The organism is Xanthomonas sp. NCPPB 3582, from assembly GCF_041475735.2.
GTDB classification, from domain to species: Bacteria; Pseudomonadota; Gammaproteobacteria; order Xanthomonadales; family Xanthomonadaceae; genus Xanthomonas; species Xanthomonas codiaei.
In genome coordinates, this window is sequence record NZ_CM192968.1 from 195,344 (window position 1) to 545,000 (window position 349,657).

General features: G+C 67.2%; 282 protein-coding genes, 1 tRNA gene, 8 other RNA genes, 6 pseudogenes and 1 riboswitch (1 of these 298 only partly in view). Of the genes and pseudogenes, 172 read left to right on the forward strand and 125 right to left on the reverse strand.

The window, feature by feature from the left end; all coding sequences use genetic code 11:
- Window positions 1-742, reverse strand: the 5' end (the start) of a protein-coding gene (locus ACCQ05_RS00775) for an outer membrane protein assembly factor BamB family protein (protein WP_372392623.1). The gene continues 998 nt to the left of window position 1, outside the view; 742 of the gene's 1,740 nt are visible here — the first part of the coding sequence; it begins with the start codon at window positions 740-742; its stop codon lies off the left edge, out of view.
- A gap of 533 nt (window positions 743-1,275) precedes the next feature.
- On the opposite strand from ACCQ05_RS00775, the gene ACCQ05_RS00780 reads away from it, so the two are divergent.
- A complete protein-coding gene (locus tag ACCQ05_RS00780; RefSeq protein WP_372392625.1) occupies window positions 1,276-1,623 on the forward strand; it encodes a putative signal transducing protein in 348 nt (115 codons plus the stop codon).
- Here the strand turns inward: ACCQ05_RS00780 and ACCQ05_RS00785 are convergent.
- Complete coding sequence (locus ACCQ05_RS00785) at window positions 1,620-2,207, reverse strand: gluconokinase (protein WP_372393866.1); 588 nt, start codon at window positions 2,205-2,207, stop codon at window positions 1,620-1,622. The two genes, ACCQ05_RS00780 and ACCQ05_RS00785, sit on opposite strands and share 4 nt — an antisense overlap.
- Window positions 2,208-2,364: 157 nt before the next feature.
- Here ACCQ05_RS00785 and ACCQ05_RS00790 point away from each other — a divergent pair, with 157 nt between their 5' ends.
- The 4 genes from ACCQ05_RS00790 to ACCQ05_RS00805 all read left to right on the forward strand — a co-directional run bounded on the left by ACCQ05_RS00790 (window position 2,365) and on the right by ACCQ05_RS00805 (window position 12,084).
- Complete coding sequence (locus tag ACCQ05_RS00790; RefSeq protein WP_372392626.1) at window positions 2,365-3,747, forward strand: MFS transporter; 1,383 nt, start codon at window positions 2,365-2,367, stop codon at window positions 3,745-3,747.
- 2 nt (window positions 3,748-3,749) lie between these two features.
- Complete coding sequence (locus ACCQ05_RS00795) at window positions 3,750-6,149, forward strand: GH36-type glycosyl hydrolase domain-containing protein (RefSeq protein WP_372392627.1); 2,400 nt, start codon at window positions 3,750-3,752, stop codon at window positions 6,147-6,149.
- A 1,114-nt stretch (window positions 6,150-7,263) separates the two neighbouring features.
- Window positions 7,264-10,713, forward strand: a complete 3,450-nt coding sequence (locus tag ACCQ05_RS00800; protein WP_372392628.1) for a NahK/ErcS family hybrid sensor histidine kinase/response regulator — start codon at window positions 7,264-7,266, stop codon at window positions 10,711-10,713.
- A 399-nt stretch (window positions 10,714-11,112) separates the two neighbouring features.
- Window positions 11,113-12,084, forward strand: coding sequence for an IS110 family RNA-guided transposase (locus ACCQ05_RS00805; RefSeq protein ID WP_104544391.1), 972 nt, complete (start codon window positions 11,113-11,115; stop codon window positions 12,082-12,084).
- A 34-nt stretch (window positions 12,085-12,118) separates the two neighbouring features.
- Here the strand turns inward: ACCQ05_RS00805 and ACCQ05_RS00810 are convergent, their stop codons facing one another.
- Both ACCQ05_RS00810 and ACCQ05_RS00815 read right to left on the reverse strand, forming a co-directional pair.
- The gene (locus ACCQ05_RS00810) at window positions 12,119-12,700 is read right to left on the reverse strand and encodes a manganese efflux pump MntP (RefSeq protein ID WP_372392629.1); all 582 of its coding nucleotides are present in this window, start codon (window positions 12,698-12,700) and stop codon (window positions 12,119-12,121) included.
- 4 nt (window positions 12,701-12,704) lie between these two features.
- A riboswitch (yybP-ykoY riboswitch) is annotated at window positions 12,705-12,875 on the reverse strand.
- A 289-nt stretch (window positions 12,876-13,164) separates the two neighbouring features.
- Window positions 13,165-13,941 (reverse strand): IclR family transcriptional regulator, encoded by a 777-nt coding sequence (locus ACCQ05_RS00815; protein WP_104542401.1) that lies wholly within the window; start codon window positions 13,939-13,941, stop codon window positions 13,165-13,167.
- A 180-nt stretch (window positions 13,942-14,121) separates the two neighbouring features.
- On the opposite strand from ACCQ05_RS00815, the gene fucP reads away from it, so the two are divergent.
- Window positions 14,122-15,423, forward strand: a complete 1,302-nt coding sequence (fucP, locus tag ACCQ05_RS00820; protein WP_372392630.1) for an L-fucose:H+ symporter permease — start codon at window positions 14,122-14,124, stop codon at window positions 15,421-15,423.
- A 2-nt stretch (window positions 15,424-15,425) separates the two neighbouring features.
- A complete protein-coding gene (locus ACCQ05_RS00825; protein ID WP_372392631.1) occupies window positions 15,426-15,785 on the forward strand; it encodes an L-fucose mutarotase in 360 nt (119 codons plus the stop codon).
- A gap of 421 nt (window positions 15,786-16,206) precedes the next feature.
- Here the strand turns inward: ACCQ05_RS00825 and ACCQ05_RS00830 are convergent, their stop codons facing one another.
- The 5 genes from ACCQ05_RS00830 to ACCQ05_RS00850 form a co-directional block, all read right to left on the reverse strand.
- Window positions 16,207-17,529 carry an L-fuconate dehydratase gene (locus tag ACCQ05_RS00830; protein WP_372392632.1) on the reverse strand — a complete coding sequence of 441 codons (1,323 nt, stop codon included), beginning with the start codon at window positions 17,527-17,529 and terminating at the stop codon, window positions 16,207-16,209.
- Between the two features lie 178 nt (window positions 17,530-17,707).
- Window positions 17,708-18,565 (reverse strand): fumarylacetoacetate hydrolase family protein, encoded by an 858-nt coding sequence (locus tag ACCQ05_RS00835; protein WP_228963338.1) that lies wholly within the window; start codon window positions 18,563-18,565, stop codon window positions 17,708-17,710.
- 214 nt (window positions 18,566-18,779) lie between these two features.
- Entirely contained in the window at window positions 18,780-19,550 is a 771-nt protein-coding gene (locus tag ACCQ05_RS00840; protein WP_372392634.1) for an SDR family oxidoreductase, read from the reverse strand.
- Window positions 19,547-20,419, reverse strand: a complete 873-nt coding sequence (locus tag ACCQ05_RS00845) for an amidohydrolase family protein (protein ID WP_372392635.1) — start codon at window positions 20,417-20,419, stop codon at window positions 19,547-19,549. The genes ACCQ05_RS00840 and ACCQ05_RS00845 overlap by 4 nt, the downstream gene beginning before the upstream one ends.
- Window positions 20,416-21,423 (reverse strand): aldo/keto reductase, encoded by a 1,008-nt coding sequence (locus ACCQ05_RS00850; protein WP_372392637.1) that lies wholly within the window; start codon window positions 21,421-21,423, stop codon window positions 20,416-20,418. Before ACCQ05_RS00850 ends, ACCQ05_RS00845 begins: the two co-directional genes overlap by 4 nt.
- 314 nt (window positions 21,424-21,737) lie before the next feature.
- On the opposite strand from ACCQ05_RS00850, the gene ACCQ05_RS00855 reads away from it, so the two are divergent.
- Complete coding sequence (locus tag ACCQ05_RS00855; RefSeq protein WP_372392639.1) at window positions 21,738-23,360, forward strand: family 43 glycosylhydrolase; 1,623 nt, start codon at window positions 21,738-21,740, stop codon at window positions 23,358-23,360.
- Between the two features lie 114 nt (window positions 23,361-23,474).
- Here ACCQ05_RS00855 and ACCQ05_RS00860 read toward each other — a convergent pair whose 3' ends face one another.
- Window positions 23,475-23,678: a hypothetical protein gene (locus ACCQ05_RS00860; RefSeq protein ID WP_005922076.1), complete on the reverse strand. Its 204-nt coding sequence runs from the start codon at window positions 23,676-23,678 to the stop codon at window positions 23,475-23,477.
- Window positions 23,679-23,681: 3 nt separating this feature from the next.
- The gene (locus tag ACCQ05_RS00865) at window positions 23,682-24,245 is read right to left on the reverse strand and encodes a peroxiredoxin family protein (RefSeq protein ID WP_372393868.1); all 564 of its coding nucleotides are present in this window, start codon (window positions 24,243-24,245) and stop codon (window positions 23,682-23,684) included.
- 325 nt (window positions 24,246-24,570) lie between these two features.
- Between ACCQ05_RS00865 and ACCQ05_RS00870 the strand changes: the two are divergent.
- Window positions 24,571-25,029: pseudogene (locus tag ACCQ05_RS00870) on the forward strand (DUF4424 family protein); the annotation flags it as partial.
- Window positions 25,030-25,225: 196 nt separating this feature from the next.
- Here the strand turns inward: ACCQ05_RS00870 and ACCQ05_RS00875 are convergent.
- Window positions 25,226-25,894, reverse strand: coding sequence for a response regulator transcription factor (locus ACCQ05_RS00875; protein ID WP_104542417.1), 669 nt, complete (start codon window positions 25,892-25,894; stop codon window positions 25,226-25,228).
- Window positions 25,895-26,168: 274 nt separating this feature from the next.
- Window positions 26,169-28,112 carry an acetate--CoA ligase gene (gene acs / locus ACCQ05_RS00880; protein WP_228963326.1) on the reverse strand — a complete coding sequence of 648 codons (1,944 nt, stop codon included), beginning with the start codon at window positions 28,110-28,112 and terminating at the stop codon, window positions 26,169-26,171.
- Window positions 28,113-28,407: 295 nt separating this feature from the next.
- Here acs and ACCQ05_RS00885 point away from each other — a divergent pair, with 295 nt between their 5' ends.
- The 6 genes and pseudogenes from ACCQ05_RS00885 (at window position 28,408) to ACCQ05_RS00910 (ending at window position 35,304) form a co-directional block, all read left to right on the forward strand.
- Window positions 28,408-29,799, forward strand: coding sequence for a DcaP family trimeric outer membrane transporter (locus ACCQ05_RS00885; protein ID WP_228963323.1), 1,392 nt, complete (start codon window positions 28,408-28,410; stop codon window positions 29,797-29,799).
- Between the two features lie 69 nt (window positions 29,800-29,868).
- Entirely contained in the window at window positions 29,869-30,186 is a 318-nt protein-coding gene (locus ACCQ05_RS00890; protein ID WP_104542421.1) for a DUF485 domain-containing protein, read from the forward strand.
- Window positions 30,183-31,903 (forward strand): annotated as a pseudogene (locus tag ACCQ05_RS00895) (cation acetate symporter). The gene ACCQ05_RS00890 and the pseudogene ACCQ05_RS00895 overlap by 4 nt, the downstream one beginning before the upstream one ends.
- Before the next feature lie 646 nt (window positions 31,904-32,549).
- Entirely contained in the window at window positions 32,550-33,509 is a 960-nt protein-coding gene (locus ACCQ05_RS00900) for a glycerophosphodiester phosphodiesterase family protein (RefSeq protein ID WP_372393870.1), read from the forward strand.
- A gap of 94 nt (window positions 33,510-33,603) precedes the next feature.
- Complete coding sequence (locus tag ACCQ05_RS00905; protein WP_372392640.1) at window positions 33,604-34,497, forward strand: peptidylprolyl isomerase; 894 nt, start codon at window positions 33,604-33,606, stop codon at window positions 34,495-34,497.
- Window positions 34,498-34,584: 87 nt separating this feature from the next.
- Window positions 34,585-35,304 (forward strand): hypothetical protein, encoded by a 720-nt coding sequence (locus ACCQ05_RS00910; protein ID WP_372392642.1) that lies wholly within the window; start codon window positions 34,585-34,587, stop codon window positions 35,302-35,304.
- An 88-nt stretch (window positions 35,305-35,392) separates the two neighbouring features.
- Here ACCQ05_RS00910 and ACCQ05_RS00915 read toward each other — a convergent pair whose 3' ends face one another.
- A complete protein-coding gene (locus ACCQ05_RS00915; protein ID WP_372392643.1) occupies window positions 35,393-36,538 on the reverse strand; it encodes an ROK family transcriptional regulator in 1,146 nt (381 codons plus the stop codon).
- Between the two features lie 235 nt (window positions 36,539-36,773).
- Here ACCQ05_RS00915 and ACCQ05_RS00920 point away from each other — a divergent pair, with 235 nt between their 5' ends.
- The 4 genes from ACCQ05_RS00920 to ACCQ05_RS00935 are packed head-to-tail and all read left to right on the forward strand — an operon-like array spanning window position 36,774 to window position 41,832.
- A complete protein-coding gene (locus ACCQ05_RS00920) occupies window positions 36,774-39,323 on the forward strand; it encodes a TonB-dependent receptor (RefSeq protein WP_372392645.1) in 2,550 nt (849 codons plus the stop codon).
- On the forward strand, window positions 39,313-40,566 hold the full coding sequence (locus ACCQ05_RS00925; RefSeq protein WP_372392646.1) for a phosphodiester glycosidase family protein: 1,254 nt from the start codon (window positions 39,313-39,315) through the stop codon (window positions 40,564-40,566). Before ACCQ05_RS00920 ends, ACCQ05_RS00925 begins: the two co-directional genes overlap by 11 nt.
- Before the next feature lie 52 nt (window positions 40,567-40,618).
- Window positions 40,619-41,398 (forward strand): exodeoxyribonuclease III, encoded by a 780-nt coding sequence (gene xth / locus ACCQ05_RS00930; protein WP_372392648.1) that lies wholly within the window; start codon window positions 40,619-40,621, stop codon window positions 41,396-41,398.
- A complete protein-coding gene (locus ACCQ05_RS00935) occupies window positions 41,395-41,832 on the forward strand; it encodes a GFA family protein (RefSeq protein ID WP_372392650.1) in 438 nt (145 codons plus the stop codon). Before xth ends, ACCQ05_RS00935 begins: the two co-directional genes overlap by 4 nt.
- A gap of 70 nt (window positions 41,833-41,902) precedes the next feature.
- Here the strand turns inward: ACCQ05_RS00935 and ACCQ05_RS00940 are convergent, their stop codons facing one another.
- Window positions 41,903-42,154, reverse strand: a complete 252-nt coding sequence (locus ACCQ05_RS00940) for a GlsB/YeaQ/YmgE family stress response membrane protein (protein WP_372392651.1) — start codon at window positions 42,152-42,154, stop codon at window positions 41,903-41,905.
- Window positions 42,155-42,286: 132 nt separating this feature from the next.
- Between ACCQ05_RS00940 and ACCQ05_RS00945 the strand changes: the two genes are divergently transcribed.
- Window positions 42,287-42,877 (forward strand): 4'-phosphopantetheinyl transferase family protein, encoded by a 591-nt coding sequence (locus ACCQ05_RS00945; RefSeq protein WP_372392652.1) that lies wholly within the window; start codon window positions 42,287-42,289, stop codon window positions 42,875-42,877.
- Here ACCQ05_RS00945 and ACCQ05_RS00950 read toward each other — a convergent pair.
- Window positions 42,862-44,448, reverse strand: coding sequence for an alkaline phosphatase D family protein (locus tag ACCQ05_RS00950; RefSeq protein ID WP_372392653.1), 1,587 nt, complete (start codon window positions 44,446-44,448; stop codon window positions 42,862-42,864). The two genes, ACCQ05_RS00945 and ACCQ05_RS00950, sit on opposite strands and share 16 nt — an antisense overlap.
- Window positions 44,449-44,836: 388 nt before the next feature.
- Between ACCQ05_RS00950 and rsmG the strand changes: the two genes are divergently transcribed.
- The 5 genes from rsmG (at window position 44,837) to ACCQ05_RS00975 (ending at window position 51,311) form a co-directional block, all read left to right on the forward strand.
- Complete coding sequence (gene rsmG / locus ACCQ05_RS00955) at window positions 44,837-45,475, forward strand: 16S rRNA (guanine(527)-N(7))-methyltransferase RsmG (protein ID WP_372392654.1); 639 nt, start codon at window positions 44,837-44,839, stop codon at window positions 45,473-45,475.
- A 556-nt stretch (window positions 45,476-46,031) separates the two neighbouring features.
- Complete coding sequence (locus ACCQ05_RS00960; protein WP_372392655.1) at window positions 46,032-47,846, forward strand: DUF885 domain-containing protein; 1,815 nt, start codon at window positions 46,032-46,034, stop codon at window positions 47,844-47,846.
- A 316-nt stretch (window positions 47,847-48,162) separates the two neighbouring features.
- Window positions 48,163-48,546: a DUF2946 family protein gene (locus ACCQ05_RS00965; RefSeq protein ID WP_372392656.1), complete on the forward strand. Its 384-nt coding sequence runs from the start codon at window positions 48,163-48,165 to the stop codon at window positions 48,544-48,546.
- A gap of 55 nt (window positions 48,547-48,601) precedes the next feature.
- Window positions 48,602-49,867 carry a TolC family protein gene (locus ACCQ05_RS00970; RefSeq protein ID WP_372392657.1) on the forward strand — a complete coding sequence of 422 codons (1,266 nt, stop codon included), beginning with the start codon at window positions 48,602-48,604 and terminating at the stop codon, window positions 49,865-49,867.
- A gap of 172 nt (window positions 49,868-50,039) precedes the next feature.
- The gene (locus tag ACCQ05_RS00975; protein ID WP_372392658.1) at window positions 50,040-51,311 is read left to right on the forward strand and encodes an efflux RND transporter periplasmic adaptor subunit; all 1,272 of its coding nucleotides are present in this window, start codon (window positions 50,040-50,042) and stop codon (window positions 51,309-51,311) included.
- Between the two features lie 262 nt (window positions 51,312-51,573).
- Here ACCQ05_RS00975 and ACCQ05_RS00980 read toward each other — a convergent pair whose 3' ends face one another.
- Entirely contained in the window at window positions 51,574-51,726 is a 153-nt protein-coding gene (locus ACCQ05_RS00980; protein ID WP_372394242.1) for a hypothetical protein, read from the reverse strand.
- 131 nt (window positions 51,727-51,857) lie between these two features.
- On the opposite strand from ACCQ05_RS00980, the gene ACCQ05_RS00985 reads away from it, so the two are divergent.
- The 4 genes from ACCQ05_RS00985 (at window position 51,858) to ACCQ05_RS01000 (ending at window position 56,745) form a co-directional block, all read left to right on the forward strand.
- Window positions 51,858-55,052 carry an efflux RND transporter permease subunit gene (locus ACCQ05_RS00985; protein ID WP_372392659.1) on the forward strand — a complete coding sequence of 1,065 codons (3,195 nt, stop codon included), beginning with the start codon at window positions 51,858-51,860 and terminating at the stop codon, window positions 55,050-55,052.
- Between the two features lie 313 nt (window positions 55,053-55,365).
- The gene (gene rpmB, locus ACCQ05_RS00990) at window positions 55,366-55,602 is read left to right on the forward strand and encodes a 50S ribosomal protein L28 (protein ID WP_002809459.1); all 237 of its coding nucleotides are present in this window, start codon (window positions 55,366-55,368) and stop codon (window positions 55,600-55,602) included.
- Window positions 55,603-55,615: 13 nt separating this feature from the next.
- Window positions 55,616-55,783 carry a 50S ribosomal protein L33 gene (gene rpmG, locus ACCQ05_RS00995; protein WP_002809462.1) on the forward strand — a complete coding sequence of 56 codons (168 nt, stop codon included), beginning with the start codon at window positions 55,616-55,618 and terminating at the stop codon, window positions 55,781-55,783.
- Window positions 55,784-55,939: 156 nt separating this feature from the next.
- Window positions 55,940-56,745 (forward strand): IS5 family transposase gene (locus tag ACCQ05_RS01000; protein ID WP_372390521.1). Its coding sequence is split into 2 segments (ribosomal slippage): window positions 55,940-56,270 and window positions 56,270-56,745, totalling 807 coding nucleotides; the frame shifts between segments, so codons are not numbered across the junction.
- A 188-nt stretch (window positions 56,746-56,933) separates the two neighbouring features.
- On the opposite strand, the gene ACCQ05_RS01005 is transcribed toward ACCQ05_RS01000, so the two are convergent.
- The 3 genes from ACCQ05_RS01005 to ACCQ05_RS01015 all read right to left on the reverse strand — a co-directional run bounded on the left by ACCQ05_RS01005 (window position 56,934) and on the right by ACCQ05_RS01015 (window position 59,752).
- Window positions 56,934-57,956: an amidohydrolase family protein gene (locus tag ACCQ05_RS01005; RefSeq protein WP_228963292.1), complete on the reverse strand. Its 1,023-nt coding sequence runs from the start codon at window positions 57,954-57,956 to the stop codon at window positions 56,934-56,936.
- Window positions 57,957-58,032: 76 nt separating this feature from the next.
- On the reverse strand, window positions 58,033-59,088 hold the full coding sequence (locus ACCQ05_RS01010) for a 4-oxalomesaconate tautomerase (protein ID WP_228963291.1): 1,056 nt from the start codon (window positions 59,086-59,088) through the stop codon (window positions 58,033-58,035).
- Window positions 59,081-59,752: a 4-carboxy-4-hydroxy-2-oxoadipate aldolase/oxaloacetate decarboxylase gene (locus ACCQ05_RS01015; RefSeq protein ID WP_228963290.1), complete on the reverse strand. Its 672-nt coding sequence runs from the start codon at window positions 59,750-59,752 to the stop codon at window positions 59,081-59,083. Before ACCQ05_RS01015 ends, ACCQ05_RS01010 begins: the two co-directional genes overlap by 8 nt.
- A 101-nt stretch (window positions 59,753-59,853) precedes the next feature.
- Here ACCQ05_RS01015 and ACCQ05_RS01020 point away from each other — a divergent pair, with 101 nt between their 5' ends.
- Together ACCQ05_RS01020 and cls are read left to right on the forward strand one after the other, a co-directional pair.
- The gene (locus tag ACCQ05_RS01020; RefSeq protein ID WP_228963289.1) at window positions 59,854-61,164 is read left to right on the forward strand and encodes a LysR family transcriptional regulator; all 1,311 of its coding nucleotides are present in this window, start codon (window positions 59,854-59,856) and stop codon (window positions 61,162-61,164) included.
- 13 nt (window positions 61,165-61,177) lie between these two features.
- Window positions 61,178-62,596, forward strand: a complete 1,419-nt coding sequence (gene cls, locus ACCQ05_RS01025) for a cardiolipin synthase (RefSeq protein ID WP_228963288.1) — start codon at window positions 61,178-61,180, stop codon at window positions 62,594-62,596.
- 10 nt (window positions 62,597-62,606) lie between these two features.
- On the opposite strand, the gene ACCQ05_RS01030 is transcribed toward cls, so the two are convergent.
- Window positions 62,607-62,987, reverse strand: coding sequence for a VOC family protein (locus tag ACCQ05_RS01030; RefSeq protein WP_228963287.1), 381 nt, complete (start codon window positions 62,985-62,987; stop codon window positions 62,607-62,609).
- A gap of 135 nt (window positions 62,988-63,122) precedes the next feature.
- Here ACCQ05_RS01030 and ACCQ05_RS01035 point away from each other — a divergent pair, with 135 nt between their 5' ends.
- The gene (locus ACCQ05_RS01035) at window positions 63,123-64,523 is read left to right on the forward strand and encodes an FAD/NAD(P)-binding protein (protein WP_372392660.1); all 1,401 of its coding nucleotides are present in this window, start codon (window positions 63,123-63,125) and stop codon (window positions 64,521-64,523) included.
- A gap of 194 nt (window positions 64,524-64,717) precedes the next feature.
- Here ACCQ05_RS01035 and ACCQ05_RS01040 read toward each other — a convergent pair whose 3' ends face one another.
- On the reverse strand, window positions 64,718-65,638 hold the full coding sequence (locus ACCQ05_RS01040) for an IS110 family transposase (protein ID WP_372360273.1): 921 nt from the start codon (window positions 65,636-65,638) through the stop codon (window positions 64,718-64,720).
- Window positions 65,639-66,054: 416 nt separating this feature from the next.
- Between ACCQ05_RS01040 and uvrD the strand changes: the two genes are divergently transcribed.
- The 3 genes from uvrD (at window position 66,055) to ACCQ05_RS01055 (ending at window position 70,790) form a co-directional block, all read left to right on the forward strand.
- On the forward strand, window positions 66,055-68,241 hold the full coding sequence (gene uvrD / locus ACCQ05_RS01045; protein ID WP_372392661.1) for a DNA helicase II: 2,187 nt from the start codon (window positions 66,055-66,057) through the stop codon (window positions 68,239-68,241).
- A 1,204-nt stretch (window positions 68,242-69,445) separates the two neighbouring features.
- The gene (locus ACCQ05_RS01050) at window positions 69,446-70,027 is read left to right on the forward strand and encodes a sugar O-acetyltransferase (protein WP_372392662.1); all 582 of its coding nucleotides are present in this window, start codon (window positions 69,446-69,448) and stop codon (window positions 70,025-70,027) included.
- Window positions 70,028-70,343: 316 nt separating this feature from the next.
- Window positions 70,344-70,790, forward strand: a complete 447-nt coding sequence (locus ACCQ05_RS01055; protein ID WP_104542488.1) for a universal stress protein — start codon at window positions 70,344-70,346, stop codon at window positions 70,788-70,790.
- Between the two features lie 288 nt (window positions 70,791-71,078).
- On the opposite strand, the pseudogene tagK reads toward ACCQ05_RS01055, so the two are convergent.
- A pseudogene (gene tagK, locus ACCQ05_RS01060) lies at window positions 71,079-71,737 on the reverse strand (transcriptional regulator TagK).
- Window positions 71,738-72,029: 292 nt separating this feature from the next.
- Here tagK and tssB point away from each other — a divergent pair.
- The 9 genes from tssB (at window position 72,030) to ACCQ05_RS01105 (ending at window position 82,879) form a co-directional block, all read left to right on the forward strand.
- Window positions 72,030-72,539, forward strand: a complete 510-nt coding sequence (gene tssB, locus ACCQ05_RS01065) for a type VI secretion system contractile sheath small subunit (RefSeq protein WP_008572540.1) — start codon at window positions 72,030-72,032, stop codon at window positions 72,537-72,539.
- Between the two features lie 4 nt (window positions 72,540-72,543).
- Window positions 72,544-74,037, forward strand: coding sequence for a type VI secretion system contractile sheath large subunit (gene tssC, locus ACCQ05_RS01070; protein WP_372392663.1), 1,494 nt, complete (start codon window positions 72,544-72,546; stop codon window positions 74,035-74,037).
- 83 nt (window positions 74,038-74,120) lie between these two features.
- Window positions 74,121-74,624 (forward strand): Hcp family type VI secretion system effector, encoded by a 504-nt coding sequence (locus ACCQ05_RS01075; RefSeq protein WP_008572542.1) that lies wholly within the window; start codon window positions 74,121-74,123, stop codon window positions 74,622-74,624.
- A 215-nt stretch (window positions 74,625-74,839) separates the two neighbouring features.
- Window positions 74,840-75,634, forward strand: a complete 795-nt coding sequence (locus ACCQ05_RS01080) for a type VI secretion system accessory protein TagJ (protein WP_372392664.1) — start codon at window positions 74,840-74,842, stop codon at window positions 75,632-75,634.
- Window positions 75,635-75,640: 6 nt separating this feature from the next.
- On the forward strand, window positions 75,641-76,144 hold the full coding sequence (gene tssE / locus ACCQ05_RS01085) for a type VI secretion system baseplate subunit TssE (RefSeq protein ID WP_372392665.1): 504 nt from the start codon (window positions 75,641-75,643) through the stop codon (window positions 76,142-76,144).
- A 1-nt stretch (window position 76,145) separates the two neighbouring features.
- A complete protein-coding gene (gene tssF, locus ACCQ05_RS01090; protein WP_372393872.1) occupies window positions 76,146-78,029 on the forward strand; it encodes a type VI secretion system baseplate subunit TssF in 1,884 nt (627 codons plus the stop codon).
- Window positions 77,993-79,033, forward strand: coding sequence for a type VI secretion system baseplate subunit TssG (gene tssG / locus ACCQ05_RS01095; protein ID WP_372392666.1), 1,041 nt, complete (start codon window positions 77,993-77,995; stop codon window positions 79,031-79,033). The genes tssF and tssG overlap by 37 nt, the downstream gene beginning before the upstream one ends.
- Window positions 79,034-79,089: 56 nt before the next feature.
- Window positions 79,090-81,852 (forward strand): type VI secretion system ATPase TssH, encoded by a 2,763-nt coding sequence (gene tssH / locus ACCQ05_RS01100; protein WP_372392667.1) that lies wholly within the window; start codon window positions 79,090-79,092, stop codon window positions 81,850-81,852.
- 13 nt (window positions 81,853-81,865) lie between these two features.
- Window positions 81,866-82,879 carry a LirA/MavJ family T4SS effector gene (locus tag ACCQ05_RS01105; RefSeq protein ID WP_372392668.1) on the forward strand — a complete coding sequence of 338 codons (1,014 nt, stop codon included), beginning with the start codon at window positions 81,866-81,868 and terminating at the stop codon, window positions 82,877-82,879.
- A 22-nt stretch (window positions 82,880-82,901) separates the two neighbouring features.
- On the opposite strand, the pseudogene ACCQ05_RS01110 reads toward ACCQ05_RS01105, so the two are convergent.
- Window positions 82,902-83,027 (reverse strand): annotated as a pseudogene (locus ACCQ05_RS01110) (IS4 family transposase); the annotation flags it as partial.
- Window positions 83,028-83,298: 271 nt separating this feature from the next.
- Window positions 83,299-83,535, reverse strand: coding sequence for a hypothetical protein (locus tag ACCQ05_RS01115; protein WP_228963277.1), 237 nt, complete (start codon window positions 83,533-83,535; stop codon window positions 83,299-83,301).
- Window positions 83,536-83,890: 355 nt separating this feature from the next.
- Here ACCQ05_RS01115 and ACCQ05_RS01120 point away from each other — a divergent pair, with 355 nt between their 5' ends.
- The 5 genes and pseudogenes from ACCQ05_RS01120 to ACCQ05_RS01140 all read left to right on the forward strand — a co-directional run bounded on the left by ACCQ05_RS01120 (window position 83,891) and on the right by ACCQ05_RS01140 (window position 88,249).
- Window positions 83,891-84,784: a hypothetical protein gene (locus ACCQ05_RS01120; RefSeq protein ID WP_104540653.1), complete on the forward strand. Its 894-nt coding sequence runs from the start codon at window positions 83,891-83,893 to the stop codon at window positions 84,782-84,784.
- A 416-nt stretch (window positions 84,785-85,200) separates the two neighbouring features.
- The gene (locus tag ACCQ05_RS01125; protein ID WP_372392670.1) at window positions 85,201-85,590 is read left to right on the forward strand and encodes a DUF4124 domain-containing protein; all 390 of its coding nucleotides are present in this window, start codon (window positions 85,201-85,203) and stop codon (window positions 85,588-85,590) included.
- A gap of 52 nt (window positions 85,591-85,642) precedes the next feature.
- Entirely contained in the window at window positions 85,643-86,302 is a 660-nt protein-coding gene (locus tag ACCQ05_RS01130; RefSeq protein ID WP_228963275.1) for a CPBP family intramembrane glutamic endopeptidase, read from the forward strand.
- Between the two features lie 60 nt (window positions 86,303-86,362).
- Window positions 86,363-87,097 (forward strand): annotated as a pseudogene (locus ACCQ05_RS01135) (hypothetical protein).
- Window positions 87,098-87,526: 429 nt separating this feature from the next.
- The gene (locus tag ACCQ05_RS01140) at window positions 87,527-88,249 is read left to right on the forward strand and encodes a ThuA domain-containing protein (protein WP_372392671.1); all 723 of its coding nucleotides are present in this window, start codon (window positions 87,527-87,529) and stop codon (window positions 88,247-88,249) included.
- A gap of 123 nt (window positions 88,250-88,372) precedes the next feature.
- On the opposite strand, the gene ACCQ05_RS01145 is transcribed toward ACCQ05_RS01140, so the two are convergent.
- Window positions 88,373-88,448: non-coding RNA, sX9 sRNA (locus ACCQ05_RS01145), on the reverse strand.
- Window positions 88,449-88,587: 139 nt separating this feature from the next.
- Between ACCQ05_RS01145 and ecfK the strand changes: the two genes are divergently transcribed.
- The 7 genes from ecfK (at window position 88,588) to tagH (ending at window position 98,066) form a co-directional block, all read left to right on the forward strand.
- Complete coding sequence (gene ecfK, locus ACCQ05_RS01150; protein WP_228963273.1) at window positions 88,588-89,127, forward strand: ECF-type sigma factor EcfK; 540 nt, start codon at window positions 88,588-88,590, stop codon at window positions 89,125-89,127.
- Window positions 89,106-91,634: a protein kinase domain-containing protein gene (locus ACCQ05_RS01155; RefSeq protein ID WP_228963381.1), complete on the forward strand. Its 2,529-nt coding sequence runs from the start codon at window positions 89,106-89,108 to the stop codon at window positions 91,632-91,634. Before ecfK ends, ACCQ05_RS01155 begins: the two co-directional genes overlap by 22 nt.
- Window positions 91,635-91,704: 70 nt before the next feature.
- Complete coding sequence (locus ACCQ05_RS01160; protein ID WP_029218002.1) at window positions 91,705-91,992, forward strand: PAAR domain-containing protein; 288 nt, start codon at window positions 91,705-91,707, stop codon at window positions 91,990-91,992.
- Between the two features lie 204 nt (window positions 91,993-92,196).
- On the forward strand, window positions 92,197-93,528 hold the full coding sequence (locus tag ACCQ05_RS01165) for a tetratricopeptide repeat protein (protein ID WP_372392672.1): 1,332 nt from the start codon (window positions 92,197-92,199) through the stop codon (window positions 93,526-93,528).
- Between the two features lie 150 nt (window positions 93,529-93,678).
- The gene (locus tag ACCQ05_RS01170) at window positions 93,679-95,643 is read left to right on the forward strand and encodes a type VI secretion system Vgr family protein (protein ID WP_228963271.1); all 1,965 of its coding nucleotides are present in this window, start codon (window positions 93,679-93,681) and stop codon (window positions 95,641-95,643) included.
- On the forward strand, window positions 95,640-96,188 hold the full coding sequence (locus ACCQ05_RS01175; RefSeq protein ID WP_228963270.1) for a DUF6931 family protein: 549 nt from the start codon (window positions 95,640-95,642) through the stop codon (window positions 96,186-96,188). Before ACCQ05_RS01170 ends, ACCQ05_RS01175 begins: the two co-directional genes overlap by 4 nt.
- A 546-nt stretch (window positions 96,189-96,734) precedes the next feature.
- Window positions 96,735-98,066 (forward strand): type VI secretion system-associated FHA domain protein TagH, encoded by a 1,332-nt coding sequence (gene tagH, locus ACCQ05_RS01180; protein WP_372392674.1) that lies wholly within the window; start codon window positions 96,735-96,737, stop codon window positions 98,064-98,066.
- A 40-nt stretch (window positions 98,067-98,106) separates the two neighbouring features.
- Here tagH and ACCQ05_RS01185 read toward each other — a convergent pair.
- Window positions 98,107-98,183: non-coding RNA, sX9 sRNA (locus ACCQ05_RS01185), on the reverse strand.
- Window positions 98,184-98,226: 43 nt separating this feature from the next.
- The gene (locus tag ACCQ05_RS01190) at window positions 98,227-99,108 is read right to left on the reverse strand and encodes a LysR family transcriptional regulator (protein ID WP_372393874.1); all 882 of its coding nucleotides are present in this window, start codon (window positions 99,106-99,108) and stop codon (window positions 98,227-98,229) included.
- A gap of 231 nt (window positions 99,109-99,339) precedes the next feature.
- On the opposite strand from ACCQ05_RS01190, the gene ACCQ05_RS01195 reads away from it, so the two are divergent.
- Window positions 99,340-100,239, forward strand: coding sequence for an oxidoreductase (locus ACCQ05_RS01195; protein WP_372392675.1), 900 nt, complete (start codon window positions 99,340-99,342; stop codon window positions 100,237-100,239).
- A 23-nt stretch (window positions 100,240-100,262) separates the two neighbouring features.
- Here the strand turns inward: ACCQ05_RS01195 and ACCQ05_RS01200 are convergent, their stop codons facing one another.
- Entirely contained in the window at window positions 100,263-100,697 is a 435-nt protein-coding gene (locus ACCQ05_RS01200; protein WP_372392676.1) for a hypothetical protein, read from the reverse strand.
- Window positions 100,698-101,101: 404 nt separating this feature from the next.
- On the opposite strand from ACCQ05_RS01200, the gene tssK reads away from it, so the two are divergent.
- Genes tssK through tssA form a run of 10 tightly spaced genes read left to right on the forward strand, consistent with a single transcriptional unit; the run spans window position 101,102 to window position 124,397 of the window.
- Window positions 101,102-102,436 (forward strand): type VI secretion system baseplate subunit TssK, encoded by a 1,335-nt coding sequence (gene tssK, locus ACCQ05_RS01205; protein ID WP_372360294.1) that lies wholly within the window; start codon window positions 101,102-101,104, stop codon window positions 102,434-102,436.
- Between the two features lie 4 nt (window positions 102,437-102,440).
- A complete protein-coding gene (icmH, locus tag ACCQ05_RS01210) occupies window positions 102,441-103,691 on the forward strand; it encodes a type IVB secretion system protein IcmH/DotU (protein WP_372392677.1) in 1,251 nt (416 codons plus the stop codon).
- A complete protein-coding gene (gene tssM / locus ACCQ05_RS01215; protein WP_372392678.1) occupies window positions 103,688-107,215 on the forward strand; it encodes a type VI secretion system membrane subunit TssM in 3,528 nt (1,175 codons plus the stop codon). The genes icmH and tssM overlap by 4 nt, the downstream gene beginning before the upstream one ends.
- The gene (gene tagF / locus ACCQ05_RS01220) at window positions 107,212-107,787 is read left to right on the forward strand and encodes a type VI secretion system-associated protein TagF (RefSeq protein ID WP_228961761.1); all 576 of its coding nucleotides are present in this window, start codon (window positions 107,212-107,214) and stop codon (window positions 107,785-107,787) included. The genes tssM and tagF overlap by 4 nt, the downstream gene beginning before the upstream one ends.
- Window positions 107,784-108,500: a PP2C family protein-serine/threonine phosphatase gene (locus tag ACCQ05_RS01225; protein WP_228961762.1), complete on the forward strand. Its 717-nt coding sequence runs from the start codon at window positions 107,784-107,786 to the stop codon at window positions 108,498-108,500. The genes tagF and ACCQ05_RS01225 overlap by 4 nt, the downstream gene beginning before the upstream one ends.
- Before the next feature lie 4 nt (window positions 108,501-108,504).
- A complete protein-coding gene (locus tag ACCQ05_RS01230) occupies window positions 108,505-112,185 on the forward strand; it encodes a protein kinase domain-containing protein (protein ID WP_372392679.1) in 3,681 nt (1,226 codons plus the stop codon).
- Entirely contained in the window at window positions 112,182-112,622 is a 441-nt protein-coding gene (locus ACCQ05_RS01235) for a hypothetical protein (protein WP_372392680.1), read from the forward strand. Before ACCQ05_RS01230 ends, ACCQ05_RS01235 begins: the two co-directional genes overlap by 4 nt.
- On the forward strand, window positions 112,619-114,292 hold the full coding sequence (locus ACCQ05_RS01240; RefSeq protein ID WP_372392681.1) for a ShlB/FhaC/HecB family hemolysin secretion/activation protein: 1,674 nt from the start codon (window positions 112,619-112,621) through the stop codon (window positions 114,290-114,292). The genes ACCQ05_RS01235 and ACCQ05_RS01240 overlap by 4 nt, the downstream gene beginning before the upstream one ends.
- 11 nt (window positions 114,293-114,303) lie before the next feature.
- Window positions 114,304-123,297, forward strand: coding sequence for a two-partner secretion domain-containing protein (locus tag ACCQ05_RS01245; protein ID WP_372392683.1), 8,994 nt, complete (start codon window positions 114,304-114,306; stop codon window positions 123,295-123,297).
- A gap of 50 nt (window positions 123,298-123,347) precedes the next feature.
- Window positions 123,348-124,397 carry a type VI secretion system protein TssA gene (gene tssA / locus ACCQ05_RS01250; protein WP_372392685.1) on the forward strand — a complete coding sequence of 350 codons (1,050 nt, stop codon included), beginning with the start codon at window positions 123,348-123,350 and terminating at the stop codon, window positions 124,395-124,397.
- 246 nt (window positions 124,398-124,643) lie between these two features.
- Here the strand turns inward: tssA and ACCQ05_RS01255 are convergent, their stop codons facing one another.
- The gene (locus tag ACCQ05_RS01255; protein WP_372392686.1) at window positions 124,644-124,934 is read right to left on the reverse strand and encodes a DUF2782 domain-containing protein; all 291 of its coding nucleotides are present in this window, start codon (window positions 124,932-124,934) and stop codon (window positions 124,644-124,646) included.
- A gap of 77 nt (window positions 124,935-125,011) precedes the next feature.
- On the opposite strand from ACCQ05_RS01255, the gene polA reads away from it, so the two are divergent.
- Window positions 125,012-127,792 carry a DNA polymerase I gene (polA, locus tag ACCQ05_RS01260; RefSeq protein WP_372392687.1) on the forward strand — a complete coding sequence of 927 codons (2,781 nt, stop codon included), beginning with the start codon at window positions 125,012-125,014 and terminating at the stop codon, window positions 127,790-127,792.
- Window positions 127,793-128,362: 570 nt separating this feature from the next.
- On the opposite strand, the gene hemF is transcribed toward polA, so the two are convergent.
- The 5 genes from hemF to ACCQ05_RS01285 form a co-directional block, all read right to left on the reverse strand.
- Window positions 128,363-129,262, reverse strand: coding sequence for an oxygen-dependent coproporphyrinogen oxidase (gene hemF, locus ACCQ05_RS01265; protein ID WP_228964087.1), 900 nt, complete (start codon window positions 129,260-129,262; stop codon window positions 128,363-128,365).
- 539 nt (window positions 129,263-129,801) lie between these two features.
- Window positions 129,802-130,368 carry a hypothetical protein gene (locus tag ACCQ05_RS01270; protein ID WP_228961313.1) on the reverse strand — a complete coding sequence of 189 codons (567 nt, stop codon included), beginning with the start codon at window positions 130,366-130,368 and terminating at the stop codon, window positions 129,802-129,804.
- A complete protein-coding gene (locus tag ACCQ05_RS01275) occupies window positions 130,365-131,081 on the reverse strand; it encodes a hypothetical protein (RefSeq protein WP_228961312.1) in 717 nt (238 codons plus the stop codon). Before ACCQ05_RS01275 ends, ACCQ05_RS01270 begins: the two co-directional genes overlap by 4 nt.
- 132 nt (window positions 131,082-131,213) lie before the next feature.
- Window positions 131,214-131,289: non-coding RNA, sX9 sRNA (locus tag ACCQ05_RS01280), on the reverse strand.
- A gap of 316 nt (window positions 131,290-131,605) precedes the next feature.
- Window positions 131,606-133,972 (reverse strand): prolyl oligopeptidase family serine peptidase, encoded by a 2,367-nt coding sequence (locus ACCQ05_RS01285; protein WP_372393876.1) that lies wholly within the window; start codon window positions 133,970-133,972, stop codon window positions 131,606-131,608.
- A 627-nt stretch (window positions 133,973-134,599) separates the two neighbouring features.
- Between ACCQ05_RS01285 and ACCQ05_RS01290 the strand changes: the two genes are divergently transcribed.
- Together ACCQ05_RS01290 and ACCQ05_RS01295 are read left to right on the forward strand one after the other, a co-directional pair.
- Window positions 134,600-135,943: an AMP-binding protein gene (locus ACCQ05_RS01290; RefSeq protein ID WP_372392688.1), complete on the forward strand. Its 1,344-nt coding sequence runs from the start codon at window positions 134,600-134,602 to the stop codon at window positions 135,941-135,943.
- A 39-nt stretch (window positions 135,944-135,982) separates the two neighbouring features.
- The gene (locus tag ACCQ05_RS01295) at window positions 135,983-136,987 is read left to right on the forward strand and encodes a hypothetical protein (RefSeq protein WP_372392689.1); all 1,005 of its coding nucleotides are present in this window, start codon (window positions 135,983-135,985) and stop codon (window positions 136,985-136,987) included.
- Here ACCQ05_RS01295 and ACCQ05_RS01300 read toward each other — a convergent pair whose 3' ends face one another.
- Together ACCQ05_RS01300 and ACCQ05_RS01305 are read right to left on the reverse strand one after the other, a co-directional pair.
- Window positions 136,988-137,995, reverse strand: a complete 1,008-nt coding sequence (locus ACCQ05_RS01300) for a chorismate transformation FkbO/Hyg5 family protein (RefSeq protein WP_372392690.1) — start codon at window positions 137,993-137,995, stop codon at window positions 136,988-136,990.
- Complete coding sequence (locus tag ACCQ05_RS01305) at window positions 137,992-139,362, reverse strand: NAD(P)/FAD-dependent oxidoreductase (RefSeq protein WP_228961309.1); 1,371 nt, start codon at window positions 139,360-139,362, stop codon at window positions 137,992-137,994. The genes ACCQ05_RS01300 and ACCQ05_RS01305 overlap by 4 nt, the downstream gene beginning before the upstream one ends.
- Window positions 139,363-139,627: 265 nt before the next feature.
- Between ACCQ05_RS01305 and xanC the strand changes: the two genes are divergently transcribed.
- The 11 genes from xanC to ACCQ05_RS01360 all read left to right on the forward strand — a co-directional run bounded on the left by xanC (window position 139,628) and on the right by ACCQ05_RS01360 (window position 149,375).
- Complete coding sequence (xanC, locus tag ACCQ05_RS01310) at window positions 139,628-139,897, forward strand: xanthomonadin biosynthesis acyl carrier protein XanC (protein ID WP_005914783.1); 270 nt, start codon at window positions 139,628-139,630, stop codon at window positions 139,895-139,897.
- Window positions 139,898-139,934: 37 nt separating this feature from the next.
- Window positions 139,935-140,618 carry a COG4648 family protein gene (locus tag ACCQ05_RS01315; protein ID WP_167394552.1) on the forward strand — a complete coding sequence of 228 codons (684 nt, stop codon included), beginning with the start codon at window positions 139,935-139,937 and terminating at the stop codon, window positions 140,616-140,618.
- 54 nt (window positions 140,619-140,672) lie between these two features.
- Window positions 140,673-141,422 (forward strand): lysophospholipid acyltransferase family protein, encoded by a 750-nt coding sequence (locus tag ACCQ05_RS01320; RefSeq protein WP_104540682.1) that lies wholly within the window; start codon window positions 140,673-140,675, stop codon window positions 141,420-141,422.
- Window positions 141,423-141,433: 11 nt separating this feature from the next.
- On the forward strand, window positions 141,434-141,721 hold the full coding sequence (locus tag ACCQ05_RS01325; protein WP_506191534.1) for an ApeI family dehydratase: 288 nt from the start codon (window positions 141,434-141,436) through the stop codon (window positions 141,719-141,721).
- Window positions 141,718-142,692 (forward strand): lysophospholipid acyltransferase family protein, encoded by a 975-nt coding sequence (locus ACCQ05_RS01330; RefSeq protein WP_228961307.1) that lies wholly within the window; start codon window positions 141,718-141,720, stop codon window positions 142,690-142,692. Before ACCQ05_RS01325 ends, ACCQ05_RS01330 begins: the two co-directional genes overlap by 4 nt.
- Window positions 142,616-143,263, forward strand: a complete 648-nt coding sequence (locus ACCQ05_RS01335) for a LolA-related protein (RefSeq protein WP_372392693.1) — start codon at window positions 142,616-142,618, stop codon at window positions 143,261-143,263. The genes ACCQ05_RS01330 and ACCQ05_RS01335 overlap by 77 nt, the downstream gene beginning before the upstream one ends.
- A gap of 135 nt (window positions 143,264-143,398) precedes the next feature.
- Window positions 143,399-145,765 carry an MMPL family transporter gene (locus ACCQ05_RS01340; RefSeq protein ID WP_372393878.1) on the forward strand — a complete coding sequence of 789 codons (2,367 nt, stop codon included), beginning with the start codon at window positions 143,399-143,401 and terminating at the stop codon, window positions 145,763-145,765.
- Complete coding sequence (locus tag ACCQ05_RS01345) at window positions 145,752-146,189, forward strand: hotdog family protein (protein ID WP_372392694.1); 438 nt, start codon at window positions 145,752-145,754, stop codon at window positions 146,187-146,189. Before ACCQ05_RS01340 ends, ACCQ05_RS01345 begins: the two co-directional genes overlap by 14 nt.
- Before the next feature lie 370 nt (window positions 146,190-146,559).
- Window positions 146,560-147,297: a 3-oxoacyl-ACP reductase FabG gene (gene fabG, locus ACCQ05_RS01350; protein ID WP_228961305.1), complete on the forward strand. Its 738-nt coding sequence runs from the start codon at window positions 146,560-146,562 to the stop codon at window positions 147,295-147,297.
- Window positions 147,298-147,339: 42 nt separating this feature from the next.
- Complete coding sequence (locus tag ACCQ05_RS01355; RefSeq protein WP_228961304.1) at window positions 147,340-148,746, forward strand: AAA family ATPase; 1,407 nt, start codon at window positions 147,340-147,342, stop codon at window positions 148,744-148,746.
- On the forward strand, window positions 148,743-149,375 hold the full coding sequence (locus ACCQ05_RS01360) for a hypothetical protein (protein WP_228961303.1): 633 nt from the start codon (window positions 148,743-148,745) through the stop codon (window positions 149,373-149,375). The genes ACCQ05_RS01355 and ACCQ05_RS01360 overlap by 4 nt, the downstream gene beginning before the upstream one ends.
- 17 nt (window positions 149,376-149,392) lie before the next feature.
- Here ACCQ05_RS01360 and ACCQ05_RS01365 read toward each other — a convergent pair whose 3' ends face one another.
- Genes ACCQ05_RS01365 through ACCQ05_RS01380 form a run of 4 tightly spaced genes read right to left on the reverse strand, consistent with a single transcriptional unit; the run spans window position 149,393 to window position 153,799 of the window.
- Entirely contained in the window at window positions 149,393-151,015 is a 1,623-nt protein-coding gene (locus ACCQ05_RS01365) for an NAD(P)/FAD-dependent oxidoreductase (protein ID WP_372392696.1), read from the reverse strand.
- Window positions 151,012-151,833, reverse strand: a complete 822-nt coding sequence (locus tag ACCQ05_RS01370) for a glycosyltransferase family 2 protein (protein ID WP_228961301.1) — start codon at window positions 151,831-151,833, stop codon at window positions 151,012-151,014. The genes ACCQ05_RS01365 and ACCQ05_RS01370 overlap by 4 nt, the downstream gene beginning before the upstream one ends.
- A complete protein-coding gene (locus tag ACCQ05_RS01375; RefSeq protein WP_372392698.1) occupies window positions 151,830-152,603 on the reverse strand; it encodes a beta-ketoacyl synthase chain length factor in 774 nt (257 codons plus the stop codon). Before ACCQ05_RS01375 ends, ACCQ05_RS01370 begins: the two co-directional genes overlap by 4 nt.
- Window positions 152,603-153,799, reverse strand: a complete 1,197-nt coding sequence (locus tag ACCQ05_RS01380) for a beta-ketoacyl-[acyl-carrier-protein] synthase family protein (RefSeq protein WP_372392699.1) — start codon at window positions 153,797-153,799, stop codon at window positions 152,603-152,605. Before ACCQ05_RS01380 ends, ACCQ05_RS01375 begins: the two co-directional genes overlap by 1 nt.
- Before the next feature lie 217 nt (window positions 153,800-154,016).
- On the opposite strand from ACCQ05_RS01380, the gene ACCQ05_RS01385 reads away from it, so the two are divergent.
- The 5 genes from ACCQ05_RS01385 to zwf all read left to right on the forward strand — a co-directional run bounded on the left by ACCQ05_RS01385 (window position 154,017) and on the right by zwf (window position 161,647).
- Window positions 154,017-154,277 (forward strand): YcgL domain-containing protein, encoded by a 261-nt coding sequence (locus tag ACCQ05_RS01385; protein WP_104540691.1) that lies wholly within the window; start codon window positions 154,017-154,019, stop codon window positions 154,275-154,277.
- Complete coding sequence (locus ACCQ05_RS01390) at window positions 154,270-157,590, forward strand: ankyrin repeat domain-containing protein (RefSeq protein ID WP_372392700.1); 3,321 nt, start codon at window positions 154,270-154,272, stop codon at window positions 157,588-157,590. Before ACCQ05_RS01385 ends, ACCQ05_RS01390 begins: the two co-directional genes overlap by 8 nt.
- A gap of 26 nt (window positions 157,591-157,616) precedes the next feature.
- Window positions 157,617-157,946 (forward strand): low molecular weight protein tyrosine phosphatase family protein, encoded by a 330-nt coding sequence (locus tag ACCQ05_RS01395; protein WP_228961297.1) that lies wholly within the window; start codon window positions 157,617-157,619, stop codon window positions 157,944-157,946.
- A gap of 63 nt (window positions 157,947-158,009) precedes the next feature.
- A complete protein-coding gene (locus ACCQ05_RS01400) occupies window positions 158,010-159,809 on the forward strand; it encodes a glycoside hydrolase family 15 protein (protein ID WP_372392701.1) in 1,800 nt (599 codons plus the stop codon).
- Window positions 159,806-161,647 carry a glucose-6-phosphate dehydrogenase gene (zwf, locus tag ACCQ05_RS01405; RefSeq protein WP_372392703.1) on the forward strand — a complete coding sequence of 614 codons (1,842 nt, stop codon included), beginning with the start codon at window positions 159,806-159,808 and terminating at the stop codon, window positions 161,645-161,647. Before ACCQ05_RS01400 ends, zwf begins: the two co-directional genes overlap by 4 nt.
- A gap of 182 nt (window positions 161,648-161,829) precedes the next feature.
- Here zwf and ACCQ05_RS01410 read toward each other — a convergent pair whose 3' ends face one another.
- Both ACCQ05_RS01410 and ACCQ05_RS01415 read right to left on the reverse strand, forming a co-directional pair.
- Window positions 161,830-163,644 carry a monovalent cation:proton antiporter-2 (CPA2) family protein gene (locus tag ACCQ05_RS01410; RefSeq protein ID WP_372392704.1) on the reverse strand — a complete coding sequence of 605 codons (1,815 nt, stop codon included), beginning with the start codon at window positions 163,642-163,644 and terminating at the stop codon, window positions 161,830-161,832.
- Between the two features lie 207 nt (window positions 163,645-163,851).
- A complete protein-coding gene (locus ACCQ05_RS01415) occupies window positions 163,852-164,679 on the reverse strand; it encodes a carbonic anhydrase (protein ID WP_372392705.1) in 828 nt (275 codons plus the stop codon).
- 580 nt (window positions 164,680-165,259) lie between these two features.
- On the opposite strand from ACCQ05_RS01415, the gene mgtE reads away from it, so the two are divergent.
- Entirely contained in the window at window positions 165,260-166,627 is a 1,368-nt protein-coding gene (gene mgtE, locus ACCQ05_RS01420) for a magnesium transporter (protein WP_228961292.1), read from the forward strand.
- A 233-nt stretch (window positions 166,628-166,860) separates the two neighbouring features.
- On the opposite strand, the gene ACCQ05_RS01425 is transcribed toward mgtE, so the two are convergent.
- From ACCQ05_RS01425 to ACCQ05_RS01435, 3 genes are all read right to left on the reverse strand, one after another.
- Window positions 166,861-169,200, reverse strand: coding sequence for a TonB-dependent hemoglobin/transferrin/lactoferrin family receptor (locus tag ACCQ05_RS01425; protein ID WP_372392706.1), 2,340 nt, complete (start codon window positions 169,198-169,200; stop codon window positions 166,861-166,863).
- A gap of 154 nt (window positions 169,201-169,354) precedes the next feature.
- Window positions 169,355-170,254, reverse strand: a complete 900-nt coding sequence (locus tag ACCQ05_RS01430) for an EF-hand domain-containing protein (protein WP_372392707.1) — start codon at window positions 170,252-170,254, stop codon at window positions 169,355-169,357.
- A 155-nt stretch (window positions 170,255-170,409) separates the two neighbouring features.
- Window positions 170,410-171,195 carry a DUF4198 domain-containing protein gene (locus ACCQ05_RS01435; RefSeq protein ID WP_372392708.1) on the reverse strand — a complete coding sequence of 262 codons (786 nt, stop codon included), beginning with the start codon at window positions 171,193-171,195 and terminating at the stop codon, window positions 170,410-170,412.
- A 200-nt stretch (window positions 171,196-171,395) separates the two neighbouring features.
- On the opposite strand from ACCQ05_RS01435, the gene ACCQ05_RS01440 reads away from it, so the two are divergent.
- The 9 genes from ACCQ05_RS01440 (at window position 171,396) to ACCQ05_RS01480 (ending at window position 183,793) form a co-directional block, all read left to right on the forward strand.
- Window positions 171,396-174,089 carry a bifunctional acetate--CoA ligase family protein/GNAT family N-acetyltransferase gene (locus ACCQ05_RS01440; RefSeq protein WP_372392709.1) on the forward strand — a complete coding sequence of 898 codons (2,694 nt, stop codon included), beginning with the start codon at window positions 171,396-171,398 and terminating at the stop codon, window positions 174,087-174,089.
- Window positions 174,090-174,706: 617 nt separating this feature from the next.
- A complete protein-coding gene (locus ACCQ05_RS01445; RefSeq protein WP_228961287.1) occupies window positions 174,707-175,744 on the forward strand; it encodes a DUF475 domain-containing protein in 1,038 nt (345 codons plus the stop codon).
- A gap of 168 nt (window positions 175,745-175,912) precedes the next feature.
- Window positions 175,913-176,548, forward strand: a complete 636-nt coding sequence (locus tag ACCQ05_RS01450) for a vWA domain-containing protein (RefSeq protein ID WP_104540701.1) — start codon at window positions 175,913-175,915, stop codon at window positions 176,546-176,548.
- Window positions 176,549-176,596: 48 nt separating this feature from the next.
- Window positions 176,597-177,652, forward strand: a complete 1,056-nt coding sequence (locus tag ACCQ05_RS01455; RefSeq protein ID WP_104540702.1) for a TerY-C metal binding domain-containing protein — start codon at window positions 176,597-176,599, stop codon at window positions 177,650-177,652.
- 486 nt (window positions 177,653-178,138) lie between these two features.
- Window positions 178,139-179,554 (forward strand): PP2C family serine/threonine-protein phosphatase, encoded by a 1,416-nt coding sequence (locus ACCQ05_RS01460; protein WP_372392710.1) that lies wholly within the window; start codon window positions 178,139-178,141, stop codon window positions 179,552-179,554.
- Window positions 179,551-181,083 carry a helix-hairpin-helix domain-containing protein gene (locus tag ACCQ05_RS01465; protein WP_228961284.1) on the forward strand — a complete coding sequence of 511 codons (1,533 nt, stop codon included), beginning with the start codon at window positions 179,551-179,553 and terminating at the stop codon, window positions 181,081-181,083. The genes ACCQ05_RS01460 and ACCQ05_RS01465 overlap by 4 nt, the downstream gene beginning before the upstream one ends.
- A 97-nt stretch (window positions 181,084-181,180) precedes the next feature.
- Window positions 181,181-182,395 (forward strand): TerD family protein, encoded by a 1,215-nt coding sequence (locus tag ACCQ05_RS01470; RefSeq protein ID WP_372392711.1) that lies wholly within the window; start codon window positions 181,181-181,183, stop codon window positions 182,393-182,395.
- Window positions 182,396-182,506: 111 nt separating this feature from the next.
- On the forward strand, window positions 182,507-183,085 hold the full coding sequence (locus ACCQ05_RS01475) for a TerD family protein (protein ID WP_104540706.1): 579 nt from the start codon (window positions 182,507-182,509) through the stop codon (window positions 183,083-183,085).
- 126 nt (window positions 183,086-183,211) lie between these two features.
- Entirely contained in the window at window positions 183,212-183,793 is a 582-nt protein-coding gene (locus ACCQ05_RS01480) for a TerD family protein (RefSeq protein WP_228961282.1), read from the forward strand.
- 46 nt (window positions 183,794-183,839) lie between these two features.
- Here the strand turns inward: ACCQ05_RS01480 and ACCQ05_RS01485 are convergent.
- Window positions 183,840-183,913, reverse strand: a non-coding RNA gene (locus ACCQ05_RS01485) — sX9 sRNA.
- Window positions 183,914-184,024: 111 nt separating this feature from the next.
- Between ACCQ05_RS01485 and ACCQ05_RS01490 the strand changes: the two genes are divergently transcribed.
- The 12 genes from ACCQ05_RS01490 (at window position 184,025) to ACCQ05_RS01545 (ending at window position 195,626) form a co-directional block, all read left to right on the forward strand.
- Window positions 184,025-185,083 carry an ATP-grasp domain-containing protein gene (locus tag ACCQ05_RS01490; protein WP_228961281.1) on the forward strand — a complete coding sequence of 353 codons (1,059 nt, stop codon included), beginning with the start codon at window positions 184,025-184,027 and terminating at the stop codon, window positions 185,081-185,083.
- A complete protein-coding gene (locus ACCQ05_RS01495; protein ID WP_372392712.1) occupies window positions 185,080-186,249 on the forward strand; it encodes a phosphoribosyltransferase domain-containing protein in 1,170 nt (389 codons plus the stop codon). The genes ACCQ05_RS01490 and ACCQ05_RS01495 overlap by 4 nt, the downstream gene beginning before the upstream one ends.
- Entirely contained in the window at window positions 186,250-187,005 is a 756-nt protein-coding gene (locus ACCQ05_RS01500) for an HAD family hydrolase (protein ID WP_228961279.1), read from the forward strand.
- Entirely contained in the window at window positions 187,002-188,099 is a 1,098-nt protein-coding gene (locus ACCQ05_RS01505) for a cysteine protease StiP domain-containing protein (RefSeq protein ID WP_228961278.1), read from the forward strand. Before ACCQ05_RS01500 ends, ACCQ05_RS01505 begins: the two co-directional genes overlap by 4 nt.
- Complete coding sequence (locus ACCQ05_RS01510) at window positions 188,092-188,967, forward strand: HpcH/HpaI aldolase/citrate lyase family protein (RefSeq protein ID WP_104540712.1); 876 nt, start codon at window positions 188,092-188,094, stop codon at window positions 188,965-188,967. Before ACCQ05_RS01505 ends, ACCQ05_RS01510 begins: the two co-directional genes overlap by 8 nt.
- Window positions 188,968-189,887: 920 nt before the next feature.
- Window positions 189,888-192,398, forward strand: coding sequence for a ribonucleoside-diphosphate reductase subunit alpha (locus tag ACCQ05_RS01515; RefSeq protein WP_228961277.1), 2,511 nt, complete (start codon window positions 189,888-189,890; stop codon window positions 192,396-192,398).
- Between the two features lie 166 nt (window positions 192,399-192,564).
- Window positions 192,565-193,608 carry a ribonucleotide-diphosphate reductase subunit beta gene (locus ACCQ05_RS01520; protein WP_104540714.1) on the forward strand — a complete coding sequence of 348 codons (1,044 nt, stop codon included), beginning with the start codon at window positions 192,565-192,567 and terminating at the stop codon, window positions 193,606-193,608.
- A gap of 169 nt (window positions 193,609-193,777) precedes the next feature.
- Window positions 193,778-194,260 carry a flavodoxin gene (locus tag ACCQ05_RS01525; protein ID WP_372392713.1) on the forward strand — a complete coding sequence of 161 codons (483 nt, stop codon included), beginning with the start codon at window positions 193,778-193,780 and terminating at the stop codon, window positions 194,258-194,260.
- Window positions 194,232-194,558, forward strand: coding sequence for a thioredoxin family protein (locus tag ACCQ05_RS01530; RefSeq protein WP_104540716.1), 327 nt, complete (start codon window positions 194,232-194,234; stop codon window positions 194,556-194,558). Before ACCQ05_RS01525 ends, ACCQ05_RS01530 begins: the two co-directional genes overlap by 29 nt.
- Window positions 194,559-194,595: 37 nt before the next feature.
- On the forward strand, window positions 194,596-195,048 hold the full coding sequence (locus tag ACCQ05_RS01535; protein ID WP_372392714.1) for a hypothetical protein: 453 nt from the start codon (window positions 194,596-194,598) through the stop codon (window positions 195,046-195,048).
- Between the two features lie 37 nt (window positions 195,049-195,085).
- Window positions 195,086-195,487: an acyl-CoA thioesterase gene (locus ACCQ05_RS01540; RefSeq protein WP_228961272.1), complete on the forward strand. Its 402-nt coding sequence runs from the start codon at window positions 195,086-195,088 to the stop codon at window positions 195,485-195,487.
- A gap of 62 nt (window positions 195,488-195,549) precedes the next feature.
- Window positions 195,550-195,626: non-coding RNA, sX9 sRNA (locus ACCQ05_RS01545), on the forward strand.
- Window positions 195,627-195,630: 4 nt separating this feature from the next.
- Here ACCQ05_RS01545 and ACCQ05_RS01550 read toward each other — a convergent pair.
- The 5 genes from ACCQ05_RS01550 to ACCQ05_RS01570 all read right to left on the reverse strand — a co-directional run bounded on the left by ACCQ05_RS01550 (window position 195,631) and on the right by ACCQ05_RS01570 (window position 201,028).
- A complete protein-coding gene (locus ACCQ05_RS01550) occupies window positions 195,631-196,641 on the reverse strand; it encodes a pectate lyase family protein (protein ID WP_372392715.1) in 1,011 nt (336 codons plus the stop codon).
- Window positions 196,642-197,176: 535 nt separating this feature from the next.
- Window positions 197,177-197,692 (reverse strand): hypothetical protein, encoded by a 516-nt coding sequence (locus ACCQ05_RS01555; RefSeq protein WP_104540720.1) that lies wholly within the window; start codon window positions 197,690-197,692, stop codon window positions 197,177-197,179.
- 587 nt (window positions 197,693-198,279) lie between these two features.
- Window positions 198,280-199,224 carry a 2-dehydropantoate 2-reductase gene (gene panE, locus ACCQ05_RS01560; RefSeq protein WP_228964054.1) on the reverse strand — a complete coding sequence of 315 codons (945 nt, stop codon included), beginning with the start codon at window positions 199,222-199,224 and terminating at the stop codon, window positions 198,280-198,282.
- Window positions 199,224-200,036 (reverse strand): ABC transporter permease, encoded by an 813-nt coding sequence (locus ACCQ05_RS01565; protein ID WP_228964053.1) that lies wholly within the window; start codon window positions 200,034-200,036, stop codon window positions 199,224-199,226. The genes panE and ACCQ05_RS01565 overlap by 1 nt, the downstream gene beginning before the upstream one ends.
- Window positions 200,033-201,028, reverse strand: coding sequence for an ABC transporter ATP-binding protein (locus ACCQ05_RS01570; RefSeq protein WP_228964052.1), 996 nt, complete (start codon window positions 201,026-201,028; stop codon window positions 200,033-200,035). The genes ACCQ05_RS01565 and ACCQ05_RS01570 overlap by 4 nt, the downstream gene beginning before the upstream one ends.
- A 36-nt stretch (window positions 201,029-201,064) precedes the next feature.
- On the opposite strand from ACCQ05_RS01570, the gene ACCQ05_RS01575 reads away from it, so the two are divergent.
- Entirely contained in the window at window positions 201,065-201,892 is an 828-nt protein-coding gene (locus ACCQ05_RS01575) for a ferredoxin--NADP reductase (RefSeq protein WP_228964050.1), read from the forward strand.
- An 86-nt stretch (window positions 201,893-201,978) separates the two neighbouring features.
- Here ACCQ05_RS01575 and ACCQ05_RS01580 read toward each other — a convergent pair whose 3' ends face one another.
- On the reverse strand, window positions 201,979-203,019 hold the full coding sequence (locus ACCQ05_RS01580; protein WP_372392716.1) for a cation diffusion facilitator family transporter: 1,041 nt from the start codon (window positions 203,017-203,019) through the stop codon (window positions 201,979-201,981).
- A 65-nt stretch (window positions 203,020-203,084) separates the two neighbouring features.
- Here ACCQ05_RS01580 and ACCQ05_RS01585 point away from each other — a divergent pair, with 65 nt between their 5' ends.
- Window positions 203,085-203,357, forward strand: a complete 273-nt coding sequence (locus ACCQ05_RS01585) for a metal/formaldehyde-sensitive transcriptional repressor (RefSeq protein WP_228964046.1) — start codon at window positions 203,085-203,087, stop codon at window positions 203,355-203,357.
- A gap of 274 nt (window positions 203,358-203,631) precedes the next feature.
- Here ACCQ05_RS01585 and ACCQ05_RS01590 read toward each other — a convergent pair whose 3' ends face one another.
- Window positions 203,632-205,191, reverse strand: a complete 1,560-nt coding sequence (locus ACCQ05_RS01590; protein WP_372392717.1) for a GH39 family glycosyl hydrolase — start codon at window positions 205,189-205,191, stop codon at window positions 203,632-203,634.
- Between the two features lie 552 nt (window positions 205,192-205,743).
- On the opposite strand from ACCQ05_RS01590, the gene ACCQ05_RS01595 reads away from it, so the two are divergent.
- Genes ACCQ05_RS01595 through ACCQ05_RS01615 form a run of 5 tightly spaced genes read left to right on the forward strand, consistent with a single transcriptional unit; the run spans window position 205,744 to window position 210,115 of the window.
- On the forward strand, window positions 205,744-206,334 hold the full coding sequence (locus ACCQ05_RS01595; RefSeq protein WP_372392718.1) for a hypothetical protein: 591 nt from the start codon (window positions 205,744-205,746) through the stop codon (window positions 206,332-206,334).
- Window positions 206,331-206,531, forward strand: a complete 201-nt coding sequence (locus ACCQ05_RS01600) for a helix-turn-helix transcriptional regulator (RefSeq protein WP_104540726.1) — start codon at window positions 206,331-206,333, stop codon at window positions 206,529-206,531. Before ACCQ05_RS01595 ends, ACCQ05_RS01600 begins: the two co-directional genes overlap by 4 nt.
- A 59-nt stretch (window positions 206,532-206,590) precedes the next feature.
- On the forward strand, window positions 206,591-208,147 hold the full coding sequence (locus ACCQ05_RS01605; RefSeq protein WP_228964042.1) for an alpha/beta hydrolase: 1,557 nt from the start codon (window positions 206,591-206,593) through the stop codon (window positions 208,145-208,147).
- 31 nt (window positions 208,148-208,178) lie between these two features.
- Window positions 208,179-208,925 carry an ABC transporter ATP-binding protein gene (locus tag ACCQ05_RS01610; protein WP_228964041.1) on the forward strand — a complete coding sequence of 249 codons (747 nt, stop codon included), beginning with the start codon at window positions 208,179-208,181 and terminating at the stop codon, window positions 208,923-208,925.
- Window positions 208,922-210,115 (forward strand): ABC transporter permease, encoded by a 1,194-nt coding sequence (locus ACCQ05_RS01615; RefSeq protein ID WP_372392719.1) that lies wholly within the window; start codon window positions 208,922-208,924, stop codon window positions 210,113-210,115. The genes ACCQ05_RS01610 and ACCQ05_RS01615 overlap by 4 nt, the downstream gene beginning before the upstream one ends.
- Window positions 210,116-210,769: 654 nt before the next feature.
- Here ACCQ05_RS01615 and ACCQ05_RS01620 read toward each other — a convergent pair.
- The 5 genes from ACCQ05_RS01620 to ACCQ05_RS01640 all read right to left on the reverse strand — a co-directional run bounded on the left by ACCQ05_RS01620 (window position 210,770) and on the right by ACCQ05_RS01640 (window position 218,362).
- A complete protein-coding gene (locus ACCQ05_RS01620) occupies window positions 210,770-211,777 on the reverse strand; it encodes an energy transducer TonB (protein WP_372392720.1) in 1,008 nt (335 codons plus the stop codon).
- A 136-nt stretch (window positions 211,778-211,913) separates the two neighbouring features.
- Complete coding sequence (locus tag ACCQ05_RS01625; RefSeq protein ID WP_372392721.1) at window positions 211,914-213,479, reverse strand: tryptophan halogenase family protein; 1,566 nt, start codon at window positions 213,477-213,479, stop codon at window positions 211,914-211,916.
- A gap of 9 nt (window positions 213,480-213,488) precedes the next feature.
- On the reverse strand, window positions 213,489-214,502 hold the full coding sequence (locus ACCQ05_RS01630) for a cupin-like domain-containing protein (RefSeq protein WP_372392722.1): 1,014 nt from the start codon (window positions 214,500-214,502) through the stop codon (window positions 213,489-213,491).
- The gene (locus tag ACCQ05_RS01635; RefSeq protein ID WP_167394548.1) at window positions 214,492-215,193 is read right to left on the reverse strand and encodes a SapC family protein; all 702 of its coding nucleotides are present in this window, start codon (window positions 215,191-215,193) and stop codon (window positions 214,492-214,494) included. Before ACCQ05_RS01635 ends, ACCQ05_RS01630 begins: the two co-directional genes overlap by 11 nt.
- A gap of 154 nt (window positions 215,194-215,347) precedes the next feature.
- Entirely contained in the window at window positions 215,348-218,362 is a 3,015-nt protein-coding gene (locus ACCQ05_RS01640; protein WP_372392723.1) for a TonB-dependent receptor, read from the reverse strand.
- A 447-nt stretch (window positions 218,363-218,809) separates the two neighbouring features.
- On the opposite strand from ACCQ05_RS01640, the gene ACCQ05_RS01645 reads away from it, so the two are divergent.
- A complete protein-coding gene (locus ACCQ05_RS01645) occupies window positions 218,810-219,499 on the forward strand; it encodes a glutathione binding-like protein (protein WP_372392724.1) in 690 nt (229 codons plus the stop codon).
- 481 nt (window positions 219,500-219,980) lie between these two features.
- Window positions 219,981-222,209 (forward strand): S9 family peptidase, encoded by a 2,229-nt coding sequence (locus ACCQ05_RS01650; protein ID WP_372392725.1) that lies wholly within the window; start codon window positions 219,981-219,983, stop codon window positions 222,207-222,209.
- A gap of 450 nt (window positions 222,210-222,659) precedes the next feature.
- Here the strand turns inward: ACCQ05_RS01650 and ACCQ05_RS01655 are convergent, their stop codons facing one another.
- On the reverse strand, window positions 222,660-223,046 hold the full coding sequence (locus ACCQ05_RS01655) for a hypothetical protein (protein ID WP_228964030.1): 387 nt from the start codon (window positions 223,044-223,046) through the stop codon (window positions 222,660-222,662).
- Window positions 223,047-223,301: 255 nt separating this feature from the next.
- Between ACCQ05_RS01655 and ACCQ05_RS01660 the strand changes: the two genes are divergently transcribed.
- The gene (locus ACCQ05_RS01660; RefSeq protein ID WP_372392726.1) at window positions 223,302-225,095 is read left to right on the forward strand and encodes a DUF885 domain-containing protein; all 1,794 of its coding nucleotides are present in this window, start codon (window positions 223,302-223,304) and stop codon (window positions 225,093-225,095) included.
- Window positions 225,096-225,333: 238 nt separating this feature from the next.
- Here the strand turns inward: ACCQ05_RS01660 and ACCQ05_RS01665 are convergent, their stop codons facing one another.
- Entirely contained in the window at window positions 225,334-225,801 is a 468-nt protein-coding gene (locus ACCQ05_RS01665) for a hypothetical protein (RefSeq protein ID WP_372392727.1), read from the reverse strand.
- Window positions 225,802-226,011: 210 nt separating this feature from the next.
- Here ACCQ05_RS01665 and ACCQ05_RS01670 point away from each other — a divergent pair, with 210 nt between their 5' ends.
- From ACCQ05_RS01670 to ACCQ05_RS01680, 3 genes are all read left to right on the forward strand, one after another.
- Window positions 226,012-226,254, forward strand: coding sequence for a hypothetical protein (locus tag ACCQ05_RS01670; protein WP_228962670.1), 243 nt, complete (start codon window positions 226,012-226,014; stop codon window positions 226,252-226,254).
- A 322-nt stretch (window positions 226,255-226,576) separates the two neighbouring features.
- Window positions 226,577-227,572: a porphobilinogen synthase gene (gene hemB / locus ACCQ05_RS01675; protein WP_372392728.1), complete on the forward strand. Its 996-nt coding sequence runs from the start codon at window positions 226,577-226,579 to the stop codon at window positions 227,570-227,572.
- A gap of 321 nt (window positions 227,573-227,893) precedes the next feature.
- A complete protein-coding gene (locus ACCQ05_RS01680; RefSeq protein ID WP_372392729.1) occupies window positions 227,894-230,428 on the forward strand; it encodes a PepSY domain-containing protein in 2,535 nt (844 codons plus the stop codon).
- A gap of 450 nt (window positions 230,429-230,878) precedes the next feature.
- Here the strand turns inward: ACCQ05_RS01680 and ACCQ05_RS01685 are convergent, their stop codons facing one another.
- Window positions 230,879-231,760 carry a TolB family protein gene (locus ACCQ05_RS01685; RefSeq protein WP_372392730.1) on the reverse strand — a complete coding sequence of 294 codons (882 nt, stop codon included), beginning with the start codon at window positions 231,758-231,760 and terminating at the stop codon, window positions 230,879-230,881.
- A 52-nt stretch (window positions 231,761-231,812) separates the two neighbouring features.
- On the opposite strand from ACCQ05_RS01685, the gene aroE reads away from it, so the two are divergent.
- The 14 genes and pseudogenes from aroE to ACCQ05_RS01755 all read left to right on the forward strand — a co-directional run bounded on the left by aroE (window position 231,813) and on the right by ACCQ05_RS01755 (window position 247,615).
- Complete coding sequence (aroE, locus tag ACCQ05_RS01690; protein WP_228962660.1) at window positions 231,813-232,664, forward strand: shikimate dehydrogenase; 852 nt, start codon at window positions 231,813-231,815, stop codon at window positions 232,662-232,664.
- Between the two features lie 10 nt (window positions 232,665-232,674).
- Entirely contained in the window at window positions 232,675-233,028 is a 354-nt protein-coding gene (locus tag ACCQ05_RS01695; protein ID WP_228962659.1) for a hypothetical protein, read from the forward strand.
- A gap of 486 nt (window positions 233,029-233,514) precedes the next feature.
- The gene (gene dinG / locus ACCQ05_RS01700; protein WP_372392732.1) at window positions 233,515-235,647 is read left to right on the forward strand and encodes an ATP-dependent DNA helicase DinG; all 2,133 of its coding nucleotides are present in this window, start codon (window positions 233,515-233,517) and stop codon (window positions 235,645-235,647) included.
- Between the two features lie 34 nt (window positions 235,648-235,681).
- A pseudogene (locus ACCQ05_RS01705) lies at window positions 235,682-236,182 on the forward strand (hypothetical protein); the annotation flags it as partial.
- Complete coding sequence (locus ACCQ05_RS01710; protein ID WP_372392733.1) at window positions 236,179-236,787, forward strand: DUF6624 domain-containing protein; 609 nt, start codon at window positions 236,179-236,181, stop codon at window positions 236,785-236,787. The pseudogene ACCQ05_RS01705 and the gene ACCQ05_RS01710, both read left to right, overlap by 4 nt.
- Before the next feature lie 430 nt (window positions 236,788-237,217).
- The gene (gene katB / locus ACCQ05_RS01715) at window positions 237,218-238,723 is read left to right on the forward strand and encodes a catalase KatB (RefSeq protein WP_208622724.1); all 1,506 of its coding nucleotides are present in this window, start codon (window positions 237,218-237,220) and stop codon (window positions 238,721-238,723) included.
- Window positions 238,724-238,780: 57 nt separating this feature from the next.
- A complete protein-coding gene (locus ACCQ05_RS01720) occupies window positions 238,781-239,356 on the forward strand; it encodes an ankyrin repeat domain-containing protein (RefSeq protein ID WP_372392734.1) in 576 nt (191 codons plus the stop codon).
- Between the two features lie 787 nt (window positions 239,357-240,143).
- A complete protein-coding gene (locus ACCQ05_RS01725; RefSeq protein ID WP_167394579.1) occupies window positions 240,144-240,368 on the forward strand; it encodes a hypothetical protein in 225 nt (74 codons plus the stop codon).
- A 463-nt stretch (window positions 240,369-240,831) separates the two neighbouring features.
- A complete protein-coding gene (gene dusA / locus ACCQ05_RS01730; RefSeq protein ID WP_372392735.1) occupies window positions 240,832-241,836 on the forward strand; it encodes a tRNA dihydrouridine(20/20a) synthase DusA in 1,005 nt (334 codons plus the stop codon).
- Window positions 241,837-242,213: 377 nt separating this feature from the next.
- The gene (locus tag ACCQ05_RS01735; RefSeq protein WP_228962669.1) at window positions 242,214-242,480 is read left to right on the forward strand and encodes a hypothetical protein; all 267 of its coding nucleotides are present in this window, start codon (window positions 242,214-242,216) and stop codon (window positions 242,478-242,480) included.
- 72 nt (window positions 242,481-242,552) lie between these two features.
- The gene (locus tag ACCQ05_RS01740) at window positions 242,553-243,236 is read left to right on the forward strand and encodes a response regulator transcription factor (RefSeq protein ID WP_002808458.1); all 684 of its coding nucleotides are present in this window, start codon (window positions 242,553-242,555) and stop codon (window positions 243,234-243,236) included.
- Window positions 243,237-243,310: 74 nt separating this feature from the next.
- The gene (locus ACCQ05_RS01745; RefSeq protein WP_208622726.1) at window positions 243,311-244,681 is read left to right on the forward strand and encodes an ATP-binding protein; all 1,371 of its coding nucleotides are present in this window, start codon (window positions 243,311-243,313) and stop codon (window positions 244,679-244,681) included.
- Between the two features lie 109 nt (window positions 244,682-244,790).
- Complete coding sequence (locus ACCQ05_RS01750) at window positions 244,791-246,389, forward strand: DUF1800 domain-containing protein (protein WP_372392736.1); 1,599 nt, start codon at window positions 244,791-244,793, stop codon at window positions 246,387-246,389.
- A 41-nt stretch (window positions 246,390-246,430) separates the two neighbouring features.
- Window positions 246,431-247,615: a DUF1501 domain-containing protein gene (locus tag ACCQ05_RS01755; RefSeq protein WP_372392737.1), complete on the forward strand. Its 1,185-nt coding sequence runs from the start codon at window positions 246,431-246,433 to the stop codon at window positions 247,613-247,615.
- A 162-nt stretch (window positions 247,616-247,777) separates the two neighbouring features.
- On the opposite strand, the gene ACCQ05_RS01760 is transcribed toward ACCQ05_RS01755, so the two are convergent.
- Together ACCQ05_RS01760 and ACCQ05_RS01765 are read right to left on the reverse strand one after the other, a co-directional pair.
- Window positions 247,778-248,533: a M90 family metallopeptidase gene (locus ACCQ05_RS01760; protein WP_372392738.1), complete on the reverse strand. Its 756-nt coding sequence runs from the start codon at window positions 248,531-248,533 to the stop codon at window positions 247,778-247,780.
- An 8-nt stretch (window positions 248,534-248,541) separates the two neighbouring features.
- Window positions 248,542-248,859, reverse strand: a complete 318-nt coding sequence (locus tag ACCQ05_RS01765) for a hypothetical protein (RefSeq protein ID WP_104541028.1) — start codon at window positions 248,857-248,859, stop codon at window positions 248,542-248,544.
- 90 nt (window positions 248,860-248,949) lie between these two features.
- Here ACCQ05_RS01765 and birA point away from each other — a divergent pair, with 90 nt between their 5' ends.
- From birA to ACCQ05_RS01785, 4 genes are all read left to right on the forward strand, one after another.
- Window positions 248,950-249,915: a bifunctional biotin--[acetyl-CoA-carboxylase] ligase/biotin operon repressor BirA gene (birA, locus tag ACCQ05_RS01770; protein WP_104541027.1), complete on the forward strand. Its 966-nt coding sequence runs from the start codon at window positions 248,950-248,952 to the stop codon at window positions 249,913-249,915.
- A complete protein-coding gene (locus ACCQ05_RS01775; protein ID WP_104541026.1) occupies window positions 249,912-250,640 on the forward strand; it encodes a type III pantothenate kinase in 729 nt (242 codons plus the stop codon). Before birA ends, ACCQ05_RS01775 begins: the two co-directional genes overlap by 4 nt.
- Window positions 250,641-250,649: 9 nt before the next feature.
- A complete protein-coding gene (locus ACCQ05_RS01780) occupies window positions 250,650-251,495 on the forward strand; it encodes an SPOR domain-containing protein (RefSeq protein ID WP_372392740.1) in 846 nt (281 codons plus the stop codon).
- Between the two features lie 32 nt (window positions 251,496-251,527).
- Window positions 251,528-251,603, forward strand: a tRNA-Thr gene (locus ACCQ05_RS01785).
- A gap of 389 nt (window positions 251,604-251,992) precedes the next feature.
- Here the strand turns inward: ACCQ05_RS01785 and tmk are convergent.
- The 5 genes from tmk to ACCQ05_RS01810 all read right to left on the reverse strand — a co-directional run bounded on the left by tmk (window position 251,993) and on the right by ACCQ05_RS01810 (window position 255,653).
- Window positions 251,993-252,673, reverse strand: a complete 681-nt coding sequence (gene tmk / locus ACCQ05_RS01790; protein ID WP_228962648.1) for a dTMP kinase — start codon at window positions 252,671-252,673, stop codon at window positions 251,993-251,995.
- A gap of 551 nt (window positions 252,674-253,224) precedes the next feature.
- Window positions 253,225-253,764: a GTP-binding protein gene (locus ACCQ05_RS01795; RefSeq protein ID WP_372392741.1), complete on the reverse strand. Its 540-nt coding sequence runs from the start codon at window positions 253,762-253,764 to the stop codon at window positions 253,225-253,227.
- Entirely contained in the window at window positions 253,761-254,678 is a 918-nt protein-coding gene (locus tag ACCQ05_RS01800) for a hypothetical protein (protein WP_372392742.1), read from the reverse strand. Before ACCQ05_RS01800 ends, ACCQ05_RS01795 begins: the two co-directional genes overlap by 4 nt.
- Before the next feature lie 94 nt (window positions 254,679-254,772).
- On the reverse strand, window positions 254,773-255,132 hold the full coding sequence (locus ACCQ05_RS01805; protein ID WP_104541021.1) for a roadblock/LC7 domain-containing protein: 360 nt from the start codon (window positions 255,130-255,132) through the stop codon (window positions 254,773-254,775).
- 68 nt (window positions 255,133-255,200) lie between these two features.
- Window positions 255,201-255,653 carry a roadblock/LC7 domain-containing protein gene (locus tag ACCQ05_RS01810; RefSeq protein ID WP_104541053.1) on the reverse strand — a complete coding sequence of 151 codons (453 nt, stop codon included), beginning with the start codon at window positions 255,651-255,653 and terminating at the stop codon, window positions 255,201-255,203.
- A 320-nt stretch (window positions 255,654-255,973) separates the two neighbouring features.
- On the opposite strand from ACCQ05_RS01810, the gene rocF reads away from it, so the two are divergent.
- The 9 genes from rocF to rarD all read left to right on the forward strand — a co-directional run bounded on the left by rocF (window position 255,974) and on the right by rarD (window position 264,686).
- On the forward strand, window positions 255,974-256,897 hold the full coding sequence (rocF, locus tag ACCQ05_RS01815; protein ID WP_104541020.1) for an arginase: 924 nt from the start codon (window positions 255,974-255,976) through the stop codon (window positions 256,895-256,897).
- A gap of 109 nt (window positions 256,898-257,006) precedes the next feature.
- Complete coding sequence (locus ACCQ05_RS01820; protein ID WP_011348912.1) at window positions 257,007-257,159, forward strand: entericidin A/B family lipoprotein; 153 nt, start codon at window positions 257,007-257,009, stop codon at window positions 257,157-257,159.
- A gap of 77 nt (window positions 257,160-257,236) precedes the next feature.
- Window positions 257,237-257,371, forward strand: a complete 135-nt coding sequence (locus ACCQ05_RS01825; RefSeq protein WP_029221527.1) for an entericidin A/B family lipoprotein — start codon at window positions 257,237-257,239, stop codon at window positions 257,369-257,371.
- Window positions 257,372-257,593: 222 nt separating this feature from the next.
- On the forward strand, window positions 257,594-257,803 hold the full coding sequence (locus ACCQ05_RS01830) for a CsbD family protein (RefSeq protein ID WP_104541019.1): 210 nt from the start codon (window positions 257,594-257,596) through the stop codon (window positions 257,801-257,803).
- A gap of 152 nt (window positions 257,804-257,955) precedes the next feature.
- Complete coding sequence (locus tag ACCQ05_RS01835; protein ID WP_372392743.1) at window positions 257,956-259,245, forward strand: tryptophan--tRNA ligase; 1,290 nt, start codon at window positions 257,956-257,958, stop codon at window positions 259,243-259,245.
- Window positions 259,246-259,646: 401 nt separating this feature from the next.
- Complete coding sequence (locus ACCQ05_RS01840) at window positions 259,647-260,585, forward strand: MBL fold metallo-hydrolase (protein WP_372392744.1); 939 nt, start codon at window positions 259,647-259,649, stop codon at window positions 260,583-260,585.
- Between the two features lie 352 nt (window positions 260,586-260,937).
- The gene (locus ACCQ05_RS01845; protein ID WP_372392745.1) at window positions 260,938-262,590 is read left to right on the forward strand and encodes a M28 family metallopeptidase; all 1,653 of its coding nucleotides are present in this window, start codon (window positions 260,938-260,940) and stop codon (window positions 262,588-262,590) included.
- Between the two features lie 285 nt (window positions 262,591-262,875).
- Complete coding sequence (gene yedA, locus ACCQ05_RS01850; RefSeq protein WP_372392746.1) at window positions 262,876-263,772, forward strand: drug/metabolite exporter YedA; 897 nt, start codon at window positions 262,876-262,878, stop codon at window positions 263,770-263,772.
- Window positions 263,769-264,686, forward strand: a complete 918-nt coding sequence (gene rarD / locus ACCQ05_RS01855; protein ID WP_372392747.1) for an EamA family transporter RarD — start codon at window positions 263,769-263,771, stop codon at window positions 264,684-264,686. The genes yedA and rarD overlap by 4 nt, the downstream gene beginning before the upstream one ends.
- Before the next feature lie 48 nt (window positions 264,687-264,734).
- Here rarD and ACCQ05_RS01860 read toward each other — a convergent pair whose 3' ends face one another.
- The 5 genes from ACCQ05_RS01860 to ACCQ05_RS01880 all read right to left on the reverse strand — a co-directional run bounded on the left by ACCQ05_RS01860 (window position 264,735) and on the right by ACCQ05_RS01880 (window position 270,858).
- Window positions 264,735-265,850 carry an alpha/beta hydrolase family protein gene (locus ACCQ05_RS01860; RefSeq protein ID WP_372392748.1) on the reverse strand — a complete coding sequence of 372 codons (1,116 nt, stop codon included), beginning with the start codon at window positions 265,848-265,850 and terminating at the stop codon, window positions 264,735-264,737.
- A 184-nt stretch (window positions 265,851-266,034) separates the two neighbouring features.
- Entirely contained in the window at window positions 266,035-267,354 is a 1,320-nt protein-coding gene (locus ACCQ05_RS01865) for an ABC transporter permease (protein WP_372392749.1), read from the reverse strand.
- A gap of 13 nt (window positions 267,355-267,367) precedes the next feature.
- Window positions 267,368-268,528, reverse strand: coding sequence for an ABC transporter permease (locus ACCQ05_RS01870; RefSeq protein ID WP_104541012.1), 1,161 nt, complete (start codon window positions 268,526-268,528; stop codon window positions 267,368-267,370).
- Window positions 268,529-268,540: 12 nt separating this feature from the next.
- Complete coding sequence (locus ACCQ05_RS01875) at window positions 268,541-269,230, reverse strand: ABC transporter ATP-binding protein (protein ID WP_104541011.1); 690 nt, start codon at window positions 269,228-269,230, stop codon at window positions 268,541-268,543.
- A gap of 383 nt (window positions 269,231-269,613) precedes the next feature.
- Window positions 269,614-270,858 (reverse strand): efflux RND transporter periplasmic adaptor subunit, encoded by a 1,245-nt coding sequence (locus ACCQ05_RS01880; RefSeq protein ID WP_372392750.1) that lies wholly within the window; start codon window positions 270,856-270,858, stop codon window positions 269,614-269,616.
- Window positions 270,859-271,287: 429 nt separating this feature from the next.
- Here ACCQ05_RS01880 and ACCQ05_RS01885 point away from each other — a divergent pair, with 429 nt between their 5' ends.
- Complete coding sequence (locus tag ACCQ05_RS01885; protein WP_372392752.1) at window positions 271,288-272,475, forward strand: sensor histidine kinase; 1,188 nt, start codon at window positions 271,288-271,290, stop codon at window positions 272,473-272,475.
- Between the two features lie 81 nt (window positions 272,476-272,556).
- A complete protein-coding gene (locus ACCQ05_RS01890) occupies window positions 272,557-273,159 on the forward strand; it encodes a response regulator transcription factor (RefSeq protein WP_228962637.1) in 603 nt (200 codons plus the stop codon).
- Between the two features lie 32 nt (window positions 273,160-273,191).
- Here ACCQ05_RS01890 and ACCQ05_RS01895 read toward each other — a convergent pair.
- Window positions 273,192-273,268, reverse strand: a non-coding RNA gene (locus tag ACCQ05_RS01895) — sX9 sRNA.
- Between the two features lie 159 nt (window positions 273,269-273,427).
- On the opposite strand from ACCQ05_RS01895, the gene ACCQ05_RS01900 reads away from it, so the two are divergent.
- On the forward strand, window positions 273,428-274,216 hold the full coding sequence (locus tag ACCQ05_RS01900) for a ThuA domain-containing protein (RefSeq protein ID WP_372392753.1): 789 nt from the start codon (window positions 273,428-273,430) through the stop codon (window positions 274,214-274,216).
- Between the two features lie 382 nt (window positions 274,217-274,598).
- Here the strand turns inward: ACCQ05_RS01900 and ACCQ05_RS01905 are convergent, their stop codons facing one another.
- From ACCQ05_RS01905 to ACCQ05_RS01955, 11 genes are all read right to left on the reverse strand, one after another.
- The gene (locus tag ACCQ05_RS01905; protein ID WP_372392754.1) at window positions 274,599-275,141 is read right to left on the reverse strand and encodes a cytochrome b; all 543 of its coding nucleotides are present in this window, start codon (window positions 275,139-275,141) and stop codon (window positions 274,599-274,601) included.
- Window positions 275,138-276,229: a catalase family peroxidase gene (locus ACCQ05_RS01910; RefSeq protein ID WP_372392756.1), complete on the reverse strand. Its 1,092-nt coding sequence runs from the start codon at window positions 276,227-276,229 to the stop codon at window positions 275,138-275,140. The genes ACCQ05_RS01905 and ACCQ05_RS01910 overlap by 4 nt, the downstream gene beginning before the upstream one ends.
- A 198-nt stretch (window positions 276,230-276,427) precedes the next feature.
- Window positions 276,428-276,503: non-coding RNA, sX9 sRNA (locus tag ACCQ05_RS01915), on the reverse strand.
- A 135-nt stretch (window positions 276,504-276,638) separates the two neighbouring features.
- Entirely contained in the window at window positions 276,639-277,172 is a 534-nt protein-coding gene (locus ACCQ05_RS01920; protein WP_372392757.1) for a hypothetical protein, read from the reverse strand.
- Between the two features lie 131 nt (window positions 277,173-277,303).
- Window positions 277,304-278,674 carry a leucyl aminopeptidase family protein gene (locus ACCQ05_RS01925; RefSeq protein ID WP_228962632.1) on the reverse strand — a complete coding sequence of 457 codons (1,371 nt, stop codon included), beginning with the start codon at window positions 278,672-278,674 and terminating at the stop codon, window positions 277,304-277,306.
- A 40-nt stretch (window positions 278,675-278,714) separates the two neighbouring features.
- Window positions 278,715-279,452, reverse strand: a complete 738-nt coding sequence (locus ACCQ05_RS01930) for an HAD family hydrolase (RefSeq protein ID WP_372392759.1) — start codon at window positions 279,450-279,452, stop codon at window positions 278,715-278,717.
- A gap of 109 nt (window positions 279,453-279,561) precedes the next feature.
- Window positions 279,562-280,668 carry an AI-2E family transporter gene (locus tag ACCQ05_RS01935; protein WP_104541003.1) on the reverse strand — a complete coding sequence of 369 codons (1,107 nt, stop codon included), beginning with the start codon at window positions 280,666-280,668 and terminating at the stop codon, window positions 279,562-279,564.
- A 151-nt stretch (window positions 280,669-280,819) separates the two neighbouring features.
- On the reverse strand, window positions 280,820-281,203 hold the full coding sequence (locus ACCQ05_RS01940; RefSeq protein ID WP_104541002.1) for a hypothetical protein: 384 nt from the start codon (window positions 281,201-281,203) through the stop codon (window positions 280,820-280,822).
- On the reverse strand, window positions 281,200-281,685 hold the full coding sequence (locus ACCQ05_RS01945) for a phage holin family protein (RefSeq protein WP_372392760.1): 486 nt from the start codon (window positions 281,683-281,685) through the stop codon (window positions 281,200-281,202). Before ACCQ05_RS01945 ends, ACCQ05_RS01940 begins: the two co-directional genes overlap by 4 nt.
- Window positions 281,686-281,688: 3 nt before the next feature.
- Entirely contained in the window at window positions 281,689-282,051 is a 363-nt protein-coding gene (locus tag ACCQ05_RS01950) for a hypothetical protein (RefSeq protein ID WP_029221506.1), read from the reverse strand.
- 116 nt (window positions 282,052-282,167) lie between these two features.
- Window positions 282,168-283,604, reverse strand: a complete 1,437-nt coding sequence (locus ACCQ05_RS01955) for a Do family serine endopeptidase (protein ID WP_228962627.1) — start codon at window positions 283,602-283,604, stop codon at window positions 282,168-282,170.
- A gap of 244 nt (window positions 283,605-283,848) precedes the next feature.
- On the opposite strand from ACCQ05_RS01955, the gene ACCQ05_RS01960 reads away from it, so the two are divergent.
- Window positions 283,849-284,655, forward strand: a complete 807-nt coding sequence (locus ACCQ05_RS01960) for a histidine biosynthesis protein HisIE (RefSeq protein ID WP_372392761.1) — start codon at window positions 283,849-283,851, stop codon at window positions 284,653-284,655.
- Between the two features lie 448 nt (window positions 284,656-285,103).
- Here the strand turns inward: ACCQ05_RS01960 and ACCQ05_RS01965 are convergent, their stop codons facing one another.
- The 9 genes from ACCQ05_RS01965 to ACCQ05_RS02005 form a co-directional block, all read right to left on the reverse strand.
- The gene (locus ACCQ05_RS01965; protein WP_372392763.1) at window positions 285,104-285,763 is read right to left on the reverse strand and encodes a DUF3313 domain-containing protein; all 660 of its coding nucleotides are present in this window, start codon (window positions 285,761-285,763) and stop codon (window positions 285,104-285,106) included.
- Window positions 285,764-285,827: 64 nt separating this feature from the next.
- On the reverse strand, window positions 285,828-286,118 hold the full coding sequence (locus ACCQ05_RS01970) for a hypothetical protein (protein ID WP_372392764.1): 291 nt from the start codon (window positions 286,116-286,118) through the stop codon (window positions 285,828-285,830).
- Between the two features lie 108 nt (window positions 286,119-286,226).
- Window positions 286,227-286,312, reverse strand: a non-coding RNA gene (locus ACCQ05_RS01975) — sX9 sRNA.
- Between the two features lie 49 nt (window positions 286,313-286,361).
- On the reverse strand, window positions 286,362-287,555 hold the full coding sequence (locus ACCQ05_RS01980) for an ATP-binding protein (protein WP_372392765.1): 1,194 nt from the start codon (window positions 287,553-287,555) through the stop codon (window positions 286,362-286,364).
- On the reverse strand, window positions 287,552-288,217 hold the full coding sequence (locus ACCQ05_RS01985; RefSeq protein WP_372392766.1) for a response regulator transcription factor: 666 nt from the start codon (window positions 288,215-288,217) through the stop codon (window positions 287,552-287,554). The genes ACCQ05_RS01980 and ACCQ05_RS01985 overlap by 4 nt, the downstream gene beginning before the upstream one ends.
- A 156-nt stretch (window positions 288,218-288,373) precedes the next feature.
- Entirely contained in the window at window positions 288,374-289,261 is an 888-nt protein-coding gene (locus ACCQ05_RS01990; RefSeq protein WP_372392767.1) for a TIGR01777 family oxidoreductase, read from the reverse strand.
- Window positions 289,262-289,459: 198 nt separating this feature from the next.
- Window positions 289,460-290,053: a DUF4142 domain-containing protein gene (locus ACCQ05_RS01995; protein WP_228962620.1), complete on the reverse strand. Its 594-nt coding sequence runs from the start codon at window positions 290,051-290,053 to the stop codon at window positions 289,460-289,462.
- A gap of 76 nt (window positions 290,054-290,129) precedes the next feature.
- Window positions 290,130-290,396 (reverse strand): hypothetical protein, encoded by a 267-nt coding sequence (locus ACCQ05_RS02000; protein WP_372392768.1) that lies wholly within the window; start codon window positions 290,394-290,396, stop codon window positions 290,130-290,132.
- Window positions 290,397-290,440: 44 nt separating this feature from the next.
- Entirely contained in the window at window positions 290,441-290,722 is a 282-nt protein-coding gene (locus tag ACCQ05_RS02005; RefSeq protein WP_003486531.1) for a hypothetical protein, read from the reverse strand.
- A gap of 669 nt (window positions 290,723-291,391) precedes the next feature.
- On the opposite strand from ACCQ05_RS02005, the gene ACCQ05_RS02010 reads away from it, so the two are divergent.
- Both ACCQ05_RS02010 and ACCQ05_RS02015 read left to right on the forward strand, forming a co-directional pair.
- Window positions 291,392-292,498: a DUF3182 family protein gene (locus tag ACCQ05_RS02010; protein ID WP_372392769.1), complete on the forward strand. Its 1,107-nt coding sequence runs from the start codon at window positions 291,392-291,394 to the stop codon at window positions 292,496-292,498.
- The gene (locus ACCQ05_RS02015) at window positions 292,498-293,364 is read left to right on the forward strand and encodes an alpha/beta hydrolase family protein (RefSeq protein ID WP_372392770.1); all 867 of its coding nucleotides are present in this window, start codon (window positions 292,498-292,500) and stop codon (window positions 293,362-293,364) included. The genes ACCQ05_RS02010 and ACCQ05_RS02015 overlap by 1 nt, the downstream gene beginning before the upstream one ends.
- 324 nt (window positions 293,365-293,688) lie before the next feature.
- Here the strand turns inward: ACCQ05_RS02015 and ACCQ05_RS02020 are convergent, their stop codons facing one another.
- From ACCQ05_RS02020 to fabR, 5 genes are all read right to left on the reverse strand, one after another.
- Entirely contained in the window at window positions 293,689-294,489 is an 801-nt protein-coding gene (locus ACCQ05_RS02020; protein ID WP_372392771.1) for a hypothetical protein, read from the reverse strand.
- A gap of 190 nt (window positions 294,490-294,679) precedes the next feature.
- Window positions 294,680-295,903: an RtcB family protein gene (locus tag ACCQ05_RS02025; RefSeq protein ID WP_372392772.1), complete on the reverse strand. Its 1,224-nt coding sequence runs from the start codon at window positions 295,901-295,903 to the stop codon at window positions 294,680-294,682.
- A 57-nt stretch (window positions 295,904-295,960) separates the two neighbouring features.
- On the reverse strand, window positions 295,961-297,082 hold the full coding sequence (locus tag ACCQ05_RS02030; RefSeq protein WP_372392773.1) for a slipin family protein: 1,122 nt from the start codon (window positions 297,080-297,082) through the stop codon (window positions 295,961-295,963).
- Window positions 297,083-297,929: 847 nt separating this feature from the next.
- Window positions 297,930-298,148 (reverse strand): hypothetical protein, encoded by a 219-nt coding sequence (locus tag ACCQ05_RS02035; protein WP_372392775.1) that lies wholly within the window; start codon window positions 298,146-298,148, stop codon window positions 297,930-297,932.
- Window positions 298,149-298,477: 329 nt separating this feature from the next.
- A complete protein-coding gene (gene fabR / locus ACCQ05_RS02040; RefSeq protein ID WP_228962614.1) occupies window positions 298,478-299,125 on the reverse strand; it encodes an HTH-type transcriptional repressor FabR in 648 nt (215 codons plus the stop codon).
- A gap of 91 nt (window positions 299,126-299,216) precedes the next feature.
- Between fabR and ACCQ05_RS02045 the strand changes: the two genes are divergently transcribed.
- Window positions 299,217-300,293: a ferredoxin reductase gene (locus ACCQ05_RS02045; protein WP_372392777.1), complete on the forward strand. Its 1,077-nt coding sequence runs from the start codon at window positions 299,217-299,219 to the stop codon at window positions 300,291-300,293.
- A 9-nt stretch (window positions 300,294-300,302) separates the two neighbouring features.
- A complete protein-coding gene (locus ACCQ05_RS02050; RefSeq protein WP_228962612.1) occupies window positions 300,303-301,424 on the forward strand; it encodes a fatty acid desaturase family protein in 1,122 nt (373 codons plus the stop codon).
- 272 nt (window positions 301,425-301,696) lie between these two features.
- On the opposite strand, the gene ACCQ05_RS02055 is transcribed toward ACCQ05_RS02050, so the two are convergent.
- The gene (locus ACCQ05_RS02055) at window positions 301,697-303,259 is read right to left on the reverse strand and encodes an EAL domain-containing protein (protein ID WP_228962611.1); all 1,563 of its coding nucleotides are present in this window, start codon (window positions 303,257-303,259) and stop codon (window positions 301,697-301,699) included.
- Window positions 303,260-303,642: 383 nt separating this feature from the next.
- Here ACCQ05_RS02055 and ACCQ05_RS02060 point away from each other — a divergent pair, with 383 nt between their 5' ends.
- Window positions 303,643-303,819: a hypothetical protein gene (locus ACCQ05_RS02060; RefSeq protein WP_064507700.1), complete on the forward strand. Its 177-nt coding sequence runs from the start codon at window positions 303,643-303,645 to the stop codon at window positions 303,817-303,819.
- Window positions 303,820-304,060: 241 nt separating this feature from the next.
- Here ACCQ05_RS02060 and ACCQ05_RS02065 read toward each other — a convergent pair whose 3' ends face one another.
- The 3 genes from ACCQ05_RS02065 to ubiK all read right to left on the reverse strand — a co-directional run bounded on the left by ACCQ05_RS02065 (window position 304,061) and on the right by ubiK (window position 306,626).
- Window positions 304,061-304,570 carry a lipocalin family protein gene (locus ACCQ05_RS02065; RefSeq protein WP_372392778.1) on the reverse strand — a complete coding sequence of 170 codons (510 nt, stop codon included), beginning with the start codon at window positions 304,568-304,570 and terminating at the stop codon, window positions 304,061-304,063.
- A 235-nt stretch (window positions 304,571-304,805) separates the two neighbouring features.
- The gene (locus tag ACCQ05_RS02070) at window positions 304,806-306,326 is read right to left on the reverse strand and encodes a YifB family Mg chelatase-like AAA ATPase (protein ID WP_372392779.1); all 1,521 of its coding nucleotides are present in this window, start codon (window positions 306,324-306,326) and stop codon (window positions 304,806-304,808) included.
- A 15-nt stretch (window positions 306,327-306,341) separates the two neighbouring features.
- Window positions 306,342-306,626, reverse strand: coding sequence for a ubiquinone biosynthesis accessory factor UbiK (gene ubiK, locus ACCQ05_RS02075; protein ID WP_372392780.1), 285 nt, complete (start codon window positions 306,624-306,626; stop codon window positions 306,342-306,344).
- Between the two features lie 151 nt (window positions 306,627-306,777).
- On the opposite strand from ubiK, the gene ACCQ05_RS02080 reads away from it, so the two are divergent.
- Window positions 306,778-307,152 carry a P-II family nitrogen regulator gene (locus ACCQ05_RS02080; RefSeq protein ID WP_029221489.1) on the forward strand — a complete coding sequence of 125 codons (375 nt, stop codon included), beginning with the start codon at window positions 306,778-306,780 and terminating at the stop codon, window positions 307,150-307,152.
- 446 nt (window positions 307,153-307,598) lie between these two features.
- A complete protein-coding gene (locus ACCQ05_RS02085; RefSeq protein ID WP_372392782.1) occupies window positions 307,599-309,566 on the forward strand; it encodes a glycoside hydrolase family 84 protein in 1,968 nt (655 codons plus the stop codon).
- A gap of 239 nt (window positions 309,567-309,805) precedes the next feature.
- Here the strand turns inward: ACCQ05_RS02085 and ACCQ05_RS02090 are convergent, their stop codons facing one another.
- Window positions 309,806-310,492, reverse strand: coding sequence for an RIO1 family regulatory kinase/ATPase domain-containing protein (locus tag ACCQ05_RS02090; RefSeq protein WP_372392783.1), 687 nt, complete (start codon window positions 310,490-310,492; stop codon window positions 309,806-309,808).
- A 542-nt stretch (window positions 310,493-311,034) separates the two neighbouring features.
- On the opposite strand from ACCQ05_RS02090, the gene ACCQ05_RS02095 reads away from it, so the two are divergent.
- Complete coding sequence (locus tag ACCQ05_RS02095) at window positions 311,035-311,829, forward strand: hypothetical protein (protein ID WP_372393880.1); 795 nt, start codon at window positions 311,035-311,037, stop codon at window positions 311,827-311,829.
- 99 nt (window positions 311,830-311,928) lie between these two features.
- On the opposite strand, the gene speE is transcribed toward ACCQ05_RS02095, so the two are convergent.
- Window positions 311,929-312,786: a polyamine aminopropyltransferase gene (gene speE / locus ACCQ05_RS02100; RefSeq protein ID WP_372392784.1), complete on the reverse strand. Its 858-nt coding sequence runs from the start codon at window positions 312,784-312,786 to the stop codon at window positions 311,929-311,931.
- A 235-nt stretch (window positions 312,787-313,021) separates the two neighbouring features.
- Between speE and speA the strand changes: the two genes are divergently transcribed.
- Window positions 313,022-314,908 (forward strand): arginine decarboxylase, encoded by a 1,887-nt coding sequence (speA, locus tag ACCQ05_RS02105; RefSeq protein WP_372392785.1) that lies wholly within the window; start codon window positions 313,022-313,024, stop codon window positions 314,906-314,908.
- 238 nt (window positions 314,909-315,146) lie between these two features.
- On the opposite strand, the gene ACCQ05_RS02110 is transcribed toward speA, so the two are convergent.
- Window positions 315,147-315,377 (reverse strand): hypothetical protein, encoded by a 231-nt coding sequence (locus ACCQ05_RS02110; protein WP_372392786.1) that lies wholly within the window; start codon window positions 315,375-315,377, stop codon window positions 315,147-315,149.
- A 431-nt stretch (window positions 315,378-315,808) separates the two neighbouring features.
- Between ACCQ05_RS02110 and ACCQ05_RS02115 the strand changes: the two genes are divergently transcribed.
- Genes ACCQ05_RS02115 through ACCQ05_RS02125 form a run of 3 tightly spaced genes read left to right on the forward strand, consistent with a single transcriptional unit; the run spans window position 315,809 to window position 321,261 of the window.
- Complete coding sequence (locus tag ACCQ05_RS02115; protein ID WP_372393882.1) at window positions 315,809-319,732, forward strand: non-ribosomal peptide synthetase; 3,924 nt, start codon at window positions 315,809-315,811, stop codon at window positions 319,730-319,732.
- A complete protein-coding gene (locus ACCQ05_RS02120; protein WP_372392787.1) occupies window positions 319,725-321,062 on the forward strand; it encodes a glycosyltransferase in 1,338 nt (445 codons plus the stop codon). The genes ACCQ05_RS02115 and ACCQ05_RS02120 overlap by 8 nt, the downstream gene beginning before the upstream one ends.
- Window positions 321,055-321,261: a hypothetical protein gene (locus ACCQ05_RS02125; RefSeq protein WP_372392788.1), complete on the forward strand. Its 207-nt coding sequence runs from the start codon at window positions 321,055-321,057 to the stop codon at window positions 321,259-321,261. Before ACCQ05_RS02120 ends, ACCQ05_RS02125 begins: the two co-directional genes overlap by 8 nt.
- A 91-nt stretch (window positions 321,262-321,352) precedes the next feature.
- Here the strand turns inward: ACCQ05_RS02125 and ACCQ05_RS02130 are convergent, their stop codons facing one another.
- On the reverse strand, window positions 321,353-321,946 hold the full coding sequence (locus ACCQ05_RS02130; RefSeq protein ID WP_228962301.1) for a thioredoxin-like domain-containing protein: 594 nt from the start codon (window positions 321,944-321,946) through the stop codon (window positions 321,353-321,355).
- Entirely contained in the window at window positions 321,936-324,125 is a 2,190-nt protein-coding gene (locus ACCQ05_RS02135) for a TonB-dependent receptor plug domain-containing protein (RefSeq protein ID WP_372392789.1), read from the reverse strand. The genes ACCQ05_RS02130 and ACCQ05_RS02135 overlap by 11 nt, the downstream gene beginning before the upstream one ends.
- Before the next feature lie 522 nt (window positions 324,126-324,647).
- On the opposite strand from ACCQ05_RS02135, the gene ACCQ05_RS02140 reads away from it, so the two are divergent.
- The gene (locus tag ACCQ05_RS02140) at window positions 324,648-325,772 is read left to right on the forward strand and encodes an acyltransferase family protein (protein ID WP_228962300.1); all 1,125 of its coding nucleotides are present in this window, start codon (window positions 324,648-324,650) and stop codon (window positions 325,770-325,772) included.
- Between the two features lie 186 nt (window positions 325,773-325,958).
- Here ACCQ05_RS02140 and ACCQ05_RS02145 read toward each other — a convergent pair whose 3' ends face one another.
- The 5 genes from ACCQ05_RS02145 to radC all read right to left on the reverse strand — a co-directional run bounded on the left by ACCQ05_RS02145 (window position 325,959) and on the right by radC (window position 331,021).
- Window positions 325,959-326,714, reverse strand: a complete 756-nt coding sequence (locus ACCQ05_RS02145) for an SDR family NAD(P)-dependent oxidoreductase (RefSeq protein ID WP_228962299.1) — start codon at window positions 326,712-326,714, stop codon at window positions 325,959-325,961.
- 29 nt (window positions 326,715-326,743) lie between these two features.
- Window positions 326,744-327,274 (reverse strand): hypothetical protein, encoded by a 531-nt coding sequence (locus tag ACCQ05_RS02150; protein WP_372392790.1) that lies wholly within the window; start codon window positions 327,272-327,274, stop codon window positions 326,744-326,746.
- A 6-nt stretch (window positions 327,275-327,280) separates the two neighbouring features.
- A complete protein-coding gene (locus tag ACCQ05_RS02155; protein WP_372392792.1) occupies window positions 327,281-328,174 on the reverse strand; it encodes an SPOR domain-containing protein in 894 nt (297 codons plus the stop codon).
- 161 nt (window positions 328,175-328,335) lie between these two features.
- Entirely contained in the window at window positions 328,336-330,024 is a 1,689-nt protein-coding gene (argS, locus tag ACCQ05_RS02160; RefSeq protein WP_372392793.1) for an arginine--tRNA ligase, read from the reverse strand.
- A 310-nt stretch (window positions 330,025-330,334) separates the two neighbouring features.
- The gene (radC, locus tag ACCQ05_RS02165; protein WP_506191549.1) at window positions 330,335-331,021 is read right to left on the reverse strand and encodes a RadC family protein; all 687 of its coding nucleotides are present in this window, start codon (window positions 331,019-331,021) and stop codon (window positions 330,335-330,337) included.
- Between the two features lie 96 nt (window positions 331,022-331,117).
- On the opposite strand from radC, the gene coaBC reads away from it, so the two are divergent.
- The 3 genes from coaBC to ACCQ05_RS02180 are packed head-to-tail and all read left to right on the forward strand — an operon-like array spanning window position 331,118 to window position 335,211.
- Complete coding sequence (gene coaBC, locus ACCQ05_RS02170) at window positions 331,118-332,389, forward strand: bifunctional phosphopantothenoylcysteine decarboxylase/phosphopantothenate--cysteine ligase CoaBC (protein ID WP_104540967.1); 1,272 nt, start codon at window positions 331,118-331,120, stop codon at window positions 332,387-332,389.
- Complete coding sequence (gene dut / locus ACCQ05_RS02175) at window positions 332,386-332,853, forward strand: dUTP diphosphatase (protein WP_228962295.1); 468 nt, start codon at window positions 332,386-332,388, stop codon at window positions 332,851-332,853. Before coaBC ends, dut begins: the two co-directional genes overlap by 4 nt.
- 12 nt (window positions 332,854-332,865) lie before the next feature.
- The gene (locus tag ACCQ05_RS02180; protein WP_372392794.1) at window positions 332,866-335,211 is read left to right on the forward strand and encodes a phosphomannomutase/phosphoglucomutase; all 2,346 of its coding nucleotides are present in this window, start codon (window positions 332,866-332,868) and stop codon (window positions 335,209-335,211) included.
- A 126-nt stretch (window positions 335,212-335,337) separates the two neighbouring features.
- Here ACCQ05_RS02180 and ACCQ05_RS02185 read toward each other — a convergent pair whose 3' ends face one another.
- The 9 genes from ACCQ05_RS02185 to pyrE form a co-directional block, all read right to left on the reverse strand.
- Window positions 335,338-335,859, reverse strand: a complete 522-nt coding sequence (locus tag ACCQ05_RS02185; protein ID WP_372392795.1) for a hypothetical protein — start codon at window positions 335,857-335,859, stop codon at window positions 335,338-335,340.
- A 267-nt stretch (window positions 335,860-336,126) separates the two neighbouring features.
- Window positions 336,127-336,468 carry a lipid-A-disaccharide synthase N-terminal domain-containing protein gene (locus tag ACCQ05_RS02190; protein ID WP_372392796.1) on the reverse strand — a complete coding sequence of 114 codons (342 nt, stop codon included), beginning with the start codon at window positions 336,466-336,468 and terminating at the stop codon, window positions 336,127-336,129.
- Complete coding sequence (locus ACCQ05_RS02195; protein WP_372392798.1) at window positions 336,468-337,190, reverse strand: glycosyltransferase family 2 protein; 723 nt, start codon at window positions 337,188-337,190, stop codon at window positions 336,468-336,470. Before ACCQ05_RS02195 ends, ACCQ05_RS02190 begins: the two co-directional genes overlap by 1 nt.
- A 253-nt stretch (window positions 337,191-337,443) precedes the next feature.
- Window positions 337,444-338,409: an SDR family NAD(P)-dependent oxidoreductase gene (locus ACCQ05_RS02200; RefSeq protein ID WP_372392799.1), complete on the reverse strand. Its 966-nt coding sequence runs from the start codon at window positions 338,407-338,409 to the stop codon at window positions 337,444-337,446.
- A gap of 19 nt (window positions 338,410-338,428) precedes the next feature.
- A complete protein-coding gene (locus tag ACCQ05_RS02205; protein WP_372392801.1) occupies window positions 338,429-338,788 on the reverse strand; it encodes a helix-hairpin-helix domain-containing protein in 360 nt (119 codons plus the stop codon).
- 30 nt (window positions 338,789-338,818) lie between these two features.
- On the reverse strand, window positions 338,819-339,748 hold the full coding sequence (locus ACCQ05_RS02210; RefSeq protein WP_228962289.1) for a ParB/RepB/Spo0J family partition protein: 930 nt from the start codon (window positions 339,746-339,748) through the stop codon (window positions 338,819-338,821).
- Window positions 339,745-340,545 carry a ParA family protein gene (locus ACCQ05_RS02215; RefSeq protein ID WP_228962288.1) on the reverse strand — a complete coding sequence of 267 codons (801 nt, stop codon included), beginning with the start codon at window positions 340,543-340,545 and terminating at the stop codon, window positions 339,745-339,747. The genes ACCQ05_RS02210 and ACCQ05_RS02215 overlap by 4 nt, the downstream gene beginning before the upstream one ends.
- Window positions 340,546-340,658: 113 nt before the next feature.
- Window positions 340,659-341,324, reverse strand: coding sequence for a hypothetical protein (locus ACCQ05_RS02220; RefSeq protein WP_167394569.1), 666 nt, complete (start codon window positions 341,322-341,324; stop codon window positions 340,659-340,661).
- Window positions 341,325-341,346: 22 nt separating this feature from the next.
- Complete coding sequence (pyrE, locus tag ACCQ05_RS02225) at window positions 341,347-342,006, reverse strand: orotate phosphoribosyltransferase (RefSeq protein WP_104540958.1); 660 nt, start codon at window positions 342,004-342,006, stop codon at window positions 341,347-341,349.
- 128 nt (window positions 342,007-342,134) lie between these two features.
- Between pyrE and ACCQ05_RS02230 the strand changes: the two genes are divergently transcribed.
- From ACCQ05_RS02230 to ACCQ05_RS02240, 3 genes are all read left to right on the forward strand, one after another.
- Window positions 342,135-342,935, forward strand: coding sequence for an exodeoxyribonuclease III (locus ACCQ05_RS02230; RefSeq protein ID WP_372392802.1), 801 nt, complete (start codon window positions 342,135-342,137; stop codon window positions 342,933-342,935).
- On the forward strand, window positions 342,932-344,296 hold the full coding sequence (locus tag ACCQ05_RS02235) for an AmpG family muropeptide MFS transporter (RefSeq protein WP_372392803.1): 1,365 nt from the start codon (window positions 342,932-342,934) through the stop codon (window positions 344,294-344,296). Before ACCQ05_RS02230 ends, ACCQ05_RS02235 begins: the two co-directional genes overlap by 4 nt.
- 75 nt (window positions 344,297-344,371) lie before the next feature.
- Entirely contained in the window at window positions 344,372-344,599 is a 228-nt protein-coding gene (locus ACCQ05_RS02240; RefSeq protein WP_029221462.1) for a hypothetical protein, read from the forward strand.
- A 226-nt stretch (window positions 344,600-344,825) separates the two neighbouring features.
- Here ACCQ05_RS02240 and ACCQ05_RS02245 read toward each other — a convergent pair whose 3' ends face one another.
- The gene (locus ACCQ05_RS02245; protein ID WP_372392804.1) at window positions 344,826-345,959 is read right to left on the reverse strand and encodes an anhydro-N-acetylmuramic acid kinase; all 1,134 of its coding nucleotides are present in this window, start codon (window positions 345,957-345,959) and stop codon (window positions 344,826-344,828) included.
- 253 nt (window positions 345,960-346,212) lie between these two features.
- Window positions 346,213-347,631 (reverse strand): M23 family metallopeptidase, encoded by a 1,419-nt coding sequence (locus ACCQ05_RS02250; RefSeq protein ID WP_372392805.1) that lies wholly within the window; start codon window positions 347,629-347,631, stop codon window positions 346,213-346,215.
- 170 nt (window positions 347,632-347,801) lie between these two features.
- Between ACCQ05_RS02250 and tyrS the strand changes: the two genes are divergently transcribed.
- Window positions 347,802-349,013, forward strand: coding sequence for a tyrosine--tRNA ligase (gene tyrS, locus ACCQ05_RS02255; RefSeq protein WP_372392806.1), 1,212 nt, complete (start codon window positions 347,802-347,804; stop codon window positions 349,011-349,013).
- Window positions 349,014-349,657 lie beyond the last annotated feature (644 nt).

Here is a 349,657-nt window from a genome sequence, read left to right on the forward strand (position 1 = left end):
GCTTCTCGCCGGTGTTCAGGTCCACTGCCACCACGCTGCCGCGGAAGCTGAAGGTGTGGTTGGCGTCCAGGTTGCCCCAGTCGCCGGAGGAGATGCCGACATAGATGCGGTTGCCGTAGATGACCGGCGAAGAGGTGATGCGCGCCTGCGGGTTGGCTTCCACCGTGCTCTTCCACAGCAGCTTGCCGGTCTTCTTGTCGATGGCCAGCAGGGTACCGGATGCCTGATCGCCAACAATGATGCTCCTGGCGCTGATCGCCGGCGTGTTGCGCGTGACCGAATTGGCATTGCCGGTGTAATCGGACAGCTTGGCCTGCCAGTTCGGCTTGCCGGTCTGGCTGTCCACGCTGTACAGCGTACCGCCCCAGTCGGGCACGTACAGCGTGCCGCCCTCGATACTGGGGGTGGCCGAGATGTCGCCGGTGGTGGTCAGGGTCCAGGCCGGCTTGAGCGTCCTGACGGTGCTGCGGTTGATCTTCCACTCGCCCGGGGCGAAGCGCGAATTGAAGTAGCCGCCACCGGCCGTGGGCCAGTTGCTCGGGCTGGCGAACGGAAGCTCTTTGCCGAAGCTGTGCCAGACCTGGCCGGAGCGCGCAAACGCCTGTGCATCCAGGGACGACACTGGTTGCTGGGAGGGTGCGGCGGTCGTGGCGCCAGACTGGGCAAAGGCCACTGCGCTGGCCAGCAGGCAGGGAATGAGCGTCAAACTGCGGAACCGCAAACGGCGATTGGAGTTGGTCATCACGGCGTATCCATTGGTGGTGAGGAAGCGCTGGATCCCCCCGGATCTGCGTAGCGAAGATCGCCGATCACGGCGTCCCTGCAACACCGGCGCGAGCCTGCATTCACTCAACGGTCGGGTCTGCCTGGATCTGGTATGACCAAGTCGAAAAATTTGCGTTCAGCGTGTGCGTTAATCGCGCAATTAGTGATGATGCATCACTATTTTCCGTGTCTGCGATAGAAAAAATCATTCAGGACGACAAGGTTGAATTCGCAGGCAAATCATAGGTTTGCAAAAAGTAACCAGGACATCTTGCGCCACCTCGTAGCGCGGTTGGCGGGCTGCCGATGGCCGCGCCTGTACGTAACGTGGAGCATGCAACGTACGGCACGGCGGTCGGAAGCCCGTGATCCTGGCGCGCACGCGTCCGGTGCCGGATGCGTGCATGGCGGGCTCGCGCCGGCATTGCGGTCGCGCAAGCCGGCGGCTTGACGCCAAGCAACGTGCGCCTGCCGCTACCATGTCAGCGTCTGATCGCGCACGGAGCCCGCATGTCGACATGGCTGACGCTGGTGTCCTACGACAATGCCCTGCAGGCAAGATTGGTGGCCGGACGTCTGCAGGCCGAAGGCATCGCGGTGTATCTGGCCGACGAACAGCAATGCCTTGCGCAGTGGTATCTATGCCAGGCGCTGGGTGGGATCAAGATTCGCGTGGAGGCGAGGCACTGGGCGCAGGCCCGTGCCGTGCTGGCCGACCTGGAAGCCGGTGCACATGCCTTGCCCGAGGGCGCCGACGAGGCGCCGTTGCCGCACGCGCGCCACGACACGCTATCGGCGCGTCTTGCATTGTTGGTGTTGAGCGTCCTGGCGATTCCGCTGCCATGGCGGCGTCGCTAGGGCGCGCTACCCAACGCGTTGGTGCTGGCGTTGGCTGCTGCCGTGTCGATCAGCGCCAGTTGCGCGATCGCATCGCGCACCACCTCCGGCACGCTGGCGTCCACGTCCACCGACACCACGTCTGCTTCGTCCAACGGCAATTCCAGCGTCTGCAGCTGGCTGTCGAGCAGGCTCGGCGGCATGAAGTGGCCGGCACGCGCGCCCAGGCGTGCGGCGATCACGTGTGGCGCGGCATGCAGGAACACGAAGCGCATCGGCACGCCGCTGCCGCGCAGCAATTGGCGATGGGTGCGGCGCAATCCGGAGAACGCCAGCACCACCGATTGGCCGGCCTGCACGCACTCGCGCAGGGTGGCCGACAGCAGTTCCACCCACGGCAGGCGCATGGCGTCGGTGAGCGGTTGGCCGGCGGCCATCTGCGCGCGCGCAGCCACGCTGTGATAGTCGTCGGCATCCAGGAAACGGAAGCCGTAATGCGCGGCCAGTGCCTGCGCGATGGTGGTCTTGCCACTGCCCGACACGCCCATCACGACGATGGCCAGGGGCGAAGCGGACGCGGGCGTGGCAGGTGCGGCGGTGTCCATCACGTCAGGTTATATCTCCGGATCGATTCGGCATTTGAGCGGATTTCACGTTGGCGCCAGCCGATGCGTGGTGTAGCGTCGGCCCTCCTTGCCAGGTGAGCGGGCGCCCAGCGTAACGGCGTGACCGGCCGGGTACAACGCATCCGAAGGTCACCCGATGACGTCAACACCCGCATCGTCCCCTGCCTCGGCGCGCCTGCGCTGGCGCGAAAAGCTGGGCTACGGCGCCGGCGATCTGGGCCTGAATCTGTACTGGGCCAACATCTCCGCGTTCCTTCTGATCTTCTACACCGACACCATGCACCTGCCGGCCGCGGCCGTGGGCACGATGATCCTGCTGACCAAGATCGCCGATGCGATCGCCGACCCGGCGATGGGGGCGATCGCCGACCGCACGCGCAACCGCTGGGGCAAGTTCCGCCCGTATCTGCTGTGGGGCGCAGTGCCGATGGCGGTGACCGGCGTGCTGGCGTATACCACCCCGGACCTGGATCAGAACGGGCGCATGTGGTGGGCCACGATCAGCTTCCTGGTGATGATGCTGGCCTACACCGTGGTGAGCATTCCGTACTCGGCGCTCTCGGGCGTGATCACCGCCGACAGCAAGCAGCGCACCGGCCTGATCAGTCTACGTTTCATCGGTGCCTTTGCAGGCACCACGCTGGTCAACTATTTCACGATGGATCTGGTGCGCTGGTTCGGCGGCGGCAACGATGCGCAGGGCTGGCAGCGCACGATGATGCTGTATGGCGCGGTGGCGGTGGTGTTGTTCGTCGGCGTGGCCTTGACCACGCGCGAGCGCGTGCAGCCGCCGCCGCAACAACGTACGCCGATCGGGCGCGACATCGCCGACCTGCTGCAGAACAAGCCCTGGTGCGTGCTGTTCGTGCTGTCGTTGATCATCATGATCACCATCACCATGCGCGGCGGTGCGGGCGTGTATTACCTCAAGTATTACGTGCAACGGCCGGATCTGGTCGGCGCGTTCCTGGGCTGCTATTCGGTGGCACTGGGCGTAGGTGCGGCGATCACCCCGCTGCTGACGCGGCGCTGGGACAAGCGCCAGCTGATGTGCGGGCTGATGGCGATCGTTGGCCTGTTGAGTTGTGCGATGTTCTTCGTGCCTGCCGATGCGGTGTGGGCCATCTTCGTGCTGAACATCCTGATCGGCCTCGCACTGGGGCCGAAATCGCCGCTGGCGTTTTCGATGTATGCCGACAGCGCCGATTACACCGAATGGCGCACCGGCCGGCGCGCCACCGCGATGACGTTCGCGGCGGCCACGTTCTCGCAGAAGCTTGGCGGCGCGCTCGCCTCGGCCGGCATCGCCTGGGTGCTGGCCGGCATGGGCTATGTCGCCAACAGTGCGCAGTCCACTGCTTCGTTGACCGGCATCGTGCTGCTGCTGACGGTGATCCCGGGTGCGGTTGCGCTACTGGCGGCATGGACGATGCGTTTCTATCCGCTGGACGATGCCTTGCTGCGCCGTATCCAGCACGAACTGGCCGCGCGCAAGCGCGACGAACAGGAGCACCTCTGACCGTGTCTGCAATGCCTCTTGCTGCTTCCGACGATCTGTCCACCTTGCTTGCGCCCAGCGCCGACGGTGCGCGCTACGCGCTCTACAGCCCTACCGCCATGCCAAACGCCGGCGGGTTCCTGTGGAACCGTCGCATGATGCTGCAGCTCACTTGCCGCGGCTACGCCACCGGCCAGTTCATGCAGCCGGAGCCATCCAAGTACGCGCACGCGCCGATGCTGGAAGCGCGCAATTTCATGATGCCCGAGCAGCCGTACTACGCGCATCATCCCGGGCGTTTCTTCTATCTGAAGGACGAAGACAGCGGGGCCTTGTATTCGGTGCCGCACGAGCCGGTGCGTGCGCCGCCGCAGGCCTTCGAATTCTCCGCCGGCAAGCACGATGTGCGGTGGCGGGTACGTCACGACGATATCGTGGTGGAGCTGTGCGTGGCCCTGCCCACCGACGATGCGGTGGAACTGTGGGAATGCCGCGTGCACAACCAGTCCGCGCGGGCGCGCCGGCTCAGCCTGTATGCGTACTTCCCGATCGGCTACATGTCGTGGATGCATCAGGCCGGCGGCTACGAGCCGGCGCTGGGCGGCATCGTCTGCCGCAGCGTGGCGCCGTACCAGAAGATCGACGACTACTTCCGCCAGCGCGATTTCAAGGACTGCACCTTCCTGCTGCACGAACAGCCACCGGTGGCTTGGGAGGCGCAGCAGCTGGCCTTCGAAGGCGAGGGCGGGCTGCATGCGCCATCGGCGATCCAGGCCGAGCAGTTGGGCAATCACGAAGCGCATTACGAAACCCCGGCCGCCGCGCTGCAGTATCGCCTCGCCCTGGAAGCGGATGCCGCCAGCCTGTACCGCTTCGCGTTCGGGCCGGCCAAGGACGATGCGGAGATCGCCGCGCTGCGCGCGCGCTATCTCTCACAGGACGGCTTCGCTGCGGCCGCGCGCGACTATGCGCAGTACCTGCAGGGCGGGCGCGGCTGCATCCAGATCGCCACGCCGGATCCGGCGCTGGACAACCTGGTCAACCACTGGTTGCCGCGACAGGTGTTCTACCACGGCGACGTCAATCGCCTGACCACCGATCCGCAGACCCGCAACTATCTGCAGGACCACATGGGCATGGCGTATCTGCAGCCGGCCACCGCGCGCGCGGCGCTGTTGCATGCGCTGTCGCAGCAGGAGCCCAGCGGCGCGATGCCGGACGGCATCCTGCTGGTGGAAGGCGCCGAGCTGAAATACATCAACCAGGTGCCGCATACCGACCATTGCGTGTGGTTGCCGATGTTCCTGAGCGCGTACCTGGCCGAAACCGGCGATGCCAGCATCCTGGACGCGATCGTGCAGACCCATGACGGGCAGCGGCTGAGCGTGGCCGAGCGGCTGGATGCGGCGATGCAGTGGCTGCTGGACGCACGCGATGCGCGCGGACTGAGCTTCATCGCGCAAGGCGACTGGAACGACCCGATGAACATGGTCGGCTGGCGCGGCAAGGGCGTGTCCGGCTGGCTCACCGTGGCCACCGCGTATGCGTTGCGGCTGTGGTCCGACATCTGCACCGCGCACGGCCGCAGCGCGCAGGCACAGACCTTCGGCGAAGCGGTCGGCACCGTCAACGCCGATGCCAACCGCGAGCTGTGGGACGGCAACTGGTATGCGCGCGGCATCACCGACGACGGCGTGCGGTTCGGTATCGCCGATGATGTGGAGGGACGCATCTACCTCAATCCGCAGAGCTTCGCGTTGCTGGCCGGCACTGCCGATGCGCAGCAACGTGCAGCGCTGCTGGAGGCGGTGCGCGAGCAGCTGCACACGCCCTATGGTCCGGTGATGCTGGCGCCGGCGTATACGCATATGCGCGACGACGTGGGCCGGCTGACCCAGAAGTGGCCGGGTGCGGCGGAGAACGGCGCGGTGTACAATCATGCGGCTGCGTTCTATCTGTACAGCCTGTACCAGATCGGCGAGTCCGATCGCGCCTGGGAGATCCTGCGCGCGTTGCTGCCTGGTCCGACGCGGGAGGACGTGCTGCAGCGCGGCCACCTGCCGGTGTCGCTGCCCAACTATTACCGCGGTGCCTGGCATCAGTACCCGCGCACGGCTGGGCGTTCGAGCCAGCTGTTCAACACCGGCACCGTGGCCTGGGTGTATCGCTGTGTGCTGGAGGGCTTGTTTGGCCTGGTCGGCGAGGGCGATGCACTGGCGATCCGGCCGCAGCTGCCTTCGCACTGGCCACAGGCGCAGGTGACGCGCCAGTTCCGCGGTGCGCAGTTCGAGGTGCAATTGCAGCGCGAAGCCGGGCGCGTGGCGATGGAGGTGCTGGTGGACGGCGTGGTCAGCGCGGACCAGCGCGTGCGCGCGGTGACTGCCGGCCGGGTATATCGGGTGCAGGTGCGCCTGCCGGGCTGAGCGGCGCTCGGCCCCTCACCCGCCCTTCGGGCACCCTCTCCCGCAGGCGGGAGAGGGGAGCTGTTTAACACCGCGATGGAAGTGCTGGTGGACGGCGTGGTTAGCGCGGAGTGCGCGTGCGCGGGGTGACTGCTGGCCGGGTGTATCGGATGCAAGTGCGGTTGCCGGGTTGAGCGGCGCTCGGCCCCTCACCCGCCCTTCGGGCACCCTCTCCCGCAGGCGGGAGAGGGGAGCTGGCCAGCACCGCGATGGAGGTGCTGGTGGACGGCGTGGTCAGCGCGGACCAGCGCGTGCACGCGGTGACTGCTGGCCGGCTGTATCGGGTGCAGGTGCGCCTGCCGGGCTGAGTGGCGCTCGGCCCCTCACCCGCCCTTCGGGCACCCTCTCCCGCAGGCGGGAGAGGGGCGCTGGTTAACACCGCGATGGAAGTGCTGGTGGATGCTTGGTCAGCGTGGACCAGCGCGTGCGCGGGGTGCCGCCGGGCGGGCGTATCGGGTGCAGGTGCGGCTGCCGGGCTGAGCGGCGCTCCGGCCCCTCACCCGCCCTTTGGGCACCCTCTCCCGCAGGCGGGAGAGGGGAGCTGGCCAACTCCCTCAAGCGGGAAAGGGGAGCCGGCAAACACCAGGCGAGCCGCTGCATCGTCGTGCCATCGCTACAGCGGCGCATCGTCGCCCGGCCGTGCACGGGCTCGCGTCGCCGTTCGGGCGGAGGTCTACTGCCGGATGCCTGAGTTGATGGGCCGACCATGCGGCAGGCAAGCGCATGCCACACACCGCAACCGGACTCCCTTCTCCCGCTTGCGGGGGAAGGTGCCCGAAGGGCGGATGGGGGGCGTTTGACCCTCGCCCCGATGCCTCGTGTCAGAGGCTGACGTAAAGAACCGTCTTCCCGGCAGCGCGAAACGCGTGCGTTGCCAGCATGACAACGCACTCCTTCCCGCTAGGACGGCAGGAACTGCCAGAAACGGCCGAAGCCCTTCGCCCCCGCCTCGACAGCCCGCACCCTCTCCGAATCCCGAATCCCGAATCCCGAATCCCGAATCCCGAATCCCCATTCCCCATTCCCCATTCCCCATTCCGTAAACTCCCAGCTCGCCTTTCCCTGGGAACGCCCATTGGTCTCGAGCTGGATCCTGCTGCTGGTGTCCGTGGGCTATGCCGCGCTGCTGTTCGGGGTGGCGTGGTGGGGCGATCGCCGGCCGATGTATCCGGAGCGGCCGTGGCTGCGGCCGGCGGTCTACAGCCTGGCGCTGGCGGTGTACTGCTCGTCGTGGACCTTCTACGGGGCGGTGGGTTCGGCAGTGCGCAACGGCATCGGCTATCTGCCGATCTACCTGGGTCCCTTGCTGCTACTGCTGTTCGGCTGGCGCATCATCGAGCGCCTGGCGCTGATCGCACGTGCCGAAAATACCGTGTCCATCGCCGATTTCATCTCTTCGCGCTACGGCCGCTCGCGCCGGCTGGCCGCGCTGGTGGCGGTGATCGCGCTGGTCGGCATCGTGCCGTACTTGGCGCTGCAGTACAAAGCGGTGGCGATGAGCCTGGAGGTGTTGACGGGGCATAGCAGCGCCGGGCGCGGCATTCTTGCCGATCCGGCGCTGTACGTGGCGCTGCTGATGGCCTTGTTCGCCACCTTGTTCGGCACCCGCCAGGTGGATGCCACCGAACACCACCACGGCATGATGCTGGCGATCGCGCTGGAATCGGTGATCAAGCTGGTGGCCATCGTGGCGGTGGGCCTGTTCGCGTGGCTGTGGCTGAGCGACCACCAGCTGCATATCGCCGATTCGGCGCGCACCCTGTTCGAGCACACCCCGTCGGTCGGCTTCATCTCGCAGACGCTGCTGAGCTTTCTGGCGGTGATCTGCCTGCCGCGCCAGTTCCATGTGGCGGTGGTGGAATGCAGCGACGTGGGCGACATCCGCCGGGCGCGCTGGTTGTTCGGTGCGTACCTGGTGATCATTTCGGCGATGGTGGTGCCGATCGCCTCGGCCGGGACCGCCTTGTTCGGCAAGGGCAGCACGGTGGTCGACGATGCGATGGTGCTGGCGCTGCCGCTGAGCCAGGGCAACACGGTGCTGGCGTTGGTGGCCTACGTGGGCGGCTTTTCCGCAGCCACCGGCATGGTGATCGTAGCCAGCATCGCCCTGGCCACCATGGTCAGCAACGATCTGGTGATGCCGGTGCTGTTGCGTCGCCGCGTCAGCGCGAACGCGCGCGCGGCCGTGGCATCGCGAGTGTTGTGGATCCGCCGTGTGGCGATCCTGCTGCTGGCCCTGATCGCCTATGGCTACCACCGCAGCGTGGCCAACGACACCACCCTGGCTGCGTATGGCCTGATGGCGTTCGCGGCGGTGGCGCAGTTCGCGCCCGGGGTGATCGGCGGGCTGTACTGGCGCGGCGCAAGCCGCAAGGGCGTGGAGACCGGCATGGTGCTGGGCTTCATGACCTGGATCTACACGCTGCTGCTGCCGGCGGCCACGCGCGCCGGCTGGCTACAACCGGAGTGGCTGGTGGATGGCCCGTTCGGCATTGCGTGGCTGCAGCCGCAGCAGCTGTTCGGCATGCGTGGCTGGGATCCGCTCGCGCACGGTACGTTCTGGTCGTTGTTGATCAACGTCGGCGCGATGATGCTGGTATCGGCGCGTTGGCGCCCCGGCGTGGACGAGCGCCTACGCGCCGCACCGTTCCTGGATCCGTATGCGCAGCGCCCGGCGGTGGCCGGCGAATGGCCCGGGCATGTGCGCGTGGGCGATCTGCAGGCACTGGCCGAACGCGTGGTGGGCGAGCGGCATGCGCGGCGCGCGTTCGTGGAGCAGGCGCAATTGCTGGAGCGCGAGCTGCAGCCGACGGTGGTGGCCGACCGCGCCTGGGTGCAGTTCACCGAGCGCCTGCTGGCAGCGTCCATCGGCGCAGCCTCGGCACGGCTGGTGCTGACCAGCCTGTTGCGCGGTTCGGGCATGGAGCTGGGCGAAGTGGTGGCGGTGCTGGACGAAGCCGGCCAGGAACTGCGCTTCAATCGCGAGATTCTCTCGACCACGCTGGAAAACATCAGCGCCGCGGTCAGCGTGGTCGACCCGGAGATGCGCCTGACCGCGTGGAACCGGCGTTACCAGCAGCTGTTCGGCTACCCCGACGGCATGCTGTACGTCGGCCGCCCGGTGGCTGATTTGATCCGCTACAACGCCGAGCGCGGCGAACTGGGCGAGGGCGATATCGAAGACCAGATCGATCGCCGTATCCGCCACATGCGCGCCGGCTCACCGCACGTGTTCGAGCGCACCCGCAGCGATGGCAAGGTGATCGAAATGCGCGGCCAGGCGCTGCCCGGCGGCGGCTATGTCACCAGCTACAACGACATCACCGACTACAAGCGTGCCGAGCGCGCGCTGCTGGACGCCAACGAGAACCTGGAACAGCGCGTGGCCGACCGCTCGCGCGAGGCCGAGCTGGCGCAGCAATCCAAGACGCGTTTCCTGGCCGCGATCAGTCACGACGTGCTGCAGCCGCTCAACGCCGCGCGCCTGTTCGCCTCGGCGCTGCGCGAGAGCCACCAGAACAACGAAGAGCAGCGCCATCTGGCCGAACGCGTGGACGCCTCGCTGCGTGCGGCCGAGGAATTGCTCGACGGTCTACTCGATGTCTCGCGGCTGGATGCCGGCGGGCTGCGCCCCACGGTGGAGGATTTCGACGCCAGCGCGCTGATGCATGAGCTGGCCGCGCAGTACGCGCCGGTGGCGGCCAGCCGCGGCCTGCGCCTGCAGGTGCACACGCGCCCGATCTGGGTGCGCAGCGACCGCCGCCTGCTGCGCCGGGTGATGCAGAACTTCCTGGCCAATGCGCTGCGCTACACGCGGCAGGGCCGCATCGTGCTGGGCATGCGCGGGCGTGGCACGCAGGTGGAACTGCAGGTGTGGGACACCGGCCCGGGCATCCCCGAGCACCATATGCGGCAGATCTTCGAAGAGTTCCGCCGCTACCAGCAGCCGTTCGACTGGGGCGAGCAGGGGCTGGGATTGGGCTTGTCGATCTGCCAGCGCATCTCGCGCCTGCTCGACCACGACCTGAGCGCGCGCAGCCAGGTGGGCCGCGGCAGCATGTTCTCGATCCTGTTGCCGCGCGTTGCGCCGGTACCGGTGGCGCCGGTATCGCTGGCACCGGCCGCGCGCGCCCTGTCCAGCGACGACTCGCTGGCCGGCCTGCGCGTGCTGTGCGTGGACAACGACCGCGAGATTCTCGATGGCATGCGCGCGCTGTTGGGGCGCTGGCAGGTGGAGGTGATCACTGCCAGTACCGTCGACCAGGCACTGGACTGCGCGCGCCAGCAACCGGATCTGATGCTGGTGGACTACCACCTGCACGACCGCCTGGATGGCCTGGACACGCTGGATGCACTGCAGGCCGCTGCACCGTCGCCGATTGCCGGGGCGCTGCTCACCGCCGACGGCCGCGACGAACTCAAGCAACTTGCACGCGAACGCGGGTATCGCTTGCTGACCAAACCGGTCAAGCCGGCATCGCTGCGCGCATTCCTGAGCGCGTATCACGATGCAAAGACACGCTGACGGAGGCATCGTTGCCATCGCCGCGACATGCGGCGATGCACGCTACAGCGAATACACATCCCACGATGCCGATCGCGGAGCGCATGCCATGCATCGTAGGAGCGCACCCGGGCGCGATGGAGCATTCCCGGTAACGCCACGTCGCGCCCGGGTGCGCTCCTTGTATCTGGACATGGCCGCATAACAGCGTTATGTCTTCCGACTGATCATCGGAGCAGATGCAAGAAGCCCATGCGCTCCTTAAGCCTCGAGCTTGTATCGTAGATCGGCTCTGCATCTGCAACTGCTGGCCCTCGGTGTCCGGACGGTATCAAGAGTCCGCCACAGGCGTGAACTCGCATCACAAGGCAGGACCTGGACCAGCGCTGATCGTCGTCCATCTGATTTCAGGAGGTTTCCATGTCCCCCATCGTGGGCATCGACGTCGCCAAACACAGCGTGGATCTGGCCATCGAGCTGGCCAATGGCAAGCACCGCACCAAGGCCAAGCTCGCCAACGATCCCAAGGGATTTGCTGCCCTGCACGCGTGGCTGCGCACCCACGCGCAGCCGGATAGCTGGGTGGTGATGGAGGCCACCGGCAGCTATCACGAAGCGCTTGCCGAGTTCCTGCACGAGTGCGGCTATCGGGTGTGCGTGCTTAATCCGGCGCAGGTGGCACTGTATGCGCGCAGCCAGTTGCGGCGGGTCAAGACCGACCGCAGCGATGCGAAGCTGATCGCCAGTTACGGGCTGCGCCATCGCGACCAGCTGCGCGCCTGGCAGCCCGATCCACCGGCCCTGAAGACGCTCAAGGCGCTGGTGCGTCGCCGCGATGACCTGCTGGAGATGCTGCTGATGGAGCGCAACCGGCTGGAGGTTGCCCCCGCAGACGTGCAACCCTCGATCCAGGGGCTGATCGCGCATCTACAAGCTCGGATCAACGAGATCCAGCAGGCCATCGACGATCACATCGACCAAGACCCGGACCTGCGTCAGCAGCGTCATCTGCTGACCAGTATCAACGGGATCGGCGACATCAGCGCTGCGCTGCTGTTGGCCGAGCTGGGCCCGGTAAGCCGCTTCGCCGACGCGGGCGCGGTGACGGCCTTCGCCGGCCTGAACCCGCGCCTGCACGAATCAGGCAGGTATCAGGGCAAGGTCTGCATCTCCCGCACCGGCTCGGCGCGGCTGCGCGCCGGACTGTACATGCCAGCCCTGGTCGCCATACGTCATAACCCGGTGATCACCGCGCTCAAACAGCGTCTGCATGCACGCGGCAAACACGGCAAGCAGATCGTCTGCGCCGCCATGCGCAAGCTGCTGCATCTGGTCTATGGCGTCCTCAAATCGGGCACCGCATTTGACCCACAGAAAGCCCTTGCCAGGTGAGGGGCAAGACGGTATCTACGACAACTGCCTGCGCTTATGCCGCGCCGCTGAGGTGTTCGTAGAGGATCACGCTGCCGACGGTCACCAGGATCAGGCCGCCGAGGATTTCGGCGCGTTTGCCGATCAGCGCGCCGAGCGCGCGGCCGAGCATGATGCCGGCGCTGACCATGCTGAATGTGCACAGGCCCACCACCACCGCGACCACGCCGATGTGCACGTCCAGAAACGCCAGGCTCACGCCCACCGCCATCGCGTCGATGCTGGTGGCAAGTCCGGTGGCGGCCAGGGCCAGCAGGCCGTTCTTCTTTGGGATGGCGTCCTGCTCGTCGGGCGCATCGGGATCGGCGCGCAGGCCGGCGACGATCATGTGCACGCCCAGGCCGCCCAGCAGCGCAAATGCGATCCAGTGATCGAAGGAGCGCAGGTGGCTGGAGGCGGCACGGCCCAGCAACCAGCCCAGCACCGGCGTGATCGCTTCGATGCAGCCGAAGATCACCCCCGCACGCAGCGCGTCGCGCCATTGCGGCCTGCGCATGGCCGCGCCCTTGCCGATCGCCGCGGCGAACGCGTCGGTAGACATGGCAAAACCGATCAACACGATGGAAAGCGGAGACATCGAGACACTCGGGTTGGGCACGGTCGCAACGACATGCGCCCGCGCCAACCATCGTCGTGCACGCATGCCGCTGGTCTCGCCAAACCATCAGTGGTTGCCTGCACCACGGCGCAACGGCCGAGTATGTTGATGCAGGCGCGTCCGACGATGCGGCCGCAGGCTACTCCCCAAGGGGCGCGCAGTGTAGCAACGCAAGATCGGTTTTCGAGCGTTCTGCCTGCACGCGAAGGTCGGTCTGATCTTTATAGCCTTGGCTATTGCGGTGCCTTGTCCGCGTCGTGCATCGAATGCTGTGGCGATTACGGCGCAGGGTCATACCGGTGCTTGGGAGCGCCTTGCCCGCATCCGCGCTGCGGGCACCTTCCCCCGCGCACGGGGAAGGAACGTGCTGATGTGCGATCGCTGCACGTCGTGGAAGTCGACCGCCAGTGCCAACCACGGACCACCAACAGGCGACAGTCGGATCAGCTTCCCAGCGCGCGCGGTGGGTGATACATCAAGGCGTCGGAGATCTCGGCGGTGGCGGCGCACAAGGCCTGCAAGGCCGCTTGCGGGCCCACCAGTTCGGGGCGGCGTTCGATGAAGGGCACTGTCAGCGTATAGGTCGCACTGCCGTGCTGCAGGATCGGGGCGGTCAGGTCGACCACGCCCACCACCGCCTCGCTGGCATGCATCGCATAGCCATCGTCGCGGGTCTGCTGCGCGTCCTTCAGGAACTGTGCGCGGTCGTAGGCCACCTCGCTGGCATCCAGCGCGTCCAGCCAGCGGGCCTGCACATCCGCTTGCTGGAAGGCGAACAGCACCAGGCCGGAGGTGGAATGGGCCAGCGGGCGGCGGTGGCCGGGGCGGACCACCAGGCCCAGATCGCTGGGCACATCCATCTGCGCGATCACCACGATCTGGTCGCCCGAGGGCGCCACCAGGTGGCAGGGCTGGCAGATCGCATCGGCCAGCCGCCGCATCACCGGCAACGCGGCCTCGGTGACGTTCTGCACCTGCGGTTGCTGCATGCCGAGCATGAACAACCGGTTGGTCAGGACGTAGTCGCCATCGGTATCGCGCATCAGGTAGCCACGTTCCTCCAGCACCTGCAGCATGCGGAAGATCTCCCCGCGCGAGCGCCCCACGCCCTGCGAGATCGCGCCCATGCTCATCGGCCGCGCGTCGCGCGCCAGCAGCTCCAGGATGTCCAGCCCCTTGTCCAGGGCCGGCGCGCGGTACTTGGCGGGTTCGGTGCTCATCCGTTTGCGGTTCCAGGGCAGGGTGCGGCGCGCCAGGGTACAGGCAACGCGGGCAGGGGTCAGCGGGAGGCTGCGCGTGCAAATATAAACAAAGATTTTATATTTGCATGGCGTGGACGCGCGCAGTACGCTCGTTCGATTGCAACGCAAGCGCCACAGCCTTGGGAGGGGAACGGTCGCATGCATCACAGTGACATTGCCGCGTCGCCGCGCGGCAACCTGGCGCGTACCGCCATGCTGCCCCTGGTGTTGATCGTCAGCCTGTTTTTTCTGTGGGGCATGGCCAACAACCTCAACGACATCCTGATCAAGCAGTTCAAGAAGGCCTTCGAACTGACCGACCTGCAGGCCGGGCTGGTGCAGAGCGCCTTCTACATGGGGTATTTCGTGTTCGCGATGCCGGCGGCGATGTTCATGCGCCGCTACAGCTACAAGGCTGCGGTGGTGCTTGGGCTGCTGCTGTACGCCTGCGGGGCGTTCCTGTTCTATCCCGCCGCGCAGGTGCACACCTACTGGCTGTTCCTGCTGGCGCTGTTCGTGATCGCCAGCGGGCTGGCGTTCCTGGAGACCACCGCCAACCCGCTGGTGACCGTGCTCGGGCCGGCCGATGGCGCGGCGCGGCGCTTGAACCTGGCCCAGGCGTTCAACCCGCTGGGCTCGATCACCGGCGTGCTGGTGGGCCAGCACTTCATCTTCTCCGGCGTGGAGCACAGCCCGGCTGAGCTGGCGGCGATGGCGCCTGCGACGCGCGAGGCCTTTTTCGCCACTGAATCGGCAGCGGTACAGACGCCGTACCTGATCATCGGCGTGGTGGTGGTGCTGTGGGCGATCCTGATCGCGCTGGTGCGCTTTCCCACCGGCGCACCGGATATCGACCCGGGCGAGGCACCCAAGCGTGCGCGTTTCGGCGAGCTGCTGCGCAATCGGCGCTTCATGTTCTCGGTGGTGGCGCAGTTCTTCTACGTGGGCGCACAGGTGGGCATCTGGAGCTATCTGATCCGCTACCTGCAGGATGCGGTGCCGGGCACGCCGGAAAAAGCCGCCGCCACCTATCTCACCATTTCGCTGGTGCTGTTCATGGCCGGGCGCTTCATCGGCACCGCGCTGCTGCGCTATCTGGCACCGGCGAAGCTGCTGGCGAGCTTTGCCACGATCAACCTGCTGCTGTGCGCCATCGCCATCGCCATGCCGGGTTGGACCGGGTTGTACGCCCTGGTGGCCGCCAGTGTGTTCATGTCGGTGATGTTCCCGACCATTTTTGCGCTGGGCCTGGACGGCATGCACGACGATGCCCGCAAGTTGGGCTCGTCGTTGCTGGTGATGTCCATCATCGGCGGCGCACTGCTCACCGCGCTGATGGGCGCGGTCTCCGACATGGCCGGTATCCATTGGGCGATGGCGGTACCGGGCGCGTGCTTTGCGGTGATCCTGGTGTTCGCGTTGCGCGCGCGTCGTGCAGCGCCCGCGATTGCAGGAGCCTGAGCATGCCGCGCCTTTGCTACGTGCTGGACCTACACGACGATGCCGCCTTGATTGCCGAGTACGAACGCTGGCACCGACCCACCGAGGTGTGGCCGGAGGTGGTGGCCTCGCTGCAGCAGGCCGGTATCCAGGAACTGGAGATCTTTCGCGCCGGCGATCGGCTGGTGATGCTGATGCAGGTGAGCGAGGATTACGACCCGGCTGCCAAGGCGGCGCGCGATGCGGCCGACCCGCGCATCCAGGCGTGGGAAGACCTGATGTGGCGGTTCCAGAAGCCGTTGCCGGGCAGTGCGCCGGGCGAGAAGTGGCGGCAGGCCGGGCGGATCTTTGCGTTGACCGAGGCGGCCGACGCGCAACGCTGACCCCGTGCCCTCATCCGCCCTTCGGGCACCTTCTCCCGCGGGCGGGAGAAGGGCGTGATCCGGGTGGGTGCAGGCGTGGTGGGTGCGTTTGCGACATGGCGCAGTGCCGGGCAGCTGCAGTGCACTGCGGTCAGTTGTTGGCGTTGCGCAGTGGCGGTCGACGCGCAGTGTTAGGGCGTGCCCTCATCCGCCCTTCGGGCACCTTCTCCCGCGGGCGGGAGAAGGGTGTGATCCGGGTTGGCGTAAGCATGGTGAGTGCGTTTGCGCTATGTCCCACTGCTAGGGATCTGCAGTGCACTGAGGTCAGCTGTTGGCTTTGCGCAATGGCACAGACACATGACACCACCGCTGCGGCCGAACGACTGCTCCCTTCTCCCGCGTGCGGGAGAAGGTGCCCGAAGGGCGGATGAGGGGCTGTTGCTCAGCCCTTGGCGCCGCCGGCCAGATCCTCCACCCAGAAGCGTCCATCCGGATAGCTGAACTCCGCAATCGAGGCGGCATGCATTTCTGCCGAGAATCCCGCAGCTTCCGGGGCGAGATAGCGACCGTGGCGGATGCGCACAGGGTCCAGGAAATGCTGGTGCAGGTGGTCGACGAATTCGATCGCGCGGTCTTCCATCTTGCCGGTGATGGCGACTAAGTCGGCCATGGCCAGGTGCTGCACCAGTTCGCACAGGCCCACGCCGCCGGCATGCGGGAACACGCGCACGTTGAACTTGGCGGCCAGCAGCAGGATGGCGAGGTTTTCGTTGACCCCGCCTACGCGCGCAGCGTCGATCTGGATCAGGTCCACCGCACCGGCCTGCAACAGCTGCTTGAACACCACCCGGTTCTGGGTGTGTTCGCCGGTGGACACCGGCACCGGGGCGATGCCCTGCCGGATCGCGGCATGGCCGAGCACGTCGTCCGGGCTGGTGGGTTCTTCGATCCAGGCGATATCGAATTGCGCCAGCTGGCGCATCCAGTCGATCGCCGGACCCACGTCCCAACGTTGATTGGCATCCACCGCCAGTGCGATGTCCGGCCCGATCGCTTCGCGCGCCAGGCGGCAGCGACGGATGTCGTCCTGCACGTTGGCGCCGACCTTGAGCTTGATGGTGCGGAAGCCGTCGGCCACGGCTTGCTTGGCCAGGTGCACCAGTTTTTCGTCCGAATAGCCGAGCCAGCCGGGCGAGGTGGTGTAGGCGGGATAGCCCTGTTCGATCAGCTGCGCGATGCGTTGCGCACGCTGCGGCTGCGCGGCGCGCAGGATGGCCAGCGCTTCGTCGCGGGTGAGCGCATCGGTGAGGTAGCGGAAGTCGATGGTATCGACCAGCTGCTCGGGGGTGAGTTCGGCGATATAGCGCCACAGCGGCTTGTTCGCCGCGCGCGCGGCCAGGTCCCAGGCGGCGTTGATCACCGCGCCGATGGCCATGTGCATCACGCCCTTTTCCGGGCCCAGCCAGCGCAGCTGCGAGTCGTTGGTGAGCCTGCGTGCAAAGGCGCCGAGATCGGCGATGACTTCGTCGACCTGCAAGCCGACCACATGCTCGGCCAGGGCAGCCACCGCGGCGGTTTGCACGTCGTTGCCGCGGCCGATGGTGAACACCAGGCCGTAGCCGGCCAGGTCATCGGGTGCATCGGTGCGCAGCACCACATAGGCGGCCGAATAATCCGGATCCGGATTCATCGCGTCCGACCCATCGAGCTCGCGCGAGGTGGGGAAGCGGACGTCGTGGGTGTCGAGGGCGATGATGGTGCTCATGAAAATCCTGGGCGGTGGAAGGTGGAATAAGAACGGACTGACAAGAACGGAAACTGAGAATTGCTTAAGCCCCTCTGCCGCCGGGAGAGGGGCTTAGGTTGCGTCGAAGGAACGACTGCCGCTTGTCTTCACCGTACCTCGCTCTCGTGGCGAGCTAGGCCCTGGGAAGATGAGAGGCTCAATCCGCGTCGCGCGGATGCGCCACCACCGGTTGACGCTGGCGGCCCAGGCCTTCGATCTCCAGTTCCATCACATCGCCCGGCTTCAGATACACCGGTGGCTTCTGGCCCAGGCCCACGCCCGGTGGGGTGCCGGTGCTGATCACATCGCCCGGCATCAGCGTCATGTAGCGGCTGATGTGACTGACCAGTTCGGCCACGCCGAACACCATCGTGCGCGTGCTGCCGTTCTGGTAGCGGTGGCCGTTGACTTCCAGCCACATCGACAGGTTCTGCGGGTCGGCGATTTCATCGCGTGTGACCAGCCACGGGCCGATCGGGCCGAAGGTGTCGGCGCTCTTGCCCTTGACCCACTGGCCGCCATGTTCGAGCTGGAACTCGCGCTCGGACAGGTCGTTGATCACCGCATAGCCGGCGACATGGTTGAGCGCTTGGTCCACCGACACATCGCGCGCCACATCGCCGATCACCACGCCCAGCTCCACCTCCCAATCGCTCTTGACCGAGCCGCGCGGGATGATGACGGTGTCGTTGGGGCCGCACACGGCGGTGGTGGCCTTCATGAAAAGAATCGGCATCTTCGGCACTTCCATGCCCGATTCGGCGGCGTGGTCGGCGTAGTTCAGCCCCACGCAGATGAACTTGCCGATGCGGCCCACGGCCGCGCCGTAACGCGGTTTGCCTTCGATCACCGGCAGCGCGGCGACATCCAGCGCGCGCAGCTTGTCCAATCCGGCATTGGTGAGATGCTCACCGGCGACATCGTCGATCACACCGCTCAGGTCGCGGATGCGGCCTTCGCTATCGATCAGACCAGGGCGTTCGTGGCCTTCGGCGCCAACACGTACGAGTTTCATGCAGTCTTCCTTTGCAGGGGAGGAGTAGAGCGGCCAATCACACGTCGCAGGCGGGTGCGGAAGGTGCGCTCGGAACAGGAATGTGGATGATGCATGCTGCGAACAGCGGTGACGCCAAGTGTGCGATATGGCTTTTTGTCAGCGCACAACGCGCGATACATCCCTGGCGAGCGGGAGTGCGCCTGGTGGCCGCACTGTCGTTCGCCAGCGGTGCTCAGTTCGACCAGCCGCCATCGATGATGTGGGTCTGGCCGGTGGTGAACGAGGATTCGTCCGAGGCCAGGTACACCACCAGCTGCGCGATCTCGCGCGGATCGCCCAGGCGGCCCATCGGCTGGCGATCGGTGAAGCTCTTCCACACCGCCTGTTCGTCGCCGCCCAGCGCCTTGACGCGCTGGCCCAGCGACGGCGTCTTGATGGTGCCGGGGCAGATCGCATTGCAGCGCACGCCCTGGGCCACGTAATCGGCGGCAATCGCCTTGCTCAGGCCGATCACCGCGGCCTTGGTCACGCCGTAGACGAAACGGTTCGGCACGCCCTTGATGCTGGAGGCCACCGAGGACATGTTGATGATGCTGCCGGCGCCGCGTTCGAGCATGCCCGGCAGCACCGCCTTGCAGGTGTAGTACATCGCATCGACGTTGATCGAGAACGAACGGCGCCAGGCCGGCTCGTCGCAATCGAGAATGCTGCCCTGGTGCACGAAGCCGGCGCAATTGAACAATACGTCGAACGGGCCGTGTGCATCGACCAATGCGGCGATCGCGGCGGCGTCGGTGACATCCAGCAGTTGGGTGGTGATCGCATCGGATTCGGCGGCCAGCGCCTGCAGCGCAGCCGCATCGATATCGGTGGCGAGGACCTGCGCGCCGGCGCGGGCGCAGGCCAGCGCGCTTTCGCGGCCGATGCCGGCACCGGCGGCGGTGATCAGGCAGCGCTTGCCGCGCAGGCGCGCGCTAGGGGTGGAAGGGATCGAGACAGTCATACCGATGAGGTTCCGCAGGTGGGGGCCGCCGGCCGTGGCAGACGATAGAACGTGCGTGCGTTGTCGCCGAACACCGCATCGGTGTGCCCGGGCGCATGGTGGATGACCAGTTGCTGTGCGAGATCGCACCAGTGCGCGTAGTCCGCGCGCAGCGTCAGTACCGGCCAGTCGCTGCCCCAGAGCAGGCGCTGCGCGCCGAAGCGCGCGAACAGATGCGCGACATACGGCTCCAGTGCATCGATGCCGGCGCCGCGGGCAGCTTCGGTGAGCAGGCCGGAGAGTTTGCAATGCACGTTGGGGTGCTGCGCCAGCGCGTCGATGCCGCTCGCCCAGGCGATGAATTCGCCAGCGGCGATGGCCGGTTTGCCGCCATGATCGACGACCACCCGCAGCGATGGATGGCGTTGCAGCCGCGCCTGCAGCGCAGGCACGTGCACGGCGCGGATCAGCGCATCGAAGGCCAGGTCGTGCGCCAGCATGGCGTCGAAGGCGGCATCGAGCGCGGGGCTTGCCAGCCACCGCACATCGGCGATGTCCTGCACCATCGGGCGCAGGCCCTTGAGCAGGCCGCCGCCAGCGCGCACCAGCGCGCCGATGCGTGCGGCGGCATCGGGTGCGGCAAAATCCGTCCAGCCCACCACGCCGGCAATGCGCGGCTCATCGCGTGCCAGTTCGAACAGGTAACAGGTTTCCGCCTCGGTGGCGGCCGCCTGCACGACGACCACGCTGGCCACGCCGGCGGCATCCAGCGCCTGGCTCACATCGTGCGGGGCGAAGTCGCGGTACAGCGGCGCCAGCGCAGGCGTCAGCCAGTGGTAGTCGCCACGGGCCAGGTGCCAGAAATGCAAATGCGCATCGACGCGATTCATGGCGTGGGCAGGTCCGCAGCGAGCAGGCCGCCATCGCGCAGGCGCTGCCACAGCGCGGCCGGGATGGGCGCCTGCAGGCGCGCGGCGGCCGATTGCACCTCGGCCACGCTGCGCATGCCGGCCACCACCGTGGTCACCGCCGGATGCGCCAGCGGGAACTGCAAGGCCGCCGCGCCGATGTCCACCTCGAACGCCGCGCACGCCGCATACAGGCGCTGTGCGTGCTGCAGGATGGGAGTGTCCACCGGGGCGTAGTTGTAGGTGGCCCCGGGCCCGCGCGCGTCGCCGAGCAGGCCGGAGCTGTACGGCCCGGCCGACAGGATCGACACGCCATGGCGCTGCGCCTGCTCGAGCAGCGCACGCGCGCCGTGCTGCTCCAGCAGCGTGTAGCGGCCGGCCAGCATCACGCAGTCGAGCGGAAAGCGTGGCAGCACCTCCAGCGCCACGTGCTGCTCGTTGACGCCCAGCCCGATCGCCCCGCACGCACCGGATGCCTTGAGCTCGGCCATCGCCGGCAAGGCCTCCTCCAAGGCCTGGCGCAGCACGCGGGCGTGGTTATCGCCGTGGGTCAGCGCACCGATGTCGTGCAGCAGCAGCACATCGATGTAGTCGGTGCCCAGGCGCTCCAGGCTGGAAGCGAACGCGCGGCGCACGCCATCGGCGCTGTAGTCGAACGCGGCGCGACGGCCTGCCACGGCAAAGCCATCGCGGCCGGCCACCGCCTGCGCGTCGTCGTAGACGCAGCGGCCCACCTTGGTCGACAGCGTATAGGTATCGCGCGGCACGCCGGCCAGGCCGCGGCCCAGGCGCGTCTCGCTCAGGCCATAGCCGTAGTAGGGCGCGGTATCGAAATGGCGGATGCCGGCGTCGATGGCCGCGGCCACCGCTGCCAGCGCCGCGTCCTCGGCCACTTCGGCGTACAGATTGCCGATCGGTGCGGCCCCAAACCCCAGCGCCGACAGCTGCACCCGGGTGTTGCCCACTTGCTGCCGCGGCAGGCTCATGCGCAGCGCTCCGGAGGTGCCGCCGGCGTGACGTGGGGCTGGACAGGATCAGGGAAGCGGCAGCTGGGCATCGCAACATCCACCAGTCGGCAGGCGCCCGACTGTTCGCATATGAATATGGCAATCATGAGTGAACAGATCACGCTGCAGTGCAGCATGTGCGGCCTCCACGCCCACTCGGCGGCCGCGAGCGCAGGTCCTGGTATAGCGAAACTCGCCTGTCGCATCGCCAGTTCCTATACCGCCGTGTCCGCGGTTGCCTCGCGCCCAGGGCTGGGGCTAGATACCAGCCCTCTCCCGAGTGAAGCGGTTGCATGCCAGACACGACGCGGCGCGATTTGTTCAAGGTGCTGGCAGCCGGCGCGCTGGTCGCGCCATTGACTGCGGCGGCACAGGCACCTGCCGCGCCCTGCGTGCGCACGTCACAGTGGGCACGCGGCACCGAAGGCCAGCGCAAGGCGGATCTGGGCAACGGCACCTACCTCAATCCCATCGTCGCCGGCGATCATCCGGACCCCACCATCCTCAAGGATGGCGACGACTACTACATGACGTTCTCGTCGTTCTTTTCCTACCCCGGCATCGTGCTGTGGCACTCCACCGACCTGGTCAACTGGACCCCGATCGGCCCGGCCCTGCACCAGGAGCTGGGCACGATCTGGGCGCTGGACCTGTGCAAGCACGACGATCGCTACTTCATCTACATCCCGGCCAATCCCGACGACAAGGGCTGGTCGATCTTCGTGATCTGGGCCGACGACATCCGCGGGCCATGGAGCGCGCCGATCGACCTGAAGATCGCCGGCTGCATCGACCCCGGCCATGTGGTGGGCGAAGACGGCAAGCGCTACCTGTTCGTCAACGGCATCCGCAAGATCCGCCTGCGCGACGACGGCCTGGCCACCGACGGGCAGCTGGAGCCGGCCTACGCGCCGTGGCGCTATCCCGAAGACTGGGTGGTGGAGAACTTCGCCCCCGAAGGCCCCAAGCTCACCTGGCGCGACGGCTGGCTGTATCTGGTCACCGCCGTGGGCGGCACTGCCGGCCCGGTGACCGGGCACATGGTGATCGCCGCGCGCTCGCGCTCGGTGCACGGACCGTGGGAGCACTGCCCACGCAATCCGCTGGTGCGCACCCAGTCCGAACTCGAGCCCTGGTGGTCGCGTGGGCACGCCACGCTGGTGGAAGGCCCGCGCGGCGACTGGTGGCTGGTCTACCACGGCTACGAAAACGGCTTCCGCACGCTGGGGCGGCAGACCTTGCTGGAGCCGGTGGAATGGACCGCCGATGGCTGGTTCCGCGCCACCGGCGGCGACCTGTCCAAACCGCTGCGCACGCCGGCACGCACCCCTGGCGGCAAAACGCCGGCCGCCACCGGCTTCGCCTTATCCGACGACTTCTCCAGCGACCGCTTCGGCACGCAGTGGAGCCTGCACGCGCCCAAGCCTGGCGAGCAGGCGCGGATGCGGCGCGCCAACAACGCGCTCACCCTGGCCTGCGCCGGCACCTCGCCGATCGACAGCGCACCGCTGACCTGCGGCGTGCCCGATCGAGCCTATGCGGTCGAAGTCACCCTGGAGCTGGTCGGCAACGCCGAGGGCGGCATCCTGCTGTTCTACAACCACAAGGCCTTCGTGGGCATCGGCTTCACCGCCGAGCTCATGAAGACCTACGAATATTCCGAAGAACTGGTGTGGGCGCGCGCGCCCAACACGCACCGGCGCATCCGCGTGCGGCTGACCAACGACCACCATATCGTGAGCTTCGAATACTCCTTCGACGACGGCCGGAAATGGACGCGTCATCCCACCCGCATGGAAGTGTCCGGCTTCCATCACAACGTGTTCGGCGGCTTTTTGAGCCTGCAGCTGGGCCTGTATGCGGCGCAGCAGGGGCAGGTGGTGCTGCGCGACTTCCGCTATCGCGCGCTGGGCTGAAGGCGGCTGGCGGCGGACCCAGCGCACTGGCACTGTGGAGCGTCGGTGCCCGGGCCGAACATGTGGGGTCGAGCATGATGGAGGGCGGGGCCCTGACGGCCCCGCCGCCGGACCTCAGCCGCAGCAGTAGCAGACGTTGCCCTGACCCAGATCGCCGCCGAATTCGGGGCATTCGGCCTTGCAGGCCCACGCACTACACGATTCGACCTTCGGCTGTGCGTTATCGACCGCCATCACCTGGAACGCACCGAAGCCGGTGCTGGCCAGAAACGTCGCTGCCATCAACGCACTGCGCAAGCTTACCCAACGCTTTTTCATGCATTACTCCCTCAACGTTGCAAAAGCCGCTGGCGCGTCCGTGCGGCGCAAGGCGGCGACCAGGTCCTGCACCCGCTCCGTGGTATCGAAGACGCCAAGATGGGAATGGCGTACGCGCCCCTGCCCATCGATGGCCAACAGCAGTGGCACGTTGCGCGCACGGAACAGCATCAGCGCGCGACGATCGGTCAAGGTGACCACCGGGAAATCGAAGCCGTGCACATGCGCATAGCGCGCGGCCTGCGCCGCATCGCAGTGACACACGCCAAGCAGCTGCGGCCGTCCCGGCAGGTTGGCCTGCAGTTGCTGTGCCGCGCGCAGCACCGTGGGAGCCGAACGCTGGCAATACGGGCAGGTGGTGGTGAAGAAGAACAGCACCTGCGCCTGGCTTTGCGGCGCGCCCAGCAGATGACGCCGGCCATCGGCATCGGTGGCCTCGATCTGCGGCACGTACATGCCTTCGTACGCGGTGCTGACGCGCGTCTGCAGCCACTGCTGCTGCACGCGCAGCTGCCGGTTCTGCCACCCCAGCACCGCAATCAGTCCACACGCCACCAGCAGGCCCATCCCGAGCCAGGGAAAACCTCGCGCCATGCCGAGCTCCAAAAGCGTCCTTGATGGCCGAGCCTTGCCCAGGCATCAGCTCATGGTCAATGGTGATATCGACAACTGCGATGCCGCGCGGTGCACGGCTGTGGATGCGGTCACGCCGGTGCGCTCGGGCCTGCCAGTGCGCTGGCCCCACGCGTCCGGGATTTGCGCAAACGCTGCCGACGTGACGGCAACGGCCTGAGCCGTAACGGCCGGAACGCGCGCAACCAGGCTGCAGCGTCGGCAGGCGCGGCATGCTGCCGGCCGGTGGTGCACCGTCGGTGCCGGAGCGTGGGGACGCATGCGTCGATCTTCTTTCGCGTATTGCCTGGCGACACTGACGCTGCTTGCCAGCACCGGTACGCAGGCCAACGACAGCAGTTTCGGCGATGACAACGACAGCATCCGCTTGCTGCACCAGCCGCACATCTGCATGGACAAGGAAGCGCTGTTGTTGAGCGAGGAGCGCGTGCAGGTGGATGATGTGTTCACCAACACCAGCGGGCGCGACCTGAGCGTGCCGGTCGCCTTTCCGATGTCGCCGATGGATTTCGGCATGGCCGACCACGGCGCGCTCACCGACTTCAGACTGTGGGTGGACGGCAAGCCGATCGCCACCACGCGCAAGCTGGTGGTGCTGCTCGACGACGGCAGTGATGTTTCCAAGGCCTTCGCTGCCACCGGCTGGACCGTGGACGATGTGGCCGCCTTCACCGAATCAGGCACTCCGCCGACGGGGTGCACGCCGCTGCCTGCAAGGTGCAGGAAGGCGCCTGGACGCGATGACGTTCTACCGATAACGCCCTCGCGCCCGGGGGCGTTCCTACAGCGGTGTCGGAGTGTGCGGTGTAGTGCATCGTGTTGCCCGACTCGGCAGATGCCGGGTCGGGCGTCGGAGCGCAGCTGGGCGCGATGGAGCGTTCCCGAGACGCCAACGCAGGCACGTCCCGCGCAGCTCACTCCTCTTCCGGCGGCGGCAGCACGATGCCGTCGGCGTCGATGGCGAGCTTGCCGGCCATCAGTACCGCCTGGGTGCGATTGGTGACGCCGAGCTTGCGCAGGATCGCGGTGACATGCGCCTTGATGGTGGCTTCCGAGACGCCCAGGTCGTAGGCGATCTGCTTGTTGAGCCGTCCTGCGCCCAGCATCTGCAGCACGCGGAACTGTTGCGGGGTGAGATCACGCAGGCGCTGGCCCACTTCGCGTTCTTCGCTATCGGTGGGCGGCAGTTTCTGCGCTTCGGCCGGGATCCAGCGCTCGCCATCGAGCACGGTGGCCAGGGCGCGGCCGATGGTGTCCGAGTCGGCGGACTTGGGAATGAAGCCGAACGCGCCATGGTCGATCGCCCGCCGCATCACCGTGGGCTCCTCGCGCGCGGACACCACCACCACCGGCAGCTGCGGATGCAGCGAACGCATATGCACCAGCGCGCTGAAACCCTGCGCGCCGGGCATGTTGAGATCCATCAGCAACAGGTCCGCATCCGGCTGCGCATCGGCCAATGTGTACAGCGCATCCACGTTGTCGGCTTCGAACAGTTGCACCCCCGGCATCACGCGCTGCACCGCCCCGCGCAAGGCCTCGCGGAACAGGGGATGGTCATCGGCAATCAGAAGCGTGGTCATGGTGGGGCCGGGAGTGGGGATTGGAGATTCGGGATTCGTAAAAGCGCGGGGTTCGGATTCGGACGCTCGGATTCGTAGGAGCTAGGGATGTAGAAAAGCGAATCTCGATTCGCAATAGCCGATGTAAGAGAACCGTCTCTCTCTGCATTGCAGTAAAACAATGCATGGTCGAGGAGGGGGTAACTCGGTAATGGGAACCCGCTTCTGCGAATTCCCAATCCCAAATCACCAATCCCCGCGCCTCAGCCAATCCCCAATCCCGAATCCCGGCCCTTCAGCGCGCCAGCCTTTCATTGACCAGCGAATCCACCACCGAGGGATCGGCCAGGGTGGAGGTATCGCCCAACTGGTCGGGTGCGTTCTCGGCGATCTTGCGCAGGATGCGGCGCATGATCTTGCCCGAGCGGGTCTTGGGCAGGCCGGGGGCCCACTGCAGATGGTCGGGCGAGGCGATCGGGCCGATCTCTTTGCGCACCCAGCTCACCAGTTCCTTGTGCAGTTCGTCGCTGGGAGTCTCGCCGGCGATCAGTGTGACGTAGGCATAGATGCCCTGGCCCTTGACGTCGTGCGGGAAGCCGACCACCGCCGCTTCGGCCACCTTGGGGTGCGAGACCAGCGCGCTTTCCACCTCGGCGGTGCCGATGCGATGGCCGGAGACGTTGATCACGTCGTCCACGCGGCCGGTGATCCAGTAGTAGCCATCGGCATCGCGGCGGCAGCCGTCGCCGGTGAAGTAGCTGCCCGGGTAGGTGCGGAAATAGGTGTCGATGAAGCGCTGGTGGTCGCCGTAGACGCTGCGCATCTGGCCCGGCCACGAATCCAGCAGCACCAGGTTGCCCTCGGTGGCGCCTTCCAGGATCTTGCCTTCGGCATCGACCAGCGCCGGTTGCACGCCGAAGAACGGCAGCGTGGCCGAGCCGGGCTTGAGGTCCACCGCGCCGGCCAGCGGCGAGATCAGGATGCCGCCGGTTTCGGTCTGCCACCAGGTGTCCACGATCGGGCAACGGCTGTCGCCGACCACCTCGTAATACCAGCGCCAGGCTTCCGGATTGATCGGCTCGCCCACGCTGCCGAGCAGGCGCAGGCTCTTGCGCGAGGTCTTCTTGACCGGCGCCTCGCCGTCGCGCATCAGCGCGCGGATGGCGGTGGGCGCGGTGTAGAACAGGGTGACCTGGTGCTTGTCGATCACTTCCCAGAAGCGCGACACGCTGGGGTAGTTCGGCACGCCTTCGAACATCAGCGCAGTGGCGCCGTTGGCGAGCGGGCCGTAGACGATGTAGCTGTGGCCGGTGACCCAGCCCACGTCGGCGGTGCACCAGTAGATGTCGTCCTCGCGCAGGTCGAACACCACCTCGTGCGTGTAGCTGGCGAACAGCAGGTAGCCGGCGGTGGTATGCAGCACGCCCTTGGGCTTGCCGGTGGAGCCGGAGGTGTAGAGGATGAAGAGCGGGTCTTCGGCGTTCATGCGCTCGGGCTCGCACTCGGCCGGCTGGCCATCGACCACGTCGTGGAACCAGCGATCGCGCGGAGCCTGCATCTCCACCGCACCGCCGGTATGGCGCACCACCAGCACGGTTTCTACCGTATTCGTGCCGGGGATCTTCAGCGCGGCATCCACGTTCGCCTTGAGCGGGATCTTCTTGCCGCCGCGCAGGCCCTCGTCGGCGGTGATGATGAGCTTGCTCTGGCAGTCGATCACCCGGTCGGCGATGGAGTTGGCGGCGAAGCCGCCGAACACCACCGAGTGCACCGCGCCGATACGCGCGCAGGCCAGCATGGCCACGGCGGCGTCGACGATCATCGGCAAATAGATGGTGACCCGGTCGCCCTTCTTGACGCCCAGGTTGCGCAGCGCATTGCCGAGCTTGCAGACGCGCTCATAGAGCTCGCGATAGGTCACCGGGTAGGAGGCCGCATCCGGGCTGTCGGGTTCGAACAGCAGCGCGGTCTTGTCGCCGCGGGTGGCCAGCTGGCGGTCCAGGCAGTTGACGCTGGCGTTGAGCTCGCCATCGGCGAACCAGCGGATGTGGAAGTCGTCCAGCGCGTAGCTGACGTCCTTGACCTGGGTGGGCTGCTTGAACCACTCCAGCCGCTGCGCGGCCTTGCCCCAGAACTGTTCGGGGTGCTCGATCGATTCGCGGTACAGCGCTGCGTATTGCTCGCGGGTCACGCGCGCATCGGCGGCGAATGCAGGATCGACGGGATAAACATCAGCCATGGCAGCCTCACTTGCGAAGAACGTGTCGGGAGAGGGCGCGGCAGCTGCCCTCGGTAGGCAATCAGTGTGCCGTATCCATTCTGTCCCGGCGGTCAACGCCGCCTTAGACCATGGTCGTAACCTGGTCAGTGCGGTAGCGCACATCCAATACGGGGTGTGGTGCGACCATCGGTCATCTGGCGGAATGCTGCGTTGCAGCTACGACCAAAGGCGAATAGGCTGCAAACCGCGGACTGCCTCACGCTCCGCACAGCATCGCCATCAAGCGCGAGGCCTTCATTGGGGAGAGGGTTGTATGAAACACCGTACTGCACCGTTGGTGCGCCATCCGTTGGCGGCTGCCTTGTTCGTGGCCAGCATCCTGCCGGGCGTTGCGTTCGCGCAGACGCCGAAGGAAAAGGCGCTGGAAGCACGTATTGCCGAGCTCGAACGCCAGGTTCAATTGCTGGTCACCGCGCAACAACAACAGCAGGGCCAGATCGCCCAGACCCAGAGCCAGGTCACCGAAGTGCGCACCCTGCAGGCGCAGACGCCGGCAGCGGCGCCCGCACCTGCGGTCCCGGCCGGCAAGCGGCCGATCCAGGTCACCAGCATCACACCGAACGCAGCGGCGGGGACAACGTTCCGTTACGGTGGTTTCATCAAGGCCGACTTCATGACCACCCGCACCAGCGATGGCGCATTGCCCGAGGGCGCGGTGGGGCGTTACCTGTACATCCCGACGCAGACGCCTGTCGGGGGGCAGGCGTCGAGCACCGATACCGACTTCCATGCCAAGTTCTCGCGCTTCAACCTGGGCGTGGATACGGTCACCGAGAACGGCGACAAGCTCACCGGTTTCATCGAACTGGATTTCTTCGGCAACGCGCTGGCCAACCAGGTCAACAATCTGTACGGCGGCACCTTGCGCCATGCCTACATGAGCTGGAACAACTGGCTGGCCGGCCAGACCTGGTCCAACTTCGTGGACGCCACCATCCTGCCGGAAGCGGCCGATATCGTCGGGCCGACCGACGGTGCGTTGTTCAGCCGCCAGACCCAGATCCGCTACACCCGCGGCGCCTTCAGCGTGTCGGCGGAAAACACCGAGACCCTGACCACGCCCTACCAGGGCGGCAACACCATCCTGGCCTCGGACCATGGCGCGATGCCGGACCTGACCGCGCGCTACAACTGGAAGGGCACCTGGGGCACCTTCGGTCTGTCGGCGATCGCGCGCCAGTACCGTACCCGCAGCGCGCTGACCAACGACACCGAATTCGGCGGCGCCATCGCCGGTGGCGGACGCTGGATCATCAACTCCAACAACGATCTGCGTTACCAGCTGGCCTACGGCGAAGGCCTGGGCCGCTATCTGGGCCTGGGCAACGGCTCGGACGTGGAGATCGATGTGGACGGCAACATCCACACCGTCGGCACCTGGGCCGGGTGGCTGGCCTGGCGCCACGACTACAGCGCCAAGCTGCGCAGCACCATCATGTATTCGCGGGTGGATTACGACCATAGCCTGGCCAACACCGGCGGGCTGGCGAGCAAGTCGCAGCAGAGCATCCGCGCCAACGTCTTCTATTCGCCGCTGCCCAAGGTGGATGTGGGCGCGGAGCTGATGTACGGCCGCCGCGAAGCCGAGAACGGCGACTCCGGCGACATCTCGCGCCTGCAGTTCACCACCAAGTACAGCTTCTAAGGTTCACCCCGCCGGCCGCCCGCCACGCATGTGGGCGGGCCGTGCCGCCCGCACTCCAGGAGACAGACCATGACCGTCTCGAATGACGCACTGATCGCCAAGATCGATGCCAATCCGAAGTACCACGCGCTCAAACGCCAACGCAATCGATTGGGTTGGACACTGACCGTGCTGATGTTGCTGGCCTATTACGGCTACATCGGCCTGATCGCCTTCGACAAGGCGTTCCTGGCCAGGCCGATCGGCGACGGCGTGACCTCGATCGGCATTCCGATCGCGATCGGGGTGATGGTGTTCACCATCGCCATCACCGCCATCTACGTGCGTCGCGCCAATAGCACCTACGACCAGCTGACCGCGCAGATCCTGGAGGACGCCCGCAAATGAGCAAATACCCGCGTCTTCTGCTGATTCTGGCCGGCCTGCTGCCCGCCGGCCTGGCGCTGGCCGCCGGCGACATCGGCCAGGCCGACAAGCAGCCCACCAACTGGGTGGCGATCGCGATGTTCGGCTTCTTCGTGCTGGGCACCTTGTGGATCACCAAGTGGGCGGCCAAGAAAACCCGCTCGGCGGCCGATTTCTACACCGCCGGCGGCGGCATCACCGGCTTCCAGAACGGTCTGGCCATTGCCGGCGACTACATGTCGGCGGCCTCGTTCCTGGGCATCACCGCGGCGGTGATGGCCAATGGCTACGACGGCCTGATCTATGCGATCGGCTTTCTGGTCGGCTGGCCCATCCTGACCTTCCTGATGGCCGAGCGGCTGCGCAACCTCGGCAAGTACACCTTCGCCGACGTGGCCGGCTACCGCTTCGCACCGACCGCCATCCGCAGCTTCGCCGCCTCCGGTACGTTGGTGGTGGTGCTGTTCTATCTGATCGCGCAGATGGTCGGTGCCGGCGCGCTGATCAAGCTGCTGTTCGGCCTGGACTACTGGGTCGCGGTGACCCTGGTCGGCATCCTGATGATGGTCTACGTGCTGTTCGGCGGCATGCCACCACCTGGGTGCAGATCATCAAGGCCGTGCTGCTGCTGACCGGCGTGACCTTCATGGCGGTAGCCATCATGTGGCACTTCAACTTCAGCTTCGAGGCGCTGTTCGCCGAGGGCGTGCGGGTGAAGACCGCGGTGGCGGCCAACGGTGGCGCCTCGCCCGAGGACGCGGCCAAGGCCGGCCTGTCGATCATGGGCCCGGGCGGTTTCGTCAAGGACCCGATCTCGGCGATCTCCTTCGGCATGGCGCTGATGTTCGGTACCGCCGGCCTGCCGCACATCCTGATGCGCTTCTTCACCGTTCCCGATGCCAAGCAGGCGCGCAAGTCGGTGCTGTGGGCGACCACCTGGATCGGCTACTTCTACATCCTGATCTTCATCATCGGCTTCGGTGCGATCGCGCTGGTGCTGACCAACCCGCAGTTCGCCGATGTGACCACCGGTACCATCCACGGCGGCAAGGGCGCGGCCAACATGGCGGCGGTGCTGGTCGGCAATGCGGTGGGCGGCAACGTGTTCATGGGCTTCATCTCGGCGGTGGCCTTCGCCACCATCCTGGCGGTGGTCGCGGGCCTGACCCTGTCCGGTGCCTCGGCGGTGTCGCATGACCTGTACGCCACGGTGATCAAGAAGGGCAATCCGGCGCCGGGTGCGGAGCTGAAGGTCTCGCGTGTCACCACCCTGGTGCTGGGTGCGGTCGCGGTGCTGCTCGGTATCGTGTTCGAGAAGCAGAACGTGGCCTTCATGGTGTCGCTGGCCTTCGCCATCGCCGCCTCGGCCAACTTCCCGGTGCTGATCCTGTCGTTGCTGTGGAAGAACTGCACCACCCGTGGCGCGGTGATCGGCGGCTTCCTGGGCCTGATCTCCTCGCTGGTGCTGACGGTGCTGTCGCCGTCGGTGTGGGTGGACACGCTGGGCAACGCCGCCGGCTCGGCACCGTTCCCGTACACCTCGCCGGCGCTGTTCTCGGTAACCATCGGCTTTGTCGGCATCTGGCTGTTCTCGATCCTGGATCGCAGCCCGCAGGCGGCCAACGAACGCATCGCGTTCAAGGCCCAGCAGATCCGCGCCGAAACCGGGCTGGGTGCCAGTGGTGCCTCCGGTCACTGAGTGCCGAGTCGTCAAACCGATCGCAGACGCCGGCCTTGTGCCGGCGTTTTGCGTTTTAGCCGTTGGCAAGACCAGGCAGCCTCGCTGTTGCCACGTCTCCACCACCACCGGCATGTGTACAGGCCAGGGTCTTGACCCGCCCCGCCGGGCGGGCGTGCAGCCTTGATGCCGGCCGTGATCCGATGTCGGAATGACTCGGGCGCGATGCGACACCCCAGCTCGGCGCGCAGGCGCGCCATTGCCGCGTAGTCGCGTAGGAAGCACGAAATCCCGGCGCCCCGCTTCGTTTTTCACGCCACGCTTGCGCGATCGCGAAGAACGGCAATATCGGCGAAGAAATTAAGTCATCGAGAGTGACTAAATTGGCCCGCAAGCCGAACGCTGATCACGCGCGGCTTGGCCTCTCCCCCCGGCGATCGACCGGTCGGCGAGTGCGCTGCAAGCGAGTTCGCCGATTGCGTCGACCCATCGGCTCTCGTCATCCCTTGCCCTTCCTGCACTGACGAACCGGGACACAGAGACCATGCCTACCATTCTCGCTCCACACCCGCTGGCCCGCGCCTGCCGCCTGCTCGGCGCACTGGCCGTGCTGGCCGCACTGCCGCAGCTGGCGTCGGCCGCCTGCAGCGACAGCTCCGATGTCAAGATGCGTCGCATCCTGTTCAACTCCTCCAATACTGTGGTGCTGGCGCACCGTGGTTTGTGGGGCAAATACGCCGGCATCCCCGACATGCCGGAAAACTCGCGCGGCTCGCTGCAGATTGCCAACGACCAGTGCATGGACGGCGTGGAGCTGGACGTCAAGCTCACCAGCGATGGCGTGCCGGTATTGCTGCACGACTACAACCTGGGCCGCACCACCACCGTGTGGCAGCAACATCCGGGGGTCAAGTACGACCCGCTCACCAACCAGGGCGTCAACCCGTCGATTCTGGTCACTCCGTGGTCGCAGGTCAGCCAGTTGTTCCTGCTGACGCCCGATCGCCGTACCACCACCGGCTATCACGTGCCGCGCGTGGATGAGCTGTTCACCTATTACAAGCAGCGCCAGCTGCGTACGCCGATGGTGTTCGACATCAAGGACGCCAAGACCGTGCGCGCGGTCAACAGCGCGGCCAACAAGGTCTTTGGTGCTGCATCTGCCAGCTATGTCGCCGCCAAGGTCAATGCGACGCTTTACACCAGCCGTTCCGCCTACCAGGCCGACGGCGACGGCATGGTGGGCATTCCGGTCTTCACCACCAACATGCTTGGCAAGATCAATGTGCGGCAGACCATTGGCGCCTGGCTGAGTACCGGCGAGGCGATGGAAATCAACGTCAAGCAACTCGGCGGGCAGCTGCAAAGCGATGCCGACTTCGTCCGTGAGCGAGACGTGCGCGTCGGCGTCTTCCAGGCGATTCCGGATGGCCCGCGGGCTAGCGAGTTCTACAAGAACAACGGCGAATGTTGTTACAAGCTGTCGGACCTGTTCTATGGGAAGGATACCGCCGACAACCGCGGCAGTCTCGATTATATCGAGCGGGTAGAGGCGTTTGGCCTGATCACCACCGATGACCCGAAGACGGCGATTGCGTATCTGCGTGCACGCGGCAAGCACGACTGAGCGCGCTGTGTCGTTCGCGCCGGCCCGCCGTGGGCCGGCATCCCGGCGGTGGCTTCTCGCCACCGTCGGTTCACGTCAACCGGAGCTTCGTTGCATGTCTTCCATCCGTTTTCCAGCGGCGGTGCTGGCAATGACCCTGCTTGCCGGCGCGCCGCATGCCCAGGCTGCCGATGTCCATACCCCCGATATCCACGCACCCGCCACCTCGGCGGCGGTGTTGCGGATCGGCACGCAATCGTTCGATGCGCAGGAATTCCGTGCGCTTGCCGTGGCCGAGCTGCCACGGGACGTCACTCCGGTCGCGGCAGCCGACCCCGATTTCGTTCGTGAGTTCGCCGACCGTCTGCTGCTGGTCGATCAGGCCCGGCAGGCGCATCTGCAGGACGACCCGGTGGTGGCCGCACGCATCCGGCAGGCCACCGATGCCGTTCTGGTCAGAGCCATGCAGACCCGTCTGGGTGAGAGCGCCCATATCGATGCGGCGCAGGTAAGGGCACAGTTCGATGCGCATCCGCACGACTACGACGAAGTCCATCTGAGCCATGTGTTCGTGGCGTTGAAGCCGCAAGGCGAGGCGCGGCGCGCCACGCCCTTGAGCGATGCGCAGGCACTGGCGCGTGCGCAGCAGCTCAAGCGACAGCTGGACGCCGGCGCAGCGTTTGCGGAGCTGGCCAAGCAGGAATCCGACGATGGCAGCACCGCTGCCGATGGCGGCGAACTGTCGCCGATCTTCCAACGCAATGTGGCCGATGTGTTTGCCGCACCGGTGCAGACACTTGGCGTGGGAGAGGTGTCGGCGCCGGTGCGCGGGCCGGAGGGATATCACCTGATCCGTGTGGATTCGCGCACGCCTGCAACCTTTGCGAGTGCGCGCGGGCAGATCGAAGTGCAGTTGCGCGAGCAGGCGGCGACGGCGGCGCTGGAACGCCTGCGTCAGGCCAACCCGGTGAGCTTCGATCATGCTGCGCTGGAAGCGGCATTGCGTTGAGGCATGCAGATGCCAGGCCAGGCGCGAACCAGAGACGTAGCCGGCGGTTGGCCGCGTTGGTGGACTGTCAGTGCGTGGGGTGCGGCAATGCTGCTGCTGGCGTGCAGCGACTGGTCGCTGTATGCGCCGCATCCACCGACGCCGCAGCGCGTGCAACACGCAGCGGCGAGTGTACGCCCATCTCCTGTTGCGGCCGCGCAGGTTCGTTCCGATGGCGGTTCGAACAGCCTGTTCGACCATGCCATGCAACAGCTGGCCTGCCGCGAGCGTCAGCGTGAACACGCCGCACAGATCGCTCGCGGAGCGGCCATGCAGCCTGGCGGTACCGGGTGCGTTGCAGGCACGCCGTTGCAGATCGATGCGATGGTGCGTACCGCTGCGGCGCGCGGGGATGCGGAGGCGCGGCGCTATCTGTTGGCGCAGCGTGCGGCGGAGCTGATGCAGCGTGCCGTCGCCATGGCACCTGCCGGCACACCGGCGACGCTGTCGGCCGATGACGAGCGCGAGGTCGCTGCGATCGTGCGCCAACTCGAGACCCTGGCCTTGGCTGGCCAGCGCGATGCCATCGAGACGCTGGCGCAAGTGGTGGAAGCGCCGCTGTTGCAGGCGCCCGACCCGGTGTATGCGGCGGCGTGGCGGCTGGCAGCGCGGCAACCGCCGGGCCGCACGCTGGATGCAGCCGCGCCGCTGCAGGCAGAAGACGAACTGCTGGAGTCGATGACGCAACTGCAGCAGCAACAGGCGCGTGCGCTGGCGGTGGAATTGTTCGGCTACTGCTGCCGCACGCGCGCTGAGGCTGGGCAGTGACGATGCGCTGGCACGTCGATCCCCGATCGCCCGCGCTGACGGCCAGTGCGCACGCCGTGCGCCTGCATGGCTGCCGCGCCGTCGCCGATCAACGGAAATACAAGGCCTTCAACGGCAACGTGGCCGCGCCGATCGCACACGCATCGGCCGGTGCCTCGGCGGGCAAGAGCACCGGCAGCGGACGGCCCTGGCCGCGACGCGGCTGGTTGTCGATGTGCACGGCGGCGATCAGCCGCTGCGCCAGATCCCGGGGCAGGCGGCCGCCGAAGACGATCGCTTCCGGGTCGCAGACGGCGGTGATCGCCGACACGATCAGCGACACGCCCGGCGCGCTGCGTGCGAGCCAGCGCTCGATCGCCGGCCACGCGGGGTCGTAGGCGGCCAACACCGCCCGCACATCCGGCAGCACCATCCCGTCTTCGCCCAGCAGCTCGCGCAGCAACTCCAGCGTGGCGCGCTCGAGCTGTTGCGCGGGCAGCATGCCGGCGAACTCGCCGGCATTGCCGCGCGCCCCGCGCATCACCTGGCCGTCCACGACCAGGCCGCCGCCGAAGCCGTAGCTGAGGTAGAGATAGGCGAAGTCGCGGTAGGCGCGCCCCACCCCCAGCATGGCTTCGCCGGCCGCGGCCGCGCTGCCGTCGTTGTCCATCCACACCGGCTGCGCAAACGCGTCGGCCAGCCACGGGCACAGCGCCACCTGCCCCAGTGCGCGCAGCGGCTCGGGTGGATTGATGAAGGCATCCACGCCGGTGAAGAACCCGCTCACTGCCAGCCCGACGCCCAGGCGAGGGCCTGCCGCCTCGACACGCGCCAGCAGCGCCGCATCGGCGGCCTGCAGCTGGGTCAACACGCCGTACAGGGTGGTATCGGTCAGTGCGGTCTCGCTGAGGGCCAGCACCGCACCGGAAAAATCCACCAACGCCAGGCTCAGCGCATCGGTGGCGATGGAGATGCCCAGCGTGTGGCCGTGTCCGGGGTTCAACGACACCGCCACGCCCGGCTTGCCGCGTCCGGCCCGCGCCACGCTGCTGCCCATCTGCACCATGCCGCGCGCCTGCAGACCTTCGATCAGACGCACGGCGGTCTGCACGGTGAGACCGGTGCCGCGGCTCAGGTCGGCGCGGGTGAGGACCCCGTGCAGTCGCAGGCGGTCGAGCATGTCGCGCTCGTTGAGGCTCAGCTCGGGCAGGACTGGCGCATGGGGCGGCAATGCGAAGGCGGCTGGGGACGGCATGGCGGGCGAGGGAGCGCGGGGGGATCGGCAAGCTTACGCGGCCCAGGCTGCAATAATTAATTCACAGTAAGTTATTAAATTGATGTCCTCATCCTCGACCGGTCGCCCCATGTCCCGCTTCCGCACCCACCCGTGTCCCCGCGTCTGCCTGCTGGCGCTCGGCGTCGCTGCCAGCCTGAGCGCCCATGCCAGCGGCGCCGGTCCTGCCCCAGCCGCTCTCGCCGGCGATACTCCCGTGCAGTTGGATACGGTGCAGGTGTCCGGCCAGCATCTGTCGATCCGCCAGGCCATCGGCGCCAAGCGCGAGGCTGCGGTGGTGTCCGATGGCGTGGCCGCCGACGACATCGGCTCGATCCCGGACTTCGGCCTGGGCGAGGCGCTGCAGCGCGTGCCCGGCGTGTCGATGGTGGTCAACAACGGCCGCGGCGAAGCGCAGTTCATGAGCCTGCGCGGCTTCAACCCCGACTACAACACGGTGCTGATCGACGGCGTGGCCTTGCCCTCCACCGAAACCAGCCGGCGCGTGCAGTCGCTGGATGTCATCCCCGCATCGCTCGCGCAGCAGGTGGACATCTACAAGAGCTTCAATGCCGACATGGACAGCAATGCCATCGGTGGCATCGCCTCGTTGCGCACGCGCAGCGCGTTCGATCACGACGGCCCGTTCGGCAGCGTGCGTGCGAACCTGGCCGACTGGGAAAACCGCCGGCATCTGCAGGGCAGCGGGCCGTCCGGCCAGGTGCAGGGCACCTTCAGCGACACCTTCGGCCCGGACAACCGCTTCGGCATGGTGTTGTCGGCCGACTATTTCCGTCGCGATTCCTCGTCGTTGAACACGGCCATCGACAGCTACAGCTACTACGCCAACGGCGTGCGCCAGAACCTGACACCGAGCCTGGACACCGAGGGCATGGCGATCGCGCCGGACCGCTTCCGCCCGCTGACCTACGACAACCTGCGCCAGCGCCGCAGCGTGTTCGGCAAGCTGGAATACGACGATGGCGAGGTGATGAAACTGGCCTTGAGCGCCGGCTGGTTCGAGCATGGCAACGACGAACAACGCCGCTCGCAATGGATCAACCGGGTGGGCAATGCGGTGATCGCCGACGCCGACGACGGCCGGTACGCGCAGGGCAGCGCGCAGGCCGACGCCAACCGCTTCGAGCAGACCCGCACGCTGCGTTACGCGCAAGCCGGCGGCAGTTTCCGCCTCAACCAGGAGGGCCACATCGATGTGCTGCTCAACCGTGCCACCGGGCGTTATCGACAGGACACCCGCGAAGATGTCTTCACCGCGGCCGCATCCCCACGGCTGGGATTCGGCTACGCACTGGGCGAGGACACACGCCCGACCATCACCCTGGTCGACCCCGGCTACTACGGCAATGCCGCCAACTATCTGCAGTCGTACTTCCTGACCCGCGCGGAAAACAGCAGTACCGAGACCACCACCTTCAAGGTGGACTACAGCCAGAACGCCGATGCCGATGCACGTGGCTGGGGCCTGCGCGCCGGCCTGCAGTACCGCGACCTGCAGCAGCGCTACAACCTGGACGAAACACGCCTGAATCCGGCTGGCCGGGTGAGCCTGGCCACGGTGGGCACTGACGACGCGCGCATCTGCCCGTATGCGGATTTCAGCTGCCTGCTGCTGGTCGACCCGGCGCGGGTTGCCGGCTTCGCCGCTGCATCGCCCGGCGCCTACGTGCTGGCCGCCAGCAACGCGCGCAATAGCGCCATCAGCGATTTCGGCATCGACGAGCGCAGCGGCGCGGCCTATGCGATGGGCACCTGGCATGGCGAGCGCACCCAGGCCACGCTGGGCCTGCGCAACGAATACCTGCAGCGCCAGGTGCGCAGCGCGGTACCGCAACCGCTGAGCAGCACCACCAACTACGTGCAGCAATCCGATGCCAGCGACCGACGCTTCCTGTTGCCATCGGCCAACCTTGGCTGGGATATCACCCCCGCGCTGAAACTGCGCCTGGCCGGCAGCCGCACCATCGGTCTGCCCACCTACGGCGATATCGGCCAGAACAGCAGCCCGGTCGTGGACACCACCGGGTTGACCATCAACCGCAGCATCGCCAATCCGCAGCTGCGCCCGCGCCGCTCGGACAATCTGGACCTGTCGCTGGAGTGGTACCCGGATCAGGACGCGCAGCTGTCGGTGGCGTTGTTCCACAAGCGCATCGACAACGAGATCGTGCGCCTGACCAGCACCGACACCGAACGCAATCCCGGTGGGCTGGTCGGCACCTACCAGGTCACCACCACCCAGGCGATCAATACCGGCGTGGCCACCGTGAAAGGCGTGGAATTGACCGCCATCGATACGCGGTTCGACTTTTTGCCCGGTGCCTGGTCGCACCTGGGTGCAATGGCCAATCTCACCCTGCTGGACCCGCGCACCGCCCAGGTGCAGATGAGCGATGGCAGCCTGCGGGCGCTGCCCGGCCTGATGGAATCGCCCAAGCGCAGCGCCAATGCCTCGCTGCTCTACGACATCGGCCCGTTCAGTGTGCGCCTGAGCGCCAATTACACCGGCCTGCAATTGCTCTCCGCTGCCACCGACAACCGCGTCAACGACCGCTACTACGATGCCATCACCAGCTACGACGCGCAGCTGGCGTGGCGCTTCACCAGGCAGCTGCGCCTCACCGTGCAGGGGCGCAACCTCAGCAATGCGCGGCTGACCCGCGTGATCGGTGCCGACCAGCAACTGATGCGCGAGCAGCTGGACAACGGCCGTGCCTACTACCTGGGAGTGGACTATGCGTTCTGATCGAGGCCGCGGCGTGGCGCGGCTGTTCCTGCTGATGCTCTTCTCCACCGCCGCTGCAAGCGCCGGGCAGGCGACCACACCGACGGCGGCGCAGTTCACGCCGATGCAGACCATTGTCAGTGGCGATTGCTGGGGCCAGTGGCCTGACGATGTGCTGGCAGCGGTGAGCACCTGCAAACCGGCCGAGCACAATCGCATCGCCCTGCAGGTGGCCGACGATGCCGATGGCCCGGCCCGCGTTGGCGTCGATACACAACCCTGCAACGGCGCGCGCTGCGCCGAGCTGGCACAGGTGCTGCAACGCGCGCCTGCGCAACACCTGCTGCTGCGCACGCCGCCGGCGCGGATCGAGGCGGTGCTGGCGGCCCTGGATCGCGCCAACGCACGCGCGCGCGTGGCCATCGAGCCGCTGGTGCAGCCGGTGCCGGCGCCGACTGCGCCGATCACGCTGGCGCCGGGCGTGCGCTACTGGCGGCAGGCCATCGCCGGCGCTGCGCCGGTGATGCTGCATATCGCCCGGATCGACCTGAGCACGCCGGGCCTGCAGCTGGTGGGCACACCCGGCCAACGCAGCGGTGGCGGCGAATTTCTAGCCACGCCCACTACCGCGTTCGTGCGCGATGGCGGATTGGTGCTGGCGATCAATGCCGATTACTTCCTGCCCTTCGACGGCGGCCATCTGTTCGATCAGGCCTTCGTGCCGGCGGCGGGGCAGGGCGTCACTGCCGAAGGGCTGGCGATCGCCAATGGCCATCTCGACTCGGCTGCCGCCACCACCGATGCGCGTGTCAACGCGGCCTTTTGCGTGAGCACGCGCAACATCGCACGCATCGTGCGCGGCAGCTGTGCACACGACACCCGCCTGGGCGTCGGTGCCGGCCCGCTGCTGCTGCTCGACGGCCAGCGCCAGCCGCGCGAAGCCAGCCGCGCCGCCTACTACGACGGGCCCGAGCCACGCAGTGCACTGGCCCTGGACCGCAGCGGCAAGACGCTATGGATGGTGGTGGCCGACGGCCGCCAGCCCGGCTACAGCGCCGGCATCACGATGGACGCGCTCACCGCAGTCCTGGAACAGCTCGGTGCGGCGGCGGCGATCAATCTCGACGGTGGCGGCTCCAGCACCCTGGCCGCCCGCGTGGACGGCCGGGTGCGGGCGCTCAACCGCCCCATCCACACCGGCATCCCCGGACGCGAGCGCCCGGTGGCCAACCAGCTTGGGGTGCGCATCGCCGCCCGGCCCTGAGGGCGTGACGGGTGGCGCGGTACCATTGGCGGTTTGAACCACGGCCCGCGCCATGAAGATTGCCTCCTGGAACGTCAACTCGCTCAACGTGCGTCTGCCGCACCTGCAACAGTGGCTCACCGACTTCGCACCGGACGTGGTGGGTATCCAGGAGACCAAGCTGGAAGACCACAAGTTTCCGGATGCGGCGCTGGCCGCGCTCGGTTACCGCAGCGTGTTCTGCGGGCAGAAGACCTACAACGGCGTGGCCATCCTGTCGCGCTCGCCGGCGTTGGAGGTGCAGATGGGCATCTCCGGCTTCGATGACGTGCAGCAACGCGTCATCGCCGCCACCGTCGATGGCGTGCGCATCATCAATCTGTATGTGGTCAACGGCCAGGATGTGGGCACCGAGAAATACGCCTACAAGCTGCGCTGGCTGCAGGCCGCGCGCGAGTGGATCGCGCAGGAGCTGCAGCGGCATCCGCAGCTGGTGGTGCTGGGCGACTTCAACATCGCCCCGGATGCGCGCGACGTGCACGATGCGACGGTGTGGAACGAACACCACATCCTGACCTCGGCCGCCGAGCGCGCTGCCCTGGAACAGCTGCTGGCGCTGGGCTTGCACGATGCATTCCGGCTGCACCACGACGACGCCGGGCAATTCAGCTGGTGGGATTACCGCCAGGCCGGCTTCCGTCGCAACCTGGGGCTGCGCATCGACCTGACGTTGGTGTCGGAGGCGCTGCGCGCACGCGCGGTGGAGTCGGGCATCGACAGGGAACCACGCACCTGGGAACGCCCCAGCGACCACGCACCGGCGTGGGTGCGGCTGGCGGAGGCTGGCGCATGAGCGAACGGCATCTGCGGCGCAGCACCCACAAGATCGGCGAGGTCACGCTCGGCCCGGTGCATCGGCTGAGCTGCCATTGCGGCGCAGTGCAGATCGACCTGGACCTGCCGCATGGCCTGCTGGATCCGCGCCGGTGCGATTGCTCGATGTGCCGCCGCCGCGGCGCGGTGGTCGCCTCAGTCACGCTCGACGCCCTGCACGTCGTGCAGGGCGGGGATGTGCTGCGTCTATATCAGTTCAACACGCAGACCGCCGCGCATTATTTCTGCGGGGTGTGCGGGATCTATACCCATCACCGGCGCCGCTCCAATCCCAACGAATACGGCTACAACGTCGGCTGCCTGGACGGCGTCAACCCGTACGCGTTGACCATCGCGGTGCCGGTGGAGGACGGGGTCAACCACCCGGCCGATCGCGCCGCGGCACACGATTGAAGAGCCATGCCGAAACGACAACGCCCGGGCAGGCCCGGGCGTTGCGCACAGCGCCAGTGATGCGCCTGCCTCAGCGCACCCGGCCGCGGGTGAACAGGTTGACGATGGCCAGCAGGATCACCGCACCCACCAGCGACCAGACGAAGGTCCACAAGGTGATCGCCTGGTTGATGCCACCGCCGAACAGCCAGCCGGCGATCATCGCACCGACGATGCCGACCACGACGTTGAGAATGATGCCCTGCTGCGCATCGCGCCGCATGATGAGGCTGGCCAGCCAACCCACGATGCCGCCGATGATCAACCAGATGATGATGCCCATGGTGCCGCTCTCCTCGCTCGGTCGCACCGGACGCGGTGCATGGGCGCCATTGGACGCAGCCGGCCGTGAAGCAGCCGTCGAGCGCGTTGCTTGCGATGGCGATGCGTTCGGCTTGGTATGCGCCAAGTGACGATGCAGCCAACCTGGCAGCATGGCCCGGTGCAGCTGTGGCTGCGGCCGCACCACCCCGGCGAGCGCGGCGAGCCGCAGGCGCGGCAGCTGCTTGGTCACGCGCTGAGGCTGGAGCCGGCGCAGGTGCCCGTGCTGCGCGATGCGCGCGGGCGCCCGACGTTGCAGCCGGCCTTGCCCGGTTGGGACACCGGCTGGAGCCACAGCGGCGAGCATCTGTTGGTGGGATTGGGCCAGGGCGTGCGGCTGGGCGTGGACCTGGAACGGATCCGCATACGACCGCGCCTGCTGGAGATCGCGCAGCGCTTCTTCCACCCCGACGAACTGGCGTTGCTGGGCAGGTCATCGCCCGATGCGCAGCAGGCACTGTTCTTTCGCCTGTGGTGTGCCAAGGAGGCCCTGCTCAAGGCGCACGGGCATGGGCTGTCGTTCGGGCTGCATCGGCTGGCGTATACGCTGGCGCCAGATGGTGTCTTGCAGCTGCAGTGGTGCGACCCCGAACTCGGCGATGCCGGGCACTGGCAGTTGCACGAATGGTGGGCTGCACCGGACTGCCGCGCGGCGCTGGCGTTCTACCCTCACGCCGCCGCGTGAGGCGCCGCCCCGTACGGCAGGATCGGCTGCCGGAACTGCGCCACGCCGTCTAGATCGCGCAAGGTCACCGTCAGCACGCCGGTGGCGCCGTCGATCTCCACCTCGCCGAAGAACTGATATCCGGCCAGCGGTGAGGTGTTCGGCGCGGGCGGCGCCTTCTGGAACACCACCGTGGGGCCGAAGGTGGCATCCAGCGCATTGGGCCCGAAACTGCCGGCGTTGAGCGGGCCGCCGACGAATTCCCAGAACGGTTCGAACTGCTGAAACGCGGCGCGGTCCGGATGGTAGTAATGGGCCGCGCAGTAATGCACGTCGGCGGTCAGCCACACCGTGTTGCGCACGCGCGCACGGCTGATGAAGCGCAGCAGCGCGGCAATCTCCTGCTCACGGCCGCGTGGCACGCCGGGGTCGCCATTGGCGATCGCCTCCCAGCGCGGGCGCCCGTTCGCATCTTCGCCGTCGGGCACCTGCAGGCCGATTGGCATGTCGGCGGCAATCACTTTCCATTGCGCGCGCGAGCCGGCCAGTTCGCGCTGCAGCCAGGCCAGTTGTTCCGCTCCCAGGAACGCCGCTTCCGGCCCCGGCGTCGGCTGCAGGTTGTCGCTGTTGGCGCCGCGATCGCTGCGCATGTCCAGCACGAACACATCCAGCAGCGGGCCGTAGCCGATCTTGCGATAGATGCGCCCACTGCCATCGGCGCGCACGCCACGCATCGGCGCATATTCCAGGAAGGCCTGGCGCGCACGCGTGGCCAGCACCTGGATATCGCGCACCTGGTAGCGCGCATCCAGCTGCTTGCCCGGCGACCAGTTGTTGGTGGTTTCGTGGTCGTCCCACTGCCACAGCTGCGGCACCTGCGCGTTGAAGCGGCGCACATGCTCGTCGAGCAGGTTGTAGCGATAGTTGCCGCGGAATTCGTCCAGTGTTTCGGCCACCTTGCTCTTGACGTCGGTGGTGAGGTTGCGCCAGCGCTTGCCGTCTTCCACGGTGAGCTCGGCCGGGATCGGACCGTCGGCGTAGATGGTGTCGCCGCTGTGCAGGAAGAAATCCGGGTGGCGCTCGCGCATTGCCGAGTAGATGCGCATGCCGCCGATGTCCGGATTGATGCCAAAGCCCTGGCCCGCGGTATCGCCGCTCCAGACAAAGCGCACGTCGCGGCGCGTTGCCGGTGCACTGCGCAGATGCCCGTGGACCGGCGCACTCAGCACGCCGCTGTCGGCGTCTTCGAAGCGCACCCGGTAGAAGATGTCCTGGCCGGCCGGCAAGGCGCCCAGATCCACGCGTGCGGTGAAGTCGTGCGCAGCCACGGCCACCGCACCGTCGATGCGGCGCGCCTGGCGCAGGCTCGGGCGCGTGTCCCATTCCACCCGCATCCGCGCCGGGCGGTCCACCCGACTCCAGACCATTGCGCGCCCCTGCAGCACATCGCCGCTCTGCACCCCGTCGGTGATGAGCGGGCGCCCGGAGGGCGCGGCCAGGCTGCGTGCAGCCCAGCCACCGGCGACCGGAACCAGCAGCCCGGCCCCCAGGCCTTGCAGCACACGCCGGCGTGCAGGATTGGTGGTGGTCATGCGCGGATCCTCGCGATGGCGGAGGTGGACAGATGTAGCGCCGCCGTCTTACCGCTGCGTGTCCGGCCCGGGCGCAGGCGCAGGTTGCGCGACCGCGATCACGCCGGCGTGATCGATGCGTGCCTGCCCGCGTCATTGCCACGCTGCCCGGGCGCGTCCTGGATGCGGCGCTGCAGGACTGTCGCCGGCAGCTGCCGGCCCAACCCCAAGTCCGCGCCGGTACGCACCGCAGCGCGCGATGGCGCGGAAACTCCTGCCAGCGGTTCGCACGCCCTGGCTCAGGCGCCGGCACGCAAGCAGGCGGCCTGTTGCCTTCGCTTTCCGTGCCACCGCGGTTCCGTCTGACCGAGCTCAAATCCAACTCCGCGCCCTCTGCGATAATCGCGCCATGAACGATGCCGCACTCGCCCCCGATGTCTCCGCCGCGCTCGAACGCGGCCTACAGGCCCAATCCCTGGATGCGGCCTTCGCCGCCCCGCTGCTGCGTTACCTGGCCCTGCTGGTGCGCTGGAACAAGACCTACAACCTCACCGCCGTGCGCGACCCGCGCGAGATGGTCACCCGTCACCTGCTCGATTCGTTGGCGATGCAGCCCTACATCGCCAGCGGCACCCTGGCCGACCTGGGCACCGGCCCCGGCCTGCCCGGCATCCCGCTGGCGATCACCCGCCCGCAGCTGCAGGTGACGCTGGTGGAAAGCAACGGCAAGAAGGCGCGCTTCATGCGCGAGGCATTGCGCCATCTGGAGCTGCGCAACGCCCGTGTGGCCGAGTCGCGCGCCGAAGCGCTGGACGAGCCGGCCGCCTACGACCACCTCACCGCGCGCGCGCTGGACACCCTGGCCGGCATCATCGCCGTCGGCGGCCACCTGTTGCGCCCGGGCGGTAGCCTGCTGGCGATGAAGGGCGTGTACCCGCACGAGGAAATCGCCGCATTGCCCCCCGGCTGGACGATGCACGAGGTGCACCCGTTGCAAGTGCCCGGCCTAGAGGGCGAGCGGCATCTGGTGGTGGTGCGCAAGGGCTGAGCCAAGCGATCTCAAAGCGCCCTCACCCCAACCCTCTCCCGCAGGCGGGAGAGGGAGTGAACACCGGCCTCGACAAGCTCACGGCTTCCTTCCCCCGCCTGCGGGGGAAGGTGCCCGCAGGGCGGATGGGGGCCGTCGCTGGGGATTCCCGGCCACGCCAGGGCACCGACGCGCGTTCTCCTGCAGACGGGAGAGGGAGTGAACAGCGCCCCCCGGCCAGCTCGGTGCCTGCCTTCGCTGGATAAGCACACCAGTTCCCTTCCTGGACAAGCACACCAGCCCGCTTCCGCCGCCCTCGACAAGCTCACCGCATCCCTTCCGGCGACAAGCTGGCCAGCCCCGTTCCCCGACGAACACACCAGCTCCCTTCCCCACGACGAGCACACCAGCTCCCTTCCCCCCGCGCGCGGGGGAAGGTGCCCGAAGGGCGGATGGGGGCCGTCGCCGACAGTCCCAGCCACGCCAGGGCACCAGCCCACGCTGGGACTTCCGGCCCATGGCAGCGCACACGTGGGCTGCCATGATCGGGCGTTCGCTCCAGATCAGGCTTCCGCCCGTGACCTCTCCGCTCGCCACTGCCCTCGCGCTCGCCCTGCTGGGCACCTCGTTCGCTGCCACGACCCAGGCCGCCACGCCGCCGGCACCGGCCACGCTGACCGCCGAAGCACCTGCCGATGCACGCTTCCGCGCGATCTACGAAAAGGAATGGGCATGGCGGCAGGCCGAAACCGGCCAGGCCGACGAAGACACCGACACCACCGGCGACAACACCCATCTGCCCGACGTCGGCCCGGCCGCGCAGCAGGCGCGCCTGGCGGTCTGGGACGGCGTGCTCAAGCAGCTCGACGGCATCGACCCCAAGCAGCTCTCGCCGGCCAACCGGATCAACTTCGCCATCTACCGCCCGCAAGTGGAGAACCTGGCCGCCGAAGTACGCCTGCGCGCCTACGAGATGCCGTTCAATTCGGATAGTTCGTTCTGGTCCAACCTCGGCTTCATGGCACAGCGGCCGATGAAGAGCGCGGCCGAGTACCGCGCCTACATCGCGCGCCTGAACGATGTGCCGCGCTACTTCGACCAGCAGATCGCCAACATGCGCAGCGGCCTGGCGCGCGGCTTCAGCGTGCCGCGTGCGGTGCTGGACGGGCGCGATGTCTCCATCGCCAGCGTGGCCGAGGTCAAGGACCCCACCGAATCGACCTTCTACGCACCGTTCAAGCAGCTGCCTGCGCAGATTCCCGCCGCCGAGCAGGCGCAGCTGCGCGAGCAGGCCAAGGCGGCGCTGCGCACTGCCGTCCTTCCGGCGTACAGCAAGCTGCTGAGCTTCTTTCGCAACGACTACATGCCCAAGGCGCGCACCACGCTGGCGGCAGAAGCGCTGCCCGACGGCAAGGCGTTCTATCGCCAGCAGATCCGCGAATACACCACGCTGGAACTGACGCCCGAACAGATCCACCAGATCGGCCTGGACGAAGTGGCGCGCATCCAGACCCAGATGAACGCGATCATCCAGCAGGTCGGTTTCAAGGGCAGCTTCGCGCAATTTCTGACCTTCCTGCGCACCGATCCGCAGTTCTACGCCAAGACCCCGCAGGAATTGCTCGACCGCGCCGCGTGGATCTCCAAGCGCGTGGACGGGCAGGTGGGCAAGTTCATCGGCACGCTGCCGCGCGGGCGCTTCACCATCAAGCCGGTGCCCGATGACATCGCGCCGTTCTGGACCGCCGGCCGTGGCGGCGCGACGACCTATTGGGTCAACACCTACAACCTGCCATCGCGGCCGCTGTACAACCTGCCGGCGCTGACCCTGCACGAGTCCTCGCCCGGGCATTCGCTGCAGGGCTCGCTGGCGCTGGAACAGGGCGAGCAGCCGGCATTCCGCCGCGAGAACTACATCTCCGCCTATGGCGAAGGCTGGGCGCTGTACACCGAAAAACTCGGCCAGGAGATGGGCATCTACGAAACCCCGTACGAAGAGTTCGGCCGGCTCACCTACGAAATGTGGCGCGCCTGCCGGCTGGTGATCGACACCGGTGTGCACCACGACGGCTGGAGCCGCGAACAGGCGCTGGCCTATCTGCGCGACCGCACCGCGCTCAGCGAACACGAAGTCACCACCGAAGTGGACCGCTACATCTCCTGGCCCGGCCAGGCGCTGAGCTACAAGCTGGGCGAGATCAGCATCGTCAAGCTGCGCGCCGAAGCCGAGAAGGAGCTGGGCGATCGCTTCGACATCAAGGCCTTCCACGACGTGGTGTTGCGCCAGGGCTCGGTCACGCTGCCGGTGCTCGAGCAGCAGGTGCGCGCCTTCATCGCCGAGAGCAAGGCGCGCCCGGCCAAGACCAAGCCGGCCACTGCTGCCACACCCTGACCCACCGAGGCCGCACCTGCGTAGGAGCGGCCCTGGCCGCGACGCCGTCCCGAGAGCCGCCACGCCGTGGCGCTTGATCGCATCGCCGGCACCGCTGGTTGGATCGGTTTTCTGCATCCGGTGCCGGCACCGCGTCGCGGCCGGGTCCGCTCCTACGAAGCATGTGCGCGTCAGCCATCCCATCGACACCGCACCCCCGTAGGAGCGGCCCTGGCCGCGAAGCCGTCCCGATAGCCGCCACGGCTAATGCGGGCCCCCGCCCGCCATCGCCCATCTGCGATTGTGTAACCGCGCTGGCCCCGATACGCTGCCGCCCATGCTGCTCCGCCGCGCCCGTCGATTGCCTTCCTTGCTGCGCCTGATGGCGTTGCTGGTACTGGTGCTGGGCGTGCTGGTGGCACCGGTGGCCTGCGCGCTGGGCGATGTGCATGCGCTGGCGCACGACCAGGCACACCTGGACGACAGCGCACCGCATGGCCACGACGGCGCCGACGAAGAGGATGCCGGCGAGCGCGATGGTGCCGGCCTGCTGCATGCCCTGATGCACAGCGGCTACTGCCATGGGCATAGCCCGGCGATGCTGCCGGCGCTGGCCTGGGGGCAGTTGCCGCTGCGCGCGCAGGTGCAACCGGCCGCGCTGGTCACCGATTACCGATCGCACCGGATCGAAACCCTGTTGCGGCCCCCGATCGCGGCCTGATGCCTTGCCGGCGGCTGCCGGCGGTCCATCGATCCCGATTCGCGGAGACACCCACATGTGGTTGCGACTGGCGGCTGTTGCCGCCCTCGCGGTCGTGCCGTGCGCCATGGCGCAACACGCACCGCCCCAAACCGTGCTGACCCTGGACGACGCCATCGCGCGCGTCGCCACCAAGCATCCCGATCTGCGTCTGGCCGACGGCCAGCAGGCCGTGCTCGCCGCCGAGGCGCAGCGCGATGCCCTGCGCCCGCCGCTGCGCGTGGGTGCAGAGATCGAAAACGTGTTCGGCAGCGGGCCCACCCGCGCGCTGGACCAGGCCGAGCTCACGCTCACCCTGGCCAGCGTGCTGGAACGCGGCGGCAAGCTGGATGCGCGCCGCACCCTCGCCCAGGCGCGCATCGACGCGCTGGCGCCACAGCGCGCACTGGCGCGCCTGGACGTGCTGGCCGAGGTGGCGCGCCGCTACCTGGCCAGCACCGCTGCGCGTCAGCGCCACGCCATTGCGCTGGAAACCCTGGCCCAGCGCCAGCGCACGGTCGCCGCCGCGCGTCAGCGGCTGCAGGCCGGCGCCTCGCCCGAATCGGTGCTGCTCACCGCACAGGCGTTGCAGGCGCGTGCGGAACTGGAGCGCGACCGCGCGCGACTGGAAGTGGACGCCGCACGTCGGCAACTGGCGCTGCTGTGGGGCGCGCGCAGCCTCGACGCCGGCGACACCAGCGGCGATGCCTTGCGGCTGCCGGACATTCCGGAGTTCGAGGTGCTGGCACAGTTGCTCGACAGCACGCCGGAACTGGCGCGCCTGACCAGCGAGCAGCGCCTGCGCGAAGCGCGGCTGCAGCTGGCCCGCAGCCAGGCCAGCCCGGATCTGGACTGGCAACTGGGCGTGCGCCGGCTGCAGGGCAGCGATGCCACCGCACTGGTCGGCAGTGTGTCGCTGGCGCTGGGCAGCGCGGCACGCGCGCAGCCGGAGATCGGCGCTGCACAGGCCGAGCTGTCGCTGCTGGACATCGAACGCCAATCGCAGGCGCTACAGCTGTACGCCACCTTGGCCGATGCGCACGGGCGTTACCGTGCCTGCCAACTGGAAGTGGCGCGCATGCGCGATGCGGTGCTGCCGGCACTGGCGCGCGCCGATGCGGCGGCAGAACGCGCCTACCGCGCCGGTGCCACCAGTTATCTGGACTGGGCGCAGCTGCAGGCGCAACGCAACGATGCACGCCAGCAGCAACTGGCTGCCGCAGTGGAAGCGCAGACCGCCTTGATCGAGATCCAGCGCCTCACCGGCCAACCGTTCGTCGTCACCGCGCAGGCAACGCCATGAGCGCGCGCACGGTGATGTCCACGCATGGAAATGCGCCGGGTGACTTGCTGCTGCCCACCGGGGTGGTCGGCAAGCGCGCGGCAGTCGCATGCATACGCGGGGTCACAGCCACTGGCGCACGGCCGCCGCCACGCTCGGCGCGATGCGCCGGCCTTCCAAAGGAGTTCCATCGATGACGCACTTCATTCTCGCGCCGCTGCTGCTGGCGCTGTTGCTCGGCGGTTGCGGCCGCACCGAAGACGACGGCCACGCCCATGCGGGCGGCGAGGCTGCACACGGCGAAGAAGGCGGCAGCGACCATGCCGACGAAGCGGCCAAGGGCACACACGGCGGCCGCCTGCTCAGCCAGGACGGCGACAGCGTGGAGCTTGCGATCGCCGAAGACGGCGGCCCGCCCACGTTCCAGGCCTGGCTGTATCGCGATGGCAAGCCGTTGCCGGCCAGCGCCGGCAGCGTGGAAGTCAGGACCACGCGGCTGGGCGGCAAGCTCGACACCTATCCGCTGCGTGCGCAGGAGGATGGAAGCCTGCTGGCCGCCAGCGAAGTGGGCGAGCCGCATTCGTTCGATGTCGACGTGCGCGCCAGCGTGCAGGGCAGGGCGCATCGCTGGCGCTATTCCAGTTACGAGGGCCGCACCACGATTGCCGCCAGGATCGCGCAGGAGGCCGGCATCCGCGTGGCGCCGGTCGGTGCCGGCAGCATCGCCGACCAGCACGAAGTGCAGGGCCTGCTCACCCCGGCAGAAGGCGCGCAGGCGCACGCCACTGCGCGCTTTCCCGGGCCGGTGCGCAGCCTGCGTGCGAACGTCGGTGACCAGGTGCGCGCCGGCCAGGTGCTGGCCACGGTGGAAAGCAATCTGAGCCTGACCACCTACCCGATCAGCGCGCCGATCGACGGCACCGTGCTGGTCCGCAACGCCAGCCTGGGCAGCAATGCCAGCGAAGGCCAGGCCTTGTTCGAAATCGCCGATCTGTCGCGCCTGTGGGTGGACCTGCACATCTTCGGTGCCGACGCCGGGCATATCACCGCCGGCGCACCGGTCACGGTGACCCGGATCAGCGATGGCGTGGTGGCGCAGACCACGCTGGAGCGGGTGTTGCCGGGCACGGCCACCGCCAGCCAGAGCACGGTGGCGCGTGCGGTGCTGCGCAATACCGATGGGTCATGGCGGCCAGGGTCGGCAGTGAAGGCGCGGGTGACTGTGGCGCAGCAGCCGGCATCGATGGTGGTGCCGGTGGGCGCGTTGCAGCGCTTTGGCGAGTGGGACGTGGTGTTCGTGCGGGTGGGCGATGTGTATGAGGCGCGGCCGGTGCGGCTGGGGGCGCGGGATGCGCAGCAGGTGGAGGTGCTGGCTGGGGTGTCGGTGGGGGACACGGTGGTGGTGGAGCAGAGTTATCTGGTGAAGGCCGACATCGAGAAGTCTGGGGCGTCGCATGATCATTGAGCGCCTTGGTTTGGGTGGTATTGCGTTGTCGAGTGCGGGCGTTTGTTGGGCGCAGGGGGATGGGCCATGTTCAAGGTGTTCGCGCCCTTCCGGGCTAGGGCAACGGCTTTCACGCCCTGTCGGGCGCGAGTTACTTTTTCTTTGCTTGTGCAAAGAAAAAGTAACCAAAAAGAAAGCACACCCCGTCCTCGCGCCCTCCGCGCCTGCGGCGCTACGGGTGCGCAAGTCCGGCAGAAATTTTTGTAAGGGACATCCCTGTCCCTTACAAAAACGTCGCGCATCCATGCGCGCCGCCCTGCGGGTTGTATCTGCCGGCCTTGCCGCTGCGGTATGGGGCCCCGAAAGCACACAGCAACAGCAACAGCAACAGCAACAGCAACAGCAACAGCAACAGCAACAGCAACAGCAACAGCACTGTTGTTTGGGTGGGCGTTTGTTTGGCGTGGTGCGGTGCGCTGCGATGGGGCGGCGGCGCTGTCTGTTGGTGGTGCGACCAGGGCAACGCTCGGTGCCTTGCGGTGTCAGGTCTGCACGGGGGTGCGTGTCATGCTGACCAACATCATTCGCTTTGCGATCGCGCAGCGGTGGTTGATGCTGGCGCTGACGGGGGTGCTGGTGGCGGTCGGGGCGTGGAGCTTTTCGCGCTTGCCGATCGATGCCACGCCGGATATCACCAATGTGCAGGTGCAGGTCAATACCGCAGCGCCGGGGTATTCGCCGCTGGAGTCGGAACAACGGGTGACGTTTCCACTGGAGACGGTGCTGGCCGGACTGCCGGGGCTGGAGTCCACGCGCTCGCTGTCGCGCTACGGGTTGTCGCAGGTGACCGCCGTGTTTGCCGATGGCACCGATCTGTACTTTGCGCGGCAGCAAGTGGCCGAGCGTCTGCAGCAGGTCAAGTCGCAGTTACCGGCTGAACTGGAGCCGCAACTGGGGCCGATTGCCACCGGGCTGGGCGAGATCTTCATGTACACCGTGGAGGCCAGGCCCACTGCGCGCAAACCCGATGGGACGGCATGGACGGCGACCGATCTGCGCACCCTGCAGGACTGGGTGGTGCGGCCGCAGTTGCGCAACGTGCCCGGTGTCACCGAGGTCAACACCATCGGTGGCTACGCGCGGCAGATCCATATCACGCCCGATCCGGCGCGGCTGGTGGCCTTGGGCTTTACCCTGGACGAGGTGGCACAGGCGGTCGAAGCCAACAACCGCAACATCGGTGCCGGCTATATCGAACGCAATGGCCAGCAGTTCCTGGTGCGCGTGCCCGGGCAGGTGGACGACATCGCGCAGATCGGCGCGATCGTGCTGGATCGCCGCCAAGGCGTGCCGATCCGGGTGCGCGATGTGGCGCAGGTCGGCGAAGGGCGCGAGCTGCGCACCGGCGCCGCCACCCAGGACGGCAGCGAAGTGGTCCTCGGCACGGTGTTCATGCTGGTCGGCGCCAACAGCCGCACCGTGGCGCAGGCGGCTGCCGAGCGCTTGAAAGTGGCCAACGCCAGCCTGCCGGCCGGTGTGCAGGCGGTGCCGGTGTACGACCGCACCGCATTGGTCGACCGCACCATCGTCACCGTGGCCAAGAACCTGATCGAAGGCGCCTTGCTGGTAATCGTGGTGCTGTTCCTGTTGCTGGGCAATGTGCGTGCGGCCTTGATCACTGCGGCGGTGATTCCGTTGGCGATGCTGTTCACGCTCACCGGCATGGTGCGCGGTGGCGTGTCCGGCAACCTGATGAGCCTGGGGGCGCTGGATTTCGGCCTGATCGTCGATGGCGCGGTGATCATCGTGGAGAACTGCCTGCGTCGTTTCGGGCAAGCGCAGCTGCGACTGGGGCGCGTGCTCGAGCGCGAGGAGCGTTTCGAAGTGACTGCCGAAGCCACTGCCGAAGTGATCCGCCCCAGCCTGTTCGGCCTGGGCATCATCACCGCGGTGTATCTGCCGGTGTTCGCGCTGTCCGGTATCGAAGGCAAGATGTTCCACCCGATGGCGATCACCGTGGTGCTGGCGCTGACCGGCGCGATGCTGCTGTCGCTGACCTTCGTGCCGGCGGCCATTGCATTGCTGCTGGGCGGCAAGGTGGCCGAGCATGAAAACCGCGCGATGCGCTGGGCGCGCGGCGTGTATGCGCCCTTGCTCGATCGCGCGCTGCGGCACGGGCGCTGGGTCGGCATCGCTGCTCTCGCAACGGTGGCCTTATGTGCCCTGCTGGCCACACGCCTGGGCAGCGAGTTCATTCCGAACCTGGACGAAGGCGATATTGCGCTGCATGCCTTGCGCATTCCCGGCACCAGTCTGGAACAGGCCATCACCATGCAATCCACGCTGGAAAAACGCATCAAGCAGTTTCCGGAAGTGGCGCACGTGTTCGGCAAGCTCGGTACCGCCGAAGTCGCCACCGACCCAATGCCGCCGTCGGTGGCCGACACGTTCCTGATCATGCATCCGCGCGAAGGATGGCCGGACCCGCGCAAACCCAAGGCGCAACTGGTGGCAGAGATCGAGCAGGCGGTGACGCAGCTGCCCGGCAACAACTACGAGTTCACCCAACCGATCCAGATGCGCATGAACGAGCTGATTTCCGGCGTGCGTGCGGACGTGGCGATCAAGGTGTACGGCGACGACCTGGATACGTTGCTTGCGCTGGGTCAGCGCGTGCAGGCCATCGCCAGCGCGGTGCCGGGTGCGGCCGACGTCAGCCTGGAACAGGCCAGCGGCCTGCCGATGCTGGCGGTGGTGCCGGACCGCGCCGCCCTGGCCGGCTACGGGCTCAATCCCGGGGTGGTGCAGGACACCGTGGCCGCGGCAGTGGGCGGGCAGGACGCCGGGCAGTTGTTCGAAGGCGACCGCCGCTTCGACATCGTGGTGCGCTTGCCGGAGGGCCTGCGCCAGGACCCGGCCGCCCTGGCGGATTTGCCGATCCCGTTGCGTGGCGATGGCGAGCGTGGCGATGTCGACGAATCCAGCCGCGCGGCCGGCTGGCGCAGCGGCGAGCCGGCCACCGTGCCGTTGCGTGAGTTCGCCAGGATCGAGACCGTGCTCGGCCCGAACCAGATCAACCGCGAAGACGGCAAGCGCCGCATCGTGATCACCGCCAACGTGCGCGAGCGCGATCTGGGCGGCTTCGTGGCCGAGGTGCGCCGGCGCGTGCAGGCCGAGGTCGTGCTGCCTACCGGCTACTGGATCGGCTACGGCGGCACCTTCGAGCAATTGATCTCCGCCGGCCAGCGGCTGGCGTGGGTGGTGCCGGGCACCTTGCTGCTGATCTTCGCGCTGCTGTACTGGTCGTTCGGCTCGCTGCGCGATGCGGTCGTGGTGTTCAGCGGCGTGCCGCTGGCGCTGACTGGCGGGGTGGTGGCGTTGGCCGCGCGTGGGTTGGCGTTGTCGATCTCGGCCGGTGTCGGTTTCATCGCGTTGTCGGGCGTGGCGGTGCTCAACGGCCTGGTGATGATCGCCTTCGTGCGCGGCCTGCGGGCCGAGGGCATGCCGCTGGAGCAGGCCCTGCGCGAAGGCGCGCTCGCCCGCCTGCGGCCGGTGTTGATGACCGCGCTGGTCGCCGCGCTAGGCTTCGTGCCGATGGCCTTCAACGTCGGCGCCGGTGCCGAGGTACAGCGCCCGCTGGCCACGGTGGTGATCGGCGGCATCGTCTCGTCCACCTTGCTCACCTTGCTGGTGCTGCCGGTGCTGTACCGCTGGCTGCACCGCGAGCGGCCGCGCCGGCTTGTACCGAGGCCGATTGGTTGAGGCCATCCGGATCCCGGCAGGCGCCTCTGCCGCGATCCGGATGGCGGCACCCTCAGCCAGCGGCTGGGTGAGCGATGGCTGCCGGGCGCCAGGGGGTGGCGGCTGAGGCTAAGTGCTTGCGGCACAAGGGCTTGCCGTGCATAATGCGCGGCTCGCTGTGCCCGGATTGCTCCGGATGGCGGCACCCAGCGCGATGGGGTTGCCGGCCGGTTCCAGCGTAAGTTATTGATTCCCAACGTTGCGTGGCAGCTCGATGCTGTCGGGGCCGCCGCTCCCCAGGCTATGGGTGGCAATTCATTTATCGAGGTGCGTAATGTCCCGCGTATGCCAAGTATCCGGCAAGCGTGTGCAGACGGGTAACAACGTCTCCCACGCAAACAACAGAACTCGTCGTCGCTTCCTGCCCAACCTGCACGAGCGCCGCTTCTGGGTCGCCAGCGAAAACCGCTGGGTGAAGCTCCGTGTCTCCGCGCATGCATTGCGCACCATCGACAAGAACGGGATCGATGCCGTTCTGAAAGAGCTGCGCGCGCGCGGCGAAAAGGTCTGAGGAGTAAGCAGTCATGGCAAAAGGCAAGCGTGACAAGATCCGTATGATTTCCTCGGCCGCTACCGGCCACTTCTACACCACGGACAAGAACAAGAAGAACACTCCGGGGAAGATGGAAATGATGAAGTACGACCCGGTCGTGCGTAAGCACGTGATGTACAAGGAAGGCAAGATCAAGTAATCCACCGATTACCCGATCTGCATCCAGGCAAACACCCGCCGCAAGGCGGGTGTTTGCGTTTAGGGAGTGTTGCGGGGGTGGGGGGATCGCAACAATGGTCTAAGAGCGGCTAACAAAACCCTTGAATTTTGTTGAGTCGGTGGCAACATTGCCTGCATGGCACGTCGCAACGAGATCCCAATTGCGCTGTGGAAGCGCATCGAACCACTGATTCCGCAGGTCAAGCCTTCCCCCAAAGGTGGACGGCCTCGTCTCAGTGATCAGCAGGCCCTCAACGGCATCGTCTATGTGCTACGTACGGGCATTCCGTGGGAAGACCTGCCTTCGGAACTTGGCTATGGCAGCGGCATGACCTGCTGGCGGCGGTTGCGTGATTGGCAAGCCAGCGGGGTGTGGCATCGTCTCCATCAGGTGTTGCTGGCCGAGCTACGTCGCGCCGACAAGCTGGATATGAGCCGAGCAAGTCTGGACGCCGCCAGCGTGGCCTCCCCCCGGGGGGCTCGTATACAGGGCCAAACCCAACCGACCGCGGCAAGCTCGGCAGCAAACGGCATCTGATCGTCGATCGCAACGGCGTGCCGCTGGCTGTGTGCGTCACCGGTGCCAATCGACACGACTCGGTTGTCTTCGAGGAGTTGCTTGATGCATTGCCTGCGATCGGTGGAAAACCAGGGCGCGCGCGACGCTGGCCAAGCAAACTGCATGCCGACAAGGCCTACGACATCGACCGTTGCCGCAATGCCCTCAAGCAGCGCGGCATCATTGCGCGGATTGCACGCAAGGGCATCGAACGCAACGACCGCCTGGGCCAGCATCGCTGGGTTGTCGAGCGCACGCACGCTTGGTTCGCCGGGATGGGCAAGCTGCGCATCCGCTTCGAGCGCAGCATCGATATCCACTTAGCGTTGCTCTCGCTCGCATGCTCCATCATCTGCTTACGCATGCTTCCTTGGTTTTGTTAGCTGCTCTAAGTCCGCACACTTCCTAGGCCACTCCACCTCGGCGGACTGTATCCCCTCTCCTACGGGAGAGGGGTAGGGGTGAGGGTACGGGGCGAAGCCACTCGCAGTGGTTGGAGTACCAGAGGCTTCGCACGTACCCTCATCCGCCCCTGCGGGGCACCTTCTCCCGATGGGAGAAGGGAACACCGCTACAACCCACGCGCACGCAGCTGCGCATCCAGCCGCGGATACACCCGCCGTGCATTGCCTTCGAACACCTTGTGCCTGTCGGCGTCGGAGATCGCCAGTGCATCGATGTAGCGTTTGGTGTCGTCGAAGTAGTGCCCCGTCTGCGGGTCGATGCCGCGTACCGCGCCGACCATTTCCGAGCCGAACAGGATGTTGTCGATATCGATGACTTCGAACAACAGGTCGATGCCGGGCTGGTGATACACGCAGGTATCGAAGAACACATTGCGCATCACATGCGTGGCCAACGACGGCTTGCCCAGCATATCGGCCAGGCCGCGAAAGCGGCCCCAGTGGTACGGCACCGCGCCACCGCCGTGCGGGATGATGAAGCGCAGCTCGGGAAAGTCGGTGAACAGGTCGCCTTCCAGCAGCTGCATGAAGGCGGTGGTGTCGGCGTTGAGATAATGCGCGCCGGTGGCGTGGAAATTGGCATTGCAGCTGCCCGAGACGTGCACCATCGCCGGCACGTCCAGTTCCACCATCTTTTCGAAGAACCGATACCAGGCGCGGTCGGTCAACGGCAGGCCGGTCCAGTGGCCGCCGGACGGATCGGGATTGAGATTGCAGCCGACGAACCCGAGCTCGCTGACGCAGCGTTCCAGCTCGGCGATCGAGTGGGCGATCGACACGCCCGGCGATTGCGGCAACTGGCAGACGCCGATGAAGGTGTGCGGATACAGCTGCACCACGCGCGCGATCAGATCGTTGCAGTGGCGCGTCCAGACCTGGCTCACCGCTTCATCGCCGATGTGATGGGCCATGGTGCTGGCGCGTGGCGAAAAAATGGTCATATCGGCACCGCGTTCGCGCAGCAGGCGCAGTTGGTGCTGCTCCACGCTGTCGCGCAGCTGGTCGTCGGAGATGCGCGGATACACCGGTGCTGCCAGACCTGGGTCGTTGTAGTGCGCAATCTGGGCCTTGCGAAACGCATCGTGCGCGGCAGGCGCGGTGGTGTAGTGGCCGTGACAATCGATGATCATGGCAATGCCCGTCGTGAAGCGGAGAGAGGTGATGACGCGCAGTCGAATGCCGGCGCGCAGGGCAGGGTGGCGAGGCTCACGCAAACAACTCGCCATCGAACAATTTGCGTGCGGTCCTGATCACCGCGGCGCGCACCACCGCGCCGTGTGCGTCGCACGCGATGAGGCAGCTGCTCATGCCGCTGGGGTGCTCCACCTCCACCTGCTGGGTGCTGCCGCCGGGCAATTGCGCCAGGGCATGCGCGGGCGAGTCCGGCAGCAGGCAGGCGGTGGCGACGCTGACCGCGCCCAGCACGCCGATGGACGCGTGGCAGCGGTGCGGAATGAACGAGCGCACGCTGATCGCACCACCGTTGCGCGGTGCGGCCACCAGCATCATCTTCGGCACCGTCGCAGCGCCGACATCGCCCAGCCGCATCAACGGGCCGGCCTGCAGGCGAATGGATTCCAGCCGCGCCTTGAGCGAGGCATCGGCATCCAGCGTGGCGCGGTCCTCGTAGCCGCTGATTCCCATGTCGCTGGCACGCAGCACCACGCACGGCATGCCGTTGTCGATCAGGGTGAGCGGCACGCCATCGAGCGTGTCCATCGCACGCCCGGTGGGCAGCAGCGCGCCGCAGGAAGAACCGGCGATGTCGGCAAAAGCCAGTGCGACCGGGGCGGCGGTACCCGGCACGCCATCGATGCGGGTGTCGCCGCTGTAGCGCACCTGTCCGCCAGGCGTGTGCACGCTGGCGGTGGCCAGGGTGCCGGTGTTGCGCATGAAGATGCGCACGTCGGTGACGCCATCGCATGCCGGCAGCAGGCCGCGCTCCAGCGCGAAGGGCCCGACGCCGGCCAGCATGTTGCCGCAGTTCTGCGCATCGCTGACCTGCGCCTGGTCCACGGCCACCTGCAGGAACAGGTACTCCACGTCGGCATCGGCGCGCGTCGAACGCGACACCACCGCCACCTTGGAGGTCAGCGGGTCGGCGCCGCCCATGCCGTCGATCTGGCGCAGGTCCGGCGAGCCATAGGCGCGCAGCAGGAAGGCATCGCGCGCGGCGGTATCGCCGGGCAGATCCTCGGCGAGGAAGAAGCCGCCCTTGGAGGTGCCGCCACGCATCCACATCGCGCGGACGCGCTCAGACATAGCGCAGTCCCTTGGCCGCCAGCCGCTCGCGCATCGCGTAGATGTCCAGGCCCAGTTCGCCGCGTGCCAGCCGCTCGCGCTTGAGCGCCTCGCGCGCCTCGCGCGCCTGCGCGTCGGCCAGCACGTCCGCGGCGCTGGCGCGCGGCACCACGCACACGCCGTCGTCGTCGGCCACCACTACATCGCCGGGCTGGACCAGCTGCCCTGCGCAGACCAGCGGCACGTTGACCGAGCCCAGCGTCTCCTTGATGGTGCCCTGCGCGCAGATGGCGCGGCTCCAGGCCGGGAACTGCATGGCGGTGAGGTCGCGCACGTCGCGCACGCCGGCATCGATGATCAGCCCGCGGCAGCCGCGCGCCTGCGCCGAGGTGGCCAGCAGGTCGCCGAAGTAGCCGTCGCAGCAGTCGCTGGTGGGTGCCACCACCAGCACGTCGCCGGGCTGCAGCTGTTCGATGGCCACGTGCATCATCCAGTTGTCGCCGGGCGGCACCGACACCGTGACCGCGGTGCCGGCGACCCGGCAACCGGCATAGATCGGGCGCAGCCGATGGTGCAGCAGGCCGCTGCGTCCCTGCGCCTCGTGCACCGTGGCCACCCCGGCCTGCGCCAGCCCGTCGACGGTGGCGATGGGCGCGCGCGCGACCTGGGTGACGACCTGGCTCATCCATCCATCCTCGTTAGTGGTGCGCCGAGTCTGCGCGGCGAGAGTCAACGCGCTCAAGATTCATTTGAGGTATGCGTATTGGTTTTGCTTATAGTTAGAGCATGCCGCCGCTACCGGAACCGAATCTCCGCCATCTGCATGCCCTGGCCGTGGTGCAGCGGCTGGGCAGCATCAGCGCGGCCGCGCCGCAGGTGAACCTGTCCCAGCCCGCCCTCACCCAGGCGGTGGCACGGCTGGAGCAGCAGCTGGGCGTGCGCCTGTTCGACCGGCAGCCGGGCGGGATGCTGGCCACCGAGGCCACCGGCCTGGTGGTGCCGCGGATCGAGCGCGCGCTGGCGCATCTGGGCCGCGGCCTCCGGGTGGCGCGGCGCGCGCTGCGCTTGCCCGCCCGCCCGGGGCTGGAGCGGCGGGTGTCGCTGGGGCAGTTGCAGGCGCTGGTGGCGGTGGAGGCGGCGGGCAGCTATTCGCTGGCGGCAGTGCAGCTGGGCGTGTCGCAGCCGGCGGTCTACCGCGCGGTGCAGTCGCTGGCCGATGTGATCGAAGTGCCGCTGACGGTGCGTCGCGGCAAGGCGGTGCAGCCCACGCCGGTGGCCGAACAGCTGCTGCGGCAGGTGCGGCTGGCGCTGGCCGAGATTCGCGCCGCGCTCGATGAAGTGGCCGCCCTGCGCTCGCAGCATGCCGGCCGGGTGGTGGTGGGGGTGATGCCGCTGGCCCGCGCGATCCTGCTGCCGCAGGTGCTGGCGCGCTTTGCGCGCGCGCACCCGGCCGCCAGCATCAGCGTGGTCGAAGGGCCGTATGCGGAACTGCTTGCCCATCTGCGCGACGGTGGGCTGGACCTGCTGATCGGCGCGCTGCGCGAGCGCCTGCCGGTGCGCGATGTGCTGCAGGAACCGCTGTTCGACGACGAGCCGGTGATCGTGGCGCGCAGCGCCCACCCGCTGGCCGGGCAGCCCTACGGATTTGCGCAGTTGCTCGACTACCCGTGGGTGATCGCCGCGGCCGGCACGCCGGTGCGCGAGCGCTGGGAGCGCATGTTCCGCGACCGCCAGCTGGAGCCGCCGCCGCTGCGCATCGAATGCGGGGCCGAACTCACCGTGCGCGGGCTGTTGCTGGAAGGCGACTGGCTGACCCTGATGTCGCGCGACCAGTTCCTGTTCGAACGCCGCGCCGGGCTGCTGTGCGAGATCGGCCGTGCCGGGCCGCAGTTGCGCCGGCAGATCGGCATCACCGTGCGCAGCGACTGGCATCCCACCCGCGCGCAGACCGCCTTCGTGCACACGCTGCGGCAGGTCTGCGCCGAGCGCGTGCAACCGGCCGATGCGCACGGCGGTCCGTTCCGCCACTGCATCGTGCCTGCGGCGCAGGCGTCTTTGCCTTCACGCCCGGCCGGGTCAGAATCGGCTTCCTCATGAGAACGGAGCGCCGATGCTGCCCGATTGGGTGACAGGCACCTGGCTGCTGGCGCTGGACTGGGTGATCCGCCTGGCCGCGTTGCTGTGGATTCCCGCCCGCACCACGCCCGGAGCGGCGCGCAGCTGGCTGTTGCTGATCGGATTCGTGCCGGTGGTCGGCCTGCCGCTGTACCTGTTGTTCGGCCATCCATGGTTGTCGCGCCTGCGCGTGCAGCGCCAGGCCACCGCCTCGCAGGTGATCCGCGAACAACAGCTGCCGTTGCACGCATTGCGTTGGCAGCCGCCGGCCGACACCAGCAGTGCCGAGGTAGTGCCGTTGATCGAGCGGCAGGGCGACTTCATGCCGACCCTGGGCAACGCGGTGGAACTGCTCGACGACTATGCGCAGTCGCTGCAGGCCTTGATCGCGGCGATCGATGCGGCCGAAAAACGCGTGCACCTGCTGTACTACCTGATGTTCGACGATGCGGTGGGCGATGCGGTGGTGGCAGCGCTGGAGCGTGCACAGGGGCGTGGCGTGCGCTGCCGCGTGCTGCTGGATGCGGTGGGCGCCAAGCGCGGCCTGCGCCGCTATCGCAAGCGCCTGCTGGCCGGCGGCATCGAGGTGCTGGCGGTGCTGCCCGGCGGCCTGCGCTGGCGCCGCAGCGGACGCATGGATCTGCGCAATCACCGCAAGATCGCAGTGATCGACAATCAGGTGGGCTTGGTCGGCTCGCAGAATCTGGCCGAGGCCAGTTTCATCGATGGGGTACCCAACCGCGAACTGGTGGCGCGCGTGCGCGGGCCGGTGGTCAATCACCTGGAAGCGGTGTTCGCCAGCGACTGGTTCACCGAAACCGGGCAGCGCCTGGACGTGTGGCCGGATGCGCCGGTGTGCGATGCCAATATCGCCACCCAGTTGCTGCCCAGCGGGCCGGCGTATCCCTTCGAGAACGCGCGCGATGCGATCAATGCGGTGATCCACCTGGCACGGCGCAGGGTGGTGCTGGTCACGCCGTACTTCGTGCCCGACGAAGCCTTGCTCAGCGCGTTGCGCATCGCCGCGGTATCGGGCGTGGAGGTGCAGCTGATCCTGTCGGAGAGCAATAACCAATGGCTGGCGGCCTGGGCGCAGGAGGCCTATTTCGACGAGTTGCTGCGTTGCGGGGTGAGGATTGCGCTGTACCGCCCGCATTTCCTGCATGCAAAGCACCTGAGCGTGGACGAGGAGATCGCGCTGGTGGGCTCGATCAACCTGGATATCCGCTCCTTCGCGCTCAATGCCGAGATCGGCATGCTCTGCTACGACCGTGGCGTGGTGCAGCGGCTGCGCCAGATCGAACAGGACTATCTGGCCAATGCGCGCCCGCTGGAGTTGGAGCAGTGGCGCCGTCGCCCGGCCTGGCGCCGTAGCCGCGAAGGCATCGCGCGGCTGGCCGATGCGTTGATGTAGGGATGGCGCTTCAATCCAGGCGCATGACCTGGAACACGTTTCCCTCGGGGTCGTGACCGTCGTACATCTGGTAGGCAAAACCGGCGTAGCGTTTGAGTTCGCCTACCTGCACGCCGGCGCGCTGCAGGTGTTGCCGATGCACGGACAGGTCCGAGGCAATGGCGAACACGAATTTGAGGGTGGAGCCGGTTGCCGGTGCCGGCGACGCCGACGGCTGCCGGTAGGCGTCGCCCGCCCTGTGCAATGCCAGCTCGATCTGCCCGGCTGCGAGCACAACCCATTGGCCGGCGATCTCCTCGATGACCGGAAGTGCAAAGTGGGTCTGATAGAACGCCTTGAGCGCAGCGACATCGCGGGCATAGACGATGAGCCGGACCAGGGCGGTGGACATCTGTGAACCTTCCGTAGCGTCATGCGATACGTCAATCGTACGCCTGCGATGCGATGCGATGCAGGTATGCGGCGGGTCGGTAAGGCCTGCCGTGGCGCTGCGGGGGCCGGTGCTGCCATCGCCTACAATGCGCGCATGACTGAACTGCGTGAACCAGGCCAAGCGCTGATCGCCATCGTCGGTGGCGGCGCCTCCGGAATGCTGGTGGCGCTGCAACTGCTGCGGCAGGCACGCACGCCGGTGCGGATCGCGCTGATCGAGCCGCACCCGGTGCTGGGCGAGGGCGTGGCGTATTCCACCGCGCGCGCCGAACACCTGCTCAACGTGCCGGCGGCGCGCATGAGTGCGCTGGTCGATGCGCCGCAGGATTTCGCTGCCTACCTGCGCGAGCATGCGTGTTGCCCGGAGCTGGACGATGCGCAGCTGGCGCAGCACTTCGTGGGGCGGCGGCATTACGCGCCGTACCTGCGTGAGCGCCTGCAGGCTGCCGTGGCCGCCAGCCCGGCCAGCCTGCAGCTGCGCAGCGCCCGCGTGCAGCGGCTGCAATCCACGCCGCAGGGCGCGCAGCTACAGCTGGACGATGGACACACGCTGCAAGCCGACGCCGTGGTGCTGGCGGTGGGCAATGCGTTGCGGCCGCTGCCGGTGCGCGGCGCCACCGGCCTGTCGCCAACCCGGCGCGTCGAGGCCTGGGACACCGAGGCAGTGGCTGCGCTGCCGCCGGAGGCGGCGGTGTGCATCGTCGGTTCCGGCCTGAGCATGGCCGACACCGTGGTGACCCTGGCTGCGCAGGCGCATCGCGGCGCGGTGCACGTGATCTCGCGGCATGGGCTGCTGCCGTTGCCGCACGCGCATGGGGGCAGCGCCGATTTCGATCCGCAGCCGTTGCTGGCACTGTCGCTGCGCGCGCGCCTGCGCCGCCTGCGCCAGCATGCGCGGGACGCGCTGGCGCAGGGGCGGCCGTGGCAAAGCGTGATGGAACGGATCCGCCCGCTGAGCCAGGCGCTGTGGCAGACCCTGTCGGTGGACGATCAGCGCCGCTTCCTGCGTCATGTGGTGCGCTATTGGGACGTGCACCGCCATCGCATTGCCGTGCCGGTGCATGCGCAGTTGCAGGCGATGCAGGCGCGCGGGCAACTGCAGCTGCACCGCGCGCGGCTGGATGTGGCGTTCGAGGTGGGCGCCTGCGTGCGGGTGAGTGCCGGGGCCGCCAGTGCCGGGCATGCGCTGCAGCTGGATGTGCAGACGCTGGTCAACGCCACCGGCGTGGAGATGCGCGTGCAGGCGATGCGCAACCCGCTGCTGCGGCAGTTGCTGGGCCAGGGCATTGCGGTGGCCGGCCCGCATGGCATCGGAGTGGACACTGCCGCCGACGGCAGCCTGATTGATGCCGATGGCCAGGCCAACCCGCGGCTTCGGGTGATCGGCAGCCTGCGCATCGGCTCGTTGTGGGAGAGCCTGGCGGTGCCGGAGCTGCGCGAGCAGGCTGCGGCGATTGCGCGGGATGTGTTGCTGCAGCTGGAGCTGGAGCGCTGATAGGCGTGTGGGGACCGGAAATGCAGCTTGGCTGCCGTCCCCGTCCGTGACGCTGGCTTCTTCGATGGGCAAAGGCGACGCATAGCGCCGATGAAGGTGCGAGCAAAGCCTCGGGTGACCCGCAATGCGTCGTGGCTGCGCTTCTTGCCCTCACTCCAATCCCTCTCCCGCAGGCGGGAGAGCAACTGTCTTGATCAACCGGCGGCGTCAGCCGCCAGTTGATCTCGCATCTTGGCGTTGAGGATGACCAACAGCTTGCGCATTGCCGCGACCAGGGCCACTTTGCCGGCCTTCCCGCGCTCACGCAGCCGTTGGTAAAAGTCGCGCAGTGCCGGGTTGAAGCGCACCGCCACCAGCGTCGCCATGTACAGCACCTGGCGCACGCAGGCCCGTCCACCCCAGATGTGGCGGACCCCGCGCATCAGGCCGCTATCGCGTGCCAGCGGCGCCACCCCGACCAGCTTGCCGATCGCCTTGCCGGTCAAGCGGCCCAACTCCGGCAACTGCGCCGCCAGGCTCGCCAACAGGACCGGGCCGACCCCTTTGACCTGACGCAGCACCTCCAGCTCCGCACGTGCAGCCACCTGCTGGGCAATGCGCGCGTCCAATTCACTTAACTGCTGCTGCCATTGCCGTAAACCGCAGTGCGCCTGCTCCTTGAGCCACGCATCGCTCAGTTGGGACACCTGCTGGCGCTGCTGCTGCACCAGCGCCAGGACCTGCATGCGGCGCTGCTGGTAGGCGCGCAACCTCCGGCGCCAGTCCTCCAGCGGCTGATAGCGCCTCAAGCTCAGCACTGCTGCCATCTGCGCCAGCACCCGTGCATCCAGCTGATCGGTCTTGGACAGTTGCCCGGTTGCCCGGGCAAAGTCGCGCCCTTGCCGAGGATTGATGCGCACCACCGGCAGGCCGGCCGCATGCAATGCGTCCAGCGCCATCTGCTCATAGTTGCCGGTTGCCTCCAGCACCACCTGATGCAGCTCCATGGATCCCAGCCAGGCGCACACCTGGCGCAGGCCCGCAGCGTTGTTGGCAAAGCGCCGCCCCTGACGCAGCTGGTGAATATGGACATCCAGCCACTGCTTGCAGACATCGATTCCTGCACTGTCGTTCATGGATAACTCCGCTATGCTCCAAGGGTCGAGAGCTCTCCTGTGCAGCCCAGCCTTATCGTTACGAGCGCCTACTCGAGCAACTGTTCGGGCGTTTGCCAGGAGATTCCGGCGTGGCGACCTCGCTCTCCCGCGGTCACTCAGACCTGTGGGCTATCGGTCGACCACGCCGGCTCTCGACGCCTAATCTGGCAGATCGCCAAGAGATAAGGGGCTCTGCCACGGCGAGCATCCGCCTGCGCTCTTGCAGGCGGGAAAACAATCAGCGTCCCGCCTTCTCTGGCAGGCGGCAGAGCAATCACTGTCCTGTCTTCCCCCGCTTGCGGGGGAAGGTGCCCGAAGGGCGGATGGGGGCAGCAATCCCAACCGCTTCATCGCAATCTCAGCCGCAGCGACGCCACAACCGGTAAAATGCGCCGGTGGATGTCTCTCATTTGCTCGATCATCTGAACCCCGCCCAGCGCGAGGCCGTTTCCGCGCCGCCGGGGCATTACCTCGTGCTGGCCGGCGCCGGCTCCGGCAAGACGCGCGTGCTGATCCATCGCATCGCCTGGCTCAACGAAGTCCAGGGCGTGCCCAACCACGGCATCTTCGCGGTGACCTTCACCAACAAGGCCGCCGGCGAAATGCGCCACCGCACCGACCTGCAGCTGCGCAACGGCAGCCGCGGGATGTGGATCGGCACCTTCCACGGGTTGGCGCATCGCCTGCTGCGCCTGCACTGGCAGGATGCGCGGCTGCCGGAAGGCTTCCAGGTGATGGACAGCGACGATCAGCTGCGGCTGGTCAAGCGCGTGGTGCAGTCGCTGGAGCTGGACGAAGGCAAGTACCCGCCCAAGCAGCTGAGCTGGTGGATCAACGAACAAAAGGACGAAGGCCGCCGTCCGCAGCACATCCAGCCCGAGCCCAACGACGACTGGACCGAGGTGCGCCGGCAGGTGTACGCCGCCTACCAGGAGCGCTGCGACCGCTCCGGCCTGCTGGATTTCGCCGAGCTGCTGCTGCGGGCGCATGAGTTGTTGCGCGATACGCCGGCGCTGCTGGCGCACTACCGTGCGCGCTTCCGCGAGATCCTGGTCGACGAGTTTCAGGACACCAACGCCATCCAGTACGCCTTCGTGCGCGTGCTGGCCGGCGAATCGGGCAATGTGTTCGTGGTGGGCGACGACGACCAGGCCATCTATGGCTGGCGCGGCGCCAAGGTCGAGAACGTGCGGCGCTTCCTGAAGGATTTCCCCGGTGCGCAGACCGTGCGGCTGGAGCAGAACTACCGTTCCAGCGCCAATATCCTGGGCGCGGCCAATGCGGTGATCGCGCACAACCCGGACCGGATCGGCAAGCAGCTGTGGACCGACTCGGGCGATGGCGACCCGATCGATCTGTATGCGGCCTATAACGAGGTGGACGAAGCGCGCTATGTGGTCGAGCGCGCGCGTCAGTGGGTGCGCGATGGCGGCAGCTATGGCGAAGTGGCGGTGCTCTATCGCAGTAATGCGCAGTCGCGCGCGCTGGAAGAGGCGCTGATCTCCGAGCAGCTGCCGTACCGCGTGTATGGCGGCATGCGCTTCTTCGAGCGTGCGGAAATCAAGGATGCGCTGGCCTACCTACGCCTGCTCACCAACCGCAGCGACGACGCCGCGTTCGAACGTGCGGTCAATACGCCCACCCGCGGGATCGGCGACCGCACGCTGGACGAGGTGCGCCGGCTGGCGCGCGCCAATGCGCTGTCGTTGTGGGAAGCGGCGATGCTGGCCACGCAGGAAAACAGCCTGGCCGCGCGTGCGCGCAACGCCCTGGCCGGTTTCCTGAGCCTGGTCGGCCAGCTGCATGCCGAGACCGGGCAGATGGACCTGGCCGAACGCATCGACCACGTGCTGGTGCGCTCGGGCCTGCGCGAGCATTGGGCCAAGGAGAGCCGCGGCGGGCTGGATTCGGAATCGCGCACCGAGAACCTGGACGAACTGGTCTCGGTGGCCTCGCGCTTCACCCGGCCGGACGACGAGGACAGCCAGGGCATGACCGAGCTGGTGGCGTTCCTGGCCTACGCTTCGCTGGAAGCCGGCGAAGGCCAGGCGCAGGCCGGCGAGGAAGGCGTGCAGCTGATGACGCTGCATTCGGCCAAGGGCCTGGAGTTCCCGATCGTATTCCTGGTCGGGCTGGAAGATGGCCTGTTCCCGAGCGCGCGTTCGCTGGAAGAAACCGGCCGGCTGGAAGAAGAACGTCGCCTGGCCTACGTGGGCATCACCCGCGCACGGCAGAAACTGGTGCTGTGCTACGCCGAATCGCGGCGCATCCACGGCCAGGACAACTACAACGTGCCCTCGCGCTTCCTGCGCGAGATCCCGCGCGATCTGCTCAACGAAGTGCGCCCGAAGGTACAGGTCTCGCGCACCGCCTCGCTGGGCGCGGCCCGCGGCGGCCCGGTGCACGGCATCGTGGAGACGGCGCCGATCAAGCTGGGCGCCAATGTCGAGCACCCCAAGTTCGGCGGCGGCGTAGTCGTGGACTATGAGGGTGCCGGCGCACATGCGCGGGTACAGGTGCAGTTCGACGAAGTCGGCGCCAAGTGGCTGGTGATGGCCTACGCGAACTTGACGGTGGTGTAGGCGGGTTGCTTTCGGCGGTGTGATGCTGTCTTGAACCATGGCAACCGGTTGCGCTGGAGCAAGCCGTAGCGGTCCTTGCACGGGCGCAGGTCACGGCGCCAGTGGTGACTGCGCCGCCAGCCGGCCGTTGAGATCTCCCGCCTTGGTGGTGCCCCTCACCCCATCCCCTCTCCCGCAGGCGGGAGAGGGGTAAGTGTGTGCACTGGCGTGGGTTCCCATGCCGTTGAGACATCGGGCTGGCAAACGCCCCGCTTGGCTCCCTTCCCCCGCTCGCGGGGGAAGGTGCCCGAAGGGCGGATGGGGGCAGTCGATCAGCTCATCCAGAACTTTCCAGCATCCATCGCCCGCATTGCCAGGGCAAGAAGGCCGCACGTGTTTGTGCCTCGATGACAGCGCCGCGCCGCGACTGCATGGCCGTGCTCCCTTCCCCCGCCCGCGGGGGAAGGTGCCCGAAGGGCGGATGGGGGAAGTCGATCAACTCATCCAGCGCCGTCCAGCATCCATCGCCCGCGTTGGCAGAGCAAGAAGGCCGCGCGTGTTTGTGGCTCGATGACAGCGCCGCGACGCGACTGCAAGATCCAGACATTGGCCGTGCTCCCTTCCCCCCGCCCGCGGGGGAAGGTGCCCGAAGGGCGGATGGGGGCAGTCGATCAGCTCACCCAGCGCCTTTCAGCATCCATCGCCCGCATTGCCAGGGCAAGAAGGCCGCGCGTGTTTTTGCCTCGATGACAGCGCCGCACCGCGACTACATGGCCGTGCTCCCTTCCCCCGCCTGCGGGGGAAGGTGCCCGAAGGGCGGATGGGGGGCAGTCGATCAACTCATCCAGTGCCGTCCAGCATCCGTCGCTCGCGTTGGCAGGGTAAGAAGGCCGCGCGTGCTGTGCCTCGATGACAGTGCCGCGCCGCGACTGCATGGCCGTGCTCCCTTCCCCCGCCCGCGGGGGAAGGTGCCCGAAGGGCGGATGGGGGGAGTCGATCAACTCATCCAGCGCCGTCCAGCATCTGTCGCCCGCGTTGGCAGGGTAAGAAGGCCGCGCGTGCTTGTGCCTCGATGACAGCGCCGCGCCGCGACTGCAAGATCCAGACATCCGTTGTTGATGGACACATCAACCTTCCTCGACCCATTGGTGCATCGCGCGATGCATTCATCGCTGCATCCGTGACACCCTGCAGGCCGACTTCACGACGTGCAGGACGCAGTGCCATGCAGACAGAAAAACAGAAAATGCTGGCAGGCGAACTGTACAACGCGACTGACGCGCAGCTGCAGGCCGAGCAGGCGGCTGCGGCCGAGTGGATGGTGCGCTACAACGCGGCGGTGCTGCAGACAGCAGCACAGCGACATGCATTGTTGCGCGAGCGCCTGGCCGAAGTCGGCGACGGTGCGGTGATTCGCGCGCCGTTCCATTGCGACTACGGCTACAACATTCGCCTGGGCGCCGGGGTGTTCCTCAACTTCAACTGCGTGATCCTGGATATCTGCGAGGTGCGCATTGGCGAGGGGACGCAGATCGGCCCCGGCGTGCAGATCTACGCGGCCGATCACCCGCGCGATGCCGCCGGACGTGCCAGCGGCCTGGAATTCGGGCGGCCGATCCGCATCGGGCGCAATGTGTGGATCGGCGGTGCGGCGATCATCCTGCCGGGCGTGACCATCGGCGACGATGCGGTGATCGGCGCCGGTGCGGTGGTCACCCGCGATGTCCCGGCAGGGGCGACCGCGGTCGGCAATCCGGCGCGCCTGCGCGAGACGCGCCCGGACCCGGACGCGGTGGCCACCGATTGAGCGTCATGCGTGCCAGTCTTCGTCGTTGATCGCACGTGCGCTGCGCGCGGCATGCATCGTGGAGGCAGGAATGGCGGCCGTAGGGCGCGAAAGACACCAGCAGCAACGAGGCAATTGCAACCAGGCAGGCAATCCGACCAGCAACAGCAGCAGTCCGTTGCCGTCCATGCAGCAACATCGGCAGCATCGAGCCAACCCCGCCTCAGCACAGCCAGCAGCACCGCCGCATTGATCCGTATCACGGCCTGGTCCACCCGCACATGCCACCGTGTGTTCAAGTCCACCGGCAGCAATGCCATCCTTGCAGGAGGTCACCATGTACAAACGTATTCTCATCGCCATCGATGCATCCGAACTGTCGCATCGAGGCCTGTTTCAAGGGTTGGAGCTGGCCAAGGCCACCGGCGCCAAGGTCGATATCGTCACCGTGTCCGAGCCGTGGGCGATGGGCATGTACGATGCGATGGGCTGGAGCGTGGGCTACGAGGCCAGCCCGGAGTACCGCAAGGAACGAGAAGCGGCGGCCGAAAAGATCCTGCGCCCCGCGCTGGAACTGGCCGCGGCAGCCAACATCAAGGCGACCCCGCGGCATGTACTGGACCGCTTCGCGGCCGAAGGCATCGTGCAGACCGCCGAGGAATGCAAGAGCGACCTGATCATCATGACCTCGCATGGCCGCCGTGGCATGCGGCGCATGCTGCTTGGCAGCCAGACGGTGGAAGTGCTGACCCACAGCACGATCCCGGTGCTGGTGATCCGCTGATCGCCGATGCGAGGCTGTCGATCGTGAGCTACACCGGCGACCCCCGCGTTGTTTCACCTGGGAGCGCACCCGGGCCCGACGCGGGGTGCCGAGAATGTCGCATCGCGCCTGGGGTACCGCTACCTCGCGTCCATGCTCTGCTTTGAGCCCGCGGCAGACAGGACAGGAGCGCGATGGGCGCGTAGCCCGATCCATGCATCTTCGTAGGAGCACGCACGCGCGCGACGGGTGTCACCGGCCTGCCCGTTGCGCGTGCAGGCCTGCTCCCGAGAAGCACCCAGCTGGCGCTCAGGCGTCCAGCGGCTCCAGCCGCGCCGAGGCGTTCTGCGCCGGTCGTGCCAGGCGGCGTAACGCTTCGGTATGCACCAGCGGCGCGCTATAGGTTGCCGGCACGCCACTGCGTAATGCGCTGGGCGCTGGTTGCGGCACGTCCTGGCTCAGCTCGCGCATGAAACGCCACATCGGCATGTAGTGGCCGCGGCGCGGTGGCGGTGCATGCGGTTTGGCGCGGCACTGGCGGCGCCACTGCATCGGCGGCATGCCGAAGCGCTGCTGGAAGGCGCGCTGGAACTGCCGCTCGGAGGCAAACCCCATTTCGTACAGCAGCCAGGTCAGGCTGCAGTCCGGATAGGCCTGCAGATAGCGATGCGCGGTGCATAGCCGCTGCTCGCGGATGTAGCTGGCCACGCCGCCACGCGACTGGAACAGCCGGTACAGCGAGGCGCGCGAGAGCGCGAACGCCTGTTGCAACGAGTCGGTGCCAAGCTCCGCCTCGCCGATGTGCTGCTCGATGTAAGCCAGCAGATCGATCATCAACGGCGTCTGCGCGTCCATGGTGGCGCACGCCTGCGGAACGATGGCGCTGTAGTAACTGATGCTCATGCGGTGCTGCCTGCGGCCCACTCCCCGGGGCCTGTCCCTGGATCAACCGAAAAAAGCAGCGGCAACCCATCACGCGCCTTTCACGAAGTCCGCAACGCATCACGCATCGGTGCGATTGAGACGATTTGTCGGGTGGGCGTTTGGCGCCATTCCTAGACTCGCCGCAGCGCTGAGAAAGCGTCATCGCACGGCCTGCCGCTTCGGTCCGCGTGGTGCGCGGCAGTTGCGGGATGGCCCGCAGCACCGGCGTCGCACGCAGGCTGCAGGCCATCCGCCGGGCCGGCGACATCCAAGCCACAAGGCAGCGCCCGTGCCGAGCACGGTGGCGCAACGGGCAAGCTCAATCGGAGATCAGGCATGGCCAGCAGTCAGAAGTTCATCGCCCGCAACAGGGCGCCACGCGTGCAGATCGAATACGACGTGGAAGTCTACGGCGCGCAGAAGAAAGTGCAGATTCCGTTCGTGATGGGCGTGATGTCGGACCTGTCCGGCGCCAATGCCGGCGAGCTGCCCTCGCTGGACGAGCGCAAGGCGCTGGAGATCGATGTCGACAACTTCGACAGCCGGCTGCAGTCGATGCGCCCGCGTGCGCAGTTCAAGGTCCCCAACACCCTCACCGGCGAAGGCGAGCTGGCGGTGGACATCACCTTCGAGAGCATGGACGACTTCTCGCCGGCCGCCATCGCACGCAAGGTCGCACCGCTGGCCAAGTTGCTGGAAGCGCGCACCCAGCTGGCCAACCTGGACACCTACATGGATGGCAAGGCCGGTGCCGAGCAGCTGATTGCCAATGCCATCCGCGACCCGGCCTTGCTGCAGTCGCTGGTGTCGGCGGCCAAGCCCGCCTCCGAGCCGGAAGGAGCCTGACGCCATGTCCGCTACCGAAGCCGCACTGGCCAGCAGCAGTACCGAAACAACCGAGCAGGGCGATTTTGCCGCGCTGCTCAATCGCGAGTTCCGCCCCAAGAGCGAGCGCGCCAAGGAAGAAGTGGAATCGGCGGTGCGCACGCTGGCCGAGCAGGTGCTCGCGCGCAGCGACGTGGTCGGCGAGGACGTGTCGCAGACCATCAAGGCCTATGTCGCCGAGATCGACCGCACGCTGACCGAGCAGCTCAACCAGATCCTGCATCACGCCGATCTGCAGCAGCTGGAAGGCGCCTGGCGCGGCCTGCACTACCTGGTCAACAACACCGAGACCGACCAGCAGCTCAAGATCCGCGTGCTCAACATCAGCAAGAAGGAACTGGGCAAGGTACTCAAGCGCTACAAGGGCACCGCCTGGGATCAGAGCCCGATCTTCAAGAAGGTCTACGAGCAGGAATACGGCCAGCTCGGTGGCGAACCGTATGGCTGCCTGGTCGGCGATTACTACTTCGACCAGAGCCCGCCGGATGTGGAGCTGCTCAATGGCATCGCGCAGGTGGCCGCAGCCGCGCACGCACCGTTCATTGCCGCGGCCGCACCCAAGTTGATGGGCATGGACAACTGGAACGAACTGTCCAACCCACGCGATCTGGCCAAGATCTTCTCCACGCCCGATTACGCCGCGTGGCGCTCGCTGCGTGAGTCGGAAGATTCCAAGTACATCGGCCTTGCGATGCCGCGCACGCTCTCGCGCCTGCCGTACGGCGCAGCTACCAGCCCGGTGGACGAGTTCGACTTCGAGGAAGACACCGCCGGCGCCGATTCGGGCAAGTACACCTGGCAGAATGCGGCCTATGCGATGGCGGTGAACATCAACCGCTCGTTCAAGCAGTACGGCTGGTGCTCACGCATTCGCGGCATCGAATCCGGCGGTGCAGTGGAAGGGTTGCCCACGCATACATTCCCCACCGACGACGGTGGCGTGGACATGAAGTGCCCCACCGAAGTGGCGATCACCGACCGCCGCTCCGCCGAGCTGGACAAGATGGGCCTGATGCCGCTGGTGCATCGCAAGAACTCGGACATGGCCGCCTTCATCAGCGCACAGTCCTTGAACAAGCCCGACGAATACGACGACCCGGATGCCACCGCCAATGCCGCACTGGGCGCACGCCTGCCGTACATGTTCGCGTGCTGCCGGTTTGCGCATTACCTCAAGTGCATCGTGCGCGACAAGATCGGCTCGTTCTCCGATCGCGAGCAGATGCAGAGCTGGCTGACACGCTGGGTGACGCAATACATCGATGGCGACCCGTCCAACTCCAGCGAAGAAACCAAGGCGCGCAAGCCGCTGGCCGCGGCCGAAGTGGTGGTGGAGGAAGTGGAAGGCGCACCGGGCTATTACAGCTCCAAGTTCTTCCTCAAGCCGCATTACCAGCTGGAAGGCCTGACCGTGTCGCTGCGCCTGGTCTCGCGCCTGCCCTCGGCCGCCAAGGCCTGATCCGACGCATTCGCGTCACGGGCACAACGCCACTGCGCGTTGCGCCACCCCTGTGTTGTCACTTTCATTGAAGGAGCAGTTCCATGGCGTTCGACATGCACATCAAGTTCGGCAGCGGCAAGGTCAAGATCGAAGGCGCGTCCAACCACAAGAAGCACAAGGGCGAGATTCCGATTCTGGCGTGGTCCTGGGGTGCGAGCAATTCCGGCGACCTGCACACCGGTGGCGGCTCGGCCAGCGGCGGCAAGGCGCATATCCAGGACATTTCCATCACCAAGTACGTGGACGGCTGCTCCAACGCGCTGCTGGATGCAGTGTGCACCGGTGCACGCGTGGAAAACGCCTGGCTGTACGTCACCAATGCCACCGGCGAGCAGAGCGACTTCCTCACGCTGGAATTGAGCGAAGGCGTGCTGATCACCTCGCTGTCCACCGGCGGGTCCGGTGGCGAAGACCGGCTGACCGAAAACGTGACGCTGCACTTCGGCAAGTTCAAGTACGGCTTCCAGCCGCAGGACGACAAGGGCGCGGCGCAGGGCGGGGCGAAGGAATTCACCTACGACATCCAGGGCGTGGCCAAGGCATAAGGCGCCAAGCACACCGCGTGCGCGATCGCCCGATCGCAGACGGCGGAGCGGATGGGAGATCGGCATGCACCACGCGTCCATGCCGGCTGCATCGCGCCGCCTGCGGTTCCCCGGCAACCGCGCGCGTGGGTGTGCTGCTGCACGCGGTGCCTGCAATGCAATGACCGGCGGTGTCCACAGCGACACCGCCCCCTTCTTCGATGAGGACATGCGCGATGGATGCCACCGCACACAGCCTGCTTGCCCGTGGTGAGCCGGCGCAGGCCTTGCAGCAGCTGGTACAGCAGGTACGCCGGCAACCGGCCGATGCGGCGCAGCGCGTGTTCCTGTTCCAGCTGCTGGCCGTGCTGGGCCAGTGGTCGCGCGCGGCGGATCAACTGCGCGCCTGCGGCGAGCTGGATGGCACCACCCAGCCGTTGGTGCAGACGTATCTCACCGTGCTGCAGGGCGAGCAGACACGTGCCCAGGTGTTCGCCGGCACCCAATTGCCGCACGTGATCGGCGAGCCGGCCGAGTGGCTGGCCCTGCATCTGCAGGCGCTGCGCCTGTCTGCGCAAGGCCATGGCGCGCAGGCGAATGCGCTGCGTGCGCAAGCCTTCGAGCTGGCACCGGCAAGCGCGGGCGTGCTCGATGGCGAGCGCTTCGAATGGCTGTCCGATGCCGATGCCCGCTTCGGGCCCTGCATCGAACTGATACTCGACACTGGCTATGCGTGGGCGCCGCTGCAGCAGATCCATCAGTTGCGCTTCGAAGCGCCGGTGGACCTGCGCGATACCGTGTGGGCACCGGTGAGCGTGTTATGGCGCAATGGCGGGCAGGCGTTTGCGTACATGCCGGTGCGGTATCCCGGTAGCGAACACCTCGATACCGGCGAGCTGCAGCTGGCGCGCCGTACCGAATGGACCGAAGGTGCGCAGGGCGAGATCGGCCTGGGCCAGCGCATGTGGAGTACCGAGTCGCGCGAGGTGGCGTTGCTGGACGTGCGCCACCTGCAGTTGGATCTGGGCTGAGCCACCATGGCCGAGCTCACCACCACCGAACGCCTGCAGCCCTCGCTGCTGGACCGGCTGACCGACACCGTGCCCAGCCAGCGCGAAGAGAGCCGCGAGCAACGCGTGATCTCGGCCACGCGCCTGCGCGAATGCGTGATCCGCGATCTGTCGTGGCTGTTGAATGCGGTGAACCTGGAGACCAGCCATCCGCTGGGTGCATATCCGCAGGTGCAGCGCTCGGTGCTCAACTTCGGTATCCCGGATCTGGCCGGTGTGGCAGTGACCGGTATCGATGCGGCCGCGCTACAACAACGCATTCGCGAGGCGATCCTGGCGTTCGAGCCACGGCTGATTGCCGACACGCTGCGCGTCAGCGTGCATGCCGATGCCACGCGCATGGACCGGCGCTCGCTGCTGTTCACCATCGAATCGGAGATGTGGGCGCAGCCGTTGCCGTTGAACCTGTACCTGAAGACAGCGCTGGACCTGGAAACCGGCCGGCTCGATGTCGTCGAAGGGCATGGCTGAGATGGACCCGCGCCTGCTCCCCTACTACAGCCGCGAACTGCAGCATGTGCGCGACATGGGCGCGGAGTTTGCGCGCGAGTATCCCAAGATCGCCGGGCGGCTGGGGCTGGATGCGTTCGAATGCGCCGACCCGTACGTGGAGCGCCTGCTCGAAGGCTTCGCATTCCTGGCTGCGCGCGTGCAGCTCAAGCTGGACGCGCAATACCCGGTATTCACCCAGCACCTGCTGGAAATGGTCTACCCGCATTACCTGGCGCCGCTGCCGTCGATGGCGGTGGTGCAGCTGCAGCCGGACCTCAAGGACAGCGGCCTGGCCGCAGGCGTCAGCGTGCCGCGTCACAGCGCCCTGCGCAGCCTGATCGGCGCCGGCGAACGCACCGCCTGCGAGTTCCGCACCGCGCATGCGGTGACCTTGTGGCCGTTGCATCTGGCCGAAGCCAAGTATCTGGAATCGCCGGCCGCCCTGGCCGCTGCCGGTGTCGCGTTGCCGGCCGGGCGCGTGGTGCGTGCCGGCGTGCGGCTGCGCTTGGAGCTGGTAGGCGGTGCGCAGGTACAAGCGCTGGCGCTGGACCGACTGCCGCTGTTTCTGGCCGGCGCCGACGGCTTGCCCAAGCGTCTGTACGAACAGCTGCATGCCGACACCGCCGCGGTGGTGGTGCGTGGCAGCGATGCCAGTGGCGGCACGCTGGAGATGACGCTGGGCGCCGATGCAGTGCAGATGCGCGGCTTTGCCGACGACGATGCCTTGATTCCCTACGACGGCCGTTCGTTCAGTGGCTACCGGCTGCTGCAGGAATATTTCGCCTGCCCCGAGCGCTTTCTGTTCGCCGAACTTGCCGGCCTGCGCGCACCGTTGCGGCGGCTGCACGGCAGCAGTTTCGAGGTGGTGGTGTTGCTGCAACGCAGCCTGCCCAGTCTGGCTGCGGCGGTCGGCGCCGAACACTTCAAGCTGTTCTGCACTCCGGCGATCAACCTGTTCCCACGCCGCGCCGACCGCATCCATCTGCAGCCAGGCGCGCATGAATATCATGTATTGGCCGACCGCACCCGGCCGATGGATTTCGAGATCCATCACCTGGGCGAGGTGGAAGGCTTCGGCGACCGCCAGGAGCCGGAGCAGCGCTTCACCCCGTTCTATGGCGGCGACGCACGCAGCTGGCATGCACGGCACGGCGCGTTCTACAGCATGCGCCGCGAGCCGCGGATGCTGTCTGCGCGGCAGCGCCGGGACGGAGCGCGTTCCAGTTACGTGGGCAGCGAGGTCTTCGTCAGTCTGGTCGATGCCAATGACCAGGCGCAGGCCAGCAGCCTGCGCCAACTCGGCCTGCAGCTGTGGTGCACGAATCGCGACCTACCGCTGCATATGCCGGTGGGCAAGGGCGCAAGCGACTTCACCATGGACAGCGGCGTGCCGGTGCGCGGCGTGCGCTGCGTAGCCGGGCCGACCAAACCGCGTCCGGCGTTGTCCGACGGGCAGACCGCATGGCGCCTGCTCAGCCAGTTGCAGCTCAATTACCTGTCGTTGTTCGAAGACGGCCCCAATGGCGCGGCCGCGCTGCGCGAGATCCTCACGCTGTATTGCGACCCGTTCGATGCGTCTGCGCAACGCCAGATCGAAGGCATCAAGCACGTGACCGGCACGCCGATCGTGCGGCGCATTCCGGTGCCCGGCCCGATCACCTTCGGTCGCGGCCTGGAGATCACCCTCACCTGCGAAGACGCGGCGTTCGAAGGTACCGGCGCCTTCCTGCTGGCCTCGGTGCTGCGGCACTTCTTTGCGCGCTATGTCTCGGTGAATTCCTTCACCGAAACCGTGCTGCGCACCACCGAACGCAACGAGGTGGCCCGATGGCCAGCCCAGCCCGGCACGCGCCCGCGCCTGTGAGCGCAGCGGCTGCCGCGCTGGCACAGGCGCTGCAGACCCGGCCACAGGATTTCAGCCCGTTCGCCGCCTTGCGCGCGATCGAGCGCTGCCATCCGCAGCATCCTCGCCTGGGCGAATCCGCCCGCGCCGTGGACGATGCGGTGCGCCTGCGCCACACGCCCTCGTTGGCGTTCGCACCGCATGCACTGGACCGCTACACGCCAGCAAAAGACCAGCAGCCCGCTGCGTTGTATGGGGTGTTTCTGGGTCTGTTCGGTCCCAACGCGCCATTGCCGTTGCACCTGACCGAATACGCCATCGAGCGTGCGCAGCAGGCCAAGGACGGCACCTTTGCCGCGTTTGCCGATGTATTCCATCACCGCATGCTCAGCCTGTTCTACCGTACGTGGGCGCAGGCGCAGCCCACCGTGCAGGCCGAGCGCGCTGCCTGCGATCAGTTCCGCGGCTGGCTGGATGCCCTGGTCGGTATCGCCAGCCCGCACCTGCGTGAGCGCGATGCATTGCCGGACGATGCGCGTCGTTACTACGCCGGTCGCCTGGGCGCAGCCACGCGCACGCCCGAGGGCCTGCGTGCGCTGCTGCAGCAGTTGTTCGAGTGGCCGGTGCAGGTGCAGGAATTCATCGCCGAATGGATGCGGCTGCCTGCCGACGCGCAGCTGCGGCTGGGCCTGGGCCCGCGCAATGCGCAGCTCGGCGTGGACAGCGTGGTCGGTGCACAGGTGCGCGGCGCGCAACAGCGCGTGCGCATCCGGCTGGGGCCATTGCCACGCATCGCGTTTCAACGCTTCCTGCCGGGCGGCCAGGCGCTGCGCCAGCTCACCGCCGCGGTGCGCAGCTATCTGGGCGACGAGTTTGGCTGGGAGCTGCAGCTATTGCTCAAGGCCGACCAGGTGCCCACCCCGCAGCTGGCGCGCAACAGCCGGCTTGGCCTGGACACCTGGATCGGCCGCCGCGCCTGGAGCATCGCCGACGCCGACGAGGTCCTGCTGCGCCCATCGGGTTGACGCGCACCGCTCTCACTTTCGCACACACGCAACGTACCGACTTCGAAGGACGCATCATGGCCGAGATCTCCCGCAGTGCCCTGTTCGGCAAGCTCAACCCGCTGGCGTATCGCGGCATCGAAAGCGCTACCGTGTTCTGCAAGCTGCGCGGCAACCCGTACGTGGAGCTGGTGCACTGGCTGCATCAGTTGCTGCAGCTGCAGGACTCGGACCTGCACCGCATCATCAAGCACTTCCAGCTCAATCCGTCCACGCTGGCGCGCGATGTCACCGCCGCGCTGGATGGCCTGCCGCGCGGCTCCACCGCCGTCACCGATCTGTCGGCCAATGTCGAAGAAGCGGTGGAGCGCGGCTGGGTGTATGCCTCGCTCAGCTTTGGGCAGGCGCAGGTGCGCACCGGCTATCTGATGGTCGGCATCCTGAGCGTGCGTGGGCTGCGTCATGCGCTGCTGGCGATTTCAAAGGAGTTCGACAAGCTCAAGCCCGAGATACTCAACGAGCACTTTGCGCAGATCGTGGCCGGCTCGCCGGAAGAGGGTTTGCTGCCCAGCGATGGTTTCTCACTGGGCCAGACGGCTGCACCGGGCGAGGCCAGCGGCGCCATCGCGCCTGCCGCAATGGGCAAGCAGGAAGCGCTGAAGAAATTCACCACCGACCTCACCGCACAGGCGCGCGAGGGCAAGCTCGACCCGATCATCGGCCGTGACGACGAGATCCGCCAGGTGGTGGACATCCTGATGCGGCGCCGCCAGAACAACCCGATCCTGGTCGGCGAAGCCGGCGTGGGCAAGACCGCGGTGGTGGAAGGCTTCGCACAGCGCATCGCCCGCGGTGATGTGCCACCCGCATTGAAGGACGTGCAACTGCGCACGCTGGATGTGGGCCTGCTGCAGGCCGGCGCCAGCATGAAGGGCGAGTTCGAGCAGCGCCTGCGCGCGGTGATCGACGAGGTGCAGGCCAGCCCCAAACCCATCATCCTGTTCGTGGATGAAACCCATACCCTGGTCGGCGCCGGCGGCGCGGCCGGCACCGGCGATGCCGCCAACCTGCTCAAGCCGGCGCTGGCGCGCGGCACCCTGCGCACGGTGGGGGCGACCACATTTGCCGAATACAAGAAGTACATTGAAAAAGATCCCGCACTGACCCGCCGTTTCCAGGCCGTGCAGGTGGACGAGCCGGACGAGGCCAAGGCGGTGCGCATGATGCGCGGCGTCGCCTCGATGATGGAACGGCACCACAGTGTGCAGATCCTGGACGAGGCGCTGGAAGCGGCCGTCAAGCTCAGCCACCGCTATATCCCCGCCCGCCAGCTGCCGGACAAGTCGGTGAGCCTGCTCGACACCGCCTGCGCGCGCGTGGCGGTCAGCCTGCACGCTACGCCTGCGGAAGTGGACGACAGCCGCCGCCGCATCGAAGCGCTGGACACCGAACACGCCATCATCGAGCGCGAGCGTGCGATCGGCATCGTAGTAGAGGAGCGTGCTGCTGCGTGTGCTGGCTTGCTGTATGGCGAACGCAGCCGGCTGCGTGATCTTGAGCAACGCTGGGTTGCCGAGAAGGCATTGGTAGATGAGCTGCTATCGCTGCGTGCACAGCTGCGTAGCGGCAATGCACCGGTGGAAGGCACGGGCAGTGCGTTGGAAGCAGAGGTCGAGGCCGACACCGATGCCGCGCATGCGGCGTCTGGCGACACCGCCGTGCTCGAAGCGCCAGTAAGCGTGGACCGCGACACGCTGCTCGCGCGCCTGCAGCTGGTACAGGCGGAACTAGCGGCAATGCAGGGCGAATCGCCCTTGATCCTGCCCACGGTCGACTACCAGGCGGTGGCCGCCGTGGTCGCCGACTGGACCGGCATCCCGGTCGGACGCATGGCGCGCAACGAGATCGACACCGTACTGCGCCTGCCCGAACTACTGGCCAAGCGCGTGATCGGCCAGGACCACGCCATGGAGATGATCGCCAAGCGCATCCAGACCAGCCGCGCCGGCCTGGACAACCCTGATAAACCGATCGGCGTATTCCTGCTCGCCGGCACCTCCGGCGTGGGCAAGACAGAAACCGCGCTCGCCCTGGCCGAAACGCTGTACGGCGGCGAGCAGAACCTGATCACCATCAACATGAGCGAGTACCAGGAGGCGCACGCCGTCTCCTCGCTCAAGGGCGCACCACCGGGCTATGTGGGCTACGGCGAAGGCGGCGTGCTGACCGAAGCCGTGCGACGCAAACCGTATTCGGTGGTGCTGCTGGACGAAGTGGAGAAGGCCCACCCCGACGTGCACGAACTGTTCTTCCAGGTCTTCGACAAGGGCTGGATGGAAGACGGCGAAGGCCGCCGCATCGACTTCCGCAACACCTTGATCATCCTCACCAGCAATGCCGGCACCGACCTCATCGCCAGCTTGTGCAAGGACCCGGAACTGATGCCGGACCCCGAGGGCATGGCCAAGGCCATTCGCGAGCCGTTGTTGAAGGTCTTTCCGCCGGCGCTGCTCGGGCGCCTGGTGGCGATTCCGTATTACCCGCTGAGCAACGCCATGCTCGGGCAGATCGTGCGGCTGCAGTTGAACCGCATCAAGAAGCGGATCGAGGAGCGCTACAGGATCCCGTTCGAGTATGACGACTCGGTTGTTGAGCTGGTGGTGAGCCGGTGTACCGAGAGCGAGTCGGGCGGGCGGATGATTGATGCGATTTTGACCAATTCGATGTTGCCGGAGATCAGTCGGGAACTTTTGGCCAAGATAATCGAAGGCCAACAGGTGCGGAAGGTCGGTGTCGGGGCGGGGGAAGGCCACTTCTCCTACGCATTCTCCAGAGTGTAGAAGGACCAATATCATGTCGGAAATGTCCATCGGAGAGCTAAACTCTGGAACAATTTCGAAATTCATAGAAGACAAGTTTGGCGTTCCATCAGTGGAAAGCAAGAAGTATGCGAAGATCGCCGCCTATCTGTCCGACAAGAACAAGTTCTGCGAACACCTGGGCAAGGTCGACTCATGGCTTTCTGAGATATTCGCTAAAGCAAATGAAGCGGGAGCATTCGCGAATTCGCCACAAGGGTTCAATTATCACGACACAGCGAAGGGGTACAACATCACCAGTCGCCTCCTTAACGCAGCGGCCAACAGCGTTGGCTGGGGAACAGGCATAAATCTGGTGCTGTCGGGCTTCACCCATCAGCCGGACTTCGTGAATTTCGTCAAGAAAAAGTTAATGTGGAAGGACATGGTGGCTAGCGCCCATGGTGAGTTCACGCACTCGATCCAGTGGCTGATCGTTTACTCGTTCATGCACGAAGAAGCGCCGATGCTCTACGCCGGTGCTTGCGACTACAAAGGACTGGAAGGGGAGTGGAAGGACAAGTATCTGTGGGACTTCCTCGTCGATTGCTTCCCCCCCGCGCCGGACACCAACGTCAATTGGACAACCAGCGTGCAGTCCAACAGTGGTCGTTCTCCCACAATCGCCAATGCATGGATACAGGAAGCTAATGGTTTCATGGGGCAGAGACTCAAAGAGCGCTATGGCCGCAGGAGATGGGCTCCGCCAGCGTATACAGGCGGCACCCAGACCGTTGAGCACTCACATCAAAAGCACTTGGCGGAAAGCGGAATCGGTGGTGGCTACAAGAAAGAAGGTCTTACTTCCGAGAACGTCAGGGTCGAGCGGAAGTTCTTTGACGGAAAAAACAACTATCGGGGGCTGGTCACGACCTACAACGGAAAACCGAAGACGCCGGATGACCAGAAGGAAAAGAAGACCGGAATCATATTCGAGCGTGGTGACAGCCAGCTGATTCCCAATTCGGCCCTTATGGTCGCGGTGAGCCAGTGTCCGTTCCCAGGATAGCGAGTCTGAATAATAGGGGATGGCTCAGAACAAACTGCATTCGTCGAGCATGCACGCTGATCAGCTGCTTTGAACTGGGTGTATGTAGTTGCGGTGACGCAACGATCAGCCAAGGATCGCGCTCACATGATGCTGCTTTCAGGCTGATGAAGCACGTGGGCAACGGGGGCGGGCAACGGGTCAGGTTAACTTTATCCGCGAACGTGATTTTACGAGGAGCAAGCCAATGCAACCATCCGCTCGCCTGACCGACCTTAACAAAGCGTGTGGAGTTAATTAGGTCGCATGAAAAAGTGCTGCTTTGTGGACTTGATATGCGACCTGTGGGCCCAGCAGCTGAATGCCGTGAACGGCAATGGTTTGACTAACATTTGTGTATCCGGTGCGACCCCGCTATTTCATTCAATTCTAGGATCTAATCACGAAACACGAGGTGATTTATGGTTGACTTGGTATGTAGCGTCTGCAAAAAGACTGCCTTGGGATTGGTAACGAAGCCGGTGAATCCATCGGACCAGCGCCATCGTAAATGCATCGGTGCAACGGTGGTCGCTCAGCAGAGCGTGGTTGTTCAGAAGTCCGCGCTTGCCGCAGAGGGACGGGAAAAAGCGACGGCGCGCAAGGCCCTGACTGGCCGCGATCACCAAGGAAATCATGACAGCCTAACCAAACCGGAAGTGCGCGGAGGTCCCAAGGGCGACCGGCACGATCACGGACGTCGTCAGAATGGCTCGGCTGGACAAAACTGAAAAGCTTTAAATATTCGTCCCGGGTAACGGGGTCAGGTTCACTTGTCCGGGACGAACTGGGTCAGGGCCACTTTAGAAGTCAACCTGACTTCGTCTCCACGACCCGGTTACCACAGCTATATCGAGCCTCCTCCGGGCACCTTCGGAATCGCCAACGAGGAGCATGGCCGCGGGCGGTGAACCGGTTGGCCGCGCCTGCGCGCCACGCCGACGCAAGGGTGCATGGGCGGTCAGAGACCACATTTCACTAGGGAGAGTGCCGATGGGAAGGTTGTTGCGCAGTAAAGCAAAGGTCGACTATGCGGCTGTGACCGGCAGATACGACCGGTATTCGTTTATCTCACCCAAGAAGCCCAAGCGACCGAAGATCATCCGCATCAACGCGGCTAACGGGCGGGCCAATGCGGCGCCCCCGCTAACGTCGTGGCCGCCGCACGGCATGCATCGCGACGTCGTCTACCACGACGATCTGAACAACGCCATCGGTTGGGGCGTCAGGGCCAACAACGAGATTTTTCTGCCGTTCGCTTGGCTGGACATCCATTCCGGTGCGATCTGGCAAGGCCTGGAGCAGGAGGTCGCTGGCCTGGGAGCCGACGCACAGGCTTGCCAGCACTTCGATGCGATCGCGCAGGACATGCGCGCACTGCTGGCCAATACGCGCATCACCGAATGCGTCGGCGAGGCCGCCGCAGCGACCTGCGTCCTGGAGCGTCACCCCGGCGGCAACATGATCTGGGGCTACCATCTGCACTCGGGCACCGGCATTGACCAGATCTGGGAGTATCCACAGGGCGGTGGCGTTTCTCATTTCCTTATCGTGGAGGCAAAGGGCCCAGGCGCGGGGTTGAACTTTTCACTCTTCGTGCCACCGGGCTACAGCCAGATGGAGGAAGGCTGGATCGCTAACCATCTCTACAGCATGAACCAAAACGGGCACGCAGCGGGACAGAGGATCGTGGCGGCGATGGGAATGCAGTTCGTCAATGCGCATCCGAACTACATGGGTGCTAGTAAGAGCTACTTCGGGCTGTCTCCGGCCAGCCCGCACAAAAATTCAGCATCGCGCGTCTATGGGATAGTCGTGACCGCGCAGTGGCGTGCCGATGGCCGATTGGGCTATTCCGCGTCGCAACTCACGCAGTACTTCACGTAATACGCTGTCCCGACGGTCGCAATAATGGGGCCAAGGGGTAACGGGGTCAGGTTAACTTATCGGTCGACAACAGCGACTTGCGGTGCCGACGAGCCGCTCAATGCCCGCAAAGAGATGCGTCTACGGCCGCTGTGCTTGCGCGTCGGCGGAAACTGCAGTTCTTTGCACTTCCATCGCCGGATGGAGTTGTCTCCGGCGCAACAAAGAGTGCATGCGACATTGGTCAGCGAGCACCGTGCGTCCGCTCGGCGCTGCCATTGGCAAGGTGCCGGTTTTGTGGCGGTGCAAGTCGGTCGGTAACAAGCCGCCAGGCGCGCTTTACCCATCTTCGTCACCGAAGAACGGAGCGCGCTGCTCGAAGAGACAACGCTTCGTTCTCTGCGATCGGTAAGCTATACCGTTTGGGGGAGAGATAGATGAAACGAAGTCTTGCGGTGGTGATGTGCGTGCTGGCGCTGCCGGCTGCGGCGCAGTCGGCCTATAAATGCAGCGATGCAAAGCTGGGGACGGTTTACCAGTCCACGCCGTGCGCCGACGGCGCCGAGCAGAAGCGCTGGAACAAGCAAGCCGGGCCAGCCCCGACCGCAACGGCTGCGGCGACGCAGGCAGGCCCGAACACGGCGTCTGCCACGGGCCAGGAGTCAAACCTGGGCTTACGCCTGATCAGTTACGAGCGCCAGCCGAGCCCGGAGGCGTGTACGCGCGCCACCCATGTGCGCGACAGCGCACGCGCCGATACTACGATGCGTCGCGATCCGGATTTCATGCAGGCTGTCGAGCGAGCGGTCGTGCAGGCCTGTCGCTAGACAGCGCGTTTCAAGTTGAGTATCTGCAATCAAGGCATGCCAAGGAAGATCGATGCAAGAACGTGAAGGAGCTTCGGCAAGATGGGGCGAGTTGTTGCTCGTGGTGACGATTGCCTTCGGGCTGTCGATCTGGTCCAGCCTTTCGGCAGTTGCGCGCGACGTCGTGGAGCCGGTCTTCTCCGACGCGAGCCTGTGGGGCATGGTGTTCTACGAACTGCTCGTTCTGGCGATCTTGTTGCCAGTGCTGTGGTTCCGCGGCTGGAGGTCGCAGTCGCTGGGGTTGCAGTGGCAGCTGCGCGACCTGGCGGCGGGGTTCGGCTTGCTGGCGGTGTGCTTATTGGTCACCTATCCACTGACGCTGTTGAACTGGAGCTCGGGGAGCAACACGAATCCATTCGATGCAATGGTCGCCGGGCGGCTGTCGATCACGGCCGTGCTGGCGATCTCGCTGATCAATCCGATCTTCGAAGAAGTATTCGTGTGCGGTTACGTGATCCGCGCCTTGGAGCCGCGGCATGGCCGGGCGTTCGCGGTGAATGTAAGCGTGGCAATCCGCACCTCGTATCACCTATACCAGGGTCCGATTGGCGCCATCAGCATCTTGATGCTCGGGCTGATCCTGGGTTGGTGGGTGGCCCGGCGAGGTCGACTGTGGCCGGCGATCCTGGCGCATGGCGCGCTGGATCTGCTGGGGTTGATGGTCTACACCTGACTGGCCTGGCGTCGCCGCGATGTCGCACACTTGCCGCTTGGTCGAACATAGGACGAGGCGATGGCACGGCGATATGGATGGTGCGGGATGCTGCTGGGGTTGGTGGCCTTCGGCGCGGTGGCGGCTGGTCCGACGCCCGGCGAATACAGCACCAAGCACGGCTGGGGCAGCCTGCAGGTCAGCGACAAGGGTGGGGCGCGCCACTTCGAGATTCTCGCCATGGGCGCCAACGGCCACAGCTGTTCGCTGGAGGGCGCGCTGCAAGGCGACAAAGCAGAAGTGAGCGATGCCAGCGACGCGCCCTGCAAACTGTCGTTCAAGCCGATGGCCGGTGGCTTCAGCATCGCTGCACTCACCCCAGATAGCTGTCGCGACTATTGCGGCATGCGCGCGGGTTTCGAAGGCGACTATCTGCGGTTGCCGGCCGGCTGCACCTTAGCGGCCAGCAGCCGACGGCGCGAGGCGTACCTGCGCGACTATCGCGGCAAGCGCTATGCCGAAGCACTCGCCGGCATGCAGGCGTTCGCGGGCGAGTGCGGCGCGTTCGTCAACTGGCTCGATCGCGACCGTTTCGCCAACGACCGCGCGCTCACCCTGTTGCGCTTGAACCGTCCGCAGTAGTGCCTGACGGCGCTGGATCAGACCATGGCTGGTCGCAGTCACGACGAGACCTCGTTCCAGGCGGAACTGGACAAGAACAGCACGATGCTTCCGCCCAGCGACCGGGATGCGTATCTGCCCATCGCCAGGTCCACCTGGTTCAATCGCAAGCTCTGCGAGGCGGCCAAGCGCTGAGCGTGAGTGGCCCGTGTCGCAGCGCGCCGGCAAGCAGTGGCGTATCGCCTGCGGAAGGCCACGCGACTTCCAGCCGTTTGCGTGTCTGCGTCCAACGACGTTTCCTGTGGAGTGATCAGGGCCTCTTGGATGCTTGAGCAAAGTATCGATGGATCGACTTGCACTATGTGTCAGGGCGGCAATCAAGCAGGGCTCGCGCCGGCTTGAGCTGGATGTGTCATGACACGCCAGGGACACACCATTCGGAGCCGACAAGGACAGGCCTCGCAGGAGGTGCGATACGGCACGCCCGCTACGCCTGCACCGAGTGCAGATCGGTGCCACGGCGTCGGCTTCATTGCACTGCGCACCACTTGGCTCACCGAGGCTGCGGCTGCGAGCTGGACAGGCGCTGTTTGAACAAGGCGCAGATCGCGCAACAATGCCCGCATGCACAGACTCCTGCTCGCCCTGATCTGCATGCTTGCCTCCCTCACCACCACTGCCGCGTCCGCTCCGGAGCGGATGCTGATCTTCAGCAAGACCGCCGGGTTCCGTCACGAGTCGATTCCGACGGCGGTGGCGACCTTGCGCCAGCTGGCGGCAGAGCAGGGCATGGCGGCCGATCACAGCGAGGACGCGGATGTCTTCACTGCCGACAACCTGGCGCGCTACCGCGTGGTGGCGTTCGCCAGCACCACCGGGGAGATTCTTGCGCCGGCGCAGCAGCAGGCGTTCGAAGGATTCGTTCGTCACGGTGGCGGCTTCCTGGGCGTGCATTCGGCTGCCGATACCGGCTACCAGTGGCCCTGGTACGGGCAGCTGGTCGGGGCCTGGTTCAAGGGGCATCCGCCGGGGCTGCAGTCCACGCGTGTGCAGCCTGAGCGCGATGGGCAGGCGGTCGGCGAGAGCTGGTCGATCACCGATGAGATCTACAACTACCGGCGCAACCCGCGCGGGCAGGTGCAGGTGATCGCCACGGTGGACGAGCGGCTGTATGCCGGCGGCACGATGGGTGCCGACCATCCCATCGCCTGGTGCCATGCCTTCGACGGCGGACGGGCCTGGTACACCGGGCTGGGCCACGATGCGGCGGTGTATGCGAATGCGCAGTTCCTGGCCCAGCTGCGGCAGGGCCTGCGCTATGCGGCCGGGCGTGAGCTTGGCTGCTAGGTGCGTGGGCCGGATGCGGCGGGTGCGCTGATCAAAGGGGATCGGTAACGCTTTGACCATGACGGTTTAGCTGGCTGCAAACGCCGCCGCCGGCCGGTCGCCGCGTCCCAGCCAGCCAGGAGCGGCTACCAAACCGTAGCGCGCGGTCGTCAGGTGACTGCGGGCGGCGCGGAGGAACCGGCGTGTCCGCGCGGTACATGCCGCACCGAGCACCGGCCGCGCCCGGCTGGCGGTGAGCGCAGTCGTTCTGCGGGCTGCTCTTAACCGTTACGTCTCGCCTGTTCCGCTTGCTCGCCAATGCGGGATACTGCGCATCCACGCAGGCGAGAGGGACCTCGATGTCCGAGCTGCCGATCACCGAGTTGTTGCAGGCCTGGCAGCGCGACGAGCCCGGGGCGGGCGATGCATTGGCGCGGCAGGTCTATGAGGTGCTGCGGGCCACCGCCTTGCGCGAGCTGCGGCGCGACGGACGCGCCGGGTTGCAGGCCACCGAGCTGGTGCATGAAGCCTGGCTGCGGCTGGAACAAGGCCAGCAGGCGTTCCGCTCGCGCACCCACTTCTATGCGGTGGCGGCGCTGCAGATGCGGCATCTGCTGGTGGACCTGGCGCGCCAGCAGGCCAGCGCCAAGCGGATGGGGCAGGCGGTGACGCTGACCATCAGCCTGTCCGATGGCGCGGCGCGACCGGAGGCGTTGATGCTGGTGGCCGATGCCTTCGACAAGCTGGCGCAGGTGGATGAGCGCAAGGCCCGCGCGTTCGCGCTGACCGAACTGGTGGGTTTCAGCGTGGCCGAAGCGGCCGAACAGCTGGAGGTGTCGGTGCCCACGCTGGAGCGCGACCTGCGCTTTGCGCGGGTCTGGCTGGCGGCACAGCTGTGAGCGTGGCCGCCACCACCTGGCAACGGCTGGAGGCCTTGTTCCACCAGGCCTGCGGGTTGCCGCCAGCAGAGCGCGAGGCCTTCGCGCGCGCGCAGGCAGGCGAGGATGCCGTGTTGCGCGATGAATTGCTGGCGATGCTGGCGGTTGAATCGCAGGCCACCTTGCGGATACGCGCACCGTTGAAGCAGGCCGTGGCCGCCTTGCACGCACCGCTGCCGGAACTGCCGGCGGGCACGCGCTTCGGCGCGTGGGCGATCGACCGCCTGCTCGGTGCCGGCGGCATGGGTCAGGTGTACCTGGGCCACCGTGCCGATGGTGCCTACGAGCGCGAGGTGGCGATCAAGCTGATGGCTGCCGACGCGCTGGATGCGCAGGGCCGGGCCTTGTTCGAATTCGAATGCCGGTTGCTGGCGCAGATGGTGCACCCGGCCATCGCGCAGATCCACGACGTGGGCACCGACGCCCAAGGCCGGCCATACCTGGTGATGGAGTACCTGCGCGGCGAGCCCATCACCTGGTGGTGCGACCAACACCGGCTGTCGTTGCACGCACGCGTGCTGCTGATGCTGCGGGTGAGCGAGGCGGTGCAGCATGCACACCAGAAGGGCGTGATCCATCGCGATCTCAAGCCCAGCAATGTGCTGGTCAGCGACATCGACGGGCGGCCGATGCCGGGGGTGATCGATTTCGGCATCGCCATCGATGCGGCCAACCCGGGGCTGACCTCGGCGCATGGCCGCGGCACGCCCGGCTACATGAGCCCGGAGCAGGCGCGCGGCGCGCAGGAGGTGGACGCACGCAGCGACATCTATGCGCTGGGCGCGATGTTCTACGAATTGAGTTGCGGGCTGGCGCCGGTGGCCGGCAGCGACGGCGTGCCGCTGCCGCCTTCGCAACGGGTGGCGGCGGTGCCGGCCGATGCGCGCGCACGCATCTGCGCGGCGCGTGCCACCAGGCCTGCGCAGTTGCTGCAGCAGCTGCGCGATGGCCTGGATGCGATCGTGCTGCGTGCCCTGGCGCCCGAGCCGGGCGCGCGCTATGCCTCGGTATCGGCGCTGCTGGACGATCTGCACCGCTGGCTCGACGGCTACCCGCCGCGCGCCCTGCAGGCCGGCCGCTGGCTGCGGCTGTGCAAGTTCATCCAACGCCATCGCAGCGGTGCGCTGGCCGCCGGGCTGGTGGCCGTGGCCTCGATCGGCGGCGTGGGCGCCACGCTGTGGTCGCTGCAGCAGGCCGCGCGCGATGCGCAACGCGCCCGCGTCACCGGCGATTTCATGAGTTCGGTGCTGTCCAGCGTGGACCCGGGCGTGGCGCAGGATCTGGACAAGACCTTGATGCTGCGCGTGCTGGAGCAGGCCTCGCAGCGCGCCGCACGCGAGCTGGCCGGCCAGCCCGATGCGCGCACCGATGTCGAACTGACACTGGGCCGTACCCTGATTGCGCTGGCCAAGTATCCGCAGGCGGTGGAGCACCTGCGCACCGCGCAGCGGCTGGCGCGGGAAAGCGCGGGCGAGGGCAGCCTGCCGGCGCTGAAGGCCACCTCCATGCTGGGCCAGGCGCTGCGCGGCGCCGGCCAGCGCGAAGAAGCCGCGCAGCTGCTGCGCCAGGGCATTGCGCAAGCGCAGCGCGGCGATGCGCAACAGCAGACCATGGGCAACGACATGCGCGGGTGGCTGGCCTGGACGCTGCGCGACCAGGGCCGCATCGCCGAGGCCATGAGCGAAAGCCGGCATGCCTACGTGGCGGCGCTGGCCAACCCTGCCACGGGTGCGGACCAGCGCATCAACGCCGGCAACGTCTACGCCGCGATGCTGGCCGAGGTCGGGCAGCTGGCACCGGCGATCGCCCTGCAGCGCGCCCTGTTGCGCGACCGCATCGCCCTGGACGGGGCCGAGCATCCGTTTGTCCTGTCGATGCGCAACAGCCTGTCGGTGTATCTGCTGATGCAGCGCGATTTCGCTGGCGCAGAGGCCGAGCTGGCGCCGCTGCTGCAGATCCACCGCAAGCTCTATGGCGACAACACCGCCGACACGCTGATGGTGGAAGGCAACCTGGCCGGTGCATTGCGGCAGCAGGGCAAGGTGGCCGACGCCGGTCCGCATTACCGGGCGGCGTTGCAGCGCGCGCGCGCGGTGTTCGGCGAAGACGCGCCCGAGACGATCGCCTTCCGCAGCAACCACGCGTTCTGGTTGCTGGATGCCGGGCAGGCGGCGCAATCGCTGGCCGAACAGCGCGCCGCACTGACGGCCTCGCTGCGGGTATTGGGCCGTGCGCATCCGCAGACAGCCGAGATCCTGCGCGGCATGTCCGAAGCCGAGCGCACCCTGGGCCAGACAGCGGACGCACGCGCGCATGCGCAGCAGGCGGTGCAGATCCTTACCGGCATCTTCGGCAACGCCGAGGAGCCCCTGCGCGCCGCGCGCCAGACCCTGGCGCAGGTGCAACCGGCAACGCCGACGCCCGCCGACACCGACGCAGCCAGTACCTCGGTGGTGGCGCAGCGCTGAGACGAATTGTCGGGTGGGCGGTGCGCGCGCGCGCCACAGTGGACTACACCGATTGCATCGAAGCGTTGCCATGCAGCCCGCCGCGCGCCTGACCGACCTGCACGTCTGCCCGATGGTGACCGGGGTGGTGCCGCACGTGGGCGGCCCCATCCTCGGCCCCGGTGCGCCCACGGTGCTGATCGGCGGCCTGCCTGCCGCGCGCATCGGCGATGCGGCGGTGTGCGTCGGCCCGCCGGACAGCATCGTGGCCGGTGCGCCCACCGTGTTGATCGCCGGCCAGCCGGCCGCTCGCCTGGGCGACAGCACCGCGCATGGCGGGGTGATCACCCTGGGCTGTTTCACCGTGCTGATCGGCTGAGCGCGGACGGCCGCGTGGCGATGCTTGCTGCACGTTCCCGGCGTGCGTGGAAACCACAGCCGCGATGCTGCGGCCGCATAGCGCCCGCAACAGGCGCAACGCCGGCGCGCATTACGTGCTGACCGGTCACAACGCGTCATCGTCGAACACGCATCCGCGCCGCAGTACTCCTTCGTCATCTTGCCGCCCCTTTGGAGAGCCCCGATGCAAACCGCCACCCGCCTGCAGCCGGAGACCTTGCAACACGCCATCGATGCGCACCGCAGCGGCCAGTTCGATCGCGCCGCGCAGTTGTACAGGCAGGTACTGGATGCACAGCCTGCGCACGTGGGCGCACAGCATTTCCACGGTGTGCTGCTGCATCAGCGCGGGCACAGCGCCGCGGCCGTGGCCTCGATCACCCAGGCGCTGGCGCTGGATCCCGCCCAGCCGGATGCCTGCAACAACCTGGGCAATATCCACCGCGAATGCGGACGCCTGAGCGATGCCGAACAGTGCTATCGCCGCGCGCTGACGCTGGCGCCTGCCCATGCCGATGCACTGGCCAATCTGGCCGCGGTGCTGGAAGCGCAGCGGCGCCCCGAAGAAGCCTTCGTCACCTACGCGGCGCTGTTGCATACCTATCCGGAGTCGGCACAGGCGCACTATTTGATGGGGTTGTTCCTGCGCAACAACGCGCAGGCCGCCGAGCACCTGCAGCAGTCGGTGGAGTGCCTGCAGCAGGCCTGCACCCTGGCACCGGAGCATCTGCCGGCGCGCGAGGCGCTGGGTACCGGGCTCTATCTGCTGGGCGAGCACGTGCAGGCGCAGGCGGTCTACCGCGCGTGGCTGGCGCGCGAGCCGGGCAATGCGGTGGCCGCGCACATGCTCGCGGCCTGCGGTGGCGCCGCTGCCCCGCCACGTGCCGGGGACAGCTATGTGCGCGAGCTGTTCGATGGCTTTGCCGACAGCTTCGACGAACAACTGCTGCACAACCTGGACTACCGCGCGCCGCAGCGCCTGACCGAGGCGCTGGCGGCATGCCTGCCCGCGCCGGGCGCCGCGTTGAGCATCCTGGATGCCGGCTGCGGCACCGGGCTGTGCGCGCCCTTGCTGCGGCCATATGCGCACCAGTTGGTGGGTGTGGACCTGTCGCCGGGCATGCTGGCCAAGGCGCATCAGCGCGGCGGCTACGATGCACTGGAGGTGGCCGAGCTCACCGCCTACCTGCAGGCGACGCCTGCCCGCTGGGACGTGGTGGCCTGCGCAGACACGCTGGTGTACTTCGGCGCGCTGCAACCGGTGCTGGCAGCGGCGGCCGCCGCCTTGCGGCCTGGCGGCGTGCTTGGCTTCACCGTCGAGGCGCTGGACGCAGACGGCGATCGGGTCGACCTGGATGCCAGCGGCCGCTATCAGCACAGCCATGCGCATGTGGCGGCCGCCCTGCACAGCGCCGGCCTGCAGCCGGTGGCGATCACGCTGGATGTGCTGCGCAGCGAGCGTGGCCAGCCCGTGCACGGATGGGTCGTGACGGCGCGCACGCCTGCGCAGCGCTGAGACGAAATGTCGGCTTTGCCCGCTGCCTGCATGGGAGCATCGCCCTGGCAGTGATGGCCCGTGACCGGCACGCAGCGGTGCGCGCAGGCCGGCGATTGCGCACTGCCGGCCGGCGCACCCCGCGTTGCCTACCCACCTGTGGATGCTTCGATGCCGCGCACCATCACGCTGCACTCCGACCTTGGCGAGCGCCTGCGGCTGCACCGCATGCAGGCGCACGAGGCCTTGGGGCAGCTGTTTGACTACCGGATCGACGCCCTGTGCACGGACGCGCAGCCCAACCTGGGTGCATTGCTCGCCACGCCGGTGGCCGTCCAACTGGCCGACGACAATGGCGAGCAACGCTGGTACCACGGCATCGTGGCCAGCTGCGCGCAGGCTGGCGTCACCGTCGTCGATGCGATCGCCTACACGGTGCTGGAGCTGCACCTGGTGCCGCGGCCCTGGCTGCTCACCCAGCGGCGCGATTGCCGCATCTACCAGGACCTGAGCGTGCCGGAGATCGTATCCAGCGTGCTGGGCGAGATCGGCTACAGCGATGTGCAGCAGCAACTGAGCACGCAGTACCCCAAGCGCACCTACTGCGTGCAATACCGCGAAGACGATTTCAGCTTCATCAGCCGGCTGCTGGAGCAGGAAGGCATCTATTACTACTTCACCCATGGCCGCAGTGCGCACACGATGGTGTTGTGCGACGCGCTGGGCGCGCATGCGCAGCGCAATGGCGTGGACAGCCTGCCGTACGTGCCGCCGGAGCTGGAAGACCGGCGCATCCTGCGTTCGGTGGTGAGCCGCTGGCGCAACGCCCGCGCGCTGCATTCCACCCAGCATGCGGTCACCGACTACGACCCGCAGCAACCACGCGCCTCGCTGGCGGCCGAGTTCGATGCCAGCGGCGCCGGCCTGCACCCGGTGGATGGCCTGGCCGCGTTCGATTACCCCGGCCCGCATGCGCTGCAGGCCGATGGCAGCCGCTATGCGCAGGTCCGCACCGAGGCGCACAACGTGCAACGCGCCAGCCACCAGGCCACCACCAATGCCTGCGGGCTGATGGTGGGGGCGTTGTTCACTTTGCACAGCCATCCGCGCAGCGAGCTCAATCAGGAGTATCTGGTGCTCTCGGCACAGACCACGCTGGCAGCGCCCGGGCATGCCGACGCGCCACCGTTTTCCAGCACCGTGCAGGTGATGGAAAGCCGGCTGCCGTTTCGCAGCGTGGCGCGCACGCCCACGCCCAGCATCGCCGGCCTGCAGACCGCGGTGGTCACCGGCGACACCGACGAAGACATCGTGGTGGACGCGCACGGCCGTGTGCAGGTCACCTTTCACTGGTCCGGCTCCGCACGCGCGCATGGCGCACCGTCGTGCTGGGTGCGGGTGGCCTCGATGTGGGCGGGCAAGGGCTGGGGCGCGATGAGCCTGCCGCGGGTGGGGCAGGAGGTGGTGGTGAGCTTCCTGGAAGGCGACCCTGACCGCCCGCTGATCGTGGGCAGCGTCTACAACGCCGATCACGCGCTGCCGTTCGCGCTGCCGGACAACAAGACCCAAAGCGGCGTGCGCAGCCGCAGCCTGCTTGGCGGCAGCGCGGATTTCAACGAGCTGCGCTTCGACGACAAGGCCGGCGCGGAGGAGGTCTACCTGCGCGCACAGCGCGACCTGTGCGAAGCGGTGCAGCACGACCATACCGCCACGGTGGACAACGATCAGGTGCTCACGGTCAAGCACGACCGCAAGGCGCGCATCGACAACAACGACAGCGTGGATGTCGGCAAGAAACTGCTGCTGCAGGCCGGCGAGGAGATCGAACTGGTCACCGGCAGTGCGCGGCTGGTGATGAAGCAAAACGGCGACATCGTGCTCAGCGGCGTCAAGATCCTCGTCGATGCCACGTCCGAAGCCAAGACCACCTCCACCGCCATCAAGCTGATCGCCAATGCGCAGCTGCAGGCCAAATCGCCGGCCACCGAAGTGGCCGGCGATGGCACGCTGAAATTGTCGTCCGGCGGCATGCTCAGCGCCGAAGCCGGCGCCTCGGCCACGCTCAAGGGCCCGCTGGTCAGCATCAAGGCCGATGCCCTGGTGCAGGTCGGCGGCGGCCTGATCATGATCGGATGAGCGCGCCCATGCTCTCGCTGGCGCAGGCGTGCGCGGATATGCAGGTCTCCGCACCGGCGCGTGCGCAGCTGGCAGCGTCCATGGCGCCGCAGGCGGCGGTGCGCGCCCTGCTGGCGCATGGCCACGACGAGGATGCGATCAAGCTGCTCGCGCGTCTGCTACCCAAGCGCTACGCGGTGGCCTGGCTATGCCAGTGCGTGCGCGGCGAAGCGCTGGACGAGGAAGACCGCGCCGGTGCCGCGCTGGCGGAAAAGTGGGTGCGCGACCCCAGCGAAACGCATCGCCGCGCCGCGCAGGCGTTTGCGCATGCCGGTGGCTACGTGTCCCTGGGTGCGTGGCTGGCGGCGGCGGTGGCCTGGTCCGGTGGCAGCCTGGCGCCGCCCCAGCAGAGCACCGCGGTCCCGCCGGCCGAGCACCTGACCGCACGGGCGGTGGCGGCGGCCATCACCTTGCTCGCCGCGCGCCAGCCTGCCGCACTGGCTGCGCGTCGCAGCGGGTATGCCGCGCATGCGTTGGAGTTGCTCACCAGTGTGTGCGCGCCATGAGATCGCTTGTTGGTCATTGCAGCAAAGCGAACGATCCGGTGTGCGCAATGTTCTCCAGCCACTACAACAGCGTGAAATCTGGGTTGTCGTGGGGCTTGGGCGCCATGATTGCATTGGCTGCAGGGCAGTGGGTCTGTGGTTGGGTTGCAGGGCCGTTGCCCGCCCACCGGCGCGGGACACGCCGTGAATCCTTCCTTGGAGGCTCTGGCGCGGTATTCATGCCGCTCAAGGTCCCGCGCCGGTGGGCGGGCAAGGGCCATTGGAGATGGTCGGCGTGTCTGGTTTGCAATAAAACAGCCAGCCGACTGTCTGGTGCGGTGTCCTTGCCGCTTGCGGCATGGATGCCGCCAACGAGCCCCCATGGACGGGTTAACGGCGTGTCCCGCGAGCGGTGAGGGCACCGCGCACTCGACCAACGCGGTTTGGGACTATCAAGGTGACCCCAAGGCGGCTAACAAAAAGCCACTGCGCAGCCGCTCGCTACCTTCTGTCAGCCGCACCACGTTTTTTTCTGAAGATCGATCATCATTTGCAGGAGCCCGTGTCGTGTCCAGTTCGCAGTTGATCCTCACCGTTGGCGGCGCGCATGCCGCACAGTTCGGACCCAATGCGCAGAAGCGGTTCGCCGGCACTGGCGGCAGCATTGGGCGCTCGGACGAGAGCGACTGGGTGCTGGCGGCACCGGGCGTGTCGCGCACGCATGCGGTGGTGCGTTTTCTCAACGGCATGTACTTCATCGAGGACCGCAGCACCAACGGCATGTCGCTCAATGGTGCGGCCTTGACCCGCGCCGACCCGTGCGCCCTGAGCGATGGCGACCGCCTGCAGCTGGACAGCTTCGAGATCCAGGTGCAGGTGCAACCGGTGGCTGTCGCAGCCGAGGCGACACCGGCCTTCGCCCCGCTGCTGGAGGCCATGGACGACCGTACCCAGGTGGCGCCGCCGCCCTCGCCGCTGCGCGCTGCACCGCCCGAGAGCCCATTGGATCTGCTGGATTTCGGTGCACCCTCGGCGCAGCGCCCGGCCACCGACGACTCCCTGGAAGGCTTGCTCTCAGGCAGCGCGCCGCGCGAGCTGGACCCCTTGCGCCTGCTCGACCCCATACCCGCCCCGGCGCCCAGCGTGGTACCCGGCGCGTGGAATCACAGCAGCGCCAGCCACGACCACTTCCGCCCGCCCGCCAGCGGCGACGCACGCGCCACCCTGCCGGAAAACTGGGACATGACCCTCGGCGACTTCGCACCTGCCGCCTCCACGGCAGCGCAGGCAGTGCAGGCCGCTCCCGCTGCAGTCTCTGCGGCCCAGCCAACGCCTGGCAACGCGCCCGCCGCAACGCTGCAGCCGCCAACGGAGCTGGATCGCATCTTCGCCATCGTGGTGGATGGGGTGATGGACGTGCTGCGCGCACGCGCGCAGATCAAGAACACCTTCCGCCTGCCGGTCACGGTGATCCAGCGGTCGGAGAACAACCCGCTCAAGTTCGCCGCCACCCCCGAGGACGCCCTGCAGAAATTGCTGGCCCCGCCCAGCCCCGCGTTCCTGTCCGGCGTGCCGGCATTCGAGGATGCCTTCGACGATATCCGCTGCCACCAGATGGCGATGCTGGCCGGCATGCGCGCGGCCTTCGACGCGATGCTGTTCCACTTCAGCCCGGACCGGCTGGAACAGGAGGCCGACGCCGGCGGCAAGCGTTTGAGCTTCGGCGGCAAGGGGCGCTATTGGGAGCGCTATCGCGACAACTTCGAACAGCTGCGCGGCGATCCGGACGACTGCTTCCGTCGCCTGTTCGGCGACGAGTTCGCCCGCGCCTACGAGGCGCAGCTGGCACGGCTGAAGTCGGCACGGCGCCAGCCTGCGGCGCGCGAATCGCAGGGATGACACGGCCACGCTGCGACCGCAGCGGCGCAGGGCTTGGAGCGGCTACCAGACCGTAGCGAGCGGTCGTCAGGTGGGCGGCGGACCGCGCGGAGGAAGCGCAGTGCAGGAGCGGCACATGCCGATTCCGAGCACCGGCCCGCAATAGTCTTGCTGGCTGCTCTCAGTCAGGCAGCTGCTTGACGAACTCGATGAACGCCCGCAGCGCCGGCGGGGTGAGACTGCGGTTGGGGTAATACAGATAGGGGCCGGGGAAGGGCTGCCACCAGGGGCGCAGCACCGGTTCGAGCGCGCCCGATGCCAGGTGCGGCGCAAGCCATTGCTCGAACAGGTAAATGACCCCGTTTCCGGCGATTGCCGATTGGATCGCAAGGTCGAGGCCCCCGCCGATCTCCACCAGCAGTTGCCCACGCGGAAGGATGGTGACGATCTCCCCCTTGCGTTCGAACTCCCACTCGGCAATCGCGCCGCTAGGAAACCGCCCACGGATGCAATCGTGGTCGATCAGCTCGCGCGGGTGGGTGGGCCGGCCACGCCGATCCAGGTAGCCGGCAGATGCCGCCGTTGCGCTGCGTTGCACACGCGGGCCGATCGGGATCGCCACCATGTCCTGCTGCAGCCGCTCGCCGTAGCGGATTCCCGCATCGCATCCGGCGGCGATCACGTCGACGAAGCTCTCTTCGGTCAGCACTTCGACGGTGATGTCCGGATAGGCCGCCAGGAACGGCGGCAGGATGCGCGGCAACACCAGCCGTGCCGCACTGACCGGCACGTTGAGGCGCAGCGTTCCGGCCGGCGTGTCGCGAAACGCGCTCACCACGTCCTTGGAGCCCTCCAGCTCGAGCAATGCCGGCTCGATGCGGGCCAGCAGCGCCTTGCCCGCATCGGTCAGCACTACGCTGCGCGTGGTGCGGTTGAACAGGCGTACGCCCAGCCAGGCCTCCATGCGCTTGATCGCATCGCTCACGTTGGATGCGCTCTGGCCCGCGCTCCTGGCCGCTTCCCGAAACCCGCCGGCGCGCGCGACCCGCACGAACGCCTCCATGTCGCCCAGGCGATTGCTCATTGTTCGGAAATCCGTACGGCCCGTTCGATTTGTGCCGGATTGTTGCACAGAGGTCGCAGCCGTAGATTGCGGCAGCACTACCGAAGTGAAGCGTTTCCAGCCGCAGGCGCCGCGTAACACAGCGTGTCCCCGATGCGCGTGCGCCCTTCCGCAGCGGCCGCTTCAACCCGATCGCAGACGCCGCTCCGCCTACCAACCCAAGGACATCTCATGACCGACACTCGACTCGGTGGCACCTTCACCCTGCCCGGCACCACCCTGCAGCTCAGGCGCATGGGCTACGGCACCATGCAATTGCCCGGTCCCCACGTGTGGGGACCGCCGCGCGACAAGGCCGGCGCGCTGGCGGTCCTGCGCCAGGCCGTCGCACTGGGCGCCAACCATATCGACACCGCCGAGTTCTATGGCCCGCATGTCTCCAATGCGCTCATTCGCGAAGCGCTGCATCCTTACCGCGACGATGTGGTGATCGTCACCAAGATCGGCATCGGCCGCGGCAGCGACGGTTCCTGGCATAGCGATCTGTCGCCGGACAGCCTCCGGCAGCAGGTGCACGCCAACCTGACGAGCCTGAGTCTGGAGGCGCTGGATGTGGTCAACCTGCGGCTGGGCGCGCTGGCCGGCACCGACGACAGCGCGATCGCCGAGCCGGTGGCCTGCCTGGCCGAGTTGCAGCGCGAAGGCCTGGTGCGCCATATCGGCTTGAGCAACGTGACGGCGCGACAGCTGGAGCAGGCGCAGTCGCTGGCCAGGATCGTGTGCGTGCAAAACCACTACAACCTGGTCAAGCGCGACGACGACGCCTTCATCGACGCGCTCGCCCAGCACGGCATCGCCTATGTGCCGTTCTTCCCGCTCGGCGGTTTTTCGCCGTTGCAGTCGGACGTACTCTCCGACGTCGCCAGCGCGGTGGGCGCTACGCCGCGGCAGGTGGCGCTGGCGTGGTTGCTGCAGCGCTCGCCCAACCTGCTGGTAATCGCCGGCACATCCTCGCCGGCGCATCTGGCCGAGAATTTTGCCGCCTGCGATCTGGAGTTGTCCGCAGACCAGCTTGCAACGCTGGATGGGATCGCTGCTCAGGCCCGCTCGGGTCACGACGCTCACCAATGATCCCACTCGGCTAGCGGTTGCAGTCACTGGAAGACGAGCGCGCCATCCATGCCGGGTGGCGCGCATCGCCCACGCCTGGGGATGTGCCCATCCCGACGATCGCAGGGCAGTGCGGGCCGATAACGGCGGCCGGGAGATCGGCACGCGTTCCAGCTCAGCGCGAAGACATCGCGACGATCGCGATGCTGCTGCATCAGCCGCATCGCACACCTCTGCATTACCGCGCTCGCGTTCTTCAATTGCTTGGCGATGAGCGCAACTTCCTTGTGCAGCGAATGCTTGCCGGCCTGACCCAGGTCGACGTCCAGCGTGCCGTCGCGTGTTGCCAGGTGCGGCAGCTTGCCAGCAGTCCTGCAGATCAGCGCTGCGAGCCAGCCACGGCACCATCCGCTCCGAGCGCCCATGCGATGCCATTGCGTGGGCGTTTTACCTTTGCGAAAGACGCCCCTGGTGTGCATCCAACTGGATGCCGCGCGGCATTCGCCGCTTCGGTTTCGCACCGATCCTCTCCACTTGCATGTAGCGCTCGCGACATCGGCAAGCGCCAGTTCGTCGCAGCACTGGGGGCGGCATCGGCGAGTGTGGTGACGCGCCACCGCGCACAGGTCCTGTGTTGGCGCAGGGCCTCCACATGCGCGATCCACCAGCAGCGGCGCTGCGCCACCAACGCCGTTTGGCAGCGATATTCCGCCGCCTGGAGGCTGAGACATTCTGTCGGGTTGGGTGCTTGGCTGCGGCGCAAGATCCGTCCATCAGCTCGGCCCATCGGCACGCGTGCCGGAGCGGACATGCACTGCCAGCGACAGCGTGGCGGGGCGCCAAGGCCTTACGCGGCGGCCGTCTTTCTCACCGCAGGTGGATCATGCACAACAACAAGGTCGTGTGGAGCGAGGGGTTGTTTCTACGCCCGCAGCATCTGCAGCAGCAGGAACGCTATCTGGAGCGCTATGTCGATCTGCGTGCGGCGCGGCTGCGGCCGCATGCCTGGGGCGTGAGCGAACTGGAATGGGAAACCGATCTGCTGGCAGTGGGCAAGCTGGGGCTGCGCCGTGCGCGCGGGGTGTTTGCCGATGGCACGCCATTCGCGATGCCGGGCGACGATCCGCTGCCGGTGGCCATGGAAGTGGAGCCCAATTGCCGCGACCAGATCGTCTATCTCACCCTGCCGCTGAAGGTGCCGGCGCAGCCGGAGCTGGGGCGCCCGGAATCGCCGGCCGATCAGCTGTTCCGCTACCGCGTGCGCGAGACCGAAAGCGGCGATGCCTCCGGCAGCACCTCCGAGGCCGTGCTGATGGAAGTCGGCGGCCTGAGCACGCGGCTGCTGCCGCAATCGCAACCACTGGAAGGGCTGGACCGCATCGCGGTGGCGCGCATCATCGAAACGCGCGCCGATCGCCAGGTGGTGCTGGACCCGCACTTCATTCCCAGCGCGATGGTGTGCCAGGCCGCGCCGCGGCTGACCACCTTCCTGACCGAACTGCTCGGGCTGCTGCACCAGCGCGGCGAAGCCCTGGCCGCGCGAGTGACCCTCACCGATCGCGGCGGCGCGGCCGATATCGCCGATTTCCTGCTGCTGCAGCTGGTCAACCGTTGGCAACCGCAGATCGCGCACTGGGCCGCCGCACCGCTGGCGCATCCGGAAGACCTGTTCCGCGCCTTGCTGGCGCTGGCCGGCGAATTGAGCACCTTCACCGCGCCCGGCAAGCGCCCGCCGGCATCGCCGGTGTACCGCCATGAGGCGCAGCAGGACAGCTTCGAGCCGCTGATCGGCGCATTGCGCAGCAGCCTGAGCGCGGTACTCGAACAGACCGCCACGCCGTTGCCGATGCAGGCGCGCAAGTTCGGCGTGTGGGTGGCGATGGTGCCGGACCCCACGCTGCTGGACAGCGCCGCCTTCGTGCTGGCCGCTAAGGCGCAGATGCCCAGCGAAGAATTGCGCCGGCTGCTGCCGGCGCACGCCAAGATCGGCCCGGTGGAGCAGATCCGCGATCTGGTCAACCTGCAGTTGCCGGGCATCGTGGCCAACCCGATGCCGGTGGCGCCGCGGCAGATTCCCTACCACGCCGGATACCTGTACTTCGAGTTCGACAAGAGCGCGGCGCTATGGCGCAGCTTGAAGACCTCCGGCGGCATCGCGTTCCACTTCGGTAGTGAGTTCGCCGGGCTGGAGTTGCAACTGTGGGCGATCCGGAGCTGAGCGCATGAGCCGTCCACTGACCCAACTGGATCCGATCGCTGCTGCGCCGTTGCCGTCAGAAGCCGCTGCCGCCGATGACACCGACATCAGCGAACTGCTGGGGCGCAGCGTCAACCCGCTGGTGCAGGCGGCCACGCCCTTGCTGCTGCTTGCGGTGCAGTTGCGCCACAGCGCGCAGTTGCCGGAGGTGGCGCGCCTGCGCGAGCAGGCGATGGCGCAGATCCGCCGCTTCGAACAGCGCGCCCACCAGGGCGGCGCGCCGGTGGAAGCGGTCACCGCCGCGCGCTACGTGTTGTGCGCATTGCTCGACGAGGCGGTGCTCAACGCGCCGTGGGGCGAGCGCAGCGGCTGGTCGCAGAAAACGCTGCTGGTGGTCTTCCACAGCGAGTCGTATGGCGGGGCCAAGTTCTTCCAGATCCTGGAGCGGTTGTGCGCCGACGTGCGCCGGCATCTGGACCTGATCGAGCTGATGTACCTGTGCCTGGCGCTGGGCTTTGCAGGCCGTTACCAGATCGAGGCCGGCGGCCTGGCCCGCCTGGGCGAGATCCAGGACGATCTGTATCGGCGCATCCGCGCCGAGCGCGGCGCCGCCCCGGACAGCCTGGCGCCGCGCTGGCGCGGCGTGGAAGATCGCCGGCGGCTGGGCCGCTTCCTGCCGCTGTGGGCCGCCGCGCTATTGGGGCTGAGCGTGCTGGTGGTGGCCTTCGTGTGGTTCCAGACACGCCTGAGCACCCTGGCTGCGCCGATCAGTGCGCAGGCCGCGCAGTGGGGGCTGGCGCCGGCCATGCCACCGGATGCCAGCCCGTTGCCGCCACCGCCGCTGCGGCTCAAGCAGCTGCTGGCCGCGCACGAACGTGCCGGGGTGTTGCAGGTGGACGAGCAGCCCGATGGCCAGACCCGCGTGCGCCTGAGCAGCGCGGCGATGTTCGCCTCCGGCGGCGTGGACGTGGAGCCGGATCGGCGCGGCCTGATCGCGCAGGTCGCCGCGGCGATCGATCAATTGCCGGGGCGGGTGATCGTGGTCGGGCATACCGACGACGTGCCGGTGCGCTCGCTGCGCTTTGCCGACAACTACGCCTTGTCGGCGGCGCGTGCGCAGGCGGTGGCGCAGTTGCTGCGCGCGCAGCTGGCCACGCCGGGGCGGGTGGAGGCGCTGGGTGCGGGCGATTCGCAACCGCTGGCACGGCCGCCGCAATTGCCGGCCAATCGCGCGCGCAACCGTCGCGTGGACATCCTGTTTCAGCCGGGGGAATGACGATGAAGACGCTGTTGTCCACGCTGAGCGCCACCGTGGTGGTGAGCGTGCTGGCACTGAGCCTGCTCGCGGTGCTGTTGTGGGTGGGCGGGCCGTATGTGGCGATCGGCGGCTGGAGCCCGCTGGCCGGCGTGGCCGCGCGCGTAGTGGCCATCGTACTGGTGATCGCGCTGTGGGTCGGCGTGCTGGCCTTGCGCCGCTGGCAGGCGCAGCGGCGGGCGGCGCGGCTGTCCAGCGCCCTGGCCGCGCCCGGCCGCGACGACGACCGCGAGCTGCGCAGCGGCCAGGAGCGCGCGCAGTTGCAGGCACGCTTCCAACAGGCCATTGCGCTGCTGCGCAAGCGCCGTGGCGGCGATCTGTACAGCTTGCCGTGGTACGCGCTGATCGGCCCGCCCGGCTCGGGCAAGAGCACCTTGCTGCAGCATTCCGGGCTGCAGTTTCCGTTGGCCGCGCGCATGGGCGATGCCGCGCTGCGCGGGGTGGGCGGCACCCGCGATTGCGAATGGTGGTTCACCGACGAAGCGGTGTTCCTGGACACCGCCGGCCGCTACACCACCCAGGATTCGGACCAGGCGGTGGATGCCGGGGCCTGGCGCGATTTCCTGCGCCTGCTGCGCCGGCATCGCCCGCGCCGGCCGCTCAACGGCGTGCTGGTGACCATGAGCATGTCCGACCTGCTGCTGCTCGACGATGGCGAGCGCGACACCCACATGCAGGCGATTCGCCGTCGCCTGGACGAACTGGCCGAGCACCTGCAGGCGAGCGTGCCGGTGTATCTGATCTTCACCAAGTGCGATCTGATCGGCGGCTTCGGCGAGTTCTTCGACGATCTGAGCCCTGCCCAGCGCAGCCAGGTATGGGGCATGACGTTCGCGCTGGCGCAGACTTTGGAAGGCCAGGCGGCGCGCCATTTCGCCGACGAATTCAACCTGCTGCAGCAGCAGCTGAGCGCACGCCTGTTCGAGCGCCTGAACCTGGAACGCGACCGCCTGCGGCGCGCGGCGATCCTGGCGTTTCCGCAGCAGCTGGCCGCACTGGGCGAGCGCGCGCGGCAGTTCGTCGAAGGCAGTTTCGCCGGCAATGCCTACGGGCCGGCACCGTTGTTGCGCGGCGTGTATTTCACCTCCGGCACCCAGGAAGGCACGCCGATCGATCGCATGATGAGCGCGGTGGCGCGCACCTTCGGCGTGGACGATGCGCGCGTGCATGCGCCGGGCGCGCAGCGCCGCACCTTCTTCGTCGAACGGCTGTTGCGCGAGGTGGTGTTGCGCGAATCCGGCCTGGCCAACACGCCGCCATCGCGGCAGCGTCGCATGGCCTGGCTGCAGGCGGCCGGCTATGCCGGCGTGGGCGTGCTGAGCGCTGCGCTCCTGGCCGGGTTGAGCGCCAGTTACCTGGGCAACCGCGCCTATCTGGCGCAGGTGCAGCAGGCGCTGGATGCACGCCCGGCGGTGCCCGATCCCAATGCCGCCACCCGCATGCCCGAGTATGTGACGCGCACGCTGCAGCAGGCCGCCGCCACCCAATCGGTGGTGCAGGTGGCACAGCAGTATCGCGATGGCGTGCCGTGGTCGCTGCGGATGGGCCTGTACCAGGGCACAGCGCTCGGCGATGCGCTGCACGCCGGCTACCTGCGCCAGCTCAATGCCACGCTGCTGCCGGCACTGGCGGTGCGCTTTCGCGATGGCCTGGTCGACAACGCACAGGCGCCGCAGGCGCTGTACTACACGCTCAAGGGCTATCTGATGCTGGGCCAGCCGCAGCACCTGGATCCGGCCCAGCTCGGCGCGCTGGCGGCGATCGAGGCCGGCAAGCTGTTTCCGCGCGATCCGGCGCAGCAGCAGGCGCTGGGCACGCAGCTGCAGGCCTTGCTGGACTCACCGGCGCGCGTACGCGCGCTGTCGCTGGATGGGCAGCGCATCGCGCAGGCGCAGGCCAGCCTGCAGGCAGCCGATCTGTCCACGTTGATCTACGGCAACCTGCTGCTCACGCCGCCGCCCGGCACGCCGCTGCGGCTGGACAAATCGCTGGGCCTGCTCGCCGACACCTTCGTGCGTCGCAGCGGCACGCCGTTGTCCGCGCCGGTGCCGGCGCTGTACACCCAACCGGTGTTCGCGGCCCTGCAGCGCGAGGGCATCGGCCAGGCGGTGGAGCGCTTCGGGCGCGACGACTGGGTGTTCGGCGGCGCACCGCTGGATGCCACCGCCCGCGCTGCGCTGGCGCGCCAGGTCGGCCAGCGCTACGAGGCCGACTACATCCGCTACTGGGATGGATTGCTGGCCGATCTGCAAGTGCGCCCGGCCGCCGACCTGGCCACCGCCAGCGCCACCGCCGCCAAGCTGGCCGGCCCCAGTTCGCCGCTGCGGCTGCTGCTGGGCGTGGTCGGCGACCACACCCAGGCGATGGACCGCGCACCGCCGCCGGACGCGGCCCAGCGTGCCGCCGCTGCGGTGGCCGGCAAGGCCGCCGCCACCGCCGGCAGTGCGGCGGCCAAGCTGCCGGGCGGGGCAGCGATGCGCGCCGCGCTGGCGACCCCGCCTGATCCTGCGGGCGCTACCGCACCTGCGCCGGGGGCGGCGATCAGCGAGCACTTTCTGGCCCTCAACGCACTGGCGGCCGGCGCGCCCGGCAGCACGCCGCTGGACCAGCTGCTGCGCGTGCTCGATCAACTCGGCAAGCAGTTGCTGGTGGTCTCGCAAGGCGGGGGCGACGCCGCGGCGGCCAATGCGCAACTGGCGCTGGCGCGGCAGGAAATGGCGCAGCTGCCGCCGCCGGTGACCGGTTGGCTGCAGAGCCTGGCCGGCAGCAGCGCCACCTTGATGACCCAGGGCGCGCGCGCGGCGCTGGATGCACAGGTGCGCCAGTCGGTGGGCGAGGTGTGCAGCGAGTTCGTGCGCGGCCGCTACCCGTTCGACCCGGCCGCGCAGGTGGAGATTCCGCTGCAGAATTTCGGCGAGCTGTTCGGTAGCGGTGGGCGCCTGGATGCGCTGTACACCGGCACCGTGCAGGCGCTGCTGGACACCCAGGCGCCGCATTGGCGCTGGAAGGATGGCCCCGACGCGGTGGTGGGCGCGCCCGGCCTGCCGGCACAACTGCAACTGGCCCAGCGCATCCGGCAGAAGTATTTCCGCGGCGGGCCGGCCCCGCAGGTGGGCTTCACCGTGCTGGCACCCACGCTGGGCGAAGGCGTTGCCCGGCTCACGCTCGATATCGACGGCCAGCGCTACGACTACCAGCCCGGTGCGGCGCAGAGCATGCCGATGACCTGGCCCGGCCCGGTGCCGGGGCATGTCTCGATCGCTGCCTTCGGCGCCGACGGCGTGGCGCTTGGCAAGCTCGATTACCAGGGCGACTGGGCGCTGTTTCGCGCGCTGCAGGACGGGCACTTGGAAAATTCCTCCGACCTGCGTTTCGTCGCCAGTTTCGCGCTCGGCGGCCACGACGTGCAGGTGCCGCTGCGCGCGGGCAACCTGCGGCATCCGTTTCTGGACAGCGACGTCCAGCGCTTTGCGTGCGGCGGATGAGCATGCCGGCCACCGAACAGCTCGGCTTCTACGGCAAGTTGCCCGGTGTGGGCGACTTCGTGCAGCGGCGCCTGCCGCCCGGCTTCGTGCAGCCCTGGGATGCGCATTTTGCCGCCTGCCTGGAGGCGGTTCGCCAGCCGCTCGGCGAACGCTGGCCCGCCGCCTACCGCGGCAGTGGCGTGCGTGCGTTCGCGCTGGGGCCGGGCGTGTGCGGGCCGCAGGCCTGGGCCGGGGTGTTCGGCCCGGGCGAAGACCGGGTGGGGCGCTGTTTCCCGCTGGTCCTGGCGATGCCGCGGGCGCATGCGTGCCTGCCGGCGCCGGCCTGGTTCGGCGCGTTGGCTGCCTGTCTGGGCCGCGCCTTGCGCGCACGCACCGACGCGGCCGGTTTCGACACCGCCGTCGGCGCGCTGGTGGTCCCCGCATCGCCGTCCACGGCGCCGGCACCGCCGCACGGCCAGTCGCTGTGGTGGCGGCCGGGCGGCACTGCGCATGCACTGAGCGGCCTGCCCGCGGCCGAGCGCTATCTGGAGTGGCTGCTGGCCGAACAGGACATCACCGAGGTGACCCGATGAGCGCGCCGTATCGGTCGGCCGGGCATACCGAAACCGGCAAGGTGCGCCGCCTCAACGAAGACGCGCTGCTGCTGCGCGAGGACGCCGGCCTGTGGGTGGTGGCCGATGGCCTGGGCGGCCACAGCGCCGGCGATTACGCCAGCCAGCTGCTGGTGCAGCGGCTGGGCGCCCTGGTGCGCCCGCCGGACCTGTGCGACTTCCTGGATGCCATCGACGACACCCTGGCGCAGATCAACACCGAGCTGCTGCAGGCCGCACGCCAGCGTCGCGTGGACATGATCGCCACCACCGTGGTGGTGCTGGTGCACGACCCGGATTTCATGCTGTGCGGCTGGGTTGGCGATAGCCGTATCTACGCCCGCCACGCCGGCCCGCTGCGCCAGCTCACCCGCGATCACGTGCATGGCGTGCGCGAAGACGTCACCCAGTTCGGCAGCGCCCAGGCCGCCGCTGCCGCCGCCGGCGTGCTCACCCGTGCGGTGGGCGCGCAGGAACCGTTGTTCGTCGACTGGGTGCTCGCCCCCAGCCTGCCCGGCACGCAGTTCGTGCTGTGCAGCGACGGCATCAACAAGGAAATCCCCGACCCGGAGCTGGATGCCGAAAGCCACCGCTTCGGCGATCCACGCGCGCTGCTGGCGCGGTTATTCGAACTGGCGATGGGCAGGGCGGCACGCGACAACGTCACCGCCGTGGTCGTCAGCCTGCAGGAGTGAACGCATGCACCAAGACACTGCCACAGTGACCGAACTGGTCACCGCCATGCGCCGCGGCGCGCTGGACCTGGAGGCCGTGCTGGCCGCGCTGGGCAGGCGCGCGGCGATGCCGGAAGCCGAATACCGCGATGGCGTGGAAACGCTGTGGCAACTGCAGCGCCAGCAGCTGCTGGACGATGCCACCGTCACCACCCTGGTCAGCCGGCTGGAGGCCTTGCGCAATGCCGCTCCCACCTCCGCAGCGCCGCCAGCGACACCGTCCACGGCCACGTCCACCGCCACGCCGATCGACGACGACGCCACCGTGGTGATGCCGCGCCGCGATGCCGTGCACGTGACCTACGACGACATCACCCGCGTGCAACCGGCGCAGCCGCTGCCCGGCGAGGCGCCCAGCCTCACCAGCCTGGGGCTGGGCACGCAGACCGGCCTGGGCACCCAGACCGGAACAGGCACCGGCACCGGCACGGCCGGCACCGCCAGCCTGTCCGGCTGGCAGCAACTGGCCGATGCGGCCGGCGGCGATCACGCCAGCGTCGGCAGCCTGCTCAAGGGCCGCTTCCTGCTGGAGCGCGAACTCGGCCGCGGCGGCATGGGCGTGGTGTATCTGGCGCGCGACGAGCGCAAGGTGGAAGCGCGCGACCGCGACCCATGGCTGGCGGTGAAGGTGCTCAGCGACGAATTCCGCCGCCATCCCGACGCGCTGGTGGCGCTGCAGCGCGAAGCGCGCCGCTCGCAGAAGCTGGCGCACGACAACATCGTGCGCGTGTACGACTTCGACAAGGACCGCACCCTGGTCTTCATGACCATGGAGTACATCGACGGCTGCGATCTCAAAACGCTGATCCGCGAGCAGGCCTATAACGGCATGCCGCTCAGGCAGGCCTGGCCGTTGATCGAGGGCATGGGCCGCGCACTGATCCGCGCGCACGCGGCCGGCGTGGTGCATTCGGATTTCAAGCCCGGCAATGTCATGGTCACCCGCGAGAACGTGGCCAAGGTGTTCGACTTCGGCATCGCGCGCGCCGGCAAACACGCCGCCGACGTCGCCGGCGAGCAGACCGTGTTCGATGCCGCCACGCTCGGTGCGTTGACGCCCGCGTATGCCAGCCTGGAGATGATCCGCGGCCAGGCACCGACGCCGGCCGACGATCTGTACGCGCTGGGCTGCGTGTGTTTCGAACTGCTCACCGGCAGGCACCCGTTCGACAAGCTCAGTGCCGAAGTCGCGCTGCGCGAAGGCCGCCGCCCGCCGCCGGTGCCCGGCCTGACCCGGCGCCAGTACGCCACGCTGTGCGCGGCGGTGGCGTTCCCGGCGGCGCATCGCTTGAAGCGGGTGGAGCAGTTGCTCGATGGCCTGCGCCAGGTGCCGCTGCGCGAACGCGCGCTGCCCTTGCTCGGTTACGGCGCCGCTGCGCTGGCGGTCGTAGGCACGGGCGGCTGGGGCATCCACCGCTATCTGCATCAGCAGCATCTGGCCGAGGTGATCGCGCGCTTCGGCGCGCAGGACCCGCAGCGTTATCGCGACGAAACCCAGGCCATGCAGGCGCTGTCCAGCCTGGAGCCGGACGACCGCCGCCGCCTGCTCACCGACCGCAGCGACCTGATCGAGGATTTCCTGCTGCGTCGCCTGGATGCGCTGTGGAATCCGGGCAACGGCCGCGACGACTATCGCGGCGCATTGCAGGTCTTTGCGCTGCGCGACCGGCTGCGGCTGTACTCGCCGTCGCTGGACGCGCGCCGCCAGACCATGGAACGCGAGAAGAACGAACGCCTCAATGCGCTGGACACCGCGCTCAATCGCCAGCTCGATACCGGGTTGCTGTTCCGCAGCCAGCCCGACAACGCATTGGCTACGCTGGACCAGGTGCGCCGCATCGATCCGCAGAGCAGCCTGCTGCGCCACTCGGCGCTGGAAGTGCGGCTGGACGAGGCCATCGCGCAGGCAGTGGCTGCCGGACAACTGGCCACCGCACGCAACCAGATCGACCAGGCCCGCGCCGCCTTCCCGGACTCGCTACGCCTGCAGCTGCGCAGCGCCGAGGTACAGGTGGCCGAGCAGCAGGCCCGCCGCGCTCCACGCACCGCCACGCCGCTGGACGCCGCCGGCGCACGCCAGGCGCTGGCCACCGCCCTGGCGCAACCCGGCAGCGACCCGGCCTGGCGCGAACGCGTGACCGCCGCGCTGGCCGCGCTGCCGCCGGCCGAGCGCAGCACCCAGGGCGCCGCCGTCGCCGAGGCCATCGCTGGCGCGGTGGCCGCACAGTCCGATCCGGCGCAACTGGCCGGCGCGCAGGCGCTGGTGGCCTTCGGCCTGGGCCTGGCCCCGCAGTCGGGTGCCTTGCTGGCCCAGCGCACGCGTCTTGAGACCCTGGAGCAGCAACTGCAACAGGCGCTGGCACGCGAAAGCGCCGAGGCCGAACTGGCCGGGCGGGTGGAATCGCTGCGGCGTGCCGCGGCCGCCAACGACCTGGGCAAGACCACCGATGCGCTGGCGCGTATCCGCAGCCTGCAGCCGGACCACCCGCTGCTGCGCAGCGAAGGCCCGCAGTTGCTGGCCCAGGTGTACCGCAACACCGCCGACGACGCCTTCGCCAAGGGCCGCTATGCCCAGGCGGCCGAGTTGCTGGTCCAGGCCCAGCAACGGCTGGGCCAGCGCGCCGAGCTGCGCCAGGCGCAGGAACGCTATGCGGTGGTCGCCGCCGTGATGGCCGCCGGCGACCTGCCCGCCGCCCAGCGTCGGGCATTGGGCCAGCGCCTGCAGGCGCTGTATCGCAGCGATGCCACTGCCATGGCGCAGCTGGAAGCGCAGATGAAGGCGGCCGGGCAACTGCCCGACGGCACGCTGTCGGCCCGCCTGCAACGCGCACCCGCCAGCGATGCGCCGGCCCCGGACAGCGTGCCGACCGGCAGCCTCGGCAGCCCCGGCGAAGCGGCAGCACCGGCCGCCACCGCCAGGCCAGCACGGGGCAGATCCGCCGCCAGGCCAGCCGCCGCCACAGCGCCGGCCGGCCTGGATGAGGAGGCCAGCCTGCCGCCGGTGCCCACCGGGCCCGACCCCTGCGGCGGCGCCGGCCTGCCCGGGCGCGGCGCGGCCTGCTTCGACACCTTGGGCGACACCCGCGGACCGATGCTGGTGGTGGTGCCCGGGCTCAATGGCGGCCAGCCGTATGCCTTGTCGCGCGGCGAGGTGGCGGTGGCCGACTTCAACCTGTTCTGCCAGGCCACCGGCCGCTGCACCGCGCAGGCCGCCAGCACCCCCGAGCTGGCGCGCGCGCCGGTGCGCAACATCAGCCTGAGCCAGGCCCGTGCCTACCTGCGCTGGCTGACTATCGGCAGCGGCGGCTGGCGCTACCGCCTGCCCAGCGATGCCGAATGGCTGCATGCCGCGCAGGCGGGGGCCAACTGGCGGCAGGCCGAAGACAGCAACTGCGTGCCGCCCAATGCCAATGCCGCCGACGCGGTGCGCGCGCCGGTGTCCGCACGCGGGCGCGATGCCAATCCCTGGGGCCTGATCAACCTCACCGGCAATGTCTGGGAATGGGTGTCCAGCGGCGCCGGCGTGCAGGCGCGCGGTGGCAGCTTCGCCAGCTACTGGTCCGATTGCACCGTGCAGGCCAGCCGCAGCGACAACGGCTCGGCGCAGCCGGACGTGGGCTTTCGCGTGCTGCGTGAACTGCCATGAGCCACGACGGCACCCCGCCGCATCCGGCCAACGCGCAGCTGCAGGCCCTGGCCCAGGCCCATCAGCACGGCCAGCTCGACCGCGCGCAATACCGCGCGCGCCGCCGCAGCGTGCTGGAGGCCGCACGCCAGGCCCAGGGCGCCACCTTGCGCAACACCCAGCCGCCGCCGGGTCAGCGCTCCAGCCCGCCGCCGCAACCTAAGGGATTCAGCCAACGGCACGGGCGCACCTGGGCAATTGTTGTAACAGTGACTTTCGTCGCACTTATATTGCTAACATTGCATAAATGTACGTCGGGGTTCGACCGACGTTCAGTCAGGGGCGAGCGCAACCACACCGAACGTCATGCGGGTCTGCACTCGGCCGCATGCGCTGCCGGGCCCGTCGGGCATGCGCGACAACGGATGTTTTTAGGGGTAAGTGACGTATGCGTATGACCTGTCTAGCCGCGGCGCTGTCCGCGTGCCTGCTGCTGGCCGTTCCGGCGTGGGCGCAGGCCCAGGATGGCTCTGCAGCTCCCGACGGAGCCGCCTTGCCGGCCATGAAGGACCGGGGCGATGCCGCAGCGACCCTGCCGGTGCGCGGCTTCCGCGTGCGCGATGTCGGCAACTATCCCGACGCCGGCATCGACCCGGCGCGCATCCAGGCCGTGGCCGATGCCGCCTTCGCCACGCTGGCGCAGGGCCAGCCGGAAGTGGCGTTGCGCTTCGACCAGCTGCAGGCCGTGGCCGATACCATCACTCAGGCCTATCGCAGCGCCGGCTTCATCGTCAGCACCGCCTACCTGCCGGCGCAGACCCCGGGCGCGGACCGCATCATCGAGATCCGCATGCTCGAAGGGCGCATCGGCCAGATCACCGTGCAGGGCGCGGCGCGCTACCGCGGCAACGCGCTGTCGGCGCCGCTGCGCCAGTTGCAGGGCCGCCCGCTGCGCAAGCAGGACGTGGACACCGCGCTGCTGTATGCGCGCGACCTGCCCGGCGTCTCGCTGTCCTCGGTGCTGCAGCCCGGCCAGAACGCCGGCGAGACCGACGTGGTGCTGGTCGCCAGCGAAGCCGCACGCCCGTACGTGATCAGCCTGGGCGGCAACAACTACGGCACCGAACTCACCGGCCGTTATCGCGCGCAGGCCGGCATCACCTGGAACAGCCCGCTCGGCCTGGGCGACGTGTTCGCCGCCAACTACGCCTATTCGCTGTCGCCGCGGCAGAGCCAGATCGGCGCGCTCTCGTACGCCTTGCCGGTCGGCCAGGTGTCGGGCCTGAGCGCGGTGATCGGCGCCAGTCGCAGCGAACTGGAAGTGCGCAACGGCGTGTTCGCCCGACTTGGGCTCAAGGGTCCCACCGCGGTGATGTATGCCGGTGCGGACTGGAAGTTCATCAACCAGGATCTGCTGCAGCTGCAGGGTTCGGCGCGCTACCTGCGCGAGACCTCGCGGCTGGAGGCGGCCGGCACCCGCCTGTCGGATCAATCCTTCGACGTGGCCGAGCTGGGCGCCTCGTTGCGGCGCACCGATCTGCGCTGGCGCGGCGTGGACCTGCTGCAGCTCAGCGTGCGCCAGGCCCTGCGCGATGGCTCGGCCGACCCGGACCTGGTCACCCCCGATCGCGACAGCCATTTCACCCTGGCGCGGCTGTCCTACACCCGACTGCAATATCTCACCCGCACCCAGCGGCTGTATTTCAAATTCAGCGGCCAATACAGCGACGACACCCTGGCGCCGCTGGAGCAGTTCGCCGTGGGCGGGCCGGATAGCGTGCGCGCCTATCCGGTATCCGACGCACTGGGCGATCGCGGGTATTACACCGCGTTGGAATACCACATCGATGCGCCGGGCTTTGCCGATGTCGCCTCGCCGTTCAACGGCCGCCCGTGGCGCGAGCTGCTGGAGCTGGACGTGTTCGCCGACCACGCCCGCGTGTATGCGGCCAACGGCGTGGCCGCGCCGGCGAGCTTCGACGCCGCCGGTGTGGGCTTCACCTTCCGCCTGCCGCAGTACGCCAACTTCGAATGGCGCCTCACCGCCGCCCTGCCGACCGGGAGCCGCAACGCCTCCGATGGTCGCGACGACGCCCGCATCTACACGCGTTTCGGCTTCACTTTCTGAGGGATCTGCGCATGCACGCCAACCATACCGCCGTCACCGCTGCAGGCCGTTCCTCCCGTACGTTGCCGCCACGCGCGCCGCTGGCGCTTGCGCTGGCCGCCGCGCTCACGCTCAGCGCGCCGGCCACCGCGCAGGTCGCCAGCACCCAGCTGCCCACCAGCGGCAGCATCGCCGGCGGCACCGGCACCATCCAGGCGCCCAGCGGCGCTACCCAGGTCATCACCCAGACCTCGAACCGGATGGCGCTGACCTGGTCGTCCTTCGACGTCGGCTCGGCGGCCACGGTGCGCTTCGATCAGCCTTCCAGCAGCGCGGCGGTACTCAACCTGATCGGTGGCAGCTCGGCCAGCCAGATCTTCGGCAACCTCAGCGCCAACGGCCAGGTGTTCCTGATCAACAGCCGCGGCGTGCTGTTCGGCAATACCGCGCAGGTCAATGTCGGCGGACTGGTGGCCAGCAGCCTGAGCACCAGCGCGGCGAACTTCATGAGTAGTAACGACGCGCTCGATGCCGGCGGTTCCACCGCCTCGATCATCAACAGCGGCACCATCACCGCGGCGGCAGGCTCGGTCAACCTGATCGGCGGCCAGGTGGTCAACGACGGCACCGTCACCGCCACCGCGGGCAACATCACGCTGGCAGGCGCCGACCGTGTCACGCTCAATTTCGAAGCCGGCGGTTTCGGTGTCATCATCACCCGCGCATTGCAATCGCAGCTCGCCACGCTGGCAGTGCAGAACACCGGCAGCCTGATCGCACCCGGCAACACCATCAGCTTGCAGGCAAGCGCCGCCAGTGGGGTGTTCAGTCAATTGATCAACAACAGCGGCATCATCAGCGCCGCCTCGCTGTCGTCGGCCGGTTCCGACGGCAGTGTCTCGTTGGTCGCCAATGGCGCCACCGGTACGGCCATCGGTGGCAGCGGCAGCATCAATGCCGACACCGGCTCCATCGGCTACAGCGCCGGCTCGGGCGGTATCGAACAGACCGGCGCCCTGACTGCCGGTGATCTCAGCGCCACGGCCGGCAGGGACCTGCTGCTCACCGGCAGCAACCAGATCGCCGGCATCCGCGCCACGGTGGGCGGCAACCTCAGCGTGACCAACGCACGCAGCCTCGGCCAGGCCAGCGCACTCGAGGTGAACGGAACCAGCACCTTCGCGCTGGGCAGCAACGCACTCACGCTGGACAATGCGGGCAACAACTTTACCGGCGCGGTGAATGTCACCGCCGGTACCACCCGCATCGATGACGGCAATGCGCTGACGCTGGGCACGCTCAACACCGGCAACCTCACCGCCACCAGCAATGGCGCGCTCAATCTGGGCAGTGGGAGCGTGGGCGGTACGCTGACGGCAGTCAGCAATAACGGCGCGATCATCCAGTCCACCGGCAGCGGCCTAACCGTCACCGGTACCAGCAACCTGCAGGCGGGCACCGGCGCGATCACGCTGACTACCGGCAGTAACGACTTCCAGCAGGCGGTCACGCTTGGCGGTGCTGCCATCGCCATCACCGACAGCAATGCATTGACGTTGGGCACGTTGTCCACCGGCAACCTCACCGCCACCAGCACCGGCGCATTGAACCTGGGCAGCGGCACGGTGACCGGCACGTTGGCGGCCAGCAGCAATAATGGCGCGATCACCCAGTCCACCGTCAGCGGTCTGAGCGTGACCGGCACCAGCAACCTGCAGGCGGGCATCGGCGCGATTACGCTGACCACCGGCAGCAACGACTTCCAGCAGGCGGTCACGCTTGGTGGCGGTGCCACCAGCATCACCGATGCCAATGCGCTGACGCTGGGCACCCTGTCCACCGGCAACCTCACCGCCAACAGCACTGGCGCACTGAACCTGGGCAGCGGCACGGTGAATGGCAACCTGACCGCCACCAGCAACAACGGCGCGATCACCCAGTCCACCGTCAGCGGTCTGACCGTCACCGGCATTGGCGATGTGCAGGCCGGCACCGGCGCGATCACGCTGACCACCGGCAGTAACGACTTCCAGCAGGCGGTCACGCTTGGCGGCGGTGCCACCAGCATCACCGATGCCAATGCACTGACGCTGGGCACCCTGTCCACCGGCAATCTCACCGCCACCAGCACCGGCGCATTGAACCTGGGCAGCGGCACGGTGACCGGCACGTTGGCGGCCAGCAGCAATAACGGCGCGATCAGCCAGTCCATCGTCAGCGGGCTGAGCGTGACCGGCACCAGCAACCTGCAGGCGGGCACCGGTGCGATCACGCTGACCACCGGCAGTAACGACTTCCAGCAGGCGCTCACGCTTGGCGGCGGCGCCACCAGCATCACCGATGGCAATGCGTTGACGCTGGGGACGCTGTCCACCGGCAACCTCACCGCCACCAGCACCGGCGCATTGAATCTGGGGAGCGGCACAGTGGGCGGGGCGCTGACGGCAGTCAGCAATAACGGCGCGATTGGCCAGACCGGCCCGTTGAACGTCACCGGCGCCGGCACCATCAACGCGGGCAGCGGCGCCATCGTGCTCAACAACAACAGCAACGATTTCGCCGGCGGCCTCGGCCTCACCGGCGGCAGCGTCAATGTGTACGACCGCAACAATCTCAGCATCACCGCGTTGACCAGCGGCCCCAACGGCGCGGTGGAGCTGTTCTCCAATGCCACCCTCAGCCTGTCTCCTTTCGCGATCGACACCGGCACCGCCTTGCTGTACCTGGCCTCCAACGGCGGTGCCCTGAGCACGGCCGGCAGCTTGCGTGGCGGCACCGTGAGCCTGCGCGCGCGCGACGGCATCGGCATCGGTCACGACGTCGATGCTGCGTCGCTGATCCTCACCACCGGCAATGCCGCGGTGAACCAGACCGCGGGCAGCGTGGTGGTGGCCACCACCACCACCGCCAACACGGGTAGCGGCGCGGTCACCCTGAGCGGGGCCGGCAACAATTTTTCCGGCCTGCTCACTCTCTCCGCCGGCAACGTGCAACTCAACGATGTCGACGGATTGTCCCTGGGAACGGTGAACACCGGTGCGCTGACCGTCAACAGCAACGGCGCCCTGAACCTGGGCAGAGGCACCATCAACGGTGCGTTGATTGCCAACAGCGGCAGTGGGGCAATCACCCAGACCAATGCGCTGACCGTGACCGGAGCCAGCACGCTGAATGCCGGCAGCGGCACCATCACGCTGGACAACGCCGGCAACGATTTCCAGGCGGCTGTCAGCCTCACCGGCAACGGCATCACCCTGCGCGACGCCAACGCCCTGACCCTGGGCGCGCTGACCGCCACCGGTAACGCTGCCACCCAGGTACTGGCCGGCGGAACACTCACCCTGCCCACGCAGGCGATCGACACCGGCACCGGTGACCTCAGCCTCACGTCGCTCGGCGGTGCGCTGACCACCGCGGGCACGCTGGCAGGCAACAATGTGGCGCTGCGCGCCAGCGGCGCCCTGAACCTGGCGCACGCGATCCAGGCGCGCGGCACGCTCGGGCTGATCAGCGACACGGCGGCGATCACCCAGACCGCCGGCCTGCTCGATGCGACCGGGGCGACCACCGCCACGGCGGCGGCAGGCGCCGGTGCGATCACCTTGAACGCCACCAACAACGACTTCCAGGGTGCGCTGTCGCTCACCGGCAGCACGGTGCTGATCAACGACCGCAACGCGCTCAACCTCGGCAGCCTCGGCACCAGTGCACTCACCGTCGCCAGCCACGGCAACCTGGACCTGGGGCAGGGAACCATTGGTGGCACCCTGACCGCGTCCAGCAACGGCGGCACGATCGGACAGAGCGGCGCGCTGACGCTGACCGGTGCGGCGACGCTGGACGCGGGCAGCGGCGCCATTGCGCTGGGCAACAGCGATAACGATTTCCAGGACGCGCTGGCGCTGACCGGCACCGGCATCTCGGTGCGCGACCGCAACGCGCTGCGCATCGGCGCACTGACCGCCGGAGCCGGCGGCGATGTCGCCCTCACTGCCGGTGGCGGACTGTCGCTGCCCGTGCAGGCGATCGACATCGGCAGCGGCAATCTGAGCCTGACCGCAGACGGCGGGTTGCTCGGCACCACCGGCGAGCTGCGCGCCAACCAGATCCGTCTGCACGGTGGCAGCGGGTTGAACCTGGCGCATGACATCACCGCCGCCAACAGCCTGACCCTGACCACCAACAACGCGGCCATCACCCAGACCGCCGGGGCGATCACCGCCGGCGCGCTTGCTACGGTCGATGCCGGCACCGGTGCCATTGCGCTGGAAGGCAGCAGCAACGACTTCGTGGCACAACTGACACTGACCGGCACCGGCATCACCGTCTACGACGCCAACGACCTGTCCATCGCCTCGCTGAGCAGCGGCAGCAACAGCCCGGTCACGCTGACCGCAGGCCGCGCGCTCAGCCTGCCGATGCAGGCGATCGATACCGGCAGTGCGGATCTTCGCCTGAGCTCGGAGAGCGGCACCTTGCTGACCAACGGCGCGCTGAGCGGGCGCAATGTCAGCCTTAATGCCGGCGCCGGCATGGTGCTGCGGCACGACGTCAACACCAGCGGCAACCTGCGGCTGACCACCGACAACGCCTTGATCGCCCAGCAGAGCGGCAAGGCCGATGTCGACGGCACTACCCAGATCGTCGCCGGCAGCGGCGACGTATCGCTGACCAGCCAATCCAATGTCTTCAGCGACACGGTATCGGTCAGCGGTGACCAGGTACAGATCGATGCGCTCGGTGCGTTGCGCTTCGGCAGCTTCGCCACCACCACACTGACCGCGCGCAGCGGCGGCGCCTTGAACCTGGGGCAGGGCAGCACTACCGGCACGCTGATCGCCCGCAGCGGCAGCGGCGGCATCACCCAGACCGGTGCAGTGACCGCCGGTGGCGCAGCCACTGTGGATGCCGGCAGCGCTACGATCGCGCTGAACAATGCGAACAACGATTTCCAGGGCGCGGTTGGCCTGGCTGGCAACGGCATCGCCCTGACCGATCGCAACACCTTGTCGGTGTCATCGATCACCGGCAACAGCACCGGCGACATTGCGCTCACTGCGCAAACGCTCAACCTCCCGGCATCGGCAATCTCCGCCGGCACCGGTACGCTCAGCCTGACCGCTACCGGCAGCGCCTTCAGCACGGGTGGCAACCTCAGCGGCGGCAACGTCGTGCTCGACGCACGCGACGGACTGACCTTGGCCAACGACATCAGCGCCAACAACGCCCTGACCCTGCGCACCACCAATGCCGCGATCAACCAGACTGCCGGGCAACTCCTGGTTGGCGGTGCCACCAACGCGAACGCCGGCACCGCCGCCATTGCACTGACCGGCAACAACGACTTCCAGAATGCAGTGACGCTGACCGGCGGCGCAGTGCAGATCAACGACCGTAATGCGCTAACACTGAGTGTGCTCAACACCGGCGCACTCACCGTCACCAGCAACGGCGCACTGAATCTGGGCCAGGGCACCGTCAACGGCGCACTGATCGCCAACAGCAGCAACGGCGCCATCACCCAGACCGGCGCACTCGACATCTCCGGCACCAGCACTCTCAACGCCGGCGGCAGCGCCATCACGCTGAATAACGCCAACAACGATTTCCAGGGCGCGGTCGGCCTGGCCGGCAACGGCATCACCGTCAGCGACACCAACACGCTGTCGGTGTCGTCGATCAGCGGTAACACCAGCGGCAATATCGCGTTGACCGCCCAAACGCTCAACCTCCCGGCATCGGCAATCTCCGCCGGCACCGGCACGCTCAGCCTGACCGCTACCGGCAGCGCCTTCAGCACAGGCGGTAACCTCAGCGGCGGCAACGTCGTGCTCGATGCACGCGACGGCTTGACGCTCGCGCACGACATCAACGCCGGCAACCTGACCCTGCGCACCACCAATGCGGCGATCAACCAGACCGCCGGCCAACTCGCGATTAGCGGTACCACCGGTGCAAACGCCGGCGCCGCCGCCATTGCACTGACCGGCAACAACGACTTCCAGAATGCAGTGACGCTGACCGGCGGCGCAGTACAGATCAACGACCGTAATGCGCTGACACTGAGCGCTCTCAATACCGGCGCACTCACCGTCACCAGCAACGGCGCACTGAATCTGGGCCAGGGCACGGTGAACGGCGTACTGGTCGCCAACAGCACCGGTGGCGCCATCACCCAGACCGGCGCACTCAACATCTCCGGCACCAGCACTCTCAACGCTGGCACCGGTGCAATCACGCTGAGTAACGCCAACAACGATTTTCAGGGCGCGGTCGGCCTGACCGGCAACGGCATCACCGTCAGCGACACCAACACGCTGTCGGTCTCGTCGATCAGCGGTAACACCAGCGGCAATATCGCGTTGACCGCCCAAACGCTCAACCTGCCGGCATCGGCGATCTCTGCTGGAACCGGCACCCTCAGCCTGACCGCCATCGGCAGCGCCTTCAGCACGGGCGGTACGCTCAGCGGCGGCAACGTCGTGCTCGATGCACGCGACGGCTTGACGCTCGCGCACGACATCAACGCCGGCAACCTGACCTTGCGCACCACCAATGCCGCGATCAACCAGACCGGCGGACAGCTCACCGCAGGCGGTGCCACCAACGCGAACGCCGGCACGGCGGCCATCGCATTGACCGGCAACAACGATTTCCAGAGCGCGGTGACGCTGACCGGCGGCGCAGTGCAGATCAACGACCGTAATGCGCTGACACTGAGCGCGCTCAACACCGGCGCACTCACCGTCACCAGCAACGGCGCACTGAACCTCGGCCAGGGCATGGTCAACGGCGCACTGGTTGCCAACAGCAGCAACGGCGCCATCACCCAGGCTGGCGCACTCGACATCAACGGCACCAGCACGCTCAACGCCGGCAGCAGCGCAATCACGCTGAATAACGCCAACAACGATTTCGCCGGTGCAGTGAGCGTGGCGGGATCCGGCATTGCGCTGGTAGACCGCAACGACCTGCAGGTCGTGTCCCTGCAGAGCGGCGGCAACGCCTCGGTCTTGCTGGATGCCGGCGGCGCCTTGCAGCTGCCCGCCAGTGCGATCGATGTCGGTACCGGTGCGCTGAGCCTCACTGCGCGCGGCAGCGCGCTGACCACTACGCACGCCTTGCGCGGCGGCGATGTGCAGCTCAGCGGCGCCAACGGGATTGCGTTGGGCGAGGGCATCAGCGCCAGCGGCACGTTGAGCCTGCGCAGCACCAACGCCGCCATTACCCAGACTGCGGGCACGTTGCAGGTGGCCGGCAACAGCGTGGTGGACGCCGGCAGCGGCGCGATCACGCTAAACGCGGCGGGCAACGATTTCCAGGGGTCGCTCGCGCTGACCGGCGGCGCCACGCGGGTGCGCGATACCAATGCGCTCAGCCTGGATGCACTCGACACCGGCGCCTTGACCGTCGCCAGCAATGGCGCATTGAACCTGGGCTTTGGCCTGGTCAATGGCGATCTGGATGCTGCCAGCAACGGCGGTGCGGTGACCCAGACCGGTGCGTTGACCGTGACCGGCGCCACCCGCATCAACAGCGCCGGCGCGACCATCGCGCTGGCCGATGCCGGCAACGATTTCCAGTCGGCCCTCAGCCTGAGCGGTGGCGATACCCGTGTGCGCGATCGCAACGGGCTGACGCTGGACACGCTGGACGTGGGAGCGTTGGACGTTGCCAGCGGTGCCGGCCTGAACCTGGGCCAGGGCCGTATCGGCGGCACGTTGGTGGCGCGCAGTGGCGGTAACGGGATCGGCAGCAACGGCGGGCCGACCGCGCAGGCGGTGGTGCGCCCGACCGCCACCGGCGCCGACATCACCCAGCAGGGCGCGTTGACCATCGTCGGCAACAGCGTGCTCGACGCCGGCACCGCCGCCATCGTGCTCACCGATGCCGGCAACGATTTCCAGGGCAGCGTGCAGGCCAGTGGCGGCAGTATCGCCCTGGCCGATCGCAACGACCTGGCTGCCGCCGCGCAAACCAGCGGTGCGGTGAACCTGCAGGCCGGCGGCCAGCTGTCCAGCAGTGGCGCGATCAGCGGCAGCAGCGTAACGCTGGGCAGCGGCGGTGCCACGCTGCTCGCACACGACATCACCAGTGCCGGCACGCTCAGCCTGCGTAGCGGTGGTGCGATCACCCAGCGTGCCGGCAGCCTGCGCGCAGCGCAACTCAGCGGCAGTGCCGCCGGTGCGGCCACGCTGACCGGCGCCGGCAATGCCATCGGTACGCTGGGCGATTTCAGTGCGCAGGGCCTGGACGTGTTCAGCGCCACCACGCTGCAGGTCAGCGGGCGCGTGGATGGCGGCAGCCTGCTGCGGTTGGGCAGCGGCGGCGGCCTAGTGCTGGACGGACAGCTCAACGGCGCCACCACCTGGTTGCAGGCCGCGGCCGGTATCCGCCAGCGCGCCGGCAGCACGCTCAGCGCCAACCTGCTCGGCGGCACTGCCGGCGGGCCGGTGGCGCTGGGCGATACCGGCAGCTTCATCGACAACCGCGTGGTGCGCCTGGGCGATTTCACCGCCAGCAACGGCTTCAGCCTGACCAATGCCGGCGACCTCACCCTGGTGCTGTCCAACGGCAGCATCTACAGCGTGGATGCCGGCAACGCCGCGCTGTCGCTGTCGGTGCGCGGCGATCTGCTGCAGGAAGGACGCGCCACGCTGCGCGATGGCACCGGCAGCTTCTCGGCCACCGGGCGCATCGGTACCCAGCAGGATCCGATCTACCTGATCGGGACCGGCACCCAGACCATCGGATTCGTCGGCGCGCCGCCTGCCTATTTCAATGCCACCACCGCCGGTGGCGGCCTGCTGGACCTGAGCGGCGGCTCCAGCTTCAACGTGCCGGCCTCCGCCTTCGCCGGCCGCGCGCAGAGTTCGGCCAGCCGCACCATCGCCTTTGTCGATCTGTCCGCGTCGGGCACCCCGTACCGTGCGTTCGGCCTGGTTCGCCCGGGGCTGCGCCTGCCCGACGACCAGCAGCCGGCCTGCGATGCCGGCGATCCGGACGCGGTCTGCACGCCCCAGTGATCGCCCCGCCGCCGCCTCGCCGCGGCGGCATCCCCGACGGAGCCCATGCCATGCACGACGACAGCACCCTGCAGACCCTGCTCGCACCGGTCAGCGACGACGCGCCGGCCGGCCCGGACCTGGAGTACGACCCGGACTTCCTGCGCCTGGAACGCGACTCGGCCATCCGTGCCGAGCGCAGCCTGGGCGATGCCGTCATCGCCGCCGAGGAACCCGATTGGGACAAGGTGCAGGCGCTGGCGCTGGAATTGAGCCGGCGCAGCCGCGACCTGCGCGTGGCCAGCCGGCTCGGCGCCGCCTGGCTGCGCCTGCGCGGGCTGCCCGGATGGGCCGACACACTGGCGCTGATCCACGGCCTGCTGGAGCAGCATTGGGACAGCGTGCACCCGCAGCTGGATGCCGACGACGACAACGACCCCACCGCGCGCGTCAACGCCCTGGTCGGCCTGAGCGACCCCATGGGCCTGCTCGGCGCGTTGCGCACCACCGCCTTCGTGCAGTCGCCGCGGCTGGGCCGTTTCAGCCTGCGCGACCTGCGCGTGGCCAACGGCAGCATCAAGCTCCCCGACGGCCAAAGCGGCCCCAGCCTGACCGAGATCGAAGCCTGCTGCCTGGATTGCGCGCCCGAGACCCTGGCCGCCTCCGCCCAGGCCATCACCGAGGCGCTGGCGCGCGCGCGCGCGATCGACGCCCTGCTGACCGAACGCCTGGGCACCGCCGCGCCGGACCTGCGCCCGCTGCTGGCCGACCTGCGCGAACTGGAGCGCTTCGTGCTGCCGCATTGGCAGGCCCGCGATGGTGGCGCCACCACCGCCGCAACCCCGGAGGCCGATGCGACGCCGGCAGGCGAGGGCAGCGAGGTGGCGCACGGCAGCAGCGCCCGCCCGCCCGGCGCCATTGCCGGCCCGGACGATGTGCTGCGCCGCCTGGACGAGATCTGCGCCTACTACGCGCGCTGCGAGCCTTCCAGCCCGGTCCCCATGCTGCTGCGCCGCGCGCAGCGCCTGGTGGGCTGCGACTTCCTGGCCTTGATGAAGGAACTGGCCCCGGCCGGCATCGACGACCTGCAACGCGTCACCGGCCCGCTGGACAACGGCTGAGCCTTGCGCCCAGGCCAACCGACAGCCGCGTGGCAAGCAGCGGGACGAGCCGACCGACGGACCTTGGGCTGCGTGACCCACGGCAGGCGTGCCTGCACGCGCAGCGCAGGCCGCGATGGCCCCGCTGTCGCGGCTTCTTAGCCGATTGCCCAATCCCGCGGGCAATCGCACCGCATCAGGTCGGCGCACCGCCACCAGAGGCACGCAAGCCCCAGCGGTTGCCAATCCCCAATCCCGGATCCCGAATCACCAGCTATACAGCTGCCAATACACCTTGTTGACCTTGTCCTTCTCCGCGTCGGTGTGCCCATCGTGGTCGCGGTCGTACAGGAAATACGGCGCGCCGCGTGCCGGCGTGACCCGCACCATTTCCAGCTGACCGTTGACGCGGTATTCGTCCACCTTGTCGCCATTGCCCATGGTCTTGCTGGTGACATCGGCACCGGCCGGGATGCCGTCGCCGGCAGTGCCGCCGGAGGTGGTCGCACAGCCGCTAAGCAGCAACAGCGGCAGCAAAAAAAGACATGCTCTCTTCATCGTGATGGTCCGTGTGAGGTCGCCGCCGAGTATGCGCCGGCCGGATGTGGCGTGGGCGTGCAGCGTAGAATCGGGCCATGAGCAGATTAGTCCTGATCGACGGGTCCAGTTACCTGTATCGCGCGTTCCACGCGCTTCCGCCGCTGACCAATGCCCAGGGCGAGCCCACTGGCGCTTTGTTCGGCGTGGTCAACATGTTGCGCGCCACCTTGAAGGAGCGCCCGGCCTACGTCGCGTTCGTGGTGGATGCGCCCGGCAAGACATTCCGTGATGACTTGTATGCCGACTACAAGGCCAACCGCCCGTCGATGCCCGACGACCTGCGCGCGCAGGTGCAGCCGATGTGCGACATCGTGCATGCGCTGGGCATCGACATCCTGCGCATCGACGGCGTGGAGGCCGACGATGTGATCGGCACGCTGGCGCTGCAGGGCGCCGCCGACGGCCTGAGCGTCACCATCTCCACCGGCGACAAGGACTTCGCCCAGCTGGTGCGCCCGGGCGTGGAGCTGGTCAACACCATGAGCGGCAGCCGCATGGATTCGGACGCGGCGGTGATCGCCAAGTTCGGCGTGCGCCCCGACCAGATCGTGGACCTGCTGGCGCTGATGGGCGATGCCATCGACAACGTGCCCGGTGTGGAAAAGTGCGGCCCCAAGACCGCCGCCAAATGGCTGGCCGAATACGACTCGCTCGACGGCGTGATCGCCAACGCCGACAGGATCAAGGGCAAGATCGGCGACAACCTGCGCGCCGCCTTGCCGCGGCTGCCGCTCAACCGCGAACTGGTCACCATCAAGACCGACGTGGTGCTGGCCAGCGGCCCGCGCGCACTGGAGCTGCGCGAGCCCAATACCGAGGCGCTGGCCGCGCTGTATGCCCGCTACGGCTTCAGCCAGGCGCTGCGCGAACTCGGTGGCGCCGCTGCCGCTGGCGTGCAGACCGAAGCGATGGCGGTGGCCCGCACCGAACCCGGCCGCGCCCGCGGTACCGGCTTCGTCTCCGGCCCGGCCAGCGCGCCGGTGGAGATCGATCCGGCACTGGCCGCGCCTGGCCAGTACGAGACCATCCTGACCCAGCAACAGCTGGACAGCTGGATCGCGCGCCTGCGTGCGGCCGGGCAGTTCGCCTTCGATACCGAAACCGACAGCCTGGACGCGCTGCAGGCCAACCTGATCGGGCTCAGCGTCGCCGCCGAGCCCGGCCAGGCCGCCTACCTGCCGTTCGGCCACGACTTCCCCGGCGCCCCGGCCCAGCTCGATCGCAGCCAGGCACTGGCGCAGCTGGCACCGCTGCTCACCGACCCGGCCGTGCGCAAGCTCGGCCAGCACGGCAAGTACGACCTGCACGTGATGCGCCGGCATGGCGTGGAGCTGGCCGGCTACGCCGACGACACCTTGCTGGAGAGCTTCGTGCTCAACTCCGGCAGCGCCCGCCACGACATGGACAGCCTGGCCAAGCGCTACCTGGGCTACGACACCGTCAAGTACGAAGACATCTGCGGCAAGGGCGCCAAGCAGATCCCCTTCGCCCACGTCAGCCTGGAAGACGCCACCCGCTACGCGGCCGAAGACGCCGACATCACCCTGCGCCTGCACCAGGTGCTGGGCAAGCGCCTGGCCGACGAGCCCAGCCTGGAGCGCGTCTACCGCGAGATCGAGATGCCGCTGGTGAGCGTGCTGGCGCGCATCGAGGCCAATGGCGTGTGCGTGGATGCGGCCGAACTGCGCCGCCAGAGCGCGGACCTGTCCAAGCGCATGCTCGCCGCCCAGCAGAAGGCCACCGAGCTGGCCGGGCGCAGCTTCAACCTGGATTCGCCCAAGCAGCTGCAAGCGCTGCTGTTCGACGAACTCAAGCTGCCGGCGGTGGTCAAGACGCCCAAGGGCCAGCCCTCGACCAACGAGGAGGCGCTGGAAGCCATCGCCGACCAGCACGAACTGCCGCGGGTGATCCTGGAGTACCGTGGCCTGGCCAAGCTGCGCAGCACCTACACCGACAAACTGCCGGAGATGATCCACCCGCAGTCCGGGCGCGTGCACACCAGCTACCACCAGGCCGGCGCCGCCACCGGGCGGTTGTCTTCATCCGATCCCAACCTGCAGAACATCCCGATCCGCACCGAGGACGGCCGCCGCATCCGCCGCGCCTTCGTCGCCCCGCCCGGGCGCAAGCTGATCGCCTGCGACTATTCGCAGATCGAGCTGCGCATCATGGCCCACCTGTCCGGCGACCCAGGGCTGGTGGGCGCGTTCGAGTCCGGTGCCGACGTGCACCGCGCCACCGCCGCGGAAGTCTTCGGCCGCACCATCGACACCGTCAGCGGGGATGAGCGCCGCGCCGCCAAGGCGATCAACTTCGGCCTGATGTACGGCATGAGCGCCTTCGGCCTGGCCCGCCAGCTCGGCATCGGCCGTGGCGAAGCGCAGGACTACATCGCGCTGTACTTCAGCCGCTATCCGGGCGTGCGCGACTTCATGGAAATCACGCGCCAGCAGGCGCGCGACACCGGCTACGTGGAAACCGTGTTCGGCCGCCGGCTGTATCTGGACTTCATCAACGCCGGCAGCCAGGGCCAGCGCGCCGGTGCCGAGCGCGCCGCCATCAACGCACCGATGCAGGGCACCGCAGCGGACATCATCAAGCGTGCGATGGTCCGCGTGGATGGCTGGATCGCCGGCCACGCACAACGCGCGAAGATGATCCTGCAAGTGCACGATGAGTTGGTGTTCGAAGCAGACATCGATTTCGTCGACACGCTGCTGGCCGAAGTCACCACGCGCATGGCCGCCGCCGCCGAGTTGCGCGTGCCGCTGGTGGTGGATTCGGGCATTGGCGATAACTGGGACCAGGCGCACTGACGCGGCGATATGCGCTGATATGCTGAATGCGCAGACCAGCCATACAACACTCAAACATAATCCGAATCGGGCTGGTTTGAGGGAATGAATAATCGCTAAATTCTACATTTTTTTAACAGTCATCTTCACGATCCATCAATGTAGAAAATGGTGTTATATCCCTCGACGGGCGCAACGCCTGTCGGTAGATCTCTCCCATCCCCTGGAGCAGATCTCGGAGCGGAAACTCCTCCCCAAGTTTCCGTTCCCTGGCCCCGCCGACCTCCCCCTGGTCTGCGGGGCTTTTTATTTTCCGGGCGCTTCAGCAACATCCGCCCATTGCGCGACGCAGCATGGCGCTGCCGAATGCGAAGCGGCGAAGATTAATCACAAATTTAAATAGGCGCGATTAATTCAATCAATCAACACAGCGTTTCATTTTCCCAATTCAGGTTTAACTGAAAGGAATACGAAAGCAATGGATCGCGATCGATGCCGCGTGCCGGGACGCGAGCCGATACCGGCAGCGACCAGGTGCCGGACCGATCGCATCGCGGCAATGGATTGAGCGCCTTGCCGCGATGCGGGCGATCAACCCAGCCAGTCGCGCGGAACCAGATAGTCCAGCAAGCGTGCCTCGGCGCTACCGGGCTCGGCGCTGTAGCCGTATTCCCAGCGCACCCGCGGCGGCAGGCTCATCAGGATGCTCTCGGCGCGCCCGCCGCTCTGCAGCCCGAACAGGGTACCGCGGTCGTAGACCAGGTTGAATTCCACGTAGCGCCCGCGCCGGTACAGCTGGAACTCGCGCTCGCGCTCGCCGAACGCGGTGTCCTTGCGGCGCTGCACGAGCGGCATGTAGGCATCCAGGAAGCCATTGCCCACTGCCTGCTGATACGCAAAGTCGCGCTCGAAGTCCTGGCCCAGGTCGTCGAAGAACAGCCCGCCCACGCCGCGGGTTTCGTTGCGGTGGCGCAGGAAGAAGTATTCGTCGCACCAACGCTTGTGCGCGGCATAGCGCCCTTCGCCGAACGGGGCGCACAGCGTCTGCGCGGTGCGGTGCCAGTGCTGCACGTCCTCGTCTACCGGGTAGAACGGGGTCAGGTCGAAGCCGCCGCCGAACCAGGCCGCGACCACCTCGCCATCGCGTTCGGCGCGGAAGTAGCGCACGTTCATGTGCGTGGTCGGCACGTGCGGATTGTGCGGGTGGAACACCAGCGATACGCCGCAGGCGCGCCAGGTGGCACCGGCCAGCTCGGGCCGGTGCGCACTGGCCGAGGGCGGCAAGCGGGTGCCGGAGACGTCCGAAAAGCCGATGCCGGCCTGTTCGAACACTGCGCCATCGCGCAGGATGCGGGTGCGCCCGCCGCCACCTTCCTCGCGCTGCCACAGGTCTTCGGAGAAGCGCGCCCGTCCATCGGCGGCTTCCACCGCGGCGCAGATACGGTCCTGCAGGTCGGTCAGATAATCGCGTACACGGTCGAATTCGTTCATGGCCCAATTCTAAGCGGTGCATCGCGGCCGGTGCGCCCACCCAAACGCGCCAGTTTGTCGCAGGGCGATGTGGCGGGTTGATGCTTGGCCGAAGAGCGGAAGAGCGGAAGAGCAACTGATCTGCAGGTTGGCTGCAGGGCCCTTGCCCGCCTACCATCGCAGGACACGCTGCAAGTACGTCCATGTAAGCTCCGTGGCGGCATCCATGCCGCCAAGGGTCCCGCGACGGTGGGCGGGCAAGGACCAGTCGAATTGGTCGGTCTGCATGGCTCAACAGCGACCAGCAAGCTGCGACGCGGTGAGGGCGCCGCGCCCTCGACCAGACCTGAAGATAACAAAGCGATCGCGATACGCACGATGCAGTCGTCGCTACCTGATGGCGCAATACTGGCAGATCAGGCCGAGAGCGGATCATCAGCGCCTTTGCTGCAGGGCCCGGTCTGCGCCCAGGCGCGAGACGCTGAATGTCGAAGACGTCATGCCCTGACCGTCGTTGGCAAGGACATTCGCGGCCGGTGACCGGTGCGCTGCTGCAGCCACTACGCCTGGGAAAACTCCGCGCGAACGGATGGCGTGCACAGCCGCCATGCCACTGCTGCGTGTACGCAGCCGATTGCCACGACGCCCAGGCCGGTGAGGATGAACGCCATCTGCCGGGTTGCCTGCAAACGTGCCTGCATCTGTGGCCATTCCGGGCTCTGCAGCACATCGGCGGGTAGTAACGTCTGCACGCCGTCGAACAACGGTCCGATCAACGCCAGCCCGCCGAAATTGAGCAGGCCGGTCACCACGAGCACCACCACGAAACCGACTCTTGCCCATTCGCGCCGTTGCAGCAGCGCCCAGCTCAACCACGCGAAGGCGGCCGACAGCACCACGCCGGCAACAGAGAGCGACAGCGCATGGTCGATCAGCCATTGCCAGGAGCGCGGCAGGGTGATGCCTTCGGGCAGCCCCAGCGATGCTGCATCCGGCGTCAGCGCGATCAGCACGATCTGCAACAGGTTGGCCAGCGCACTCACCACGCCCAGCAACAACGACACCCATGCCAGCGGCGAGACGAATCCGCCGTGCGGCTGCGGTGCTACGCGCCGTGTCGCGTTCATTGCAGGGATGCGATATGCGCAGCGACCGCAGCCTGCCCCGGCGGGTCCAGCGCAGGCTGCAGCTGTGCGTACCAGCCGGGCAGGGCATCGGCCGGCAGGCACTGGCGCAGCAGCGGGGTGCTGCGCTCGAGAAAAACCTCCAGGAACGGCAGGCCACGCACATACAGGAAATGACTGTCGGTGATCGACATGCCTGCATATGCCTCGCGCAGCCACTCCAGATGCGGGAGGGCATGCGCACCATGGCCGGCGCGGGTCAGCGCGGTCAGGAAGCTGGTGCGCGCGGTGGCCGGGGAGGTCGCCCGTTCCTGCGCATTGAGATCGTCGAAGGTCAGCAGCCACTGCTCGCCGCGCGCAATCTCGTTGCACATCACCGCGGTGGTGGCCAGCTGCAACGCGTTGTGCGCGGTGGGCTCCAGTTCGTACAGCGCCAGCCAGTACGGATAGGCCTCGCGGTAGCGGTCCAGTGCGCTCAGCGACAACGCGCACAGCCGCTGTGCGTCGGCCCCTGCCTGCAACTGCGCCTGCGCCGCGTCGTAGGCGCCAACGTGATCGCCTCGCTGGAATGCGGCCAGCGCAGGCTGCAGGGCCGGATCGATGTCGACCGCCTGCGCTGGGTCTTCCTCGCCAGCGGCGGGTGTCACGGTGGGCTCGGTGCGCGGCGCCTGCGCCGCAGCGGTCTTGCGCCCAAACAAACGGTCCCACAGGCCCATCGCATCTCCTCATGTGCGCCAGCGTCGTTGGTCATCGCCACCACGCCGGCGGCGCAGCGGGCATGCGGCAGGCCGGTACAGCGGTGCGCGAACGCAGCATTGCTATGCCGATCCTGACGCCAAGCTTAGAGCGGCTAACAAAATGTAGCGAGCGGTCGTCAGATGGGTGCGGACGGCGCGGAGGAACCGCAGTGTACGAGTGGTACATGCCGATTCCGAGCACCGACCGCGCCCGCCTGGCGGCCGCGCAGTAGTTTTGCTAGCTGCTCTTAGAGCCAATGGCGTACCGGCAGGTGAGCGCACAGCAACGCGGCATCCGCTTGCACGGCGCCCGCGGCCGGCCCGTGTCTGCGCGCGGGCCACGTTGCCAGGGCAAACGACGGCGGTGCTGGTCGAAGCGGTTCGCAACCTGCGTGGCCTGCACGGCAGGCGCAGTTTCCTGCGTGCAAGGCCACAGCCGCAGACGCGAGGGCCGGTTCTCCGAGCGCCCGCTGCGTCCATCTTGCGACGGGTGCAGCAGCCGCTCAGCGCTGCGGTTTCACCTGTTCGTTGAACAACTTGAGGATGCGCTTGTACTCGTCCAGCCACGCATCGGCGCGGGTGAAGCCGTGACGTTCCAGTGGATACGGCGCTACCTGCCAGTTGTCCTTGTGCAGCTCGATCAGCCTCTGCGTCATGTCCACCGAGTCCTTGAAGAACACGTTGTCGTCGATCATGCCGTGGGCGATCAGCAGATGGTCCTGCAGCCCGTCGGCATAGTTGATCGGCGAGGAGGTCTGGTAGGCCTGCGGATCGAGCTCGGGCGTGTTGAGGATGTTGGAGGTGTACTCGTGGTTGTACTGCATCCAGTCGCCGACCGGACGCAGTGCCGCGCCTGCCTTGAACGTGCCGGGGCTGCGGAACAGCGCCATGTAGGTCATGAAACCGCCGTAGGAACCGCCATAGATGCCGGCGCGGCTGCGATCGCCCTGCTTGGTGGCCACCAGCCAGTCCAGGCCGTCCAGGTAGTCTTCCAGCTCCGGGTGGCCCATGTTGCGGTAGATCGCCGTGCGCCAGTCGCGGCCGTAGCCTTCGGAGGCGCGGTAGTCCAGATCCAGCACGATATAGCCTTGCTGCACCAGCAGGTTGTGGAACATCTGCTCGCGAAAATACGGCGTATAGCGTTGCGACACGTTCTGCAGGTAGCCGGCGCCGTGCACGAACATCACCACCGGATACTGCTTGCCTGGCTCGGGCGTCTGCGGGCCGTAGTACTTGCCCCAGACCGTGCCGGCGCCATGCTTGGACGGCACCTGCACGTACTGCGGTGCGATCCACGACTGCGCCTTGAATGCGGGCGTGCGCGTATCGGTGAGCACCTTGGCCTGGCCCCCGGCGGCCGGCACCACCGCCAGCTGCGGTGGCAGATACGCACCGGAGTAACGCACCAACAGCTGCTGCCCGTTCGGCGAGAGGCTGAAGTCTTCCACGCCATTGAAGGCGGTCACTTCGGTGAGCTGATCGGTGCGCAGGTCGAGCTTGCACACCTCGTAATCGCCCGGCCATTTTTGGTTGCACAGGAAGTACATGCCGCTGCCGTCGGCATCAGCCACCGGCTTGGAGACCTCCCACTTGCCGCGTGTGCGCTGGCGCGGCTTGCCGTTGCCTTCGATCGTGTACAGCTGCGAATAGCCGGATTCTTCGGACAGCAGCCATAGCGTGCGGTTGTCGGGCAGCCAGCCGAAATCGTTGAAGTCCCAATTGATCCAGGCGCCATCGCTCAGGCGGTGGCGCGGCTGCAGCTTGGCCGCGTCCAGATCCACGCTGGCGATCCAGCGGTCCTTGTTGTCGGTGGCGCGGAGCTCCACCGCCACGTTGCGGCCGTCGTCGCTCCAGTGCACCGCCGGACCGCTGCCATCGCCATCGCTTTCCACCCGCACCGCGCGGTTACCCTTGAGCGCATCGCGCTTGGCGGCCTTGCGCAGGCTTGCCAGCGGATCGGTGGCGATGCCCGGCAGCGCGTCGAAGGACAGTTGCCGCGCGCTGCCGGCGGTGACATCCACCAGCCACAGCGTGTGCGCGACCGGCGCATTGCGGCCCACGCGGGTACGCACTTCCTGGAATTCCTCGTAACCGGATTCGGTGACGTACTTGGGCATCTTGCCGGCCTGGCCCTCTTCGGCATTCTTGGCCTGGGTGACCACCAGCAGATGGCGGCCGTTCGGCGACAAGGCGCTGTCGACGATCTCCACTTCATCGCCCAGGTACACCGGCGCGGCGGCGCGGGTGGCATCGGCACGGCGCCAGGCATCTTCCTGGGTGCGCAGCGCATCGCGTTGTTCGCGGTCGCGCCGCAGCGTCGCCAGGGTGGCCAGTTGCTGCTCGCGCAACGTATCGGCCTTGGGCGCGGCATTGGGGTCGCGCTCGGCCTTGACCACGGCGACCTGCGCGGTGCCGCCGTCGGCGCGCCAGTGGTACCAGTTGTTGCCTGCACGCCAGATCGCACCGCCATCGCTGGCGAACTGCGGGCGCGATTCGATCTCGTTGCTGCGGGTCAGCTGGGTGAGCGCGCCCGAGCGCAGATCGCGCAGGAAGATGTCGCCGTTGCGCGCGAACAGCATGCGCTGGCGGGTAGCGTCGTAGCTGGGGTTGGCTGCATCCAGGCCGGCACGCGCGCTATCGGCGACGCGTTCGGCGGCGGCGCTCTCGACGCCCTGCCGATAGGTGTCGCGTACCGGGCTGCCGTTGCGCTTGAGCAGGTATTGCACCTGTTTGCCGTCCCACTGCCACCATGCCTGCTCGACCGACGGCCCGATCCAGTCCGGATCGGCCATCACCTGTTCGATGGCGAGCGGTGCGGCAGATTGCGCATGCGCGGTGGCGGCCAGCAGCAGGAGGGTCAATGGCAACAGTCTGGGCATCGGAGACAACTGGGCGCAACGGAGAGCGGGCAAGCCTAGCAGTTCGCCCGCGCCAGGGGCTTGGGCCACAGGTCATGCGTGGGATACGTCGGCGGCGACATGCGGCGAAATCACGAGGCGAGCGCGACTATTGCGCGCGGTCGCCGCGGTAGGCAGTGCGGTGGGTGCGTCACACGATGCCGCCATGTGGCCTGCATCCGGGAGACGGGCTGCGCCAGAGTGACCGCTTCCGGTGGCGTACACGCCCCGCGCAACGAGCCCTGCGATGTCTGGCGGCAGCCCTGGGACCTGCGTTGGCAATGACGCCGACGCTGCGATGCGAAAGCGCTGGCGCATCGACACCAACATCCATCGACACTAAACGCCAATCCCCAATCCCCAATCCCCAATCCCCAATCCCCAATCCCCAATCCCCAATCCCTGCATGGCATGCGCTGCCGGGCGGCGTGCGCCAGTGCGCCCGGTCCTGCGCGCCACCACCGTCCTGGGCTTGGCTATCGCTCGCCTGGCCGCGATGGTTGCAGCGTAGCGTTGCCGCAGCAGCGACCGGGAAGCTCCCGACTTGCCAGCGGCCCGGGTGGCGGCCAAGCTAGCGCGCTTTTGCGATTGTCGATGCACATGCCCAGCCCGTCTGCTTCTGCTGTTTCCCACCCCATGGCCGTCGGCGCGCCCGGCCGGCCGCTGGCGTGGCGCGCGGGGCAGTCGGTCGATCTGGCAACCTTCATCGCGCACGTGCACGGTCTGGCACAGCAATTGCCCGAGGGGCGTCATGCGGTGAACCTGTGCGAAGACCGCTACCGGTTCATGGTGGCCTTCTATGCCTGCGCGTTGCGCGGGCAGGTGTCGCTGCTGCCGTCCTCGCGCGCGCCGGCCGTGGTTGGCGAAGTGCAGGCGCGGCATGCCGATGCCTATTGCCTGGGCGATCTGGCGCTGGAGCTGGCGCCGCCACGCTATTGGCAACTGCCCGCCGAGCTGCCGCAGGCCGACGGCCCGATACCGCAGCTGGCCGACGACGCCCTGGTGGCGATCGGTTTCACCTCCGGCAGCACCGGCAGCCCGCAGCCCAATCCCAAGACCTGGGGCAGCTTCCTGACCAGTACCCGGCAGGATCTGGTCGCGCTGCAAAGCCTGTGGGCGCACACCGACGCGGTGCCGCACGTGGTGGCCACGGTGCCGCCGCAGCACATGTACGGCATGGAGTTGTCGGTGCTGTTGCCGATGGTGACCACCCTGGCGGTGCACGCCGGGAGGCCGTTCTTTCCGGACGACGTGGCACGCGCCTTGTCCGAGGTTCCGGAGCCGCGGGTACTGGTGACCACGCCCGTGCATCTGCGCGCGCTGGTCGAATCGGGCGTGGTGTTGCCGCCGCTGGTGGGCATCGTTTCGGCCACTGCACCGCTGGCGCAGGAGATCGCCGCGGCAGCCGAAGCGCGCTTTGGCGGGCAAGTTCGCGAGATGTTCGGCTCCACCGAAACCTGCGTGTTCGCGGTGCGTCGCACTGCGCTGGAAGCGGCCTGGACACCGCTGCCCGGCGTGCGCCTGGAAACCCAGGGCGCCGGCACCCTGGTCCATGCGCCGCATCTGGCGACGCCGGTGTTGCTGGCCGACATGATGGACGTTGCACAAGACGGCCGCTTCCAGGTGCGTGGACGCCAGGCCGATCTGCTGGAAATCGCCGGCAAGCGTGCCTCGCTGGCCGATCTCACCCGCCGCCTGCTCGCCATCCCCGGCGTGGTCGACGGCATCATGGTGCAACTGGCACCCGAATCCGGGCAGGCCGTCGGCCGCATTGCCGCCCTGGTGGTCGCCCCGACCCTGGACGAGGCGCAGATCCTCGCCGGCCTGCGCGCCAGCGTGGATCCGGTCTTCCTGCCACGCCGCCTGCGCAAGCTCGCAGTGCTGCCACGCAACGAAACCGGCAAGCTGCCGCGTGATCTGGTGCTGGGCCTGCTCAACGGCTGAGCGATACCAGGCAGGCTGCTCGGTGTGGGTGTCGAGAGGATGCTCAAGATGAAAAAGCGACGTTTGGCAGCTGCACTCGCACTCGCAGGCTGTCTGGGAGGTTTGGGCGTAGTTCTGTTTGAAGCAACCAATAGGAACGACACTGCTAGATCAACGGCCGTATCAACATCCTTGCCTGTGAAGCAGCCAGCGCCCGTCCAGCTCGATGTGAGTGCAACGCCGCTACCGCCGCTTGGCACGCCCTTGCGCGCCATCTTTGTTGATTTACGCCGCCGTGCCGACATGGGTGATCCTCGTGCTGCTTGCCGATTGGCGGCGGAATCCCAACGTTGCGAGAACCTTTACGAGCAAGCTGCCTCATACGATGAGCAAATGTGGCAGCTGGATCGGGCGCGACGCACCGCAAGCGTGGCGGAGCAGCATGCTGTGGCTGCACGAGAGGCTTCGCTGAAGGCGATTGGCGATAGCCTGCTGGGCGCGCTAGAACAGTGCGAGGGCGCTCCTCGACTTTCGCCCGCAGAGCGCATAGCCCTGTGGCGGCAGGGGGCCTTGGCGGGACAGACGGCGGCCCTGGCAAACTACTCGGTGGGCAACGCCTTCAAATTTCGCGATCTACTGGAAGCAGTGCCAGAACTGGCGCGTTACCGTCGTGAGGCGGAAAGCATGGCATTACAAGCCTCTGCGAACGGAGATTTGAGGACATCCCTTGTTCTGGCTGCAGCATATTCGCCTCGCCGCGATAGCGGCACTCGCATTTTTCTGGCGCAAGTCGTAAAACCGGATGTTGCGCGCTCACTTGCGCTCTACCGGCGCGCAGGAGAACTGCTACCCGCCAAGTCTCCCGCGCAGACACGCGTCGTGATTGACGACAACATCGCTTGGCTCCAGCAGCACGCGAGCCCTGCTGATTTGACGCGTGCCGATGCCCTGGTCATGCAATGGGCGCGTGAGTGGTCATCCACGGTAGTCAATGCACCGAGGGAACTTGTCGTGGAGGCTGACGGCGGTGTTGCCAGCGTGGGACCAGCACGATGTAGCCAATAGCTACCCATGCACCCCATCGATCTCCACCGCCAGCTCGTCGCGGCAGATCACCGCGTGCAGCAGCAGGCGCGGGACCGCATCGCCGAAACGTGCGTCCAGTGCCTGGGCGACCCTGGGTAGATCCTCCTGCTCACGCACATACACCTTCAGCCGGGTGCCAGCGCCGAACTGCGCGGGCAGTGCCGGCGCATGCGCACGAGCGGCACCGAGCAGCGCATCGAAATTGGCGAAGGTTTCTTCCAGTTGCGCCAGCAATTGGCCGGTATGCATCGAGGCATGACCGACCACCGCGGCGGTGCCCGAGAGCAACAACGGCATGTCGCTGCCGGCCGGTGGCAGCATGGCGCGCGCAAAGCTCGGCGGCTGCGGGCCGTACTGGCGCGGGTAGTGGTAGGCGCTGACCTGGCGCGGATTTTCCAGCGGAGTGCCCGCATCGGTGGCGGCCAGCCAGTAGATCTGGATGATACGTTCGGCGTCGCAACGGCCCACCGCGGTCGCGGCCGGCAGCTGTGCGGTATCGAACGCGCCCAGGCCGCGTGCGCGGCCCACGCAGAACTGGCGATAGCGCTCGCGGTCGCCGCTGCCCAGGGTGATCGCATCTAGGTAGTTCCAGATGCGCAGCAGGCGCGGCGTATCGCTGCGGCCGACGAAGGCGGTGATCTCGGCATAGGCCTTGGCGGCGGCATGTTCGATATCGACGTCCTGCTCGTCGATCTCGATCACCCCGAATTGCAGGCGGCCGTCGCTGGCCCAGGCGATGTTGCCATCGCGACCGCTGCGCACCGGTGCATCGGTGCGCCACACTTCCAGCACATCGGCCTGGTACGGCTGCAGCGGCACGCGCAGGTAGCGCGGGTCGAGCAGGCGTGGCGCCGCTGCGCCGAAGCCGAAGACTGCCAGCACCTGCGGATCGGTCAGCAGCGCGGCCGGGTCGGTCCGGTCGACGTAATCGACCTGCAGGCGGGGATGGCGCAGTGGCTGGGCGGTGTGGGCCGGGGAAGCGGTCATTGACTGTCTCGTTGCAGGGTGTCGCCGTCGAAACCGAGCCTGGCCTGGCGGCGACGCAGGCGCCACGAGTGCCAGGCACGCGGCAGCATCGACAGCGTGGTGAGTGCGTAGATGGCGCGGAACGCACGCAGGCGCAGGCGGACCTTGGGGCTGTCGAACACATCGCCAGCCAGCATCGCCACCACCGCCTGCTCCAGCTGCCAGGTGTTCTGCGGCTGCGCGAACAGGGTGCGCATGGTCGGCGAGGTGAAGCGGTAGATGAACCACTTGAACTCGTCGATGCCGCGGTTGAGCTCACGCTGCAGGCTGCGCTGCAGCCTGGCTTCGTGCTGCGGCGCGCGCAGCGCCGCGTCCACCATGGCTGCGCCGCGCTCGGCGCTGTGCATGGCCAGGAACACGCCGGAGGAGAACATCGGGTCGACGAAGGTATAGGCATCGCCCAGCATCAGCCAGCGCGGCCCGGCCATGCGTGTGCATTCGTAGGCGTAGTTGCCGGTGGCGTGCACCGGCGCCACCCGTTCGGCACCGGCCATGCGCGCGGTGACCTCGGGGTTGAGCGCCAGCGTGCGCATCAAAAACCCCTCGCTGTCGCCCTTGCGGGTCTTCATGTACTCGGGGTAGCAGACCGCTCCCACGCTCATGATGTCGTCGGGCAGCGGAATCAGCCACATCCAGCCATGCGCGTGCCGGTAGATGCTGATGTTGCCGGCATCCTCGCCCGGTCGCCGGGAAACCCCGCGGAAATGGCTGAAGAGTGCTGCGGACTGGTGCTTGGCATTGGCGCGTTTGAGCTTGAGCCGGTTGCCCAGGAAGGTATCGCGGCCACTGGCATCGAGCAGGTACCGCGGACGGAATTGCTGGATCCGGCCGTCGGCGGTGCGCGCCTGCAGCAGCGGTTGCTCCCCGTCCAGGTCCACCTGTTCGACGGTGACCTGCTCGCGCGCATCCACGCCTGCTGCGCGCGCGCGCTTGAACAGCACCTCGTCGAACTGCGCGCGCGGCACCTGGAAGGCGAAGTCGGCCTTGGCGTCGAGCGCGTGGGAGAAGCGAAAGGTGTTGTAGCCGCCGGCGTCGTTGGGAAAGTCCGCGCCGCGCTTGAGCACGCCGATGCTGCGTACCTGGTCCAGCACGCCCAGGCGCTCGAGGATCGGCATGTTCATCGGCAGCAACGATTCGCCGATATGGAAGCGCGGATGCTGCGCCTTCTCCAGCAGTGTCACCGCCCAGCCGAGCTCGGCAAGCAGGATTGCCGCCGCACAGCCAGCCGGTCCGCCGCCAACGATCACTACGTCCGGACACTCCGGTCCGGGGGCCGGCCCGGCTGCCGGCGTGGCGGTCGGGATGGGGCGAACAACGGTGGAAGTCATCCTGGAACGAACCTGCAGCGGGCGAGCGTCATGCAGTCATGATAGCCTGTCCGGCGGCCCGGGCATCTGTCTGGCTGCCGAGACCACGCATGACGACCACCGCAAGGACAGGGCGATCGGCAGATGCGCCGCGGGCCGGGCGCTCGGCGCGACAGGTACGACACCGTACACTGCCGGCTCGATGTGCCGCCTGCCACCATCGCTGCTCGCGTGCTGTCGATTGCCTGTTCCGACGCCTGCCCGACCCTTACCCTGGAACCTCTGGATGTCCTCGCAAACCGCTGCCGAACGTGAACTGGCCGAACTCCTGGTCGAAAGCCTGAACCTGGAAGACGTCCAACCCGCCGACATCGATCCGGAGGCGCCGCTGTTCAACACCGGCCTGGGGCTGGACTCGATCGATGCGCTGGAACTGGCGCTGGCGATCAGCAAGCGCTACGGCTTCCAGCTGCGCTCGGACAACGACGAGAACCGTCGCATCTTCGCGTCGCTGCGCGCACTGTCGGCGCATGTCCAAGCCAACAAGACCGTCTGAGGTTCCGGCCGCTGCGGCCAGCGAGCCGCCGCCGTGGGTGCTGGGCGTGGGCGTGCTGCTGGCGGTGGCGTACTCGCCGCTGGCGCACTGGGCCAACGCCAGCCATCGCCCCGAACTGGCCGTCATCGCCGGCGCCACGTTGGTGCTGATGGTGTTGATCGAACCGTTGGTGGCGCGGCGGCCGTGGGCCTGGGGTCTGGGCTTGCTGATCCTGGCCGGCCTGGGCGCGTTGTGGCACTCGCCGTACGCCATGCTGCTGCTGGCCGCGCCGCCGGTGGTGTTCACCGGTTGGGTGGCGTGGTTTTTCGGGCGCAGCCTGCGACGCGGGCGCACGCCGCTGATCACCCGTATCGTCGAAGGCCTGTACCGGCAGGCCGGCATGCCGATCACGCCCGACCAGTACCGCTATACGCGCAGGCTCACCCTGGCCTGGGCGCTGCTGCTGTGCGGCTTGACCCTGGTCAACCTGGTGCTGGGCCTGTGCGCCGAACCCAGCGGCGTGCTGGCGCAACTGGGCCATGCCTCGCCATTGCCGATCAGCGATGCGCGCGCCTCGTTGTTCGCCAATGTGCTGGTGTACGGCGTGGTTGGCGGGTTCTTCGTGGGGGAATATCTCTTGCGCGGCCGCTGGTTTCCGCAGCGGCCCTATCGTAATCTGCCCGACTTCATGCGGCAGATGGCGCGGCTCGGGCCGGCGTTCTGGCGCGATTTGCTACGCTGAGGGCGTGGCCCAAGGGCACCGACGTACGTGCGCAGTTTCGGGGACAAGACAAAAATGCCGTTGGCAAGGATGCCGTCGCGCCTGGCGTGGGCTGTGTTCAACCTGTTGCAATTGGCGTTCACGCTGGTGTTCACCGCCGGCGGCATCGTCTATGCGCTGGCGTTGCTGGCGCTGACCCGCGACGCCGACCGCTTGCTGCGCATGGGCGCCTGGATGTGGGCGCCGGTGCTGTTTCGCGGCGCGGGCGCCAGGGTGATCGTGGAAGGCCGCGAGCGGGTCGACTGGTCGAAGAATTACCTGTTCGTCAGCAACCACCAGTCGATCATCGACATCTGCGCGCTGTTCCATGCGTTGCCGGTGCCGCTGCGGTTCCTGCTCAAGGAAGAAATGCTCAAGGTGCCGTTCGTGAACTGGTATGCGCGCGCCACCGGCATGCTGTTCCTGGATCGCGACAGCCGCAGGGCCGGGGCGCTGGTGCGGCGGCAGGCTGCCGCGCTGTTGCGCGAGGGCAAACAGTTGTGTCTGTTTCCCGAAGGCACGCGCAGCCGCACTGGCGCATTATTGCCATTCAAGGCCGGGCTAGTGCAGGCCGCTATCGATGCTGGCGTGCAGGTGGTTCCTGTGGCGCTGGATGGCTGCGGCAAGGTGCTGCCGGTGGATGGTGTGTTCAGGGTGCGTCCCGGCATCATCCGCGTGCGCATCGGCGAGCCGATCGCGGTGACCGGGCCGGATGCGCCGGATCGCCAGCAACTGACCGAGCAGGCACACAAGGCCGTGGCTGCAATGCTTCAACCCAGGATCTGAGTTTCGCGCTTATGGATTTCGTCGTACCGCATGATCATCCCTGCCTGCCCGGACATTTTCCGGGTCGCCCCGTGGTGCCCGGCGTGGTCGTGCTCGACCACGTGCTGCAGGCCGTGGAGGCGCTGCATGGCCCGCGTGCGGCGGCCCGGCTGCCGCAGGTGAAGTTCGTGCAGCCGCTGCTGCCGGGCCAGACCGCGTCGGTCACGCTGGAAGGCGACGGCCCGCGCTGGCGCTTTCGCGTGCAGCGTGCCGACCAGGTGCTGGTCAGTGGCGAACTGGTGGCGGAGGCGATGGCATGAGCAATCATTGGAAACAGCGTCCCGAAGGCGGCGGGCGTTTCGCGCTTTGGTTGATCCGCGGCATCGCCCGCCACGCCGGGCGCGCGGTGGGACGCGCGCTGCTGTACCCGATCACGCTGTACTTCCTGCTGGTGCGTGCGCCCGAACGCGCCGCCTCGCGGACCTACCTGGCGCGGGTGCTGGGCCGGGAGGCGACGCTGCGCGACGTGGCCCGGCACATCCACACCTTCGCCTCCACCATCCTGGACCGGGTGTACATGCTGTGCGGGCAGATGCAGCGCTTCCGCGTGGACATCACCGGCCTGGACCAACTGCATACGCAGATGGATCGCGGCCGCGGCGTGCTGATCTTCGGTTCGCACCTGGGCAGTTTCGACGCGCTGCGCGTGCTGGCCACCGAGCGCCCGGACGTGCAGGTCAAGGTGGTGCTGGACAAGGCGCACAACCGCGCCATGACCGACCTGCTGGGCGCGCTCAATCCGCAGCTGGCCGCCAATATCATCGATGCCGGGATGGACGCGACCTCGATCGTCATGGCGATCAAGGAGGCCACCGACGCCGGTGCGCTGGTGGCGCTGTTGATCGATCGCCCGCGCGAAGGCGACCCGGCGCTGCCGGCGATGTTCCTCGGCCGCAACGCGATGTTCCCGACCTCGCCGTGGCTGATCGCCGCCGCGCTCAAGGTGCCGGTGGTGCTGGCGTTCGGCCTGTATCGCGGTGGCAACCATTACGAGCTGGCCTTCGAGACCTTCAGCGAAGGCCTGGATCTGCCGCGTCGCCAGCGCGCCCCGGTGCTGGCGGTACTCATGCGCGATTACGCTGCCAGGCTGGAACATTACACGCGCTACGCGCCGTACAACTGGTTCAACTTCTACGATTTCTGGAACACCCATCATGCCGATGCGCCGCACCCTGCCGTGGATGCTGATACTGCTGTTCAGCGCCGCACCGCTATGCGCCGCACCGCCTGAGACGCTGGATGTCGGCCAGGTGCTGCAGCGCCTGGCGCGCCCGGCCCCGGTCAGCACCGAGTTCGTCGAACTGCGCGGCTCGGCGCTGCTGAAGACGCCGCTGCGCGTGCAGGGCCATTACCGCCGCCCGGATGCGCAGACCTTGGTGCGCGAGGTCAGCGCGCCGTATCACGAGACCACCACCTTGCAGGGCGCCGAGGGCGTGCTGGAACGCGAGGGCAAGCCGCCGCGTCGCTTCTCGTTGAGCCGCGTGCCCGAGCTGGCCGGGCTGAAATCCGGCTTCGGCGCGTTGCTGGCCGGCGATCGCGCGCTGCTGGAACAGCAGTATCGCGTCAGTGGGCAGGGCCAGCCGCAGGCCTGGCAGCTGACGCTGCAGCCCAGGGACGCCGCAATGGCCAAGCAGGTGCGCGAATTGCGTTTGTATGGCCGCAATGATGAGTTGCGCTGTATCGAAAGCGTCCCCGCCAAGGGCGACGTGCAGCGCACGCTGCTGGCCGGTGCGGCCCGCGCGGCGGCCAGCGTGACCGATGCCGCGGCGCTGACCACGCTCTGCCACGGTCCGGGCGCGTGACCGCGCGCGCGATGGTTGCCTTGGTCGGCCCCAGAACCATCTCGACAATCGTCACCGGAGAGCGCACGTTGCCGACGACGCCCATTGCCGCGTGCGCGGCCGGTGCACGTCCCGCGGGAATGACGGGGCGTGTCCATGGCGTTTGAGCTGACCGCAAACCGACGCATCGGCCTGGCATTGCTGTGGCTGGCCTTGCTGGCGGCCGCTGGATTCTGGTTGAGCGAAACGCTCAAGGTGTCCGGCGATCTGCGCAAATTCATGCCCGCCCCGCGCACGCCGGCACAGAAACTGTTGATCGAGGAACTGGGCGAAGGCCCGGGTTCGCGGCTGCTGTTGATCGCGCTGTCCAACAGCGACCCGGTCACCTTGGCCGAGCAGTCGCAGCAACTGCACAAAGCGCTGTCCGCCCAACCGGACCTGTTCGAACTGGTCGGCAATGGCGGCAACGCAGGGCTGGAGGCGATCCCGGAACGCTTGCTGCCCTACCGCTACCTGCTCAGCGACAGCTTCGACACGACGCGGCTGGACGCATCGACGCTGGAAGTGGCCCTGCAGGCGCGCGTGCAGGACCTGGGCTCGCCGGCGGCAGCGCTGGTGGAGCCGCTGCTGCCGCGCGACCCCACGCTGGAAGTGCTGCACCTGGCCGAGACCCTGCAGCCGGCGGCCGCACCGCAGCTGCGCCACGAGGTGTGGTTCGATCGTGCCGGCAGCTCGGCCCTGCTGGTGGCGCAGACGCGTGCGGCCGGTTTCGATCCCACCGGGCAGCAGCTGGCCTACGACGCGGTGCAGGCGGCGTTCGCCAAGGCTGCGCAAGGCAGCACCACGCGGATGACGCTCACCGGCCCGGGGGCGTTTGCGGTGGAAATCACCGCACGCACGCAGGGCGAATCGCAGTGGATCGGCACGCTCGATACGGTGGGCCTGGTGCTGCTGCTGCTGGTCGCCTACCGCAGCTGGAAGATCCCGGTACTGGGCGTGTTGCCGCTGGCGAGCGCGGGCCTGGCCGGGCTGGCTGCGGTCGCCCTGCTGTTCGACGGAGTACATGGCATCACCATCGCCTTTGGCTTCACCTTGATCGGGGTGGTGCAGGATTACCCGATCCACCTGTTCAGCCATCAACGCCCCGGGTTGGACCCACGCGACAACGCACGGCATCTCTGGCCGACGCTGGCCACCGGCGTGGTGTCCACCTGCATCGCGTATGTGACCTTCCTGTTCTCCGGGGTGGACGGCCTGCGCCAGCTGGCGGTGTTCACCATCGCCGGCCTGGCCACCGCTGCCGTCAGTACGCGCTGGCTGCTGCCGGCGTTGATCGATCCGGCTGCGCGCGACTATGCCGATTCGCGGCTGCTGGCCACGTTGTGGCGTGGCATCGCGCGGCTGCCGCGGCCACGCATCAGCCTGGCGGTGATGGCGGTGATCGGCATCGCGGTGATCGCGTTGGCGCCCGGCCAGTTCTGGCAGAACGATCTCTCCAAGCTCACCCCGGTGCCGCCGAAGGCACTGGCCCAGGACACCCATCTGCGCCAGGAACTGGGTGCGCCGGACGTGCGCTACGTGCTCGCACTGCCTGCGGCCAGCGACGAAGCCGCGCTGCAGGCCAGCGAGCAGTTGCGGCCGCGCCTGGATGCACTGGTGCGCGATGGCGCGCTGACCGGCTACGACATGGCCGCGCGTTACCTGCCCAGTGCCGCGACCCAAAGGGCACGCCAGGCGGCGTTGCCCGATGCCGCGCAGGCGCGCGCCATGGTCGAGCAGGCGGTCGCGACCACGCCATTGCGCAGCGATGCGTTTGCGCCCTTCCTGCAGGATCTGGACACGGCCAGGCATGCCGCGCCGCTGCTGCCCAGGGATCTGGCCGGCTCGCCGCTGGCCACCTCGGTCGGCGGGCTCCTGCTGGGCCGCGGCGATCGCAGCACCGCGCTGGTGTCGTTGACCGGCCTGCGCGACCCGGCCGTGCTGGCAGCGGCGGTGCAGGGCAGTGGTGCGCAGCTGCTGGACCTCAAGGACGCCTCCGAATCGCTGGTGGCGGCCTACCGTACGCGCGTGCTCGGCGCGTTGGTGTTGGCCGCGGTGTTGCTGGCGGTGACGGTAGCGATCGCGCTGCGCAGCCCGCGCCGCATCGTGCGCGTGCTGCTGCCGATGGCGCTGACCACGGTGTTGATCCTGGCCATCCTGCGCGGCACCGGTGTGGAGCTCAATCTGTTCCACCTGATCGCGCTGATCCTGGCTGCCGGGCTTGGTCTGGACTACGCGCTGTTCTTCGATCATGCCGGCGACGACCACGCCGACCAGCTGCGCACCCTGCATGCCCTGATCGTGTGCAGCCTGATGACGCTGCTGGTGTTCGCGCTGCTGGCCGCCTCCAGCATTCCGGTCTTGCGCGCGATCGGCAGCACGGTGGCGCTGGGGGTGTTGTTCAATTTCATTCTGGCCTTGCTGGTATCGCGCCAGCCGGCGCTGGAACGCATGGCCAACGGAGAGCCGCATGCAGGGACGTGACGCGATTGCCGCCTTGATTCCGCACCAGGGCGCGATGTGCCTGTGGGAAGAGGTGGTGGAGTGGGATGCGCAGCGCATCGTGCTGCGTAGCCACGCGCACCGCGACCAGACGCATCCGTTGCGCGCCGCCGGGCGCCTGCGCGCGCTGCATCTGTGCGAATACGGGGCGCAGGCGATGGCCGTGCATGGCGGCCTGCTGGGTCGCGCCTCGGGCAAGCCGGTGCGTCCGGGCATGCTGGTGGCGCTGCGTGGTGTGGAGCTGCACGTGGCCTATCTGGAGCAGCTGCCCGAGGCGATCACCTGCCAGGCCCAAGTGCTGATGCAGGGCGAGGACAGCCAGCAATACAGCTTCCGCCTGAGCCACGGCGAGCAACTGCTGGCCGAAGGCCGCGCCACGGTGATGCTGGGCGCGGCGCAGGCGTGATCCCACGCCTCATGCGTGGAGCCGTGCAGTGCACGGATGCTGGCTTACAGTCGGCATCCACGCGCAATGGGCTCTGCACGCACGTCTACATGGACCTGGTGTGTTGCCACTTGGCGTCGTGTTGATGCGAGGGTGCAACGCAGAGGTTGCGCTCAATGGTCAGACCTCCGGCATCCCAAACAGAACGACACGCTTGACCGGAACGACGTGGGCAGGGCCTGCATGTCGCAGCAGGACGCTGTTGCAGGAGTGACTGCGTCGTCAGACGCGCGGCGCGCTCCAGGATGTGGCAAGGCTGTTCCGGCGGCAGCGGCGAATCGCTAGGATGATGGGCTCGCCGCTGCCGTTTGCGGCTTTCATCGAGGCATCCATGAGCACATCCCTTCCACAGCGTCGTGCGCTGGTCACCGGCGGCAGCGGCGATCTTGGCGGCGCCATCTGCCGTCAGCTGGCGGCGCAGGGGCGGCATGTGATCGTGCATGCCAACCGCAACCTGGCGCGCGCCGAAGAGGTGGTGGCCGCGATCGTCGCCGACGGTGGCAGCGCAGAAGCGGTGGCCTTCGACGTGGCCGACGCGCAGGCCGCAACGGCCGCGCTGGAGACCCTGCTGGACGGCGGCCCGATCCAGATCGTGGTCAATAACGCCGGCATCCACGACGATGCGCCGATGGCGGGCATGAACGCTACGCAGTGGCACCGGGTCATCGATGTGTCGCTGCATGGCTTCTTCAATGTCACCCAGCCCTTGCTGCTGCCGATGGCACGCACGCGCTGGGGTCGCATCGTCAGCGTGTCGTCGGTGGCGGCGGTGCTGGGCAATCGCGGGCAGACCAACTACGCCGCAGCCAAAGCGGCGCTGCACGGTGCCAGCAAGTCGCTGGCGCGCGAGATGGCCAGCCGCGGTATTGCGGTAAATGTCGTGGCGCCGGGCGTGATCGAAGGCGAGATGGTCGGCGAGAGCTTCGCTCCGGACGTCATCAAGCAACTGGTGCCGGCCGGACGCGTGGGCAAGCCCGAGGAAGTGGCCGCGCTGGTGGCGTTTCTATGCTCCGAGCCCGCCGGTTACATCAATGGCCAGGTCATCGGCATCAATGGCGGGATGGGCTGAATATTTGTTGTATGCTCATAATAAATTTAGAGGCGATGTTAAATGTTGACGCGGCTTGAAGTGAATTGTTTCAAAAATCTCCTGGGATTTTCTGTAAATTTTGGGCCTTTCAATTGCATCGCAGGGCTGAATGGAGTTGGTAAGTCGAACATATTCGACTCTATAAAATTTCTTTCTTTGCTGGCGGATAAGTCAATTGTTGAGGCAGCTCTAGAGGTTAGAGAGTCTGATTCTACGGATCCGCTCGATATTTTCTGGACGAATGGTGATTTTAGGTCGGAACGCTTATCGCTTGCCGTAGAAATGATAGTTCCCGTCGATGTGGTTGATGACTTTGGGCGACGCGCGAAAGCAACTTCGACTTTTCTGCGCTATGAGGTTGAGCTTGCGCGAGACGATGAAGAACGAGAGTCGGGCTCCCTCGGGTTGCATTTAGTCAAAGAGACTTTGATTCATATCAACAAGGGCGAAGCGGTTGATCGCCTGAGGTTTCCCATGAGTGTGACTAGATTTAGAGAAAATATCGTAATAAATAAAAGAAAAGGTGCTGGTTTTATTTCCACTCATAAGGATCAGGATGGGATTGTCGAAATACATCTTCATCAAGATGGCGGCAGTAGTGGGCAACCTCAAAAATTTCCTGCAAAAAATGCGCCTAAAACCGTGGTTTCTAATACAAATAGTGGAGTTTGGCCAACTATCCTGGCCGCTAGGCGTGAGATGCAGTCTTGGCGCTTCCTTTCACTAGAACCAAGTGCAATGCGTCGTTCGAATAAAATACATGAAGAGGGTATGGTGAGCTCTGGCGGTGGAAGGCTGGGAGCCTCGCTCTATAAACTGCATAGGAAAGATGCCTCTGTTTATACTCGCGTTGCTAGCCGCTTGTCAGAAATAGTCCCTACCTCTGATATAAGAGTGGATGTGGATCAAGTTCGCCAACTTCTCACTGTTGAGGTTAAAGAGCGAAGCGGTGCATTTTTGCCGGCACGTGCCTTATCCGACGGAACTTTGAGATTTCTCGCACTTTCGATTATTGCGGAAGATCCTGACTTTAATGGTGTCTTATGCTTTGAGGAGCCCGAAAATGGAATTCATCCAGCGCGAGTCGGCGCAATGCTGGAATTGCTGAAAGAATTGTCTGTAGATCCTCATGAGGAAATATCAGAATCAAATTCAATGAGGCAAATTATAGTTGCAACTCATTCACCGGTCCTTGTTTCATTAGAAGAGCCGAACGACCTAATTTTTGCAGACGTGGTTAAGGTGAAAGGTCCTAATGGAATGCCTGCAACTACTATTAGATGCAAGTCTTTGCGTGAAAGTTGGCGTTTTTCAGATATTGAAAGTAATGGTGTAGACCGAGCTTCGATTATTTCATATCTTGAGCTTCCTCCAGACCGCCAGATATCACTCGATCTTAAGGTGGCTCGCACGGAAGTGATTCCATGAAGATTAGCTTTATTCTCACTGGAGAAGGGTCATCTGATTTAAATTTGGTGGATCACATTGAGACATTGCTAATCAGAGTCGGATTTGTAGAGGCAAGTGGAACTTCTTTTGATCCGTCTAGATTGCCGGTTCATGTCGGACATTCAGTCAAAGAAAAATTGGAATTTGTCCGTGAATTGTACCCTTCTGCGGACGTGGTTTTCGTTCATCGTGATGCAGACGCTCAAGGATTGGCCGCTAGGCGACAAGAAATTCATGATGCATGTGCTGGGATTTACGATCCGGTAAACGTGATCCCGGTTGTTCCTGTCAAAATGTTGGAGACTTGGCTTCTAGTTGATAGCCAAGCTATCAGAAGGGTTGCAGGGAAAGCAGGTTGCCAACCGATTGAGTGTGTTCCGGCTTTGCGAGATTTGGAGCGTGTTCGTGACAGTAAAAACTTATTGTTGAACGCTCTTTGTGAGTGCAGTGAATTGCAAGGGGCGAAACTTAAGAAATTTAAAAAACTCTTTGGGCAAATGCGGGCACGCCTAATCTCTGCAATAGACGCGGAGGGCCCCATCTGCGAACTCCCTTCGTATATGCAGCTTAGAAGTGATTTGGAGCTTTTGTATCAGCGAATGGCTTGATCTGACTAACATCATGGCTACGCCGCGTCGGCGTACCACGTGGCGGTCAGGATCGCCTCGCCATTGGCATCGGCCGTCAGCGCGTCCAGGCCGTGGTCGGGCAGGTCGGGGTGGCGCTGGCGGGCCTGCTGCAGGATCTCGCGCGCCAGCACCGCCATCTGCGCCACGTTGCCGTGGATGCGTGCGGCGAAGGCGTCATCGTCGAGGGTGTCGTTCAAGGCGCCATTGAGTTGGTTAAACCAGCCGATCAAATACTGGTCCAGCAGGCGTCCATCGCCGCCGACGATGCCCTGTTCGGTGTTGCGCACGCCCCAGTCATGCAACACGCGTTGCATGGCCAGGTTCATGTCGCGCGCATGGAAAAAATCCGCCTTCATGCGCGCCAGCAGGCTCAGGTCGGCGATGCGCCCGGAGCAGAACAGCGGCGCCAGCAGCGACCAGTAATAGGTGTAATCCCAGATCACCTTGACCGGCATGACCTGCTCGTCGCCGAACAAGGCGTATTGATCCTGGTACAGGGTCAGGGTGTTTTCGTAGAACGAGAAATACAGCTGCTGGTACAGCTCCGCATACGGGCTGAGCGACTTGCCGGCGCGGTCGCGGCCGATCAGCTCGCAGATGTAGGTGTTGGAGATGCCGATGAAGTCGCTACCCGGCGAGTAGAACGGGTCCAGGAACAGGCCTGCCTCGCCGGTGAGCGCCCAGCGCTGCGCGGAGAACACCTGCTTACAGCCATAGGAGAACTTGCGCAGGAACAGGAAGTCCTGCAGCCGGTAGTGCGCGCTGTCGAGCGTGGCGGCCACCTGCGGTTGATGCAGGCGCAGCCAGTCCATGGCTTTTTCGTGGGTGTTCATCGTCTCCAGCGGATGCATCGCGGCATCGCAGACGATGCCCAGCGAATGCGCGCCCGAGGACAGCGGGATCAGCCAGAACCAGTAGCCCGGCCCGCACATGTGGTTGGTCGAGCGCCAGCGGTCCGGCGGGGTGCAGCGCTGCAGCCAGTTGCTGTCCTGCGACCAGCCGTTGGGGTCGATCAGGCCTTCCACGCGCCACCACACCGCGTTGGCGTTGTGCGCGTTGTCCTGGGCCAGGCCGAGCTTGCGCTTGAGCAGGCCGGCGCGGCCGCTGGCGTCCACCACCCAGTGCGCCTGCAGGGTGCCTGGGGCGCCTGCGCACTCGTAACGCACCGCATGGTCGGTGTCGTCTTCGGCCAGGTCCACGCCCTTGACGGTGCAGCCATCGATGAAGGCGATGCCCTGCGCGCGGGCGCGTTCGCCAAGGAAGTTTTCGAAGCGGCCGCGGTCGATCTGCCACGACGGCGTCGGCAGGATCTGGCTGACGCCCAGTTCCGTGCAGCGGTCGATGTCGGCGCGCTTGTCGGAGAAGAAGAAACGGAACCCGAACTTGCGGATCTGTTCGGTCTCCAGATGCTCGCGCAGGCCCAGCACCTGGGCGAAATAGTGCGCGCCGATCTCCACCGTGGATTCGCCCACCTTGAAGGCGGCCTCGCGCACCGGATGGGCGCGCCGTTCCAGCACCGTGATGGCCAGCGCAGGGTCGCGCTGCTTCAGTTGCAGGGCCAGGCTCAGGCCGGCCAGGCCACCACCGGTAATGACGACATCGGCACGCGCTGCATTCATGGGGAGTGGTTGCTCTTGGTGACCGCGGGCACAGTAGCAAATTCGCCATCGACATCGTCAACGATCACCGGGTTGGCACGCACGCGGCGATATTCGCGCCAGACATGGCCATACGCCCAGACCTGCCTGACCACATGCGAGGTGATGTTCCACAGGTCGCGCACCAGGCGGAAATGGCTCTTGCGGAAGGTGCCGTGCGCACCGCCGGCATAGCGGGTCTCGATCGGCACCGCCACCACCCGCGCGCCGGCCTGGCGCGCGGCCGAGATCAGCAGCTGCGCTTCGAACACGAAGCCTTCGCCGGGCACGTTCGGCAGGGTGAACACCGCCGCCGGATACAGCCGTTGGCCGCTCTGGCTATCCACCAGCTGGAAACCGCAGCCCCAGGCAATGCCCCAGTCGCCGAAATCGTTGCCGATGCGGCGGATGGTAGGCTGGGTGGCGCGCTTGCGCATGCGCGCGCCGATGATCACGCTGCCGGGATGGCGGTTGGCTGCGGCCAGCAGGCGCGGGAAATCGGCGGCCTTGTGCTGGCCATCGCCGTCCATGGTCATCACCGCGCGCATGCCCAGCTGCTGGGCCTTGGCGAAGCCGCTGCGCAGGGCGGCGCCCTTGCCCATGCGTTGCGAGTGGCGGATTACCGTCACCGGCAGGTCGGCGATGCAATCGGCGGTGCCATCGTCGGAGCCGTCGTCGATCACGATCACCTGCGGGCAGTACTGCAATGCATCGGTCACCACTTCGCGGATACGCAGCGATTCGTTCAAGGCCGGCACCAGGATCGCGGTGTCCTGCGGCGTCAGCGGCATGCGGCTCACGGCAGGATCTCCACGCGCAGGACGCGCCCCGGGCCGGCCTGCAAGGCCACGCTGTCGCCGCGGCCGGCCAGCAGTTCGAACAAGGGCAGCATCGGCGCCATCGCATTGCCGGACACCTGCTGCGCCAGCGGGCCATCGCCCGGCGACGGGCTGCCATCGTCCAGCCGCGCACGCAGCTGCCGCTTGCCTGCCTGGCCGGCGCTGCCGAGCACCAGCGCGCCACCGAGCAGGCCCTGGCTGGGCGAGACCCGGCCCAGCGGCCCGACCGAGCGCGCATCGTAGCCGGCCAGCAGCACTGTCTCCACGCCGGCGGCGAGCTGCACCAAGGCCTCCAGCAGCCCCTGCGCGAAGCTGGCATCGGAGGCGCTGATGGCCGTGGCCGGCGTCATCGCACCGGCGCCAATGGTCCAGTACCCGGCCGCGGCGTTGTGCACCGAGTTGTGGAACTTGGTCGGCGAGATCGCCAGCGGGTCGCTGGCCAGGGTGGTGCACATGTAGTCGGTGATGGCCAGGTCGCCATGGGTGGAGGTGAACACCGACGGCAGGCTGGCCGGGTCGCGGCCGGCGGCGGCGCAGGCGGCCAGCGCCGCTTCCAGCGACACCGCCACCGTATCCGGCGCGCGGCGGCGCTCGTTGGCGGCCAGCAGCTGCGGCGCCGGGCGTGCCGGGGTCTCCTGCAACGCGGCACCGTGCACGAAGCCGCGTGCGGCTTCCCAGCTGGGCAGGCCCTGGGTCCAGAAGCCGATCCCTTCGATACTGGCAGCGAGCATCAGCGGGCCCGCCCGAACAGCAGCGAGCAGTTGTTGCCGCCAAAGCCGAAGGAATTGTTCATGGCGTAGTCGATCCGGGTATGGGCGTTGTCGAAGCGGATCTGCGGGCCGCAGGCGGGGTCGGGCACTTCGCTGTTGAGCGTGCCCGGCAACAGGCCGTCGCGCAGCGCCAGCAGCGCGATCACCGATTCCACGATGCCGGCCGCGCCCAGGGTGTGGCCGGTCCAGGCCTTGGTCGAGCTGGCGTGCAGGGTGTCGGGGAAGATCGCCGCCACCGCGGCCGCTTCCACGCTGTCGTTGGCCGGGGTGGCGGTGCCGTGCAGGTTCAGATAGCCCACCGCGGCCGGCTCCAGGCCGGCGCGTTGCAGTGCGCCGCGCATCGCCAGCTGCGCGCCCAGGCCCTGCGGGTGCGGGGCCGACATATGGTGGGCATCGCTGGATTCGCCATAGCCATACAGCCACAGCGCCGCGTCCGGTGCGGCGGCGGTGCGTTCGACCAGCGCAAAGCCGCCGGCCTCGCCCAGGCTCAGGCCCACGCGCCGCGCATCGAACGGCTGGCACGGCTCGGGCGCCACCACCTGCAGCGAGTTGAAGCCGAACAGCACGCTGCCGCACAAGGTGTCCACGCCGCCGACCAGGGCCGCATCGATCACCCCGGCCTCGATCAGCCGCGCCGCCTGCGCGAACACCTTGGCACTGGACGAGCAGGCGGTGGCCACGGTCACGCTGGGGCCGCGCAGGCCGGTGGCGTGCTGCACGAAGTCGCCCAGCGAATGCGGGGTGTGCACGATCGGGCGTTCCAGATCCGGCGGGAAGCGCGCGCCGTCGGCGTCTTCGACCAGCCGCGTATAGGCCTCTTCGCTGGCACCGATGCTGGAGGTGGAGGTGCCGATGATCACCGCCACGCGCTCGGCGCCGTAGCGCTGCGCGGCCGCCTGCGCCGCGTCCAGCAGGCCGTCCTGCTGCAGCGCCAGCCAGGCCAGGCGGTTGTTGCGGCAGTCCCAGCCCTGCAGCGCGGCGGGCAGGACCACCTCTTCCACGCCGTCGACGCGGCCGATCCAGCACGGCAGCGGTTGTGGCCCGAAATCGTTGCGGCGCAGGCCGCTGCGGCGCGCCTGCAATGCGGCGGCCTGGGCGGCGAGCCCGGCGCCGAGCGCGGTGGTGGAGGTGTAGGCGGTGACGGCGACCGGGGCCATCGGGGACGGATGCTGCGCTTGGCTCACGGTGATCTGGCTGGCAAGAAGTGCTTGCAGTATATCGGTGGCGTGCGCCCGTCCCATCGATGGCGCAACTGAACGTGGCGGTCATGTCGCTGACGCGGCTGGGATTTTTCGTATCGGCCGCGCTTTCGCCATGGCCGCAATTGGGACACAATCCTGCGACCCACCGCTCTTCGAGCGCGATCACGCGCGCATGCACGCCTACGTCTATAAAAGCCAACGCAAGCAGGACACCTTCGTCTATCTCGCCACGCGTGACGACTTCGCCGGTCTTCCTGCTGCCGTGCACGCGCAGTTGGCGCCGTTCGCCTTCGTGCTGGAGGTGGCACTGACGCCGGAGCGCCGGCTCGCGCAGGCCGACGCGGCCACGGTGCGCGAGGCGCTGGGCAAGCACGGTTTCTACCTGCAACTGCCCAAGACCGTGGTGCTGGCGGGCGAGTGCGACCATGACTGATCCGCAGCGTGCTGCACGCCTGCGCGCCGCCGCGCTGGCGGCGGTGGCCGGCGTGGCGTTGTCCCTGCTCGGCGGCCTGGGCGGCGCCATTGCCGCGCTGGGCCTGTGGCTGGCCCAGCCTGCCTTTGCGCTGGCGGTGTCGTGGGCGCGCGGCACGCGGGCGCTGCCGTCGCAGCCGCGCGCCATCGCGCAGGCCTTGCCGCCGTTGCTGGCGATCTGGGGCGTGGGGCTGCTGGCCCTGGCTGCCCTGATCAGCTGGCCGCTGACTGCGCTGCGCGACAGCGGCAGTCTGGCCGCCGCGCTGGCGCTGAGCGTGGCGATCAGTGCCGCCTTGCTGGGCCTGTGGCGGACCTGGCCGCTGTGGGGCGAAGTGGAACGTGACGGCGGCGCGCTGGCGCCACGCTGGCACGCGCTGGCCACGCAGGAACTGCATGCCTGGCGCGGGTTGCTGGCGGCTGCACTGGTGCTGGCGATGTGCACGCTGTGCGTGACCCTGGCCTGGCCGGGCGGCGTGTCCGGCGGGCTGCGCTGGGGCCTGGCGATCGCCGCCTGCGTGGCCTTGCCGGCCGCCCACCTGCTGTTGCAGCGCACTGCCGCGCCATCGCGCAGTGCGGCACCGGCCGCCCCGCAGGCAGCCGACTTCTTCAATGAGGCGGCCGCCGCGCCGCGCCCGCTGGAGCCGGTGGCGCAGCATCAGTTGGTACCCGAATTGTTCGAGGCGGCACGCAGCGGGCGGGTGGACCGCGCGCTGCAGTTGCTCGAGGCCGGTGCCGACCCGCAGGCGCTGCCGCTGCCGGAATGGCGCGACCAGCGCAGCCTGCCGGCACTGGCGGCGGTGCTGCCGGACCTGCGTCTGTTGCGCGAATTGATCGTGCGCCGTGTCGACGTCAACCAGCCGCATCGCGGCATGACCCCGCTGCTGGCCGCCACCCGCGACAGCTGGCATGGCCGCCCGGATGCGGTGATGACCCTGCTGGCCAACGGTGCCGATCCGCGCGCCAGCGACAACGACGGCAACACCCCGCTGCATCACGCCGTGCGCAGCTCCGATCCTGGCGTGGCCGCGCTGCTGCGCGATGCCGCCGCAGAACTCGATGCGCTCAACAACGACGGTCATTCGCCGCTGGCGATGGCCTGCCAGGTCGGCAACTGGCGGCTGGCGAAATTCCTGCTGGAGCGCGGCGCGCAGTCCGAGCCGGAGGGCGGCGCGCCGGTCCTGCTGGCCGCGGCCGGTACCGAAGAAGACGACCCGGCCGGCGTGCAGCTGCTGCTCAAGCACAAGGCGCGCGTGGATGCGCGCGACCGCCAGCGCCGCAGCGCCCTGCACGAAGCCGCGCTGGCCGGTCATGGCGACATCGTCGAAGCGCTGCTGTCGGCCGGCGCCAACCTGGAGGCACGCGATCTGCTCGGCCGCACCCCGTGGCTGGATGCCGCCCGCCAGGCGCGCAGTGCGGTGCTCGAACGGCTGCTCGCGCGCAAGGCCGACGTGCTGGCCATCGATGGCGAAGGACGCAACGCGGTGATGCTGGCCTGTGCGGCCGATAGCGTCTCGCCCGCACTCATTCGCCGCCTGCTCGAATTGCAGGTGCCGGCCGATGCGGCCGACGTGCACGGCCGCCGCGCGGTGGATGTGGCCGCCGAAGCCGGGCGCTGGGCCATCGTGCAATTGCTCGACCCTGCCTACCCGTTGCCGGCCGCGGTCAGCGATGCCCCGGGCGATACCCCCGGCGTTGCCGCATTGCCCGATCGCCCGCCGCTGGTGCTGCTGCGCGAGGGCCTGCAGCTCGGCCAGCGCGACAGCCTGGGTGCGCTGGCCAGGCTGTGCGGGCCGGAAGAACTGGGCGGCCTGCTGCACGATGCGCATGTGGCCCTGAATGCCGAGGCAGTGGACTGGCTGCTGCGCCATGGCGCCGATGCCGAGGTGCGCGATGCCTGCGGCGACGTGCCGATGTTCGCGTTGCTCTCGCGTGGCCTGGAGGCGGTGCCGGCCCTGCAGGTGCTGCTGCGCCATGGCGTCTCGCCGGCCGGTGCCGGCGGCCTGACCCGGCTGCTCAGCGCCTGCGTGCAGCACGATGCCGCCTCGCGCGGGCTGGAGCAGTTCGCGCTGGAATTGCTCGAGCGCGGCGCCGACCCGTTCGCGCCCTCGGCCGCGGGCGACCCGCCGTTGTCGCTGGCGGTGCGGCTGGGCTGGTTGCGCCTGCAGCAGTGGTTGCTGGAACACGGCGTGGACCGCGAGGCCCGCGACAGCCACGGCATGACCGCACTGCATCTGGCCACTGCGCTGGGCCGCGAGGCGGCGCTGAAATTGCTGGTCAAGCAGGGCGCCTCGCCGGATGCGCGGGCCGCCGACGGGCAGACGCCGCTGGGCGTGGCGCTGTCGATCGGGCGTCGCGATCTGGCCGACTGGCTGGACTGGCGGATCTGGCCGCTGCCGCGCCGCGCGCTGCGCGAGGCGGACGTGCCGGCGGCTGCGATGACCGGCGACACCGATGCGGTGCGCCGCCTGATTGCGCTCGGCCTCGCCGTCGATGCGGTCGATGCGCAGGGCTGCACCGCGCTGCTGCGCGCGGCCGGCGGCGGCCATCTGGGCGTGGTGGCGCACCTGCTGAGCCGTGGCGCCGATCTGCAGCGCGCTGCCAACAGCGGCGCGACGCCGTTGTCGGCGGCGGTGAGCATGCGCCAGACCGAGATCGTGGCCGCCCTGCTGCAGGCCGGCGCGCAGATCGAGCACCGCCTGCCGGGCGGGGTCACCGTGCTGATGCTGGCCTGTGCGCTGGGCCTGCCGGACATCGTGGCGCGCCTGCTCACCGCCGCCGCCGACGTGCATGCCACCGACAACCAGGGACTGGCGCCGTTGCACTGCGCCGCCCTGTACGGCTTCACCGCGCGCGATACCACCCGCCTGCTGGCCTTGCTGGACACGCTGCTGCTGGCCGGCGCCGATCCCGAGCATCTGGCCGGCGGCCGGGTCAGCCCGCTGCTGTTGCTGCTGGGCGCGCGTGCCGAACCGGGCACCGCCTGCGACGAGAAGGTAGTGCTGGCCGGGGTCGAGCGCCTGCTCGACGAAGACGTCTCGCTGGAGGTTGCCGATCAACGCGGCTTCGGGCCGCTGCACCTGGCCGCCCTGCATGGCCTGCCGCTGCTGGTGCAGCGCCTGCTGCGCGCCGGCGCCGATGCCGAGCGCCGCGATGCGCTCAACCGCACCCCGCGCGAGATCGCCATCATGCGCGGCTTCATCGATGTGGCCGGCCAGTTCGAACCGGCGCTGCCGGGCGTCTCGTCGATGGCGCGCTTCCTGCGCGAGGGCCGCTGAGCCTGCGCGGCGGCCAACCGCTGCGGGTGCTGTTCGTGTGCAGCCGCAACCGCCTGCGCAGCCCCACCGCCGAGCGCGTGTTCGCCGACTGGCCCGGCGTGCAGGCGCAGTCGGCCGGGCTGGCCGCCGATGCGCAAGTGCAGGTCACCCCGGAGCTGTTGCAGGAGGCAGAGGTGGTGCTGGTCATGGAACGGCGCCATCTGCAGCTGCTGCGCAAGCGCTTCGCCGCGCATTTGCGCCACTGCCGGGTGGTCTGCCTGCAGATCCCCGACGACTACGCCTACATGGACCCGGCACTGGTTCGCCGGCTGGAACACACGGTGCCACCGCTGCTGCGGTTGCCGGCCCGCTCGTAACCTGATCCCGACACCGCGCGTGCAAGACTGCCGGCTCTTTCGCAGGAAGGAAGCGCCCGCACGATGAGCGTTCGTATCGAAGACCACGCCATGCTGGGCAACTGCCACAGCGCGGCCCTGGTGGACCACCGTGGCACCGTCGACTGGCTATGTCTGCCACGCTTCGATTCCGATGCGGTCTTCGCCGCGTTGCTGGGCGACGAACAACACGGGCAATGGGCCATGGCGCCGGCAGCCGATTACAGTAGCGAGCGCGCCTACGAAGACGACAGCCTGGTGCTGTGCACGCGGTTGATCACCGACACCGGCACGGTGGAACTGATCGACTTCATGGCCGCCAACGAAGATGGCGAGCTGCACCAGCACCTGGTGCGCATCGTGCGCTGCGTGCAGGGCGAAGTGCCCATGCACATGCGGCTGACCTTCCGTTTCAACTACGGCCGCACCGTGCCGTGGGTGACCCGCATCGATGGCGGCATCCGCGCCATCGCCGGCCCCGATCAGCTCGCGCTGCGCTCGCCGCAGGAACTGCATGGCCAGGACCTGGGCACCGAAGCCGACTTCACCCTGCGCGATGGCGAGAGCACCTGGTTCGTGCTCAGCCATGGCGCCTCGCATCTGCCCACGCCACCGCCGATCGATCCGGAACAGGCGCGCCAACGCACCACCGCGTTCTGGCACGGCTGGGCGCGCCGCTGCACCGACGTGGGGCCGTGGACCCAGCAGGTACGCCGCTCGCTGGTGGTGCTCAAGGGCCTGAGCTATCTGCCCACCGGCGGCATCGTCGCCGCGCCCACCGCCTCGCTGCCCGAGCACCTGGGCGGCACCCGCAACTGGGATTACCGCTATTGCTGGCTGCGCGATTCGGTGTTCACGCTGATCGCCCTGTTGCAGGCCGGCTATCGTGACGAGGCGGCGTCGTTTCGCGACTGGGTGCAACGCACCATCGCCGGGTCGCCGGACCAGTTGCAGGCGCTGTACGGCATCGGTGGCGAGCGCCGGCTGCAGGAATGGGAAGCGCACTGGCTACCGGGCTATGAAAAATCCGGCCCGGTGCGCATCGGCAACGGCGCAGTGGACCAGTTCCAACTCGATGTCTATGGCGAGCTGATCGGTGCGTTCCATTACGCCCGCGAAAAAGGCGTGGCGCTGCCGTCTGACGACGATGGGTCGTCGGCCGCATTGCTGGAAAACATCCTCGACACGCTCGAGGATCTGTGGCGTCAACCGGACGAAGGCATCTGGGAGATCCGCGACGAGCGCCGCCACTTCGTGCATTCCAAGGTGATGGCGTGGCTGGCGTTCGATTGCGGCACGCGCGACGGCATCACCAACGCCGATGCGGCCAAGCGCGCGCGCTGGGGCGCGATCGCCGAGGAAATCCGCGCCGAAGTGCTGGAAAGAGGCGTGCACCCGGATGGTCACTTCGTGCAGAGCTATGGCTCGGACCGGCTGGACGCGGCGCTGCTGTTGATTCCCATCGTCGGCTTCCTGCCGCCGGAGGACCCACGCATTGCCGCCACTGCCGATGCGATCGCGCGCGAGCTGACCATCGATGGCCTGGTCGAACGCTACCGCGCCGACGACAGCGCCGACGGCCTGCCGGCCGGCGAAGGCACCTTTCTGGCCTGCAGTTTCTGGCTGGTGGAAAACTATGCATTGATCGGGCGCACCGACGAAGCGCGCGCGTTGCTCGAACGATTGCTCGCGCTCTGCAACGACGTGGGCCTGCTCGCAGAAGAGTACGACCCACGCGCAAAACGCATGCTTGGCAACTTCCCCCAAGGGTATTCCCACGTGGCCCTGGTCAATGCGGCATTGCGCCTGCATGGACGCATGGGCGAAAAGGAAACGCATCCATGAACGAGCAACAGACCACGCCGCCCTGCATCATCGTGGTGTTCGGCGCCCGCGGCGACCTGACCCGGCGGCTGGTGATGCCGGCGCTGTACAACCTGCGCCGCTCCGGCGCGCTGGGCGATGACTTCACCATCGTCGGCATGGACCATGGCGACATCAGCGAGCGCGCCTGGCGCACCAACATGGGCAAGGCGATGACGCAGTTGCTGAGCAGCCGCGATGCCGAATTCCAGACCGATGCCTTCGACACCGCCACCTGGGAGTGGTTGCGCGAACGCATGCATTACGTGCGCGGCGACTTCACCGACCTGGGCGCCTACCAGGCGCTGGGCGGTGTGCTGGACAAGCTGCACAAGCGTTACGGCACCCAGGGCAATGTGCTGTTCTACCTGGCCACCGCTGCGCGCTTCTTCGAACCGGTCCTGCTCAACCTGGGCGAGGCCGGTCTGGTCAAGCAGCGCGAGGGAGAGGGCTGGCGCCGCGTCATCGTGGAAAAACCCTTCGGCCACGACCTGCCCAGCGCCATCGCGCTCAATGCCACCGTGGCCAAGGTGCTGCACGAGGACCAGGTGTTCCGCATCGACCATTTCCTGGGCAAGGAAACCGTGCAGAACATCCTGGCATTCCGCTTCGCCAATGGCCTGTTCGAGCCGGTGTGGAACCGCGACCGCATCGACCACGTGCAGATCACCGCCGCCGAGACCATCGGCGTGGAAGGGCGTGGACGTTTCTACGATCCCACCGGTTGTCTGCGCGACATGGTGCCCAATCATCTGTTCCAGCTGCTGGCGATGATCGCGATGGAACCGCCGGCCGCATTCACCACCGAGGCGATGCACCGCCGCCGCGCCGAGGTGATCGAAGCGGTGCGCCCGATCAAGCCGGAAGATGTGGTGCGTGGCCAGTACGCCTCCGGCGCGGTCAATCGCACCGCAGTGCCCGGCTATCGCGAAGAGGACACCGTGCCGGAGGACTCGGACACCGAAACCTATGTGGCGATGAAACTGCAGGTCGACACCTGGCGCTGGGCCGGCGTGCCGTTCTACCTGCGCACCGGAAAGCGCCTGCGTGAACGCACTACCGAGATCGCCATCCGCTTCAAGCCGGCACCGCTGGCCCCCTTCCGCAGCACCGAAGTGGGCGGTTACGGCCCGGACTGGCTGGTGCTGCACATCCAGCCCGACGAAGGCATCTCGCTGCAGTTCGACGTCAAGCGCCCCGGCGCACAGGTGGCATTGGCGCCGGTCCGCATGGACTTCCGTTACCGCGATTGGTTCCCCAAGGAATACACCGTGGGCTACGAGCGCCTGCTGCAGGACTGCATGAACGGCGAAGCCGGCCTGTTCCAGGACGCGGCAATGGTCGAAGGCGCCTGGCGCATCGTGCAGCCGATCCTGGACGCCTGGAAGCAACCGGCCAGCGACTTCCCCAACTACGCCGCCGGCAGCGCCGGCCCCTCGGCCGCCGATGCGCTGCTGGCCATGAACGGCGGCCACGCCTGGCGCGCGCTCACCCCAGGCCGCAGGCCGCCACCGCGCCGGGCGCCGGAGGTGCGTGCGGGTGCTGCAGCGCCGGTGAAGAAGGCCAGCAAGAAGGCAGCCAAGAAAGCGACCAGGACGGGTAGCGCGTCCAAGGCAACCAACGCGTCAACCAAGCGAGCGTCGGCGGCTGCTAGCACGCCTGCGCAAGCGGCAGCCTCGAGCACGTCGGCAAAGAAGACCGCGACCAAGCGTGCAAGCAAGCGCGTGGCAAAAGCACCAAGGACCACCAGCAACGCAGCAGGTGGCAAGGCCGCAGCGACGAAGTCGTCGGCCCGCACCACACGCAAGCCACGCAGCTGAGCGACAGAAACGCCGCCGCCGGGCGGCGGTTGTGTACGCAGACAGCGTGCAATGAATTGCAGTCATGCAATACAAGCGCCCTCGTAGGAGCGCGCCCGAGCGCGACGGGCATTACCGGACGGGCATTACCGGTAAAGCCTCATCGCGCTCAGGCGCGCTCCTACGTCATGCGATGTGCCGGCTCAACGCTCGTGCGTGGTGGTGGGTGCCGGCTCGGCATCCACGTCGGCCTTGACGTCGGCTTCGAACAGGTTCATCAGGTCGGCGCGGGCGTCGCGCGAGGTCTGGATCACCTTGGCCTCGTCGTCGTAGACCAGGTGCTGGCGGCGCAGCAGGTCTTCGTCGTGCTGGCGGAAGCGTTTGACGTGTTCGCGCGCGTCGGCCTCGCCGAGTCCCAGCGAGGTCAATACCCGCCCGCTCAGTTCCAGGCTGGAGGCAAAGACCTCACGGAACGGTTCTGCGCCCAGGTCCATCAGTTTCCAGGCGTGCTGGCGGTTGCGCGCGCGCGCCAGCACGGTGGCCTGCGGGTACAGGCGGCGGATCAGCCGCACGGTCTTGATGTTGGTATCCGGGTCGTCCACTGCGATCACGAACACCTTGATGCGGTCGGCGCCGGCGGCGCGCAGCAGCTCGGGGCGGGTGGGGTCGCCGTAATACAGCTGGCTGCCGAAGCGACGCAGGTCTTCCACGGTATCGGGGTTGTGTTCCAGCGCCACGAACGGCACGTGCCGCGCGGTGAGCAGGCGCGCGACCACCTGGCCGAAACGGCCCATGCCGGCCACCAGCACCTTGGGCGTCTGCGTGTCGATGGTGTCGAACGGGCGTTCGGGCTTGGGTTCGCGCAAGCGCAGGGGCCCATTGAGGATGCGTTGCATGCCGAGCAGCAGCAGCGGCGTCAGCGCCATCGAGACACCGACGATGGCCACCAGGCGGTCGTGATTGGCGGCCTCCAGCAGGCCGACGCGGTCGGCCTCGTTGAACACCACGAACGCGAACTCGCCGCCCAGCCACAGCACGCTGCCCAGCATCAGGCTGCTGCGTAGCGGCAGCTTGGCCACGCTGCCGATGCCGACCAGCAGCGAGAACTTCACCACCAGCAGGATCGCTACGCCGGCGGCGATCACTCCCGGCTCGGCGACCACGCGATTGAGGTCGATGCCCATGCCTACCGAGATGAAGAACAGGCCCAGCAGCAGGCCTTCGAATGGCTCGATCTGCGATTCCAGTTCGTGGCGGAATTCCGAATCGGCCAGCAGCACGCCGGCGATGAAGGCACCCAGGCTGGCGCTCAGGCCGGCTTCCTGCATGATCCACGCAGTGCCCAGCACCACCAGCAGCGCGCTGGCAGTGAACACTTCGGGCATGCGCGTGCGCGCCACCACGTTGAACAGATGGCGCAGCACCAAGCGCCCGCACACGATCACCAATGCCAGCGCCGCCATCGCCCTGGCCACGTCCTGCCATTCCAGGGTGGCGTTCTTGCTGCCGCCCAGCAGCGGAATGGCCGCCAGCAGCGGGATGGCGATCAGGTCCTGGAACAGCAGGATGGCGAAGGCCAGCCGGCCATAGTCGCTGTTCAGCGCCTTGCGTTCGGCCAGCAACTGCAGGCCCACCGCGGTGGACGACAACGCCAGTGCCACGCCGACGATCAGCGCGCTCTTCCAGCCCAGTTGGCCCAGCATCAACAAGCCGCCCAGGATCACCGCGGTCACCAGTACCTGGCTGGCACCGGCACCGAATACCGAATGCCGCATCACCTTCAGCCGGGCTGGCGAGAGTTCCAGGCCGATCACGAACAGCAGCATCACCACACCGATCTCGGCCGCGCCGCTGATGCGTTCGGCATCCTGCACCACGCCCACGCCGTCGGGTCCAAGCACCACGCCGGCGACCAGGTAGGCCAGCACCGCGCCCAGGCCGAAGCGCTTGAACACCGGCACCGCCACGATCGCCGCCAGCATCAGGACCAAGGCCAGTTCGAGGCCGCCGCTATGCATGTCGCACTCTCCGTTGAGGTGCGTATTATGCCGCGCAGGGCGACCGGCCGGCTTGCACGCCTGTGCCGCCGGCGCGCGGCGGCAGGCATGCAACGCGCCTGGTGTGCGAGGTCGATGCGTGGCGGTGGCAGGGCCGGCCAGCACATGCCAGCGGCAACCGGAAGGGTCTGCCAGCGCCGCGATGAACGCGACGCGTCCGGGCCGGGCTCAGCGGCTCTTGAGCAGGAAGCGACGGTCCAGTGGCTGCAGCGGACGCGCGTTGAACGGATACACCCGCTCGAATGCGTCGATCTGTTCCCTGGACACCTGCACCGGTTGACTCAATACCACCCAGTCCACCGTTTCGCTGCAGGGCGGGGTGGTCAGCGAGCCCTCGTAGCGATAGAAGCTGCGTGCAGTGCCGGGCGGCAGAAAATCGCTGGCACGCACGGAAGCGTCGGCCACCTTCCGGGTCTGATCGGTGCCGGCCGGCATCGCATCGAGCACGCGCTGGAAGGCCGGATTGGCGGTGCCGGTCTCGAAGAAGATCGCCAGCACGCCGAGCGTTCCATCCGGGCCCTGGTGCACGAGATGCGCTTCCATCGGAAAACGCCGGCCGTTCAACAGGTGTTCGCTCGGATGATGGAAATGCAGCTGCAACGCGTCGTACTGCTTGCCGCCGACCAGCATCTTGCCGCCGTCATGCAGATCCAGCTGGATGGAATGGCCGGTATTGCGCACCACCAGCGGCACTGCGGTGTAGTCCAGGCGCAGGCTGCCCAGGGAGGCGTCGATCGCATCCTTCAGATCGATGGGGCTGTTCTGCTGCCCATTGCCGCACAACGCGTTTTCCTTGGCCAGCTCTGCCCAGTGCTCGGCACCTCCCGGCCCGGTATAGCCCCATTCGTGGCCCTGGTGCGGAGCGGTTTCGTGCGCATGCACCGGCGTAGCATCCGGCAGTGCGGTCTGCGCCATCCCCAGCGTGCCCCAGCCAGCGGCCACGCACAGGCACAGCGGGCTAACGCGGTGTAACAACACGGACTTGAAAGAGGGCATGGCGGGTTCCTGGCAAGCGAAGCAGCGGCGGGGACGGATGGCCGATGTCGTCCCGCAACGCTGCGCGAGATCGACCCTGCCGGGAAGCGAACTGTAGCGCCTGTGCGGCGGCAAGGTGGCGGTTTGCGACAGCCGGTTGGCTGCAGCCGATCAGCGCGCGCGTCTGCCTGCCCGGGGCAGCGGCAGCCGATGGCAAGGCGGCTGCACTCCGCGCGCTGCATGCGCTGGACCGGTCGCTCGCCGCACCGCCGCGACGCCTGTGCGTGGGGCAAGGTGTGTCCAGGCCAAACGTCGTCGACCGATCGACATGCGTGCGGCGACGCCTGCCGCACCTTGCCGAGGTCGGCTGCCATACGCTCACTGAAGCCAGCCGCACGCGAGGCATTGACCAAGCCATCGCAGGCGCGCAGACTGCGCCGCGCTCCCGCCCGGATCACCGGTCGGTGCGCACCTTTTGGAGCCCATACCCATGTCCAGCGACAGTCACCCTAGATCCGAGTCGATGACCTGGTTGGCGCGCGCCTGAGGCTTTGAGGTTCGCCGACCGTCATCGACGACGGTCGTCACCAGGCGAACCACCATGTACGAGCAAACCCTGCGCCTTGCCCAAGGCGTCGATGCACTGACCGCACCCCTGGCCGAGCTCAACACGGCCGATGCGGTGGAATATCTCAACACCCTCGACCGCGAAGACGCCGCGCAGGTAATGGCCGCGTTGCCGACGCCGCGTGCGGTGAAGTTGCTGGAACAACCGGAGCTGCGCGATGCCAGCGCGCTGGTGGCGCTGCTGCCGGCCGAACAGGCCGCCTCGCTGCTCGGGCAGATGGCCGACGACCGCGCCACCGACATCTTCCACGGCCTGGACGCCGATCAGCGCCAGCCGCTGCTGTGGCTGCTCAGCGCCGAGGCGCGGCTGTCGATCCAGGCGCTGATGCGCTACCCGCCCAATACCGCCGGCGCGCTGATGACCACCGAGTTCGTGGCGGTGCCGGCCGACTGGACGGTGGGGCGCACCCTGCAGCACATCCGCGAAGTGGAGCGCAGCCGCGAAACCGTCTACGCGATCTATCTGCTCGACCCGCAGACCCGCGTGCTGCAGCAGGTGGTGACCATGCGCCGGCTCATCACCGGCGCTGCGGATGCGCCGATCCTGGAGGTGGCGCAGGTCAATCCGCCGATCACCGTGGACCCGGCGCTGGACCAGGAAGAAGTGGCGCGGCTGATCCGCCGCCACGACCTGCTGGCGATCCCGGTGGTGGATCGGCACGGGCATGTGCTGGGCATCGTCACCGTGGACGATGTGCTGGATGCGTTGATCGCCGAATCCACCGAAGACGTGCACAAGTTCGGCGGCATGGAAGCGCTGGACAAGCCCTACATGCACATCGGCTTCGGCCAGATGATCAAGAAGCGTGCGGGCTGGTTGAGCGTGCTGTTCCTGGGCGAAATGCTCACCGCCAGCGCCATGCAGCACTTCGAGGACGAGCTGTCCAAGGCGGTGGTGCTCACCTTGTTCATTCCGTTGATCATGAGCTCCGGCGGCAACTCCGGTTCGCAGGCCACATCCTTGTTGATCCGCTCGCTGGCGTTGCGCGAGCTGCGCCTGCGCGACTGGTGGAAGGTGGCGCTGCGCGAACTGCCCACCGGCATCACCCTGGGCGCGATCCTGGGCGTGCTGGCGATCGTGCGCATCGCGATCTGGCAGAACGCCGGGCTGTACGACTACGGTCCGCACTGGCAGATGGTGGCGCTGACCATCGGTGCGGCCCTGATCGGCATCGTCACCTTCGGCTCCTTGTCCGGCTCGATGCTGCCGTTCGTGCTGCAACGCCTGGGCTTCGACCCGGCCAGCGCCTCGGCGCCGTTCGTGGCCACCTTGGTGGACGTCACCGGGCTGGTGATCTACTTCAGCATCGCTGCGGCGATCCTCAGCGGTACGCTGTTGTAGCGTCACGCCGAGCAGGCGAGCGGGCGCGCAACCAGCGACGCGCTGCAATGCCATCGCCGCGGCAGCGACTGCCGCGGTGTCGCATGCCGCCAGGCACTCCATGCGAAGCCGTCGCCGCTGCGCGCCATCGCTTGCTACGCGAAAGGTGCCGCGGGACCAGTCCATGCGTTTCGCGATACATCCTGCAGTGATGCGCGGCCTGCCGTGCATCACTGCGCACTGGCGATTGCGCGTCAGAAGTTCACGTACAGCGCTGCGCGTAGATTTCGACCCGGTTCGCTGTAGCGGCCGATGCCATCGTCGGTGGCATAGCCATACAGGTAGAAATCGCCGCGGGTGACGTTGCGAATGCGCGCCCACTGGTAATAGCGTTCGTCGAACAGGTTGTATACGCCGAGGTTGACGCGCACATGCGCGTTGAAGCGGTAGCTGCCGAACAGATCGACCACGCTGTAGGCATCGCTGAGGAACGGCTCGGCAGGCGCGCCGAAGATGTCGTTCTCCACGTTGACGTCCTTGGCCTTCTTGGCCAGCGCATGGGTGATGTTGGCGGTGACGCGCAGCCGCTCGTCCACGCCCTGCCAGCTCAGTCCGAGTACCCCGCGATCGGGATTGATGCTGTCCAGCGGGCGGCCATCTTCCAGCTCGCCCTGGTTGTGGGTCCAGGCCGCGCGCAGCAGCCAGGCCTCGCCGAGCTTGAACTGCGCATCCAGTTCGACGCCCTTGACCTCGACCTGGCCGACATTGAGCAAGGTGGTGTAGGCGTAGCCATTGCGCGCGGTGCACACGCCGCGGGTACAGGTCTGGTAGCGCGTGCCGGCGTTGGCGGTCACGGTGTCGCTCTGGATGAAGTCGTCATAGCGGTCGCGGAAGACCGACAGGCCCACGCGCGCCCAGTCGCTTTCCCAACGCCAGCCCAGTTCCAGGTTGAGGCTGCGCTCTGCCTCCAGCGCGGGGTTGGCGGCGACGGTCGGCACGTTGACGGTGGTGCCGGTGGCGACCTCGGTCAGCGCGGTGATGCTGGTCGGTGCATACATCTCGGCAGTGGTCGGCGCCCGGAAGCCGCGCCCGGCCTGGAACCACAGCGTCTGCTGCGGGGTGACGGCGTAGCTGATGCCGGCCTGCCATGTGGGCGAAGCGAACGTCACCTCGCGCACCGTGCCGGTGGCATCGAGGAAGGTGGACGACAGCGTCGGTGCGTAGCGATAGCGGTCGTAGCGCGCACCCAGGGTGAGTTGCAGGCGATCCTCGAGCAGGCCGATGCGATCGCGCAGGTACACGCTCCAGGTGTCGGCATCTGTCTTGGGCACCTGCGCCGGGTCGACGGTGGCGGTGTCCAGGGCGCCGGCGTTGTTCCAGCGGTAGTCGATCGCGCTGAAATCGATGCTGCGGCGCTGCCAGGCCGCCCCGTACAGCAGCGATTGCGACCAGCCGTCGCCGTGCAGCTGCTTGTCGAAATCCACGGCGATGCGGTCCAGGGTCTGCTCGGTGCCGCGGTCTTCGGCGCGGCGGCACGGCAGCGCCACCGTGCAGCGCGTGGTGGCGGTAGTGGCCGGGGTGCTCGAGGTGCCGCTCTGGGTGAGGATGCGGGTGGTGCCGCGGCTGTCGGTCTGCTGGCGATCCAGCTGCGCCTCCAGGGTGTCGAACAAGGCGTTGTCGGCCTTCCAGAGGTAGCGCAGGCCGTAGCGGTCGCGGTCGTTGCTGTCCTCGCCGATGCGTTCGGCATAACTTGGCGCGCTGACACGGCTCAGGTTGTCGACCCGGTTCTGCGAGCGGTTGCGTTCGTAGACCACGCCGAAGCGGTGCTGTGCGTTCGGCACCACGTCGAGTTTGGCCAGCACGTTGTCGCTTTCGCTGTCGATCGGGTCGGGCGTGCGCCGCGCGCTGCCGGTGTCGATGGCGGTGCTGGAATACCAGCCCTGCGATTCATGGCCGTCGCGGTGGGTGTAGGTCAGCATGGACTCGACGATGCCGGTGCGATTGGCGACGGTGACGTTGCCCAGCAACTGGTCGTTATGACCGGTGTAGCCGGTCTTCAGCCCGACATAGGTGTCGTTGCCCTGTGCCTTGAGATAGTCGTAGGGGTCCTTGGTGGTGAACACCACTGCGCCGCCGAGCGCACCGCTGCCGGCGCTGATCGAGTCGGCGCCCTTGACGATGTCCACGCGCTTGAGCGAATCCACGTCCACGCCGCCGCGGCCGGCGCGGAAGAACTCGTAATCGCGCGCGGTCTCCACGCCTTCGGCCATCGACAGGCCGTCGATGGTCATCGCCACCCGGTCGCCTTCCAGGCCGCGGATATTGAAGCCGTTCTCGCCGAAGCGGCCCATGTCGGCGATGCTCACGCCGGGGATGTAGCGCACCAGGTCCTCCATGCTTTCGGCCTGTTCCTGCTGCAGCTGCGCAGTGTCCAGGGTGGTGACGTTCTGGTTGCTGGAAGCACGCTTGTCGCGCGCGGCTTTCACTTCGACCGGGTCGAAGGTGGTGGCGTCGGCGGGCGCCGGTTCGGCATGCAGCGGGAAGGCCAGGCCAGTGGCGATCGCCAGGGCCAGCAGGGTCGGTGTCGAAGTCATCGTGGGGTCCACAGTCAGGAAAAGGAAGGGGCGCGCAAGGCGCGGACCTGGCTGCGGGCGGCACGGGGCGGTCGCGTGGCTGGGTAGGGCCCGCCAGTGGCGGGCCAGGTGGCGCGGTGTTGATCCGCGCCGGAAGGAGCAGTTGGCCGGCTCGTCAGTCGGCCCGGGCCGGCGTAGAAGCCGGAGGGGCTGGCGCAGGCGCAGGCGGCAACGCCGCGTCGCTGGCATCGACCACCCCGTCGCGATTGCGGTCGACGCGCGCAAACGTGCGCAGGCCCGAGGCCTGGTATTCGGCGAAGGTCATGCGCGTGTCCTTGTCGGTGTCGAGCACGTTGAAGCGCACGTGCACCTGGCGATCGTCGGCCTGTTCGAGTGCGGTGAGGCGGCGGTTGAGGCGGTCCTCGAACTCGACGCGGTATTCGTCCATCGACAGCGCATCGTCGCGGTTTCCATCGGCGCCGGCGAACTGCGCCGCACGCAGGTCTGCGTATTCGCTACGGCCCACCTTGCCGTCGCCGTTTTCGTCGTACAGCGCGAGGAAGCCGTCGGCCGACTGGCTGTCGGGCATGCCCGGGCGGCCACCGGCGCGATCGAAGGCGACCGTCGGTGCGGTGCTCGACGCGTTGGCGGCGGCCGTCAGTGCAGCCTGTCCGCGCTCCCACTCCTGTACGCCGGCAAGGTCGAATTCGGTGCGCGAGACCTGCCCATCGCCATCGCTATCGAGGGCGGCGAAGCGTTGCCTGCCCTGCGCGGCGTGTGCGCGGCGTTCCTGGTGCAGCGCCTGCTGGCGGCGCTCGCGGAACTCGCCGACGTACTCGTCTTCATCGACCGTGCCGTCGTGGTTGCGGTCGGTGGCATCGAAGCGGGCCTTGCGGAAGGCCGCGAAATCGGCGGCGGTGATGCGGCCGTCGTGAGTGTCGTCGTGCTGAGCGATGAAGGCCTGCACATTGTTGCCGTGACCGCCGAGCAGCGGGCGTGGCTGGGATTGGGCGACAGCGACGGCAGGAAGCAGCAGCGCGCACAGACACGCGCCGGCCAGGGAGCCAGAGTTCATGGGTTGCCTCGTGAGGGAAGAAAAAAGTGCCGGGCCGTGGCATCGCTGCGGCAGGCCGGGGGCTGCCCGCAGACCGATGGTCGCGCCGGGCGGTTGCGTCCGCACCGGTGTGCGGACGCCGCAAGACACGCAACCGCCGCAGCGGTTGCGCAGCCCTACTGCTCCAGTACCTGGAAGGTGAGCGTGGTGCTGTTGCTGTACTCGCGCACCGGGGCGTCGGCCGGCGCGGGGGTGCGGTGGCGGGTCAGCGCCAGCCAGGTGCCGGCGTGATCCAGTTTCAACACTGCGCGGCCGGTGTCGTCGGTGGTCACGCTGAGCGTCTTCGGCTTGCGGTCGGAGGTCCACACCGCCTCGCTGATGTCCACGCTCTGCCTGGCCAGCGGCACGCCGTCGTACTGCACGGTGAAAACGAACGTCTCGCCCACGAACAGATCGTTGGGATGGGTGACCGGCACCAGTTCCAGGCCGCGGTGACGCGGCGCTAGTGCAGCGCGATCGGGCTTGCCGACGCTCAGATAGGTTTCGGCCAGGGTACGCGACTGGAAGCTGGCGATCAGCGTGGCGCCCTTGGGCATGGCCACCTTCGGGTCGCGCACGGTTTCGCGCTTGCCGTCCAGTTCCCAGGTGCGGAACTGCGCGCCCACGCGCAGGCCGCTGCTGAATCGATAGGTGCCTGGCTGCTTGCCCAGCGTGTGTTCGACGACGGTGCGGGTGTCGAGCACTTGCACCCGCGCCGGTGCGACATCGCGGCCATCGGGCCCGGCGATGCTGAAATGGCTCTGGTCGAAGGCGGCTTCGGGGACAAAGAAGGTCTCGGCGAAGGCCGCGTCCAGGGTGACCGTCTGACCGGGCTGCGGAGCGAAGGTATTGGGCGCCAGATAAGGCGTATGCGCGGAAGCGGAGGCGGCAAGCAGCAGCGCCGACAACGTCAGAAGTTTCATGGGGGGCCCTGTTCCGGATGGGTCGCTGGCGGAGGGGCGCGTGGCGGCGCGGAAGCTGGCTGACCACGCAATATTAAAGAAAACAAGAATCGTTCACAACGAAAGGGTGCGCTGCGTTGCTTCGAGCGCTGCCGGCGGGTCGAGACGTCAGCTCTGCCCGACGTGTACCGTAGCGCGATGGCTTCCGCGTCCCCCGCACGATGAGTACCTATCACCTGCAGCAGGTGTTTCGCCCCACTACCGTCGCGGTAGTGGGCGGCAGCCCGCGCGAGCGCTCGGCCGGGCGGGCGGTGGTGCGCAATCTGCGCGCGGCCGGCTTTCCCGGGCAGATCGGCTGGGTGAGCCCGCGCTACAGCGAGATCGATGGCGTGCGCACGGTGGCGCGGCTGACCGATCTGCCCTGGGTGCCCGACCTGGTGGTGATCACCGCACCGGCGCGCATCGTGCCGCGCATCGTCTCCATCGCCGCGCGGCGTGGGGTGGCGGCGGCAATCATCCTCACCGCGGGCCTGGGGCACGGCCCGGGTTCGCCGGCCGCGCGCATGGAGGCGGCTGCGCGCGCAAAAGGCCTGCGCATTCTCGGGCCGCACTGCCTGGGCGTGATCGCTCCGCATGCGCGGCTCAACGCCAGCATCGCCGCGCATTGCCCGCAGGCCGGCGATCTGGCGCTGATCTCCGAATCCAGCGCGATTGCTGCGGCGCTGGTGGAGTGGGGCGTGGCGCGTTCGGTGGGGTTTTCGGCGGTGGTGTCGCTGGGCGACACGCTGGACGTGGATTTCGGCGACCTGCTGGATTACTTCGCCACCGACTACCGCACCCGCGCGATCCTGCTGTATGTCGAACGCATCGGCGATGCGCGCAAGTTCATGTCGGCTGCGCGTGCGGCCGCACGCGCCAAGCCGGTGGTGGTGGTCAAGTCGGGGCGCCAGTTCCGCATCGATCCCAATGCCGACACCCACGCGCAGGCGCTGGCCGGCTCGGATGCGGTGTACGGCGCCGCGTTCGCGCGTGCCGGGTTGTTGCGGGTAGGTGCGTTGGACGAATTGTTTGCCGCCGCCGAAACGCTGGGCCGGCTGGGCAGTTTCCCGGGCCGGCGGCTGGCCATCCTGAGCAACGGCGGCGGGGTGGGGCAGCTGGCGGTGGACCAGCTGGTGCTGCGCGGCGGCACCCTGGCCGAGCTGTCGCCCAAGACGCTGGGGCGGCTGGATCAATCGCTTCCCGAAGGCTGGTCGCGCAGCAATCCGGTGGACATCATCGTCGATGCCGATGGCGCGCGCTATGCCGCGGCGATCGAAGCCCTGCTGGACGATCCGGAGAACGATGCGTTGCTGGTGGTCAACGTGCCCACCGCGTTCACCTCTTCGGCCGATGCGGCCAAGGCCTTGACCCGCGCGCTGGAGCAGCGCAACCGCTACCAGCGCGACAAACCGGTGTTTGCGGTGTGGCTGGGCCAGGACGATGCGGCCATTGCCGCGCTCAATGCCGCGCGCGTGCCCACCTATGCCACCGAATCGGACGCGGTGCGCGGCTTCACCCACCTGGTGCGCTACCGCGAGGCACAGGCGGCGTTGATGGAGACCCCGCCCAGCCTGCCGGAAGATTTCGTGGTGGATGCCGGCGTGGCGCGCACGCTCGTGGAAGAGGCACTGGCCGCCGGCCGGCGCTGGCTGGACCCGGTGGCCACCAACCGGTTGCTGAGCGCCTACGGTATCCCGGTGGTACCGCTGCAGGTGGCCGCCACCGCCAACGAGGCCGCGCTGCTGGCCGACCCATTATTGGCCGTCGGCCGCACGGTCACCTTGAAGGTGTTGTCCAGCGAGATCGCGCACAAGTCCGATGTGGACGGCGTGCGCCTGAACCTGTCCAGCGTGGCGGCGGTGCGCGAAGCGGCCACCGGCATCCTGGCGCGTGCGCGTGCCGCGCATCCTGCAGCGGCCATCGATGGGATCATCGTGCAGCCCACCGTGCTGCGACCCAAGGCGCGCGAACTGATCGCCGGCATCGCCGACGATCCGGTGTTCGGCCCGGCCATCGTGTTCGGGCGTGGCGGTACCGCGGTGGAAGTCATCAACGACCGCGAACTCGCTCTGCCGCCGCTGGATCTGCGCCTGGCCCACGAGCTGATCGGCCGCACCCGCGTCTCGCGCATCCTCAAGGCCTACCGCGACGTGCCGGCCGCCGACGAGCGCGCGGTGGCGCTGGTGCTGGTCAAGCTGGCGCAGCTGGCCGCCGATATCCCGGAAATCACCGAGCTGGACATCAATCCGCTGCTGGCCGACCGCGATGGCGTGATTGCGCTGGACGCGCGCGTGGCGGTGGCGCCGGCGCGCAAGCTGCACAAGGGCCGCGGCCATCCGCGCTTTGCGATCTTTCCCTACCCGAAGGAATGGGAGCGCCAGATCGGCCTGGGCGATGGCACCCACGCACTGGTGCGCCCGGTGCGCCCGGAGGACGACGCGTTGTTTCGTGCGTTCTTTGCGCGCGTCACCGACGAAGACCTGCGGCTGCGCTTCTTCCAGTCGGTCAAGCATTTCAGCCACGAATTCATTGCGCGCCTGACCCAGCTCGACTACGCCCGCTCGATCGCGCTGGTGGCCATCGACCCAAGGACCGGCGACATGCTCGGCGCGGTACGCCTGCACGCCGATGCCGACTACGAACGCGGCGAGTACGGCATCCTGATCCGCTCCGACCTCAAGGGCCACGGCATCGGCTGGCAGCTGATGCGCATCATGATCGAGTACGCCCGCTGGCTGGGCCTGAAAGTAATCGAAGGCCAGGTGCTGCGCGAGAACCGCACCATGCTGGCGATGTGCCAGAGCCTGGGTTTCGGGGTGCGCCCGGATCCGGAGGATGCGAGCCTGATGGCGGTGACGCTGCCGGTGGACGGTTAGCGCGGCGGCACCGCTGCTGCACCGCCGCCTGGCGAGGGTAGCCCCAGGTGACGCGGGGCGGCGGCCGGCGGCTGCGGATGCGCACCATCGACGGTTCGCACGGCCTGCCTGCGCCACGGCGCCTGCTCACCGTCCGCGACCTTGCCCCGATCTGCTACCGCGGCATGGGACGTGGCAGGTGCCGAATCGGCAGGCAGCCCGCAGACCCAGCGCTTGCGTCCCATCATGCATCGCTGCCCGACCGGTGCCTGCCACGGCCCGGCAGCCCGCCACAACCGGCGCAAGCGCCCCGGGCCTTTGCTGGTGCTGGGCTGGGATTGGCCGTAGACTCTCGGCACAAGGAGCCTGCCTGCATCGGGTTCCGACTTCACGGATGATGTCATGTCGATGGCGATGACCGATCGGTGCCTTGCACCCTTGCAGTTGTGCGACGCCCCTGCGGGCGCGAGGTCATCCAATGGTGTATCGCTCCGCCAGATCCGGCCACTCCACCCTGGCCCACGATGACATGGGGACTCCTTGCTCTCTTTACTGGTCTGGCTCCAGCGCGCGCGCGTGTTGCCTGCGCCGCAGGAACGTGACTGTCGGTTTTCGTCTCAGCACTGTCGGGAGTTTCAATGTTTCGTGATTTCAGAATGTCGTTCGTCGTCACCGCGCTCTGTCTGGGTGTGGCGGCGTGGTGGGGGCACAATTCGAGCATGGGGATCTGGCAGGCCTTGTGGCTGTGCGCGGTGCTGAGCGTGCTCGAGGTCTCGCTGTCCTTCGACAATGCGGTGGTCAACGCCGGCGTGCTCAAGCACATGAGCGAATTCTGGCGGAAGCTGTTCCTGACCGTCGGCATCCTGATCGCGGTGTTCGGCATGCGCCTGGTGTTCCCGATCGTGATCGTGTCGGTGGCCACCGGCATGGGCCTGATGCCGGTGATCGACATGGCGCTGAACGAGCCGGACAAGTACAGCCAGGTGCTGACCGACCATTACCCCTCGATCGCGGCCTTCGGCGGCATGTTCCTGCTGCTGGTGTTCCTCAACTTCCTGTTCGATCGCGAGCGCGAGCTGCATTGGCTGGGCCCGGTGGAGCGCCTGGTCGGCAAGCTGGGCAAGGCCGATGCCATGTCCGTCATCGTCGCGGTGGCGGTGCTGCTGGGCACCAAGCTGTTCCTGCCGCAGGAGATCTTCCAGAGCGTGCTGTTCGCGGGCATGGGCGGCATCCTGCTGTACCTGCTGGTCGACAGCGTGGATGCGCTGTTCGAGTCCGAAGAGGACGAAGGTGGGGTCAATGTCGCCAAGCGCTCGGGCGTGGCCGCGTTCCTGTACCTGGAAGTGCTGGATGCCTCCTTCTCGTTCGACGGCGTGATCGGCGCGTTCGCCATCACCCGCGACGTGGTGATCATCATGCTGGGCCTGGCGATCGGCGCGATGTTCGTGCGCTCGATGACGGTCTACCTGGTGCACAAGGGCACGCTGGACGAATTCGTGTTCCTGGAGCACGGCGCGCATTACGCCATCGGCGTGCTGGCGATCATCATGCTCATCGGCACCGTGCACCACGTACCGGAAGTGTTGACCGGCCTGATCGGCGTGGCCTTCATCGCGGCATCGGTGTGGTCCTCGATTCGCTACCGCAAGCAGCACCCGGCCGGCGAAAGCGCCTGAGCCGGCCGCCGTTGCCTGCGTCCGGCAGGCAGCGGCGTTGCTGCATCCGGGCGGCGGCTGCCCTGCGGCATCGCTCGCGTGCGATGGCCATCCAGTCGCCGCCTGGCGTGGCCGCTGGCGCGCCGATCCGGTTCCTTCTTCCGCAGTTTCCCTCGACCAGGTGAGCTCATGCGTCGTTTGCCCGTCTATCTGCTTCTCGATACCTCCGGTTCCATGCGCGGCGAGCCGATCGCGGCGGTCAACGTTGGCCTGCGCGCCCTGGTGACCTCGTTGCGGCAGGATCCGTCGGCGTTGGAGAGCGTGCATATCTGTCTGATGACCTTCGATGCGGACGTGAAGACGATCCTGCCGCTGACCCCGTTGGACCAGCTGCAATTGCCCGAGATCACCACGCCGGAGTCCGGTCCCACCATGCTCGGAAAGGCCTTGCAGCACGTCTGCGAACGGGTGGACCTGGAAGTGCGTCGTTCCAGCGAAGACGCCAAAGGCGACTGGGCGCCGCTGCTGTTCGTGATGACCGATGGCAGCCCCACCGATCTGCAGGTGTTCGAGGAGCAGATCCCCGAACTGCGCAAGCGCAACTTCGCCAACATCATCGCCTGCGCGGCCGGCCCCAAGGCCAAGTCGACCTATCTGTCGATGTTCACCGCCAACGTGTTCGCGCTGGATACGCTGGACAGCGCCTCGTTCACCAGTTTCTTCAAGTGGGTGTCGGCGGCCGTCAGCGGCGGCAGCCGCAGCCAGGGCACGCCGGAAGGCACGGCGCTGCCGCCGCCGCCGAGCGAAATCCAGCTGGTGCTGTAACCCATCGCCATCACCGAGTGAGCCGCTGTCTTCGTCCAGGAGTCTGAGATGCGTCGCCTTCCGATCTATTTCCTGCTCGATGTCTCCGAGTCGATGATCGGGGAGAACCTGTATCGGCTGGAAGAAGGGCTGGCCCATATCGTGGCGACGCTGCGCACCGATCCGCACGCGCTGGAAACGGCCTGGATTTCCATCATCGCCTTTGCCGGGCAGGTGCGGCGGCTGTTGCCGCTGACCGAACTGACCAGCGTGGTGGTGCCCAGCCTGCCGGCGGGCGGCGGCACCTCGCTGGGCCGGGCGATGAACTACCTGATGGACGAGGTGGATGCCTCGGTGCACCGCAATAGTGCCGAGCGCAAGGGCGACTGGAAGCCGATCGCGTTCCTGATCACCGATGGCAAGCCCACCGACGATATCGCCCCGGCGCTGTCGCGCTGGCAGCAGCAGTATGCAAGGCGCGTGTCGCTGGTGGCGGTGTCGATCGGGCGCAATGCCGACCTGGGCGTGCTCAATCAGTTCACCGATGCCGACAAGGTACTGACCCTGGATGACAGCAGTGACGGCGCGTTCCAGCGCTTCATCGCCTGGGTCACGCAGTCGGTGCAGGCGCGCAGCCGCAGCGTGGGCGATGTGTCCAAGGAAGAGCAGCTGCCGGACGCGGATGTGTCGATCCTGAAGAAGCTCAACCTGGATAAACCACTCGAGCGCGTGGACGAGTCCAACGCGTATTTCGTCTCCAAGTGCCAGCGCAGCGAGTTGCCGTATATCTCGCGCTACGAGCCGATGCACCAATCCTTCGATGTCGGCAGCGCGCAGCTCAGTGCAACGACCTACCGGCTGGTGGGGTGCTATCCGGTCAGGAACGATTATTTCGAGATGTCCTCGGAAGCGCCGAACTTCGCCACGGTGGAGTCGGACCAGATCTTCGGCACGCCCAGTTGCCCGCACTGCGGCAACCGGATCGGATTTGCGATGTGTTCCTGCGGCAACACCTTCTGCGTTCCCGGCGAAGGGGAGCAGACCTGCCCGTGGTGCAAGCAGCGCGCCTACTTCGGCTGTTTTGCCGATGGAGAATCGGTGGAGATTTCGCGTGCGCGGGGCTGAGTGATGCCGCCACTGCCCCCACCGGCGCCGCCTGCGCAGGCGCAGGCCCACGCCGCCCTGGCCGAGTTGCTGGGCAGCTATCTGCGCCAGCACGGCGTTGTACCGGAGCCGGCCCGGCTCCGGCACCTGCTGCAGGAAGCGCCGGTGCTGGAATTGCTGCATTGGCTCGATGCCACCGCATCGCGCCTGGCGTCGCCGCTCGGCGAGGCATCGGCCTCCCCGCCGGAGCCGGGCGCTATGCCAGCCGCGACGGCGGCATCCATTGCACGCGACGCTTCAGCAATGGCGCCAACCGCATCCCGACCAGGCGATGTAGTTCCGGTGGAGTCATCAGCATCCAGTGCAGGCGACGTGGTACAGGTGGAGCCAGCGACATCCAGTCCAGGCGAGGCGGTACCGGTGGAGCCAACGACATCCGGCCCAGGCGACGCACTGCTGGAGGAGTCGCCGGCATCCAGTCCAGGCGAGGCGGCGAATGCGGAGCCAATGACATCCAATCCAGGCGACGCAACGCAGGCGGAGCCAGCAGCATCCGGCCCAGCCGATACGGTGCCGGTCTCTCCTTCAACATCGGGCAGCGCGGTCGAACATGCAGCGAGCACGGCATCCTCCGTTGCGACCGACGCGGCGCTGTTTGTAGCGCCTGCCTCGAGCGCGCCCGCAACGGCGCTGCGCTGGCGTTTTGCCAATGCCACCGCAGGGAGCGCGTATGTCGGGCAGACCGCGCCTGTCAGCGATCCGCAGCGTCCGGCGCAGTTGTACCGCCTGATCGCCGTGGAAGGGCTGCAGGGAAGCGGCCTGCGGTTCGATGCGGCCAGCGGCGTGCTCTCCGGCGTGCCCAGCGCAGCCACCGCAACCGGCGAAGAGATGCATTTTGCCGCAGGCTTCCTGCCGCTCGATGCGGCGGCCGACGCCCCGTTGCAGGCCGGCGTGGCCAGCCTGCTGGTCAATCCGGACCCGCGCGCGCTGTGGAAGCAACGCGAGCCCGATGCCGCCCTGGGCCTGCGCAAACCGCATACCGCAACGGCGCACGCGCGGATCGACGGTGCCTACGCGATCGCTGCCAGCGTGCGCGGGCGCTCGCATGCCAATACCGGCAGCTTCCGCGAAGACGACCTCGCCATTGCCACCGATCGCGACGCCCGCTGGCTGGTCTGCGCGGTGGCCGATGGCGCCGGATCGGCACCGCTGTCGCGACGCGGCTCGGAGTTGCTGACCCGGCACGTCGTCGCCACGCTGGCGGCGCATCTGGAGGGCGTCGAATTCTGGGCGCGCCAGCAGGGGCTGCAGTGGCAGCACCACGCCGACCTGCTGCCGCGGCTGCAACCGCGCTTGCTGGACGCGATGCAGGCCAGCCTGGCATCGGCCAGCCAGGCCTTGCTGGGCCACGCCAGCCTGCTTGGCGTCGACGAAGGTGCGCTGGCCTCGACCCTGATGCTGACGGCGGTGCGCCCCTGCGGCGCGCAGTCGCTGGTGCTGAGTTACTGGATCGGCGATGGCGCGGCGGCCACTTACGATGTCGACTCCGGCGCCCTGCAATTGCTGGGGCAGGCCGACGCCGGCGAGTACTCCGGGCAGACCCGGTTCTTTCTTTCCGGTGCATTGGCCGGCGATACGCCGGCGGCCGTGCAGGCGCGCATGCGCTGCGTGTGGCTGCCTGCCGGTGCCAGGGTGATCCTGATGAGCGATGGCGTGTCCGATCCCAAGTTCGGTACCGAGCGCGCCTTGCAGGATCCGGCGCACTGGCAGCGGTGGTGGCAGGCCGATATCGCGCCGCCGCTATCGGCCGTGCAGGACGTCGCGGCCCTGCCGCAGGCGTTGGTGGAGTATCTGGGCTTCTGGTACCCGGGCGAACACGACGATCGCACCTTGCTGATACTCCAGACCGAGTGCGCACCATGACCGCTGCCATCGTCCGCACCACGGCCCACGATGGCAGCACGGTCGAGTTCTACGATCAGCTGCGTGGCAGCGGCGGGTTGAAGGACTGCTATTTCAGCGTGGATGGCCGCTATGTGGTGCTGTTCTTCCGCCAGCCCCCCGATGCCAATGTGCGCGAGCGCATCGCCAATATCGTTGGGCGCTTTCGCGAGGGCATCTTCAACCAGGTGGGCGGCGAGTACTGGAGCGGCATGTTCTGCTGGCCGCAACGCACCCTGGAATGGAACGGCCGCTTCGGCCTGGTCGCGCCGATGTATGCGCGGCACTTCTTCTTCGAGCACGGCTCGCGCAACGGCGATGCGCTGCAGATCGCCGGGCGCGAGAAGGAAGGCAAATGGTTCGCCTCGGCCAACAACCGCAGCAAGTACCTGGATCCGCGCGAGCTGGGCAACTGGGCCAGCCATCTGCGTATCTGCTTGTTGATCGCGCGCGCGGTGCGCCGCCTGCACATGGCCGGCCTGGCGCATTCGGATCTGTCCTACAAGAACGTGCTGGTCGACCCGGTCGGCGGCAACGCCTGCATCATCGATATCGATGGACTGGTGGTGCCAGGAAAATATCCGCCGGATGTGGTGGGTACGCCGGACTTCATCGCGCCGGAGGTCGTGGCCACCGCCAGCCTGCCCAAGCACGATCCGCAGCGGCGCCTGCCGTCGATCCAGACCGACCTGCATGCGCTGGCCACGCTGATCTACATGTATCTGCTCTACCGCCATCCGCTGCGCGGCGGGAAGGTGCACGACGCCGATGCCACGCGCGACGAAGAACTGGCGATGGGCGAGCGCGCGCTGTTCGTGGAAGATCCGCACGATGCCTCCAACCGGGTGCGGCTGAGCGATGTGCGCAGCAGCGAACTGCCCTGGGCCGATGCCGCCACGCGCCCGTACACCCTGACCGGCCCCTACCTGGCACCGCTGTTCCTGCGCGCATTCACCACCGGCCTGCGCGATCCGCAGCAACGCCCGCAGGCCTCGGAATGGGAAGATGCGCTGGTACGCACGGTCGATTTGCTGCAGCCTTGCAGCAATGCCCGCTGCGAGCAGGGCTGGTACGTCTTCGACAATACCTCGCGGCCGCGTTGCCCGTTCTGCGCAACGCCGTATCCCAATGCGCTGCCGGTGCTGGACCTGTATTTCTCCACGCACACGCCGGGCCAGTTTCGCCCGGAAAACCATCGCCTGGTGGTCTACACCGGGCAGTCGTTGTTTCCCTGGCACGTCAATCGCCATGTCGCGCCCAACGAGAAGCTGGCCGTCGAGCAGCGGCGACGGGTGGGCTACTTCGTGTTGCACGAGGGCCATTGGTATCTGGTCAACGAGGCGATGCCCGAGCTCTACGACGCCACCGCCGGCGCCCTGGTGCCGATCGGTGAAAAAGTGGAGCTCAGCCAGGGACGGCAACTGCTGCTGTCGCGTGCGGAGGGCGGGCGTCTGGTCCATGTGCAACTGGTGCTGCCCGATGCAGGCAGCGGCGCCGTTGCGGTTGACTAGACCTGCAGGGCAGGTCACTCTTTCGACCTGCTGATCGCAGGCCGGTTGCGCCAATGCCGCCGTGCAGCGCAGATGGGCCAGGCCAGGGACAGGGGCAGTGACGACTCTACAGATCGGACAAAACATAGCCCTGGAGGGCGACCGCCTCGACGCACAGATCACGCTGACGGGTGTGCCTTCCGGCATGGAGTTGGATGTCAGTGCCTTCGTGCTGGGCGCCCAGGGCCAGGTCCTGGATGACGGCGCATTCGTGTTCTATGGGCAGCCCAGCTTTCAGGCCGGCGCGGTCACCGTCGATGCCAGGGCGCGGCGGGTCGGCATGCAGCTGTCGGCGTTGCCGGCGCAGGCCCAGCGGGTGGCTGTGGCGATCACCATCGATCAGGGCATGCGCCGGGCGCAGCGCTTCGGGCAGCTGCAGCAGCTGACGTTGGCCGTGACCGCCGGCAGCCAGAGCTGCAGCTTCGCCCCACCGCTGGTAGGCATGGCAGAGACCGCGTTGATCCTTGCCGAGGTCTACCGGCGCAACGGGCAGTGGAAGCTGCGCGCGGTGGGGCAGGGATTTACCGGCGGGCTCGGCCCGCTGGCCAGGCATTTTGGCGTGGAGGTGGATGACGATCCGGACGCGGCCACGGCCACGGCCGCGCCGCCGCCGCCACCCATCCCTGCCGTCCCGCCGCCGGTTCCTGCACCGCCGCCGCCGCCGCCTGCTGCTCCGCCACCGGCGCCGTCGGTCAACCTGTCCAAGATCGTGTTGGAAAAGTCCAAGCCGGTCGCGCTGGAGAAGGCCTCCGGCAAGTTCGGCGAGATCGTGGTCAACCTGCGCTGGAGTCGCGGTGGCGGGATGTTCTCGCGCGCCATCGATCTGGACCTGGGCGCCATGGTGGAACTGCAGGACGGCAACAAGACCGTCGTCCAGGCGCTCGGTGGGAATTTCGGCAGCCTGGTGCAGATGCCGTACGTCAAGCTGATGGACGACGATCGCAGCGGCAGCTCTGGCCAGGGCGAATTCCTGCACCTCAATGGCGACGAATGGGCGCGCATCAAGCGCGTGCTGATCTTCGCCTTCATCTACGAGGGCGTTCCCAACTGGTCCAATGCCAATGGCGTGGTGACCATCCGCACACCGGGCCAGCCCGAGCTGGAGGCGCGCCTGGACAGCCCCAACAATCGCGACGGTATGTGCGCCATCGCCATGCTGGAAAACAGCAACGGCGCCATTCGTGCAACCAAACAGGTGGACTATTTCACCGGGCACGACACCATGGACATGCGGTTCGGCTTTGGATTCGAGTGGAGAGCCGCTCGCAAATAGCCTGCGTGCCGTGTCTGGCGGGCGCTGCCATCGGCCTGCACACGATCAATTGCGTTTCCCGGGAGCCGCAAGGTTCCGATTCTTACCCCGCAACAATCTAAGGAGTGCAGTATGGGCGTCAGTCTTTCCAAGGGCGGTAATGTCAATCTCAGCAAGGAAGCACCTGGCCTGAGCGAGGTCGTCGTGGGTCTGGGTTGGGATCCGCGTGCCACCGACGGCAGCGAATTCGACCTGGATGCCAGCGCGTTCCTGCTCAAGCCGGACGGCAAGGTGCCGGACGACAGCAGCTTCATCTTCTACAACAACAAGACCTCCGCCGATGGCTCGGTCGTGCACCAGGGCGACAACCGGTCCGGCGCGGGCGACGGCGACGACGAGCAGATCGCGGTCTCGCTCAACGGCGTGCCGGCGGCGGTGGACAAGATCTCGTTCGCGGTGACCATCCACGAGGCCGAAGGCCGTCGCCAGTCGTTCGGCATGGTGGGCAACGCGTACATCCGCGTCGTCAACAAGGCCGACAACAAGGAACTGGCGCGCTACGACCTGACCGAAGACGGCTCCACCGAGACGGCGATGATCTTCGGCGAGCTGTACCGCAACGGTGCCGACTGGAAGTTCCGCGCCGTCGGCCAGGGCTTCAAGGGTGGCCTGGGCCCGCTGGCCGCCAACTACGGCGTCAACATCGGCTGATGCCGGCACGGCCGCTGCCTGTGCGCAGCGGCCATCGAGCGTGATCAACAGTGGCCGCCCGGATGCCCATTCGCGCGGCCACCTTCACACCGGGCCTGGCCCGGTGACGACTCAAGGAGAGTGTGGATGAGCGTTAGTTTGAGCAAGGGACAGCGGATCTCGCTGAGCAAGGAAGCCGGCACACAGTTGACCAAGGTGGTCATGGGGCTGGGGTGGGATGCCAAGAAGACCAAGGGCTTCTTCGGATTCGGCCAGCGCGACCAATCGATCGACCTGGACGCCTCGTGCCTGATGTTCAACGATGCCAATCAGCTGGTGGACCAGATCTGGTTCCAGCAATTGAATTCTCGCGACGGCAGCGTCCGGCACACCGGCGACAACCGCACCGGCGACGGCGATGGCGACGACGAGCAGATCGTCGTGCAGCTGGACAAGATTCCCACCGGCGTCAAGAGCCTGGTCTTCATCGTCAACAGCTTCACCGGCCAGAGTTTTGCGGAAATCGAAAACGCGTTCTGCCGGTTGGTCGATGCCAACGGCAACAAGGAAGTCGCACGCTACAACCTGTCGTGCCAGGGCAACCACACCGCCCAGCTGATGGCCAAGCTGTATCGCCACGACAACGACTGGAAGTTGCACGCCATCGGCGAATCCTGCTCCGGCCGCACGTTCCACGACATGCTGCCGGTCATCAACGGCCAGTTGTAATCGTTCAGGACGGTCGCCGCGTCTGCGGCGCCGTCCTTCCTGGAGCGGCGAACACTGCGTCGCGAGCGGTCGTGTGGGTGCGGACGGCGCACTCGGAGCCGGCGTGTATGCGTGGTCCATGCCGATTCCAAGTACCGACCGCGCCCGCCCTGGTGGTGAGCGCAGTCGTGTTGTCAGCTGTTCTTCGTCGGCGCCATGCGCGGGGCCGTAATCCATCTTTCGAGTATCCGTATGTCACTTCCCCACGCGCGCGTCTGGTTCAACCGGCACTACGCGACCATTGCCCGCATCATCGATCATCTGCGCGGCGAAGCCGAGCCGTTGCCGATCTGGACCTGCGTGTCGCATCGGCAGGAAAACTTCCGCGGTTTTGCCCGTGCCGACCATGCCTTGCTCGAACCGGCGGGCCTGAGCCCGGAGGCGTACCTGCAGTGGTGCTACCAGGTGGTGCAACAGCTGCAGATCACCCACCTGGTGCCCGGCTACGAGCAGAGCCTGCTGACCAGCCACCGCGCCGAGTTCGCGGCGCTGGGCTGCCAGATCGTGCACGCCGCGCCTGCGGACATCCTGCCCAACCTGCATCACAAGCAATGGGTGTACGCGGCGGTCGCCGGACTGGTGCCGCTGCCGGACTATCGTTACGTCACCACGCTGCAACAGGCGGTGGAGGCGATCGCGCAGCTGGGCGTCGATGGCGCGGTCTGCGTCAAGCCCACCGTGTCGGTGTACGGCAAGGGCTTCTATCGGCTGGTGGAGGGGATCGAGCCGAGTACCTATGCCTGCAGCGCGCAGGAATGGATCGGCCGGATGGAACGCCTGCCCGAGTTCGAACCGCATCTGGTCATGCGCTATCTGCCCGGCGTGGAGTACAGCGTGGACATCGCCGCGCGCGATGGCGACGTGCTGGCCTGCGTGGTGCGCCAGAAGGATCCCAACAGCAAGGTGCAGCAGCTGTCCATGCGCGCGGACCTGGTTGGCTATGCCACGGCGATGGTGAAGCGCTTCGGCGCCAACGGGCTGATCAACGTGCAGTTCAAGGACGACATCGATGGCGCGCCGATGTTGCTGGAGATCAATCCGCGTGCGGCCGGCGGGATCGGCATGAGCTGCATGTCCGGGATCAATCTTCCGCATGTGGCGTATCGCGCCTGCATCTTTCCCGAGTTGCCGGTACAGATTCCGACACCGCGGCTGGGCATTCGCGTCACCGAGATCTCGCTGGCGGTTGAGTTGCCGGACGCGCAGCCCTTGCCTGGCACGGTGATGCCGCAGGTTGCGGTCGACGCATGAGCACGCTGCAGGTGAGCTTGCCCACCGGCACCTTGTACTGTGCCGGGCAACCGGGCAATACGCGCGCGCTGACCGATCTTTGCGGCTTCGGCGCGCGGCGCAATCCCAAGCGCGGCTTCGTGTTCGTCTCCAAGGTGCTGGGCAAGCACTGGCCCGCTTCCCCGGCGACGATGGCGCAGCTGCAGGCGGAGCTGGCGGCGCAGATTCCGCTGCCGGCCGGTGAGATGGTCCTGTTCGTGGCGATGGCCGAAACCGCCACCGGTCTGGGCCACGGCGTGTTCGAAGCGTTCCTGCAACGCGACGGCAGCCAGGCGCTGTTGCTGCAGACCACGCGCTATCCGCTCGACGGCGCGCAGGTACTGCGCTTCGAGGAAGAACACAGCCATGCCACCCAGCAGTTTCTCTATCTGCCCGAAGCGCCCGCGCTGCGCGCAGCGCTGGAGCGGGTGAGCACGGTGGTGATGGTGGATGACGAGGCGACCTCGGGCCGGACCTTCTTGAACCTGGCGATCGCCCTGCGCAGCGTCTGCCCGCGCCTGCGAGCGCTGTACCCGGTGGTGCTGACCGATTTTTCCGAAGGCCGGGTACAGGCGCTGCTGTCGGCGCTGCCGGGCATCGACGAGGTGGCGCCGCTGTCGCTGTGGTCGGGCACGCACCGCTTCGAGCGTGACCCGGCTGCCGCGCTGGTGCCTGCCCCGGTGGCCTACGCCCCGGTGGCCTGTCGCCGCCAGCATGTGTCTGCCTTTACCGCACGGCTGGGGCTTGCCGCTGCCATCGCGCTACCCGATGCGCTGGTGCAGGCCTGCCACGCGGCGCTGGATGGCCGGCCGGTGCTGGTGATCGGCACCGGCGAATGCATGTATCCGGCACAACGGCTGGCGCAGGCGCTGGAATCGCTGGGTCATGCGGTGGCGGTGCAATCGACCACACGTTCGCCGCTGATGCAGGCCGGCGCCATCGAAGACATCGCCCTGGTGGAAGACGTCTATGGCGAGGGAATCCCCAATTACCTGTACAACCTGACGCGCTCGGCCGGTGCGGTGCGGGTGGTGGTGCACGAAAGTCGCGAGCGCGCGTGCGTGGACCGGTTGCTGCAGCAGCTGCAGGCGATCGAAGTGGATCTTGCGCAGCAGCGGGTCAGCACGCCGATGCAGGCGGTGGCCTAGATGTATCAGGTGGCCCTGGTCGATCTGGACGACACCTTGTTCTCGTCGCTGCGCAAGCAAAAAGATGCGCAGGCGCTGCAGCCGGCGGCGTTGTCGGTCGATGGTGGCGTGGTGAGCTATACCTCGCCGCGTCAGCGCGCGTTCGCGCAGTGGTTACAACGCGCCGACCTGGTGGTCCCGGTGACGGCACGCACCCTCGACACCTTCGCGCGCGTGCTGCTGCGCTTCGACGGGCCGGCGATCGTGGCCCATGGTGCCACCATCGTCGATGCGCAGCGGCAGGTCGATCCGGTGTGGGCGGCCACGGTGCACGCCCGCATGCAGACCGAGTTACCGGCGTTACAGCAACTGCAGCAGGCCTTGTCGGCCCAGTTCGGCGCCGCGCTGGAGGTCAGCATCGCCGGCGCACCGCAACAGCCGGCCTATCTGGTGGCGCGCGAGCCATCGCGCGACGAACAGGTGGTGCGAAGGATTTCCGATGAGGTCATCGCGCCGTGGGTGGCGCAGCATCCCGGCTATACCCATCACGTCAACGGCCGCAATCTGGCGGTGCTGCCGCCGTGCGTGGACAAGCGGCTGGCGGTGGCCTACCTGCTGGAATCGCTGCGCCGCCAGCATGGCGAGCTGTTCGTGGTCGGTGCCGGCGACAGCATCACCGACCTGCCGTTCCTGTCGCTGTGCGATGTGGCGATCCTGCCCACCGGCTCGCAGGCCTGGGCGCAGCTGCGCACGCACGCGCACGAGCCCTGCGCATGACCTTGGCCGGATTCTCGGGCAGTTATGCGCCCGGCGATGTGACTTTTCTGCTGACGCAGATCCAGGTCGCGCCGATGCAGGATCTGCAGGAAAAAGAGCGCCTGATCCAGGCCGGCCACGCGCATTATTCGGAAATGCTGACGCCGGAGCAGGCGCCCGCCCCGGAGTACCTGGCCTTGTTCCGCAGCGCGGTGGCACGCCACATGCCCACGATGGCGCGCGACCTGCTGCAGTTGGCAGGCGTGCTGCGGCAGCGGCATGCGCGGCCGGTGCTAGTATCGCTGGCGCGCGCCGGCACCCCGGTCGGGGTAGCCTTGCGGCAGGTGTTGGCCAGCCGCTGGGGCATGGACGTGCCGCATTATTCGATCTCGATCCTGCGTGGTCGCGGCATCGACACCGTGGCGCTGGCGCACCTGTGCGCGCAGTACGATCCGGCATCGCTGGTCTTTGTCGATGGCTGGACCGGCAAGGGCGCGATCACCGCCGAGCTGCGCGCCTCGGTTGCCGCGTTCAACGATGCGCATGGCACCCAGGTCTCGCCGGATCTGTTCGTGCTGGTGGATCTGGCCGGCTGCAGCGCCGGGCATGGCTCGGTCGAGGACTACCTGATTCCGTCGGCCATCCTCAATGCGACCGTCTCGGGTCTGGTCAGCCGCACCGTGCTCAATGCCAGCATCGCCTCCGACCAGTTCCACGGCTGCGTGTTCTACCAGGACCTGCGTACGGCCGACATGTCGCAATGGTTCGTGGCGCAATTGCGGCAGGCGGCCGCAGCGCTGCCCGCGCCCACGCATGCCGACCCGCATGCCCAGCGCAGCCAGCGTGCCGCCGCCGCGCAGCGGTGCAGCGACAGCCTGCAGCAGTTGCGCGACGCATTCGCGGTGCGCGATACCCATTGCCTGAAAGTGGGCATCGGCGAGACCACCCGGGCGATGCTGCGCCGCGCGCCGCGTGCGCTGTGCCTGCAGCGGCCCGACGATGCCGATACCGCTCATCTGCGGTGGCTGGCGCAGACCCGCGGTATTGACGTACACATTCTCTCCAGCCTGCCATTGAAGGCAGCTGCGGTCATCAAGGATCTATGCCATGTCTGACGCCTATCGGTTGGGTGCCTCGCTGTATGTGCCCGCGACCAACGACAATCTTTCCGAGGTCCTTTCCGGGCGCCAGTTCCCGCAGGCGCGCTCGCTGATCGCCTGCACCGAGGACGCGGTGTCTTCCACCGACCTGCCGCATGCGATGAGCCATATCCGGCGCACCCTGCCGACCCTGCCACCGCGATCGCACGGCCCGCTGCGCTTCATCCGCCCGCGCAACGCCGAGGTGCTGGGGCAGCTGCTGGCCATGCACGACATCGACCGCGTGCACGGCTTCGTGCTGCCCAAGATCGATACCGACACGCTGGCCGCCTACGAGCGGCAGCTGGCCGACCACGACTTCTGCATCATGCCCACCCTGGAAACGCCGCAGGCGCTGGACCCGCTGGGCCAGCGCGAGATCCGCGCCTGCCTGCAGGGCAGCCCGCTGAGCTCGCGGGTGCTGGCGGTGCGTATCGGCGGCAACGACCTGCTGAGCATGCTGGCGATGAAGCGGGTGCGCGGCACCACCATCTACGACACCCCGGTGGGCCTGGTCATCCAGCAGCTGGTGCTGGCGTTCCGCCCGTACGGGTTCCAGCTCACCGCGCCGGTCTACGACTTCTTCGACGACCCGCAGACCCTGCGGCGCGAGCTGGCCATCGACACCGCGATGGGGCTGGTCGGCAAGACCGCCATCCATCCGATGCAGATCCCGGTGATCGAGGAGGGGCTGCGGGTCAGCGACGAAGACCTGCGTGCCGCGCGCGAAGTGCTCGGCGCCACCACGGCGGTGTTCAAGTCCAATGGCGGCATGGTCGAGAAGGCCGTCCACACGCGCTGGGCGCAGGCCATCATCGCCCGGCAGGCGATCGTGGCGCTCTGAGGGGCGCCGCTGGCTAAAGGGCAGCCGCTGGCGTTCTGGCCGGCGGTGGGATGGCCATGGCCGCGCGTCGGGGCGACAGGTGCCCGATCCTGATCACGATTGCCGCTCGTGGGTGGCGCAAGGCGATCAGATCCACCTCATGGGTCGCCTGCCGCGTGGGCACGACGATGCGCCTCGCCTGACGGCGTGCCGCCGACCCTGCCATGCATCGGGGATCTTTCCGGGTGTGCCGCCGGCTGGCACACACCTGGGGGCACTGCTGGCCGGCTGGCGCTCCGCCTCTTCGCCCCGCGGCGCGCGCGCGCCGTAGAGACGCCGCAAGTGCGCCGCCTGGCCAACGGATGCCAAAAAGCAGGTGCGTGCCCAGCAGCAAAAAGCGTGATCGATACCACTGTTGGCGTGGACGCGAGGTGAGCGCGTCATCGGGTTGGGGAGCCTCCCGACTTGACCTGCGCAGTCGGATTCGTCCCGCGACCGGCGCGTACGACCGCTCGTCCGAGCAGCCCTTTGTGGCGCAAGGCCTGCAGCCGTTCTGGCACATTTGGTGTTGACCCCCCGGTGACACCCCACTATCTTGGGGTTCGGTGGTGACCGCCCCCCAAGCGGCACACAACGGACGTGGGGAAATGCGCAAACCCTTGCCTTGCCCACGGCATCGTCTCTTCAGGACCTGAACGCGCAGCGGCATGCTGCGAGCGTGGCCAGGCGGACGATGGCAGCGTGTCCCCACCGACCACCGCGCGACAGCACACCGCGTGGTGGCGGCCGTGGTGTTTTCCGAAAAGATCGGTAGGTGATGTCGATGCCGCCGCAGGCCATGGCCTGCGTGTCTGGCGTCCTGTCCCACCAGCCTTGTCGGCAGGCGCTCACGGCCGAAACCCGTCCCCGAGCGGGTTCGTGTGCCTACGCATGGAGGACGCATGACCACCAACGACACCCTTTCCGCGATCGCCGCAGGTACCGCAACACCGACCAGCGTTCCGAGCAGCGCTCCCGCCAGTGTGGTTGCGCCCGCCTGCGGTGCGCCGGAAATGACCGACCCGTCGGATATCGTGCCGCCTCCCCGCCAAGCCATTGCAATGCACGCACAGACCATCGAAGAACAAAACGTCTCCACCTGGATCACCAAGGAAGCGGGCAACCGCAGGATTCCGTTCGAGCCGCAGCGCCTGGAGCGCGCCATCGACCAGATCCATGCCGAATTCCCGCAGCTGGACGTGGCCGACTACAAGCGCTCGGTGTTCGGGTTCGTCGAGCGCAAGGACAGCGTCAACGCCGACGACCTGGTCGACCACCTGATCCGCGAGGCCGAGGCCCGCGTCGATCTGACCACCCCGGAGTGGGAGCACTTCGCTGCGCGCCTGTACCTGCGCCGCCTGTACAAGCGTGCCAGCCGCAACCGCTTCTACGACGCCAGCCAGAAGTACGGCTCGTTCGTGGGCCTGCAGGAGAGCCTGGCCGACCGCAATGTCTATTCCAACGACATCCTGCGCCGTTATTCCAAGGACGAACTGATCGAAGCCGGCCAGATGATCGAGCCCGAGCGCGACAAGCTGTTCGCCTATAACGGCCTGTACCTGCTGGCCACCCGCTACCTGGCCACCGACAGCTCGCGCGGCGTGTTCGAACTGCCGCAGGAGCGCTGGCTGACGATTGCGCTGTACCTGATGCAGGACGAGATCGGCACCGGCAAGGGCAGCCGCGAGCGCCGCATGCAGCTGGTGGGCGAGGCCTACTGGGCGCTGTCCAACCTGTACATGACCGTGGCCACCCCGACCCTGGCCAATGCCGGCAAGGTCGGCGGGCAGCTTTCGAGTTGCTTCATCGACACCGTCGACGACAGCCTGCAGGGCATCTACGACTCCAACACCGACGTGGCGCGCGTGTCCAAGCACGGCGGCGGCGTGGGCGCCTACCTGGGCTATGTGCGTTCGTCGGGCTCGGCGATCCGCGGCGTGTCCAATTCCTCCGGCGGCGTGGTGCCGTGGATCAAGCAGCTCAACAACACCGCCGTGTCGGTGGACCAGCTGGGCCAGCGCAAGGGCGCCATCGCCGTCTATCTGGACATCTTCCACCGCGACATCGAAGCGTTCCTGGATCTGCGCCTGAACAACGGCGACCAGCGCCTGCGCGCGCACGACGTGTTCACCTCGGTGTGCATCCCGGACCTGTTCATGGAAGCGGTCGAGCGTCGCGGCGACTGGTACCTGTTCGATCCGCACGAGGTGAAGCGGATCAAGGGCTGGTACCTGCAGGACTTCTACGACGAGAAGAAGGGCGATGCCAACGGCAGCTTCCGTCGCAAGTACGAGGAAGTCGTCGCCGACGAGCGCATCACGCGCAAGACCGTCAAGGCGATCGAGATCTTCAAGCGCATCATGGTCAGCCAGCTGGAGACCGGCAATCCGTTCATGTTCTATCGCGATGAGGTCAATCGCAAGAACCCGAACAAGCACGAGGGCATGGTCTATTCGTCCAACCTGTGCACCGAGATCCTGCAGAACATGAGCCCCACGCGGATGATGCAGGAGATCATCAGCGGCAATCAGATCGTCACCACCAAGAAGGCCGGCGATTTCGTGGTGTGCAACCTGTCCTCGATCAACCTGGGTCGTGCGATCACCGTGCAGGCCGACCAGGCCGATCTGCTGGGCGCCGACGTGCTGGAGCGCTTGATCCCGATCCAGGTGCGCATGCTCGACAACGTGATCGATCTGAACCAGCTTCCCGTGCCGCAGGCCACCATCACCAACCAGAAGTACCGGGCGATTGGTCTTGGCACCTTCGGTTGGCATCACCTGCTGGCGCAGAAGAGCATCCACTGGAATGCCAAGGAAGCGGAGGACTACAGCGACGAGCTGTACGAGCGCATCAACTACCTGACCATCCAGGCGAGCATGGAGCTGGCCAAGGAAAAGGGCACCTACAGCGTGTTCCGCGGCAGCGACTGGCACAACGGCGAGTACTTCCGTGCGCGCGACTACAACAGCCCGCAGTGGCTGGAGCTGTCGGCGCAGGTGGCGGTCAACGGCGTGCGCAATGCCTGGATGCTGGCGGTGGCGCCGAACATGAGCACCGCGCAGATCGCCGGTTCCACCGCGTCGATCGACCCGATCTACAGCGCGTTCTACTACGAAGAGAAGAAGGACTTCCGTCGCCCGGTCGCCGCGCCCGGCCTGTCGCTGGAGACCTGGCCGTACTACGAGAAGGGCGCCTACAAGGTCGACCAGTTCGCCAGCGTGCGCCAGAACGCGCGTCGCCAGCGTCACGTGGACCAGTCGATCAGCTTCAACTTCTACGTGCCCAGCACCATCCGTGCGAGCACGTTGCTGGACCTGCACATGACCGCCTGGCGCGAAGGTTTGAAGACCACGTACTACGTGCGTTCCAACGATATCGACATCAGTGAGTGCGAGTGGTGCAGTAGCTAAAGCGCATTCGCGCTTTCGCTTCCACGGTTCGCTGCGCGAACCGTGGACCCTGCTTCATCAGCTCCCACACCCCGCGCCTTCGGCGCGCCCCCTGACTCAGGGGGCTTTGCTCCAGCAGGTATAGCGTCGTCATTGGCGCAATGAAATTTCGAGAAAGAACATGGCCCTGTCCGCAACACCGCTCGACCGCATCAAGATCCTTGAGCCGCGCAACCCGAACCGTTCGACCGGCATCATCAACGGTCAGACCTCCGGCATCCTCAACTGGAACGATATCCCGTACCCGTCGTTCTACCGGGCCTACAAGGAGCTGTCGACCAACTTCTGGATCCCCGACGAGGTGGACATGAAGGGCGACGCGCGCCAGTACCACGAGCTGTCGGCGCGCGAGAAGAACGCCTACGATTCGATCATCGGTTTGCTGGCCACGCTGGACTCGCCGCAGACACGTTTCATCTACAACGTGGCCGAATACATCACCGACCCGGCCGCGCATGCCAATGCCGCCATCATCGGCCAGCAGGAAGTGATCCATAACGAGAGCTACAGCTACGTGCTGGCCTCGATCACCGGCCTGGCCGACCAGAACCGCGTGTTCGAGATCGCGCGCACCCACCCGACCATCATCAAGCGCAATGCGCCGATCATGGGCGCCTACGAAGACTTCATGCGCGAGAAGACGGCCGAAACGCTGATCCGCTCGCTGATCCAGTCCTCGATCCTGGAAGGCATCAACTTCTATTCCGGCTTTGCGTATTTCTACAATCTGGTGCGCCAGAACCGCATGACCGGTACCGGCAAGATCATCAGCTTCATCAACCGCGACGAGCTGGCCCACTCCAAGTTCATCAGCGAGCTGATTCGCGCCATCATCGGCGAGAACCAGGCGCTGCAGGGCGACGAGCTCACCGATTACGTGCACAAGGCCTTCGAACACGCGATCGACCTGGAAACCCAGTGGACCGCCGAAGTGCTGGACGGCATCGACGGCATCGACGTGGACGAGATGATCCGCTACGTGAAGTACCGCGCCAACAAGATGGCCGGCATGCTCGGCATCGAGAAGCTGTACGAAGGCGCCAACGACAACGTGATGCCGTGGATCAAGGCCTACGCCGACAACTTCACCGAGACCAAGACCGATTTCTTCGAGATGCGGAATGCCTCGTACAAGAAGACCAATTCGGATAACGGCTTCGACGATCTGTGAGTAGCCGGGAGTCGGGAGTCGGGATTCGTTGAAGCGCCGGGATTAGGCATTCGAGATTTGGGATTTGTCTCAGTAGCACTGCGCTAAGACAACTCGATTGACGACTTTCAATGACGTACCAGTTGCCGCTTTCGCGAATCCCTAATCCCGACTCCCCAATCTCCGCCACATGAATATCCTGCTCGCCCTGGCATCGTTGAGCGGCAACACGCGTGATGTGGCGCGCAGTGTCGCGCGCCAGTGCGAAGCGGCCGGGCATGTGGTGACCTGGGTGGAAACCGACATGCAGCGGTTGGAACAGGTGCCGCATGCGCCGGGGCAGTACCAGCTGGTGCTGCTCGGCAGCTGGACCGATAACGGCGGGCGTACGCCGGCAGAGATGAAGCGTTTCATCGTCGAATTGGTCGACACGCTGGGCAAGCCGCCGCGCGTTGCCGTGTTCGGCACCGGGGAAACCCAGTGGGGCGAAGAGTATTTCTGCGGTGCGGTGCATCGTATGGCGCGCTTCTTCGACAGCCCGTTTCCCCGTTTGACCATCGAACAGATGCCCCACGGCCAGCGCGATGCGCAGGCCATCGCCGCCTGGACCGACACGGTCCTGGCCCAATGCAAGAACGATCCCAATGCAGACCATTACCGTCACGTCGCCTGAGCACTACACCCAGACCCTGGCTGCGCATCCGCGCGCGCTGGTGGACTTCTACAAGGACAACTGCCCAGGCTGCCGCATGCTCGACATGTCGCTGGACAAGTTCGCCAACAGCGAGGCCGCCAACGGCGTGGCCTTGTTGAAGGTCAAGCTGGAAGTGGTGGGCGAAGAGTTTTTCCGTGCGCTGGGCCTGCGGCAGACGCCGACCCTGGCGTTGTTCAAGGACGGCGCCGAAGTGACGCGTCTGCCGGGCTTCCAGTCGCCGGCGCAGGTCGAAGCGGCGGTCCGCAGCGGGCTGTGATGGACTCGGCCGCCGGCCCGACAGGCAACGGCCAGCGATGAACCCGGTCGTCTCGGTGGTGGCCTGGAGCTTCCTGATCGCCGGGCTGGGCATGTTGGGCGGTGCGGCACTGTTGCCGGATCAGGCGCGCTGGATCCTGTTGTTGCTGGGGGTGGTGTTTGGTGGCGTGGGAGGCGGCATCCTCGGCTATCGCGGATGGCATGCGCGCCGCGCCGCCTGGTTGCGCCAACATGGCACGGTGCTGGAGGCGACCTTCGTGTGCGTGGAACGCAATGCGTCCCTGCAGGTCAACGGCGTGCACCCGTTCCGTATCCTTGCCCATCGTCACGACCGCACGCACAACAGCTTGGCCGAGTATCGCAGCGACAATCTGTGGACGGATCCGCAGCCGTTTCTGGCCGATGGGCAGCCACTGCGCGTGTTCGTCGATCCGCAGCGACCGGCGCGTTATCACATGGACCTGAGTTTCCTGCCGACGCTGCGCAACTGATCGGCCGGCTTTCCTTCCTTCTTCCGGTGCCGCCCTGATGACCAACTCCACCCCCGTCGCACCGACCGAAGCCCGCATGGCCGAGATCGTGTTTCCCAACCACACCAATCACCTGGGCACCCTGTTCGGCGGACAGGCGCTGGCGTGGATGGACAAGGCCGCGTTCCTGGCCGCCTCGCGCTATGCGCGCCGCACCGTGGTGACGGCGCGTTCGGACCAGGTGGATTTCAAGCTGCCGATCCGCCAGGGCCAGATGGTGGAAACCATCGCGCGCGTGGTATCGGTGGGGCGCAGCTCGATCAAGGTGGAAGTGGAGCTGATCGCCGAAGACCTGCTCAGTGGCGCACGCGAGCTGTGCACGCGCGGGCAGTTTGTGATGATCGCGCTCGATGCCGATGGCAAGCCGACCGCAGTGCCGCCGTTACCGGCAGCCGTCTAGGAGCAGCCAGCAAACCGACTGCGCTCACCGCCAAGTGGGCGCGGCCGGTGCCCGGAATCCACATGTACCACTCGTACACTGCGGTTCCGAGCGCGCCGTCCACGCCCGCCTGACGACTGCTCGCTATGGTCTTTCAGCCGCGCTTAGTTGATTTTGCCCACTCCGGCATTCGCGCGTACGGTGCTCGCGGTGCTGGACGCCGAAGCAGGTATCACCAGCGACGCGCTGACCGCGCCGAACGCTGCCAGGGCTTGTTCGTCCAGCGGCCGGTACTTGCTGCCACTGGCGATCTGGTCGTTGGCCACGCATTCCCGACCGAGGTATTGCACGCAGAGGTCGTTACGCGGATCGCTCATGCCGGCGAAGGGTGCAAACGTGTAACCGGGGCCTGGACTGTGCGGATACTGATAGACCGGCAGGCTCACCTTGCTGAAGTAATTGCCTTCCAGCAGCAGTAACGCGGTCGAGGTCAACGGCATCGCGGCGCCCTCCCTGGAGAGGTCTTCGAAATAATTGTTCACCATCTGCGCCAGCACCGAGGCGTTGTTCAGGCCGCCGGCATGCGGTCCACGACCGGAGGTGTGATGCACATAATTGCGTGCGACGGTGATGGTGTCGTGCGCGCCCAGGAACAACCACAGCCAGTAATGCCGATTGTCGCAAGTGGAGGAGGTGGCGGTGCGTCCATCGAATTCGTTGTTGGACAGGGTCACGTGCGAGGCGCTGCCGTAGCCGGTCACCACCATTTGTCGGCCGATGCGCGCAAAGCGGTTGTGGTCCACCCAGACCCCGTCCGCATCGTCGATTGCGAGCGCATCGCCGCCCCAGACCACGCCTGGATTGATGTCGGAAATGGTGATGTTCTGGATGATGACGTTGCTGTTGCCGCCGCCCACGCGTAACCCGCGTCCGGTGATGGCGCCATCGCTGCCCAGACCGATCAGGGTCTTGTTGGAGCCGATCTGCAGGGGCGTGCGTCCAGCGGTATCGAAACTGACCTGCGCCGCGGTGCGGCCCGCGCAATAGTTGGCGACGTTCAGGCCTAGCTGGCTGGTGCCGGTGCTGCAGGTGGTGGCCACGCACCCGGTCGTGGTCGTGGTGGGAGACCCGTTGTTGATCTGCGAGCCGGTGAAGTCGAAGGTTCTGTCCAGCACGATCACCCGCGGGGTGGTGTCAGTGCACTGGTTTGCTTCGAAGCTGCTGCAAAGCGCTTGCTGCAGTTCCAGCAGAGAGCCGGGTCTGACAGCGGGGGCATCACCGCCACCTGTGACGCCGGCGGCGAAACCATCTGGGGTACCGACTGCTTGAGCGCAGGCCTGGTTGGCAAACACAGCTGCCGCCAACGCTAGTGCCGATAGAGCACAACGGAAGGAATGAGAGAGCATGGAGGGCTTCAATGAGAATCCTGCGCCGGAGATGTCCGGGCAAGGATCGATAAGTGGAAGAGGTGTTATGTTCTAGTGATGACCACAGTAACAAGCGGACTCTAGCATCAAAGTGTGATTTGTTTTGCATTGCGCAGGTTGCTGCAAGCAATGCAAATCGCTCGAAGCAACTTGATCTGCAGGGTGTTTCGCTATATGCGACAGAGATGCGTAATCGCGCACATCCTTTGACCGCAGTGCAGGCCTTGGCCGAGGGTCTTGCATCATGTACGCGACCGCCGCCTGCGCAGGTAAGGCCTGCGTCCTACTCCTGCACTTCGCGGTCTTCGCGCTTGGTTTCTTCCATCGATTCGGGTTCGAGTTCTTCGGCGCTGCGATTGAGTTTGACGAACACGCCCCAGGCGATCAGCAGCAGCGCTGCGCACGAGCCCACCGCGGCCGCGTAGGGCAGTTTGGCCGGGTCGGCGTGCATCAGCTCGAAGATCGACACCAGCGTCTCGATCGCCAGCGCAATCACGATCACCACGAAGAAGCGCGAGAGGTAACGGCGTACGCGAGTGGGGCCGCTGACCTTGACGTCGCGCAGGATCTCTTCTTCGAAGATGGTCTGGCCCAACTCCAGCGTCACCAGCGCCACCGTCAGCAGTCCGACCGCTTCCAGCACCACGTTGAAGCGGTCGCGCACCACCATGTCGCCGCCTGGCGTGAAGCCATGCCACAGCTCCAACCCGGCCATCGTGACCAAGCCCGCCGCGCACAGCACGAAGAAGGCCAGGATCACGAAGTGACCGGCACGGAACAGGTGGCTGAGCAGCTTCATGGCAGGCGCGAGGTGTAAGGGATGCAGAGCATCGTGTGCGTTGCGTCGTGGCGGTGCGAAGGCTGCGCCAGGCAAAGGCGCCCTCATCCGGCGCTTTGCGCCACCTTCTCCCGCTAGCGGGAGAAGGGATCTGCGGGGAGCACGTGGCGGAGTGGCAAGAAGGTCGCTGTGGCGGCGCGAAGGCGCCCTCATCCGGTGCTTCGCACCACCTTCTCCCGCGCGCGGGAGAAGGGATTTGCTGCTTCTTCCCCCGCCTGAGGGAGAAGGAATCGGCCGCTTTCTTCCCCCGCTTGCGGGGGAAGGTGCCCGAAGGGCGGATGGGGGCAGTGCATGCGCACGGCCGCCCACAACCCCATCAGCTATGCCGCAGCACCTGGTACGCCTGCAGATGCACATTGGCGGCCATCAGCGGAACGCGCCCTCATCCGGCGCTTGCGCCACCTTCTCCCGCTAGCGGGAGAAGGGACCCGCTGCTTCTTCCCCCGCCCGAGGGAGAAGGGATCGGCCGCTTTCTTCCCCCGCCTGCGGGGGAAGGTGCCCGAAGGGCGGATGGGGGCAGTGCATGCGCATGGCCGCCCACAATCCCATCAGCTATGCCGCAGCACCTGGTACGCCTGCAGATGCACATTGGCGGCCATCAGCAGCGGTGCATTGCGTCCGGTCTCGCGCACGCGCGCCAGCATGTCGCCGACGATCTGCGCCGCCTCCACGTCCTGGCCGGCTTCCAGGTCGCGCAGCATCGAAGCCTTGAGCGGCGAATCCACCTGCAGCAGCGTCTGCAGCGCCTTCGCACGCGCGGCCTCCGCAATCGGTTGGCCGGCCGCATCGGCGGCCCACAGGCATTCGTTGTACAGGCCATTGATCAGGGCGCGGCCATCATCGGTGGCCACGATCGCCCCGACCGGCGCGCGCATCAGACAGGTGGCCGCAGCCAGCGCGGTGAGGAAGCTGTACTTGTTCCATTGCTCCTGCGCGATCTGTGCGCTGGCCACGTGGTCGATCCCGGCCTGCGTGCAGGCCGCGGCGAAGGCCTGCACCCGCGCCGACTCCGCACTGCCATCGCGCTCGCCGAAGGTGATCGCCGCCGGCTTGCCCAGGTGCACGATCTCGCCGTGCTCGCCCTTGGTCGCGCTGATGAAGCACAGCCCGCCCAGCACACGCGCCGCGCCAAAGCGCGCATCCAGGGCCGCGTAGTGGCGCAGGCCGTTGAGGATGGGCAGCACCGTGGTGTGCTCGCCCACCGCCGGCGCGATCGCCTCGATGGCGCTGTCCAGGTCGTAGGCCTTGCAACTGAGGATCACCAGGTCGAAGGGCTGCCTCTCCACCAGCGCCGGCAGGCCTTGCGCAGTGACGTGTGCGACCGGCACGTCCGCATCGCCCAGCGGGCTGCGGATGCGCAGGCCATCGGCCTGCAACTGCACCGCACGCGCATCGCGTACCAGGAAGGTGACGTCCACGCCGGCCTGCGCCAGGCGGCCGCCGAAATAACCGCCGGTTCCGCCGGCGCCTAGGATCAACATGCGCATGGCCATCAGCTCCGCAAGCCCACGCCACGCCGCAGCAGCCACAGCGCCAGCGCGCTGAGCACCGCGACAAAGCCCAGCATCAGCGCATAGGCCACCCAGATCGGCACGTCCGAGCTGCCGAGCAGGCCGTAGCGGAAGGCGTTGACCATGTAGAAGATCGGATTGGCATGCGTGGCCGCCTCGGCCCAGCCGGGCAGCAATTTGACCGAATAGAACACGCCGCCCAGGTAGGTCAGCGGGGTCAGGATGAAGGTGGGCACGATCGCCACGTCATCGAACTTCTTGGCGTAGACCGCGTTGACGAAGCCGGCCAGCGAGAAGATGGTCGCGCCCAGCAGCACCGTGGTCAGCGTGACCAGCGGGTGCGGGATGCGCACCGGGGTGAAGAACATCGCAATGATCAGCACGATGGCCCCCACCATCACGCCGCGCAGCACCGCGCCGGCCACATAGCCCCACAGGATCACCCAGTTGGGCATCGGGCTGACCAGCAGTTCTTCCACATGGCGGCCGAACTTGGCGCCGAAGAAGCTCGAGGAGATGTTGCCGTAGCTGTTCTGGATCACGCTCATCATCACCAGGCCCGGCACGATGAACTGCATGTAGCTGTAGCCGCCCATCTCGCCCACACGCGAGCCGATCAGCCCGCCGAAAATCAAAAAGTACAGCGTCATGGTGATGGCCGGCGGCACCAGGGTCTGACCCCAGATGCGCAGGATGCGCTGCACTTCGCGGCGCACGATGGTGCCCAGCGCGATCCAGTTGCGCTGGCGGGGTGTTGCGGGCGTGGCGGACATCGACGGCTCCGAGGGACTCATGGGTGACCTGCCGGACGCGCGGGCGCTACTGCAGCAGGGGCCGGGGCGGCGGGACTCTCGCCGGGCCCGGTCAGGCGAACGAACAATTCTTCCAGCCGGTTGCTCTTGGTGCGCATCGAGCGCACCCGGATGCCGGCATCGCCCAGCGCGGCGAACACGCGGTTGAGGTCCATCGCGCGCGGCATGTCCAGGTCCAGCGTGTGGCCGTCGATGGCGGTGAGCGTGGTGCCTTCGATCGCCGGCAGCCGGGCGGGCAGTTCACCGTCGATATCGAACAGGAAGCCTTCCACGTCGAGCTTGGCCAGCAGCTCGCGCATCGGACCCTGTGTGACGATCTGGCCGTGGTTGATGATGGCCAGGTTGCGGCACAGGTGCTCGGCTTCTTCCAGGTAATGGGTGGTCAGGATGATGGTGGTGCCGGCGGCGTTGATGTCCTTGAGCACGCGCCACATGTCGCGGCGGATCTCGATGTCCACGCCGGCAGTGGGTTCGTCCAGGATCAGCAGGCGCGGCTGGGTCATCATGGCGCGGGCGATCATCAGCCGCCGCTTCATGCCGCCGGACAGCGTGCGGCTCATCACCTGGGCCTTTTCCCACAGATGCGCGCGGCGCAGTTCCGCTTCGGCCAGCGCCTCGGCCTCGCTGCGCGGCATGCCGTAGAAACCGGCGTAGTTGACCAGGATGTCGAAGGGTTTTTCGAACAGGTTGAAGTTGATTTCCTGCGGCACCAGGCCGATCAGCCGCATCGCCTCGCTGCGATGGGCGACCAGGTCGGTGCCGAACACGTGCACCTGCCCACCGGACAGATTCACCAGCGAGCTGATGATGCCGATCAGGGTCGATTTGCCGGCGCCGTTGGGGCCGAGCAGGGCGAAGAAATCGCCCGGGGCCACGTCCAGCGACACGCCCTTGAGCGCCTGGGTGCCGTTGTCGTAGGTCTTGCGCAGGTCGCACACGCGCAGGGCGGGCGTGCCGGGAGATGGGGAGTTCAAGCAGGATCCTTCGCGCCAGGGTCACGGCGCAGCGAGTTGCAGCCCGTTATTATAGAAGCCCGTGGGGGCTTGCCCCGATCACAGACTGTCCCAAATACGTTCGTGCCCGTTCAATTCCCTCTCAAGCTTGTCGACCGGCGCATGCTTGCGCCCACCGTGGCCCACTGCCAGTTCGTGCGTGATGACGGACAGCCGCTGGATTTCCAGCCCGGGCAGTTCATCCAGATCAATTTCGCCGCTGCCGACGGCACGCCGACCAAGCGCAGCTATTCGCTGGCGACCATCCACGACCACGCGCTGGGGCCTGGCGAGGCGGTGGACATCGCGGTGAGCTTCGTGCCCGGCGGCTCGGCCACGGCGCTGTTCGAAGGCCTGGAGATTGGCGACCAGCTGCAGGCCAGCGGGCCGTATGGCCGCTTCTGCCTGCAGGCCGGCGACCACAACCGGCGCTATCTGCTGATCGCCACCGGTACTGGCGTCACCCCATACCGCTCGATGCTGCCGTTGCTGGCCGAGGCAATCGCCAGCCGCGGCGTGCAGGTGGTGTTGCTGCAGGGCGCGCGCACCCCGGCCGAGCTGCTGTACGGCGAGGATTTCCGCGCGTTTGCCGATGCGCACCCACAGTTCCGCTATGTGCCGTGCTTCTCGCGCCAGTTGCCGGCCCAGCCGCATGCCGATGTGCGCCACGGCTATGTGCAACAGCAGTTGGCCGAGTTCGCGCCGGCGGCCGATGGCGATATCGCCTACCTGTGCGGCAACCCGGACATGGTGGACACCTGTGCCGAGGCGTTGAAGGCCGCCGGCCTGCCCAATGCACAGATCCGTCGCGAAAAATACGTCAGCTCGGCGCCGCCCAAGACCTGAGCAGGCGGAAGGCGCCGTGCGATAACCTCGGGCCTCCATGTGCAGGTGCTGCCTGCCAGGCGGTGGGCGGCCACGCTGTCGCTGCGCTACACCCGTGCTGCAGGGCGCTGCACTTCCACCGTGATGTGCACCAGTTCTTCGTGGATCTGCAAGGCGGTGCGCACCGCGTCTGCGTCGAGCTGCCCCTGGCTTACCAGGCTCACGACGCAGGCATAGCGGTCGCTGCCGACGCGCCAGACATGCAGGTCGGCGATGGCGATGGAGTGCGGGAACTCGGCGATGACCTGCCTGATGTCCGCCACGACCGGCGCATCCATTTCCGCATCCAGTAGCACGCGGCCGGTACTGCGCAGCAGCCCCCAGGCCCACACGGTGACCAACACCGCGCCGATCATGCCCATGAGCGGATCCAGCCAGGTCACGCCCCAGTACATGCCGGCAACCAGGGCCACGATGGCCAGCAGCGAGGTCGCGGCATCGGCCACCACGTGCAGGTACGCGGCCCGCAGATTGAGATCGCTGTGCGCATCGTGGCGGTGACCATGACCATGACCATGACCATGACCATGACTATGACCATGACCATGACCATGACCATGACCATGAGGTCCGTGGGTGTGCGCATGCCCGTGGCTGTCACGTCCGTGCGCGTGGCCATGCCCATGCCCATGCGAGTCGCGTAGCCACCATGCGCATACCAGGTTCACCAACAGGCCGATCACCGCAATGACAGTGGCTTCCTGATACTGGACGGGCTTAGGTGTGAACAGCCGCTCCACCGACTGGAATGCCATCAGCCCGGCCACGCCCAATAGCAGCAGCGCGCTGGTATAGCCGCCCAGCACTTCCACCTTCCAGGTGCCGAAGGTGAAGCGCGCATCGGTGGCATGCCGGCGCGCAAAGCGGTAAGCAAACAAGGCCAGGCCCAGTGCCAGCGCGTGCGAGCTCATGTGCCAGCCATCGGCAAGCAGCGCCATGGAGTTGAGGGTCCAGCCGCCGACGATCTCCACCACCATCATTCCCACGGTCAGGATGACGGCCTTGCGGGTACTGCGTTCGGCAAGCGGGTTGGCGCTGGCAAAGCGGTGCGACTGCGCGCAATGAGGCAAGGCCTGGGGAATCGACATCGGCAGGGGCTCTGGCTAGGATACCCCGGTAGGGTATCTCAGATACCCCCATGGGGTATATGGCGATGGCACATCTGAATCACGACAAATCCCGGCTGCTGGCGCGCGTGCGCAGGATCCGGGGGCAGGTGGAAGGTCTGGAAAAGGCGCTGGTACAGGACGTGGACTGCACTGCGCTGCTGACCCAGGTCGCTGCTTTCCGCGGCGCGGCGCAGGGCTTGATGGTGGAACTGCTCAGCGAGCACCTGAAACATCACGTGGCCATGCCACAGGCGCTGGCCGACCGCGAGCTGGCCGTCGACGACATCGCGGCCATCCTCAAGACCTACCTGAAGTAGACCGCTGGGCGGGTGCGGGTGCGGGTGCTGGTGCCGCCTTGCGCCGCGACCTGTAGGTCAACGCGGGCTGGCTCACAGGACCACTGCACTGCCGCCAGGCGGGTGGCCTGTATGCGGAAGCCTCGGGGACGCCGCGTACATCCTGATACCGAGTGCGCTGCCCACCCCCGCCCGACGAGCGCGTGCGACGGGGTGTGAGCCGCTCAGACACGCGTGCCGGCTGAGCCACATGCCGCCGGCCACACCCACGGCATGACGGCGGCGGTTGCCTCGCTCAGCGTGGCTCCAACGTCACCAGCACCACATCGTTGCTGCGCATCGGCACGCTCACCTCAGCCACGCCATCGGCGCCCACCCGCACGCGCCTGTCCTGCTCGGGCGTGTCGCGTGTGGCCTGCTGCAGCTGCGCCAGCTGCCTCGGGGCCAACGCCTTGGGCATGCCCATATCGATGTATAGCGACAGCGGGTCGTTGCGCCGGTAGCCGGTCTTGCGCACCTGCAGGCGGTATTCGCCGGCCGGCACCTGGCTCATGCGCAGCCGCAGTGGTGCGCTGTCGGTAGCCGCCACCAGCCTGGTATAGAACGGCGTATTGCTCACCGTCTGTGCCGGCTGTTGCCAATCCCACACCAGCGCGGCGATGCGCTTTCCATCCACCGCGGCCAGCGCATGCGCGTCGGACAGCGGAATGGCGCGGCCCTGCAGCGCATTCAAGTACTTGTAGGCAAACCAGGCCGGCTTGCGGATGCCTTCGCGATTCATCAGCCCGAACCCACCATGGAACGGCGTGGGTGGCGGGCCCGGTTCCTCGAACAGATCGGTATAGGTCCAGTAGCTCATGCCCTGCACCAGGCCCTGTACCTGCTTGAGTTTGGTCAGGATGTAGGGCGCGCTGATGTAGCTGTCGTGGACGTAATCGCGTGGAGTGTAACTGGCGCTCCACTCGGTGAAGTACAGCGGCAGCTGCGGATACGGCGAGGCCTGGATCTGCGCATGCACGCGGCGGACATCGCCGACGATGGCCTCCGGCGATGCGGACAGCTTGACGTCCTGCTTGCCGTCCTCATCGAGAAAGCCGCCGTCCACGCCATAGGTATGGGTGGTGACGAAATCGATCGGCAGCTTGTTCTTCGCCACGAAGGCCAGCAGCTCCGGCACCCAGTCCGCACCGGCGGTGGACGGGCCGCCGACGCGCAGCTGCGGATCGATCGCCTTGATGGTGCGCGCGGTGTTCGCGTACAGATCGAAATACGCCTGCTGGTCGGCGTTCTCCCAGAAACCGGCAAGGTTGGGCTCGTTCCACACCTCGAAATACCACTGCCGCACTTCCTCGGCGCCGTAGCGCGCGCGGATGTGCTGGATGAAGGCAGTGATCAGCTGCGTCCACTTGGCCGGATCCGGATGCGAGGTGTTGCCCTTCCAGTAGAAGATCGTCTGCTCGGAGGTCTTCATCGCGTTCGGGGTGAAGCCCAGCTCGACGAACGGACGGATGCGCTTGGCCAGCAGCGCATCGTAGAGCTGGTCCAGCTTGGTCCAGTCGTACACCAGTTTGCCGTCGACCTCCTTGACGGTGCCGAGCGCATCGTGGAAGACGTCGTGGAAGCGGATGTAGCGAAAGCCCAGCTCCTGCACCGCGGGCACCAGATGCGCCTGGGTATCGGGGCGGATCAACGTGCCCGGGAAATCCGAGCCTACCGACAGATCATAGAAACGATCCACCGGCTTGTCGGCGCTGGAGAGATCCACATCGATCGTGCGCGGTGACGCGTCACGTGCCAGGGCCGGCCATGCCATGCCGCAGGCCAGTGTCATCGCAAGCAGGGTATTCAACCGCATCGTCTCTCCTGATAGTGGGTACAGCGCCAGGGCGGACTGCATGCGCCTGTAGCGCACACAAGCGCCGTGTGACTGCCGTTGCGAGGTGGTCAAGAGTAGCGGAATCGGCGCAGGTGCCGTCGCGCGCCGATGCGCGCTTGCGCACGGCAATCGACACGGTAGCGCCCGTTGACGGGCGCATTGCCGGCCTGGAAGGCAGGGCGAGTGCGGCACCGTCGATGGGGCACTGCCATGCGGCGCGTGCGCCGCGTCGGGCGTTGCGGGCTTGCTGCGCAGATTGGCCACGCAGTGCGGCGGCGTTACAGGATGCCGGCGTTACGCCCAATGGCTGCAATGCGCTGGAACGGATGTAAAGGATGCTTGACATGGGGCGCAGCGGCGCGCACTCTGCCTGTCAAGGGTGCTTGACAGGGAGTGTAGGGTGAACAACGACCGGAACCGATCGTCCGCACGCGCGCACTGGTGCAGCGCTGCGATGCGGCGGCCATGCATGGGCGCGGCCTTGCAACAGCCGGTCTTGCAGCACAGGGCGGGCAGTGCGTCGGGAGATGCATGGTGAACGCAAAAACGGTGGCGGTTCGTGCGCTGCAGGTCGTCAGCGTCGCGCTGATACTGCTCGGTGGTGTGCGGCGTTGGCTGCCGTGGCAGATGAGCGACTACACCCAGGGTCTGCTGATCGGCTGCGGCATCGGCGGTTTGCTGGTGGCCCTGATGCTGTACGTGGGGCGCGGCAGTCTGCGCGACAGCGCACCGCCTGCGCTGGTACGCCGCTACCGCAAGGAGTTTGCGCCACCGATGCTGGGCTATGTCGCGGTGATGCTGTGCTGGAGGCACTTGCTGGCCAGCGTGCAGACCAACGCGATGCGTGTGCTGATTGCACTGCTGCCCGCGCTGCTGTTGATGCTGGCGATCCGCGCGGTGGCGCGTTTCGTGCGCGATTCGGATGAAATGCAACGCCGCATCGAATTGGAGTCCATTGCCATTGCCGCCGGCCTGGTCAGCATGACCTATATGACGGCCGGTTTCCTGCAATCGGCGCAATTGATCGCGGTGCCGGCAGCGGCCGCGATGATCTGGGTGTTTCCGGCGCTGTGCATGACCTATGGGTTCACCAAGGCCATCAACGCGCGCCGCTATCAATGAACAGCCGCGTGCGTGCGTTGCGCGAGGCCAATGGCTGGTCGCAAGGCGAACTGGCCGAACAGCTGGGCGTCTCGCGGCAGACCATCAATGCGCTGGAAACCGGCAAGTACGATCCCAGCCTGCCATTGGCGTTCCGCATCGCGCGCCTGTTTGGCGAGCCGATCGAGCAGGTGTTTCTGTATGAAGAAGAGCAGTAGCTGCGGCGGTCACACACGGCCGGCAGCACCGTCACGGAACAGGCACTAGGAGAGCTGGAATGGGAAAACGACTCACGCTGGCCGCGGCAGTGCTGGCCGTGTTGCTGGCCGCCGGATGCCAGCGCACGCCGGCGCCGGCGGGCGGCAACACCGATGCATCCGCACCCGGCAGCAGGCAACCGCGCAGCGCAGCCACGCAGGCTGCCACCATCGCTGGCACCCGGTACGGCCGGCTGCAGTTCGTACCGTGCACGCTCAGCTCCGGCAGCGCTGCGGGAAACATCGAGGCGCAATGCGCGCAACTGCAGGTCGCGGAAAATCCCGCTGCACCGAAGGGGCGGCAGATCGCGCTGAAGATCGCCTGGCTGGAAAGCGATGCCGGTGGCGGCACGACGCAGGACCCGGTGTTCTTCATCGCCGGCGGGCCGGGGCAATCGGCCACCGAGGTTTCGGCCATCGCTGCGGCCGCGTTGCGTGAAGTGCGCAAGACGCGCGACATCTTCCTGGTCGATCAACGCGGCACCGGCGGTTCGCATCCATTGCGCTGCGACCATCCCGATGGCACGCCGCTGCAGGCGGAGATCTCCTCCGACCCGGAGGCGATGCTGGCCTACGTGCGCCAGTGCGCACTGGCGCTGAGCGCATATGCCGATCCACGCTACTACACCACCGCCGAGGCGATCGGCGATCTGGATGCGGTCAGGGCGGCCCTGGGCGTGCCGCAGATCGATCTGGTCGGGGTGTCCTACGGCACGCGCGTTGCGCAGCACTACGCCAGGCGCTATCCCGCGCACACGCGAGCGATCGTGCTCGATGGCGTGGCCCCCAGCGACCTGGTCATCAGTGGCGAGTTCGCACGGACCTTCGAAGATGCGCTCACGCTGCAGGCCGAGCAATGCCGCTCCAATCCGGCATGCCACGCGCGCTTTCCCACCGATGTGCGCGCGCAACTGCGGAGCATCATGGAGCGGCTGCGCAAGGAGTCGCCGGAGGTGGACTACCGCGATTTGCGGACCAACGCGGTCAAGCGCGATCGGGTGACGGCCGATGCGGTGATCGGCCTGGCGTTCATGTTCTCCTATGCGCCACAGAGCGCGGCATTGCTGCCGCTGGTGCTGGACGAAGCGGCCGCCGGGCGCTACGCGCCGCTGATGGCGCTGTCGCACATGGACATGCAGATCAACCAGCCGATGCAATGGTCGGTGGTGTGCGCCGAGGACGCGGATCGCTATCGGCCAAGCCCGGCGCACCAGGCGCTGTTGCTGGGCGAGGAAGTGCCGCGCAGCGTGTTTGCCGCCTGCCCGGTGTGGCCCACCGGCAAGCGCGCCGCCGACTTCACCGCGCCGCTGCGCTCGCAGGTGCCGGCGCTACTGCTGTCCGGTCAACTGGATCCGGTGACGCCGCCACGCTATGCCGAGGTGGTGCTCAAGGGCCTGCCGAACGGTCGGCATCTGGTGGCGCCCGGCCAGGGCCACAGCGTCATGGCCCTGGGCTGCATGCCCAAGCTGATGGCCCAGTTTCTGGAAAGCACCGACGCGCGCGCGCTGGACGCGCGCTGCGTGGCCGATCTTTCCGCCGTCCCCGCCTTCACCTCGTTCAACGGATGGGAACCATGAGCCGCATCGAGCACGCCACGGAGGCGCACGCATGATCGTCGTCGAGAATCTGCACAAGTCGTTCAAGACCAAGACCGGCGTGGTGAAGGCGGTCGACGGGGTCGGTTTCAGCGCAGCCGATGGCCAGATCACCGGACTGCTCGGGCCCAACGGTGCCGGCAAGACCACCACCTTGCGCATGCTGTACACGCTGATGTCGCCCGACCAGGGGCGCGTCACCGTCGATGGCGTGGATGCCGCGCTCGACCCGGTGACGGTACGCCGCGCGCTGGGCGTGCTGCCGGATGCGCGCGGCGTGTACAAGCGCCTGACCGCACGCGAGAACATCGCCTACTTCGGCGAGCTACACGGCATGAAGCGTGCGCAGATCGCGCAGCGCACGCAGCTGCTGGCCGGCGCGCTGGACATGGGCGATATCCTCGACCGCCAGACCGAAGGCTTCAGCCAGGGCCAGCGCACCAAGACCGCGATTGCGCGGGCGCTGGTGCACGACCCGCGCAACGTGATTCTGGACGAGCCCACCAACGGGCTGGACGTGATGACCACGCGTGCCATGCGTGGATTCCTGCAGCAACTGCGTGCCGAAGGACGCTGCGTGATCTTCTCCAGCCACATCATGCAGGAGGTGGCAGCGCTGTGCGATCGCATCGTCATCGTCGCCAAGGGCACGGTGGTGGCCTCCGGCAGCGCCGACGAACTGCGTGCGGCCACCGGGGAAGACAATCTCGAAGACGCCTTCGTCAAGGCGATCGGATCGGAAGAGGGACTGCACGCATGAGCAAGACATCCCCGATGGGCACCTTGTGGACGGTGCTGCGCAAGGAACTGCGCGATATCTCGCGCGACCGCCGCACGCTGGCGCTGGCCCTGCTGCTGTCGCCGTTGCTGTATCCGATCCTGATCCTCGGCATGGGCGCGTTGAGCGAAAGCCGCGTGCGTACCCAGATCGACAAGCCGCTGGACATTCCCACGCTCGGTCGCGAGCACGCTCCCAATCTGGTGCGTTTCCTGGCCGCGCAGGGGCTCAACGCCGTCGCGCCGCCGGCCGACATGACCGCGGCCATTCGCAACCAGGATGTGGATGTGGCGCTGCGCATCAGCGACAGCTATGCGCAGGACTGGCGCGAAGGGCGTCCGGCGCTGGTGGAGGTCATCAAGGACAGCACCCGCCGCGAGGCCGACGTGCCGAGCATGCGCCTGCAGGCGGCCTTGAGTGCCTACAGCCAGCAGGTGGGTGCACTGCGCCTGTTGGCGCGTGGCATCGACGCGCAGGTGGGCCGGCCGCTGGAGGTGGCCGCGCAGGACCTGGCCACCGCCGATGCCAAGCGCGGCCAGGTCATGGCGATGCTGTTGCCGGTGCTGCTGGTGATCACCTCGTTCCTGGGCGGCGCCTCGCTGATCCTGGACGCCACCGCCGGCGAGCGCGAACGCCAGTCGCTGGAGCCGTTGCTGGCCACGCCTGCGCCACGCGGCGCGATCGTCAGCGGCAAGATCGCCGCCGCCTGCGTGATCGGCATGGTATCGCTGCTGCTCACCTTGCTGGCATTCAAGCTCAGCGCGCAGTTGTCCAGCTCCAATCTGGGGCGCCAGCTCAATGTCGGCTTCGTGCCGATGCTGCAGATGCTGTTCATCCTGGTGCCGATGCTGTTCGTGGGGACCTCGTTGCTGACCTATCTGGCCGCAGCGGCCAAGAGCATGAAAGAGGCGCAGGCGCACATGACCTGGCTGCTGCTGCTGCCGATGCTGCCGGGCTATGCATTGATGGCGTATCCGCTGAAGACCCAGCTATGGCAGTTCGCGGTGCCGTTCCTGGCGCAGAACCAGATGCTGCTCAAGGTGATCCGCCACGAGACCATCGATGCGCAGACCTGGGCGGTGTATCTGCTGGCCGGCTTCGGCGTGGCCGCGTTGCTGTGGTACGCGGCGGTGCGCCGGTATCACCAGGAGCGCCTGGCGATTTCCGGGTGATGTGTCCTTCTCCCGCCGGGAGAAGGTGGCGCGCAGCGCCGAATGAGGGTACGGATTGCCAATACGAATGCACGGTGACGCATGGTGATGTTGAATGATTGAGCGTCCTTGCTGTCCGCTTAGATCGGCTAACAAAACGTAGCGAGCGGCCGCCAGGCGGGCGCGCAGTAGTTTTGCTAGCTGCTCTTGGTGCGTGACGTCCACTTGGTCGCCGTACCCTCACCCCAACCCCTCTCCCGCAGGAGAGGGGCTTTACTCCTTCTCCCCTCGGGAGAAGGTGCCCGAAGGGCGGATGAGGGTACGGATGGCCAATACGAATGCACGGTGACGCATGTTGATGTTGAATGATTGAACGTCCTTGTTGTCTGCTTAGTGCGTGACGTCCACTTGGTCGCCGTACCCTCACCCCAACCCCTCTCCCGCAGGAGAGGGGCTTTAATCCTTCTCCCTTCGGGAGAAGGTGCCCGAAGGGCGGATGAGGGTACGGATGGCCAGCCACCAAAAAGCCCGCATCGCTGCGGGCTTTTTGGTGAGCGCCTGGTTTTTGCCAGAAGTGCAGTGCATCAATTGTCAGCAACCATCAACCATCAACCATCAACAAACAACGCACCAACGCAGCCGCGTGCAGAGCCGCGCAATCGCCCAGCCACCCACTCAGCCACCTGGGTTGAACGACAACGTGCGGCGGGTGGTCACCGGTGCGGCCACCGGTTCGAAGCGCCAGCGCTTCACGGCGTTGAGCGCCTCTCGGTCGAACACGCGCGGCGGATTGGCCCGCAACACGCGCGAGGCGGTGATCGAGCCGTCGGTGCCGACGGTGATCTCCACCAGTACTTCGCCGGAGGTACCGGCGCGCAGTGCTTCGGGCGGGTAACGCGGTGCGGGGGTGCTGATCGGGCGCAGCGATTGCGCCGCCGGTGCAGCCGCGGCGGGCGCCGGCGTCGGGCGAGGCGCAGCGGCGGTCGGCGCGGCCGGTTCGGCCTGGCGCCTGGCCGCAGCCTGGCGCTCGGCTTCGGCCGCCTGCTGGCGGGCGGCTTCCTGCTGGGCGGCGATCTGCTGGGCAGCGGCGGCCTCGCGGGTCTGCTGTTCGGCCAGGCGCTTCTGCTCGGCGGCCTGCTTGGCCTTGTCCTCGACCAGCTTCTTGGCCTGCTCGGCATCCTGCTCGGAACGGCTGGCAGCGGTCTTCATGGCGGTGTCCAGGCCGCTCTTCAGGCGCGGCAGTGCCGGCGCCTTCGGGTCGACCTTTTCGATCAGCGCGATCAACCGCTGCGCCTCGGGGAATTCTTCACGGCTGATGCCCTGTTCGGCGGCGATCAGGGTGTACGGCAGCAGGTCAGTCAGCGCGCTGTTGACGGTGGCGTCCTGCGGCTGCTTCTCGCGCAGCGCCAGGTAGTACTCCACCGCGTTGTCGCCTGCCGGGGCGTACATGCGGTTGTCCTGCAGCGCCTTGGTGGCCGATTCGCGCAACTGGTCGGTGGCCATCGACTGCACCTGCGGCGACACCGCGGTGGCCGGCGTCGGCGCCTGTGCGGCTGGCGTGGTGCCGGCAGCTGGCGTGGTGGTGGCGGCCTTGTATTCCTGCTTGGAGCAGGCGGCCAGGCCAACCAGCAAAATGACCGGCGCGATCCGGCGTGCCATACGGCCCTGTGTCAGATCCAACATGCGTCCCCCTTACCCCGAGTGCGAAAGATAGCGTTGCGGCGAGCGCCGGCCATTGTTCCCGCAATGGACGGCAATGCCGCAATCTAGCATTGCTGGGGCGGTGTAAGCCAAGGGTTGCGCATGCCGGATGCGAAATTCATCGTGCCGGGCTCGCCAGTGCGGCGTCGGCCGGCACCCGGGCGGGCGGGTCGGGCAGCGGGGCGGCCGGGCAATGGTGGCGCAGAAAGTCCGCATGCGGCGGCAACCTGGCCACGGTGGCGTCCACGCGCTGGCGGATACCCTCCAGGAAGTGGCTCAGCTCCGCGTCGCCCATCAGGTCGGCCACCGGATGGTGCTGGCGCGGCGTGATGCCCTGGCCCAGCATCACCTGCACCCACGAATTCTCCGCAAACAATTCGTTGGCGCGATGGAACACCCGCCCGCTTTCGCGGAACAACGCGATCCGGTGGCGCAGCGAGTCGGGGATGTCCATGGCCGCGCAGTCGCGCCAGAACGGCGTGTCGCGGCGATCGGTGGCGTGGTAGTGCAGGATCACAAAATCGCGGATGTGGGCGATCTCGTCGGCGGCCTGGCGGTTGTATTCGGCGATGTCCACCGGGTGGATGACCTGCGGGAAGGTCTGCAGCAGGCGCACGATGCCGCGTTGGATCAGGTGGATGTTGGTGGATTCGATCGGCTCCAGGAAGCCGCTGGCCAGCCCCAGCGCCACGCAGTTCTTCTCCCACACGCGGTGGCGCTGGTTGGGGGTGAAGCGCAGCGCACGCGGCTCGGTCAGCGCGCGCCCCTGCAGGTTGCGCTCCAGTGCCGCGCGGGCGCTGTCCTGGTCGGTGTAGCGGCTGGAATAGACGATGCCGTTGCCCACCCGGTGCTGCAGCGGAATGCGCCACATCCAGCCGGCCTGGTCGGCGCGCGCGCGGGTGTAGGTCACGGGTGGGCCCACCGACTCGGTCTGCACCGCCAGCGCGCTGTCGGCGAATAGCCACTGCGACCAGTCCTCGCTGCCCACGCCCAGCGTCTTGCCGATCAGCAAGCCGGCAAAGCCGGTGCAGTCGACGAACAGGTCGCCGTCCACGCGGGTGCCGTCCTGCAATGTCAGTGCGGTGAGGAAGCCGCTCTCCGGGTCGGTCTCGACCTGGCCGATGCGCCCCTCGATGCGGCGCACGCCGAAGCCTTCGCTGAAGCGGCGTAGGAAGCGCGCGTACAGGCCGGCATCCAGATGGTAGGCATAGTTCATGCCGCCGCTGGGCAGGTGCGCAAAGCGCCCTTGCTGGGCGGCGCGCAGTTCCAGGCAGTAGTCGCCGAAGTCGCGCGCCACCCCGCGCTGCTGGCCCTTCAGCCAGAAGTGGTGGAAGCCTGCGCTCCAGTGATCGGTGCCGGTATGGCCGAAGGAGTGGATGTAGTGCCTGTCCACATCGCGCCAGTGCTCGAAGGCGATGCCGAGCTTGAAGGTGGCCTGGGTGGCGGCCATGAAGGCGGCCTCGTCGATCTCCAGCAGGCGATGGAAGGTGACCAGGCTGGGAATGGTGGCTTCGCCCACGCCCACGGTGCCGATTTCGTCCGATTCCACCAGGGTGATCTGCAGGTGACGCCCCAGCAGCTTGGACAGGGCGGCGGCGGCCATCCAGCCGGCGGTGCCGCCACCGGCGATGACCACGCGCCGCACCGGGCGCTTGCATGGGTCGGAAGCGGGGCTCGGGTCCATCGGCAGTCCTCAGCGATTCAAGCGTTGCAGCAGCCGCGCGCGCAGGGCGCGGGCACGGGTGTCGTCCATCGGCGCGAGCACCCCGCGTGCGGCCTCAGGCACGTGTGCGGCGGTGTGCGCATCCGGCTCGAACACGTAGTGGCGGAACACTTCCTGCCAGGTGGCGCGCTGCTCGGGCGGCAGGTCGCGCACGGTGAGCAGCGCCAGCATCAGCGCGTTCATCGGCGAATCCATGTAGGCCGGGCTCTGCCGCCACCAGAAATTCACCAGCACGTTGAAGCCGTCCAGCGCCTGGACGTGATGCCACCACATGCTGGGAATGAACAGCGCATCGCCCGGCTCCAGTTCGGCCACCACCGCGTGCTCCAGCGCCTGCGCGTAGCGCGGAAAGCGCTGCAGATCCGGCGCGGTGATGTCCACCAGGCTGATCGGCTGCCCGGCCGGGGTCAGGTCCAGCGGGCCGATGTAGAGATTGGCCAGCTGGTCCGGCGGAAACAGGGTGAAGCGGCGGCGCCCGGCCACCACGCAGGCCAGGTTGTCCGGCAGGTCCTGGTGGGCGGCGATGCGGGTGCGGTTGCCGATCCAGATGCTGCCCAGCGGCGCGGCCTGCGGCAGCGCGATCGGGTTGGCCTCGCGCAGGCCGGGCAGGTAGGTGTCCAGCGTGGTGGAGCCGACATAGATTGTCGGCGGCCGGGCGCTGTCCAGGTCGCGCAGCAGCGTGTCCAGCACCACGCCCAGCGGCACGCGCTCGGGGCGGAAATTGAAGCCGCTCAGCTCCGCGTTGTAGAAGAAGCGCCCGCCGATTTCCGGCGGCCCGACCTGCGCCACCACCGCCTCGCCGCGGTCGAAGCCGCGCAGGTAGGCGGCAGCGGCCTGCGCGGACTGCGCGCCGGCACGGGCCAGCGGCCAGTCGCGCACCAACCCGCGCAGCACCAGCGGCGTGGTCGAGCGCAGCAGCGCCGGATCCAGCTGCTGCGGATCCAGGCCATGGCGTTCGTCGATGGCGCGCGGCTCAGCCGGCATGGCGGCGGTTGAGGCGTTCGAGCAGGTGACGGAATTGCGCGACCGAGGCCACCGCCATGTACAGCGGTTCCAGGTCGCCGTGGCGGTGCAGGTCCAGCAACGCGGTCTTGCCGAGCCCGCGCAGGCGCTCCTCGTGCACGGTGTGCAGGCCGGCCAGGCGGCAGTCCAGGCCATTGTCCAGGGTGGCTTCGAACACGAACGGTTCCAGCAGTTCGTAACGCAGCAGGCGTTCGACGAAGGCATCGCTGGCCGCCATCCCATCGTGCAGCGTGCGCAGCAATTGGCTGATGTGATACAGGAAATCGGTGGTGCCGCCGTGTTCGCGGAACAGCAGTTCGCCGTCCTGGGTGCTCACGCGCGGGCTGTCCAGATCCACGTGCACCATCGGCCCTTCCGGTTGCTGGCCGATCAGGAACGGTTGGCGCTGGATCGCCAGCGGAATATACGGCGCATCCCAGCGCGCGCCGTCCAGGAACAGGTTTTCGCCAAGACGCAGGCCCAGCAAGGCCAGCGGCTGAAACCGCCCGCTGTCGCTGCGGTGGAACACGATTGGGTACTGCCCCTGCAGCTGGCGGAACTCCTGCGGAAAGGTCGCCGCCGACATCACGTCGTCGCCATAGGCGGCGCCACGGGCGGTGATCACGCGCAGATCGCGGTGATCGAGATTGTTCAACAGCACGGCATTGGTCATGGGGGTCGCTATATCACGCGGGGGCGCGTGGCCCATGCTTGGACATTTGCCCATCGCGCGGCAAGTGCCAAAGATGCCGCATCCGGCACTGCGAGAAGGGTTGCAGCAGCGTCCCGGCAGCGGTGCCGCCGGGACGCCTGGTACAGGCCTCAGATCACCAGAACTTGTAGCGCAGGCCCAGCATGTAGCGCGGGCCGGTCTGGGTGGCATACACGATCTGGTTCGGATGCCGGCCGTGCTGGCGCTGCACTTCGTCGGTGAGGTTGATCGCCTCCAGGCTCAGCGACAGGTTCTCGTTCCACTGGTAGCCGATGCTCAGGTCCAGCTGGCCATAGGCCTCGGTATAGACCGGGTTGGGCTGGCCACTGCCGTCGAAGCGCGCGGCCAGGAACTCGTCGCGCCAGTTGTAGGCCGCACGCACCTGCCACTTGTCCTTGTCGTAGAAGCCGACCACGTTGGCCGAATCGCTCAGGCCTTCCAACGCGAACTGCTCGCCGATCACCGCGTTGTCGTAGGTCAGCCCGGAGTCGACCATGGTGTAGTTGGCCGACACGCCGAAGCCGCTGGCGCCGAACATGTGCTGCAGGTTGAATTCCCAGCCGTCCAGCGATGCCGAGCGCTGGTTGGCCGGCGCGGTGATGGCGAAGTTGGCCACCGGGTCGCCGGGCTGCCCGCTGATCACGCCGGTGGCATTGCCGTTGGCATCGTCCGCGCCCCGCACCACACCCGGCGCGCCGCCGCGGTTACGGAAGATGTAGTTGCGGATACAGGTCAGGTCGGCCGAGGCGCAGCCATTGGCCAGCGCTTGGTTCCAGTACGCACCGCCGATCGGTGTGTTCAATCCCAGCGAGGTGTCGTTGCGCGTGGTCACGCCGATATAGTTGTCGATGTTCTTGCGGAAGAAGCCCACCGAGGCGTAGCTGGCATCGCTGTAGTACCACTCCAGCGACAGGTCGATGTTGTGCGAGAGCAGCGGCTTCAGGCCGGGGTTGCCCTCCTGGCCGGTGCCGCCCTCCAGACGCGCGATCTGGTTGAGCGTCTGCCCGCCCTGGATATCGCCCCAGCCCGGACGGCCGATGGTTTCACCGTAGCTGCCGCGCAGCACCAGGTCTTCGGTGAGCTTGAAGCTCAGGTCCAGGCTGGGCAGCCAGTATTCGTACTTGCCGCTGGCGCCGGAAAACGCCGAGTCGGCCAGGCGGATCGGCAACTCGTTGTTGGCGACCCAGTCGATGCCTACCGCCACCGGCACCAGCGCCTGCGCGTCCACCTTGGTTTCCTCGTAACGCACGCCGGCGGCCAGGCTGATCGGCACGCGCAGGTCGTCCCAGCTGTTGTTCCACTGCAGGTAGGCGTTCTTGGACTTTTCGGTGACGCGGCGGTCGGTGGTGAACACCGGCGAGATGCGGTACAGCGCGTCGTCGCCGGCGGCCTGCGCAGCGGCCTGGCGTGCACGCTCGAAATCGAACAGGAACAGCTGGTTGAACTGCGCCGGATTGCCGCTGCCATCGATCGCATCGAAATACTGCGCGAACGAGCTGGGAATCCACAGGTCGTCCGGATAATCGGCCGCGGTGCCGTTGCCGCCCCAGGTATCGCGCTGCACGTTGGAGAACGCCGAGCGGTTCTTGACCTCGGTGCTGCCGATACCGAACTTCAACTGCGAATAGTTCTCGAAGGTGAAGTCGCCGTTGACCTGCGCCTGGTCGATCTCCGACTTCATGTAGCTGTTGCGGAAGGCCGAGCCGGTGACCAGCGTACGCGAGGGATCCAGCGCAGTCAGGCCAAAGCCCAGCTGCTGCTGCAGCACCGGGAAATCCTTGCTGAAATCCACCACCGAGGTGCCGCGGTAGAAGCCGGACACGCCCAGCGAGTTGCTCGAGCCGTACGGGCTGTCTGCGCCGGCTTCGGCGGTGGAGCGGTGGATGTCGAAATTGAGCTTGAACTGATCGTTCACCGCCCAATCCACGTTGAAGCCCAGCGACTTGTTCTGGTTGCGCGTGGCCGCCTTGGAGCCGGCGGTGGCCAGGTCGCTGGTGGCCGGATCGACGATTTCCGAATAGGTGATCGGGCCGGCGACCGGCCCATTGGTCCAGGCGCTGGCCGACGGGCCATAGTTGAACCACACCGACATCTCGTTGCGCTGCTGCTGGATCTTGTTTTCCGAGTAGGTGTAATCCAGCGTGGTGGTGATGTTGTCCAGCGGCTTGTACTGCAGCACCAACTGACCGTTGGTGCGCTGGCGTTCGACGCCGACCACGCGGTAGTTGAGGTTCTGCGGCACCGAGTAGATATCGTTCGGGCCGGGGCGGTTGACGATGTTTTCCGAGCCCGGCGCGCCCGGCTGCGGGATGGTGCCGTAGGCGGTGGAATCGCCGCGGAACGAACGCCAGCCATTGGGCACGCCGACCTGGCTATAGCCGAAGTCGCGTTCCTGGTAGCTGCCGCTCAGCGACACGCCAAAGCGTCCATCGTCCGAGGTGGTGCTGAAGATGCCGGAGATTTCCGGCGTCAGCGAATCGCCCTGCAGGCGGCCGGGCAAATTCTCGTTGGAGGCATCGTGCACGCCCTTGAGGCCGACATTGGCATGCATGCCCGGGTTGTCCAGCGGGCGGGCCGTCTTGATATTGATGGTGGCACCGATGCCGCCGGTGGGTGTGCTGGAACGGCTGGTCTTGAACACCTCGATGCCGGAGATCGACTCCGACGCCAGGTTGGCGAAGTCGAACGCGCGCGAGTTGGAGGCATTGGATTCCTCGATGCTGGCGCCAGGCATCTGGCGACCGTTCAACAGCACCAGGTTGAAGTCGGGGCCGACGCCGCGCACGGTGACGCGCGAGCCTTCGCCCAACGAACGGTCGATCGACACGCCGCTGATGCGCTGCAGGGACTCGGCCAGGTTGGTATCGGGAAACTTGCCGATATCTTCGGCCACGATGCCGTCGACGATGCCCTGCGCGTCGCGCTTGACGTTCATCGACGAGGTGAGGCTGCCACGGATACCGCTGACCTGGACGGTGTCGAGGGTGGCAGGGTCGGCCTGGCTGGAGCCAGGGACGGTAGAGGCCGACTGCGGCGCCGGCGCGGTCTGCGCGGCCAGCGGAGTCGACAGGGCGAACAACAAGGCAGACGTCAAGCGCCGCGTGCGCGGCAGGGTGCGTAGCTCTCTCACGATGATTCCATCCCCAAGCAAAGAAGCCGGCCCCGAGCGGGACAGGCAAAGGTCAGTGGTGCAATCGCGCATTTGTTAGCGCGGGCTTAACAAAGTCAATTTGCACTGCAGCATCGGTCGCGAGCCAATCGCGTCACACATCGTTCCAGCACAGGCGTCGTTCAGCGCACGCGCGGGCAATCGCTTGCCCGTACCATCGGGCGTCGATGGCATGGCAGGGAGTCGGGATTGGTCATTCGGGATTGGCAGGCTTGTCGCGCTCGCGCGCATGCAATCTCCACCCCATTGCCGAATCCCGTCCCGAAGGGATCACCCCGACCGACAAGGCCAGGCGCAGGGTCGGCTTGGCCGCAGGCCAGCTTGCAAGCCGTTGACGCGTGGCGATGCAAGCTCATGGCGGCCGTGTCGTCCCAGCCGCGCATCACCCCCTCACGTACCGGAGCACGCATGATCGACCTGTATTACTGGCCCACCCCCAACGGCCATAAAGTCACCTTGTTCCTGGAAGAAGCCGGGCTGGACTACACCCTCAAGCCGGTGAACATCGGCAAGGGCGAGCAGTTCGAGCCGGCGTTTTTGCAGATTTCGCCCAACAACAAGATGCCGGCCATCGTCGACCATGCGCCGGCCGGCGGCGGCGCGCCGCAGAGCGTGTTCGAGTCCGGCGCGATCCTGCTGTATCTGGCCGAGAAGACCGGCCGCTTCCTGCCACGCGATGCGCGCGGTCGCATCGCCGCGCTGGAGTGGCTGTTCTGGCAAATGGGCGGGCTGGGTCCGATGACCGGCCAGATGGGTCACTTCAACGTCTACGCGCCGGAAAAGATCGCCTATGCCATCGACCGCTACAACGCCGAAGTGCGCCGCCTGCATGGCGTGCTGGACAAGCGTCTGGCCGATCATGCGTTCCTGGCCGGCAACGATTACGGCATTGCCGACATGGCCAGCTATCCCTGGCTGGAAGTCTATGGCGACCTCAAGCCCGACTTCGCAGCATTTCCCAATCTGCACCGCTGGCACGCCGCCATCGCCGCCCGCCCGGCCACCCAACGCGCATACGCGCTCAAAGAGCAGGTCAACCCCAACGCAGGCAAGCCGCTCAGCGACGAAGAGCGCAAGCACCTGTTCGGCAAGCGCTAAGGCAGCGTGGTAGGAGCGGTTGCGCAACCGTACACACGGGCAAAGCGGCTGCTGTTGCGACTGCACAGCAAGCAGCAACAGCAAGCAACAACAGCAAGCCGCAATAGCATCACCACTCGCAGTGTTGGCAGTAGTAGCGGCTAACGAGCGCAGTAACCGCATGCGACACACTCGCGGCGGCTCAAGCCCCTCTCCCTCCGGGAGAGGGGTTGGGGTGAGGGTACGCACGTAGCGCCAGACCTGCCGCGCCCTGCAATCTGCTACACATGAAATGCGCATGCAGCATCCGCAGCGCGCCCACTGCAACCAGCTCGCGTACGCTTCTATCGGCCCAAAGCAGAGCGACCCCAGCCCCGGTACACCCTGCATTACTCGCACACAACCACGCGTACAGCTCTGATCGCGCACACGCACCACCGCCACGCTTCTCAAACACGCCACGCGCCCGCATCCTGTGCGCTGTCTTCCGACAGGATCTTCAATGCGCGCCCTGTTCGCCGCCCTTGCCCTCATGCTCAGCACCGTTCCCATGGTCCACGCCGAAAAACTCACCCTGGAGGCCATCACCGGCCCGTTGCCGCTGTCCGGCCCGACGTTGATGAAGCCCAAGGTGGCCCCGGACGGCTCGCGCGTGAGCTTCCTGCGCGGCAAGGACAGCGACCGCAACCAGCTGGACCTGTGGGAATACGACATCGCCAGCGGCCAGACCCGGCTGCTGGTCGATTCCAAGGTGGTGCTGCCCGGCACCGAGACCTTGAGCGATGTCGAAAAGGCCCGGCGCGAACGCCAGCGCATCGCCGCCTACGCCGGCATCGTCGATTACCAATGGGCGCCGGATGCGCACGCGCTGCTGTTTCCGCTCGGCGGCGAGCTGTATCTGTACGACCTGCGCAAGACCGGCGCGGCGGCCGTGCGCCAGCTCACCCATGGCGAAGGTTTCGCCACCGACGCCAAGCTCTCGCCCAAGGGCGGCTTCGTCAGCTTCGTGCGCGAGCGCAACCTGTGGGTGATCGACCTGGCCAGCGGCAAGCAGCTGCAGCTCACCGGCGACGGCAGCGACACCATCGGCAATGGCGTGGCCGAATTCGTCGCCGACGAGGAAATGGACCGCCATACCGGCTACTGGTGGGCGCCGGACGATTCGGCGATCGCCTTCGCGCGCATCGACGAATCCCGCGTGCCGGTGCAAAAGCGCCCGGAGGTGTATGCCGACCACACCGAGGTGGTGGAGCAACGCTATCCGCAGGCCGGCCAGCCGAACGTGGCCGTGCAATTGGGTGTGATCGCCCCGCGCGCAGGCGCGAGGCCGCACTGGATCGACCTGGGCACGAACCCGGACATCTATCTGGCAAGGGTGGACTGGCGCGACCCACAGCGGTTGACGTTCCAGCGCCAGTCGCGCGATCAGAAAACCCTCGAGCTGATCGAAACCACGCTTGCCAGCGGCGCGCAGCGCACGCTCGTGACCGAAACCTCGCCTACCTGGGTGCCGCTGACCAACGACCTGCGGTTCCTCAAGGACGGCCGCTTCATCTGGAACTCCGAGCGTAGCGGTTACGAGCACCTGTATGTGGCATCGGAAGACGGGCGTATGCTGACCCCGCTGACCTCCGGCCCCTGGGTGGTCGATGCGCTGCTCGCCGTCGATGAGCAGGCCGGGCAGGTGTATTTTTCCGCCAGCAAGCAGTCGCCGACCCAGACCCACATCTACGCCGTGCCGCTGGGCGGCGGCGCGATACAACGGCGTTCTGCCATCCACGGCACGCATGCAGCCAGCTTCGCCGGCAATGCCAGCGTGTATGTCGACACCTGGTCCAATACCACCACCCCGCCGCAGATCGAGCTGTTTCGCGCCAATGGCGAAAAAATCGCCACTCTGTTGAAGAACGATCTGGACGACCCGCAGCATCCCTATGCCAGGTACCGCGACGCGCAGCGGCCGGTGGAGTTCGGCACGCTGACCGCCGCCGACGGCAAGACGCCATTGCAGTACCGCCTGACCAAGCCGGAGCAATTCGACCCGGCCAGGCGCTATCCGGTCATCGTCTATGTCTACGGCGGCCCCGCTGCACAGACCGTACTCGATGTCTGGCCCGGCCGTGGCGATGCCCTGTTCGACCAATACCTGGCCCAGCGCGGCTACGTGGTGTTCTCGCTGGATAACCGCGGCACCCCGCGGCGTGGCCGCGACTTCGGTGGTGCGCTGTACGCCAGGCAGGGCACGGTGGAAGTGGAGGACCAGCTGCAGGGCGTGGCCTGGCTCAAGCAGCAACCCTGGGTCGATGCCAAGCGCATCGGCGTGCAGGGCTGGTCCAATGGCGGCTACATGACGCTGATGCTGCTGGCAAAACACAGCGACGCCTATTCCTGCGGCGTGGCCGGCGCCCCGGTCACCGATTGGGGCCTGTACGACACGCACTACACCGAGCGCTACATGGACCTGCCGGCAGCCAATGCCGCCGGTTATCGCGATGCGCGTGTCGCCACCCACCTGGACGGCCTGCGCGCAAAGTTGCTGTTGATCCACGGCATGGCCGACGACAATGTGCTGTTCACCAATTCCACCGCGCTGATGAGCGAGCTGCAGCAGCGCGGCACCGCATTCGAGCTGATGACCTACCCCGGTGCGAAGCACGGCTTGTCCGGCAGCACGGCGCTGCACCGTTACAAGACCGCCGAAGCGTTCCTGGCGCGCTGCCTGATGCCGTGATGCTGGACGCGCGCCATGTGCAATCACTCGTCTCCATCGAACTAGCCAGTTCCGACCGCCTCGTGTAGCGGATTGCACTTCAGGCCTATCGCACGCCATCTCCGGCGTGCTCGATGGTGTTGCGATGCCGCCGCGGATGCTTCTGAATTTCCAATCGGCATGGAATGAAGGCGCGATTGGGTATTGGGCGATGAGAATAATGTCTGGCGACACCAAGCGTGGCGCTCTCACCTCAATTTTTATTAAAGCCGCCGGTCAAGCTCCGGGCTGTGCGATCACGTCGCCAGCAGGAAATTCAAACCGTCTGACAGGTTTCGGGGAATCGATGCGCCTGCGATTGATAGTGCATGATCTGCCTGCTCTCGCATTGTCGACCAATAATCGCTCGATATCTATCGAGCGATTATTGGTGCTCGACCAAGCACCTGGACCCAAATGCAACGCGCGAAATCAGTGGTCGAAAGGAACATTTTCAGGTCTTTGCTTGCCCTTCCATTGCCCCTGTTTTTTCGCATGAGGACAGATGCTCGTGTACTGGCCTACCGCAGTAACGGCTGTCTGGGTCCACACCTTGAAACAGACGTTGCCAACACAGCACGGACCGGTACTCGTCGGCCAGGGGCAATATCCGGGGACGGAGATCCAGGTGCCAGAGATCGGATCGATGGGTGTCCAGTTTTTGTCTTCGTCCTTACATCCTTGAGTGCAGAAAACAAAAGGATCGTTTTTTCGGCAAACCAGCTCCTGATAGACGCCCTGTCCAGCGGCGACAGGTACCTGCGTCAAAAGAAGAAGCGCAACCATCCCTATCCAGCGTTTCATGACAATTCCTTTCATGACAATTCCCTTGAGTGCATTGGGCCGAAGTATACAACCGGCCGACAGCCGGTGGTTCCATGACCCAGGCGACGAGTCGTCCCCGTTTCCATCCAAAGCACAGTTATCCGAATTCGCCAATGAAAGAGGGTGGAGGTCTCAACCGGCCGACAGCCGGCGCCGGCTGCCCGGCCGGCCGGCGCTCTGCCGGTTAGGCTCTTGTGGGACGCCATCTGCCAGCGTAGGGTCAGCCAACTCTTGGAACCAATCACCTCAATGAATGCTCTGTTCTTCGCCTTGTCCTTGGTGCTGGCGTTACCCACGGTCGCAGTGGCAAAGGAGTCGGCCAGGCCTACGCAGCCGGCGCCCCCCAGCCCGGCCTGGGTGCAGACCAGCAACGGCTATGCGCAGATCCTGCTCAACGCCCAGGCACCGTTCCAGCCCGAATACGCCAGCTTCTTCGGCGTGCCCGGCTATGACGATCAGGTCGTGGACCTGGGCCCGGACAACGCCGCGCGCTATCGCGATGCCATGCGCAAGGCACGTGCCGCCTTGCAGGCCAAGCTGGCCATCGAGCGCGATGCCAACGTGCGCCAGGACCTGCAGATCATGATCGGCGCGGCCGAGCAGAACATCGAAGGCAGCGAGCTCAACGAGCGTTATCTGCTGCCGTGGAGCGACGCCCCGGAGGCGGTCTTCAGTGGCCTCAATGGTCTGCTGTCCGACCAGACCGCGCCCGAGCGCCGTGCCAAGGCGCTGGATCGCCTCAAGCGTTACGTTGGCCTGGTGCCGGGCAGCACGCCCACCACCACGCTGGCACGCCAGCGCTACGAGGAAAAGCTGGGCAATGCCGCGCTGTTGCAGCCCACCCAGCGCGAAGTGGAGCAGGCGCTGGCCAATGTGGACACCTACGTTGCCGGTATCGGCGAGCTGTTTGCCAAGTACAAGATCGCCGGCGCCGAGGAGGCGCTCAAGGCCATGTCCACCCAGCTCAAGGACTACGCCAGCTGGACCCGCACCACCGTGCTGCCGAAGGCGCGTAAGGACACCCGTCTGCCGGAACCGCTGTACGCCTACCAACTCAAGCAGGTGGGCATCGATATCGCCCCGCAGCAGCTGATCCAGCGCGCGCAACTGGAGTTCATGGAGACCCGCTCGGCCATGCGCCAGCTGGCCCCGCTGGTGGCCAAGGCCAAGGGCGTGCAAGGCGATGACTACGTGCAGGTGATCCGCGCGCTCAAGGGCAACACCATCGCCGACGACCAGCTGGAAACCCACTACCGCGGCGTGATCGACCAGATCGACCCGATCATCCGCAAGCAGCGCATCGTCGATGTGCCCAACCGCCCGATGCAGATGCGCCTGGGCAGTGCGGCCGAGAGCGCTGCGCAACCGGCGCCGCACTTCCTGCCGGCACCGCTGATCGGCAATACCGGCCAGCAGGGCCAGTTCGTGCTGCCGCTGGGCAACCCGACCGCCGACGGCAGCAAAAAGGAGCAGTACGACGACTTCAACTTCGGCTCGGCCGCCTGGACGCTCAGCGCGCACGAAGGCCGCCCCGGTCACGAACTGCAATTCACCGCCATGGTCGAACGCGGCGTCTCGCTGGCGCGCAGCCTGTTCGCCTTCAACTCGGTCAACGTCGAAGGCTGGGCGCTGTATGCCGAAGCGGAAATGGTGCCGTACGAGCCGCTGGACGGCCAGCTGATCGCCCTGCAGTTCCGCCTGTTGCGCACCGCCCGCGCCATGCTCGACCCGATGCTCAACCTGGGCCTGATCGACCGCGAACGCGCGCGCCAGGTGCTGGAAGACGACGTTGGCCTCTCGCCGGCCATGACCCGCCAGGAACTGGACCGCTACACCGTCCGCGCCCCCGGCCAGGCCGGCAGCTACTTCTACGGCTACACCCGCATCCTCGAACTGCGCATGCGCACCGAACTGGCCCTGGGCAAGAAGTTCGACCGCCTGGCCTTCAACAACTTCCTGCTCGACCAGGGCCTGCTGCCGCCGGATCAACTGGCCAAGGCGGTGGAGACGCAGTTCATTCCGGCGCAGCAGCGCAAGCGCTGATTGGCGCACTGCGGTGCGTGGGTGCCGGGACCGGCACCTGTCATCCTCTTGGGGTGCGCGCCAGCCAGTGCATGGCGCGAGTTGCGAGTTGGCTCAATGTGCCGGAGCCGGCTCCGGCGCGCCAACGCAAATGCTGATCTGCACGCTGCTGTAGCAGGGCGCGAGGGTGCTAGGGTCGGCGCCCATCGCCTTCTTGGAGTGCGCGGAAGTCAGTGCATCGCGCCAGTTGCAGGTTGATTCAACGTGCTGGAGCCGGGGCCGGCTCCGGGCGTTGTTCTGCCCCCGCCGGCACCCAGATCGCCATGCCGGCTGCGCGCTTCTGCGTGGTGGGGATGCCGATGCCCAGGCCGCCGCCCACGCGTCCGCCGTAGCTGCCGCCGCCCACCGACAGGCCGCCGCCGGAACGTTCCGAGCCCACGCCGACGATCACCACGCCATTGGCGCCCAGCTTGGCCGCTTCGCGCTTGAGCCGCTGGACGGCCGCATCGGTCTGGCCCTGGGTGCCGAAGCCGGCGGCGCTGGTGGATTCGAGCTGGGCGATCTCCACCGAACCGACCGGGGCATGCGAGTACACCTGCACCTGGGCGGGATCGATCGGCGCGCGGGCCTGGCCCAGCATCACCTTGGAACTGCTGGCGCAGCCGGCCAGCAAGGCGGCAGTGGCCGCCACGATGGCGGTGTTCCTGATCAGCGAGCGCATGTACATGGTGGGATCCCCCGTGGGTGATGACAGCTGGGTGATGGCAGCGATGATCCGGCGCCTGGACTGAATCGCCCCGGACTTTCGCGCACCCTAGCCATGCCGGTGTGAGGCCGCCGCCAAGCCGCCATTGGTCACGGTGACCACCCGCCCACGGCGTGAGGACGGCCGCGCCGCTAAGCTCGTGTTTTCGTCGAGGCGGGGTGGCACGTGGGATTGATCAGTCTGTTGTGGGGCATCGTGGCGTTGCTGTGGATGGTCCTTGCCTTCATTCCGCTGTTGGGGTGGGGCAACTGGTTCCTGATTCCGTTCGCGGCCGTCGGTGCGCTGATCGCGGCGATCGCGCTGTTGTTCACCTCGGCCGGCAACCGCAGCCGGGCCAAGACCGGCCTGCTGCTCAATGGCCTGGTGATCGTGGTCGGGGTGATCCGGCTGAGCCTGGGCGGTGGGGTGATCTGAGGGGCGCATCCTGATGAGGTCCGGAGCGATCGGCGGGGCTGCGTTCATCTGCGCCGCACCTGACGGTGCGCACGCGCGCGACAGCAGACGCCGACGGTCATGCTGGACCGCTCCCGCGTCTGAACCAGCGTTGCTCCTGGCCGAGCCCAGCCGAAACCCACGACCTTCGATCATCGACCTGAGTCCGACGTTGCCGCAGGTGCGGCGCGCGGCCTGCCGACCCAATCGCGCGCTGCCGTTGCAGCGCTGCGACACTGCGTCGCAGCGCGTCCTGCGTGGGACGGCGGGCGTAAACTGATGCGCTGTCTAAAGGAGCCTCGCCGTGGCCCACCCGCACTATCGTCCCCGCCGCATGCGCCACGACGCGTTTTCGCGTCGGTTGATGCGCGAAAACACGCTGACCACCGATGACCTGATCTGGCCGGTGTTCGTGCATGAGCTGCCCGGCCGCGCGCCGATCGCCTCGATGCCGGGTGTGGAGCGCCTGTCGCTGGACGAACTGCTGCGCGAGGCGGAAAGCGCATTGACCCTGGGCATTCCGGTGATCGATCTGTTCCCGGTGATCGACCCGGCCGGCAAGAGCCTGGACGCGGCCGAAGCCTGGAATCCGGACGGCCTGGCGCAGCGCGCGGTGCGCGCGCTCAAATCCCGCTTCCCGGAGCTGGGCGTGATGACCGACGTGGCGCTGGATCCGTACACCACCCACGGCCAGGACGGGCTGATCGACGACAGGGGCTACGTGCTCAACGAGATCACCGTCGAGGCGCTGGTGAAGCAATCGTTGTCGCATGCGCAGGCCGGCGTGGACATCATTTCGCCATCGGACATGATGGACGGCCGTATCGGCGCGATCCGGCGCGCGCTCGATGCAGACGACCATCTCAACGTGCGCATCATGGCGTATTCGGCCAAGTACGCCTCGGCCTTCTACGGCCCGTTCCGCGATGCGGTGGGCAGCGCCGGCAATCTGGGCAAGGCCGACAAGACCACCTACCAGATGGATCCGGCCAACGGCGATGAAGCCCTGCGCGAGATCACGCTGGATCTGGAAGAAGGTGCGGACATGGTGATGGTCAAGCCGGGCATGCCATACCTGGATGTGGTGCGGCGGGTGAAGGATCAATTCCGCGTGCCGACGTTTGCGTATCAGGTCAGCGGCGAGTACGCGATGCTCAAGGCCGCTGCCGCAAATGGCTGGCTGGACGAGCGTCGTTGCGTGCTGGAAGCGCTGATGGCGTTCAAGCGCGCCGGCGCCGACGGTGTGCTGACCTATTTCGCCCCGCAGGTCGCGCGCTGGTTGCGCGAAGAAATGCGCTGATCCACGCGCAGCGCGATTGCGCGGTGTCGATGCAGCGGCTGGTTCGACGCGGCGGGCAGCGTCGGGGCGGCCGCCAGCGCACAGCGCACGCGATCTGGAACGCACGCTCCGGTTCCATCTGCCCAATTGTCGTACTTGTTGTCCGGGGCGCGACCATCGGCCGGTGTTGAGCATGCGCTCCGGCACCACGACATTGCCATGGAACGGCGTGGTTTCTGCTTGCTTTCGATCGAATGGCGGCACGCGTCGCTGGCGGCAGCCGCGCCGCATGAGACGCATTCTCATCTACAATGCCGTTACGTCATCCCATCCTGTGCCGTCTTGATCAAAACGCTGCTGTTTCAACTGCATTGGCTGCTGGGCATCACTGCGGGCCTGGTGCTGTCGGTGATGGGAGTCACCGGTGCGTTGATGTCCTTCGAGGACGAGATCGTGCGTCTGGCCAACCCGGCCATCGCGCAGCTGGCGCAGCGGCATGCCGCGGGCGAACAGGCATTGCCGCTAGACGTGCTGCTGCAGCGGCTAGGCCTGGCGCAGCACGCTCTCGGTACGGGACCGGCGGTCACGCGCATGTTGATCGACCCCACCGGCACGCGGCCGTCCAATGCTCGCCTGGCCGCCAAGGGCAGCGCACGGGTGTATTTCGACCCCTACACCGGGCAGCGCGTGGCGGCGCCGCAGCTCAGCGATGCATTCGCCTTCATCGAAGACCTGCACCGTCATCTCGCTGCCGGCAAGCGCGGCCAGGCGGTCACCGGTGCCTGCACGCTGATCCTGCTGTTCTTCTGCGCCTCGGGCCTGTACCTGCGCTGGCCGCGGCGCTGGTGGAGCCCGCGCACCTGGCTGGCGGTGGAATGGCGGCGGCAGGGGCGCAGCTTTCTGTGGAGCCTGCACGCGGTGTTCGGCACCTGGTGCCTGCTGGTCTATCTGCTGGTGGCGCTGACCGGGCTCACCTGGTCCTATCCCTGGTATCGCGATGGCATGGCGGCGTTGCTGGGTGCAGAACCGGCGCCGCACGCAGAACAGCGCTCGCAGGCCAAGGCCACGGTGGATTTCGCGCAGGTGCAGCGCACCCTCGGTAGCATTCCGGCCACCCGCCACGCGGCAGTGGACCTGCGCATTCCCACGCGCGCAGGGCAACCGTTGATCGCGCGGTTCCTGCCCAACGATCCCGATCACGACCGTGCCTTCGACACGCTGGAAATCGATCCCGCCAGCGGCGCCTTGCTGACACGCCGCGACTACGCGCAACTGGCGCGCGGGCAGCAGTGGATGGTCAGCATGTTTCCGTTGCATACCGGCAGTTTCTTCGGCCTGCCGGGACGCATCGTGGTGATGCTGGCCAGCCTGGGCATGTCGGTGTTCTTCGTCAGCGGCTGGATGCTGTACCTGGATCGGCGGCGCAAGAAGCGTGCGTTGCGTGCGGCGCGTGTGGTGCTGCAGAGCGCGCCGCCGGCCTCGCAGGCCGAGCCGTGGTTGATCGCCTTCGCCAGCCAGAGCGGTTTTGCCGAACGGCTGGCATGGCAGGCGGCCGGACATCTGCAGGCGGCCGGCCTGCCGGTGCAGGTGCGCCCGCTCGGCCAGGTCGATGCGCAGCAACTGCAGGCCACCCGGCATGCATTGTTCGTGATCAGCACCTTCGGCGATGGCGAGCCGCCGGATGCGGCGCGTGTCGTCGAGCGCGGGTTGCTGCGCCAGCGCATCGCACTGCCGCAGCTGGCCTATGCGGTGCTGGCGCTGGGCGATCGCCAGTACGCGCAGTTTTGCGGGTTTTCGCGGCGCATCGACCAATGGGTGCAGGCGCAGGGCGCGCGCGCGCTGTTCCCGGCGGTGGAAATGGACAACGCCGATCCGCAGGCGCTGGCGCAATGGCATGCGCAGCTGGAACAGATCGCCGGTACGCCGCTGACTGCAGTACCGCTGGCGCGGCCGCGGCGAACGCCCTGGGTGCTGGTTTCGCGCACGCATCTGAATCCGGGTAGCGCCGGCGCGCCGATCTGGCGCATCGATCTGCAGCCGCCAGCCGATGCGCAGTGGCAGGCCGGCGACATCCTGGAAGTGCAGCCCGCGCATGCCGACGCGCAGGTGCGTGCCTGCCTGGCGGCGTGGGGGTTGGCAGCGGAGGCGTCGGTGCACGTGGAGGCGCAGCTGCTGCCATTGCATCGCGCCGCCGCCGAGCGCGTGTTGCCCGACGTGCCGGCCAGCGGGCCCGCGGCGCGCCCGGACCCGCAGGCCTGGCTGGATGGCTGCGACTGGTTGCCCACTCGCGACTATTCGCTGGCCAGCGTGCCGGCCGATGGCCTGGCGACGGCGGTGGTGCGGTTGACCGCGGGTGCCGATGGCCGCCCGGGGCTGGGCTCGGGCTGGCTGATCCAGCACGCACCGATCGGTGCGCCGGTGCATGCGCGGCTACGCACCAATCCCGGCTTCCATCGGGTGGCGACCGCGCCGATGGTGTTGATCGGCAACGGAACCGGCATTGCGGGCCTGCGGGCCCTGTTGCGCGAGGCCGAACTGGCCGGCGTGCACGGGCACTGGCTGCTGTTCGGCGAACGCCAGGCCGCCCACGACCGGCTGTTTGCCGACGAACTGCAGGCATGGCAGGCCACTGGCCATCTGCAACAGCTGGACCAGGTGTTCTCGCGCGACCAGGCGCACAAGCGCTATGTGCAGCATCGCCTGCACGAGGCCGGAGACGCGTTGCGCCATTGGATCGATCGCGGCGCGGTGCTGTACGTCTGCGGCAGCCTGGACAGCATGGCGCGTGCGGTGGACGCCACGCTGCGCGAGATTCTGGGCCAGGCGCGGGTGGAATCGCTGACCGCCGCCGGTCGTTACCGGCGCGATGTTTATTGATCTCAGGCCACGGTTGGTGGTGGCTGCAGCAACGCGCGCTTCGAGTGCGGCGTGCGGCCACAGCGAATGCGATCTGCGTCTTTGATGCGAGCGGGAAACACCAGGCTGCGTGCTGCCGCAGCAGTACTGCGTGCGAAACAGCCTGGCTGTGAGCGCAGTGCCCATGCGCTGCGGAACAGGCTGTCGCCACGGAGCTGACGCCCGGCGCAGCGCATCGTCGGGTGCATGGCGCCTTCCAATGGCTGCGCGCTGGTTAGCGGGCGCAATGCCACCACGGGCTTGCCTGCCGACCACGGTCGTGTTGCGCCATGTTGCGCTTGCGCGCGGCGATGCTTGCCGGCGGCACCAACGGGTTGTGCGGCGCAGCGACGTGGCGCTGGCCCGCGCCGCCCAGGCTCCGGCCGTGTGGCGCCTGGTGCGCCATGCGGGTGCCGGCCGATGGCCGCACGCTCAGCGGCAGCTGGTCTCTCCATCCACCGTCGGTGCTTTCATCCGGTAGATGTCCAGTTGGCCGGCGCGTGGGGCACGCGCACTGCCGGTCACCAGCAGCTCGCCGGGCTTGGCCGCATCCACCACCGCGCCGAAGGTGCGTTCCTGCGGCCCGTTGAACGACAGCGGCAGCGGCTGGCCCGCACCATAGTGGCCGCCCTTGCAGGCCGCCAGCAGCAACTGGCTGGGGCCGCCGGCCGCGCCGCGTGCCCATACCAGACCGCGGCCATCGGCAAGCCAGGCCGCATCGGATTCGTCGGCAGCGGTGTTGATGTCGGCCAGGGGCGTGGGGGCGGTGAAGGCTTTCCCGTCCCAGCGCGCCACGAACAGATCCATGCCGCCGGCACCGCCATGCCCGTCGCTGGCGAACAGCAGGCGCGTACCGTCCAGCGACAGCGTCGGGGCGCGCTCGTTGCCCGCGCCGTTGATCGCCGCGCCCAGCGACTGCACCGCGCCGAGGTGGCCCTGTGCATCCACCGGCACCCGGTACAGATCGCCGCCGCCGGCGCCGCCAGGCCGCGACGAGGCGAACAACAGCCAGCGCCCATCGGCACTGAACGCCGGCGTGCTCTCGTCCCGGGCGGTGTTGATCGCCAGCGGTTGCGGGTCCTGCCAGCGCCCGCCACGCAGCTGGGCCTGCCACAGGTCCCAGCCGCCAGCCCCACCGGAGCGGTCGCTGGCCCATACGATGCGCTGCCCGTCCGGGCTGAGCGTGGCGCGTGCCTCGTTGGCCGGCGTTGAGACCACGCCCATGCCTTCGATGCCGAATTCGGCCAGTCCCGACGCAGACGGCGCGAAGAGTAAACTCGCCGCCAGCGCGGGCAGCGTCCATCGAACTTGCATGCGGTGTTCCTGCCTCATCTTGCGCACAGTCTAGTCAACCAGAGAGCGATTCATGCCCGTATCCCGTTATGCCGTGTTCGGTCACCCCGTTGCCCATTCGCTGTCGCCGGCCATCCATGCCGACTTCGGGAAGCAGACCGGCATCGCGCTGGACTACACCGCCATCGATGCGCCGCCGGAGGACTTCGCCGCAGCCTTGCAACGTTTCGCCGACGCAGGCGGCAAGGGCGCCAACGTCACCCTGCCGCTGAAGGAGGACGCCTACGCGCTGGCCAGCAGCCTGAGCGCGCGCGCGCGCCTGGCCGGGGCGGTCAATACCCTGGTACGCAACGATGGCCAGTGGCAGGGCGACAACACCGACGGCGCCGGCCTGGTACGCGATCTCACCGAACGCCACGGCCTGGATCTGCGCGGCCGCCGCGTGCTGCTGCTCGGCGCCGGCGGCGCCGCGCGCGGCGTGGCACCGGCGCTGCTGGAGGCCGGCATCACCGCAATGGTGGTGGTGAACCGCTCGCCCGAGCGCGCCGACGCCTTGTGCGACGCACTGGGCGAACCGGCGCGGGTGACTTCGCGCTATATCGAAGACCTGCGCGAGCTGGGCGACTTCGAGCTGATCGTCAATGCCACCGCCGCCGGACGCGACCGCGATGCCGGTGCCTTCGCATTGCCGCTGGGCCTGGTCAACAGCCTGACCGCCGCAGTCGACCTCAACTATGGCGAAACCGCCATCGCCTTCCTGGCCTGGGCGCGCGCGGCGCAGTGCCGCTACGCCATCGACGGGCTGGGCATGCTGGTGGAACAGGCGGCCGAAAGCTTCGCACTGTGGCATGGCGTGCGCCCGGACACGGACTCCGTGTATGCGGCGCTGCGCGCGCGTGAGGCGGTGCTGGTCAGCGCCGACTGAGCCGCCCGCCATGACGCTCACCGACATCCTGCTCAGCCTGATCACCAGCCTGCTGTCGCGGGTGCCGATGCTGATCGCCGTGCTGCTGGGCCTGGTGCTGCTGTGGCGCGCCCCGCAGGGCCAGCTGCGGCGGGGCGGGCTGCTCGGGCTGTGGCTGCTGCTGGGCTGCGTGCTGGCCGAGGTCGCGTTGCAGTCCATTCCCATGTTGTTGCTGGAGCAGGGCAATGTGCGCCAGATCGGCATGGTGATGGGCATCGGCCGCTTCGCGCTGACGGCGGTGCAGGCGCTGGGCATCGGTCTGCTGGTGTGGACCCTGGCGCGCAGCCTGCAGGGACCGGCGAAGGATGCCGGCCCGCGCGGGTGATCCCGCTGAAGGCCTTGGCGCTGGCCGTGGTGGGGCTGGTGTGTGCGGGGCAGGGGGCTGGACGCTGCTGCATCCGTAGCCGCTGACCACGGTCGATCGCGCCGGCAGGCCGTACGTGCGGTTTGCACCGACCGGCGTCGGCGTGGGCATGCCGCTGATGGGGGGCGCGATGCTCGCCATGGAGGCGCACTGTGGGCACGGCATGCGGGGCCGCGCTCCAGCCGCGGCGGCTGAAGGCAGTCACGCGGGTAGCAGGCAGGCAGCGGCACGCAGGCCGGGGCCGTTGTCTCCAGTGCGACGTGGCGCCGCATGGCGTGCATCGATGCGATCCGGCGTGTACGACCGGTGCCGGCTCTGCGCGGTCTACTGCGATACGACGCATCCTTCGGCAGGCAGCGCCCTGCCTTGTCACCCGCAAGGTCATTGCGTTCAGGCGCGTGGCGCGACGGTCGCAGGCGCTGCGCCGGTCCGTGCGAAAATGGCGCGATGAGTGATCTTGCCCCTCCGGCCGCGCCGTCTGCGCCCGTTCCCACCCAGCGCGTGCTGACCGACCCGATCAAGGCCGGTATCCGCGATGCCTACGCCAAGCTGCAGGCCAACACGCCCGGCTTTGCCACCCGCCGCGCGCAGAGCCAGATGATCGGTCTGGTCTCGCGTGCGCTGGCCACCTCCGGCGGCATCGGCATCGCCGAGGCGCCCACCGGCGTCGGCAAGAGCCTGGGCTACCTCACCGCCGGGGTGCCGATCGCGCTGGCCACCAAGAAGAAGCTGGTGATCAGCACCGGCACGGTGGCGTTGCAATCGCAGCTGGTGGAGCGCGACATCCCGGCCTTCCTCAAGGCCACCGGGCTGGAGGCCACCGTGGCGCTGGCCAAGGGCCGCACCCGCTACCTGTGCACCCGCAACGCCGCCGAGCTGGAAGGCGACACCAGCCAGAACGCCATGTTCGAAGACGAGCAGGCGCTGTACGACCGCCCGCTGAGCCCGGCCGATGCGGACCTGGCCAAGCGCCTGGCCAAGGCCTACGCCGCGCGCACCTGGAATGGCGATCTGGACGACGCCCCCGAACAGGTCTCGGTGCCGTTGCGCATGCGCATCACCACCCCGGCCTCCGGTTGCGCGGGGCGCCGCTGCAGCTACGCCGCGCAATGCCCGGTGCTCAAGGCACGCACCGACGTGCGCGAAGCGCAGATCGTGGTCACCAACCACGCCCTGCTGCTGTCCTCGCTGTCGCTGGGCGATGCCGAAAACGGCCAGCCGCTGATCGCCCCGCCAGCGGACATGCTGCTGGTGCTCGACGAAGGCCACCACATCGCCGGCGTGGCGATCGACCAGGGCGCGGCCAACCTGCCGCTGGACGACATGGCCCGGCGCACCGGCCGCATGCAGATCCTGATCGCGGCCGCGTACCGCGCGGTGGACAAGGACCGGATCGGCAACCTGTTGCCCAACGAGGCCATCGAAGTGGCCGCGCGCGTGTCCAAGTTGCTCAAGGCCTTCCATGCCGAGGTCGAACGCCTCTGGAAGCCCGAGCCCGGCGAGCGCGATCCCTTGTGGCGTGCGGCCAACGGCAAGTTGCCGCCGCAGTGGGGCCCGGCCATCGACGAGCTGGGCGAAGAAACCCGCGCGCTGTTCAATTGGGTGCACGCCGCGCACAGCGCCGTGGCCAAGGGCAAGCAGGACGATGCCGCACGCGAGCGCCTGCAGCGCAGCCTGGGGCTGGCGCTGGAAATGGCCGAGCAGCAACATAATCTGTGGAGCGGCTGGAGGCGCGAAGACAAGGAGGGCCAGCCGCCGATGGCACGCTGGATCACCCTCTCGCGCGATGGTGATCTGATCTGCCACTGCTCGCCGGTGTCGGCGGCGCAAGTGCTGCGCACGATGATCTGGAACGAGGTCGATTCGGTGGTGATGACCTCGGCCACGCTCACCGGCGGCGGCGATTTCCAATCTTTCGCCATCGACAACGGCTTGCCCGATCATGCCGAAATGGCCTCGCTGGCCTCCCCGTTCGACCTGCCCAATCAGGCCGAACTGATCGTGCCCAATTTCCCCGTCACTCCCGACGATCGCGAAGGCCATCCCAAGGAAGTGGCCAGGTATCTGGTGCGCGAACTGGATTGGACCGCCAAGGGCAGCATCGTGTTGTTCACCTCGCGCTGGAAGATGGAAAAGGTCGCCGACCTGATGCCGCTGGCGCAACGCAACCGCGTGCTGGTGCAAGGCGAGGGCAACAAGTCGCAGTTGATCGCCGAACATCTGCGCCGCATTGCCGCCGGCGAAGGCTCGGTGCTGTTCGGGCTCAATTCCTTCGGCGAAGGCCTGGACCTGCCGGGCGAGGCCTGCACCACCGTGGTCATCACCCAGGTGCCGTTCGCCGTGCCCACCGACCCACAGACCTCGACCTTGAGCGAATGGCTGGAAAGCCGCGGCCACAACGCCTTCAACCTGATCGCCATCCCGCATGCGCTGCGTACGCTCACCCAGTTCGCCGGCCGCCTGATCCGCAGCTCCAGCGACCACGGCCGCGTCATCATCCTCGACTCGCGCCTGCTCACCCGCCGCTACGGCAAGCGCATCATCGACGCCTTGCCGCCGTTCAAGCGGGTGATCGGCTGATCGATCCGCGCGCAGCGCGTTTGCGATCTTCCCGGAACAATTGGCCGATGCCGACCTGCGTGCGTGCCCGACGACGTATCAGCAGGTGGTGGAGCATCAGGCCGATCTGCGCGTGGTCTGCATGGGAGGAGAGTACTTTTGCATGAGGATGTGCCATTCCCTGCCGGGTGAAATCGACTACCGCGCTGTCCGGCACAAGGCAACCATGCAGTACAGCTGGGAACCGTTGTACCCCGGCTTGCAGGCAAAGCTCGATGTCCTGCGATCGACCCTGGGTGTGGATTTCTTCTGCGCGGATTTCGTGGTGCCCGTTGCCGGCGGCGAGCCGGTGTTCCTGGAACTCAATCCGGGTGGGCAGTTCCTGTTTCTGGACCACAAGGCGCCTGGGATGGAGATCGCCAGTAGATTCTGTTCCTTTCTGGTGTACGGTGAGACTGGTAGGTACCACGAGTTTCCGCGGCTGGCCGATACGCCTCTACGCAAGGGCGATGCGGAGATCGAGCGCCTTCCAGAGCCGGGAGTGATGCACTCATGAAAATCATGGTGGTGGCAATGTTGTTGTGGCAGATGGCCGTTCCAGGACAGGCCGGTACCGCTGGCGGCGATGCGCTGCACTCAGCGCACTCCTCCCTCAACGCCTCCTACCGTGAACAGCTGTTGGCCTTGGCCGCTGCCGATCAGCAGGCGCGCGAACGGGTCCGCGGTGCATTCACCCCTCAGCAACTGCAGGCAGACCAGGGGGCGGCAAGGGACATGGCAATGCGCCTGGTCGCTTCGCAACGCGAAAACCAGGCCGCGTTATCGACCTTGATCGATAAGTTCGGCTTTCCCGATAGTGCGCTGGTCGGCGAAGACGGTGCACATGCGGCGTTTCTGGTCGCGCAGCACTCGACGGACCGAGCGTTTCGCGATGGATTCCTGCAGAAGATGCAGCTGGCAGCACAACGCGGGGCCTACAGCTCAGCGGACCTGGCAATGTTCGTGGACCGTAATCTGGTCATGGCTGGAAAGCCGCAGCGCTACGGCACGCAACGCAAGGCCGATGGCAGCCTGTTCGAACTGGAAGCTGCCGACCAGTTGCATCAGCGCAGGGCAGAGGCCGGGTTGCCCGACGAATCGGCCAGTACTGGCGGGTTCTGAACCGCCGGCGCAGCGATCGCCAACGGCCAATGCATGCCAGTGAGTGCATGACGGGAGGGTCGACCGATCCTTGCTCTGGATGGAGGCCGGCTTCGCTGTGGTCTCGCTCGATGTCCGTGGCGTTGGCCGACCGGCCAACGCCGCGCCGACTCGTTCGGATAGGCAGCAGTCTGTTCTGCACTGCAATAAACCCGCAGGTTTCGCTACGTCCCCGCGATGGTGTCGCCGCGTTGCGCTGATCTCGAACGCCACGCTCAACGGCCGATCTGCCATACAGGCTGCTTTCCTGATGCGATGCATATCACGCAACGCAGTCATCATCATGTTCGCCTATCGTAGCGATCAGAACTAACGACTTCTCACGCTACCGCCCGCTGGCCATGATTCAGCTCCCTCAACACGAGCTGACGCCATGCGCCCTGGATCCCTCATGGTGCTAGCCCTGCTAGCCCCCACGCTGATCGCCCCACCGGTCTTAGCCCAATCCGTTCTGACCCGCGACAACGGCGCCAAGGTGGGCGACAACCAGAACTCGCAGACCGCCGGCGCCACCGGCCCGACCTTGCTGCAGGACGTGCAGCTGATCCAGAAGCTGCAGCGTTTCGATCGCGAACGCATCCCCGAGCGTGTGGTGCATGCGCGCGGAACCGGCGTCAGAGGCGAGTTCACCGCCACCGCCGATCTGTCCAACCTGACCAAGGCCAAGGTGTTCAGCGCCGGCGAGAAGACCCCGGTATTCGTGCGTTTTTCCTCGGTGGTGCACGGCAATCACTCGCCGGAGACACTGCGCGACCCGCATGGCTTCGCGACCAAGTTCTATACCAGCGAAGGCAACTGGGATCTGGTCGGTAACAACTTCCCCACCTTCTTCATCCGCGATGCGATCAAGTTCCCGGACATGGTGCACGCGTTCAAGCCGGATCCGCGCACCAATCTGGACGACGATTCGCGTCGTTTCGATTTCTTCTCGCACGTGCCCGAAGGCACCCGCACGCTGACCCTGCTGTACTCCAATGAAGGCACGCCCGCCGGCTACCGTTTCATGGACGGCAATGGCGTGCACGCCTACAAGCTGGTCAATGCGCAGGGCGAAGTGCACTACGTCAAGTTCCACTGGAAGACGTTGCAGGGCATCAAGAACCTCGATCCCAAGCAGGTCGCCGCGGTGCAGGCCAAGGACTACAGCCACCTGACCAATGACCTGGTCGGCGCAATCAAGAAGGGCGACTACCCGAAGTGGGATCTGTACGTGCAGGTGCTCAAGCCGGAGGACCTGGCCAAGTTCGACTTCGACCCGCTCGATGCCACCAAGATCTGGCCGGACGTGCCGGAGCAGAAGGTCGGCCAGATGGTGTTGAACAAGAACGTCGACAACTTCTTCCAGGAAACCGAGCAGGTCGCGATGGCGCCGGCCAACCTGGTGCCGGGCATCGAACCTTCGGAAGATCGCCTGCTGCAGGGCCGCATCTTCTCCTACGCCGATACCCAGCTGTATCGCGTGGGTACCAATGGCCTGAGCCTGCCGGTCAACCGCCCGCGCGTGGCCGTCAACAATGGCAACCAGGACGGCGAATTGAATCCCGGCCACACCACCAGCGGCGTGAACTACGAGCCGAGCCGGCTTGAGCCGCGTCCGCAGGACACCGCTGCGCGCTATAGCGAACTGCCGCTGTCGGGCACCACCCAGCAGGCCAAGATCACCCGCGAGCAGAACTTCAAGCAGGCCGGCGAGTTGTATCGCTCCTACAGCAAGAAGGACCGCGCAGACCTGGTGCAGAGCTTCGGCGAGTCGTTGGCCAACACCGACACCGAGAGCAAGCACATCATCCTGTCGTTCCTGTACAAGGCCGATCCGGAGTACGGCACCGGCGTCGCCCGCGTGGCCAAGGGCGACCTGGCCCGTGTCAAGCAGCTGGCCTCCAGCCTGCAGGACTGATCCACCCGACGGCATCGCGGCCTCCGCCGCGGTGCCGTCCTTCTTCAGGAGAGCGACATGCGCACGCTGATGTTGGTCTTGCTGAGCGCGCTCTGCGCGCCCGCCATGGCCGCCTCGCCGACGGCCGCGCCGGCGGCGGCACGCACCGCGGCAGCCAGCCCCGAACAGATCAAGCTGCAATTGCGCGAGTATTTCTTCGATGCTGCCCGCGAAGGCCGCCAGGACATGCTGGCCGAATTCATCCGCTCGCACTACGACCTCAATACCCGCGACGAGAAGGGCTATACCGCACTGATCCTGGCTGCCTACCACGGCCAGCGCCCGGCGGTGGAGCAGTTGCTCAGCGCCGGTGCCGACCCCTGCGCGCAGGACAAGCGTGGCAACACTGCCTTGATGGGCGCCATCTTCAAGGGCGAACTGGGCATCGCCAAGCGCCTGATGCAGGCCGATTGCGCGCCCGACCAGCGCAACAACGCCGGCCAGACTGCCGCCATGTATGCCGCGCTGTTCCAGCGCACCGACGTGCTCAAGGATCTGGCCGCCAAGGGCGCGGACCTCAGTCTCAAGGACGCGCAGGGCAACGACGTGACGAGGCTGCAGCGCGGCGAGTTCGCTACCGCCCCGGCACGCTGAGCGCGCACGACCGCGGCTTTCGCATCGGCCTGCGTGTCACGCGGGTGGCCCGCCTGTGCGGAGTGCCCGGCAGTGCTGCGCCGCATCTCCAGGATCGGCCGTCTTCCCGGATGTCATGCGCCACGCCTGGCAAGCGTGCTGCGCGCACCGATGCAGTGCTGCATCCCTGCAACGCGGCCAACGCGGCCAACGCGACGATGCACCAGTGGCGACAAGTGGCCAGGTCAGTTCTCCGCAGCGACCGGTGCATGCGCGCCGAATCAGCGAGGCTGCCGCTGGCGGCTTGCCGCGGCCAGCGCGCATGCCACCTTCGCAAGCACAGCAGGCCGGCGGGCATCCCGGCTTCAAGCGCCAGTGCCTCCTGTAGGTCGAATACGAGAAGCCGAAAGGAGCGGGGCCGCTCGCCGCGTCGTGCGCACCGGCGGCATCCACATGGCATCCAGAGGGTGCCTGCGGCGCAAAAACAGCAGGAGCTGCGGTGACCACGTCGGGTAGACGACAACGCGACGTCCACAGTGCGCGCCTGGAGATTTTGCAGTGCAGCATCGCCTGATTTACCGCTGTCGGTTTTCCGCCGCACCTGCGCTGGAACTCTGGCGGATGTGGTGATTGCGCCGCTCGCAAGTCGGGGCGTTTCCGACACGCCAGGCCTTGCGCGCCAAGGCTTTGACAGAAAACTGAGCGTGCGCTGACTTGTGTTGGATTGGCTGAAAAAAGGCGCAGAAAACGATTCAAGAACGGGCCGGGAATGCCGATGCTTCAGCCATCGCAGCTTGGAACCCCCGCCATGAAGATCGATCCCTCCATCCCTTTTCTGATGTCGCTGCTGGCCATGGTGCTGTGCACCGCCACCGCCGTCGTCGCGCTGGTGTTTGGCCAGGTGCATGTGCTGGCGACCTCGTGGAGCTTCTACGCGGTGATGGGGACTGCGCTGGTCGTCCTGGCTGCCTCCTACCACGCCCTCGGTAAGCCGCTGAGCGCCGAAGAGCGTGTGGGTTTCCGTAATCCGTAATCGCAGCAGCGTCCAGGTAGCGGGCGCGCAAAGCGCCTATCCGCGCACCGGACCAAAGGCGCCGCGCTCGTAACCGGTGATGCAACGCGTTCGCTCCGCATGGGCGAACGCCGCCAGACGCTTGCGCATCCTGCAGCGATGGCTCCCGATAGCGCGCGTACTTGGCGAGCGAGGGAAAGACAGCGCCAGGGCGATAGTGTTCGCCCTTTTCGAGGGCAGGAGGGAGCCGTGATGCTGGCCGTCGAAGCGCGCCACCGGCGGAATCCACAAGCGTGCGCCATGTTCGAATCGGGCCACTGAGACGGGTCGATCACATGACGCAGCGAACAGGTGATCGTGTGGCACCTCCGGCAGGCGGGGCGCCCCAGCGTGCCCTGGCGCACTGCCGCAGATTCATCGACGCCCGTGTAAGCTATTGATCCTGCTTCGCATTCCAATGGCTGCCTGCCGCAGCCAACCGTCGATGACCGCTGCTTCCGATCGCTACGCCGCCTCCCTGCGCCTGTCCGTCGCCCCGATGATGGACTGGACCGACCGCCACTGCCGGGTGTTCCACCGCCTGCTGGCGCCGTCGGCACGCCTGTATACCGAAATGGTGCACGCCAATGCGGTGATCCATGGCGATCGCGCCCGGCTGATCGGTTTCGATCCGGTGGAGCACCCGCTGGCGTTGCAGCTGGGGGGCAGCGATCCGGCGCTGCTGGCGCAGGCTGCCGCCATCGCCCAGGACTGGGGCTACGACGAAATCAACCTCAATTGCGGCTGCCCGTCCGATCGGGTGCAGGCCGGCCGCTTCGGCGCCTGTCTCATGCGCGAGCCGGCACTGGTGGCCGACTGCGTCGCGGCCATGTGCGCTGCCACCGATCTGCCGATCACGGTCAAGTGCCGGCTCGGCGTGGACGACGATGACGACTACGCGGTGTTCGCCAGCTTTGTCGACCAGGTGGTCGCCGCCGGCGCGGCGATGGTGGTGGTGCACGCGCGCAACGCCTGGCTCAAGGGCCTGTCGCCGAAGGAGAACCGCGAGGTTCCGCCGCTGCGCTACGACTGGGCCTATCGGCTCAAGCGCGAGCGCCCCGGGCTACCGGTGGTGCTCAATGGCGGTATCGCGGCCGTCGACGCCGCCCTGGCGCACCTGCAGCAGGCCGACGGCGTCATGCTCGGGCGCGCCGCCTATCACGACCCGTACGTGCTGCATCAGCTGGATGCGGCCTTGCACCAGCGGCCGCCGCAGTCGCGGGAGTCGCTGTTGCGCGCGTTGCGGCCCTACGTGGAGTCCCAGCTAGCGCAGGGTCTGGCCCTGAAGCACATCACCCGACACGTGCTGGGACTGTTCCACGGTCAGCCCGGCGGGCGGGCCTTCCGGCAGGTGTTGAGCGAGGGGGCACACCGCCCCGGAGCGGGCTGGGAGTTGGTCGAGCAGGCCTTGCAACGTACCGATAGCCGCCCCTGGCGCGTCGTGGCCTGAGTGGCCCGGCGCTTGCATAAGCTGAACAGGTGAACCCGGATGCTTCCGGACTGAACGGATTTCCAGGCCTGCCCGAGCGGTGTAAACGGCGGTTGTCGGGCGCGGGAATTTGGCTTGGTATTCATTTCACTGAACGACGTTAACCTGAAGCTAAAAAGTTCAGATCGGATTCACCCCCCAAAATCAAGAATTTGGCTCGATTTCCGGCTCCAGCTGCATTGTGATGCGCAGCCGGTTTCACAAATTTTGAATGTTCCTGAACAACCCGCTAGGATCCAGTTGTGACCCATTCGTCCAGCCGCGCTCGCTCTGTTGTCCTGGTTGCCCTCTGGGCCGCCACGGCTGCGCCGTTGGCGTGGGGTCAAGGCTATCCCCCCATGGGGCAGGGTGGGCGCGAGGCGATGCCGGCAGCGGCGCGTGGCGGCAGCCGCACCCTGTCGGACACCATTCGCCATGTGCAGCGGTCCACCGGTGGACAAATTCTGGGCGCGGAGCGCGTGCCGTTCGACGGCGGCAATCTCAACCGGGTCAAGTACATGAAGGACGGACGCGTGCACACCGTCTATGAGCCGGAGCAGACCCAGTCTGCGCCACCGCGCAACCCGGCTGCGGTCGATGTGCCACCACGCGACGATAACCACTGAACGTAGATAGTCCCACGTTCAGTCTCATAAATTCCCCCGGCCGCAGGCCGACAACGTAACTAGGGAGAGTGCATGCGTATTCTTTTGGTCGAAGACGAAGCTCCGCTGCGCGAGACCCTTGCCGCGCGTCTGAAGCGTGAAGGCTTTGCGGTCGACGCTGCGCAGGACGGCGAAGAAGGCCTGTACATGGGCCGCGAAGTGCCGTTCGATGTCGGCATCATCGACCTGGGCCTGCCCAAGATGTCGGGCATGGAACTGATCAAGGCGCTGCGCGACGAAGGCAAGAAATTCCCGGTGCTGATCCTGACCGCGCGTTCGAGCTGGCAGGACAAGGTCGAAGGTCTCAAGCAAGGCGCCGACGATTATCTGGTCAAGCCGTTCCACGTCGAAGAACTGCTGGCACGCGTCAATGCATTGCTGCGTCGCGCGGCAGGCTGGAGCAAGCCGACGCTGGAATGCGGCCCAGTGGCACTGGACCTGGCGGCGCAGACGGTCAGCGTCAACGGCGCCAATGTCGATCTCACCAGCTACGAGTACAAGGTGCTGGAATATCTGATGATGCATGCCGGCGAACTGGTCTCCAAGGCCGACCTCACCGAGCACATCTACCAGCAGGATTTCGACCGTGACTCCAACGTGCTGGAAGTGTTCATTGGCCGCCTGCGCAAGAAGCTCGACCCCGACGGCGAGCTGAAGCCGATCGAAACCGTGCGCGGTCGCGGTTACCGTTTCGCCATCCCGCGTACCGAAGGCTGAGGTCGCACGTCGGCAAGCAGGACGATTTCGTGCCGGTGCGCTCCAAATGGTACAAACGCTGGCGCCCGCGCTCCTTGCAGGCGCGCCAGCTGCTGGCCGCCAGCCTCAGCCTGGTGGCCTTCCTGGCGCTGGCCGGGTACGCGCTGGATGTGGCGTTCGCCGACACCGCCGAGCGCAACCTGCGCGAACGGCTGAAGAATTACGCCTCCGCCTACGCGGCCAATATCGACTTCGTTCGCGACGGTTCGCTGTACATCGGCGGACAGCCGCCGGACCCGCGTTTCGATGTGCCCGGTGGCGGGCTGTACGTGGAAGTGGTGCGTCCGGACGAAAGCTGGACCTCCATGTCGGCCGAAGGACCGAATATTCCGCATGGCCGCATGCTCGAGCCGCGGCAGGAAGAGTTCATCGGCCCGCTGGAGATGACCCAGATCGACGGCAGCGTTGGCCAGCTGTATCGCTATGGCCTGGGCGTGAGCTATGTCGAGCGTGAGCACGGCGGCGAGATTCCTTACACCATCTACGTGATGGAAGACGCCCGCTCGATGGGCGCGCAGCTGCGGGTATTCCGTGGCGCGGTGTGGTTTTACCTCGGCAGCGCCGGCGTGGTGTTGCTGGTGCTGCAGGCCTTCATCCTGCAATGGAGCCTGCGCCCGCTGCGGCGCGTCATCAACGAATTGACCAAGGTGCAGCGCGGAGAGATCCAGCGCATGAGCGAGCAGCATCCGCGCGAGCTGGAGCCCTTGACCGACAGCATCAATGCCTTCATCGAGAGCGAGCGCGACAACCTGGAGCGCCAACGCAATACGCTGGCCGACCTGGCGCATAGCCTCAAGACCCCGATCGCGGTGCTGCGCACACAGCTGGACAGCGGTGCTTCCGAGCGCGATCTGCACGAAGAAATGGACGTGCAGTTGCGTCGCATGAACGATCTGGTGTCCTACCAGCTGGCGCGCGCGGCTTCCAGCGGCCACAAGCTGTTTGCCGCGCCGCTGCCGATCGAGCCAAGCGCCGAAGAGATCGTCCGCGGGCTGGAGAAGGTGTATTCGGCCAAGGGTGTGCTGTGCGAGTTCGATATCTCGCCGGAGGCGCGTTTCCATGGCGAGCCCGGCGATCTGCAGGAGCTGCTCGGCAACCTGCTGGAGAACGGCTTCAAGTGGGCGCGCAGCCGCGTGCTGCTGACCGCCCAGCCCGGTCCCACCAGCGGGAGCCGGCGTGCCGGGCTGATCCTGTCGGTGGAAGACGATGGCCCCGGCATCGCGCCGGAGGACGTCGCCAAGATCCTGCAGCGTGGCGTGCGCGGAGACGAGCGCGTACAGGGCCACGGCATCGGCATGTCGATCGTGCAGGATTTGATCAAGGCCTACCGCGGCGAGCTGCAGGTGGTGCGTTCGCAGGAACTGGGCGGCGCCCGCTTCGATGTGACCCTGCCGCCGGGGCTGTGAGCCCGGACGGGCGCGATGAACTCTTCGGCAATGGCGGCCGAGGTTGCGACAACCGTTTAACGCCTCGCGCGTTGGCTTGACCATACTGGCCCGGTTGCAGGCAGTCGCGATGGAGAGCCGCATGTTCAAGCGCGTTGTACAGGTAGCTGGCGTGGACACGCGCTGCTCGGGCGTGCGCCGCCGACGCTGGCGCATCCCGTTGCTGGTTGCCAGTTGTTGTTGCGCCATCGTCGGACACGCGGCCGAACCGCCGCTGACGGCAACGCAGACGCGCTGGTTGCAGCGCGCCACCTACGGTGTGGACGGCGAGAGTGCAACCCAGTTGCGGCGGCTCGGCCCCACGCGCTACGCCACGCTGCTGTTGCAGCCCAGCGACGATGCCGTGCTGCCTGCGCCCATCCGCGCGCAGCTGCAGCGCTTCGATGCGCTGCATACGCCCCTGGTGACCCTGCTGACCCAGTACGAGGCCGACAAGATCCGCCTGCAGGGCATGCCCGATGGCGACGAAAAGCTCGCCCTGCGCAAGGACTGGCAGGCACGCGGCGGGCAGATGCTCACCCAGGCGCGCCAGGCCCAGCTGTTGCGTGCCGTGTACGCGCCGGATCAACTGCGTCAACAGCTGGTGTGGTTCTGGCTCAATCACTTCAGCGTGTATGCCGACAAGGGCCGGGTGAAGTGGATGGCGGCCGATTACATGGAAAACGCGATCCGCCCCAACGCCACCGGCAAGTTTGCCGATCTGGTGATGGCCACGCTGGAAAGCCCGGCAATGCTGGAGTATCTGGACAATGCCAAGAACGCCAAGGGCAAGGTCAACGAGAACTACGCGCGCGAGCTGATGGAGCTGCACACGCTGGGCGTGCATGGCGGCTACAGCCAGCAGGACGTGCAGCAGCTGGCCTTGATCCTCACCGGCGCTGGCCTGGTGCCGATCAAGGCAGAGGGCGCGCCGCCGCTGCCGCCGACCAAGCCCGGTCAGCCGCCGGTGGTGCGCAAGGGGTTGTTCGAATTCAATCCGGCGCGCCATCAGCCCGGCGACAAGCTGCTGCTGGGCCAGCGCATCGCCGGTGGCGGGCTGGATGAGATCGAGCAGGCCGTGCGCCTGCTGGTGCGCCAGCCGGCCTGCGCGCGTTTCGTCTCGCAGCGCCTGGCCGAGTATTTCGTCAGCGATACGCCACCGGTCGCACTGGTCGCGCGCATGGCCAGCACGTTCCAGCGCAGCGATGGCGATATCGCCAAGGTCATGCAGACCATGCTGGGCTCTGCGGAATTCGCACAGGCGCAACCGCGCAAGTTCAAGGACCCGAACCGCTTCGTGGTGTCGGCGATGCGGCTGGCCTACGAGAACCAGCCGGTGATCAATGCCGCCCCGATGGTCAGTTGGGTGCAGCAACTGGGCGAGCCGTTGTTCGGCCGCATCACACCGGATGGATGGTCGCTGCAATCGCAGGCCTGGACCAGCTCCGGGCAACTGGCACGCCGGTTCGAGGTGGCGCGCTCGCTGGGCAGTGGGCCCAAGCAGTTGTTCCGGCGCGATGGCGATAGCGATACGCCGATTCCCGCCCTGACGCAGATCGATACGCGCGCGTCGTATCGCTGGTTGGCACCGTCGTTGTCGGCGGCAACGCGCCAGGCGCTGGAGCAGGCGCGCTCGCCGGCGGAGTGGAACGGCTTCCTGTTGTCTTCGCCGGATTTCAACTATCGCTGATTCACCGCAGGCGGTGTGGTCATCGCCGCAGGAGAACCTCCATGCAACGTCGTCGATTTCTGCTTGCCTCTGCCGCCGCCGCGAGCCTGCCGTGGACAGGCCGCCTGTTTGCCGCCCCGCGCGACAGTGCGCGCCTGCTGGTGGTGTTCCTGCGTGGCGGCTACGACAGCAATAACCTGCTGGTGCCGTACGCCAGCGATTTTTATTACCAGTCGCGGCCCACGCTGGCGATTGCGCGGCCGGATCCGGCCAATCCCGACAGCGCCATCGCGCTGGATCCGCACTGGGGTCTGAACCCGGTGCTGCGCGATGCCTTGCTGCCGCTGTGGCAGCGCAGGCAACTGGCGTTCGTGCCGTTCGCCGGCACCGACGACACCTCGCGCAGCCATTTCGAAACCCAGGACGATATCGAATCCGGCCAGGCCGGCAAGCGCCGCGATTACCGTTCCGGTTTCATGGCGCGCCTGTCGGGCGTGCTCAGTGGCGTGCCGGCGATTGCCTTCACCGATTCGCTGCCGTTGACCTTCCAGGGCGGCGGCGATCTGCCCAACGTGTCGTTGAGGGGTATCGGCAAGGGCGGGCTGGATGCGCGCCAGGCGCAGATCCTGTCGCAGATGTACGACAGCACGCCGTTGGCGGCCGCGGCACGCGACGGGCTGGCCTTGCGCCAGCAGGTCACCGCGCAGCTGCGCGAGGAGATGGAGCAGGCCGGGCGCGGCGCCGCCAGTGCGCGCACATTCGCCGATGAAACCCGACGCATGGCCACCTTGATGCGCGAGCGCTATCGCCTGGGATTCGTCGATGTCGGCGGCTGGGATACGCATGCCAACCAGGGCAGTGTCACAGGCGGCCTGGCCACCAATCTGCGCAACCTCGGGCAAGGACTGGCCGCTTACGCCGACGCCCTGGGTCCGGCCTGGAAAGACACCGTGGTAGTGGTGATTTCCGAGTTCGGGCGCACCTTCCGCGAGAACGGCAGCAAGGGTACCGACCATGGCCATGGCACCACCTACTGGGTGTTGGGCGGCGGCGTGCACGGTGGTCGCATCGCGGGCGAACAGGTTGCGGTGGAACAGGCGCAGTTGCTGCAGAATCGCGATTATCCGGTGCTGACCAATTACCGCAGCCTGTTCGGCGGCGTGCTGCAGCGGCTGTGGGGGCTGTCGCCGGCGCAGCTGGAACGTGTGTTCCCGGGCGCGACGCCACGGGACCTGGGGTTGGTGTAGCCGTGCCGACCGCCGATGCCAGGGCCGTTGGGTGCGCCAGGCAGTGTTGGAATCGGTGTGCAGTACGCAGTGCGGCGGCGCCGGGCCGCGCTCACCACCTGACGGTCATGCGCATTCAAGCGCCAAACTGCCGCACCCATGCAAAGCCACCGCGTGGCGGCCTCACTGCCCTGGTTGCGCCGCGAACGGCGAGGGCCCATACACGCCGACCAGATGTGCGGCCACGGCCGGCATCACCCGTTGCAGTACCTGCGGCGCGGAGAAGTGGTATTCGCTGACGACCGCGAAGAATTCCTCCGGCGCTTCGGCAGCGTACGGGTCGATCTCGGTGTCTTCGCCGGCATCCACACGCTTGCAGAACGCGTCGAAGGCCTGCTGGAAGTCGCGCGCCCAGCGGCGCTGCATCTCGCGCGGCAGTGGCGGGGTGCCATCGAGTGCGCCATCCAGGGCATCGAGCTTGTGCGCCATCTCATGCACGATCACGTTGAAGCCGGCGCACGGGTCGCGCAGGTCTGCCTGTACGTCGGCCCAGCTGACGATCAGCGGCCCCTGTTCCCAGGCCTCGCCAATCAGGTCGTCGTCCCAGGCATGCATGACGCCGGCCGCATCCATGTGGGTGCGCTGGACGCGGAAGGCATCGGGATAGACGATCAGCTGCGACCAGCCACGCCACCCGGCCGCGCCGAATTCCAGCAGCGGCAGGCAGCAGGTGGCGGCCAGCACGACCTGATCCTGTGGCTGCAGCTGCAGGCTATCGACCGGCGAAATGGTTTTCTGGTGCAGGAACTGCGCGGACAGTGCACGCAGGCGTTGCTGACGCAGCGGGTCCAGTGCGGCCACCCAGGCGCACTCGCTGCGCACCGGGTTCCACAACGCGTCGGGAATCTCCAGCGGCGGCCGGCGCAGCCAGCGCATCACCCACTGGATCAGCGGAACATGCCCGGCAGGAAGCTATGCCAGCGCGGCATCGTGCGCATGCGCGGGAACAGGCCGTCGCCATCGCTGCCACCACCGCCGGTGGCAGGTGCGGGCTTGTGCTGCGGGGGCATGCGCGCCGGTGCGGCCGGTTCGCCGTTGGGCGTTCTGCCACGTGCGGCCGAGTTGGAGCTGACGCAGCTGTCATGATCGCCGTCGGTCAACTGGTCCGATGCCAGTGCGGCAAGCGGAGCCAACAACAGAAGCAGGCAAACCGTGAGTCGGCGCATCGTCCACATCCAGGGCAAGCGGCGTAAGTCGCCGATCATAACGCGGTTTTCACTCCCTCACGCAAGCCGCGCTGGGCGGCCGGGAAGCCATGGCGCATACTTTCATGGATCGATTTGGGAACCGTTGCCGTGGACGACCGCGCGTTGCTGGCCAAACTTGCGAGCGGCCGGCTGTCCGGCGATGCGCTGGCGCGTGATGCGGGGTTGACCCGCGCTGCGGTGTGGAAGCGCATTCAGAATCTGCGCGCCGCAGGCGTCGCGATCGAAGGACGCGCCGGCGATGGTTACCGGCTGGCTGCCCCCCTGGACCTGCTGGACGCTGCCCGCATCCGTGCCGCCATGAGCGCTGACGCCGCCGCCGGGCTGGCGGGGCTGGACGTGGCCTGGACGCTGGAATCCACCAATACCAGCCTGCTGGCGCGCCCGCCACCGGAGCGCGGCGTGGAGGTGTTGCTGGCCGAGCGCCAGACCGGCGGGCGCGGCCGCCGCGGCCGGCAGTGGACCTCGCCACTGGGCGCGCATGTTTACCTGTCGGCCTCGCGCCGTTTCAGCGGTGGCCTGGGGCAGCTGGCCGGTCTGAGCCTGGCCGTTGGCGTGGCGGTCGCCGAGGCCCTGCGCGGCTGCGGGTTCGCCGATGTCGGCCTGAAGTGGCCCAACGATCTGCTGGCGCGCCAGCGCAAGCTGGGCGGGCTGCTGATCGAGGGCGGCGGGGAGATGGCGGGTAACGCGCGCGCCGTGATCGGCCTGGGCTTGAACGTGCATATGCCGCCTGCGGCCGCAGCCAGCATCGACCAACCGTGGGTGGACCTGGATACCCTGGCCGGCCGCGCAGTGACGCGCGATACGGTGGTGGCCGCGGTGCTGTCGGCGTTGCTGCCGGCGCTGGACCTGTTCGAAGCGCAGGGGTTGACCGCGTTCCTGGCCCGTTATGCGGCGCTGGATGTGTTGCGTGGCCGCACCGTGCAGGTGGAAGAAGCCGGCAGCCTGCACCACGGCGTCGCCCTCGGCCTGGCCGCCGACGGCGCCTTGCGGGTGCAGGTGGGTGAGACCGAACGGCTGTTCCACTCCGGAGAAGTCAGCGTGAGACCTGCATGAGCGAGTGGTTGTTCGACCTGGGGAATTCGCGATTCAAGTACGCGCCGCTGCACGGCAACCGCGCGGGCGAGGTGCAGGCCTGGGCGCATGGTGCCGAAGCGATGGATGCGGCTGCGCTGGCGGCGTTGCCGTCCGGGCGCGTTGCCTACGTGGCCAGCGTGGCGGCGCCGGCATTGACGCAGCGCATGATCGGCTGCCTGCAGGAGCGTTTCGCGCAGGTGCGCATCGCACGCACCGTGGCCGACTGCGCCGGCATCCGCATCGCCTACGCCGACCCCAGCCGGTTTGGCGTGGATCGGTTTTTGGCCTTGCTGGGCGCGCGCGGCGAAGCAGCGGTGCTGGTGGCCGGAGTGGGCACTGCACTGACCATCGATGTGCTCGGCGCCGACGGCCAGCATCACGGCGGTCGCATCGCCGCTTCGCCCACCACCATGCGGCAGGCGCTGCATGCGCGCGCGGTACAACTGCCGGCCAGCGGTGGCGACTATGTCGAGCTGGCCAACGACACCGACGATGCCTTGACCTCCGGCTGCGATGGCGCCGCAGTGGCGTTGATCGAGCGCAGCCTGCATCACGCACGACGCAGCCTGGGCGTGCCGGTGCGACTGCTGCTGCATGGCGGTGGCGCACCGCCATTGCTGCCGTTGTTGCCCGATGCCAGCTTCCGCGCCGCACTGGTGCTGGACGGCCTGGCGACCTGGGCGACCGATTCGTCCTGCGCTTAGAATCCAGGCATGTACGTACGCGCGCTCATCGTTGTGCTGATCGTCCTCAATGCCGGCGTGGCGTTGTGGTGGGCGATGCAGCCGCCGCCGTCACCGCCGACCGCACCGCCGCAGCCAACCGGCGTGGCGCGGCTGGAGGTGTTGCCGATGCTGGCGACCGGGGCGTCGCGACCGTCGCTGGCCGCCGCTGCGCAGCCGGAGGCCGGGGTCGTGCCAGCGTCCAGGACGCCGGCACCCGTGCCGGCCGCAGCGACAGCGGCCGCTGCTGCGACAACATCGTTGGAGCCAGGCGCCGACACTGCTTCCCGGCCGGCAGGGCAGCCGTCGCTGTCCGCGCCTGCCGCCACTGTCGCCACTGCCGATGCAAAACCGGCGCCGGCCGCTCCGACACCACCGGCTGCGCCCGAGCGCTGTGCCAGCCTCGGGCCCTACACAGCACGCAGCGATGCCGATGCCGCGCTGGCGCGCCTGCGCGGGCAGGTGAGCCGTGCCAGCGTGCGCGAAGACGCCGATGCCGGAGTCAGCACGTTCCGCGTGATGCTGCCCGACGTGGGCGACCGCGCGGCGGCGCAGGCGCTGGTCAAGCGGATTGCGGCCGCCGGTATCGGCGACTATTACGTGATCGCCCAAGGCGAGGGCAATACCGTTGCACTGGGGCAATACCAGAGCCGCGAGCGCGCCGAGCGGCGCCAGGCGAGCCTGGTGAGTGCGGGGTTTCCGGCGCAACTGGTGCCCAGCGGCAGCGGTCAGTCGCGCTGGTGGGTCGATGTGCGCAGCACGCTGGCGGCCGCGACGCTGCAGGGCGCCGCGGGTGCAACGCGCCAGCGGTCGCTAGATTGCGCCGCGCTGCGCTAGAATGCGCACCGGCGTGCAACGCGCCTGCCTTTGCCGGCATAGCTCAGTTGGTAGAGCAACCGCCTTGTAAGCGGTAGGTCCCCAGTTCGAATCCGGGTGCCGGCACCATCTTGCAGACCGTCTCGATGTGCTCCGATCCGCCTGTTCTGTTCGGCATGCGGCGCCTGTCGCGTTGAAGCGGGCATTCTGCCGGCGGTCTGGATGAGGCGACGCGGCGGGCAGCATCAAGCAGCCGCGAATATGCGTGCGCATGTGCGTGTATGCCTGCGATGGTGCGCGCGATCAGTGCAGGCAGGGACGGCCATGCTTTTTGGTTGCTCGTCTGCGGGGTGGGAGGCAGAAGGACGGAATGCCGATCGCCGAGGCGAGGACATCGCCATTCCAGTCAGCGAACAGCGCGCCTCACACGGCGGGTCATCGCGTCATCGTGCACCGAACATAGGGCGTGCACCTGCGCGCCACCACGCTCGAAAGGCGGTGACGCCATGTTGCGTTGCTCAGGCCGGCCGGCCCCCAGAGAGCAACTGCAATGCGGCCGTGCCGGCGTCGGTGTGCGCGTCGCTGCGCAGGCGCTCGGCTGCGGCGGCGACCACGATCGCCAATGCCCGGCGCAGCACGCTGTCGGCGTCGGCGCTGGCGTCCACCACGTGTTTGCCCGGCAACTGCAGGCCGTTGAAGATCGCACGGCAGCGTTCCAGGTTGTCCTGGGTTTCGAAATGGTTGGGCGCATCGCCGCGGGCGCGGATGCGGGCCAGGCCGGTGGGTGGCGGCAGGTCGAGCAGCAGCAGCACGTCCGGGCGCGGCGCGAAGGCGTTGCGCTCCAGCAGCGCATCCAGCGGCAACCCGGCGGCGCCCTGGTAGGCGACCATGGAAGGAAAGTAGCGGTCCAGGATCACGATGTCGCCGCGTGCCAGCGCGGGGGCGATCAGGGTCTCCACGTGTTCGTGGCGGTCGCGGATCAGCAGGTCGGCTTCCTGGTCGGCGCTCAGGCGGCCGGTGGCGGCGGATTGGCGCAGCTGCGTGCCCCAGGGACCGTTGGTCGGTTCCTTGCTCAACACCACGCGCGCACCGGCCTGCTGCAAGGTGGTTGCCAGGCTGCGTGCCAGCGTGGTCTTGCCGGCGCCGTCGATGCCTTCGATCGCGATCAATAGCCCGCCGGGCTTCAGTTCGATTGTCATCGCGCTACTTTATCTGATCGGGGCAACCCATCAGTAGCCAACCACGTGGCGGCGACCGTCGTGCCGGCTCCAAGCGGCGGCGACCATGCCGTGGTCGAGGGCATTGATCTGGGTGCACCGGCCGTGCGCACCGCAGCGGCGGTGTGCGGACAGCCATGCCGGAGCGCCTTGCAGTGCGTGCGGCCGGAAGCGCAGGAGGGCGCACTGGAGCGCCTGCGCCAGACACCGGCCAGGTTGCAGCCAGGCGCAGGCCCTGCAGGTGCCGATACCGACGACCTGCGACGTCGCTATTGCCGACCCGATATCACGGATATGTCCTGCATGCTGTCGGGAATGTCCCGATGCCGGTGGTTCTGTGCACTGGGCATACTGAATAAGTCAGACGCAGCGCTCATTCGTATCACGACTGAGTCGCGTTTCTGGCTTCAAGGAAGATGGACGCGTCGCCGCCACCCTAGAGGCGGCATCCCCCGCGTGACGCCCTTTCAGGCCCGTCGTGACCGGATTCCTTGTTTATCGTCGTGCGCTCATCGCGCGTGCCATGCAGCCAATCAGGCCGCCGAGGTATAGCGGTAGGACAGCAGCGACTTCACCAGGAAGGTGATCTGGGTGGCCGAACGCGCATCCACGCGCATCACCGGGATGCGGAAACCTTCGGCGACCAGGCCATCGCGAAACGGCGGCAGCAGGAAGTCTTCGACCTCGTCGGTCATGGTGATGCCCACCGCCAGGCTGGCCTCGGGTGCGATCTGCGCGAACTCGCGCAGCAGCGCCAACGTGGCTTCGGACATCTGCGGGTCGCGCGCATTGGCCAGCACGATCACCCCCAGCGCGCCGTCGCACACCAGCGGCCACATGAAATCCAGGTATTTCTGTCCCGGCACGCCGTAGACGTGCAGCAGCTCGCCGTCTTCCAGTTCAATCGAGCTGTAGTCCAGCGCGACCGTGGTGTAGGTCTTGTCGCCGTAGGCATCCTGGCTGAGCGGCATTTCGGTGCTGACCGGCTCCACGTCGGAGATGGCGCGCACGGCGGTGGTCTTGCCGGCGCCCATGCCGCCCACGAACACGAGTTTGTTGGCTGGAAGACTCATGACTGCGCCTGGAAGAGAGAGAGGCCAAACCGGCGTGCGACCCAGGAAAGGAACCGGGAATTGCTGCTGTCCGGGCGAGGCGGCGTTGACGACACGGCAATCTCCGCAGTCTGGGCGAGGCCACTGGCGAGTGCGGCGGCGAACAGGCATTCCACCGTCTGCAGCGGGAGCTTGCAAGCATTGGCCAGCGCCTGCGGGCGCCATGGGCGCGCATGCAGGTGGGCGATGGCGAGCAGCTGCGCCGGCGAACTGGTCTGCGCGCTCAACTCCGGCCACTGGCGCAGCTGCAGCGGCTGGCTGGGTTCCACCGCCGGCAGGGCCGGGCGCAGATGCTCGGGCAGTGCGAAATACAGCGCTTCGAAGGAGAGGCGTTGCGGCAATGTGACCTGGGCGTCGTCGGCCGCGCGCTGCCAGTCCGGGCGGTCCAGCGCGGCGATCAGCGCGTCCAACGCGACGCCGGCCGGCAGATGCAGGCAGTGTTCGGCCGGATCCACGCGCACCTGCAGCCCCGCATTGCGCAACACCACCACGCCGGCACCGAATTCACCGCGGCAATGCCGCAACAGCAGTGCCGGCTCGGCCACCGCCGTGACATGCGGCGAGGACAGCAGCAGGCGCATCTGTTCGTTGAGCTCGCGCACGGTGGCGCCATGCTTGAGCCAGGCGCCGGCCACCGGTGTGCGCGAGACCACCAGCATGCGCACCGGCTGGCCCTGCAGCGCCTGCCATGCAGCCAGACCGTCGGCGGTTTCCAGGCCCAGCACCACAACGTCGGCCGCGTGCTGCGGCCACTCGCCCAACTGCACGTCGATGCGCTCGGCAAGCAGCAGCGAGCACGCCAGTTTCAGGCGCGTGGCGTGCAGCAGGTCCAGGCCGGCCGTGGCGACCCGCATGGCGTGAATGGGTGTGGTCATGAGAGGGCGCCGGCTGGGCGCAGTGACACGATGACGCCTGCCGGCTCGCACCGGCAGGCAGGGCCGGCGACGCGGGTGCGCCGCCGGACTGGCATCAACCGAAATCCAGTGTCTTTTCGAACGCCTTGAGCTCGTGGCGGGCCATCGCCAGATTGGCCTTGGCACGGTCCAGCACCACGTACAGAAACAGTGCGCCGTTGCTCTCCAGCGGACGCAGCAGGTGGTACTGGCGCGACAGGGTGATCAGGATGTCTTCGATGGTGTCGTTCAGGCCCAGCTGCTCGGCGATGCGGCGCTTGGCGCGCACCACTTCGGTATTGCCGGCTGCGGCCAGTTCCAGGTTGAGTTCGGTGCCGCCGGTCATGCCCAGCGCCATGCCGCTGTCGCTGTCGACCAGCGCGGCGCCGACGAAGCCGGCGAGCGAATGCAGTTGTTCCAGATTGAGTTTCGACATCGGTGGTCCCCTTCCAAGCGTTGAGAAAAATCGGTGCGCTCGTGCAAGCACGAACGATGCCAACGGCATCAGCCAGCCGGTGGTGCCAGCGCTGTGGCCAGGCGGCCGGCGCAATCGCGCGCGTTGAACAGCAGCGCGGCGGCATTGAGGTTGGCGCTGCCAACGGCGGTCAGTGTCAGTGGCTTGTCGGCGCGGATGCGGATCAGCACCAGCTGCCCGCCGCGGGTGCTGATGGTGGCGTAGTCGGCTTCGCTGAGGCTGGATTCCCGGGCCAGGGTCTCGCCCAGGGTCAGGAACGAATTGGCCATTGCCGCGAGGCGACGCCCATCCACATCCAGGCTGGATTGCTCGGTGATGGCGCGGCCGTCGGCGGTGGACAGCATCAGCAGGGCAATGCCCGGCTCGCGCTCGATGGTCTGCGCGAACTCGCGCCCGATACGCTGCAAATCGTACAGATGCGACGCCCGCGCGACTTCGCCCACGGCAGCCTTGACGACCTGGTTGACGGCGTTATGCGGCATGAAACTCCCCCTGTTGCTGATGGCCCGAGCGCGTACGTGATGCGTGTCCTGCGCTGGCCGGCGCACCATACCATCCAGGTATTAGTGCGCAGTCACACCAGCCTCAGGTGTTTCACTGGGCGGTCAGACAAGCAGAATCCGCAAAGTCCAGCGCGCCACGAACTGCCGCGGCACGTCACAGTAGCGGCGCGTTGAGGCAGATCTAAACCCGCGCGTTGTTCGGCGAGCGCGATACGAGCCGCATGCCGTGCTGCGCTGCCGCGCGTCACTGCGCGGATGCGCCACTAGACTGCACGGCTTTATCGACACTGGAGCAATGCATGGCAACGCAGTACCTGCCGGTTTCCCTGATTGGCGTTCCCACCGACATCGGTGCCGGCCACCGCGGCGCACGGATGGGCCCGGAGGCGCTGCGTATCGCCGGCTTGCAGGAGGCGCTGGCCGGACGCGGGGTGGAGGTGCGCGACTTGGGCAATCTGGATGGTCCGCGCAATCCGTGGCAGCCGCCGCAGGCCGGTTATCGGCACCTGGACGAAGTGGTGGCCTGGAACCAGGCGTTGATGGACGCCAGCTATGCCGAACTGCGGGCCGGTCGCATGCCGGTCATGCTGGGCGGCGACCATTGCCTGGGGGTCGGCTCGATCACCGCGGTGGCCAAGTACTGCCGCGAGCAGGGCCGCCCGCTGCGCGTGCTGTGGCTGGATGCGCATTCGGACTTCAATACCAGCGAGGTGACCCCGTCGGGCAACGTGCACGGCATGCCGGTGGCCTGCCTGTGCGGGCTGGGCCCGCAGGCGCTGACCCACCTGGGTGGCAGTGCGCCGGCGTTGTTGCCCGAGCAGGTGCGCCAGATCGGCATCCGCTCGGTGGACCCGGAGGAGAAGCGGCTGATCAAGCAGCACCGCATCGACGTCTACGACATGCGCTACATCGACGAAGCCGGCATGAAGCGCACCATGGAAGCTGCGCTGCAGGGCATGAGCGCCGACACCCATTTGCATGTGAGCTTCGATGTGGATTTTCTCGACCCCAGCATCGCGCCGGGCGTGGGCACCACGGTGCCCGGCGGCCCGAACTACCGCGAGGCGCAGCTGGTGATGGAGATGATTGCCGACACCGGCCGTATGGGGTCGCTGGACATCGTCGAGCTCAATCCGGTGCTGGACAACCGCAATGCCACCGCCGAGCTGGCGGTGGATCTGGTGGAAAGCCTGTTCGGCAAGTCGACCCTGATGCGAGATTGATCCAGCGCTGAACGCGGCACGCTGCCGTTCACATCAAATCCACGTCCGCGCAGTCAGATTTGGCGCCGAGCGAGGTGCGATCGCACCGGGCGCAGACCGAGGAAGACCTATGAAGCGACTGCTGACACTGATGGTGCTGGGCCTGTTTTCGGCCGGCGTGATGACTGGCTGCAACACCGTGGCCGGCGCCGGCAAGGACATGCAGGGCGCGGGCGACAAGGTCGAAAAAACGGCCGAAAAATGCAGCGACGGTAAGTGCTGATTTGCCACGGTTGCGTGGCGCTTGTTCGATTTGATTGATCTGCGGCAGTGCGCCGCTTACCCATGAAGGAGTGTGTTATGAAGCGTGCAATTGTGCTGCTGGTGCTGTCGGTGTTCTCGGTCGGCATGCTGTCGGGCTGCAACACCGTCGCAGGTGCCGGCAAGGACGTGCAGGGCGCTGGCGAGAAGGTGGAAGACGCCGCGCGCAAGTGATCCACTTGCTGCAACGTTGAATACAAACGGGCCGAAAGGCCCGTTTTTTATGGGGAATTTCTCCAATGGCGCTGCAAGGGCCGGCCACTCGCGACAGGCCTGGCGCACGGCAACCGTTCATCGCGGTGAGCATGGGCTAGACATCTTTTGACCCGTGCACAACGCTGCCCGCACCACGCTGTATGCACGGTCAATCGCGACCGCACGCAGCGGAGAACCGCAATGAACAAAGACATCATTTCCGGCAAGTGGACCCAGCTCAAGGGCCAGATGCAGGCCAAGTGGGGCGATCTCACCGACGATGACTTCAAGGTTGCAGAAGGCAATGCCGAATATCTGCAGGGCAAGTTGCAGGAGCGCTATGGCTGGGACCGCGACCGCGCCCAGACCGAGGTACGCGCCTTCGAAAAGTCATTGCGCGACGACCGCTGAGGCAACTCGCCCGCTCGCCTTCGGGCTGAGCAGGTCGTCCGGAAGGCGGGCCGCATGCGGCCCGCTTTTTTGTGCCGCAATGGCAGCATTCGGGGCAGATGGGGGTGGCGCAGAACCGTTAGACTTGCCGGCTGATTCCCTGGCCCTTGCAGATGACCACTCGCGTTCTTACCGGCATCACCACCTCCGGCACCCCGCACCTGGGCAACTACGTCGGTGCGATCCGCCCCGCCATCCAGGCCAGCGCTGCCGCCGATGCGGAGAGCTTCTACTTCCTGGCCGACCTGCATAGCCTGATCAAGGCGCAGGATCCGGCGCGCACGCAGCGCTCCACCCTGGAGATCGCCGCCAGCTGGCTGGCCTGTGGGCTGGACCCGGACAAGGTCTGGTTCTATCGCCAGTCCGACGTGCCGGAGACCACCGAGTTGATGTGGCTGCTGACCTGCGTGGCCGGCAAGGGCATCCTCAACCGCGCGCATGCCTACAAGGCGGCGGTGGACAAGAACCGCGCCGACAGCGAGGACGACGATGCTGGCGTGACCGCCGGCTTGTTCATGTATCCGGTGCTGATGGCGGCCGATATCCTGATCTTCAACGCGCACAAGGTGCCGGTGGGGCGCGACCAGATCCAGCACATCGAAATGGCGCGCGACTTCGCGCAGCGCTTCAACCATGTCTACGGTCGGGATTTTTTCACCCTGCCCGATGCGGTGATCGACGAACAGGTGTCCACCCTGCCGGGCCTGGATGGCCGCAAGATGAGCAAGAGCTACGGCAATACCATCCCGCTGTTCGCCCCGCGCGAGGAGTTGCGCAAGCTGGTGTTCTCCATCCTGACCGACTCGCGCGCGCCGGGTGAGCCCAAGGACACCCAGGGTTCGGCGCTGTTCCAGTTGTACCAGGCCTTCGCCACGCCGGCGGAGACCGCGGCCTTCGCGCAGGCGTTTGCCGAGGGGATCGGCTGGGGCGATGCCAAGCAGCAGCTGTTCGAGCGCATCGATCGCGAGATCGCGCCATTGCGCACGCGATACGAGGCGCTGATGGCCGAACCGGCCAGGATCGAAGCGATTCTGCGCGCTGGTGGCGCCCGCCTGCGCGCGCGCTATGCCACTCCGCTGCTGGCGCAGTTGCGCGATGCGGTGGGCCTGCGCGACCTGTCCGATCAGTCGGGTCCGGCGGCGGTGCAGGCTGGCGAAAGAATCGCCTTGCCGGTGTTCAAGCAATACCGCGAAAGCGACGGGCAGTTTTATTTCAAGTTGCACGATGGCGCTGGCGTCCTGCTGCTGCACAGCGATGGCTTTGCCTCGCCACGCGATGCCGGGCAGTTGATCGCGCGCCTGAAGCAGGCCGTGCAGGCCAGCGATCTGCAATTGCCGGGCGTACATGCCCAGGCCGATGTCGATGTGATTCTTGCCGCGGTCAAGGCGCTGCGCGAAGCCTGATCGCAGCAGCAAGGCGGGGCCCGGCTGGATGCGCATGGCCAGTGCATCGCGCGTCGTGCGGGAGGCTGAGCGATGCGTGTATCCGGCGCTCGACCGTGTTGGGTACATCGTCATCGTTTGCCCGAAACCTCCGGCACTGCGTGCGCGGTGACTGGGATCTGCGCCGCAGCTGCGAGGCCATTGACTGCGCCGCTGTGGGGCACGACTGGAGCCCATGACCCCGGACCGCTACCGCATGTCAGGGAGCGCATCGGTACGCCGCTGCCGCGGCGGACGTTCCGGTAGGTGTGGCGCAGTCCGGAGAACGCCACTGCCGGTGCGCCAATGGCGGCACGGCGCGTCACGGCGCGCCGATGGTGGTACGGTCGTGGCGTCACTCGTCCTGCAGCCACGGAGTCGCAATGACAGCAGCGGTTGATTGCAGCATCCACACCATCGACACCGGCTTTGGCGGGGCGCAGTTCGATGCGGCCTATCTGGTCGTGGAAGGGCAGCGCGGCGCCTTCATCGACTGCGGCACCTCGTTGTCGGTACCGCACCTGCTCTCTGCCGTGCAGGCGGCCGGCCTGGCGCCGGCGCAGGTGGACTGGTTGATCCTGACCCATGTGCACCTGGATCACGCCGGTGGCGCCGGTGCCTTGCTGCAGCACCTGCCCAATGCGCGCGTGCTGGTGCATCCGCGCGGTGCGCCGCACATGATCGACCCCACGCGGCTGATTGCCGGCGCCACCGCGGTGTATGGGCAGGAAGCAATGACGCGCAGCTATGGCCAGATCGTGCCGGTGCCGGCCGAACGGGTGGTGGAGGCCGCCGACGGGCAGGCGGTGCTGCTCGGCGAGCGTGCGCTGTGCACGGTCGATACGCCAGGACATGCGCGGCATCACCTGTGCGTCTGGGATGTGCGCAGCTGCAGCTGGTTCACCGGCGACACCTTCGGCTTGTCGTATCGCCAGCTCGACAGCGACCAGGGCGCCTTCATCCTGCCGACGTCCTCGCCGGTGCAATTCGAACCGGAGGCGATGCTGCACTCGATCGCACGGCTGATGGAGGCCGCGCCGCAGGCGATGTATCTCACCCATTATGGCCGGGTCGAATCGCCCGGCCGGTTGGCGCAGGCGCTGGTGCAGCAGATTCATGCAATGACCGAGATTGCGCTGGGCTGCGCGGCACGCGCGGATCGCCACCGCTGCATGGTGGCGGCGCTGACCGCGCTGTACCTGGAGCGCGCGCGCCAGCACGGTTGCCGGCTGGACGATGCGGCCGTGGCGCAGTTGCTGGCCACCGATATCGAACTCAACGCGCAGGGCTTGGGCTGCTGGCTGGATCGTTCGGCGCGTTGAGGCGGTACGCAGACACCTGCGATGCAGGGCTGCTTGCGCAAGTCGTGCTCTGGGTGAGGTGTTGGCAGATGCCGCCCTGCGGAAGTGATGCGGCAGGCGATGGCGGCAATGCGGATGCCCGGATACGGGATCGATGCAATATGCAGCGGCCGGCCAGACTCACCGCCACGCGCCGGGTGGTCGCCACGCAGCCGCGCGCGCAACAACGGAGCACACGCTGGCTGCGGCACGATGCAATCCGAGCAGCGATCACTGCCGGGCGCGCGTTGTGCCTTGGCTTGGATCACCGCTGTTCGTCGCGCGCTTGTAAACTGTCTGTCATCCATCGTTGCAAGGCCTCACCGTGAATCCGATGCGCATCCTGTTGTTGTCCGCCTGCCTGTTTGTCGGAGGTGTGGCGCAGGCCGCCAACGACCTGCCTGGCGGCGGCATCGATGCCGACGCGTTGTCGCGGCATGTGCGCCTGCTGGCATCGGACGACTTCGAGGGCCGTGCGCCGGCCAGTGCCGGCGAGCAACGCACGGTCGATTACCTGGTCGAACAATTCAAGACGGCGGGTCTGCAGCCCGGCGGCGAGCAGGGCAGCTGGACGCAGGCAGTGCCGCTGGTGCGTGCGCAGGTGGATGGCCCGGTGCGGGCCACGCTGCGCGTGGGGGGCAAGACCCAGACCCTGGTCAACGGCACCGATGTCACCCTGCAGAGCCTGCGTCCGCAGACCGCGGTGGCGCTGAAGAATGCGCCGCTGGTGTTCGTGGGCTACGGCATCAGCGCGCCGGAGCGGCAGTGGGACGATTACAAGGGCGTGGATCTGCGCGGCAAGATCGCGGTGGTGCTGATCAACGATGCCGACTTCGAGAGTGCGCAGCCCGGTGCGTTCGATGGCAAGGCGGTGACCTATTACGGCCGCTGGACCTACAAGTACGAAGAAGCCGCGCGGCGTGGCGCGGCCGGCGTGCTGATCGTGCACGAGACTGCGCCGGCCGCGTACGGCTGGGCCACGGTGCAGAGCTCGGGCCTGTCGCCGTTGTTCGATATCGAACGCAGCGACGCCGATGCCCGCGCGCAGCACGTGCCGGTGCGCGGCTGGATGCAGCGTGCACTGGCACAGTCGCTGTTCACGCAGGCCGGGCTGGACTTCGAGCAGGCCAAGGCGCGCGCGCAGCAGCGCGACTTCGCGCCGATGGCGCTGGGCGATGCGCGCCTGTCGGTGGACTTCAAGCTCAAGCGCGAACGCGTGGTCACCCATAACGTGGTGGCCAAGCTCACCGGCAGCCAACACCCGGAAGAGACGGTGATCTTCTCCGCGCACTGGGATGCGTTCGGGATCGGCAAGGCCGATGCCTCCGGCGATACGGTGCGTCGTGGCGCGGTGGACAACGCCACCGGCGTGGCCAGCGTGCTGGAACTGGCGCGCGTGTTCGCCGCCGGCCCCACGCCGCAGCGCACGCTGTACTTCATCGCCTTGACCGCCGAAGAGAAGGGCCTGCTGGGCGCCAACTACTACGCCGCGCATCCGCTGGCGCCGTTGGACAAGACGGTGGCGGTGCTCAACATGGAGATGTTCAGCCCCGATGGCCCCACTCGCGACATCGCCTCCTGGGGCAGCGGACGGGTGTCGCTGGAAGGCGATCTGGAGCAGGCCGCCAAGGCGCGCGGCCGCACCTACTCGCCGGATCCGAATCTGGAAGCGGGTTTCTTCTACCGCGCCGACCATTTCGCCTTCGCCCGCATGGGCGTGCCGGCGATCACCGCCGGCCCCGGCCTGGACATGCTCGACGGCGGCGTGACCAAGGGCAAGGCGCTGCGCGAGAAGTATTTCGCCGATTGCTATCACCAGCCCTGCGATCGCTGGACCCCGCAGTGGGACGCCAGCGGACATGCCGCCGATACCACGCTGGTCTTCGACGTAGGCGTGGCGCTGGCCAATGGCCGGCAGTGGCCGAGCTGGCAGGACGGCTCGGAATTCAAGGCCATCCGTGCGCGCAGCGACGCGGCGCGCAACTGAGAGCGACCAGCAGCACCCAGCGGGCGGTCGTCATTCGGATGTGGACAGCGCGCAGGCGCCGCAGGGTGCGCGCTGCCGAGGACTCCACGCAATGGCCGGGCTCGCCTGGTGGCTGCGCCGGCGTTGTATCAGTTGCTGTGGGCGCCATGTGGTGCGACGTCACGATGACCGTGCCGGCCGCATGGATGCGATGCAGTGATCCATTACGTGCGCAGTCCTGTTCGCTGTTGCCACTGCAGCGCTGATCTAGAATCGGTAGTCCTCGCGGTCGTTGGCAGTGTTCCGATGTCTTCCTCTCACGACGCTGCCGCGCCTGCGCGCAGCGGGTTGGTTGTTCTTGCGTTGTTGCTGGTCTATGTGGTCTGGGGGTCGACCTATCTGGCGATCCGGTTCGCGCTGGAAGGCGGGGCGCAGCCGCTGACGATGGTGTCCGGGGCGCGCTTCATCATCGCCGGCAGCGTGCTCTACGGCGTGCTGCGCTTGCGCCGCGTGGCGGCGCCGACGCGCGCGCAATGGAAGAACGTGGCCTTGATGGGCGCGGCCCTGTTGCTGCTCGGCAACGGCATGGTGGTGCTGGCCGAGCGCAGCGTGTCGTCCGGCCTGGCCGCCACCGCAGTGGCTTCGGTGCCGTTGTGGATGGCCTTGTTCGGCGCGTTGCGCGGGCAGCACGCCAGCGGCGGCGAATGGCTTGGCATCGTGATCGGATTCCTGGGCGTGGTGTGGCTCAACGCCGGCAGCAGCCTGACCGCCACGCCGGGCGGGCTGGTGCTGTTGCTGATCGCACCGATCGGCTGGGCGTTCGGTTCGATGTGGTCGCGTGGCCGCGACCTGCCGTCGCCGTTCATGACTGCCGCCGGGCAGATGCTGTGCGGTGGCGTGTTGCTGGTGAGTACCGGCCTGCTGATCGGCGAGCGCCCGCAGGCGTGGCCGACGCCACAAGGCATTCTGGCGGTCGCATATCTGTGCGTGTTCGGCTCGATCGTGGCGTTCACTGCCTATGTGTGGCTGTTGCACCACGTGCGCCCGGCGCTGGCCGGCAGCTATGCCTACGTCAACCCGGTGATCGCGGTGGCGCTGGGCGCCTGGCTGGGGCATGAGCGTTTCACTGCGCACGATATCGGCGCGATGGCGGTGATCCTGGCCGGCGTGCTGGTGGTCACCCTGGCCAGGGCGCGGCGATGAGCGCGCCCGTGCCGGTGTCGGCGGTAGAGGCGCGGCGCGGTCTGTTGATGACCGCCGCGAGCTTTGTGATCTGGGGCCTGGTGCCGTTGTACTGGCATCTGCTCAAGGTGGTGCCGTCGCTGCAGATCATTGCGCACCGCATCGTGTGGAGCGCAGTGCTGGTCGTTGCGTGGCTGGTGGCAACCTCGGGCCTGCGGTGGTGGCGCACGATCGTTGCGCAGCCGCGCGCGCTGTGGATGCTGGCCGCCAGCAGCGTGGCGATCGCCTTCAATTGGGGCCTGTATATCTGGGCCATCAACGCCGGGCATGTGATCGAAGCCAGCCTGGGCTACTTCATCAATCCATTGCTGAGCGTGTTGCTGGGCGTGCTGGTGCTGAAGGAGCGCCTGCGCGGCATCCAGTGGCTGGCGGTGGCGTGCGCCGCACTCGGCGTGCTGTGGCTGACCATCGATGCCGGTGCACCGCCATGGATTGCGCTGGGGCTGGCGGTCTCGTTCGGCCTCTACGGGTTGCTGCGCAAGCTGGTGGCGGTGGACCCGGTGGCCGGGCTGGGGGTGGAAAGCGTGTACCTGTTCGTGCCGGCACTGCTGGTTGCCGCATGGGGCGAGCAGGGCCATGGCGGCGCGTTCTTCAGCGGCTGGGATCTGCGGACGGATCTGCTGCTGATCTTCGGCGGCGTGGTGACGGCGGTGCCGCTGATCGGATTTGCGTATGGCGTGCGGCGGATCCCGCTATCGCTGGTGGGCATCCTGCAGTACATCGGGCCGAGCCTGCAGCTGTTGCTTGGGGTATGGTTCTTCCATGAGCCGTTCGACCAGGGGCGGGCGATTGGTTTTGCTGCGATCTGGGTCGGGCTGCTGCTGTTCGTCGGCGACAGCGTGCTGCGTGCGCGGCCGCCGGCGGCGGTGCGCTGAGCGCGTGCCGGGCCGCGTCCTGTACGACGGACGCAGCGAGTGCGGCGATCAGCTACTGGGCACCGTTGCCGGCATCGCAACCGCCAGCGTGGAGGCCGGCAATGCCTGCGGAGCGGGGCAGTGGCCAGGGGCCTGTTGAATCTGCGCCAGCCACTGATTGATCGGGCCACCGAGCAGGTCCAGCCGCAGCGGCAGGCTCAGGTGGTTTTCGCCGGGCAGTTCCAGGTAATGCGCACGCGGACTGGCCAGTGCCAGTGCGCGGCCATGCGCCACTGGAATGTGCTGGTCGGCATCGCCATGCAACAGCAGCACGCAGCTGCGCGTGTGCGCCAGCGCCTGCGCCACATCGACGTGGTCCAGATCCAGCTTGAGCTGGGCATCGGCGGCTGCGATCACCGCATCGATGTTCTGGTCGGCGTAGCGCCAGCGCGCGTACGCGGCCACTGCCTGCCCACGCCAGCCGCTGGGCTGGCTGGCCAGCAGGTGCGGCACCATGTCGCGGATGCCGCGCCCGGCATTGGCGAAGGATTCCATCGCCACCACGCCGGTAACGCGCGGCCCAAGCTTGTCGGCGGTGAACAGCGCCGTGGCCGCGCCATAGGAAATGCCGAACAGGTACAGCGGCCCCTGGAGTTCGCCACGCGGCTGCAACGCGTTAAGCACATCGATCACATCATCGGACTCGCGCGTGCCATAGCCCGACGGGCCGCCACCGGAATGGCCATGGTTGCGCAGATCGATGGTGATCACCCGGTAGCCGGCCTGCGCCAGCTGCAGCGACCAGGGCAGCAGCGAATCGCCGTCCATCATCCAGCCGTGCAGCAGCACGATGGTGCCGCGCGGCGCAGGCGGCGTGGCGGTGGGCACGGAGAAGCTGAAGTCCACATCCAGCGCATGCGCCGGGTCCTGGCGCTGGCCCAGGTAGCGGTAGTGCATGGCGTACTGGCCGGGATCGATCGCACGCCAGAAGATCGGCACCTGATCGCGCGTCACCACATGGCCGCTGCGGTTGGGCAGCGTGGCGATGGTGGCGGCGATGCGCTCTTCGTCCAGCAACGGCGACACACCACCGGGCGCGACCAGGCGCTCGCTGAGCGAGGTGGAAGACGAAGAACAGCCGGCCAGCCACAGGCAGGCGCAGGCCAGCAGAAGCAGGCGCGTCATGGCAACACATCAACGGAGCAAACGGCCGAGCAGGCTACGGCCTGCCGGCCCGCGCATCTACCGCAGTGCGGTGACAAAACCATGACAGCCTGCAATCCATTCAGCCGTAGCAGCCAAGCGCTTCGCTCCGGTCGTTACCAATCCCTAATCCCGACTCCCTAATCCCGGGCGGGCCACAGCCCGCCTACACCTCACGCAAGGCCGTGGTGATCGGCAACCGCGCCGCCCGCAAGGCCGGGAACAGCCCACCCACCAAGCCGATGCCCAGCGCCCATTTCAGCCCGCTCCACAGCAGCTCCGGCGACACCTTGAACTGGAATACCACCTGGCTGAAGTTGTTGCCCAGCGTGGACACGGTGTAGCCATTGAATACCGCCCAGGCGATCAACCCGCCCAGCAGCCCGCCCAGCAGCGCCAGCAACATGGTTTCCAGCATCAGCGCCATGATCACCGGCGTGCCGCAAAAGCCGATCGCGCGCATGGTGGCGATCTCGCGCGCACGCGTGGCAACGGCCGCATACATGGTGTTGAGCGCACCGAACACCGCGCCCACCGCCATGATCGCGCCGATGACCGTGCCCAGGATGCTGATCAACCTGTTCAAGCCACCGCCCTGCTTGCCGTAGTACGCGCGGGTGGTTTCCACGTCCAGCTTCAGCCGCGGGTCGGCGGCCATGGCGGCCTTGAACTGCGTAAAGCCGGCCTTGCCGGTGGTGCGCACGTTGATCGACTGGTAGGCGCTGCGGTTGTAGGTGGTGGCCAGCGTCTGCGCATCGGTCCACAGCTCCGAATCGTGCGCATCGCCGGAGGCGAACACGCCGACCACGGTCCACTGCTGGCTGCCGAGCGTGAGCGTCTTGCCCAGCTCCAGGCCGCGGAACTGGTTCAATGCGCCCTTGCCCACCACCAGTTCGCGCAGGCCGGGAGTGAAGCGGCGGCCCTGGGCGATCCTGACCTTCTGGTGCACCGCCCAGGCCTGCTCGCCCACGCCGCGCAACTGCGCGTTGACGTCGGTGCCATCGGCGCGCGAGGCGATGTTGACCACCTGCGACAACTCCGGCGACACCTGCGGGCGCCCGTTGGCATCGCTGGCGATGCCGGGCAGGCTGCCGATCAGTGGCACCAGGTCGCGGGTGATTACCGAATTGGTTTCCGCCTGCGAGCCGCCGCGCAAGACAATCGCGGTGGTGTCGTCGCCGGTGCTGTTGAGCGTGGCCTGGAAGCCCTCGCCCATCGCCAGCATCGCCACCAGCACGCCAACCACGCCGGCGATGCCGACCACGATCACCGAGGTGGAGCCCCAGCGCTGCGGCAGGCTGGCGATGCCGATGCGCGCGGCCGCCAGCGACAGGCGGCCGCTGCGCGTGGTCACCAGCCACAGCGCCAGCGCCACCACGATCGCCAGCACGCCGATCCACGGCAACGCGATCCAGATTCCCAGTCCCACCGCCAGCAGCACCACCGACAGCAGGTTGGCACCACGGTTCTTCCATTTGCTTTGCATTTGCGTGCTCCTGTCAGCGGCCGGCGAGGGCATCGACGATCTTCAAGCGCTGCGCGCGTAATGCCGGCAGCACACCCACCACCAAGCCGATGCCGACCATCAGGGCCAGCGCAACCAGCCAGGTCTGCAGCGGCACGCTCTGGGTGGGCATCAGCCCACCGCTGCGCGCGGACACCGCCGGGATCACCAGCGCGGCCAGGCCCATGCCGATCAAACCGCCCAGGCCGATCAGCAACACCGACTCGATCATCACCAGGCTCAACACCGTGCGGTCCTGGAAGCCCAGCGTCTTGAGCGTGGCCAGTTCCGGAATGCGCTCGCGCACCGCTTGCGCCATGGTGTTGCCGGTCAGCAGCAACAAGGTGAAGAACACCGCGGCCATGATCGAGGTGACAATCAGGCCGATATCGGCGAACTGCTTGACGAAGGCCTGCTGGAACGCCGATTCGGTCTGCGACTTGGTTTCGTGATCGGAGTTGGCCGAGAGCGCATCGATGGCCTGCGCCACGCGCGAGGCCTGGTCGGGATTGCTCAGGGTCACCGTCAGCCAGCTCACCTGGTTCTTGATGTAATCGTTGGACTCATCGAAATATTTCCAGTTCATCATCAGCTGGCGTTCCTGGTTGGCCGCCACCGTGCGGTCCTTCATGCGGAAGATGCCGACCAGCTGCAATGGCCAGTCGTTGCTGCCGCTGCGCGGGAAGATGGTGGCCTGCAGCGGAATCGTGTCGCCGATCTTCCAGCCGAACTCCTTGGCCAGGGTTTCGCCGACCACCGCGCCGGTACGCGTGCTCTGAAAGGCCTTGAGCTGGTCCTTGGGCAATTGGTATTCGCTGTAGACGTCGAAGAAGTTCGGCGCCACCGAGAAATTGGGGAAGAAATTCTTCGGGTCGCGGTAGATGCCGCCGAACCACATGGCCGAGGTCACGTCGCGCACGCCCGGCACGCTGCGCACCTGTGCTTCCAGGCGGATCGGCAGCGACTGGGTGATCGACAGCCGCGAAGCCACCACCAACCGGTCCACGCCACTGACGCTGCCGCCGGAGTTGAACGCCACGCGTACCGAATCGAGCATGCCGAACAGCAGGAACGCCGCCACCACCGACAACAAGGTCAGCAAGGTGCGCGTCTTGCTGCGGAACAGCTGCGCCCACACCAGCGAAAGATACTTCATGGCAGCGTTCCTTCAGAGCACGAGCGGCGCGTCGGCCAGCTCGCCCTTGTCCAGATGGATGGTGTGGGTGGCGTACTCGGCGGCCTTGGGGTCGTGGGTCACCATCACGATGGTCTTGCCGTGTTCGCGGTTGAGTTCCTGCAGCAGGCGCAGGATTTCCTCAGCGTTCTGGCGGTCCAGATCGCCGGTGGGTTCGTCGCAGATCAGGAAGGTCGGGTCGGACACGATGGCGCGCGCGATCGCCACGCGCTGTTGCTGGCCACCGGACAGTTCGTTGGGCTTGTGGCTGCGGCGTTCCTGCAGGCCGACCAGGGTCAATGCGATCTCTGCATTCTTTTTGCGCTGTGCGGCATTGAGCGAGGTCAGCAGCAGCGGCAGTTCCACGTTCTTCTGCGCGCTGAGCATCGGCATCAGGTTGTAGAACTGGAAGACGAAGCCGACGTGATGGCTGCGCCAGGTGGCGAGCTGTCCGCCGCTCATGCGATCGATGCGTTCACCCTCGATCTCGATTTCGCCGCCGCTGGGGCTGTCCAGGCCGCCGATCAGATTGAGCAAGGTGGTCTTGCCCGAGCCGGAGGGCCCCATCAGCGCGACGAAATCGCCGCTGGCAATTTCCAGATCGATGCCGTGCAGCACCTGCACCTGCTCGGGGCCGCGTTGGTAGGTCTTGGTGATGTTGCGCAAGCTGACAAGAGCGGTCATGGCGAGTCCTGGCGATGCAAGGGAAGAGGGAAGCGATGGGCGGCACGGCGACGGCGACTGCACAAGCGGCGGGGCGGATGGCGCTGCCGTGGCAGCGATGTAACAAGGTGCTGAACAACTCTGGTGGGTGCGATCGAGGGATACAACTTCAACAACTGGGTGCATCGACAACTGACTGCGCCGCACGCGTGGCCGATGCAGTCACTGCACGAAGTATCCTGGGCTCGCCCGGGTCGACAGCATCGCTGCTCCTGTGCACCGCTGCTATCACCAGTTCCAGCCCACACCTGCTTTGGTGCGACAACGCGGCATCCGCGCACAGCAACAACGACAGCACGGACTGCACCGCGGCCGCGGCATCTGCCCGCCGCGGTCACGCATGGCTATTCGGTCGTGTCAGGCTCCGCTTCGGCTACCGTGTCGCCGTCCTGCAAGGTCTGCGGCGGGTCGAGCACCACGCTGTCGCCTGCATTCAAACCGGCGACCACCTGCCGGTCCTGACCCATCGCCATGCCGGTGGTGACGGGCCTGGCGGCCACGGTGTTGCGTTCACCGACCACGAATGCCAGCGTGGCGCCATCGCGTTCGACCAGCGCGGCGGCCGGCACGCGCACGCCCTGCGGCTTGGACGCCTGCTGCGGTTTGGCCTGCTCCAGGAAACTCACCCGCACGCCCATTTCCGGCACGATGCGCGCGTCCTTGACCTTGAAGGCCACCCGCACCTTTACCGTGGCCTTGCCGCGGTCGGCGGTGGGAATGATGGCGATCACCTCGCCGGGAATCTTCCAGTCCGGGTAGGCGTTGAGCACCGCTTCCACCGGCATCTTCGGTTGCACGCGGCCGATGTAGGACTCGCCGACTTCCACTTCGATCTCCAGCGACTCCATGTCCACGATGGTGCCGATCCCGGTGCGGGTGAAACCGCCGCCGGCCGACAACGGCGAGACGATTTCGCCCGGCTGCGCCGCCTTGGCGGTGACCACGCCGGCGAACGGCGCGCGCACCACGTTGAAGTCCGAACGGATGCCGGCAATGGCCAGCTGGTCCGATGCCACCTGCACGTTGCGTTGCGCGTTCTGCAACTGCGCACGCAAGGCATCGCGCTGCGCGGTGGCCTGTTCGTACTGCGAGCGCGATACCAGCTGCGCGCCGACCAGCGACTGCAGACGCGTGGCATCGGCATTGGCCACCGCCAGCTGCGCCTGCACGTTGTCGACCTGGCTGCGCGCGGCCGACAGCTGCGAGGCCGACAGCGTCCGCTGCGCATCGGCATCCAGCGGGTCGAGCGTGGCCATCACCTGGCCTTGTTCGACGCGCATGCCTTCTTCGATCATCACCTCGCGCACCTTGCCGGTGACCTGGGCCGAGACCGTGGCCATGCGCCGGGCAACCACGTAACCGGACGCGTCCAGTACCGAGGCGCTGCTGCTGCCGGCACTGATCGCCACCACCGGTGCGGTCTGCACCTTGACCACCGGAGTGCGGGTGAACCACCACGCCGCCGCTGCCAGCACCAGCACCAGGATGATGACGGCGATGATCCAGCCGCTGCGGCGTGCGGGCGGTGGCGCGGCAGGGCGCTGGCGGTCGATGCGAAGTTGCTTGAGCAGATCGGCGGAAGTGTTCATCGAGAACCAGGACAGAAGGCTGCGCAGAATGTGACCGCCTGCAAGGCGCGCCGCAAGCTGCCGGAAGTCACCAACCCCAACGCGGCGACAAACGGTAGGGCGATCGGTGCAGTGGCAATGCCGTGCAGCATGCGGCCCGAGCGCACCACCTGCCAGTGACAGCTGTCATTCGCAGGCCATGACAGGCGCGACTGTGCGCCAGTGGTGCAGACACGCAGGCTGTCGCTATCGAGCCACCACAGGATCCTGTATGCACCAGCACCGCTTCAAGGAAACACCGCCGTGCGGGCCGCGCAGCCACGCGTTGCGCGAGGGCTGCGCGTGAGCAGGCGCATGCATGAGGCCGCTGATCGGGATCACTCTGCGACGCCGCGTGCCCAGGCGGACCCGGCAGTGGCAGAATCCGCGCAACGACAAGGACCCACTCTGATGCATGCAAGGCTCCCTGCCTGGCTTCGTCCGGCCGCAACTTCGCAAGTGGCCGCACGCCTGGCGCAAGGCCAGTCGCCGTGGATGGACTGCGTGCACCTGCTGTGGTCGGCCTGGGTGTTCGTGGTGCCGGTGTTCTCCCCGCGTGGCTATGACAGCACCTGGCTGTTGTGTACGGTGCTGTCGTATCCGCTGTTTCTGCTGCTGTATGCGCGCATGTTGCTGGCGCCGCGCGACACGCTGTACCGCTATGCCTGGGCGATGGGGGCGCTCAGTGCCGCGCTGCTGCCGGTGTACGCCTCGGGCATCAGCTACTTCGTGTTTGCCTGCCTGAGCCTGCGCCCTTCCACGCGGCATGCGCTGTGGCGGCATTTCGCCATCCTGCTGCTGATGAACGCGCTGTATCTGGCCTGGGCGCGCTGGCTCGGGTTGGGTTGGCAGGGCTTGGTGTGGTTGCCGGTGTCGGTGCTGCGCATGGCCGCGGTCGGCGCGGTGTACAGCATCAACGAGCGCAAGGACGCATTGCTGCGCCTGTCGCAGGACGAAGTGCGTCGGCTGGCGGCCACCGCCGAGCGCGAGCGCATCGGCCGCGATCTGCACGACCTGCTCGGCCACACCTTGTCGCTGGTGGCACTCAAATCCGATCTGGCCGCGCGCCTGATCGCGCGCGATCCGCAGGCGGCGCGCGGTGAGATCGATGCAGTGGCGCAGATCTCACGCGATGCCCTGGCACAGGTGCGCCGCGCCGTCACCGGTATCCGCGCCGCTGGCCTGGTGGCCGAGCTGGCCTCGGCAAAGGTGCTGCTGGACATGGACGGCATCGTGCTGGAACACGCGCTGGACGCGCTGCCCCTGCCGCCCGAGCACGAGACCGCTCTGGCGCTGGTGGTGCGCGAGGCAGCCACCAACGTGCAACGCCACGCCCAGGCCAGACGGGTCCGGGTGAGTCTGCGCGCGCACGACGGCCGGGCGGTACTGGACGTCACCGACGATGGGCGCGGCGGGGTAATCGTGCCCGGCAATGGCCTGGATGGCATGCGTGCGCGCCTGCAGGCTCTGGGAGGCGCGTTGGAGGTGGACGCGCTGCCCCGCGGCATGCGCCTGCGCGCCAGCGTGCCGTTGCCGCAGCCCATGTCCGATGCAGGGCACCCCCCATTGCCGCTGCCCCTGGTGCCGCAACCGCGCTGAGCGCTCACCGGCCCGGCCGCTGCACGTCGCCGGCCCGCGCTGTTATCGTGCGCAACCGTTGCACAACTGCGAGCGCGAGCGATGATCCGGGTGTTGTTGGCCGAAGACCAGGCCTTGCTGCGTGGCGCGCTGGTGGCCCTGCTCGGGTTGGAAGACGATATCGACGTGGTCGGCAGTGCCGGCGACGGCGAGGGCGCCTGGCGCGAGCTGCAACGGCTACAGCCGGACGTGCTGGTCACCGATATCGAAATGCCCGGGTTGAGCGGCCTGGAACTGGCCCAGCGCATCCAGCGCCAGGCCCTGCCGGTGCGGGTCATGATCGTGACGACCTTTGCGCGCCCCGGGTTTTTGCGGCGCGCGCTGGATGCCGGCGTGGCCGGCTATCTGCTCAAGGACGCGCCGGCCGAGCAACTGGTCAGCGCCTTGCGCCAGGTGCATCGTGGCGGCCGGGTGATCGACCCGCAACTGGCGCTGGATGCGTGGGTGGAAGCGGACCCGTTAAGCGAGCGCGAACGCACGGTGTTGCGCCTGGCCGGCGAAGGCCGCTCGGCCAGCGAGATCGCCCAGCAGCTGCAGCTGTCGCACGGCACCGTGCGCAACTATCTGTCCGAATGCATCGGCAAGCTGGGCGTGGCCAATCGCATCGAAGCGTATCGGCTGGCGCGGCAGAAGGGCTGGTTGTAGGCAGCCAAACCGATGCAACAAACGCGTGCACGGGCTGAGCAATCGTAGCGAGCAGTGGTGAGGTACGCGTGGGCGGCGCACTCACAACCGGGATGCACGCGTGGTGCTTGAGCATCCCGAGCACGGGCCGCGCCACAGTTTGGTTAGGCGCCCATGGTCAAACCGAATCGGTTGTTGCTTCTTTGTAGATGCAATCATCGTCCCGCGAAGGCATGGCCTGGCCGCGCAGGTACACTGCCGGCCGACCTGATCGTTGCGAGCGCACTGCATGAAATCTCTGTGGCTGTTGGGCCTGCTGCTGGCCTGCGCATTCAATGCCTCCGCCGAGCAATTCAAGATCCTGGTGGCGGCTATTCCCAACCAGTATCACCACGACTATATCCCCGTCGCCAAGCCGCAGTTCGAAGCGATGGCGCGCAAGCATTATGTGGAGATAGTGTGGGCATGGAATGCCAAGGCCTTCGATGGCGATCTTTCGCAGTACGCGGCCATCGTGCTGCTCAACACACCGGCCACCGACCTGGATCCGGCCCAGCGCGCCAACTTCCAGGCTTACGTGCGCAGCGGCGGCGGCGTGGTCGCCGTGCACAAGGCATTTGCGATCAAGCGCGGCAACTGGGAGTGGTACGACCAGTTGATCGGTCGCTCGTTCCGCACCCATCCCTACCTGCAGACCGCGATGGTCGACGTGGTGGACGCCAACTTCCCGGCCACCGCCGGCCTGCCCAAGCGCTGGGTGTGGAGCGATGAGTGGTACGAGTACGACCCGCCCTACAGCGACGATCTGGTCACGCTGCTGACGGTGGACGAAACCAGCTACGACCCCACGCTGATCTGGCCGGGCCAGGTCGCCAAGGGCATGGGCAAGCACCACCCGGTGGCGTGGTACCACCATTTCGAGGGCGGCCGCGTCTTCGCAACGGCGCTTGGTCACCTGGCCGAGGCATACAACGACCCGCGCTACCTGGATCATCTGTACGGCGGCATTTACTGGGCGGCGACCGGCAAGGGCATCGAAGTGCCTGCATCAGCGGCCAAAGCAAATCGCCGGCGTTAAGCACTGGCCCTCTCCCTGCGGGGCGAGAAGGCACAGCTTGCGCGCCACCGGCGCGCGGGCCTTGGAGCGCCCGCGCCGCAAGCGCGGGCCTGGGCGCGGAGCGGGGGTTGGGGTGAGGGTACGAGGTGAAGCCACCTGGGAATGAGAATTGCGAGGCTTCGCCCGCACCCTCATCCGCCCCTGCGGGGCACCTTCTCCCGACGGGAGAAGGCAGATCAAGCCCCTCTCCCTCGGGGGCGAGAAAGCACGGGTTGCGCGACACGGGCGCGCGTGCCTTGGAGCGCCTGCGCCGCAAGCGCAGGCCGGGACGCGGAGCGGTGGTGAGGGTACGGTCACGCAGTGAACTCACTTCGTGCACGCCGTCTTCCCCCCATCCAATCCATCAATGCGCCGACCGCTCCCCACGCGCCATGCTGGAAAACACGCCATCGCGGCGTACCCAGGCATGGAACAGCGCCGCGCTCAGATGCCCCAGCACGGTGGCGAACAGCAGGTACGCCAGCCAGCCATGCGCGCTGCGCAGCCAGGCATACAGCGTCGGATCGTGCGGCGCGATCGCCGGCAGGTTGGCGCCTGGCCACAGCACGATCGGGTAGCCACCGGCCGACAGCATCGCCCAGCCGATCAGCGGCATGCCCAGCATCAATGCATACAACAGCCAATGCGAGGCGATCGCCGCAGCCTTCTGCCAGGCCGGCAGGTCCGCAGGCAGTGCCGGCGGGCGATGGCGCAGGCGGTTGATCAGGCGCAGCACGGCCAGGACCAGGATCGCGATACCCAGTGGGCGATGCAGGTCGATCAACCACGGCCGTTGCGTCACCGAGGCGACCATGCCGACGCCGACGAACAGCATGGTCAGGATCATCGCGGCCATCAGCCAATGCAGCACGCGCGCGGGAATATTGAAGTGCGTCGGGCGGCTCATCGATGGGCTCCCTGGCCGGTGGCGGCACTGCCCTTGCCGCTGGCGATCTCGCGCTCGCGACGGTTGAACGATTGCGCATACACCGACGAGCGCGCGGCCAGGATCGGGTCGTTGGAGGCGGCAAGGCCCTTGGGCAGGATCAGCGGATCGTAGTTCAGATCGCGGCACGGCCCGCTGGCCTGCGGTTGCGCATGCTCCAGGGTCAGCGTCCCGGCGACGATCTGCTTGCGGCTCTGCGGCCACGGCTGCGAGGGATCGTCCACCGCATCGCCGGGTTCGGCCACGGTCAGCACCATGTCCCAGCGCAGCGGCCCCTGCGCCAGCCGCGCCTGCAGGTCGGTGGCGAGAAAATCGCCATCGGCCTGCTTGCGTTGCTCGGCGCTCAATTCCTTGAACGGCGTATGCGGGCGCATCGACCAGCGGATGTAGCGCTCGCGCCCGTCGGCCGCGATCGCGCGGAAGGCGTTGACGCCGTTGTACTGCGTATTGGCCCAGCTATCGGACCAGGGCGCGGTCTTGGCCCACTGCTGGAACTTGGCCGCCTCCGGATACTGCTTGCCGAACGCCGCGAGTTTTTCCGGATCCGGTTTGCCGGTGGCCGGGTCGGGCCTGGAGGCCATGTTCAAGGCCTGGAAACCGGCCGGCGTGGCCACCACGAAGAACGGAAAGCTGTTCATGGCCGTGCGCCATTCCTGCCCGTCGTCGCTGCGCAGCAGCAGCGCCATGCTGCGCACGCGCGCCTGTCCATCGGCGCCATGCGGGTCGCCACCGCCGATCGACATCCGTCCCAGCACCGGCGTGCTGGTCTGGCCGAAGACGCGTGCCGACGATAGCCAGCTCGCCTTGCCGCTGGACTGGAATTGCCCGCTCACGCATACGCCCTTGCTATGCGCGCGCCGAAAACCCGGATGCGGCGGCCCGCTGGATTCGATGGTATCGGTCATACGCGCGGCGGTGAGCCGGTCGCCGCCGATCCAGCCGGCGGTCCATGCAAAGGCGATGGCGATCCCACCGGCGATGGCGGCAATGCCCAGCAACGGCAGCACCGGGCGGCGCGTGTGTCCGGGGGAGGGAGGTGGCAACGGCATGGCTGGCTCCGGTCTTGGATGCAGTGGGCAGCCCGCTCACTGTCGCGCGGCAATGCTTTCATCGCCGCAGCCGAGCACGCCCGTCTCGCATCATCCGGAAGAAGCCGCCTTGAGCGTGTGATGGACTACGGTGCCGGGAGGCCCGGCGCGATGCGCATGTCCCGCTGCAGGCATGAACGGGACACAATGATTCAGAGCGGCTGACGGAAGGTCGCGAGCAGTCGGCAGGTGGGCGTGGATGCGCGCTCAGCACCGGAGTGTACGCGTGGTACACGCTCACACCGAGCACCGAGCACCGAGCACCGAGCACCGGCCACGCCAGCCTGACGGCTACGCAGCAGTGTTGGTGGCCGCGTTCAATCAGCCAAGCGATGCTTATGGCCGACAGCATTTCGCCAACCCGACACGTTCATTGCGCATCTTCGCTACGAAGCGGTGAAAACGACCAATCGAACATCGTCAGTAATTCTTTGGCCAACCGATCGAACTCCGGTCGGTAATGATGTTCGTGCGGCGTGGGAACCACGGTCTTGCCTCGGGTGAAACCCATCGCCTGCAATGCTGCCGAAAATCGTGCGAGAGGGCCGTAGGCGAATAACTGGTCATGGCGGTCCCAGACCACCGTCGCTTGGCTGGTAGGCGAATGCGCCCACAGGTCATAGCGAGCATCTGCTGAAAGAAATGCGCCAAAACGCGACAAGAACGCCTTGACGTCAGCGAGTTCCAGCGCAGGAGTTTGGTAGCGGCCTGGTTCTGCCTCGCCACGCGAGGTGTGGAGGAGATACAGCAGGTAATACGGCGGTTCCATGCACTCGGTCAGGCGCTCGAAAATGACAGGATCTCCGCCCGGAACACCCGCCACGATGCGGTCCGTGGAGTCAAAGACCGCCGGATGCGAGTGAGCGCACCACTGCCCATCTTTCAGGTGTCCGAGTCGGTACATGCGTGTCCGTCGCCGTGCTTGAAGCAGCTCGCCGTGGCGTAGCCATGATCAGATCGTGCAATGCCTGGATCGCGTCATTCGATCCTGAGCTTACCGGGCGGGCGAACGCCTGGTCGCAGCGCTGGCTGCACTCAGCCGCCGTAGCGCTGCTGAAGCATCGCAAACGCCGAGCGCAACGCCAGCGCTTCGCCGCCGGCCGGGCGGCCCGGGCGGTCGCTGTCGTTCCAGGCATAGACGTCCAGATGTGCCCATGGCTGGCCTGGTGCCACGAAGCGCTCCAGATACAGCGCCGCGGTCACCGCGCCGGCCATGCGCGAGCCGGCGTTGGCCATGTCGGCCACGTGGCTGTTGAGATAGCGCAGGTAAGGCCGCCACAACGGCATGCGCCAGACCGGGTCGCGGGTCTGCTCGCCGGCGTCGATCCAGGCCTGTGCCAGCGCATCGTCGTTGGCGAACAACGCCGGCAAATCCGGGCCCAGCGCGATGCGTGCGGCGCCGGTGAGCGTGGCGAAATCCAGGATCAGATCGGGCTTTTGCTCGGTGGCGTAGCTCAGTGCATCGCACAGCACCAGCCGGCCTTCGGCATCGGTGTTGTCCACTTCCACGGTGACGCCGGCGCGGGTGGTGAGCACCTCGCCGGGGCGGAAGGCATTGGGGCCTACGGCGTTTTCCACTGCGGCAATCAGCAGGGTGAGCCGCACCGGCAAGTGCTGCGCCATCACCAGCCCGGCCAGTGCCAGCGCATGGGCGGCGCCGCCCATGTCCTTCTTCATGTTGCGCATGCCATCGGCGGGTTTGAGATCCAGCCCGCCGGTGTCGAAGCACACGCCCTTGCCGACCAGCACCAGCTGCGGATGCGCGGCATCGCCCCACTGCAGCTGGATCAGCCGCGGCGCACGATGCGAGGCGCGGCCCACCGCGTGGATGGTGGGGAAGTTCTGCGCCAGCAGCGCATCGCCCACGATCGCCTCCACCTGCGCGCCGTGGGCCTGCGCCACTGCACGGGTGGCCGCTTCCAGCTGCTCCGGGCCCATGTCCTCGGTGGGCGTGTTGACCCAGTCGCGCACGCGAATGCAGGCCTCGATCAGGGCGCGCGTCGCTGCAGACGGCGTGGCCGCCAGTTCGGCCGGTGCGCGCGGTACCTTGCGGTAGCGCGCAAAGCGGTAGGCGCCCAGCCCCCAGCCCAGGTGCAGCAGCGCCTGCTCGGCATCATCCAGCGGGGTCGCCACGGTCCAGCGGCTGGCCGGCGGCAACGCCATCGGCGCATGCGCATAGGCGTAGGCATCGGCGCGGTCGCCGATCCCGATGACCGCTCCTGCCAGGCCCTGGTCGTCCGGCAGCAGCAAGACGCTGCCCGGCGCGGCATCGAACCGCTGTGCCTGCGCCCACGCCAGCACGCGCGTGGGCTGCCCGGCGCACCAGTGCGCGAAGCCTTCGCGGTCGAGCACATGCAGCGGCAGCGCGGCGGCGGTGGGGTCGGTAAAACCGGTGAGGTGCGACATGGGCATCCTTCAATGGCGCCGTGCGCCAGACGGGGGCGGCTCAGGCGGGAAGGCAGATGCCATCGCGCGCGGCGCCGGGGTGCGGTTGCTGGGCATCCAGCCAATCGGCCAGCCCGGTGAGGCTGTCGAATTCCAGGTCCGGCTGCTGGGTCGGGTGCGACCACTGCGCGCCGTCGCGGTTGATCCAGCACGCGCGCAGCCCGGCATCCAGCGCGCCGAGCACATCCATGCGCACGTGGTCGCCCACATGCAGCACTTGTGCTGGCGGCACGTCCAGGCGTGCGCAGGCGGCCAGGAAGATGCTGGCCTCCGGCTTGGCGCTGCCGTGTTCGCGCGAGCCCAGCTGAAAGGCGAAGTGATGCATCAGCCCGATACGCTGCAGGTCCGCATTGCCGTTGCTGAGCGCGGCCACCGGCACGTGCCGGGCCATGCGTGCCAGCGCATCGAGCGCATCCGGGTAGCATTCCACCTGGTTGCGCGCGGCATAGAACACTTCGTAGGCCGGCTCCACCAGCGCCAGATCGCCGCCGCTTTCGCGCAAGGCCATTTCCAGCGTCAACCGGCGCAGCGCGCTCAGGTCATGATGCAGCTGCGGGTTGTCGGCGAAGCTGCGTTCTCGCAACTCGCGCATGGCCTCCACCGGAAAGCGCTCGGCGGTGACCGGACTGTGCTCGCGCATCCAGTCGTACAACACCTGGTCGATACGCGCACCGATCGGTGCGAAAGGCCACAACGTATCGTCGAGGTCGAGAGTGATGGCGCTGATGTGGAAGCTCATCGCAAGATTTTACGGTCTTGCGTTGGGATTGGGGAATCGGGATTGGGGATTGGCAGCGGCAGCTGCGCGTTGCGTTTGCCAATCCCGAATCTCCAATCCCAAATCCCGGCTACTCAAGCAGCCTCGCCCAGCGTTGCATGCCCTCCACCCGGCTCAGCACCATCTTGATGCAGACCAGCAGCGGCACCGCTAGCAGCAGGCCGATCATGCCCCATAGCCAGCCGAACAGCATCAGCGCCAGGATCAGCATCAGCGGTGAGATCGCCATGCGGCGGCCCAGCACGATGGGGGTGACAACCTGGCCTTCGATCGTGTGCAGCGCCAGGTACAGGATGGCTGGCAGCAGCGAAGACAGCGTGGTGCGGAACTCCACAAAGCCCATCAGCAGCATCAGCAGTACGCCGATCAGCGGGCCGACGTAGGGCGCGAAATTCAACAGCGCCACCACCGTGCCCCACAGCAAGGCCTCCGGCAGTGGAATCTGCAGGACAGACAGGATGCCCGCAAAGATCAGGCCGACCAGGGTGTTGATCACGCTGATGGTGAGGACATAGCGCGACACCTCGCGCTCGATGTCCAGCATGATCTCGGTCGTGAAGCGTTGCTGCTGTCGGTTGGGCAACAGGGCGATCGCATGCCGTTGCAGGCTTTCGCCATAGACCATGAAGAAGAAGGTCAGCAGCACCACCGCAAGCACCGAGGCGGCCAGCTTGGGCGTGCGCACCAGCGCCTTGTACGGGTCGTCCATCTGGGTGCGCACGATCTGTACACCGCGCTGGCCTTCGCCGCCGGCCGCGCGTGCGAAGTTCTCGGCCGCCTGGTTGGCCTGCATCACCGGCTTGGTGAAATCGCGTACGTCGCGCGCAATCTGGCGCATCTGTCGCGGCGCCTGCTGCACCCATTCGGCCGCCGGGCCGGCCAGCTGCGCGGCCAGCGCGACCGTGCCCGCCAGACCCAGGCACAGCACCAGCAACGCGCCGAGAAACCGCGGGATGTACAGCTTGCGCAGTCCGCGCAGGATGGGGTTGCCGATCAGCGCAAAAAACGCCGCCAGCATGATCGGCAGGATGATGGTCTGCGCTGCCCACAGCGTGTAGCCGACGGCTAGCGTGGCCAGCACCACCAGCGAGGCAGGAGCGCGCGGACGCGGTGCCGGTGGCGGAGGAAGCGACTCTGCCGGTGCGGCAGGATCCAGCGAATCGACGGAGAGAGACATGCGCACCCTGGCAGCGAACTGGCGTGCTGCCAGCGGTGGGCCATTATCGGCAGAACGCGTCAACAGCGCGCACAGGGCCTGTGCGCATCGTGTCACTGCAACGACGGGGGTGGCGGCCTCAGCCGCCGCCATTTCGGACGCAAGACCGGCCTCAGGCCGCGCGGTCCACCGGAACCTGCACCACCGTGACCGGAGGATCGGCAGCGACTTCCTCGGCATTGTCGGCGGCGCGTTCGGCCTGTTCGGACGCTTCCTGCGCGCGGTGCGCGGTAAACAACGCAGAGAGGGTGCTGATCATCTGCAGGATCTTGGGAATGCCGCCCAGTTTGCCGGCGATGCTGCCCAGCGCGGCCTGCGGCTCGTTGCGGCCGGTGACAAACCCCAGCCCGAAGCCGACCAACACGATCCGCACCGGTGACCAGCCGGCACGCCAGGTCGTGCGCAGTTGTCTCCAGTGCAGACGGGTTTCCTGCGCACGGCCTTCGACCAGGAATTCGGCGCGTTCGACGCGCTGACGCAAGGTGCCGAACTTCATGGGTGGGCTCCACTGGCTGGCGCTGTCGTAGGCTCGTCGTCGCTGCTGTCGTCGAAGATGCCCAGCTTGACCAGCTGACGTCGCGTTGCATTCATGCCGGTGTGATCGAAATAGAAGAACACGCGCCATGCCGCAATGGCCGTCACCAACAGGCTGGCCAGTGCGGTGAAGAACATCGCCTGGAACCACGACAAGCCGGCGCGCTGCAGCAGGGCGATGATGGCACCGGCCAATAACAGCCACGACGATGCGCCGAACACCACGGCCACGCACGCCCAGGCCAGGCCGCGTCCGAAGGCGCTGCGTGCCAGCTGCAGATCGGCCGACACCAGCCGGCGCAATGCGCGGCTGGTGTCCTTGGCCGAGCCCAGCGTGGCGCGGCCGGCAGCACCGACCGCACGCACGCTTTCGTCCAGTCCCGGTGTTTCCGGGCGCGCGTGGTGCGCGCCGGAATCGGCAGCGGTAGAGGCCTGATCGCTCACGACTTAGTTGTCGTTGCCGCGTGCCAGCTTGGCGATGACCCAACCGGCGGCAAAGGCCACGCCGAAGGCGGCCAGCGGGCGCTCGCGGATCAGATCGGTGGCGCTGTCGAGCAGGTCGTTGCCCTTGGCAACCAGCACATCCATCTGCTCCTTGGCGGCGGCACCGCCGAACTCGGCAGCGGCCATGCCGGCCAGGGCGGAATCGGAGAGTTCGGCCTTGACGTTGGCGCGGCCGAGCTTGAGCTCATCGCCAGCGGCACTGGTGGCGCCCTTGACGGCTTCGCCTGCAGCGCTGGCGGCCGACTTCAGGTGGGTGCCGGCTTCGCTCAGGTTGTCCTTCAGCTGTTCGGTATTGGTGGGGCTCATGCGATATCTCCTTCGGTCATTGAGGGCAGCCGCCACTCACGTGCGGTCGTGATCTAGCAATAGCATCGGGGGGGTGTAGGAGGCGTTAGTGGAGGCGGGCCACGCTGCACACCGCCTCAACGCATGAGCGCGTCGTATTGCGCGTTGCCACGCAGGATACGCACCACCAGTTGTTGCGGCTTGCGTTGGAAGTTGGCGCGCCAGCTGGCCAGGTCGGCGAACTCGCCCACGCTGCTGGCCACGATGACATCGCCGGACACCAGGCCGTTGGCTGCCGCGCGTCCACCGCGTTTGACCTCGCTGACCATCACCCCGGTGATGCCGGACTGACGCAGCGATTCGGGCAGGTCCACGAAGGTGGCGCCACTGAGCCGTGGGTCCAGCATGTCGCCGGTCACCGCGCGATCCTGTTCCTTCAAGGTGGTCTTGAGCTTGAGTGGCTTGCCATCGCGGCGGATATCCAGCGTCACGGCGCTGCCCACCGCCTGCAGGCCCTCGTAGTTGTGCAGGGCTTCGGCGCTGTCCACGCGCTGGTCGTTGGCGCCCACCACCACATCGCCTGGCTGCACGCCGGCAGCGGCAGCGGCGGAGCCGGGCAACACGCGCGTTACCAGCGCGCCGCGCAGCGAATCCACGCCCAGCCCACGCAGCATGTCCTGGGTGAGGTTCTGGGTTTCCAGGCCCAGGGTGCCGCGCACCACCACGCCCTTGGTCACCAATTGCTCGACCACGTTGCGCGCCAGGTTTGACGGAATCGCCAGGCCCAGGCCGATGTTGCCGGCCATGCTGCCTTGCGGGTTGAAGCTGGCGGTGTTGATGCCCACCAGCTGGCCCTGCAGATTCACCAGCGCACCGCCGGAATTGCCCGGGTTGATCGAAGCGTCGGTCTGGATGAAGTTCTGGTAGCCCAGCCCGCGAATCCCGCTGCGCCCCACGGCCGATACGATGCCGGAGGTGACGGTCTGGGTGAACCCGAACGGGTTGCCGATCGCCACCACGAAATCGCCCACGCGCAGCTGATTGCTGTCGGCCAGCTTGATGTCGGTGAGGTTGTCGGCTTTGATGCGGATCAGCGCGATATCGGTATCGGCATCGGAGCCGATGAAGTCGGCCTTGACGGTGCGGCCGTCGCCCAGCGTCACCTGCACATCGTCGGCGTTTTCGATCACGTGGTGGTTGGTCAGCACGTAGCCCTTCTGCGCATCGATGATCACGCCCGAGCCCAGCGACTCGTTGATGCGGTCCTGCGGTACCTGCGGGAACAGCCGGCGCAGGATGGGATCGTCGAAGAACGGGTTGCGGACCCGCACCACCTGCTTGGTGTTGACGCTGACCACTGCCGGCATCGCCTGTTGCAGCATCGGGGCCAATGAAGGCACCGGCTGGCCGGCGACGGCCGCCGGCAACGCGGCCGCCGTCGGCAAGGTGAAGGTCGCATTGCCGCCTGGCGTGGCTTCGGCGCGATTGTCCAGCCAGGCGTTGATGCCGGTAGCGGCGAAGCCGCCGAAGGCGGCGGCCAGGGAAAGCGTCAGCAGGGTGGGAAGCGGTCGCATGGAACGGATTCCGGGTTACGCGGTGAGAAAAGGAATAGGGCGTGGGACTGCGTAAATCAAGCTGAACGAGAGTGCCAGTCGGCAATTTAACTGCCGGTGAAAGCGGCACGCAGCCGAGGGTTGCCCGCGCGTTGACAGCGCGAGGGGCCCGGCGTAGCGTCCGCTTCGTCCGATGCCTGTTCAGCATTCGCATGCTCTCGCGCATCGCCCGCGTTTTCCGCACTGATGCCCTTAAGGAGGGTCTATGAGCAACGGCAATGGTGTGACGACAACCCTGTCCGACGCCGTCGAGAGCGTAAAGAGCACCGCCACCGAACTGACCGACACCCTCGCCAGCACCACCAGCGAAGCGGTGAACAACGTGCAGGAAGCGGCCGGTGCAGCGGTGGAAGAGGTCAAGACGCGTGTTGCCAAGGCACGCAAGGCGGTGGTCACGGCCGAGCAGCGCGTGGTGGAGAAGGCCGGCGAAGCGGCCGGCGCCGTCAAGCGCCGCGTGGCCAAGACCAAGCGCTCGTTGAGTGCGACCAAGGACGCTGCCAAGGACAAGCTGGTGGCCACCAAGGATGCGGCCAAGCAGAAGCTCGTTTCGACCAGGGACGCCGCCAAGCAGACGCTGAGCAACACCAGTGCCGCGGCCAAGAAGAAGATCGCCACCACCAAGGCCGCCACCAGGCAGAAGCTGGAGACCGCCAAGGCCAACGCCAAGGCCGAAGCCGCTGCGTTGACGGCCAAGACCGCAGCCAAGAAAGCGGCGCGCAAGACTGCCGTGGCGGCGGTGGGTGCGCGCACGGCGGCCAAGAAGGCGGCTGCCAAATCCGCGGCGGTGAAAAAGTCGGCGGCCAAGAACCTTGCCAAGAAGGCGCCGGTGGCCAAGCAGACTGCCACCAGGCAGGCTGCGGTCAAGAAAGCGCCGCTGAAGAAGACGGCGACCAAGACGGCCTTGAAGAAGGCGGCCAAGGTGACCAAGACCCCGGCAACGCGTGCAGTGGCCAAGACCACGGCCGCCCGCAAGGCCGTGGGCAAGAAGGTTGCCAAGCGGGTCACGCGCTGAGGCGTCGCGCCATCGGGCGTGTCGCATGCGGTATCGAAAGAGGACCGGCGCTGTTCGCACAGCGCCGGTTTTTTTTGTGGGCGAGGGTGATCCCTGCAATGGACAGGCATCTCCGTAAAGCGCGTTGCTCCGACGGAGCACCAGCCATCGGGTCGTTACCGACGAACTCCTTGCAGCGCGTAGATTCGAAGTGAGCAAGACATGCCGATCGTGCCGTTCTAGCAATGACGCGGCGCGCAGCGCGTACCCTCATCCGCCCCTGCGGGGCACCTTCTCCCGGGGGGAGAAGGGAAGGCGGTGCCCGGTGGCCTATGTGAAGAATCAGCAGCGAAAAGCGCCGACAGCAAGAATAAAAATCAGGGCCCGATCTATCCCTACGGCGCAGTTGCTACACCCCGAATCCCGAATCCCGAATCCCGAATCCCAAATCCCAAATCCCAAATCCCAGCTACTCCACCCCATCAACCAACTGCTCGGCGCCCTTGCGAATCCCTGCCTTTGCCGCGTCATAGGCGCCCAGGCTGGCCTTGATGTTCATGGCACTTGGATACTGCTTTTCGACATAGGCGGCGAGCAGGCGATCGGTCTGCGCGTCGAAGATCTCCACCGCGTAGCTCACCGAGCCGGAGAATGCGCCTTGCTTGCCGCGTGCGGCCTGCACGGCGTTGTAGGAGCCACCGCCCAGGTCCACCTTCATCAAGGTTCCCAGTACGCGTTTGCTGGGCTTTGCGCCGGTCAGGGTCATGCGAATCCGCAAGGTGTCATGATCGGCCAAGGACGTGGGTCGCCAGCGCCGTGCGATGGCATCGCCGAATTGTTGCTGCATGTCGTCGGCGAGCATGCGCTTGTCCTGCTCGGAGACGTTCTCGAACTGCGCATCCGGGCCACGGTAAATGGCGACCGGCTCGACGAGGACGGTGCGGTAGCGCGACCAGTCCACCTCGCGGTGATACGCATACGGCATGCGATTGCCGCGGCTGCCGTCGTGTGGGCGCAGATAGCTGGACGAGGGCAGCTGGCGGTAAGGCACCGGGCCGGTGCTGGCACAGCCGACCAGTGCAAGGCCGGCGAGTGCGAGCGTGCAGCAACGGATGAGGCGCTGGGACATGGTGACGGGCCTGCGATGGCGGAAGTGGAACGGGGTCGGGATGGCGGCTGCGCGCATGCCGGCTTCAATGCAGCAGCGCGCTGGCCAGGGCCAGCGCAAAGGCCAGGCCGGAGGCGGCAAACAACACGCCACGTGTGGCCCAGCGCTGCAGGCGGCGCAGCGTGCGCGCGCTGCGGATATCCGGCAGCGCGCACCAGATGTCGCGGTTGCCGATGCCGGTGCGGCCGCAGCGGAAATCCGCCAATGCTGGTGCATCGCCGACAGTGGCGATCAGGCCGTCGTTTGCCGCGCTGCGCGGCGTCGACAGCCCCGGGGTGGTAGCTGGGCTCGGAGTGGAACGGGGCGAGTACATCATCACCTTGCATCCTGGATGCGTGCGGTGTGTGCACTGTAGGCAGGCAGGTTTGGAAAGTTATTGGATGCGGCCGGCAGACGTGTCGGTGCGCGTGACCGGTCTGGATCCGGCTCACAAAGGTGGCGAGCAGCCGTCAGGTGGGTGCAGACCGCGTGGTGCAGCGCGCGCAGGGGGACCGGGGTGTACGGGTACATGCCGATCCGGGCACCGACCGCGCGCCTGGCGGTGAGCGCAGGGGTCTTGTCAGCCGCTCTTGGGCTGCGGTGGGACGTGGTCGCCGCAAAACACCACGCGCACACAGAAACCACGCCCCTCGTTGCCCTCGCAGGTTTCGATGCTTGCACCGTGCAGGCGTGCGATGCCGGCCACCAGCGATAGCCCGATGCCGCTGCCCTGCACCTCGCTGCCGTGCACACGATAGAACCGCTCGAAGATGGAGGCGCGCGCGGCATCCGGTACGCCGGGGCCGTCATCGCTGACCTGCACGAACGGATGCAGCACCTCGGCGCGCAGGCAATAGCCGCAACTCACTTCCACCAGGCCGTGGCTGCGTCCATAGCGGATGGCGTTGTCGACCAGATTGCGGATCAGGACGCCGACCGCATCCACGTCGCAGCACAGCAGGCAGGGTGCGGCGGCGATGTGCAGATCGATCTGGCGTGCATCGGCCTGCACGCTGAACTCGTCCAGCACATGCGACATCAGTTCGCCCATCTCCACGCGCTGGTACGCCGCCGAGCTGATGCCGGCATCCAGCCGTGCCAGATCCAGCAGCTGCTCGGCCAACCGGTTGCTGCGGCGCGCGGTTTCCAGCAACTGGTGCAGCGCTGCGTCCTTGGCCTGCAAGGTGGGCGCGCGCAATGCCACTTCCGCATAGGCGTGCAGCGCCGAGAGGGGTGTCCGCAGTTCGTGCGCGGCGTCGGCGACGAAGTCGCGCTCGGCCTGTACGGCTTTTTCCACACGCGCCAGCAGGGTGTTGAACGCATCGATCAGTGGGCGGATCTCGTCGGGCACGCGATCCAGCGGGACCGGCTCGGTGTCCAGGCCGGTGCGTTGTGCGATGGCGTCAGACACGCTGCGCAGCGGGTTCAGCGCGGTGCGTACCGCCCACCACACCAGCAGGCCCAGAATGCCCAGCTGCGCAGTATTGAGCGTCATCGCGATCAGGGTCTGCTTGAAGCTGATGCGGGATGAGGCAATGCCGCTGATGGCCTGGGGGTCGGCCTGGGTGGACAGCGCGGCAGGCGTGTCGAAGCGGTGTTGCAGCGTATCGGGCAGCACGCTGACCAATTCGTCGCCAAGCAGGTTGAGTTCCTGCTCGAAGACGCTGTGGTGTCCCTGGGTGACCAGCGCGACCAGGATCCACAGCGAGGTGGACCAGCTCAGCAGGACGATGGCCGCCAGCGCCGCCAGCATGCGCGCCTGCAGGGACTTCATTCCGGTGCCTTGCCGACCATGTAGCCCTGGCCATACACGGTGGAAATGAGGTCCTCGCCAAGTTTGCGCCGCAGCTGGTGCACGTAGACCGCAATCATGTTGCTGCCGCCCTCCGAAGGGCCGCCGTACACGCCTTCTTCCAGCTGGTCCTTGGTGACCACGCGGCCGGCGCGCTCCATCAATGCCAGCAGCAGCCGATACTCGTGCGCGCTCAGCGCCACCCACTTGCCGGCCTTGGTGACCTTGCGGCTGCTCGGGTCCACGCTGACATCGCCCTGGCCGAGCAGCGGTACCACGCGGCCCTGGCTGCGCCGGACGACCGCACGCAGCCGTGCCATCAGCTCGTCGAACTGGAACGGCTTGACCAGGTAGTCGTCGGCGCCGGCATCCAGCCCGCGGATGCGATCGGTGAGCTGGCCGCGTGCGGTCAGCGCAATGACCGGGGTGGCGTCGTAATGGCCGCGCAGGAAGCGGAGCACCATCAGCCCGGATTCGCCGGGCAGGCCGATATCCAGCAGCACCGCGGTGTAGCGGTGGTCCACCAGCGCGGTCTTGGCTGCGCCGGCGCTGTCGACGTGGTCGATGGTCCAGTATTGCTGGCGCACACCCTCGCAGATGGCATTGGCCAGCATGGCGTCGTCTTCGACCAGGAGCAGGTGCATAGAGGTTCCGCCGGGCACTAGGGCCAGTCCGAGATCCGCGCCACTGTCGGAGAGGGGCATTAGGCAAATATTAGTGCATGGCTTGCCACCAGCAGGGCGTGGCCGCGGTGCGGGCACCGGTCGGTCCGTGGCCGTCCAGCGACCGGTGCCGGCGGCTCAGCGTTGCACGATGGCGCGCAGGGCAGCGTCCAGTTGCGTGTACTGGAAGCGAAACCCGGCATCGAGCGCGCGTTGCGGCAGCACCCGCTGGCTGATCAGCAGCAGCTCGGCCATTTCGCCGAACCCCAGCCGCAGCAGCCCGGCCGGCAGCGCCAGCAGCGCCGGGCGATGCAGCACCTTGGCCAGCGTGCGGGCGAACTGCGCATTGGTCACCGGATTGGGTGCGGTGGCGTTGTAGGCGCCGGCCTGCCCGTGCTGCAGCAACCAGAGCAGCAGCGCAACCATGTCGGCGCGGTGGATCCAGCTCATCCAGTGCCGGCCATCGCCGAACGGCCCGCCACCGCCGAAACGAAATGCCGGCAGCATGCGCGCCAGTGCGCCGCCGTCGCGATCCAGCACGATGCCGGTGCGTACCCAGCTCACCCGTGGGCCGAGCGCGCCGATGCGGGCGGCTTCGGCTTCCCAGTCGCGGCATAGCACCGCCGAGAAGTCGTTGCCGGCGCTGTCGGTTTCGGTCAGCGCGGTGTCGCCACGTTCTCCGTAATAGCCCACCGCCGAGCCGGAGATCAGTATCGAGGGGCGTTGCTGCGGCGATTGCGCTGCGATCCAGTCGTGCAGCTGGCGGGTGATGCCCAGCCGCGAGTCGCGGAAGCGCTGCTTGCGTGATTCGGTCCAGCGCCCGGCCGCCAGCGGCTCGCCCGCCAGGTTGATCACCGCTTCGGCCTGCATCCCGTCCAGCGTCGCCACGGCGGTGACGCCGGGAAGGACGCGGCCGGCACGACGCGTATCGCGGGTCAGCACGCTGACTTGGTGGCCGGCATGCAGTAGCGCCGGGCACAGGGCCTGGCCGATGAAACCGGTGCCGCCGGTGATGAGCAAACGCATGTAAGGCTCCTGGGCCGGGTCGAGCGGGCACCATAGGACAGCGCCAGCCCAGGCGCAGTGAAGCTGCGTGGTCGAAGCGATGGCGCTGCAGTGGTCGACGCAACGCCGTGCCGGTGCACAGCGCCGGACGCACCGGTGTATCCCAACGCAAACGCGCCGGACTGGCCGGCGCGCTGCAAGCTGCATGGGTGGCGTCGCTTAGCGCGAGGACGACACCGCGTGGGCGCGCTCGAAGTGAGCCGATACCACGCGGCGGGTCTCTTCCAGGTGCTGCTTGACCGCTGCGCTCTCGGCAGCGGGCAGAAGCTCCGAATCGAGGATCTTGATGGTGTCGCCATGGTCGCTGACCATGGTGCGCATGAAGGCGTTACGGTACGCGTCCTTGCCGTCGGGCAATGTCAGCGTCTTGGCCAGCGCGTCCACGGCAGCCTTGCCCTTGGCACGCATCGCCTGCGCACGCGGGCTGTCCTTGGCGCCCAGCGCCTTGGTCTTTTCGAGGTTGGACTCATGGTCGTGCAGCATCTGTTCGGCGAACTGGGCAGTGGCGCCGCCCAGATCCTGCGCAATGGCCTGCTTGGCCAGTGCAATCTCGTTTTCGTCGATTGCGGCCAGCACGCCCAACGCCCCGCCGTCGCCCTTCGCCAGTTCGGTCGCACCGCTGCCACTGACCGGCGCGGCGGTCGGTTCCGGCGACACCGCCGGTGCGGTGCGCGAGGTGTCGCCACCGGGACGATCGCAGGCGGTCAGGGCCAGCATGGCCAGCAACGATGCAGCAACGAGAGTGGATTTCATGGATGTCCTGGATTGAGTCGGCATTGCCGACGGTGAAATGCAAAGGAGCCGCGATGCGGCTCCGGTGATGTATCGGTCAGGCCCACTGCGGCTGGGCGACCGGAGTAATGCCCATGGGTCTGAGCGGTGTGCGAACTGCATCCTGCGCAGTGCGACACAGGCGCGCCATGCGCGCGGTGCGCTCACGGATGGTGGCGTGCTCGCTGGCAGGCGCGCTGCCCAGCAGGCTGGCGACATGGAAGCCAAGGATCTCCTCCGCGCGGTCGCCCTGGTCGCTGATGATGTGCGGCACCAGCCGCTCCAGTCGCTCCAGCTCCTGCTGCACTTGATACGGGGTCTTCATGACGATCTCCAATGAATAACGGGTCTTGCGTGCTACATGCGGGCTCAACTATTGCGCGCGCCCAGGCGCTGCCAGCAATCGGTTGCCAACTGTTCGTAGTTGGATTGCGTGCTGGACGAAATGAAATGGTGCTCGAGGCGATCGCGGAACAGACGCAGACGTTCCTGGTCGCTCGAGCGCGGCGCCTGCAGATAGATATCGCAGGCCATCTTCACCACCGGGGACAGTTCGCTGAACTTGCCTGCACCCAGGTTGCCCTGCGCATGCCGGGCCTGCCAGTGCGCGATTTCGGCTTGTACATCGATGACGGATGGGTCTCTGCTCATAACTGCGTGCGTTCCGGCGTAAACAAACTTGACCTGCAGGGTAACGACGGGTATGTCAACGGATGATCATCGAACGCAACTATTGCACGCGTGCATGCTTAACTAGTCAGTTTTCCCGGCATGTCTACACACAATGCATGCAGGTCTGCTTAACACCGCAATACATCCTCGCCGTGCGTTACCGATAGCGCAGCGTCTCGCCCAACATGGCCATTCGTGATGGCCGCAGTAGCTGCGGCATGTGTTTCAGTTGCCATCGCGCAATCACTTCTGCGTGCACGCATTGGTGCCGGGGGCGTCGGTGCAGCGCCGCATTTTACGGAAGATTCTGAACCGCTCCACACCTGTGTAACGTCTGATCATTAAGGTATTCAATGACGTTATGGAGAGAGCACTCAGGATGCAGGACAGCGAAAGCAGTCGTCGGAAGCCTCATTACGCCAGCGGAACACCCGAAGCACGTGTGTGGTGGCATGCGTTACTGGAACTTCGCGGGGGGCGTGTGGCCATCAGCCTGATCGTGGTGATCTTGATCGTGATCGGGCTGTATCTGGCATTGAAATAACCGGTCGGACCGATTCGGCCTTCGCAGGCGTGCTTGCTTCAAAGGCATGCCTGAGCAGCAGCATTGGTATCGCCGACATGCGCTGTGCCGCCGGGGGAGAGGTGATGGCGAACCAGCCGTACGTCCAGGTACTGGGGCACACCACGCGCGAGGTGGATGCGCAGGGGCACGAACGTGCCACGCACGCCTGGATCTGCAGCGAGATCGCGCGCCTGTCGGGAATACGCGATGCGGGCCTGGCAAGTGTGAGGACAGCAGAGCAGCGCGGCGATCGCCGCACGCTGCATGTGCCCGACGACACCTTGACGACCGAACAGGCGCATGCGCTTGGCATCCGCGACGCCGACGGGTTGCTGGGCGGCATCGTGCCGCACGCATTCGTGGCGACCAAGGTGATCGGCCACCCGTTGATCAGCGAGAGTGCCGCGCGCGTTGCCGGGTGGGATCAGGCGTTGGCCACGTCGCTGATTCCGGTCACCTTGGTCGGCTATACGGTGTTTTCGCAGGCCGATGCGACGCAGGCATTGGCCCGCTTGCTGCCCGACGGCGACGTGCGTCTGAAACTGCCCACCGGCGTGGGCGGCAGCGGGCAATGGCGAATCGCCGATGCCGCGCACTTGCTGCAGGTGCTGGGCACCTTGCCCGATGCGTACCTGCAAACACACGGCGCGGTGCTGGAGCGCAATATCCTGCAGCCGTTGACGCATAGCGTGGGGGAGTTGTGCGTGGCCGGCATCCGGATCGCCTATCACGGCACGCAGTGCAGCGTGCACAACACCGACGGCGATGAGGTGTATGGTGGATCGTCGCTACAGGTCCACCGTGGATCGCTGGAGGCGCTGCTGTCCACGGCGTTGCAGCCGCTGCACAGGCAAGTGGTCGAGCAGGCATGCCGATATGATCGCCTTGTCGCCGCCGCGTATCCTGGCCTGCACATCTCACGCCGCAACTACGATGTGATGAGTGGTGCAGATACCCACGCCGGGCGGGTCTGCGGTGTGCTCGAGCAATCCTGGCGGATCGGCGGTGCCACGCCGGCCGAGCTGGCGGCGATTGCAAGGTTCCAGGAGCACCCCGAGCTGCGATGGGTTCATGCGTCCACGCACGAAATCTACGCCGGCCAACCGCCGGCGGATGCGCAGGTGTATTACCGTGCAACGCAGCCCGGTAACGGGCCGCGCTACAAGTATCGAAGGACAGTAGCCCACTGATGGAAGCCAAACTTTCCAGCATCGACATTGCGGTCGATCAAGACGTTTTGAGTGGCACCTTGCTGACGCCGGCCGGGATTCCGGCGGTGTTGTTCGTGCATGGGTGGGGCGGCAGCCAGCACCATAACCTGGTGCGCGCACGTGAGGCGGTTGGTCTGGGGTGTATCTGCCTCACTTTCGATCTGCGCGGCCACGAAGGCCATGCAGCGATGCGGCAGACCGTGACGCGCGCGCAGAACCTGCAGGACATCCTTGCCGCCTACGATCAGTTGGCGAGCCTGCCGTACGTGGATCGGCAGTCGATTGCGGTTGTCGGCCTGAGCTATGGCGGCTATCTTTCCGCTTTGTTGACACGCGAACGCCCGGTGGAGTGGCTGGCGTTGCGCTCGCCTGCGCTCTACAAGGATGCGCACTGGGACCAACCCAAGGTGAGCCTCAATGCCGACCCGGAGTTGATGGCCTACCGGCAGCGCGTGCTGACGCCTGGCGACAATATCGCCCTGGCCGCCTGCGCAGCGTACACGGGCGATGTATTGCTGGTGGAAGCGGAGAACGATGTCATCGTGCCGCATCCGGTCCTGCGCAATTATGCCGACGCGTTCGCCAATGCGCGCTCGCTGACATCGCGGGTCATCGCCGGCGCCGACCATGCGCTGAGCGGCAAGGAGCACCAACAGCAGTACACCCGCGCGCTGATCGACTGGCTGACCGAAATGGTGGTGGGGCGCCGAATTGCGCTGGCCAAGGAAGTGGTCGCCGCACGCAAGCAGATGCTGCAGCAGCAGAACAAGACCGCAGCCCCGTCAGGGCAGGATGCGCTTGCATTTCGAGGCGATATCCGCGCAGTGGAAACATCGCCCGATTGAGTCCGTAAGTGCGCACTGGCCTGCAGCTGATCTTTCGTGCAGACCACGATGGCTAGCGGCGGCTGTGGAATGGTCAGACCCGCGCGCCGGCAAGGCATCCGATGAGTGGGAGGTAGTTGCGTCCAGGTGGTCCCGGGTAGCACGTCGTGCTGCTGTGCAGACGCGGGAGCTCACGTCGTCGTTGCGTGTGCGGCGGTTTCAACCATGTGCGCCGAGGATCATTCTCGCATCGGCCCGTTGTATGCACAGACAAGAAAACAACGGGCCCATCGGGCCCGTTGTTGTTGCGGCACCGGCCTGATGCCAGCGATACGCAGCACTGTCTTACATGCGCGGGTCGGTCGGAGTACGGCGTGCCGCATCATCGTGGCGGTCCGAATCGAACGCCTCGCGTACTGCATGCTTGGCCTTCTCCCAGCTCAGGCGCGAATTGGACTTGAAACGGTCCCAGCCGTCGCCCAGGTCGCGTTCCAGATGATCGTCCCACTGCCGTCCGGCGTGCTGCTGGCGCGCCTGCATGCCGTAACGATAAGCAGGGCGATAGTCGTCATAGGAGTAGTCGGTGTCGCGGTAGCTGGCGCTGTCGAAGCGGCCCTCGTAGTGGGTGTCGCCGTCGCGATACACGCTGTGGGTGCGATCGGCGCGATCCCAGGCATCGCGCGCAGCCAGGCGGGCCTCCTCCCATTCCAGGCGCGACTGACCACGGTTATGCGGCCACTCGCCTGCCAGCGTGGCTTCGGTTTCTTCCCAGGTGCTGGTGGGGCGCGTTTCGCGGGCCTGCAGGCCGAATCCGTAGACGGTGGCATAGTCGCGATCGTAGTCGGTGCCCTCTTTGTAGTACGGACGATTGCGATGCTCCTGGCGCCAGTACTCGGTTTCGACCGTCGGGTCCAGGCGCTCGGCGACGCCCTTGCCCGCCGCAGCGCCAGCGACCACGCCCGCCGCAGCACCGATCAACGTGCCCAGGGGACCAAATACCGTTCCCGCAAGCGCGCCCGCTGCCGCGCCGCCCGCGATGCCGCCCACGCCCACACCGACAGGGTGCGCGCCGGGGGTACCGGAAATCGGGTCACGGTTAAGATCGTGCGCTTCTGCCTTGCGTTCCTGCTTGTCGTCACTGGTCATGTCGCCTCCGGGTTGCTCAAGAATGCGTCCTGTGAATGCAGGCACGCGATGTGGCGCCACGATGGCGACGCAAGAGTGAAACGCGCGTGCGTGGAAGTGATTGCCGCCACCACATGACTGAACCATGCAGTGCGTCTGCGGATGAGGTTGCTCTGCCCTGCTGAGAAGGGGCCGCATGCGCGGCCCCGTCCTATCCCTTGATGCAGACCACCTGGCGCAGCGTGTGCAGCACCTCCACCAGGTCCTGTTGTGCGGCCATGACCGCATCGATGGACTTGTACGCTGCCGGCGATTCGTCGATGACCGCCGCGTCCTTGCGGCATTCCACGTGCGCGGTGGCTTCGCGGTGCTGCGCCAGGGTGATCTGCGCCCGTGCAGCGGTTCGGCTCATCACCCGTCCCGCACCGTGGCTGCAGCTGTGGAAGCTCTCCGCATTGCCCAGTCCACGCACGATGTAGCTGCGCGTGCCCATGCTGCCGGGAATGATGCCCAGCTCGCCGGTGCGTGCGCTGACCGCGCCCTTGCGGGTGACCAGCAACTCTTCGCCATGGTGCGTCTCCTTCTGCACGTAGTTGTGGTGGCAGTTGACCGCCAGCTTCTCCAACTGGAACCTGGGCAGACGGTGACGCATCTCCGCCAGCACCCGCGCCATCATCGTCTCGCGATTCTCGCGGGCATAATCCTGCGCCCACGACACCGCTTCGACGTACTCGTCGAATAGCGGCTCGCCTTGCATGAAGAACGCCAGGTCCTTGTCGGGCAGATGAAAGCCCAGCACCCGATGCGCCAGCTGCTCACGCGCACGCTCGATGAAATAGGTGCCGATCAGGTTGCCGGTGCCGCGCGAGCCGCTGTGCAGCATCACCCATACCGCATCGGTCTCGTCCAGGCAGATCTCGATGAAGTGGTTGCCACCGCCCAACGTGCCGATCTGGCACTCCAGCTTGTCGGTACGGATGCGCCGGTGTTGCTGCTTGATCGCATCCAGCCGCTGCACCAGCCCGGACTGCGCGATGCGGGTTTCGATGCTGTCGGGCAGCTTGCGATGCTCGCCGCCGCGGCCGTTGCCCACCGGCACGCTACGCTCGATGCTGGAGCGCAGCTGCGCCAGGTTGTCGGGCAGGTCCTTGGCGCGCAGGGTGGTGCGTACCGCGGCCATGCCGCAGCCGATGTCCACGCCGACCGCGGCCGGGATGATGGCGCCGCGGGTCGGGATCACCGAGCCCACGGTGGCGCCCTTGCCCAGGTGCACGTCGGGCATGACTGCCACCCATGGCCCGACGAACGGCATCGCGGCGATATTGCGCAACTGCGCGTGTGCCTGTTCTTCCAGTGGCACGCCACGCACCCAGCCCTTGATCGGGGTGGTGCTGCCTTCGGCATGCAGCCATTCGAACTGTTGTGAGGTACTCATGGTGTTCATTCCTTTGCGCGGGTGTGCGGCCAGTCCTTTCGCCGCACACCCGCATGACTATCTGAGCGTCACCAACTGCTTCAGCACGCCATCCAGGCCGCCGAACACGGTGAGCTTGTCGATCTTTTCGGTGACCTTTTCCAGCGCCTCCAACTCCTTCAATCGCATCAGCACCGGGCTGTCGTCGATCAGCCTGGCGGTGTTGAGCAGCGAGCGGGTGGCATTGGCCTCCTCGCGACGGCGGATGACATTGGCCTGCGCCTGCTTCTCAGCCTGCACTACGGCGTTGAGGATCTCGCGCATCTCGCCCGGCAGGATCACGTCCTTGACGCCGACGCCGAGCACCTCGATACCGAAGGCAGCGACGCTGCCACGGACATATCCAAAGATATCCGCATCCAGCGAGGCCTTGTCGCCGAGCAGCTCGTCCAGCGTCTTGGCCGAGACCGCACGCCGCAAGCCGTACTGCAGTTCGCGGTACAGGTAGTCGGCGGCCTTGGCCACGCGCGTGCGCATCGCCACCGGATCGGTGACGCGCATGCTGGCGGCCAGGTTGACCCGCAGCGATACCTTGTCGCGCGTCAACAGCTCCTGCCCCGAGACCTCGACCGACTGCACGCGCAGGTCGATCACCTCGGTGGCGACGTTCTTCTGGAAATTCCAGAATGCGTACATCCCCGGTCCGAACGGCGCGAGCAGCTTGCCATCGACGAAGACCAGCCCTTGCGACTCGGCCGGCACCTCCATGCACACCGCCACGCGTGCCAGCGTGCCGAGCTGACGCAACCTGCGCTGCACGACGCTCGGCACCTGCAGGTCCTCGCCCAACGGCAGGGTCTGCAGCTCGACGGCCGCCGCGCCACGCCAGTACAGCGTGCGCGTTCCCGGCGGCAGCACCTCCTCAAGCTTGCCGTTGCGGATCAACAGGCCGACCTGGGCCGGGCCGATGTCGGCCAGCACGAAGTGGTCGGGCAGTGCGGCGCCCAGGGTGTCGATCAACAGATCCGCATCGCGGCCCACGGCCTGACCCGCGTGGCTGTCGTGCACGTGGATCTCGCTGCGCTGCAACGGGTCGAAAAAACGGTACACGCCTGGGCCGAGCACGCGCTCGAACCGACGATTCCGATACACCAGGCCGCGCTCGCCGTCGCCGATCACGACCCTCTTGGTCCAGAACATGACACTTCTCCTTGGGATGGCTCTGGTGGTCCGATCCGGATGTCGAGCCGGTGCGCCGCCCGGATCGGATGGCGGGCGCACGGTGTGCCGATGCAACGCGGCGTTGGAAGGTGGAAACGCCGGTGACGGCGGCAGTGCGGGGCGTACTGCGCTGTTGGCGCCTGCCACTGCATGGCTACGTCGCTGGCGATGCAATGCCAATGACGCAGCGCACGGCAGGGCAGCACGCGTCCAGGGCAGCGGCCCGGCACCGGCGCCGCTGCCGCATGCGGGCAAGCGATGGCTTGCCTGCCCACAGGCGGCATGGGCGTTTCCGTGAGGGACTTGCGTCCCGGTGAATGACCGAACAGGTCACGATGGAGCGGGAGTCGAACCCGCGACAGACAGATTACGAATCTGTTGCTCTAACCGACTGAGCTATCCAGTGGGGGTATTCCGGAATCGAACCGGACCTGCGGATTGCGCCGCCGCTCCTCCAGGAGCCGTACCCGAAACAGAGACATCCGAAAGAGGTCGGTATACGCCACGGCATGGCCGTGCGCACCGGCTGGATGAGAAACTCCAGGCCGCTGACGATCTTCCGCAATGGTTCCGATTACCGTTCTATTCAAACGGCAATGCAATATGTGCATGACCACGTGCCACCCGTGCCCGAAACCAGGGCACAGCGCTTTCGCGCCTCGCGGCATGACGACATCCCTGTCGTCGGGCAATCCCTGCCCGGGTTTCGGATGTGCTCATTCACAGGTTTGAGACGAACGCGCAACGAAAAACGCCCCCGGATGCGGCATCCGAGGGCGTTCGCGTACCTCGGAGATCGGGTGACCGATCTCCTGGAATCAGGACATCAGCCGATAATGGTGTGCATGTCGCGCAGCACCGTGCGCGCAATCGCTGCAGCGCACAGAGCGCCGGGCAGTCGATCGAATTTGGTGGGTTGGCTGGCGTGCATGAAAGTCAGTCGGGTCCGGGTGCAGGCGTTGCTGCGTAGGGCGCGAACATTACCTGCAGGATTTTGCCGATGCAAGTACTTTATGAAAAATAATCGAACTATTTTCTGGAGCATGAGAATCTGTTGCAGATGCCAGGCGCAAACGCATGCGATAGATAATCCAGAAACTGGTATCGGACTGGATTATCTGCAGCACGCCGGCGCGGCTGCACTGCGGCGGCGTATCGCCGCCGCTGCAAGTCAGTGCTTGCGCGGGAGCTGGGTCGGGACAAGGCGGGTGATCCGGCATCACGGCGGGCAGGGTTGAAATGCCGCCATCCCGGGCCAGGCAAAGCGGTCTCACAGCGTTGGCCTGCCGCTGGTGCCACGCCGGGGATGCCCGCGCATTTGCACGACCTTTGGAAATCACCGGCTGGCAGCTGCAACCAGCCGCCAGCGCGTGCTCAGCCGCCGTGCGTGCCCAGCGTGCGCGCGCCGGTCAGGATCATGCGCAGCATCTGCGAGATCTGCTCGATCAGCTCGGGGTCCTTCTCCGGCGGCAGGTCCATCGCCACCGCGCCCATCGCAAACACCAGGCGGGTGATCGCCTTGGACACCAGCGCTGGCGCATGCAAGGTGGCGTTGTCGGCGGCGGCCAGGCGGATCAGATCCACCCGCAGCTCGTCCTCGAAGTAGGTGAGCTCGCGCTCCACCGCCTGCTTGAACGCATCCGAGCCCACCGCGCCTTCGCGCAGCAGCACGTGCAGCAGCTTGTCGTCGGCGCGCAGCTGTTCCATGAAGGCTTCGACCGACACGCGGATGACACTGCGGTCGGTGGAGGTGGCGCGCTGGCGGGCCTGGCCGATGATGGTGCGCAACGAGCGTCCGGCCAGATCGATCAGCGCCACGGCGAGCTCGTCCATGTCGCGGAACTGGCGGTAGAAGCTGTTCGGTGCGATGCCGGCCTCGCGTGCGACCTCGCGCAGGCTCAGCGTGGACAGGCTGCGGTGCGGGCCGATCAGCGACAGCGCCGCGGCAATCAGGTCCTCGCGTGAGATCGCCGGCTTGCGTGACGGCGGCGCGTCGTGGGAAGGCAGGGCGATGGAGGTCATGGGCAACGGCCGGGCGTGGGCCTGAATCATAGCCCTTCCGGCAATATACAAGTGTATACACGGCTGTGCATGCATGCGTATAGTGCCCTCCATGAACCTGGCACCCACTCCCAAGTCCAAGTCCCCGCTACCCGCCCGATTGGCGCGCCGCCTGGTGTCGCCGCAGTTGTTCGACTTCTGGGCCACCCGGATCAACCCGCTGTGGACGCTGGAGCGGCCGATGGCCCGCCTGGTCGAACGCCATGCGGCCAGCCGCGACGCGGTGACCCTGGTCTTGCAGCCCAATGGCCACTGGCAGGGCCTGCAGGCCGGCCAGCATGTCAGCCTGGGCGTGGAGATCGACGGCCGCCGCCTGCTGCGCAGCTACAGCCCGACGGTGCTGGACGACGGCCGCCTGGCGATCACGGTCAAGACCATCCAGGGCGGGCAGGTCAGCGGTTATCTGGCGCACCAGGCCGCGCTGGGCACGGTGGTGTCGCTGGACCCGGCGTTTGGCGACATGCTGTTGCCGGCCACGCCCACGCCGTTGCTGTTACTGGCCGCTGGCTCCGGCATCACGCCGATGCGCGCGCTGCTGCGCGCCGCGGCACAGGCCGGCATGCCGGCCGACATCGACCTGCTGTACTGGGTGCGCGCGCGCGAAGACGCCTGCTTCTTGGACGAATTCCACGCGCTGGCCGCGGCACATCCGCGCCTGCGCGTACGCCTGCTGACCACCCGCGAAGGCGCCGCTCCGGCCGCCCGGGTGGATACCCATGCGCTGGACGAGATCGCCGGGCTGTCCCGCCGCCATGTGATGGCCTGCGGACCGGGCGGATTCGTGCAGGCCGCACGTGCGCGCCTGGAGGGCCGTGTGGCGGCGTTCCAGGCCGAGGCCTTCAGCGTGCCGGCGTTGGAAGAAAGCGAGGCCGGGCAGGTGCAGGTGCAGCTGTCACGCAGCGGCCGTACGCTGAGCCTGTCGCGCGGGCAGTCGCTGCTGGAAGGACTGGAGGCCCAGGGCCTGCGGCCCAAACACGGCTGCCGCATGGGCATCTGCAACAGCTGCGCCTGCGCGCGCCAGGCCGGCACCACGCGCCACCTGCTGACCGGCGAGCGCAGCAACGAACCCACGGCACAGGTTCGCCTGTGCATCAGTGCCCCAAGCACCGACCTGATCCTGGATCTGTAAGGAACCTGCATGAGCCGAGTCCATAACCGCGCCCTGTCCGCTGCCGAGCTGCAATCCTTCGGCGACGAGCTCGATGCCATCCGCGCCCGTGTGCTGAAGCAGGTGGGCGCCGACGATGCGCGCTACATCCGTCGCATCGTGGCCGCGGTGCGCTGGACCGGCGTGTCCGGCCGCGCGCTGCTGTTCCTGGGCGCCTTCGTGCACAGCGTGCTGGTTCCGGCCTGGATCGCCGGCGTGCTGCTGCTGACACTGTCCAAGATCCTGGAGAACATGGAGCTGGGCCACAACGTCATGCACGGCCAGTACGACTGGATGGGCGACCCGCAACTCAACGGCAATACCTACGAGTGGGACATCGTTGCCACCGGCGACAACTGGCGCAAGACGCACAACTTCAAGCACCACACCTACACCAATGTGCGCGGCATGGACGACGACATCGGCTACGGCCTGCTACGGATCTTTCCCGAGCAGCGCTGGCGCCCGTTCTACCTGCTGCAGCCGTTCATCGCGGTGGTGTTCGCACTGCTGTTCGAATGGGGCGTGGCGATCCAGGACCTGCGCCTGGGCCGCTGGTTCGCCGGCAAGATGAAGGCCGCCGAGTTGCGCGCCTCGTTCCTGCCGGTCGGCCGCAAGATGGGCCGCCAGATGCTCAAGGACTACATCGTGTTCCCGGCGCTGGCGGGGCCGTTCTTCCTGACCGTGCTGCTGGGCAACCTGGCCGCCAACGTATTGCGCAGCATCTGGACCTTCGTGATCATCTTCTGCGGGCATTTCACCGCCGATGCGGAAGTGTTCCCAAAGGAATCGATCCGCAACGAATCGCGCGGCCATTGGTATCTGCGCCAGCTGCGCGGCTCGTCGAACCTGACCGGCGGCAAGCTGATGAACGTGCTGTCGGGCAATCTGAGTCATCAGATCGAGCATCACTTCTATCCGGACCTGCCGGCCAACCGGTATGCGCAGATTGCCTTGGAGGTGAAGCAGATCTGTGCGCGTTACGGCCAGCACTACAACACCGGCTCGCTGCCGCGGCAGTTCGGGCAGGTGATGTGGCGCATCGTGCGGCATGCGTTCCCGAGCCGGCCCAAGCCGGTACGCGAGCGCAGCGGGGCGCTGCAGGGCGCGTGATCCAACAAGAAAGGCCGCCACTGGCGGCCTTTTTCTTGGAGTGGAGCGTGTCCGGAATGCTGGTGTACGGATCGTTTGCTGACGGCGCCGAACCCGGGTTGCCGGCACGCAGCACGCGACGAGGATGCAGTCGCCGATGCTGCGGTAACGCTGGCGCGGCATGCGCATGCTCCATGCGGCGTGCCAATCCCCAATCACCAACTGCCCATGGCCAGGCAGCCAAGCAGCCTGGCAACCACAGGGCCAGGCAGCAGGGTGACGAATCGGACGACTCAGCGCGCCGAGTTGCGCGCCTGTGCCTGATAGGCGATGAAGCCGATGGCCGGCAGCGCGCGCGAGAACAGCCAGCCCTGCGCCAGGTCCACGCCGTGTGCGCGCAGGTAATCCAGCTGTTCCTGCCGTTCGACCCCTTCGGCGATGGTGCGCAGCTGCAGCGTCTTGGCCATCTCGATGATGTGCGCGGTGACCGAGCTGGTGGCCGAGTGCGTGCCGATGGTGTCCACGAACGATTTGTCGATCTTCAAGGCATCCAGCGGCAGGCCTTGCAGATACTGCAGGCTGGAATAGCCAGTGCCGAAGTCGTCGATGGACACGGTGTGGCCGGCGCCGCGCAGGTGGGTGATGGTGGTGCGCGCGGCATCGATGTCCATCAGGCTGCGTTCGGTCGCCTCCACCCAGACCTGCCCGCTGTCCACGCCGGTGCCCCGCAGCGCGTCGGCCAGCACCGACTGCACGCGGCCGCTCTTGATGTCCTCGGCCGAGACGTTGATGGCTACATGCAGCGACGGTTCGGCGGCCAGGGTGGGGCCAAGATCGCGGATGACCTCGGCCACCACCAGATCGGTGATCGGCAGGATCAGGCCGCTTTCTTCGGCCAGTGGAATGAAGGCATCCGGCGGCACCAGCACGCCATCGGGCTGCTGCCAGCGCACCAGTGCCTCGGCACCGACGCAGCGGCCGCTGTCGAGCGCGATGATCGGTTGGTAATGCACGACGAATTCACCGCGCTGCACCGCGATTTCCAGCCGTGCCAGCGGCGACAACCGTCGCCGCGAGACCCACAGCACCAGGGCGACCAGCAGCACGGCCAGCGCAATGCCGACCGGCACCACCTGCAGCCGCGCGGCCGCCAGCGGCCCGCGCAGGTAGGCGACCGGTTCGGTGACCACCGCGGCCCAGTCGCCCCGGCGTCCTCGCCCGGACAGCACCTGCGCCTGCCCGGACGTGCGGGTGGCGTCGTCGGCCAGCGGCGCCACCAGCAACTGTTCGGCTGCGGTGCCGGTGCTGCTGAGCAGCCGCCCATCCGGCGTGCCGATCGCCAGCTGCAGGCCGGGCGGGATATTGATGTCGGCCAGCATGTTCGGATTGATCAGGACGTTGTAGTCGTCCAGCTGCAGCGCCATCAGCGGATGTTGCGGGTTGGCCAGCGGCAGCAGCCGCGTGGTAACCGCAATGCCACGCTTGACCACGAAATCCGGGCGGCTCTGCGCAATGCTCTTGGGCAACAGCCCCCATGAGGTGCAACGCAACCGCCCCTGTCGGAAATACCCCAGCTCGACGATGTAATGGCTGGTCAGCACCAAGGCGCGCATCTGCGCCAGGTGGGCCGGCGAGCAGGGTGTCAGCCTGGAGGCGGCCATGCTCAGCAGGGCGCCATGCGCCTCGTCGAAAGCCGTTTCGGTGCGCCGGATCGACAGCGCAGCCAGTTGGCTGAGCCTGCCTTCCTCGCGCGACAGCGCCAGCCGCCAGGCCAGGTAGTACGACAGACCGATTGGAAGCGTTGCGCACACCACCACCAGCAGCACGGTCAGGCTGATGATGCGTTGGCGCTTCACGTCACCACCCGCATCGGAATGGGGGCCAGCTCATGCATGCAGCCCGACGCGCAGCGCACGCTGCGGCGCCATCGGAGCGGGTGCCACAGCCGCATCTTTGCGCCGACGGACGCGCCGCGCTGACGTGATGTGGACCACAGAAGGGGACGGATGAGGCTGCACGTCGCGAATGTACGACACACGCGTGCATTGCGCGCGTCCGCCGAGCGAAGTGGATGCGATTTTCTGCCGAGCGGGCGCTGCCCGCAGTCCGGGCCGTTGTGCTGCAGGGATTCACGCGCCTGCACGCAAGGGCGCGCTAAGGTCGTTGCGTCTGCGCTCGCCCATGCGGGCCGCAGGACCAGCCGGTCCGCGGCAAGGCGCTCTCACCGGAGGACTGATCCATGACAACGCAGAAAGAACGTGTCGGCGGCACCGATGCAGTGCCGATCTTCAAGATGCAGGAAACCACGCGCGATGGCGAACTGATCAAGTACGTGGTCGGCGACACCGGCGTGGCGTTCGACAGCCTGGAAGGCGCGCAGGCCGCGGCCAAGGATCTGGGTACGCTCAACGGGTAACTGGCCTTGGCGAGTTGCCGGCCGCGGGTCGTTGCTGGAAGGGCCTGCTGTTAGCGACTTGCAGGTCTGGTGCTGCCGGGTCGCGGAGCGCGCTGCGGTTGGGTTCGTCGTAGCGCCGCTCGCGCCGTGGCGGCTTGTCCAGCGTCTTGATCATTCACGGCGAGCGGGGGGGGTTATGCAGGGGGGCGGCCGGCGTTGGCGCCTGCAGCCCCCCTGTTCGAAATAGCGGCAACGCTGCAGGTCAGGGCAATGGCTGCTCGGTCAGCCGTCCGGTATGTGGGGTGTGGATCAGCGGCGCCAGATCGAAACCCTGTTCGCGTGCATGCGCCAGGTACGCCTGGGCGATGTTCTCGTCCAGTTGCGGCAGCCGCGCCAGCAGCCACAGATACTTGCGGTCGGGGCTGCCGACCAGGGCCGCGGTGTAGTCGGCATCGATGCGCATCACCCAATAGTCGCCCTTGGTGAAGGGAATCCAGCGCAGCCCCTCGGGCAGGAAGGTCACCTCCAGGCGGCCATGGCTGTCGTCGATGGGGCGTGCCTGGCCGATGGCTTCCTCCAGCTCGCCGGCCACGCTCAGGCAGCGGTTCTGCACGCGCACCGTGCCGTCGTCCTGCAGCGCGTAATGCGCCGACACGTCGGTACAGTCCGCATCCTCGAAACGGATCGGCAGCCGGGCGATCTCGTACCAGGTGCCCAGATAGCGGTTCAGATCCAGCGACGGGACGGTGGATAACTCGGGAAGTCGGCTCATGACGGCCTCGCTGCACAGGGACGCTGACGTTGTACGTGCAGCGCCATGAAGTGGATGTTGCGGACTGGCGCCTGACGGTGCGGCGCGCCCTGGAATGCAGCGCGAGGTACTACTGCGGTGATTGGCTTGGATGGCGCAGGAGCCGGCGCGATCATCGCAGCGCGCACGCGCCCGAAGCAGCCGCTGCGTTGTAGCGCAGTGCGCGCCGCCGCCGTCTTGGCATCGGTCTGCGCGACTAGGCCGCGCTGGCGGTGCCGAGTGCGCGATCCAGCTTGCGGTAGCCGATCGCTTCGGTGAGGTGACCGGAGGCAATCGCCACACTGTCGTCCAGGTCGGCGATGGTGCGCGCCACGCGCAGGATGCGGTGCATCGAACGCGCGGACAGCTGCAGGTGCTCGATCGCGCGCTCCAGCAGCACCTGGTCCTCGCCTTGCAGCCGGCAGTGGCGGTCGGTGTCGGGCTGATCGAGCTGTGCGTTGGGCAGGGCGCCACGCGCGAGCTGGCGCTGCCGCGCGGCGACCACGCGGGCACGCACGCTGGCGCTGTCTTCGCCCGGGGTGCCGCTACGCAGTGCCTGCGCCGGCAGCCGCGGCACTTCCACATGCAGGTCGATGCGGTCCAGCAGCGGCCCGGAAATGCGGCTACGGTAACGGCGGATGCTGTCGCTGCTGCAGCGGCACCGCCCGCTGCCATCGCCGGCCCAGCCGCAGGGGCAGGGATTCATGGCCGCGACCAACTGGAAGCGTGCCGGAAAATCCACGCTGCGCGCCGCGCGCGAGATCGTGACCAGGCCCGATTCCAGCGGCTCGCGCAGCACTTCCAGGGTCTGCCGTTGCCACTCGGGTAGTTCGTCCAGGAACAGCACGCCGTTGTGCGCCAGCGAAATCTCGCCGGGGCGCGGGTGCGTGCCGCCGCCGACCAGGGCAACTGCACTGGCGGTGTGGTGCGGAGACCGGTAGGGCCGCTGGCGCCAGCGGGCCAGATCCAGCCCACGGCCGCTGACCGAGGTGATGGCGGCCGTTTCCAGTGCTTCGGCTTCGCTGGCGTCCGGCAGCAGGCCGGGCAGGCGCGAGGCCAGCAAGGTCTTGCCGCATCCGGGGCTGCCGACCAGCAGCAGGTGGTGCCCTCCGGCGGCGGCGATCTCCAGCGCGCGGCGCGCATGCGGTTGCCCGCGCACGTCGGCCATATCCGGTAGCGCACGTGCGCCGAGCGTGGCGACCGCCAGTTCCGCGGCGGGCGCCGGCTGGGTGCCATTGAGGGCGGCGCAGACCTCCAGCAGGGTCCGCGCAGTGAAGGCCTGGACATGCCCGGCGATGGCTGCCTCGGCGCCATTGGTCAGCGGCACGATCAGCCGTCGCCCCGCCTGGGCGGCGGCCAGGGCGGCCGGCAGCACGCCGTCGACCCCACGCAGCTCGCCGGTCAGCGCCAGCTCGCCCAGAAACTCATACTCGGCCAGTGCCTGCCGGTCGATCTGCCCGCTGGCGGCCAGGATGCCAAGCGCGATCGGCAGGTCGAAGCGGCCGCCTTCCTTGGGGAGATCCGCAGGCGCCAGGTTGATGGTGATGCGCCTGGCCGGAAATTCGAACTGCGCGCAGAGCAACGCCGCACGTACGCGCTCGCGCGACTCGCGCACCGCCGCTTCGGGCAGGCCCACGATCTGGGTGGAGGGAAGACCGCCGGACAGATGCACCTCCACCCGAACCTCAGGCGCGTGCACCCCCACGCGGGCACGGCTGTGCACCAGCGCCAGACTCACGGGGGAAGGCTCGGGTCAGGGGGTATCGGAACCGGGCACCGCGCTGGGCGGCGTGCCGGTTGCGCGTGCTTCCAGGGCGGCCACCGCCTGCTCCAGCGCGTCGAGTTTTTCGCGTGTGCGCAGCAGCACGGCGCGCTGCACGTCGAACTCCTCGCGGGTGACCAGGTCCAGCTTGCCCAGGCCGGCCTGCAAGGCGCCCTTGAAGGTGCTCTGCAGCTCTTCGCGCGATTGGCGCAAGCCTGGCGGCACCAGGTCGCTGAGGCGGCGGGCGAGGTCGTCGAGCTGATTGAAATCGATCATGGTGGTCTCCGCAGGTCCGTAGGAAGCCTAGTGCAGGCCGGGACACGCGGAACATCGGCAAGGCAGTCGGCAGGCGGTAAGGATAGTCCCATTCGCCTGTCGTCCGCGGTGACGGTCGCCGGCATGGATGAGTGTTGCAGCCGTCCACGGTATGCTGCGCGCCCGTCATGCCCTGGGATTTGTACCAATGAAAATGATCATGGCCATCGTCAAACCGTTCAAGCTCGACGATGTGCGCGAAGCGCTCGCCGGCTGTGGGGTGGCGGGCATCACGGTGACCGAGGTCAAGGGCTTCGGCCGGCAGAAGGGTCACACCGAGCTGTATCGCGGCGCCGAGTACGTGGTCGATTTTCTGCCCAAGGTGAAGATCGAAGTGGCGGTAACCGACGACCAGGCCGAGCGTGTGGTCGAAGCCATCGTGGCTGCAGCCGGCACCGGCAAGATCGGCGACGGCAAGGTGTTCGTCTACGACCTGGGCAGCGTGGTGCGCATCCGCACCGGTGAGCTGGACAGCGACGCGCTGTAGGTCGCCAGAGCGCCCTGCGTATCTGTGCGCTGGAGTGATGCAGTGCTGCGAATGGCGATGGCGAGCGCTTGATGGGTGAGGTTTGCGCCGCCGCGCTGCCAGGCCGGGCGCTGTTGACCAATCAAGGACGTAGGCGACGATGCACCGCTCATAATGCTTCGCGCCCGTTGCGCCCGTCCCTTGCGCTCAGATGCGGTGCCTCCACTCTGCAGCTGACGTGCGCGCGCCCCTAAGAAAGGCGTGTCCTGTGCCTGCATCGCAGAGCTCATACCATTTCAATACCGCAACAAGGTTAAGTCGAGCTCGCCTTGATGGACGGCTGCAGCCGGCACGGCGCATCAAAGCTGAAGAAATAAAAAGGTTTCCCACAGGAACGGCTGCGCTTGTCGCCGCAGCGCGACTTGCCTACTCTAAGGCGTAATACCATTCCAATACCGGAGTTCGACATGAAGCAACGCAATAGCAGGCTGGGCGCGCGCCTGCTTTCGGTATTGGTGGGGCTGGGCATGGCCGCCCCGGCACTCGCGCAGGCAGTGATCGATCCGGTGATCCAGCCGGCGATCTATCCGACCCCGGTATCCATCGCGCTGGATGGTGCGACGCTCACGCTGGGCCGCTCGGTGGTGCTGGTGGTCGCGCCGGGCGCGGACAAGGCCACAGTCGCGCTGGTGCGCAGCATCCTCACGACGGCCGGCGTTAGCAAAATTGCCACCGCCACACGCCTGCCGGCCACGCTGGACCGCCTGCACATCGTGCTCGGCACCGGCGATGCGGCCGTGGTGCGCGATGCGCTGGCACGCAGCAAGGCCACCCAGGACACCCATACCGAAGGCTATACGTTGACCAGCGCGGCGCTTGGCAGCGGCTTGATCACACTGGCGGGCCACGACGGCGATGGCCTGTTCCATGCGGCGCAGACGCTGCGTCAGCTGGTCGAGCGGCCGGCCATTCCGACGCTGACGATCCAGGATTACCCTGCCATGCCGATCCGCGGCACGATCGAGGGCTTTTACGGCGCGCCGTGGTCGATGAGCGACCGCAGCAAGCACATCGATTTCCTGGCGCGCACCAAGGCCAACACCTATATCTACAGCCCCAAGGACGACCCGTACGCGCGCGACCGCTGGCGCGAGCCGTACCCGAAGGCGACCTTGAAGGCGCTGGGCCAACTGGCCGCCACCGCCAAACGCAATCACGTCGATTTCGTCTATGCGATCTCGCCAGGCCCCACGGTGTGCTTCTCCGACCCGGCCGATGCCAAGGCGTTGCTACGCAAGTTCGATGCGTTCCGCGCGCTGGGCGTGCGCAGCTTCTATGTGGCGCTGGACGATATCGAATACACCAAGTGGAACTGCGAGCGCGACAAGACCACCTTCGGTGCGTCCGGCGCGCAGGCGGCGGGCATTGCGCAATCGCATCTGCTCAACCTGGTGCAGGCCGATCTGGTCGCCCGCCACGACGCTTCCTCGGAGCTGATCATGGTGCCGACCGAATATTTCGATGCCAAAGAGAGTCCATACAAGGAAGCGCTGCGCAAGCATCTGGACCCGAAGATCGTGGTGCAGTGGACCGGCACCGACGTGGTGCCGCCGGCCATTTCCATTCCCGACGCGCGCGCCGCCACCAAGGCGTTCGGCCGCAAGACCTTGTTGTGGGACAACTACCCGGTCAACGATTTCGAAACCTCGGCCGGCCGCCTGCTGATGGCACCGTATGCGCGCCGCGAAGCGGGCCTATCGGCCGAATTGTCGGGCATCGTCTCCAACCCGATGAACCAGGAAGTGCCCAGCCGCGTGGCGGTAATGGGCTTGACCGCCTTCGCCTGGAACGACAGAGGCTACGATGCACAACGCACCTGGCATGCGGCGGCGCGCGATCTGGCCGGCGGCGACGCGCGTGTCACTGCCGCATTGCTGACTTTCTTCGATACCCAGCACCTGGCGCCCACCTTCGGCAGCCAGCCGTGGCAGGAACAGGCGCCGCGCCTGAAGGCCGTGCTCGACCAGGTGCGCGAAGCCATCGCGCTGGGCGATGCCACGGCGCGCAGCCAGGCGATTGCAACGTTGGCGCGCACCGCCGATGACATCGCCGCCGCCCCGCAACTCATCCGCGACGGTGTGGCCGACAAGGGCTTTGCCGAACAATCACGCCCGTGGCTGGAGGCGATGGAGGGCTGGGGCCGCGCGCTGCGGCAGACCGCGGCCGGCCTGGAGGCCGCCAACCGTGGCAGCACCGAGGCGCCGGCATTGTTTGCCGATGCCGCGGCAGTCGCTGCCAGGGCCGCAGCGATCCCCTCGATTCCCGGCGCCACGCGTTTCGGCGGGCCGGTCAAGATCGCTGACGGTGTGCTGGATCGGTTTGTGGCCGACGCGCCGCACCTGATCGCCTATCGCGCGCCAGCGGCAACGCCGTAGCGGCATGCTGCGTTGATGGAATACCGGTGCCTGCTCTGGCAGGCACCGGTGACTCTGGTGCATCGCGCTTGAGGCGGTCGTACACCGCTGCCATTCGCTGCCCACGCCGCATACCCGGCCTGGCGCGGCACTGCGTGCTGCTTCATCACTCCCGGGCGCGATGCCTGCCGGGCGTTGCTACGTCCGATGAAAAGATTGCCCGGCCACCCCGCCGGCGCGTCTTGCATACATCGCGCAGATCAGTGGCGCGACTCCGCCTGATCCGCCGGCTGTGCCTCGCGCTTTAGATGGCGATACAGCCGCTTCCACCCACCGCGGATACCGCGCACCCAGCCCGGTTCGGCGCTGCGCGCGGCTTCGTCGGCGGTGGGGGCGATGCCGGCCAGGCGCTGGCGCATCTTCTGGAAATTGGCCACGTCGCTGCGCTGTAGCTGACGGGCCAGCAGGCCGCGCCGCAGCCAGCGCGGAAACCGCCACGCCGAGGTGAAATCGATCAAGACCGGCACCCCGGCACTGACCACCACGTTGGTGCCATGCAGGTCGTTATGCGTGATGCCGAAACCGTGCAGGCGGCGCAACGCCTGCTGCAGCTGCTGGAACACCTCCTGGCCCACCACTGCGCTGGCGCTGAGCGTGTCGCCGGGAATGAATTCCATGCCCAGCGCCAGGCCGCCCAGGGTGCCGAGCAACGCGGGCGCATGCCGCCACCCGTGCAGCCGGCGCAGCATGCCGGCCTCGTGGCGCACCATCAGCCGCGCGATCGGCGCCAGCAGGGTACGGCGATAGCGGGTGTAGTCCTTGACCACCGCCAGTTGCCCATCCAGGTGGGTGCGGTAGACATCCGGCTCGAGCAGCCGTGTGCCCTGCTTGAGCAGCACGGGTGTCACGAGGTGCAGGCTGGAGGCGTCCAGCGGCTGGTGATGCATGGCAGTTCTCCGGACGCTGGCGGCGCGGAGGTGTCACGCGTTACGCAGGTCCACGGTGATCGCAGGGGACTCGGGAGTGCGTAATTTTAAAACTTGTCGGTACTGAAATTACAGTTATTTAACAAATGAAGCATTCCGGGCGTGGAACGGCCTTTCCGATCAAGGCGTTGGAAGACGCATCGAAAACGCCGGTGCTGTGCGGGCTCGGCAGGCGACGCGTGGCCAGACGGCCGATGCGGCCCGGTGTTATCGCAGGCCGCGCAGTGACGTACCTACCATCCGCGCCGTTCCGGGCAACGGGCGTCTCACATCTTCTTGACAGCCACTGAGACTCCAGACACTGTGCGCCCTGCGGTCAGGGGGCTGCATCACGCGACTGGCTTGGTCTGTCCAGGCCTGCCTGCGCCAGTGTCATCGGCGACACCGCGCGCGGCGGGGAAGCCCCTACGAGACGGCAGCAACTGCACCACTTCCCGACGCCCGTCAGGTCCGCCTGCGTGCGCAAGGATGCGGAACGATGGACGACCACTCAGGGGAACGTGATGAAAAAGACCGCAACACTGCTGTTGGCCTGCACGGCGCTTGGCGTCACGGCACAGGCCTCGGCGCAATCGCTCTCGCGCGGCTGGGATAGCTACCGCCAGCAGCAAAAGCAGCAACAGGCCGGCCCGCAGGGCAGTGCAGCACCGACTGCTCCGGTATCGGCCACAACGCCCACCACAACTGCTACGGCACCGGCCGGCAGCGACGGTAACGCGTCTGGCCAGAGCGGCGGATTCACTACGGTGACGGCGCAAGCACCCGCAGTGGCATCGCCACCTGTGCCTGCGTATGTGGCGGCCGCCCCGCGCGAAGAGTCCCGCATCGACAGCGGTGCCTTCATCAGCGTGCAACGCGGTAGAGCAGAGGTGTTCGATGGCTATAAGCAGGACATGCTCGGTCTAAGCGCTGGTTATCGCTGGCGCGCAGGCTCGGTGACCCTCATCGGTCTTGAAGCATCGATCGGTCGCCTGGATCGCGGCGAGAGCACGGACGACATCTTTATCCCGTCCGTGAAGTTTGGCGGCCTTGGTGGCACGGCGCGCTTCAACTTCGGTGATAGCCCGTTGTTTGCGATGGTGCGCCTGGGCTCGTGGTACGCCGATGTCGCAGAGACGAGCGAGGAAATCTACGGTGGCTACGCGGGCGTCGGCTTGGGTGTGGACCTGGGCAAATACGCCAGTGTGAGCGTGATGTACACCAACTATGTGTACGCCAACGACTACTACGACTACGGCGAAGACATCACCATCAACCGTGCCGAAGTGTTGAACGTAGGCGCCGAAGTTCGCTTCTGATTGGCGACGCAGTACGGTAGATACGGCAACGGGGCGGATGGCAACATCCGCCCCGCTGTGGTTTGGGCGCGGCTGGCGCTCTACAGCGCCCGCCTGCGCTTACTCGCCCAGCGCCTTGGCCACGAACGGCGGTGCAACCAGCACGCCGGTGTGCAGGTGCGCGGTGTAGTACAGCGTGTCGAAGCTCTTGGCCTGCGCGTCGGCCTGGCGGAAGGCGAAATCGGCCTTGGCCTGCTTGCTGGCCATGGTCACGCTCCACCAGCCGGTGGGGTAGCACGGCTGCGGGAACGGCAGGGTCTTGAACGACTGGAAGCCGGCCTTGCCCATCTCGGTGCGCATCTCGTTGATCAGGTCCAACAGCGCCAGCGGCGATTCGGACTGCTGCACCAGCAGGCCGTCGTCCTTCAGCGCCTTGAAGCAGCTCTCGTAGAACGCCTTGTTGAACAGGCCTTCGGCCGGGCCCACCGGGTCGGTGGAATCGACGATCACGATATCCACGCTGCCGGCCGGGCAGTTGGCCATGTAGGCCACGCCGTCGTCGAACAGCAGCTCGGCGCGCGCATCGTGGTTGGAATCGCACAACTCGGGGAAATACTTCTCCGACATGCGCGTGACCTGCTCGTCGATATCGCACTGGGTCGCGCTTTCCACGCCCGGGTGCTTGAGCACCTCGCGCAGCGTGCCGCAGTCGCCGCCGCCGATGATCACCACGCGCTTGGGCGCGGGATGGGTGAACAGCGCCGGATGGCTGATCATCTCGTGGTAGAAGAAATTGTCGCGGCTGGTCAGCATCACCGCGCCGTCGATGAGCATCAGCCTGCCCCAATCGGTGGTCTGGTAGATCTCGATCTTCTGGAACGGGGACTGCACCTCGTCCAGCTTGCCGCTGATGCGGAAGCCGATGGCCGACCCGGTGGGCTGGAAGTGTTCGATGTACCAGTTGTCGTTGCTGCTCATGCGGACGTCCTAAACTAAAAGAAGCGGGCGGTTCCTTCTCCTGCCGGGAGAAGGTGGCGCGTAGCGCCGGAGGAGGGTCGGGCGCAGCCGCGTGCAGCCAGACTGCGCAGCGGCCGACCCTTGCTCGGCCCCGATCCGACCAGGAGCGGGGCGTGAAGTCGGCGCGGATTGTAACGGACCCTCGGCATGCCAGGCGTTACAATTCACGCCCTTTTGCCCCAGCCGAGACAACGAAATGAGCGATTGGTCCCTCGACCACGCCCGCAAGACCTACTCGATCCCGCATTGGGCCGATGGGTATTTCGATGTGAACGCCGCCGGCCATGTGGTGGTCAAACCGACCGCCGATGGCCCGGCAGTGTCGCTGCCCGAAGTGGTGGATGCCGCGCGCGCGGCCGGGGCAAAACTCCCGCTGCTGGTGCGCTTCCCGGACATCCTGGGTCAGCGCCTGGGCAAGCTGCAGGCGGCGTTCGCGCAGGCGCAATCGGAGTGGGACTACGCCGGCGGCTATACCGCGGTGTACCCGATCAAGGTCAACCAGCACCGTGGCGTGGCCGGCACCCTGGCCGGCCATCACGGCGAGGGCTTCGGCCTGGAAGCGGGTAGCAAGCCGGAGCTGATGGCGGTGCTGGCGCTGTCGCGCCCGGGCGGGCTGATCGTCTGCAACGGCTACAAGGACCGCGAATACATCCGGCTGGCGCTGATCGGCCGCAAGCTCGGCCTGCAGACCTTCATCGTGATCGAAAAGCCCTCCGAGCTGGCCCTGGTGCTGGAAGAGGCGCGCGCGCTGGACGTCAAGCCGGGCCTGGGCGTGCGCATGCGCCTGGCCTCGCTGGGTGCGGGCAAGTGGCAGAACAGCGGCGGTGACAAGGCCAAGTTCGGGCTGTCGCCGCGCCAGGTGCTGGACCTGTGGAAATCGCTGCGCGACACCGAGTACGCCGACAGCCTGAATCTGCTGCATTTCCACATGGGCTCGCAGATCTCCAACGTGCGCGACATCGCCAACGGCATGCGCGAAGCCACGCGCTATTTCGTGGAGCTCTCGCGGCTGGGCGCGAAGATCAGCCATGTGGATGTGGGCGGCGGCCTGGGCATCGACTACGAAGGCACCCGCTCGCGCAGCTATTGCTCGATCAACTACGGCCTGCATTCGTACGCCAGCAATATCGTGCAGCCGCTGGCCAGCGCCTGCGAGGAACATGGCCTGGCTCCGCCGCGCATCGTCACCGAATGCGGCCGCGCGATGACGGCCCACCATGCGGTGCTGATCGCCAACGTCTCCGAAGTGGAGCAGGCGCCGGAAGGCCGCGTGCCCGATGCGCACGATGACGAACCGGCGGCGATCCGCCACCTGCGCGAGATCCACGACGAACTGGACGTGCGCCCGGCGGTGGAACTGTTCCAGGAGGCCCAGCACTTCCATGCCGAGGGCTTGAGCGCCTATGCGCTGGGCCAGATCGACCTGACCCATCGTGCCCGCATCGACGACCTGTTCTATGCCATCGCCCACGGCGTGCGCGCACGGTTGAGCTTCGACGAGAAGAGCCACCGCCCGGTGCTGGACGAGCTCAACGAGCGGCTGGTGGACAAGTACTTCGTCAACTTCAGCGTGTTCGAATCGATCCCGGATGTGTGGGCGATCGACCAGGTGTTCCCGATCGTGCCGATCGAGCGCCTGAACGAGGCACCGCAGCGGCGCGGCATCATCGCCGACATGACCTGCGATTCGGATGGCATGGTCAAGACCTATGTCGAGAACGAGAGCCTGGACAGCTCGCTGCCGCTGCATGCCTTGAACGCGGGTGAGAGCTATCGCATCGGCTTCTTCCTGGTTGGTGCCTACCAGGAAATCCTGGGCGATATCCATAACCTGTTCGGCGATACCGATGCGGTGGAAGTGGCCGTGGACGGCGACGGATATCGCATCATGCAGCAGCGTCGCGGCGATACCACCGATGTGATGCTCGATTACGTGGGCTATCACCTGGACACGCTGCGCGCGACCTATGCCGAGCGCATCGCCGCCGCGCAGCTGCCGCCGGAGCGCGCGCAGCAGCTGAGCCAGGCGCTGGAAGCCGGGCTGACCGGCTACACCTATCTGTCCGACGAGCCGCTCGGCTGATCCTCGGCGCGCTGCGGCCCCTGCTGCAGCGCGCGGCACTGCCGTCGCGCCATCTCACCGTGGCGCACGCTTGCGGTTATGGCGGGGAGTCCAGCCCACCCCTGCCTTCGAACGCCTGCGCCTGATACTGGCAGGCCCACGCCTCGCTGCCTGCGATGGCGTGCCGGCAAGTCACGCCTTGCCGTGATTTACACGCGCCATCGTTGCCACTGCTCGCTTTTATACACGGCGCGAGACGTCAATCGATTGACGGCATTCGCCTGGCCGCCCGCCAGATTGCGATCACGCCGGCGATCATCACCGATTGCATCAAGTGATTTTTTGCAGATCCATTTGTACCAATGGCGTTGTTTGAAATGGTCTTATCGACAGCCTGGGCCGGCGTGCCACGACAGTGCGAAATCGCCTTGAAAACAGATGTTTGGTGGCTCTTGCGGTCTGCCTGCACCACATCGTGTGTCAGTTGCATGCACAAGGCGACCCAAGCGCATACGCGCATGCAGAACGTCTGTAGGAATCACATTTTGGAACAAAATAATTACGAAAGACCCGCATTTCGTGATTTTTGCACGGTTCATTAAGTTCGCGAGTTGTTAGTGTTTGCTTAACTTGTCGGGATACAAGTTGCTTCACCCATGACAGTGCACATCGGGGTCTCGATCGTGCATGTCGCCTCGTTGTGCGTTTCCATTGTGCGTTTCCACCACGTATTGCCGGTATTCGCCGACAGTCGCTGGTGTCCTCTATCTTGCGTTTCATTACCGGGTGCCGATCCGACGTTTCTTTGACTGCGCTGCAGCCAAAGCGCCGGGCGACTGCGCGCCACACAGAAGGATGCATGCGATGCACGCTGATGCCGCCCCACTGTTTCCACTGACCAGGGCACAACGTGGCCTGTGGGTGGCCAACAAGTTGCATACCGACAACACCTTGATGTTGTCCGAAGCGCTGGAATTGTTCGGTCCACTGGATCCTGCGCTGCTGATCCGCGCCACGCTGCAGCTGGCGCGCGAGTTCGACACGCTGCGCCTTTGCATCCATGAGCACGAGGGCGTGCCGCACCAGGTCGTCCTGCCGGAGTACACCGCGCCAGTACCGTTCTTCGACGTCAGCGACGACCCGGCGCCGCGCAATGCCGCCGAGCATTGGGTGGCCGAGGAAATCCGCAAGCCGGAGGACCTGCGCAACGGGCCGCTGTGGCATTGCGCGGTATTCCGCCTCGGCGAAGATCACCACATGTGGGTGCAGTGCGTCAGCCATCTGGTGATGGATGGCTATTGCGCCTCGATCATGATGCAGCGGATGGCGGTGCTCTATAACGCCTACGCGGCGAACGTGGAGCCCGAGCCTGCCGAGTACGGCAGCGCGTTGTCGCTGATCGAGATGGAACAGCAGTACCGCGACTCCGATCGCTTTCAGCGCGACCGCAGCTACTGGATGCAGCAACTGGCCGATCTGCCGCCGCCGGTCACCCTGGCGCGGCCGGGTAATCACCTGTCCACCGGCCTGCTGCGCGGCATCGGGCAGTTTTCGCCGCAGCAGGTGGTGCGCCTGCGTGCGCTGGGCAAGGAGTACGGCGCCAGCCTGCCGCAGATGCTGATTTCCCTGATCGCCGCGTATTACTACCGCTGCACCGGTGCCGAAGACCTGGTGCTGGCCATGCCGGTGACCGGCCGGATCAATGCGCGCTACCGGCATACCGCCGGCCTGGTCGCCAACGTGATCTCGCTGCGGCTGAAGATGGACCCGCAGCAACCGGTCCACACCTTGTTCGCACAGGTGGCCTCGGTGGTCAGGAGCGCGCTGCGCCACCAGCAATACCGCTTCGAGGACGTGCGCCGCGACCTTGGCATGTTCGGCATCGAGCAGAAGTTCGCCCGCCTGGCGGTGAACATCGAAGCCTTCGACTACGCGCTGCGTTTTGGCCAGGCGTATGCGATGCCGCACAACCTCTGCAACGGACCGGCCGACGACCTGACCATCTTCTGCTACGAACGCGGCGATGGCGCGGCACTGCGCTTCGATCTGGATGCCAACCCGGCGCTGTACGACAGCCACGAACTGGCCGAGCATTGCCGGCGCCTGACCCAGCTGGCCGATGCCGTGCTCGACCAGCCCACCTGCGCGCTGGGCGAGCTCGACGTACTGGGCGAGCAGGAGCGCCAGCGCCTGCTGTACACCTGGAACCGTACCGACGCGCCGCTGCCGGCCGATGCCACGCTCCTGCACGGCATGCTGCAGCGTGCCGAACTGATGCCTGCCGCCGTGGTCGTGCAGTACGACAACCGCACACTGGATTACGCCACCTTGTGCGAGCTGGCCTCGCGCATTGCCGCGCAGTGGGTCGCCGATGGCGTGCGCCCCGGCGATGTGGTGGCCGTGGCCTTGCCGCGCAGCGAGCAGCTGCTGGTGGCGCTGCTGGCGATCATGTGGAGCGGTGCGGCGTACCTGCCGCTGGACCCGGAGAGCCCGGCCGCGCGCAACCGCCAGATGCTCAACGATTCCGGCGCCATCGCGCTGGTGTGCGAGCCTGCGCTGTGCGAGCGCTACCTGATCGGCGGCATGGTCTGGCTGGATCCCCGCCCGGCGGTGTTGCCGGAAGCGATCGCGCCGCTGGCCACGCCCGATGGCACGGCCTACGTGTTGTACACCTCCGGTTCGACCGGCGCGCCCAAGGGCGTGGAGATCAGCCATCGCAACCTGTTCAATTTTCTGCATGCGATGGAACACGAGCTGGCGCTGCGCCCGCGCGACCGCGTGCTGGCCGTCACCACCATCACCTTCGACATCGCCGGGCTGGAGTTGTACCTGCCGCTGCTGGTGGGCGCGCGCGTGGTCATCGCACCGGCCGGAATCAGCCACGATCCGCGCAGCCTGGCGCGCTTGATCGCCGGCGAGCAGATCAGCCTGGTGCAGGCCACGCCGTCGCTGTGGCGCATCCTGCTGGCCAACCAGGATCTTGCGCTGGATCGTCTGCATGCGCTGGTGGGCGGCGAGGCGCTGGTGCCGGAACTGGCCGGCCAGTTGCTGAGCCGGGCGGGGCGCCTGACCCAGCTGTACGGACCCACCGAAACCACCATCTGGTCGACCATCATGCCGCTGCAGTTGACCGATGCCGCGGCGCCACCGATCGGCAGGCCGCTGCTCAATACGCGCGTCTACGTACTCGATGCACAGCGGCAGCCATTGCCGACCGGTGCGATCGGCGAGCTGTACATCGGTGGGGCCGGCGTGGCCAAGGGCTACCGCGGCAAGCGTCAGCTGACCAGCGAGCGCTTCCTGCGCGACCCGTTCGCCGCCGACGGCAGCAGCATGTACCGCACCGGCGATCGCGTGCGTCAGCGTGAGGATGGCCTGCTGGAATTCATCGGCCGCGCCGATGCGCAGTTGAAGATCCGCGGCCACCGTGTGGAGCCAGCCGAGATCGAGAACGCGTTGCTGCTGCATGCCCAGGTGGCGCAGGTTGCCGTGGTGGCGCACCAGGACGGCGATACGGCGCTGCAGTTGCTGGCCTATGTGGTGGGCAAGCACGGTACGGCGCCGTCGACCGAGACGCTGCGTGCGCATCTGCAGCAGCGCTTGCCGGCGTCGATGATTCCAAGCCTGTGGGTCATGCTGGCGGCCTTGCCGCTGACGGCCAATGGCAAGCTGGACCGCCGTGCCCTGCCTGCGCCGGGTGTGGTGGCGGTGCGTGCGCAGGTGGCGCCGCGCGATGCGCTGGAACAGCAGCTGGCAGATTTGCTGCGCGAGGTGCTGGGCATCCAGGCGGTGGGCGTGGACGACAACTTCTTCGAGCTGGGCGGCGATTCGCTGCGCGCGGCGGAAATGGCAGCGCGCTTTCCGCAGCTGTTCGGTGTCGAACTGCCGCTGGGCACGTTGTTCCATGCGCCGACGATCGCCGGCCTGGCCGAGGTGATCAGGCGCAGCGCGCAGCCGGCGAACGATCCCCTGGGCGTGCTGTTGCCCTTGCGTGCAGGCACGCCCGGCAGCACACCGTTGTTCTGCATCCATCCGGTGATCGGGCTGGGCTGGTCGTATCTCACCCTGCTCGGCCAGCTCGACCCGCAGTGGCCGGTGTATGCGTTGCAGTCGCCGGCATTGAGCGACCGGCAGCATCGCCCGGACAGTATCGAGGCGATTGCGCGCGACTATCTGGCGCGCATGCGCAGCGTGCAGCCGCACGGCCCGTACCGGTTGATCGGCTGGTCGCTGGGCGGGCTGATCGCCCATGCCATCGCGGCCGAGCTGCACGACCTGGGCGAGGATGTCGAACTGCTGGCGATGCTGGACAGCTACCCGCATCTGGAACAGGCCGCCGCGCTGCCGGAAGCGGAGAACGTGCGCGCGTCGGTGCATGCGCTGGGCCTGACCCTGGCCCACGACCAGCCGATGCCGACCACCGTGGCCGAGCTGGCCAGCCTGCTGTGCGACCACTACGGGCTGACCACCTTGCCGGCCGTACGCCAGCTGCTCGAACAGCGCCCCACGCTGCTGGACGACCTGGGCGACGTGACCCAGCATCACTTGCACCTGGCGCGCCGTCACCGCCCCCGCGCATTGAATCAGGACGTGGTGTTCGTCGAGGCGAACGTGCGGATGAGTTCCGGCGGCGACGATGCGCAGTGGGTGGACTACCGGCCGCAGGCCTGGCGTCCGTACGTGCGCACGCTGCACCTGCATGGCTTGGATAGCGACCATCACTCGATGCTGTCGGCCACGCATTCGACCAGGCTGTGCGCATTGCTGCATGCCGCCACCGGCCCGGTGTCGCTGCGCGACGGCAGCATCGCCACTGCCAGCGACGGGGTGGCCGAATATGCCTGAGATCCCGGCAAGTGCTACCGCCCATCGACCGATCGTCATCGCCACCCTGGGCACCCACGGCGACGTGCGCCCGATCATCGCGCTGGGACGTGGCCTGCGCCAGCGCGGGTATCCGGTGCGGGTGCTGACCAGCGGCAATTTCGAAGCGCTGATCCGCGCCAACGGGCTGGAGTTCTTCCCGCTCAGCGGCGACCACCAGCAACTGCTGCAGGGCAACCCGCACGTGGCCGAGATGCGTGGTGGCTGGCGCGGCATCTGGGGCACCTTGCGCGCGCAGCTGCTGGACTGGGCGCGCGACTGGGCCGAGCAGGGCCGTGCGGCCTGTGCCGATGCCGGGTTGATCCTGGGCGTGGGCAGCGCCAGCTTCCTGGCCCACAGCCTGGGGCAGGCCTACGGGCTGCCGGTGGTGTTCGCGCAACTGCAGCCGCTGACCGCTTCGCGGCATCTGCCGCTGATGGTGATGCCGAGCGTTCGGTTTCCCGGGCGGGTGAGCGTGGCGCTGCATCACCTGGTGCGCTTTGCCGGCTGGCAGCTGATGCGCCCGGCGCTCAACGACATCGTACGGCCGGCGCTGGGCCTGCCGGCCTACCCGTGGCGCGGACCGGACCGCAGCGCGCTGCGGGTGATCTACGGCTACAGCGCCCAGCTATGCCCGCGTCCACCGGACTGGCCGCCCAGCGCGCAGGTCTGCGGCTTCTGGCAGCTGCCGCAGCCGCAGTGGCAACCGCCGGCAGACCTGCAGGCCTTCCTGCAGGCCGGGCCACCGCCGCTGTATATCGGTTTCGGCAGCATGACCAGTTCCGACGCGGCGCAGCTCACCGCCACGGTCAAGGCGGCGGTGCGTCTGACCGGCCAGCGTGCCCTGCTGGCCAGCGGGTGGGGCGGACTCACCGATGGGCAGGAGGCCGCCGCCGACGATGCCGAACGCTTCTTCCATCTGGAGCACGCACCGCACGACTGGTTGTTCCCGCGCGTGGCCGTGGCGGTGCATCACGGCGGTGCCGGCACCACCGGTGCCGCGCTGGCGGCGGGCATTCCCTCGGTGGTGCTGCCGTTCGGGTACGACCAGCCGTTCTGGGCACATTGCCTGGCCCAGCGCGGCGTGGCGCCGCCGGCGCTCGCCCGCGTCTGTCTGCAGCCGCAGCGGCTGGCCGACGCACTGCGCCAGGCCAGCGCGCCGGCCATGCGTGCCGCCGCGCGTGCGCTGGGGCAGCGTATCGGAGAGGAAGACGGCGTACGCATCGCGGTGGATCAGCTGGAAGCGTGGGGGCTGCTGAACGCTGCAATGCCAATGACGCCGGTCGCCCGTAGCGAACGGGCCGTTGCGTGACGGGCTGGCCGACGCACTGCGCCAGGCCAGCGCGCCGGCCATGCGTGCGGCCGCGCGTGCGGCCGCGCGTGCGCTGGGGCAGCATATCGGCGAGGAAGACGGCGTACGCACCGCGGTGGATCAGCTGGAAGCGTGGGGGCTGCTGAACGCTGCAATGCCAATGACGCCGGTCGCCCGTAGCGAACGGGCCGTTGCGTGACGGGATGGCCGTGTGAGGTCGCCAGGTCCGGGAAGCAGTGAGCTGTCGTTCGACAGCTGGCCGCTGCCGGCAGGCGCAATCGCCAACGCAATCAATCGCGCGCCTCCGGAAGTGCGGCGGGATCCTTCGGTGCGTCCTGCAAGGCCTCCGCCGCGCCGGGTTGGACATGCGCGCTCCAGCTGCGCAGCACCGGCACCAGGCCGGTGTAGCGCCGGCCCTGCCAGCCGCTGGCCAGTACAGTGCCGTTGCGATCCAGCAGCACCAGGTTCGGCGGCGCGGTGCCGGCGAGCCGGCGCAATGCGGGCAATGCGGGAAGACGGCGATAGTCGATCGCCGGCCAGGGCATCTGCTGCAGGCGCATGTAGCGGCGCATCTGCGCTTGCGAATGGTCCTGGCTGACATACACCACCTCGGTGTCGGCGCCGGCCTCGCGCAGTGCCGCGCGCACCCGGATCAATTCGGGAACGAACGCATGGCAGGGGCCGCACCAGTCGGCACCGAAGTACAGCGCGATCACGGCCGGCTCGCGCGTCCAGCGGAAGGTCTGCATGCGGTCGGTGGCGGGCACCACCAAGGCCTGCGCGATCTCCCGTCGCAGCTGCGGGCCTTGCTGCGCGCCGGCCGGCAGCGCGCATGCCAGCAGACAGCACACCGCCAGCCGCCATCGCGCACGCTCAGAACGCATGGCGCAGGTTGAGATACCACGCGCGTCCCAGGCGCGGCCCGTAGACATAATCGCTGTCGCGGCCGGCGCCCACCTCCAGGTCGCGCTGGCGTCGATCGAACAGGTTCTTCACCCCGAACGCCACGCTGAACTGCTGGCTGCCACTCGCGCCCCAATGCAGATGCCAGAGCACGCCCACATCGGTGTTCCAGAAATCCGGGGTACGACGCAAGACGCCGAGGCGGTTGTTCAATGCGTCCATGCGGCCGGTGTAGCGGGTCGCGAGGAAGGCCTGGAACGCCTCGCTGGGTTGCCAGGTGAGTTGCGCCAGTCCACTCCATTCCGGCGTCTTCAGATAGCGGGTGCTGGCGATGCGGGTGTCGCCACCATCGGCGGTGTCGTCGAAGATCAGCTGTGCCTGATCGTAGCGCGAGCGGTACCACGCCACGCCTGCGCTGGCGCGCCACTGCGCGCTGGGTTGCCACGCCAGGTTGCTTTCCAGCCCGGCCACCGTCGAACCGGATGCATTGTCACGAAGCTGGAAGAGGTTGCCGTCGGCGTCGCTGCGGATCTGCCCGAGCACGAAGGTGTCGCGCAGCCGGGTGAACGAGGCGGTCGCATCCCAGCTCCAGCGCGGTTGCGCCGGATCGCTGCGCCAGTCCATCCCCAGCATTGCGGTCATCGCGCGCTCCTCGCGCAATCCATCGGCGTTGCGCACCCGTACCGGTGCAGCGCCGAGCGTGTCCACGTGCACGTCTTCCAGGAAGATCTCCGGTGCACGGAAGCCGGTGGACACGCCTGCGCGCCACTTCAGGTTGGCAGTGGCCTGCCAGGCCAGCGCCAGGCGCGGCGAAAACACGCTGTTCTCCAGTTCCGAGCTCTTGTCCAGGCGCGCGCCCAGGACCAGATCCACCTGCTCGCTCACCGCCCACTCGTCCTGGACAAAGCCGCCCAGGTTGCGGAAGCGCGCATCGGCGAGCGTGCGCAGACGCCGGCCGGTCGCATCCAGATTGAAATCGCGCAGGGTCTCGCGCTTGTACTGAAGACCGAAGGCCACTGCGTGCGCGCCCAGCCGCCAGTTGAACTGGCTATCGACGAACTGCAGAGGATTCTCGGTGTAGCCGTATTGATCGTAGGACCGCGCTGCCGCACTGCCGGGAACCGAAGGGGAGAGTTGGCGGGGGTCGTAGGCGGGATCGTCTGGATTGGTTGCCACCTCGCCCAGGCCACCGTAGAAGCTGTCGCGATCGATCGCGGCGAACGCATAGCTGATGCGGAAATCGGCGTCCTCACTCAGCGTTTGTTCCCAGCTCAGCCCGCCGCGCCGATAGCGGGTGTGCAGCGATTCGGCGATGTTGGCCAGGTATTCGGGGACCCCCAATCGATTGCCGCCGCGTCGCGATTCGTCGGTGGACTGATAATCGGCGCGCAGGCGGGTCTGGGCGGTGGGTGCGTACCAGAGCTGGACGCCGCCCAGGCGCAGGTCCTTGCGGGTGATTTCGGTGTAGCCGTCGTGGTTGTAGTCGATACCGTCGTCGTCGGAGCGTTGTGCCACCACCGCCACGCCGAAGCGATCGTCGTCGGTGATCAGATTCAGACGGCCATCCAGGTTCCATTGCGGCGTGCCCTCGAGCACGTCCACGCCCGCTTGCACGTAGCCCCCGTTGCGTACCGGTCGCTCGGAAATCAGGTTGACCACACCGGCCACGGCGCCGGGCCCGTACAAGGCCGAACCGCCGCCCTTGACCACTTCGATGCGGTCGATGAACGCACTGGGGATCTGCTCCAGGCCGTACACGCTCCCCAGCGTGGACAGCAGCGGCGTGCCGTCGAACAGCAATTGGTTATAGGCGCCAGGCAAGCCCAGCAATTGCACCTCGGAGGTGTTGCAGTTCTGGCAGTTGCTCTCCACCCGCAGTCCGTTGATCAGTTCGACCGCCTGCGAGACGTCGGTGGCGGCGCGCAAGGCGATGTCCTGTTGGCGCAGCACTTCGGTACGCACGGGCACATCCGCCAGCAGGCGCTCGGTGCGCGTGGCGGTGCTGACCTTGACCTCGATGCGGTCCAGCGCCACTGCCTGCGGCGTCGTGGTGGCGTCCTCGGCCACCGCAGCGACTGCATCGCCGGCCAGGGAAGCGGCCAGCAGGACGAGGGAACGCACGGCATCGACGCGATGCGGGGGCGCGGGGGTGTGGTGCATGCGAAGACCTGGATGGAAAGCCGGGGGAGCGTGGGGTGTCGCGACAGCGCGGCCGATCGCGACGAGGGCTGGCCGAGACGGCCGGCTGGCTGCAGGTAATATAGCAAATGCTATAAAGAAAAGTTGGTGCTAATCCGTGGTTTCGGCGCGTTGCGCGTCTTCGATTCCAGGCTTCTGTTCGCGACGGGCGGCAGGCGGCAGGCGCTGCGGATCGGTGGCCTGTCGCACGGCAGGTCATGCGCGGCATGGATGGCCGCACCAGTGGCGGCGGTACCTGCGCCGGGGCGGTACAGCCACCCGCGCGCGACCGATGCAGCGCTGCTCATGATCGTCGTCGATCGGTATGCGGCGGTCGTGGTGTGGTGGTGCAGGCGTGCCCTCCGAACACCGGGTCCTTGCACACGCAAGAACCAGCTTGCACCCACGCGATGCGGCCAGCCGATGCCCGGTCCGCGCCGCAAGCGGTTATGCACACACCGTGCGTGGGGCACAATCGCGCTTCCCTGGCTTGTCTCCCCCCACATGCGCTATCCCGCGTTGGACCTGCTGCGTGGCATCGCCATCATCTGGGTGATGCTGTTCCATTCCTTCGTGGTCGGCGGGCTGGGGCCGGACTGGGCGTGGCTGTCGCGCTACGGCTGGATGGGAGTGGACCTGTTCTTCGTGCTGAGCGGGTTTCTGATCGGCAGCCAGGTGCTGACACCGCTGGCGCGCGGGCAGCGGCTGGATTTCGGGGACTTCTACCTGCGGCGCGCCTTGCGCATCCTGCCGGCGTTTGCGGTGGTGCTGATCGTCTACATGGCGTGGCCGGGGTTTCGCGAAGCGCCCGGGCTGGCGCCGTGGTGGATGTTCGTCAGTTTCACCCTGAACCTGTTCGTCGATTACGGCCAGCAGGCCGCCTTCTCGCACGCCTGGTCGCTGTGCGTGGAAGAGCATTTCTATCTGGTGTTCCCGCTGCTGGCCACGCTCTTGCTGCGGCGCCCCTCGGCGGCCCGCTTCATCGCCCTGTGCGTGGCGGTGGTGGTGGCCGGCATCGCCTTGCGCAGCAGCGTATGGCTGCACAACACTGCGCTGGACCAGATCGGCGCCGGGCAGCAGCGCAACTGGTTTGTCGAAGACATCTACTACCCCACCTGGAACCGTCTCGATGGCCTGCTGGCCGGCGTGGCGCTCGCAGTGCTCAAGGTGTTTCGCCCGCAGACCTGGCAACGGCTACAGCAGCGTGGAGGCACCTGGTTGCTGGCCGGCATCGCGACGCTGGCCCTGGCGATGTGGCTGTTTCGCGAGCGCACCGGCCTGATCGGCAATGCAGTGGGTTGGCCGGTGCTTTCGGTCGGCCTGGCCTTGCTGGTGCTGGCGGGCAGCGCGACCGACAGCCTGTCTGGCCGCCTGCATGTGCCCGGCGCGGCCTGGCTGGCGACGGTCTCCTACAGCCTGTACCTGACCCACAAGGCCGTCTTCCACCTCACCCAGGCGTGGTTCGGCACTGTACTGGAAGGGCGGGGCGTGCTGGCGTTTGCCGCGTATGGCGTTGCGGCCCTGCTGGCGGGCGCGGTGCTGCATTACGGTGTGGAACGGCCCTTCCTGCAGCTGCGCGGCGGCCTGGTACGGCGGCGAGCACGGGCATTGCAGACCGCAGCGCAGTGACCGACGCGACGGTCGGCGCTGCAGCTCCCAGGACAGACGATGAGCTGTTGCCAGGCACGACGCGGCCACGACACAGGATGGGGGCGACCGCATTGCGCCTCGCCCAGCGCACGCTCGCGGGACGCACGTTGCCGGTTGCGGCGGGAGCTGCACCCGACGAGCCTGCAGATCCCGCCTGCCGCCGCCTCACTGTGGGTCGCGTGCCACCTGGAAACCGGCGAACGACTGCGTCACCGGCATGATTTCCAGCCGATTGATGTTCAGGTGCGCCGGCAGGCTGGCCACGTAGAAGATCTGCTCGGCGATGTCTTCGGCCGTCATCGGGGTGGCGCCGCGGTAGAGCGTGTCGGAGGCGGCCTGGTTGCCACCGGTGCGCACCAGGGTGAATTCGGTTTCGGCCATGCCCGGTTCGATCGAGGTCACGCGCACGCCGGTGCCGTGCAGGTCCGAGCGCAGGCCCAGCGAAAACTGCTGCACGAAGGCCTTGGTGCCGCCGTAGACATTGCCGCCGGTGTACGGGTAGGTGGCCGCCACCGAGGCGATGTTGATGATGGCGCCGCGGCGTGCGATCAATGCCGGCAGCAGCCGGTGGGTGAGGGCCACCAGGGCGGTGACATTGGTGTCGATCATCTGCTGCCACTGCTGCAGGTCGGCCTGCTGCGCTGGCGCGGTGCCCAGCGCCAGCCCGGCGTTGTTGACCAGCACGTCGATGTCGGCAAAGGCGGCCGGCAACGCGTCGATGGCCGCCGCCAGCCCCGGCGCATCGCGCATGTCGAAGGCGGCGGTGTGCACCTGGCCGGCCGGCAGTTCCGCGGCCAACGCCTCCAGGCGCTCGGCACGCCGGCCGGTGGCGATGACCTTCCAGCCGGCGGCGGCGAAGCGGCGCACCGCGGCGCTGCCGAATCCGGAGGTGGCGCCGGTGATCATGACGGTCTTGGACATGGGGAACTCCAGGCAGGGGAAGGGGGGTATCAGGGAACGGGGTCGCCGCTGGCGGCTGCAGCGCGTCGGGCGCGCAGCATCTGTTCGGTCAGGGTGTCTTGCGCGATCACCCGGCCGCGGCGCAGCTGCAGGACCCGGTAGCTGGCCGCCGCCGATGGCGCCTCTGCGGCAGGCGGCAACGCGACGATTATTTCGCCATCCACGCACACCGCCGGTACCGGCGCGCGCTGGCCGGGAAACACCACCTCCAGCGGCAACTCCGGCGGTGCATCGCGGCAGGCGCCCAGGACCACCCGATCGAGTACCAGCTGCTGTGCGTCCAGGCGCCAGAACGCCTGATAGCCGCGCCAGTTGGCCGTACAGCTGCCCAGGGCCGTGCCGGCCCTGGCGACGAAGCGCTTCCAGGTGGCGGGGTCGTCCAGCGGCCCGGACAAGGGCTCCGCCAGCAGTTCTGCCTGCCGGCCGTCGATCTGGATGCGGTCGGGGATCTGCTCGGTGGCCTGCGCGCTGCCGATCAGCGCGAGCAGTCCCAGCAGCGAGCCGGCGAGGCGGCGCATCACCTGCGCTTACTGCGCCTTGATCGCGATGGCAGGCAAGCCGCTGCCGGTGAGTTTCTGCTTGGCCTCGGCCAGTTCGCCAGCGCTGCCGTACGGCCCCATGCGCACGCGATACACCGTCTTGCCACTGATTTCAGCCGATTCCACCCGGGCGGCCAGGCCCATCATCGCCAGCTTGGCCTTGGTCGATTCGGCATCGCCGGAGGCGCCGAACGAGCCGGCCTGCAGGATGTAACGGGTGTTGTCGGTCACCGCAGGCGCGGCGGCAGGGCTGGACGCCGTCGTGCCGGCTGCGGCGATAGCCGGCTTGGGCACCGTGGCCGCTGGCGTGGTGAGCGCGGCGGTGCCGGTTGGCGCAGGCGTGGCGGCCGGGCGGGTCTGGGCGGCTTCCGGTAACGGCTTGGGCACGCGGGCGGCCGGTTCGTTCAAGGGCACCGGCACGCTGGCGGCAGGCGTGGCCGCCGCGACGCTGGCTGCGGCGCCCGGTGCCGGTGGCACCGGCTTGCCTTCCAGCGCCGCGCGCGCGCGCGCAGCTTCTTCGGCACGCGCGCTGGCGGCCAGTTCCGCATCGGACATCTGCACTTCCTTGCCGGGCAGCAAGGTGTAGAAGTCGTACTGGGTCTGCGCATCGCCGGGCTTGGCCTGCGGCTTGGGCGGCTGCGTGCTGGGCCTGGGCAGCTCGGCCGGCGTATCGGTGTCGGCATCGGCCACCGGCTCGGGCTGCGCATCGGGATTGGCCCGCGGGCCCACGCGCAGGAAGCCGTCGCCGTCCTTCTTGAACAGGTTGGGCGCGGCCAGGAAGATCACCGCCGCAATCGCGGCGCCCGCCACCAACCACACCCAACCGGGCGTGCCATTGCTGGTGTTGCGTCGTGCCTGGCTCTTACCGCGTCGTGCTGCCATCTACCACTTCTCCGAATCGTGTCGTTGCGGGCCGTTGCCCGGCTTGCTACGGCAATCGCTGCGCCTGCTGCCGGGTGCGGCGCAGGCGATGAGCGGGCTGCCGTGCCTGCGCCGCAGCCAGGCGGATGTGCACACCCGGCTGCGGCATCCCGGCGGCGTACCTACATCTTTTCCGGAGCGCTGACGCCGAGCAGTTCCAGGCCGTTGGCGAGCACTTGCTGGGTGGCCACCGCCAGGGTGAGTTTGGCGTCGCGCTCGGCGGCATCGTCCACCAGCACCTTGCTGTTGTGATACCACGTGTGGAAAGCATGTGCCAATTCACGCAGGTACTGCGCAATCTGGTACGGCTCCAGCGCCTGGCCAGCGATCTCCACCACTTCCGGGTAGCGCGACAGCTCCAGCATCACCGCAAGCGAGTGCTCGTCGTCCAGCCGCGCCAGCTGGGCCAGGCCATTGGCCTGTTCGTACTTGAAGCCCTTTTCCTGCGCCTGGCGCAGCACGCTGCACACCCGCGCATGCGCGTATTGCACGTAGAACACCGGGTTGTCGTTGCTCTGCGCACGCGCCAGGTCGATGTCGAAGGTGAGCTGCGAATCGGGCTTGCGCGCGATCAGGAACCAGCGCACCGCATCGGCGCTGGTTTCCTCGATCAGGTCGCGCAGGGTGACGTAGCTGCCGGCACGCTTGGACAGCTTCACTTCCTCGCCGCCGCGCATCACCGTGACCATCTGGTGCAGCACGTACTCCGGCCAGCCCTGCGGGATGCCCAGCTCCAGCGCCTGCAGGCCGGCGCGCACGCGCGTCAGCGAGCCATGGTGGTCGGCGCCCAGTTCGGTGATCGCGCGCTCGTAACCGCGCTGCCACTTGGTCAGGTGGTAGGCCACGTCCGGCACGAAGTAGGTGTAGGTGCCGTCGGACTTGCGCATGACGCGGTCCTTGTCGTCGCCGAAGTCGGTGGACTTCAGCCACAACGCGCCACCTTCCTCGTAGGTGTGGCCGGAGGCGATCAGCTTCTGCACCGCTTCTTCGACCTTGCCGTCCTTGTACAGCGAGCTTTCCAGGAAATAGATATCGAAGTCGACGCGGAACGCCGCCAGGTCGTGGTTCTGCTCGTTGCGCAGATACGCCACCGCGAAACGGCGGATCGATTCGAGATCGGACGGATCCTTGGTGCCGGTGACCAGATGGCCTTCCAGGTCGACGGTATCGCCGGCCAGGTAGGCGTTGGCCACGTCGGCGATGTAGTCGCCGCGGTAGCCGTTCTCCGGCCAGCCGTCGCTGTCGGGGGTGAGCCCCTGCGCGCGCGCCTGCACCGACAGCGCCAGGTTTTCGATCTGCACGCCGGCATCGTTGTAGTAGAACTCGCGCTTGACGTTCCAGCCATTGGCATCGAGCACGCGCGCCAGGCTGTCGCCGATCGCCGCGGCGCGGCCATGACCGACGTGCAGCGGGCCGGTGGGGTTGGCCGAAACGTATTCCACACCCACCGAGCGGCCGTTGCCGGCCAGGCCGCGGCCGTAGTCGTGGCCCTGCTTGATCACATGCGCCACTTCGCGCTGATACGCGGTAGGCGCCAGATGGAAATTGATGAAGCCGGGACCGGCGATCTCCACCTTGGTCACATCGTCGCTGGCCGGCAGCGCGGCCACCAGCGCCTGTGCCAGTGCGCGCGGATTGCTGCGCGCGAGCTTGGCCAGCAGCATTGCCGCATTGGTGGCGAAGTCGCCATGCTCGCGGGTCTTGGGTCGCTCGACCACAAAATCCGGCGGCAGGGTGTCGGCGGGCAGGGTGCCGTTGGCGCGCAAGGCTTCGATGCCTTGGCCGATCAGTGCGCGGAGTTGGGCTTTCACGTGGGATCTGCTTGGAACCAAACCAGCGATTTTACCCGACCGCGCGGCGCAGGGTCCGGCCGATGGTTCAGGTCGGCGCGCCGGCTCAAACGATCCACCCCAGCACGACGCGACGACCACGCAGGCGCAACAGGGATCTGCGGCCGGCAATATTGCCCGGGCGCCGCAGATCACCCGTGGCACAGGCCGCTTCCCGTACGCAATGGCCGTCAGCCGCACCGAGCGCGCCGCGTTCCCGGGGCCGCGCAGCGTCCGGCCCGCCTCGCTGATGGCGGCATCTGCGCGGATGGCAGCGCATCCCGTGCAGACATCAAGCGCGCCCGTCCAGCCAGCCGCGCTCGGCCAGCGATACCGGCCGGCCATCGCCGATCACGAAGTGGTCCAGCAGGCGGATATCCACCAGGTCCAGCCCCTGCAGCAGGCGTTGGGTGACCGCGCGATCGGCCTCGGACGGCTCCGGATTGCCGGACGGGTGGTTGTGCCCGACGATCACCGCCGCGGCGTTGTGCAGCAGCGCCTTGCGGACCACCTCGCGCGGATGGATGTCGGCGCCGTCGATGGTGCCGGTGAACATTTCCTCGAAGGCGATCGCGCGGTGGCGGTTGTCCAGGAACAGCACCGCAAACACTTCGTAGCTGCGTGCGCGCAGCCGCTGGCAAAAATAGCGGCCCACGCTGGGCGGGTCGCTGAGCGCTTCGCCGCGCTCCAGCCCGCTCATCAGGTGGCGGTGCGCCAGTTCCAGCGCCGCGTTGAGCTTGCATGCCGAGGCCGGGCCTAGGCCGGGCAGGCGCGCCAGCGCCGAGGCCGGGCGGTCCAGCAGCACGCGCAGCGGACCGTGCCGGTGCAGCAGCTCGCGCGCGGTCTTGACCGCGTCCTGGCCGCGCAGGCCCGAGCCGACGAAGATCGCCAGCAGCTCGGCGTCGGAGAGGGCGGGCGCGCCGCGCGCCAGGAGTTTTTCGCGCGGGCGTTCGGTGCTGGGCCAGTCGTGTATGTGCATATGGCGAGATTGCCGGTGCTTATCGCCCACGCCCATCAGGCCAGGCAGGACCATCGGCTAATCTAGTTGTCCTTGTAACCGTAGGACGACTCCGACGTGATCGGCTCCACTCAGGCCCGCCCCCTGGACGGACAGCGCTTGCTGCTGTGCGTCGGCGGAGGCATTGCCGCTTACAAATCGCTCGAACTGGTCCGTCGCCTGCGCGACGCCGGCGCGCAGGTGCAGGTCGCCATGACCGGCGGCGCCCAGCAGTTCGTCACTCCGCTGAGCTTCCAGGCGCTGTCCGGGCACCCGACCCGCACCACGCTATGGGACAGTGCCGCCGAGCAGGCGATGGGGCATATCGAACTGGCGCGCTGGGCCGACCGGGTGGTCGTGGCCCCGGCCACCGCCGACCTGCTGGCGCGGCTGGCACATGGCCTGGCCGACGATCTGGTCACCACGCTGTGCCTGGCGACCACCGCGCCGCTGATCGTGGCCCCGGCGATGAACCACCGCATGTGGCTGCATGCGGCCACCCAGGCCAACATCGCCACCTTGCGCGCGCGCGGCGTGGCAGTGATCGGCCCCGAGGACGGTCCGCTGGCCGAAGGCGAATCCGGCCCCGGCCGGCTGGCCGAGCCGGCAGCGATCGTGGCTGCACTGGCCGGAACCGGCGCCGTGGCGGCCGCATCCCCTGCCGCCCCGGCTGCGGCCACGCCGGTGTTCATTCCCAGCAGCGCGCAGCTGGAAGGCCTGCGCATCGTGATCAGCGCCGGCCCCACGTTCGAAGACCTGGACCCGGTGCGCTACGTCGGTAACCGCAGCAGCGGCAAGATGGGCTACGCCTTGGCCGCCGCCGCCGCCCGCCAGGGCGCCGACGTCGTGCTGGTCAGCGGACCGGTGCACCAGACCACCCCGCCCGGGGTGCAGCGCACCGACGTGCGCTCGGCCGCGCAGATGCGCGACGCGGTGCTGGGCGCGTTTCCGGCCGACATCTACATCGGCGCGGCCGCGGTGGCCGACTACACGCCCAAACGGGTCGTATCGCAGAAGATCAAGAAGACCGGCGAAACCCTGACCCTGGAACTGGTGCGCACGCCGGACATCCTGTCCGAGGTGGCCGCGCAGACCGGCGCGCTCAAACTGGTGGTCGGTTTTGCTGCCGAAACGCACGACGTGGAGCATTACGCGCGCGGCAAGCTGGCGGCCAAGCGGCTGGACCTGATCATCGCCAACCAGGTCGGGATCGAGGGCGGCGGGTTCGAAAGCGACAACAATGCCGCCACGGCCTACTGGCAGGGTGGCGAGCGTGTGTTTCCCAGCAGCAGCAAGACCCAGCTGGCCGACCAACTGCTGGCCCTGATCGCGGAGAGATTGCAGGCATGAGCGACCCGACCCACTCCTTGCAACTGAAGCTGCTCGACCCACGCTTCGGCGACGTGTGGCCGTTGCCGGCCTACGCCACCGAGGCCAGCGCAGGCATGGACCTGCGCGCCGCACTGGAGGCGCCGATGACGCTGCAGCCCGGCGATGCGGCGTTGATCCCCAGCGGTATCGCCATCCACCTGGCCGACCCGCAGGTGTGTGCGGTGATCCTGCCGCGGTCGGGCCTGGGCCATCGCCACGGCATCGTGCTCGGCAACGGCACCGGGCTCATCGATGCCGATTACCAGGGCCCGCTGCTGATCAGTACCTGGAATCGCGGGCGCGAGGCCTTCACCATCGAGCCGGGCGACCGCATCGCGCAGTTGGTGATCCTGCCGATCGTGCGCGTGGGCCTGCAAGTGGTGGATACTTTCGTCGACAGCGCGCGGGGAGCGGGTGGATTCGGCCACACCGGGGTGCGCTGACGGGGGAGTCGCATGAGCAAGGCGAACGAGCGCAGGCAGTCGATGTCCAGCGTGCGTACGAGCGGTCCAGTGTTGGGAGGCGTGTTGCTGCTGCTGGCCGCGTGGTTCGGCTGGAACAGCTATGCGCAATGGCACGAAGAGGCGGTTGCGCAGGACCTGGAGCAGGCCCGCGACCGTGCCGTGCAGGAGGTCGGCCAGGCGATGGCCGCGCAGGCCAGCCAGTTCGACGCCGTACTCAAGCAACCAGCGGTCGTCACTGCGCTGGGCAACGGCGACGCCTTGGCCGCCGCCTCGCTCATCCGTGAGCGTTTCAAGGGCGCCGAGGATGTGCAGGTGCTGCCTGGCGACCTGGCGGCGGCCTATGCCAACCCCAAGGATTTCGGTTACGCACGTTTGAGCCTGCTCGAATCGGCCCAGGTGGCCGACCATGCGCAGGTGCGCGTGGTGCGCGACGCCAGGCAGGTGCGCCTGGGCGTGGCCGCCGCGGTACGCCTGGGCGGGCAGCCGGCGGTGGCGTATGCGCGCTTGCCGCTGCTGCGCCTGACCGGCCCGCTGGATGCGATCGTGGTGCCCGGCAGCGCCTACCTGGCGCTGCGCCAGGGCAGCTACAACGTGACCCAGCAGGGCGACGCGGCGCTGGCCGATGCCGCCGAAACGCTGGCCAGGCCGCTGGGCAGCAGCGGCCTGCGCGTGGCCGCGGCGGTGCCGCAGGGCGATGCCGGCCCGCTGGGCCTGGGGGCCATTGGTTGCGCCACCGTGGCGGTGTTGCTGGGCGTCATCGCCGTGTTGCTGGTGCTGGCCAGCCGTGGCCGGGTGGCATTGCCGCGTCGCCGCGTCGCCGGCGCGCCGACGGCCGACGAACCCACCTTCAGCCAAAGCCTGCAACACGACGCCAGCCTCGCCAGCCAGGCGGCTGCGCCGGACGAGGCAGCGCAGCCAACCACGCCAGCGCTGGTGCCGGCGGTGCAGGTCGCCACCGAGATGTTCCGCGCCTACGACATCCGGGGCGTGGTCGGAAAAGATCTCAATCCCGGCGTGGCGGCGCTGATCGGCCAGGCCATCGGCAGCGTGATGCAGGCCCAGGGTCTGCGCGATGTGGTGGTGGGCCGCGACGGACGGCTGTCCGGCCCGGAACTGAGCAACGGGCTGATCGAAGGCCTGCGGCGCGCCGGCTGCAACGTGACCGACATCGGTCTGGCACCGACGCCGGTGGTGTACTTCGGTGCGTACGAGTTGCGTGCCGGCAGCTGCGTAGCGGTGACCGGCAGCCACAATCCGCCGGACTACAACGGCTTCAAGATCGTCATCGGGGGCGAGACGCTGTCCGGCACGGCCATCGCCGAACTGCACCAGCGCATCAACCAAGGCCGCCTGCACACCGCCGCTGCGCCCGGCGAGCTGGAACAGCACGATCTCAGCGACGCCTACATCCAGCGCATCGCCGACGACGTGCAGCTCGACCGCCCGATCAAGGTCGTCGTGGACGCCGGCAATGGCGCGGCCGGCGAGATCGCGCCACGCTTGCTGGAAGCGATCGGCGCCGAAGTGGTGCCGCTGTATTGCGACATCGACGGCACCTTCCCCAACCACCATCCGGACCCGAGCGAGCCGCACAACCTCGACGATCTGGTGAACATGGTGCAGCGTTTCGACGCCGATATCGGCGTGGCCTTCGACGGCGACGCCGATCGCCTGGGCGTGGTGACCAAGGAAGGCGCGGTGGTGTTCCCCGACCGCCTGCTGATGCTGTTCGCCGCCGACGTGCTGCAGCGCAATCCCGGCGCGCTGGTCATCTACGACGTGAAGTGCACCGGCAAGCTGTCCGATTACGTGCTGCGCAATGGCGGCAGCCCGCTGATGTGGAAGACCGGGCATTCGCTGATCAAGTCGAAGATGCGCGAAACCGATGCCGAACTGGCCGGCGAGATGAGCGGCCACTTCTTCTTCAAGGAACGCTGGTACGGCTTCGACGACGGCATCTATGCGGCCGCGCGCCTGCTGGAAATCCTGGCCCAGCGCGAGGAAACCCCGTCCGAGGTGCTGGACGCACTGCCCGAAAGCGTCTCCACGCCGGAGATCAAGGTGCCGGTGGAAGGCGATGCGCATGCGCTGGTGGCGCGCGTGGTCGCGCGTGCGCAGGCGGGCGAAGAATCGCCGTTCGAGTCGGCGCGGCTGTCCACCATCGACGGCCTGCGGGCGGACTTCGTCGACGGATGGGGCCTGGTGCGCGCCTCCAACACCACGCCGATCCTGGTGCTGCGGTTCGAAGCCGACAGCGAGGCGGCGCTGGAGCGTATCCGCGCGCTGTTCCGCAGTGAATTGCAGGCGCTGTTGCCCGAACACCCGCTGGCATTCTGAGCCAGCGGGCAAGGCCACCCGCGGCGTTACCCCTCCAGCGGCAGCACCGTCGGTCGCGGCGCAGCAGGATGGCGGCGAAGGAGGCGGGCCATCCGGCAGGGAGGCAGGCCTGCCACATCGGCAGGCTCAACACTCGCTGCCGCTGCGCCCGGCACTGCCGGCCACTGCATGCAGGTGCAGGCCGTTGGCCGCAACCGGCAGTTCGATGGCCCGAGGGCCGTCGCGCTTCAGCCACACCGCATCCCAATACGGATACGCGCCGATCCGGTCGACCAACCCGATGCGCAACGGCGACGCCACCAGGCTGCGCGCGAACTGCCGGTGATCGATATCCGCTGGAAGCGCCGCCGCCTGCATCTCCGGTTGCCAGATGGTGCCGCCGCGCCCGCGTGCGCGATTGACCGCTTCGCCGGCTGCCAGCCGTGCGGCGCCAGCCAGTTGCAGCAGGCCAGCCCTGCCCGGTGCCTGCAACAGGGCGCACCAGCGCTGCGGCAGCAGCACCCAGCACAGCAGCTGCGCGCCGTGCCAATGGCGCGGCATCGCCAACGTGGCCGCGGCCGCACGCGCGCAGCGCCAGTCCGCGAACAAGGGCACATCCTGATGCGTGGGCAGGCACAGATGCCAATACGCCGCAGTGGGCGCTGGCATGAAAACCGAACAGGGGAGGGACATGCCGGACATGCCCACAGCTTGCCCATGCCGTCAGGGCATCGACATCATCCAGCCGCGCATCAAGGCGTCGGTCACCTGCGCAACGCCGCGTAAGGATCGGGCGCCAGCTGCAACTTCTTCAATGCGGCCGGCCACCAGGACAACCTGGCGCCGTCTGGAGCGATAGATCCACCAACACGGCGTGTACGCGCCGGCGACCGACTACCGACGAATCCCCAATCCCCAATCCCCAATCCCAGCCCCTCAATGCCCAGCCCGATCGCGCTTCCAGCCGCGATGCTTCACATCCAGATACAGGCTGTAAAACGCAGTGAAGGCCGGAAACAGGTTCTGCAGCACGCCTACCGAATCCTGCTTGGCCGAAAACACGAAGTAGCTCAGCGTCATCAGGCTGCCGACCACGCTCATGTACCAGAACAGCCGCGGGATCACCGGCTTGCCGGCGCGTTTGGAGGCGACGAACTGCACCAGCCAGCGGCCGCCGAACATCAGCGCGCCCACATAGCCGATCAGCTTCCAGCCGGTGACGTGGATGCCGGTCCAGTACAGCCAGGTCAGCGGCTGATCCAGCAAGCTCGCCTCCATCAGCGCTCCTCCACCACGGTGCGCTTGCTGCGGGTGATCAGCCACGCCACGCCGCGCAGGTCGCGGATGCCCACCAGCGCGCGATTGAGATTGTTGTACTTGGACACGCCGGCAGTGCGGTGGCGGTGGTTCACCGGCACGCTCACCGTGCGCCAGCCGGCGCGTTGCATCAGCGCCGGCAGGTAGCGATGCATATGGTCGAAGTAGGGCAGGTCCAGGAACGCCTCGCGTTCGAACAACTTGATGCCGCAGCCGGTGTCGGGCGTGTTGTCCTGCAGCATGCGCGAGCGGATCGCGTTGGCCCACTTGCTGGCCCAACGCTTGGAGCCCGAATCCTGGCGGTTGACCCGCCAGCCGGCGAACAGCTTGACCTGCGGCTGCGCCTGGCTGCGCGCAACCAGCAGCTTGGGAATATCGGCCGGATCGTTCTGGCCATCGCCGTCGAGTGTGGCGATCCAGCTGGCGCGCGCGGCCTTGACCCCGTTGCGCACCGCCGTGCTCTGCCCGCTCTGGGTGACGTGATGCAGCACGCGCAGTTCCGGCGTGCTGGCCTTCAGGCCCTGCAGCACGGCCAGGGTGTCGTCGCGCGAGTGGTCGTCGACATAGACGATTTCAAAGGCCACCAGGCCGCGCAGGGCCGAGACGATCTCGCCGACCAGGGCCGCGACGTTGTCGCGTTCGTTGAACACCGGGACGACGACGGAAAGCTGAGGTTGGCTCATGGATTCGTGGTGGCCGGAGGAGGGCAGAGCAAAAAAGATCGCGCATTGTGCCCTGAGCGTCTGAGCCAGGCATGAAGCCTGTGCGCGTCGGCCGTACCGGGATGCGCACAAGCGGCCGGGAGCGTGTAGGGCCGCACGCCGCCCGGCTTTCAGCGGCACGTAGACGGCCGCCGGTGGTTCTGTCAGCTGCAGTGTACGGATTGCGGCGGCAAGCGCTCCGTGGCCCCGGGGTGTTACCCGCGCTGCAAACCGCTCAGGCGCGATCGCCGAAGTAACGCCGACACCACTCCACCACCTGCGGCAGCCCGCGTTCGACCGGCGTGGCCGGATCGAAACCGAAGGCCGCCTGCGCGCGCCGGGTGTCGGCCATGGTGCGGACCATGTCGCCCGGCTGCATCGGCTTGTAGATCTTCTCGGCCGGCCGGCCGGCGGCCTGGGCGATCACCTCGATGAAGGTCTCCAGCTCCACTGGGGTGTGGTTGCCCAGGTTGAACACGCGGTGCGGTACCGGCGCGTCGCTGGGCGTGTCCAGCGCGCCGAGCACGCCGGACACGATGTCGTCCACGAAGGTGAAATCGCGCTGCATCCGGCCGTGGTTGAACACCTCGATCGGGCGCCCGGCCAGCACCGCGCGGCTGAAGAGCAGCGGCGCCATGTCCGGACGGCCCCACGGCCCGTACACGGTGAAAAAGCGCAAGCCGGTGGCCCGCAGGCCGTACAACTGCGCGTAAGTATGGCCCATCAGCTCGTTGGCGGCCTTGGTCGCCGCATACAACGAGCGCGGCTGGTCCACGCGCTGGTCTTCGGAGAACGGCGGGGTGGCCGAGTCGCCGTAGACCGAGCTGCTGGAGGCATACACCAGATGCTGCACGCCGCGGTGCCGGCACAGTTCGAGGATGTTGACGAAACCGACCAGGTTGCTGTCGACGTAGGCATGCGGGTTTTCCAGCGAATAGCGCACCCCGGCCTGCGCGGCCAGGTGCACCACACGGGCGGGCCGGATGGCGTCGAACAGCGCCGCCAGACGATCGCGGTCGGTCAGGTCCAGCGTGCGCAGATCGATGTCCGGGCACAGCGCCGCCACCCGGTCGCGCTTGAGCTGCGGGTCGTAGTAGCTGTTGTAGTTGTCCAGCCCCACCACCGTCTCGCCGCGTGCGGCCAGCGCGCGGCAGGTGTAGGCGCCGATGAAACCGGCCGCGCCGGTGACGAGGATGGTCATGGCAGAGATCCTGAAGACATCAAGTACGTGGTGCGGAGTCGGTATCGGGGGCGGTGCGGCGCGCCGGCGATCGCGCGGTCGTGGGCGCGCGGCCATCTGCCAGCGCCGCCTTGCGCTCGGCGCTGAACTCCCACCAGTGGCGGGGCGGCTCGCCCTGCATGAAGCGCACGATCGAGAGAAAGACATCGATCACGCATGGATCGTGGCGGACGCCGGTGCGCTGGCAGAGCTGCGCATGCATCGCATAGGCATCGCAGCCCAGCAGCTGTTCCGGCGCGTGGATGCCGAGAAGATGCAGATCCTGTACGCAGGCCGGCCCAACATTGGGCAGGTCGGTCAGGCGCCGCAGCTGTGCGCGGTCGACCTTGGCAGGATGCATCGGTGCTCCTCGTGCGCGGGCCGTGGCCTCTCAACCCTTGTGCAGGCGCAGGCGTTCCAGCACGCCTTCCAGCGTGTCCAGGTCGGTGTAGTGGATTACCAGCTTGCCCTTGCCGCCGCGGCCGTGGTTGAACACCACCTTGGTGCCCAGCGATTCGGACAGCTCGGTTTCCAGCGAGGCGATGTCGGCTTGCGGCGCCACCGGCGCCGGCTTGCCACGGCGCAGCCCGCCCGGCACCTTGCCGGCGGCGAACTGCTGCGCACGATGTTCGACCTCACGCACCGACCAGCCCTGGTCGGCCGCCTCCTGCGCCAGCTTGCTGGCCAGTTCCGGGGCCAGGGTGAGCAGCGCGCGCGCATGGCCCATTTCCAGGCGGCGGGTCTCCAGCAATACCCGGATCGCCACCGGCAGTTCCAGCAGCCGCAGCAGGTTGGACACCGAGGCGCGCGAACGGCCCACCGCGGCGGCGGCCTCGGCATGGGTCAGCGAGAATTCGTCGATCAGCCGCTGCAGCGCCTGCGCTTCTTCCAGCGGGTTGAGGTCTTCGCGCTGGATGTTTTCGATCAGCGCCATCGCGATGACGGTGCGGTCGTCCAGCTCGCGCACCACCACCGGCACCTCGCTCAGCCCGGCCAGCTGCGAGGCGCGCCAGCGGCGTTCGCCGGCCACGATCTCGAACTGCCCCGGCGCCAGCTCGCGCGCCACGATCGGCTGGATCACGCCCTGCGCCTTGATCGACTCCGCCAGCTCGGCCAGCTTGACCTCGTCCATTTCCTGGCGCGGCTGGTACTTGCCCGGCTGCAGCTGGGTCACCGCCAAGGTGCGCAGGGTGTCGCCCGGCTGCAGGGCCTGTTCGTCGGCGCCGGCCGGCGCTGCGGCGGCAGCCGCACCCTTGGGCCCCAGCAGCGCTTCCAGGCCGCGGCCCAGGCCACGCTTCTTCGCCAGCGGCGGCTTGCTCATCGGACGGTCTCCACGGGCCGGACGGCCTTGTTGCGGTCGTTCTGGCGGCGCACGATCTCGCCGGCCAGGCCCAGGTAGGCCACCCCGCCACGCGAGGTGCGGTCATAGCCCACGATGCTCTGGCCGTGGCTGGGCGCCTCGGCCAGGCGCACGTTGCGCGGCACGATGGTGCGGAACACCTTGTCGCCGAAATGCTCGGTCAACTCGGCCGACACCGCATTGGCCAGGTTGTTGCGGATGTCGAACATGGTGCGCAGCACCCCTTCGATCTCCAGCGCCGGGTTGAGGTTGGCACGCAGCGCCTCGATGGTTTCCAGCAGCGCGGTCAGCCCTTCCAGCGCGTAGTACTCGCACTGCATCGGCACGATGATCGAATCGGCGGCGGTCAGCGCATTGAGCGTCAGCAGCGACAGCGCCGGCGGGCAGTCGATCAGGATGAAGTCGTAGTCGTCGCGGATCGGCGCCAGCGCGCGCTTGAGCCGCTGCTCGCGCTCGCCCTGGTCCATTAGCTGGATCTCGGCGGCGGTCAGGTCGATGTTGCCCGGCAGCAGGTCGAAGCCTTCCGGCGCGGTGACCCGGATCTCGGCCGCGCTGTTCTCGCCCAGCAGCAGGTCGCAGGTGGAGGCGGCCACATCGCGCTTGTCGATGCCGCTGCCCATGGTGGCGTTGCCCTGCGAGTCCAGATCCACCAGCAACACGCGCTTGGGCGTGCGCGCCAGGCCGGCCGCCAGATTGACTGCCGTCGTGGTCTTGCCGACGCCGCCCTTCTGGTTGGCAATGGCGATGATCCGGGCCATGCGGGAGAGCCTCGTGGGCAAGGAGTAAGACCGGCCATTATGCGGGCAGGGCGTCGGATCGGGAAATGCCGCCCGCGGCGGCGGTGCCCACGCGCGGGAATGGCCGCTGCGGGTCAGCCGGCGGGCGCGGCGCTGCCGGCGGGCGCCTGCATGGCACGGTAGCGCTGCAGGATGTCGGCGATCTCGCCGTCCAGCGCCACCCGTTGCTGCTCGAAGCTGGTCTGCAGGCGCAACTGCGCCATCAGTTCGCGATGGCGTTGCTGGATGTCGCCGGCCAGCTTGTCGGCCACCGCCTGGCCGGCCAGCTCGCGGTCGCCGGCGGCGCGCAGCAGGCTGGCCAATCCCTCGCGCAGGCTGGTCACGTTGAAGCGTGCGGTGTGGATGTTGTTGTCGACGATGGCGATGCGCTCGTTGAACACCCGGCGCAGGTCGTCCTCGCTCTGATACGACATCAGCATCGCCTGGTCGGTGCGCTTGCGCATCTGCTCTGCGGCCAGATCGGCCTGGCGCTGCTGCTCGCTGGCCGCGGCGGCGGCGCGCTCGTCGCTGCTCATCGCGCGCTGCACCTCGGCGCTGCGCAGCCCGCTCTTGGCGTTGAACTCGTCGCGCGCCTGGTTCACCGCCTCCGGCGGCAGCGTATCGCTGCACACCCGGGCGCCGTTCTGGTTCCAGCAATACAGTTTCTTTGCCGCCGACTTGTCCTGCGCGATGGCAGGCGCGGCGGCCAGGGCCGCCATGACGGCGGCGCATAACGCCAAACGTGTGTATCTCGGCATCATCGCAGCCCCCTGTCGCCTGCCGTCAGCCTGTGGTGTCGGTCCCGTAGCGGCCACGATAGGCCAGCAGGGGCTCCCGGTAGCCGACAAGGTCGGCGTTTCCTGCCGCAAAAGCAAGCAGGTCGGCGAGGTTGGCCACCGCGATCACCGCAATGCCGGCCTCGGCCGCCACCGCCTGCGCCGCCGAGCGGCGGTCCTGCTCGGAGGCGATCTCCTGCCGGTCCAGCGCCACCACGATGCCGGCCGGGGTGCCGCCGGCTGCGCGGATGATGCCCAGCGCCTCGCGGATTGCGGTGCCGGCGGTGATCACGTCGTCCACGATCAGCACCTTGCGGCCGGTCAGCGGCGCCCCGATCAGGCTGCCGCCTTCGCCATGGTCCTTGGCTTCCTTGCGATTGAACGCCAGCGGCAGGTCGCGGCCGCGTCCTGCGTAGGCACAGGCCAGCGCCGTCGCCAGCGGGATGCCCTTGTAGGCCGGCCCGAACACCAGATCGAACTCCACCCCGGCCGCGTCGATCGCATCGGCATAGCACTGCGCCAGCCGCGCGGTCTTGGCCCCGGAATCGAAGCGCCCGGCATTGAAGAAGTAGGGGCTCAACCGCCCGGACTTGAGCGTGAACTCGCCAAAGCGCAAGGCATCGGCGTCCAGGGCCAGCTGCAGGAATCGGGTGCGGTGGTCGGTCATGGTGACGAGATTGGGGAGTGGGGATTCGGGATTGGAAAGCATAGCCGGTCGCGCCTTGCGGCATCCGCCGATGCGGTACGCTTTCGCCAATCCCTAATTCCCCACTCCCGAATCCCGGCTCTTCATCTATGCGCATCATCAGCTTCAACGCCAATGGCCTGCGATCGGCCGCCAGCAAGGGCTTTTTCGACTGGTTCGTCGCCCAGGACGCGGATGTGCTGTGCATCCAGGAGACCAAGGCCCAGGAACACCAACTGGCCGGGCCGGAATTCCTGCCGGCCGGCTACAAGGCCTGGTTTCGCGATGCCAGCACCAAGAAGGGCTACAGCGGCGTGGCGATCTACGCCCGGCGCGAACCCGACGAAGTGCGCAGTGCATTGGGCTGGCCCGAGTTCGACGAAGAAGGGCGCTACATCGAAGCGCGTTTCGGCAACCTGAGCGTGGTGTCCTTCTATATTCCCTCCGGCTCGTCGGGCGAGGTGCGCCAGGACTACAAGTTCCAGGTGATGCAGTGGCTGCGGCCGATCCTGGACCAGTGGCTGGCCAGCGGCCGCCAGTACGTGCTGTGCGGCGACTGGAACATCGTGCGCACCGCGCTGGACATCAAGAACTGGAAGTCCAACCAGAAGAATTCCGGCTGCCTGCCGCCCGAGCGCGACTGGCTCAACGGCCTGTGCGCCGATGCGCTGGAAGATGCCAACGCCGCCAGCGGCCGCGGCTGGGTCGACAGCTACCGCGTGCTGCATCCGCAGGGCCAGGACTACACCTGGTGGAGCAACCGCGGCGCCGCGCGCGCCAACAACGTGGGGTGGCGCATCGACTATCAACTGGTCACCCCCGGCCTGCGCGAGGCACTGCAGGCCTGCGCGATCTACCGCGAGCAGCGCTTCTCCGACCATGCGCCGTATGTCGTGGATTACGCATTGTGAGCGAGGCCGTCAAGCCGCGCCGTCCCTGGCAACGCGTGCTCGCCAATCTGCGCCAGCGCAAGGTGCTGGCCATGCTGCTGCTGGGCTTCAGCTCGGGGCTTCCGCTGTATCTGGTCGGCAACACGCTCGGCTTCTGGATGCGCAAACAAGGGATCCAGCTGGACACCATCGGGTTCCTGTCCTGGGTCGGTCTGGCGTACACCATGAAGTTTCTGTGGGCGCCGATCGTCGACAAGACCGATGTGCCGCTATTGGGCCGGCTTGGGCGTCGCCGGGGCTGGATGCTGCTGTCGCAATGCGTCGTGGCGGTTGGCCTGATCGGCATGGCATTGATTCAACCGGTTGGCGGTCAGTTGCTGGTGCTGGGGATTGCCTGGGAACACCTGGCGGTCTTCGGCGCTATGGCCGTGGTGGTGGCGTTCGCCTCGGCCACGCAGGACATCGTGATCGATGCCTGGCGCATCGAAAGCGCCGAGAACAGCGAGCAGCTCGGTTTGCTGACGTCCTCATCGGCGCTGGGGTACCGTTCGGCGCTGCTGGTGACCGATGCATTGATCCTGATCCTGGCCGCAAGGGTTGGCTGGCAGGTCTCGTACGAAGTGATGGCCGTCTTGATGGCGCTGGGCGTGGTCGCCGTGGCGTTGGCCCGCGAGCCCGTGCGCGAGGTGGCCGCGGTCCAGGCGCAGGGGGCCGCGTTATGGACACCGCGCGGGCTGTTCGACGCAATCGTCGGGCCGTTCCTGGCGTTCGTGCGCGAGCATCGCAGCGGCGCAGTCCTGATTCTGGTGGCCATCAGCGTCTATCGCATGGCCGACTTCGTGATGGGGCCGATGGCCAACCCCTTCTATGTCGATCTTGGCCTGTCCGAAGACACCGTGGGCGCGGTTCGCGGTTCGGTGGGGCTGGTGGCGACCTTCGTCGGAATTGCGGTCGCTGGCCTGGTGTCGGTGCGCTGGGGTGTGCTGGCGGCCCTGATGGCCGGCGCGGTCCTGGGCCCGTGCTCGAACCTGGCGTTCGCATGGCTGGCCTATGCGGGGCCGCAGACCAGCAAGTTTGCGGTCGCGATGGCGATCGACAACTTCGCCAACGGCTTTGCCGGCACAGCGCTGATCGCCTACATGTCCAGCCTGACCAGCATCGGCTATACCGCCACGCAGTACGCTTTGCTCAGCTCGTTCTACGCCATGCCGGGCAAGGCATTGAAAGGGTTCTCCGGATGGTCGGTGCAAACCCTGACTCAGGGGCGAACGCTGATGGAGGGCTATGCGCTCTTCTTCGTGGGGACCGCATTGATCGCGGTGCCGGTGGTGGTGCTGTGCGGGATGCTGATCCTGCAGCAGCGTCGGAGCCCGGCCGGCTGAGGTTGCGATCGGGCGTGAGGCTGGGGGATGATCGCCCGGCGCGTCTGCAGCGGTGCCTCGGGACAAGGAGTTGGAATGACCGATCTGGTGTTGCGTGACATCGATCCGCTGCTGGTGGACCGCATCCGACGCATCTCCGTCGCACGGGGCTGGACCCAGCACCAGACCGTCATGCACCTGCTCGAACAAGGGCTGTTCGCCAGCGAGTACGAAGTCACCGGCGGCCTGCAGCATCCGGAAGTCGACGCGCTGGCCGAGGCGATTGCCGCGCTGAAGGCGCTGCCGGCGGGCAACACCCCGTAGTCCTGGCGCGCATCTGGCTGGATGCCGGGCGCACGAACAGCCCGGGCATCGGCCCGGGCAATCCTGCTTGCTTCGCAGCGATCGATTCCGCCGGTCACATCCCGGCAAGGCGCCAGCTGCACGCAGGCGTGCCTCCGGCGGCGCGGCGGCTCCGGCCTCTGCAAGCACGCAGCCCACCTTCTGTCTGGTTCCGCGGCTCCTGCAGGCCGGTAGCTGTCCGGGGGGATCAGGCCGGATGGATCGCCCCCAGCAACCGCGGTCCCGCCGCCCCGGTGACCGCAGGCAGGTTCGCCGGGCGCCCGGCCAGGAGTTCGGCCGCCAGCCAGGCAAAGCCCATCGCTTCCAGATAATCCGGATCCAGCCCGTGCTGCGCGCTGGATTCCACCACCACCCCCGGCAGCCGCGCCGCCAGCCGCGCCATCAGTACCGGATTGCGCACGCCGCCACCGCAGACCAGCACCCGACGGGTCTGCGGTTGCAGCCGCAGCAAGGCGTCGGCCACGGTGGCCGCGGTGAGTTCCAGCAAGGTCGCCTGCACATCGGCCGGGCGCAGGCGCGCGTCGCCCATCGCCTGCATCACCCAGGCCAGGTGGAACTGTTCGCGCCCGGTGCTCTTGGGGGGCGGCAGGGCAAACCATGGGTCGGCCAGCAACGCCTGCAGCAGACGCGTATCCACCTGGCCGCTGGCAGCGAACGCGCCGTCGGCATCGAACGCGGTGCCGTGATGCTGCTGGCACCAGCTGTCCAGCAGCGCGTTGGCCGGCCCGGTATCGAATCCCAGTACCGTGCCGTCGCGCGGGATCAGGGTCAGGTTGCCGATACCGCCCAGGTTGAGCACCGCGCGGTCTTCATCGCCCGTACCCAGCATGGCCAGATGAAACGCCGGCATCAGCGGCGCGCCCTGTCCACCGGCAGCGACATCGCGGCGGCGGAAATCGGCCACCGTGGTCAGGCCGGTGTGCTCGGCGATCCGGCTGGCATCGCCGATCTGCCAGGTAAAAGCCGGATCCCCGTTCGGCCGGTGGCGGATGGTCTGCCCATGCGAGCCGATCGCGCGGATACGGGCGCGCGCCACCCCGGCCTCGTCGATGAGCTGGTTGGCGGCGGCGGCGAACGCCAGCCCCACCTGTGCATCCAGCCGCCCAAGCGCATCGATGGCGACCGTCTCCGCGCCCTGGCCCAGCGCAACCAGCTGCTCGCGCAAGGCCGGCGCCCACGGCACCGTGATGCCCGCCAGCAACGCGCAGCGGCGATGGCTGTCGTCGGCAAAGCGCACCAGCGCCGCATCGATGCCGTCGGCGCTGGTGCCCGACATCAGGCCCAGGTAAAGCGGGGAGTCGTCGTGTTCCAAAGCAGGCATGCCGAAGCCAGAGATGCGCGGCTGTCCAGCTTGTGCAGCCGACGCCGGGCCGTCAACCGCCCCCGCGTCTGGAGGCGAGGGCCATCGGCTGCAGGCAGGTCTACCGGCACGCTTGGCGCGGGGCGGTGCTGCGGTGGCAAGCGTGGGGAGAAGCAGACCCGCGGTGTCGCCCGCCGCAACCCGGCGCACGACCGTTGCATTGCAGGCGCTGTGCCGCCGGTCTGCCGGTGGCGATGGCAGCGCCCGGTCGCGCTCAGCCGCGCGACTTACCCCTGGCCGGCTTGCCGGCATCGGCGTAGATCAGCTTTTCCATGCCTTCGATGCGCGCCATCGCCGGTGCGGTCTGCGCGCGGAAGGCGGCCAGTTCGGCGCCCTGCAACGGCTCCGGCGGCGGCATGGTCACCGACATCGGGTTGCGCTGCTGCCCGCCCACGCGGAATTCGTAATGCAGGTGCGGGCCGGTCGCCAGGCCGGTCATGCCGACATAGCCGATCACCGTGCCCTGGTTGATGCGCTGGCCGGCCTTGATCTTGCCGAAGCGCGACATGTGACCGTACAGCGTGCTGTAGTTCTTGCCGTGGTCCAGGATCACCACATTGCCGTAGCCGCGCTGGGTACCGACGAACACCACCCGCGCATCGCCAGCGGCCATGATCGGCGTGCCCGAGGCGGCCGCGTAATCCACGCCCTTGTGCATGCGCATCGTGCCCAACACCGGGTGCCGGCGCGCGCCGAAGGTGGAGCTGATGCGGCTATAGGCCACCGGCATGCGGATGAAGCTCTTCTTCAGTGGGCGGCCGGTGATGTCGTAGTACTCGGCCGGCTTGCCGGCGCGCTCGAAGCGGAAGCCGGTGTAGGTCTTGCCGCCGGTGGTGAAGGTCGCCGCCAGGATGTCGCCGGTATTGATCCGCTCGCCCTCGCGCCAGGTCTCGTCCATCACCACGCTGAAGCGGTCGCCCGGCTGCAGGTCCTTGTCGAAGTCGATGTCGTACTTGAAGATCTCGTCGGTCATGATCGCCACCGCGGCCGGCGACAACCCGGACTTGTCGGCCGATGCATAGAGCGAGCTGGTGATCTCACCACTGGCAACCACCGTACGCGTGGTCGTCGCCCGCTCGGTCACCTTCTCGCGCACGCTGTCGCCCAGCAGGCGCAGTTCCACCCGGTGGCTGTCGTCGCGATCGAAGCGCAACGCCCGCAGCTGTCCCGGCGTCGGCATGTCGAATGCGATCTCGGTCCCCGGATGCAGCTTGGTCAGCGCCTCCTTGGTGCCGGGATGGGACAGCACCTGATACATCACCGTGGTCGGAATTCCCAATTCGCCGAACAGGGTGCTCAGCGTCTGTCCCGGCTTGACCTGCAGAATCTCCCATTCGGTACTCGGTGCCAGCTGCTTGCGGCTGGGCACCAGCGGCGGCAGCGGCAACGCCAGCGTGGAATGGCTGGACAGCGGTGTGTCGATCGCATTGGAGAAGCCGGGCACAATGGTCGCGACCATCGCACCGATGGTCGCGAACAGGCTGGCATGGATCCAGTGACGGCGTGTCCAACGGTCGTTGAACGCGGCCGGCAGATGCGCCTTGAGCTTGCGATGCAGTGCAGTGTCGTGGAGAACGTGGAGGCGTTCGTGGAAGCGCCGCTTGCGTGCACGGCCCTGCTCGGAGTTCTGCATCGTTCAATGTCCTCGACGGCTCGAAGTGCGAGCCCAATCGCCGGTACCATAGACACGCTGTAACAGCGCGTCAAACCATTGAGCCTGTTCGTTATTTTCACTTGGCGCGGAATTAACCCGCGTTTAACATCATTCACGTTGTTGACGGCAAACGCCGCTGGAGTCCGTGGTTGGCCACTATCGAAGAATCCCTCGCACTCATCGGCCGTGGCGCCGACGAGATCCTCAAGCTCGATCAGCTCCAAGACCGCCTGAAATCGGGCGTACCGCTGCGGGTGAAGGCCGGCTTCGATCCCACCGCGCCGGACCTGCACCTGGGCCACACCGTGCTGCTCAACAAGATGCGGCAATTCCAGCAGCTCGGGCACCAGGTCATCTTCCTGATCGGCGACTTCACCGGCATGATCGGCGACCCCAGCGGCAAGAACGTCACCCGCAAGCCACTCAGCCGCGAGGACGTGCTGGCCAATGCACGCACTTATGAAGAGCAGGTCTTCAAGATCCTGGACCGCGAGCGCACCGAAGTGCGCTTCAACTCCGAGTGGTTCGGGCAGATGACCGCGGCGGACATGATCAAGCTGTCCGCCCAGCACACCGTGGCCCGGATGCTGGAGCGCGACGATTTCGCCAAGCGTTTCACCGGGCAGCAGCCGATCGCCATCCACGAGTTCCTCTATCCGTTGGTCCAGGGCTACGACTCGGTGGCCTTGAAGGCCGATGTCGAGCTGGGCGGCACCGATCAGAAGTTCAACCTCTTGATGGGCCGAGGCCTGCAGGAGCATTACGGCCAGGCCCCGCAGATCGTGCTGACCATGCCGTTGCTGGAAGGCCTGGACGGCGTGGCCAAGATGTCCAAGTCGCTGGGCAATTACATCGGCATCAACGAGCCGGCCATCGACATTGTCACCAAGACCATGAAGATCGGCGACGAGCTGACTTGGCGCTGGATCGATCTGCTCTCCTTCGAGATCGGCGTGGCCGAAGCGGCGCGGCTGAAGGAGCAGGTCGCAACCGGCGAGTTGCACCCGCGCGATGTCAAATTGCGGCTGGCGCGCGAATTGGCCACGCGTTTTCATGATGCTGCCACCGCTGAGCAGGCGATCGCAGGCTGGCATGCCGTGGTGACCGGGCAGGGCGACACCAGCCTGTTGCCCTTGCAGGAAGTCGCGGTGCCGGCCGAGGGTCTGCGAATCGCCAGTCTGCTGACCGCAGCTGGTCTGACGCCAAGCAATTCCGAAGCGACGCGCAAGCTGAAGGAGCGCGCGGTCAAGATCGACGGCGAAGTCATCGAAGATGCGGCGCATATGCTCGCCCCGGGGTTCGAGGGCGTGATCCAGGTCGGCAAGCGCAACTTCGCCCGTGTGGTGCTGGTCAACGACTGACGCGTGCCAGCCTGCTGCAGAGCGGCAATCGCATGGGCTGCCGATTCCTCTATACGCGGTGACGGCAGCTGCAGTGACACGTTCAGACCACGAATGCCCGTGAGGTTTGCGCGGCAGCGCAAGGTTTCAGGAAGATTCGTGAAATATTTTTCACAAATCACTTCCCAAAACCGTTTCGCAGGCATATAGTTCGCCTCCCCCGACGCAACCGACCCGCAAACGCGGCGACGATGCAGACAGGGTTCGGAAATTCCCTGGAATTAGGGTGTTGACGAAACGCAGAAGCCGGCTATGATGGGCGGCTCGCTACACGGAAAGCTGCTTCGGCAGGTGGGAGTGCAGCGGCGGCAACGTCCTCTTCACGAGGGGTTGACGAGGATGAAAAGCCTGCTAATATGGCCGGCTCGCTTCGCAGAAAACCTTCGGGTCGACACGAAGCAGCGTCAACCACCTCGAAATGAGGTGTTGACGGCAAGAAAAAGTCCGCTATAATGGGCGGCTCGCTTCGACGGAAACGACGAAGCTGACGGGAACGGCGCTGAGGCCACTTCCCAATGTTCTTTGACAGTGTGCGCAGGTAATTTGTGCGGACGCCTGCAGGAAGGATGATTGTCCATCTTGCAGACGTTTAATCAAGCAACATG

Coding starts and splice junctions, on each gene's coding strand:
- ACCQ05_RS00780 (WP_372392625.1), top strand. CDS start 1,276: ATGTCGACATGGCTGACGCTGGTGTCCTACGACAATGCCCTGCAGGCA.
- ACCQ05_RS00785 (WP_372393866.1), bottom strand. CDS start 2,207: ATGGACACCGCCGCACCTGCCACGCCCGCGTCCGCTTCGCCCCTGGCC.
- ACCQ05_RS00790 (WP_372392626.1), top strand. CDS start 2,365: ATGACGTCAACACCCGCATCGTCCCCTGCCTCGGCGCGCCTGCGCTGG.
- ACCQ05_RS00805 (WP_104544391.1), top strand. CDS start 11,113: ATGTCCCCCATCGTGGGCATCGACGTCGCCAAACACAGCGTGGATCTG.
- ACCQ05_RS00810 (WP_372392629.1), bottom strand. CDS start 12,700: ATGTCTCCGCTTTCCATCGTGTTGATCGGTTTTGCCATGTCTACCGAC.
- ACCQ05_RS00815 (WP_104542401.1), bottom strand. CDS start 13,941: ATGAGCACCGAACCCGCCAAGTACCGCGCGCCGGCCCTGGACAAGGGG.
- fucP (WP_372392630.1), top strand. CDS start 14,122: ATGCATCACAGTGACATTGCCGCGTCGCCGCGCGGCAACCTGGCGCGT.
- ACCQ05_RS00825 (WP_372392631.1), top strand. CDS start 15,426: ATGCCGCGCCTTTGCTACGTGCTGGACCTACACGACGATGCCGCCTTG.
- ACCQ05_RS00830 (WP_372392632.1), bottom strand. CDS start 17,529: ATGAGCACCATCATCGCCCTCGACACCCACGACGTCCGCTTCCCCACC.
- ACCQ05_RS00835 (WP_228963338.1), bottom strand. CDS start 18,565: ATGAAACTCGTACGTGTTGGCGCCGAAGGCCACGAACGCCCTGGTCTG.
- ACCQ05_RS00840 (WP_372392634.1), bottom strand. CDS start 19,550: ATGACTGTCTCGATCCCTTCCACCCCTAGCGCGCGCCTGCGCGGCAAG.
- ACCQ05_RS00845 (WP_372392635.1), bottom strand. CDS start 20,419: ATGAATCGCGTCGATGCGCATTTGCATTTCTGGCACCTGGCCCGTGGC.
- ACCQ05_RS00850 (WP_372392637.1), bottom strand. CDS start 21,423: ATGAGCCTGCCGCGGCAGCAAGTGGGCAACACCCGGGTGCAGCTGTCG.
- ACCQ05_RS00855 (WP_372392639.1), top strand. CDS start 21,738: ATGCCAGACACGACGCGGCGCGATTTGTTCAAGGTGCTGGCAGCCGGC.
- ACCQ05_RS00860 (WP_005922076.1), bottom strand. CDS start 23,678: ATGAAAAAGCGTTGGGTAAGCTTGCGCAGTGCGTTGATGGCAGCGACG.
- ACCQ05_RS00865 (WP_372393868.1), bottom strand. CDS start 24,245: ATGGGCCTGCTGGTGGCGTGTGGACTGATTGCGGTGCTGGGGTGGCAG.
- ACCQ05_RS00875 (WP_104542417.1), bottom strand. CDS start 25,894: ATGACCACGCTTCTGATTGCCGATGACCATCCCCTGTTCCGCGAGGCC.
- acs (WP_228963326.1), bottom strand. CDS start 28,112: ATGGCTGATGTTTATCCCGTCGATCCTGCATTCGCCGCCGATGCGCGC.
- ACCQ05_RS00885 (WP_228963323.1), top strand. CDS start 28,408: ATGAAACACCGTACTGCACCGTTGGTGCGCCATCCGTTGGCGGCTGCC.
- ACCQ05_RS00890 (WP_104542421.1), top strand. CDS start 29,869: ATGACCGTCTCGAATGACGCACTGATCGCCAAGATCGATGCCAATCCG.
- ACCQ05_RS00900 (WP_372393870.1), top strand. CDS start 32,550: ATGCGTCGCATCCTGTTCAACTCCTCCAATACTGTGGTGCTGGCGCAC.
- ACCQ05_RS00905 (WP_372392640.1), top strand. CDS start 33,604: ATGTCTTCCATCCGTTTTCCAGCGGCGGTGCTGGCAATGACCCTGCTT.
- ACCQ05_RS00910 (WP_372392642.1), top strand. CDS start 34,585: ATGCTGCTGCTGGCGTGCAGCGACTGGTCGCTGTATGCGCCGCATCCA.
- ACCQ05_RS00915 (WP_372392643.1), bottom strand. CDS start 36,538: ATGCCGTCCCCAGCCGCCTTCGCATTGCCGCCCCATGCGCCAGTCCTG.
- ACCQ05_RS00925 (WP_372392646.1), top strand. CDS start 39,313: ATGCGTTCTGATCGAGGCCGCGGCGTGGCGCGGCTGTTCCTGCTGATG.
- xth (WP_372392648.1), top strand. CDS start 40,619: ATGAAGATTGCCTCCTGGAACGTCAACTCGCTCAACGTGCGTCTGCCG.
- ACCQ05_RS00935 (WP_372392650.1), top strand. CDS start 41,395: ATGAGCGAACGGCATCTGCGGCGCAGCACCCACAAGATCGGCGAGGTC.
- ACCQ05_RS00940 (WP_372392651.1), bottom strand. CDS start 42,154: ATGGGCATCATCATCTGGTTGATCATCGGCGGCATCGTGGGTTGGCTG.
- ACCQ05_RS00945 (WP_372392652.1), top strand. CDS start 42,287: ATGCAGCCAACCTGGCAGCATGGCCCGGTGCAGCTGTGGCTGCGGCCG.
- ACCQ05_RS00950 (WP_372392653.1), bottom strand. CDS start 44,448: ATGACCACCACCAATCCTGCACGCCGGCGTGTGCTGCAAGGCCTGGGG.
- rsmG (WP_372392654.1), top strand. CDS start 44,837: ATGAACGATGCCGCACTCGCCCCCGATGTCTCCGCCGCGCTCGAACGC.
- ACCQ05_RS00965 (WP_372392656.1), top strand. CDS start 48,163: ATGCTGCTCCGCCGCGCCCGTCGATTGCCTTCCTTGCTGCGCCTGATG.
- ACCQ05_RS00970 (WP_372392657.1), top strand. CDS start 48,602: ATGTGGTTGCGACTGGCGGCTGTTGCCGCCCTCGCGGTCGTGCCGTGC.
- ACCQ05_RS00975 (WP_372392658.1), top strand. CDS start 50,040: ATGACGCACTTCATTCTCGCGCCGCTGCTGCTGGCGCTGTTGCTCGGC.
- ACCQ05_RS00985 (WP_372392659.1), top strand. CDS start 51,858: ATGCTGACCAACATCATTCGCTTTGCGATCGCGCAGCGGTGGTTGATG.
- rpmB (WP_002809459.1), top strand. CDS start 55,366: ATGTCCCGCGTATGCCAAGTATCCGGCAAGCGTGTGCAGACGGGTAAC.
- rpmG (WP_002809462.1), top strand. CDS start 55,616: ATGGCAAAAGGCAAGCGTGACAAGATCCGTATGATTTCCTCGGCCGCT.
- ACCQ05_RS01005 (WP_228963292.1), bottom strand. CDS start 57,956: ATGATCATCGATTGTCACGGCCACTACACCACCGCGCCTGCCGCGCAC.
- ACCQ05_RS01010 (WP_228963291.1), bottom strand. CDS start 59,088: ATGTCTGAGCGCGTCCGCGCGATGTGGATGCGTGGCGGCACCTCCAAG.
- ACCQ05_RS01015 (WP_228963290.1), bottom strand. CDS start 59,752: ATGAGCCAGGTCGTCACCCAGGTCGCGCGCGCGCCCATCGCCACCGTC.
- ACCQ05_RS01020 (WP_228963289.1), top strand. CDS start 59,854: ATGCCGCCGCTACCGGAACCGAATCTCCGCCATCTGCATGCCCTGGCC.
- cls (WP_228963288.1), top strand. CDS start 61,178: ATGCTGCCCGATTGGGTGACAGGCACCTGGCTGCTGGCGCTGGACTGG.
- ACCQ05_RS01030 (WP_228963287.1), bottom strand. CDS start 62,987: ATGTCCACCGCCCTGGTCCGGCTCATCGTCTATGCCCGCGATGTCGCT.
- ACCQ05_RS01035 (WP_372392660.1), top strand. CDS start 63,123: ATGACTGAACTGCGTGAACCAGGCCAAGCGCTGATCGCCATCGTCGGT.
- ACCQ05_RS01040 (WP_372360273.1), bottom strand. CDS start 65,638: ATGAACGACAGTGCAGGAATCGATGTCTGCAAGCAGTGGCTGGATGTC.
- ACCQ05_RS01050 (WP_372392662.1), top strand. CDS start 69,446: ATGCAGACAGAAAAACAGAAAATGCTGGCAGGCGAACTGTACAACGCG.
- ACCQ05_RS01055 (WP_104542488.1), top strand. CDS start 70,344: ATGTACAAACGTATTCTCATCGCCATCGATGCATCCGAACTGTCGCAT.
- tssB (WP_008572540.1), top strand. CDS start 72,030: ATGGCCAGCAGTCAGAAGTTCATCGCCCGCAACAGGGCGCCACGCGTG.
- tssC (WP_372392663.1), top strand. CDS start 72,544: ATGTCCGCTACCGAAGCCGCACTGGCCAGCAGCAGTACCGAAACAACC.
- ACCQ05_RS01075 (WP_008572542.1), top strand. CDS start 74,121: ATGGCGTTCGACATGCACATCAAGTTCGGCAGCGGCAAGGTCAAGATC.
- ACCQ05_RS01080 (WP_372392664.1), top strand. CDS start 74,840: ATGGATGCCACCGCACACAGCCTGCTTGCCCGTGGTGAGCCGGCGCAG.
- tssE (WP_372392665.1), top strand. CDS start 75,641: ATGGCCGAGCTCACCACCACCGAACGCCTGCAGCCCTCGCTGCTGGAC.
- tssF (WP_372393872.1), top strand. CDS start 76,146: ATGGACCCGCGCCTGCTCCCCTACTACAGCCGCGAACTGCAGCATGTG.
- tssG (WP_372392666.1), top strand. CDS start 77,993: ATGGCCAGCCCAGCCCGGCACGCGCCCGCGCCTGTGAGCGCAGCGGCT.
- tssH (WP_372392667.1), top strand. CDS start 79,090: ATGGCCGAGATCTCCCGCAGTGCCCTGTTCGGCAAGCTCAACCCGCTG.
- ACCQ05_RS01105 (WP_372392668.1), top strand. CDS start 81,866: ATGTCGGAAATGTCCATCGGAGAGCTAAACTCTGGAACAATTTCGAAA.
- ACCQ05_RS01115 (WP_228963277.1), bottom strand. CDS start 83,535: ATGATTTCCTTGGTGATCGCGGCCAGTCAGGGCCTTGCGCGCCGTCGC.
- ACCQ05_RS01120 (WP_104540653.1), top strand. CDS start 83,891: ATGGGAAGGTTGTTGCGCAGTAAAGCAAAGGTCGACTATGCGGCTGTG.
- ACCQ05_RS01125 (WP_372392670.1), top strand. CDS start 85,201: ATGAAACGAAGTCTTGCGGTGGTGATGTGCGTGCTGGCGCTGCCGGCT.
- ACCQ05_RS01130 (WP_228963275.1), top strand. CDS start 85,643: ATGCAAGAACGTGAAGGAGCTTCGGCAAGATGGGGCGAGTTGTTGCTC.
- ACCQ05_RS01140 (WP_372392671.1), top strand. CDS start 87,527: ATGCACAGACTCCTGCTCGCCCTGATCTGCATGCTTGCCTCCCTCACC.
- ecfK (WP_228963273.1), top strand. CDS start 88,588: ATGTCCGAGCTGCCGATCACCGAGTTGTTGCAGGCCTGGCAGCGCGAC.
- ACCQ05_RS01160 (WP_029218002.1), top strand. CDS start 91,705: ATGCAGCCCGCCGCGCGCCTGACCGACCTGCACGTCTGCCCGATGGTG.
- ACCQ05_RS01165 (WP_372392672.1), top strand. CDS start 92,197: ATGCAAACCGCCACCCGCCTGCAGCCGGAGACCTTGCAACACGCCATC.
- ACCQ05_RS01170 (WP_228963271.1), top strand. CDS start 93,679: ATGCCGCGCACCATCACGCTGCACTCCGACCTTGGCGAGCGCCTGCGG.
- ACCQ05_RS01175 (WP_228963270.1), top strand. CDS start 95,640: ATGAGCGCGCCCATGCTCTCGCTGGCGCAGGCGTGCGCGGATATGCAG.
- ACCQ05_RS01190 (WP_372393874.1), bottom strand. CDS start 99,108: ATGGAGGCGTTCGTGCGGGTCGCGCGCGCCGGCGGGTTTCGGGAAGCG.
- ACCQ05_RS01195 (WP_372392675.1), top strand. CDS start 99,340: ATGACCGACACTCGACTCGGTGGCACCTTCACCCTGCCCGGCACCACC.
- ACCQ05_RS01200 (WP_372392676.1), bottom strand. CDS start 100,697: ATGCACACCAGGGGCGTCTTTCGCAAAGGTAAAACGCCCACGCAATGG.
- tssK (WP_372360294.1), top strand. CDS start 101,102: ATGCACAACAACAAGGTCGTGTGGAGCGAGGGGTTGTTTCTACGCCCG.
- icmH (WP_372392677.1), top strand. CDS start 102,441: ATGAGCCGTCCACTGACCCAACTGGATCCGATCGCTGCTGCGCCGTTG.
- tssM (WP_372392678.1), top strand. CDS start 103,688: ATGACGATGAAGACGCTGTTGTCCACGCTGAGCGCCACCGTGGTGGTG.
- tagF (WP_228961761.1), top strand. CDS start 107,212: ATGAGCATGCCGGCCACCGAACAGCTCGGCTTCTACGGCAAGTTGCCC.
- ACCQ05_RS01225 (WP_228961762.1), top strand. CDS start 107,784: ATGAGCGCGCCGTATCGGTCGGCCGGGCATACCGAAACCGGCAAGGTG.
- ACCQ05_RS01230 (WP_372392679.1), top strand. CDS start 108,505: ATGCACCAAGACACTGCCACAGTGACCGAACTGGTCACCGCCATGCGC.
- ACCQ05_RS01235 (WP_372392680.1), top strand. CDS start 112,182: ATGAGCCACGACGGCACCCCGCCGCATCCGGCCAACGCGCAGCTGCAG.
- ACCQ05_RS01240 (WP_372392681.1), top strand. CDS start 112,619: ATGACCTGTCTAGCCGCGGCGCTGTCCGCGTGCCTGCTGCTGGCCGTT.
- ACCQ05_RS01245 (WP_372392683.1), top strand. CDS start 114,304: ATGCACGCCAACCATACCGCCGTCACCGCTGCAGGCCGTTCCTCCCGT.
- tssA (WP_372392685.1), top strand. CDS start 123,348: ATGCACGACGACAGCACCCTGCAGACCCTGCTCGCACCGGTCAGCGAC.
- ACCQ05_RS01255 (WP_372392686.1), bottom strand. CDS start 124,934: ATGAAGAGAGCATGTCTTTTTTTGCTGCCGCTGTTGCTGCTTAGCGGC.
- polA (WP_372392687.1), top strand. CDS start 125,012: ATGAGCAGATTAGTCCTGATCGACGGGTCCAGTTACCTGTATCGCGCG.
- hemF (WP_228964087.1), bottom strand. CDS start 129,262: ATGAACGAATTCGACCGTGTACGCGATTATCTGACCGACCTGCAGGAC.
- ACCQ05_RS01270 (WP_228961313.1), bottom strand. CDS start 130,368: ATGAACGCGACACGGCGCGTAGCACCGCAGCCGCACGGCGGATTCGTC.
- ACCQ05_RS01275 (WP_228961312.1), bottom strand. CDS start 131,081: ATGGGCCTGTGGGACCGTTTGTTTGGGCGCAAGACCGCTGCGGCGCAG.
- ACCQ05_RS01290 (WP_372392688.1), top strand. CDS start 134,600: ATGCCCAGCCCGTCTGCTTCTGCTGTTTCCCACCCCATGGCCGTCGGC.
- ACCQ05_RS01295 (WP_372392689.1), top strand. CDS start 135,983: ATGCTCAAGATGAAAAAGCGACGTTTGGCAGCTGCACTCGCACTCGCA.
- ACCQ05_RS01300 (WP_372392690.1), bottom strand. CDS start 137,995: ATGACCGCTTCCCCGGCCCACACCGCCCAGCCACTGCGCCATCCCCGC.
- ACCQ05_RS01305 (WP_228961309.1), bottom strand. CDS start 139,362: ATGACTTCCACCGTTGTTCGCCCCATCCCGACCGCCACGCCGGCAGCC.
- xanC (WP_005914783.1), top strand. CDS start 139,628: ATGTCCTCGCAAACCGCTGCCGAACGTGAACTGGCCGAACTCCTGGTC.
- ACCQ05_RS01320 (WP_104540682.1), top strand. CDS start 140,673: ATGCCGTTGGCAAGGATGCCGTCGCGCCTGGCGTGGGCTGTGTTCAAC.
- ACCQ05_RS01325 (WP_506191534.1), top strand. CDS start 141,434: ATGGATTTCGTCGTACCGCATGATCATCCCTGCCTGCCCGGACATTTT.
- ACCQ05_RS01330 (WP_228961307.1), top strand. CDS start 141,718: ATGAGCAATCATTGGAAACAGCGTCCCGAAGGCGGCGGGCGTTTCGCG.
- ACCQ05_RS01335 (WP_372392693.1), top strand. CDS start 142,616: ATGCCGATGCGCCGCACCCTGCCGTGGATGCTGATACTGCTGTTCAGC.
- ACCQ05_RS01340 (WP_372393878.1), top strand. CDS start 143,399: ATGGCGTTTGAGCTGACCGCAAACCGACGCATCGGCCTGGCATTGCTG.
- ACCQ05_RS01345 (WP_372392694.1), top strand. CDS start 145,752: ATGCAGGGACGTGACGCGATTGCCGCCTTGATTCCGCACCAGGGCGCG.
- fabG (WP_228961305.1), top strand. CDS start 146,560: ATGAGCACATCCCTTCCACAGCGTCGTGCGCTGGTCACCGGCGGCAGC.
- ACCQ05_RS01355 (WP_228961304.1), top strand. CDS start 147,340: ATGTTGACGCGGCTTGAAGTGAATTGTTTCAAAAATCTCCTGGGATTT.
- ACCQ05_RS01360 (WP_228961303.1), top strand. CDS start 148,743: ATGAAGATTAGCTTTATTCTCACTGGAGAAGGGTCATCTGATTTAAAT.
- ACCQ05_RS01365 (WP_372392696.1), bottom strand. CDS start 151,015: ATGAATGCAGCGCGTGCCGATGTCGTCATTACCGGTGGTGGCCTGGCC.
- ACCQ05_RS01375 (WP_372392698.1), bottom strand. CDS start 152,603: ATGCTCGCTGCCAGTATCGAAGGGATCGGCTTCTGGACCCAGGGCCTG.
- ACCQ05_RS01380 (WP_372392699.1), bottom strand. CDS start 153,799: ATGGCCCCGGTCGCCGTCACCGCCTACACCTCCACCACCGCGCTCGGC.
- ACCQ05_RS01385 (WP_104540691.1), top strand. CDS start 154,017: ATGCACGCCTACGTCTATAAAAGCCAACGCAAGCAGGACACCTTCGTC.
- ACCQ05_RS01390 (WP_372392700.1), top strand. CDS start 154,270: ATGACTGATCCGCAGCGTGCTGCACGCCTGCGCGCCGCCGCGCTGGCG.
- ACCQ05_RS01400 (WP_372392701.1), top strand. CDS start 158,010: ATGAGCGTTCGTATCGAAGACCACGCCATGCTGGGCAACTGCCACAGC.
- zwf (WP_372392703.1), top strand. CDS start 159,806: ATGAACGAGCAACAGACCACGCCGCCCTGCATCATCGTGGTGTTCGGC.
- ACCQ05_RS01410 (WP_372392704.1), bottom strand. CDS start 163,644: ATGCATAGCGGCGGCCTCGAACTGGCCTTGGTCCTGATGCTGGCGGCG.
- ACCQ05_RS01415 (WP_372392705.1), bottom strand. CDS start 164,679: ATGCCCTCTTTCAAGTCCGTGTTGTTACACCGCGTTAGCCCGCTGTGC.
- mgtE (WP_228961292.1), top strand. CDS start 165,260: ATGTACGAGCAAACCCTGCGCCTTGCCCAAGGCGTCGATGCACTGACC.
- ACCQ05_RS01425 (WP_372392706.1), bottom strand. CDS start 169,200: ATGACTTCGACACCGACCCTGCTGGCCCTGGCGATCGCCACTGGCCTG.
- ACCQ05_RS01430 (WP_372392707.1), bottom strand. CDS start 170,254: ATGAACTCTGGCTCCCTGGCCGGCGCGTGTCTGTGCGCGCTGCTGCTT.
- ACCQ05_RS01435 (WP_372392708.1), bottom strand. CDS start 171,195: ATGAAACTTCTGACGTTGTCGGCGCTGCTGCTTGCCGCCTCCGCTTCC.
- ACCQ05_RS01440 (WP_372392709.1), top strand. CDS start 171,396: ATGAGTACCTATCACCTGCAGCAGGTGTTTCGCCCCACTACCGTCGCG.
- ACCQ05_RS01445 (WP_228961287.1), top strand. CDS start 174,707: ATGTTTCGTGATTTCAGAATGTCGTTCGTCGTCACCGCGCTCTGTCTG.
- ACCQ05_RS01450 (WP_104540701.1), top strand. CDS start 175,913: ATGCGTCGTTTGCCCGTCTATCTGCTTCTCGATACCTCCGGTTCCATG.
- ACCQ05_RS01455 (WP_104540702.1), top strand. CDS start 176,597: ATGCGTCGCCTTCCGATCTATTTCCTGCTCGATGTCTCCGAGTCGATG.
- ACCQ05_RS01460 (WP_372392710.1), top strand. CDS start 178,139: ATGACATCCAATCCAGGCGACGCAACGCAGGCGGAGCCAGCAGCATCC.
- ACCQ05_RS01465 (WP_228961284.1), top strand. CDS start 179,551: ATGACCGCTGCCATCGTCCGCACCACGGCCCACGATGGCAGCACGGTC.
- ACCQ05_RS01475 (WP_104540706.1), top strand. CDS start 182,507: ATGGGCGTCAGTCTTTCCAAGGGCGGTAATGTCAATCTCAGCAAGGAA.
- ACCQ05_RS01480 (WP_228961282.1), top strand. CDS start 183,212: ATGAGCGTTAGTTTGAGCAAGGGACAGCGGATCTCGCTGAGCAAGGAA.
- ACCQ05_RS01490 (WP_228961281.1), top strand. CDS start 184,025: ATGTCACTTCCCCACGCGCGCGTCTGGTTCAACCGGCACTACGCGACC.
- ACCQ05_RS01495 (WP_372392712.1), top strand. CDS start 185,080: ATGAGCACGCTGCAGGTGAGCTTGCCCACCGGCACCTTGTACTGTGCC.
- ACCQ05_RS01500 (WP_228961279.1), top strand. CDS start 186,250: ATGTATCAGGTGGCCCTGGTCGATCTGGACGACACCTTGTTCTCGTCG.
- ACCQ05_RS01505 (WP_228961278.1), top strand. CDS start 187,002: ATGACCTTGGCCGGATTCTCGGGCAGTTATGCGCCCGGCGATGTGACT.
- ACCQ05_RS01510 (WP_104540712.1), top strand. CDS start 188,092: ATGTCTGACGCCTATCGGTTGGGTGCCTCGCTGTATGTGCCCGCGACC.
- ACCQ05_RS01515 (WP_228961277.1), top strand. CDS start 189,888: ATGACCACCAACGACACCCTTTCCGCGATCGCCGCAGGTACCGCAACA.
- ACCQ05_RS01525 (WP_372392713.1), top strand. CDS start 193,778: ATGAATATCCTGCTCGCCCTGGCATCGTTGAGCGGCAACACGCGTGAT.
- ACCQ05_RS01530 (WP_104540716.1), top strand. CDS start 194,232: ATGCAGACCATTACCGTCACGTCGCCTGAGCACTACACCCAGACCCTG.
- ACCQ05_RS01535 (WP_372392714.1), top strand. CDS start 194,596: ATGAACCCGGTCGTCTCGGTGGTGGCCTGGAGCTTCCTGATCGCCGGG.
- ACCQ05_RS01540 (WP_228961272.1), top strand. CDS start 195,086: ATGACCAACTCCACCCCCGTCGCACCGACCGAAGCCCGCATGGCCGAG.
- ACCQ05_RS01555 (WP_104540720.1), bottom strand. CDS start 197,692: ATGAAGCTGCTCAGCCACCTGTTCCGTGCCGGTCACTTCGTGATCCTG.
- panE (WP_228964054.1), bottom strand. CDS start 199,224: ATGGCCATGCGCATGTTGATCCTAGGCGCCGGCGGAACCGGCGGTTAT.
- ACCQ05_RS01565 (WP_228964053.1), bottom strand. CDS start 200,036: ATGAGTCCCTCGGAGCCGTCGATGTCCGCCACGCCCGCAACACCCCGC.
- ACCQ05_RS01580 (WP_372392716.1), bottom strand. CDS start 203,019: ATGTCGATTCCCCAGGCCTTGCCTCATTGCGCGCAGTCGCACCGCTTT.
- ACCQ05_RS01585 (WP_228964046.1), top strand. CDS start 203,085: ATGGCACATCTGAATCACGACAAATCCCGGCTGCTGGCGCGCGTGCGC.
- ACCQ05_RS01590 (WP_372392717.1), bottom strand. CDS start 205,191: ATGCGGTTGAATACCCTGCTTGCGATGACACTGGCCTGCGGCATGGCA.
- ACCQ05_RS01595 (WP_372392718.1), top strand. CDS start 205,744: ATGGTGAACGCAAAAACGGTGGCGGTTCGTGCGCTGCAGGTCGTCAGC.
- ACCQ05_RS01600 (WP_104540726.1), top strand. CDS start 206,331: ATGAACAGCCGCGTGCGTGCGTTGCGCGAGGCCAATGGCTGGTCGCAA.
- ACCQ05_RS01605 (WP_228964042.1), top strand. CDS start 206,591: ATGGGAAAACGACTCACGCTGGCCGCGGCAGTGCTGGCCGTGTTGCTG.
- ACCQ05_RS01610 (WP_228964041.1), top strand. CDS start 208,179: ATGATCGTCGTCGAGAATCTGCACAAGTCGTTCAAGACCAAGACCGGC.
- ACCQ05_RS01615 (WP_372392719.1), top strand. CDS start 208,922: ATGAGCAAGACATCCCCGATGGGCACCTTGTGGACGGTGCTGCGCAAG.
- ACCQ05_RS01620 (WP_372392720.1), bottom strand. CDS start 211,777: ATGTTGGATCTGACACAGGGCCGTATGGCACGCCGGATCGCGCCGGTC.
- ACCQ05_RS01625 (WP_372392721.1), bottom strand. CDS start 213,479: ATGGACCCGAGCCCCGCTTCCGACCCATGCAAGCGCCCGGTGCGGCGC.
- ACCQ05_RS01630 (WP_372392722.1), bottom strand. CDS start 214,502: ATGCCGGCTGAGCCGCGCGCCATCGACGAACGCCATGGCCTGGATCCG.
- ACCQ05_RS01635 (WP_167394548.1), bottom strand. CDS start 215,193: ATGACCAATGCCGTGCTGTTGAACAATCTCGATCACCGCGATCTGCGC.
- ACCQ05_RS01645 (WP_372392724.1), top strand. CDS start 218,810: ATGATCGACCTGTATTACTGGCCCACCCCCAACGGCCATAAAGTCACC.
- ACCQ05_RS01650 (WP_372392725.1), top strand. CDS start 219,981: ATGCGCGCCCTGTTCGCCGCCCTTGCCCTCATGCTCAGCACCGTTCCC.
- ACCQ05_RS01655 (WP_228964030.1), bottom strand. CDS start 223,046: ATGAAAGGAATTGTCATGAAACGCTGGATAGGGATGGTTGCGCTTCTT.
- ACCQ05_RS01660 (WP_372392726.1), top strand. CDS start 223,302: ATGAATGCTCTGTTCTTCGCCTTGTCCTTGGTGCTGGCGTTACCCACG.
- ACCQ05_RS01665 (WP_372392727.1), bottom strand. CDS start 225,801: ATGTACATGCGCTCGCTGATCAGGAACACCGCCATCGTGGCGGCCACT.
- ACCQ05_RS01685 (WP_372392730.1), bottom strand. CDS start 231,760: ATGCAAGTTCGATGGACGCTGCCCGCGCTGGCGGCGAGTTTACTCTTC.
- aroE (WP_228962660.1), top strand. CDS start 231,813: ATGCCCGTATCCCGTTATGCCGTGTTCGGTCACCCCGTTGCCCATTCG.
- ACCQ05_RS01695 (WP_228962659.1), top strand. CDS start 232,675: ATGACGCTCACCGACATCCTGCTCAGCCTGATCACCAGCCTGCTGTCG.
- dinG (WP_372392732.1), top strand. CDS start 233,515: ATGAGTGATCTTGCCCCTCCGGCCGCGCCGTCTGCGCCCGTTCCCACC.
- ACCQ05_RS01710 (WP_372392733.1), top strand. CDS start 236,179: ATGAAAATCATGGTGGTGGCAATGTTGTTGTGGCAGATGGCCGTTCCA.
- katB (WP_208622724.1), top strand. CDS start 237,218: ATGGTGCTAGCCCTGCTAGCCCCCACGCTGATCGCCCCACCGGTCTTA.
- ACCQ05_RS01720 (WP_372392734.1), top strand. CDS start 238,781: ATGCGCACGCTGATGTTGGTCTTGCTGAGCGCGCTCTGCGCGCCCGCC.
- ACCQ05_RS01725 (WP_167394579.1), top strand. CDS start 240,144: ATGAAGATCGATCCCTCCATCCCTTTTCTGATGTCGCTGCTGGCCATG.
- dusA (WP_372392735.1), top strand. CDS start 240,832: ATGACCGCTGCTTCCGATCGCTACGCCGCCTCCCTGCGCCTGTCCGTC.
- ACCQ05_RS01735 (WP_228962669.1), top strand. CDS start 242,214: ATGGGGCAGGGTGGGCGCGAGGCGATGCCGGCAGCGGCGCGTGGCGGC.
- ACCQ05_RS01740 (WP_002808458.1), top strand. CDS start 242,553: ATGCGTATTCTTTTGGTCGAAGACGAAGCTCCGCTGCGCGAGACCCTT.
- ACCQ05_RS01750 (WP_372392736.1), top strand. CDS start 244,791: ATGGAGAGCCGCATGTTCAAGCGCGTTGTACAGGTAGCTGGCGTGGAC.
- ACCQ05_RS01755 (WP_372392737.1), top strand. CDS start 246,431: ATGCAACGTCGTCGATTTCTGCTTGCCTCTGCCGCCGCCGCGAGCCTG.
- ACCQ05_RS01765 (WP_104541028.1), bottom strand. CDS start 248,859: ATGATCGGCGACTTACGCCGCTTGCCCTGGATGTGGACGATGCGCCGA.
- ACCQ05_RS01775 (WP_104541026.1), top strand. CDS start 249,912: ATGAGCGAGTGGTTGTTCGACCTGGGGAATTCGCGATTCAAGTACGCG.
- ACCQ05_RS01780 (WP_372392740.1), top strand. CDS start 250,650: ATGTACGTACGCGCGCTCATCGTTGTGCTGATCGTCCTCAATGCCGGC.
- tmk (WP_228962648.1), bottom strand. CDS start 252,673: ATGACAATCGAACTGAAGCCCGGCGGGCTATTGATCGCGATCGAAGGC.
- ACCQ05_RS01795 (WP_372392741.1), bottom strand. CDS start 253,764: ATGAGTCTTCCAGCCAACAAACTCGTGTTCGTGGGCGGCATGGGCGCC.
- ACCQ05_RS01800 (WP_372392742.1), bottom strand. CDS start 254,678: ATGACCACACCCATTCACGCCATGCGGGTCGCCACGGCCGGCCTGGAC.
- ACCQ05_RS01805 (WP_104541021.1), bottom strand. CDS start 255,132: ATGTCGAAACTCAATCTGGAACAACTGCATTCGCTCGCCGGCTTCGTC.
- ACCQ05_RS01810 (WP_104541053.1), bottom strand. CDS start 255,653: ATGCCGCATAACGCCGTCAACCAGGTCGTCAAGGCTGCCGTGGGCGAA.
- rocF (WP_104541020.1), top strand. CDS start 255,974: ATGGCAACGCAGTACCTGCCGGTTTCCCTGATTGGCGTTCCCACCGAC.
- ACCQ05_RS01820 (WP_011348912.1), top strand. CDS start 257,007: ATGAAGCGACTGCTGACACTGATGGTGCTGGGCCTGTTTTCGGCCGGC.
- ACCQ05_RS01825 (WP_029221527.1), top strand. CDS start 257,237: ATGAAGCGTGCAATTGTGCTGCTGGTGCTGTCGGTGTTCTCGGTCGGC.
- ACCQ05_RS01830 (WP_104541019.1), top strand. CDS start 257,594: ATGAACAAAGACATCATTTCCGGCAAGTGGACCCAGCTCAAGGGCCAG.
- ACCQ05_RS01835 (WP_372392743.1), top strand. CDS start 257,956: ATGACCACTCGCGTTCTTACCGGCATCACCACCTCCGGCACCCCGCAC.
- ACCQ05_RS01840 (WP_372392744.1), top strand. CDS start 259,647: ATGACAGCAGCGGTTGATTGCAGCATCCACACCATCGACACCGGCTTT.
- ACCQ05_RS01845 (WP_372392745.1), top strand. CDS start 260,938: ATGCGCATCCTGTTGTTGTCCGCCTGCCTGTTTGTCGGAGGTGTGGCG.
- yedA (WP_372392746.1), top strand. CDS start 262,876: ATGTCTTCCTCTCACGACGCTGCCGCGCCTGCGCGCAGCGGGTTGGTT.
- rarD (WP_372392747.1), top strand. CDS start 263,769: ATGAGCGCGCCCGTGCCGGTGTCGGCGGTAGAGGCGCGGCGCGGTCTG.
- ACCQ05_RS01860 (WP_372392748.1), bottom strand. CDS start 265,850: ATGACGCGCCTGCTTCTGCTGGCCTGCGCCTGCCTGTGGCTGGCCGGC.
- ACCQ05_RS01865 (WP_372392749.1), bottom strand. CDS start 267,354: ATGCAAAGCAAATGGAAGAACCGTGGTGCCAACCTGCTGTCGGTGGTG.
- ACCQ05_RS01870 (WP_104541012.1), bottom strand. CDS start 268,528: ATGAAGTATCTTTCGCTGGTGTGGGCGCAGCTGTTCCGCAGCAAGACG.
- ACCQ05_RS01875 (WP_104541011.1), bottom strand. CDS start 269,230: ATGACCGCTCTTGTCAGCTTGCGCAACATCACCAAGACCTACCAACGC.
- ACCQ05_RS01880 (WP_372392750.1), bottom strand. CDS start 270,858: ATGAACACTTCCGCCGATCTGCTCAAGCAACTTCGCATCGACCGCCAG.
- ACCQ05_RS01885 (WP_372392752.1), top strand. CDS start 271,288: ATGCATGCAAGGCTCCCTGCCTGGCTTCGTCCGGCCGCAACTTCGCAA.
- ACCQ05_RS01890 (WP_228962637.1), top strand. CDS start 272,557: ATGATCCGGGTGTTGTTGGCCGAAGACCAGGCCTTGCTGCGTGGCGCG.
- ACCQ05_RS01900 (WP_372392753.1), top strand. CDS start 273,428: ATGAAATCTCTGTGGCTGTTGGGCCTGCTGCTGGCCTGCGCATTCAAT.
- ACCQ05_RS01905 (WP_372392754.1), bottom strand. CDS start 275,141: ATGAGCCGCCCGACGCACTTCAATATTCCCGCGCGCGTGCTGCATTGG.
- ACCQ05_RS01910 (WP_372392756.1), bottom strand. CDS start 276,229: ATGCCGTTGCCACCTCCCTCCCCCGGACACACGCGCCGCCCGGTGCTG.
- ACCQ05_RS01920 (WP_372392757.1), bottom strand. CDS start 277,172: ATGTACCGACTCGGACACCTGAAAGATGGGCAGTGGTGCGCTCACTCG.
- ACCQ05_RS01925 (WP_228962632.1), bottom strand. CDS start 278,674: ATGTCGCACCTCACCGGTTTTACCGACCCCACCGCCGCCGCGCTGCCG.
- ACCQ05_RS01930 (WP_372392759.1), bottom strand. CDS start 279,452: ATGAGCTTCCACATCAGCGCCATCACTCTCGACCTCGACGATACGTTG.
- ACCQ05_RS01935 (WP_104541003.1), bottom strand. CDS start 280,668: ATGTCTCTCTCCGTCGATTCGCTGGATCCTGCCGCACCGGCAGAGTCG.
- ACCQ05_RS01940 (WP_104541002.1), bottom strand. CDS start 281,203: ATGAAGTTCGGCACCTTGCGTCAGCGCGTCGAACGCGCCGAATTCCTG.
- ACCQ05_RS01950 (WP_029221506.1), bottom strand. CDS start 282,051: ATGAGCCCCACCAATACCGAACAGCTGAAGGACAACCTGAGCGAAGCC.
- ACCQ05_RS01955 (WP_228962627.1), bottom strand. CDS start 283,604: ATGCGACCGCTTCCCACCCTGCTGACGCTTTCCCTGGCCGCCGCCTTC.
- ACCQ05_RS01960 (WP_372392761.1), top strand. CDS start 283,849: ATGAGCAACGGCAATGGTGTGACGACAACCCTGTCCGACGCCGTCGAG.
- ACCQ05_RS01965 (WP_372392763.1), bottom strand. CDS start 285,763: ATGTCCCAGCGCCTCATCCGTTGCTGCACGCTCGCACTCGCCGGCCTT.
- ACCQ05_RS01970 (WP_372392764.1), bottom strand. CDS start 286,118: ATGATGTACTCGCCCCGTTCCACTCCGAGCCCAGCTACCACCCCGGGG.
- ACCQ05_RS01980 (WP_372392765.1), bottom strand. CDS start 287,555: ATGAAGTCCCTGCAGGCGCGCATGCTGGCGGCGCTGGCGGCCATCGTC.
- ACCQ05_RS01985 (WP_372392766.1), bottom strand. CDS start 288,217: ATGCACCTGCTCCTGGTCGAAGACGACGCCATGCTGGCCAATGCCATC.
- ACCQ05_RS01990 (WP_372392767.1), bottom strand. CDS start 289,261: ATGCGTTTGCTCATCACCGGCGGCACCGGTTTCATCGGCCAGGCCCTG.
- ACCQ05_RS01995 (WP_228962620.1), bottom strand. CDS start 290,053: ATGAAATCCACTCTCGTTGCTGCATCGTTGCTGGCCATGCTGGCCCTG.
- ACCQ05_RS02000 (WP_372392768.1), bottom strand. CDS start 290,396: ATGAAGACCCCGTATCAAGTGCAGCAGGAGCTGGAGCGACTGGAGCGG.
- ACCQ05_RS02005 (WP_003486531.1), bottom strand. CDS start 290,722: ATGAGCAGAGACCCATCCGTCATCGATGTACAAGCCGAAATCGCGCAC.
- ACCQ05_RS02010 (WP_372392769.1), top strand. CDS start 291,392: ATGGCGAACCAGCCGTACGTCCAGGTACTGGGGCACACCACGCGCGAG.
- ACCQ05_RS02015 (WP_372392770.1), top strand. CDS start 292,498: ATGGAAGCCAAACTTTCCAGCATCGACATTGCGGTCGATCAAGACGTT.
- ACCQ05_RS02020 (WP_372392771.1), bottom strand. CDS start 294,489: ATGACCAGTGACGACAAGCAGGAACGCAAGGCAGAAGCGCACGATCTT.
- ACCQ05_RS02025 (WP_372392772.1), bottom strand. CDS start 295,903: ATGAGTACCTCACAACAGTTCGAATGGCTGCATGCCGAAGGCAGCACC.
- ACCQ05_RS02030 (WP_372392773.1), bottom strand. CDS start 297,082: ATGTTCTGGACCAAGAGGGTCGTGATCGGCGACGGCGAGCGCGGCCTG.
- ACCQ05_RS02035 (WP_372392775.1), bottom strand. CDS start 298,148: ATGCTCCAGAAAATAGTTCGATTATTTTTCATAAAGTACTTGCATCGG.
- fabR (WP_228962614.1), bottom strand. CDS start 299,125: ATGACCTCCATCGCCCTGCCTTCCCACGACGCGCCGCCGTCACGCAAG.
- ACCQ05_RS02045 (WP_372392777.1), top strand. CDS start 299,217: ATGAACCTGGCACCCACTCCCAAGTCCAAGTCCCCGCTACCCGCCCGA.
- ACCQ05_RS02050 (WP_228962612.1), top strand. CDS start 300,303: ATGAGCCGAGTCCATAACCGCGCCCTGTCCGCTGCCGAGCTGCAATCC.
- ACCQ05_RS02060 (WP_064507700.1), top strand. CDS start 303,643: ATGACAACGCAGAAAGAACGTGTCGGCGGCACCGATGCAGTGCCGATC.
- ACCQ05_RS02065 (WP_372392778.1), bottom strand. CDS start 304,570: ATGAGCCGACTTCCCGAGTTATCCACCGTCCCGTCGCTGGATCTGAAC.
- ubiK (WP_372392780.1), bottom strand. CDS start 306,626: ATGATCGATTTCAATCAGCTCGACGACCTCGCCCGCCGCCTCAGCGAC.
- ACCQ05_RS02080 (WP_029221489.1), top strand. CDS start 306,778: ATGCTGCGCGCCCGTCATGCCCTGGGATTTGTACCAATGAAAATGATC.
- ACCQ05_RS02085 (WP_372392782.1), top strand. CDS start 307,599: ATGAAGCAACGCAATAGCAGGCTGGGCGCGCGCCTGCTTTCGGTATTG.
- ACCQ05_RS02090 (WP_372392783.1), bottom strand. CDS start 310,492: ATGCATCACCAGCCGCTGGACGCCTCCAGCCTGCACCTCGTGACACCC.
- ACCQ05_RS02095 (WP_372393880.1), top strand. CDS start 311,035: ATGAAAAAGACCGCAACACTGCTGTTGGCCTGCACGGCGCTTGGCGTC.
- speE (WP_372392784.1), bottom strand. CDS start 312,786: ATGAGCAGCAACGACAACTGGTACATCGAACACTTCCAGCCCACCGGG.
- speA (WP_372392785.1), top strand. CDS start 313,022: ATGAGCGATTGGTCCCTCGACCACGCCCGCAAGACCTACTCGATCCCG.
- ACCQ05_RS02110 (WP_372392786.1), bottom strand. CDS start 315,377: ATGCAACTGACACACGATGTGGTGCAGGCAGACCGCAAGAGCCACCAA.
- ACCQ05_RS02120 (WP_372392787.1), top strand. CDS start 319,725: ATGCCTGAGATCCCGGCAAGTGCTACCGCCCATCGACCGATCGTCATC.
- ACCQ05_RS02130 (WP_228962301.1), bottom strand. CDS start 321,946: ATGCGTTCTGAGCGTGCGCGATGGCGGCTGGCGGTGTGCTGTCTGCTG.
- ACCQ05_RS02135 (WP_372392789.1), bottom strand. CDS start 324,125: ATGCACCACACCCCCGCGCCCCCGCATCGCGTCGATGCCGTGCGTTCC.
- ACCQ05_RS02140 (WP_228962300.1), top strand. CDS start 324,648: ATGCGCTATCCCGCGTTGGACCTGCTGCGTGGCATCGCCATCATCTGG.
- ACCQ05_RS02145 (WP_228962299.1), bottom strand. CDS start 326,714: ATGTCCAAGACCGTCATGATCACCGGCGCCACCTCCGGATTCGGCAGC.
- ACCQ05_RS02155 (WP_372392792.1), bottom strand. CDS start 328,174: ATGGCAGCACGACGCGGTAAGAGCCAGGCACGACGCAACACCAGCAAT.
- radC (WP_506191549.1), bottom strand. CDS start 331,021: ATGCACATACACGACTGGCCCAGCACCGAACGCCCGCGCGAAAAACTC.
- dut (WP_228962295.1), top strand. CDS start 332,386: ATGAGCGACCCGACCCACTCCTTGCAACTGAAGCTGCTCGACCCACGC.
- ACCQ05_RS02180 (WP_372392794.1), top strand. CDS start 332,866: ATGAGCAAGGCGAACGAGCGCAGGCAGTCGATGTCCAGCGTGCGTACG.
- ACCQ05_RS02185 (WP_372392795.1), bottom strand. CDS start 335,859: ATGCCAGCGCCCACTGCGGCGTATTGGCATCTGTGCCTGCCCACGCAT.
- ACCQ05_RS02190 (WP_372392796.1), bottom strand. CDS start 336,468: ATGGAGGCGAGCTTGCTGGATCAGCCGCTGACCTGGCTGTACTGGACC.
- ACCQ05_RS02195 (WP_372392798.1), bottom strand. CDS start 337,190: ATGAGCCAACCTCAGCTTTCCGTCGTCGTCCCGGTGTTCAACGAACGC.
- ACCQ05_RS02200 (WP_372392799.1), bottom strand. CDS start 338,409: ATGACCATCCTCGTCACCGGCGCGGCCGGTTTCATCGGCGCCTACACC.
- ACCQ05_RS02205 (WP_372392801.1), bottom strand. CDS start 338,788: ATGCATCCTGCCAAGGTCGACCGCGCACAGCTGCGGCGCCTGACCGAC.
- ACCQ05_RS02210 (WP_228962289.1), bottom strand. CDS start 339,748: ATGAGCAAGCCGCCGCTGGCGAAGAAGCGTGGCCTGGGCCGCGGCCTG.
- ACCQ05_RS02215 (WP_228962288.1), bottom strand. CDS start 340,545: ATGGCCCGGATCATCGCCATTGCCAACCAGAAGGGCGGCGTCGGCAAG.
- ACCQ05_RS02220 (WP_167394569.1), bottom strand. CDS start 341,324: ATGATGCCGAGATACACACGTTTGGCGTTATGCGCCGCCGTCATGGCG.
- pyrE (WP_104540958.1), bottom strand. CDS start 342,006: ATGACCGACCACCGCACCCGATTCCTGCAGCTGGCCCTGGACGCCGAT.
- ACCQ05_RS02230 (WP_372392802.1), top strand. CDS start 342,135: ATGCGCATCATCAGCTTCAACGCCAATGGCCTGCGATCGGCCGCCAGC.
- ACCQ05_RS02240 (WP_029221462.1), top strand. CDS start 344,372: ATGACCGATCTGGTGTTGCGTGACATCGATCCGCTGCTGGTGGACCGC.
- ACCQ05_RS02245 (WP_372392804.1), bottom strand. CDS start 345,959: ATGCCTGCTTTGGAACACGACGACTCCCCGCTTTACCTGGGCCTGATG.
- ACCQ05_RS02250 (WP_372392805.1), bottom strand. CDS start 347,631: ATGCAGAACTCCGAGCAGGGCCGTGCACGCAAGCGGCGCTTCCACGAA.